Origin of the sequence: Arthrobacter sp. MMS18-M83 (genome assembly GCF_026683955.1) — a bacterium.
Taxonomy (GTDB): Bacteria; Actinomycetota; Actinomycetes; order Actinomycetales; family Micrococcaceae; genus Arthrobacter.
In genome coordinates, this window is the sequence record NZ_CP113343.1 from 1210307 (window position 1) to 1668440 (window position 458134).

The 458134-nt window shown below is 63.7% G+C and carries 403 protein-coding genes, 6 tRNA genes, 6 rRNA genes and 12 pseudogenes (2 of these 427 cut by a window edge); 162 read left to right on the forward strand and 265 right to left on the reverse strand.

Annotated features, from left to right (window positions below; translation table 11 throughout):
• The 12 genes from OW521_RS05730 to OW521_RS05785 all read right to left on the reverse strand — a co-directional run.
• Nucleotides 1–778, reverse strand: the 5' portion of a protein-coding gene (locus OW521_RS05730; protein WP_268023681.1) for a dTDP-glucose 4,6-dehydratase. Its footprint begins 227 nt before the window's first position; the window shows 778 of its 1005 coding nt (coding positions 1–778); it begins with the start codon at nt 776–778; the stop codon falls past the left edge of the window.
• Nucleotides 779–809: 31 nt separating this feature from the next.
• The gene (locus tag OW521_RS05735) at nt 810–2195 is read right to left on the reverse strand and encodes a nucleotide sugar dehydrogenase (protein ID WP_268023683.1); all 1386 of its coding nucleotides are present in this window, start codon (nt 2193–2195) and stop codon (nt 810–812) included.
• A gap of 481 nt (nt 2196–2676) precedes the next feature.
• Complete coding sequence (locus OW521_RS05740; protein ID WP_268023684.1) at nt 2677–4866, reverse strand: LuxR family transcriptional regulator; 2190 nt, start codon at nt 4864–4866, stop codon at nt 2677–2679.
• Complete coding sequence (locus tag OW521_RS05745; RefSeq protein WP_268023685.1) at nt 4824–5357, reverse strand: AAA family ATPase; 534 nt, start codon at nt 5355–5357, stop codon at nt 4824–4826. Before OW521_RS05745 ends, OW521_RS05740 begins: the two co-directional genes overlap by 43 nt.
• Nucleotides 5354–8140, reverse strand: a complete 2787-nt coding sequence (locus OW521_RS05750) for a helix-turn-helix transcriptional regulator (protein WP_268023687.1) — start codon at nt 8138–8140, stop codon at nt 5354–5356. Before OW521_RS05750 ends, OW521_RS05745 begins: the two co-directional genes overlap by 4 nt.
• A gap of 213 nt (nt 8141–8353) precedes the next feature.
• Nucleotides 8354–11113, reverse strand: a complete 2760-nt coding sequence (locus OW521_RS05755) for a LuxR C-terminal-related transcriptional regulator (RefSeq protein ID WP_268023689.1) — start codon at nt 11111–11113, stop codon at nt 8354–8356.
• Nucleotides 11091–13388, reverse strand: a complete 2298-nt coding sequence (locus tag OW521_RS05760; protein ID WP_268023691.1) for a LuxR family transcriptional regulator — start codon at nt 13386–13388, stop codon at nt 11091–11093. The genes OW521_RS05755 and OW521_RS05760 overlap by 23 nt, the downstream gene beginning before the upstream one ends.
• A 656-nt stretch (nt 13389–14044) precedes the next feature.
• Complete coding sequence (pth, locus tag OW521_RS05765; protein WP_268023693.1) at nt 14045–14629, reverse strand: aminoacyl-tRNA hydrolase; 585 nt, start codon at nt 14627–14629, stop codon at nt 14045–14047.
• A gap of 121 nt (nt 14630–14750) precedes the next feature.
• Nucleotides 14751–15323 (reverse strand): 50S ribosomal protein L25/general stress protein Ctc, encoded by a 573-nt coding sequence (locus tag OW521_RS05770; RefSeq protein WP_268023695.1) that lies wholly within the window; start codon nt 15321–15323, stop codon nt 14751–14753.
• Between the two features lie 268 nt (nt 15324–15591).
• A complete protein-coding gene (locus tag OW521_RS05775) occupies nt 15592–16572 on the reverse strand; it encodes a ribose-phosphate diphosphokinase (protein WP_268023697.1) in 981 nt (326 codons plus the stop codon).
• Complete coding sequence (gene glmU, locus OW521_RS05780; RefSeq protein ID WP_442781263.1) at nt 16569–18005, reverse strand: bifunctional UDP-N-acetylglucosamine diphosphorylase/glucosamine-1-phosphate N-acetyltransferase GlmU; 1437 nt, start codon at nt 18003–18005, stop codon at nt 16569–16571. Before glmU ends, OW521_RS05775 begins: the two co-directional genes overlap by 4 nt.
• A gap of 217 nt (nt 18006–18222) precedes the next feature.
• Nucleotides 18223–18294: transfer RNA gene (locus tag OW521_RS05785), tRNA-Gln, on the reverse strand.
• Between the two features lie 189 nt (nt 18295–18483).
• Here OW521_RS05785 and OW521_RS05790 point away from each other — a divergent pair.
• Complete coding sequence (locus tag OW521_RS05790) at nt 18484–19170, forward strand: TetR/AcrR family transcriptional regulator (RefSeq protein WP_442781218.1); 687 nt, start codon at nt 18484–18486, stop codon at nt 19168–19170.
• A 650-nt stretch (nt 19171–19820) separates the two neighbouring features.
• Here OW521_RS05790 and OW521_RS05795 read toward each other — a convergent pair.
• From OW521_RS05795 to OW521_RS05820, 6 genes are all read right to left on the reverse strand, one after another.
• Nucleotides 19821–21257, reverse strand: coding sequence for an IS1380 family transposase (locus tag OW521_RS05795; protein WP_268020240.1), 1437 nt, complete (start codon nt 21255–21257; stop codon nt 19821–19823).
• 189 nt (nt 21258–21446) lie between these two features.
• Nucleotides 21447–23285, reverse strand: coding sequence for an ABC-F family ATP-binding cassette domain-containing protein (locus OW521_RS05800; protein WP_268023701.1), 1839 nt, complete (start codon nt 23283–23285; stop codon nt 21447–21449).
• A gap of 70 nt (nt 23286–23355) precedes the next feature.
• A complete protein-coding gene (locus OW521_RS05805) occupies nt 23356–24333 on the reverse strand; it encodes a 4-(cytidine 5'-diphospho)-2-C-methyl-D-erythritol kinase (RefSeq protein WP_268023703.1) in 978 nt (325 codons plus the stop codon).
• A complete protein-coding gene (gene rsmA, locus OW521_RS05810; protein WP_268023705.1) occupies nt 24330–25211 on the reverse strand; it encodes a 16S rRNA (adenine(1518)-N(6)/adenine(1519)-N(6))-dimethyltransferase RsmA in 882 nt (293 codons plus the stop codon). The genes OW521_RS05805 and rsmA overlap by 4 nt, the downstream gene beginning before the upstream one ends.
• 106 nt (nt 25212–25317) lie before the next feature.
• A complete protein-coding gene (locus tag OW521_RS05815; RefSeq protein WP_268023707.1) occupies nt 25318–26469 on the reverse strand; it encodes a resuscitation-promoting factor in 1152 nt (383 codons plus the stop codon).
• Between the two features lie 267 nt (nt 26470–26736).
• A complete protein-coding gene (locus tag OW521_RS05820; protein WP_268023709.1) occupies nt 26737–27621 on the reverse strand; it encodes a TatD family hydrolase in 885 nt (294 codons plus the stop codon).
• Between the two features lie 186 nt (nt 27622–27807).
• On the opposite strand from OW521_RS05820, the gene OW521_RS05825 reads away from it, so the two are divergent.
• Genes OW521_RS05825 through OW521_RS05835 form a run of 3 tightly spaced genes read left to right on the forward strand, consistent with a single transcriptional unit; the run spans nt 27808 to nt 32893 of the window.
• On the forward strand, nt 27808–28884 hold the full coding sequence (locus OW521_RS05825; RefSeq protein WP_268023711.1) for an AAA family ATPase: 1077 nt from the start codon (nt 27808–27810) through the stop codon (nt 28882–28884).
• A gap of 23 nt (nt 28885–28907) precedes the next feature.
• The gene (locus OW521_RS05830) at nt 28908–30326 is read left to right on the forward strand and encodes a DUF58 domain-containing protein (protein WP_268023713.1); all 1419 of its coding nucleotides are present in this window, start codon (nt 28908–28910) and stop codon (nt 30324–30326) included.
• The gene (locus OW521_RS05835; protein ID WP_268023715.1) at nt 30323–32893 is read left to right on the forward strand and encodes a transglutaminase TgpA family protein; all 2571 of its coding nucleotides are present in this window, start codon (nt 30323–30325) and stop codon (nt 32891–32893) included. Before OW521_RS05830 ends, OW521_RS05835 begins: the two co-directional genes overlap by 4 nt.
• Nucleotides 32894–32975: 82 nt before the next feature.
• Here the strand turns inward: OW521_RS05835 and OW521_RS05840 are convergent, their stop codons facing one another.
• Nucleotides 32976–34457, reverse strand: coding sequence for an NAD-dependent succinate-semialdehyde dehydrogenase (locus OW521_RS05840; RefSeq protein WP_268023717.1), 1482 nt, complete (start codon nt 34455–34457; stop codon nt 32976–32978).
• 187 nt (nt 34458–34644) lie between these two features.
• Complete coding sequence (gene rsmI / locus OW521_RS05845; RefSeq protein WP_268025701.1) at nt 34645–35532, reverse strand: 16S rRNA (cytidine(1402)-2'-O)-methyltransferase; 888 nt, start codon at nt 35530–35532, stop codon at nt 34645–34647.
• Between the two features lie 194 nt (nt 35533–35726).
• Between rsmI and OW521_RS05850 the strand changes: the two genes are divergently transcribed.
• Nucleotides 35727–37373, forward strand: coding sequence for a dolichyl-phosphate-mannose--protein mannosyltransferase (locus tag OW521_RS05850; protein WP_268023719.1), 1647 nt, complete (start codon nt 35727–35729; stop codon nt 37371–37373).
• 3 nt (nt 37374–37376) lie between these two features.
• Here OW521_RS05850 and OW521_RS05855 read toward each other — a convergent pair.
• A pseudogene (locus tag OW521_RS05855) lies at nt 37377–38485 on the reverse strand (TIGR01906 family membrane protein).
• Between the two features lie 145 nt (nt 38486–38630).
• Nucleotides 38631–39623: a stage II sporulation protein M gene (locus OW521_RS05860; protein WP_268023722.1), complete on the reverse strand. Its 993-nt coding sequence runs from the start codon at nt 39621–39623 to the stop codon at nt 38631–38633.
• Between the two features lie 168 nt (nt 39624–39791).
• Here OW521_RS05860 and OW521_RS05865 point away from each other — a divergent pair, with 168 nt between their 5' ends.
• Nucleotides 39792–40589, forward strand: a complete 798-nt coding sequence (locus OW521_RS05865) for an RDD family protein (RefSeq protein WP_268023724.1) — start codon at nt 39792–39794, stop codon at nt 40587–40589.
• Nucleotides 40590–40661: 72 nt separating this feature from the next.
• Here the strand turns inward: OW521_RS05865 and OW521_RS05870 are convergent, their stop codons facing one another.
• From OW521_RS05870 to OW521_RS05885, 4 genes are all read right to left on the reverse strand, one after another.
• Complete coding sequence (locus OW521_RS05870) at nt 40662–41858, reverse strand: L,D-transpeptidase (protein ID WP_268025703.1); 1197 nt, start codon at nt 41856–41858, stop codon at nt 40662–40664.
• A gap of 270 nt (nt 41859–42128) precedes the next feature.
• Nucleotides 42129–43610: an adenosylhomocysteinase gene (gene ahcY, locus OW521_RS05875; RefSeq protein WP_268023726.1), complete on the reverse strand. Its 1482-nt coding sequence runs from the start codon at nt 43608–43610 to the stop codon at nt 42129–42131.
• Nucleotides 43611–43652: 42 nt separating this feature from the next.
• Nucleotides 43653–43877 (reverse strand): Trm112 family protein, encoded by a 225-nt coding sequence (locus tag OW521_RS05880; protein ID WP_268023728.1) that lies wholly within the window; start codon nt 43875–43877, stop codon nt 43653–43655.
• Nucleotides 43878–44032: 155 nt separating this feature from the next.
• Nucleotides 44033–44413 (reverse strand): DUF3499 domain-containing protein, encoded by a 381-nt coding sequence (locus OW521_RS05885; protein ID WP_268023731.1) that lies wholly within the window; start codon nt 44411–44413, stop codon nt 44033–44035.
• Nucleotides 44414–44510: 97 nt separating this feature from the next.
• On the opposite strand from OW521_RS05885, the gene OW521_RS05890 reads away from it, so the two are divergent.
• Nucleotides 44511–45029: a metallopeptidase family protein gene (locus OW521_RS05890; RefSeq protein WP_268023733.1), complete on the forward strand. Its 519-nt coding sequence runs from the start codon at nt 44511–44513 to the stop codon at nt 45027–45029.
• A 38-nt stretch (nt 45030–45067) separates the two neighbouring features.
• Here OW521_RS05890 and OW521_RS24360 read toward each other — a convergent pair.
• The 3 genes and pseudogenes from OW521_RS24360 to OW521_RS05910 all read right to left on the reverse strand — a co-directional run bounded on the left by OW521_RS24360 (nt 45068) and on the right by OW521_RS05910 (nt 50616).
• Nucleotides 45068–46572: pseudogene (locus tag OW521_RS24360) on the reverse strand (DUF5719 family protein).
• A 160-nt stretch (nt 46573–46732) separates the two neighbouring features.
• The gene (locus tag OW521_RS05905; RefSeq protein ID WP_268025705.1) at nt 46733–50071 is read right to left on the reverse strand and encodes a glycosyltransferase family 2 protein; all 3339 of its coding nucleotides are present in this window, start codon (nt 50069–50071) and stop codon (nt 46733–46735) included.
• Entirely contained in the window at nt 50071–50616 is a 546-nt protein-coding gene (locus OW521_RS05910) for a WhiB family transcriptional regulator (RefSeq protein WP_268025707.1), read from the reverse strand. Before OW521_RS05910 ends, OW521_RS05905 begins: the two co-directional genes overlap by 1 nt.
• Nucleotides 50617–50981: 365 nt before the next feature.
• On the opposite strand from OW521_RS05910, the gene OW521_RS05915 reads away from it, so the two are divergent.
• On the forward strand, nt 50982–51680 hold the full coding sequence (locus OW521_RS05915) for a TIGR03089 family protein (RefSeq protein ID WP_268023739.1): 699 nt from the start codon (nt 50982–50984) through the stop codon (nt 51678–51680).
• On the opposite strand, the gene OW521_RS05920 is transcribed toward OW521_RS05915, so the two are convergent.
• Nucleotides 51667–52257: a GtrA family protein gene (locus OW521_RS05920; protein ID WP_268023740.1), complete on the reverse strand. Its 591-nt coding sequence runs from the start codon at nt 52255–52257 to the stop codon at nt 51667–51669. The two genes, OW521_RS05915 and OW521_RS05920, sit on opposite strands and share 14 nt — an antisense overlap.
• A 231-nt stretch (nt 52258–52488) precedes the next feature.
• Here OW521_RS05920 and OW521_RS05925 point away from each other — a divergent pair, with 231 nt between their 5' ends.
• The 4 genes from OW521_RS05925 (at nt 52489) to OW521_RS05940 (ending at nt 56559) form a co-directional block, all read left to right on the forward strand.
• Nucleotides 52489–53628, forward strand: coding sequence for a 5-(carboxyamino)imidazole ribonucleotide synthase (locus OW521_RS05925; protein ID WP_268025709.1), 1140 nt, complete (start codon nt 52489–52491; stop codon nt 53626–53628).
• The gene (gene purE / locus OW521_RS05930; RefSeq protein ID WP_268023741.1) at nt 53625–54218 is read left to right on the forward strand and encodes a 5-(carboxyamino)imidazole ribonucleotide mutase; all 594 of its coding nucleotides are present in this window, start codon (nt 53625–53627) and stop codon (nt 54216–54218) included. The genes OW521_RS05925 and purE overlap by 4 nt, the downstream gene beginning before the upstream one ends.
• 151 nt (nt 54219–54369) lie before the next feature.
• The gene (gene manA / locus OW521_RS05935) at nt 54370–55620 is read left to right on the forward strand and encodes a mannose-6-phosphate isomerase, class I (protein ID WP_268023742.1); all 1251 of its coding nucleotides are present in this window, start codon (nt 54370–54372) and stop codon (nt 55618–55620) included.
• A 3-nt stretch (nt 55621–55623) separates the two neighbouring features.
• A complete protein-coding gene (locus OW521_RS05940) occupies nt 55624–56559 on the forward strand; it encodes a lipid II:glycine glycyltransferase FemX (protein ID WP_268023744.1) in 936 nt (311 codons plus the stop codon).
• A 34-nt stretch (nt 56560–56593) separates the two neighbouring features.
• Here OW521_RS05940 and OW521_RS05945 read toward each other — a convergent pair whose 3' ends face one another.
• A complete protein-coding gene (locus OW521_RS05945; RefSeq protein WP_268023746.1) occupies nt 56594–57532 on the reverse strand; it encodes an endonuclease domain-containing protein in 939 nt (312 codons plus the stop codon).
• Nucleotides 57533–57695: 163 nt separating this feature from the next.
• Nucleotides 57696–58715: a class II fructose-bisphosphatase gene (gene glpX / locus OW521_RS05950; RefSeq protein WP_265978716.1), complete on the reverse strand. Its 1020-nt coding sequence runs from the start codon at nt 58713–58715 to the stop codon at nt 57696–57698.
• Between the two features lie 204 nt (nt 58716–58919).
• On the opposite strand from glpX, the gene OW521_RS05955 reads away from it, so the two are divergent.
• From OW521_RS05955 to OW521_RS05975, 5 genes are all read left to right on the forward strand, one after another.
• On the forward strand, nt 58920–59639 hold the full coding sequence (locus OW521_RS05955; RefSeq protein ID WP_268023748.1) for a DUF4245 domain-containing protein: 720 nt from the start codon (nt 58920–58922) through the stop codon (nt 59637–59639).
• Between the two features lie 9 nt (nt 59640–59648).
• Nucleotides 59649–60263: a carbonic anhydrase gene (locus OW521_RS05960; RefSeq protein WP_268023750.1), complete on the forward strand. Its 615-nt coding sequence runs from the start codon at nt 59649–59651 to the stop codon at nt 60261–60263.
• Nucleotides 60264–60361: 98 nt separating this feature from the next.
• On the forward strand, nt 60362–61798 hold the full coding sequence (locus OW521_RS05965; protein ID WP_268023751.1) for a class II fumarate hydratase: 1437 nt from the start codon (nt 60362–60364) through the stop codon (nt 61796–61798).
• A 130-nt stretch (nt 61799–61928) separates the two neighbouring features.
• Nucleotides 61929–62597 (forward strand): TetR/AcrR family transcriptional regulator, encoded by a 669-nt coding sequence (locus OW521_RS05970; RefSeq protein ID WP_268023752.1) that lies wholly within the window; start codon nt 61929–61931, stop codon nt 62595–62597.
• On the forward strand, nt 62594–64282 hold the full coding sequence (locus OW521_RS05975) for an MDR family MFS transporter (RefSeq protein WP_268023753.1): 1689 nt from the start codon (nt 62594–62596) through the stop codon (nt 64280–64282). The genes OW521_RS05970 and OW521_RS05975 overlap by 4 nt, the downstream gene beginning before the upstream one ends.
• A 188-nt stretch (nt 64283–64470) precedes the next feature.
• Here OW521_RS05975 and OW521_RS05980 read toward each other — a convergent pair whose 3' ends face one another.
• Nucleotides 64471–64944: an NUDIX hydrolase gene (locus OW521_RS05980; RefSeq protein WP_268023754.1), complete on the reverse strand. Its 474-nt coding sequence runs from the start codon at nt 64942–64944 to the stop codon at nt 64471–64473.
• Between the two features lie 164 nt (nt 64945–65108).
• Entirely contained in the window at nt 65109–65687 is a 579-nt protein-coding gene (locus OW521_RS05985) for a prepilin peptidase (RefSeq protein ID WP_268023755.1), read from the reverse strand.
• Between the two features lie 59 nt (nt 65688–65746).
• Between OW521_RS05985 and OW521_RS05990 the strand changes: the two genes are divergently transcribed.
• Together OW521_RS05990 and OW521_RS05995 are read left to right on the forward strand one after the other, a co-directional pair.
• A complete protein-coding gene (locus tag OW521_RS05990) occupies nt 65747–66517 on the forward strand; it encodes a hypothetical protein (protein ID WP_268023756.1) in 771 nt (256 codons plus the stop codon).
• Nucleotides 66518–66660: 143 nt separating this feature from the next.
• A complete protein-coding gene (locus OW521_RS05995) occupies nt 66661–67305 on the forward strand; it encodes a GNAT family N-acetyltransferase (protein ID WP_268023757.1) in 645 nt (214 codons plus the stop codon).
• 298 nt (nt 67306–67603) lie between these two features.
• Here the strand turns inward: OW521_RS05995 and OW521_RS06000 are convergent, their stop codons facing one another.
• The 5 genes from OW521_RS06000 to OW521_RS06020 form a co-directional block, all read right to left on the reverse strand.
• Complete coding sequence (locus OW521_RS06000; protein WP_442781220.1) at nt 67604–68878, reverse strand: PhoH family protein; 1275 nt, start codon at nt 68876–68878, stop codon at nt 67604–67606.
• A gap of 371 nt (nt 68879–69249) precedes the next feature.
• Nucleotides 69250–70011, reverse strand: a complete 762-nt coding sequence (locus tag OW521_RS06005) for an isoprenyl transferase (protein ID WP_268025712.1) — start codon at nt 70009–70011, stop codon at nt 69250–69252.
• Nucleotides 70012–70019: 8 nt separating this feature from the next.
• Nucleotides 70020–70562 (reverse strand): hypothetical protein, encoded by a 543-nt coding sequence (locus tag OW521_RS06010; RefSeq protein WP_268023759.1) that lies wholly within the window; start codon nt 70560–70562, stop codon nt 70020–70022.
• Nucleotides 70559–71113, reverse strand: coding sequence for an RNA polymerase sigma factor (locus OW521_RS06015; protein ID WP_268023760.1), 555 nt, complete (start codon nt 71111–71113; stop codon nt 70559–70561). The genes OW521_RS06010 and OW521_RS06015 overlap by 4 nt, the downstream gene beginning before the upstream one ends.
• A 389-nt stretch (nt 71114–71502) precedes the next feature.
• Nucleotides 71503–72792, reverse strand: a complete 1290-nt coding sequence (locus OW521_RS06020) for an adenylosuccinate synthase (RefSeq protein WP_268023761.1) — start codon at nt 72790–72792, stop codon at nt 71503–71505.
• A gap of 445 nt (nt 72793–73237) precedes the next feature.
• Here OW521_RS06020 and OW521_RS06025 point away from each other — a divergent pair, with 445 nt between their 5' ends.
• The 3 genes from OW521_RS06025 (at nt 73238) to OW521_RS06035 (ending at nt 77223) form a co-directional block, all read left to right on the forward strand.
• The gene (locus tag OW521_RS06025; RefSeq protein ID WP_268023762.1) at nt 73238–74929 is read left to right on the forward strand and encodes a phospholipase C; all 1692 of its coding nucleotides are present in this window, start codon (nt 73238–73240) and stop codon (nt 74927–74929) included.
• A gap of 208 nt (nt 74930–75137) precedes the next feature.
• Nucleotides 75138–75770 carry a uracil-DNA glycosylase gene (locus tag OW521_RS06030; RefSeq protein ID WP_268023763.1) on the forward strand — a complete coding sequence of 211 codons (633 nt, stop codon included), beginning with the start codon at nt 75138–75140 and terminating at the stop codon, nt 75768–75770.
• Nucleotides 75771–76116: 346 nt separating this feature from the next.
• Nucleotides 76117–77223: an IS110 family transposase gene (locus tag OW521_RS06035; protein ID WP_268023764.1), complete on the forward strand. Its 1107-nt coding sequence runs from the start codon at nt 76117–76119 to the stop codon at nt 77221–77223.
• A 399-nt stretch (nt 77224–77622) separates the two neighbouring features.
• Here OW521_RS06035 and OW521_RS06040 read toward each other — a convergent pair whose 3' ends face one another.
• The 3 genes from OW521_RS06040 to OW521_RS06050 all read right to left on the reverse strand — a co-directional run bounded on the left by OW521_RS06040 (nt 77623) and on the right by OW521_RS06050 (nt 79890).
• Nucleotides 77623–78042, reverse strand: a complete 420-nt coding sequence (locus tag OW521_RS06040; RefSeq protein WP_268023766.1) for a DUF3151 domain-containing protein — start codon at nt 78040–78042, stop codon at nt 77623–77625.
• The gene (fbaA, locus tag OW521_RS06045) at nt 78042–79061 is read right to left on the reverse strand and encodes a class II fructose-bisphosphate aldolase (RefSeq protein WP_268023768.1); all 1020 of its coding nucleotides are present in this window, start codon (nt 79059–79061) and stop codon (nt 78042–78044) included. The genes OW521_RS06040 and fbaA overlap by 1 nt, the downstream gene beginning before the upstream one ends.
• A 151-nt stretch (nt 79062–79212) precedes the next feature.
• Nucleotides 79213–79890 (reverse strand): TrmH family RNA methyltransferase, encoded by a 678-nt coding sequence (locus OW521_RS06050; RefSeq protein ID WP_268023770.1) that lies wholly within the window; start codon nt 79888–79890, stop codon nt 79213–79215.
• Between the two features lie 106 nt (nt 79891–79996).
• On the opposite strand from OW521_RS06050, the gene OW521_RS06055 reads away from it, so the two are divergent.
• Together OW521_RS06055 and OW521_RS06060 are read left to right on the forward strand one after the other, a co-directional pair.
• Nucleotides 79997–80827, forward strand: a complete 831-nt coding sequence (locus OW521_RS06055; protein WP_268023772.1) for an HAD-IIA family hydrolase — start codon at nt 79997–79999, stop codon at nt 80825–80827.
• A 9-nt stretch (nt 80828–80836) separates the two neighbouring features.
• Nucleotides 80837–81514 carry a tyrosine-protein phosphatase gene (locus OW521_RS06060; protein ID WP_268023774.1) on the forward strand — a complete coding sequence of 226 codons (678 nt, stop codon included), beginning with the start codon at nt 80837–80839 and terminating at the stop codon, nt 81512–81514.
• A 10-nt stretch (nt 81515–81524) separates the two neighbouring features.
• Here OW521_RS06060 and OW521_RS06065 read toward each other — a convergent pair whose 3' ends face one another.
• The 9 genes from OW521_RS06065 to OW521_RS06105 all read right to left on the reverse strand — a co-directional run bounded on the left by OW521_RS06065 (nt 81525) and on the right by OW521_RS06105 (nt 90873).
• Entirely contained in the window at nt 81525–82574 is a 1050-nt protein-coding gene (locus OW521_RS06065; protein ID WP_268023776.1) for an alpha/beta fold hydrolase, read from the reverse strand.
• A gap of 59 nt (nt 82575–82633) precedes the next feature.
• The gene (pyrE, locus tag OW521_RS06070; protein WP_268023778.1) at nt 82634–83206 is read right to left on the reverse strand and encodes an orotate phosphoribosyltransferase; all 573 of its coding nucleotides are present in this window, start codon (nt 83204–83206) and stop codon (nt 82634–82636) included.
• Nucleotides 83207–83393: 187 nt separating this feature from the next.
• Nucleotides 83394–84521 carry a Gfo/Idh/MocA family protein gene (locus OW521_RS06075; protein WP_268023780.1) on the reverse strand — a complete coding sequence of 376 codons (1128 nt, stop codon included), beginning with the start codon at nt 84519–84521 and terminating at the stop codon, nt 83394–83396.
• The gene (locus OW521_RS06080) at nt 84518–85333 is read right to left on the reverse strand and encodes a ThuA domain-containing protein (RefSeq protein ID WP_268023781.1); all 816 of its coding nucleotides are present in this window, start codon (nt 85331–85333) and stop codon (nt 84518–84520) included. The genes OW521_RS06075 and OW521_RS06080 overlap by 4 nt, the downstream gene beginning before the upstream one ends.
• On the reverse strand, nt 85330–86433 hold the full coding sequence (locus tag OW521_RS06085) for a Gfo/Idh/MocA family protein (RefSeq protein ID WP_268023782.1): 1104 nt from the start codon (nt 86431–86433) through the stop codon (nt 85330–85332). The genes OW521_RS06080 and OW521_RS06085 overlap by 4 nt, the downstream gene beginning before the upstream one ends.
• Before the next feature lie 65 nt (nt 86434–86498).
• On the reverse strand, nt 86499–87395 hold the full coding sequence (locus OW521_RS06090; protein WP_268023783.1) for a carbohydrate ABC transporter permease: 897 nt from the start codon (nt 87393–87395) through the stop codon (nt 86499–86501).
• Nucleotides 87392–88330: a carbohydrate ABC transporter permease gene (locus OW521_RS06095; RefSeq protein ID WP_268023784.1), complete on the reverse strand. Its 939-nt coding sequence runs from the start codon at nt 88328–88330 to the stop codon at nt 87392–87394. Before OW521_RS06095 ends, OW521_RS06090 begins: the two co-directional genes overlap by 4 nt.
• A complete protein-coding gene (locus tag OW521_RS06100; RefSeq protein ID WP_268023786.1) occupies nt 88330–89670 on the reverse strand; it encodes an ABC transporter substrate-binding protein in 1341 nt (446 codons plus the stop codon). The genes OW521_RS06095 and OW521_RS06100 overlap by 1 nt, the downstream gene beginning before the upstream one ends.
• Nucleotides 89671–89859: 189 nt before the next feature.
• A complete protein-coding gene (locus OW521_RS06105) occupies nt 89860–90873 on the reverse strand; it encodes a LacI family DNA-binding transcriptional regulator (protein WP_268023788.1) in 1014 nt (337 codons plus the stop codon).
• A 111-nt stretch (nt 90874–90984) separates the two neighbouring features.
• Between OW521_RS06105 and OW521_RS06110 the strand changes: the two genes are divergently transcribed.
• Nucleotides 90985–91626 (forward strand): NADPH-dependent F420 reductase, encoded by a 642-nt coding sequence (locus tag OW521_RS06110; RefSeq protein WP_268023790.1) that lies wholly within the window; start codon nt 90985–90987, stop codon nt 91624–91626.
• Nucleotides 91627–91710: 84 nt separating this feature from the next.
• Here OW521_RS06110 and OW521_RS06115 read toward each other — a convergent pair whose 3' ends face one another.
• The 6 genes from OW521_RS06115 to OW521_RS06140 form a co-directional block, all read right to left on the reverse strand.
• On the reverse strand, nt 91711–92622 hold the full coding sequence (locus OW521_RS06115) for a sugar phosphate isomerase/epimerase family protein (RefSeq protein WP_268023792.1): 912 nt from the start codon (nt 92620–92622) through the stop codon (nt 91711–91713).
• Complete coding sequence (locus tag OW521_RS06120; RefSeq protein WP_268023794.1) at nt 92619–93854, reverse strand: Gfo/Idh/MocA family protein; 1236 nt, start codon at nt 93852–93854, stop codon at nt 92619–92621. The genes OW521_RS06115 and OW521_RS06120 overlap by 4 nt, the downstream gene beginning before the upstream one ends.
• Nucleotides 93851–94696, reverse strand: coding sequence for a sugar phosphate isomerase/epimerase family protein (locus OW521_RS06125; RefSeq protein WP_268023796.1), 846 nt, complete (start codon nt 94694–94696; stop codon nt 93851–93853). Before OW521_RS06125 ends, OW521_RS06120 begins: the two co-directional genes overlap by 4 nt.
• A gap of 2 nt (nt 94697–94698) precedes the next feature.
• On the reverse strand, nt 94699–95532 hold the full coding sequence (locus OW521_RS06130) for a carbohydrate ABC transporter permease (protein WP_442781264.1): 834 nt from the start codon (nt 95530–95532) through the stop codon (nt 94699–94701).
• Between the two features lie 83 nt (nt 95533–95615).
• Entirely contained in the window at nt 95616–96611 is a 996-nt protein-coding gene (locus tag OW521_RS06135) for a carbohydrate ABC transporter permease (RefSeq protein ID WP_268023800.1), read from the reverse strand.
• A gap of 12 nt (nt 96612–96623) precedes the next feature.
• Nucleotides 96624–97979, reverse strand: a complete 1356-nt coding sequence (locus tag OW521_RS06140; protein WP_268023802.1) for an ABC transporter substrate-binding protein — start codon at nt 97977–97979, stop codon at nt 96624–96626.
• Nucleotides 97980–98164: 185 nt separating this feature from the next.
• On the opposite strand from OW521_RS06140, the gene OW521_RS06145 reads away from it, so the two are divergent.
• From OW521_RS06145 to OW521_RS06165, 5 genes are all read left to right on the forward strand, one after another.
• Nucleotides 98165–99187 (forward strand): LacI family DNA-binding transcriptional regulator, encoded by a 1023-nt coding sequence (locus OW521_RS06145; RefSeq protein WP_268023804.1) that lies wholly within the window; start codon nt 98165–98167, stop codon nt 99185–99187.
• Nucleotides 99188–99347: 160 nt separating this feature from the next.
• Nucleotides 99348–100169 (forward strand): ammonia-dependent NAD(+) synthetase, encoded by an 822-nt coding sequence (nadE, locus tag OW521_RS06150; RefSeq protein ID WP_268023806.1) that lies wholly within the window; start codon nt 99348–99350, stop codon nt 100167–100169.
• Nucleotides 100170–100443: 274 nt separating this feature from the next.
• Nucleotides 100444–102174: an AMP-binding protein gene (locus OW521_RS06155; protein ID WP_268023807.1), complete on the forward strand. Its 1731-nt coding sequence runs from the start codon at nt 100444–100446 to the stop codon at nt 102172–102174.
• 29 nt (nt 102175–102203) lie between these two features.
• A complete protein-coding gene (locus OW521_RS06160; RefSeq protein WP_268023809.1) occupies nt 102204–102710 on the forward strand; it encodes a MarR family winged helix-turn-helix transcriptional regulator in 507 nt (168 codons plus the stop codon).
• 68 nt (nt 102711–102778) lie between these two features.
• On the forward strand, nt 102779–103606 hold the full coding sequence (locus OW521_RS06165) for a sulfurtransferase (protein WP_268023810.1): 828 nt from the start codon (nt 102779–102781) through the stop codon (nt 103604–103606).
• Between the two features lie 9 nt (nt 103607–103615).
• On the opposite strand, the gene OW521_RS06170 is transcribed toward OW521_RS06165, so the two are convergent.
• From OW521_RS06170 to OW521_RS06200, 7 genes are all read right to left on the reverse strand, one after another.
• Nucleotides 103616–104395, reverse strand: coding sequence for an enoyl-CoA hydratase (locus tag OW521_RS06170; protein WP_268025713.1), 780 nt, complete (start codon nt 104393–104395; stop codon nt 103616–103618).
• Between the two features lie 77 nt (nt 104396–104472).
• On the reverse strand, nt 104473–105393 hold the full coding sequence (gene mmsB, locus OW521_RS06175; protein WP_268023811.1) for a 3-hydroxyisobutyrate dehydrogenase: 921 nt from the start codon (nt 105391–105393) through the stop codon (nt 104473–104475).
• Nucleotides 105386–106432, reverse strand: a complete 1047-nt coding sequence (locus OW521_RS06180; RefSeq protein WP_268023812.1) for an enoyl-CoA hydratase/isomerase family protein — start codon at nt 106430–106432, stop codon at nt 105386–105388. Before OW521_RS06180 ends, mmsB begins: the two co-directional genes overlap by 8 nt.
• Complete coding sequence (locus OW521_RS06185; RefSeq protein ID WP_268023813.1) at nt 106432–107931, reverse strand: CoA-acylating methylmalonate-semialdehyde dehydrogenase; 1500 nt, start codon at nt 107929–107931, stop codon at nt 106432–106434. The genes OW521_RS06180 and OW521_RS06185 overlap by 1 nt, the downstream gene beginning before the upstream one ends.
• 227 nt (nt 107932–108158) lie before the next feature.
• Complete coding sequence (locus tag OW521_RS06190) at nt 108159–109562, reverse strand: cryptochrome/photolyase family protein (protein WP_268023814.1); 1404 nt, start codon at nt 109560–109562, stop codon at nt 108159–108161.
• A 72-nt stretch (nt 109563–109634) separates the two neighbouring features.
• Nucleotides 109635–110306: a fasciclin domain-containing protein gene (locus OW521_RS06195; RefSeq protein ID WP_268023816.1), complete on the reverse strand. Its 672-nt coding sequence runs from the start codon at nt 110304–110306 to the stop codon at nt 109635–109637.
• A gap of 211 nt (nt 110307–110517) precedes the next feature.
• Complete coding sequence (locus tag OW521_RS06200; protein WP_268023818.1) at nt 110518–111306, reverse strand: IclR family transcriptional regulator; 789 nt, start codon at nt 111304–111306, stop codon at nt 110518–110520.
• 228 nt (nt 111307–111534) lie between these two features.
• On the opposite strand from OW521_RS06200, the gene OW521_RS06205 reads away from it, so the two are divergent.
• From OW521_RS06205 to OW521_RS06230, 6 genes are all read left to right on the forward strand, one after another.
• Nucleotides 111535–112251: a CoA transferase subunit A gene (locus OW521_RS06205; RefSeq protein WP_268023819.1), complete on the forward strand. Its 717-nt coding sequence runs from the start codon at nt 111535–111537 to the stop codon at nt 112249–112251.
• Nucleotides 112252–112278: 27 nt separating this feature from the next.
• Nucleotides 112279–112968 (forward strand): CoA transferase subunit B, encoded by a 690-nt coding sequence (locus tag OW521_RS06210; protein ID WP_268023821.1) that lies wholly within the window; start codon nt 112279–112281, stop codon nt 112966–112968.
• Entirely contained in the window at nt 112965–114197 is a 1233-nt protein-coding gene (locus OW521_RS06215; RefSeq protein ID WP_268023823.1) for an acetyl-CoA acetyltransferase, read from the forward strand. The genes OW521_RS06210 and OW521_RS06215 overlap by 4 nt, the downstream gene beginning before the upstream one ends.
• Before the next feature lie 72 nt (nt 114198–114269).
• Nucleotides 114270–114812 (forward strand): HdeD family acid-resistance protein, encoded by a 543-nt coding sequence (locus OW521_RS06220; RefSeq protein WP_268023825.1) that lies wholly within the window; start codon nt 114270–114272, stop codon nt 114810–114812.
• 65 nt (nt 114813–114877) lie between these two features.
• Nucleotides 114878–115684 carry an exodeoxyribonuclease III gene (locus OW521_RS06225; RefSeq protein WP_268023827.1) on the forward strand — a complete coding sequence of 269 codons (807 nt, stop codon included), beginning with the start codon at nt 114878–114880 and terminating at the stop codon, nt 115682–115684.
• Nucleotides 115685–115717: 33 nt separating this feature from the next.
• A complete protein-coding gene (locus OW521_RS06230; protein WP_268023829.1) occupies nt 115718–116587 on the forward strand; it encodes a hypothetical protein in 870 nt (289 codons plus the stop codon).
• Between the two features lie 13 nt (nt 116588–116600).
• Here OW521_RS06230 and OW521_RS06235 read toward each other — a convergent pair whose 3' ends face one another.
• The 5 genes and pseudogenes from OW521_RS06235 to OW521_RS06255 all read right to left on the reverse strand — a co-directional run bounded on the left by OW521_RS06235 (nt 116601) and on the right by OW521_RS06255 (nt 121283).
• On the reverse strand, nt 116601–117659 hold the full coding sequence (locus tag OW521_RS06235) for a LacI family DNA-binding transcriptional regulator (RefSeq protein WP_268023831.1): 1059 nt from the start codon (nt 117657–117659) through the stop codon (nt 116601–116603).
• Between the two features lie 134 nt (nt 117660–117793).
• Complete coding sequence (locus tag OW521_RS06240; protein WP_268023833.1) at nt 117794–118042, reverse strand: hypothetical protein; 249 nt, start codon at nt 118040–118042, stop codon at nt 117794–117796.
• Nucleotides 118039–118860 (reverse strand): annotated as a pseudogene (locus tag OW521_RS06245) (carbohydrate ABC transporter permease); the annotation flags it as partial. The pseudogene OW521_RS06245 and the gene OW521_RS06240, both read right to left, overlap by 4 nt.
• Before the next feature lie 60 nt (nt 118861–118920).
• Entirely contained in the window at nt 118921–119928 is a 1008-nt protein-coding gene (locus tag OW521_RS06250) for a carbohydrate ABC transporter permease (RefSeq protein ID WP_442781225.1), read from the reverse strand.
• Nucleotides 119929–120002: 74 nt separating this feature from the next.
• Nucleotides 120003–121283, reverse strand: coding sequence for an ABC transporter substrate-binding protein (locus OW521_RS06255; RefSeq protein ID WP_268023837.1), 1281 nt, complete (start codon nt 121281–121283; stop codon nt 120003–120005).
• A 127-nt stretch (nt 121284–121410) separates the two neighbouring features.
• Here OW521_RS06255 and OW521_RS06260 point away from each other — a divergent pair, with 127 nt between their 5' ends.
• Nucleotides 121411–123276 (forward strand): glycoside hydrolase family 13 protein, encoded by a 1866-nt coding sequence (locus tag OW521_RS06260; protein WP_442781226.1) that lies wholly within the window; start codon nt 121411–121413, stop codon nt 123274–123276.
• A 122-nt stretch (nt 123277–123398) separates the two neighbouring features.
• Here OW521_RS06260 and OW521_RS06265 read toward each other — a convergent pair whose 3' ends face one another.
• The 10 genes from OW521_RS06265 to OW521_RS06310 form a co-directional block, all read right to left on the reverse strand.
• On the reverse strand, nt 123399–123671 hold the full coding sequence (locus tag OW521_RS06265; protein ID WP_268023839.1) for a hypothetical protein: 273 nt from the start codon (nt 123669–123671) through the stop codon (nt 123399–123401).
• Nucleotides 123672–123871: 200 nt separating this feature from the next.
• The gene (locus OW521_RS06270; RefSeq protein ID WP_268023840.1) at nt 123872–124483 is read right to left on the reverse strand and encodes a hypothetical protein; all 612 of its coding nucleotides are present in this window, start codon (nt 124481–124483) and stop codon (nt 123872–123874) included.
• On the reverse strand, nt 124480–125175 hold the full coding sequence (locus OW521_RS06275; protein WP_268023841.1) for a DUF6286 domain-containing protein: 696 nt from the start codon (nt 125173–125175) through the stop codon (nt 124480–124482). Before OW521_RS06275 ends, OW521_RS06270 begins: the two co-directional genes overlap by 4 nt.
• Nucleotides 125172–125555, reverse strand: a complete 384-nt coding sequence (locus tag OW521_RS06280; RefSeq protein WP_268023843.1) for a hypothetical protein — start codon at nt 125553–125555, stop codon at nt 125172–125174. The genes OW521_RS06275 and OW521_RS06280 overlap by 4 nt, the downstream gene beginning before the upstream one ends.
• Nucleotides 125552–125743: a DUF2273 domain-containing protein gene (locus tag OW521_RS06285; RefSeq protein ID WP_268023845.1), complete on the reverse strand. Its 192-nt coding sequence runs from the start codon at nt 125741–125743 to the stop codon at nt 125552–125554. The genes OW521_RS06280 and OW521_RS06285 overlap by 4 nt, the downstream gene beginning before the upstream one ends.
• Complete coding sequence (locus OW521_RS06290; RefSeq protein ID WP_268023847.1) at nt 125740–126213, reverse strand: Asp23/Gls24 family envelope stress response protein; 474 nt, start codon at nt 126211–126213, stop codon at nt 125740–125742. The genes OW521_RS06285 and OW521_RS06290 overlap by 4 nt, the downstream gene beginning before the upstream one ends.
• A gap of 97 nt (nt 126214–126310) precedes the next feature.
• Nucleotides 126311–126793, reverse strand: coding sequence for a hypothetical protein (locus OW521_RS06295; RefSeq protein ID WP_268023849.1), 483 nt, complete (start codon nt 126791–126793; stop codon nt 126311–126313).
• 645 nt (nt 126794–127438) lie between these two features.
• Nucleotides 127439–127511: transfer RNA gene (locus OW521_RS06300), tRNA-Phe, on the reverse strand.
• Nucleotides 127512–127561: 50 nt separating this feature from the next.
• A tRNA-Asp gene (locus tag OW521_RS06305) sits at nt 127562–127635 on the reverse strand.
• Nucleotides 127636–127719: 84 nt separating this feature from the next.
• Nucleotides 127720–127792 (reverse strand) — tRNA-Glu (locus OW521_RS06310).
• A 252-nt stretch (nt 127793–128044) separates the two neighbouring features.
• On the opposite strand from OW521_RS06310, the pseudogene OW521_RS06315 reads away from it, so the two are divergent.
• Nucleotides 128045–128952, forward strand: a pseudogene (locus tag OW521_RS06315) (DMT family transporter).
• A gap of 29 nt (nt 128953–128981) precedes the next feature.
• Here the strand turns inward: OW521_RS06315 and OW521_RS06320 are convergent.
• Nucleotides 128982–129902 (reverse strand): carbohydrate kinase family protein, encoded by a 921-nt coding sequence (locus tag OW521_RS06320; protein ID WP_268023850.1) that lies wholly within the window; start codon nt 129900–129902, stop codon nt 128982–128984.
• Between the two features lie 28 nt (nt 129903–129930).
• On the reverse strand, nt 129931–130983 hold the full coding sequence (locus OW521_RS06325) for a LacI family DNA-binding transcriptional regulator (RefSeq protein WP_268023852.1): 1053 nt from the start codon (nt 130981–130983) through the stop codon (nt 129931–129933).
• Nucleotides 130984–131144: 161 nt separating this feature from the next.
• On the opposite strand from OW521_RS06325, the gene OW521_RS06330 reads away from it, so the two are divergent.
• Entirely contained in the window at nt 131145–131639 is a 495-nt protein-coding gene (locus OW521_RS06330) for a metallopeptidase family protein (protein ID WP_268023854.1), read from the forward strand.
• Nucleotides 131640–131649: 10 nt separating this feature from the next.
• Nucleotides 131650–132570, forward strand: coding sequence for a cation diffusion facilitator family transporter (locus OW521_RS06335; protein ID WP_268023856.1), 921 nt, complete (start codon nt 131650–131652; stop codon nt 132568–132570).
• Nucleotides 132571–132576: 6 nt separating this feature from the next.
• On the opposite strand, the gene OW521_RS06340 is transcribed toward OW521_RS06335, so the two are convergent.
• Nucleotides 132577–135354 carry a PEP/pyruvate-binding domain-containing protein gene (locus OW521_RS06340; protein ID WP_268023858.1) on the reverse strand — a complete coding sequence of 926 codons (2778 nt, stop codon included), beginning with the start codon at nt 135352–135354 and terminating at the stop codon, nt 132577–132579.
• Nucleotides 135355–135409: 55 nt separating this feature from the next.
• Entirely contained in the window at nt 135410–136459 is a 1050-nt protein-coding gene (locus OW521_RS06345) for a universal stress protein (RefSeq protein ID WP_268023860.1), read from the reverse strand.
• A 398-nt stretch (nt 136460–136857) separates the two neighbouring features.
• On the opposite strand from OW521_RS06345, the gene OW521_RS06350 reads away from it, so the two are divergent.
• Nucleotides 136858–137562, forward strand: a complete 705-nt coding sequence (locus OW521_RS06350; RefSeq protein WP_268025717.1) for an FAD-dependent monooxygenase — start codon at nt 136858–136860, stop codon at nt 137560–137562.
• Between the two features lie 26 nt (nt 137563–137588).
• On the opposite strand, the gene OW521_RS06355 is transcribed toward OW521_RS06350, so the two are convergent.
• Nucleotides 137589–138233 (reverse strand): copper resistance CopC family protein, encoded by a 645-nt coding sequence (locus tag OW521_RS06355; protein WP_268023862.1) that lies wholly within the window; start codon nt 138231–138233, stop codon nt 137589–137591.
• Between the two features lie 115 nt (nt 138234–138348).
• On the opposite strand from OW521_RS06355, the gene OW521_RS06360 reads away from it, so the two are divergent.
• Both OW521_RS06360 and hutG read left to right on the forward strand, forming a co-directional pair.
• Complete coding sequence (locus OW521_RS06360; RefSeq protein ID WP_268023863.1) at nt 138349–139791, forward strand: NCS2 family permease; 1443 nt, start codon at nt 138349–138351, stop codon at nt 139789–139791.
• Between the two features lie 74 nt (nt 139792–139865).
• Nucleotides 139866–140831 carry a formimidoylglutamase gene (hutG, locus tag OW521_RS06365; protein ID WP_268023865.1) on the forward strand — a complete coding sequence of 322 codons (966 nt, stop codon included), beginning with the start codon at nt 139866–139868 and terminating at the stop codon, nt 140829–140831.
• A gap of 91 nt (nt 140832–140922) precedes the next feature.
• On the opposite strand, the gene OW521_RS06370 is transcribed toward hutG, so the two are convergent.
• The 4 genes and pseudogenes from OW521_RS06370 to OW521_RS06385 form a co-directional block, all read right to left on the reverse strand.
• Nucleotides 140923–142695, reverse strand: coding sequence for a DUF5605 domain-containing protein (locus OW521_RS06370; RefSeq protein ID WP_268023867.1), 1773 nt, complete (start codon nt 142693–142695; stop codon nt 140923–140925).
• A gap of 10 nt (nt 142696–142705) precedes the next feature.
• Nucleotides 142706–143413 carry an alpha-L-rhamnosidase C-terminal domain-containing protein gene (locus OW521_RS06375; RefSeq protein WP_326494035.1) on the reverse strand — a complete coding sequence of 236 codons (708 nt, stop codon included), beginning with the start codon at nt 143411–143413 and terminating at the stop codon, nt 142706–142708.
• A pseudogene (locus tag OW521_RS06380) lies at nt 143365–145635 on the reverse strand (family 78 glycoside hydrolase catalytic domain); the annotation flags it as partial. The gene OW521_RS06375 and the pseudogene OW521_RS06380, both read right to left, overlap by 49 nt.
• A gap of 48 nt (nt 145636–145683) precedes the next feature.
• The gene (locus OW521_RS06385; protein WP_268023869.1) at nt 145684–147888 is read right to left on the reverse strand and encodes a glycoside hydrolase family 3 protein; all 2205 of its coding nucleotides are present in this window, start codon (nt 147886–147888) and stop codon (nt 145684–145686) included.
• A 196-nt stretch (nt 147889–148084) separates the two neighbouring features.
• On the opposite strand from OW521_RS06385, the gene OW521_RS06390 reads away from it, so the two are divergent.
• From OW521_RS06390 to OW521_RS06420, 7 genes are all read left to right on the forward strand, one after another.
• Entirely contained in the window at nt 148085–149632 is a 1548-nt protein-coding gene (locus OW521_RS06390) for an ABC transporter substrate-binding protein (protein WP_268023871.1), read from the forward strand.
• An 85-nt stretch (nt 149633–149717) separates the two neighbouring features.
• Entirely contained in the window at nt 149718–150659 is a 942-nt protein-coding gene (locus OW521_RS06395) for an ABC transporter permease (RefSeq protein WP_268023873.1), read from the forward strand.
• Complete coding sequence (locus OW521_RS06400) at nt 150656–152503, forward strand: dipeptide/oligopeptide/nickel ABC transporter permease/ATP-binding protein (RefSeq protein ID WP_268023875.1); 1848 nt, start codon at nt 150656–150658, stop codon at nt 152501–152503. Before OW521_RS06395 ends, OW521_RS06400 begins: the two co-directional genes overlap by 4 nt.
• A 3-nt stretch (nt 152504–152506) precedes the next feature.
• Entirely contained in the window at nt 152507–153370 is an 864-nt protein-coding gene (locus OW521_RS06405) for an ATP-binding cassette domain-containing protein (protein WP_268023877.1), read from the forward strand.
• Nucleotides 153367–155244: a glycoside hydrolase family 3 protein gene (locus OW521_RS06410; RefSeq protein ID WP_268023879.1), complete on the forward strand. Its 1878-nt coding sequence runs from the start codon at nt 153367–153369 to the stop codon at nt 155242–155244. Before OW521_RS06405 ends, OW521_RS06410 begins: the two co-directional genes overlap by 4 nt.
• Complete coding sequence (locus OW521_RS06415) at nt 155241–155879, forward strand: TetR/AcrR family transcriptional regulator (protein WP_268023881.1); 639 nt, start codon at nt 155241–155243, stop codon at nt 155877–155879. Before OW521_RS06410 ends, OW521_RS06415 begins: the two co-directional genes overlap by 4 nt.
• A 135-nt stretch (nt 155880–156014) precedes the next feature.
• Nucleotides 156015–157292 carry a DDE-type integrase/transposase/recombinase gene (locus tag OW521_RS06420; RefSeq protein WP_268023883.1) on the forward strand — a complete coding sequence of 426 codons (1278 nt, stop codon included), beginning with the start codon at nt 156015–156017 and terminating at the stop codon, nt 157290–157292.
• Between the two features lie 112 nt (nt 157293–157404).
• Here OW521_RS06420 and OW521_RS06425 read toward each other — a convergent pair whose 3' ends face one another.
• The 3 genes from OW521_RS06425 to OW521_RS06435 form a co-directional block, all read right to left on the reverse strand.
• Nucleotides 157405–158160, reverse strand: coding sequence for an SDR family NAD(P)-dependent oxidoreductase (locus tag OW521_RS06425; protein WP_268023885.1), 756 nt, complete (start codon nt 158158–158160; stop codon nt 157405–157407).
• Between the two features lie 18 nt (nt 158161–158178).
• Nucleotides 158179–159921 carry a hypothetical protein gene (locus OW521_RS06430; RefSeq protein ID WP_268023887.1) on the reverse strand — a complete coding sequence of 581 codons (1743 nt, stop codon included), beginning with the start codon at nt 159919–159921 and terminating at the stop codon, nt 158179–158181.
• Between the two features lie 151 nt (nt 159922–160072).
• The gene (locus OW521_RS06435) at nt 160073–160816 is read right to left on the reverse strand and encodes a FadR/GntR family transcriptional regulator (protein ID WP_268023889.1); all 744 of its coding nucleotides are present in this window, start codon (nt 160814–160816) and stop codon (nt 160073–160075) included.
• A gap of 252 nt (nt 160817–161068) precedes the next feature.
• Between OW521_RS06435 and OW521_RS06440 the strand changes: the two genes are divergently transcribed.
• The 8 genes from OW521_RS06440 to OW521_RS06475 all read left to right on the forward strand — a co-directional run bounded on the left by OW521_RS06440 (nt 161069) and on the right by OW521_RS06475 (nt 172633).
• Entirely contained in the window at nt 161069–162436 is a 1368-nt protein-coding gene (locus OW521_RS06440) for an MFS transporter (protein WP_268023890.1), read from the forward strand.
• Between the two features lie 65 nt (nt 162437–162501).
• On the forward strand, nt 162502–164274 hold the full coding sequence (locus tag OW521_RS06445; RefSeq protein WP_268023892.1) for a dihydroxyacetone kinase family protein: 1773 nt from the start codon (nt 162502–162504) through the stop codon (nt 164272–164274).
• The gene (locus tag OW521_RS06450; protein WP_268023894.1) at nt 164271–164741 is read left to right on the forward strand and encodes a ribose-5-phosphate isomerase; all 471 of its coding nucleotides are present in this window, start codon (nt 164271–164273) and stop codon (nt 164739–164741) included. Before OW521_RS06445 ends, OW521_RS06450 begins: the two co-directional genes overlap by 4 nt.
• Nucleotides 164725–165555 (forward strand): triose-phosphate isomerase family protein, encoded by an 831-nt coding sequence (locus OW521_RS06455; RefSeq protein ID WP_268023896.1) that lies wholly within the window; start codon nt 164725–164727, stop codon nt 165553–165555. The genes OW521_RS06450 and OW521_RS06455 overlap by 17 nt, the downstream gene beginning before the upstream one ends.
• On the forward strand, nt 165552–166349 hold the full coding sequence (locus OW521_RS06460; RefSeq protein ID WP_268023898.1) for a sugar phosphate isomerase/epimerase family protein: 798 nt from the start codon (nt 165552–165554) through the stop codon (nt 166347–166349). The genes OW521_RS06455 and OW521_RS06460 overlap by 4 nt, the downstream gene beginning before the upstream one ends.
• A 1-nt stretch (nt 166350) precedes the next feature.
• Entirely contained in the window at nt 166351–167211 is an 861-nt protein-coding gene (locus tag OW521_RS06465; protein WP_268023900.1) for a phosphogluconate dehydrogenase C-terminal domain-containing protein, read from the forward strand.
• A 194-nt stretch (nt 167212–167405) separates the two neighbouring features.
• The gene (locus OW521_RS06470; RefSeq protein WP_268023901.1) at nt 167406–172313 is read left to right on the forward strand and encodes an NAD-glutamate dehydrogenase; all 4908 of its coding nucleotides are present in this window, start codon (nt 167406–167408) and stop codon (nt 172311–172313) included.
• A gap of 98 nt (nt 172314–172411) precedes the next feature.
• Nucleotides 172412–172633: a hypothetical protein gene (locus OW521_RS06475; RefSeq protein WP_268023902.1), complete on the forward strand. Its 222-nt coding sequence runs from the start codon at nt 172412–172414 to the stop codon at nt 172631–172633.
• Between the two features lie 128 nt (nt 172634–172761).
• Here the strand turns inward: OW521_RS06475 and OW521_RS06480 are convergent, their stop codons facing one another.
• The 7 genes from OW521_RS06480 to OW521_RS06510 form a co-directional block, all read right to left on the reverse strand.
• A complete protein-coding gene (locus OW521_RS06480) occupies nt 172762–173010 on the reverse strand; it encodes a hypothetical protein (protein WP_059388455.1) in 249 nt (82 codons plus the stop codon).
• Nucleotides 173011–173203: 193 nt separating this feature from the next.
• Nucleotides 173204–174796, reverse strand: coding sequence for a histidine ammonia-lyase (gene hutH / locus OW521_RS06485; protein ID WP_268025721.1), 1593 nt, complete (start codon nt 174794–174796; stop codon nt 173204–173206).
• Nucleotides 174797–174809: 13 nt separating this feature from the next.
• A complete protein-coding gene (locus OW521_RS06490; RefSeq protein ID WP_268023905.1) occupies nt 174810–176540 on the reverse strand; it encodes a urocanate hydratase in 1731 nt (576 codons plus the stop codon).
• A 229-nt stretch (nt 176541–176769) separates the two neighbouring features.
• Nucleotides 176770–177576, reverse strand: a complete 807-nt coding sequence (locus OW521_RS06495; protein ID WP_184740831.1) for an IclR family transcriptional regulator — start codon at nt 177574–177576, stop codon at nt 176770–176772.
• Between the two features lie 164 nt (nt 177577–177740).
• On the reverse strand, nt 177741–178727 hold the full coding sequence (locus OW521_RS06500) for an NAD(P)-dependent alcohol dehydrogenase (RefSeq protein WP_268023909.1): 987 nt from the start codon (nt 178725–178727) through the stop codon (nt 177741–177743).
• Nucleotides 178724–178957: a helix-turn-helix transcriptional regulator gene (locus tag OW521_RS06505; RefSeq protein ID WP_268023910.1), complete on the reverse strand. Its 234-nt coding sequence runs from the start codon at nt 178955–178957 to the stop codon at nt 178724–178726. Before OW521_RS06505 ends, OW521_RS06500 begins: the two co-directional genes overlap by 4 nt.
• A complete protein-coding gene (locus OW521_RS06510; protein ID WP_268023911.1) occupies nt 178951–179376 on the reverse strand; it encodes a hypothetical protein in 426 nt (141 codons plus the stop codon). The genes OW521_RS06505 and OW521_RS06510 overlap by 7 nt, the downstream gene beginning before the upstream one ends.
• 206 nt (nt 179377–179582) lie before the next feature.
• Here OW521_RS06510 and OW521_RS06515 point away from each other — a divergent pair, with 206 nt between their 5' ends.
• Together OW521_RS06515 and OW521_RS06520 are read left to right on the forward strand one after the other, a co-directional pair.
• Complete coding sequence (locus OW521_RS06515; protein ID WP_268023913.1) at nt 179583–181058, forward strand: amino acid permease; 1476 nt, start codon at nt 179583–179585, stop codon at nt 181056–181058.
• Between the two features lie 102 nt (nt 181059–181160).
• Complete coding sequence (locus OW521_RS06520; RefSeq protein WP_268023915.1) at nt 181161–181796, forward strand: LysE family translocator; 636 nt, start codon at nt 181161–181163, stop codon at nt 181794–181796.
• Between the two features lie 32 nt (nt 181797–181828).
• Here OW521_RS06520 and OW521_RS06525 read toward each other — a convergent pair whose 3' ends face one another.
• The gene (locus OW521_RS06525; RefSeq protein ID WP_268023916.1) at nt 181829–182473 is read right to left on the reverse strand and encodes a hypothetical protein; all 645 of its coding nucleotides are present in this window, start codon (nt 182471–182473) and stop codon (nt 181829–181831) included.
• Nucleotides 182474–182831: 358 nt separating this feature from the next.
• Here OW521_RS06525 and OW521_RS06530 point away from each other — a divergent pair, with 358 nt between their 5' ends.
• A complete protein-coding gene (locus tag OW521_RS06530; protein ID WP_268025722.1) occupies nt 182832–183053 on the forward strand; it encodes a helix-turn-helix domain-containing protein in 222 nt (73 codons plus the stop codon).
• Here OW521_RS06530 and OW521_RS06535 read toward each other — a convergent pair.
• The 8 genes from OW521_RS06535 to OW521_RS06570 form a co-directional block, all read right to left on the reverse strand.
• Nucleotides 183050–184075, reverse strand: coding sequence for a LacI family DNA-binding transcriptional regulator (locus OW521_RS06535; RefSeq protein WP_442781227.1), 1026 nt, complete (start codon nt 184073–184075; stop codon nt 183050–183052). The two genes, OW521_RS06530 and OW521_RS06535, sit on opposite strands and share 4 nt — an antisense overlap.
• Nucleotides 184076–184196: 121 nt before the next feature.
• Nucleotides 184197–185102 (reverse strand): carbohydrate ABC transporter permease, encoded by a 906-nt coding sequence (locus OW521_RS06540; protein WP_268023918.1) that lies wholly within the window; start codon nt 185100–185102, stop codon nt 184197–184199.
• Nucleotides 185099–185980 (reverse strand): carbohydrate ABC transporter permease, encoded by an 882-nt coding sequence (locus OW521_RS06545; protein ID WP_268023920.1) that lies wholly within the window; start codon nt 185978–185980, stop codon nt 185099–185101. The genes OW521_RS06540 and OW521_RS06545 overlap by 4 nt, the downstream gene beginning before the upstream one ends.
• 46 nt (nt 185981–186026) lie before the next feature.
• Nucleotides 186027–187361 carry an ABC transporter substrate-binding protein gene (locus OW521_RS06550; protein WP_268023921.1) on the reverse strand — a complete coding sequence of 445 codons (1335 nt, stop codon included), beginning with the start codon at nt 187359–187361 and terminating at the stop codon, nt 186027–186029.
• A gap of 47 nt (nt 187362–187408) precedes the next feature.
• Nucleotides 187409–188845, reverse strand: a complete 1437-nt coding sequence (locus OW521_RS06555) for a GH32 C-terminal domain-containing protein (RefSeq protein ID WP_268023923.1) — start codon at nt 188843–188845, stop codon at nt 187409–187411.
• Nucleotides 188846–189014: 169 nt separating this feature from the next.
• On the reverse strand, nt 189015–190157 hold the full coding sequence (locus OW521_RS06560) for a GGDEF domain-containing protein (protein WP_268023925.1): 1143 nt from the start codon (nt 190155–190157) through the stop codon (nt 189015–189017).
• A 113-nt stretch (nt 190158–190270) separates the two neighbouring features.
• Nucleotides 190271–191014 carry a 3-hydroxybutyrate dehydrogenase gene (locus OW521_RS06565; protein ID WP_268023927.1) on the reverse strand — a complete coding sequence of 248 codons (744 nt, stop codon included), beginning with the start codon at nt 191012–191014 and terminating at the stop codon, nt 190271–190273.
• Nucleotides 191011–192441: an MFS transporter gene (locus tag OW521_RS06570; protein ID WP_326494009.1), complete on the reverse strand. Its 1431-nt coding sequence runs from the start codon at nt 192439–192441 to the stop codon at nt 191011–191013. Before OW521_RS06570 ends, OW521_RS06565 begins: the two co-directional genes overlap by 4 nt.
• A gap of 129 nt (nt 192442–192570) precedes the next feature.
• On the opposite strand from OW521_RS06570, the gene OW521_RS06575 reads away from it, so the two are divergent.
• The gene (locus OW521_RS06575) at nt 192571–193467 is read left to right on the forward strand and encodes a LysR family transcriptional regulator (protein WP_268023929.1); all 897 of its coding nucleotides are present in this window, start codon (nt 192571–192573) and stop codon (nt 193465–193467) included.
• Nucleotides 193468–193643: 176 nt separating this feature from the next.
• On the opposite strand, the gene OW521_RS06580 is transcribed toward OW521_RS06575, so the two are convergent.
• The 4 genes from OW521_RS06580 to OW521_RS06595 all read right to left on the reverse strand — a co-directional run bounded on the left by OW521_RS06580 (nt 193644) and on the right by OW521_RS06595 (nt 196327).
• On the reverse strand, nt 193644–194534 hold the full coding sequence (locus OW521_RS06580; RefSeq protein ID WP_268023931.1) for a spermidine synthase: 891 nt from the start codon (nt 194532–194534) through the stop codon (nt 193644–193646).
• Between the two features lie 185 nt (nt 194535–194719).
• Complete coding sequence (locus OW521_RS06585) at nt 194720–195223, reverse strand: GNAT family N-acetyltransferase (protein ID WP_268023933.1); 504 nt, start codon at nt 195221–195223, stop codon at nt 194720–194722.
• Nucleotides 195224–195238: 15 nt separating this feature from the next.
• Nucleotides 195239–195922 carry an O-methyltransferase gene (locus tag OW521_RS06590; RefSeq protein ID WP_268023935.1) on the reverse strand — a complete coding sequence of 228 codons (684 nt, stop codon included), beginning with the start codon at nt 195920–195922 and terminating at the stop codon, nt 195239–195241.
• A gap of 81 nt (nt 195923–196003) precedes the next feature.
• Nucleotides 196004–196327: a thiamine-binding protein gene (locus OW521_RS06595; protein WP_268023937.1), complete on the reverse strand. Its 324-nt coding sequence runs from the start codon at nt 196325–196327 to the stop codon at nt 196004–196006.
• 70 nt (nt 196328–196397) lie between these two features.
• On the opposite strand from OW521_RS06595, the gene OW521_RS06600 reads away from it, so the two are divergent.
• Entirely contained in the window at nt 196398–197060 is a 663-nt protein-coding gene (locus tag OW521_RS06600) for a TetR/AcrR family transcriptional regulator (RefSeq protein WP_268023939.1), read from the forward strand.
• Between the two features lie 16 nt (nt 197061–197076).
• Here OW521_RS06600 and OW521_RS06605 read toward each other — a convergent pair whose 3' ends face one another.
• The 3 genes from OW521_RS06605 to OW521_RS06615 are packed head-to-tail and all read right to left on the reverse strand — an operon-like array spanning nt 197077 to nt 198622.
• Nucleotides 197077–197388, reverse strand: a complete 312-nt coding sequence (locus tag OW521_RS06605) for an AzlD domain-containing protein (protein WP_265980764.1) — start codon at nt 197386–197388, stop codon at nt 197077–197079.
• Nucleotides 197385–198146, reverse strand: a complete 762-nt coding sequence (locus OW521_RS06610) for an AzlC family ABC transporter permease (RefSeq protein ID WP_268023942.1) — start codon at nt 198144–198146, stop codon at nt 197385–197387. Before OW521_RS06610 ends, OW521_RS06605 begins: the two co-directional genes overlap by 4 nt.
• The gene (locus OW521_RS06615; RefSeq protein ID WP_268023943.1) at nt 198143–198622 is read right to left on the reverse strand and encodes a DoxX family protein; all 480 of its coding nucleotides are present in this window, start codon (nt 198620–198622) and stop codon (nt 198143–198145) included. Before OW521_RS06615 ends, OW521_RS06610 begins: the two co-directional genes overlap by 4 nt.
• Nucleotides 198623–198839: 217 nt before the next feature.
• Between OW521_RS06615 and OW521_RS06620 the strand changes: the two genes are divergently transcribed.
• Complete coding sequence (locus OW521_RS06620) at nt 198840–199577, forward strand: fumarylacetoacetate hydrolase family protein (protein ID WP_268023944.1); 738 nt, start codon at nt 198840–198842, stop codon at nt 199575–199577.
• A gap of 59 nt (nt 199578–199636) precedes the next feature.
• On the opposite strand, the gene OW521_RS06625 is transcribed toward OW521_RS06620, so the two are convergent.
• Complete coding sequence (locus OW521_RS06625; RefSeq protein ID WP_268023946.1) at nt 199637–200479, reverse strand: glycerophosphodiester phosphodiesterase; 843 nt, start codon at nt 200477–200479, stop codon at nt 199637–199639.
• A gap of 257 nt (nt 200480–200736) precedes the next feature.
• Between OW521_RS06625 and OW521_RS06630 the strand changes: the two genes are divergently transcribed.
• On the forward strand, nt 200737–201942 hold the full coding sequence (locus tag OW521_RS06630) for a DUF445 domain-containing protein (RefSeq protein ID WP_268025727.1): 1206 nt from the start codon (nt 200737–200739) through the stop codon (nt 201940–201942).
• 284 nt (nt 201943–202226) lie between these two features.
• Here OW521_RS06630 and OW521_RS06635 read toward each other — a convergent pair whose 3' ends face one another.
• The 4 genes from OW521_RS06635 to OW521_RS06650 are packed head-to-tail and all read right to left on the reverse strand — an operon-like array spanning nt 202227 to nt 205333.
• Nucleotides 202227–203108 carry a biotin-dependent carboxyltransferase family protein gene (locus tag OW521_RS06635; RefSeq protein WP_268023948.1) on the reverse strand — a complete coding sequence of 294 codons (882 nt, stop codon included), beginning with the start codon at nt 203106–203108 and terminating at the stop codon, nt 202227–202229.
• Nucleotides 203108–203812: a 5-oxoprolinase subunit PxpB gene (gene pxpB / locus OW521_RS06640; protein ID WP_268023950.1), complete on the reverse strand. Its 705-nt coding sequence runs from the start codon at nt 203810–203812 to the stop codon at nt 203108–203110. Before pxpB ends, OW521_RS06635 begins: the two co-directional genes overlap by 1 nt.
• On the reverse strand, nt 203796–204545 hold the full coding sequence (locus OW521_RS06645; RefSeq protein WP_268023953.1) for a LamB/YcsF family protein: 750 nt from the start codon (nt 204543–204545) through the stop codon (nt 203796–203798). Before OW521_RS06645 ends, pxpB begins: the two co-directional genes overlap by 17 nt.
• On the reverse strand, nt 204545–205333 hold the full coding sequence (locus tag OW521_RS06650; protein ID WP_268023955.1) for a hypothetical protein: 789 nt from the start codon (nt 205331–205333) through the stop codon (nt 204545–204547). The genes OW521_RS06645 and OW521_RS06650 overlap by 1 nt, the downstream gene beginning before the upstream one ends.
• Nucleotides 205334–205466: 133 nt before the next feature.
• Here OW521_RS06650 and OW521_RS06655 point away from each other — a divergent pair, with 133 nt between their 5' ends.
• From OW521_RS06655 to OW521_RS06670, 4 genes are all read left to right on the forward strand, one after another.
• The gene (locus OW521_RS06655) at nt 205467–205613 is read left to right on the forward strand and encodes a hypothetical protein (protein ID WP_268023956.1); all 147 of its coding nucleotides are present in this window, start codon (nt 205467–205469) and stop codon (nt 205611–205613) included.
• 32 nt (nt 205614–205645) lie between these two features.
• Nucleotides 205646–206359, forward strand: coding sequence for a DNA alkylation repair protein (locus OW521_RS06660; protein WP_268023958.1), 714 nt, complete (start codon nt 205646–205648; stop codon nt 206357–206359).
• A gap of 94 nt (nt 206360–206453) precedes the next feature.
• Nucleotides 206454–207722, forward strand: coding sequence for a macrolide family glycosyltransferase (locus OW521_RS06665; RefSeq protein WP_268023960.1), 1269 nt, complete (start codon nt 206454–206456; stop codon nt 207720–207722).
• 47 nt (nt 207723–207769) lie between these two features.
• Nucleotides 207770–208102, forward strand: a complete 333-nt coding sequence (locus tag OW521_RS06670) for a DUF6855 family protein (RefSeq protein ID WP_268023962.1) — start codon at nt 207770–207772, stop codon at nt 208100–208102.
• Nucleotides 208103–208314: 212 nt separating this feature from the next.
• On the opposite strand, the gene OW521_RS06675 is transcribed toward OW521_RS06670, so the two are convergent.
• The 10 genes from OW521_RS06675 to OW521_RS06720 all read right to left on the reverse strand — a co-directional run bounded on the left by OW521_RS06675 (nt 208315) and on the right by OW521_RS06720 (nt 221056).
• Nucleotides 208315–209634 (reverse strand): hypothetical protein, encoded by a 1320-nt coding sequence (locus tag OW521_RS06675; RefSeq protein ID WP_268023964.1) that lies wholly within the window; start codon nt 209632–209634, stop codon nt 208315–208317.
• Nucleotides 209635–209951: 317 nt separating this feature from the next.
• A complete protein-coding gene (locus OW521_RS06680; protein WP_268023966.1) occupies nt 209952–210725 on the reverse strand; it encodes a hypothetical protein in 774 nt (257 codons plus the stop codon).
• 160 nt (nt 210726–210885) lie between these two features.
• Nucleotides 210886–213285, reverse strand: a complete 2400-nt coding sequence (locus OW521_RS06685; RefSeq protein WP_268023967.1) for a glycoside hydrolase family 65 protein — start codon at nt 213283–213285, stop codon at nt 210886–210888.
• Between the two features lie 40 nt (nt 213286–213325).
• A complete protein-coding gene (locus OW521_RS06690) occupies nt 213326–214063 on the reverse strand; it encodes an HAD family hydrolase (RefSeq protein ID WP_268023968.1) in 738 nt (245 codons plus the stop codon).
• 17 nt (nt 214064–214080) lie between these two features.
• Nucleotides 214081–215091 carry a LacI family DNA-binding transcriptional regulator gene (locus OW521_RS06695; protein WP_268023969.1) on the reverse strand — a complete coding sequence of 337 codons (1011 nt, stop codon included), beginning with the start codon at nt 215089–215091 and terminating at the stop codon, nt 214081–214083.
• A 154-nt stretch (nt 215092–215245) separates the two neighbouring features.
• The gene (locus OW521_RS06700) at nt 215246–215863 is read right to left on the reverse strand and encodes an alpha/beta hydrolase (RefSeq protein ID WP_268023970.1); all 618 of its coding nucleotides are present in this window, start codon (nt 215861–215863) and stop codon (nt 215246–215248) included.
• Between the two features lie 190 nt (nt 215864–216053).
• The gene (locus OW521_RS06705) at nt 216054–217808 is read right to left on the reverse strand and encodes a DUF5605 domain-containing protein (protein ID WP_268023971.1); all 1755 of its coding nucleotides are present in this window, start codon (nt 217806–217808) and stop codon (nt 216054–216056) included.
• A 42-nt stretch (nt 217809–217850) separates the two neighbouring features.
• Entirely contained in the window at nt 217851–218735 is an 885-nt protein-coding gene (locus OW521_RS06710; RefSeq protein WP_268023973.1) for a carbohydrate ABC transporter permease, read from the reverse strand.
• On the reverse strand, nt 218735–219631 hold the full coding sequence (locus tag OW521_RS06715) for a carbohydrate ABC transporter permease (RefSeq protein WP_268023974.1): 897 nt from the start codon (nt 219629–219631) through the stop codon (nt 218735–218737). The genes OW521_RS06710 and OW521_RS06715 overlap by 1 nt, the downstream gene beginning before the upstream one ends.
• A gap of 153 nt (nt 219632–219784) precedes the next feature.
• Nucleotides 219785–221056, reverse strand: coding sequence for an ABC transporter substrate-binding protein (locus OW521_RS06720; RefSeq protein ID WP_268023975.1), 1272 nt, complete (start codon nt 221054–221056; stop codon nt 219785–219787).
• A 401-nt stretch (nt 221057–221457) separates the two neighbouring features.
• On the opposite strand from OW521_RS06720, the pseudogene OW521_RS24365 reads away from it, so the two are divergent.
• The 3 genes and pseudogenes from OW521_RS24365 to OW521_RS06730 form a co-directional block, all read left to right on the forward strand.
• Nucleotides 221458–221532: pseudogene (locus OW521_RS24365) on the forward strand (LacI family DNA-binding transcriptional regulator); the annotation flags it as partial.
• A 114-nt stretch (nt 221533–221646) separates the two neighbouring features.
• Nucleotides 221647–222468, forward strand: coding sequence for a substrate-binding domain-containing protein (locus tag OW521_RS06725; protein WP_268023976.1), 822 nt, complete (start codon nt 221647–221649; stop codon nt 222466–222468).
• A 128-nt stretch (nt 222469–222596) separates the two neighbouring features.
• Entirely contained in the window at nt 222597–222929 is a 333-nt protein-coding gene (locus OW521_RS06730) for an SRPBCC domain-containing protein (protein ID WP_268023978.1), read from the forward strand.
• A 55-nt stretch (nt 222930–222984) separates the two neighbouring features.
• Here OW521_RS06730 and OW521_RS06735 read toward each other — a convergent pair whose 3' ends face one another.
• Together OW521_RS06735 and OW521_RS06740 are read right to left on the reverse strand one after the other, a co-directional pair.
• Nucleotides 222985–223722: a GAF and ANTAR domain-containing protein gene (locus tag OW521_RS06735; protein ID WP_268023980.1), complete on the reverse strand. Its 738-nt coding sequence runs from the start codon at nt 223720–223722 to the stop codon at nt 222985–222987.
• Nucleotides 223723–224494: 772 nt separating this feature from the next.
• Nucleotides 224495–225931 carry an IS1380 family transposase gene (locus OW521_RS06740; RefSeq protein WP_268020240.1) on the reverse strand — a complete coding sequence of 479 codons (1437 nt, stop codon included), beginning with the start codon at nt 225929–225931 and terminating at the stop codon, nt 224495–224497.
• Between the two features lie 138 nt (nt 225932–226069).
• Between OW521_RS06740 and OW521_RS06745 the strand changes: the two genes are divergently transcribed.
• The 6 genes from OW521_RS06745 to OW521_RS06770 all read left to right on the forward strand — a co-directional run bounded on the left by OW521_RS06745 (nt 226070) and on the right by OW521_RS06770 (nt 232526).
• Nucleotides 226070–226261: a hypothetical protein gene (locus tag OW521_RS06745; RefSeq protein WP_268023982.1), complete on the forward strand. Its 192-nt coding sequence runs from the start codon at nt 226070–226072 to the stop codon at nt 226259–226261.
• Between the two features lie 337 nt (nt 226262–226598).
• Nucleotides 226599–227411, forward strand: coding sequence for a DeoR/GlpR family DNA-binding transcription regulator (locus OW521_RS06750; protein ID WP_268023984.1), 813 nt, complete (start codon nt 226599–226601; stop codon nt 227409–227411).
• Nucleotides 227408–228394 carry a 1-phosphofructokinase family hexose kinase gene (locus OW521_RS06755; RefSeq protein ID WP_268023985.1) on the forward strand — a complete coding sequence of 329 codons (987 nt, stop codon included), beginning with the start codon at nt 227408–227410 and terminating at the stop codon, nt 228392–228394. The genes OW521_RS06750 and OW521_RS06755 overlap by 4 nt, the downstream gene beginning before the upstream one ends.
• A gap of 11 nt (nt 228395–228405) precedes the next feature.
• Nucleotides 228406–230469 (forward strand): PTS fructose transporter subunit IIABC, encoded by a 2064-nt coding sequence (locus OW521_RS06760; RefSeq protein ID WP_268023987.1) that lies wholly within the window; start codon nt 228406–228408, stop codon nt 230467–230469.
• Between the two features lie 35 nt (nt 230470–230504).
• The gene (gene ptsP / locus OW521_RS06765; RefSeq protein WP_268023989.1) at nt 230505–232214 is read left to right on the forward strand and encodes a phosphoenolpyruvate--protein phosphotransferase; all 1710 of its coding nucleotides are present in this window, start codon (nt 230505–230507) and stop codon (nt 232212–232214) included.
• Nucleotides 232215–232247: 33 nt separating this feature from the next.
• Nucleotides 232248–232526: an HPr family phosphocarrier protein gene (locus OW521_RS06770; protein WP_265982023.1), complete on the forward strand. Its 279-nt coding sequence runs from the start codon at nt 232248–232250 to the stop codon at nt 232524–232526.
• 230 nt (nt 232527–232756) lie between these two features.
• Here OW521_RS06770 and OW521_RS06775 read toward each other — a convergent pair whose 3' ends face one another.
• A complete protein-coding gene (locus OW521_RS06775) occupies nt 232757–233236 on the reverse strand; it encodes a Dps family protein (RefSeq protein ID WP_268023991.1) in 480 nt (159 codons plus the stop codon).
• Nucleotides 233237–233570: 334 nt separating this feature from the next.
• Here OW521_RS06775 and OW521_RS06780 point away from each other — a divergent pair, with 334 nt between their 5' ends.
• From OW521_RS06780 to OW521_RS06795, 4 genes are all read left to right on the forward strand, one after another.
• Nucleotides 233571–233744 carry a hypothetical protein gene (locus tag OW521_RS06780; RefSeq protein ID WP_268026136.1) on the forward strand — a complete coding sequence of 58 codons (174 nt, stop codon included), beginning with the start codon at nt 233571–233573 and terminating at the stop codon, nt 233742–233744.
• 91 nt (nt 233745–233835) lie between these two features.
• Complete coding sequence (locus OW521_RS06785) at nt 233836–234012, forward strand: CsbD family protein (protein WP_268023993.1); 177 nt, start codon at nt 233836–233838, stop codon at nt 234010–234012.
• Nucleotides 234013–234077: 65 nt separating this feature from the next.
• Complete coding sequence (locus OW521_RS06790; protein WP_268023995.1) at nt 234078–234506, forward strand: hypothetical protein; 429 nt, start codon at nt 234078–234080, stop codon at nt 234504–234506.
• Nucleotides 234507–234533: 27 nt separating this feature from the next.
• Entirely contained in the window at nt 234534–234800 is a 267-nt protein-coding gene (locus OW521_RS06795) for a DUF7218 family protein (protein ID WP_268023997.1), read from the forward strand.
• Between the two features lie 180 nt (nt 234801–234980).
• Here the strand turns inward: OW521_RS06795 and ku are convergent, their stop codons facing one another.
• Complete coding sequence (ku, locus tag OW521_RS06800) at nt 234981–235853, reverse strand: non-homologous end joining protein Ku (protein WP_268023999.1); 873 nt, start codon at nt 235851–235853, stop codon at nt 234981–234983.
• 38 nt (nt 235854–235891) lie between these two features.
• Here ku and OW521_RS06805 point away from each other — a divergent pair.
• A pseudogene (locus OW521_RS06805) lies at nt 235892–238488 on the forward strand (ATP-dependent DNA ligase).
• Nucleotides 238489–238579: 91 nt separating this feature from the next.
• Here the strand turns inward: OW521_RS06805 and OW521_RS06810 are convergent.
• On the reverse strand, nt 238580–238840 hold the full coding sequence (locus tag OW521_RS06810) for a hypothetical protein (protein ID WP_268024001.1): 261 nt from the start codon (nt 238838–238840) through the stop codon (nt 238580–238582).
• Nucleotides 238841–238912: 72 nt separating this feature from the next.
• Nucleotides 238913–239140 (reverse strand): hypothetical protein, encoded by a 228-nt coding sequence (locus tag OW521_RS06815; protein ID WP_268024003.1) that lies wholly within the window; start codon nt 239138–239140, stop codon nt 238913–238915.
• Between the two features lie 483 nt (nt 239141–239623).
• Between OW521_RS06815 and OW521_RS06820 the strand changes: the two genes are divergently transcribed.
• Both OW521_RS06820 and OW521_RS06825 read left to right on the forward strand, forming a co-directional pair.
• Complete coding sequence (locus OW521_RS06820) at nt 239624–240427, forward strand: putative protein N(5)-glutamine methyltransferase (RefSeq protein ID WP_268024004.1); 804 nt, start codon at nt 239624–239626, stop codon at nt 240425–240427.
• A 254-nt stretch (nt 240428–240681) separates the two neighbouring features.
• On the forward strand, nt 240682–242268 hold the full coding sequence (locus OW521_RS06825) for an MFS transporter (protein WP_268024006.1): 1587 nt from the start codon (nt 240682–240684) through the stop codon (nt 242266–242268).
• Nucleotides 242269–242364: 96 nt separating this feature from the next.
• Here the strand turns inward: OW521_RS06825 and OW521_RS06830 are convergent, their stop codons facing one another.
• On the reverse strand, nt 242365–242880 hold the full coding sequence (locus tag OW521_RS06830; protein WP_268024008.1) for a hypothetical protein: 516 nt from the start codon (nt 242878–242880) through the stop codon (nt 242365–242367).
• Between the two features lie 166 nt (nt 242881–243046).
• Here OW521_RS06830 and OW521_RS06835 point away from each other — a divergent pair, with 166 nt between their 5' ends.
• From OW521_RS06835 to OW521_RS06850, 4 genes are all read left to right on the forward strand, one after another.
• Nucleotides 243047–243754: a response regulator transcription factor gene (locus OW521_RS06835; protein WP_268024010.1), complete on the forward strand. Its 708-nt coding sequence runs from the start codon at nt 243047–243049 to the stop codon at nt 243752–243754.
• Nucleotides 243751–245118 carry a sensor histidine kinase gene (locus OW521_RS06840; RefSeq protein ID WP_268024012.1) on the forward strand — a complete coding sequence of 456 codons (1368 nt, stop codon included), beginning with the start codon at nt 243751–243753 and terminating at the stop codon, nt 245116–245118. Before OW521_RS06835 ends, OW521_RS06840 begins: the two co-directional genes overlap by 4 nt.
• 9 nt (nt 245119–245127) lie before the next feature.
• Nucleotides 245128–245529 (forward strand): VOC family protein, encoded by a 402-nt coding sequence (locus tag OW521_RS06845; protein WP_268024014.1) that lies wholly within the window; start codon nt 245128–245130, stop codon nt 245527–245529.
• An 88-nt stretch (nt 245530–245617) separates the two neighbouring features.
• Nucleotides 245618–247150, forward strand: coding sequence for an HNH endonuclease (locus tag OW521_RS06850; RefSeq protein WP_268024016.1), 1533 nt, complete (start codon nt 245618–245620; stop codon nt 247148–247150).
• Between the two features lie 18 nt (nt 247151–247168).
• On the opposite strand, the gene OW521_RS06855 is transcribed toward OW521_RS06850, so the two are convergent.
• The 18 genes from OW521_RS06855 to OW521_RS06940 form a co-directional block, all read right to left on the reverse strand.
• Nucleotides 247169–247633 (reverse strand): Clp protease N-terminal domain-containing protein, encoded by a 465-nt coding sequence (locus OW521_RS06855; RefSeq protein ID WP_268024018.1) that lies wholly within the window; start codon nt 247631–247633, stop codon nt 247169–247171.
• A gap of 7 nt (nt 247634–247640) precedes the next feature.
• The gene (locus OW521_RS06860) at nt 247641–247865 is read right to left on the reverse strand and encodes a helix-turn-helix domain-containing protein (RefSeq protein WP_442781228.1); all 225 of its coding nucleotides are present in this window, start codon (nt 247863–247865) and stop codon (nt 247641–247643) included.
• A 10-nt stretch (nt 247866–247875) separates the two neighbouring features.
• Nucleotides 247876–248418 (reverse strand): GNAT family N-acetyltransferase, encoded by a 543-nt coding sequence (locus OW521_RS06865; RefSeq protein WP_268024020.1) that lies wholly within the window; start codon nt 248416–248418, stop codon nt 247876–247878.
• On the reverse strand, nt 248415–248870 hold the full coding sequence (locus OW521_RS06870) for an SRPBCC family protein (protein WP_268024021.1): 456 nt from the start codon (nt 248868–248870) through the stop codon (nt 248415–248417). Before OW521_RS06870 ends, OW521_RS06865 begins: the two co-directional genes overlap by 4 nt.
• A gap of 81 nt (nt 248871–248951) precedes the next feature.
• On the reverse strand, nt 248952–250445 hold the full coding sequence (locus tag OW521_RS06875; protein ID WP_268024022.1) for a CoA-acylating methylmalonate-semialdehyde dehydrogenase: 1494 nt from the start codon (nt 250443–250445) through the stop codon (nt 248952–248954).
• The gene (locus OW521_RS06880; RefSeq protein WP_268024024.1) at nt 250445–251470 is read right to left on the reverse strand and encodes a Gfo/Idh/MocA family protein; all 1026 of its coding nucleotides are present in this window, start codon (nt 251468–251470) and stop codon (nt 250445–250447) included. The genes OW521_RS06875 and OW521_RS06880 overlap by 1 nt, the downstream gene beginning before the upstream one ends.
• The gene (locus OW521_RS06885) at nt 251467–252354 is read right to left on the reverse strand and encodes a sugar phosphate isomerase/epimerase family protein (protein ID WP_268024026.1); all 888 of its coding nucleotides are present in this window, start codon (nt 252352–252354) and stop codon (nt 251467–251469) included. The genes OW521_RS06880 and OW521_RS06885 overlap by 4 nt, the downstream gene beginning before the upstream one ends.
• Nucleotides 252351–253130 carry an SDR family oxidoreductase gene (locus OW521_RS06890; RefSeq protein WP_268024027.1) on the reverse strand — a complete coding sequence of 260 codons (780 nt, stop codon included), beginning with the start codon at nt 253128–253130 and terminating at the stop codon, nt 252351–252353. Before OW521_RS06890 ends, OW521_RS06885 begins: the two co-directional genes overlap by 4 nt.
• A gap of 2 nt (nt 253131–253132) precedes the next feature.
• Entirely contained in the window at nt 253133–254146 is a 1014-nt protein-coding gene (iolG, locus tag OW521_RS06895) for an inositol 2-dehydrogenase (protein WP_268024028.1), read from the reverse strand.
• Between the two features lie 93 nt (nt 254147–254239).
• Entirely contained in the window at nt 254240–255172 is a 933-nt protein-coding gene (locus OW521_RS06900; protein WP_268024029.1) for a hydroxyacid dehydrogenase, read from the reverse strand.
• Between the two features lie 78 nt (nt 255173–255250).
• Nucleotides 255251–256267, reverse strand: coding sequence for a LacI family DNA-binding transcriptional regulator (locus tag OW521_RS06905; protein ID WP_268024031.1), 1017 nt, complete (start codon nt 256265–256267; stop codon nt 255251–255253).
• Nucleotides 256268–256269: 2 nt separating this feature from the next.
• On the reverse strand, nt 256270–257481 hold the full coding sequence (locus OW521_RS06910) for a Gfo/Idh/MocA family protein (protein ID WP_442781229.1): 1212 nt from the start codon (nt 257479–257481) through the stop codon (nt 256270–256272).
• Between the two features lie 29 nt (nt 257482–257510).
• Nucleotides 257511–258299 (reverse strand): HpcH/HpaI aldolase family protein, encoded by a 789-nt coding sequence (locus OW521_RS06915; protein WP_268024035.1) that lies wholly within the window; start codon nt 258297–258299, stop codon nt 257511–257513.
• The gene (gene iolD / locus OW521_RS06920) at nt 258296–260245 is read right to left on the reverse strand and encodes a 3D-(3,5/4)-trihydroxycyclohexane-1,2-dione acylhydrolase (decyclizing) (protein WP_268024037.1); all 1950 of its coding nucleotides are present in this window, start codon (nt 260243–260245) and stop codon (nt 258296–258298) included. The genes OW521_RS06915 and iolD overlap by 4 nt, the downstream gene beginning before the upstream one ends.
• A gap of 22 nt (nt 260246–260267) precedes the next feature.
• Nucleotides 260268–261698, reverse strand: coding sequence for an aldehyde dehydrogenase family protein (locus OW521_RS06925; protein ID WP_268024039.1), 1431 nt, complete (start codon nt 261696–261698; stop codon nt 260268–260270).
• 31 nt (nt 261699–261729) lie between these two features.
• Entirely contained in the window at nt 261730–262665 is a 936-nt protein-coding gene (locus OW521_RS06930; RefSeq protein WP_268024041.1) for an ATP-binding cassette domain-containing protein, read from the reverse strand.
• Nucleotides 262666–262677: 12 nt separating this feature from the next.
• Nucleotides 262678–263727, reverse strand: coding sequence for an ABC transporter permease (locus OW521_RS06935; protein WP_268024043.1), 1050 nt, complete (start codon nt 263725–263727; stop codon nt 262678–262680).
• Nucleotides 263728–263794: 67 nt separating this feature from the next.
• Nucleotides 263795–264790, reverse strand: coding sequence for a substrate-binding domain-containing protein (locus tag OW521_RS06940; protein ID WP_268024045.1), 996 nt, complete (start codon nt 264788–264790; stop codon nt 263795–263797).
• Between the two features lie 237 nt (nt 264791–265027).
• Between OW521_RS06940 and OW521_RS06945 the strand changes: the two genes are divergently transcribed.
• A complete protein-coding gene (locus tag OW521_RS06945; RefSeq protein ID WP_268024047.1) occupies nt 265028–265888 on the forward strand; it encodes a sugar phosphate isomerase/epimerase family protein in 861 nt (286 codons plus the stop codon).
• 146 nt (nt 265889–266034) lie between these two features.
• Complete coding sequence (locus OW521_RS06950; RefSeq protein WP_268024048.1) at nt 266035–267099, forward strand: FUSC family protein; 1065 nt, start codon at nt 266035–266037, stop codon at nt 267097–267099.
• Here OW521_RS06950 and OW521_RS06955 read toward each other — a convergent pair.
• The 3 genes from OW521_RS06955 to OW521_RS06965 all read right to left on the reverse strand — a co-directional run bounded on the left by OW521_RS06955 (nt 267065) and on the right by OW521_RS06965 (nt 269466).
• Nucleotides 267065–267841, reverse strand: coding sequence for an SDR family NAD(P)-dependent oxidoreductase (locus OW521_RS06955; protein WP_268024049.1), 777 nt, complete (start codon nt 267839–267841; stop codon nt 267065–267067). The genes OW521_RS06950 and OW521_RS06955 overlap by 35 nt on opposite strands.
• A gap of 446 nt (nt 267842–268287) precedes the next feature.
• A complete protein-coding gene (locus OW521_RS06960) occupies nt 268288–268863 on the reverse strand; it encodes a hypothetical protein (RefSeq protein WP_268024050.1) in 576 nt (191 codons plus the stop codon).
• A gap of 27 nt (nt 268864–268890) precedes the next feature.
• On the reverse strand, nt 268891–269466 hold the full coding sequence (locus OW521_RS06965; RefSeq protein ID WP_268024051.1) for a matrixin family metalloprotease: 576 nt from the start codon (nt 269464–269466) through the stop codon (nt 268891–268893).
• Between the two features lie 477 nt (nt 269467–269943).
• On the opposite strand from OW521_RS06965, the gene OW521_RS06970 reads away from it, so the two are divergent.
• The gene (locus OW521_RS06970; RefSeq protein WP_268024052.1) at nt 269944–270261 is read left to right on the forward strand and encodes a hypothetical protein; all 318 of its coding nucleotides are present in this window, start codon (nt 269944–269946) and stop codon (nt 270259–270261) included.
• A 246-nt stretch (nt 270262–270507) separates the two neighbouring features.
• Here OW521_RS06970 and OW521_RS06975 read toward each other — a convergent pair whose 3' ends face one another.
• Both OW521_RS06975 and OW521_RS06980 read right to left on the reverse strand, forming a co-directional pair.
• A complete protein-coding gene (locus tag OW521_RS06975) occupies nt 270508–270777 on the reverse strand; it encodes a hypothetical protein (protein ID WP_268024054.1) in 270 nt (89 codons plus the stop codon).
• Nucleotides 270778–270925: 148 nt separating this feature from the next.
• Entirely contained in the window at nt 270926–272578 is a 1653-nt protein-coding gene (locus OW521_RS06980) for a sigma-70 family RNA polymerase sigma factor (protein WP_268024056.1), read from the reverse strand.
• Nucleotides 272579–272937: 359 nt separating this feature from the next.
• Between OW521_RS06980 and OW521_RS06985 the strand changes: the two genes are divergently transcribed.
• Nucleotides 272938–273150, forward strand: a complete 213-nt coding sequence (locus OW521_RS06985) for a hypothetical protein (protein ID WP_268024058.1) — start codon at nt 272938–272940, stop codon at nt 273148–273150.
• A 52-nt stretch (nt 273151–273202) separates the two neighbouring features.
• On the opposite strand, the gene OW521_RS06990 is transcribed toward OW521_RS06985, so the two are convergent.
• Together OW521_RS06990 and OW521_RS06995 are read right to left on the reverse strand one after the other, a co-directional pair.
• Nucleotides 273203–273559: a GNAT family N-acetyltransferase gene (locus tag OW521_RS06990; RefSeq protein ID WP_234753952.1), complete on the reverse strand. Its 357-nt coding sequence runs from the start codon at nt 273557–273559 to the stop codon at nt 273203–273205.
• Nucleotides 273556–274902, reverse strand: a complete 1347-nt coding sequence (locus tag OW521_RS06995; RefSeq protein ID WP_268024061.1) for an acyltransferase family protein — start codon at nt 274900–274902, stop codon at nt 273556–273558. Before OW521_RS06995 ends, OW521_RS06990 begins: the two co-directional genes overlap by 4 nt.
• 325 nt (nt 274903–275227) lie before the next feature.
• Here OW521_RS06995 and OW521_RS07000 point away from each other — a divergent pair, with 325 nt between their 5' ends.
• Nucleotides 275228–278083, forward strand: coding sequence for an aminotransferase class I/II-fold pyridoxal phosphate-dependent enzyme (locus OW521_RS07000; protein ID WP_268024063.1), 2856 nt, complete (start codon nt 275228–275230; stop codon nt 278081–278083).
• Nucleotides 278084–278327: 244 nt separating this feature from the next.
• Here OW521_RS07000 and OW521_RS07005 read toward each other — a convergent pair whose 3' ends face one another.
• From OW521_RS07005 to OW521_RS07025, 5 genes are all read right to left on the reverse strand, one after another.
• The gene (locus OW521_RS07005; protein ID WP_268024065.1) at nt 278328–278720 is read right to left on the reverse strand and encodes a DUF1304 domain-containing protein; all 393 of its coding nucleotides are present in this window, start codon (nt 278718–278720) and stop codon (nt 278328–278330) included.
• 67 nt (nt 278721–278787) lie between these two features.
• On the reverse strand, nt 278788–279648 hold the full coding sequence (locus OW521_RS07010; protein WP_268024066.1) for a class II fructose-bisphosphate aldolase: 861 nt from the start codon (nt 279646–279648) through the stop codon (nt 278788–278790).
• Nucleotides 279648–281114: a GntP family transporter gene (locus OW521_RS07015; RefSeq protein ID WP_268024067.1), complete on the reverse strand. Its 1467-nt coding sequence runs from the start codon at nt 281112–281114 to the stop codon at nt 279648–279650. The genes OW521_RS07010 and OW521_RS07015 overlap by 1 nt, the downstream gene beginning before the upstream one ends.
• A 101-nt stretch (nt 281115–281215) precedes the next feature.
• Complete coding sequence (locus OW521_RS07020) at nt 281216–282115, reverse strand: NAD(P)-dependent oxidoreductase (protein WP_268024069.1); 900 nt, start codon at nt 282113–282115, stop codon at nt 281216–281218.
• A 17-nt stretch (nt 282116–282132) separates the two neighbouring features.
• Nucleotides 282133–283656 (reverse strand): four-carbon acid sugar kinase family protein, encoded by a 1524-nt coding sequence (locus OW521_RS07025; protein WP_268024070.1) that lies wholly within the window; start codon nt 283654–283656, stop codon nt 282133–282135.
• 130 nt (nt 283657–283786) lie between these two features.
• On the opposite strand from OW521_RS07025, the gene OW521_RS07030 reads away from it, so the two are divergent.
• The 3 genes from OW521_RS07030 (at nt 283787) to OW521_RS07040 (ending at nt 285894) form a co-directional block, all read left to right on the forward strand.
• Nucleotides 283787–284608: an alpha/beta fold hydrolase gene (locus tag OW521_RS07030; protein ID WP_268024071.1), complete on the forward strand. Its 822-nt coding sequence runs from the start codon at nt 283787–283789 to the stop codon at nt 284606–284608.
• A 28-nt stretch (nt 284609–284636) separates the two neighbouring features.
• Entirely contained in the window at nt 284637–285338 is a 702-nt protein-coding gene (locus tag OW521_RS07035; RefSeq protein ID WP_268024072.1) for a FadR/GntR family transcriptional regulator, read from the forward strand.
• A gap of 346 nt (nt 285339–285684) precedes the next feature.
• Nucleotides 285685–285894, forward strand: coding sequence for a dodecin (locus OW521_RS07040; protein ID WP_184740694.1), 210 nt, complete (start codon nt 285685–285687; stop codon nt 285892–285894).
• 95 nt (nt 285895–285989) lie between these two features.
• On the opposite strand, the gene OW521_RS07045 is transcribed toward OW521_RS07040, so the two are convergent.
• From OW521_RS07045 to OW521_RS07055, 3 genes are all read right to left on the reverse strand, one after another.
• The gene (locus tag OW521_RS07045; RefSeq protein WP_268024075.1) at nt 285990–286262 is read right to left on the reverse strand and encodes a hypothetical protein; all 273 of its coding nucleotides are present in this window, start codon (nt 286260–286262) and stop codon (nt 285990–285992) included.
• Nucleotides 286259–286465, reverse strand: coding sequence for a hypothetical protein (locus OW521_RS07050; RefSeq protein ID WP_268024076.1), 207 nt, complete (start codon nt 286463–286465; stop codon nt 286259–286261). Before OW521_RS07050 ends, OW521_RS07045 begins: the two co-directional genes overlap by 4 nt.
• Before the next feature lie 145 nt (nt 286466–286610).
• The gene (locus OW521_RS07055) at nt 286611–287513 is read right to left on the reverse strand and encodes a helix-turn-helix transcriptional regulator (protein WP_268024077.1); all 903 of its coding nucleotides are present in this window, start codon (nt 287511–287513) and stop codon (nt 286611–286613) included.
• Between the two features lie 164 nt (nt 287514–287677).
• On the opposite strand from OW521_RS07055, the gene OW521_RS07060 reads away from it, so the two are divergent.
• The 5 genes from OW521_RS07060 to OW521_RS07080 are packed head-to-tail and all read left to right on the forward strand — an operon-like array spanning nt 287678 to nt 292471.
• The gene (locus tag OW521_RS07060) at nt 287678–288523 is read left to right on the forward strand and encodes an aldo/keto reductase (protein ID WP_268024079.1); all 846 of its coding nucleotides are present in this window, start codon (nt 287678–287680) and stop codon (nt 288521–288523) included.
• Between the two features lie 47 nt (nt 288524–288570).
• Entirely contained in the window at nt 288571–289542 is a 972-nt protein-coding gene (locus OW521_RS07065; RefSeq protein ID WP_268024081.1) for an aldo/keto reductase, read from the forward strand.
• On the forward strand, nt 289536–290543 hold the full coding sequence (locus OW521_RS07070) for an NAD-dependent epimerase/dehydratase family protein (protein WP_268024083.1): 1008 nt from the start codon (nt 289536–289538) through the stop codon (nt 290541–290543). The genes OW521_RS07065 and OW521_RS07070 overlap by 7 nt, the downstream gene beginning before the upstream one ends.
• 19 nt (nt 290544–290562) lie before the next feature.
• Entirely contained in the window at nt 290563–291393 is an 831-nt protein-coding gene (locus tag OW521_RS07075; RefSeq protein WP_268024085.1) for an aldo/keto reductase, read from the forward strand.
• Nucleotides 291394–291400: 7 nt separating this feature from the next.
• Entirely contained in the window at nt 291401–292471 is a 1071-nt protein-coding gene (locus OW521_RS07080; RefSeq protein WP_268024087.1) for a lactonase family protein, read from the forward strand.
• Between the two features lie 78 nt (nt 292472–292549).
• On the opposite strand, the gene malQ is transcribed toward OW521_RS07080, so the two are convergent.
• Entirely contained in the window at nt 292550–294760 is a 2211-nt protein-coding gene (malQ, locus tag OW521_RS07085) for a 4-alpha-glucanotransferase (RefSeq protein ID WP_268024088.1), read from the reverse strand.
• Between the two features lie 290 nt (nt 294761–295050).
• On the opposite strand from malQ, the gene OW521_RS07090 reads away from it, so the two are divergent.
• A complete protein-coding gene (locus tag OW521_RS07090) occupies nt 295051–296076 on the forward strand; it encodes a PHP domain-containing protein (protein WP_268024089.1) in 1026 nt (341 codons plus the stop codon).
• A gap of 14 nt (nt 296077–296090) precedes the next feature.
• On the opposite strand, the gene OW521_RS07095 is transcribed toward OW521_RS07090, so the two are convergent.
• The 9 genes from OW521_RS07095 to OW521_RS07135 form a co-directional block, all read right to left on the reverse strand.
• Nucleotides 296091–297134, reverse strand: a complete 1044-nt coding sequence (locus OW521_RS07095; RefSeq protein ID WP_268024091.1) for a HoxN/HupN/NixA family nickel/cobalt transporter — start codon at nt 297132–297134, stop codon at nt 296091–296093.
• On the reverse strand, nt 297134–298030 hold the full coding sequence (locus OW521_RS07100) for an urease accessory protein UreD (RefSeq protein ID WP_268024093.1): 897 nt from the start codon (nt 298028–298030) through the stop codon (nt 297134–297136). The genes OW521_RS07095 and OW521_RS07100 overlap by 1 nt, the downstream gene beginning before the upstream one ends.
• Nucleotides 298027–298644 carry an urease accessory protein UreG gene (gene ureG, locus OW521_RS07105; RefSeq protein WP_078106937.1) on the reverse strand — a complete coding sequence of 206 codons (618 nt, stop codon included), beginning with the start codon at nt 298642–298644 and terminating at the stop codon, nt 298027–298029. The genes OW521_RS07100 and ureG overlap by 4 nt, the downstream gene beginning before the upstream one ends.
• A 16-nt stretch (nt 298645–298660) precedes the next feature.
• Complete coding sequence (locus OW521_RS07110; protein ID WP_268024097.1) at nt 298661–299377, reverse strand: urease accessory protein UreF; 717 nt, start codon at nt 299375–299377, stop codon at nt 298661–298663.
• Complete coding sequence (gene ureE / locus OW521_RS07115) at nt 299358–299837, reverse strand: urease accessory protein UreE (RefSeq protein WP_268024099.1); 480 nt, start codon at nt 299835–299837, stop codon at nt 299358–299360. Before ureE ends, OW521_RS07110 begins: the two co-directional genes overlap by 20 nt.
• Before the next feature lie 16 nt (nt 299838–299853).
• Nucleotides 299854–301638, reverse strand: a complete 1785-nt coding sequence (gene ureC, locus OW521_RS07120; RefSeq protein ID WP_268024101.1) for an urease subunit alpha — start codon at nt 301636–301638, stop codon at nt 299854–299856.
• Complete coding sequence (locus OW521_RS07125) at nt 301635–302021, reverse strand: urease subunit beta (protein WP_268024103.1); 387 nt, start codon at nt 302019–302021, stop codon at nt 301635–301637. The genes ureC and OW521_RS07125 overlap by 4 nt, the downstream gene beginning before the upstream one ends.
• A 9-nt stretch (nt 302022–302030) precedes the next feature.
• Complete coding sequence (locus tag OW521_RS07130) at nt 302031–302333, reverse strand: urease subunit gamma (RefSeq protein ID WP_078106942.1); 303 nt, start codon at nt 302331–302333, stop codon at nt 302031–302033.
• A 202-nt stretch (nt 302334–302535) separates the two neighbouring features.
• On the reverse strand, nt 302536–303120 hold the full coding sequence (locus OW521_RS07135) for a DedA family protein (protein ID WP_268024105.1): 585 nt from the start codon (nt 303118–303120) through the stop codon (nt 302536–302538).
• 120 nt (nt 303121–303240) lie between these two features.
• Here OW521_RS07135 and OW521_RS07140 point away from each other — a divergent pair, with 120 nt between their 5' ends.
• Nucleotides 303241–304632, forward strand: coding sequence for a CoA transferase (locus tag OW521_RS07140; protein ID WP_268024107.1), 1392 nt, complete (start codon nt 303241–303243; stop codon nt 304630–304632).
• 79 nt (nt 304633–304711) lie between these two features.
• Here OW521_RS07140 and OW521_RS07145 read toward each other — a convergent pair.
• Nucleotides 304712–304784, reverse strand: a tRNA-Lys gene (locus OW521_RS07145).
• Between the two features lie 243 nt (nt 304785–305027).
• On the opposite strand from OW521_RS07145, the gene OW521_RS07150 reads away from it, so the two are divergent.
• The 3 genes from OW521_RS07150 (at nt 305028) to OW521_RS07160 (ending at nt 307558) form a co-directional block, all read left to right on the forward strand.
• Nucleotides 305028–305687: a hypothetical protein gene (locus tag OW521_RS07150; protein WP_268024109.1), complete on the forward strand. Its 660-nt coding sequence runs from the start codon at nt 305028–305030 to the stop codon at nt 305685–305687.
• A 238-nt stretch (nt 305688–305925) separates the two neighbouring features.
• Entirely contained in the window at nt 305926–306543 is a 618-nt protein-coding gene (locus OW521_RS07155) for a DUF47 domain-containing protein (protein ID WP_265980650.1), read from the forward strand.
• A gap of 4 nt (nt 306544–306547) precedes the next feature.
• On the forward strand, nt 306548–307558 hold the full coding sequence (locus tag OW521_RS07160) for an anion permease (protein ID WP_442781265.1): 1011 nt from the start codon (nt 306548–306550) through the stop codon (nt 307556–307558).
• A gap of 90 nt (nt 307559–307648) precedes the next feature.
• Here OW521_RS07160 and pstB read toward each other — a convergent pair whose 3' ends face one another.
• The 4 genes from pstB to pstS form a co-directional block, all read right to left on the reverse strand.
• Nucleotides 307649–308428, reverse strand: coding sequence for a phosphate ABC transporter ATP-binding protein PstB (gene pstB / locus OW521_RS07165; RefSeq protein ID WP_268024111.1), 780 nt, complete (start codon nt 308426–308428; stop codon nt 307649–307651).
• Between the two features lie 48 nt (nt 308429–308476).
• Nucleotides 308477–309586, reverse strand: a complete 1110-nt coding sequence (gene pstA, locus OW521_RS07170; RefSeq protein WP_268024112.1) for a phosphate ABC transporter permease PstA — start codon at nt 309584–309586, stop codon at nt 308477–308479.
• On the reverse strand, nt 309586–310518 hold the full coding sequence (gene pstC / locus OW521_RS07175; protein WP_268024114.1) for a phosphate ABC transporter permease subunit PstC: 933 nt from the start codon (nt 310516–310518) through the stop codon (nt 309586–309588). The genes pstA and pstC overlap by 1 nt, the downstream gene beginning before the upstream one ends.
• Before the next feature lie 139 nt (nt 310519–310657).
• The gene (pstS, locus tag OW521_RS07180) at nt 310658–311776 is read right to left on the reverse strand and encodes a phosphate ABC transporter substrate-binding protein PstS (RefSeq protein WP_268024116.1); all 1119 of its coding nucleotides are present in this window, start codon (nt 311774–311776) and stop codon (nt 310658–310660) included.
• A 282-nt stretch (nt 311777–312058) separates the two neighbouring features.
• On the opposite strand from pstS, the gene OW521_RS07185 reads away from it, so the two are divergent.
• From OW521_RS07185 to OW521_RS07195, 3 genes are all read left to right on the forward strand, one after another.
• Complete coding sequence (locus tag OW521_RS07185; protein ID WP_265980656.1) at nt 312059–313189, forward strand: FUSC family protein; 1131 nt, start codon at nt 312059–312061, stop codon at nt 313187–313189.
• 40 nt (nt 313190–313229) lie between these two features.
• Nucleotides 313230–314603, forward strand: a complete 1374-nt coding sequence (radA, locus tag OW521_RS07190; RefSeq protein WP_265980657.1) for a DNA repair protein RadA — start codon at nt 313230–313232, stop codon at nt 314601–314603.
• A gap of 64 nt (nt 314604–314667) precedes the next feature.
• Nucleotides 314668–315291, forward strand: coding sequence for a Pr6Pr family membrane protein (locus OW521_RS07195; protein ID WP_268024118.1), 624 nt, complete (start codon nt 314668–314670; stop codon nt 315289–315291).
• A 162-nt stretch (nt 315292–315453) separates the two neighbouring features.
• Here the strand turns inward: OW521_RS07195 and OW521_RS07200 are convergent, their stop codons facing one another.
• Nucleotides 315454–317067 carry a peptide chain release factor 3 gene (locus OW521_RS07200; protein ID WP_268024120.1) on the reverse strand — a complete coding sequence of 538 codons (1614 nt, stop codon included), beginning with the start codon at nt 317065–317067 and terminating at the stop codon, nt 315454–315456.
• Nucleotides 317068–317920: 853 nt separating this feature from the next.
• Here OW521_RS07200 and disA point away from each other — a divergent pair.
• A complete protein-coding gene (gene disA, locus OW521_RS07205; RefSeq protein WP_184740662.1) occupies nt 317921–318997 on the forward strand; it encodes a DNA integrity scanning diadenylate cyclase DisA in 1077 nt (358 codons plus the stop codon).
• A 33-nt stretch (nt 318998–319030) separates the two neighbouring features.
• On the opposite strand, the gene OW521_RS07210 is transcribed toward disA, so the two are convergent.
• Nucleotides 319031–319543, reverse strand: coding sequence for a hypothetical protein (locus tag OW521_RS07210; RefSeq protein ID WP_326494010.1), 513 nt, complete (start codon nt 319541–319543; stop codon nt 319031–319033).
• A gap of 369 nt (nt 319544–319912) precedes the next feature.
• On the opposite strand from OW521_RS07210, the gene OW521_RS07215 reads away from it, so the two are divergent.
• Entirely contained in the window at nt 319913–320881 is a 969-nt protein-coding gene (locus tag OW521_RS07215) for an A/G-specific adenine glycosylase (RefSeq protein ID WP_326494011.1), read from the forward strand.
• Nucleotides 320882–320921: 40 nt separating this feature from the next.
• Here the strand turns inward: OW521_RS07215 and OW521_RS07220 are convergent, their stop codons facing one another.
• From OW521_RS07220 to OW521_RS07235, 4 genes are all read right to left on the reverse strand, one after another.
• On the reverse strand, nt 320922–321578 hold the full coding sequence (locus tag OW521_RS07220) for a class I SAM-dependent DNA methyltransferase (protein WP_268024124.1): 657 nt from the start codon (nt 321576–321578) through the stop codon (nt 320922–320924).
• A gap of 581 nt (nt 321579–322159) precedes the next feature.
• Entirely contained in the window at nt 322160–323098 is a 939-nt protein-coding gene (locus OW521_RS07225; protein WP_268024126.1) for a hypothetical protein, read from the reverse strand.
• 33 nt (nt 323099–323131) lie between these two features.
• The gene (locus OW521_RS07230; protein WP_268024128.1) at nt 323132–324379 is read right to left on the reverse strand and encodes an MFS transporter; all 1248 of its coding nucleotides are present in this window, start codon (nt 324377–324379) and stop codon (nt 323132–323134) included.
• A gap of 4 nt (nt 324380–324383) precedes the next feature.
• Nucleotides 324384–325520, reverse strand: a complete 1137-nt coding sequence (locus tag OW521_RS07235) for a radical SAM protein (RefSeq protein WP_268024129.1) — start codon at nt 325518–325520, stop codon at nt 324384–324386.
• A gap of 417 nt (nt 325521–325937) precedes the next feature.
• Between OW521_RS07235 and OW521_RS07240 the strand changes: the two genes are divergently transcribed.
• Together OW521_RS07240 and OW521_RS07245 are read left to right on the forward strand one after the other, a co-directional pair.
• Nucleotides 325938–326558, forward strand: a complete 621-nt coding sequence (locus tag OW521_RS07240; protein WP_268024130.1) for a winged helix-turn-helix domain-containing protein — start codon at nt 325938–325940, stop codon at nt 326556–326558.
• Between the two features lie 281 nt (nt 326559–326839).
• Nucleotides 326840–327223 carry a hypothetical protein gene (locus OW521_RS07245; RefSeq protein ID WP_326494012.1) on the forward strand — a complete coding sequence of 128 codons (384 nt, stop codon included), beginning with the start codon at nt 326840–326842 and terminating at the stop codon, nt 327221–327223.
• Between the two features lie 59 nt (nt 327224–327282).
• Here the strand turns inward: OW521_RS07245 and dhaM are convergent, their stop codons facing one another.
• From dhaM to lysS, 9 genes are all read right to left on the reverse strand, one after another.
• Complete coding sequence (gene dhaM / locus OW521_RS07250) at nt 327283–327978, reverse strand: dihydroxyacetone kinase phosphoryl donor subunit DhaM (RefSeq protein WP_268024132.1); 696 nt, start codon at nt 327976–327978, stop codon at nt 327283–327285.
• Nucleotides 327975–328625 (reverse strand): dihydroxyacetone kinase subunit DhaL, encoded by a 651-nt coding sequence (gene dhaL, locus OW521_RS07255; protein ID WP_268025732.1) that lies wholly within the window; start codon nt 328623–328625, stop codon nt 327975–327977. The genes dhaM and dhaL overlap by 4 nt, the downstream gene beginning before the upstream one ends.
• A 2-nt stretch (nt 328626–328627) precedes the next feature.
• A complete protein-coding gene (gene dhaK, locus OW521_RS07260) occupies nt 328628–329629 on the reverse strand; it encodes a dihydroxyacetone kinase subunit DhaK (protein ID WP_268024133.1) in 1002 nt (333 codons plus the stop codon).
• Between the two features lie 517 nt (nt 329630–330146).
• On the reverse strand, nt 330147–330656 hold the full coding sequence (locus tag OW521_RS07265) for an amino-acid N-acetyltransferase (protein WP_265980666.1): 510 nt from the start codon (nt 330654–330656) through the stop codon (nt 330147–330149).
• An 87-nt stretch (nt 330657–330743) separates the two neighbouring features.
• Nucleotides 330744–332846, reverse strand: a complete 2103-nt coding sequence (locus OW521_RS07270; protein WP_268024134.1) for a S9 family peptidase — start codon at nt 332844–332846, stop codon at nt 330744–330746.
• A 170-nt stretch (nt 332847–333016) separates the two neighbouring features.
• On the reverse strand, nt 333017–335509 hold the full coding sequence (locus OW521_RS07275) for an ATP-dependent Clp protease ATP-binding subunit (RefSeq protein ID WP_268024136.1): 2493 nt from the start codon (nt 335507–335509) through the stop codon (nt 333017–333019).
• A gap of 381 nt (nt 335510–335890) precedes the next feature.
• Nucleotides 335891–336217 (reverse strand): histone-like nucleoid-structuring protein Lsr2, encoded by a 327-nt coding sequence (locus OW521_RS07280; RefSeq protein ID WP_268024138.1) that lies wholly within the window; start codon nt 336215–336217, stop codon nt 335891–335893.
• A 127-nt stretch (nt 336218–336344) separates the two neighbouring features.
• Nucleotides 336345–336521, reverse strand: coding sequence for a hypothetical protein (locus OW521_RS07285; protein ID WP_268024139.1), 177 nt, complete (start codon nt 336519–336521; stop codon nt 336345–336347).
• A gap of 2 nt (nt 336522–336523) precedes the next feature.
• Nucleotides 336524–338053: a lysine--tRNA ligase gene (gene lysS, locus OW521_RS07290; protein WP_268024140.1), complete on the reverse strand. Its 1530-nt coding sequence runs from the start codon at nt 338051–338053 to the stop codon at nt 336524–336526.
• A 75-nt stretch (nt 338054–338128) separates the two neighbouring features.
• Between lysS and OW521_RS07295 the strand changes: the two genes are divergently transcribed.
• Genes OW521_RS07295 through OW521_RS07305 form a run of 3 tightly spaced genes read left to right on the forward strand, consistent with a single transcriptional unit; the run spans nt 338129 to nt 340748 of the window.
• The gene (locus tag OW521_RS07295; RefSeq protein ID WP_268024142.1) at nt 338129–339019 is read left to right on the forward strand and encodes an alpha/beta fold hydrolase; all 891 of its coding nucleotides are present in this window, start codon (nt 338129–338131) and stop codon (nt 339017–339019) included.
• Between the two features lie 9 nt (nt 339020–339028).
• The gene (locus tag OW521_RS07300; RefSeq protein WP_268024144.1) at nt 339029–339883 is read left to right on the forward strand and encodes an alpha/beta fold hydrolase; all 855 of its coding nucleotides are present in this window, start codon (nt 339029–339031) and stop codon (nt 339881–339883) included.
• A gap of 31 nt (nt 339884–339914) precedes the next feature.
• Nucleotides 339915–340748 carry an alpha/beta fold hydrolase gene (locus tag OW521_RS07305; RefSeq protein WP_268024146.1) on the forward strand — a complete coding sequence of 278 codons (834 nt, stop codon included), beginning with the start codon at nt 339915–339917 and terminating at the stop codon, nt 340746–340748.
• A gap of 212 nt (nt 340749–340960) precedes the next feature.
• Here the strand turns inward: OW521_RS07305 and rrf (OW521_RS07310) are convergent.
• The 23 genes and pseudogenes from rrf (OW521_RS07310) to dacB form a co-directional block, all read right to left on the reverse strand.
• Nucleotides 340961–341076, reverse strand: a 5S ribosomal RNA gene (rrf, locus tag OW521_RS07310).
• A 150-nt stretch (nt 341077–341226) separates the two neighbouring features.
• A 23S ribosomal RNA gene (locus OW521_RS07315) occupies nt 341227–344376 on the reverse strand.
• A 574-nt stretch (nt 344377–344950) separates the two neighbouring features.
• A 16S ribosomal RNA gene (locus OW521_RS07320) occupies nt 344951–346475 on the reverse strand.
• Together the 16S, 23S and 5S rRNA genes form the textbook arrangement of a ribosomal RNA operon.
• Nucleotides 346476–347066: 591 nt before the next feature.
• Entirely contained in the window at nt 347067–347795 is a 729-nt protein-coding gene (locus OW521_RS24370; RefSeq protein WP_442781230.1) for an ATP-binding protein, read from the reverse strand.
• A pseudogene (locus tag OW521_RS24145) lies at nt 347792–349333 on the reverse strand (IS21/IS408/IS1162 family transposase). Before OW521_RS24145 ends, OW521_RS24370 begins: the two are co-directional and overlap by 4 nt.
• 332 nt (nt 349334–349665) lie before the next feature.
• Nucleotides 349666–349782: ribosomal RNA gene (gene rrf / locus OW521_RS07335) — 5S ribosomal RNA — on the reverse strand.
• Nucleotides 349783–349929: 147 nt separating this feature from the next.
• Nucleotides 349930–353079: ribosomal RNA gene (locus OW521_RS07340) — 23S ribosomal RNA — on the reverse strand.
• 574 nt (nt 353080–353653) lie between these two features.
• Nucleotides 353654–355178 (reverse strand): 16S ribosomal RNA (locus OW521_RS07345).
• A 721-nt stretch (nt 355179–355899) separates the two neighbouring features.
• Nucleotides 355900–357345, reverse strand: a complete 1446-nt coding sequence (locus OW521_RS07350; protein WP_268024148.1) for a DHA2 family efflux MFS transporter permease subunit — start codon at nt 357343–357345, stop codon at nt 355900–355902.
• Between the two features lie 156 nt (nt 357346–357501).
• Complete coding sequence (panC, locus tag OW521_RS07355) at nt 357502–358404, reverse strand: pantoate--beta-alanine ligase (RefSeq protein WP_268024150.1); 903 nt, start codon at nt 358402–358404, stop codon at nt 357502–357504.
• Nucleotides 358405–358406: 2 nt separating this feature from the next.
• The gene (locus OW521_RS07360; protein WP_268024152.1) at nt 358407–359357 is read right to left on the reverse strand and encodes a Rossmann-like and DUF2520 domain-containing protein; all 951 of its coding nucleotides are present in this window, start codon (nt 359355–359357) and stop codon (nt 358407–358409) included.
• Nucleotides 359350–360852 (reverse strand): PH domain-containing protein, encoded by a 1503-nt coding sequence (locus tag OW521_RS07365; protein WP_268024154.1) that lies wholly within the window; start codon nt 360850–360852, stop codon nt 359350–359352. Before OW521_RS07365 ends, OW521_RS07360 begins: the two co-directional genes overlap by 8 nt.
• A complete protein-coding gene (locus OW521_RS07370) occupies nt 360849–361361 on the reverse strand; it encodes a PH domain-containing protein (RefSeq protein WP_268024155.1) in 513 nt (170 codons plus the stop codon). Before OW521_RS07370 ends, OW521_RS07365 begins: the two co-directional genes overlap by 4 nt.
• Nucleotides 361342–361863 carry a DUF3180 domain-containing protein gene (locus OW521_RS07375; protein WP_268024157.1) on the reverse strand — a complete coding sequence of 174 codons (522 nt, stop codon included), beginning with the start codon at nt 361861–361863 and terminating at the stop codon, nt 361342–361344. Before OW521_RS07375 ends, OW521_RS07370 begins: the two co-directional genes overlap by 20 nt.
• Before the next feature lie 3 nt (nt 361864–361866).
• A complete protein-coding gene (gene folK / locus OW521_RS07380; protein ID WP_268024158.1) occupies nt 361867–362406 on the reverse strand; it encodes a 2-amino-4-hydroxy-6-hydroxymethyldihydropteridine diphosphokinase in 540 nt (179 codons plus the stop codon).
• Nucleotides 362403–362762, reverse strand: coding sequence for a dihydroneopterin aldolase (folB, locus tag OW521_RS07385; protein WP_265978274.1), 360 nt, complete (start codon nt 362760–362762; stop codon nt 362403–362405). Before folB ends, folK begins: the two co-directional genes overlap by 4 nt.
• Nucleotides 362763–362791: 29 nt before the next feature.
• Nucleotides 362792–363697, reverse strand: coding sequence for a dihydropteroate synthase (folP, locus tag OW521_RS07390; protein ID WP_268024159.1), 906 nt, complete (start codon nt 363695–363697; stop codon nt 362792–362794).
• 8 nt (nt 363698–363705) lie between these two features.
• Complete coding sequence (gene folE, locus OW521_RS07395; protein ID WP_442781231.1) at nt 363706–364383, reverse strand: GTP cyclohydrolase I FolE; 678 nt, start codon at nt 364381–364383, stop codon at nt 363706–363708.
• 10 nt (nt 364384–364393) lie between these two features.
• Nucleotides 364394–366463, reverse strand: a complete 2070-nt coding sequence (gene ftsH, locus OW521_RS07400; RefSeq protein ID WP_268025736.1) for an ATP-dependent zinc metalloprotease FtsH — start codon at nt 366461–366463, stop codon at nt 364394–364396.
• A gap of 290 nt (nt 366464–366753) precedes the next feature.
• Complete coding sequence (gene hpt / locus OW521_RS07405; RefSeq protein ID WP_184741199.1) at nt 366754–367305, reverse strand: hypoxanthine phosphoribosyltransferase; 552 nt, start codon at nt 367303–367305, stop codon at nt 366754–366756.
• A gap of 31 nt (nt 367306–367336) precedes the next feature.
• Nucleotides 367337–368374, reverse strand: coding sequence for a tRNA lysidine(34) synthetase TilS (gene tilS / locus OW521_RS07410; protein WP_268024161.1), 1038 nt, complete (start codon nt 368372–368374; stop codon nt 367337–367339).
• A 104-nt stretch (nt 368375–368478) separates the two neighbouring features.
• The gene (locus OW521_RS07415; RefSeq protein ID WP_268024163.1) at nt 368479–369582 is read right to left on the reverse strand and encodes a zinc-dependent metalloprotease; all 1104 of its coding nucleotides are present in this window, start codon (nt 369580–369582) and stop codon (nt 368479–368481) included.
• Nucleotides 369583–369659: 77 nt separating this feature from the next.
• Nucleotides 369660–371039 (reverse strand): D-alanyl-D-alanine carboxypeptidase/D-alanyl-D-alanine endopeptidase, encoded by a 1380-nt coding sequence (gene dacB / locus OW521_RS07420; protein ID WP_268025738.1) that lies wholly within the window; start codon nt 371037–371039, stop codon nt 369660–369662.
• A 304-nt stretch (nt 371040–371343) separates the two neighbouring features.
• On the opposite strand from dacB, the gene OW521_RS07425 reads away from it, so the two are divergent.
• From OW521_RS07425 to OW521_RS07435, 3 genes are all read left to right on the forward strand, one after another.
• Entirely contained in the window at nt 371344–371832 is a 489-nt protein-coding gene (locus OW521_RS07425; protein ID WP_059388921.1) for an inorganic diphosphatase, read from the forward strand.
• Nucleotides 371833–372027: 195 nt separating this feature from the next.
• Nucleotides 372028–372627: a hypothetical protein gene (locus OW521_RS07430; protein ID WP_268024165.1), complete on the forward strand. Its 600-nt coding sequence runs from the start codon at nt 372028–372030 to the stop codon at nt 372625–372627.
• A gap of 44 nt (nt 372628–372671) precedes the next feature.
• On the forward strand, nt 372672–373754 hold the full coding sequence (locus tag OW521_RS07435; RefSeq protein ID WP_268024167.1) for an FUSC family protein: 1083 nt from the start codon (nt 372672–372674) through the stop codon (nt 373752–373754).
• Between the two features lie 48 nt (nt 373755–373802).
• On the opposite strand, the gene OW521_RS07440 is transcribed toward OW521_RS07435, so the two are convergent.
• From OW521_RS07440 to serS, 3 genes are all read right to left on the reverse strand, one after another.
• Complete coding sequence (locus tag OW521_RS07440; RefSeq protein ID WP_268024169.1) at nt 373803–374648, reverse strand: HAD family hydrolase; 846 nt, start codon at nt 374646–374648, stop codon at nt 373803–373805.
• A 177-nt stretch (nt 374649–374825) separates the two neighbouring features.
• The gene (locus OW521_RS07445) at nt 374826–375599 is read right to left on the reverse strand and encodes a hypothetical protein (protein WP_268024171.1); all 774 of its coding nucleotides are present in this window, start codon (nt 375597–375599) and stop codon (nt 374826–374828) included.
• Nucleotides 375600–376058: 459 nt separating this feature from the next.
• Complete coding sequence (serS, locus tag OW521_RS07450; RefSeq protein ID WP_268024173.1) at nt 376059–377339, reverse strand: serine--tRNA ligase; 1281 nt, start codon at nt 377337–377339, stop codon at nt 376059–376061.
• 111 nt (nt 377340–377450) lie between these two features.
• On the opposite strand from serS, the gene OW521_RS07455 reads away from it, so the two are divergent.
• Nucleotides 377451–378497 carry a diacylglycerol/lipid kinase family protein gene (locus tag OW521_RS07455; RefSeq protein ID WP_268024175.1) on the forward strand — a complete coding sequence of 349 codons (1047 nt, stop codon included), beginning with the start codon at nt 377451–377453 and terminating at the stop codon, nt 378495–378497.
• Nucleotides 378498–378524: 27 nt separating this feature from the next.
• Here the strand turns inward: OW521_RS07455 and OW521_RS07460 are convergent, their stop codons facing one another.
• The 3 genes from OW521_RS07460 to OW521_RS07470 form a co-directional block, all read right to left on the reverse strand.
• Nucleotides 378525–378743: a hypothetical protein gene (locus tag OW521_RS07460; RefSeq protein WP_078107002.1), complete on the reverse strand. Its 219-nt coding sequence runs from the start codon at nt 378741–378743 to the stop codon at nt 378525–378527.
• A gap of 95 nt (nt 378744–378838) precedes the next feature.
• Entirely contained in the window at nt 378839–379798 is a 960-nt protein-coding gene (gene pheA / locus OW521_RS07465; RefSeq protein ID WP_268024178.1) for a prephenate dehydratase, read from the reverse strand.
• Nucleotides 379799–379828: 30 nt separating this feature from the next.
• Entirely contained in the window at nt 379829–380155 is a 327-nt protein-coding gene (locus OW521_RS07470; protein WP_265978260.1) for a rhodanese-like domain-containing protein, read from the reverse strand.
• A gap of 84 nt (nt 380156–380239) precedes the next feature.
• On the opposite strand from OW521_RS07470, the gene OW521_RS07475 reads away from it, so the two are divergent.
• The 3 genes from OW521_RS07475 (at nt 380240) to OW521_RS07485 (ending at nt 383961) form a co-directional block, all read left to right on the forward strand.
• On the forward strand, nt 380240–380983 hold the full coding sequence (locus tag OW521_RS07475; protein ID WP_268024179.1) for a peptidase E: 744 nt from the start codon (nt 380240–380242) through the stop codon (nt 380981–380983).
• Nucleotides 380976–382430: an amidase gene (locus OW521_RS07480; RefSeq protein WP_268024180.1), complete on the forward strand. Its 1455-nt coding sequence runs from the start codon at nt 380976–380978 to the stop codon at nt 382428–382430. Before OW521_RS07475 ends, OW521_RS07480 begins: the two co-directional genes overlap by 8 nt.
• Nucleotides 382431–382491: 61 nt before the next feature.
• The gene (locus OW521_RS07485; RefSeq protein WP_326494013.1) at nt 382492–383961 is read left to right on the forward strand and encodes a peptide MFS transporter; all 1470 of its coding nucleotides are present in this window, start codon (nt 382492–382494) and stop codon (nt 383959–383961) included.
• 89 nt (nt 383962–384050) lie between these two features.
• Here OW521_RS07485 and OW521_RS07490 read toward each other — a convergent pair whose 3' ends face one another.
• Nucleotides 384051–384704 (reverse strand): DUF4190 domain-containing protein, encoded by a 654-nt coding sequence (locus tag OW521_RS07490; protein WP_268024181.1) that lies wholly within the window; start codon nt 384702–384704, stop codon nt 384051–384053.
• Between the two features lie 208 nt (nt 384705–384912).
• Here OW521_RS07490 and pgm point away from each other — a divergent pair, with 208 nt between their 5' ends.
• On the forward strand, nt 384913–386577 hold the full coding sequence (pgm, locus tag OW521_RS07495; RefSeq protein WP_268024183.1) for a phosphoglucomutase (alpha-D-glucose-1,6-bisphosphate-dependent): 1665 nt from the start codon (nt 384913–384915) through the stop codon (nt 386575–386577).
• Between the two features lie 2 nt (nt 386578–386579).
• Here pgm and OW521_RS07500 read toward each other — a convergent pair whose 3' ends face one another.
• Both OW521_RS07500 and OW521_RS07505 read right to left on the reverse strand, forming a co-directional pair.
• Nucleotides 386580–387080 (reverse strand): 2'-5' RNA ligase family protein, encoded by a 501-nt coding sequence (locus tag OW521_RS07500; RefSeq protein ID WP_268024184.1) that lies wholly within the window; start codon nt 387078–387080, stop codon nt 386580–386582.
• Nucleotides 387081–387269: 189 nt separating this feature from the next.
• Nucleotides 387270–387875 (reverse strand): malonic semialdehyde reductase, encoded by a 606-nt coding sequence (locus OW521_RS07505; protein WP_268024185.1) that lies wholly within the window; start codon nt 387873–387875, stop codon nt 387270–387272.
• Between the two features lie 188 nt (nt 387876–388063).
• On the opposite strand from OW521_RS07505, the gene OW521_RS07510 reads away from it, so the two are divergent.
• Nucleotides 388064–389416 (forward strand): uracil-xanthine permease family protein, encoded by a 1353-nt coding sequence (locus OW521_RS07510; RefSeq protein WP_268024186.1) that lies wholly within the window; start codon nt 388064–388066, stop codon nt 389414–389416.
• A 109-nt stretch (nt 389417–389525) separates the two neighbouring features.
• On the opposite strand, the gene OW521_RS07515 is transcribed toward OW521_RS07510, so the two are convergent.
• Nucleotides 389526–389990: a GatB/YqeY domain-containing protein gene (locus OW521_RS07515; RefSeq protein WP_268024188.1), complete on the reverse strand. Its 465-nt coding sequence runs from the start codon at nt 389988–389990 to the stop codon at nt 389526–389528.
• Nucleotides 389991–389993: 3 nt separating this feature from the next.
• Between OW521_RS07515 and OW521_RS07520 the strand changes: the two genes are divergently transcribed.
• On the forward strand, nt 389994–390146 hold the full coding sequence (locus tag OW521_RS07520) for a hypothetical protein (RefSeq protein WP_268024190.1): 153 nt from the start codon (nt 389994–389996) through the stop codon (nt 390144–390146).
• A gap of 104 nt (nt 390147–390250) precedes the next feature.
• Here OW521_RS07520 and OW521_RS07525 read toward each other — a convergent pair whose 3' ends face one another.
• Nucleotides 390251–391393 (reverse strand): glycerate kinase, encoded by a 1143-nt coding sequence (locus OW521_RS07525; RefSeq protein ID WP_268025741.1) that lies wholly within the window; start codon nt 391391–391393, stop codon nt 390251–390253.
• A 132-nt stretch (nt 391394–391525) separates the two neighbouring features.
• Here OW521_RS07525 and OW521_RS07530 point away from each other — a divergent pair, with 132 nt between their 5' ends.
• Entirely contained in the window at nt 391526–391876 is a 351-nt protein-coding gene (locus OW521_RS07530; protein WP_268024192.1) for a YciI family protein, read from the forward strand.
• Between the two features lie 7 nt (nt 391877–391883).
• Complete coding sequence (locus tag OW521_RS07535) at nt 391884–393149, forward strand: RNA polymerase sigma factor (protein WP_268024194.1); 1266 nt, start codon at nt 391884–391886, stop codon at nt 393147–393149.
• Here the strand turns inward: OW521_RS07535 and OW521_RS07540 are convergent.
• From OW521_RS07540 to hxlB, 4 genes are all read right to left on the reverse strand, one after another.
• Nucleotides 393091–393876, reverse strand: coding sequence for a glycerophosphodiester phosphodiesterase (locus OW521_RS07540; RefSeq protein WP_268024196.1), 786 nt, complete (start codon nt 393874–393876; stop codon nt 393091–393093). The two genes, OW521_RS07535 and OW521_RS07540, sit on opposite strands and share 59 nt — an antisense overlap.
• Before the next feature lie 41 nt (nt 393877–393917).
• Complete coding sequence (locus OW521_RS07545; protein WP_268024198.1) at nt 393918–394166, reverse strand: hypothetical protein; 249 nt, start codon at nt 394164–394166, stop codon at nt 393918–393920.
• A 182-nt stretch (nt 394167–394348) separates the two neighbouring features.
• Nucleotides 394349–394972 (reverse strand): 3-hexulose-6-phosphate synthase, encoded by a 624-nt coding sequence (gene hxlA / locus OW521_RS07550; RefSeq protein WP_268024200.1) that lies wholly within the window; start codon nt 394970–394972, stop codon nt 394349–394351.
• 55 nt (nt 394973–395027) lie between these two features.
• Complete coding sequence (gene hxlB / locus OW521_RS07555) at nt 395028–395585, reverse strand: 6-phospho-3-hexuloisomerase (RefSeq protein ID WP_268025742.1); 558 nt, start codon at nt 395583–395585, stop codon at nt 395028–395030.
• 235 nt (nt 395586–395820) lie between these two features.
• On the opposite strand from hxlB, the gene OW521_RS07560 reads away from it, so the two are divergent.
• Nucleotides 395821–397095 carry a helix-turn-helix transcriptional regulator gene (locus tag OW521_RS07560; protein ID WP_268024202.1) on the forward strand — a complete coding sequence of 425 codons (1275 nt, stop codon included), beginning with the start codon at nt 395821–395823 and terminating at the stop codon, nt 397093–397095.
• Between the two features lie 85 nt (nt 397096–397180).
• Here the strand turns inward: OW521_RS07560 and OW521_RS07565 are convergent, their stop codons facing one another.
• The 5 genes from OW521_RS07565 to OW521_RS07585 all read right to left on the reverse strand — a co-directional run bounded on the left by OW521_RS07565 (nt 397181) and on the right by OW521_RS07585 (nt 401824).
• Nucleotides 397181–398041, reverse strand: a complete 861-nt coding sequence (locus tag OW521_RS07565; protein ID WP_268024203.1) for an HAD family hydrolase — start codon at nt 398039–398041, stop codon at nt 397181–397183.
• A 19-nt stretch (nt 398042–398060) separates the two neighbouring features.
• Nucleotides 398061–399302, reverse strand: coding sequence for a Fic family protein (locus OW521_RS07570; protein ID WP_268024204.1), 1242 nt, complete (start codon nt 399300–399302; stop codon nt 398061–398063).
• A gap of 151 nt (nt 399303–399453) precedes the next feature.
• The gene (locus OW521_RS07575) at nt 399454–399978 is read right to left on the reverse strand and encodes a YbhB/YbcL family Raf kinase inhibitor-like protein (RefSeq protein WP_268024205.1); all 525 of its coding nucleotides are present in this window, start codon (nt 399976–399978) and stop codon (nt 399454–399456) included.
• Nucleotides 399975–400943, reverse strand: coding sequence for a carbohydrate kinase family protein (locus OW521_RS07580; RefSeq protein ID WP_268024206.1), 969 nt, complete (start codon nt 400941–400943; stop codon nt 399975–399977). The genes OW521_RS07575 and OW521_RS07580 overlap by 4 nt, the downstream gene beginning before the upstream one ends.
• 68 nt (nt 400944–401011) lie before the next feature.
• Complete coding sequence (locus tag OW521_RS07585; RefSeq protein WP_268024208.1) at nt 401012–401824, reverse strand: alpha/beta hydrolase; 813 nt, start codon at nt 401822–401824, stop codon at nt 401012–401014.
• 180 nt (nt 401825–402004) lie between these two features.
• Here OW521_RS07585 and OW521_RS07590 point away from each other — a divergent pair, with 180 nt between their 5' ends.
• The 3 genes and pseudogenes from OW521_RS07590 to OW521_RS07600 all read left to right on the forward strand — a co-directional run bounded on the left by OW521_RS07590 (nt 402005) and on the right by OW521_RS07600 (nt 404657).
• Entirely contained in the window at nt 402005–402280 is a 276-nt protein-coding gene (locus OW521_RS07590) for a hypothetical protein (protein ID WP_268024210.1), read from the forward strand.
• Nucleotides 402281–402350: 70 nt separating this feature from the next.
• Nucleotides 402351–403454 (forward strand): GTP pyrophosphokinase, encoded by a 1104-nt coding sequence (locus OW521_RS07595; RefSeq protein ID WP_268024212.1) that lies wholly within the window; start codon nt 402351–402353, stop codon nt 403452–403454.
• A gap of 220 nt (nt 403455–403674) precedes the next feature.
• Nucleotides 403675–404657, forward strand: a pseudogene (locus OW521_RS07600) (bile acid:sodium symporter family protein).
• A gap of 3 nt (nt 404658–404660) precedes the next feature.
• Here OW521_RS07600 and OW521_RS07605 read toward each other — a convergent pair.
• From OW521_RS07605 to OW521_RS07630, 6 genes are read right to left on the reverse strand one after another with little or no spacing between them, the layout of a single operon-like run.
• On the reverse strand, nt 404661–405281 hold the full coding sequence (locus OW521_RS07605) for a LacI family DNA-binding transcriptional regulator (protein ID WP_268024214.1): 621 nt from the start codon (nt 405279–405281) through the stop codon (nt 404661–404663).
• Nucleotides 405282–405284: 3 nt separating this feature from the next.
• On the reverse strand, nt 405285–406040 hold the full coding sequence (locus tag OW521_RS07610) for a LysR family transcriptional regulator substrate-binding protein (protein ID WP_442781233.1): 756 nt from the start codon (nt 406038–406040) through the stop codon (nt 405285–405287).
• A 48-nt stretch (nt 406041–406088) separates the two neighbouring features.
• Nucleotides 406089–407186 carry a sulfate/molybdate ABC transporter ATP-binding protein gene (locus OW521_RS07615; protein WP_268024216.1) on the reverse strand — a complete coding sequence of 366 codons (1098 nt, stop codon included), beginning with the start codon at nt 407184–407186 and terminating at the stop codon, nt 406089–406091.
• Entirely contained in the window at nt 407183–407986 is an 804-nt protein-coding gene (locus OW521_RS07620; RefSeq protein ID WP_268024218.1) for an ABC transporter permease, read from the reverse strand. Before OW521_RS07620 ends, OW521_RS07615 begins: the two co-directional genes overlap by 4 nt.
• A 6-nt stretch (nt 407987–407992) precedes the next feature.
• The gene (modA, locus tag OW521_RS07625; protein ID WP_268024220.1) at nt 407993–408826 is read right to left on the reverse strand and encodes a molybdate ABC transporter substrate-binding protein; all 834 of its coding nucleotides are present in this window, start codon (nt 408824–408826) and stop codon (nt 407993–407995) included.
• Nucleotides 408823–409233 (reverse strand): TOBE domain-containing protein, encoded by a 411-nt coding sequence (locus OW521_RS07630; RefSeq protein WP_268024222.1) that lies wholly within the window; start codon nt 409231–409233, stop codon nt 408823–408825. Before OW521_RS07630 ends, modA begins: the two co-directional genes overlap by 4 nt.
• Before the next feature lie 169 nt (nt 409234–409402).
• On the opposite strand from OW521_RS07630, the gene OW521_RS07635 reads away from it, so the two are divergent.
• Both OW521_RS07635 and OW521_RS07640 read left to right on the forward strand, forming a co-directional pair.
• Complete coding sequence (locus OW521_RS07635) at nt 409403–409852, forward strand: DUF5997 family protein (protein ID WP_268024224.1); 450 nt, start codon at nt 409403–409405, stop codon at nt 409850–409852.
• Between the two features lie 151 nt (nt 409853–410003).
• The gene (locus OW521_RS07640; protein WP_268024226.1) at nt 410004–410633 is read left to right on the forward strand and encodes a hypothetical protein; all 630 of its coding nucleotides are present in this window, start codon (nt 410004–410006) and stop codon (nt 410631–410633) included.
• 16 nt (nt 410634–410649) lie between these two features.
• Here OW521_RS07640 and OW521_RS07645 read toward each other — a convergent pair whose 3' ends face one another.
• The 5 genes from OW521_RS07645 to OW521_RS07665 all read right to left on the reverse strand — a co-directional run bounded on the left by OW521_RS07645 (nt 410650) and on the right by OW521_RS07665 (nt 417168).
• Nucleotides 410650–411330, reverse strand: coding sequence for a GntR family transcriptional regulator (locus OW521_RS07645; protein WP_442781234.1), 681 nt, complete (start codon nt 411328–411330; stop codon nt 410650–410652).
• Nucleotides 411331–411484: 154 nt separating this feature from the next.
• A complete protein-coding gene (locus OW521_RS07650) occupies nt 411485–413218 on the reverse strand; it encodes an acetyl/propionyl/methylcrotonyl-CoA carboxylase subunit alpha (RefSeq protein WP_268024228.1) in 1734 nt (577 codons plus the stop codon).
• Nucleotides 413215–414867, reverse strand: coding sequence for a 5-oxoprolinase/urea amidolyase family protein (locus tag OW521_RS07655; protein ID WP_268024230.1), 1653 nt, complete (start codon nt 414865–414867; stop codon nt 413215–413217). The genes OW521_RS07650 and OW521_RS07655 overlap by 4 nt, the downstream gene beginning before the upstream one ends.
• Nucleotides 414864–415622, reverse strand: coding sequence for a LamB/YcsF family protein (locus OW521_RS07660; RefSeq protein ID WP_268024232.1), 759 nt, complete (start codon nt 415620–415622; stop codon nt 414864–414866). Before OW521_RS07660 ends, OW521_RS07655 begins: the two co-directional genes overlap by 4 nt.
• 154 nt (nt 415623–415776) lie before the next feature.
• Nucleotides 415777–417168: a flavin monoamine oxidase family protein gene (locus OW521_RS07665; RefSeq protein WP_268024234.1), complete on the reverse strand. Its 1392-nt coding sequence runs from the start codon at nt 417166–417168 to the stop codon at nt 415777–415779.
• Between the two features lie 139 nt (nt 417169–417307).
• Between OW521_RS07665 and OW521_RS07670 the strand changes: the two genes are divergently transcribed.
• Entirely contained in the window at nt 417308–417991 is a 684-nt protein-coding gene (locus OW521_RS07670) for a TetR/AcrR family transcriptional regulator (protein ID WP_268024236.1), read from the forward strand.
• Nucleotides 417992–418097: 106 nt separating this feature from the next.
• On the opposite strand, the gene OW521_RS07675 is transcribed toward OW521_RS07670, so the two are convergent.
• Nucleotides 418098–418180: transfer RNA gene (locus OW521_RS07675), tRNA-Leu, on the reverse strand.
• A gap of 361 nt (nt 418181–418541) precedes the next feature.
• On the opposite strand from OW521_RS07675, the gene OW521_RS07680 reads away from it, so the two are divergent.
• Genes OW521_RS07680 through pknB form a run of 7 tightly spaced genes read left to right on the forward strand, consistent with a single transcriptional unit; the run spans nt 418542 to nt 428181 of the window.
• Complete coding sequence (locus OW521_RS07680; RefSeq protein ID WP_268024238.1) at nt 418542–419285, forward strand: FhaA domain-containing protein; 744 nt, start codon at nt 418542–418544, stop codon at nt 419283–419285.
• A gap of 5 nt (nt 419286–419290) precedes the next feature.
• Nucleotides 419291–419773: an FHA domain-containing protein FhaB/FipA gene (locus OW521_RS07685; RefSeq protein WP_265978293.1), complete on the forward strand. Its 483-nt coding sequence runs from the start codon at nt 419291–419293 to the stop codon at nt 419771–419773.
• Between the two features lie 59 nt (nt 419774–419832).
• Nucleotides 419833–421575, forward strand: coding sequence for a PP2C family protein-serine/threonine phosphatase (locus tag OW521_RS07690; protein WP_268024240.1), 1743 nt, complete (start codon nt 419833–419835; stop codon nt 421573–421575).
• Complete coding sequence (locus OW521_RS07695; RefSeq protein WP_268024242.1) at nt 421572–422939, forward strand: FtsW/RodA/SpoVE family cell cycle protein; 1368 nt, start codon at nt 421572–421574, stop codon at nt 422937–422939. The genes OW521_RS07690 and OW521_RS07695 overlap by 4 nt, the downstream gene beginning before the upstream one ends.
• The gene (locus OW521_RS07700; protein WP_268024244.1) at nt 422936–424393 is read left to right on the forward strand and encodes a penicillin-binding transpeptidase domain-containing protein; all 1458 of its coding nucleotides are present in this window, start codon (nt 422936–422938) and stop codon (nt 424391–424393) included. The genes OW521_RS07695 and OW521_RS07700 overlap by 4 nt, the downstream gene beginning before the upstream one ends.
• The gene (locus OW521_RS07705; RefSeq protein ID WP_268024245.1) at nt 424390–426189 is read left to right on the forward strand and encodes a protein kinase domain-containing protein; all 1800 of its coding nucleotides are present in this window, start codon (nt 424390–424392) and stop codon (nt 426187–426189) included. Before OW521_RS07700 ends, OW521_RS07705 begins: the two co-directional genes overlap by 4 nt.
• 6 nt (nt 426190–426195) lie before the next feature.
• Nucleotides 426196–428181, forward strand: coding sequence for a Stk1 family PASTA domain-containing Ser/Thr kinase (pknB, locus tag OW521_RS07710; protein WP_442781235.1), 1986 nt, complete (start codon nt 426196–426198; stop codon nt 428179–428181).
• On the opposite strand, the pseudogene OW521_RS07715 reads toward pknB, so the two are convergent.
• Nucleotides 428178–428818 (reverse strand): annotated as a pseudogene (locus tag OW521_RS07715) (anthranilate synthase component II). The gene pknB and the pseudogene OW521_RS07715 overlap by 4 nt on opposite strands.
• 170 nt (nt 428819–428988) lie before the next feature.
• Nucleotides 428989–429777 carry a class E sortase gene (locus OW521_RS07720; protein ID WP_268025747.1) on the reverse strand — a complete coding sequence of 263 codons (789 nt, stop codon included), beginning with the start codon at nt 429775–429777 and terminating at the stop codon, nt 428989–428991.
• A 237-nt stretch (nt 429778–430014) separates the two neighbouring features.
• Between OW521_RS07720 and OW521_RS07725 the strand changes: the two genes are divergently transcribed.
• From OW521_RS07725 to trhA, 13 genes and pseudogenes are all read left to right on the forward strand, one after another.
• Complete coding sequence (locus OW521_RS07725) at nt 430015–430266, forward strand: cell division protein CrgA (RefSeq protein ID WP_268024247.1); 252 nt, start codon at nt 430015–430017, stop codon at nt 430264–430266.
• Between the two features lie 42 nt (nt 430267–430308).
• The gene (locus OW521_RS07730) at nt 430309–430818 is read left to right on the forward strand and encodes a methylated-DNA--[protein]-cysteine S-methyltransferase (protein WP_268024248.1); all 510 of its coding nucleotides are present in this window, start codon (nt 430309–430311) and stop codon (nt 430816–430818) included.
• The gene (locus OW521_RS07735) at nt 430818–431324 is read left to right on the forward strand and encodes an RNA polymerase sigma factor (RefSeq protein WP_268024250.1); all 507 of its coding nucleotides are present in this window, start codon (nt 430818–430820) and stop codon (nt 431322–431324) included. Before OW521_RS07730 ends, OW521_RS07735 begins: the two co-directional genes overlap by 1 nt.
• Nucleotides 431321–431941 carry a methylated-DNA--[protein]-cysteine S-methyltransferase gene (locus OW521_RS07740; protein WP_268024252.1) on the forward strand — a complete coding sequence of 207 codons (621 nt, stop codon included), beginning with the start codon at nt 431321–431323 and terminating at the stop codon, nt 431939–431941. Before OW521_RS07735 ends, OW521_RS07740 begins: the two co-directional genes overlap by 4 nt.
• Nucleotides 431938–432633: an alpha-ketoglutarate-dependent dioxygenase AlkB family protein gene (locus OW521_RS07745; RefSeq protein ID WP_268024254.1), complete on the forward strand. Its 696-nt coding sequence runs from the start codon at nt 431938–431940 to the stop codon at nt 432631–432633. The genes OW521_RS07740 and OW521_RS07745 overlap by 4 nt, the downstream gene beginning before the upstream one ends.
• A gap of 56 nt (nt 432634–432689) precedes the next feature.
• On the forward strand, nt 432690–433292 hold the full coding sequence (locus tag OW521_RS07750) for a DNA-3-methyladenine glycosylase I (protein ID WP_268024256.1): 603 nt from the start codon (nt 432690–432692) through the stop codon (nt 433290–433292).
• 307 nt (nt 433293–433599) lie between these two features.
• Nucleotides 433600–433962, forward strand: a complete 363-nt coding sequence (locus tag OW521_RS07755) for an ArsR/SmtB family transcription factor (protein WP_268024258.1) — start codon at nt 433600–433602, stop codon at nt 433960–433962.
• Nucleotides 433959–435014 carry a cation diffusion facilitator family transporter gene (locus OW521_RS07760; protein WP_268024260.1) on the forward strand — a complete coding sequence of 352 codons (1056 nt, stop codon included), beginning with the start codon at nt 433959–433961 and terminating at the stop codon, nt 435012–435014. Before OW521_RS07755 ends, OW521_RS07760 begins: the two co-directional genes overlap by 4 nt.
• Nucleotides 435015–435132: 118 nt before the next feature.
• Nucleotides 435133–436488, forward strand: a complete 1356-nt coding sequence (locus OW521_RS07765) for an FtsW/RodA/SpoVE family cell cycle protein (protein WP_268024262.1) — start codon at nt 435133–435135, stop codon at nt 436486–436488.
• A 722-nt stretch (nt 436489–437210) separates the two neighbouring features.
• Nucleotides 437211–438413: pseudogene (locus OW521_RS07770) on the forward strand (IS110 family transposase).
• A gap of 99 nt (nt 438414–438512) precedes the next feature.
• Nucleotides 438513–439292, forward strand: a complete 780-nt coding sequence (locus tag OW521_RS07775) for a hypothetical protein (RefSeq protein WP_268024264.1) — start codon at nt 438513–438515, stop codon at nt 439290–439292.
• Nucleotides 439293–439837: 545 nt separating this feature from the next.
• Complete coding sequence (locus tag OW521_RS07780) at nt 439838–440266, forward strand: hypothetical protein (protein ID WP_268024266.1); 429 nt, start codon at nt 439838–439840, stop codon at nt 440264–440266.
• 1244 nt (nt 440267–441510) lie between these two features.
• Nucleotides 441511–442152: a PAQR family membrane homeostasis protein TrhA gene (gene trhA, locus OW521_RS07785; protein ID WP_268024268.1), complete on the forward strand. Its 642-nt coding sequence runs from the start codon at nt 441511–441513 to the stop codon at nt 442150–442152.
• A 34-nt stretch (nt 442153–442186) separates the two neighbouring features.
• Here the strand turns inward: trhA and OW521_RS07790 are convergent, their stop codons facing one another.
• From OW521_RS07790 to mca, 3 genes are all read right to left on the reverse strand, one after another.
• On the reverse strand, nt 442187–444430 hold the full coding sequence (locus tag OW521_RS07790) for a thioredoxin domain-containing protein (protein ID WP_268024270.1): 2244 nt from the start codon (nt 444428–444430) through the stop codon (nt 442187–442189).
• Nucleotides 444408–444716, reverse strand: coding sequence for a hypothetical protein (locus tag OW521_RS07795; RefSeq protein ID WP_268024272.1), 309 nt, complete (start codon nt 444714–444716; stop codon nt 444408–444410). Before OW521_RS07795 ends, OW521_RS07790 begins: the two co-directional genes overlap by 23 nt.
• Before the next feature lie 70 nt (nt 444717–444786).
• The gene (gene mca, locus OW521_RS07800) at nt 444787–445692 is read right to left on the reverse strand and encodes a mycothiol conjugate amidase Mca (protein ID WP_268024274.1); all 906 of its coding nucleotides are present in this window, start codon (nt 445690–445692) and stop codon (nt 444787–444789) included.
• 114 nt (nt 445693–445806) lie between these two features.
• Between mca and OW521_RS07805 the strand changes: the two genes are divergently transcribed.
• Nucleotides 445807–446265: a DUF4307 domain-containing protein gene (locus OW521_RS07805; protein WP_268024276.1), complete on the forward strand. Its 459-nt coding sequence runs from the start codon at nt 445807–445809 to the stop codon at nt 446263–446265.
• Nucleotides 446266–446418: 153 nt separating this feature from the next.
• Nucleotides 446419–446913, forward strand: a complete 495-nt coding sequence (gene greA / locus OW521_RS07810; RefSeq protein WP_268024278.1) for a transcription elongation factor GreA — start codon at nt 446419–446421, stop codon at nt 446911–446913.
• A gap of 162 nt (nt 446914–447075) precedes the next feature.
• Here greA and OW521_RS07815 read toward each other — a convergent pair whose 3' ends face one another.
• From OW521_RS07815 to OW521_RS07835, 5 genes and pseudogenes are all read right to left on the reverse strand, one after another.
• Nucleotides 447076–448353, reverse strand: coding sequence for a DDE-type integrase/transposase/recombinase (locus OW521_RS07815; protein WP_268024280.1), 1278 nt, complete (start codon nt 448351–448353; stop codon nt 447076–447078).
• A 135-nt stretch (nt 448354–448488) separates the two neighbouring features.
• A complete protein-coding gene (locus tag OW521_RS07820) occupies nt 448489–449112 on the reverse strand; it encodes a rhomboid family intramembrane serine protease (protein ID WP_268024282.1) in 624 nt (207 codons plus the stop codon).
• 12 nt (nt 449113–449124) lie between these two features.
• Nucleotides 449125–450363 (reverse strand): threonine ammonia-lyase, encoded by a 1239-nt coding sequence (ilvA, locus tag OW521_RS07825; RefSeq protein WP_268024284.1) that lies wholly within the window; start codon nt 450361–450363, stop codon nt 449125–449127.
• Between the two features lie 3 nt (nt 450364–450366).
• A pseudogene (locus OW521_RS07830) lies at nt 450367–451692 on the reverse strand (AI-2E family transporter).
• A 41-nt stretch (nt 451693–451733) separates the two neighbouring features.
• Nucleotides 451734–452684, reverse strand: coding sequence for an aldose 1-epimerase family protein (locus tag OW521_RS07835; RefSeq protein WP_268024286.1), 951 nt, complete (start codon nt 452682–452684; stop codon nt 451734–451736).
• A 103-nt stretch (nt 452685–452787) separates the two neighbouring features.
• Here OW521_RS07835 and galT point away from each other — a divergent pair, with 103 nt between their 5' ends.
• Genes galT through OW521_RS07850 form a run of 3 tightly spaced genes read left to right on the forward strand, consistent with a single transcriptional unit; the run spans nt 452788 to nt 456379 of the window.
• Nucleotides 452788–453921, forward strand: a complete 1134-nt coding sequence (galT, locus tag OW521_RS07840) for a galactose-1-phosphate uridylyltransferase (RefSeq protein WP_268024288.1) — start codon at nt 452788–452790, stop codon at nt 453919–453921.
• Nucleotides 453918–455087: a galactokinase gene (gene galK, locus OW521_RS07845; protein WP_268024290.1), complete on the forward strand. Its 1170-nt coding sequence runs from the start codon at nt 453918–453920 to the stop codon at nt 455085–455087. Before galT ends, galK begins: the two co-directional genes overlap by 4 nt.
• Before the next feature lie 53 nt (nt 455088–455140).
• Entirely contained in the window at nt 455141–456379 is a 1239-nt protein-coding gene (locus OW521_RS07850; protein WP_268024292.1) for an acetyl-CoA C-acetyltransferase, read from the forward strand.
• A 32-nt stretch (nt 456380–456411) separates the two neighbouring features.
• Here OW521_RS07850 and OW521_RS07855 read toward each other — a convergent pair whose 3' ends face one another.
• Nucleotides 456412–457284, reverse strand: coding sequence for a Bax inhibitor-1/YccA family protein (locus OW521_RS07855; RefSeq protein WP_268024294.1), 873 nt, complete (start codon nt 457282–457284; stop codon nt 456412–456414).
• A 424-nt stretch (nt 457285–457708) separates the two neighbouring features.
• Between OW521_RS07855 and OW521_RS07860 the strand changes: the two genes are divergently transcribed.
• A protein-coding gene (locus tag OW521_RS07860) for a branched-chain amino acid ABC transporter permease (RefSeq protein ID WP_268025749.1) crosses the window boundary here: on the forward strand, nt 457709–458134 show its 5' end (the start). It continues 849 nt past the right edge of the window; the window shows 426 of its 1275 coding nt (coding positions 1–426); its start codon is at nt 457709–457711; the stop codon falls past the right edge of the window.

Sequence of the window (458134 nt, forward strand, 5' to 3'; positions counted from 1 at the left end):
CAACGATCCGTTGGGCCAGTGTCAGAATGGAAATCTCGTAGCTCCCACCGAGGTTGAACGCATTCCCATAGGCCAGCGGTTCCTCGGAAATACGGGCGATGGCAGGAACGATATCACCGACGTAGGAGAAGCACCTCGTCTGCTGGCCGTCTCCGTACACCGTCAGAGGTTCACCGACGAGCGCCTGCCGCACAAGTCGCGGGACAACCATTCCATACCGGCCTGTCTGGCGAGGTCCTACCGTGTTGAAGAGCCGCACGATAGCAACTGGCAAGCCGAATTGGCGCCAGTATGCATGCGCAAACGCCTCGTCAATGCCTTTCGCCGCAGCATAAGTCCACCTCGACTTGAGCGCAGATCCAAGGATGCGGTCCGCCTCCTCCGAAAGGCTGTCCGAAGTGTTCTTGCCGTAGATCTCGCTGGTGGATGCCAGCAGCAGCGAGGCACCCGACTCCAGGACAGAGTCCAGGACCACTTCCGTGCCATGGATATTCGTGCGGAGGCTCTCTAGAGGGTGGTCCACAATCAGATTCACGCCGACGGCGGCCGCCAGGTGGAAGACCCTGTCGGCACCGGCAACAACTTTGTCCACGGCGTCCCGGTCGAGAATGGTGCCCTCCACGAAGTGGAAGTTCCTGTGGCCGATCACGCCCTTGAGATTCTCGAGGCGTCCCGTAGACAAGTTGTCCAAGACCGCTACTTCGTCGCCGGCCGCCAACAGATACTCAACGAGGTGGCTGCCGATGAATCCGGCACCGCCGGTTATTGCTGTTTTCATTTCTCCTGCTTCCGTCTAAAACCTGGTGGATCTAGAGCCGGGTTACGTTATCGGCTTTGGGCAAGCGGTACGTGGTGTCCAGGACTGCGGAGGCTCCGGCCAGCCAGTCAAGGTCCATCTGGCTGTGCCTTGTGTGCAGGATCACCAAATCCGCCCCCCAGTCAGCAGGCGATTGCTCGGATTGGAGGGTTCCGCCATGGCCGTCGGGCGCCGTCTGGCACCAGGGATCGGAGTACGCGACTTCCGCTCCGTCGGCGATCAAGGCTGCGATGATCTCCAACGCCGGGGATTCCCGAAGATCTTCGACATCGGGCTTGTAGGCAACCCCGAGGACCATCACGCGCGCGCCGGCAACACCGTGGTTTCGGTCGGACAGGATGCGCCGGGCCTTTTCCACAACCTTGTGCGGCCTACCCGCAATTCCTGCCATAGCTTGTTCGATCACTGGCGCCGTCAAGCGGGCTTTGCGCAATTGCCACAGCAAGTAGTGAGGGTCGCAGGGGATGCAATGTCCGCCGACGCCGGGACCAGGTGTGAACGGCATGAATCCGTATGGCTTGGTGGAGGCCGCATCGATGACGTCCATGACTTCCATGTTGAGTTCATGGCAGATATCGGCGAACTCGTTCGCCAAGGCGATATTGACGGCCCGGAAGGTGTTTTCCACCAGCTTTGTCATTTCGGCGACGTCCGCCGACGGGACTACATGGACCAACTTGGTGCTCGCGCTCAGAAGCCGCTCAGCAGCTTCACCGCAGGCCTGGGTCACACCGCCCACTACCCGGGGAACGTCTTCGTGTGAGAACGAGTCCACCCCGGGATTGATGCGTTCCGGCGAGAACGCGACAAACACGTCCCTGCCGGGGATGAGGCCCTTGGCAGCCAGCGGCAATGCCAGCAGGTCGCGCGTGGATCCCACATACGTTGTGGAGGTCAGCATCAACAGCTGGCCAGTGGTGGCAAAGTCGACCACGGAGGCGCAGGCAGCGCGGAGAATACCGAGATCCGGGACCAAATACTCGTCAACCGGGGTCGGAACGCAAACAACCACGGCCGCCGCGCGGGCAAGCAATGATAAATCGCTGCTCAACATGAACGTCGGGTCCAAGAGTGCGTTGCTGAGCCGCTCCTTGTCGGAATCCAGAAGATCTGCCCGCTGCTCGCGGATTACGGCCAGCCGTGCATCGGACACATCCAGGCCCAGGACTCTGCGGCCGGAGGCGTTGATGGCCAAAGCCGTGGGCAGGCCCACGTAGCCCATGCCCACGATCGCCACGTCGAAAGTGAATGCCTGGTCCTGCGTGGTTGTGGCCTGGGTTACGCCTCCCTCCGGCCATGCCGGTGCCGGCGCGTGCACGGACTGAGAGTTCCCGTTGAGCGCTGTCTTGAGGGTCTTAACCTTCGTGTTCGGTGCCATGGTCAGTCGACCTCCAGGTGCCTGATGTCTCCAGTGTGAATAAAAGCCGGCGACGAAACGGGATGTGCCCTGGTCTCAGAGGGCACGTGACCACCCGCCGCCGGCTCGCTTGTGGGGGTACCCGCCGAATGCGGGATACCGATCGCATCGGAGCTAATTTCTCGCCGGATTACCGGGTGGTCTTCCTGTAGCAAAGAATTCTTCCTGCGTTTCATCTCGAGACCCACTTGTCCCCAATTGCGTGGCGGTTGCCATCAAGAAAGAGCGTATTAACTAACCCCTAGGGCGGGCGCGAGTGGGCTCTACCCGTCTTTGGACGCGCTGTGACGCCCGAATCCGCAGACTACCCGTCCAGGCATTCTTAACCACTCGATTCGGTACTCGCTTTGGTCCCGGCACCCTTGTTATCCAGGCGCGGACGACGGCGGAGGGAGACTGCGCGGCAAACGTCCTCCGGGCCAATGGGCACCGGAGTTTACCGCTAGCCCAGGTTCTCCGTACCGTCGGCACCGTTCATCAGGTCTTCACGGTGGCTAATGCCCAGCTTGGCAAACATCCGGTAGAGGTGGCCTTCAACGGTGCGCAATGACAGGCCCAAGCTGACCGCAATGTCCTTATTGCTTGATCCCGACCGCACAAGCGTTGCGATTTCCTGCTCTCGCCGGGTGAGCTTCTGGAGGTCGGGGGAGCTCCCCTCGTTCGCCGGACCTGCCTTGTCGAGTGCAGCGGTGCGGCGCTTGAGAAGTCGCTGTCCCTCAAGCTGGCGCGCTTTGTCCCCCCTGCTTTCCAGTATCCGAAGGGCGTGAACCGCACAATCAGCTGCGGCGAGTTCCAGCCCCTCCCTGGACGCCGATTCGCTAAGCTCAATGAGTCGATCCGCGTCCTTGTGCGTGAGGGCCAGCCCGACGCTCAGGGCAAACTCCGCGGTGCGGCCTTCACTGCCCTCGGCTACCGCGGTCAGCCTGCGCGAGACGCTCGGGTCTCCCAATCTCAGGACCAACATCAGGATGTCAATCTCAGCGCCTATTGCGCCGTCCGCGGCGGCCGAATCCGCAAGGGACATGAGCCGCGCGATCGCCACTTGCGAGCCGGTCTGTTCGGCTCTCGCCACTGCCGCATGGCCCTGGGCCAGCAGCGAGGGATGCACACCGTCCCGGATCATTGCGTCGTACTCGCTAGAGTACGACGCAGCGGTGTCGCGGCGTTTCAGGACCGACGCCGCGTACGCGGCGGCAGCAACGGCGTCGGGCAGGTCACTACCCATGTCAGAGACCCGCAGCATGCTGACCGCTTGACGAAGCCTTGGCAGCGCAACCCCCAGGTCTCCCCTGCGCAAGTCCACTAGTCCGGCTGCCAGGTGGAGCATCCCGCCCGAATAGATCAGCGAGTTCGGACCTTGGGAAACATGATTCCTGAGGAATGCGTCGAGAACGTCAAATTCACCCGCCTGTTGTAGGGCCAAGATGTAGCAGCGCATGACAAAGCCCGCGTATTGGAGGCTCCAATCGCCGTTCGTGGCGACCATCTCCTGGATGCTCATCAGAATCTGGAGGGCAGAGACCGGCCGGCCCGTGACCGCCATGGCCTCCGCGAGGAGTGCGCCCGCCACCAGGCGGGACTCGTCGTCGTCGGTTTCGTTCCAAATCTGGCGGAGCTCACGTTCCGTCTCGACATAGTGGCCTTCCGCTTGGAGGCCTTGCAGCGAAAGAAGCCTGCTTCCCAGCTTTCCGCGTTCTAGTTCCGCGGGGTCAATGCCCTGCGGAGCCTCAGCGAGCCTGGCGAGGGCCGCCTCCCATTCGTAGGCTGCCTGCTTGATGGCGTTCGGCCCGACGCCTTGGCGTCCGGCAAGTTGGGCCGCTAACATCGATGCGTGCCGGAGCGTCCGCGGATCACTTGTCCGGTCCACTACCCCGGCAAGAGACGACACCGATCCCCGAATATCACCGCGGTACCATTTTGCCCGTGCCACCTCTACTTGGGCGGCGAGTCGCAGGGACGGATCCTTGATCGCGCTGGCCACCCGTTCCACGTAACTAGGGATGAACAGCCGATTTGCCAGTTGCGTCGCTTCCAGGATGTCTGCATCCGGGACCTTGGTGCCCGATTCCAACCCCCATGAAACGTAGCGCAGCAGGCCGTCCATGGTCTGCGGTTTGGCACCCATCAGGTCCACGATGCGCCGTCGGATGGTCATGCTGTGGGCAGTGGGGACCAGCTGGCGGATCACTTCGCCGACCAGCGGCTGGGCCAACCGGACATGCCGTGCGGGGTCGGACGCGATCTCTATGAAATGCAGTTCCTGCAGTTCATCCACGGCGTTGGAGTAGCTTGCCTGTTGCACCACGTTCAGCGGAACGGGCTCTGCCAACGCGACGGTCTCCAGGGTCTCACGCAGTTCGGGTCCCAGGAGGAGGATCTGGTTTCTCACCAGGTCCATCAAACGCACGCTTGTTCCCCGAAGCTCACCTGAAAGCATCCAGGCGTCGTTGCGGCAGACCAACTGGCCAAGTGACTTGGCGTGGTCAATGAGTTCCAGCAAGAACATCGGGTTTCCGCCGGAGTACTTGCAGAGGAGGGCGCTGGCGCCTTGGACGACGGGCCCGTCCAAGGCCTGGGCGCAAAGTTGGTTTACTTCCTGCTCGTTGAGGGGATGCAAGTCGAAGCGGTCCACGAGTCCTTCGGACCACATCGAGAAAACTTCTGCTGGGGGGCAGGATACGGACGGCACAAGAACACGACTTTGGCCGCTTCCGCCGCCGCCAGCTGTGCCAGGACAGCCACGCTGCTGTCGTCGATGTGGTGTGCGTCCTCAACGATCAGGACGGCCGGTGCCGGGTGCGGCTGCCCTGCCGGGTTCAATGCCGCGACGACAGCCCTGAGGACGGACAACGGCTCGTTGATCTGGCCCGGGGTCAGGGCGGTCAGCAATGGCGCCAAGGCCGCAAAGGGTACCGATGACAGAGTCGGGCCGGCAAATACCCTGAAGGGGCGGACTCGGTGGCCCAGTTCATGGACCACTTCGTTAATCAGTGCAGTCTTGCCGATGCCTGCATCGCCGAAAAGCAGCACACCCGGACCGTTGACATCCAAAAGGCAATCGACGACGGCGGCCATGACGCTGAATCGTCCAACCAACGGTTCGGTGGAAACCACCTCAGTCATTGCGCACCACCTTCAACGCTCCCAAGGGCAAAGCTCAGTTCCGAGCGTTCTACGATCTTCAGCTTGCCGAAGATCTGGTAGAGGTGCCCCTCTACCGTCCGCACTGAAACGTGGAGCTTCGCGGCGATACCCTTGTTGCTTTCCCGCTTCGCCGCCAGCTTTGCAATCTCCAACTCGCGCGCAGTCAGCTTCAGTCCCTCTTGGTGGCCACTCTGCGGGGTGCGCAGATGCTGCCTGCAGGTCTCCGCGAGCTGCCGTGCCTTCCGAAGTGCCGTCTTGTCCAATGGGACGTGTTCCAGATGCAACACGGTCTCGGCGATGTCGAAGGCGAACCTCTCGTTCTGCATGTCTTCGGCCAACCGTGCTGCATCGAGAAGAAGCTCGGCACTGCCCGACATCATCGCTTTCGCGTACACGGCACACAGGTCCGCGAATCGTCCTTGGCAACGGAGTGCCGAGTCCAGCAGCCTGGGAGCGGCCGCCACAGCACCCAGACGAACCGCTGAGCTGAGGCAAAATATCTCGTGACCGGGCGCACCCTCGTTCCGGTCGGCGTCGGCCAGTCGGAGAAGTTCCTCAATGGCGGTTTCGGGGCCTTCGAGGCGCTCCCGGGCCAACGCCTCGAGGTACTTTTGCATCCGTTCCTTCCGCCACGTCGGCCTGCGCTGCTGGGTGGACGCTTCCTTCAGGTAGCGCAAGGCTTGGTCGGGCTCACCCTGTAACGCCGACGCGTAGGCAGCCGCAGTGCAGGCGATATCCAGCATGCCTTCGTTGTCCTGGACACGCAGCTGGCTTATCACCGGAATGAGCGCTTCCATGCCGTCTTGGGCCCGGCCCTGGAGGCAAAGGAAGATCGCTTTGGGAAGGTCAATGGCCGTGGGGAGTGCCTCGGCCGACGAGACCAAGACGTCGTCGTCCGGCTGGACCATTTCCCCTGCTTTGTCCCACCTTCCGGCAAGCACGAAGGCGAACCTGAGGCGCGATGTCGCGCGCCGGGCCGCCGCGACGGAAACAGCAGGATCATGACAGTCGGCCATCAGCAGCTCGGCCATGTCCGCCGCCTCGGATTGCCGACCCGTCAAGGCCCAGGCCTCGCACAGCCAGCTTCCGGCGAGTAGACGGAACTCCGTGCCGTGGGACTCAAAGTCTTGAAGCACCTCTTCCAGGTTTACCGCCATCTCGGCGTAGGAACCCGAATAGCTGGCTGCCTGCGATTCGGCCAGGACAAGTTCCTCCCGAAGTTCGGCGATATCCTGCCCTCCGCCGGCGGTCGCAGCTTCGTCGTCCAGGCGCCGTCGGACGTGTTCCAAGGTTTCGCAGGCCTGGGCAGTGGTTTCGCTTCGGGCCAGAAGGACCGAGCTCTCGGCGAGTTTGAACCGCACCCATTCAGGCAAGGTGGCCTCATCCCCGGGTCCTTCCCGGTGTTGCTTCAAGACGTTCCGGGCACCGGTCACGTCGCCCAGTGTCATCAATGCGTGGGCTTCCTCGGCTACAGCCGCAGGCATCAGGGAGTGGTTTGGAATGGACCGGACCAAGCGCAAGGCCAGCCTCGCGTCAAGTTGCCGATTGGCCACGTTCGCAGCGTCAAGAGCTTCATTCGTACCGAGTTCGGCTCCGCAGTCCAATGCCCAAGAAGCCATGTGCAGCAACATCAGGCGCTGGCCAAGGGACGGATTCGTCGCTTGGGCCAACATGTCCCGCAGTTCGTTGCTGCGGCCGGGAGGAACGTTCGCCCGGACCACGTCGCCCACGAGTTGGCTTTGCAGCCTGGCCATCCTGGGCAGCGAATCGTCCACCAGAAGGACGCCCCTTTTCTCAAGGGAATCCACATCGTCCGGTGACGCGAGCGCCAGCAGGGATTCCAGGGGGACGGCCTTTGCCAATGACAGGATCTCCAGGACTTTGCGCTCGCCGCTGCCCATCCGGCCAAGCCGGGTGGTGATGAGATCCGTGATTGCCCGGCCGTGCAGTTCGCTCCGTGACGTCAGTACCCAGACGCCGTCGCGCTTCAGAAGCGCTCCCGATTCGGAGAGCTCTGCCGCGAGCATCTTGAGGTAGTGGGGGTTGCCTCCGCTGGCTGCCCAAATGGCGTGGGCACCCGACGGTGAGACCTTTGCTCCCAGCCCGGCCTCGAGCCAGACGTGTGATTCATGGAAAGTAAGTGGTTTGAGGTCTATCCGGTGCAGGAAGCCGTCGCCGCAGAGCCTCGTGATCTCGCCACAGAGCCGCTGCGGATCAGTGCAGGTCAGGACAAGCTGTGCAGCGCCGTTCCGCGCGAGTTGGGCCACCGTCATGGCCGCCAACTCATCCAGCTCGGCCGCATTTTCAATGACCAGGTACACCGGCTTTCCCTCGGCACGCTCACGGAGTAAGGCGGTGAGGGCTGACAACACCAGCACCGGATGGGCCAGGTACCCCGGGTCAAGATCGCTCAAGAGAATATTGAGGGCGCCGTACGGTGATCCCGCCAACGCGGCGCTGCCACGGATGACGACGACGAACGAATGCCCGCGAATTTCGTTGACCGCACGGGTGGTCAAGTAGCTCTTGCCGCTCCCGGACGGCCCCGTAACGAGTACGCCACCCTTGGATGCCGCGAGCGCAAGTGCGATGTCGTCAACAGTGGCCCTGGGTCCAATCGGCGGCCACGCCATCGAGACCACCGACTTGCCTTCGCCGCCCTCCTGTGGGGATGGAGACGAAGATGCGTCGAATGCCTGGTACCGCGACCCGTTTCCGGACCGAGCGGCGTGGACCGTGGATGCACTGCCTGCTGTCAACATGAGCGAGACCCCCAGTGATCGAGTGGTGACACCCCCCAATTAACCAGCTAGGCGTCAGCCCTACACCAGTAGTGAGTACTCGACTTTCATACGGCCCGATACTCGTATGCGGGTATGAGTACCCCTGCCGCGGGTCGTGGCTACTCGGCGCCGGCAGTAGCGTTCCCATCGAATCGAGAGTGCGCTACTAATGCTTTGGGTCCGTCTTCCGGTTCAGCCGGCGTCGGGCGTGCCTCGCACGACGGCGACAGCCCCGGCAAGTTCGTCCCTTCCGGTGATCCCCAATTTCGAGTAGCACCGGTACAGATGTCCTTCGACAGTGCGGACCGAGATAAGCAACGTGTCCGCAATCTGCCGGTCGCTGAGGCCCTGGACCGCCAGATTGACAATGTCCCATTCCCTCTTGGTCAGTCTTGGTGACACGGATTCGTGCTGTGTTTCCTCGCGTTCCTGACCCAATTCTTCGTTGCAGCGCGCCAGCCCCGCGCGTGCAACCGCCGTGAGCTCTTTGGTGCGTCCGTCATCCGGGGCATCCAGCGCCAAGCTGTAAGACCTCGCGGCCAGGTGGTAGACAGCGGCCGATTGAAGCTTCTCCCCCGCGGACAAGTACCGGGCAGCACCCCCGAATTTGAGTGCCAGCCCGTACTCAGCGAGGGATTGGGCCCATGCGCCCTCAGTTGCGGCCGCAGTTTCGCAAAACCGGTCCAGCCTGTTGGTGTCCCCCAGGCCAAGCGCCAGCTCCAGGGCATGCAGTTCAAGGAAGGTGGCGCCTTTTTTCGCTGCATCGTCGGCGTTGACATACAACCCTTCGACGCCGGAGCCGTCACCTTTGAGGAGTTCAATCGCGGCTTCGAAAAAGTTGCTTGCTTGGGCATTGAGAAGATACATGCCGTGTTGCCCCCAGGACTTGTAGTCCGCCCTGAACCGTTCAGCTTCAGGCAACCCGGCGCCGGCTGCCGCATAGAATGCCATTGCGGCACACAGACCGAAAAGATTCTGCGGATCGCTGTCTCTCAGGGCTTCGAGGCCGGCAGTGAGCAGCGGCAAGGCATCGCCGGATTTTCCCTGCCTAATGGCAACATAGCCGAGCACTACGTAAGCTGCCCCGCCAAAGGAAGCCATGGCGACACCTGAGGATTCGTAGTAGCTGTCGAGGAGCTTTTGAGCGTCCGCCCAGTCCCCGGCAGCCAAAGCGCAAATGACGTGGCGGGCAGCGATGAACTCGGGGACGAAGAATATGTCGTTCTCCGGGGGCTGTTCCACGGCGGCAGCTTCCAACGCCAGCAGCTTCCCCTGGCGCCCGAAGCCGAGGGCGCAGAGCCGCTCTGACTTCAGGGACAACGCCAAAGCCTTGAATAGAACCGCCAAGGAGCCTTCTACGGATCGTTCCTGAAGGAGGACGCGCTCCAGGTCCGGGCCCATCCGCCGGTATTCACCGTCCAACGAACCAGCAACCATGTCCATGAGGGAAACAGCAAGTGGCACAGCGGCTTTCACGTCCGGTGTCTGCTGCCCCTGGAGGCCTGGCCGCTGCTCGCCCCTTTCACGGAGAGCATTGGTATCGGCCAGGATCAAGGAAGCGGGTTGCCCCACCGCGGCACGCGTGACGGCACGAAGCAGGCTGTCGAATATTAGGTGGGAGGGTCCGGCGTCGCCGTCCAGGGTTTCTTGGGTCAGGACTGCTGCGGCCTCGTCGCGGCGGCCAAGATTGAAGTACGATCTGGCCATGATTGCCTGAGCAACCGTTTGCCACTGCATATCCTGGACGGCGGTCGCCATGCGCAATGCCGTCTCGCTTTGAAGGAGCCTCCCGGCAAGGACCGCCGCTCTGATCAAGAGACGGTCGGGCACGTCTGCCCCGCAGTCAAGAGACCACGTAACCATCCGGAGGAGGGAGTCCGGGTTGTCTTCGAAAACGTCCATCCGGGAAACTAATTGTCGGTGCAGTTGCAGGCTCTGGGCAGCTGGGACGACGCTGCGCAGTACCTCTCCGTAGACGGGAGAGACAAGCCGGAGGGTTGGCAACCCATTGCCGGATGGCTTGATCAAATGCTGGTCCACTAACTCCTGCACCGCCGTTTCACCGGCGACAACGTTGATCAGCTTCTCGTCCACCGGCTCGGCCAGTGCGATCAAGCTCAGGGCATCCCTGCCTGCGGGCGAAATGCGCATCAGCTGAAGCTTAACCACAGCTTCCAGCTTGACGGTGTGGATGGGTGTTGCGGCTGTCTTGAGCCAAACACCGTGCCGCTGAACAAGCGAACCCGAGCTTTCGGCTTCCCGAACAAGGGTCTTCAACAACAGGGTGTTGCCTCCGGCCTCTGTCCAGAATCCATGGCTCGTGCTGCTCAGCACGATTCCCCCCAACAAGGCCTCGCACAGTGCGTGGCCTTGCTCAGCCGTCAGGGGCTCTAAGTCAAACCACTCAGCACTTCCCTCGTGCCACAGTCGCAAGAGAAGTCCCGGAACCCCCGGCCGGGGGACGCACGCGGCCACGATTTTGGCCCATCCTGCCTGAACAAGCTCAGTAAGCATCTCGCACGTGGCATCGTCCAAATAGTGCGCATCATCGACCAGGAGCAAAGCTGGACTAGTATCTTTGCGGATGCTCTCAAGGTGAGCCCAAAGGGCGCGCAGCACGGCGACGCGGGAGGAAATGTCGGCAACGGAGAGTTGTGCAAGATACGGGGCCAACACCCCATAAGGGACGGCAGTAAGTGAGGGACTTCCATGAATCGGGACTACCGCAAAGTCCTTGCCAAAGATACTCCCGAGCTGGGCTAGAAGCGCGGACGCTCCAAGGCCTGAATCGCCCACGATGAAGACAGCCGAACAGTCGTCCGCACGGATTGCGGCAGTAATTCCAGGGAGCAAATGCCCATAGTCCAGCCAAGGTTCAAGCGGCCTCGTGCCGCTTTCTCCGGCAAGACCATGCACCGCCGCGGCGTTGTCATGCCTGCGCGGTTCCTTCAAGCTCGCTCCTTGATGAGATGCCCATTTTCGTGAAGATTTGATAGAGGTGGCCTTCAACTGTTCGGACGGAAACCTGCAGTTGGTTGGCCACCTCCTTGTTACTCAACCCTTGACTGGCCATCTTTGCAACCTGCCGCTCCCTTTCCGTCAGTTCGGGTCCGAAAGTATGTGGTGTCAGGGGCAGTACCGGAACGGTGCCGACCAGGCGGTCCAACCGTTGCTGGGCGAGCCGGGCGGATGACGAATCGCCGGCTTCCCGGGCGATGTCCAATGCCAGGACGGCGCAACGCGACTCCACCGCATCCAACTTCAGCTCCTGGGCAACGGAGGCGGCAAGCAGCAAGGTCTTCGGGTCCTTCTTTCGGCTTCCTTCCGCCACCATCCGGTTCACCGCCGCCATTTTGCCTTGGCGGCGCGATGAAACCTGCTCCAAAAGCAAAAGCTCGTCGTCAGTACCGTGGACGGTGGCCCCGAAAAGGCTGATGGACGCCGTTGTGGTCCGTCCTTTCGCCAGGTCCCGGTTGGCCGACTCGATCAGGCTCTGCTTCGCTCCAGGATCCTTCAACCAACGCCGCGCCATCTTGACACAGAATTCGGCCATCCATGCGGGAAACCACGCCGTCTCCCCTTGCCCTTTTTCCGCCAATTCGAGAAACGTCCGGGATTCTTTCACATCGCCAGCCTGCGCATAGGCAAAGGCCAACGCAGAGTAAGCCAGTGCGGGTCCATAGTAGTTGCGTCTGATCTCCAACTGCGCCTGGGCTCCCAGAAGGGTGTCAATCGCCACTGCGGCCCGTCCGGCGTAGGTGTAGGAGACCCCCAAGGCAAGCTCGGCGGCGCCGCCGAGGTAGTGGATGTTCTTCGGCTGGTGGTCGAGTGTCGCTGTCAGCATCCTGGCCAACTCCTCCCATTGTCCGCTGCACAGCAGGGCGGCAAACAGGCCTTCGGACAACCAGTTGTGCAACCGGGGTTGCGCCTTTGCCCGCTGTATTTTGTGCTTGAGCTCGCGCGCCAGTTCGATTGCCTCCATTTCCCTGCCAAGTACTGCCCAGGCCATCGTCAGCAGGCTCCCGCAACTCAACCGTTGTTGGAGATCGCTGCCATCCCGGTATTCCTGTTCCAAGGCTTCAGCAACTTCCGAATACTCGCCCTGATGGACCTGAAGCTCAAAACGGGCGAGCTTAAGCATTCCACGTGCTCGCTCAAGTTCGGCGGCATCGGTAACGCCCTCTTGTGACCTACGGGCAAGGTCCTCCTCGGCATCAGCGACCAGGCCGGGAATTTGCACGTGCCCACCCGGAATCCACAACAGCGCGCTGCAGAGCTCCTGGACATAGTCCGCATAGTCATACGCCGAAAGGCGCCGAAGTTGCTCGGGCGTCACATCCTTCAAAGCGGCGATCGCAGCCTCATGCTCGGCCAGGATCACGTGGGAAACACAGCGTTGCTGGGCCGCGGCCACCCACTCCTTGTCTTCCCGCCCAATCTGCCGGGCACATTCCAAGGCGAACCAAGGATCGAATTGCCTGTTCGCGGCCGTCGCAGCGGCCAGGGCCACCGCGGGTTCCAACGTTTCGCGTACGTTCAGCGTGGAGGAGGCAAACCCCAGAAGGGCCTCGGCGTCCAGGTCCTCCGTAATGCCACCGATAACCCCAGCGGCTAGCCGGCGCAGTTCATTCCGTCGTGGCAGGTCCATCCATCCTCGAATGACCTCGCCCATGTACTCGTCGCGCAGCGCCACAAGGCGGGCGCCTGACGGTTCGATGCGAAGATAACCGGACCACTCCATCTCCGCAACCACTTCAGGTTCCAGGACGTCCAACAGCACGGCGAGTGGGGCCGTCCGGATAAGGGCAAGCAACTCCAGCGCTTCCTGGACCGCCGGGCTCTCCCGAGCAAGTCGGGAACGGACCAGATCGGTCAGGACTTCGGCGGAAGAAAGATGGATTTCGCCTTTCATCGCCCAAACTTGTCCGGCCAGATGCAGGTTGCCCGAGCGGAGCTGCTCGGTGACGATGGCTTGGAGCACCAAGGGATTTCCACCGCTGGCTGCATGCAGGGCGCTTGCGGCAGTCGCGGTCACTCGTTTCCCAAGGACGCCCGTGAGCAATTTGGCCACTTCCGCCCGGGAAAAAACCTGGAGCGGAACTTCGTGGAGCAGTCCGTCCTTCAGCAACCTGATCAGGTCTTCCGGCATGTCAGTGACTTGGCGGACAGTAACGAGGACTTTCGCCGTGCCACTAATTAACAAGTGCACTAGGGCAGCCGTGCTCATGGTGTCCATTGCGGGAAGTTCCGATAGGACCAACAGCACCTCACGCCCCGCGGCGTCCGAACTTATCATTTGCGATATGCCGTGGATGATCGCTCCGGGGGAATCTCCAGCATCAGCGGGCAATCGGGCGAGCAGATGTGCCAGCGACCCAAACGGAGTTGTGGTGTCCGCTGAACCGTGGAGGTGCACTACGTGTGCCTTTGGAGAGAGCCTCGCCTCTACGGAGCGGGCGAACGTCGCTTTGCCAACGCCTGGTGCTCCAACTACCACCACTCCATAAAAAGATGGCTCGCCGAGCGCTTCTATAACCGTGTTCTGAAGATCCTGCCGGACCAGTGACGACCATTTCCGACGTTCTGCAGCGCCAAGGGCTTGCCGCTCCGTTGGGTGCCGCCCTATTTCGGATTCCGGTGTTGCTCGCAATTTAGATCACGCTACCTTCGTAGCTCTGGCGGACGTGACGTTCAGCGGGTCGTTTGCTTTCGTATTTCCCTTCAGCCCCAGCAGTGATTTGCAAAGTATCATAGCGATCCCCGCGAATCAATTAGTCAACCGGCGAGCCATCAGGCTACTTGTTAAGCAATTGAATTGGGTACTTGGAATCAACCGCCAGGGTTCCCTGGCCGAGCGAAGCGAGGCAAGGGAGGCGGTGGGGACTAGGCCTTCACGGCGTGAAATCTCTGCTGGGCGGCAAGCAGACCCTCAGTCATCAATACTTCAACGGCGTCTGCCGCTTCATCCAGGAGGAATGGCAGCTCTTTCTTTTCCGAGGATCCAAAATCCCTGAGGACATAATCCGCCGTGTCCATCCGGCCAGGCGGCCTGCCGACGCCCACACGGACCCGCAAGTAGTCCTTGGTTGCCAAAGCCTTGGAGATATCCCGCAGGCCGTTGTGGCCGCCTTCTCCACCGCCGATCTTCAACTTGACGGTGTTGAAGGGAATATCAATTTCGTCGTGCACCGCAATCACGTGGTCCGGAGCGATATCAAAGAACTTGGCGAGGCCGGAAACCGGCCCCCCGGAAACGTTCATATAGCTCATTGGTTTCGCCAGCACCACCCTCGGCCCCCCTATCCCGAGCCTGCCCTCCACGACTTGCGCCCGGGACTTGTGGGTCTTGAAACTTCCGCCCATGCGCGAAGCAAGTTCGTCCAGGACCATCTGGCCGACGTTGTGGCGGTTGTGGCTGTATTCACTGCCGGGATTGCCAAGGCCGACAATCAGCCAAGTGTCTGTCATGGAGTCATCCTAGGGAATCAAGAGGGTGGACTGAAAAAGAAGTGGCCGGGACCCCTCAGGGACCCGGCCACTCGCAAAGGCGTATGCCGCAACTAGTCGGAACGACTACTAAACAGAAAGACTACTCAGCAGCAGGAGCTGCCTCTTCCTCGGCTTCCGAAGTGGCCTCCGAGATGTGGATGATGAGCGTCTCGGGATCGGTCAGCAGTTCCGAACCGCTCGGCAGGACGATGTCCGAGGCGTGGACGTGCTCGCCGGCCTTGCGGCCTTCGATGCTGATTTCGACGAACGTCGGCAGGTGCGTAGCCTCGGCTTCGAGGGAAACCGTGGTGGCTTCCTGGTTGGCGACGGCGCCGATGGCAGCTTCACCGATAACGTGCACGGAAACGTCAACGGTAACCTTTTCGCCCTTGCGGACGGTCAGGAGGTCGATGTGCTCGATGATCTGCTTGATCGGATCGCGCTGGATGTCCTTCACCAGGGCAAGGTGCTCCTCGCCGTTGATGTCCAGGGACAGCAGGGCGTTGGAAACGCGGACGGCCAGCGTGGCGGCGCGGCCTGGCAGGTTGATGTGCATGGGCTCTGCGCCGTGACCGTAGACGACGGCCGGGATCTGGCCGGCCGAACGGGCGCGGCGGGCGAAACCCTTGCCGAATTCGGTGCGCAGTTCTGCTGCGAGCTTCTGCTCAGACATGTGTACTCCTTGATTACTGTGGCGCCGGCACAATGCCAGGCAAGTCGATCAGCAAGGGCGGAGGTCTGTGGTGACCTTCCACGCCCAGCGGAATCCCAGCCGCAGGAGCAGCCGGTCCGCCTTCGTTGAAGGAGATTCAGACCCAGTCGATAACGGAGACCCGCAATCCGGAATCACGTAGAAACGCGATCCGGATGTGCTCTCCCTCGCCAAGGTATCCCCAAGAGCTTAGCAGTCCCGCCCCGATTGCCGAAAACCGAGGAAGCCGTTAAGCGTTGCCGTCGAACAGGCTGGTGACAGAGCCGTCGTCGAACACTTCGCGGATGGCGCGTGCAATCAATGGTGCGATCGACAGCACGGTGAGTTGCGGGAAGCGCTTGTCTGCCGGAATGGGCAGCGTATTTGTGACAACAACCTCGCGGGCACCGGAATCCGCCAACCGCTGCGCCGCCGGTTCGGAGAACACTGCGTGCGTGCAGGCGATGATGACGTCCTTGGCACCGGCGTTCTTGAGGACCTGTACAGCGCCGGAGATCGTTCCACCGGTGTCGATCATGTCGTCAATCAGCACGCAGGTGCGGCCTTCGATCTGCCCGACGACGGTCTTCGAGACTGCCTGGTTCGGCACCGTGAGGTCGCGGCTCTTGTGGACGAACGCCAGGGGCGCGCCGCCCAGGCGCTCGGCCCACTGTTCTGCCACACGGACGCGTCCGGTGTCCGGCGAAACAACGGTGATATTGTCTGCTTCAACCTTGGTACGGATGTAGTCGGCCAGCAGCGGGATCGCCATGAGGTGATCCACCGGGCCGTCGAAGAACCCCTGGATCTGGGACGTGTGAAGGTCAACCGACATGATCCGGTCCGCACCGGCGGTCTTGTAGAGGTCCGCCACCAGTCGGGCGGAGATCGGCTCGCGACCACGGCCCTTCTTGTCCTGGCGGGCGTAGGGGTAGAACGGAGAAACCACGGTGATCCGCTTTGCCGAAGCGCGCTTCAGCGAATCGATCATGATCAGCTGCTCCATGAGCCAGTTGTTCAGTGGGGCCGGGTGTGCCTGGATGACGAAGGCATCGGTGCCGCGGACGCTCTCCGCCGATCGCACGTAGATTTCACCGTTGGCGAAGTCATAAGCGTCGATAGGCAGGAGTTCCGTGTCCAGCTCCTTGGCGATTTCCTGCGCCAGCTCGGGGTGCGCCCGTCCGGCAGCGAGAACTAGTTTCTTCTCGCCGTGTGCGGTAATTTCGCTCATGCCTGTATGCCCTCTTCTGTGATTTCCTGGGTACTTGATGAATCGGGGGTGGCAGCGGAGCCCAGCGCGGCTTGCGCCAACCGGGCCGAGTTACTGCCCTGGCGGTTGGCGATGACCCAGCCTTCGGCGTTGCGCTGAGGGGCAACGCTCAGAGTGAGGGCTCCGGCGGGAACGTCCTTGCGTATGATGGCGCCAGCGCCGCTGTAGGCGCCGTCGCCAATCGTCACAGGAGCCACGAAGACCGTGTTGGAACCGGTCCGCACACCGGAGCCGATCACCGTGCGGTGCTTCTTCTCGCCGTCGTAGTTTGCCGTGATGTTGCCGCAGCCGATGTTGGTGTCCTCGCCGATCTCAGCGTCGCCGGCATAGCCGAGGTGGGACAGCTTGGAGCCGCGGCCGATGGTCACGTTCTTGGTTTCGTAGAAAGCGCCGATCTTGCCGGTCTCACCCAGGACCGTGCCCGGTCGCAGGTACGTGAACGGACCCACACTGGCCCTGGCACCGATCGTGGATCCTGAGCCGTGGGTGCGGGTAACCTTCGCGCATTCACCCACCGAAACGTCGGTGAGGGTCGTGTCTGGGCCGACGACGGCGTCGCGCGCCACAGTGGTGGCGCCGTGAAGCTGAGTGTTCGGCAGGAGACGGACATCTTCGTCCAGGGTGACGGTGGAATCGATCCAGGTGGTGGCCGGGTCAACGACCGTGACGCCGGCACGCATCCAGGCTTCGATGATCCGGCGGTTGTGCTCGGCTCCGAGCGCGGCCAACTGGACGCGGTCGTTGGCACCTTCCACCTGCCAGCGGTCCTTGGTGATGACGGCGGAAACCCGGCCTCCGGCGTCGCGCGCCAGTTCGAGGACGTCGGTGAGGTACTTTTCGCGCTGGATGTTCTCGATGGTCACCTTGTGCAGCTGCGTGCGAAGAACCTGTGCGTCAAAAGCGTAGATCCCCGAGTTGACCTCGCGGATGGAGCGCTCGGCGTCGCTGGCGTCTTTGTGTTCGCGGATGCCCAGCACTGTGCCGTCCTCGCCACGAAGGATGCGGCCGTATCCATTGGCGTCGTCGAGGATGGCGGTCAAGACCGTCACGGCGTTGCCCTCGGATTCGTGCGTGGCCACAAGCTCGGAGAGGAGGGAACCGGTCAGCAAAGGAACATCGCCGTACGTGACCACTACCGTTCCGGTGAGTTCGGCCTTCGCATCGAGGGCGTCAAAGGCTACCTCGACGGCACGGCCGGTTCCGGGAACATCGTCCTGGTCCACAATGACGGCGTCGGGATCGATCAGCTCAACATGCTCGGCGACGAGGTCCCGTTCGTGGCGGACAACCAAGGCCAGCCGTTGCGGATCGATGGAACGTGCGGCAAGGATGGCATGCGCCACCATGGAACGTCCACCGATTTCGTGGAGGATTTTGGGAGTCCGCGACTTCATGCGCGTACCGGCTCCGGCGGCTAGGACGATTACAGCGGCGGGGCCAGTAGTATCGGGGCTCACGAAGTCGCTCTCCTTGCTCGGTTACGTCCGGGCGAACCCGGCTGCGGCATCTGCTCTATCCTACTCTTGCCGATTCACGGCCTTCCGCGCAGCCAATGGACAGCTTCGGGAGAGACAGTGCCTTCAGAGGCGGTGCCGGCAGATCACCGACAAGTTCCGCCCATAGGATTCGAACCTATACTCCACGGCTCCAAAGGCCGGGGTGCTGCCATTACACCAGGGCGGACCGTGTGCGCGTGGCCCTTGCGGACGCACAGCCCGCGGGTTCCCCGCTTGACCGGGTCGCACACACAAGAATCTAGTTTGCCATGACCATCGCAGTGTTCGCGACTTGGCTCATCATCGAGTCCTTTCCGACCGTGCTGACGGTTCCTCCACGAGCCGCTTCACGCTTGACGTAAGGCATGATAGATGCGTGAGCAACAGCACAGGACTTCCGCGGCGCTCGACGGGTTCCAGGGTGATCAACCACCCGCCCTCAAGCCAGGTTGTACGTGCCCGGATGACTGGATCCCAACGCCGTTCCCAGCTCATCGAGATCGGCCGGGGACTGTTCGCGGCCCGCGGCCTTGATGCCACCACCATTGATGAAATCGCAGCGGCCGCAGGAGTGTCCAAGCCTGTCATTTACGAGCACTTCGGCTCGAAGGAAGGCCTCTACACGCAGGTGGTGGAGATCGAATTCCGCATCCTGCTGGAGGCCATTAACGAGTCCCTGGCCGCCGAAGCCAAACCACGCGTCCTCGTTGAACAGGCGGCACTTGCCTTGCTTGGCTACATCGAAGAGCGGAGCGACGGTTTCCGGATCCTCATGCGGGACGCCCCGCCTTCCCAGCCTGAAGGCGCCTTCTCCACCCTGCTCTCCCATGTGGCGGACCGCGTGGAAAACCTGCTCGCCGACGAATTCTCCCGGCGCGGTTTCAGCGCAGCCGACGGCGCCATGTACGCCCAGATGCTCGTGGGCATGGTGGCTATGACCGGCCAGTGGTGGCTCGACCACCGCGAGCCGGACAAACGCGCAGTAGCCGCGCACCTGGTTAACTTGGCCTGGAACGGACTGACAGGCCTGCAAAAAGAACCGGAGCTGCGGAGCGAGGGCTAGGTTCTGGTTCCCCCTGGGTCCTGCCTCGGTTGTCTCCGCTGCTGGTCACCTTACGGCGCATCCGTGGTCGCCTACGCGGAGCAACGCCCCTCGCCGCAGCACCGCTCTTGCCAATCTTCCGTTCGGGCCGCCGGCGCGCGCCTCGACTTTCGACTCCTGTGTACCTCGTCGACACGCAAAATCCCTGGCGACACTGGAATCCACGCGTCGGATTCCTCTTTCCGTGTCATGGGCAAATTTGGGTGTCGAAATCCGCCGAAACCATCCGCCGTCCCATTCCCTACCGCGCCACCCTTTCCCTACCGCCTCGAGTTCCACGGACCCAGTCCCCTTCCCGCCTTTGGCGAACGAGGCCGGCAGTCCACCGCCCCGTTTGACCGCCGGACGGCGGTTCTTCGGAAAGGAGCGCATCGCGACGCAACGGGCTAGGGAGCTCGCCCAGCGAGCGAGTAGTCCCTTTGCGTTGTGTCTAACCCAGATTTTTCATCTGCCGCTGGTGGGCCGGCCGGGGGCGGCGTTGATCGCTGATCGGCTGTGATCTGGATTTTGGCGGGGCTGGAGTGGCCCTGGTGCCGCCGGGATCGGCGCGGATTTCCACTTCTCCGTTGGGTGTTTGTTCTGTGTCGTGGCGGTTGGAACCTTGGACCTGGCTACGTAGGCTTTGCCGGGGCGCTTTTCAGTCGCGCTGGGAGGTCTTTGATCCGGTCCAGCAGGACGGTGATGAGCTGTTTCTCCGGTGCCCTGTCTGGCAGGAGCAAGGTCCTCCGGCGGGCGCGGGTGATGATTTTCCCGGCGGTCGCGAAGAGCCGGTAGCGCCAGCGTTTGATGTCCCAGGACCTGGCGTGGTGGCCTTCCGGGAGGGCGGTGAGCTGCAGCCAGGAGGTGAGGTTCAATGCCAGGGCGGCGATGTTGGCCCAGGCCTGGTTCGCGGCGAAATCGTAGAACGGCAGCTTGCCCAGGCCGGTGTTCTTCAGGGTCTTGATCCGGTTCTCGCACCGGCCCCGGGCCCGGTGCCGGGCATCCAGGAACGGTCCGTGCCAGCGCGGTGCGTTCGTCAGGAACGCGGTGATGCGGTGCCCGTCCAGATCCAGCAGGGTCGGGGCCGCGCCGGGGTGCAGCGGCTCGGCCCGCAGGTAGATGTTCGTGCCCGGCGGGTAGTCCTTCAGCGGGATCACTTCGGTGGCGTTGATGACCCACGCGTTCGTGCGGTCGGTCCCGTGCTGGTCCAGGGCCGGTTGCCAGTACTGTTTGTCGTTGATCCAGTCGATCATGTGGGCTTTGGCTGCCGGGACCGGATACGAGACGGAGAACTGCACGCCCAAGGAGTGCAGGTGCCAGAGGAACTTCCGCGAGGCGCCGGCACTGTCGGTGCGGACCAGGATCCTCTGCCCGTCCAGCTTCCCATCGGGGAAGAAGCTCTCGGGCAACTGGGCCGTGGCGGTCTCGAAGACACGGATATGGTCATCGGCGCTGTTCGCCCCCGCGCTGCCGGGCCGCAACACGCAGGCGAGGATTTCCCCGGTGCCGTTGCCCGTGCCGTAATCGATGCTGGCGATGAACGGGGAGAAACCGTACCCGCCTTTGTACGTGCCCGCGGCCAGTTCCTTGTCACTGTGCGAGGTCACCAACGTGGCATCCAAGTCAACGATCAAGGGATCGGCGGCGGTTGCCTGGCCGCCGGGTTCGAAGTTCCCTGCAGCGTCCCAGGCCCTGGACCGCAGTTCCCGGGTCAGGGTCTCGAAGCCGTAGCTGAACAGTTCGGGGTTGGCGACGGTGCGTTCGAAAAACCGGGACACGGTCGCGTTCGAGGGCACCGGCCCGAAGATCCCGGGCGAGGAACGCAGCATGTCCAGGTCGCTGACGTGCTCGCCGCCGCCAGCGAGCATCAGGGCCAGGGAAGCGATGAGCCGGCCGGGCCGGTGTCGGGCGCCGGAAGGAGCGAACTGGCCAAGCCGGTCCTCGCAGAGTCCGCGGAAACCCAGCGCGTCGATCAATTCCGTCAGAATCTTCGTTCCGGCGTGGGACACCAGTGACTGGCCGGTGAAGCCAACCGCTGCAGCAGGGAAAAGCCGGGTAAAATGATGCATCGAAAGGGTGCTCCTCACGATCAGGAAAATATGGCGTCGAATACCACTATTTTCCCAGCTCAGAGCACCCTTTCACTGCTTTAACGCGCCACTCGCGCCAGCTGGCCACGAAAACCCCGGGCTAAGCGACGCCGAAGGACCGTTGTCCGGCCCCGGCACCAGTCGCGCGGCTCAGTCGCCCCCGCCGACCTACTCCCCCAGCACCTCCGCCGCCTCGAGCCACTCGAGTTCCAGGACTTCCTTTTCTTCGAGGAGTTCCTGCAACTTGGTGTTCAGTTCGGCGAGCGCGTCGAAGTCCCCGGCTTGGGACTTGGCGGCCATCTGGACGTGGAGTTTCTCTTCTTGCTGGGCGATCTTGCCTAACTGGCGGTCGATCCTGTTCAGTTCCTTCCGGGCCTCACGCTTCTCTGCCTCGCTGGGACCCGCCGCGGCGGTCGAAGCTGAGCCGCTTGCCGCCGTCGGGCGGCTGCTCCCGCTCGAGGCGCCGCCGGACACTGCACCGCTCGCGAGCGCGGCTTCGCGCAATTCCAAGTACTGGTCCACCCCGCCCGGAAGCCCGCGCAGCTTGCCGTCGCCCAGGAGTGCCATTTGGGAATCGGTGACGCGTTCCAGGAGGTAGCGGTCGTGGCTGACGACGACGAGCGTACCCGGCCAGCCATCCAGGACGTCCTCGACGGCGGCCAGGGTATCGGTATCGAGGTCGTTGGTGGGTTCGTCGAGCATCAGGACGTTGGGCTCGCCCACCAGCAGGCGCAAGAGTTGCAGGCGGCGCCGCTCACCGCCGGAAAGGTCGGACACCGGAGTCCACTGCTTTTCCTTCGTGAACCCGAGTTGCTCTACGAGCTGCCCGGCCGTGAACTCCTTGCCACCCACGCTGAACGAGCGCTTTTCGCGCTCGATGACCTCGATCACGCGAAGGTCGGATACGTCGTCGATCTCCTTGACGTCTTGGCTGAGCACCGCGGTGACAACAGTCTTGCCCCGCTTGACTTTGCCTGAACTCGGCGCGATCTCCCCGTTGAGCAGCCTCAGCAGCGTGGATTTTCCGGCACCGTTGACGCCCACCAGTCCGAGCCGCTGCCCCGGCGCGAGGCGGAGGGTGACGTTGTCGAAGAGCTTCTTGCCGGCGTCGCCGCCCACAAAATCAAGCGAGACCCCCTCAAGGTCCAGCACGTCCTTGCCGAGCCGGGCGGTTGCCATCTTGCTCAAGGCCACGGAGTCGCGCGGATCGGGAACATCGGCGATCAGCTCGTTGGCGGCCTCAATACGGAACTTGGGCTTCGACGTGCGGGCCGGGGCGCCACGACGCAGCCACGCCAGCTCCTTCTTGACCAGCTGTTGACGCTTGCTTTCGACGACGGATGCGCTACGGTCGCGCTCGGCGCGGGCCAGCACGTAGGCCGCATAGCCGCCGTCGAACGGGTCCACCATGGCGTCATGCACTTCCCAGGTCCGGTTGCAGACTTCGTCCAGGAACCAACGGTCGTGGGTCACCACAAGGAACGCGCCTTGGTTGGCCCGCCACCGGGTCTTCAGATGCCGGGAGAGCCAAGCCACGCCTTCCACATCGAGGTGGTTGGTGGGTTCGTCGAGCATGATGACGTCGTGGTCCTCGATAAGGAGTTTGGCCAAGGCCACTCGGCGCTTCTGTCCGCCGGAAAGTGCGTGCACGTTGGCGTGCCAATCGACGTCGGCCACGAGGCCGCCCATGATTTCGCGGATTTTGGGGTTGGCGGCCCATTCGTGGTCCGCCTGGTCACCGACGATCGCGGCCCCCACGGTGAGGTCGCCGTCGAGCACGTCGGACTGGTCGAGGTAACCGACATTCACGTCGCCTCGTTTGGTCACGCGACCGGAGTCCGGCGTCGATCGCAATGCCAGCAAGCGCATGAGCGTGGATTTGCCGTCGCCGTTGCGCCCAACCATGCCGATCCTGTCGCCGTCCTCCAAACCAAGGGTTACGCCGTCGAGGATGGTGCGGGTTGCGAACGAAACGGTGAGGTTTTCACCGCCGAGCAGGTGGGCCACTGGGTACTACTTTCTGGTGTGAACAATCAGGAAAATCGCTGCTTGTCGAAAAAATTGCCAAGGCGGGTTGTCATAGGAGGGTATCGGAGATGATCCGTGCGCCGGGAACCGGTCCGTGAACAGCAAGGGCGTTGTGCCCCAGATGCCGCAGGTCGTCGGCGAGTCCCTGGGCCGCGGAAGGGTTGTGCGCGAGCAAGGCCACAGTGGGGCCCGAACCGGAAACGATCCCTGCGAGGGCGCCGTTCGACTCCCCTAGCCCGATGGTGTCCCGCAATTGCGGAGCCAGCTCGATCGAGGCGCGTTGGAGGTCGTTGATGAGGACCTTGCTCAGGGCGCCCGGATCTCCGTTGCGCAGCGCCTGCAGGATCTTGGCATCGACCTCGAGCGGTTCGGGGATGTCGAGTCCCTCGGCATTCCGGAGTCTGTCCAGCGCGTGGAAGACCTCGGGCGTGGAGAGTCCGTAGTCGGCGCAGACCAAGACCCAGTCCATTTGCGCTTTTGCAAGGGCCGGTGACAATTCGTCGCCGACGCCAAGCCCGACGGCGGTGCCTCCAAGCAGCGAGAACGGCACGTCCGCGCCCAACTCAGCCGCAAGATGGGCAAGTTCTTCGCGTGATAAGCCACTGTTCCAAAGGGCATCACAGGCCAGCAGGGTGGCCGCTGCATCAGCGGAGCCGCCCCCCATGCCTCCCGCGACCGGGACGCGCTTGGTGATTTCCAAGTGCACACCGGTGGCCTTCTCCGAAACGTCCCTCATGATGGCGGCGGCTTTGTAGGCCAGGTTCCGCTCGTCCAGGGGGATGTCCACCCCGTCGAGGTCCAGGGTGCTTGATGGACTGATGCTGACCGTGATTCCCTGCCCCTCAGTGCTCGTGGCGGCGACTTCCTCATACAGGGACACCGCGAGATACACGCTGGCGACAGAGTGGTAGCCGTCCGGCCGCAACGGGCCAACGTTGAGGGAGACGTTCACCTTGCCGGGCGCCCGGACGCGAACCGTCCGTGCGACGAAGCGGCCGCGGTTCACACCGCTGATTGCCGGATTCATGCGTCCAGGGGGTGGCGGGCCTCGGCGATGCGGACAAACCCGTTGATATCGAGGACCTCTCCGCGGGCAGTCGGATCAACGCCGGCGGCCACGATGAAACGTTCGGCTTCGGCCGCGCTTCCTGCCCAGCCTGCCAAGGCCGCTCGGAGCGTCTTTCGGCGCTGGGCAAACGCGGCATCGATGACGGCGAAAACCTGCTCGCGGGTGGCGTGTGTTGCCGGTGGCGCGCCGCGCGTAAAGGACACCAGTCCGGAATGGATCTTCGGGGCCGGCCAGAAGACATTCATGCCAATTACTCCGGCCTTGCGCATGTGTCCGTACCAAGCGGCTTTGACCGACGGGACACCGTAGATTTTGGAACCCGGGCCCGCAGCCAGCCGGTCCGCCACCTCGTCCTGGACCATGACGAGCCCGTGTTGCAAGCTCGGGAAATGCTGCAGGAGGTGCAGGACCACGGGCACCGCCACGTTGTAGGGCAGATTGGCCACGAGGGCGGTGGGCTGCACGGGAAGCTCGGTGACCTTCATGGCGTCGGAAAGGACAAGGTGGAAATCATCCACCGAGTCCGGGCGCCACTCGCGGACCGTCTCCGGCAACTTGCCGGCCAATACGGGATCGATTTCGACGGCGACAACTGTTTTGGCGGCGTCGAGCAGGCCGAGCGTCAACGAACCCAGCCCCGGTCCGACCTCCAAGACGGTTTCTTGGGGATCAATACGGGCGGCGGAGACGATCCTCCGGATGGTGTTGCCGTCAATGACAAAGTTCTGGCCGAGGGTTTTGGTTGGGCGGACACCGATTTCTTCGGCGAGCCGTCGGATGTCCGCAGCCCCCAGAAGGGGTGCGACGGCGGCGTGTTCGGAATTCGGTTCAGTCACCTAGGTATCGTATCGTCTGCCTGACTCGCGGCAGCGCCCCTCTGCCACCTTCGCGTGCGAAAAAGCCGGGCCCGGAGATTCCGGACCCGGCCAATTTCATCGATGCTTAGCGGGAAGCTGCCCAGCCGCAGCCCCACGGTCCGAGGCCGCGCTGCGCGTAGACGCGGTTGGCGATGTCAATCTGCTGGGCCTTGCTGGCGGCGGCTGCGTTGGGAGCGTAGGCACCACCGCCGGAGCCGATCCAGGTCTGGATGTCGAACTGCAGGCCGCCGTAGTAGCCGTTGCCCGTGTTGATGGCCCAGTTTCCACCGGACTCGCACTGGGCAACCTTGTCCCACATGGCCTCGTTCGGTGCGCCAGTAGGTCCGGAGGCAACTGCCGCGGCGGCAGCAGGCTTGGGGCGCTCCTTGGTTCCGACAGTCACCTTCGCGGAAACAGGGTTAACGGTGACGTCCGAGGAGACCAGGGTCCGGGACGCTTCACGACCATCCACCAGGACGAGCTTGAACTTCTTGCTGAGCAGCCCGAGGACGCCTTCCTGGGTCACGGTCTTCTGGTCTGTGAACTGAGCCGGGTCTTGCGTGGTGACGGTATCGAAGGGAACGTTTTCCGTCTCGGTGGCGGTCTTGCTGGTGTCCACACGGGAAACCTTGATCACCATGTTCTGGACAACGGGGGCCGAGTTGGGTTGCGAAACGCGGTCGTTCGGGCCGAGCACGACGCCGGCGTCGCTGAGGACGGTGCCGACGTCAGCCGCCGTCGTGGTCTTTGCCGAGCTTTGACCATCCACGATCAGGCTGATCGCCTTAGGGGTCATGATCGAGACGAACGATCCGGAAACTGCCAGCTGGGTGTCTTTTGGCTGGGAGACGGCCGATGCGCTCGCGACGCCGAGTTCAGAAACGAGCCCCTCGACGTTGGGAGCCGTAGTGTTGACCGTCCGCTGTGCGCCGTCAAGGCTGACGGTGACGGCCTTGGCCAGGTTGACGTTGATGATGGAACCGTTCTGCACCGAGGCGTCCAAAGCCGGGGAAACCCGGTCTTCAGCCTTCAGATCGACCTTGGCTGCCTTGACCACTTGGTCAACTGTGTTGCCGAAGGTCTGGACGGAACTCACTTTGCCGTCGACGTTGAGGGTGACTGACTTGTTGCTGCCTGTAAAAGCAACCACACCGAGCACCAGTGCCGAAAGCACCAGCAGCTGCGCACCGACTTTGACGAAACTGAACTTGCCGCCCGTGGTGAAGAACTTAACCATGTTTGCCCGTAACTTTTGGACCATCCGGGCACGGGGAAAAGCGCACAGGGGCCTCCTGCCGCGGCCCTTGGGTGCAGGCCGAAGCCGTGCAGGAGGACTGCGGCGGAGTTGTGCGCCGCCACACTCAATTCAACTGAAACACCAATTGCGAACGGAGTAAGTTGTCCGATGGCCTTCCCCGACCCCGGCTACTGGTTACCCACTGTAACCGAAGCGTTATAAAGTGACCAAGATTTTTACATACCGGGTATGCAGAGCAATTGCAGCTCAGTCCCACGATCCGTAGGTTGCCACCGTGTTTTGGGCCAGTTGGGAACACAGGGTGGAGAGCTCGGTTCCGGTCACTTCAGCCATGGAACGGACCGTGTAAGGCACCATGTAGCTCGCGTTGGGGCGGCCCCGGTGGGGATGCGGCGTCAGGAACGGGGAGTCGGTTTCTACGAGTACGAGTTCCGGATCTGCGATGGCGAGCGCGTCTCTCAGGTTTGCGGCGTTCTTGAAGGTCATGGTGCCGGCAAAGGACATGTACCAGCCGTTCGTGTTGCATATCCGCGCCAGTTCCGCATCACCCGAGAAGCAATGGAACACCACCCGCTCCGGGGCGCCCTCTTCCCGGAGCACCTGGACGACGTCGTCATGGGCGTCACGGTCGTGGATCTGGAGGGTGAGATCAAGCCTCTTCGCGATGTCGATGTGGCGGCGGAAAGAGTGGCGCTGGTGCACCAGGCCGTCGCCGTGGGTGCGGAAGAAATCAAGCCCGGTTTCGCCGATCGCGCGGACCCTCGGATGGGCCGCAAGTTCTTCGATCTCCGCGAGCGCTGATTCCAGCTCTCCGCGGCCGGCGTAGACCGGAGCGTCGTTGGGGTGGATGGCGACTGCCCCGAGGAGACGCCGGTCCGCGTCCAGCGCTTGGACCGTGAACCGCGATGACTCGAGGTCGCAGCCCACTTGCACGGCACCCTGGACCCCCACGGCTTCGGCGGCGTCCAAAGCATCCGCGACGGCTACGTCCAGCAGGCCGTGCCGGAAGTCGAGATGCGTGTGGTTGTCCATCACCGGGACCGGCAGCGGCTCGGGAGCCGGCGGGTATTCCTTACGGGAGTCGCCGGTTTCAGGCGCACGGTAGGGAGCCGGTGGGAGGGAGTTGCACATGCTCTCACCCTATCTTTCCTTCCTGAACCCCTCGCGGTCCTTGCCTGATCCCTCCCCTTTCCCACCCTCCGGAACCTCCCTCTGTCTGCGGTGGGCCTAGGCTGGGTAGTCTGGTACAAAAGGCGGTATATCCCGGCCAGGGCACCGCGGCCCGGCAGGGGTTCTGTCATGGCTGAGGGGTTGTCCATGGATTCAAAGCGACACGGTACCGTTGATGAGCCATTGCTGCGGGACGAGGCTGTTGTCGCCTTGCCGCCCGAACGCGAGACCCTCAACGGCCACAAGCTGCCGGTCATGGATCCTTCGCAATTCCACGCTGCGAGCGAGAAGATCCTGGCGGCAATCAACAAAGTCATCGACGGCAAAGCCGAAGCCGCCAAACTTGCCCTGACCGTGCTCCTCGCCCAGGGCCACCTGCTCGTGGAGGATGTGCCTGGCGTCGGCAAGACCCTGCTCGCCAAGACCCTGGCACGCACCATCGATTGCAAAGTCAGCCGGATCCAGTTCACCCCGGACCTTCTTCCTTCGGATGTCACGGGCGTCTCCATCTACAACCAGTCATCACGGCAGTTCGAGTTCCGGATGGGCGCGGTGTTCGCCAACATCGTGATCGGAGACGAAATCAATCGGGCCTCCGCCAAAACCCAGTCCGCCCTGCTCGAATGCATGGAAGAACACCAGGTGACAGTGGACGGCCATTCCTACCAGCTGGCCGAGCCGTTCATGGTGGTTGCGACGCAGAACCCCATCGAAATGGAAGGAACGTATCCACTGCCTGAGGCGCAGCGGGACCGTTTCATGGCCCGCATCTCGATGGGCTACCCGGACAAGCTCTCCGAGATCGAGATGCTCGAGACGCACCAGGCGGTCTCACCACTCGCGAAAGTCACCCCCGTGGTCACTTCCTCGGATGTCGCCGCCATGATCGCCACGGTGCAGCAGGTCTTCGTCTCCCAAGCCGTCAAGGAATACACGGTTGCCTTGGGGCGGGCCACGCGGGACAGCGCGCGCCTGCGTCTCGGAGCCAGCCCGCGCTCCCTGCTGCAACTACTGCGGGCCGCCAAGGCGACTGCCGCCCTTGACGGACGGAATTTCGTCCTTCCGGACGACGTCATTTCCGTGGCCGAATCGGTCTTGGCGCACCGCATCATCCTTGACCGCAAGGCCGCGAGTTCCGGTGACACTCCGCAAAGCATCATCCGGGCGATCCTGGCCTCGCTCCCGGTAAGCCAGGACGCTGGCGCGGAACGCCGCGGCAGCTAGGCGGATGTCCGGAGGGGGCACACATGGCACTGATGGATCTACTTCCCAAGCATCTGTTCACCAACCGTGGCTGGGGGCTGCTGGCCAGCGGCGTTGGCGCCCTGCTCCTGGCCCAAATCATGGGCAGGCGCGACCTGCTGGCCCTCGGTATACTGCTGATAGTGCTGCCGCTGGTGTCCCTTGCCGGGGTTCGCATCCTCAAGCCGCGCTTTCAGGTGTTCCGCGAATTCAATCCGTCTTCCGTTGAAACATCTTCCACGGCAACAGTGCGGCTGGCCGTGGCACGGACCGGCGCAGCCACTGGCCCGGTGATCATGGAAGAGCAGTTGTCGCCGCGCTTCGGCGAACCTCCTGCCTTCCGCTTTCCCGCCCGTTCCGCTTCCGGCGGCACGAGCCGGTACGAATACCATTTGCGCTCGGGCAAGCGCGGCCAGTTCAGGATCGGTCCGGTCACCGCCGAGTTCTGCGATCCCTTTGGCTTGTCGCTGCACCGGCACGCGATCGACGACGGCGACATCCTCACCGTGACGCCTTCCGCCGTCGAGCTCCCCGCCACGGGCCTCGCAGGGGCACGCGGAAACGACGGCGTGACCGCCACACGAATCCGTGCGAATCCCAGCGACGACGATGTCATGACCCGCGAATATCGGCATGGCGACCCCATGCGCCGTGTCCACTGGGCAGCGACCGCGCGGCACGGGGAACTCATGGTGCGGCAGGAAGAGTCCGTGACTACGCCTGAGGCGACCATCATTATGGACCAGCGCTATTCCGCCTTTGTTTCGGGTTCGGGGGCCACCTTCGGTCCGGCCCATGAAGACGCCTTCGAACTGGTCAGCAGCGACAACTTCGAGTGGGTCGTGACGGCGGCCATGTCGATCAGCGCCCACCTTGCCGATCGGAACTACTCGCTGAGGTTCCTCGACGCCGCCGGGAATCCGGCATTCCGCAACTCCCACTCGGCCCCGGATCCCGAAACCGAGGAATTCAGCGGCTTGTGCGGCCTGCAATCCATTGCCGAGAGCCTGGCCGCAATTCAGCTCACCGGCGCACGGCATGTCCATGGCGAGCGCCGCAGGGAGGCCGCCGACGTCGTTGACGGTGTTGAGGCGCCCTTCGACGACCACCTGATGGATAAACTGGCGGCACACCGCCTGCGCGGCCCCCTTCTCGCGTTGCTCGGAAATATGCCGCTCGCCGAGGCCCGTGCCTTGGCGCCCGCCGCCGGCTACGGAGCCAATGCCTTCGCACTGGTGGTCACGGACCATCCCCACCATGCCCAGCCGATCATCGAAGCCTTGAAGCTGGGCGGCTGGCGGGCCGTCGCCGTCAGCTCGAGAACGGATCTTCCTGCCGCATGGGCAGGTTTCGATCAAGGAGAGATTCTCGCGGCCGCTGCCGCAGCGATGGACGTCCGGCGCGGAGCGGCGGTGCCGCGATGACAACCACCTCCCGGCACGAGACTCCAGGACGGACTCCACGTTCGGCGTCGACGAGCACCGGCGAGGGAGGAGCTTCCTCCGGTGGCCCGGGGAAGGTACCCCGCGCCCGAAAGCCGGGGCCCCGAGCCTACCCGTGGGCTATGTCCGCGGCCATCGCTATCGCCGTCCTCGGGACAGCGCTCTCGCTCAATGGTGTCTTCAGGGGCTGGGCTTGGTTAGTTCCTGCGATCACCACGGTGTGTACCGTCGCAATGACGCTGGCTGTTCTCCGTGCATTAAGGGCGCACGCGCTTCTCATCACTTTGGGCGGGCTCGTCTCGTTGGCGTTCATCCTGACCTCCACCTTCTTCCGCCAACAGAGCATCGCGGGCTTCGTGCCCTCCGGTGAGACATATGCCCAGTTCGGCAAGTTCCTGAAACGCGCGGGCGAAACTGTCGTCTCGGAGACTGCTCCCGTGGCCCCGAACGCCGGAATCGTGTTTGTCGCGTGCGCGAGCCTGGGCTTGGTGGTTGTCCTCATCGATGCATTGGCGGTTCCACTCGGAATGCCTGCCACAAGCGGTTTGGGTCTTCTGGCCGTCCTCGTTTTCCCGGCCACCATCAAGCCGCAAGGCGCGGGGCTGCTCGGGTTCCTTGCCACTGCCGTCGGTTTCATCCTGATCCTGGGGTGCAGCCAGTGGTTCGCGCCGGATTGGCGGCTACAGACTGACAATCCGCGCGGCGCGGGGCAGCTCAAGCGATCGACGGTGATCGGTGCCGTGGCCCTGGTTCTCGGGCTGCTGCTGCCCTTGGCGGTTCCAGGCTTCGAGCGCGGAACGTTTCCGGTGGGCTCGCGCCTGAACCCCTGGGGCGTCTCCAACGGCTTGAACCCGATGATCACGCTCGGCAACAGCCTGCGGAATCCTACTGGCGACGGCCGCATCACCTACGCCACGAGTTCCACTGCCCCCGTTTACCTGCGTTCTGTCACTATTGACAAGTTCGACGGCGATACCTGGGCGCCGGACGACCGCGAAGCTTCCCGGCGCATCGGCCCCGGCCGGGTGGCACCGGACTATCCGCTCCCCTCCGATTTGGTGCGCCAGCTGACGGTGATAGATACCGGGCAGTTCACCAGTCCCTACCTGCCGGTTCCTTATGCTCCAACGGCCGTGAACGGGCTGAGCGGACGCTGGTCCTGGGATCCCGAAACCCTCGGCATCCGCGCCGAGGATACCAACACGCGGAACCAGCAGTACACGGTATTTTCGGCGTTGCCAGCCCTGACCTCAGCGACGTTGAGCCAGGACAATGCCCGGCCCACGTCCATCTCGCAGGATTTCATCCAAGTGCCAAACAACGTTCCGGACATTGTGAAGAACACGGCCAAGACCGTGACTGCTGGCGCCAACGACAACTACGCCAAGGCGATGGCGATCCAGAGCTATCTACGCTCGCCGAAGTTCAGCTACTCCCTACAGGCTCCGGTCCAGGGCGGTTATGACGGCAACGGCTTGTCCGTGCTGGCGGATTTCCTCGAACAGAAGAGCGGCTATTGCGTCCACTTCGCGTCGGCCATGGCCGTCATGGCGCGGCTGTCCGGAATCCCGAGCCGCATCGCCGTGGGCTACGCGCCGGGCCACTCCACCGGCGTTACCGTTGCCGTCGCAGGTCAGGAACCCCTGCCGGAGTTCGCGGTGGATGCCCGTGACGCCCACGCCTGGCCCGAACTCTATTTCGAAGGCGCTGGTTGGGTCGCCTTTGAACCGACCCCTTCGCGCGGTGTGGTCCCACCCTATGCGGCCGAACCGACGTCGGAGGGCGGCCAGAGCACCAATCTGCACGACGAAAACCTGACCCCGGGGTCCGTGACCCCCCAGCCGGGCGCCCCGACGGTACCGCCCCTTGCCGGACCCGGCGTTGGAGGGACCACGTCCGCGGGCTCCGCAACCTTGCTGGACGTCGTCGCCGGGGCGCTCCTTGTGGCGGTATTGGCAGCCCTCCCGCGGCTGGTCCGCTCCGGCATCAGGGCGCGGCGCCTGAAACCGCCACTGACCCGGCGGAACGGTTCCGGGGGCCGCGTCAGGCCGGCCCCACCCAGCGATGGTCCTGTATTGGCGTGGGCCGAGCTTCGGGACCTCGCCACCGACTACGGCGTACCACCGGTGCCCAGCGAAACGCCGCGGCACTTCGCGGCACGATTGCGCAACTCAACTGCACTTGGAGCGCCGGCCGCTTCGCCGTCGGGAGCCGCCGACGACGCCGGGCAGCAGGCGGTTGCGTTGCTCACCGTCGACTTCGAGCGGCAACGTTACGGTCCCCCGACGGATCCAGCGGCGGACGGCGCAACGGAGCAAGCAAACGCGACAGCAGCGGGCAGGATCGCCGCTGTCCGTGCCGCACTGCGGCGCAATGCCACGTGGTTCGCAACCTTCCGCGCGGACTGGTTCCCGCGGTCCTTGATGTCCCGGTGGTTCCAACTCGTATGGACGCCGTTCCGCTGGCTGGGTGGCATTTCAGTGGCGGCAGCACGCCGGGTGGCGGCATCCTGGCAAAGCCTCTTCGGCTCCATCCGCTGGCGGCGTTGAGACCCAACTGACTGGCAGTTGTTGTCGTATACAGGCCGCTAAACGACAACTACTGCGAGTTAGTTGGGCGAGGAACGCTTTGCTAGTCGGCGTAAGGATCAGCGATGCCGACGTACTGGGTAGTGAGGTATTCCTCGATGCCTTCGAAGCCGCCTTCACGGCCCAGGCCGGACTGCTTCACACCACCGAAGGGCGCCGCTGCGTTGGAGATGACGCCGGCGTTGAGGCCGAGCATGCCGGTCTCGATCCTTTCACTGACGCGCAGGCCCCGGTTCAGGTCCTTGGTGTAGACGTAGGCGACCAGGCCGTATTCGGTGTTGTTGGCCAGCTTGATGGCTTCGTCTTCGCTCTTGAAGGTGATGATCGGGGCCACCGGTCCGAAGATTTCTTCCTTCAGGATGCGGGCGTCCGCGGAGACATTCTTGAGCACGGTGGGCTGGTAGAAGTAGCCGGGGCCATCTACCGGGGCACCGCCGGTGACGGCAATTGCGCCGTTGGCAACGGCGTCGGACACCAAGGCGTGCACTCCGTTGCGGGCCTTGCCGTCGATCAGCGGGCCAACAGTGGAGTCCGGCTCAGTGCCACGGGCCGTGTTGAGTGCGGCGATCTTGGCAGCGAATTTGTCGGCGAAGGAATCGGCGATGGAGTCGTGCACAATGAAGCGGTTGGCGGCCGTGCAGGCCTCGCCCATGTTGCGCATCTTGGCGGCCACGGCGCCTTCGACGGCCTTGTCCAGGTCGGCGTCCTCGAAGACCACGAACGGGGCGTTGCCGCCGAGTTCCATGGAGCTGCGGAGGACCTTGTCGGCGGCTTCGCGCATGAGGGACTGCCCGACGGCGGTGGAACCCGTGAAGGAGATCTTGCGCAGGCGGTCGTCCTTGATGAGGGGCCCTGTGACTGCGCCTGCCGTGGAGGTCTGGATAACGTTGAGCACGCCTGCGGGGAGGCCGGCTTCCTGCATGACCTGCGCGAAGAGCAGGCTGGTCAGCGGGGTCAGGTTGGCGGGCTTGAGCACCATGGTGCAGCCGGCGGCAACCGCGGGGGCAATCTTGCGGGTAGCCATGGCCAGCGGGAAGTTCCACGGGGTGATCAGCAGGCAGGGACCAACAGGCTTCTTCTGGACCAGGATGCGGTTCTTGCCGTCCGGGGCCGCGGAGTAGCGGCCGCTGACACGGACGGCTTCCTCGGAGAACCAGCGCAGGAACTCCGCGCCATAGGCTACTTCGCCGCGGGCTTCGGCCAAGGGCTTGCCCATTTCCAAGGTCATGAGCAGGGCGAAGTCCTCGGCGCGTGCCGTGACCAGCTCGAAGGCGCGGCGCAGGATTTCGCCACGCTCGCGGGGAGCGGTACGGGCCCAGGAGGCCTGGGCTGCAGCAGCAGCGTCCAGCGCCGCGGCGCCGTCCTCCACTCCGGCGTCGGAGATGCTCATGAGCACCTTGCCCGTCGAGGGATCCTCGACGTCGAACGTCTTGCCGGACGCCGCAGGCAGCCACTGTCCGTTGATGAGAAGCCCGGTGGGAACGGACGCAAGAAGTTCGCTTTCGCGATCGGCGGTAACAGTCACAGTGACTCCTTCGTCAGTTGGTGCACGTTGTAGGGATGCACCAACACTTGATTTTGTGGAATTACTGCCACGGTACTGCCCGCCGCGAAGCAGTGTCTACGCCTTCGCGCACTGCCGCGACAGCAACAGTTTGTGCAGTTGCACAGCCATTTCCCGAAGCGCAAGCCACCGCGCGGAGAGCACCGCCCTAACGCGCCGCGAGCACGGCAGAGTACAACTCACGCTTGCTGACGCGGGCCTCTTCGGCCACGGCAGCCACCGCTTCCTTGAGCCTGACGCCCTTGGCCATGAGTTCGTTGACCGCGGCGACGTGGTCTTCGGGCTTGCCTGCCGCCTGTTCGGGTGCCCCTGCCACCACTACGGCAATCTCCCCGCGAACCTCGTTGTTTTCAGCCCATTCGAGCAGTTCCCGGACGGTTCCCCTGATGACTTCCTCATAGGTCTTGGTCAATTCGCGGCACACTGCGATGCGGCGGTCCGCGCCGAACCGCTCATGGAGGGCGCGGAGCATTGGCTCAAGCCGGTGCGGTGCTTCGAAGAACACCATCGTCCGGCGTTCGTTGCCAAGGTCCGCAAGCCGGGAACTGCGTTCGCCGGCTTTGCGCGGCAGGAATCCTTCAAAGCAGAACCGGTCCGTGGGCAGCCCCGAAAGCGCCAGCGCGGTCAAGACGGCGGACGGCCCTGGAAAGGCGGTGACGAAGAGCCCGGCCGCCACCGCTCCCTCCACGAGGCGGAAGCCCGGGTCGGACACCGCGGGCATCCCGGCATCGCTCACCATGATGATGGTCTTGCCCGCCCTGACATGGTCCAGGAGTTCCTCGGTCTTGGCGGCCTCGTTGTGCTCGTGGTAGCTGATGACGCGGCCGGACACAGTAATACCGAGCGACTGGACCAGCCGATGCAGGCGTCGGGTGTCCTCTGCGGCGACGATGTCGGCGGTCTGAAGCAATTCGATGAGCCGACTGGAGGCATCGCCGACGTTGCCGATGGGAGTGGCGGCCAGCACGATCCGGCCCACGCCGTCAGGAAGTGCGGGAAGGGCCTGCGGCTCAACGGTCTCTGCGGGGGTGTCCATGGACTCCGCGGGGGTGTCCGTGGACTCCGCGGGCTCCGCGGAGGCAGGATCGGGGGCTTCATCCGGGGAGCTCAGCTGTTCAGTCACCCGTCCAGCCTAGTGCCCCGGTGCCCCTTCGGCCTGTGCAGGGCTGCTCCGCCGGCCTCCCATGCCGCTTTCAGGGAGCTACCGGAGGCAAAAGGTAGCATGGCTGAGTGATCGATACCTCCGTGCGCCCCGCCCCGCAAACCTGGTTGACACGGCCCCGCGAGGCGTTCAGCGCAGAGGCCCTGCGTTCGCGGCTGATTGGCAGCATCCAGAGTTGGCGGGACTACCCGCCGTCCTTGAGACTGTGGTTCTGGTTGATCCCCACCATCACTGCCGTAATCGGCGGGATCCTGCGTTTTGTCCGCCTCGACGCCCCCCATAGCCTCGTGTTCGACGAGACCTACTATGTCAAGGACGCCTACTCCCTACTGGTCAGCGGATACGAGCGGAGCTGGCCGGACAAAGCCAACGATGCCTTCAACGCGGGCAACCCCAACATCCTGCTCAACTCCCCCGAATACGTGGTACATCCCCCGGTAGGAAAGTGGATGATCGCCTTCGGGATGTGGCTATTCGGTTCGGACAATTACTTCGGCTGGCGATTCTCCGCAGCCCTGACGGGTACTCTCTCCATTTTCCTGATCGCCTTGATCGCCCTGAAGCTGTTCCGTTCCCACATCCTGGGCGCGGTCGCGGGGCTACTGCTCGCCGTCGACGGCCACCACTTGGTCATGTCGCGCACTTCCCTGCTGGACATCTTCCTGATGTTTTGGCTGCTCGCGGCGTTTGGTGCCCTGCTGATGGACCGCGACGACGGTCGGCGCCGTCTAGCGGCACGGCTCGCCGCGCTTGCGGGCACGTCGAAGGACGGCCGGCCAACGCCATCGCAACTCGCCTCAGGGCCGTCGCTTGGATTTCGATGGTGGCGCTTGGCGGCCGGCGTTTGCCTAGGCCTGGCGGTCGGCACGAAATGGTCGGCACTGTTCTTCGTGGCCGGTTTCGGCTTGATGACGGTCTTCTGGGACATGAGCGCGCGGCGCATCGCAGGCATTCGGAGTTGGCCCAGCTCCGCGATCATCAAAGACGGCGTGCCGGCGTTCTTCACCATGATCCCGGTGGCCGGAGCCGTGTACTTGTCCACATGGACCGGCTGGTTCCTTTCCAAGGACGCCTACTACCGGCAATGGGCCGAAACGAATCCTTCCGCCACCTGGGGATGGATTCCCGGACCGTTGCGATCACTTGCTTATTACCACATGGAGGCCTACAACTTCCATCAAGGCCTCAGCTCACCCCACCCTTATCAATCGAGTCCGTGGAGCTGGCTGGTCATGGGGCGGCCCACGTCGTTCTACTACGAGTCGCCCAAGCAGGGAACGTCCGGTTGCGACCTATCGAGCTGTACCTCGGCAATCCTGTCCGTGGGCAATCCTGTGATCTGGTGGGGTGCGACGATTGCCCTCTTCGTGGTGCTTTTCTGGTGGGCCGGACGACGCGACTGGCGGGCGGGAGCCATCCTGGCGGGGGTCGCTGCAGGGTATCTGCCGTGGTTCATGTATCCAGACCGCACGATGTTCTACTTTTACGCCCTCTCCTTCGAACCCTTCCTGGTCTTGGCCCTGGTCTACGGATTGGGGCTTGCTCTGGGCAAGAGCAGCGCTCCCCCGTGGCGCCGACGCTCGGGGCTCTACGTGGTGGGGCTGGTGGTGGTTCTTGCCGTGCTGCTGTCGGCGTTCTTCTACCCGGTGTGGACGGCGGAAGTGATCAGCTACCAGGACTGGCGTATGCGTATGTGGATGCCGTCCTGGATCTAGCCACTACTTTTCGAGCGGGCCGTCCCAGGAGGAGGTCGCCTCCGCATCCGCGGGGGCTTCCGCAGCCGCGTCGTCCTTGGCCGGCAGTCCGCGACGGCGGCGGGTAGGCCAGGTGAAGATGAGCGTCAGCAGGGCGACGACGAAGACCAACGCGCCGATCACTATTCCGGCGTCCATCCAGAACTGCCCAGGGAACAAACGGATCAGGGTGTCGTCGAGGGAAAATGTCCAGGTGCCATTCGCGAAGAAGATCTGGTGGAACTCCGTGAAGAACTGTTGCCAGCCAAGGGCGGCAAGCGTGCCCAGCCCCAGGATGAGCACAAGAGTGACGATCGAACCGGCGAACAGGCCGCGGCGGATTCCGCCAGAGCCGCGCTTACGCAGGTACAGCATGGCGATGATGCCAATGATGATCATGAGGGCGCCCGCACCGAATGCGGAGAGTATCACGGTCTTGACGTCGGCCATGTGGGAGACTTCTCCCTCCTTGAACAGCTTCTCGCCGTTCCGGTTGACCAGCTCGCCCAAGTAGCGCGGACCGGACCAGTTGCTGAGGTAGTCCACGGCATAGGAACCGTAGGTAATCCGGTCATCGGCATTGAAGCCATAGCCGTCGCCCGGGAACCCCGGCCGGTAGTACTCCACCCACAGAAACAACGGGCTGGCCACGGCGCGGATTGCCAGCACCAGGAGGACCACCGGGTAGAAGACGGCCAGCAGGACCTGGAAAATGCGCGGAGCCACGGGCTTGGCGTTGGCAGCCTCCTCGCGCTCGTGGTTGCGGCGTTCCACCTCGGACTCGGGGGGCGGACCTGAAGGGCCGACGTCGGCAGGGGCTCGGCGAAGAGCGCCGGTTCCGGCCCGGCTTCGGCCGCCTCGGCGGCCTTGCGGTCGGCCCGGCTCCCGGGCTGTCCGGTCGCGGATTCAACCGCCGGCTTACCCTCGGGCACCGACTTCGTGGAAGAGTCCTGGCCTCCGTCAGCAGCCATTGCCGTGCGCGTGTCCGGGGCCGCGGACTTGGTGGCGGGCTTCATCCAATCGAAGGCCGGCTCATTGCCGTCGTCATGGATATTCGCGTCCGGGTCTTTGGGGATCGGGCTCTTCTCGGTCACTTCAATTTCACTTCCGTAGGATTCACATGCCGGCGCGGGAACGGTCCGCTGGCAATCTTCTCTGTCTTCGAGCCTACAGTCCGCCCTTGCGGAGGGACGAGGAGCCACCCCGGCGAAGCCGGATTGCGACCGGACCCACGTGCCGTCAAGCGGCTATCTCCCGGTAGCCGGCGTCGTTGCTATCCAGGTCACCTGTGGCGCCGGCATGGAACGCCCGTCCGCCCAGCACGAGGGTATAGACCCAGTATGCCGTGAGAACGAGCGAACCGATCAGTATCTTTGCCCATACCGGGAGCGGGCTGGGGGTCACGAAGGCCTCAACGAGCCCGGAAAGCAACAGGACGATCACCAGGCCCAGAGCCACGGTGATCAGTGAGCGGCCCTCGTCCGCCACGGCCTGCATCCTGCGGCGGGGGCCGGGCGAAACCATTGCCCAGAAAATGCGGAGACCGCCAGCGGACGCAATGAAAACGGCGGTCAGCTCCATGAGGCCGTGCGGGAGGATGTAGCTGAAAAACACGTCCATCTTGCCGGTGGCGGCGAAGACACCAGCAGCGATCCCTACGCCCTGTGCGTTCGAGAACAGCATGTATGGCACCCAGAAGCCGGTGATGCCCAAAGCTACGGACTGAGCCGCGATCCAGGCATTGTTGGTCCAGACAGCCCCTGCGAAGGACGCAGCGGGGTTCTCCGAGTAATAGCCAACAAAATCTTGGTCGACGTATTGCTTGACGGCGCTGCTGCTTCCCAGGGCTCTCAACGCGTCCGGCGACGTCCCGATCCACAGCGCGTACGCCGCGGCTACAAGGCAAAAGAAGGCCCCACAACACACCGTCAGCCAGCGCAAGCGGTAGAACGCAGCCGGTAAGGACACAACGAAAAAGCGCGCGAGGTCTTCCATGAAATTCGACCTCGCCCCGGTGAATCGGGTGCGGGCCTGGGCCAGGGCCGCCGACAAGGACGCGGACAGCGCGCTCTCCGGGGCCACGGATCGGATGAGGGACAGGTGTGATGACACCACTTGGTACAACCGCAACAGCTCATCGGCTTCGCCGCCGTCAAGGCGTCGTTTGTGCGCGAGCTCGTGCAAGCGGGACCATTTGGTCCCGTTCACGGCGGAGAAGGCGTCCATGTCCACGGCACTACCCTATGCCAACAGTCCCAGCACAGTGCCAACAATCCCAGCACAGTGCCAACGCTCAAGCAACCCCTGCTGCACATCCGCCTCCACGGCTAGACTCGACCCAGCGGGAGCCGACCGGTCCCGCCCACATCGTGGGAGTACGTGGCAGTTTCGGGGGACGGCTTGAGTTCGATCATTACTGGTGAGGCCGTGGTCCTCGAACTGCGGCCGGCATCGTTCGGGGCAAGGGCCCTCGGGCTCATGCTCGATGTCCTGGTCCATGTAATGCTGCTTCTAGGATTGCTGATTCTCGTGAGCGTAGCGGCGCCGGGCATGGACGAAGCCGCCGGCCGCGCAATGGCCCTGTCCAGCGTGGTGCTGTGCCTTGTGGTCGTCCCCGTGGCTGTGGAAACGCTGAGCCGTGGCCGCTCGCTGGGAAAGCTGGCTACCGGGCTGAGGATCGTGCGCGACGACGGCGGCTCCATCCGCTTCCGGCATGCGCTGATCCGCGGGTTGATCGGGTTCCTGGAAATCTACGCGACGTTCGGCGGACTGGCCATCGCCGTGGCCCTTTTCAACGACAAGTCGAAGAGGCTCGGCGATGTCGTGGCGGGAAGCTATTCCCTCAGGCAGCGCGTTCCTGCTGAACGGAAGATCCTCCCCTACACTCCGCCACACTTGCAGGCTTGGGTGGGAATCGCGGACATCGGCAGGGTTCCGGACGGCACCGCGCGGCGTGCCTCCCAATTCATCCAGCAAGCGTCCCGGATGGCCCCGGAATCACGCACCAGGCTGGCTGGAGCCCTCGCCACCGAACTGGCAGCCCATGTTGCCCCGCCGCCGCCCGGAACGACGCCGGAAGACTATTTGCACGCAGTGCTGTGCGAACGGCGGAACCGTGACCTCGAACGATTGCGCCGCGCGGAACAACGCAGCGCCATGGTCGGCGCGCGACTTAACAGGCTCCCGTTCACGCGCTAGGCGAGCAGCCGGCGTCGTACGCTTCCGACGGCGGTTAGCCCAATGTGCCGGAGCGGCACTTGCAGGGTCGACCTATCGTTTCGCGTACTGCGCCCAGGGGATGTTCCAGTCGCCAAAGCCGTCGTCGAAGTTGGCGTAATCGCCCTCGGTGTTGACCACTTGGACGACGTCGCCGGTTGTCATGTTGTCGAACACCCATTTCGCCCCGTCCGGTCCCAGGCCGATGCAACCATGCGAGAGGTTTGTGACACCGATGTAAGGCATCGCTGAGTCCGTGGCCTGGTGGATGAACTCCCCGCTGGGCGTCAGGCGCGTGGCGTAGTTGACATCAAGCTGTCCGTAATAGGCAGGATCCCCGGGCTTGAGACCGATGGTGGAGGCGTCCATGTGCTCCACCCGGTACTTCTCCATGAGCACCAGGTAGCCGCGCGCGGAAGGGAACCTGGTGTCGCCCATGGTGTCCGGCCACTGGCCAACCTGCTGATCGTTGACGCTGACCGTGAAGGTGTGGGCGACCGCGTCAGCAACGGCAACCTTCTTGTCTCCGATTTTGAAGGAGTTCGTCTTGTTGAAGTTGCCGATCTGGCCGTTACCAAAGTCCACCCCGAAAAGTTTGAGATCCACTGTCACGGTGCTGTTCGCTGCCCAGAAGTTCTCCGGGCGGTAGCGCACCATGGTGTCGCTAAACCAATGGAAGGCCCCGATTTGGCCTGATGTGGACGTGACTTTGATGGCCTTCTCGACAGCGGCCTTGTTGACCACGGGTTCACTGAAGGTGATCTGAAGCGGCTGCGCCACGCCTACTTTGGACCCCTCCAGGGGGTACATCGCGGCGTCGGCCTCGTTCTGGGTGGAAACCGTCGCGAAGGACTGGGTTTTCGAGGTGGCGCGGCCAGCCGAATCCGCCACGGTGTAGTTGAAAGTGTATGAAGTGTTGAATTCGAGGGGCGTGGTGGCCGTCCAGCTGAGGCCATCCGGGGTCAACCCGCCCTCAATGGTCTTTCCCTTGGTGCTCGTCAAAGAGACCCTGTCCAGAGTTCCGTCCTTGACGGCGATTGTGACGGGAGCGGCGGGGTTTACCTGTTTGGCCCCGCTCGCAGGTGATGCGACCACCGTGGCGGGCTTCACGACGGGCAGCACGGCACCCGCCTCGCTGCGTTCACCGGATGATCCTTCGGACTCGATCGCCGCGCTGGCCGCATGCGGCGCCACGGCAGCGAAAGTGCCGCTGAGGGCGGCAATGAGGCAGACAACCACGATCCAGGCCATCTTCCGGAACCTGCTTCGCTTTGTCTCCCCGTGAACGGTGCCATTGTCCACAGGCTCCGAGGCGTCCGGGTGATTGAAGGCCTCGGCATGCTCGAAGGCGTCCCAGTGCTCGGAAGTGTCCGATTGCCCGCCGTCAGGATTAAGACCCATGTTTGATTTCTCCACAAAACTCACGCCCCCAAAAAACTCACGCCCCACAGCCGCATCCTAAGGGGCGTGGCTTGATATTGGCTGGGAGCTCGCCGGTCAGCGCGCTCCCAGCCCGTGTTCTCAGTACCGGTAGTGTTCGGGCTTGTACGGCCCGGCAACGTCAAGATCCAGGTATTCAGCCTGTTCCTTGCTGAGTTCGGTCAATTCCACACCCAAAGCACCCAAGTGGAGGCGTGCGACCTTCTCGTCGAGGATCTTCGGCAGCACGTAAACCTCGTTCGAGTATTCACGCTCGCCTTTGGGCTGGTCCTTCTTGGTCCACAGCTCGATCTGGGCGATCGTCTGGTTGGCGAAGGAGTTGCTCATGACGAACGACGGGTGACCGGTCGCGTTGCCCAGGTTCAGGAGCCGGCCTTCTGAAAGCACAATGATCGATCGCTCATTTCGGCCATCCGCTGCGGGGAACACCCATTCGTGGACCTGGGGCTTGATTTCGACCTTCTGGACACCCGGAAGCTTTGCCAATCCGGCCATGTCGATCTCGTTGTCGAAGTGGCCGATGTTCCCGACGATCGCCTTGTTCTTCATGCGGAGCATGTCGGAGGCCATGATGACGTCTTTGTTGCCCGTGGTGGTGATGAAGATATCGCCCTGTTCCAGCACCGATTCAAGTTTGGCCACCTGGTAGCCATCCATGGCTGCCTGGAGTGCGCAGATAGGATCGATCTCGGTCACAATGACGCGTGAGCCCTGACCGCGGAGTGCCTCGGCGGCGCCTTTGCCGACGTCACCGTAGCCGCAAACGACGGCGACCTTGCCGCCCATGAGGACATCCGTGGCACGGTTGATGCCGTCCGGCAGCGAGTGGCGGATGCCGTACTTGTTGTCGAATTTGCTCTTCGTCACGGAGTCGTTGACATTGATGGCCGGGAACAGGAGTTTGCCCTGTTCGGCGAGCTGGTAGAGGCGGTGCACTCCCGTGGTGGTTTCCTCGCTCACGCCACGGATGCCGGCAGCGATGCGGGTCCACTTCTTCGGGTCGGCGGCGAGGCTCTTGCGCAGCACATCGAGGACGAGTGCGTACTCTTCGGGGTCGTTATCCGTAGCGGTCGGCACCGCACCTGCGGCTTCGAACTCGACGCCTTTGTGGACCAGCATCGTGGCGTCGCCGCCGTCGTCGAGGATCATGTTGGGGCCCAACTCCGGGTTCGAATCCGCGCCGGGCCAGCTGAGGATCTGCTCGGCGGTCCACCAGTATTCCTCGAGGGTCTCGCCTTTCCAGGCGAACACAGGAACGCCTTGGGGATCCCCGACTGTCCCCTTGCCGACCACGACGGCGGCAGCGGCCTCGTCCTGCGTGGAGAAGATGTTGCAGGAGGCCCAGCGGACCTCGGCGCCGAGGGCAGTCAGTGTCTCGATGAGAACCGCAGTCTGCACCGTCATGTGGAGGGAGCCGGCAATCCGGGCTCCCTTAAGCGGCTGGCTCGGACCGAACTCGGCGCGCAACGACATGAGGCCCGGCATTTCGTGCTCGGCCAAGCGGATCTGGTGGCGCCCGGCTTCGGCCAGGGAGATGTCGGCAACCTTGTAGTCGAAAGTCATGGAAGTCCTTAGAAGTACCGAATGGTTGAAGTCAGTTGGGGCTCAGGCGTGGCGGGGTCCGTCGTGCTGGTCCGAAGCAGCGGCGTTGGCGGCAGCCAGCAGCTCCGGAGGCAGCAGCAAGGGGATTCCGTCCAGGATGGCGTAGCGGATCTTTTCACCCGAGGCGGCCGCCGCCGTCGAGACAAGTTCCTCGCCGTCCTGCTCCAGCGGGGACCCGGTGACCGGGCAACGCAGGATGGACAACAATTGAGGACTGACCTTTGGCATGGTTGAAGCTCCCTGGATGGCACCATCGCAGGCGCCGCTTTGGACTGATATGCAGCTTCCAGAGTACAACCCGGCGGCACCGGGAACCTTGTCACAAAGGGAGCAGCGACACACGGAGTCAGACAGCGTGCGGTTCGTGCTGGACGCGAAGGACTTCAGGAAGGATCGCGCAGGATGCGCAGATGGCGCCTAGCTGTTCCCTCGGCAGGGACCGGTCCATCAAAGGGAGCGCGGGCAGTGCGCTGTTCCGGCGCCGGCGCCGGCGCCGAGGCCGCTTCGCGCACGGCATTGGCCAGGGCGAGGAGATCGTCCGGCCCGGGCTGCGGCGGCGAGGACGGCATGGCGAGTCGCATGACTTCCCAGCCCCTTGGTACCGTCAGCGATTCCGCATGCTGCGCGCACAGATCGTAGGAATGGGGCTCGGCATACGTAGCCAATGGACCCAGTACCGCCGTCGATTCGGCATAGACGTACGTCAAAGTGGCCACCGCGGATTGGCGGCAAGCTGATCTGGAACACTGACGAATTGCACCCACAACATCCCAGATTAGCCGCACTTCGCCGCGGCGCGGTGCATTGCCTCTGAGCAGGCATTATGTCGCGTTGGCGTAGCCACAGGTCTAAAGTCGATATATGCAGTCACAGCACCACGTTCCGGGCTTCACAGTCCATTTGTCTGATACCGAGGACAGCCAGGAAACGACGACGGCGGGCACGCCCGTACGCGGCTTCAGGCAGCGCCGCCGAAACCGTCACGGGCGCGGGTTGCGCGGGGAAATCATGCTTCCCAACGTTCCCGGCTACCGGACCCGCGCGGAACGGTTCGACGACTTCGTGCTGGATTCCGCCGAACGGCTGCAGGATATGTGGGGCAAACGGCTCGACGGCGTCTCGTTCGCCGTCGACGAGATCCCGCCAAACCTCGAGGAACTGGTAGCCCAAGGCACAGCGGCACCGTTGGGCTCATACACCCCGGCAGCTTACGGCGCAGGACCGGTCATCACCATCTATCGGCGCGTCGTAGAGCACACCACCGGGGGCCGCGAAGACCTCCAGGACCTGGTGCACGACGTCGTCGTCGAATACACCGCCGAAATGCTCGGCGTCCCGCCGGAAACCCTGGACCCTGTCTACCGTCGTCGTTATCAGTAAGCCGCGGCCCGGCAGGGCACTACCCCGTAAACGGCCGCTCAGTAACCGAGGGTGACCTGTACTTTTTCGTGGCCCGCCGCACCATCTTGAATGGTCAGGACCGAAACTCCGGATTGATCGCCCTGGCCGAGCACGAGCGCGCCGTAGGCCGCGTCTCCTGCCGCTGACACGATATAGCCGGAAATCGCGGCGCCGTCGGATTTCTCTGGAACCCCGATGACCGAGGTGGTTCCCCCGGCGATCTCCACGGTTTCCGTCTTGTGCACCTTGCCGTCCGACGTGACCGGAGTGTAGCTGACCGTGGCGCGGCCTGTCGGCACGCCGAAGCTGAGGAAGCGCGTGCCTCCCTGAGGCACCGCCATGACATGCTGGCTGCCCAAACGGACCGCGGCCGGAGACCAAGCGAAGTCCACGGGATCCTCAGCCTTGAGTCCTCGTGTTACGCGGGTGGACGCGGCGAAGGGAACGTCCGAGGTAGCGCTGACTGTGTACATGCCGGCAGGGACGCCCGTGAGCGGCACTTGGGTGACCGAACCCGCTTTGGCAGTCACCGCTCCCCGCCGGGCAGCGGGCGCTGCCCGTTCGGCCCGAACAACCGAACGTCGAGCACCGCATCCGCGGGACCGGGGACGGTAATCTGCAATGCCGGAACGACGTCGGCAAAACCTGCCTTGTCGGCAAGCGACTTCACGGCGGCCGGGTCTTGGATGTCCACCCCCGTCATGACCTGGGCGTCAGCGGCAGCAGCGCCCGGGGTTATCAGCTCGACACCCCCGGCCGTCAGGCCTCGGAGAACGCTTTGCTGGATGCTTGCCGCAACCGGCCCGCCGCTGCTGCGCAGGTGCACCGAGAGCTGACCCTCGTTCGGGGCCAGCCCGGCCAAGTTGATCGATCGCGTAGTTCCCGGCGAAACCAGCAAGCCACGGCTGTCCGAGGCCTGGATCTGGCCACGGGCACCGTACAGGTCAAGGTTGACGGTGGCCGGTGTGCCCGAAGCATTGCTGATGTTCAAAACCGCTGTTCGTCCCAGTGCGGTGCTGGCGCCTAGGAGCCAGGCATCGTTGCCCGGTTGCTGGCAGGGTGCCGCCGCAAGGCCTCGGAGATCGCCGTCGCTGGCCGTGTAGCTCATCAGGCCCGCCACGGCGGCCTTTTGGCCACTGATGGGATCCGCACCCACAACGGTCACTTCACCCGTCGGCCGTTGGGCAACGACGCCCGCGCTAAGGACGGGAGGCCCTGGCGCAGGGGTGTGCACGGCGGCAGGGGGCTTGGCGATTTCGGCTATCGCGGACCCGCCCAGTGAGGCGAGGATGCTTCCGGGAACAGAGCCGGCGGCGTCACTGAGCACTACCGCATCCAGGAAACTCTTGGCTGAACGCGAAATGGGGCTGAATTGAGTGTCGGTGCCCGCGGCGGTTCCCTCAGGGAGGCGCGGAGGCGCCGGACACACGGCGGTCGCTTTGCCTGCGGGGACATCGGCAAGGGACATGTCCAAGGTCTTGCTCCCTGACGGCGCAGGGACTATGGATGCCGCAGAAACCATGCCCGCCCCCGCCGCAAGAAGTATCGCCGCGGAGAGCACGCCCAACACAACGCCCGTGTTCTTGTTCCCGGCTTTGCGCTGGCCGCGCTCCCTTTTCCCCCCGATGCCCGGTTCCGCGCTACCCTGCGGGGTGGGCGTCACTGACCTACGGTCTTGGTCGTCAGACACTGCTGTATTCCTTACGGAGAGTTTTTTGTTCCTTCAGGAGGCCGGTCTTCGGCCTGCGGGCAGGCATGGGAATGGCCAGCAGGATAGTCAAACCAATCACTATGGCCTGCAGAATGCCGAGCCAAGGCTCCCAAACAGTGGTGTAACGGATCTCGATTTTGCCGCCTGCAGGCGGCAAGATGAACGCTTGGGCCCATCCCGAGGTGGTCGGGCTCAGACGACGGCCATCCAGCCAAGCGCTCCAGCCGGCATCTGCCCGCTCAGCGAGCACTACAAGGCGGCCATCCCCGCCGGCCGGGATGCCACCCTCAGTAGACGTTCCGAGGGATGGAAGGAGGGCAACCACAGCTCCCTTGGCGTCCACCACCCTGACCCGGTGCGCCGTTTCGGCATCGGCTGCGGCAGCCCGGTTCAGCGGCGTGACACGCCACAGCCACCCGGAATCGGTCTTTCCCACAGCCACCAGGCCAGGAACGGAATCTATCCGGTTGGCGGTCAGCTGGGCCGCGGTGTCGGCTGACTTCAGGACAACGAATCCGGCCCCGAGTTGCTCAAGGTTGGGCCGCGGGTCCACACCGCTTCCCGCGACAATAGTGGCGACTGCGTTCCGGATGGACGCAGTCGCGTCGTCGTCGGCCGCGAGGCGTTCCTGGCCAGGTGAACCCACGATTGAACCGGCGGCGGCCACGGTCGAGAGCGAGTCCAGCGTGGTACCGGCCCCACGCATCATGGATGACGTGTAACCGCCGTTCTCAGCGGCTGTGATGACCAACGTTCGGGTCTGTTCAGGCCCTTGGCCGTGGTCGACGGCGGTGGCCGGAAGCGTGTTCTTACCTGCCGGCTGGACCAGGCGCGGGGTTCCGAGGGCACCACTGGCCGCCGGCAGCGTATCCGCATTGGTCATAACGTTCTGTGTTGCCCATACACCCATGCTGGCCAGGGGTCCGGCAACCAGGAGAAGGGTTGTCACAGCAGAGAGGGCTCGCACTGCGGCACGCCTGACCGGCCGGCCATCCTCCGCCTTGGCCGTGAGTTGGAGGAGGTTTTCGGCTCCAATCAGCGCGGCTCCAAGCACGGCGAACCCGGCAGCGGAAACTGCCGGCCCCGTGAAGGGTGCTACGAGCAGGTTGCCGTTCGCGGCTGTGGCCACGTGCCCGACGAGCCAGCCCCAGGCCAGGAGCAGGAGGGCCCCCGCCCAAAGGAAACGCGTGACGCGAGAGCGCCGTCCGGGCACAAAGAGGGCCGCCACGGACAAGAGGAAGACCGGTGCGCAAACCAGTACAGCAAGCAACAGCGCCCACGGCACGACCGAAGGGCCAAAGAGAGCCAAGCCGGCCAATCCGCCGTTGACGTCGAATTTCAGGGGTTGGCCCAGCAATTGTTGCCACAACGGTGCGGCTTCGAACCCGAGCGGGAGGCCTGGATCGGCCAGCATGGCGCGGGGCCGCTCCAGGACCGAGAGGACATACGGTGCAAAAAGCGCCGCGCTAGGAAGCAATGACCACCAGACAGTCCGCCCGCGCCGCCCCAGGGCGATGCCGCAAAAGACAACGAGGACGGCAATGGGGGGCAGCAGGGACGGCGCAGAGGCCGTCACTACCGCCAGCGCCAGTCCGGCCGCGGCAGCAGCGGTCCAGGACGGCGTGCCGTTGTTGCCCGGTTTCCCCTGCAACGGTTTGGTTGAATTAGCACCGGACGGCTGGTGCTGAAGCTGGTTGGACGTAGCGCCCCGACCCAGTGCCGATCCCGTGGCCCGCAAGAGTGCCAGGACCAGCAAAGGCATCACCATATGGGCCAGGAGGGCCCCAAGCCTTCCTTGGTTCACAGAGACTTGGAGAACCGGCGCCCCGGCCCACACCAGTGCGGCAATGAAGCGGTAACGGCGCAGCGTGGTCAACGCGCCAGCGGCAAACCAGGCACCTAGTCCGGACAAGGGCATGGCCAGCAACAACAGCCACACGATGGCTGCGTTGGAGTCGCCTGCCCCGAGCATCGACGCGAGCCACAGTATGTAGGCGAAGGGATCCCCATGACCGGGCAGTCCTGCGCCCAAACTGATCCACCAACTGGAGGCGGACCGCCAGATGTCAGCTGCGGTAGCCACAGGCAGCAGTCCGCCGCCGGTCACGCCGCCCGCGCCCAGGAGTCCCAGCAGGCCAACGAAGGAGGCGGCCAGGGCGACGAATCCGGCCGCTACTGCACCTGTGCCGATCCACCCTCGCTCATTCGTAGCGAGGGCTGCGAAATCGTCGCCAGCATCGCCGCTGGGTTCCGGAGCCAGGGAATCCTGCGTCTCCTGGAAATCGTCTGCACCAATCGCTTCTACAAGGGAGCGGCGGTGGGCCCAAACCTCGCGCCGCGGAGTCTGCAGGCCCTTGATCACGGAGCGCCGCACCCGGCGCGTCCGGGCGGCATTCCTCCTGGCGCGCCAAATCGCCCTGGGACGGCCGAGTGCTGCAAAGGTGGCGCCGAGCTGGGATATTCCTTGGGCCGGCTCCTTGACCAGAATGCTCAAGACCAGCCGCAACAGGCCACCGAGCAGGGCGCCGACCACGTGCAACGGAACCTTCCATGGCGAGGCATGGGTGAGCCTCAAATGGACCTGGCTCTTGCGGGCTGCGGCAGGTGTCGACAAGCTGTGGGGCCGGTTCACGACGTGGAACATGCGTGCCGCCGGGACCACCACAACCCTGTTGCCCGCAAGCCAGTTGCGCCAGCAGAAATCGACGTCGTCTCCTACGCCCGGTAGCGCCGGGTCAAAGCCGCCCAACTGCTCCCACGCGTCGCGCCGGATCAGCATGCCCGCGGAATTCACGGCGAACGTGTCGGTACGTCCGTCGTACTGACCTTGGTCGAGTTCGTCGGCCTCTATGAGCGTGAGCCTTTCGGCCCAGCGGCTCGTGGACAGGCCGGCGTCGATGAGCTTGCGTTCCGCGTTCCAGGCCAGCTGCTTGCAACCAGCCACCGTCACCGAGGGAGCGCGCTCGACTGCCTGAAGCAGCTCGGCGAGTGCCTCCGGGGCGGGAGCGGCGTCGTCGTGCAGCAGCCAGATCCATTCCGTGGTTCCCGGTTCCTTCGAAGGAGCCGAACGGGCCAGGCCAGCCATGACGGCAGCGCCGAAGCCTATTTTGGATTCGCCTGTGCTGGTGACGTTGCCCTCGCCGAGCGCCCGCCGCAGCAACGCTGCGGACTTGTCGCGGGAGCCCGTATCAATGCCAATGGCGGCATCTGCCGGACGCGTCTGGTCCAGCAGAGCCGCCAGGGTTCTGGGGAGATAGTTACCGCCGTCATGCGAGACGACGACGGCGGTAACGTGTACTGCCTTGAGAATCAGACCGCTCGCTTCCTCAGCCTGCGGCGCTCGCGCTCGGAGAGCCCGCCCCAGATACCAAAACGTTCGTCATTGGCGAGTGCGTACTCAAGGCATTGCGAACGTACATTGCACGCACCGCAAACCTTCTTGGCATCCCGCGTGGAGCCCCCCTTTTCGGGGAAGAAGGCCTCGGGGTCCGTCTGGGCGCACAAGGCGTCCGTCTGCCAACCGAGTTCGCCTTCGTCGTCGAAGTCCCCCTTGCCAGGGAGCCCGATCCACACCGGCTGGGCCGGGTTGTCGAATGGCCGGCGCAGCTCCATGGGAGGATCGTCAAGATCGTCCTCCGGATCTGCGGGCATGTCCCCTACGAGGGCCTCGTGTGCGGCCAGAAGAGCTGTTGCCTGATCTTCCAACGACTCGCGAGTGGTCTCGATATAACGGTCCGCCGCCTGCGGATCTGCCGGGTCAACATACCAATCCCCCGGAACTTCCCGCGATCGGTACTTGACCGACGCATATTCCGCGACGACTGCATCTTCCTGGATACGCAACGCTTGCCCCATGGCGTCCCTTCCTGATGTTGCAGATACTGCCGTGCTCATTAGGTACTCGGTTATGTTACCGATACTCCCGCAGCGGCGTTCGATATCTAATTACACGCGTGTAACTACCAAGCCGTCAAGCCGCGCCGGGATAATAATCAACTTTCCGCACTAACTGCTGCCGCGCCACGCCCGGGATTTTTCCGCACCACCCGCGCGCCCAGGCGAAAAACGGAAGCCGTGAATCAGTTAATATGTATTTTCGTTGAATTTCAGGGAAATCATGCGGTCACGGGATCGTCGCTCGAACAACCCCGACCGGCCCCGTGTGGCGCAATTCACATACTCCCCGTGGCTGCGCGGGCCCCCCGTGGCAAGATGTAGCCATGAGCACCCCCGCGATGAACCTGATGGCAGCCCTGCGTTCCGGACACGCCACGTCACCCCGCCTGACCTGGTACGGACCGGATGCCGAACGGGTGGAGCTTTCAGGCCGGGTTCTGGACAATTGGGTCGCCAAGACCAGCAACTTGCTTCAGGACGAGTTCGACGCCGAGCCGGGCATGAGCCTGCGCCTGGACCTGCCGGCCCATTGGAAGTCCCTTGTGTGGGCGCTGGCCGGCTGGCAATTGGGCATGGAATTGGTGCTCGACGGCGGCAGCGCCGATCTCCTTGTGACGGACACCCCCGACGTCGGTGCTGGCTCGGACTTTGATGCGGTCGTCGCCGTGCCGCTGGCGGCACTCGCGATGCGCTGGCCCGGGGAACTGCCAGTCGGCGTCGTGGACTACGCCGCAGAGGTCCGCTCCCACGGCGACGTGTTCATGGCACACGCCGAACCGGACCCCGCGCTGCCGGCCCTGCGCCGCACTGAAACCGGATACGCGCACAATGAATTGCTGGACGGCTTTGCCAAGGAACACGAGACCGGTGTTCGGCTGCTGGTCCGCGCAGCCGACGGCTTGGAATCAGCGCTGGCGGAGGCGCTGGGCGCATGGAAGGAAGACGGCTCAGTGGTGCTGGTTCACCCCGACGTCGAAGTCACCCAGCACCTGCTGGACAACGAGCGTGTTAGCGGCGCTTGACCGCTTCTTCGCCTTCACCGGAGCCAGCGTCAGCGTCGGCGCTACCAGCGGCATTAGCGGCGTTGATGGCCTTGGCCTTGGCCTTGTGATGGGCTTCGATGAGCTCGTGGTCATGCGAGAAGGCCGGCTCTTCGTCCAGTTCCTTGTTGAACACCAGGAAGCGGTAGGCGAAGAAGCGCACAACTGTGGCCACCAGGATGCCGACCACGCCGGCACCGAAGAGGATGTTCTTATCCTGGATATTCATGCCGTATTTGGCGATGGCCGTGAGGCCGGTGGAAATACCGATGCCAATGCCGTTGATGATGATGAACATCACGAACTCGCGCACCACGTTGTCCTGGCGGCGGTGGCGGAACGTCCAGAAGCGGTTGGCAATCCAGGAGAACACCGTGGCCACAGTGGCTCCGACGAAACGGGCCTTGGCCTCGCTGTCCGACATCGGACCGTGCATGAGATAGTAGGTCAGGCCATTGTCTATGACGAACGCAACACCGCCGACAGCGCCGAACTTGGCTACTTCGCGCCAAAAGAGCGAGGCAAGTCCGCGGATGCGATCTGCAAGTGTGTTGATCATGACCCTCCATGGCCGTTGTTCTAGGGGGCCGATGGGCCGAAGTCTTCATTTTAGCGCCGATTCCTTGAGGCTTGCCCAATTGTTCCGCGCCAACGGCCCCGCACGGGAACCCTTTCGGCAGCCATGCCGGCAACGGTGGCAGCGGAATCCAGGAACGGCTGCTGGTTCGGTAGGCTGAACCTTGTGACTTTTCCTGTAATTGGCGTGGTGGGCGGCGGCCAGCTCGCACGAATGATGGCTCCGGCCGCGACCGCTCTTGGCTTTGAACTCCGTGTCCTTGCCGAAGGCGAGGACGTTTCTGCCGCCCAGGCCGTGGCGACGGCTCCAGTCGGCGACTACACGGACCTCGCGGCCTTGCTCGAGTTCTCCAAGGGATTGGACGTCATGACGTTCGACCACGAGCACGTCCCCACCGAGCACCTTCGCGCCCTGATCGAGGCCGGCGTCAATGTCCAACCAGGCCCGGATGCGCTCGTGCACGCGCAGGACAAACTGGTGATGCGTGCAGCGATCGACCGCCTCGGGCTGCCCAACCCGGAGTGGGCAGCCGTCCACGGCGTCGAAGACCTTGTGGCTTTCGGTGAGCAGATCGGCTGGCCGATCGTCCTGAAGACTCCGCGCGGCGGCTATGACGGCAAGGGCGTGCGAATCGTTCACTCCGCGGACGACGCCCGGACCACAACGGACTGGTTCGCGGCCATGAGCCCGCTGCTGGCCGAGGCGAAGGTTGACTTCAGCCGCGAGCTGTCCGCGCTCGTCGCAAGAACGCCCGACGGCGAATCGCGCGCTTGGCCGGTTGTCCACACTGTCCAGGTGGACGGCGTCTGCGACGAAGTCATTGCGCCTGCCCAGGACATTCCCGTGGAGGTCGCCGCTGCCGCCGAAGAGGCAGCGCTGCGGATCGCCAATGAACTCGGCGTTACTGGCGTCATGGCGGCAGAACTCTTTGAGACTCCCGGCGTCGGGGTCGGCTTCCTGGTCAACGAACTCGCGATGCGTCCGCACAACACGGGCCACTGGACGCAGGATGGCTCGGTCACGAGCCAGTTTGAGCAGCACTTGCGCGCGGTCCTCAACCTCCCCCTCGGCGCCACCGACGCCTTGGGCGCGGTGGTGGTCATGAAGAACTTCCTGGGTGGCGCCAACCAGGATCTCTTCAGCGCCTACCCCAAGGCCCTCGCCTATGAGCCCGCCGCGAAGATCCACTGCTACGGGAAATCCGTGCGTGCCGGCCGCAAGATCGGCCACGTGAACCTCGTCGGCACTTCCACAGCAGACGTCGATTCCATCCGGCACCGCGCCACCGTTGTTGCCGACATCATCCGTGACGGCCGCATGCCGGCAGAGACCACCACCGAGGAGACCGCATGAGTGCAGAAAACACGGGTGCTGAAAACGCGAGTGCGGAGAACGCCACCCCGATCGTAGGCCTGGTCATGGGCTCCGACTCCGACTGGCCGGTCATGGAAGCTGCGGCGGACGCCCTGGCTGAATTCGGCATCCCCTTCGAAGCCGACGTGGTCTCCGCCCACCGCATGCCCACGGAAATGATCCGCTACGGGCAGACTGCCCATGAGCGCGGCATCCGCGTCATCATCGCCGGAGCAGGTGGCGCCGCCCATTTGCCGGGCATGCTCGCATCCGTCACCCCGCTGCCCGTGATCGGCGTCCCGGTCCCGCTGAAGACCCTGGATGGCATGGATTCCCTGCTGTCCATCGTTCAGATGCCCGCAGGCGTACCCGTGGCGACCGTGTCGATCGGGGGCGCCCGCAACGCCGGGCTCCTCGCCGTGCGCATGCTTGCTTCCGGAACGGATGAACTGGCCGTCAGGCTTCGTGGCGATCTGCTCGAGTTTGCCCAGGAGCTCAACAACACTGCCACGGAAAAAGGGGCCAGGCTCCGCGACAAGGTGGCCGAGGTGTTCTCCACGGCCAACGTCTCCGCTCGGAGCAGCCGCTAAGAGGGCGTTGCGATGTCCAATGGCCGGCCCGCTCGGAACCAGCCGGAACGAACCTGACGGATCCCAGCAACGGGCAATGCAGACCGTTGTAGGCTGGCAAGCGCCCGAATTATCCGAACGTACCGCCTCGTAATGACAAGGATCCCCTGCCGTGTACCTGCTTGAGAACGTTCTGCGACCGTATGCTTGGGGATCGACGACGGCGATCTCCACCCTGCTGGGAAGGCCGGCCTCGGGCGGACCCGAGGCGGAGTTGTGGATCGGAGCGCACCCCGACTCGCCTTCCCTAGCCACCCGGCCCGATGGGTCCTCCGTTGCCTTGGACGCCCTGATCAACGCAGATCCCGCCCATTTCCTAGGCGAATCCAGCCTGGCCGAGTTCGGTCCCCGTTTGCCGTTCCTCACCAAGCTCCTTGCGGCGGACAAGCCCCTGTCCTTACAGGTCCACCCGAGGCTGCAGCAAGCCAGGGAAGGCTTCGCAAAGGAAAATGCCGCGGGCGTGGCAGCGGATGCCCCGGGGCGCAACTACCGGGACGACAACCACAAGCCGGAGATGATCTTCGCGCTGACCCCGTTTGAGGCGCTCTGCGGTTTCCGTCCAGCCGCCGAGTCGCTACGCGTTTTCGAGCACCTCGCGACTCTCCTGGACCTGGCCGCCGTCGACGTCCCGGAGGTCATCACGGGGGTCATCGCAGACCTATCCGGCCCTGACGAGTCTGCCGCTCTCAAGGCTGCGTTCACCCGCCTGATTACCGGCGGGGATGCCGTCTCGGCGGCAACGGAGCAAGTGGTCTCCGTCTTGAAGGCGGGCGCGCCAATGGGTATCCACACCGCGGAGCTCACCACGTTGGTTGGCATCAACAGTGAGTTCCCGGGGGATCCGGGTGTCCTGATCTCCCTGCTCTTGAATCTGGTCTTCCTGGCACCGGGCGAATCCGTCTACCTGCCGGGCGGAAACGTCCACGCTTATTTGAAGGGCCTCGGCGTGGAGGTCATGGCGGCCTCGGACAATGTGCTCCGCGGTGGCCTCACCCCCAAGCACATCGATGTTCCCGAACTCCTGAAGACCATCGAGTTCGCTTCCCTCGGGGTGCCGCGCATCGTGCCGCGGACCTCGGGGTTTGGCCAGGATCTCTATGTGCCGCCGTTCCGGGAATTCCAACTCCAGCGCATCGAGTTGGTTCCGGGAGCGGAACCGGTGCCGCTGGCGCAAGTCGGTCCCGCCGTCGTCGTGGTCGTGTCGGGTTCCGTCGTGCTCGACTCCCCCAAGAGCGAACTCGCCGTCGCGCGTGGCGGAAGTGCGTTCATCCCTGCGGCCGAAGAGCCCGTCATGGTGCACCCGGCTTCAGGCGCAGCGGGAACGAGCGTTGCGTTCGCCGTCACAACGGGGCTGGGGAACTAGGCCGTGGAGTATTTCCTGCAGACGCCCGCTTGGGCGTCCTTCCAGCGTTCCCTCGGCCGTACCGTGCACGAGGAATCCGGCCCCGGGTGGCGTTTCCTTGCTGTGGAGGAAAAGAACCCTGCCGGCAAGGTGATCTACACGCCGTACGGACCTGTGGCCGATTCGGTGGAGGCCTTCGACGCGGCTGTAGAGGCACTCGTGGACATCGCGCGTCGCAGCAGGGCAGTGTTTGTCCGGATGGAACCTGTCACCGCCGGGTTCGAAGCCGCCGACGCCGACGCGGTACTTCGGGCTCGCGGCCTGCAGCCGGCGCCGTCCAACCAGCAGCCGGAACTGAGCTGGATTGTGGACCTCGACGGCGATTTCAAGGACGTCCTTGCGGGCATGAAACCTACCAACCGGAACCTGTACCGCAACATCCACAAGAAGGGCGTAACGTTCCGGTCTTCGCAGGATCCTGAAGAGATCTCGATACTTCTCAACTTCCTGCACATGACTGCGGCACGCAACGGTTTCAAACCCCAAAGCGACGACTACTTGAGCTCGGTAGCCCGTTCCCTCATGCCTGCCGGCGCTGGCACCCTGTTCATCGCCGAACTGGAAGGCGAGCCCATTGCCGCCGCATTGGCGTACGACTCCGCCGACACGCGTACCTACGCCCACGCGGCCCTAGACGACACTCACCGCAAGCTCAGCGCGGGCATTCCGTTGCTCGTGACGCTGATGGCCGATGCCAAGGACAAGGGACTCAAGCACGTCGACCTGTGGGGTGTTGCCCCGGAAGGCGATCCCGACCATAAGTGGGCCGGATTCACTGCCTTCAAGAAGTCCTTCGGCGGCCGCGAAATTGCCTACCCGGGCACGTGGGACCTTCCCGTGAACAAGCTCCGATACGGTGCCTACCAACTCGCGCGCAAGCTCCGCGAAAAGCTCCGCTGACTCTTTTCTCCGCGCGAACTGGCAGCAAATGCCCTCAAAATTCAATTTTGCGGGCATTTGCTGCCAATTCGCGGCCACCCCACAGCGCACGGCGGACTTTCTCCACCACTTCGGGCCGGGGCCCGAGCAAATCGTCATGGTGGACCCGGACTTCGCGCCAACCCAGCCGTTCCGTTAAGGCCTGGCGCCTGATGTCCCTCTGGTACTGCTCAGCTTCCCCATGATGCCGCCCGTCGTATTGGAGGGAGACCCGCTCTTTGAGGTAAGCGGCATCAGGCCAGACAGCGGGCGCGCCCCACTCGTTGAAGATGACGTGGTTCAGCGTGGGTTCAGGCAAACCTGAATGCAGCAATATGAGGCGCATTTGCGTTTCCTGCGGTGAATCGGCGCCGACTCGAACCAAATCCAGGGCCAGCCGTGCCTTGCGTACGCCTCTCATGCCGGGGTGGCCTGCCACCATCGCCTTCAAATCCTCAATGGTTGCCAAGGCCTCGCGTGGTCTGGGATGGTTGTCGCCGTGCTCGACGACGATCGAGTCGCCCGCCGCGACAATGTCTTCGATGCTCATCAATTGGGCCAAGTCCAGCCACGTCCGCGCCGGCGAGGTGAGCCGGACGCCGTCGAGCACTATCACTTCACCCGGTTTGAACGTGAGTTGGTGCCCGGCAACATTCCGCCTCCGCGGTTTCCATGTCTCGCCCGGCCGAGCCAGGTGGATCCGCCAGTCCTCGTTGAGGGCCGCGGACAGACTGATGCGATGGATCCGCGCGGCCGACCCATGGCTCAGGCAACATTCGGGGTCGAGATCGGTGTAGCCACGGAGGTGCTCCGCGACCGTCCCCGTGCTGTGCAACGGCAGGCGCAATCCCCGCGACAACGTGACAATGCCGTCGCGGCGCAATTGTTTCGGACTCAATCCAAGGCTCTCGGCGGCCGACGCTGGAAAGGAGCCGTTCGGGAGTTGCTGTGGCATCGAAGTCCTGGACATCCTCAATTCTTGCCCGGCTTCGAGTCCTAATTTGAGTTATCCACAGGACGGATTCTGGCGTTAAGAACGAACTGGCAGCAAATGCCCTCAAAATTCGATTTAGAGGGCATTTGCTGCCAGTTCGCGCAAAGCGGCGGGGTGGATCAGCCTACTTGCGGGCGTAGCCTTCCCACTTGCTGGCCTGGTGCTCGCCGTCGACGAAGCGGATGGTGCCGGACTTGGAGCGCATCACGATGGACTGGGTCAGGACCTTGTCCTTGGAGTAGCGCACGCCCCTGAGGAGATCGCCGTCGGTGATGCCCGTAGCTGCGAAGTAGCAGTTGTCGCTCGTCACGAGGTCGTTGGTGGAGAGCACACGCTCGAGGTCGTGGCCGGCGTCGATGGCCTTTTGCTTCTCGTCGTCGCTGGTGGGCCAGAGTCGGCCCTGGATGACACCGCCGAGGGACTTGATGGCGCAAGCGGCAACGATGCCTTCCGGGGTGCCACCGATGCCCATCAGGGCGTCGACGCCGGTGCCGGAACGTGCGGCGGCAATGGCGCCTGCGACGTCGCCGTCCATGATGAACTTGGTGCGGGCGCCGGCTTCGCGGATTTCCTCCACCAGCGGGCGGTGGCGGTCGCGGTCCAGGATCATGACGTTGAGCTGGTTGACCTTGACGCCCTTGGCCTTGGCGATCAAGTGCAGGTTCTGTTTCACCGGCAGACGCAGGTCCACCATGTCAGCTGCTTCGGGACCCGTGACGAGCTTCTCCATGTAGAACACAGCGGAGGGATCGAACATGGTGCCGCGTTCGGCCACTGCCAGCACGGCGAGGGCGTTGTTGATGCCCAGGGCAGTCAGGCGGGTTCCATCGATGGGGTCGACGGCGACGTCGCACTCCGGCCCGGTACCGTCCCCGACGTGCTCGCCGTTGAACAGCATGGGGGCTTCGTCCTTCTCACCCTCGCCAATGACAACGACGCCGTTGAAATGGACGGTGTGGAGGAACGAGCGCATGGCGTCAACCGCGGCGCCGTCGGCCTTGTTCTTGTCGCCGAAACCAACCCAGTGACCGCCGGCGATGGCCGCGGCCTCGGTGACGCGGACAAGTTCGAGGGCCAGGTTGCGGTCCGGCTCATCGGTTCCGACGGCGAGCGCGGGCGAAATCGTGGAATACGTCTGGGACATTGGCGCTGGAGACACGTGAACCTCTTCTTCGATGATGCGATTCGTGGGACCAGGAACGGCCACGCTTGGCGGCCTGGATCATTCCTCTACAAGAGATCATAGTCGGGGCTGGGCAGACGGGTCATGGGATGACCGACTCTCGGAACACCCCTTGCGCGGATTGCCCGATGTGTATTAGCCGCTTGGATAAGGGACTATTGAAGCGTGAGTGATACGCAGGACAAAGCAATTGCCGCCGTCCCTTCGGACAACGGGGGCACCAACCCAGCCGGCACCGACGACGCCAGCCAACCGATTGTCAAGCCCGTCATCCCGGCGAAAGCAGCCAAACGCGCCAACGCTTCGGTGATCGGCATGCTCATCGCGTTGCTACTCTGCGTGGTGGCATTCCTGCCGATCGTGCTCATGAACCCGGCTCCGAAGAGCAACGGCTACCGGCCCAACGTCAATGTGGCAGCAACCGCCGCCAACGCCAAAGATGTGGCGGGTTTCACACCCGTCGCGCCCGATACCGGCGACACATTTAGTCCAAACTACGCCCGTTGGGTATCCGGGACGGGCAACGGCGTGCCCACTTGGGAGGTCGGGTACCTCACTCCCAAGCAAGCGTTCATCGGAATTGTCCAGACCCGCAAGGCCAATCCCACGTGGACATTCCAGCAGACCGGCAGCGCCCCGTTCACTGGCACGCGTAACGCAGGCGGCCACGACTGGGAGCTCCATGACACGGGCAAGGGTAACCGCAGCATGGTCCTGAACTACCGCGGCACCACGATCATCCTGAGTGGCAGCGCAGGACTGGACGAGTTCTCCGCCCTAGCCACGGCCGTGGTGAAGGCAGTGGACGCAGCTCCGGCAGCTTCCCCGGACGCAACCATGAAGCCTGGCGAAACAGTTTCACAACCTGCAACCTCCAAGCCGTAAAGTAGCGCCGTGGCCACCTACCTGACTCCTGCACTTGCCTGGCGCCGTTTGCGCGAAGGAAATGAACGTTTTGTCGCCGGCGAGTCCATGCACCCCAACCAGGACGCCTCGCGCCGGAACTCCCTTGTTGAAGACCAGCATCCCTTCGCCGTGATTTTCGGCTGCTCGGATTCCCGCCTCGCCGCTGAGATCATTTTCGACCTCGGACTTGGCGATGCCTTCGTGGTCCGCACCGCCGGTCAGGTGATCGACGACGCCGTCCTTGGTTCGCTTGAATACAGCATTTCCGAACTTCACGTCCCCCTCATCGTGATCCTTGGCCACGACAGCTGTGGAGCAGTGAAGGCAACCAAGAACGCCGTGGAGACGGGCGAGATGCCGGTCGGGTTCATCCGCTCGCTGGTGGAGCGCATCACGCCGTCCGTCCTGACCGCAATGCGCAACGAGCAGACAGACGTCAACGACATGGTGGTGGAGCACGTCAAGCAAACGGCCCGTCGGTTGGCGGACAGTTCCCGTGTGATTTCCGCCGCGATAGACGACGGCCGCGCCGCCGTCGTCGGGCTTTCCTACAAACTGGACGAAGGCCGCGCGGCGCTGGTTTCCGGCATCGGTAAGCTTTAGGCCAGGCCCTGCAACGCCGTCGATCGGGCGGCAAACAACGGCCGTAGCTTTGCACCACCGGTTTTCGGTCAAGCGGTTGCTCGCCATAAGCTAGCCCCATGACTTCCACTCAAGAATCCAACACGGCCGAGTTCCGTATTGAACATGACACGATGGGCGAAGTTCGCGTTCCGGTGAATGCCTTGTACCGCGCCCAGACGCAACGCGCCGTGGAGAACTTCCCGATCTCCGGCAAGACGCTTGAGCGCGCACACATCGAGGCCCTGGCCCGCGTCAAGAAGGCCGCGGCCCTTGCGAACGCTGAGCTGGGAGTGCTCGATGGGGAGCTCGCCGGGGCGATTGCCAACGCTGCCGATGAGGTTGCCGCCGGAAAGTACGACGGCGACTTCCCCATCGACGTCTTCCAGACCGGTTCGGGCACGTCGTCCAACATGAACACCAACGAGGTCATCGCGGAACTGGCAACGCGCGCCCTCGCCTCCGCCGGAAGTGACAAAGTTGTCCACCCGAACGACCACGTCAACGCCTCCCAGTCCTCCAACGACGTCTTCCCGACGTCCGTCCACGTCGCCGCGACATCGGCGCTGATCAACGATTTGATCCCGGCCCTCGAATACCTGGCTGCTTCCCTGGACCGCAAGGCCGTGGAGTTCAAGGACGTCGTCAAGTCCGGCCGTACGCACCTCATGGATGCCACCCCCGTCACCTTGGGCCAGGAGTTCGGTGGCTACGCCGCGCAGGTCCGTTACGGCATCGAGCGCATCAACGCCGCCCTCCCCCGCGTTGCCGAGGTCCCCTTGGGCGGGACCGCCGTCGGCACCGGCATCAACACACCGGAAGGCTTCCCGGAGCGCGTCATCGAGCTCCTCGCCGCCGACACCGGCCTGCCGCTCACCGAAGCCCGTGACCACTTCGAGGCACAAGCCAACCGCGACGGCCTCATCGAAGGCTCCAGCCAGCTGCGGAACATCGCGATCTCCTTCATGAAGATCAACAACGACCTCCGCTGGATGGGCTCCGGCCCCAACACGGGACTCGGTGAAATCTCCATCCCGGACCTCCAGCCGGGCTCGTCGATCATGCCCGGCAAGGTCAACCCGGTCATCTGCGAAGCCTCGATCATGGTCTGCGCGCAGGTCATCGGCAACGACACCGCTATCGCTTGGTCCGGCACCAACGGCGCGTTCGAGCTCAACGTCGGCATCCCAGTGATGGCCGCCAACCTGCTCGAATCCATCCGTTTGCTGGCCAACACCAGCCGAGTGATGGCCGACAAGATGATCGACGGCATCACCGCCAACGTTGAGCGCGCCCGCTTCCTGGCAGAGGCGTCTCCGTCCATCGTGACCCCGCTGAACAAGTTCATCGGTTACGAAGCAGCGGCAAAGATCGCCAAGAAGGCTGTTGCCGAAGGCCTCACCATCCGTGAAGCCGTGGTCTCCCTCGGCTACCTTGAGCGTGGCGAACTGACCGAGGAGCAGCTGGACAAGGCTCTCGACGTCACCACCATGACCCGGCCGGCCCACAAGGCCTAGCCTCCACCTAGTCCAACTAGCTTGCCCGACGGCGGCCGGCATCTTCCCCACGGAGGGTGCCGGCCGCCGTCGTTGGTTCCGCCCCAAAGTATTGTTGCACTTTTTATAGAAACGTGCAAAACTTTACTTTGTGGAAAATAGTGCAACTATCGACGGCGGCTTACGGGAGCGCAAGCGCGCTCAGACCCGCGCGGCGATCACCGCCGTCGCACGGTCCCTGACGGCCCAGCGCGGCCTCAACGGTTTCACCGTCGAGGAGGCGTGCGAACAGGCCGGGATATCGCGGAGGACGTTCTTCAACTACTTCCATACCAAGGAAGATGCGGTGATCGGCTCGTTCTCCGACGAACTTCCCGGAGTGGCGCTGGAGGCCTTCAGCCGCAACCCGGCCCCCTCGGCCGGTTCCATCTCCAACTCGTTGCTGTCCGCCCTGCGCCAGTTCACCCTGGCAGTCCTTGAGCGGTCCACAGTCAGCCCGTCCGAGATCCGGCAGCTCATCGCTGCCGTCACCGCCGAGCCCCAGCTCCTGGGCCGGTTGACGCGTGAAGGGGAAGTCCGCGAGCGCCAGTTCGCCGAACTCATCGCCGCACGCGAAGGCCTCACCGCAGACCACCCCGAGATCATCATGGCCGCCGCGGTCTTCGGCGCGGTCACCAAGAAGACAAGCCAACAGTTCTTTTCCGAAGAGAACTCCCGGCCCTACCGCGAATTGTTGGATCAGAACCTCAACGCGGCACGAGCGCTCTTCGCCCAGCCGCTGGACACCAACCCCGTCGAACCCCAAAAGGACCAATCGTGAGTACCACTCTCAAGACCAAAGCGGCTACACCGCTGCTCTTGACCCAGAGAAGGATCTGGATCATTTTCTCGTCGCTCATCGCGGGAATGCTGCTCTCCAGCCTGGACCAGACCATCGTGTCCACGGCCATGCCCACCATCGTCGGCAAACTCGGCGGCGTGGAGAACCAGGCCTGGATCACCACCGCCTATCTGCTGGCCACCACCATCGTCATGCCGATCTATGGCAAGTTCGGTGACATCCTGGGCCGGCGCAATCTCTTCCTGATCGCCATCGGTTTGTTCACGGCTGCTTCGATCGGTTGTGCCTTCGCCACCGATTTTTGGGGCTTCGTGATCTTCCGCGCCATCCAGGGCCTGGGCGGCGGCGGCCTCATGATCCTGTCCCAGGCCATCATCGCCGACATCGTGCCGGCCAAGGAACGCGGCAAGTACATGGGTCCCTTGGGCGCCATCTTCGGCCTCTCCGCCGTTGCAGGCCCGCTCCTGGGCGGTTTCTTCGTGGACCACTTGACGTGGGAGTGGGCCTTCTACATCAACATCCCGGTCGGTATCGCGGCGTTTGCCATCGCCTGGTTCACGCTCACCCTGCCGAACAAGAAGGCCGAAAAGCGCATCGATATCCTGGGCGTGCTGCTGCTTTCCGCAGCGACCGCCTGCCTGATCTTCTTCACTGACTTCGGCGGCAAGAAGGACCAGGGCTGGGATTCGCCGCTCACCTGGGCTTTCGGCGCCGGTATGGTGCTCGCCGCGTTCCTCTTCGTTCTCGTGGAGCGCAAGGCCGAGGACCCCATCATTCCGCTGAGCCTGTTCAAGAACCGGATCTTCATCAACGCAACGGCCATCGGCTTCACCCTGGGCCTGGGCATGTTCGCCGCCATCGCCTTCGTGCCGACGTTCCTGCAAATGTCCTCCGGCACTTCAGCCGCCGTCTCCGGCCTGCTTATGCTGCCGATGATGGTGGGACTCATGGGTACTTCGATTTATTCCGGCATCCGCATCTCCAAGACCGGCAAGTACAAGATGTTCCCGATCCTAGGAGCGAGCCTCACGATCGTTGCCATGCTGTGGCTCACCACGCTCACCGCGGCGACTCCGATCTGGGTCATCTGCATCCAGTTGTTCATCTTCGGGGCTGGCCTGGGCTTGATCATGCAGGTCATTGTCCTGGTGGTGCAGAACGCGGTTCCAGCGGAACAGATCGGCACGGCCACGAGCACCAACAACTACTTCCGCGAAGTCGGAGCTTCGTTGGGCGTCGCTGTCTTCGGCTCGATCTTCACCACCCGGCTGGCTGAATCCCTCACCAAAGCCTTCACAGGCGCAGGCGCTTCCGCTGCACAAGCTGCACAGTCCACCAGCAAGCTTGATCCGCAGACCTTGGCCCAACTGCCGGTCCAGGTCAAGGACGCTATCGTCAACGCCTATGCCGATTCGCTGGCACCGGTGTTCTGGTACCTGATCCCGTTCATCGCCGTCGCGCTCCTGCTCGCCATCACCCTCAAGCAGATCCCGCTCTCCGATACTGCCGGCATGGTGGCCCGGGGCGAGGCTGTTGGGGGCGAGGAGGCGGAACGCCTCGAAGCCGAACGGCTCGGAGCGTCCGCCGAGGGGACCGTTGACGGTAACGTTGAGCCGGAGTCCGGCCCGGTCGGCGACAACGACGGCGAGCTCGCCCGGCGCTGAGGCCAGGACATGCCCGGCCTTGGCTCGGACCAGTGGACATATGGGGAATATGCCCAGGGGACGGATGCAAAGCCGGGCATGTCCATCGGGCCGAACGTCCGACCAGCCGACCCGCCGACCAGCCGCCCCGCCAATCTGGCCCATAGGGGCGCCGCAATCTTCGGGGGTGCGGCGCCCCTCGCGGCCCGTCAGTCGCGCTGATACGCGACGGCGGTGCCCGGTTCCAGCGCGAGCCTGATGGTTTCGCGGTGGCCAGCACTGATGTCAGGCAACTCGTCCAAGGCAAACCAGCCGACGGCGATCGATTCGTCGTCGTTGACGCGGGCCTCGCCGGAGACGTAGCGGCATTTGAAGGCAATATCCAGGAAGTCGCAGACGTCCCCGTTGGGATACGTGACCGGGCCGATCACGCCCACCGCCAGGATGCGCTCGGTTTCGGCCACCACGGCAGTCTCTTCGAAGATCTCCCGGATCAATCCCGGCGCCGGGTGCTCACCTGGTTCCAGCATCCCCGTAATCAAGGTCCAACGGCCGTTGTCGGCCCGCTGGCACAGAAGGACCCGGTTCTCGTCGTCCAAAACCACGCCCCGCACGCCAGGCAGCCACAGGGGATCATTGCCGATCTTCTCGCGGATTTGGAGGATGAATTCCGGAACCGCCACTGCCTTAGCCCGCTTTCGTTGAAACAGTTATCACCAGCAAGAGCATCGCCTCCGCTTCCGGATCGGATCCGCCAGTAGGGCGAGTATCCCATTGGCGAAGCGCGAATGACAGCGGGCGGGGCTGTTCGGGCGGGCGCCTTTCGCGTCACCTGGGACGGCCGTCCTCAGGCCGGCAGGGCAAGCATCGCCGCCGCCGCACCGGCCAGCATGAAGGGCCCGAAGGGTATTGCTGACTTAAGCGTCCCGCGCCGGGCGATCAAGAGCCCAAGGCTCCACAGGCCGCCGAAGAGGAACGCAGCAAACGTTCCCGCAAAGACATGCGCCCAACCCAGGTAGCCAAGGTACAGGCCTAGGACTCCGGCCAGTTTGACGTCACCGAAGCCCATCCCCGGCGGATACACCAAACGCAGGATGAAGTAGAAAAGCCACAGCACAACTCCCCCGGCCACAATTCCCAGGGCGGGCACACCCAGGAAGGAGGCACCGCCGTCGGGCACGTTTCCGGCCTGGCCGCCGGAGAGGGTTCCAGCCGCTCCGCCTACGGCGACGGCGATCGCTGCGCCGAGCAACAACACTCCCGCGATGGCGTAGGAGGGGAACACGATTCGGTTGGGCAGCAAGTGGTGACGGACATCAATGACTGTGAGGCGGGCAGCCATGATCGCAAAGTACACACATGCTGCGAGAAGCAGCCAGAAGGCCGGGAAACTGGTCCCCCACAATTCGCCGAGTCGTCGGATCACCCTCGGATGCTATCGGGTTTCTGAAACGCGCGCCGGTCACGCACCCTTAGACTGTGGATATGGGGCGCTACAGTGCAGATATCCAAGGCAATCCGGACGCCGACATGTCCTCGATCTTCCGAAACCTCTGCCGTTCCTCCCCGTGGAAATGGACCAGCCTGAGGTTCGAATACCTGGACCGGCCGGGAAACACAGGGGACACAGTACGCGCCTGGTTGCGTCGGCCGGGAGCGCTTCGGCTCGAAACCATCGATGGCACGCTGCTGCATAGCACTACGGGCATTAACGACTCCCGCGACGGGCTTTACCTTGGTTCCAAGCGCAAGTCCTGGCTCTTGCCGGCCCATTTGGTGACCCCCGTTTATGACTCCGGCGGCTTGGTCCGCCGACGCCCGGAGGCGGCATACGGTGAGCCGTCCTTCGGCAATGGACGGCTGGCTGCCGCCCTGGATCCCGTTGAACTCGCGGGGAACGCACCGGTTCCCATGGAATTTCCCGAATCCAACCGAGTGTCGCTCGGCCCCATCCAGGAAGTCGATCACGAGGGACGACCGGCCCTCGAAACGATCGCGACCCCGGGACACAGTTATGTCGCGTCGGATGCCGCCAAGCCGCTCTGTTTTCCCGGACGCACCCTCTTGCGGGTGGACTCGGGAACGGGCGTGTGCGTTTCGAGCCAATCGCTCGACGACGATACCACCGGTCAAGGGCATTGGATGCGGATCCTGGGGGTGGACGAGTACATGCTGGACGATCTGTTCCTCGCCGAATCGATGAACCTCACAGATGTCCGGAAGCACATCAGCTGGGACATCGGCCCCCGCGCCTGAGAGCGGACGGGCGAACCCTGCCAGCTTAGGCGAGAACGCTCGCTCACCTATCAACCCCTCCCACCCAACGCTCGCTCACCTATCAACCCCTCCCACCCAACGCTCGCTCACCTATCTTGACCTGTCCGCACTAGGCTTCCCGGATGAACGAGCTAACCACCATCTGGCCCCTTTTCGGTCTCACCTTGACCACACCCCGCTTGGAACTGCGACCCATCCAGGACGCTGACATCCCTGCAGCGGTCACTGCGGCCCTCAGCGGAATTCACGAACCCGGGAAGGCGCCCTTCGGCAACCCTTGGACGGAACTGCCCGGGGACGAGTTAGGCGCCAACATGGCGCGCTGGTACTGGCGCTGCCGTGCAGGAATGACCCCGGAATCATGGACGCTCCTGCTCGGCATCTGGCGCAACAACGAGTTCATTGGCTGTCAGGACGTGGAGGCGAAGAACTTCCCATCGCTAAGGACTGTTTCCACCGGCTCCTGGCTCAAGAAAGGCGCGCAAGGCCAAGGCCTCGGCAAGGAGATGCGTGCAGCCGCCCTGAGTTACTCCTTCGACTACCTGAACGCAGAGATGGCAACATCCGAAGCTGCCACATGGAACAAGCAATCCCTAGGCGTCTCCGCCAGCCTCGGCTATGAACCCAACGGCGTCTATCGCGACGTCTGGGGTACCAACGTCCGAAACATCCAGAGAGTCCGGCTCACCCCGGAAGCGTTTATTCGACCGGATTGGGAGCTAAAGGTCGAGGGCCACGAAGCCGCAGCCAAGTTCCTAGGTTTGTGAGCGGGCGCCGGCAGGAAACACGACATAAGTGAGCGGGCGTCGGCAGGAAACACGACATAAGTGAGCGAGCGTCGGTGACAGACGCACACGCCTGGACGCGGTTTCGCAGAGGCGTGCATCGCGGTGCATCGGACACCGGAGGTCACTCAGCGACCGGAGCGGGTCCTTATGCGCCGAAACGTCGTCCCGAGGGCCCCGAAGCGAGCTTGCGAGCTTTGGGAAGGGATCTACGCGCTAAGCGACGGCGGAGGGCTGTGGCCCGGCGAACCCGGCCACAGCCCTCCGCGACGGTGGGACCTTAGATTTCAGCCCCTTCGAGCAGTTCCGTCACGAGCGCGGCTATCGGCGATCGCTCGGAGCGGGTCAGGGTGATGTGGCCGAACAGCGGGTGGCCCTTGAGTGTCTCGACGACGGCGGCAACGCCGTCGTGCCGGCCGACCCGGAGATTGTCCCGCTGTGCGACGTCGTGAGTCAGGACGATCTTGGAGTTCTGTCCGATGCGGCTCATCACGGTGAGGAGCACGTTCTTTTCGAGCGACTGGGCTTCGTCCACGATCACGAAGGCGTCGTGGAGGGAGCGTCCGCGGATGTGGGTCAGGGGCATGACTTCGAGCATGCCCCGGTCCATGACTTCTTCCACGACTTCCTGGCTGACGAGTGCACCGAGGGTGTCGAAGACCGCCTGCGCCCAGGGGTTCATCTTCTCTGCCTCGGAACCCGGCAGGTAGCCGAGTTCCTGTCCACCCACCGCGTACAGCGGCCGGAAAACGATCACTTTGCGGTGTTCGCGGCGTTCCAGGACTGCTTCGAGCCCGGCACACAGGGCCAGGGCCGACTTTCCAGTGCCCGCCCGGCCGCCGATCGAGACGATTCCGACGCTGGCATCCATGAGCAGATCAATGGCAAGCCGCTGCTCCGCCGAGCGGCCGTGGAGTCCGAAAACATCACGGTCACCCTTGACCAGGCGTACCTGCTTGTCTGCGCCAACGCGTCCCAAGGCCGAGCCCCGGTTCGAGAGCAGCACCAGGCCGGTGTTGACCGGCAGTTCGGCTGCGGCCGGGATGAAGACCGGTTCGTGGCCGTAGAGGGTGGTGATTTCGTCCTCGCTGGCCTCGATCTCTGCGATGCCGGTCCACCCGGAGTCCTTGACGAGTTCGTTGCGGTACTCGTCCGCCAAAAGCCCCATGGCGGAGGCTTTGACGCGCATGGGTAGGTCTTTGGAAACAACCGTGACGTTGCGGCCCTCGTTGGCGAGATTCTTGGCGACGGCCAGAATGCGGCTGTCGTTGTCGGCCCCACGGAATCCTGCAGGCAGGACTTCGGTGGAGACGTGGTTCATCTCGACACGCAGAGTACCGCCGTCAGATCCTATTGGGATGGGTTGATTCAACCCGCCATGCTCAATGCGCAGGTCATCCAGGAGCCTGAGCGCCTTGCGGGCGAAGTAGCCCAACTCGGGATCGTGGCGTTTCCCTTCCAATTCAGTGATGACCACGATCGGGACAATGACTTCGTGCTCTGCGAAGCGCAACAGGGCGTGCGGATCGGAAAGCAACACGGAAGTGTCAATCACATAGCTTCGGCCAGTAGGGGTTTTGGACGTCTCAGTCCCACCGCTTTTGGCCCGCTTGGTGCGAGAGGTAGCTGAACTTTCCCCGTCGGAAACGATTACGGGCAGTTGCTCAGAAATAGCCACATCGACTCCAGCCCCGGGCGTACCCGGCTTATTCGTGAGGCGGCTCGGCCGGAAGGCCGGGCGCGGCCCCCACGTAACTGGTGCGATGATTCGCTCCATCTACTGGCCTCCCCGATCAGCAGGCGGTTTGCCTACTGATGGGATTAACGTATTCCCGAGCCATTACATTTCCGGTTAGCTCAGACGGCGATTCTTGTAGACAAGATGTGAACTTCCCGTAAACGGAAGCGCACTGAGAAGAAACCGTGTCAGGAACCGAAGCGGCGCTGGCGGCCCGCGTAGTCCCGCAGGGCCCGGAGGAAATCGATCTTGCGGAACGCGGGCCAAAGTGCCTCGCAAAAATAGAACTCGCTGTAGGCGCTTTGCCACATGAGGAACCCGGACAAGCGCTGCTCACCTGATGTGCGGATCACGAGATCGGGGTCAGGCTGGCCGCGGGTATAGAGGAAGCGTGAGATGTCGTCCACTGAGAGTTCGTCGGCGAGCTCGCTGATGTCGCGGCCGTGCGCGACGGCGTCGTGCAGCAGCTCCCGGACGGCGTCGACGATCTCGCGCCGCCCGCCGTACCCGACCGCCACGTTAACGTGCAGCCGCTCGCGGATCGGAGTGCGGGCCGTGAGTTTGTTGAGCCGCTCGGCGAGATAGCCCGGGAGGAGCTCGGGCGCACCCATGGCGTGGACTGAGATATCAGCGTCCTCATCCAGGCGATCCAGGGTGTTGGCGATGATGCCCATCAAGAGTTCAAGTTCTTCGCCGGAGCGGTTCATGTTGTCCGTTGACAGCATGTACAGCGTGACAACCTTGACTCCCAGCTCCTGGCACCACCCCAGGAACTCGTGGATTTTGTCCGCTCCTGCTTGGTGGCCTTCGCTGGTGGGAGCGTTGAATTGCCGCGCCCACCGGCGATTGCCGTCCACCATCACACCGATGTGCCGGGGAATCTTGTCCTGCTTGAGCGATCGGAGCAGCTTGCGCTCGTAGAAGCCGTAGAGGAAGCCGGGCCACTCCATCCGGACACTCACCTTACTTCCTTTGAACGGTAACTGAGAAGCAAAACAAACAACGACGGCGGCTGGCCGGGCGGGCAGCGCACCGCAGGAGCAGGCAGATCAACGGGTGCCGGGTGCGTCGTGACCTTCGGGGAATCGCCGGCGGGGGCTGCGGGCACCAACGATGGCGGAGCTGTGGTCCAGCCCGGCGCCCAGCCCGAGATGAGCGACTGCATGAAATCAGGAGTTCCTTTGCTAAATCCGGAACTCGAGGCCGCCACGCCCCCGATGCCCAGGCCCATTGCGGTCAGGACGGCGGCACCAATGACCGCAGGTCGGTGTTTGCGCAGCCGACGACGCTTGCCGAGTTCGTCGACGGGGCCAACTGCCGCAGCGGTACCAGCCAGCATCGCGGCAAGCGCGGGGCCGGGGACCGGCGCGGGCACGGACGCGAACGATTCCAGTGCTTTCAAAGAATCCGCGAATTCGGAGGCATCCGTCATTCCAGCTTCAAGCATGAGCTCGCGGATGATCGCGTCACGGTCAATGTCCTTGCAATCCCAACGCATCATGGGGCCACGTATTCCTTTACTACCGAGTGCTCGCGGAGTGAATTCAATGCCCGGCGTTGCAGTTGCTTGACTGCGCCTTGGCTTTTCCCCATGATTTCGGCGGCCTGGTCCACCGTCAGGCCGGCAACGATACGAAGCGTCAAGACTTCCCGCTGATCTTCACTAAGGACATCCAACAGCGCCATGACTTCGCTCGGCGCCACACGCTCCATCGCTTCGGCTTCCGCCGAACTCGACTGGCGCGTGTCACGCTCAGGTTCAAACTCGTGGTGCTCCGGCGCCCTGCTTTGCCGACGGTGATCATCCACCATCCGGGCATGGGCTACCGAAAACACAAATGTCCGCAGGCCACTGACGCCACCGGTGATGGTCTCAACCCGTGGCAGGACGGCAAGAAAGACGTCCTGTGTCACAGCTTCCGGATCCGAGACGCCTTTTGCTGTCATATAGCCGAGCACCTGGCCCGCGAAGGCTTGGTAGACGGCGCTGAACAGTTCAGTCTCCCGGCCCCGCAGGGCGCGCAAGGCCGCGTCAGTCAAAGCGTCGGTCACAGAAGCGTGGCTTTCGTTGGGGAACAAATGTCCGGATTAAGCGAGATCCTCGTTGCCGCCGAAACGCCGCACGGCCGGACAACCTCACCTAGCTTAACCGTTGCTCCCACGATGCCCAAGGACCATCTTTCAGTTCCGGAGGCTCGCCTCTCCCGGTCTGTGCACGTCCACGAGACCCTTCAGACATGAAAAGGGCCGAGCTGAAACCTGATGGGGGACAAATTTCAGCTCGGCCTTTCAAAGGGGTAATCGTCGGGGCACCCCAAAGGGTTACGCGGATTCCGAAAGTTTTTTCTGGAGGGTATTTTCCGGGCTTCCAGGCGCCAAAACGACGACGGCGACCCGCCCGGAAAGGGCGGCCCGCCGTCGTCGTCATTCAGCTTTGGTGACTAGTCCTCGATGAGGTCGTGCACCACGATCGTCTGGTCGCGGTCCGGGCCGACGCCGATCGCGGAGAATCGCGTGCCGGAGAGCTTCTCAAGGGCCAGCACGTAGTTGCGGGCGTTCTCGGGGAGGTCTTCCAGGGTCTTGGCGCCCGTGATGTCCTCGGTCCAGCCATCGAAGTACTCGAAGATCGGCACTGCGTGGTGGAACTCGGTCTGGGTCATCGGCATTTCGTCGTGGCGGACGCCGTCGACGTCGTAGGCCACGCAGACGGGGATCTGCTCGATGCCGGTCAGCACGTCCAGCTTGGTGACGAAGTAGTCCGTGAAGCCATTGACGCGGGACGCGTGGCGGGCCAGGACGGCGTCGTACCAACCGCAGCGGCGCGGACGGCCTGTGTTGACGCCGAACTCGCCACCGGTCTTCTGCAGGTACATCCCCATCTCATCAAAGAGCTCAGTGGGGAACGGACCGGCGCCAACACGGGTGGTGTAGGCCTTGATGATGCCGATGGAGCGCGATATCCGGGTGGGTCCGATGCCCGAGCCGACGGACGCGCCGCCGGCAGTCGGGTTGGAGGAGGTCACGAACGGGTAGGTGCCGTGGTCGACGTCCAGGAACGTGGCCTGGCCGCCTTCCATGAGGACCACTTTGCCCTCGTCCAGCGCATTGTTGAGGACCAGGGTGCTGTCAATGACCAGGGGCCGCAGGCGTTCGGCATAGGACAGGAAGTACTCCACGATCTCGTCCACCACCACGTTACGGCGGTTGTAGACCTTGACCAGGAGCTCGTTCTTCTGGCGCAGCGAGCCCTCCACCTTCTGGCGGAGGATCGATTCGTCGAAGACGTCCTGGACGCGTATACCCAGGCGGGCAACCTTGTCCATGTAGGCCGGGCCAATCCCTCTACCGGTGGTGCCGATGGCGCGGCTGCCAAGGAAGCGCTCGGTGACCTTGTCCAACACCTGGTGGTACGGCGCCACGAGGTGGGCATTGGCAGAGATGCGCAAACGGGAAGTGTCCGCGCCACGGGCTTCCAGTCCGTCGATCTCCTGGAACAGCGCCTCGAGGTTCACCACACAGCCGTTGCCGATGATCGGAATTGCGTTGGGGCTCAGAATACCGGCAGGAAGGAGCTTGAGCTCATACTTCTCACCGCCGACCACCACGGTGTGCCCGGCGTTGTTGCCGCCGTTGGGCTTGACCACGTAGTCAACGCGGCCACCGAGCAGGTCGGTTGCTTTGCCTTTGCCTTCGTCGCCCCACTGGGCTCCGACGATCACGATAGCGGGCATGGGATCCTCCCCATTCTTTCGGGCCGGTCCTGGCGGGATCACCAAGGCTCAGCGCCGTACATGAGAACGCCCCGAATCTTTTCGGTCCTGCCCGCAGACTTTCGCAAAAGTTCACCGGCGGGATCAGCAAGAGTTCCGGGGCTCTTACCAGCCAAGTTTAGCCGATACGCCCCGCGGTCTCGGTGTCACACGTCCGGAGAGCGAGATGCAAACAGTGACGGGCTCCTTCGAAGTTCCCTGTGAGCAGAATGTGAACTCTTTCCAAACAGTCCCCATTGAACGTCCAAATCGGCCGTCGGGCCTCAGTCGAGCGGCTACATTCTTTGTGAATCCTTACCCCCAACACACCCAACTAACTCGCATTTGTTGTCGTTATGAGCCGTCTAAACGACAACAAATGCGAGTTAGTTGGGCGGGTACCGCCCGTGAATCTGAAGGGAAATCAATGAATTTTCGCAACAGGCGTCTCCTGTCAACGGCAGGAGTGAGCGCACTCGCAGCATCCACGATCGCTGCCGGCATGATCGGGTTCGGCATGACGCCGGCCTCGGCCAGCGACGACCACAATGGAACCGCGACCCCCATCAAGCACGTTGTGGTGATTTTCGGCGAGAACGTCTCCTTTGACCATTACTTCGCGACGTACCCGCAAGCAGCAAACACGGCTGGCGAAACCCAGCAAGGCAGCGGCGCAGCCGCTCCGACGTTCACTGGAGCCAAGAGCACCCCGAAGAACATCGCCACCCTCGCCCACGACAAGCTGCTGGCGCCTAACAACCCCAACTCGGCCCAGCCCGAGCGTCTGACGCCTGCCCAGGCAGTCACGTGCGACCAGGACCACGAGTACACGGCGGAGCAGAAGGCCTACAACGGTGGCCTGATGAACAAATTCGTCGAGAACACCAGCATGGATACCTGCTCGGGCGGCCAGTTCGGCCGGCCTGGACTCACCATGGACTACTACGACGGCAACACGGTCACCGGGATCTGGAACTACGCGCAGAACTTCGCCATGAGCGACTCCCACTTCAGCACCGTCTTCGGCCCGTCCACACCCGGCGCACTCAACCTGGTGTCCGGCCAGACCCACGGCGTCACGGAGTTCACTGCCACCGGCCAGCCAGTCAAGCCCGCAAGCAGCGACTACACGGTCAAGTTCCCTGACGCCAACGGCGTGGGCACCATGACGGAAGACCCGGATCCGGTCTACGACGACTGCTCCAACAAGAGCCATGCGACCACGCACAACCTCGCCGCCATGCAGGGCAAGAACATCGGCGACCTACTCAATGACAAGGGAGTCAGCTGGGGCTGGTTCCAGGGCGGTTTTGCTCCCACGACGGCGGCAACGGACGCTACTCCGGCAGCTTGCATGACCACCCACACCAACATTGCAGGCGCCAAGGTGACGGACTACAACCCGCACCACCAGCCGTTCCAGTACTACAAGTCAACGTCCATCCCGCACCACCTTGCCCCCGCCAGCGTGGATGAGATCGGGCGCAACGGACAGGCGAACCACCAGTACGACACCACGGACTTCGCCAAGGTAGTCAATTCCGACAACATGCCCGCCGTGTCCTTCCTGAAGGCGGGAAACTACCAGGACGGCCACGCAGGCTACTCCGATCCCCTGGACGAGCAGAAGTTCATCACGCAGCAGGTCAACGCCATCCAGAACTCGAAGAACTGGGAAAACACCGCCGTCATCCTTGCTTACGATGACTCGGACGGTTGGTATGACCACGTTGCCGCTGCTGTGAAGAACTCCTCGAACACCACGGACGACGCCGCGTGGTGCCTGAACGCGTACAACAAGGGTGTGCCTATGGCCCGAGGCTATGCCGACCGCTGCGGCCCCGGCCCCCGCCAGCCGCTCGTGGTGGTCTCACCCTTCGCAAAGAAGAACTTCGTGGACCACACCCAGACGGACCAGGCTTCCATCCTTCGCTTCATCGAGGACAACTGGCACACGGGCCAGATCGGCGACTCGTCGGCAGACGCCAAAGCCGGATCCATCAACGCGATGTTCAACTTTGAGAATGGGCGGGACATCAAGCTCATCCTGAACGAATCGAACGGTACGGTGGTTTCCCGCACCAAGGAAAACGACGACCAGAACGACAACAAGCAGTAGCCGGCGTATCGGAAAAGGCGCCGTCTCGAGCCATCGAGACGGCGCCTTTTCAGTTAACGCACCTACGAAGTCCCGATTCACCCCACAGGTCGCCGCCGTTCCGGTACAGTTAACCAGCCCCCAACACAGCACCCAACCCGACCGGTCGCGTCCAACCGTTCCCGGCCGGACAAGTGCGCCTCGCTACCTGTAGGAGACCAAAGCCCATATGCAAGACCTGGCGACTGATTCACTCGAAGAGCAACTCTGGAACCGACGTTTCGAACCCCACATCGCCGAGGTCACGGGGCTTTGCGATTCCCTCAAAGAACAGAAGCCGGGCAGCGAAGTCCTCTACGTAGACCCCGTCCACAGCGTTGACGAGTGCCGCATCATCAGCCTTTTCTCCAACACCCGCACCACGGAGGGCTCGGGCTTCATTGTCCCGGGTGACGAGGACGCCGCCACCCGTCTGCTGGGCATGCAATGGCAGCTGGGCTTGCGTCCGGAACTCATGATGCCGTGGAACGTGTACCCCTGGATCGAACCGGACGGAGAGCCGGGCAAGCTGACTCCCGCCAACATCACCGAAGGCCTCAAGCCGCTCCTGCGCTTGTTGGCGATTGTGCCGCGCACCTCTGTGCTGGTAGCCCACGGCAATGAAGCCCACCGCTTGGCAGACCAGCTCGTGAAGGCGGCTCCGCAGAGCATCCACCGCCGCGGCTTCAAGACGTTCAAGGTCCGCTCGCTTGGCGGACGTTCCTTTGCCGGCTCCCCCGTCCGCCAGCAGGAGTACCTGGACGTCATCCACGGCGCCTACGCCGAGGCCATGGCCCGGACAGGCCTCACGCCCGTCGGCTAGGACCCTCCCGCAATCCCAACTGGCTCGCAGTTAACGTCGTTTAGACGCCTCATAACGACATTAAGTGCGAGTTAGAGATATGAGGGGAGGAGCGGTCTAGCGGGGTTGCCTCTGGGTCCTTCTGGAGTCCATTTTCGCCGGGCGGATCCGGGCCGCCGGCTTGATGTGGTTTGTTCCGGCTTGTGGGGCGGACGGTCCGGATCCTGCATCCCGGCGGTGATGGCCGCTATCAGAAGGACCCTGGAGTGTGGGCCGGGGCTGGAACCTTCTCTTCAAGTTGACGTGGGTTGTCCCCAGACTTGATCCATTGGGGCAGAGCCACATTTGAAGTTTGGAGGTTCCAGCTATGCACGAGCGTACTCACGTGGGCTTGGATGTCCACGCCCTCACGGTCGTCGCCTGCGCGATCGATGGCGAAACGGGCGAGATGTTCCGGACCCGGCTCACGCCGGACCACGGCGAAATCCTGGCCTGGGTCCAGGCGCTCCCGGGCCCGTCCCGGGTGGTTTACGAGGCCGGGCCCACCGGCTTTGTGCTGGCCAGGGCGTTGCGGGCGGCCGGTGTTGATTGCGTGGTCGCGGCCCCGTCCAAGCTCCAGCGCCCCTCCGGGGACCGGGTGAAAACGGACCGAAACGATGCCCTGCACCTGGCCCGGCTGCTGAAACTGGACCAGATCACCGAGGTCATCGTCCCGGATCCGGGGCAGGAAGCGGCAAGGGATCTGGTCCGGGCCCGGGAAGACACCCGCGGGGACCTGATGCGCGCCCGGCACCGCGTCTCCAAGCTGCTGTTGCGCCAAGGCATCCATTACACCGGCGGGTCGACCTGGAGCCAGGCCCACATGGCCTGGCTCTACCGCCAGCGCTTCGATTCCCCGGCCCTGCAACTGAGCTACGACCTTGCAGTCGAGGCAGTCGCCGAGACCCTGGACCGGCGCGAGCGTCTCGACAAAGAGATCACAAAGATCGCCTACGAGAGCCCGTACACCTCCGTGGTGAGGGCACTCGAATGTCTGCGCGGCGTCTCCACCCTGACCGCGTTCGGCCTGGCGGTGGAGATCGGGGACTGGAACCGCTTCACCGGCCGCACCATCGGCGCCTACCTCGGGCTGGTGCCCACCGAGAACTCCTCCGGCCAGCACCGCTCCCAGGGCGGGATCACGAAGACCGGAAACTCCCATGCACGCCGGCTCCTGGTCGAGGCGGCCTGGCACCACCGCAGACCCTACGACCACCCCTCGGCATCGTTGCGTTCCCGTTGGGAGGCAGCCACCCCCGCGGCCCGGGCCCGGGCACAGGCTGGCAACCGTCGCCTGCACGAGCGCTGGCTCCTCTATCCGGAACGCCGGAAGCGGCCCGTCATCGCCAATGTCGCGATCGCACGGGAACTGGCCGGCTGGTGCTGGTCGCTGGCCAGCGAAGCACAGGCCACCGCCGACCATCACAGGCCCTGACACGTCCGGGATGTCTGCACCGGTGCTTCCCGCAGCGCGTGGAGCGAACTCGCGTCCCAACTATGAGTAACCGCAAAACGGCCACGCTCGACCTTAGAGAAGCGAAATGCTCCAGCCGAACACCTCGTCCTGCGGTAACCAATCCGCGCATATTAGTCTGACCACGCCGTCGCCAACGACACGCTGAGCCCCCGCCAGACACCCCGGCCACAAAGATGCGGACCCACGGCAAAAACAGCCCACCGCCCACATCAAGGAAGCGGTCCCAGGCTCACAACCCGGGACCGCTTCCTCCTGCACATTGACAGAACGAACTACATATTAGTTGGGCGGGGAAAGCGCGACGGCGGCCGCCCACCTTCCGGTGAGCGGCCGCCGTCGTCGTCTTCTCAGCTGTTGTTAGCCTTCGATCGCTGCCTTCGCGGCGGGATCGGAGTCATTCAGGAACTTCTCGATCCGCTCCGGTTCCTCGGCTTCGCCAATGGCTGCGGATGCCCGGCCGAGCGAGTAGAGAGCGCGCAGGAATCCCCTGTTGGGCTCGTGCTCCCACGGGATGGGCCCGACGCCGCGCCAACCGTTGCGGCGCAGCGAATCCAGTCCACGGTGGTACCCCACACGGGAATACGCGTAGGAATCGATAGTCCGGCCGTCGTCCCAGGCTTCCTCGGCCAGGATCGCCCACAGCAACGAAGACGTGGGGTACTTGGCTACGAGGTCCAGGGCCTCCTGCCCCAAGGCAAGGTGCTGGTACACCTCGGTCTCGGCCGGCAGGAGCGTCGGCTCCGGGCCCATCAGGTTCTTGCGGAATTCGTCGGACATTAGAAGGTCTTACCTACCGAACCGAGCTGCTTTGCGGCTTCCACGATGCGGGCAGCCATGCCGGCCTCGGCGGAGGCTCCCCAGACGCGGGGGTCGTACGTCTTTTTGTTGCCCATTTCGCCGTCGACCTTCAGGACGCCGTCGTAGTTGGAGAACATGTGTCCGGCAACCGGTCGGGTGAACGCGTACTGGGTGTCGGTGTCGATGTTCATCTTGATGACGCCGTAGGAAACGGCGTCGGCGATTTCCTGCTCGGTGGAGCCGGAGCCGCCGTGGAAGACGAGGTCGAACGGGTTTTCCTTGCCGATCTTGGCACCGACTTCGGCCTGGATCTGCTTGAGCAGTTCCGGGCGCAGCTTGACGTTGCCCGGCTTGTACACGCCGTGGACGTTGCCGAAGGTGAGGGCGGTCAGGTAGCGGCCGTTCTCACCCGCACCGAGTGCCTCGATGGTGGCGAGGGCGTCTTCGGTAGTGGTGTAGAGCTTCTCGTTGATCTCGTTCTCGACGCCGTCTTCCTCGCCGCCGACCGTGCCGATTTCAACCTCGAGGATGATCTTGGCTGCAGCCGCGCGTTCCAGGAGTTCGCGGCCGATGCGCAGGTTCTCGGAAAGAGTCTCGTGCGAGCCGTCCCACATGTGCGAGTTGAAGATGGGGTCCTTGCCGGCCTTGACGGCTTCCTCGGAAGCGGCCAGCAGCGGAAGAACGAAATCAGCCAGCTTGTCCTGCGGGCAGTGGTCGGTGTGAAGGGCGATGTTCACGTTGTAGTTCTTCGCGACCTCGCGGGCGAAAGCCGCGAAGCCCAGGGAGCCGGCAACCATGTCCTTGACTGATGCGCCGGACCAGTAAGCCGCGCCACCGGTGGAGACCTGGATGATGCCGTCCGACTCGGCCTCGGCAAAGCCGCGGATGGCGGCGTTCAGGGTCTGCGACGAGGTGACGTTCACTGCCGGGAACGCGTATCCACCGGCCTTCGCGCGGTCGATCATCTCGGAGTAAATCTCTGGGGTTGCGATGGGCATGCTGACTCCTATGCTGATTTTCGTCTGTGGGTTTTGTTGACCCTGGAGTAGACCTATACGGCTAGGCACCATCCTAGCGACTTCGAATCAGGCACAGTGTTTCCGGTCACGGAGACGGGTAACACTTGCGCCCTTTGCCGCCGGGCCCCTCTTAGGACACGAGCTGCCCGAAGTTGTGGCGCCGTATCCAGGCGTGCATCGCGATTGCCGCAGCCGACGCCGCGTTCATGGACCGCGTGGAACCGTACTGCTCGATCGACAGGGTCGCGACGGCGGCTTCGTGCACCTCGGGCGTCAGGCCGGGGCCCTCCTGCCCGAACACGAGCACGCAGTTGCGCGGAAGGTCGTAGGTTTCCAGCGGCACGGAATCCGGGAAGATGTCGATCCCGATGATGGCCAGCCCCTCCCCCTGCGCCCACGCCACGAAGTCCTCAACGGTGGGGTGGTGGCGGACGTGCTGGTAGCGGTCGGTGACCATGGCTCCGCGGCGGTTCCACCGGCGTCGTCCGATGATGTGGACCTCTTTGGCGAGGAACGCGTTGGCTGTGCGCACCACCGTCCCGATGTTCAGGTCGTGCTGCCAGTTCTCGATGGCGATGTGGAAATCGTGCCGGTGGGCGTCCAGGTCCGCCACGATCGCCTCGTGCTTCCAGTACCGGTATTTGTCCACCACGTTGCGGCGGTCGCCGTCTGCCAGGAGGTCCGGATCCCAGTGTTCGCCTTCCGGCCAATCGCCTTCCCAGGGCCCGACGCCGACCTCCGGCTTCGCTTCGGGCTCACCCTCGAGGGCGGTATCAGTATGGGCTGGGTTCTGGGGCCGGTCAGTCACTCCTCAACCCTAGCCCGGGGCACCGTAACGCAGGGCGCTCGGGTGTCTCGGAGACCGAAAGATGAAAGACTTGGGACGAGAACCAGCCAACACGCGGAGGAAAAGCATGGAGAACGCAACCGAGGCCCCGAAAAGCTCAGCCATTTACCGCAACGGCCATGAGATCGAATGCTGGCTCACGGACATGGACGGTGTCCTGGTCCACGAGAACCAGGCGGTCCCAGGAGCCGCCGAACTGATCCAGCGCTGGGTGGATACCTCCAAGCGATTCCTCGTCCTCACCAACAACTCCATCTTCACGCCGCGGGACCTGGCTGCCCGGTTGAGTTCCTCCGGACTGGAAATCCCGGAGGAGAACATCTGGACATCGGCGCTGGCCACGGCACAGTTCCTGAAGGACCAGGTGCGCGGCTCGGATTCCGGCAACCGCGCCTACACCATCGGTGAGGCAGGGCTCACGACGGCGCTCCACGAGGCGGGCTTCATCCTCACCGACCAGAACCCGGACTTCGTTGTGCTCGGCGAAACCCGCACCTACTCCTTTGAGGCCATCACCATGGCCATACGCCTGATCCTGGCCGGAGCCCGCTTCATTGCGACCAACCCGGATGCCACCGGCCCGTCGAAGGATGGCCCGATGCCCGCCACCGGAGCCATCGCGGCGCTGATCTCCAAGGCGACCGGCCGCGAGCCCTACATTGTGGGCAAGCCGAACCCCATGATGTTCCGTTCGGCCATGAACCAGATAGACGCGCATTCGGAAACCACCGCCATGATCGGTGACCGCATGGACACCGACATCATCGCGGGCATGGAAGCCGGGCTGCACACCGTCTTGGTGCTCAGCGGCATCACCCAGCGCGAGGACATCGCCGCTTTCCCGTTCCGGCCGAACCAGGTCCTGAACTCGGTAGCGGATCTCAAAAGCCAGATTTAGGCTGATGCCATGGCTGTGCTGAACCTGCGTTCCCTGGCCGGCGGCCGGATCCTCCGAGGCAGCCAGCCGTTCGGCATGGACACCGCGGCGACAGCCGCTTTCTTTGAATTGCACGGCATCCGGACGGTCATGGATCTGCGCAGCGGGTACGAACGCGCCATCGTGCCGTGGCAACTAGCCAACGGCGCGGTGGAACTCGTGGAGAACCCCCTCGATCCGCGTGTCGCCTCGGCCGGGCTCCAAACGATCCACACAGCCGAAGACCTTGGCGAGCTCTACCTGGGCTGGGTACGCACCCGCCCGGATTGGGTCGCGGAATCCCTGCGTCCGGCCGCCCAAGGCAAGCGGACGCTCATCCACTGCTCCCTCGGCAAGGACCGCACCGGCGTCGTATCAGCCCTGGCGCTCCTCGCGACGGGCGCCGACCGCGCCTCCGTTGTGGCGGACTACGCTGCCAGCACTGAAGCTCTGCCCCTGATGCTGGAGACCATGGCGGCAGCGTGGCGGTTGGCCGTCCCCGAGGTACCGGAGGGGGCGTTCAGTCCCTCGCTCATGCTGCTGCAATCCCCCGAGGCTGCCATGGAGTACTTCCTGGACCGGTTCGCCCGCGAGTTCGGCAATGCGGCGGACTACCTGCACGACGCCGGCCTCAGCGGTGCAGAGTTGGACGGACTGCGGCGGGGGTAGCCAAGGCTGGTCAGCTGATGACCACCCGCGAGCCGGCCCTGGGCAAGGGGAAAAGCTCGTTCTGCAGATCCTCGATGATCGGATTGTAGACAAAAGGGTTCCACTGCGGACTCGCGTGGGCGGGGCGGGCGCCGTCGGTCCTGCGTCCCGCGGAAGCCATGTTGAGCGGGAACGTCTTGGCCCACCCTGCCCGGGCAGTCTCGTAGTTCACGGTGTCATCGCGGGGATTTCCGATGAAAGCCATGCGCGTATCCCCCAGCCTGTCCGTAAACCGGGTGCCATCGAAGTGGTAGATGTAGTCCGATTCGCCCTGGATCAGGACACTCGACGGAGCGATCGGCGATAGCTGCTCGAGGGTCTGGTCCCAGATCTGCCCCCACGTGCGTTCATGTTTGTTCACCACTCGCTCGCCCAGTTCGTAACCGCCGCGAATGACCGACGGAACCTGGAAGCCACTCTCGTACAAGAACACCACGCCGTCGAACCAGCTTTGGTCGAGGATGTCGTATTTGCTGAACGGCGAAGAATCCAACAGGATCAGCTTGACGCCGACGTCGTTCCGTTCACGCAGGAGCGCGGCCACTTCAGTGGCCAGCATCCCGCCGAAGCTGTGGCCATAGAAGTAGACCGTGTTCAGTTTCCGCTCATTGATGTAGCTGACGACGGCGTCCGCCACCTCAGCGACGTCCAACCCCAGGTTGGAGTACCCGACGGCGGCCAGCTGGCCTCGCTGCCGCAACGAACCACGGAGGGAATTGAGGATCCATTGCGCTTCTTCCCAGCTGGTCTTGTAGCCGGGAAAAAGAATCCAACTCGAGTTGGGGTAAGAGGACTCCGCGAAGCCATCCCCAACAGGGAGGATCTTGGTGGTCCGGCGCTCGGCCTGGACCTGGCGGGTAAACAGCATGTCCGCCGCGAGGGCCGAGGAAGCGCCAGCGCCGATCAAGAAGGTCCTACGGGAAAAACTCTTCAGTTCAGCGGCATGGCGAAGAACCTGGGCTGGGGAGCCCGGGTCCTGCCAGCGCTGCTTACGAGGGAATTTCCCCGCCTGAAAGTCCACCCAGCCAGCTTAAGCGCTTGGGCTGACGGTCACACGGTCCCCTTCAGTCCCGCCCGAGGTTAGTCGAGGCCGAGTTCGTCTTTGCCGAAGGCGAAGAGGTATGGGACGCCGGTTTCGGCTTCGATCTTTTCCTTGGCACCAGTGTTGCGGTCCACGATCACGGCCACGGCCACCACGTTGCCACCGGCTTTGCGGACGCCCTCGACGGCGGTCAGGGCCGAGCCTCCGGTGGTGGACGTGTCCTCGAGGACCACGACGTTGCGGCCTTCGACCGAAGGGCCTTCCACCTGCCGGCCCATGCCGTAGGACTTCTGCGCCTTGCGTACCACGAAGGCGTCAACGGCACGGCCAGCATCAGCAGCAGCGTGCATGACCGCGGTGCCGACCGGGTCTGCCCCCATCGTCAGGCCACCGGCGCACTCAACGGCAATTCCGGCGTCGTCGATCATGGACAACATGACCTGGCCAACCAGCTTCGAGGCCTCGTGGTGCAGGGTGATGCGCCGCAGGTCGATGTAGTAGTCCGCCTCGGCGCCGCTGGAAAGGATCACCTTGCCGCGGACCACCGCTAGTTCTTTGATCAATTCAAGGAGGCGGGCACGGGCAGCGGCGGTGTCAACGGCGGGAGTCATGGTCCCTATTCTACGTAAAGCCGTTCGGCGCCGGGGAATGGGCACATCGTCCCCCGCGATGCGCGTCGTGCCCTGCGACACCGGATTTCGGGTGTCCTGAGCCTCCTAGTGTGACGCGAAGTAAATTCCGCGTCGCCAGCCCCAGCCGTGGCACCGTCCGCGCACGCGGCTGGGGCATCAGGCGCACTTATACCTGGAAGACGGCCGACTTGGCCGCGGCGGATTCCTCGATCGCGGCCAGGACGCGCTGGACCTGCAACCCCTCCTCGAACGACGGCGACGGTGGGGTCCCGCCGCGGATCGCTGTGAGGAAGTCGCGGATCTGGTGGGTAAAGGTGTGCTCCCAGCCGATCACGTGGCCCTGCGGCCACCATGCCTCCACGTAGGGGTGCCCGGGCTCGGTGACAACGATCCGGCGGAAGCCCTGCTCCACTGCGGGCCCGGTAGCGTCGAGGAACTCGAGCTCGTTGAGCCGCTCGAGGTCGAACGCCAATGCGCCCTCTGTGCCATAGACCTCGATCCGCAGCGAGTTCTTCCGCCCGGTCGCAACGCGGGAGGCCTCCACCGAGGCGATGGCCCCGCCCGCAAGCGCCAGGGTAGCCCACGCGGCGTCGTCGACCGTTACCTCCTCAGTCCCGTCCGGGCCCGGGCGGTGGCCCACGAAGGTGTGCAGGCGACCGGAAGCCTCGATGACCCTGTCGCCCAAGAGGTACTGGACCTGGTCGATCGCGTGCGAAGCAATGTCTCCCAGTGCCCCGGACCCGGCGGTCTCCTTCCGCAGGCGCCAGGTCATCGGCGACTCGGAGTCCGCGAGCCAGTCCTGCAGGTAGGAGGCGCGGACTTCGCGGACCGTGCCGAGCCGGCCCTCGGCGATGAGTCCGCGGGCGTACGCGAGTGCGGGTAGGCGCCGGTAGTTGAACCCGACCATGGACAACACCCCGCGCTCCCTGGCCGTCTGAGCGGCAGCGACCATAGCCTCGGACTCCGCGAGCGTGTTGGACAGCGGCTTCTCCACGAGCACGTGCTTGCCGACCGCGAGGGCCGCGATCGCGATCTCGGCGTGCAGCCAGCCCGGGGCGCAGATGTCAACGATGTCCACATCGTCCCGAGCGATGACCTCGCGCCAGTCCGTCGCGGACTCTGCCCACCCGTACCGGGCAGCCGCCCCCGCGACTTGCGCGGCGTCCCGGCCCACCAGCACGCGCTGCTCCACGGCCGGAACATCGAAGTACGCGGCCACGTTCCGCCATGCGTGCGAATGCGCCTTGCCCATGAATGCGTACCCAATGGCGGCCACGCCCAGCGGACGACTCATCGCAGAACCTCCTCAGGCAGGATTGACGATTCCGGACCATGCTGGGGTTCGGGCGAAGTGTGGGTTTCGAACCAGCCCCGCGGCTGGTTGCTGACTTCCGGAGCAACCCGGTCCGTTTCAGGCTGCGCGGCCCAACTGACACCGTTCGCGATGACCCGTCGGACCTGCGGATGGTGGTAGACCGGGTACTCCTGGTCTCCGGGGCTGAAGTAGAAGATCCTGCCCTTGCCCCGAGTGAACGTGACGCCCGATCGGAAGACTTCGCCGCCCGCGAACGAGCTGATAAAGATGAGGTCGTCCGGATCCGGAATATCGAACAGCTCTCCGTACATCTCCTGCTGGGGAATGACAATCGGGTTCTCGACGCCGTCAGCGATGGGGTGCGAGGGTTTGACCGTCCACACGAGCTCGCGCTCGCCATCATTGCGCCATGCCAGTGAGCAGCTTGTGCCGAGGAGCCGGGTAAATACTTTAGCGAAGTGCCCCGAGTGCAGGACGATCAGCCCCATGCCGCCGAGAACGTGCCGCTGGACGCGCTCGACCACTCTGTCATTGACTTCAGCGTGGGCTTTGTGGCCCCACCACAGCAGCACGTCGGTCGCCGCCAACGTCTCCTCCGACAATCCGTGGTCCTCGTCCGAAGCGAGCGTGGCCGTCGAGATGTCGGCGCCGGGAATGGCCTCGCGAATGCCGTCCGCGATCGCGCCGTGGATGCCCTCGGGATAGATCCGCCCGATGTGTTCGGGTTCATTGAGGGACTCGTGAACTCCCTCGTTCCAGACAAGGACGCTCAGTTTTCCGGCGCTGTTCACAGCTGGACCTCCTTAGCTTCGCGAGCGGACAGGTAGCACGCATCGATGATCTCCGCCCGGCCCAGGGCCAGGGAACCGTCGTGATCCCCCCACACGCTTTCGCCGCCGCGCACGATCTGCACGAAATCTTCCACGACGGCCTGATGACCCCGCCCCGGCTGGGCTTCAGGCATGTAGTCTGCGTTCTCGCCGTTCCTGTCGGTGAAGATCGTGAGTTCGCCAACAGGGGCGGACGGTGATCCTTTGGCCTTCAATTCGGCGCCCCCGTCCGTACCGTAGACCATGAAGCCGATCAGGTCATCCGTCTCTCGGTAGCTGGCCCAGCCTGCCTCGATGAGGAGGGTTGCGCCGCCCTCCAGCCTGAGGAACGCAGAGGCGAAGTCTTCGACTTCGAAGGCGTGCTCAGCGCTCATGGGCGAGAAGCGTGCACTACCACCGCGCCCCTTGGGCCCCAGCTCGGCATGGACGGTCGCCGAGACACTCAGGACTTTCGGCTCGCCGAGCAGGTGGAGGGCATAGTCAAGCACATGGACGCCGATATCTGCCATCGGGCCGCCTCCGGAAAGCTCCGGGTTCGTGAACCAGCTCCCGAGCCGGGGAATGCCGGTGCGGCGGAGCCACGACGCCTTCGCGTAGTAGGGGCGGCCGAGCTCGCCCGCGTCGATGATGGACTTGAGCTTCTGAATGTCTCCCCGGCGCCGGTGATTGAAGGCGACGTCGAGGACCCGGCCCGCCTTGCGGGCTGCGGCGACCATGGTTCGGCCTTCCTCCGCAGTGCGGGCGAGCGGCTTCTCACTCAGGACGTGGAGTCCGCGCTCGAGGGCGGCGACGGCGATGGGCGCGTGCAGAAAGGTCGGAACGGCGACGCTGATAGCGTTGAGTTCTTGGTGCCCGATCATGTCCTCCCAACGGAGGAAGGCATGCGGAATGGCGTATTCGGCCTGGAGCGCGAGGAGCAGTTCCTCCTCCATCCCGGCGACGGCGACAATCTCGATGCCGGGAATTGTGCTGTAGGCCTTCAGGTGCTGCTGGCCGGCCCAGCCGATACCGACCACGCCGACCTTGAGTGGTGCGGGAGCTTCGGATTTCTCGGGGTTCACGGAAATGGTTCCTTATCTACGATGTAATTTCGATCTACGGTGAATTGGGGGGTAGGTGGCTTGGTTCAGCCCTTGACTGCTCCGGCGGTCATCCCGGCGACAATCCGCTTCTGGCAAATGAGCACCAGGACTACCAGCGGGATCGTGACGATGACTGAAGCGGCGCTGATTCGGCCAAGTGGAACGTCGAATTCGCTCATGCCGTTGAAGAAGGCGATCGCCACCGGTACCGGCCTGGCAGCCGGAGAGCTCGTCAGGGTCACGGCGAGGAGGAACTCGTTCCAGACCGAGATGAACACCAGGATGGCGGTGGTCGCGAGGCCCGGGACGGCGAGCGGGAGAATGACCCTCCTAAACGCTTGGAACGGCGTGGCCCCATCCACGTAGGCGGATTCCTCGAGTTCCCGCGGGATGTCCCGGAAGAAGGAGGTCAGGGTGTAGATGGCCAGCGGCAGCGCAAACGTGAGCTTGGGAATGATGAGGCCCAGAAGCGTGTCGTAAAGGCCGATCTCCCGCCAAATGGCGAACATCGGGGCGGCAATCGCAATGGCGGGAAACGTCGTGACCGAAAGGACCAAAGTCAGGATGAGGGCCTTGCGGCGCATCTTCAGGCGCGCAAGAGCGTAGGCGGCGAACGAGGCGAACACGAGCGCGACGACGGTGGTGACGACGGCGATAATCACGGAATTGCGCAGCGCCAGGAGGAAGTCGGCGTTACCGAACACCGAGAGGTAGTTGTCGATGGTCGGTTGACTCGGGAAAAGCTCGCCTTGACCCAGGCTCGCGCCCTTCTTCAGCGAGGTGCTGACAAGCCAGTAGAAAGGCACAAGGGAGAACCCCATGACGACGACGGCGAAAATCCACACGAGCGGGTGAAGTCGGGTCCTGCTGCGCCTAGGCCTTGTGGCACGGGTGGTCTCGAGCTGCTCGGCGGAGGGCCGTGAGGCGGTCAGAGTACTCATGGGCGGTCCTCCCGCGCGATGTCGCGGATGTTTCCGCCTCCGAAGCGGATGTACACGGCAGAGACGATCATGACGGTCAGGAAGGTGAGGATGGAGAGCGCGGAGCCCTGTCCGACGAGCCGGTTCTCGTTCAGTTGGCTGTAGGCCAGCATTGACATGGACTGCGTGCCGTTGGCTCCATGGGTGAGGACGAACGGCAGGTCGAAGATCCTCAGCGCGTCCAGCGTCCGGAAGATCGCGGCGAGGACGATTGCGGGCCGGAGGAGCGGGAGCGTGATGTTGACGAACGTCTTCCATTTGCCGGCCCCGTCGAGTTCGGCGGCCTCGTAGGTCTCTTGGGAGATGGTCTGCAGTCCGGCGAGGATGATGAGGGCAGCGAACGGCGTCGTCTTCCACACGTCCGCCATCACGATCACGGCCATGGCGTAGCCCTGCTCCCCGAGCCAAACAACTCCGGCACCCGGAAGGTGGAGTGAAGCGAGGATCTGCGGCACGAATCCAGTGGTCGGATCGAACATGGTTTGCCACGTGATCGCGCTGACCACAGTGATGATCGCGTAGGGCAGGAGGACAACCGTGCGGAGCAGCGCTCGGCCTCGGAAGGCGAGGTTGAGCAGCAGCGCCATCCCCGTCCCGAGAACCATCTCGAGTGAGACAGAGCAGGCCGCGAAGAGGAAGGTCTGGCCGAATGCCTTCCACCACTCCGGACCCGCGAGGGCGTCAACGTAGTTGCCGAGCCCCACGAACCGCGAAAGCCCGGCCTGGCGGACGCTGTATTGGTTGAAAGAGAGCCAGATGGCGAATCCGATCGGCACGGCCGCTACGAGCGCCATGAGGATAAGGGATGGCGCGGTCATGCCGGCGGCGAGGCGCCGCTCTGCACCGTCCCGTTTGCTGGGATGTCGGCGGGCTGCAAGGGGTCGGATCGCCGTCATCAGAAGCTCGCCTGGGCGCTCTTGATCTGATCGGCCATCTTCTTCACGGCCTCGTCTGTGCCCGAGGTTCCCGAAAGCACGGAGTAGACGTTCTTGTAGATGGCTTCAGAGATCTGCGAATAGACAGGAGAGACAGGTCGAGGCTTGGCGCCCTTGACGGAGAGCAGGAGCTCCTTGGCGAAGGGCATCTTCGCCAGGACGTCCGCGTCCGAGTAGGCCGCCTCGTCCACGGGTGCCTGGGAGTAGTCCATCGCAACGTGCTTCTGCCATTCAGGAGTGGACTCGAAGTTCACGAAAGCCACGGCGGCACCCGGGTTCGACGAGAACGCCGAGATTGCCAGGTTCCACCCGCCGAGTACGCCGCTGCCCTTGGAAGTGCCGTCGAAGGCCGGCAAGGGAGCGACGCCGAACGTACCCTTCAGCCGTGTCGCGTTCAGTTGCCCGTAGACGTTCGGCCAGTTGCGTTCATAGCCGAACTTGCTGGACTCGTACGCCAGGCGCGACGCGTTCTCATCGTAGGTCAGCACAGCCCGGTCGGCAGAACCGTTCTTGATGCCCTTCGCCATGAAGTCGAGCACCTTGCGGGTTTCAGGCGAATCGACCTTGACGTTCCCGTGATCGTCGATGACCTCACCTCCCGCGCTGTAGAGGAGCTCGAGGAAATTCACGGTGAGGCCTTCATACTGCTTGCCCTGGTACACCAAGCCGTTACCCGGAGACTTTGCTGCTTCGGCGTACACCTGCTGCCAGGTCTCGGGCTTCGCCACCTTGTCCTTGGCATAGTAGATAAGACCGGCATTCGTGTAGAACGGAGTGGCCCAGGACTTGTCCTTGTATTGCGTGGTGGCGACCGTTGACGGGATGAGGGTCCCCTTGACGGCGTCGGTCACCTTGCTCATGTCCTGGAGCCAGCCCTGCGAAGCGAATTCGGGAGTCCACGTCACGTCCGTGAGATACAGATCGCACTCGCTCGACTTCGCCTGGAGCCGCTGCACCGCCTGGGTTCGGCTCTCGTCCGTGGTGGCGCCCAGGACGGTGTACTTCGCGGTGATCCCGGGGTTTGCCTTCATGAATGCGTCGACGGTGCCTTTGTAGAGGCCCACGGAGTCCCTTCCGCCGCAGATCGAAAGGCTCCCTGAGGCGCCCTTTGCCGAAGCCGGATCCACGACGTGGACCGCAGGGCCGGCCGACGGCGATGCGTTGCTTCCGCAGCCGCTTAGGGCGATGCTGATCGCGCCGGTGACCGAAAGGACGGCGGCCATCCTCCGGCGGCGGGACGAACGACGGCGGCCGCCGAGAGATCCGGCAAATGATGGGGTAGAAAAGGGGTTGATGTCCACAGATTGCTCCTTGGGGATCGAGTGCCTCAGGGTAGGTCCAGCTCTGGTGGATCGATTCGGCAACAGTGCCGAATCGATCCACCACAATTTCAAAAAACTAGCGCATCCAACCGGCTCCAACTTTGCCGGATCGATTCAGCACTCCGCCGATCGTGTCAGGTGACACGCATCACTGTCAAGCATTTTCTGTCAAGGAGCGCTGTGGCACCCGCACGATTCCCTGACCACGAGTTCCGGGGCGAAGATGCGCTCGGAGATACCGGTGGAGGGCTCGGCGATTTCGTCGAGGAGCAACTCGGCGGCCGCGCGCCCGAGCCTCTCGGGTCGGGTCGCGACTGACGTCAGGGGAGGCTCCCAGAGCGCCGCTGCCCGAACATCGTCATAGCCGATCACCCGAACATCTGCAGCTCTCCCTGCGACGCGCAGGGCCCGGTAGACGCCAAAGGCAACCGCGTCGCTCTGGCATATGATCGCGTCCGGGAGTTGGCCTCGCGCTAGAAGCCGTTCCCCCGCCTGCAGGCCGCCGGCACCGTTCGACGGACTCTCGATGTCGATGAAACGGTCCGGTTCCACCCCGGCTTCCGCCAGCGCCGATCGCACGCCCTCAATCCGGTCCCGGCGCGAGAGATGACCAGCCAGCCCGCCGACGAACGCGAACGTCCGGCACCCATGGCCCAGAAGGTGTTCCGCCGCCAGGCGGCCCCCTAGGCGATCATCGGGTCCAACATACGGAGCAGAAACGCCTTCCAAATACTTGGTCACGAAGACGTGCGGTATGCGGGAAGCCTCGAGTCCTTCGAGGAAGCTCCGCCCTGAGCCGGTGGCCGGCATGATGGCAAGCCCGGCGACCTGGTACTCACGAAGCTCCGCTACGAGTTCGTCCTGCCGCACGGGGTCGTCCGAGGACGCGACCACGAGCGAGCGGAACCCTGCCTCAGCCAGCGCTGATTCGAGTCCCACGAGGAGCTCGCCAAAAAAGGGGTTGGCGATGTCGGTGACAACGACTCCGACGGTTGTGGTCCGCCGGGTGCGAAGCGATGCGGCTCCACGGTTGTAGACGTACCCGAGCTCGCGTATTGCTTGGTGCACCCGGTCCCGGGTCTCGGAGGACACGCGCCCGGTGCCGGTCAGCACGTTCGAGGCGGTGGTCCTGGACACGCCGGCGTGGGCGGCGACGTTCTTCAGCGTGACAGCATGGCCCATCCGCAAAACATAGCAGGAACTCGCCGAATTAACGGCGGCGCTTCCACTCGCCTCGGCGTCACCGGCCGCGACCTGCGAAATATCCTGGCCGGGGGCGGTGTTGGCGCAAATATGACAACAATCGGAATCATCGGTGCAGGACACATTGGCAGCCAAGTCGCCCGCAAAGCGGTTGAGCTTGGGTATGACGTAGTGATCAGCAACTCGCGGGGGCCGGAGACGCTCGCGGAACTGGTGGCAGAGCTGGGCACACATGCACGGGCCGCAACACCGGCCGAGGCAGCAGCGGCGGGCGATTTCGCCGTCGTCACCGTGCCTCTCAGGAGCTACCGGGACATTCCCGTGGAGCCCCTCGAGGGCAAGATTGTGATCGACACGAACAACTACTACTGGGAGCGGGACGGCCGCATCCCGGAGCTGGACAAGGGAGAGACCACCACGTCCGGGCTGCTGCAAAAGCACCTGCCCACGTCCAAGGTGGCCAAGGGCTTCAACCACATCATGGCGAAGGAGATCACCTCCGACGGTAACCCGGCGGGCACCGAAAACCGGCGCGCGCTGGCCACCGCGAGCGACTACCCCGAGGCGGCCGAACTCGTGGCGAAGCTCTACGACGAGTTCGGCTTCGACACCGTGAATATCGGACCGCTGGATGAGAGCTGGCGCGCGGAGCGTGACCGCCCGGCCTACGTGATTCGGCAGAATGCGGCCGAGCTCAAGGACAACCTGGCCAAGGCGGCACGCATCATCTGACGCACCTCCAAACAACACAGCAGCCGCTTGCCTCCGAAGGCAAGCGGCTGCTGTTGTGTTTCAGCTTCGAAGAGAGCGGATCCGTCAGGGTGCCGGAGCGGGATCGACGACGGCGAACCCAGCCAAAGCGGCAGCCTTGCGGACATACGCCAAGTTCGACGCCGTCCGTTCCTCCAAAGGAAGCTCTGTGGAAAAGTCCTCCAGAGTGACCCAGGAGTCGTAGCCAACCTCTGCGAGTGCCCGGAAGTAGCCGAGGACGCTTCCCTGCCCCTCCGCCAAGGGGGCCCATTCGTTGACCCACACAGCCGCGCCGGATTCGTCCTTCGAGTCGGTGCGGACCCAGCGTGCGTTCTTCACGTGGACATGCGCCAAGTACGGGCCAAGGAGCTGGAGTGCAGGCAGCGGCGATTCCCAGCCCTCGATCAGCAAGTTGCCAAGGTCATGGATAACCCCAACATGCTGGGGATCCAGCCCTTCCAGCAATCGCCTTGCCGACGAGGCCGAGGCCGTCACCGTTCCATGGTGCAGTTCCACGAGCGCCTTGACACCGTGGTGTGCAGCGCGGCCGGCAATCCACTCGTAGTGTTCCCGGGTAGCTTGGAAGAGCTCCGGGTAGGACAGGCCGGTGGGTTCCTGGCCACCCATGTTGGAGTTGCCAAGCGGCAACACGTTCACGCGGACCTGCTTGGCACCCAAGGCCGCAGTGGCAGCGAGGACACGATCGACGTCGTCGTGGTTATCGCAGCGGGCGTAGCCGCCGAGACCCGAGAATTCGAGCCCCGACGCCGCGGTGAGCCGGGCAATCTCAGGGATCGAGTCCTCCAAACCCGTCATGGGCCAAGTGGCGCGGTTCCCGGCCCAGAAGCCCGGTTCCGCCGCCTCCGCCTGATCGGTGACCCGCCATTCGATGCCGTCCCATCCCTGGGCAGCAAGCTTTGTGGCGGCTTCTTCGGGCGACCATTCGGGCGTGGAGGCGGTGAAAACGGAAAACTTCATGCCGAAACCCCCTGCCGCCGGTCGGCGCCGGCGTTGCCGGTGCTGACTTCCACGGTGTTGTACTTTCCAGCAAGGACATCGGCGATCAGCACGGGCTGGCCCAGGGTGGCCGAGACATACAGGGCACGCACAGTGGCAAGGGCGGTCACGGCGTCCTGCACGGTAACCCCGGCGGGGCGGCCTGCGCGGATCGCTGCAACGATGTCGCGGTACTGGCGGACATGTCCAGCCGGGTAGACGGTTGGGTCCAGCGCTTCCACTTTGTCGTCCGGGTATTTGGCGAGCTCGACGGCGGCCTGGTTCCCGCCGCCGAGGATGCCCATGGCATTGCTCTCCGCTGGATCAGCCGCGTCGGAAGCGTGGAAGTACGCGAGATCGTCGTTGTCGATCACCGCGGAACCCTTGCTTCCCATGACCTGCAGGCGAACCGTCAAGCCCGGGTACGCCGCCGTTGTGGCGTGGAGTACGGCAAGGGCGCCTGACTCAAACGTCAGGGTGGCCACAGCGGTGTCCTCCACCTCAACGCCTTCGTGCGCCAGCAGCGCAGTTTTGGCGCTGATCTCGACGGGCTGGCCGAGGAACCATAAAAGCAGATCCACGGTGTGGACGCCTTGGTTCATGATGGCGCCACCGCCGTCCATGGCCCAGGTTCCGCGCCAGGCGCCGGAATCGTAATAGCCCTGGCTCCGCCACCAGCTGACCGAAGCGACGGCGGAAGTCAGGGTACCGAAGCGTCCAGCACGGCGGGCCTCGTCCACCACCCGGCTGGCCGGATCGAAGCGGTGCTGGCTGATCACGGTGGCCACCAAGCCCTTGGCCTCGGCGGCCTTGGCCGCGACAAGGATCTCGTCCGCCCGGCTCAAGTCGACGTCGAGCGGTTTTTCGATCACGACGTGCTTGCCGGCGTCGAGCGCTTCCAGCGCTTGCTGGATGTGGAGCCCACTGGGCGTCGCGACGATGACCAAGTCCACCGGGGCAGCGGCGATCGCCTCGGCCAGGGTCAGGAAAACCGCCGGCTTCGGGGCACCATGGTCTTCGATCTTGGCGGCGAGCGCCTCGGAAGCCTCTGCAATCTCATCCACCAGCGCCGTGATGACGACCTCCGGAAACTCCTGGACCGCAGCCGCGTGCGTGCGGCCGATGACTCCGCACCCCACGATTGCGGCGTGAATTGGTGCGCCGGATGCGCCGGGCACGCCGCTGCCGCCTTGGCTCAAGTTTTCCTCTGTCACTTGGTTTCCACTCCTGCTTCATTGAGAACTTTCGCGAATGCCCTCGCAGCGATGCCAAACGCTGTCGGGCCGGAGAAACCGCCCAATCCGTGGGCACCGGCGAGGTGCGGTTCGAGGCTGGCGAAGCCGGTGTAGCCGTCGGCTTTCAGGGCCTCGACGGTGCGGAGGACATCGCCGTCGCCCTCGCCGGCCGGGACCACCGTGGCGTTCGAAAACAGGGCGTCCTTGACCTGCAGGTATTCAACGTGCGGGCGCAGCTTGGCGTAGCCCTCGTCGAAGGGCTTGACGCCCACCTGGACGAAGTTGGCCGCATCCCAGGCGAGTTTCAGTGCCGGAGAATCCACGGATTCGATGATGTCAAGAATCCGCTCCGGGATGTCACCGAAGATGTCCTTCTCGTTTTCGTGCAACAGGACGACGCCGGACTCTTCAGCCACGTCCGCGAGGGCGCGCATGCGTTCGATAACGTCGTCCCGGATGCTCTCCACCGCCACGTCCTCGCCGTAGAAGAAGGAGAAGATCCGGATGTAGCGGGATCCCAGGACATGCGCGGCGTTGACGGCCCTGCGGAGCCGTTCCACCTCGTGTTCCACGGGAAGGGAAACATCCACTTTCCCGATCGGCGAGGCAATCGCGGAAACCTTCATGTCCGCGGCATCCAGCAAGGACTTCAGTTCACCAAGCTGCGCGTCATTCAGATCCACGATGTTGGTGCCCCATGCACTGCGGACTTCAATGTGGTTGGCTCCCAGTGCCTGCATCACGGCAATCTGGATCTTGGGGTCGTCGTCGATCTCGTCACCGAAGCCCGAGAGCTCCCATTCAACAGCTGGCGTGCTCATAACTACTTAACTCCTCCGGCGGTCAGGCCGCCCACTAGGTAACGCTGGAAAATCAGGTACAGGATGACCACCGGGGCAGCACACACGAGGGAAGCCGCCATCATCTGGCCGTAGAAGGGAATCGCGCCGCCTTCTTGCGAGGCACCGAAGACCTGGAGCGCGACGGCGGCCGTCTGGCTTTCGGGCCGCGTCATGACCGAGGCGAACAGGACGTCGTTCCAGCCGAGCAGGAACGCGAAAATACCGGAAACAACGACGCCGGGCCAGCTCAGCGGGAGGATGATCCGGACCAGCACGCCTAGGTTACTGGCGCCGTCGATCCTTGCAGCTTCTTCGAGTTCGCGCGGCAGGCCGCGCAGATAGGTGACCATCACCCAGGTGGAGAACGGCATTGCGAACGTCAGATAGGTCACGAACAGGCCCCACTGGGTACCGATCACCTGGATGCCAAGGTAGCTCGCGGCCGACGAGAACAGCACGAATACCGGAAGCACCATGAGCGTGCCAGGCACCGATTGAAGTGCCAGGAGCCCACGAAGGATCGTCAGGCGGCCTCGGAACTGGTAACGGACCAGGACGTACGCGGTGGCGATCGACATCAGCGCGGAGACCACGGCGGTGGAACCGGCAACGAGCACGCTGTTGGCCAGGCCAGTGGCCAATCCAACGCTCGTCCAGATCTTGGTGTAGTTCTCGAAGGAGAACGTGGACGGGAGGAACTCGCCACGGGCCACGCCGATGTCCGAGTTGACGGATGCCAAGAAGATGTAGGCCACCGGAATGAGCACCAGGGCACACAGCGCCGTCAGGATGATGGCAAGCATGGGTCCTGGCATGAGCCGGGTGACTTCGTGCTGGCGTTTGGAGCCCGGGCGGAAGTCTTCGCTCGAACGGCGTCCGACGGCGGTAGTTGCGGTGCTCACTTTTTGCCTCCGGGGGTTTCGGCGTCGTCGAGTTTGACGGCCCGCAGATAGACGAACAACGGGATCGCGATCAGGATCAGCGAAATGAACGCCATGGCCGCGCTGAGCCCGAACCTGAAGCTCTGGAAGCTGGTGACGTAGGTGAGGATCGGGAGGAGCTCGACGTCTGACGGTGCCGGTACCCCGAAGAGGACGAACGGCAAGGTGAAGTTGTTGATGTGGTGCAGCATGCCGATCAGGAACGCCAAGGCGAGCGGACCCTTCAGGTAGGGGAAGACCACATAGCGGAGCTTGTTCCACCACAGTGCACCGTCCAGGGCCGAAGCCTCGTGGACCTCGTGGTCCACGGACTGCAGTCCGGACAATGCCAGCAGGTAGACGAACGGCCACGATGCCCAGATCTGGACCAGGATCAAGGTCCAGAATGACTGTGGTCCGTTGAGCCAGAGTCCGGCGTTGATACCAACGGAGTGCAGCGCCGAGTCGATGACACTGCCCGGCTGGAACATGGTCCGCCACACCGTGGCCACCACGAAGGACGGCAGGACATAAGGGATCAGGAAGATAGAACGGATTACCGCGCGGCCTTTGAATGCGTTCTGGGTCGCGACGGCGCCGGCGATGCCCAGCGGGATAGTGACAACCATGGCGAGCAGCGAGTAGCTGACACTGAGCCAGATGGCGTGCAACAAAGGCGATGCGGTCAGCGCTTCAACGAAGTTCTGCACTCCGATGAACGGAGCGCTGACCCACTTGCGCAGCGAATACTGGTCCAGGTCCAGCCCCGACATGAAGATGCCGAGCAGGAGCGGCAGCACGATGATGATCACCATCAGCAGGCCGCCTGGAATCAGCATCCACAAGGGGCGGTTGCGCTCGCTCAGCCCCTTGCGGCGCCGCGGCACGTTTTCGGGCGACTGCGGGCCCGGCTTGGCAGCATGGGACGATTTGCGGCGCGATGCCTTGCCCGCAGTCAATGAATCGGTGGACATGTCAGTTCCTACTTACTTTGAAGCCCGGTCAAGTGAGGCCTGGCCCTTGGTTTGTGCGTCCTTGAGGCGGGCCTGCAGGCTCGAATCGTCCACGGAACCCTTGGAGAGGTCGGGGATCGACTGGACCACTACGTTGAGCAGAGCCAGCTGGATGTCGCCCCAGGCACCGGTGAACGGCGTGGCCTTGGACTTTGCAGCGGTGTCGGCAACCGGTTTCAGCGCCGGGTTGTCCAGCGCCTTCAGGGCCTCGGCGTTGGCCGGCAGATCTCCGAAGATCTTCTGGAAGTTCAACTGCTCGTCCTTGGACGTGATGAGGTTGACGTATGCGAAGGCCAGGTCCTTTTGCTTCGAGTAGTCGGCAACAACCACGTTGTCACCGGACAGGATGCTGGCCGCGTTCGCGGCGTCTCCCTGCGGAGACGTCTGGCCGGGTGCCGTCGTCGGCATGGTTGCGTAGGCATACTTACCCGCAACAGCGGACTTCTCGAGGGTCGGGAGGGAGCTCGACGTCGTCATCATCAAGTAGCCAGCCTTGCCTGAGGCAAAAGCGGCCACGGCGTTGCTGTTGCTCCATCCAATGGAAGCCGGGTCAACTACCTTGTCCTTGGTGAGCCAACCGAAGTAGGTGTCGTAGGCCTTCTTCACAGTCGGATCGTCTAGCTTCAGCGTCTTACCGTCCACCAGCGGGTTGCCTGCCTGCACGGACATCGCCCAGATGAACTTCCAGGGGTCGTAGTTGTCCTTGTAGCCGGTGGCCAGTCCAAACGTGCCGGTGGTCGGGTTGGTCATCTTCTTGGCCTGGGCTGCGAGCTCATCCCAGCTGCTAGCGGGCTTGTCGATCCCGGCCGCGGCCAGGAGGTCCTTGTTGTAGGCCATCACGAACGGCCGGCTGACAAAGGGAATGCCTGCCTGGTGCTGGGCGTCGGGGCCAGAAATGCCCAGGGCTGCCGGGTTGAACTTGTCCTTGCCACCCACCTTCTTCCAGTCGTCGTCGGAGAGGGTCACGAAGGCCTTGGTCGCGTACGCGGTGGGGGTGAAAGTGGTACCGAGGCTGTACACGTCGGGACCCTGTCCCGAGACGACGGACGTCTGGATGCGGGTCAGTTCATCGTTGGCGGAAGCGAACGTCTCGAACTCGACGTCGGCACCGGTCTGCGCCTTGAACTTGGCGGCAATGTCGGTGAACCACTGCTTTTGTTGAGCAGAATACTGCGCGTTGACACCTGTCAAGACGCTCAGCTTCTTGCCCTTGCCGTCAACGGGGCCAGCACTGCCTCCGGAGCTAGTACTCCCGCCTCCGCAGGCGGTCAAAGCTAGGGCTGCTGTTAGGGCAACAGCGGCAAATTTGGCGGACGATGCAAACTTCATTGTTTTCCTCCCTGGAAACCCGATGACCTCAATGGCGTGGTGCGCGTCACATCGGGTGATTGCTCCGAGTCTAGGCATGCGCAACAGCGATGACAAGCGATTGCCAAAAATTGTCATCGGTGCTGCAATTGTGGGACAAGTCACTCATTGTTGAGAGGCTGCGGCAGATGAGGAATACCCAGACCATGCCAGAACTAGAGCTCCAGTCACCGGGCAGGCAGCCCACCATCCGAGACGTCGCCGAGCTTGCAGGAGTGGCGACGTCCACTGTCTCGCGTGCCCTGACCAATCCCGGGAGAGTGAACCATGTGACGCGCGTGCGGATCGAAGAAGCAGCCGCGCAATTGAACTACATACCAAGTTCCCAGGCCCGCGGGCTGAGCTCGGGACGCACGCAAACCGTCGCCGTCCTGGTCCCGGACATCACCAACCCGTTCTACTTCGACATCATCCGCGGTACGCAGCACCAACTGAAGGCTGCCGGCTACACGCAATTGCTTGTGGACACCGAGGAATCAGCGGAGATGGAGGCAGATGCCCTGCAGAAAATGCGCCGCTCGGCCGACGGCTTCATCCTTGCCGCGTCCCGACTGACGGACGAACAGCTAACTGAAGCAGCAGCACAGCAGCCCCTGGTCACCATCAACCGGGCCCCCGCAATTGCGCCCACCGTGGTGATCGATACGCCGTCGGCCATCATCCAGGCCCTGGAACACCTGGTCTCGCTGGGCCACACGAGGATTTGCTTCGTCGGAGGCCCGGCCACCTCTTGGTCCAATGCCAAGCGGTGGCAGGCATTCCAGGTTGAGACCAAGGAACGGGAATTGACCACTTCCAGCGTTGGGCCGTTCGCACCCAAGACGACGTCCGGCGCGGCTGCCGCGGACGCCGCCGTGCACACAGGAGCCACGGCATGCATCGTCTTCAATGACCTGCTGGCCATCGGCATGCTGCAGCGGCTGCGCGAACGCGGCATCCGCGTGCCCGAGGACATGAGCATTGTGGGTTGCGACGACATCTTCGGAGCCGATTTCTGCAACCCTCCACTGACCACCATGGCTTCCCCTATTGAACAAGCCGGGCGCGTAGCCGTCTCAATGCTCCTTTCCCGGCTGAATCCACAGTACGGCGGCACCAGCCGGCGCCTGGCCGTCATGCCCACGCACCTCACGGTCCGGGCGTCGACGGGGGCCGCCCCGGCGCACTGAATGGCCCCGGCCTTCCCAACTAGCACGCAATAGATGTCGTTTTGGAGCCTCATAACGACATCTACTGCCAGTCAGTTGGGTGGGTTTCCGGCACTCCGCGGTACAACACTTGAAGTGACACAGTTGAGTGTTTCGAGCACTCATTACTAGTGTTGGGGACATGCGCACACTCAAGGCCACGATCATTGCGGAAATGGGCGTCCAGCCCCGGATCGACCCTGCCGGGGAGGTCCGCAAACGGGTCACGTTCCTGAAGGAATACCTCAAGGCCACGCACACCAAAGGCTTCGTGCTGGGCATCTCCGGCGGGCTGGATTCCTCCCTTGCCGGGCGACTCGCACAGCTGGCCGTCGAGGAACTCGAAGCCGAGGGCGTCGAGGCAAACTTCGTGGCGGTCCGGCTCCCCTACGGCACCCAGCATGATGAAGACGACGCCCAAGCCGCGCTGGACTTCATCCAGGCCAAGACCGAATGGACGTTCAACATCTCCCGGGCAGTCGACGGCTTCGAGGACGAGTTCGAAAAGACCACGGGCGCGCGCATCTCTGACTTCCACAAGGGAAACACCAAGGCCAGGGCCCGGATGACCGCCCAGTATGCCCTCGCCGGCGAGCACAATTACCTGGTGATCGGCACGGACCACGGAGCCGAATCCGTCACCGGGTTCTTCACCAAGTTCGGCGACGGCGGCGCGGACATCCTGCCGCTCTTCGGGCTCAACAAGCGGCAGAACCGTGCACTCCTCGCGGAGCTGGGCGCCCCGTCCCGCATTTGGGACAAGGTCCCCACCGCCGATCTCCTGGACGGCAAACCGGGCCGCACCGACGAGGACGAGCTCGGCATCAAGTACGACCAGATCGACGACTACCTTGAAGGCCGGGAGGTCCCTGACGAGGTGGCCGAGTCCATCGAGCAGAAGTACCTGCGCACGCGGCACAAGCGCACTGTTCCGGTCACGATTTTCGATACCTGGTGGAAGTAGCAGTCACCTTAAGCGAGGCCCCGCCGTCACGCTGAGCGACTTTTTGCAGCGCGCGACGGCGGTCTGCCGCGCCGTGACGGGGGCGCCGCCGTCATTATCCCGCAAAAGTGTGCCTGGCGTGACGGGCCGCAACCGCCCCTGCATCCAAGTCCCCGCGTCCCACTGCCCCTTCCAAACCCTTGGATGTCCTAGTATATTGCTGGTGAGGCGGATCACACGGCCAGCTTGTCCCCGGTCCGCGCTGATCCCATCCACGCAGGGCGAAAGGCAGACAATGACAGTCACCGACGACTTCCGTGCAGCCCGCGACCGGCTCCTTGAGCTGCGCACCGACTACTCCCAGGCACACGGCGAATTCCAGTGGCCCCGCTTCAGCGAGTTCAACTTCGCCCTCGACTGGTTCGACCAGATCGCAGCCAACCCAGGCACGGCCAACAACCCGGCGTTGGTCATCGTCGAACAGGACGGCAGCTCCACCCGCCGCAGCTTCTCGGAACTCTCAGCACGGTCCTCGCAGCTTGCCAACTGGCTCCGCGGCAAGGGTGTCCGCCGCGGCGACCGCATGATCATCATGCTTGGGAACCAGGTAGAGCTGTGGGAACTCATGCTCGCCGGGATCAAACTGGGCATCGTCCTCATCCCGACCACAACCCTCATGGGCCCACGCGACATCACGGACCGCGTCGAGCGCGGCGGCGCCCGCTGGGCCGCCGTCGGGAGCGCCAACATCGCCAAATTCGCCGAAGTGCCCGGCGATTACACCCTGATCGAAGTGGGCGACGGCGGCCCGGCCGGCGGCCTGCACCCAGCCGCCTTCCAGTACGCCGAAGCCGATTCCGCCGAGACCGAGTTCACGCCGGACGCCCCCACCGCCGCCGACGAAACGATGCTCCTCTACTTCACTTCCGGCACCACGTCGCGGGCCAAGCTGGTGGAGCACACCCACACGTCCTACCCCGTGGGGCACTTGTCCACCATGTATTGGATCGGCCTGGAACCCGGGGATGTCCACCTCAATGTGGCCTCTCCCGGTTGGGCCAAGCACGCGTGGTCCAACGTTTTCACGCCATGGATCGCCGAGGCCTGCGTCTTCGTCTACAACTACGATCGCTTCGACGCGAAAGCCCTCATGGAACAGATGGGGCGCGAAGGCGTCACGAGTTTCTGCGCCCCGCCCACGGTGTGGCGCATGCTCATCCAAGCGGACCTGACCCTGTTGAAAAACCCGCCCACCAAGGTGGTTTCGGCGGGTGAGCCGCTCAACGCCGAGGTGATCGGGCAAGTGGAGAGGGCCTGGGGCCAGACCATCCGTGACGGCTTCGGCCAGACGGAATCGACTGTTCAGGTCGCCAATACCCCCGGGCAGCCGGTCAAGACCGGTTCCATGGGACGGCCGCTGCCCGGTTACGACGTTGTGCTTGTTGACCCGGCCACCGGTGAAGAGGCCGACGACGGCGAGCTTTGCTTGCGCTTGGACCCTCGCCCCGTGGGCCTCATGAAGTCCTACTTCGGCGACCCTGAAAAGACAGCCGAAGCCTTCCGCGACGGCTACTACCACACAGGCGACATGGCCAGCCGGGACGAGAACGGCGTCATCACCTACGTAGGCCGCGGGGACGACGTCTTCAAATCCTCGGACTACCGCCTGTCCCCCTTCGAACTCGAAAGCGTCCTGATCGAACACCCCGCCGTAGCGGAGGCCGCCGTCGTGCCTTCTCCTGATCCGGTCAAGCTCTCGGTGCCCAAAGCGTTTGTGGTACTCGCTGCCGGGTACGCGCCCGGGCCGGCTGTGGCTGAGGACATCCTCAGGTACTGCCGGCAGCATCTGGCTCCGTTCAAGCGCATCCGGCGTCTCGAATTCGGCGAGCTGCCCAAGACGATTTCTGGCAAGATCCGGCGTGTCGAACTTCGAGGTACGGAAGTGGCCCGCCACGGCGACGGTCCGCTGCCTGCCGGCCTAGGCGTCGAGTACACCGAGGACGAGTTCCCGGGTCTGAAAGAATAGGCAGCCACCAACCAATGTCAGGAGGCACCGTGGGCAGCCCGCTCCCCCGCGACCCCATCGCGGACGCCCAGCGAAACTGGGAACGCCACGGCTGGGGCGAAGTCGCCGCGCCCATGGCGGCCATCACCGCGATCATGCGCACGCAGCAGATCCTGCTTGCCCGGATCGAGGGCGTGCTGAAGCCGTTCGGCCTGACCTTCGCACGCTATGAGCTCTTGGCGCTGCTCAGCTTCGCCCGCAGCGGCGCGCTGCCCATGAACAAAGCCAGTGCGCTGCTCCAGGTTCATCCGACATCGGTGACCAACGCCGTCGACCGCCTCGAAAAGGCAGCCCTCGTGGCCCGCTCCCCGCACCCCACAGACGGGCGAACCACGCTGATCGAGCTCACCGCGGAGGGGCGTACCCTCGCGAAGCGCGCGACGGCGGCGCTCAACAGTGAGGTGTTCGGCCAGTCCGGCTTCGGCGACGACGACGTCGAACACCTGATCCGTGTGCTGGGCGACTTCCGCAAGGCCGCTGGAGACTTTACGGACTGACGCAATGTACTGACCACATTATGAGATATTCATATCAAATAATGAGACGCTCGTTTAGTGTTGTGGCCATGAAGAGTACAGCTGTGGAACCCTTTGTCGACCTCGAATGGTGCTGTCAGAACGGTCACCGCGTAGTGCTCGCCGATGTGCGTTGGTATCTCGACGGGCGCTCCGGCCGGGAGGCGTACGACGGCGGGCACGTCCCCGGGGCGGTCTTTGTCGACCTGGATCGATGGCTTTCGACTGAGGGCTCGCCCTCTGAAGGAAGAAACCCGCTGCCCACGCCGGGTGATTTTTCCCTTGGGATGCGGGAATTGGGAATCAGCGACGACGACATCGTGGTGGCGTACGACGACGCGGGCGGAGTCATCGCCGCCCGTTTGGTCTGGATGCTGCGCGCCACAGGCCACAGCTCAGCCATTCTGGATGGCGGGCTGGCCAGCTATGAAGGACCCCTGGAAACAGAACACCCGGCGAGACCAATGGGACATTTCACCGCCCAACCGTGGCCCAGCCACCGTCTGGCCGAGATCCACGAGCTCTCAACTGAAACCAACCTCGTGGTGGACGCGCGCAACCGTGACCGCTTCGAGGGCAGGCAGGATCCCATCGACCCCAGGCCCGGTCACGTGCCCGGCGCGCGGAACGTCCCGTGCAGGGAGAACCTGGCCGCCTCCGGGAAACTGCGCAGCAAGGCCGAGTTGCTGCGCAGTTTCGCCGCGGCAGGCATCACATCGGCCGAGAAGGTCATCAGCTATTGCGGATCCGGAGTGACGGCTTGCCACAATCTCTTGGCAATGGAATATGCCGGCCTTGGTCACGGCCGGCTCTTCACGGGCGGGTGGTCCCAATACGGCCACGCCCTCGAGCTCCCGGTCGAGCTCGGTCCCGCGTAACAGCGAAGCTTAGCGGTGCTTGAACTCCGGCTGGCGCTTCTCGGTGAACGCGGCCATGCCTTCCTTCTGGTCCTCGGTGGCAAACAATGAGTGGAAGATCCGACGCTCAAACAAGACCCCCTGGGAGAGGCCGGTTTCGAAAGCTGCGTTGACGGCTTCCTTGGCCACCATGGCGGCCGGCTTGGACTTGGAAGCGATCACCTCGGCGGCCTTCAGGGCCTCCTCCACCACGGAATCCACCGGCACTACGCGGGAAACGAGTCCCGCGCGCTCAGCTTCCTCGGCATCCATGAACCGCCCAGTGAGGATCATGTCCATCGCTTTCGCCTTCCCCACGGCGCGGGTAAGCCGTTGCGAGCCGCCCATGCCGGGTATGACACCGAGGTTGATTTCCGGTTGCCCGAACTTGGCGTTGTCCGCGGCAATGATGAAATCGCACATCATGGCAAGTTCGCAGCCCCCGCCCAGGGCAAAGCCCGACACTGCGGCAATCACCGGAATGCGCAGGCGCGTGAGGTTTTCCCAGCCGCGGAACCAGTCTGAGGCATACATTTCCATGTACCCCTTGGAGACCATCTCCTTGATGTCGGCGCCGGCCGCGAAGGCCTTCTCGGAGCCGGTGATCACCACGGCGCCAACCTCGGGGTCCGAGTCCATGGCGGAAACGGCGGCCACCAGCTCATCCATGGTGGCCTGGTTCAACGCGTTGAGTGCCTTGGGCCGGTTCAGGGTCACCAAGCCCACCCGACCACGGAGTTCCACCAGGATGTTTTCATACTGCTGCGCCAAGCCGTGCCCCTTTTGTCGGTTGCTCACTTTTGCGTGTTGCCCACGTTTTGTCGGTTACCCAGAACCTACCGCCAAGGCTACTTGGCGGACTTGTCCCGGATGTCCGTGATGATGCCGGAGAAGTCGCGTCCTGCTCCGCCTTCGGCCGCGAAGGCATCGTAAATCTGGGATGCCAAGTGTCCCATCTGCCCATCCACCCCGGTGCTCTCAAGCGCGTTGACCGCGAGCCGCAGATCCTTGGCCATGAGCGCACCGGCGAATCCGGGCTGGTAGTCGCGGTTGGCCGGGCTGGTGGGAACCGGGCCCGGAACAGGGCAGTTGGTGGTCAGGGCCCAGCATTGCCCCGAGGCGTTAGAGGCGACATCGAACAGCGCTTGGTGCGTCAGGCCCAGTTTCTCGCCCAGGACGAATGCCTCGCTGACGGCGATCATGGAAACGCCCAGGATCATGTTGTTGCAGACCTTGGCGGCTTGCCCGGCTCCGTGGTCACCGCAATGCACGATTCTCCGGCCCATGAGTTCCAGGATCGGCTTCACTGTTTCGAAGTCCTCGGGCAGCGCACCCACCATGAAGGTCAGGGTTCCGGCTTCCGCACCCACTACGCCCCCGGAAACCGGGGCATCCACGGAACGGTGTCCGGCTTCCAAAGCAATGGCTGCCGCTTCCCGGGCCTCGTCCACGTTGATGGTGGAGCAGTCCAGGAACAGCGTGTTCGGCGGAGCAACAGCCAGGAGTCCAGGGCCGTCCACTCCTCGGTAGGCGTCCAGGACGTGCTTGCCACTGGGCAGCATCGTCAGGACCACCGAGGCTCCGGCAACGGCCTCCTCTGCGGAATCAACCGTGGCAATGCCGTGTTCACGGGCGGCCTCAAGCGCGGCCGGCACGGGATCGTACGCGACCACTTGATGCCCGGCCTTGACAAGATTCACGGCCATGGGCCCGCCCATGTGGCCGAGGCCGAGGAAAGCGATGGTGCCGGAAGCTGCGTTTTCAGACATGGTCGGACTCCTTTGAATGAAGTTTGAGTTCACGGTCGCCGAGTGGCGCGAAGAAGCCGTCGACGGCGGCCTGCGACACCTCGGCGAGGGAAGCTGGCTTCCATTGTGGGTTGCGGTCCTTGTCCACCACCTGGGAGCGAATCCCCTCGCGGAAATCCGGCCCGGCCAGGCACCGTATGCCAACGCGGTATTCCTGCTCCAAGGCCTCCTCCAGCGAGAGCCCCCGCACGCGCCGCAACGATTCCAGGGTGACTTTCACGGCGGTGGGCGACTTCGCCTCGATGGTGCCTGCGGCCGCAGCGGCTTCCCCACCGGCCGCGCGCAGCCTGCCAACGATTTCCTCGGCGTCGTCAGAGGCATAAGCGGCGTCGATCCAGTCTCGCTGGCCAGACAGCGTCGAGGCCGGCGGCTCCTGCACAAAGCGCTCGACGGCGGCCTCCGCCGTCGAGCTTTCAAGCGCTTCCGCAAGCGCGGGCAGGCTTTCGGACGGCACGAAATGGTCCGCGAGCCCCAGGAACAGGGCGTCGGCCCCGCTCAAGTGGGCACCCGTGAGCGCTGCGTGGGTGCCCGACTCTCCCGGCGAGCGGGACAGCAGAAGGGTCCCGCCGACGTCGGGCACAAAACCGATAGTGGTTTCCGGCATACCGGTACGGGTCCGCTCGGTGACCACACGGACGGAACCGTGGGCGGAGATCCCGACGCCGCCTCCAAGGACCAGCCCGTCCATGAAGGCCACATAAGGCTTAGGGTACCGGGCAATGAGCGAGTTCAAGCGGTACTCCGCAGCCCAGAAGTCCGCCGTCTGGTCCCCATGGCGCAGCATGTCGTCGTAGATCGCCACGATGTCCCCGCCCGCACAGAGTCCCCGGTCCCCGGCGCCGTGCACCAAAACCGTCTTGACGGCGTCGTCGTCCGCCCAGGAGGTGAGTTGCTCCAACATGGCGTGAACCATCCCGGCCGTGAGGGCGTTGACGGCTTGGGGACGGTTCAGTGTGATGACGCCGAGGTGGCCCCGCTTCTCGAACAGAACCTCCGCCATTAGCTGCCGGCCGGCATCACGAAGCTGGCGCCCTGGCGGATGCCGGAGGGCCAACGGGTGGTGACCGTCTTGGTCTTGGTGTAGAAGCGGAAGGCGTCCGCGCCGTGCTGGTTGAGGTCGCCGAAGCCAGATGCCTTCCAGCCGCCGAATGTGTAATAGGCAATCGGAACGGGAATGGGGACGTTGATGCCAACCATGCCCACTTCGACGCGGCTGGCGAAGTCACGGGCGGCGTCTCCGTCGCGGGTGAAGATCGCGACGCCGTTGCCGAACTCGTGCTCGGAGCAAAGCCGCAGCGCTTCTTCGTAGTCGGACGCCCGGAGAACGCTCAGGACCGGGCCGAAGATCTCCTCCTTGTAGATGGACATGTCCTTCGTGACGTTGTCGAAGAGGGTCGGGCCAACCCAGAAACCCTGCGGGTATCCTTCGACTGTGAGGCCGCGACCGTCCGTGACAAGCGTGGCGCCTTGGTCGACGCCGGCCTGGATGTAGCCCTCGATCCGCTCTTTCGCCGAGGCGGCCACCACGGGGCCGAAGTCCGAATCCTTGGCCAGGCTCGGGCCAACCTTTAGTCCCTTGATCCGGTCCTGCAACTTGGAGACGAGCTGATCCGCGGTTTCCTGTCCAACCGGCACTGCGACGGAAATGGCCATGCAACGCTCACCGGCGGAGCCGAAGCCTGCGCCGATGAGGGCGTCCGCGGCCATGTCCAGATCGGCGTCGGGCATGATCACCATGTGGTTCTTTGCTCCGCCGAAGCACTGGGCGCGCTTGCCGTGTGCCGCCGCCGTCGCATAAATGTACTGGGCAATCGGCGTGGATCCGACAAAGCCGATGGCCTTCACGCGCGGGTCCTCAAGGAGGGCGTCCACCGCTTCCTTGTCGCCGTTGATGACGTTGAAGACGCCGTTCGGCAATCCGGCCTCGGTGAAGAGTTCGGCCAGGCGCAGTGGTACCGAAGGGTCGCGCTCCGAAGGCTTGAGGATGAAGGCGTTGCCGGCCGCCAGGGCTGGGCCCGACTTCCAGAGCGGAATCATGGCCGGGAAGTTGAAGGGTGTGATGCCCGCGACGACGCCGAGCGGCTGGCGGAGGGAATGGACGTCAAGGCCGGTTCCGGCGTTGTCCGAGAATTCACCCTTGAGGAGGTGCGGCGCACCGGCGGCGAACTCCACCACCTCGATGCCACGCTGGATATCGCCCTTGGCATCGGGGAAGGTCTTGCCGTGCTCGGAGGAAAGGAGCGTAGCGAGCTCGTCCATGTGTTCGTTGACCAAGTCCACGAACTTCAGTAGGATCCGGCCGCGGCGTTGCGGGTTCATGGCAGCCCATTCGAGCTGGCCTTTCTCCGCGTTGGCGATCGCGTTCCTGACCTCGTCAGCGCTGGCCAAGGGAAGCTTTGCCTGGACCTCGCCAGTGCAAGGATCGTAGACATCGCTGAACCGTCCGGAGGTCCCGTCGATCCTCTGGCCGTCAATGTAGTGGGAAAGTTCGCGCACCATGGAATGCTCCTTTGCATATGGGGAATGCCCGCCATCGGCCTCGAAGGCACATGTCCAACTGTGCTCCGGGACGTCTTTGATCCCGAATATACTCGGACTTCCTACTAATTTCTAGAGGACTCCGGCTACCATCCTCAACTCCCGACCACCTTTGGGAACGCCCGACGCCGGAACTCGGGTTTTGCGCGGATGTTCCGGCGCAAAGGTGGTAACTAGTGGTGGCGGACTTAGCGGGCGAGGCTGCCGTAGGCATCCAATGCTTCTTGGCGCGAGGCTTTGAGGTCCACTAAGGGCTCAGGATAGGCCGGGGTGCCCAACTCCGGGATCCACTGGCGAACGTAGCTACCTTGGGGATCGAATTTCGCGGCCTGGGTGTCCGGATTGAAGATTCTGAAGAACGGCGAGGCATCCGCGCCCGAACCGGCAACCCACTGCCAGTTCGCGGGATTCGAGGCAGGATCGGCATCCACCAACGTGTCCCAAAACCATTGCTCGCCCAGTTGCCAGTGGATGCCGAGGTTCTTCACCAGAAGGCTCGCGGAAACCATCCGAACGCGGTTGTGCATCCACCCCGTCTGCCACAATTGCCGCTGGCCCGCGTCCACCAAGGGGAAGCCGGTGCGGCCTTCCTGCCATGCACGAAGGAGGGCGGCAGCGTCCTGGCGGGCACCGCCGTCGGGGTCCTGCGCCTCGGTACTTGAAGCTCCGGGCCATGCCCACGGGTAGTGGTCGAACCCCGTCCGCAAGTTGGCCGTTGCCAGGTCCGGGTGATGGAAATATTGGTGCCAGCAGAATTCACGCCACCCAAGTTCCGAGGCGAAGACAGCCGCACCCTCGCCAAGTTCCCGACGCCGGCGCTGCTGGGCATGCCACACCTCGAACGGGCTGAGTTGGCCCCAGCGCAGGAACGGCGACAACCTGCTGCTGCCCGGCAGGTCCGGACGGTCGCGATTCACCGAATAGTCCGCCAGCCCGTCTTCCACGAAGTCATCGAGGAACTCGTGCGCTTGGGCCGAACCCGGCCGCCAGGCTTCAGACAATCCGGCAGACCAATCGGGGTTTCGCGGCAACAATCCCCAAGCGTCCAGTTCCTCCTGCTCCGGGAGCGCACCCGAGAATCCACGGCCCGGCTCCGGAGCGTCCAGCGGTTCGCGGAAATCCAACCCTGACACTGTCCGCCAGAAAGGCGTGAATACCTTGAAGGGTCCGCCTTGCTTAGTGGTGACGGCCCACGGCTCGTGCAGCAAGGAGGCCTGGAAACTCTCCGCGTGCATCCCGGACTCGTGTGCCCAAGCCTTGATTCCGGCGTCGAGGGTGCGCTCTGATTCGCCGTAGCGGCGGTTCCAGTACAGCGCTCCGGAACCCATCGCCGTCGCGGTTTCCTTGATGATTTCCGCCGCCGGTCCGCGGCGCAGCAAAAGCGGGACACCCAGGGCGGCGAGGTCCTCGCGGAGGGCGAGCAGCGAATGGTGCAGCCACCAGCGGGAAGCGCCTCCCAGCGGCCTGATCCCCGGAGATTCTTCGTCGAGGACATAGAGGGCGGCTGCCGGCCCGCCGTCGGTTGCCGCCCGCAGCGCCGGGTTGTCCGCGACGCGCAGATCGTCCCGGAACCACACAAGTGCCGGCTTCACTGATCCCCCTCGAATTTGGTGCAAAGATCATGCCCCCTAGGACGAATCCTAAGGGGCACGATCCGGGCAGGTTTACTTCGGCATCAGCACGCTGTCAACCAGGTACACCGTGGCGTTGGCGGTGTGGACGCCACCGCAAATCACGGCGGATCCTCCGTCAACCTTGAGTGCATCCTTGGTGCCGGTGACGGTCACCGAGTCACCCTCAACCGTCTTGTGGGTGCCCACGATCTGGTCCGGGGTCAGCTGGCCGGGGACTACGTGGTAGGTCAGGATCTTGCTCAGGAGGGCGTCGTCCGTCTTGAGGGTCTCGATCGTGGCGGCGGGGATCTTAGCGAAGGCGCTGTCCACGGGAGCAAAGACAGTGAACTTGCTGCCGTTAAGCGTGTCCACCAGGTTTACCTTCGGGTTGAGCTTGCCGGATACCGCTGCGGTCAGGGTCTTGAGCAACGGGTTGTTCGACGCGGCCACAGCTACGGGGTCGAGAGCCATGCCGGCAACGGAGCCTGCACCACTGGGAACCTGGGAGGCGTAACCTGCGCAGCCCGGGCCAACCAGGTCTTTGGTCGGGTCCATTGCCGCGCTTGCGGAAGCGGAAGGCGTCGATTTCATGGTGGACGAGGAGCTCGGAGCGGCCGACGACGGACTCGCGGTAGAAGCCGAACCGCCACAAGCAGTGAGGCCCAAAAGGGCGGTGGCGGCGAGGCCGACGATCGCAAAAGACGTGCGCTTTGTAGAAAGCATGACATTTCTCCTTCAAACGGACTGACATTCGGTGCCGGTTGATCCGGCGTGAAAGCACTTCACCTTTGCGGGCTAAGTCCTTATGCCAGCTATTCGGAGGTGCGGGCTGCAGGGATGGGTAAGTTTCAAAAATAAATTTGGGTGCCCTCAAGAACCGACCACTTATGGAAGCCCCCGACGCCGGATATCGGCTCGGGTGCCCCGGTACGGCTCAAAGGTGGTCGGTTCTTGCGGCGCTCATCCTGTGGGCTTCTTCCATGAGCAGTTTGCCGAGGAATTCCTGCCTCTCGGGACGAAATCGCGGCTCGATGCCAGTGAGGGACAACGCCCCGATGGGCCTGCCAAGCTGGTCGAAAACGGCGGCCGCCATCCCCCAACTGCCCTCGAGAACCAACCCGGGATTCACCGAATACCCGGCCAACCGGGTCTGTTCCAGGTTCCGGCGCACCACACCCTCGGTGTGGCCGTTGGCGAAGTCCCCTGCATGGCGTTCCCAGTTGGAGAGAACGAGTTCCTGTTCCTCTTCCGGCAGGAAGGCCATGATGGCGGTCCCGGCCGACGCCACGCCGAGGGGGAACCTAACGCCCTCGTGCAACACGAACGACCGCACAGGAAAGCTGCCTTCCTCACGGAGCACGCACACGGTTTCGTGACCACGCCGGATGGAATAGAAGGAACTCTCCCCGCTCTCCTCGGCCAGGCGGCGCAGGCTGGGCCGGGCGAGGTCTTCAAACGGGAACCGGGCCGCCGCCACGGACCCCAGCAGGAAAATCTCCGGGCCCAGGATCCAATTTCCAGTGCGCTGATCGTGGTCCAGCATGCCTTCGGCGGCGAGGGAAGCGAGTAAGCGGTGCACCGTAGGGCGCGTCAGTCCGGACTCGCGGACCAGGCCAGCGATGGACATGCCCTCCGGTTTGCGCCCCACGAGCCGTAGGAGCGCGGCAACGCGGCCCACCACCTGGGCACCTTGCACCGGCTTGTTTTGCGGCTGATCGCTCAAACGACGCACCCCTCTAGAAGAATTCCTCCACAATGTGGACACTTCCAAGACTAGCGTCCACACTATGCAAACCCAGCCCTTTTCGGGAGTGAAGCACCGTTGACCCTCCGGCCAAGACCAACCTAAGCTCGTTTCTCAGACGATTTGCTCGGACAGTTGTCCACAAAGTGGATCGCCACGACGCGGACCTGCTACTCAAAACGACCTACTCAACGACGAGGACAAGCCATGGCCAAAATCCAACACAGCGCTGCCGAGGCCCTGCAGGACGTCCTGCGCGACGGCCAGACCCTCGCCGTCGGCGGCTTCGGGCTCAGCGGCATCCCCGCGGACCTGATAGACGCCGTCCGCGATTCAGGGGTCAAAGACCTGACAGTGGTTTCCAACAACATGGGCATTGACGGGAAGGGCCTCGGCGTCCTCATCGAAGCCGGACAGGTCCGCAAGGTCATCGCCTCGTATGTCGGTGAGAACAGACTCTTCGCCGAGCAGTACCTCTCCGGCCAACTCGAGGTCGAGTTCGCTCCCCAGGGCACCCTCGCTGAGCGGCTCCGCGCCGGCGGTGCCGGCATCCCCGCCTTTTACACGCGGACCGGCGTCGGAACTTTGGTTGCCGAAGGCAAGCCGCTCGAAGAGTTCGACGGCGTGACGTACGTCCGCGAGCGCGGGATCGTCGCCGACGTCGCACTGGTCCACGCGCATACCGCGGACACCGACGGCAACCTGATCTACCGCTACACCGCCAGGAACTTCAACCCTGTGGTGGCGACGGCGGGAATCGTGACCATCGCCGAGGCGGAGGTGATCCTGCAGCCGGGCGAGTTGGACCCGAACCACATCGTGACACCCGGCGTCTACGTCCAGCGGCTGGTCCAGGCGAGCAGCCGCACCAAGGACATTGAGCAGCGCACAGTCCGGCCCCGCCCGGAATCCGTCCCGGCCTGACCCCACCACCAGCGAAGGAGTATCACCATGGCATGGACCCGCGACGAAATGGCCGCCATTGCGGCCCAGGAACTCAACGACGGCGACTACGTCAATCTTGGTATCGGCATCCCCACCCTTGTTGCCAACAACTTGCCCGACGGCGTGCGGGTTGTGTTGCAAAGCGAAAACGGGCTGCTCGGCATGGGGCCCTTCCCCTATGAAGGCGAGGAAGACGCCGACCTCATCAACGCCGGCAAGCAGACCGTCACGGTCCTGCCCGGCGGCAGCATCTTCGACTCTGCAACGTCCTTCGGCATGATCCGCGGTGGACACGTCAAGGTTGCCATCCTCGGCGCCATGCAGGTTTCGGGCGACGGCGACCTCGCCAACTGGACCATTCCGGGAAAGATGGTCAAGGGCATGGGCGGCGCCATGGACCTAGTGGCCGGAACCCCGCGCGTGGTGATCCTCACCGAACACAATGCCAAGGACGGGAGCGCCAAGATCGTCCGGGAATGCACCCTCCCGCTGACTGGATTGGGAGTTGTGGACCGCATTGTCAGCGACCTTGCGGTGTTCGATCTCGTAAGGAACGAACAGGAATCAGGCGGCGGGCGGCAGCTCACGCTGACCCGCCTCGCGCCTGGGGTCACCGTCGAAGAGATCCGAAGCAAGACGGAGGCCGCGTTCACGGTCTCCTTGGAAGAAGCCGCTCTCGAAGGAGCCACAGCATGAGCCTGAAAGACCAGTTCGGCAAAGACGTCCTCCTCACCGGCTGGGGGCACAGCAAGTTCGGCAAACTCACGGACCAGACGCTGGAATCCCTGATCGTCCAGGTGTCCGCGGAGGCCATCCAGAACTCGGGCCTTGAGCCACGGGATATCGACGAAATCTACCTCGGCCAGTTCAACTCGGGCATGCAGCCCCTGGGATTCACGTCCTCACTCGCCCTGCAGCTGTCCGAGGACCTGGCCAACGTGCCGGCCACACGAACGGAGAACGCCTGCGCCTCCGGTTCCGCCGCATTCCAACAGGGCGTGAAATCCGTGCTTGCCGGGACGGCCCGCAACGTCCTGGTGATCGGTGCCGAGAAGATGACCGACGCCGGGGCCGACGTGGTGGGAGCCGCACTCCTTGGCGCGTCTTACGAGATGGCAGGCAAGGCCTCCACCACTGGCTTCACGGGACTGTTCGCCGAGGTAGCCAAGCACTACGAGAAGCGCTACGGAGCTGGCATTCAAGGGTCTGGCATCGAAGGCTCTGGGTTTGCCCGAGGCCTAGGCGACGTCCTTGGTTCTATCGCCGCCAAGAATCACCACAATGGCATGGACAACCCTTACGCGCAGATGCACAGGGACTTTGGCGAGGAGTTCTGCCGGACGGTTTCCGAGAAGAACCCCATGGTGGCCGAACCGCTCCGCCGCACCGACTGCTCCCCCGTGTCCGACGGCGCCGCCGCCGTCGTGCTTTCCGTTGGCCCGGCGTCGGGCGCTGCTACCGAACCCGTGCGGCTGGCGGGCTTCGGGCACGCGAACGGCTTCTTCCCGGCAGAGCGCCGCGACCCCACCGAGTTCGCAGCCACCCGGGTCTCCTGGGAGCGCGCACTGGGGATGGCCGGCGTCGGGATTGAAGGGCTGGACTTCGCCGAAGTGCACGATTGCTTCACCATCGCCGAACTGATCATGTATGAGGCCATGGGGCTGACGCCGCGGGGCGAAGGCTCCCGCGCGGTGCAGGAAGGCTGGGTCTACAAAGACGGCAAGCTTCCCATCAACGTGTCCGGCGGGCTCAAGGCCAAGGGTCACCCTGTGGGTGCCACCGGCGTGTCCCAGCACGTCATCGCGGCCATGCAGCTCACGGGCACCGCTGGCGCCATGCAACTGCCCACCGCCCGCCGCGGTGCCGTGCAGAACATGGGCGGAGTGGGCATCGCGAATTACGTCTCGATTTTGGAGTCGATCTAAGGCACACGCCCACTTCACCAGCTACCGGCGCGGGTCTAAACTGGCGCTATGTCCGACACCGCAGGACGCAAGTTGTTTCAGCATTCCGGAACAGCGCTCATCTTCCGGGGAGCCTTGGCCCTTCTCTTGGCCTTCCTGGTTGCTTCCTTGCCGGTCGCCACTGTATTTGCCCTCGTCTACGTGTTCGGCGTCTACGCCATCACTGACGGACTCACTGACATGGCCCATTACTTCTACGATCCCGCGCGCCACTCCCGCTGGAGCATGATTGGCGGCTTCATCTCCGTCGCCACCGGCCTCGTGGCGGTTTCGTGGCCGGGCATCACCGCGGCGGCGCTTGGCTTCCTCATAGGAGCTTGGGCCCTGATCCTGGGGATTTCGCAAATCATCCTTGCCATGGACACCAGGACGACAGTCAGGGCTTGGTGGCTCTGGATGTTGACGGGGTTGGTCACCACCTTTTTTGGGCTTTTTGTGCTCGTGAATCCCGGAGCCGGATTCCTGGGCGTGGTGGCGCTGCTGGCGACATACGCCGCCGTCGTTGGTTTGCTGCTGATCGCTTCTGGGATCAAGCTCCGCAGGCGCGCCAGTTCTTCGGTGATGCTCGCGCATTAGGCCTTCGAAGGAGCAATCCGCCGTGAGGGGATGCGCTAGGTCCCAAGTTCGGTAAGTTAGTGGCTGTGAAGATAGCTACCTGGAATGTGAATTCGCTCCGCGCACGTGCCGACCGTGTGGAGGCCTGGCTGCAGCGCAGTGACTGCGACGTCCTCGCCATGCAGGAAACCAAATGCAAGGACGACAACTTCCCCTGGGAGCTCTTCGAACGCATGGGTTACGAGGTGGCCCACTTCGGTGTGAGCCAATGGAACGGCGTCGCGATCGCCTCCCGTGTAGGGCTCGACGACGTCGAACGCACCTTTGTTGACCAGCCTGCCTTCGGAAAGGCCGGCAAGGACCCCGTACAGGAAGCCCGTGCCATCGCTGCGACCTGCGGCGGGGTAAGGGTATGGAGCCTGTACGTTCCCAACGGCCGTTCCTTGGACGACGAACACATGCCGTACAAGCTGAAGTGGCTGGACACCTTGAAGGGCCACGCCGCCAACTGGGTCACTGAGAACCCCGAGACGCAACTGGCGCTCATGGGCGACTGGAACATCGCCCCGTTGGATGACGATGTCTGGGACATCGACTTCTTCCGGGAAAACGCACTCACTCACGTCAGCGAACCCGAGCGCGAAGCCTTCCGTGCGTTCGAAGCGGCTGGTTTCACCGACGTCGTCCGCCCCTACACCCCAGGGCCTGGCGTCTATACCTACTGGGACTACACCCAGCTCCGGTTCCCCAAGAAGGAGGGCATGCGGATCGACTTCGTCATGGCCTCCCCCGCGCTGGCCGCCCGCGTCACGGGAGCCTCGATCGACCGCGAGGAGCGCAAGGGCAAAGGCGCCTCGGACCACGCTCCCGTGATCGTGGAGCTAACGGACTGAGCGGTAACAATTGATGGAGGAGGCGGGCCCGCGATGAGCGGAAAGCTATACGGGAATCAGGCTGGGCTGCCCTTCTCTTCAGCGCTGCGCGTCTACGAACCCCTCGAAGCCTTCCCGGAGGACCAGCGGCAGCAGCTCGTGGCGAGCGGTACCCGCAGCGGTTCGCGGGCCGCCGTCGAGAATGCCGAGTTGCTCGCTTCCCTTGGACGGGTCACCCGAAAAGGCGGGGATCCTTTCCCAACAGGCAGCACTGACCTGGTCCGCATCACCCGGCTTCCGTCCGGAGATCCGAACGACCCCGACGCCGGGCGGCTGCTCTATTGCCCCAGCCAACTGGTGATCCGGGCAGGCTTGGCGGCCAACGCCCTCATGGAAGGGATCCACGGACCACTCGCGGAGCTGCTCATCCCCGTGGACCAGCGCGACCGGCACCAGGCCCGAATCGACCGCATCAATGCCAGTCACGACGCGAAGCGCGTCCACACCAGGGCCTCCACCTGGGGAATCCCCTTCAGCTGGTTCTCGCTGTTCCAGGAGTCGGACCGCAAGGACGTCGTGGAATCCGGTGGACGCATCCTCACGGTCAGGGTCTGGGCCTCACTGACTGATGCCCTGGACCGCGCACGCTTCGCCGTAGCCAATCTTGCCCTCGCCGCGCCTGACCTGGACATGCTCGATGACCTCACTCAGCTCACCGAATGGCTCGAATTGTTCCACGTGCAGTCCATGGTCGAGCTGGACTACGGCGCAGTGGCAGACAAGGTGTACCCGGATGAATCGCCGATGGATGTCCGGCTAGGCATCGAATGCTTGGCCGAGGGCGACATGACAGGAGCCGCCGCGGCCTACCGCCGACTGGCTTCCCGCTGGATCCCCATCAGGCAGCTGGCGCGGGCTTCCTAGCTCACGGGCCGGGTCAGTCCTTGGGTCGGGGCGGACCGGTGGTTTCCCGGACGATCAGCCGGTGGGGTGCCTTCATTGAGCGTACGGAGCCTGCTTCACCGGCCAATTCGTCCAGCAGCATGCGCGTGCCCAGTTGGCCTTGTTCAACGGGGTCCTGGGCTACGGTCGTCAGGCCCATGGCCTCGGCGAATTCATGGTTGTCAATGCCGATGATGGACAAGTCCTCCGGTACACGGACGCCACGGCGCCGCGCCTGCAACATGGCTCCCATGGCCATTTCATCGGAGGCGCAGAAGATCGCAGTCGGCTTGCGTCCTGGCTTGTCCCAGAGCTCGTCGAAGGCTTGCTGGCCACTGCCCACCGTGAAGTTTCCGAAAATGTCCCATTCCGGTGGCATGGAATAACCCGCGCTCGTCATGGCATCGGTGAAACCGTCGACGCGAAGCCGCGGCACCGTGAAGTTCAGGTCGGAGTCGTCTTGGCCATGGAGCAATGCGATCTCGCGGTGTCCCAGGTTCAGCAGATGCATGGTGGCTTCCACAGACGCGGCGTAATCGTCAATGCCGATGCTCGGGCAGTCTTCCACCGGACCACCGACAATCACCAAAGGAATGTCGATCCTTTGGAGATCTGCGATTTCTTCCGACGTCAGGGACATGCAGAGGACCAGGAGTGCATCGATTTGTTTGTAGACCATGGTCTTGCTGAACAGGCGTTCCCGCGCTCCACGCTGCCCACCCAGGTTGAACAGGGAGAGGTTGTAGCCGCGGGCGTGAAGCTCGCGGTCTACGCCCTCGATGGCTTTGAAGAAGAACCAACGGTCCACATACGGGGCCAGGACGCCGACGGTCTTGGTGCGGCCCGTGGCCAGGCCGGAGGCGGACGACGACGCCACATACCCGAGTTCTCCGGCTACCCGCAGGATCTTTTCCCGCGTAGCCGGAGATACTCGGGGAAGGCCCCGCACCGCGCGCGAAACCGTGGCGGTGGAAACGCCTGCGGCCAGTGCGACATCCTCAATGCTGGCTCCTGCGTGGCCGCCACGCTGGGACCGTTCGTTCGTTTTTGCCACTCGAGCCCCCTCAAAGAATCCGTGCGGATGCCGAGGGTTCCTTCCCAGACGGCAGATAGCCAGCGTATTCCGCCTGGTCGCCCTCCGCCCATTCCGCGCTACTTATTTCGGACCGCATGAATTAGGACCGCCGCTCAGGTGAGGCGCCTGCCAGTCCTGGGCGGAAGCTTGCGGCGCATTCGAATCAGGCCCCACATAGCCAGCACTACCGCCAGCAGGCCCAGGGCCCAGCCCAATGCGGGCTGGGCCGTGAGCTCGGCGCTCACCGTCACGACTAGCAGAACCAGGCCCCAGAAGCCGAGGAGGCCAAGGACGATATCCAGGTCCTCAGCCGAGCGGACCCTTCGCAGATCGGAAGGGTGCGCCTTGCTGTCCTCAGTCATTTGACGGCGCCCGCAGTCAGGCCCGCCACGATCTTGCGCTGGAACACCAGCACGAGGATCACGAGCGGGATGGTGACAATGGTGCCCGCGGCCATGACGGCGGTGTACGGCTCCTGGTGCGGCTGCGCTCCGGCAAAGTAGGCGATCGCAACGGTGACGGGGCGAGTTGCGTCCGAGGACAGCTGGCTCGCAATGAGGAACTCGTTCCACGCCCCGATGAAGGCCAGAATCGCCGTGGTGAACGTCGCAGGCGCGGCGAGGGGCAGGATGATCTTCCGGAAGGCCTGACCCTGCGTGCACCCGTCAATGCGAGCGGATTCTTCGAGCTCCCACGGCATCTCGCGGAAGAACGACGTCAGCGTGTAGACCGTGAGCGGGAGGGTGAAGGAGATATCCGGGATGATCATCGCCTGGTACGAGCCCATCCAGCCGATGTTGGTGAACAGCTGGAACAACGGAGTCACCAGCGCGACGCCCGGGAACATCGACGCACCGAGGATGAAACCCATGACGGCAAACTTGAACCGGAAGTTCAGGCGTGCGAGTGCGTAGGCGGCGAACACGCCCACCACGAGGGCGACGATCGTGGTGGCACCCGCCACGATGAGGCTGTTGAGCAGGTTCCGACCGAAGTGGTTGCCAAGGCTCTCATCGAAGACCGTCGCGAAGTTGTCCCCCGTGACGTGTGTCGGCCAAAAGGTCGCATCGAAGGTGAACGCAGTGTCGCGGAAGGCTGTCACGATCATCCAGTACGCCGGCACGAGGCACCAGACGAGGATGATGGCAGCGGAGATGTAGGTGCGCAGCTGCCCCATTCGAAGCCCTTACGGCGATCTGGCGTGGTTGCAGCGCGTGGAAGCGTGGCGGTGGCGGCCATGTTACTTCCTTCCCGATGAGGTGGCCGCGCCCACGGCGTTGGCGCCAAGGAAGCGGACGAAGATGAAGGCGACGAGGAAGATCACGATGAAGGTGACGGTCGAAAGCGCTGCCGCGCTATTGAACCCTTCGCGGATCTGGTCGACGACGAGAATCGAGAGCGTCGTCGTGTTGTTGGCGCCCTGCGTCATGATGTACGGCAGGTCGAACATGCGAAGCGCGTCAAGCGTGCGGAACAGGATCGCGACCATGAGTGCCGGCTTGACGAGCGGCAACGTGATCAGCCTGAAGCGCTGCCATGCGGTTGCGCCGTCGACCTTCGCTGCCTCATAGACTTCATCCGGAATGAGCTGCAGGCCAGCGAGGATGAGAAGCGCCATGAACGGCGTCGTCTTCCACGTGTCCGAGATGACCACCGCCCACTTGGCAGGCCATTCCGACCCCGTCCAGAGGATCTGGGTGCCGAACAGCTTGTTCGCGATGCCGTCGAACGCGAAGATGAAGAACCAGAGCTTGGCCGTAACGGCCGTGGGGATAGCCCAAGGGACGAGAACGGCGGCGCGGACCGCGCTCCGCCCTCGGAAGGATCGCGCCATGATGATCGCCATCCAGAATCCCAGTACGGTCTCGAGGGCCACCGTCACCACCGTGAAGAAGAAGGTGGTTCCCATCGCGTTCCAGAACTGGGACCCGAGGGTTCCTGGCGGGCAGGATTGGCCGTTGCACTGCTGGAACAGCCAGTGGGTGTAGTTCTCGAATCCGGCGGGGCCGCCCTGCTCGAAGAACCCGGTCGCAGGATTGAGGCCCGCGTCCTTCTGGAAGGACATGATGATGGCGTTGACCACCGGGTAGATGATGACGACAGCCAGAAGGATTAGCGTCGGCACCAGCAAGACGGAGGCCCACCGGCCTTGGGTCACCTGCTTCCGGTCCGCGCTCTCGCGGCCGGGCATGTGGTGGGTCTCAGCTGGCGCCCCGGCCTGGGTGCGCTCCGGGAGTTTCGTAGACATGGAGTCTCTCCTGTTCAGGGGGCCGATGGCCCGGGGGTCCGTTCCGACGCCCGGACCATCGGCTCACAACTTGGCTACTTGGCGGCTTCGATGGCCGACTGCATGTCGGCCACCGCCTGGTCGACCGTCTTCTCCCCCTTGAGGGCGGCGTAAGCGTTGTCCTCCACCGCCTTGGTCACGGCCGGGTAGAACGGCGTCACCGGGCGCGGGACGGCGTTCTCGATCGACGTCTTAAGGACCGGCAGGTAGGCGAGCTTGGACGTCAGGCTCGGGTCCGTGTACAGGGCGCCCAGGACAGGAGCCAGCGAGCCCTGTGTCGCGTAGAACTTCTCGGTTTCCTCACTCGTCATGAACTTCATGAAGTCCAGCGACGTGGCCTTGTTCTTGGAGTAAACGCTCATCGCCAAGTTGTGACCGCCGAGGGACGAGGCGCCAGGGCCGGACTTGCCGGGAAGCGGGGCGATGCCGAACTTGTCGGCCACCTTGGAGGAACCGTCGGTCTTGCTCGCGATGTTGAAGACATACGGCCAGTTGCGGAGGAACAGGAGCTTCCCGTCCTGGAAGGCGGTCCGGCTGTCCTCCTCCTTGTAGGTAATGGCCTCCTGCGGGATGTTGCCGTTCTTGAATGCCTCGACGAGCTTGCCGAGACCGGCCTTCGCCTCCGCCGAGTTAACCGCCGCCTTGCCTGAGTCGTCAACGATCTTGCCGCCGAACGAGTTGATGGCCTCGGCTGCGTTGACCGTCAGGCCTTCGTACTTCTGGAACTGGCCCGCGTAGCAACCGATGTTGTTCTGCTTCGCGATGGAGCACATGCTCATCATCTCGTCAAAGGTCTTGGGCGGCGTCGGCACAAGATCCTTGCGGTAGTAGAGGATGCCGCCGTCGGAGGTCTGCGGTGCGGCGTAGAGTGTGCCGCCGTATGTGGCTGTCTTGACGGTCGCGGGGAGCATGGCCGAGGTGTCGAAGGTCGTCTTGTCCTTGAGCGGCTGCAGCCAGCCCTTCGCCGCGAATTCAGCTGTCCAGATCACGTCGACGTCGACGACGTCGTAGTTCGCGTCCTTCCCTTGGAAGTGCTGCACGAGGTCGTCGTGCTGCTGGTCGGCAGCATCGGACTGCTCCTTGAAGGTGACCTTCTGGTCCGGGTGCGCCGCGTTCCATTTATCGACGAGCGGGCGCACCACGTTGCTGTTGTCCTTGCCCTGTACGTAAGTAATGGGTCCGCGGCCGTCAAGGTTGGCTGCGGCGTCGCCGCCGCCTGAGGCTGTGCCGCCGCCACCGCCGCCACCACAGGCGGACAGGGACATGGCGAGCACGCCAGCCATAGCGGCCGGCAGAAGGTACTTGCGAGTTTTCATGCTGGGGACTCCTCAATGAGTGGACCAGGTTTTTTCCGCGGTGCGGTTGATGTGGTGAGCCTCACATTAGTAAGCTTCCGGGTAGTAATGCAAGCGTTTACACAAAAATGTTATCGAGAGGAATCCAGTGCCGCACTCCCCGATCCCAACCCCCGGTTCCAGCATTTCCGCGTGGTGGGCAAGCGCCGTCGTATACCAGATTTATCCCCGTTCTTTCGCCGATGCCAACGGCGACGGAATGGGCGATCTAGCCGGAATCTCGGCGAAGCTGCCGTATCTGCAAGAGCTGGGTGTGGATGCCGTGTGGCTCTCCCCGTTCTACAAATCTCCGCAAGCTGACGCTGGATACGACGTCGCGGACTACCGTACCGTGGACCCCCTCTTCGGTACCTTGGACGACTTTGACGCCATGCTGGAGAAGGCCCACGGCCTGGGGATCAAGGTAATCGTCGATCTCGTGCCCAACCACACGTCGGACGAGCACGTATGGTTCCGCGAAGCCCTCGCCGCCGCCCCCGGCTCCCCCGAGCGCGAGCGCTACATGTTCCATCCGGGCAAGGACTCCAAGCCGGGCTCCGGGGACGGGGCCTTGGCCCCGAACAATTGGAAGTCCATCTTCGGCGGCCCCGCCTGGACGCGCCTGACGAACGACGACGGCACTCCCGGCCAGTGGTACCTACACCTTTTCGACACGAAGCAGCCAGACCTCAACTGGGAGAGCCCGGAAGTCCACGAAGAGATGCGCTCGGTGCTGCGTTTCTGGCTGGACCGCGGAGTTGACGGCTTCCGGGTGGACGTTGCCCATGGCCTGGTCAAGGAAGCCGGACTGCCGGACTGGGAGGGCTCTGCTGCCATGGTCGAAGGCGGCCTATCCGCACCGGGCGCGCACAGCGAGGCCGTCGAACCCCATACGGCCCACCCTCACGTCGATGGAAAAGCGCCCGCCGGGCAAGCCGCCGGAGGGGCCGAGACCGCCGTCGAACACAAGGTCAAGCCGCCGCTGGACCCGCCGTCGCCCTTCTTCGACCAGGACGGCGTCCACGAAATCTACCGGGGATGGCGCCAAGTCCTGTCAGAGTACGACGGCGACCGCATGCTGGTTGCCGAGGCTTGGGTCGAGCCGCCCGAACGGCTGGCCCGGTACATCCGCAAGGATGAAATGCAGCAGGCCTTCAACTTCGATTTCCTGCTGGCTGGCTGGGACGCGGAGCGTATGGCGGAGGCAATCCAGTCTTCGCTGGACGCCGCGGGATCGGTGGAGGCGCCCTCCACCTGGGTCCTGAGCAACCACGACACCGTCCGGCACCCCAGCCGCTTCGGGCTGGCAGACCCCACGACGTTTCCCAAGGGCATCGCGGCGGAAGACGAACAGCCCGACGCCGCCCTTGGACTGGCGCGGGCACGCGCCGCTTCCATGGTGTCCTTCGCCTTGCCCGGCTCCGCCTATCTTTACCAGGGTGAAGAACTCGGCCTGCCGGAGCACACGTCCTTGCCGGCCAAAGCGCGCCAAGACCCCTCGTTCTTCCGCACCAAAGGCGTGGAACGCGGCCGCGACGGGTGCCGAGTGCCTTTGCCGTGGAAAGCCGCCGAGTCCGGCTTCGGATTCTCGGAAGCGTCCACCGCAGGCGACGCGCTTGCGGCCGTGATCGGCAAGGCGCCTACTGCGCCGTGGCTGCCCCAGCCTGAATCGTTCGGCGAGCTTGCCGCGGACCTCCAGGCCGGCATCGACGGTTCTACCCTGGAGCTATACCGCTCGGTCCTGTCGTTCCGCAAGGACCATCACCTGGGTTCGGGCACGTTCACGTGGGCGGAGGAGCACGATCCAGCCAACGGAATCCTGGCCTTCCACAATCGGGACGTGTTGGTGGTGGTCAACATGGGAGCCGCAGCCCTTGCTGTGCCAGCGGGCTTCAGGGTTGGCCTTTCCAGCGACGGCGGCTCAGGCGGGGCTTCGATCGTCCCGAATAGCGGGGCGTACCTCCTGGCGCTGTAAGGGTTGCCCTTCCAGACCTTCTTTGGCGCGAAAACGGGGCCGACACGCAGAGTTTGCTGCGTGTCGGCCCCGTTCTGTGGGCAAAAAGGGTCAGGAAGGCGCCGCCATCACGGGCTCGGAGCCTACTTACCACCCTTGAAGAAGCCAGCGATCTTGGAGCCGAGGCCCTTGACGTTCTCGGCCACGTCACCGGCGATCTCCTTGGCGTTCCCGGCAACATCCCCCGCGAGTTCCTTGGCGTTATCAGCCACGTCACCGGAAAAGAATTCCTTCACGTTCTCCGCTGCGTCGCCGGCAAATTCCTTCGCGTTCTCGACGGCTTCGCCAGCAACATGCTTGGCCTGTTCCGCCGCAGCTTCAGCGGTCTTCTTGATGTCGTTGACTTCTTCGCTCATGGTTTTCTCCTTGTTTCTGGTCCACATGTTCTGGTCCATCGGCTTGACTCGGACACAGGGTCCGTTGCCGGCCGGGCAAGCCCAACCAAAGGGAAGAGTTCCCCCTCTACCGTTCAAACTATGGCCCTGTGCAAACCTCCGCAACACAAAGGCCGGGCAGGAACATTGCGGCGCGGTTAACAATGGCCGCACCTCCGGGTCTAACGAACGCGCTCGGCCTTGCTGAACCTGGCCCTCGCGCCAGCCCCAATATGAATCAACACCGGGGTCCTGCGGCCCACCACCACATCCAGGGCCTCCACAAGCCGCGAAACGTCCGCGGCGAGGGTATGCGGGGATACGCCTTGACGGGGCTGGACCCGGATCCTAAGGCCCGGACGACCCCTCACCTCATAGGTAGCCACCGTAACGCCCGCAAGATCCGGACGATCGGCGAGTGCCGCCTTCAGCGCCTGCTCCGCCAAATTCCCGCCAATGCGAACATCGCCGGCGGTCCGGCGGTCGTCATAGTCCGACACGATGAGGTTGGCGCGGCCTTTGCCTTGCTGCGATACCCAAGCCACCATCAGCACGATCAGCACGATCAGCACCACCAGCGCCGCTACCCAGAGCCAGCTTTCCTCACGGCCCGGAATCCGGGTCTGTTCCGAGAGGTATTTGGCGTGTTCCCAGACTCCCGTGGACCAGCTGCGCCACCAACTGCCCACCGCGGGAACGGTGGCGAGCAGCACTAAGAGGATGCCGACGGCGAACAGCTTCAGGCCAAGGATGCCAATCAAGATGCGGTTAAGGACATGCGGGGTTCCGTTCATGCGCCGATCACCCCGGATGTAGCCACATTGACGCGGACGGCCGGCATGGGCGAAGGCGCCATTTTCTGAAGTTCATTTTCGACGGCGGCAAGGATCCGTTCCTCGTGCACGGGCACGCCGGAGGTGGGCCGGACGTTGACTACTGCTTTCCGCTGCGAAACAACCACCATGACTTGCTCCTGGGTGACATTCGCTGCTGTTCGGGCGGCCCTGGCGAGTGCGGAAGCAATGACCTCGTCGTCCACGACCACTCCGGCCCGGGGATCCTCAAGCAAATGCCGGAACTTCCGGCCGGGCAGGACAGCGTTCAACAAGAAGATCAATCCCACCATGGCTACGACGCCGCCAAGGGAGCCGAGCAGCAGGGGCGAAATACCTTCGGGCAGGGCTATGAGGCGTTCGGCCGCAGTTTGCGGGTCAATGAGCCACGGCGGTTGGCCAATGGCGCGCAGGGCGGATTCGAGGAGTGCATAGACGCAGGCTGCGATGACCAAAACCGCGGCGAGCCCGGCCATTCCCGCACGGGAGGACCGTGTCTCGCGCTTCAGGATGCGCCGGAGTCCTGCATCGATCGGATCGCCGCCCTCCGGGGTCTCTGGCGCCTGGTTTCCGGGGTGCTGGCCTTCGCTCGCCTGGGGGTCTCCCGCGTGCGGGTGGCTACTGTGCGGGTGCGGGGTCTGCAGGTCGCTCATTGGACACGAGCTCCTTCACTGATGCGTGCGCCGCTGATCCGGATATCCACCCGGCTCAGGGTGGAGCCGCTGAGTTCGGTGACGCGTTCAAGGATGGCCGTCTTGGCAGCCACGGCGCGGTCCCAAACCGATCCACCGAATCCGTCTACCCGCCGTGGATCCCTGAGGACCTCCGTCAGCGAGGGCACACGGATCGGAGCGGCCACCGAGAGCGCCAGAAGGCCGTCGTCGTCTGAACATTCGGCTCGAACATCCTGTGGCGAGACACCCAGCGCCTCTGCAGCGGCCGCCTGTGCCAAAGTGGTGAGGGCCTGGGTGCTGATCCGGTTGTGGCCGGCCATCGTGATGGCGGGCTGCACCGCCTCAGCCATGGAGCTCATGACGATGAGCGACGGCCGGTGAGGGCGTCCAGCACGCTGCGCAGGTCAAGTTTTCCGTCCGCGGCGCGGCCCAGAAGTGCGCCGATGCCCATGAAGAGAAGGGCAATGACAAAACCCCACAGCCCGAATTGGAAAGCCATGAACGCCACGAAGGCGCCGATCCCGATCCCGACAACAGTCATGCTCACTGGAGTGGCTCCCTTTCCGATAATGCGCTTTTTGTTCCAGCTTTAACAGGCGGGGCAACGTAGACATCGTTGATTTCGACGTTGACCTCTATGACTTCCAGTCCCACCAACGATTCGACCGCGGCATAAACGGCCGCGCGAACCTGGTTGGCGACATCATGCAATGGGTACCCGTAAATGGCCACAAGGTTGATATCCACGGCCACCTGGGTTTCGCCGACCTCGGCGCGGACGCCCGCAGCATGGTCCTGGCTACCGACGGCGTCGCGGATGGCTCCAAGCGCGCGTGAAGGGGCCGAGCCCAAGGAGTAGACACCCGGAACCGCCCTCGCGGCAATGCCAGCAACCTTGGCGACAGCGGAATCCGAGATCACTGTGCGGCCGCTTGCTGCCACCGTTTGTCGATCCTCGGAAACCGGAGCCCCAACGGCTTCCGGTTCAGGCGCGGTGAAGCTTTCCTGCGGTTCCATGTAGCCCTCCCCTTCTGTTGAGTACCACCCTAGCGCTTGCCTGTGACAAGGCGGAGACAAAGGTGAATACAAAGAGGAAGACGGCAGCTCAGGCCCATTACTTGCAGTTCTTGTTGACCCAGTCCTCGATCGGCTTGGAGAGCGCCTCGAACTCCCCGGTGCCGTATTTGCTGTAGTCACTGCCCGCCGAATCGATGAAGGCCTTGAGCTTTTCAAAGTGCGGCTTCAGTTCATCCGGAACTTTGCCCTGCATCTTGGCCAGCTCATCCTGGGCCTTCTTGATATCGTCGGGGTTCCCACCTGCCAAGCTCGCCAACGGCAAAAGGGAAATGCTCAGCCACGTGGCACTTACGGAAACGCAGGCCTCGTTCATCGAACCGAAGGCGCCGTACAAGCCACCGGAGCCGGTAGGTGCAGTGCTCGGCTCGCTGCTTTGAGGGGGCGCCGGAACGGTCGGCGACTGTTGCTTACTCTGGGCCGATTGGGTGCCTTGGGCTGTTGGCATTTGAAATGCACAACCACTCAAGGCCAAGGTTGAGGCCACCAAAGTGGCAAGCAGCAGCCGCGGCGTGTTTTTCATTTTTCTCCCCATTTTTCGCGCGTATCGACGTGCCAACGGGGAAAGAATATGCCCGGGAGAGTTGGATGAATAGAGCCGGGGCGTCCCAGGGCCGCGCTTCGGGATGGCGCGCCGACGTCAGCGTCAGCGCTGCCGCCGTCGGATTCTGCTGGATCAATCCCGTCACACAGCGTGCCGGCCCCGAGATTCCAAGGATCTGGAGTTTATCCACTCGAATGATTGAGCAGAATCCGACACCTCCGCTCGGGCCGACGTGTCCCCCCTCCGAGGGAAGGCGTTGAGTTCTTCATCCTCGGACAGCGCTGCTCAGTCAAAGTCATCGGCATTGATATCGACGAGTTCGAAAGGATGCGAGCCAATAACGGACCCCGGGTTGCGGATCACCACGACCGAACCATTTCATTTCCCGGCGGAGGTCGGTTCCGAGCGACCAGACGACACCGACGTCATTGCTGGCGCCAACAGAGCTCCGCCTTACCGGACGTGACAGAGAACTTGACCTGCGGATTCAAACTCTGTGAAGCCGCGCCGCCAGACACTCCGGTTTTATACACCTTTTGCCCTATAACCCCGCACTGCGCACCATTGCATTCAATTGGTTAAGAGAAAAGCGCCGGTTCCGAAGAACTAGCGCTTCCCAGTGGGTGGCTCCGACCGGCGTCGATCCGGTGACCTTTCGATTTTCAGTCGAACGCTCTACCAACTGAGCTACAGAGCCTTAGGTGACAATGTCACCATGATTGCCGGAATTTCTTCCGGCAATCAGAGCGACCCTGACGGGACTTGAACCCGCGACCTCCGCCGTGACAGGGCGGCGCGCTAACCAACTGCGCTACAGGGCCTTGCTTGTTTGCAGTATCTCTACCGCCTTTTTCAAGGCTTCCAGCCTACCAGACTTCTCAGCCTAGTTTGACCAGTTCCTCGCGTACCCCCAACGGGATTCGAACCCGTGCCGCCGCCGTGAAAGGGCGGTGTCCTAGGCCGCTAGACGATGGGGGCCTGGAACAATCCGAATTCGCGACGGTCACCAACACCATGTGTTTTACCGCTTCTCGCTCGTCCGAACTGGACTCTAAAACTTTAGAGCATAGTCAGGGTTATTCCCAAATCGCGCCCCGCGGAACGCAAACCGGTATCAAACCAGGACTCAACCCAGCGTTCAAATCCGCTCCGTCAGAGTTGGCGGTTTCTTGTTGCAAGGCGTCCGAATTCCGCCAGTCCGTCCCGCCCTTCGCGGACTAGATTGGCATCATGGCCACAAGCACCCCAACCTCTCCGGCGACCACAAACTCCCGGACCATCAGCAAGCTCGGCATCGCTGCCGTCGTCGTCACCGTTGTCCTTTGGGCGTCCGCGTTCGTAGGCATCCGCGCCGTGGGGCCAAGCTTCTCCCCGGCTCCTTGACGCTCGGGCGGCTGGCGGTTGCCGCCGTCGCGCTCGGCATTGTCGCCCTGCCGAGGCTCAAGCGCTGGCCGAAGGGCCGCGAATGGTGGCCCATCCTGTCCTACGGCGTCATGTGGTTCGCGGGTTACAACCTGGCCCTGAACGCCGCTGAGCACATGCTGGACGCCGGAACCAGCGCCATGCTCATCAACGTCTCACCCATCCTGATCGCGGTCCTCGCCGGCGTCATCCTGAAAGAAGGCTTTCCGCGCTGGCTGATCATCGGCAGCCTGGTGGCGTTCGGCGGGGTTGCGCTGATCGCGCTCGGTTCGGGACAGCGCTCGACGGCGGACGTCGCCGGGGTGCTGTTGTGCCTACTCGCCGCTGTGCTCGCCGCGGTGAGCGTCATCGTCCAGAAGCCCGTGCTGCGCGCGTTCTCCGCGGCGCAGGCCACGTGGTTCGGCATCATCGTAGGCGCCGTCTGCTGCCTGCCGTGGGCAGGCCAACTGGTGTCCGAGGTGCAGGCCGCTCCCCTTCCGGCCACGCTTGGACTGGTGTACCTGGGGATCTTCCCCACGGCCATCGCTTTCACCACCTGGGCATATGCCCTCTCCCTCATCGAGGCCGGAAAGCTCGCCGCAACGACGTACCTGGTTCCAGGCACCACCATTCTGATTTCCTGGGCGGTGCTCAGCGAGATCCCCACCATCTGGGGCCTGGTGGGCGGCGTGATCTGCCTGGTCGGCGTCGGGTTGACGCGGCGCCGGTCCCGCTAGAGCCACCGCCATCGTCGAAGAACCCGGCCCTACCTGGCCATTCCCGCAAGAAGCTCGCGGTGCGTGGGCGGGTTTGCCCCAGGGCGCCCCACGGTAATAGACGCGGCCATGGAAGCGGTCTGGCCGATGCGTTCGAGAACTGTGGGCGCAAGCCCCTGGCTACCGCGCAGCAGCAGTCCGAGGATCAGTGCCGACATGTACGAATCGCCGGCGCCGATGGTGTCCGCCACCACCGAAGTCACCGCGGGGACCGTCAGCTGGGTGTGGAGCGTCGCCATCAGCGAGCCTTCGGCACCTCGCGTGACCACGGCGAGGCCCGCACCGAGGCCCAGGATGTGCTTGGCGGTCTCCTCCAGGGACTTGCCCGGATAGAGCCAGAATGCGTCGTCGTCACTGAGCTTCACGACGCTGGTCAGCGGTACCAGCTCCTCGAAAATGCGGAGCGCCTCGCTGTGGCTGCCCAGGAGGTCCGTGCGGATGTTGGGGTCGTACGTGACAATGCATCCGCCTTGCGCCTGCTCCAGGAGGTTCCTGACCACGCCAGCGCCAGGCTCGAGGAACGTGGCAATCGAGCCCGTATGGAGGATCTTCGGGGCGTAAGGGAGTGCGGCGGGAGCCAGTTTCCACTCGATGTCGAAGGTGTATTCGGCCGAACCGTCCGCGGCGATCTCGGCGGTCGCCGTCGCGGTCTTCGCGAGCGATTGCGAGCCCGGCAGCACAACTACACCGGCGCTTGCCAGGTGCGTCGCGATGGCCTCGCCGCGGGAGTCGCGCCCGACGGCGGTGAGCAGCCCGGCCTTCACGTCGAGCCGCCCGAGGCCGTAGGCGACGTTTGCCGGCGAGCCGCCGGGGTATTCGGTCTGCCCTTCGGGCGAGTTGACGATGTCGATGAGCGCTTCGCCGACCACGACGACGTCGAGCGGCTCGGACGCAAGGGGCGAGTGGTTCATGCGTTTCCTGTTCCTTGGTTGGGGAGTTTCAGTAGCTACTAGTGAATTTCGGTGGCGCGGCCACGGAATGGCGTTCGACGAGTGGACATTCAAAGTATTCGGTTCGGCCGTTGCGGTCAGCGCCGGCCAGCAGCAGTTCAACGGCGCGCCGGCCCATCTCCAGGAAGGGCAGCTCGAGGGTCGTCAGTCCGGGCCGCAAGTGCGGGGCGAGCGTTTCCTGATTGTCGAAACCGACCAGGGAGACATCGCCCGGGATGGACAATCCGAGCTGGGCCAAAGCCTGGTAGGCACCCCAGGCGGTGCGGTCATTGGCGCAGAAGATCGCCGTGGGCGGCTCCGGACCGGCCATGAGCCCAAGGGCGTTGTCGAAACCACCCGATTCGTGCCCGTCGCCTGCGCGGTGCAGCCCGGAATCGGGGTTGAGACCCGCCTCCTCGAGCGCCCGGACATAGCCCGCATGGCGCCCGACGGCGGCCGGAAGCTCACCGTCCGGGTCACCGATGTTGATCATCGCGATCCGGCGATGTCCGGCGTCGAGCAGCCGTTTGGTGGCGGTGTAGCCGCCCAGCTCTTCTTGCGGAGCGATGCTGGGAAAGCGTCCGGATCGGTCACGAGAATTGAGCACGACGGCGGGCACCTCCGCCAGGACGTCGGGCACGTCAAGGACCCGGTGGTACATGGCGGCGTAGACCACTCCGGCGACTTTGTAGGACAGCATGGTCTCCAGTGAAGCGGCCTCCAGGGCCTTGTCACCGCCCGTGTTGACGGTCAGGAGCAGCAGCCCGGCCTCCCACGCCCTCGCTTGCGCGCCCTCGATGATCTTGCCGGCGAAAGGCGCGGTGGCCACGAAGTCGCCGACGAAGCCGATCATCCCGGCAACGCCGTCGCGGAGCACTTTGGCGTGGGCGTTGGTCCGGTAGCCCAAGTCATAGGCGGCGGCATGGACCTTGCGGCGGGTCTCCTCCGAGAACCTGGTTCCCGCGGCGTCGTTGAGCACCAGCGAAACCGTGGCCTGGGAAACACCGGCAGCAGCAGCGACGTCGTTCATCGTCGTGCCGGATCTGCTACCGGGGCGGGTCATGGGAGTGGCCTGTCTGTCGCGAACTTTGAGGGGGCTTGTCACAGGATCCGCACGGCTGGGTGGGCTTAACCTGGGGCTGGTTATACGAATTACCAGCCCGGAAAACTGTAGCTGCCATGACATCCGGCGTCAACGGCCCGGCCACGGACTAGAGTCAGAGCATGCCCGCGAATTTGCCTCCCGGCCTGCCGATCGTTCCCGACGGCGATGGCCCCGGCGGCCAGCGCACTTCCTCCCCGCTTCCAGGTACCGGGACTGGCTCTCGGGCGGCACAGTTCAATACCGCGCCGTTCAATATGTCGCCGGAAGACTTCGAAGCGGCGGTGGGCGACGCCCTGCTCCTGATTCCGGACAAGGCGGCCCGTGCCATGGACAATGTGGCGATCTTCATCGAGGACGACTACACGCCGCAGCCCGGAGACGCCCCAGGCACGGTGTTGCTGGGCCTGTACGAAGGCGTGCCGCTGACGGAACGGGACTCCTGGTGGGACGCCGGTTCACTCCCGGACCGGATCACCATCTTCCGGCAACCAATCCTGGATATCTGTTCATCGCGCCAGGAAGTGATCGACGAGGTCGCCATTACCGTGATCCACGAGATCGCCCACCACTTCGGAATCGGCGACGACCGCTTGCACGAACTCGGCTGGGGATAGCCTTGTAGGCATGGGGCACGATCACAACCACTCACACGGCGTCACCGCAACCGGCAAGCATCGGAAGCGGCTCATCGCTGTCTTGGCCATCACCCTCGCGGTGGTCCTCGTCCAGGTGGCGGGCGCCGTCGTCTCCGGTTCGTTGGCCCTGCTGGCCGACGCAGGCCACATGCTCTCCGATGCAGCAGGCGTCTTCATTGCCTTGCTTGCCGCATGGATAGCCACCCGCCCGCCGAGCGATCAACGCACCTACGGGTACCAGCGCGCCGAGGTCCTGGCCGCCCTGGCCAACGCCCTCATCTTGATCGTGATCTCGGTAGTGATCTTCATCGAGGCAATCCGCCGCTTCGGGGAGACGCCGGAGATCCGGACGGACGTCATGCTCTTTGCCGCCATCCTGGGGGCCGTGGCCAACCTGGTCTCGCTTCTCATCCTGCGCGGGGCCCAGAAGGAAAGCCTCAACGTCCGGGGCGCCTACCTTGAAGTCCTGGGCGACCTGCTGGGTTCGTTCGCCGTCATCGTCGCCGCGATTATCATCATGACCACCGGTTTACGGGCCGCCGACCCGATCGCATCCATCCTGATCTCGCTGATGATCCTGCCCCGTGCTTGGCACCTGCTGCGCGACGTGGTTGATGTGCTGCTGGAGGCCACGCCCAAGGGCGTTGAGGTCCAGATGATCCGCGAGCACATCCTCTCTGTCGAGGGCGTGGTGGCCGTTCATGACATCCACATTTGGACCATCACGTCCGGGGTTCCGGTCTTCTCGGCCCACGTGGTGGTGGAGGACCGGATCTTGGACGCCACGGGTGCGGACCGGCTCCTGGACCAACTCGGTTCCTGCCTCGGCTCGCATTTCGACACCGAGCACTGCACTTTCCAACTGGAACCGGCGGGCCACTCGGCACACGAAACCCACCAGCACGCCTAGGGCGCCTCAGCTCTCCGGGACTACCGTCCCGGTGGCGCCGTCCACCGTGATCGTTTGGCCGGAGCTGATCCGGGACGTGGCATCCGGGACGCCCACGACTGCCGGAATCCCGTACTCACGCGCTACGACGGCGCCATGGGAGTTGGGCCCACCCATCTCCATCACCAGTCCCCCGGCAGTCAGGAAGAGCGGCGTCCAGCCGGGATCGGTGGAGGGAGCCACCAGGATTTCCCCGGGTTCGAGATGAGCACCCACCGGGTCCATGATCACCCTGGCTACCGCAGTCACCGTTCCCGCCGAAGCCGGAGTTCCCAGCAACGCGCCATCCGGCATCGGTGCGCCCGCCGGAGCGCCAGTGCGGCCGAGCAGCCCGGAGGGCAGGGCTTCCGGCTCCGTGCCGTCCGAGAGCAGCACGCGTGGTACATGCCGGCGCTTCAGCTCAAGCTCGTAATCTTCCCGTCGCCGCATTACTACGTCATGGAGGTCCGCGCCGTCCAGGCCGAGGCGGGCGTCATTGAAATCCAGGAAGAAAACATCTCCGGCGTGATCGATGCTTCCCGCGTCCGCGAGGGTCTCTCCCACCTTCGAAATCTGTGCGCGGACCGCGGCGAAGGCAAGCACAAGGTTGTATTTGGGTAGCTCGCGCAGTCCTGCGAACATGCGCGTCCGCGCGAGTGCCATTTTCACGATTTTGGCATGGAGCGGACTCTTGGACCGCGCACGGGCCACCAGCACCGCAACCTGTTCCTCGGCGTCGTGGGCGGCTTTCTCGAACTGTCTGTCCGGCGCCAGGCGAGGATCGTCCAGGCGAAGGTAATTGGCCAGGACGCCAATGATGTGGGTGGGGTCGTCGGACCAGCGGGGCATGCCCAGATCGATTTCCGCGATGGCCCGGTGCCCGTAGTCGCGCAGGAACGAGGCCAATCCCGATTGCGCGACGCCCGGCAGCCCGCCGTCGTGGTAGCTCTCCGCAAGAGCCTCGGGGTCGCTGTTGGTAAGGATCTCCGCAGAAGCCGGGTCGTCGCGGATGCTGGTTGCGAGCCGCCACAGCGCAAGGTCCATTTCAGTGGTGACGTTGTTGGGCAGGCCGCGGATGACGGTCTGGAGTTCACCCCAGGAGGCTTGTTCGCCCAGTAGTTTCCGGACCAACCCCATCATCGCGAAGCCGAGCGCTACCGGAGGCAAGGTGTTGGGCAGTATGGGGAACAATTTTTCGCCCAGTATCCGCTCAGCGTGGTCAAGCCTTTGACGGGGGGTGGAATCGGCGGATAGTTCGAGCGCAGCTTTCAGGTTGTGGCCTAGTCCTTGAACCTTGTCCAGGGCAACGTTCGGCCGAAAAAGGGCGCGCAACAGGATCTCCGGAAGGCGGAAGCGGAACACGATTGGGGCCACATGCCTGATCGGCTTGAAGGGCGTCTTGCTGGTGACGGCGAAACGGGGGTCCTCGAACAGGGCGCGCATGACGGCCGCCGAGCGTGCTTCCATGACATCGAAGACCCTGGGCACGATGGCCCTGCCCGTAGTGCTCCGGAGCACCGAGGTCAGATCAAAATAGATGCGCTGCCCGGCCTCGTAGTATGGCGAAGGCCCCTTCCGCGGTTCAGGAACCCGGAATCCCGCCGCGCCAGCTACCGAAGACGCCATGAGCCTGATGCCCGCGAGGCCCATGGGAGTCAGCGGACGCGTGAGGCCTTGGGCGAGGCTGAAGCAAAGGTACGCGTGGGGGCCGGTGACTGCCGGTTGGCGGGTCATTTGCGGGTAGAGCGTGGTGATGGGGCGGGCTTGGGTGAGCCACAGCTTGCCATCGCCATCGATGGCCCATTCGTTATCCTGGGGTTCTCCATAGTGCTCCTCGACGCGCTGGCCGAGGGCAGCGAGTGCCCTGATTTGGGAGTCGCTGAGGCAAGCTCCTCCGGCCGGCCCGCCGGCGTCCAGCGAAGCCGTCGCGCCGTGGGTCCCGGGCGAATCGATCCTTTCGGTACCGCCTCCGGGAAGGGAGCGAATTACGAGCTTCCGATCCCCGATCCTTCGCTCCGTGATCCTGCCGGTGAGCGAGTCCACCACAAAGTGGTCTGGATTCACCGCGCCTGAGACCACGGCCTCACCGAGTCCGGGGTTGGCGTCGATGACTGCCTCGCGGCGCCGTCCGGTTACCGGATTGGCCGTGAACAGCACCCCGGCAGTATCAGCGTCCACCATGCGTTGAACGACGACGGCGAGTGTCACCGCAGCCTGGTCAATCCCGTTGCTTGCCCGGTAGCTGACCGCCCGATCAGTCCACAGCGAGGCCCAACACCTACGGACGGCCTGCAGCACGGCGTCGGCCCCTACGACATTCAGGTAGGTGTCCTGCTGCCCGGCGAAACTCGCAAAGGGCAGGTCCTCCGCCGTCGCGGAGGACCTGACGGCCACCGCCGATTCCGGGCCCAGCGCGACGTAGGCCTGGCGGACGGCGTCCTCGACGTCGGCAGGGATCCCGGCGTCGAGCACCGCATCCCTGGCGCGCGCCGCAAGGGATGCGAGCCCCTCAAGGTCGCCAGGATCCACGTCCCCAAGCCTGTGGAGAACATCCGAGAGGGCTGACTCGGGGCTTGCCTCCCGCTGCAATGCGCGCCGATAGGCCTCCGTGGTCAGGCAAAACCCGGGCGGGACCGGAAGTCCCGCCCAGATCAACTCGCCGAGGTTGGCAGCTTTGCCGCCGACCTCGGGAAGCATGGATGCCCGGATCCGGCGCAGTTCGAGGATGAAGCGCGGCGCCTCCTCCGGCCCTGGATCTTCCTCCATCGCGCCTGCCTCCGCCAGTGTTTGGGTGCTTGCCTCTTGTTTGGCCGCTTTACCGTTATGCGGCAAGCATGGGACCGAACTTGACGCGGTCCGCCAGCCTCGGATCCTCGCGGTCAGGAACAACCAGCACGGGACCCTTGGCATGATGCAAGACGCCGTCCGACGTTGAACCGAGGAGCATCCCCGCGAAACCTCCCCGCCCGCGCGTGCCGAGCACCACGAGTTCCACGCCGCGGCTCACTTCCACGAGAACCTCGACGGGCGAACCGTCCAGCAACTGGGTTTCGACAGGTAGCGTTGGGAAGTGGCTCTTAAGCCATGCCAATCCTGCATCCAGCTGGACCCTGATGTCCTTGAAGAGGGCCTCCCGGTCCAAGGGCGCCGGAACCCAGGCCAACGAGCCGCTGTACTCGGGTACGGCACAAATGACGCGCAGCTTCGCGCCCATGCGTTGGGCCTGCTCGGCGGCTTCCAACACGGCAACGCGGGCCTGCTCCGAGCCGTCCACGCCCACTGCCACGACGTTCTCGATCACGTGGGGTCCAGCCTTGGCACGCTCAGCTTTGATGTGCCTGTCCTCCGTGGTTTCGCCCAAGCGGTCCGCGCAGAAAAGCGGGACGGTCACGGTGGGGCACTTGGAGTGCGCGGGAAGGGCGCTGCTCACCGATCCCAAGAGCCTGCCCACGAACCCACCACGTCCCCGGGTGCCGAAGACCAGGAGTTCCGCTGTTTCGGACAGGTCCAGCAGCACGCCAGACGCATCTCCGTTTTCCACCGAGCCATCGACGTCGATGGCGTAGCCTGAAACTTTCTCAAGGGCCTGCTTGACGATCGCCTCGGCGCCGTCCCGGATAACGGAGTCATCCACTGTTGCATATCCCCCGTCCAAGCCGGAAGCCGCGAAGATGGGGACCGAGTATGCCGTGACTACGTGCAGGGGAAGCTGCCTGCGCTCGGCCTCGCGGGCAGCCCAAATGAGGGCGCATTGGCCGTGTTCGCTGCCGTCAACGCCCACCACGATCCCGCCAGGGGCAATCGATGGTTCCTCTCTGTTGCCTTCGGTCTCTGGGTGATGGCTTTCAGAGTGTTTGCCGTGCTGGTCCATGGGGCCCGCCTCCTCGCACTACTGGCTGATGTTGCGGCTATTCTGCCAGAGGCCGCACCCACAACGTGTTTCTCGCTTGACTGCCGTGAGTTGCGGTCTCCAATGCTCACTATTCTCGTTTGCAAGGGCCGAATCAAGCGGGAAGATGCGTATGTGGAAACCCGCCGGAGCGCCTTGGATTCGGCCACAACGGATAGTGAAAAATGCATTGGCGGACATGCCGATGCTTGGGCTATCCAGCACGCGATTTCTTCTGTAATGTTCGAGGCACTGGTGACCGGGGATCGTGTTTTTCAACACATCAACGGCCATCATTTGCGACCGCTTGGGGACTCGGACGCCATCAGGTGTTGCCTACGGCAACGCACCTTTCACGGAGGAGCCAAGCTGTGTCAACCATGCCTGCCGCGAGTACGGAACGCACCACCGCTGTGGTCATCGGTGCCGGCATGTCCGGCCTGGCCGTGGCCAGCGAGCTTAGCCGGTACGGCGTGGATGCAATCGTGGTGGACGGATTGCAAGCCCCCGGAGCCCCACAGCAGCTCAACACCGGCATCCTGCAGCGATGCGACGCAGCCGACGCCGCAGGTCTTCAGGAACGCAACGAAATCCTGAGGCACCTGCGCAATTACGCGGCCAGCCATGGCCTCGATGTCCGAAACACCACCCGGGCCGTCCGCCTTGACCGCGTGGACGATGCTGCCCTGGGCTCCCTGAATTCGGACGCCACCGTTTCAAGCGCAGTGATTTCCAGTTCAGTCGGACTGGACTTGGCCTCGCCCGGCGTGCCGTCGCACCAATGGGCTGTTCACACGGCCAGCGGAGTTCTTCTGGCCGACCATATTGTTGTCACCCGCTGCGGACAGAGCCAGTTGCGGCGGATGCTTGCCGAACTTGGCATCGCCATCGGCCAGAACCTGGTCGCGGCCATGCGTGCGATTGGAATGTACTTGGTGGGCGTCGGCGAACTGGCAACGCCCACGCCTAAGGAAGTCCTGCGCCAAGCCAAGGTGGTGGGTCAGGCGATCTCGGCCAAGGTGCACCCGGAAAGCGTCCACGCGGCCCTGACCGGCACGTTTGCGGCGGTTCCCGCCCTGGCCTAGTTAGCCCGCTCTGAAGAGACGGCTCCCTACGTTTCCTCGGGTTCGTCGTCCCCCGCAGGATCAGAGTCCTCAGAATCCCCGTTTGCTAGTCGGCGTCGTGCGGTCACGCCCAGGAACACCAGCAGCCCCGCGGCCACCGCTGCGAAGACCACAATGCTCCAAGGGAACGGCTGGGAAGCATCAGGCGCCCTGTCCGGCGTCGTGGTCGAACCCGGCGGGACTGTGCCCGCCGTGGGGACTGGAGCGGTGGGCTGGGTGCTCGAGGAGGCGCCGCCCGCCGTCGTACTTCCTGCCTTCGCGGTGAAGGCGAAGGTGCCCTCGATGGGGTGCGAATCCGAGCTGACAACGCGCCAGATGACGGTAAATGCCCCGGCAGGGGCGCCGGGGCGCAGCTTCTGCGACACCACCGCGTCCACGATTTCAACGGAACCATCTGCCCAGCTCTGGCCGGAAGCGTCGTTGACCCGGATCTGCGAACCGAGCAGGAGCGGCCGGTTGTTGAAGGTGACCGACACGGAGTCCGGGACGCTGCCAACTGTTGAGCCGTTAGCCGGCGATGTTGACTCGGCGACGTCGTGCGCGAAGGCCGGTGCCGCTGAGAACAGGGCGGCCGAGAAAAGAACCGCGGTAAAAGCGACGACGACGGCGAGCAGCTGGCGGATGGGACGCATGGGCGAGTGACTCCCTTGGTGTTGGATTCCTTACAAGACTAGGCGAATTCGCGGGAGGGCCGAAGCCGCGGGCATAGGATTTGAGAGCACACTTCCCCGATTCCCGGAGACCTTCATGCTCAAACAGGGTTCAGCCATCGATCGCTACTTCAAGATTTCGGAGCGCGGGTCCAACTACTCGCGGGAAATCCGGGGCGGCTTCGCCACCTTCTTTGCCATGAGCTACATCGTGGTCCTCAATCCCTTGATCCTCTCCGGGGCGGACTCCAGCGGCGCGTCCCTCGGCTTCCCCGCGGTCGCCGCTACCACCGCCTTCGTAGCTGGCATCCTGACCATCCTCATGGGGGCGTGGGCCAAACACCCCTTCGCCGTGGCCACCGGGCTGGGCGTCAACGCCTTCGTGGCCGTCACGATTGCCTCGCATCCCGGCCTGACGTGGCCGGACATGATGGGCCTCGTGATGCTGTCGGGCCTGACCATGCTGATCCTGGTTCTGACGGGTTTCCGGACCGCGGTCTTCAAAGCCGTTCCTGAAGCACTGAAGACGGCGATCGTGGTGGGTATCGGGCTTTTCATCGCCTTGATCGGCCTCGTCAATGCCGGCTTCGTGCGCCGTATTCCGGACGCCGCCGGCACCACGGTCCCGCTGGGCCTGGGCGTCGACGGGAAGCTGCTTGGCTGGCCCACTTTAGTGTTCGTCGTGGGCCTGGTGCTGACCATCGCACTGGTGGTCCGCAAAGTGCGTGGCGCCATCCTGATCGGCATCGTCGCCTCCACGGCCCTCGCCGCAATCCTCGAATTCACCCTGCACATCGGTCCGAGTTTCGACGGGAAGACCTACAACCCCCGCGGCTGGTCCCTCGTTGCGCCCAAGTTCACCGAATGGGCTGCCCCGGACCTGTCCCTCATCGGTAAGGCGAACCCCCTTGGTGCGTTCCAGCACCTTGGCTTCATCGCCGCCACGTTGCTGGCGTTCGTGATCCTCCTCAGCATCTTCTTCGACGCCATGGGCACCATGGTGGGCCTGGCCAGGGAAGCAGGAAACATCGACAAGCACGGAAACATCCCCAATGTTGACCGTGTCCTGCAGGTGGACGCCCTTGGCGCGATCATCGGTGGCGGTTCGTCCGTGTCCTCCAACCAGATCTTCGTGGAATCAGGTGCCGGCATCGGCGAGGGTGCCCGGACCGGCTTGGCCTCAATCGTGACTGGCCTGCTGTTCCTGGTGGCCATGTTCTTCACCCCGCTCATCAACCTGGTCCCGTTCGAAGCCGTCGCCCCGGCCTTGGTGGTGGTGGGCTTCATGATGGTGTCCCAGGTGGGCAAGATCCATTGGCAGGACTGGGGTGTGGGTATTCCCGCGTTCCTGACCATGGCCCTCATGCCGTTCACCTACTCGATCGCCAACGGCCTGGGCGCCGGGTTCATTTCCTTCGCCCTGATCCGGACCTTCCAGGGCCGCGCGCGTGAAGTGCACCCGCTCATGTGGGCCGTGGCCGCTGCATTCCTGCTGTTCTTCGGGATAGGTTCGGTCGAAGAGATCCTGGGCGTCAAGTAGCCCTTTCCGGTATACCGGACACCCGCGGCGTGCAAACCGTGTTTCTCGACGCCGCCATGCGCTGTGCTTGAATAATGGAGATTTCCCCCGCTATTGCCGATGTCCGCCCCGCGCCGTGGACCGGCCGCTTCGACGGCGACGGCGATGAGCACCGCCGCTGGTGGCAAGCCGTGGTGCCCCACACTCCCGGCGGTGTCGCCTCCGGCGCGACAGGAGCGGACCCCCGGCCCGCCGTCGTCGTGGGCTTCCGCAGTGACGAAGGCGTGCGCCGCAACAAGGGCCGGATTGGCGCGGCGGCCGCCCCGAAGGCGATCCGGAGTGCCTTGGGTCCGCTGGCTTTCCATCTGGGCCGGGAGGTGTTCGACGCCGGCGACGTCGTGGTGGAGGACGGTTCCCTTGAGTCGGGCCAGGAGCGCGCTGGTCGCGTGATTGCGGAATTTCTCGACGCCGGCAACCTCACTGTGCTGCTCGGCGGCGGGCACGAAACCGCCTTCGCCAGCTACCTGGGCGTGGCTGGCTCGGGGGCCGTAAAAAGCGGCAAGCGCCTCGGAGTCCTGAACCTGGATGCGCATTTCGACCTGCGGGACGAGCCGGTGCCGAGCTCGGGCACGCCGTTCCTGCAGATGGCACGCGCGGAAGCCGCCGCTGGCCGCGAACTGAACTACGCCGTCGTCGGAATTTCCGAACCCAACAACACGCGCACCCTCTTCGACACGGCAGACCGGCTAGGTGCGAGGTACCTCCTGGACGAGGACTGCTCCGCGGAGGCCGTGCAGGACTTCGTGGCGCGGTTCCTGCACACCGTGGATGCGCTGTACTTGACGATTGACCTCGACGTGCTGCCGGCGTCGGTGGCCCCTGGTGTGAGCGCTCCCGCGGCGTATGGCGTTCCGCTCCCCATCATCAGCGCGGTGTGCAAGCAGGTGGCCGCCAGCGGCAAGCTGCTGCACCTTGATGTTGCCGAGCTAAACCCCGAGTTCGATATCGATTCGCGGACCGCCAAGGTGGCCGCGCGCCTGGTGAACACCCTGCTGACGTAGCGCCCTCCCGCGGCGCTAGGCCCACCCAACTAACTCGCAGTTGTTGTCGTTCTGGGGGCTCAAAACGACACCTAGTGCGAGTTACTTGGGCCTAGCCAACGGCGCGGAGCCTCACGGCCATGAACTGGCGGCCGGGCAGCTCGAGGCGGAAGCGTCCTTCAACCGTGTCCGGCAAGGTGTCGATGGTCATGTTCCAGGTGTCGATGATGTCCACCTCGTAGACGCGACCGGCGGGCATCACGAAGTTCCGGTACGTGGGCTGGTTGAAGCCGAAGTAGCTGAGCTCGTACTCGTGCCGGATGCCCGCGGCCGGGACGTCCCAGGCGCCGGGAAGCGGCTCGAGGAATCCGCCCGGGGTTTCCTCGAGGATGCGGCGCAGGAAGGCGATCCGGTCCGGGCTGCTGCCGTGCAGTTCCCCGCCCTTGGCCCACCAAAGGATGTCCTGGGAATGCATGTACGTTTCGCCATGTCCGACGTAGCCGCCACGGATTGCCCCCTCCCAGAACCGCCGCGTCATTTCCTCGCCGGTGATGTTGCCCCAGCCCTGGTCGATGTTGCCCTCGTAGGCGCACTCGTCGATGACCACGGGTTTCTGCCACCGGTCCCGCCACTCGCGGGTGAACTCGGCCGTCTTGTGGACGTCCTGGCGTTGGATGCTGCTGTGCGTGATCCACGGCCGGGAGTAGTCGTAGAACGCATGGCAGTTGTGGATGGACAGCAGGTGCCCGTTGGGATCGTTGGCCTGGACGATGCCGGCGAAACGCTCCCAGTCGGCGGTGGTCTTGCGGAACAGGAGATCGTACTCGTTCGCCAAGGACCACCAGATGTTCCGGTGCGAGGCCAGCCGCGCCACGACGTACTTCAGGTAGCGGTCATCCTGGCCCGGGCTCATGGTGGAGAAGCCCCAACGGTCGTAGGCGTGGAACAGGATCAGGTCCGCTTCGATGCCAAGCCCGTCCAGTTGGGCGATCCTGTGTTCCAGGTGCCGGTAGAACTCCGGATTGGGCCGATCGTAATCGAACCCGGCTAACAAGGAGCCCTCGAACGGGTACAGCTCCGGTTCGTTCTCGTTGAACAGGTAGGACTTCGGGAAAACGCACATGCGCATCTTGTTGAACGGCCCGGCGGCGTGGGTGTCCAGGGTCTGCTTCTCCAACGCGTCGCCCTGATGGGTCCAGGCGTAGGACGTGGTGCCGATGGGCAGGTACGGGGTGCCGTCCTCGTAGGCGAAGTGGAAGGTCTTCGCCACGCGGACCACACCTTTGGAGCCGGCAGCGGCCTCGCCAGCCGTGAACGCGCCGGTGACGCCGTCCAGCGACCGCGCGTTGCTGGTGGTGCTGAACGACCACTCCCCTGCCTCCGGCACCAACAGCCGCACGCGATACACGCCGTTGGCGTCATAGAACCCAGGGACACTAAGCGTGCCGCCCGACGGAGACGTGAACACTGCCCGCAACTCCACTTCGGTGAACGGGTTGCCGTCCGAGGGACCCGCCAGGGTGAGCTCGAAACGCTCCTGGGCGGCCGCCGTCGTCGGATACTCCGCTACCGCGCTGCCGCGCTCCACTGACTCCGGCTCATAGTCTCCGGACGGAGGGGGAACGTCGACGGCCGCTGCCGCGGCGCGTCGGGCGACGAGGTCCTCCGGCTCAAGCGACTCGATCAACCGCAGGATCTCCGCCACTTCCTCGGGCTTTCCACGGAGCCCCGGCTCTGTGCCCAAGATCAAACCCACCTCATGGAAGTACAAGGTATGCAGCAGCGGGCTGTTGACGAGCGAGGGGACCCGCTCCTTTACGATGCGGTTCCCTTCGGAATGGCGCATTACGGCGATGAGTGGGGATTTCGCGGTGTAAGTGGTCATCGTTGCCTTCTCAGGGTTCTCGTGAGACATAGGACGGTTCTTGTGTAGTGCGGGCTGCGGCGGCGCGTGTGCGGCTCAGTGCCAATAGTGCGGAGCCGATGTCTTCCTTGATGGGCGCCGGAGTGAAGATCAGCCCCTGGTCCAGTGTCGTCTGGCGGTACCAGACGGTGTCCTTGCGGAATTGGGCAGCCGCGGCGGGATCGTGGGCGTCAATGGCCTGCCAGACTGCTGCGTAGGCCTCGGGATCGTCGATGATGGCGGACAGTGGGGAGTCCAGAGACACAGTGCCCGGCGCAACTGCCGGCCCGGCGTCGGGCACGTCCCAGGTGTACTGGCCAGAGCCGACCTCGAAATCTTCAGACCCGTCCGGCAGGGAAACAACCGCGCTGGTCCCCGCAGGCACGGTCGCTCCCACAACGATCCCGTTGCCACCGCGCTTCCAAGCCACGCGGGCCAGCCCGTAGGGCGTCTCGAGCGCAGTGTTGGCATGCAGCAGGCTGCGGAGCGGACGCGGGGCGATGCGCAGTTTCCGGTAACCGGGCTCTGCCGGTGCCAGGCCCGCCACGGTGCGGTGCATCCAGTCGGCAATGGCACCGAGCGCGTAGTGGTTAAAGAGGTCATCTCGCCGGGGTTGACGGTGCCGTCCTCCAGGATGGAGTCCCAGCGTTCCCAAATGGTGGTGGCGCCCTTCGTGACGGGGTACAGCCAGGACGGGCATTCGGTCTGGGTGAGCAAGCGCTCAGCCGCGTCCAGGTGCCCGGTGACGGTCAGTGCGTCCGCAATGAGGGGCGTGCCCACGAAGCCGGTGGCGATCCGGTAGCCGCCCAAGCGGGCGAGTTCCGCAAGGCGGTCACCAAGGGCCTGGCGCTGGACCGGTTCCGTGCTGATGCCGAACATCAGGGCCAGCGAGTAGGCCGTCTGCGCATCGGAGACCATCCGCCCTGAAGGCGTGACGTACTCGGACAGGAACGCCTTCCGCACGTCTTCGGCCAGCGCTGCGTATTTGCCGTGGTCGTCGGCTCCCAGCACGGCTGCGGCCTTGGCCGTGAGGTCCAAGGAACGGAAAAGGTAGGCGCTGGCCACGATGTCGCCGTGAGTGCGGGCCGCGCCGGGCTTGTCCGGGGGCGCGGCCGGGTCAAGCCAGTCGCCCAGCTGCATCTGGCCTTGCCACAACCCGGAACTGTCCCGGACACGGAGCAACGCATCGGCCCAGGCGCACATGCTTGGATATTGCTTGCCCAGCAGCCCGCGGTCACCGAATCGTTCATACAGCACCCACGGAACCACGGTTGCCGCGTCGCCCCAGGCGGCCACCGGCGACTTCAGCATGCCGAGCACCGCAGGAACAATGATGGGCACCACGCCGTTGCGGTGGTTTTGCTCGATGGCGAGATCCCGCAGCCAGGAACTAAGGAAACCGAGGGAGTCGTAGAGGTAGCAGGCCGTGGGACTGAAGACTTGGATGTCTCCGGTCCAGCCAAGCCTCTCGTCGCGCTGGGGGCAGTCCGTGGGCAGCGCCAGGAAGTTTCCGCGCATCCCCCACAGGGCGTTCTCGTGCAAGCGGTTCAGCATTCCGTCCGAGCACTCGAACCAGCCGGTGCGGCGCATATCGTTGTGGATGACGACGGCGGTAATCGCCGCCGGGTCCAGCTCGCCGGGCCAGTTGTCTACCTGGGCGTAGCGGAACCCGTGGAACGTGAAGCGAGGCTCCCATTCTTCTGCCGCAGAATCTTCGCCGCAGCCATTTTCGCCGGTTCCGGCGAGCGTGTAGCTGTCTGTAGCGGAGGCCAAGCGCAACGGTCGAATAGACAGTTCACCATCCTCCAGGACTTCCGCGTGGCGGAGCGTGATTCGATGTCCGGCGTCGCCGCTCACGCGGATCCGCAGGCGTCCCACCAAGTTCTGGCCAAAGTCCAGGACGGTGGCGCCGGAAGGTGTGGTCAGGACTTCCCTGACAGGCAGTTCCTCGATCCTGCGGACTGGGGGTGCCACGGCGGGCGTTGCTTCCGCCCAAGATCCGGAGTCCACGGCAGCAGGAAGCCAGTGCGAGTCATCGAAGCCCGGCGATGACCAGCAGGCCTCCATGCGCTGCGCATCGAAGGCTTCCCCCGCGTAGATGCCGCTGGAAACGAGTGGGCCTGCCGTGGTGCCCCGCCACTCCGGGCCGCTGGCGATTGTCCGCTGCGTGCCGTCTGCGTATTCGAGATGCAGTTCCACTTTGACGGCTGGCTGCTCACCGTAGAACGGTTTGGCGAGGCCGTGGAAGCCGTACTTTTCTGTGTACCAGCCGCCCGCGAGCCACACACCAATTGCGTTGGACCCCGGTCTGAGGAGCGCAGTGACGTCGGTGGTTTCGTGGTTGAGGCGGTCAGCATAGGCCGTCCAGCCCGGTTTGAGGACCTGGTCATCCACTTCTGAGCCATTGATTTCGGCCTGGTAGACACCGTGTGCGGTGGCGAACAAGGTGGCTTTTGCCAAGCCCGGCCCCACCATGAATTCGTGCCGCAACTGGCCAGGCTGTCCAAGCGGGATTTCCACTCCAGCAGGGACGGGCAGGCCGATGGACTGGGCCTGCCATGGCCCTCCAAGGTAACCGCCCACCAAGGTCAGGGGCGCGCTCCAGGCGGTTGTGCCGCCGTCGTTCCCTGTGACGCGCACCTCGACTGCCACCTGCTCGCCAGCGGCGATAGCCCCGAAGGGCCACTCCACCAGCACCGATTCAGGGCCTTCGTGAACAGTTGACTCCGCGGTTCCGCCCCGGGTAAGCCGCAGTTCGGCCCGCACCTGCAGCCAATCCCTGCTGCCTGTGGCGATCACCCAACTGAGCCGCGGCCGTGATTCGGCCACGAAAGCCGAGTCAGTCCGGTACTCGGCGCTGAACCGGCTGACAGAAGTCTGCAGGAGGGCGCCTGGCTGCGGCGCCACGGAGGTTGATGTCACGGAAGGGCCTTTCGGAAGCGGTGGGTGGTGATTTCGCAGTGTAGGTACTCACGGTTGCGGACGGCTGGCTGCGACTGCCAAGTGAAGGGCTTGTGGATCTTCGGCGTGGGCGCCGACTCTGAACAGGACGGACGTGGCCGCAGGTGCTTCGATTGACTTCGTCGCCGGGTTCCATGAGCCCAGGGCCGTGAGCGAAACCGGAACGGCGACGTCGATTGTCCTGCCCGACGGGACGAACACGCTCAGGAACCCCGCAAGCAACCATTCGCCGGCATGGATTCCATCGGTGCGCTGTCCATAGACCTGCACCACGTGGTGTCCGTCGCGTTCCCCGGTGTTGGCGACCGTGGCATTTACCGTGATTCCGTCGGGGCCCGATGTCACGCTTCCCTCCCGGATGCCGAAGGTGGTGTAGGACAGCCCAAATCCATGGGGGAAGGCTGCTTCCACGCCAAGTTTGTTGAGCAGCCGCTGGCCGTGCCACCGGTCATAGGTCATGGCATGTGCGTCGCGGTCAAAGGCGGGAAGGTGCTCCTCCGAGGTGGGGATGGAGTACGGAAGACGGCCTGATGGGTTGTGGGCACCGGTGAGGACATCGGCCAAGGCATGGCCGCCTTCCATTCCCGGGTACCACATCATGACGATCGCAGGCACGTTGTGGCGCCAGTTTTCGGAGATGACAGCGCCAGCGGCCACGACATTCACTACAGTGCGCGGATTCGCGGCACCCACGGCACGGATGATTTCCTCGTCGATGGGACGCAGGCGCAGGGAAGTCCTGTCCCCGCCATAGCCTTCGCCCGCGGTCATCCCCGCGCCCTTCTTGGGCTTCGGCATTTCGACGCCGGCGGGCCGGGGCGGGAAGAGCCCCAGGAGTTCAGGGTCGGTCAGTGTGCCGGCTCCGATGAATTCGCCCTCATCCCGCTCGTCAAAGCCGACGACGACGATCGCGACGTCGGCCTCGCGGGCCGCCTTCGCGGCGGCCTCCGGATCGTCCTGGTCCACGACGATGATTCTTGCTCCGGGGAATGCGGCGCGGATGCCTTCGAGCGGCGTCGTCGCGCTCGGCGGGTGGACGTTGGATGACCCGAGGTCCCCCATGTTCGGCCGGACAGCCAAGCGTCCGATCACGGCGATGCTCTGGACCGTGTCCGGATCAAGGGGCAGGACTGCCGCTCCGCCGCCCGTGGCATTTTTCAGGAGCACCATGGCACGGGCCGCTACCTCTCGAGCCAAGGCGCGGTGCTCCGCGTTGGCCATGACGGCAACGGGCGGATCCTGTTCCACGCAAGCTGCGTAGGATCTGAGCTGGACCGTCAGCAGGCGCAATCCGGCACGCTCCACGTACTCCCAGGAGGTCTGCCCATCCTCCAACGCCTTGCGCAGGTGCATCCCGCGGACTTGGGAGAAGGGTTCTTCGACATCCAGCCCCGCATTGAGGGAGGCAGCCGCGTCACGCAGGCCGAAGATGAAATCACTCCCCGTGATTCCATCCCAAGCCCACTGATCGCGCAAGACCTCAGTGAGGAGGTAGGTGTTCTGGCCACACCAATCACCATTCACTGAGTTGTACGCAGCCATGATCGCAGCCGCACCCTCGTTGATCGAGCGCTTGAAATGCGGCAAGTACATCTCGTGGAGCGTTGCCTCGTCGATGGTTACATCCACATGGAACCGCGCGTTCTCCATGGAGTTCACGGCAAAGTGCTTCACGCATGCCATGGCATATTTCTGGACTCCCCGCGTCAGGGCCGCCCCGAACTCGCCCAAGTGGTGGGGATCGTCGCCGTACGTCTCTTGCGCCCGCCCCCACGCGGGATGCCGCGGCAAGTTGATGCACACTCCGCCAAAGAGATTCCCGCCCTGTGCGCGGACTTCCCGGCCGATGGCCTCCCCCACCTTCTCCTCCAACGACGGATCCCAAGTGGCTCCCCGCGCCATGGAAACGGGGAACGCAGTGCCTTGTCCAGGTACGCAACCGCGGGGACCGTCAACGAAGCGAATGCCAGGAACACCCAAGCGGGCTACTTCTCCGTGGACATAAGGCCGCTGGTTGTATCCACGCGCAATCTCGGCCATGCCCTCCCAAAAGGGCGTGTCGCCGTCGAGCAGTCCAAGCCTTTCATCGACGCCCAAATCTTCGTACAGCGCCTTGGCTTCAGCGTGTGGATGGGATCCTGCTTTGATTCGCGCCACGGCGGCTTCAAAGGCGGTGACTTCCTGGTTCATGATCCTCACTTCGTCGTCGATCATTGCTGGCTACCACTGGGTTTACGCAGCTTTTGGGTGGAAACAAAATTCGATTTTGGATTTGACTGCCATAATGACCTGAATCTCAGCCTCATGGCGTCACACCTTGCGTTGAATGCTTAATTCAATTTAGCATGTGACGAGCGGCACATGCTTGTTCGGTGCCGACCCTAACCACAACGGAGTCTTAGGAAGAGGAATGATGGGCATCAAGAGCCGGCTTCTACCGACGGTGGTGACCGCCGTCGTCTCGGCCCTGGCGTTCACCGCCTGCGGCGGAACGTCAACGCAAACACAGCAGACGCAGGCAGGACCCGCCACCGCGCCCCTGCTTCGAATCGGCTCCCTGCAGGAGCCGACCAGCTACGATCCGGCACAGGCCAACGAAGGCCACTTGGCCCCTGTCTACCAAGCCGCCTACGATCCCCTGATCAAGCTCAACGCGGACGGCACCTTGAGTCCGATGCTTGCCACCTCGTGGGAGGCGAGCTCCGACAAACTCAGCTACACCCTGAAGCTGCGCACGGGCGTCAAGTTCAGCGACGGCGAGGTCTTTGATTCCGCTGCAGTGAAAGCCAACGTGGAGCATTTCAAAAAGGCCAACGGCCCACTGGCCAGTTCTTTGAAGTCCGTTGCTTCCGTGACAACACCCGACGCGACCACCGCGGTGCTGAAGCTGTCAGCGGCGGATCCCGGACTGCCGTACTCCCTGACAAATGCCGCTGGCTACATGGGCGCCCCCAACGCGCTGGAGACACCGGGGATCAAGACCAACCCGGTAGGCACGGGCCCCTACATCCTGGATACGGCCAACACTGTGGCGGGATCCAAGATCTCGTACAAGCGGAACGATTCCTACTGGGGCGACAAGCTGCCGTATGACAAAGTCGAGTTCCAGATCCTGACAGACGAGACTGCACGCTTGAACGCCCTGAAGTCAGGCCAGATTGACGCCGCGATACTCGCCCGGGCGGCGTCTGCAACCGACGCGGAAACGGCCGGGCTTTTGCACCAGCCGTATTCGACGAACTGGGAGGGCATCTTCTTCTTCGACCGTAACGGGACCATGACACCCGAGCTCAAGGATCCCCGCGTCCGCGAAGCCCTCACCCTGGCTATCGACCGTGACGCCCTCCTGCAGGCTGTCGCACTGGGCAAGGGCCAGCTGACCAGCCAGACCTTCCGCCCTAACGTCGCGGCTTACGATCCAAGCCTCGACAGCGCCTACAAGTACGATCCCGCACGCGCAAAGCAGCTCCTCAAGGATGCCGGCGCCGAGAACATGACCGTGACGCTGCCGATCAGCCCGGTCTTCGACCCCGCCATCTACGACTCCATCGAGCAGAACTGGAAGGCGATCGGCGTCAAGGTGGTCCGGCACCAATGGGGTCCCGGCCAAGCAATCCCGTCAATGCTGCGGGGCGACTTCGCAGTTTCCTACATGAGCCTCGCGCAGCGTGACGACTGGCGGAACATCCAGCTGCTCATTGCGCCCAATGCTCCTTACAACCCGCTCAAGTCCCAGACCCCTGAGCTGGACGCCCTGATCCAAAAGGTTCAGACCGGCGACGAAAAGACCGCAGGCGATGCAGCTAAGCAAGTCAACCAGTACCTCGTTGACCAGCACTGGTTCAGCCCCCTGTACCGCCTTGAGCAGTTCTTCTACCACAACGACAAGGTCGCCGTAGAGAACCAGGCAGAGCAAGCGGTTCCGTCCATCTACAACTACAAGCCCACGGGCAAGTAGCAAACAGGTGCCGGGGCTGAAGCCCCGGCACCCCTTCCCCCGCACCAGACCTGCACCCGACCTGCACCTGACCAAGGAGTCCAAGGTGACCATTTTCTTACTACGGCGGCTGTTGTCCGCGGTGATCCTTCTCTTGGCTGTGTCCTTCCTGGCCTATGTCCTGCTCTTCCCGGCGGCCGGCGACATTGCCCGCAACATCCTCGGGGAGAACGCTTCAGAGGCCCAGGTGGCCCTCAAGAACCACGAACTCGGACTGGATCAGCCCCTGCTCGTCCAGTACTTCACCTGGCTGATGAAGGCCCTCGGTGGCGACCTCGGAGCCTCCTACTTCGGCAGCGCCTCGGTGTGGAGCACCCTCATGGTCAGGCTGCCTGTGACGCTCAGCCTGGTGATCGTCGTGACCTTGTTGACCGGCGTGTTGGCCTTCGCTTCGGGCATCTACGCCGCAGTCCGGAAGGGATGGGTTGACCGCACGCTGCAGATCCTCGCCACGCTCGGGGACGCACTGCCATCCTTCATCGTGGCGCTGTTCCTGGTCACCTACTTCGCCATCCAACTGAAATGGTTCCCGGCCACGGGTTTCATCCCACTGACGGAATCGCCTAGCGGCTGGGTCCGGGCTGTCACTTTGCCGGTGATCGCCCTCACCATTGGGGGCGTCGCCGGAGTCGCCACGCAAGTCCGAAGCGCCACGCTGGAGGTTCTTCGCCACGACTACATCCGCACGGTCCGCAGCCGCGGGCTCTCCGAACGGCGGATCATCCTCACCAGCGTCCTACGCAACGCGTCCACCAACGGCCTCACCACCCTCGCGGTACAGGTAGTCGGCATCTTGGGCGGCGCCGTTGTCATCGAGTCTGTCTTCGCTCTCCCGGGCCTGGGCTCCTTGGCCGTCGAAGCGACCAGCCGCACGGACCTGCCCCTCATCATCGGAGTGGTCCTCGCCGTGGTGCTCATCATCGTCATAGTCAATCTCCTCGTCGACGTCCTCGTCGCTTGGCTCAACCCGAAAGTGCGCCTGTCATGACCCTCGCGACAGAAGTCCCCACCGGCGTCGAACCCGTGGTTGCCCGCCCGGGGCTGGTCCGACGCTTCCTGGGGAACCCCCTCGGCCTGGCGTCCTGCATCGTCTTGGCGGTGATCATCGTCGTCGCGATCGTTGTGCCCCTGCTCGGCGTCCCCGATCCGAACGCTGTCAACCTCAGGGAAGCCATGCAACCACCAAGTGGACGGCACCTCCTGGGCACAGACGGCTCTGGGCGGGACACCCTGAGCCGCCTCCTCTGGGGCAGCCGCGTGAACCTGATCGGTGCCGCCATCGCCCTCGTCGTGGCACTGGTCATCGGCGTTTCCGCCGGACTCGTGGCCGGCTACTACGGGGGCTGGTTCGACACCGCCTCGTCGTGGTTCAACAACCTCAACATGGCACTCCCCGGTATCGTCATCCTGCTGGCCGTGCGCGCCGTCGTCGGTCCCTCTGTCTGGATCGCAATGACCATCTTCGGCGTGCACCTGGCCCCCAGCTTCTACAGGGTTGTGCGCGGAGCCGTACAGGCAGTGAAGAACGAACTCTACGTCGACGCCGCACGCGTCTCGGGACTGAGCGACGCACGGATTATCGCCCGGCACATCCTCACCGTTGTCCGCGCGCCCGTCATCATCCAAGCCGCGCGAGTGGCCAGCATCGCCGTCGCCATCCAGGCCGGACTCGAGTTCCTTGGGGTCAGCGACAACTCCGTCCCGTCCTGGGGCAACATGCTCAACGAGGGCTTCCGCAAGATCGTACTCAACCCATCGCTGATCCTCTGGCCGAGCCTGGCCATCGGCCTCATGTGCATGGCGCTGGTCCTCTTCGGCAACGCCCTCCGCGATGCCCTCGAGGAACGCGGCCATTCCGGCACGAGTGCGCGTGCGGCGAAGGCTCCGAAAACCGCCGCACCGGCGGCCGCACCCTCGGCAGGCACCTCGACGACGGCGGCACCGGCTTCCGTCGCCGCGCGCCCTGAAGAGGCACTCCTGTCCGTCCGGGACCTCAAAGTGGCATACGGCACCGGTGCCACCCGGACGGAAGTGGTCCATGGCGTCAGCTTCCACGTGGGTCCCGGCGAAGTGCTGGGCCTGGTGGGTGAATCCGGCTCCGGCAAGACCCAGACGGCCTTCGCGGTCCTTGGCCTGCTGCCCGACGGCGGACGCGTGTCCGGCGGCTCGATCACGTTCGACGGCAAGGAACTCACCGCGCTTGGGAAGGCGGAACGCGGGGCGCTCCGAGGCACCGATATCGCCTACGTCCCGCAAGAGCCCATGAGCAACCTGGATCCGTCCTTCCGGATCGGGTACCAGCTCACGGTCCCCATGCGGACACGGCTCGGCCTGTCCAAGCAGGACGCCGAGAAGCGCGCCCTTGCCTTGCTGGCACGCGTGGGCATCGCCGACCCGGAGAAGACGTTCAAGTCCTACCCGCATGAGATCTCCGGCGGCATGGCGCAGCGCGTCCTCATTGCCGGTGCCGTGTCCTGCAACCCGCGCCTGCTCATCGCCGACGAGCCGACCACGGCACTGGACGTCACTGTCCAGGCAGAGGTCCTTGACTTGCTCCGCGACCTGCAGCGGGAAACCGGCATGGCGGTAGTCCTTGTGACCCACAACTTCGGCGTCGTTGCCGATATCTGCAACAAGGTGGCAGTCATGCAGGCCGGCCGCATAGTGGAGATGGACGACGTCGAGAAGATCCTCACCGACCCGGACCATGAGTACACCCGCAAGCTGCTCAACTCGATGCTGGAGGATGGCGCGGCCCGCCCGTATCCGTTCGATGACGACATACTCTTCCCAAACGACGCAATGACGTCCCCGACCCAAGGCAGGGAGTAAGCGATGCCGAACAACTCACGGCTTCTCGAGGTCGATGGCCTGGCTGTGGAGTACCCAGGCCAGGGCCGGAAGCCGGCCTTCCGGGCCCTCGAAGACATCTCCTTTTCCCTCCGCCCCGGCGAGACCCTGGGCCTCGTGGGCGAATCCGGCTCGGGCAAGACGACAATCGGGCGGTCCATCCTCGGCCTGGTCAAGCCCACCGCTGGCCGGATTATCTTCGATGGCAAGGACATCACACAAGCCGGCCGTAACGAACGGCGGGCACTCAGCAGGGACATCCAAGTTGTCTTCCAGGATCCGTACACTTCGCTGAACCCTTCCATGACGGTGGAAGACATCCTTGCCGAGCCACTCACCATCCTGGGCAGGAGCGGGAAAGGCGCGGCCCGGAAAGACGCCATCCAAAAGATCAGGGGCCTCCTGGACAGCGTCCATTTGCCTTCGGATGCAGGGAGCCGCCTGCCGCGGGAATTCTCCGGCGGCCAACGCCAGCGCATCGCAATCGCCCGCGCCATCGCCGTCGAGCCCCGGCTCATTGTCTGCGACGAGCCCGTGTCCGCGCTGGACCTCACCACGCAGGCACGGGTCCTGGACCTCCTCGTCGAAATCCAGGAGAGCACGGGCGTGTCCTACCTGTTTGTATCCCACGACCTCAGCGTCATTCGCCACATCAGCCACAATGTGATCGTCCTCTACAAGGGGAAGATCGTTGAACACGGCCGGGCGGAGCAGGTAACGTCCGAGCCCGTGCACCCCTACACCCGAAAGCTCTTCATGTCCGCACCAGTACCCCATCCCACCCAGCAGCGCGAGCGGCGGGAAGCCCGGCGCCAGTTGGTGGCGGCCGTTGCGGAGCCGGCAGCATGAGTGTGGCAGCGCGGGAAGAGTTCAAGCAGAGCCCGGACGGGGTAGTGTTCCGCGACCTCAACGGCAACGGCGTCATGGATCCATACGAGGATCCGCGGCGGCCTGTGCAGGAGCGGGTTGAGGACCTCTTAGGCCGGCTGTCGCTCGAGGAGAAGGCCGGACTCATGTTCCACACGATGGCCAGCGCCACTGAGAGCGGCTCGCTTGACGATGACGCACCACGCGCGGGCCGCTCAAGCCTCGCCGAGCTCGTCGGCGACAAACTCATCAACCACATCAACGTCCACTTCCTACCCGAACCCAGGCTCGCAGCCAAGTGGGTGAACGAGGTGCAGAGGCGTGCAGCGGGCACTCCGCACGGTATCCCCGTGACCCTCTCCACTGATCCCCGGCATTCCTTCGCCGAAAACTGGGGAGCGTCGTTCACGGCGATCCACTTCTCCGCGTGGCCCGAACCGCTCGGCATGGCGGCGATCGGAGACGAAGAGCTGGTCCGCGAATTCACGGGCATCGCGCGCAAGGAGTACACCGCCGTCGGAATTCGCGCAGCGCTGCACCCGACCATCGACCTAGCCACGGAACCCCGCTGGGCCCGCCAATACGGCACCTTTGGACAGGACGCCGGCCTGGTGTCCCGGCTGGCTTTGGCGTACCTGGATGGTTTTGAGGGTGGAGCGCTCGACGCCGGCAGCGTCGCCTGCATGGCCAAGCACTTCCCGGGCGGCGGTCCTCAACTTGACGGCGAGGACTCCCACTTCCCGTATGGCCGAGAGCAGGTCTACCCGGGCGGCATGTTCGATTACCATCTGGAGCCGTTCCGCCGGGTCATCTCCCGCGGGGTGTCCGCGATCATGCCGTACTACGGAATGCCCATGGGCCTGGAGCTCGACGGCGAGCCGGTTGAGGAAGTCGGCTTCGGCTACAACCGGCAGATCATCCAAGGCCTCCTCCGCGACAAACTCGGGTACACCGGCGTCGTGTGCACCGACTGGGGGCTGGTGACCGAATCCCGCCTTCACGGACGGCAGTTGCCGCCGCGCGCATGGGGCGTCGAGCACCTTTCCGTTGAGGACCGAGTGCTGAAGATCATCGACGCCGGCTGCGACCAGTTGGGCGGCGAAGAGTGCGCTGACGTGGTGGTGGACCTCGTCCGGCAGGGACGGGTGAGCGAAAAGCGGATCGACGAGTCCGTGCGGAGGCTGCTCAGCGTGAAGTTCCAGCTCGGCCTGTTCGATGACCCCTACGTGGATGAATCCATGGCAGCGCAACGGACGGGACTTCCAGAATTTGTCGATGCGGGCACCCGTGCTCAGGCCCGCTCGGTCACGCTGCTGAAGAATTCCGCGGCCTACGACGGCGGTGCTGTTTCCGCCCCGCGGCCGATCCTGCCGCTTCGTCCCGGCACGCGGGTGTTCTCCCAGGAAGTCTCCGCGGAGGCGCTGGCGCTGGCCGGCCTGGAACACGCAGTCAACGCTGAGGGCGCCGACGTCGCGATCGTACGGGTCAACGCTCCCTTCGATTTCCGCGACCAGTACATGCTTGAGTCCAGCTTCCATGCCGGGAGCCTGGAATTCGACGCCGGGACTATCGAGACGGTGGGCCGGCTCGCCGAGGCGGTTCCCGTCGTCGTGGTTGCCCATTTGGACAGGCCAGCGGTGCTCACACCGCTGGAGCCACACTGCGCCGCCATCGCGGCGGTGTACGGCGCCTCCGACGCTGCTGTCCTGCAAGCGCTGACGGGTGCGGTGCCTCCGGAGGGACGCTTGCCGTTCCAGCTTCCTCGCTCGGAAGCGTCGGTGATAGCATCACGATCTGACGTCCCTGGAGACCTGGAGGATGCCCTGTACGAGTGTGGATTTGGGATGGAGCTATGACGGTGAAGAGTCCCGAAGTCCGGCCGCGTAGGGGTTCCTACGCGCGTGGACGGGCCACCAAGGAAAATATCCTCCGCAGTGCCCTGGACGTCATTGGCCGGAACGGCTACACCGCCACGATCTTGCGGGACATTGCTGACGAGGTCGGCATGACGCAGGCTGGCCTCCTCCACCACTTCGACACCAAGGAAAAGCTGCTCGCGGAAGTCCTCCGGAAGCGTGACGAGGTCAACCGTGAGATCCTTACCCCCTCGGCGGACCTTATCGAACCCCCGCTCATCATCAAGCTGGCACACCACAACGTGGAAGTGCCGGGTCTGGTGCAGCTCTATGTCAGGCTCCAGGCAGAGGCTGTTGATCCGGAACACCCGTGCCATGAGTATTTCCTGGACCGCGATGTGGTGACCCACAGCCGGGTGACCCGGGACATTGAACGCCGCCAGAAGGCGGGGCTGTTCGATCCGGACGCGGACGCCGCAGTGGTGGCCCGCATGCTTCTGGCCCTCTCCGACGGCCTCCAGTCCCAGTGGGCGATCGATCCAGCCATCGACCTACCCGGGACGGTGGACGCCCTGTGGAACAAGTACGCGCGTCCCAGCGGGGAGCCCGCCGTTGCGAGCGCGCAGCCCAACTGACTCGCAGTTGTTGTCGTTATGAGCCTCCAAAACGGCTGTGGAGTCTCATGACTTAATGGACACTTATGTCTCATGACTTCGTGGACAGTGTGTCTCAGGACCTCGTAGACAGACGGGGCGGGTTTGCTCTGGTTCATGAGCAAACCCGCCCCGAAGATCAGTGTCCGTCATGCCGTTGCTACGTGGCCGGCCGATGCGCCACGCGGTGCCGTGAGCGCGTTCTGCACCGAACACGGTGTCTCGCGTGCCTGGTTCTACAAGGTCCGCACGGCGGCCGGACGCGTCGGGCCGGTGAAGGCCCTGGAGATCAAGCGCCCGGTGCCGTTGACCAGCCCGAAAGCCACGGCACCGGCGATGGTCGAACTCCTGCTGGCCACCCGGGCGGATCTTGAGGCCAAGGGGCTGGATCACGGCCCGTTGTCGGTAATCGCAAAGCTGTCCCGGCAAGGCTTCGCCCCGCCGTCCCGGGCGACGGTGGCCAGGATCTTCGACCGGGCCGGTGTCGTGGTGCCCGAGCCGCGGAAGAAGCCCCGCAGCGCCTACCAGCGGTTCGTCTACCCGCAACCGAACGCGTGCTGGCAGATCGACGCGACCGAGTGGCGGCTGGCCGACGGGAAGACCGTGGCGGTCTTCCAGCTCCTCGATGACCACTCCCGCCTGGCCCTGGCCTCCCTGGCGGCCACCGGGGAAACGAGCGAGGCCGCGATCGCCGTCGTCGCCCTGGCCATCGAACGCCACGGCGTGCCGGAGAAATTCCTCTCCGACAACGGCGCGGCCCTGAACCCGACCCGCCGCGGACGCACCGGCGCACTCGTGGAGTTCCTCAAATCCCACGGTGTGGAACCGATCACCGGCAGACCGGGCAAACCCACCACCCAGGGCAAGAACGAACGCTTCCACCGCACCCTGCACCAGTACCTGCACCGCCAGCCGCCGGCCCCGTCGATTCCCGTCCTGCAAGCCCAGATCGATACCTTCGACCACTACTACAACACCGAACGCGAACACCAGGCCCTGCCCGGGGCCCTGACCCCGCAGGAAGCCTGGGACGCGACCCCGAAAACACCCGCACCGGCCCTCCCGGAACCCGCCATGACCGTCCCGGCACCGGCACGGAGCACGCAACGGCTCGTCAGGAACGACGGCCGCGTTACCGTGCTGGGAACCGCGTTCAACATCGGCCAGGACCAGGCCGGGAGCACCGTGCACATCGTTTACGACCACGCCGAGATCATGTTCTTCGACACCCGCGGCACCGAGATCACCACCCACCCCCTGCCTGTCAAAGGCACCCGCTACGTCGGCAACGGCAAACCCTCAGGCATCGCAGCAGACCCCGCCGGAGCACGCCGGAAACGGACACGCTACCCGCGCCTCAAACCACCCACGGACGAAGTGTCCACGAAATCATGAGACATCAACCGTCCACAAGGTCATGAGACATGAACTGTCCACGAGGTCCCGAGACATGACAAGGGCTTATAACGACAACAAATGCGAGCTAGTTGGGCAAGCCGGGGCGAGATCACAGCGCCGTCAGTCCGCCGTCCACAGTGAACAGCCCACCCGTGGCGTAAGCGGAATCATCGCTGGCGAGGAACACCATGATGCCCTCGACGTCGGCCGCCATTCCGGGGCGGCCGAGCATGGTGGAGTTGACCAGCCCGGCGCGGCTCACTGGATCGTCCGCGATGGTCTGCACAAGCGGGGTCTCGGTGTAGCCGGGAACAACCGTATTGACCCGGATTCCGTCGGCCGCATAGTCGGCGGCGACTACCCGCGCGAGGCCATGCACTCCTGCTTTTGAGCTTGTGTAGGCGGTGAACGTCTGCCCGCAGGCCACTACGGCGGTAGGGCTGCCGGTGCAGATAATGGACCCGCCGCGACCTTCCATGGCACGGACTGCGTGCTTGAGCGTCAGGAATGCGCCGCGCTGGTTGACGGACACGGTCTTCTCCCAGACGGCCAGGTCCAGGTCTCCCACGCGGGCGTCCTGGCCGAACAGCTGCACGCCAGCGTTGGCCACAACCACGTCCACCGAGTCACTCTCGGCAACGGTGGCATAGGCTTCCTGCACGCTGGCTTCGTCGGAGATATCCATGTGTATAGCTCGCGCCAGGGCCGAGCCCGTCCCGGCTGCGGCCTTCTCGGCAGCTTCCAGGTTGATGTCGGCGAAGTACACGCGAGCGCCTTCGGCGACGAAGCGCTGGGCAACGGCAAGTCCAATACCCGAGCCGGCGCCTGTGACCAGCGCGGTCTTGCCATTTAGCCGATTACTCATAGTTATTCCTCTTTCGGTTCAGTCGAAGCGGCGGACGACGGCGGTCCACGGCTCAAGTTCAAGATCGGTACCGTCACCGGCTGGCAGCCGGACAACGGCGCTCAGCGGTTTGGCTGTGAGGTTGGCGGCGAACAAAACCGTCCGGCCGCCGTCGCGCACGGGATACAGCACGACGCCGGGCACTTCGCCAGCCACGTCAAGAACCTCGCAGCCGCGCACGCCTGCGAGGGCGGCCAGCAGCTCGCCCGCGGGCGTAAGGCCGCCGGGTCCGCGAATCCCGCGCGGTCCTGTTGCTTCGAAGTAGCTGACGGATTCGACGCCGGGAACGCTAAGGGCCGCGATGCTGCCCAGCATCCAGGCGGCCGTAAACGGCTCGGGCTGCAGCGGATCTGTGGCCATGGCTTCGGCGGCCGCATCCTCGCCGACCGTGGCGACCGCGTTGAACCGCGCCTTCAGGGTGACAGGCCCGAGGTGCAGCGGCCTTCCCGAGGCGATCCGAAGGGCGTTAAGGGCCGCGAGCCGCTGCATCGGCAGGGTTTCAACGAGGTGCGGCACCTCGGTGGCGTGCATCTGAGGCGTGATGCTGAATGTCAATGCCGGAGCGCCCGGCGGCAGGATTCCCGCATTGCGGTTCAGCTCCGTGAAGTGGGACCGTGCTCCGGAAAGCAGGGTGCCGGTGAATCCGCGTCGGCCAGCGTCGAGACTGAGCCCATCCCACAGATCGGGCTCCGTAACATGGCTGGAAGCACTGAACGCCGCGAGCCGCACCACGTTGTCGAGCGGCAGGAGCTCGAGGAGTTCTCCGATGCGATCCGGCGAATCCACTGACAGGCGTACATCCAGCGGAACATCCAGCGCTGCGGCTTCTTCCTTGGCGCGCCGGATTGAGCGCTCCGCTTCCGTGCCGGGCGTCAGTTCCAGAAGCAGCGCGTCCAAGCCGGGAATGGGTTCGGAATGCGTCCGGGACGCCGTCGCAGAAGTCGAGGAAGCCGAAACCGAAAGCGCGGGCACGCGGGCCGTAACGCCGTCGAGCACTGTGAGGACAGCTTCCCGGACCGGCAGCGTGCCCGGCTCCGTCACGGGCCCCGGCAGTGCCGTCAGGAGCACCGACTGGTGGACGCGGTCGCCGGCGGAAACTTCAACCGGGAAGGGCTTGGAAAGAGGCGTGCCGTAGGTCTTGAACGAGGCGTCTGTCCAGTTCCGCTGGTCCTCGGTCTCAAAGACGTCGCCGTGGAAGTCGAGCCTGAAGCCCGTGCCGTCGCGCTCCCATTCCATCGACGCGATGTCCAGGAAAGGCTGGTGCGGGCTGATATCCGTGGGGAAGAACGACGGCGTGCTAGCGCCGCCTGGACTGCCGATGGTCACCGCACGGCCGGCGTCGTCCGGGCGATGCAGGACCACCAGCCCGATCCGGTTACTGCGGAAGGCAGTGGGAGTGAGGCCGTCGAACGTCACCTTGACGCTGTCCTTCATGAGGTGAATGGCGAGCTCGCCTGTGTAGCCGGAACCGGAACCGGCGAAGTCGATGTCGAGCAAGAGCGTGACACCGCCGTCGCGAGCGTGTTGGGCCACCCGGCTGACGGTGGGCACGAGGGTGCGCCAGTCGTGATCGCGGACCACTGCTCGGATGGCGCGAAGGACCGGAATGCCGTTGAACGTGATGTCCGAGAGTTCATCGTTGCGCAGCTCGGCACGCCATCCTGCCGTCTCCACCGCTTCCGATGGGGCAAACAGCCTGGTGTGGCTTTCGTCATTGATCACAGCAGGCCTTTGCAGCGGGGACGGAAGTAGGCGTAACCAGAGTCAATTGTGATGGGCACCACGCCACAAGTCAACCGGTTGACCAATATCTGATCCACACGGCTCGGACAGCGTCGCCAACCGCCAGGCCCGAACGGCCGCAGGGGCGAAGCTATTGGGCTGCGTCGTAGCCCGCCAGTAGGCGACGGGACGCCGTGCCCATGTGCGAGACCATGGCCTCGGTGACCGACGCATTGTCGCGGGATTCGAGAGCCTTGAAGATCGCGCGATGCTCGGCGAGCGCCGCAGCGGCGTGACCCTCGTCGGTCAGCGCCCTGTCCACCCAGATCCGCAGGAGGGATCGAATGCTCTGCAGAAGTTCCTGCAGGACCTGGTTCCCGGAAGCAGACGCGATTTCCTTGTGGAATGCGGCGTCGGCTTCGACGAAGACCACGAGATTATCCAGGCTGGCTTCCATCGAGTCGAGATTGGCACGCATGCGATCCAGCGCCTCATCGGTAATGCGGGCTGCGGCCAACTGAACCGCTTGGACCTCCAAGCCACTGCGGAGCTCAACAAGTTCGCGCGTGCGCGGCTCGCCCAGCATGAGCCCCCAACTCAAGGTCCGGGGCAGGAGCTCGGAGGCTCCGTCGCGCAGGTACGTTCCGGATCCGGGCCGCACGACCACAATGCCGAGGATTTCCAAAGCAGCTAACGCTTCGCGCACTGCTGAACGCCCGACGCCGAGTGATGCCGCCAGTTGCCGCTCCGCAGGGAGGCGCGTCCCCGCCGCAATGTCGCCGCTGGTGAAGTACGCGAGCAGCCTCTCCGCGACCTCGGAGACGACGGAGCCGTGCTCCATGGGGGCAAGAGCTGCCGTCATATGGGCCGCTGCTGCGGCGGGATTCGCTGACATCTTCACAGCGTAGCAACCGGATGACCAATTTCTGACGCTCCCTAACGCCCCTCGATCGCTTGCCAGCGGAGAGCGATCAATAAATTAAGATCAGTCAACCGGTTGACCAATTTGCCTTCGGAGGCTTATGGTTTTTATCACACCCTTAGCTCGGTCCAGAGGCATGGAAGTCCACGGATCGGCACTAAGAAAACCCGAGAGCCGTCCAGTCCACCGAAGGACAACGCGCTCCGGCAACCTCTAGGAGTCAATGTGGACACCACACAATCGGTGGTCGAACGATCAGCCATCAAGAAGGTCGCTATCCGGCTGGTGCCGTTCGTTGCCTTGATGTTCTTCATCAATTACCTGGACCGGACGGCCATCTCCTTCGCCGGCCCGAACGGAATGAACAAGGACCTGGCGCTCTCCGCCGCGCAGTTCGGCTTCGCGTCGGGCGTCTTCTTCATCGGCTACATCCTGCTGGAGATCCCCAGCAACCTGGCCCTGCACAAGTTCGGTGCGCGCCGCTGGTTGGCCCGCATCATGGTCAGCTGGGGCATTGTGTCCCTCGTGTTCACCTGGGTGGGCAACGTGGACCAGCTCTACATCCTGCGCTTCATCCTGGGTGTGGCCGAGGCCGGATTCTTCCCCGGCGCCATTCTTTTCCTGAGCCTCTGGGTTCCCGCAAAGCATCGCAGCAAGATCCTTGCCCTCTTCTACTTGGCACAGCCGCTGACCACGGTGATCGGTGCCCCGCTGGCCGGCGCGTTGATCCAGCAGCACGGCGTGTTCTTCGGCCTCGAAGGCTGGCGCTTCATGTTCTTCGGCGTCGCCATCCCGGCGATCGTTATCGGTGTCATCTCCTGGTTCTATCTGGCCGACTCCCCCGCCAAGGCCAAGTGGCTGACGTCCGAGGAAAAGACCTGGCTGACCGGTGCTCTCGCAAAGGAAAAGGAAACGACCGCTGCCAGCAACAAGCACGTCAGCGTCCGCACAGTGTTCGGCAACGGCCGCGTTTGGATGCTCTCCCTGATCTACTTCGGCTTCATCTACGGCCTGTACGCACTCGGCTTCTTCCTGCCGACCATCATCAAGGGTTTCGAGACCCAGTTCGGCACGAAGTTCGACGTCTTCCAGCAAGGGCTCATCACCGCGATCCCGTACTTGCCGGCCGCCATTGCCTTGTATTTCTGGTCCAGGGACGCCACCAAGCGCGGCGTCAAGACGTGGCACATCGCCTTCCCGGCACTGACCGGCGCCGTCAGTATTCCGTTGGCGCTGTTCGCTGGCTCGCCGGCCGCCACGATCGCCGTCATCACCATCACCGCCATGTCCATCTTCGCGGCCCTTCCGAACTTCTGGACCGTGCCCACGCAGTTCCTTACCGGCGCGGCAGCGGCAGCGGGCATCGCCCTGATCAACACGGTCGGCAACCTGGCTGGCTTCAGCGCCGGCTACGTCACGGGCTGGCTCAAGGACTGGACAGGCAGCTACACGGTGCCCATGTTCGTGGTGGGTGGCTTCATGCTCCTGTCCTCAATCCTCATGGTTGTCCTCAGCCGCCGGGGCAAGGCCAGCGACGGCATCCCCGCCGAGGCCCTTGACCCCGCAGGCGCCGGCCACCACGCCGAGCCCTAACTGCGGCTCACTCTCCCAACTAGTCCCCACCCCGTGATTTCCACCCATAGGCCCAGGAGTTCCGCATGACCCGCTTGTTCAATGAGCCTTCAGCCTTCGCTGACGAAATGATCGAAGGTTTCGTCGCATCGCACGGCCGCTGGGTACGGCGCGTCTCCGGCGGCGTCGCCCGCAGCACTCGCAGCACTCCCGGATCGGTCGCGCTGGTGATCGGCGGCGGTTCGGGGCACTACCCGGCCTTCGGGGGGCTCGTCGGCCAAGGGCTGGCCCACGGCGCCGCAATGGGCAACCTCTTTGCCTCACCTTCCGCGCAGCAGGTCTACAACGTGGCCAAGGCTGCGGACAACGGCGGCGGTGTCCTGTTGGGTTACGGCAACTACGCCGGGGACGTCCTGCATTTCACCCAGGCGCAGGAGAAGCTCCGGGCCGAGGGCATCGACTGCCGCAGCATCGCGGTCACGGACGATATCTCCAGCGCCCCGCCGTCCGAGCGTGCCAAGCGCCGCGGCATCGCCGGGGACCTGACCGTCTTCAAGGTCGCCGCTGCGGCGTCCGAAGCCGGCTTCACGATGGACCAGACTGTGCAGATCGCCGAACGCGCCAACCACCGCACCCGTTCTTTCGGCGTCGCTTTCAGCGGGTGCACGCTTCCCGGGGCGGAGCAGCCGCTCTTCACCGTCCCCGAAGGCCGCATGGCGGTGGGAATGGGAATCCACGGCGAACCCGGCATCGGCGAAACGGACATCCCGACGGCGGATGAGCTCGCTGAGCTGATGGTCGCCAAGCTCTTTGCCGAGATCCCCGAAGGCATCGATGCCAATCGTGCGCGCGTCGTCCCGATCCTCAACGGCTTGGGCAGCGTGAAGTACGAGGAACTTTTCGTGGTCTATCGCCGCGTGGCGCAGTTGCTCGCCGAGGCGGGGCTCGACGTCGTCGATCCCCAAGTGGGCGAGCTCGTCACGAGCTTCGACATGGCAGGCACCTCCCTGACCCTCTTCTGGCTGGACGAGGAACTCGAACAACTCTGGCTCGCTCCGGCCGACGCACCGGCCTTCCGCCGCGGAGCCGTCACCGCGCAAGCGCTGGAAGCCAACGCCGCAGGCACAGACAACAGCGAGCTGGCCGACGTCGAACTTTCCATCCCGGACGCAACGGCGGAGTCCCACGCCGGTGCCGTCCGCGTGCTCGCCGCACTTAATGCCGCGAAGGCAGTCGTGGACGCCAACGCCGAGGAACTCGGCCGCATCGATGCGATTGCCGGAGACGGCGACCACGGCATCGGCATGGAACGCGGCGTCCGCGCCGCAGTGGAAGCCGCGACAGTCGCCGTCGTGCACGGTGCCGGTGCGGCCACCACCTTGCACGTCGCCGGGGATGCCTGGGCCGACAAGGCCGGCGGAACCTCGGGCGCCCTGTGGGGCATGGCGCTGCGGGCCGTCGGTGACGCTTTGGGCGACGTCAACGCGCCCGACGGCGGTGCGGTCGCCGCCGGTGTGAGCGACGCCGCCGCGGCGATCATGAAATTCGGAAAGGCCAAGGTGGGCGACAAGACCCTGGTAGATGTGCTGGTCCCCTTCCGCGACGCCCTCGAAGCCGGCGTGCAAGACGGCCAGTCCCTGACCGAAGCGTGGGGAACCGCCGTCGCCGTAGCCGAGTCCGCGGCTGAAGCGACCGCCCAGCTGCTGCCCCTCATGGGCCGCGCCCGCCCGCATGCCGAAAAGAGCCTGGGCACCCCCGACGCCGGAGCCGTCTCGATGGCACTCATCGTCAGGGCAATCCACGATTCCCTCCTCGAGCAGAACACCGCCGTGGAAAACACCATTAAGGAGACAGCATGAGCACCAAACTGCGCCTGGTCATAGGATCGGACGACGCCGGATTCGAGTACAAGGAAGCCCTGAAGGCCGACCTTGAGGCCAGCGAACTGGTCGAATCCGTCCACGACGTCGGGGTGGACGCCATCAGCCACACCCCCTACCCATCCGTCGCCATCGCTGCGGCCGAACTGATCGCCGCAGGCAAGGCCGACCGAGCCCTGCTGGTATGCGGCACGGGACTGGGAGTGGCCATCGCAGCCAACAAGGTCCCCGGCATCCGCGCCGTCACCGCTCACGACTCCTTCTCCGTGGAACGGGCCATCCTGAGCAACAATGCCCAGGTCCTCACCTTCGGCCAGCGCGTCGTCGGACTGGAATTGGCCCGCCGCCTCGCCAAGGAGTGGCTCACGTACACCTTCGACGAGTCCTCTGCCTCCGCCGAGAAGGTCACACTCATTAAGGACTACGAGGGTGTCACGTCCTGCTAACCCGGCTGCGAGCCCCAGCGCGGTCATCGGCGTCAGCCTGAAGATGTACTTCGGCTACGAACGCACGCTCGAATACTGCCGGGAAGTGGCCACCATCGCGGCGGCGCATCCGGCGGTCCTGAGCGGCGAGATCGAGTTGTTCGTCCTACCTACGTTGCCGGTGTTGCCGGAAGCAGCGCGGATCCTCGGCACCTCCGGCGTCGGCACGGGAGCCCAGGACATCTTCTGGGAAGACGAAGGCGCGTACACCGGTGAAGTCGGCGGAAAAATGGTGGCAGAACTTGGCGGACGCTATGTCGAAGTCGGGCACGCAGAACGCCGCCGCATCTTCGGCGAGGATGAAACAATCATCGGGCTCAAGACCGCGGCAGCCTACCGCAACGGCCTCACCCCCGTTCTCTGCGTCGGCGAACTCAACTCCGGATCCCCCGAAGAAGCCATCGCCCACTGCACCGCCGAAATCGACGCCGCCCTCAAACGGGCGCAATCGCTCGGTCCCCTGAGCCGGACCATCGTGGCCTACGAACCACAGTGGGCCATCGGCGCACCGGAACCTGCGACGCCCGAGTACATCAGCGCCGTGGTCCGCGGCCTGGACGAGCACCTCCGGAACCTGCCGGGACAGTCCGAGAGCAGGGTCATCTACGGCGGCAGCGCAGGACCGGGACTGATCAGCCAGTTGGACATGTCCGTCGCAGGCTTGTTCCTGGGCCGCTTCGCACACGATCCGAAAGCGCTCAAAACCATCCTTGATGAGGCTGCAACTCGCCTCGCGGCAACCGCTGGAGTATCGCCGAAGGGGGTGCGGGCATGAGCACGATCGGACTCAGCAGCTACGCGTTCTTCTGGCAGCTCTCGGACAAGGTCGCCGAGCCCCTCAGCATCCACGACGCGCTCCAGCGCACCGCGGAACTGGGCGTGAAGCTGTTCCAGATCTGCGACTACGCTCCCCTGGAGCACATGTCCGACGACGAACTCGCAGCCGTCCGCTCAACCGCGGATTCACTCGGCATCACGCTGGAACTTGGCACGAAGGGCATCCGCCCGGACCACTTGCGGAAGTTCCTGCACATCGCCGGGGTCCTCGGTTCTGAGCTGTTGCGCACTATGTTCAACGCCCCGGGCCACACCCCGGACGCCGACGAAGCCACCGCAATCCTCACCGGGATCCTGCCCGAGTTTGAGGCAGCAGGCGTGCGGATCGCCGTCGAGACCTATGAACAGGTCCCCACCGCACGGATCCTGGACGTGATCCGCCGAATGGATAGCCCGTACCTGGGGATCTGCAGCGACCCCGCCAACACCGTCGCGGCGCTGGAGATGCCCCGCGAGGTGATTGACGCCGTCGCGCCCTATGTCCTGAACATGCACATCAAAGACTTTGCGTTCAGCCGCAAGGAGGGGTGGGTCGGGTTCACGTACTCCGGCGCACCGCTCGGCGAGGGTCTTCTGGACTATGACTACATGGCCGGAAAGTTCCAGCCCGCGCAAAGAAACATCAACCAGATCGTCGAACACTGGCTGCCATGGCAGGACTCAGAGGCGGAAACCATCCGCCTCGAAAACCAGTGGACCCAACAAAGCCTCGAATTCCTAAGGAGCAAGTGAAATGTCAGCAGAACAATTGACCGTCGCCGTTGTCGGAGCCGGTGGCAAGATGGGGATGCGCGTTTCCGCCAACCTCCAGAAGAGCAACCACACCGTCACCTACAGCGAGAACTCCCCCGCCGGCCAGGAGCGCGTCCGCGCCGAGGGCCGCGAGATCACTGCAACCGACGACGCCGTCAAGGGCGCCGACGTCGTGATCCTCGCCGTGCCGGACACCGTCCTCGGCATCGTGTCCGAAGGCGTCGTCCCGCAGATGAAGCCCGGCTCGATCCTCCTCACCCTGGACCCGGCCGCGGCCTACGCCGGACTGCTGGCCAAGCGCGACGACGTCGTCCAGGCCGTTGCACACCCGTGCCACCCGTCCGTGTTCCTTGAGCGCACCACCAAGGAAGAATGGGCCGATACCTTCGGCGGCCAGGGCGCTCCGCAGAACGTCGTCGCAGCCATCGACGAAGACGCTCCCGCAGCCACCCGCGATGCGGCCGAAGCGACCATCCGTACTATCTACGCGCCGGTTATCGACGTTCACTGGGTCACCGTGAAGCAGCTCGCCATCCTGGAACCCACCCTCGTGGAGACCGTGGCCTGCATGATCGGCACGCTCCTCAACGAAGCGCTCCACGAAACCGTGCACACCGCCGGCGTCCCGGAGGAAGCGGCCAAGGCCATGCTGTTCGGCCACGTGCAGATCGCCCTGACCAACGCCCTGCGCGGCTCCAACCCGTTCTCCGAGGCCTGCGAAATCGCCATCCAGTACGGCAAGGACACCATCATCAAGGACGACTGGAAGAAGATCTTCGACGACTCCGAGCTGGACGGCGTCATCGCCAAGATGCTCAAGCTTGACGCCGTCAAGCGCTAGGCGGCCCTCACCACCTCGCGAGATGGCACTTCACGGCAATGCTCCACCACCGCATCACTGCAGCTAAGTGCCATCTCGCGCTGCATTCCCGGGGCTTTACCAGCTGCCCCGCGCCAGCCATCATGAAATGAGGCGCAGGGACTTCGCCGACCGCCACAGCACGGCCGCTCCTTGCCCGGCGGAGGCACAGCGACATGTCACCCAGGATCGAGCCCGCGGACCATGCCCCGGCAGTCAGTCCCCCCGCGGCCCCGGACCGATTCCTTGCTGACTACTACGAACACGTGGCCGATGACGATGTTGGGAACTACACCGCGGACACACTCCTGGAGCGTGCACGGTACCACCGCTCGTTGGCCGAAAGGCGGGCTCCCGGCCAAGCTGTGATCGGCGTCCTGAACGAAACCGATGCCAGCCTCGTGGCGATTGTCACCGACGACATGCCCTACCTCGTCCCCTCTATCACCGCGGAAATCGCCAGGGACAGCGCCCCCATCGGGCTCCTGGTCCACGCCACTTTTACAGTCACCCGGGATGCCGCCACCCATCGCCTGACCGACGTCCGTCGCGGACCCCTGGGGACGGGCCTCCGGTCCGGCGTCGAACCTTCCGCGTCGGTCACCGCCATTAACCACGACGACGGCGGGCCCCTCACGGAGGCGTGGATCGCCGTCGAGATTTCCCGGCTTCCCGACGACGCGAGTGCCGAGCGCCTCGTTAAGCGGCTGCAAAACGTCCTTGGCGATGTCCGGGCAGCCGCACAAGATGCCGCCGCGATCCACCAAGAGCTTGCCGACGAAGTCCGCCGTTTGGACGGATTGTCCCAGACCGTTCCCGCAGCGCCGGAGATCCAAGGGTTGCTGCGCTGGCTGGAGGACGGGAATTTCGTGTTCCTCGGCTACCGGGGCCGCCGGGGCCTGGGGCTGCTCAGGAATGCGGCGGTCACTGCGTCCGAAGGTGGGCCCTCCGCAGGTGCGCCGTCCGCGGTACCTGGTCCAGCTCCCGTCCTCAGCCTCACCAAGTCCACCCTCCGTTCGACCGTCCTCCGGCGCGCCTACCTCGACGAAATCAGCCTGACTGCGGATGACACAAGCGGCGAACGCACCTTTGTTGGCCTTTTCGCGCCCAGCTCGGCCTCCCGCTCGGCACTCCAGATTCCCGTCATCCGCGACACCGTGGACGAGGTGTTGCGGACGTTCGGCTACTTGCCCACATCACATCGCGGCAAGGAGCTCCTGGCAGTGGTGGAGGCCTATCCCCGCGACGAGCTCTTCCACATCGACGCCCGGCAGCTGGCCGAGCACGCGCGCGAAATCCTCCGCCTCCAAGAACGGCACAGCACACGGTTGTTCCTCCGCCCGGACTCGCGCAACCGGTTCATGACGGCACTCGTCTTCCTGCCGCGCCACCGCTTCAGCACAGCCGTCCGGCTCAACATTGAACGCGAGCTTCGCGAGGCCTTCGGCTCCGAAGAAATCGAGTTCGAGCTCCGACTGGGCGAATCAGCCATGGCCCGCGTGTTCTTCCGGGTCCTGTTGCCACACAAGGGGGCGCCCGCCGTCGTCGATCCTGCGGTACTGGAGCAGCGGATCATCGCAGCCACGCGGTCCTGGGCCGAAGGCCTGGACGAGGCCCTGCACGCAAGGTTCCCCGCCGACGAGGCCGCCCGGCTGTCCCGGCAATGGGCCACCGCCTTTCCTGCCAGCTACAGGGCCGACTACGAAGTGGAAGACGCAATTCAGGACATCGTCCGCTTCGAGAGTTTCGCGCCCCGGGACGGGGACGTGCCGTATGCCGACGCCGCAGACCCTCTGCTGACCGTGTACAAGCGCCCGGGGACTGCCGTCCTTGCGGAGGATGCGCGGATTCGGCTCTATTTGACCCGCCCGCAGAGCCTGACGCAGATTCTGCCCATCTTCCACAACCTGGGTTTACGCGTCCTGGACCAGCGGCCGTTCGATGTGCAGCGTGCCGACGGACGGTCCTTCTTCCTATATGACCTCGGGCTTGTCTACCCGCGCGGAGTTGATCCGGTGGGAACGGGCGAACTGCTGGCCGGCTCGTTCTGCGCCGCGATGCGGGGAGATGCGGAGACCGATGCCTTCGATGCCCTGGTCATCCGGGAGGGGATTGACTGGCGGCGGACAGCCATGCTGCGTGCGTATGCGAAATACCTTCGGCAGCTGGGGAGCACCAATTCCTACGGGTTCATCGCGGACACCCTCCGCGAGAATCCCCGCGCGACCCACGCTTTGCTTTCTCTTTTCGAGGCGAAGTTCGATCCGGACCGGTTCGAACCCGACCTGTTCGATCCTGAACTGCTCCGGCCGAAGCCGGCTGAGCCGGTGCCGGCTGGAAGTGACGTGTTCGAGGTGGATGGCAGCAGGTACACCTCCAGGACACGGGCCACCAACGCCGCCCGCAAGGAACTGGCGGAAGCCATCGACGCCGTTCCGGTCCTCGACGCCGACCGCCTGCTGCGTTCACTCGCGAGCGTGGTGGAGGCGACACTGCGCACCAACTTCTACCTGGACAAGCCGTACATGAGTTTCAAACTCAACCCCTCCAACATCCCGGCTGCACCGGCGCCCCGGCCACTTTACGAAATTTGGGTCTACTCGCCGCGGGTGGAAGGCGTCCACTTGCGCTTCGGCGCCATTGCCCGGGGTGGCTTGCGCTGGTCCGACCGCCGTGAGGACTTCCGCACGGAAGTCCTGGGACTCGTGAAGGCCCAGACGGTCAAGAACGCCGTGATCGTTCCCACCGGGGCCAAGGGCGGTTTCTACCCCAAACAACTTCCCGATCCCGCCGAGAACCGGGCGGCCTGGCTGGCCGAGGGGCAAGAAAGCTACCGGATCTTCATTCGCGGACTGCTGGACATCACGGACAACTTGGTTGCCGGACCCGACGGCGGGACGAACAGTCGCGCGGTCCCGCCGGCCCGGGTCGTCCGGCACGACGGCGACGACTACTACCTCGTAGTGGCTGCGGACAAAGGCACGGCCACGTTCTCCGACGTCGCCAACGCGCTGGCCGCAGAGTACGGATTCTGGCTTGGCGATGCGTTCGCGTCCGGCGGTTCGGTGGGCTACGACCACAAGCAGATGGGCATCACCGCGCGCGGCGCCTGGGAGTCCGTGCGGCAACATTTCAGCGAGCTGCTGATCGACTCCAGCACTGAGGATTTCACAGTGGTGGGCATCGGCGATATGAGCGGCGATGTGTTCGGAAACGGGATGCTGCTTTCAAAACACATCAAGCTGGTGGCGGCCTTCGATCACCGGCACATTTTCCTCGATCCCACGCCTGACCCGGCCATTTCCTTCGCCGAGCGGAAGCGGCTCTTCAAACTCCCCCGCTCGTCCTGGGCCGACTACAACCCTGCCAAGCTCAGTCCCGGCGGCGGAGTGTTCTCCCGGCTCGAGAAATCAATCAGTCTCACCGAACCGGTCCGCCTCGCCTTGGGATTGGATGAAAGTGCGACGGCGATGACCCCGCCTGAGCTGCTCAAGGCGGTCCTCATGGCGCCCGTCGACCTGCTGTACAACGGCGGAATCGGCACCTACGTCAAGGCCTCCACGGAGACGCATGCCGACGTCGGAGACAAATCGAACGATGCCATCCGGGTCAACGCCGCCCAACTGCGGACCCATATCATTGCCGAGGGTGGAAATCTGGGCATCACCCAACGGGGCAGGATCGAGGCCTCGCTGGCAGGGGTCCTCGTGAACACCGATGCCATCGACAATTCCGGAGGCGTTGACTGCTCGGACCACGAGGTGAACATCAAGATCTTCCTTGACCAGATGATCGCAGCAGGCAAGATGTCGCCGAACGAAAGGACGAGCTTCCTGCACTCCCTTCAGGACGAAATGGGGCGGCTTGTCCTGAAAACAAACGCTGACCAGAACGTCCTTCTCCTCAATGACAAGCAGTTAGTCCTCCAATGGAGCCCGAGCTTCGAGCGGACCATGGACTGGCTCGACTCGGTTACGGACCTGGACCGGAAGCTCGAATGCCTGCCGACTACCGAGGAGCTTCGCGAACGCGTAGAGACCGGAGTGGGACTGACTGCGCCCGAACTCGCGGTCCTGGCTGCCTATGCCAAGATCGAGCTGGCCAGGGAACTGACCGAAGGTGGGCTCGCGGACGATCCATGGTTCTCGCAAACGCTGCGGGAATATTTCCCCCGCCAACTCTCGGAACGGTTCGGCGATGGCCTCTCTGTGCATCCCTTGCGCCGCCAAATCGTCGCCACGGTGGTCGCCAACGACATGATCAACCTCGGCGGCATAGCCTTCGCGTTCCGTGCCATGGAGGAAACGACCGTTTCTGCGGCAGCGGTGGCACGCGGATTCGTGGTGATGCGCCATATCTGGGACTTCGACTCCGTCACTGAAGCCCTGGCGCAAGTGCCGGCAAGCATTCCCAAGGAACACGTATGCGCCGTGGCCCTGGACATGCGGCGCCTCCTTGACCGGTCCACCCGCTGGTACGTCACCCACGATTTCCGGGACAAACCCATTGCGGACGCCATTACGCGGCTCGAACGGCCCATGTCCCTCATGCGGGCCAATTTCACGAGCTTCCTGCACGGCATCAACCTGGCCCATTCGTTGAACCGTCTTGCCCACACCGATTCGGTGGGCCTGCCCCACGACTTGGGCATCCGGGCCTCCGAACTCCTGGTCAGCTACGGCCTCTTGGACATTTCCGCGATCGCTGAAGAACTGCAAGAGCCGGTCGCGGGTGTGGCGGAGGTCTACTTTGCCGTGTTCGAAAGGATCTCGGCCATCCCCCTACTGGAACACATCACGCTGTTGCCGCGGGACACGCACTGGGAAGCGTTGGCGCGTGCAGCACTCCGGGACGACATGTACCTGGTTCTTGCCGACATGACCAAGGCGGTAGTCCGGCACACTCCACGCTCCTCGGAGGCAACTTCCGACCCCGTAGAGCGGATCATGGATTGGGAACGCGGAAACACCGAACAACTCGCGCGCGTCCAGGACACCATCAAGGCGGCCATCAAGCCCGGTCCGGTGGACATCGCGGCACTCTCGGTAGCCGTGAAGCTCCTTCGAGCCATGGTCCGCCGGTGACCCAAATCCCAAAATGACAGACATCCCATGACACTTTGCTATCTTTTATGCAGGAATTGCCGCTCCCCCCGCGGCATCCCGCAGAAGGAGGCCCCCCAATGAGCACAACCGCTATAGAACACAACGAGATCCATTTGTCCTTTTCATCCGTCGATGAAGTCCACGCAGGACTTGACCGTGCTGTCGGCACGCTCATCGAAGCCGCAGCCGAAAACGGCCGTTGCGGGATCCTTGTTACCCGCCGCGAGCCCGGAAGCTACACGGTTGCCCTTGACGAGTCGGTCCCGTTCGGCCAGACGCGCGAGGTCCTCGCCGCTTAGGAACAGGTACAGACAACAAAACCGGGGCTTGTTTTCCAGACCACGCCAAAAAGGCGCGGAGTAGAAAAAAAGCCCCGGTTTCTCTGGTCTAAAGTGCTTCTCTATGGTTTAGTCAGCGACTCTGCCGGCTACACTCGACGCAACTCCACGCCGTCGGACTTCATGAAAAGCTGCTTGGCGGCTTCGTCGGCGCCGGGTCCTGCAGGTTCAAGCCACACAACGTTGCCGCTGCCCGAGACTTCCTGAACCTCCCCCGCCGCGACCACATGTGCGTGCCTTACGACTTCGATCCGCTCCCCCACCTTCAACGTTCCCCAGTTGGAAACGACGGCGGACTGGGCGATTCGCCTGGACAGGACTGTCCCGCGTGCCTTCATTGAACTTCTACCCCTTTGTGGATGTTCGTTACTTCAGTTGTGAACGGATATTCCCCGGCAGGCCCACGACATCGTCGGCGTGGACATGCCGTACCCCATAAGTTTTACTACACAGAAAGCGCCCCGGGGCACGTATTGCCAAACATTTCCGGGGCGCTTCCTAATGTTCACTCGAACGGTATTTTGTTCGGCGTCAGGCGAGAATTCCGATGGCGGATTCGGCGGCCGCGCGGACCTCTCCAGCGCCTACAAGACGGTCCGCCGCTTCCAGCTCAGGCGAGAGGAAGCGGTCAGTTCCAGGACCGTCGACGACGCCGCGCAGCACCTCGATCACGGCGGCCCCAGCAGGCCCCGGAGTGAGTTCCCCACCGGACAGTTGGGTCCGGATGTCGAGGGCACGGGTGCTCGTCACGAGTTCCACGGCCAGGACGCGGCGCAGGTTCTCTATGGCCTTGCGAAGCTTGCGTGCCGCGTGCCAACCCATGGAAACGTGGTCCTCTTGCATGGCGGAGCTCGGGATGGAGTCCACCGACGCCGGAACGGCCAGGCGCTTGTTGTCCGAGACAAGGCCGGCCTGGGTGTACTGGGCGATCATGAGGCCAGAGTCCACGCCGGGATCGTCGGCAAGGAACGCCGGGAGTCCGTGCGAGCGGGCCGGGTCCAACATGCGGTCCGTGCGGCGCTCGGCGATGGAGGACAAGTCCGCGACGGCGATGGCCAGGAAGTCCAGCACATAGGCCACCGGGGCGCCATGGAAGTTTCCGTTGGAAGACACTCGGCCGTCCGGGAGCACCACGGGGTTGTCGATGGCAGCTGCCAACTCGCGGGAAGCGACCAGCTCAGCGTGCGTCACGGTGTCGCGGACTGCTCCGGCAACCTGGGGTGCGCAGCGGAGCGAGTACGCGTCCTGGACCTTGGTGTCATTGACGCGGTGCGAAGCAACAATCGGCGAGTTGGAAAGCACCCGCAGCATGTTGTCTGCGCTGGCAGCCTGGCCCGGGTGGGGACGCAGGGCCGCGTGTAGCTCCGGCAGGAACACCTGGTCCGTGCCGAGCAGCGCCTCGACGCTGAGCGCGGCGGTGATGTCCGCCGTCGTGATTAGCAAGTGCAGGTCAGCGATGGCCATCAGGAGCATGCCGAGCATGCCCTCGGTGCCGTTGACCAGTGCGAGGCCTTCCTTTTCCGCCAGGACTACCGGCTCGATACCGTGCGCGGCGAGGAGCTCGGCAACCGGCTTCTTTCCGGCGGCGCCGTAGAGCTCGCCGTCGGGGCCCGTGGCTTCGCCTTCGCCCATCAGGACCAGGGCGCAGTGGGACAGCGGAGCGAGGTCGCCGGAGCAGCCGAGGGATCCAAACTCACGGACTACGGGGGTGATGCCTGCATTGAGGACGTCTACCATGGTCTGCAGAACCACGGGACGGACGCCCGTGCGGCCCGAGGCGAGGGTCTTGGCGCGCAGGAACATGATGCCGCGGACTACTTCGCGCTCCACGGCCGGGCCCATGCCGGCCGCGTGGCTGCGGATCAGCGACTTCTGCAGCTGGGTACGGAGCTCGTTGGGGATGTGGCGGTTGGCCAGGGCGCCGAAGCCCGTCGAGACGCCGTACGCCGGAACCTCGCTGTGGGCGAGGCCGTCGATGTGTGCGCGGACTTTGGCAACCGTGTCCAGGGCCTCCTGGGAGATGGTCACCTTGGCGTCGTGGCGTGCGACGGCGACGACGTCTTCCGGCGTTACTCCGCTGGAGCCGAGGATGACCGTCTGGCGGCCAAGGGATGTTGTAGTAATGGTCACGGTGCTCCTACTTGCTTTCTGTCATGGGGATGCGGACGCCGCGTTCCTTGGCGACCTCGACGGCGCGTTCGTAGCCGGCGTCGACGTGGCGGATGACGCCCATGCCGGGATCGTTGGTGAGGAGGCGTTCGAGCTTCTCGGCGGCGAGGTCGGTGCCGTCGGCGACGGAAACCTGGCCGGCGTGCAGGGACCGGCCGATCCCGACGCCACCGCCGTGGTGGATGGAGACCCAGGTGGCGCCCGATGAGGTGTTGATCAGGGCGTTCAGCAAGGGCCAGTCGGCAATCGCGTCGGAGCCGTCGGCCATGGACTCGGTTTCCCGATAGGGGGAGGCCACGGAGCCGGAGTCAAGGTGGTCGCGGCCGATCACGATGGGGGCCTTGACCTTGCCTTCCTTCACGAGCTGGTTGAACAGCAGGCCGGCCTTGGCGCGTTCGCCGTAGCCGAGCCAGCAGATGCGGGCCGGGAGGCCTTCGAATTCAACGCGCTCCTGGGCGGCGTCGATCCACTTGTGCAGGTGCTTGTTCTCCGGGAAGAGCTCCTTGATGGCTTCGTCGGTGACGCGGATGTCCTCCGGGTCACCGGAGAGGGCGACCCAGCGGAACGGGCCCAGGCCCTCGCAGAAAAGCGGGCGGATGTAGGCCGGGACGAAGCCGGGGAATTCGAAGGCGCGGTTGTAGCCGCCCTTGCGGGCCTCGTCGCGGATGGAGTTGCCGTAGTCGAAGACTTCGGCGCCGGCGTCCTGGAACTCGACCATGGCCTGTACGTGGCGGGCCATGGAGGCCTGGGCTTTCTTGGTGAACCCTTCCGGATCGGCCTCGGCCTCGGTATGCCATTCCTCCACGGTGATGCCCTCGGGGAGGTAGGAGAGCGGGTCGTGGGCGCTGGTCTGGTCGGTGACGACGTCGATGGTCAGCTCGCCGGCCTTGTGGCGGCGGAGCAGCTCGGGGAAGACTTCGGCAGCGTTGCCGACGTAGCCCACGGACCAGCCGCGGCGCTCTTCCTTGGCCTTCTGCACCTTGGCGATGGCGGTGTCCAGGTCGGTTTCGACCTCGTCCAGGTAGCGCTTGCCGGCGCGGCGGCGCAGCCGGGTCTCGTCGACGTCCACGATCAGGCAGGCGCCGTCGTTCAGGGTCACTGCCAGCGGCTGGGCGCCGCCCATGCCACCGCAGCCGCCGGTGAGGGTCAGGGTCCCGGCCAGCGGGCCTTCGGTAGAGCCCTCGGCGGCCGGCGCCGGGTGGCGTCCCTCGGCGGCAAGCTTGTTACCGACGGCGGCGAAGGTTTCGTAGGTGCCCTGCAGGATGCCCTGGGTGCCGATGTAGATCCAGGACCCGGCAGTCATCTGCCCGTACATCATCAGGCCCTCGGCCTCCAGGCGACGGAACTCGGGCCACGTCGCCCAGTCCCCCACCAGGTTCGAGTTGGCCAGCAAAACCCGCGGCGCCCATTCATGGGTGCGGAACACGCCCACGGGCTTGCCGGACTGGACCAGCAGGGTCTCGTCCTTCTCCATGGTCTCCAGGGTCCGGGTGATCGCGTCGAACGCGGCCCACGACCGCACCGCACGGCCCGTGCCGCCGTACACGACTAGGTCATCCGGGCGCTCGGCGACCTCCGGGTCCAGGTTGTTCATCAACATGCGCAACGGCGCCTCGGTCTGCCAGCTCTTCGCGGTCAGCTCGGTACCGCGGGCGGCCCGGACTGGACGGGCTCCGGTAGTGAAATCGGCGGGTGCCATGGTGACTCCTTCGTCTCTGGAGGTTGCTAGGTGTAAGTCCTTCTGTATCCAGTAGAGCCCTTCGGCAACCGTCTTGGAACGGCTTTAGGAAGGGTGCTGTCCGGGATTACAGACTCAACTAACTCGCAGTACATGTCGTTTTGAGCGCCCATAGCGACATCTACTGCGAGTCAGTTGGGTGGGACGGCGGGGGTGGGGTGGGAAAAGTGGGCGCGGGTGGGGCGGGAGGCTATTGCCCCGGGCGGCCGTGGATACGCACGGACAGCTCGTCGGCCGTTTTCTGGATGCGGGCGGCGAGCGCCGGCCATTCCTCAACCGGTACCCGGTCCTCGAGGAACGTCACGGCGACTGCCGCCGTCGGCCATCCCAAATGGTCGGTGACGGCGGCGGCCACCGAGCCGAAGCCTGGCGTGACTTCGCCGTGTTCAGTGGCGTAGCCGCGCTGCCGGACCTGGTCCAAATGCGAGGACAAGGCTGAGTACTTCATGATGGGCGATTCCATCTCATGCCGGGCCGTGAAGGCGGCGGCATTCGGATACAGGGCCCTGACCTGCGATTTCGGCAGGGCGGCCAGGATGGCACGCCCGCTGGCGGTGAGGTGGCTGGGAAGCCGGACCCCGACGTCGGTCACCAGGGACGGACGGTTCTTGGCCCGCTCCTCCACGATATAAAGCACATCGCGGCCATGCAGCACGGCCAAATGCGCGCTCTCGCCGATCGCATCCACGAGGGCGGCCAGCATCGGGCGCCCGAGGCGCGACAAAGGCTCTTGCCGCGAGTAGGCCGAACTGAGTTCAAAGGCGCTAATGCCCAGTCCGTAGCGCTGTTCCTCGTGAAGGTGCAGGACGAAACCGTTGGCCTCCATGACACCGAGCAAGTGATAGACGCTGGACCGGGGCAGGCCCAGCGCGGTAGCGATGTTGGACGCTGCCATCGGGCCTCGCCGGGAAGCAAGCAACTTCAGGATGCGCAGGGTGTTCTCGGCGGCAGGGACCTTGGAAGCGGCCCGGCCTTGGGTGGACGGCTGTATGGTCATGGCTCCTCTTCGAGTGCACTGTCATCCCCGGCACGCCCTTCTGCCGCAATGGCGAAAGTCGGAGTGTCCGGGATCCCGTACTTAAGCGTGCGCCCCGTAGCCCGGTTCGGAAACCAATCAGAACATTAAGCTGTCTGGAATACCAGACATTCGCAACTGTGTTGTCAGCTATCGGCCAGGGCCACCGCGACTACTACTTTGCCCCGTACGCCGCGGCCGTGCGCATACCGGATTGCGTCGGGAGCGTCGGCGAGGGGAAAGGTCTTGTCGATGAAAGGCACGACTTTGCCTGCCTCAATCAACCCCGTCAGGAAGCGCAGGTCTTCCTGGCGTTCCACGGCCATCAGGCCGCTCAGCTTTTGGCCCAGGAACAGCGACAGCATGGGCGCGCGAAGGGAGCGGTCAAAGCCACCCAGCCAACGGCCGCCGCCTTCCCCGCCGACGATGACGAGCCGCCCCCGCGGGGCGAGTGCCCGCCGAAGCTGCTTGAGCGGGCGGTTGCCCGCGGTGTCCAGGATGAGATCGTAGTGCGTGGTTCCATCGGTGACGTCTTCGCTGGCGTAGTCGATGACGCGGTCGGCGCCTGCCGATCGGACCACGTCCATTTTCGGCGCGCTGCACACGCCAGTTACCACCGCGCCGAACGCCTTCGCCAACTGGACGGCGAACAATCCCACTCCACCCGCCGCACCGATGATCAGGACCTTCTCCCCCGCTTGCAGCTTCCCACTGTCCCGGAGGCCCTGCAGGGCGGTAGTGGCCGAAATAGGGACGGCCGCGGCCTGCTCGAAGTTGAGCGCGGAGGGCTTCGGGGCAATCTTCTCCTCCTTGGCGCACGCGTACTCGGCAAAGGAACCTTCGCACGTTCCGAAGACCTCGTCACCCGGCCGGAACTGTGTCACTTTCGCGCCGACGGATTCCACCGTGCCCGCCATGTCCCTGCCACGGATGCGATTCTTGGGCTTCCTTACCCCGAACCCGAACGCCCTGGTGAGGTAAGGGAGGCCCGTCATCAGATGCCAGACGCCGGGATCGACGCCGGCAGCGCGGACCCGTACGAGGACTTCGCTTTCGCCGGGGACCGGTATGTCGACGTCGGCAAACTCGAGCACATCTTCGGAGCCGTAACTGTCTTGAACGATCGCTTTCATGATGTTTCTCCTTCGCTGTCCGGGTACTGGAACACGTCGTCGAGCGGCACGTTCAATACCCGGGCGATTTGGAATGCCATTTCAAGGGAAGGCGAATAGCGGCCCTGTTCGATGGCAATGATGGTCTGCCGGGTTACCCCGATGCTGTCCGCCAGTTGCGCTTGGGTCATTTCATCGCGGGCAAAGCGGAGGGCCCGGATGGAATTGGTGACTTTGGTCGGTTTCACCACGGCTGGAAACCCCGGCGGTAGGCGATGATCTTCGCAACGGATCCGAGCATTGCGGAGAGAACGAATGCCAAGTAGATGACGTTGGCGATCCAAAAGTAGTCCAACGTGGCCATGGCCATGATGAGTGCCGCCACTGCGCCAATGATCACGAACGACTGGCCGATGTACTCGCCAAAGCGATAAATCTCCTTGTCCCGCTGGTCCTTCCCCGCATTCTTGGGAGAAGCCATCCGGATCAGGATGTGAAGCACTATGGATACCCCGATGGACGCTCCGATCGTCCAGAGCATGGGCGCCACGTAGGGAACCTGGGTCAGCGGAGTGCTTGCCGCGCCGCCCAAAACGATGATGAGATACGCCGCGTAGGAGCCCACCGCGAGCGCGCCCATGATCCAGGCACTCTTTTCTTCGAATGACATTTCGACTCCCATGTAAAACAAAGCTGACATTGCAAATGTAAAGCTTGATTGACATTGAGTCAAGAGTTTTTGACCTGCAGACCAAAGCCTCCATGTCACCAGGGTCTGAGAACCGAGACAGCGATGCGCCGTGAGTCCCATCACAGGCCGTCCAGAAATGGTCTGCTGGTTAACAGTCCCCCTCCCAATGACGAGAAGGTATTCGCATGCAGCAAGCACCAATAGCGGGCAGGACAACAGCCGCCAACGCCGTCGACGGCGCGGCAACCACCGTTCTCAGCCGCGGCCTCAACGTCCGCCACATCCGCTTCATGGCCCTCGGTTCGGCCATCGGAACAGGCCTCTTCTACGGCTCCGCGTCTGCCATCCAAAAGGCGGGCCCGGCGGTTCTCTTCGCATACATCATCGGTGGCGCCGCCGTCTTCATGGTGATGCGCGCGCTCGGCGAAATGGCTGTCCGCCACCCCGTTTCCGGCTCATTCGGCCAGTACGCCAGCCGTTACCTCGGACCGCTCGCAGGGTTCATCACCGGATGGACCTACGTTTTCGAAATGGCCATCGTAGCGATCGCGGACGTGACGGCATTCAGTATCTACATGGGCTTCTGGTTCCCGCAGGTGGACCGCTGGATCTGGGTCCTGGCGATCATCCTGCTCCTCGGGGCCATGAACCTCCTGAGCGTCAAGGTTTTCGGAGAACTCGAGTTTTGGTTCTCGCTCATCAAGGTAGTGGCGATCATCGCCATGATTGCGGGCGGCGCGGCGATCATCGTGTTCGGCTTCCACACGGGCGACGGCGGAGCGGCACCGGGGCTGGGGAACCTCGTTGACCACGGCGGCCTGTTCCCGAACGGTTTCGAGGGGCTCCTGGCCTCGTTCGCCGTCGTTATGTTTGCCTTTGGCGGGATCGAAACGATCGGCATCACCGCAGGCGAGGCCGCAGACCCCAAGAAGGTCATCCCGCAGGCCGTGAACACGGTGCCCGTGCGCGTGCTGCTGTTCTACGTCCTGACTCTCGGAGTGCTCATGAGCCTGTTTCCCTGGAATGAAATCGGCAACAACGGCAGCCCGTTTGTGCAGATCTTCAGCGGCCTCGGCATTCCCGCAGCCCCCCACATCCTCAATGCCGTGGTGATCACCGCGGCGCTGTCCGCGATCAACAGCGATATCTTCGGCGCAGGACGTATTCTCTTCGGCCTCTCGCAGCAAGGTCACGCACCCAGGAGTTTCGGCAAGATCTCCCGCCACGGGGTTCCCTGGATGACCGTTGTCCTGATGGGCGGGATCCTGCTGGTGGGCGTGGTGCTCAACGCGGTGATCCCTGAGAGCGTGTTCGTCATCATCGCCTCCATTGCCACTTTCGCGACCGTCTGGGTGTGGGCTTTGATCCTCGCCTCGCACGTGGCCATGAAGCGGGAGATCAAGCGCAAGGGACTGCCGGCGTCGGAATTCGCGTCGCCGTGGTGGCCCACTGCTTCCGTGCTGACCATTGCGTTCATGGCCATGGTGATCGTCATCCTTGGCGTCTTCGAGGACACCCGCGTGGCGTTGTACGTGGGTGCGGTATGGCTCGGGCTGCTGGTGTTGGCCTACAAGCTGTGGGTCCGCGGCGGCGGTCGCGTTCGGGCCGACCTCGTTGACGAGACAGGCTCGATGCCGGTGGTCACCCAGCGTTCCTCGTAGCCTTACCGCTTCGCCGAATGTGCAGATCACGGCAGTGTTTTCGAAAACACTGCCGTGATCTGCCGTCTCGCGGCAATCACGAATGAAGGCCTATCATCAGGCATGGTTCCGTTCACCAATCTCCTGGCGTTTGCCCTGGCCTCGCTGGTCCTCATCGCAGTCCCTGGTCCCAGCGTGCTTTTCGTGATTGGGCGCTCCCTTGCCCTCGGCCGCAAAGTCGGGCTCCTGAGCGTCCTCGGAAACGCGTTGGGCATGGTTCCGCAGATCACCGCGGTGGCGTTGGGGCTTGGCGCGGTGCTGGCGCAGTCGATCCTGCTGTTCAGTGTCGTCAAGTTCGCGGGCGCGGCCTATCTGATCTACCTCGGCGTGCAGGCGATCCGTCACCGCGGCGGGCGTTCGACGGCGGCTGGCCCGGCGCCGTCGCGGTCGATGTGGCGGCTGATCCGCGAGGGTTTCATCGTGGGCGCGAGCAACCCGAAATCGATCGTGTTCTTCGTGGCGGTGCTGCCCCAGTTCGTGGAATACGCCAGCGGCGGCATTTCGCTCCAACTCGCCGAGCTGGGGGCTGTCTTCCTGCTGATCGCCCTGGTCTCCGACAGCATGTGGGCCCTTGCCGCGGGTACCGCTCGCCACTGGTTTGCGCGCTCCCCTCGCCGGATTTCGACACTGGGTGCGACGGGCGGGGTCATGATGATCGGGCTCGGCGGAACCCTGGCGCTCACGGGCACCAAGTCCTAGCGTCCACGCTCACGGAACCCCAAATCGCGGAATCAGCCGACCGGGAGCCAATCCACTACGTGCGCGTCTGCGTCATAGACCCGGCATACGCGCTGTCCGTCCTGGGCAGGACCATCAGCCAGCTTGATGGTGGTCTTCATCAGAACGTCGTAGGCCGGCAGGCCGGACGCCCCCGTTGACCGTACCGGTGTCCCGGAGAAGGCGATAGAGACGACGATGAATGGCCGGGGCACCACGGTTCCGGTTACTGTTCCGGAATGGGCGGCGTCGCTTTGCAGCCGGGCAGTGCAAGTGTCCTCGATACGTTGTATCCCCGCTCCGTCGAGGCCCTGCGCCCCGGGAGCCGGTGCCGCGGGGGCCGGCTCGGCGGGAGCCGGCACCGGTGCGGCTGGTGCTTCCGGCTTGGAGCTGGCCGTCGGGGCGGGGGCTGGCGCTTGACTTGAAGGCGCAGCGCTAGGGGACGCATTCGCGGCGGGCGTTGGGGTTGCGGCACCCGGTGTCGCGGATGGCGCGTTGGCGGCAGCCGAAGCAGAGGGGGTCGCACTGGCGGTGACCGGCGTCGTGCCGCCCTGAATTGAGCGTGATCCTGTCTGCGTGGCATTGAGGGTAATCGCTCCCGCCAATCCGACAGCGACCACGCCCGCAACTACGATTCCTGCTTTTGCCGCTCGTTTCATTGTTCCCCGCTCACGCTCCGAGCGTAGGGGCCGACCGCCCGCCCTGGCTTGCGTAGCGCCTACCCGTCTTTTGCCCGGCCTACTCGGGTGACCACTTGCTTGAATTGGGCTTCCTGTCCGAGTAGTTGACTAAGTGGCGTGAGTGGCCCGTGTGGCATAACGGGTGAAAGTCACTCATGTGCCTTGTGTGTTCGGCGCCTACCCTAGGCACATCGCAACTGCAAGGGAGTGGTCCTGATGTTCGATCCCACATCGAGGTACATCGTTCAGATGCGGGTGCGGCGTTGCTTCGCGCTGGCCTCACGGCTGCGCCGGGTATTTACTACGACTACCGCCCGTTGAGGAGGCCGTGGTGAACATGTCCGCCGGCATTCCAGCAAACCGATTCATGACAATCGCCGAGGTTGCCGAGGCCCTGCGGGTGTCCAGAATGACCGTCTACCGCCTAGTGAACTCGCACGCCATCCACGCGGTGCGATTCGGGCGGTCATACCGCGTTCCGGAATCGGCGGTGGAGTCCTACATTGAACACTCTGCAGTGGACGAGGCCGAGCAGCACCAGGAAGGTGCCGGAGGTTAGGTAGTTGAACTCCAACGTGACCGCGGGCCTGTCAGAATGTTCGTTCCGACGGAGTCGCGTTCCACCGGCGGGCACTCAATCTTTACCACGGTGCTGCCGGCTGGTTCATCGACGCCAAGGAGCAGGCGCACCCCAGCAGCGCCTAGTTCGTAGTGCGGCAGCGCGACAGTGGAGAGCGGTGGCCGCATGTGGGCGGCGATGACTTCCTGGTTGTCGAACCCGACGACGGCCATGTCCTCCGGAATCGACAGCCCCCGTTGCTTCAGCCCGTCGTAGAGACCCATGGCCATACGGTCGTTGTAGCAGAAGACCGCCGTGACGTCCCGTTTGAGGAGCTCCTCGACGGCTTCGTATCCGCCCTCCTGATCAGGAAACGCGTCGAACACGAGGTGGGGGTCAAACGAGATCCCCGCAGATTCGAGTGCTTCCCGGTAGCCCTGGAGACGTCCATCCTTGGCCGGGGCTGGGATCGTGGCGTTGATGAAGGCGATTCGTCGGTGCCCCTTGCGCAAGAGAATGTCGGTTGCTTCCCGCCCGCCATGGACTTCGTCCGGGACCACGGCGAGGGCGTCGGAGTCCGGAGAGAAGCAGTTGACAAGCACGAAGTCCGTCTCGTGCAACGCGGTGGGGATCGCGGCCGGGCGGTGGAACCAGGTGGAATACAGGATGCCGCGAACCTTGTGCTCGAGCATCATCGAGATAGCGTCCTTTTCCGCGGGCTCGTTGCCCTCGGTGTTCGCGACCAAGAGGACGAATCCGTGTTTCCAAGCTTCGTCCTGGGCACCGTGGATGATCTGCCCTGCGAAGGGGGTCGTCGCAATCGCGTCAGCGACGAGGCCAATGAACCGTGAACTGCCACTCACCAGGTTCTTGGCGAGGGCATTCGGGCGGTAGCCCAGTTCGCGGATGGTGTCCAGCACGCGCTTGCGTGTCCCGGCCCCGATCCTAGCGTCTTTCTTGTTGTTGACCACGAGGGAAACCGTGGCAACGGAAACTCCAGCCCCTTCCGCTACCTCCCGCATCGTGACCGGATGACTCGTCCTCGGAGTCATCGGTGGATGAAGGTGGTTAACCTCGGGTTCTGTCAAGCTTTCTTCAGACGTCATTGGCCCTCCCCTCACAGTCTATCCAGTGGCCACGTCCTCATCCCTTCGTGGCCCCACTCTCGAGGCCCTGGATCATCGCCTTGTTGAGGACGAGGAACACCAGCAGCAAAGGCGTGATGGTGATGCAGACAGCGGCGAACGTTGCAGTCCAATCGACCTTGCCCATTGCCCCGATGTAGTTCTGCAACCCCAGCGGGATGGTCTTGAGTCCTTCGGAGAGCACGAATGTGTTCGCGAAGATGAAGTCGTTCCAGATGAAGATGCTGTTCACCAGCACCACGGTCACTACGGTGTTGGTCGACAGCGGCAGGGTGATCAGTCCGAAGATGCGGTACGGGCCCGCGCCGTCCAGCGAGGCTGCCTCATAGGTTTCCCTGGGAATGTATTCAAAGAATGACGAGAAAAGGTAGATCGACATGGGAAGGGCGAACCCGGCCAAGGGGATGATCATCGACTGGTAGGTGTCCAGCAGGTTCACGGACGAGTAGTCGATGAACAGCGGCACAAGCGCGATCTGCACCGGCACGATGATGCCGATCAGGAAGAGGCCCCGGACGAATTTGCTGAACCGGAATCCAAGGACCTGCAGCGCATACGCGGCCATCATCCCCAGCAGGACGATCAGGAGGTTGGCACCCATCGTGACGATGAAACTGTTCAGGATGTTCTGACCGAGGTTGCCGGTCTGGAAAGCGCGGGCGTAGTTGTCGAAGCTGATGGAGCTCGGCAGCGCAAAGGGATCACCGGTGGCGAAGTCGTGCTCGTTCCGCAGGCTCGTGAGGAACAGCCAGGCGAGGGGGTAGACCTGCACCACGACGATGAGGACGATCAGCGTCCTCGACAGGCTTCGGAAGACGTTTGGCTTGCGCCGTCGACGTCGGGGAGCCGGGCTGCTTGGCGGGGCAGGGACCGGCCGGGTAACCGGGGCTGTTTGCGCGGTCATGCGTCAGCCTTTCGTTTGAGCATGAGCAAGATGAATCCGACGGCAACGAGGCACTCGACCACGATGAACACCGAGATGGTGCTGGCGTAACCGAAGTCGGTGCTGGTGAACGCGGTTTTGTACATGTACGTGGTCAGGAGTTCCGAGGACTGGCCGGGGCCGCCGTTCGTCATGAGGTAGGGGATATCGAATCCGCGAAGGCCGTAGGTTGTGGCCATGATGGTGGTGGTGATCCACACGGGCCGGATGTAAGGGAACCGGATCTTGGTGAACATTTGCCACTGGTTGGCGCCGTCCAGGCGCGCCGCTTCTTCAAGTTCCTGTGGGACGGCTAGCAGCGCGGCGTAGATGATGAGCATGTAGAGTCCCGTGAACCGCCAGCCTTCAGGTGCTGAAACGGCCGCGAGGACCGTATTGACGTCCGAAAGCCAGGGCCGTTCCAGGCCGCCGAGACCGATCCAGCCGAGGACCTGGTTGAGCAGGCCCACCGGATCAATCGAGTAGATGCGCACGAAGAGGAACGCGATGGCCACCGTCGAGATCACGGCCGGCAGCAGGTAGAGGGTTTTGATGATTCCGGCACCTCGGCGCAGCGAGGTCAGGAGGCTGGCGACGAACAACGCACCGCCCAATTGCAGGACGAGGCAGATGGCGAGGTAACCGAGGGCGTTGAAGAAGGAACGCCAGAAGACACCGTCACCAGTGAGCATGTGCACGTAGTTTGCGAGGCCCACGAACTCCATGTCACTGATGCCGTTCCAGGAGAAGAAGCTGAGGAACAGCGATTGCAATATCGGGAACAGCACCGCGACGCCGTAGAGAAGCAGCGGCGGGAGCAGGAAGACCAGGACTGAAAGTCGTGATCGATTGGGAAGCATGGGGGTGCCTTTCGGGTGGGGGGCCTGAGCCCCCCACCGCTTGGGGTTACTTGAAGAACTTAGGTGCATTCTGCGCGATGGTGCTATCCATCGTGCTGGTGAACTCGGCAGGCTTGACATTGCCCTGCGCCAAGAGCACGAGCTCTTGTTGCAGCCTGCTGTTGGTGGTCGGGTCAAGCTGCGTGTCCCACGGCATCGCGAGCTTCGATCCGAGATCCTTCGCCTGGTCGATTGCCTTCTTGTACAGTGGCGTGGCGTTGGCTGGAATCGTCGTCTGAACGTTCGTCGTCGGCGAGAGGGCACCCGTGGCCGCGTACTCCGAGGGGTATTTGGCGAGGGCGAACTTCAGGAAGTCGCTCACGAGCGGGTCAAAGGTCTTTGAGTTGACCGCCATGCCGATCCCTGAAGTTGCCACGTACTCGTTGGCGGCCGTGGCGGAACTTGGCGTGGCCGGAAGCGTGAAGTAGTCGACGTCGTTACGCACCGCCGGATTCAGCTTGTCGGTCGCGAGGCTGGACAGTTCCCAGGTGCCGATGTTGTACATGGCGGCCTTGCCGGAGGTGAACAGGTTCTGGGCGTCAGAGTAACCCTGCGACGAGAACCCGTCCTGGAAGCAACTGGCCCCTCCGAGCTGGCTTATCCAGTTGACTGTCTTCTGGCCGGTGGCGTCGCTGAACTTCGCGTCACCCTTCTTGAGCTTCTGCACGAAGTCGGGTCCGGCGTCGCGGAAGGGCTGGTAGGAGACGTAGCGCTCGAGCGGCCACTGGTCCTGGCCGTCAAGAGCGAGTGGTGTGATGCCGGCCTTGCGCAGGGCCGTGCACATTGCGGGAATGTCGTCGAGTGACTTCGGCACTGATACTCCAGCCTGCTGGAAAAGGGCCTTGTTGTACCAAAAGTACTCGAGCTCGAACTGGAACGGGATCATGTAGAGGGATCCGTCGTCGAAGCGTTGGTAATTCAGTGCGTTCGTCCGGTAGGAGTCGTAGACGCCAAGGTCTTTCAGCAGCTTCTCGGCATCGACCATCGTGCCTTTCTTGGCGAGCTGCTGGGCGAAGGGGGTCGCGTCAGTGTCGAACAGCTCGGGAAGCTTGTTTGCAGCGGCGAGGGTTTCATACTTCTGGATGTAGGACGGCCGGTCAGGGGTGGTGATCAGGTTCAGGGAAAAGCCAGGATGGGTCTGGGCGTATTCGTCGGCGACCTTTTTCATGATGTTGATGACTGCACCATCAGCAGGCCGGGACAGAAGCCACGAGATTTGCCGCGGCTTGATTTCGCCGGTGGGGCTGACGTTGGCTGCGGGATTGCCGCCGCCGCTGCCACATGCGGCGAGGGTGAGGGTGACAGCCGCTGCTACGGCGGCCGTTCGCAAGAGTTTCTTCATGGGGGACAATCTCCTTTGATTTTGAACGGAAGTTTGGCGCTGGCTATTTAGTTGTCTGTGCGCTTACGTATCTCAAGTTCAGTGACGGTGACAGTGCCTTCACCGGCGAAAACGCCGATCCGGCCGTCGGGTAGCTCGTAGATCCGGGCGCTCAAGGCGACCTGCCCGTCGACGACGGCGACGCAGAGGTCCCCGTCCACGACAAGTTCGAGGGTGTGTTCTCCCGGTGCGAGTTCGCAGGGGCGTTCCAACTCGATCTCGAAGGGGACATCCCCCGAGACGTGCCATTGCGCGTCACCGTTGATTTCCCGGGGCCATCGGTCAAACACCATCCGGCTGCGTTTCGGTTCCAGGCGGATGATGTAGGACTCGTCCCCGTCCGCGCTTGAGCGGAGGAGCAGTCCGCACTCGGTTGTATCGGGTTCTATCCGCAGCACTGCCCGGGCATAGAACTGGCGTGGGAGGACTTCATCGGACATGGTGACTGCGTACCCGTCCGGAGCATGCAGAGCCACCGGAAGGGCGTTGCCGAAGGTTACCGGGATTTCGTCCCAGAAGCTCTCGACAAGTTCGTCGGCGAAGGAAAACGCGAGGGTACCGTCGCCGTTTTGGCGCGCCTCGAGGACGGACATCGTGCCCGCCCACTGCCAGGCGCCGTCGTCGCGGTTGTCCTCTTTGCTGGCGATCCAGCCGAAGAAGAACCTGCGACCATCCCGCTCGGCGGTCTTCGAGGCGTAAAAGGCGCGTCCGTCAACGCTGTCCCGCGCAGGCACGATCCATGGCCCATCGGGACTTTTCGCCATGCGGTAGCGGGTAGTGAAGGACTCCGAGAATTCCGAGTAGACGAGGTACCACCAGTCGCCCCAGGCGAAAACCTCCGGGCATTCGTGCGTGATGTACCGGCGCGGATCCCAGAACGGCTCAGTGTGCTCCCAGTCCATCAGGTCCGGGGAGACGCATTGGGCGATCACTCCGCGGCGGCGCTCCGGACCCTCTGCGTGCCGTGCGGCCAGCAGCATTCGCCACAAACCGCTGGCCTCGTCCTTGAAGACGAAAGGATCGCGCCAATCGCCGGATTCGTAGCCGGCCGGGGCCCCGAAGGTCAGCTCCGGATGCTTCACCCACGTCAGCATTCCATCCGTGCTGGTGGCGTGCATGACGAGTTGCAAAGGAGCTCCGTCGGAGCCGCGGTGCCGGGGATTCTGTCCCGTATAGAACAGGTGGTGAATTCCGGACTCGTCGCACACAACACTGCCCGTGTACGCATTGAAGTCCGCATCACCCTCCCCGCCATGGTGGAGCGATACCCCATGGTCCTCGAACTGCGTGAGGTCCTTGGTGGTCACAAGATTCCAAGACGTCCCCGGTTTCGGTTCGGTCCGTACCTCGTGCAGATAGAAGAGCCAGAACTCCCCGTCCTTCTGGAAAGGGATCAAGTCTCCAACCCATCCATCGGCGGGCTGGAAGAAGACTGAGCGAGTCATCGGCGTTGATGTCCATTTCTGCTAAAGCGTTTGATCAAGACAAGCGTAACCGAGGTCACAATTCTGATCAAGCGTTTTAGCAGATAGTTTTAGCGCCTGCTTAGGCGCTGCTGGATCGACCGAGCGTTGCGGCTGTTTACGCGCACGACGGCGGTCAGATGGAAGGCGGTTAGCCCGGCGCGCAGACCGCGCGGTTCCGCCCGAGGGACTTGGCTTGGTAGAGGGCTTTGTCGGCGGCCTCAATCATGTGGGCCACCTCGGCGTCGACGAAGGTGCTGGGGGCGATGCCGTAGCTCACAGTGGGGAAAGTGATTCCGTCCGGCGTTTTTGCCGAGGCCAACCGGCGGCTGATTTCACCCGCAATGATTTCGGCACTCTCCACGTCGGCCCCGGGAAGCAGGATGGTGAATTCCTCTCCTCCATACCTACCGACGAGGTCAGTGTGGCGGACAGAGGCCTGACATGCGGCGGCGAATGCCTGGATGGCGGCGTCGCCCGCGGCGTGGCCGTGGCTGTCATTGAGGGCCTTGAAATGGTCCAGGTCGGCGAGGATCAAGGTGGAGACCGATCCAGCGGTGTGCAGCCTTTTGATTTCCTGGGTGGCCAACTCCATGAAGGCTATCCGGTTGAGAAGCCCCGTCAGGCCGTCGCGGGTGGCACGTTCGTTGAGGCCGTTAATAAGTTGCTCGTTGCTCAACGCTGTCATGCTGAAGGACACGGTGACCAGCAGCACTATTGTGACCACGCTGGTTGTTGCCGAGCTGAAATAAGTATCGAAGTCCGGCCCGCCCGGCCCTTCCACAACGTAGGCGATCCCCCGGCCGAAAAAGAATGTGCCCAGGACTCCCGCGGCCAGCGCCAGGGACCGGCGGGCGTGTGAAGCGGTGGGCTTCAACCGCCAAAGTTCAACTGTTGCCAAGGCCATGCCCATGGACATCATGGCCAAATACACCAAGCCGCCTGACCATTCGTTAGTGGCCGGATTCTCCAGCGCCGCGGCCACAGCGGTGGCGACGGGTCCTGCGAGGAGTTGCCACCGCGGCGTCGGAAGCAGCCTCAAAGAACGCGAGCCCGCCCACACACAGAATGCCCCGGCCACCAGCAAGGCATTGCCAAGGGGACCCGCCCAAATTTGCTGGGAGGTCCCGGTGAGCAGGTACACCGTGTTTCCGGTGAGCAAGAAGACGAGGGCAAGGCACCACCAGCCGCTGTATGCGGAGCGGCTCCGGCGGAACGATCCGAAAAACAGCAGGCACAAAGTGAGCGCAGCAACGCCCAGAGCTACCTTGAGACTGACCGGATCGAGACCCATATTTCGTTCCCCTCGTACGCCACACCAGCCTACGACATCCAGGGGTGGTTCGGCCCGGCAACCGCCCGTAACAAGGTTGCCGGGCCGAACGGGCGGGCGGGCGGGCGGGCGCGCTAGCGGGCGGACCAGCCGCCGTCCATCGTGTAACTGGCCCCGGTGACCATGCCGGCGTCGTCGGACGCTATCCAGGCGGCCAGCGACGCGACTTCCTCCGGCTCCACCAGTCGCTTCACCGCGGACTCCGTCAGCATGACCTTGGCCAGGACCTCCGATTCGGGGATCCCGTGCAATAAGGCCTGGTCCGCGATCTGGCTTTCGACGAGTGGCGTGCGCACATACCCCGGATTGATGCAGTTGGACGTGACCCCGTACTGGCCGCCTTCTAGGGCCGTCACCTTGCTAAGCCCCTCGAGCCCGTGCTTGGCCGAGACATACGCACTTTTGAACGCGGACGCCCGCAGCCCGTGAACCGAAGAAATGTTGATGATCCTGCCGAACCCGTTGGCGTACATGTGCGGCAATGCGGCCCGGATGAGCAGGAACGGGGCCTCGAGCATGAGGGTCAGGATCCGGCGGAAGTCTGCCGGCTCGAACTCCTCGATGGGAGCGATTTTCTGGATGCCGGCGTTGTTGACCAGGATGTCGCAATCCAGGCTGAGTCCGGCCAGCGCCTCCGTGTCGAGCAAGTCGACAGCCCAGGCGGTGCCGCCGAGCCTATCGGCGAGCGCTGCAGCTCCGGCGGCGTCGACGTCGGCCACCACAACTTTCGCGCCCCGCGCGGCGAGGGCCGTGGCGCATGCCGCCCCGATTCCGCCCGCCCCGCCGGTGACCAAGGCCTTGCGGCCTTCCAAAGTCATGCGCGGGCACCGATCGGCAGGCCGTGGCGAACGGCGTCGGCGTTGTCAACGTCCTCAAGTGCCACCCCGCGGGTCTCCTTGAGCGTCAAGACGACGACGGCGGTGATGGCGCAAGCGATCACCAGGTAGATGGCGGTGGGGAGCCAGGACCCGGTGTCCTTGAGCCACTGGGTCGCCAGCAGCGGGGCCAGCGAACCGGCGAAGATCGAGGTGACCTGCGAGCCAAGCGAGACGCCCGAGTAGCGCATGCGGGTGGGGAAGAGCTCGGTCATGATGGCCGGCTGCCCGGCGTACATGAAGGCGTGCAGGCACAGGCCGATGGTCACGGCGGCAACGATCACCACGGGGTTCTTGGTGTCGAACATGGGGAAGGCGAAGAACGGCCACGTGGCACCGCTTATGGCGCCGATCAGGTAGACGGGCTTGCGTCCCCAACTGTCCGCCAGCCTGCCGATTTGCGGTATGACGATGAAGTGGATGATGTGGGCAATCAGCAAGGCGAGAAGCAGGGACGAGGTGTCGTATTTGTGCACGCTCTTGAGGTAGACGATCGAGAAGCTCACCACGAGGTAGTACATGATGTTTTCGGCGAACCGCAGTCCCATGGCCTGCAGGATGCCCTTGGGGTACTTGCGGATGACTTCGCCGACGCCGTAGCTGACGGCCTGCTCCTTCTCCACCAGGGCCTTCGCCTCAAGGAAGATCGGTGCCTCGGTCACGTGGGTGCGGATGTAGTAGCCCACGAAGACGATCACGGCGGAGAGCCAGAAGGCAACACGCCAGCCCCAGCCAAGGAAGGCCGCGCTGCTGAGCGTGGTGGACATGATGAACAGGACCAGCGTGGCGAGGAGGTTGCCGACTGGAACGGCGGCCTGCGGCCAGCTTGACCAGAAGCCACGCGACTTGCTGGGGCTGTGTTCTGCCACCAGCAGCACCGCGCCGCCCCATTCGCCACCCAGCGCGAAGCCTTGGATGAAGCGGAGCGCCACGAGCATGGCCGGCGCCCAGTAACCGAGGTCGGCGAAGCCGGGGAGGCAACCCATGAGGAAGGTGGAGACACCAACGATCACGATGGTGAGCTGCAGCGTGGGTTTACGGCCGAGCCTGTCGCCGATCTGGCCGAAGACGATGCCGCCCAGGGGCCGGGCCACGAAGCCCACTGCGTATGTCAGGAATGCCTGGATGATGCCGTCAAGCTCGTTGCCGGTGGGCGGGAAGAAGTACTTGCCGAAAACCAGGGTGGCGGCAGTGGCGTACAGGAAGAATTCGTACCATTCCACAACGGTGCCCACCATCGAGGCGGCGACAATCTTCTTTAGTCCTGAGCCTTTGCCTGCTGGGCCGTTGCCAGTTGCGCCTGTTGCCTTGCCCGCGGGGTTCCCGGCGGGCCGGTCGGCGCCTGCTGCGGAGCGTTGTCCTACGCTCATGTCCATCTCCTTAGTGTCCACGCTGACATGTGCTGTGATCCACAACACGAAATGCTCCAATGAGTATTGCCGCACATCATCGGTGCTTCAATGGCCAAAATGGCACTAAGTGTGTGCAGAATTGCAGATATGAATCCAAATCCCGACGACCTGCTGGTCCTCCTCGCAGTATCGCGCTCAGGTAAGTTCACGACGGCGGCCCAAGCCCTTGGATTGAACCACACCACCGTTTCCCGAAGGATCGCCGCGCTGGAGAAGGCGCTCGGCGGCCGGGTCCTCGCCCGGGCCGCAGGGGGCTGGGAAGTCACGGAACTCGGCGCCGAAGCCGTGGGCGTGGCGGAGCGGATCGAAGCTGCGGTGGGCACGCTGGGACCGGAGGACCGCGCACCGGACCCCATTGCCGGCGTCGTACGCATGACCGCAACTGACGGTTTCAGCGCATACATCGCGGCACCGGCCGTGGCGCGCTTGCGGCGATCGCATCCCGGGCTCACCGTCGAGATCATCACCGTGACCCGGCGGGCACTCCAGCAGCGCTCCGGCCTCGACGTGGAGGTGGTGGTGGGCGAACCGCAGGTGCACCGGGCGGAGGCGCTCCTGCTGGGCGAGTACATGCTCGGGATGTATGCCTCGAGGGAGTACCTGGCTTTCCACGGCGTACCCTCCACCGTGGAGGAGCTGACGCAGCACCAGCTGGTCTACTTCGTGGATTCCATGCTTCAAGTGGACGATCTCGACGCCCCTCGCCGGCTTGTCCCGTCCATGCGCGACGGCTTGAGTTCCACCAACGTCTTCGTCCATGTGGAGGCGACGCGCGCCGGGGCCGGCATCGGCTTCCTGCCGTGTTTCATGGCGGACCGGCACCCGGACCTGGTCCGGCTTCTGCCCTCGGACTTCGCGGAGCTACTCCCCTACTGGATGGTCCTGCGGCCGGACTCGATGCGCCGCCCGGCGGTCGCCGCCGTCGTGCATGCCCTCCAGGAGGAGACGGCGGCGCACCGGGAACTGCTACTCGCGCGGCGCTAACGTGCATCGGCGCGCCACGGACCCTCGCTCACATATGAGCCTCCACCGACGGACCCTCACTCACATATGAGCCCAAATGAAGGAACCTTTCTTCAGATCATCTGCAGGAGGATTCGTCGTTTGGCCCGAAGATCTGCAGGAGGATCGGCCGAAAGGGCCTCAAAGGTGAGCGAGCGTCAGGCGGCAGGCAAGGGGTCGTGGCGGATCTGGCCGCCGACGGCGAAGGCCCGGACCCGGGCATCGTCCCAGATGTGCGCGGGAACTGCGCCGCCCAACAGTTTGCGGGCCAGCTGGGGATCGTCACCGAAACGCTCGTGGCTGCCGGCCATGATCATGTTGCCGTACCGGCGTCCCTTGAGCATCGCCGGGTCGGCGATGATCATGGTGTGCTCGAAGGTGTCCGCGATAGTGGCGGCGTCCTCTCGGGCGTTCTTGAGATCCGGAGCGTCTCCGGAATTCACGATATACAGCCCACCCGGAGCAAGCACTCTCTGTGCGTGATCGTTGAATTCCCGGGTTGTGAGCGCCCGCGGAGTGAAGGCTCCGGCAAAGACGTCCCGGATGATGAGGTCACGCGTATCCGGGGTGAGGCTCTCGGTGACCTCCCTCGCTTCACCCACGCGGATTCGAAGCAACGGGGCCTTGGGGAGATCGAACCAGCCGCGCACGTATTCAGCCAGTTTGCCGTCGAGCTCCACCACCACTTGGCGCGCGTCGGGGTAGGCGGCGTGGAAGTACCGCGCCAAGGAACAGGCCCCGCCGCCAAGGTGCAAGGCACGCAGCTTCGGTTTCGACTCGGGGGGCCACTTGGATTCAACCAAAGCCGCGATCCAGCGCATGTACTCAAAGTCCAGGAACAACGGCTCTGCAACATCAATGTGCGAGCTCATCACCCCGTTGATCTTGAGGAGCCAGCCGTTGGAGTTGTCAGGGTCGGCAACGAGTTCGCAGTCGCCAGTATCGATGTAGTAGACGCCTTCCACGGGACCGTCCGGCTTTGTGCCGGCAGGCACCTCGATGACTCCGGCAACCTGCCCGGCGCCCCTGCTTTTGCCCCGCTTTGCCACTACAGCCGCCCTCTTCCGGTCATGCTTCAACCCTAGTTGACGCGGCTGACTTTGCGGTCAGCCCCCGACGGCGGGACGCCCCATCCGGCTCAGCCCCCGACGGCGGGACGCACCATCCGGCTCAGCCCCCGACGGCGGGACGCACCATCCGGCTCAGCCCCCGACGGCGGGACGCACCATCCGGCTCAGCCCCCGACGGCGGGACGCACCATCCGGATCTCCGGCAGTTCGTGCCAATCCGGCGGCAAGAGCTGGCGCGTGCCGTCAGCTTGGAACCCATTCTTGCGGTAGAAGGCCTGGGCGCGGGGGTTGTCTTCAAGCACCCAAAGGTAGGCGGCAGCGTTGCCAATCACGGCGTCCAACAGCGCCTGCCCCACACCCAAACCGTGCACGCGATGCAAGGTGTAGATCACTTGCAGTTGCAGCTCGCAGGGTCGATCCTCATCCTGGGCCTCACCGGCTGACGCGATACCCACCAAGGCGCCGTCGGCGTCGTAGGCGAGCATCGGCTTGTGAGAGCCCGCCAGAGCCTCCCGCTGCCTCTCGATCCGGGTGTTGATAGTGGCTTCCCGGAAGGCGAAGAACTCCTCGGGCAGGAGACGGCCGTAGCTTTCGCGCCAAGCAGCCAAATGCATGCGTGTCAGGGACTCAGCATCGTCCACGGTTGCGGGACGAAGGGTAAATTCCATGGGCACAGCCTAGCGTCACACCACCCGGGCTATGGCGAACCCGTCCCAGCCCTTGGATCCGACTGTTTGGATGGCCGTCGCGTCGAGGCGTGGATCCCTGCCCATCATCTCCAAGGCGTCAACGATTCCCGGAGCATTCACCTCGTCCATTGACGGATCCAGGATGGCGCCTTCCCAGATGACGTTGTCCATCACGATCACCGTGCCCGGCCGCCCGAGCCGGATGGCCCAGTCCAGGTAGTTGGAATCGTTCTCCTTGTCCGCATCAATGAAGACAAAGTCGAACGGCTCATGGCGTGCAGGATCTTCGGCGAGCGCGGCAAGCGTCTCCAACGCGGGACCGATCCTGATATCCACTTTGTGGCCTATCCCGGCCATATCCACGTTGGCACGGGCCACCCTGGCGTGTTCCGGCAGGTATTCGCACGTGACCAGGCGGCCGTCGTCGGGCAGTCCCTGGGCCATCCAAATCGCGCTGAACCCGGCCAGAGTACCGATTTCCAGCACGCGCCGGGCCCCGGACATCTGCACGAGCATCTTGAGCAGCTTGCCCGCGTTGGGCGCCACCTCGATGGGCGGCATCCCGGCGTCGACGGCGGATTGGACCGCGTGCGTGAGCGCCGCGTTTGGGCGGACGACGGCGGCGGACAAGTATTCCTCGACGGCTACCCAAGCGGGCTGGGCCTTGTGTTCAAACATGGCCCCAGTCTGGCACCGGGCACGGGGCGGTGGGAAGGACTGCGGCGCACCCGCCTGAACCCTCGGGCCGGAAGGGGAGCCCTATTCCCCTTCTGCGATCGCCTTTTCCAGCCGCTCGACTTTGCCTGTGAGTTCCCCCGTGTAGCCGGGGCGGATGTCCGCCTTGATCACCAGGGAGACCCGGTTTCCGTATTTGCCCACGGCCTCGGTGGCGCGCTTGACGACGTCGAACACCTCGTCCCACTCGCCTTCGATGGTGGTGAACATCGAGTCCGTTTGGTTGGGGAGTCCAGATTCGCGGACGATCTTCACGGCCTCGGCAACGGCGTCGTGCACCGAGCCATCAACCGATACGGTGCCAGCAGCAGGCTGGCCGGACGGGGCAACTGAGAAGGCAAGCAACATGAATCCAGTCTTTCACGGGCAAGAATGTCACAAAACTATTGGGAGCCCCTCCGTTGCTACTGTGAGCAGCATGGACCGGCCCTTAGAACGCAAGCCACTCAGAGCTGATGCTGCACGCAATGTGGACAAGATCATCACGGCCGCGCGCCAGTGCTTCCGCGAACTGGGCCCCGAGGTTCCGCTGCAGACTATCGCCACCACCGCAGGTGTTGGCCCGGCTACCCTGTTCCGAAACTTCGCTGACAAAGAACAACTCGTCCTCGCCGCACTTTCGCGGCAGCTCAGGCTGACTGTGGATCCCGTCGTGGAAGACGCCCTCGCGGGCATGGATGCCGCCGTCGGGCTCCTTCGGGTGATCGACGCAGTGGTGCAGGTTGCCAGCGAAGACGCGAACCTGCTTGGCGCGGTCGCCGGCCGTCGAGGGCTCCTGGTTGGCATCACTGGCGGCTTGATCGATTCGATGGCTGAGTTGCTTGCCCGTGGCCAGGGCCAGGGTTCGCTGCGCCGGGATATCTCGATCGAGGACATGGTCCGCCTTGTTGCCATGCTGATCGGCGCTGTGGACACCATGGAGCCGGGATCCCGCGCCTGGGAACGGCCGGTTGCCCTCCTTGAGGACGCCATCCGCACCGAACGCCCGTCGCGCCCGCTGCCCGCTCAAACTCCCATTCCGGGAATGACCTTCCAGGAACCAGCGCACGACGACGGCGCGCACCACAGCAGCGGCCGTTAGGAACGCCGGGGGCGGGTCAGCGCCAGCCGAGCAGCCGCAGGCAGGCTGCCGCCGCTGATCCGACGATGACCACCACGAGGAACGGCGCACGGAGCCATAGTGCAATAGCCCCGGCAACCAGGGCGCCGAGCCGCGCGTCGAATGCGAGGGACTGCCCCGACGCCACCGCGTTGACCACGGTGAGGGACGCCAGCAGGCCGATAGTCATGGTGCCCGCCACGCGCATCATCCGGGGACTCCGCAGCAGCTTCGCCGGCACGAAATAGCCCGAGAGCTTGGTGAGGTACGCCAGTCCGCAGGCGATCAGAATCCAGGGCCAGAGATTCATTCGGCGTTCCTTTCCTTGCTGGCCGGGTTCGCCTGGTCCGCGCGTGAACGCTCGTGCGGGTAGGGATCGACGTCGGGCTCCATGCCCTCATCGCTGCGTCCGTGGCTGAACCAGCCGATGGCTCCGGCCACCACGGCAGCCACCAAAATAGGTACGCCGGCCGGAACGAACGGCACCGCAATGATGGTTGCCAGAGCAGCAGCTGCGGCAATCGCCCACGGCTCACGGCCTTTGAGCCGGGGCCACAACAACCCCAGGAACGCAGCGACCGCGGCGCCATCGAGTCCCCACTGCTTGGGATCGCCCAAGGCATCACCTGCCAAAGCTCCGACCGCCGTGAAAATGTTCCAGAGCACGAAGATGCCGACTCCGGCGGTCCAGAAGCCTCGGCGTTGTTCATCCGGATCGCTTTGGCCTGAAGCTGTGGCCGTGGATTCATCGATGGTGATGTGGGCTTGCGGGTATTTGAGCCAACCGCTGGGGCGCAACAGCGCGTTCATCTGCATGCCGTAGATCCCGTTGCGCAGGCCCAGTAGCGCGGCCGCAGTCATAGCCGCAATCCCGGAGCCGCCACCGGCCACGACGCCTATGAAGGCGAATTGCGAGCCGCCGCTGAACATGAGCAGGCTGAATGCCATGGTCTGCCAGAAACTGAATCCTGAGGCCGAGGCCAACGCGCCGAACGAGATGCCATAGAGGCCCGTTGCGATGCTGATGGAGAGGCCGACCTTTACGGCCGGGGAGTCAAGGAGTTTCATACGCCCCGCTTCACTCCAGCCAAGCTCCGTGCCCACAGAATCAGCGGAAGCTGCAGGGGCAGGCGAAGCGTGTGAATCCGCCGTTCGGCCGCGGTCCCTCCGGGTGAGTACGCGCGGCGGAGCGCGTCCACATGGCCGGCCAGGAACGCCGTGAACATCAGGGTTGTGCACCGGGCTGCGGCCTTGCGTGTGGCGGGAATAAGGAGCCCGACGGCGGCGGCCGCCTCGAGCAGTCCGCTCACCGCGATCCATTCCTCCCGGGACATGACCGCCAAAGCGCCGTTCCGTGGTGTGGCTTCCTTGGCATTGGGTTCGCCGTGCCCGGCTGCAGAATCCTCACGGCATAGGTAGTCCGGGACCACCGGAGAGAAGAACTTCGGCTCCTGGAAGTGCTTCTTGGCACTCGCGAACAATAGTGCGCTCAGGGCCGCCGCGGAGATTGTCTGGGTTGTCCGGGCGGACCATGAAAAAGGCATGTATTCATGCAACCACAGCCCCTCCCGGCACAATAAACGGAACGGCGCGCACTGAACCAGCAACTCCACCAGCGTTCAGAGTGTTGAACTGAGTTCAGTATAGTGTTAGCTTCTCTTGGTGGCCTTTATCTGGCAATGTCCACCGCCACAAGCCCGGCCGCCAGCCAGGACAATCGGCCCGGCAAGTGGGTCCGGCTGAAATTCAACGAGGAGTTCCATGCGCATCGCCCGACTACAGACCCCTTCCGGCCCCCAGCACGCAGTGCTGCGCAACGGAAACTGGGATCACATCGAAGATCCTTTTGCCGAGCCCCTCTCTTACACGGGGGAATCCAGTTCTGCCGACGAGGCCGTGCTCTTGGCTCCGGTCCGGCCTTCCGTAGTGCTTGGAATCGGGCACAACCTGGGGAACAACAACCACGTGCTGCCCATCCAAGCCTGGCACAAGTCCGTCCACAGCATCGCCGGCCCTGGTGATGACATTGTGGCCGTACGCGGGGCAGGCACGGTGAACGTGGAAGGCGAGCTGGCTGCCGTCATCGGAAAGCGAGCGGAGAAGCTCACAGCCGAGAACGCCTTGAGCCACATCCTCGGATACACCGTGGTCAACGATGTCACCAACGTGGACCAGAACCAGATCGACGAAAAACTGTTCCAAGGCAAGTCCGGGCCCAATTACACACCGCTGGGGCCGTGGATCGAGACCGACATCGAGGATCCGGACAACGTCAGCACCGAGGTAGTAGTCAACGGCGAAGTCAAGGCCCGCTCCGGTTCCTTCAACCTGCCGTCCTCCATCACGGATTGCCTTGTCTACGTCACTGAATGGCTGACCCTGGAGCCGGGCGACATCATCATGACGGGGGCACCGAACACTTTCGTGGCCGTGCAACCCGGCGACAGGGTGGACATCACGCTGGGCGGCATCGGAACCCTCAGCAACACGGTCATCTGACTCGCAGTTGTTGTCGTTATGGGGCTTCATAACGACAACAACTGCGAGTCAGTTGGGACTTAAAGCTGAGCGAGAACCTGCGCCGGCTTGTTGGTGGTGATCTCGTGGATTCCCAGGCCTTGGCAGAGGGCAACATCGTTTTCCGAATCAACGGTCCACACCCGGAAGCGTCGGCCTGATTCCAGCCAACGCTGTACGGTGCGGGCGTGTTTGCGGACGTAGTCGATACCGGGGCCGGCCAGTCCGACTTCGCAGTCGTCCAGGATCCGTTCGCCTTCCTGCTGGGCAGCCTTCATGACGTTGGCCACTGCTCCCCCGGTGATGACGCCCAAGCCAAGTTCGTCGCGGACTTCTTCCACCGTGACGTCATCCACCAGCTGGCAAATGTGCTCCGCGGGAACGAACTGGAGCAAGTGCTTGACGGAATCCGGGCTGAAACTCATGAAGGAAACGTGGATGTTGTCCAGCATGGACGTCTCCGCGTTCCACCCTTCGCTGCTCAGGAGCTCCAGCACGCGGTCTTCAAGCTTGAGCTGGTATGGGCTGGGGTGTTTGAGCTCAATGGCCAGGCCGATGTCCCTGCCGGCCCCGCGCAGGATTTCCAGCAGTTCAGCGAGCGTCAGCAGCTGCTCCGACTTTGCGCCAAACTGCTCCGGAATCCTGGCCCCCTTCCAGGAGGAGAAGTCGAGTTGGCGCAGCTCTTCCAGCGTCTTTTCAGCCACCGGGCCTGTTCCGTCAGAGGTACGGTCCAGGTTTGCATCGTGGAGCAGGACAACGTGCTGGTCCCGGGTCAGGTGGACATCGCACTCGACCCCGTCGGCGCCGTCGGCGATTGCCTTCAGGTACGCGGCGCGCGTGTGCTCCGCGAAGGCGGCACTGGCTCCCCGGTGGGCGTAGACCATGGGCCGCTGGCTTTGCTCCGTGCTTTGGTCTGGGCGACCAGGCTTGTCATTCGTCATGGGGACACGGTAGCCCACGCCGATGACAGCCACGGGGCTACGCTGGGCACATGCAGGTGAACTCTGAACAAATCCCGGTAACAGGCAGCGCCCTCCCGGGAGAGGCCCCCCGGCACGCAGGCGTCAAGACCGCCTCAACGGTTGCGGCCGGCGTCGGGCAACGGAACGGTGACGCCGAAAAGGCGGCCGCCCTGCGTCGGATGAAGTCGGTGGCGCTGGCGCTCCTGATCGTCATGGCGGTAGTTTTCACAGCCGCTTTCGCCTTGCAAAAGCAGTATCCGTGGATGGAATATGTGCGGGCGGCTGCCGAGGGCGGCATGGTGGGAGCGCTGGCCGACTGGTTCGCCGTCACTGCGCTGTTCAAGTACCCCATGGGCCTCAAAATCCCGCACACGGCCATCATTCCTCGTCGTAAGGACCAGATCGGCGCCTCACTCGGGGAGTTCGTGGAGACAAATTTCCTGTCCGAGCAGGTGGTCCAGGAGAAGCTCGCGAGCGTGGACATCGCCCGGAAAGCCGGCACGTGGCTCGCTTCGCCGGGCGGCGCCGAGCGCGTCGCCAAGGAGGGTTCAGCGCTGATCCGTGGCGCGTTCACCGTGCTGAACGACGACGACGTCCAGGCAGTGATCGAGGGCATGGTCCGCAAGCACCTGCTCACTCCGCCATGGGGACCGCCCGTGGGCCGGATGGCCGAGCGGATCTTTGCCGACGGCCACCACCACAAGCTCGTCGATCTGCTGGTTGACCGCGCGGCGGATTGGGTGGAAGCGAACCACTCGACAGTGAACCGGCTCGTGTCCGACCGTTCTCCCCTCTGGGTTCCGTCCTTCGTGGACGACATCGTGGGCGACCGGGTCTACAACGAAATCGCCAAGTTCGTCCGGGCGGTACAGCAGGATCCCGATCATCAAGTACGCCAATCGATCGATACATACCTCGGCGATCTTGCCCAGGATCTTCAGCACGATCCCGCAATGATTGCCCGGGCCGAGGCAATCAAGACCCAAGTCCTCGGTGATCCCGAGGTCCGCGAGCTTGCCTCCCGCACGTGGGGCACTATCAAGAACGCGCTGCTCACCGCCGTCGACGATCCCGACAGCGAACTGACACAGCGTTTCAAGAGCGCCGTGCGGGACTTCGGTGCGCGGCTTGTCAGCGACGACGAGCTGGCGGGAAAGGTCAATGCCTGGATCGGTGATGCCGCGGGGTACCTCGTGAAAACGTACCGCTCGGACATCGCCGGGGTCATCACGGACACCGTGGCGCGCTGGGATGCCGAAGAAACGTCGCAAAAGATCGAGCTCCAAGTGGGCAAGGACCTGCAGTACATCCGAATCAACGGCACTGTGGTCGGATCATTGGCCGGTCTGGCGATCTTCACCGTGGCGCACCTGGCATTCGGCTGACGGGCGTTCAGCTCACACCAGGGGACATGTCCACCCCTAGCGGCAAGCGATGGACATAATGCCAACATGTCCACTCCACTCAGCCACGAAGGGACATGTCCTACGCGGCGTAGCCAGCTGCAGGAAGGGGACATGTCCACCCCTAGCAGCAAGCGATGGACATAATGCCAACATGTCCACTCCACGCAGCCACGAAGGGACATGTCCCACGCGGCGTGTGCAGTAGGAAGGGACATGTCCACTTTTTAGTGGCCCCGAGGCGCATGTCCACGGGAGAGCGACCCTCAGCCCAGGAAACGGATCCGCTGGCCCGGGCGGGCTTGGCCCAACAAGTCAAGATCCGTGCGGCGCACCACGGCGATCACGGGATAGCCACCCGTCACGGGATGATCAGCCAGGAAAACGGTGGGAAGGCCCGACGGCGGCACCTGCAGTGCGCCGAGCACCATGCCTTCGCTGGGCAGTTCCTCGTGCCGGGTCTGGGTGAGGGGACGGCCCACCAGTCGAGCGCCGATCCTGTTGGAATCAGGCGACAGGGTCCAGTCCTGGCTGACGAGGCGGCGCCATGAGTCGTGGTCGAACCAGTCTGCACGGGGGCCGGGGTCCACGCGGGCAGTGATGGCGCGCCCGGGATCTGGGGCTCGCCGGATAGCGGGGACGGCGGCTACGTTGTTGACCGGCCAAGTCCCCGAACCGTTGCCCACCGAAACACGGCCGATCCCCAACTGCTCCCCCGATGTCAACGGCGCCGGGCCTTCGCCGGAGAGCATGTCCGTGCTGCTTGAGCCGAGGAGTTTGCTCGCATCGATCCCGCCCTGCACAGCCATGTAGTACCGCAGCCCGAACAGCGGGACCCCGAAATCCAGCACCGCGCCCGGAGCCACGCGGACGGCTTGGTTGAGCGGAATCTCGGCACCATTGAGTGTGACGAGCCCCTCCGCGCCCGTCACCGCAACAGTCGACGCCGTGACGAACCGCAAGCGCAGCCCGCCCAGCAATATTTCCAACCCGGCCGCCTCCACAGGATTTCCCACCAGCAGATTGGCGAGGCGAAGAGATTGCCTGTCCAAGGCACCGGAAGGGCTCAGCCCCAACGAAGCCCAGCCCTGCCTGCCGAGATCTTCCACCAAGGTAAGCGGGCCGGGATTCACCACCACAATCGCCATCAGGCCTCCACGAACCGCACCACGTCGCCCGGCCGGATCAGCGCGGGGTCCGCTTTGGACGCATCCCACAATGCCGCCGTCGTGGTTCCGATCAGTTGCCAGCCGCCCGGCGAAGATCGTGGGTAGACGCCGCTGAACTCGCCGGCAAGACCAACAGCGCCGGCCGGCACAGCGGTGCGCGGGGTGTTCCGACGCGGGACGCGGAGCCGCTCATGCGTCGTGACCAGGTACACGAAGCCGGGCGCAAAGCCGGAAAAAGCGGCCGTCCATTCCGAGGACGTGTGAAGCTTGACCACGTCGGCCTCGCTCATCCTGAGGAATTGCGCCGTTTCGGCAAGGTCGGGTCCTCCATAGGACACCTCGATGGTCACTTCCCGGCCCGAGCTGACGCCGTCCTGTGCCGGCTCGGCGGATTCCAGCCAGTCGCAGACCTCCGCGGGACGGATCGCCCCGGGATCGAAGGTGACCAGGACAGTCCGGGCGGCGGGCACGACGTCGATGATCCCCCGCGGTACGGAAAGGCTCGCGGCTGCGCCGGCCCCGGTCAGCCCGCGGTAGTACGCGACGACGGCATTGAGGTCCGGCAGTTCCACCAGGAATGCGCTGTCCCCGCAGGGCAAAAGGGCCCGGACGCCGGCGCCGCCCGAACCTGCGTCGGGCGTACCGGCGCCGCGCGAACCAAGAACCTCAGGCGAAGGATTCAATCTCCACACCAGCTTCCTCAAGGCCGGCGCGCACCGCCGCAGCGAGCTCAACAGCACCAGGGGTATCGCCATGGATGCACAGCGAGTCGGGCTTTACCCGCACCACGGTTCCGTCCACGGCCAGCACCTCGCCCCGCACGGCAAAGCGCACGGCCCGCTCGACTACCGTGGCGGCGTCGTGCACCATTGCGCCTTCCTGCGAGCGCGGCACCAGGGTGCCGTCCGGCATGTAGCCGCGGTCTACGAAAGCCTCCCGGAACACCGGGTGACCGGATTCTTCGGCGAGGCGCAGGAACGCAGAACCCGGCAGGCCAAGGACGGGAAGCCCGGGATCGTAGGCGTGAACGGCGGCAACCACGGCTTCTGCCTGCTCCACGTCGTGGACGATCCTGTTGTAGAGGGCGCCGTGCGGTTTCACGTAGTCCACGGAGGCGCCCACCGCGTGGGCCATGCCGTCCAGGGCGCCGAGCTGGTAGAGGACGTCGCCGAAGAGCTCATCGAAGGACATGTCCATGGCACGACGGCCGAAGCCATGCAGGTCGCGGTAGCCCACATGGGCGCCGACACGGACGTCTAGCTCGAAGGCCGCACGGCAGCTGTCCAGCATGGTCACCGGGTCGCCGGCGTGGAAGCCGCAAGCGACGTTGGCGCTACTGACAATCCGGAACATGGGAGCATCGTTCCCCATGGTCCAGGAGCCGAACGACTCCCCCGAATCAGCATTGAGATCCACTATTTTCCGCCTTCCAGCGCGTTCTGGTGGGCGGCTGGGACCAGCTCGCCCGGGATGGTGTCCGGCATGGGACCGAATGCTTCCCGCGCCGCTGCTGCCACAGCACGCCCCATGACGCGGTTCCCGACTCCGCCCACCACGGCTCCCACGCCGAAAGGCAGCGCGCGGCCGAGGAAAGCGGCGCCTTGGCGCCTGACGAGCCGCTTGAGGAAGGCGCGCTGGATGGCGTCGCGAACCACTCCGAATCCTCCGCCGGGCAGCTTCTTGGTGAGTGTCTTGCCCCAGGCCTGGGTCACGCCTTTGCCTTTACCAAGCGATTGTCCGCTGAGCGCACCCAGCAGGGCGGTGCCCTCCTCGCCGAGCATGATGGCCATGACCATGGTGCGGGCACGGTCCGGATCGGTCAGGCGGATGCCGTGGAGTTCCGCCAGGGAGGCGGCGTAAAGCGCGGTGCCTTCCAGGAAGCCGATAGTTGCCACCGCGGACAGGCCCAGTGAGGCTGCCGTACCGATGCCGGGCACGACGGCGGTTGCCCCCACGGCGGCACCCCCGCCAGTGACCGCGGCGAGGTAGTCGCGCTCCAGTTTGGCGGCCAGCTGCGCCGCGGTGGCCTGCGGGTGCTTGCGCTGCAGACGGCGCAGGTTCGCCAAGACAAGGGGACGCTGCACCTCGACGGCGCGAAGCAGCACATTGTGGACACCGGGCTTGGCTTTGCCGTTGGCGTCGAACACGGCGTTATGGGCGGTTTCCTGCGCAATCTTCACTGCTGGATTGGGTCGCTTGGCCATTCTTCACCTCTGCATTCAGCCGTTGGATTCTTGCGGTAGTTCCTTGGCCTAGCCTAGGCCACGCATCCCCTCCCCGGCGTAGACTTTAAGGCGTTCGCGGGAACAGTCCACCGAAGGACAGGAAGTATCCGGAATGAAGAAGTCAGCAGATCCGAACGACGTCCGCCACCACAGCGACGCCCCTGCCGAAGGGGAAACGGAGGGCTGGGTGTCCCACGATACCGGCCTTCATAGCCAGGAACCTGCCGAAGGGCCGGATACTGACGACGCCCCGGCGTAACCGCGTTCAGCCCGCGAAATCCGGGGCGCAAAATGGTTTCGCACGGAGTGCTCGTCTCTCCGGGGGATACCCAACCGGGACAATTGTTGGCGCGTGTCCTTGAGGAACTGCGCGCTTTGGAGAAGCACGACGCCGCGAGCTTCCGTGCCGTCCGCCGCAAAGTCTCCGCAGAAATCTCCACTTTGGACGCCGCCGTCGTCTTCGGTCTCGCCGAAGGCCTAGTGGAAGCCGGCTTTGAGTGGGAGGGATGGGAGTTCATCAATGCCCATCGGGCGGCTTTCGCCGAACTCACGGCGGCCCGGCTTGAACACCTAGGAGAAGGCATCGCCACTTGGGGCCAGGCCGATGCCTTCGCCACCGTCTTGGTGGGACCCGCGTGGCGCGAAGGGCTCATCTCGGACGCCGATGTCGACCGCTGGGCACGTAGCCCGGACCATTGGTGGCGGCGCCTAGCGCTTGTTTCCACCACTGTGCTCAACACCAGGTCGCGGTGGGGAACCGGTGATACGCAACGCACGCTCGCCGTCGTCGGCATCTTGATCAATGATCGCGACGACCCAGTGGTCAAGGCGGTCAGCTGGGCGTTGCGGTCCTTGGTGCCGTGGGATCCGCGCGCCGTCCGAACCTTCCTGGAATCGCATGAGACCGAGCTCGCCGCCCGAGTGAAGCGCGAGGTGCGGACCAAGCTCGAGACTGGACTGAAATCGCGCCGGCGCAGCGTCCATGGCACTGATCTTTCCAAATGAAGCGTCCACTGTTCCGTGACCGGTTGGTGGGCCCACTCCGGCGAGGGCCCCGGCCTGAGCTTGCGAAGGGTGGGAGCCGGAGGGGATGGCGGCCATGCATATAGCCTTCATCTGTTTGCCGGCGTCGGGCCATGTGAACCCGACCTTGCCAGTGGTTGCAGAGCTGGTCCAGCGTGGCCACCGGGTCACCTATGCCACGTCGCCGAAGTACGCGAAGGCGGTTGAATCTGCCGGCGCCGCATTCTTTCCCAGCGGAGAAGATCTTGCGACGTTCCTCCCCCGACGCGTAGGTTCCGCTGATGACGGTCCGGCACCGTCACCCATGGCGGGGATGTTTGCCGGAATGGGGTCCGGGATGATGTCGGGACTGCTGGAGCGGATTCTTGAGGGCGCGAAGAAGGAATTCCCCACGCTGCTGGCCCGCCTCGAGGAGGACCCGCCCGACGGGGTCTGCTACGACTCCATGACCTTGTCGGGCAAGATGGCGGCCGCGAAGCTGGCCTTGCCAGATATTGCGTTGCTTCCGAGCTATGCCACCAATGAGCATTTCTCGATGAGGGACCTTATGCCGGCTCCGCCGTCGGCTGACATGCTCGAAGCCTGGAAACAGGTGGGCCAGCGGATCCATGATTTCGCCGCCGAACAGGGGGTGGGCCATCTGCAATTCATGGGAGGTCCCCCTGCATCGTTGAACATCTCCTTCATCCCGAGGGAATTCCAGCCCTCGGGAGAGACTTTCGATGCCAGGTTCCACTTCGTGGGCCCCTGCCTCGGTCCGCGGGGAAACGAGGAGGCCTGGCGGCCCCGGGCCGAGGACTCGCCGCTGCTGTTTGTCTCATTGGGCACCACCCCGTTGAATGACCGGCCGGATTTTTTCAGGATGTGCATCGAAGGATTTGCGGGCACCCCATGGCAGGTAGCCATGGCGATCGGAGACCGGGTCGAGAAGTCCGAGCTTGGGGATATCCCGGAAAACTTTGAGGTACGGCCCGTCTTTCCGCAGTTGCAAGTCCTGAGCCATGCCAACGCATTCCTCTCCCACACCGGGATGAATTCGACCATGGAGGCGCTGTACTTTGCGGTGCCGTTGGTGGCCTTCCCGCTGCAGCCGGAACAGCAGGCCAACGCGCGCCGGGTGGAGGACTTGGGACTCGGCCGCCGCCTCCCTCTTGAAGGGCTTACTCCCGAACTGATTCGGGAAACGGTCATTGAAGTCAGCGAGGATCCGGCGATTCGGGGCAACCTCGACGCAATGGGGGCGCGCGTCCGCGGTTCCGGAGGAGCACCCGCAGCTGCCGACGCAATCGAGGACTTCCTGCGCGGCCCCGCGGTCCGCCTTCCGGCGTCGCCCAGCCCTGTGTAGCGTGTAGCCAACACCCGCGCAACGCACGCCAGGAAGGACACCCTCACATGGCCGCTGGATCCAAGGAAGACCCCTGGACGCTCACCACACCGCCCGGTTCCTCCGACTACACGATGTATCGGGATGAGGCGGGAGACCCGCCGGCACTCGTCTGCCAAGTGGGCTCCACCACCCTCAAATACCATTTGAGCGCCATCGAAGACCTGCATGCGTGGCTACTCCAGCAAGGAGATTGGGTGCCACTCGGGGCCGCCGACGAGAACAAGCCTGCCGCGGAAGGCCGTTTTGGCATGTACATGCCACCGCTCCTGGAGGCTCTTGGCCTCGCCGAACTGACCCATGAGAAACGGAACAACAGCATGCGGGGCATAGCACGTTAGTAGGGAGCAACTCAGGCGGGGTTCGACGACGGCGCAGGGCCGCCGTCGTCGTGCACGCTCCCAGGCTATGTCGCCGAGTGAGCTCCCGGCGAATCATCCGTTGCGATAGCCCCGCGCGATCAGCTTTCCGCCGAGCCTGCTTCGCAGAGGACCCGCCCGACGGGTACCCCAGCATGTGGCCTTCCGAACGCGCGGCTTGGCCGCAGTTTGGCTCACCTGAGCACCCCTTGGGAGGTGGGCGTGAAAACGTTTTGTACGTTGCTGAACTGATCGTTTGTAAGGATTCCCTGGGTCATGACGGGGTTGAGGATCTGACCTGTGAAGCCCTCTCCGAGACGCACAGCCCCGGAAGTGGAGGGAAGGCGGCTTTGGGTCGAGGTTGCGGCCGTGGTCCAGGTTGTAGTGGTACCTCCCGAGGTCACGGTAATGCGCAACTGTTGGTTGACCTTGTCATAAACAGCGCAAATGAACATCCAGGCATTGTCCGACTGTGGCCAGGTCTGGACCTGTTCCAGCGTGTTGGCCGTGGTCCAGGTATCCAGTTCGGGCGAGCCCTTTGGATCCAGCCGCAGTGCCCCGCCCAGGGCCCCGCTATCGGCAACCTGCGCTATCAGCGACTGGGTTGTTCCACCTGCTATTTTTGCGGGGCAGAACCATCCTGAGACGCTGAAGCTCTCCACCGTATTCACTGCGGGCGACGCCGTCTCCCCGAACTGGCCTGGTGCCCCATTCAGTTGAAGGGCATTCATCTTGGTACTCCCGGGGTACCCCGAGCTCACATCTCCCTGACAAGAACCGGTGGCAATGGGCGTGCCGCGGGTTTGGGTAGCAACAGGCACCCAACTCCCTCCGCTCGGTGCGGTGATCGGCAGCACGGTAGTGGGAGTGGGCATGGCGTTTGCCACGCTGAACCGGTAGGAGGTCGGATAACTAACATTGCCGGCGTAGTCGAACGCCCAAACGCTGATAAAAGTGAAGTAATCAACAGATCCCACCGTCGCTGTCGCTTTCCGTCCATCGGCCGGACAGACCACCACAAATTGCGCGACCCGTGGGGTATCGCAGCTGACGTTGACTGGGTATGAGGAGACCGGAGCGCTGGAAACCGAGTAAATAAAGCCCTTCGCCGGATACGTGCCCGGCTCATTGATAGTGAACTCGTATTGACCGACACCAACAGTCCCTCCGCCATTGACCGTACCCCAGTCACTCCCAGCGAAGGTCGTGATGGTCGTGGGCGGCGTGATGACCGGCGTCGCCGGCGGCATGAGTTGGCCCATGAAGCAGCCCGAAACATCCGCAATCAGGTCGGTGGAACCGCCGGACCGGTTGAACAACGTCACCTTCCCGTCAGCGCCCACCGGCACCGTCACAGAATTCGCCACCGTCTGACCAACACCAAAATTCACATTCGACGCATTCGGACGCTCAGTCCCGGAAGCAAACGCACTGGTGAACCCGAACGACCGCGGCCCCGTCACCGTCAACCTGGAACGACACAGGCGCATCAGCACCCACAGCCGAACCGCCACGGGTATCCAGGGCGCGGAACGGTGAAAGCGACACAAATGTGCCAGGGTCCACCGGTTCCGTTGGACCGCGCATTGCAACAGATGCCGGGGAATTCTCTGGAACGTGAGCGGAAGCTGGGAGAGCTGAAATCCCGATGGAGGCGAGCAGTCCAAGCAGGACAGCGAAAACAGCCAAGAACTTTAATCCGCGCACGCGCAAGAGACCCCCAATTTGCCCCGACGGCATGGATCACCGTCATTTTTGCGACAATTTACCAGAATCGAGTTCGATCCATCCCTGCACTCTCTGGACTGTGCGCTGCTGCGCCATTTGGAATTCAGCCGTTGGGATAGGCCTGCGCGATCAGCTTCCCGCGGAGCACAGCCATCTGGGCGTACATGTCGTGGACCAGGTAGAGATCACGACGCCGGGTCCACGACTGGCCGGACTCGGGATCGTAGGTGCCCGGCATGTCGATGTCCTCGGGAGCGAAAGCGTCCATGCCGCGATCCCGGGTCGTCTGGACACAGCGCTTGATATGGTCCCGGAATCCGACGACCCCGGCGATCCCGGCGGGAAGGCCTGCACGCCGGCTCTTGACCTGGGCGGCGACCCCGTCCGTGCTCAGGTAGACGATGGTTCCATCAGCCGAAATGACCGGCTCAATCGAGGTGACATCGCTCATGTGGTACTTGGAGTCGAGGAACCGGGCGATTTCCCACTGGGCGTAGACCGGAACGTTGCGTTGAGCCCGCAGTTTGGCCACGGTGTCCGCAAGGGCTTCGTTGACGGGACCCGGCTCGTAAAGCACCCGGCTGGGATCTCCGCCACCTGCCGGCCGACGGTTGCCGAAGCCATAGGCAATGATGAAGTCGATGCCGTCCACGGGCTTGGTGGGCGGATGCCAGTTGAACCCGATGTCCTCAATGTGAGGCTCCATGATCGCCGCGGTGGCCCGGTCGTCTAGCTCACGTTCCAGCGCGGCCAACATGGTCCGCGTGAGCTTGGCATCCTTTTCTTGCTCGGAAGAGTCCGCGAGGGCGGGGGCAGCGCTGATCAGGGGTGCTGCGGCGGTCAGCAAGGCAGCGGAGGCAAATGTCCGTCGATCCATGGGAGGGGTCCTTTCCAGAGAGGTCCCCGGAACCGTATCGACGTCCCGTGAATCAGGAATGAACCACTCACGAATAGCGATCCACATCAATGCCATCAGAACTGCTCCAAGTAACCGCCGTTTCCAGCCTGAAAACGGCGGTTACGGAGCAATTGATGGGCTAAACCCGCGCGCCTCCGATCACAGGGAGTCCCGCCGTCGGGAAGAGGCTCGGGAAGACCGACGGCGCAGGGACCGGCACCGCGTCGAGCGGCACGGTGACGCTTTCGACGCCGACGACGACCCGCTGCCCGCGCACGCTGAGCTCCAAAGGTGCGGGGACCTCCAAAGGCGCGGCACCGGCGTCGGGCGCTGAACCTGAATCCGCAACCAGCGCAAGGCTGATGGACCCCGGGCGCAGCTCGACGGACAACAGCCGTCCACGGATCTTGAGCCGGAAGGACAGGCTGTCCCACTCGGCTGGCAGCCGCGGATCGAAGTGCAGGACCTGGCCCTGGTCCCGCATGCCCGCGAAACCGCACACCAAGGAACTCCAGATGCCACCGGTGGACGCAATGTGCACGCCGTCGACCGTGTTGTGGTGTGTGTTGTCCAGGTCGATGAACAAGGCCTCGGTGAAGTGCTTGAGCGCGACGTCGGAATAGCCCACCTCGGCCGCCATGATGCCCTGCACGCAGGCGGACAAAGTGGAGTCGCCGGTGGTGATCGGATCGTAGAAGTCGAAGGCGCGCTGCTTTTCCTCGGCCGTGAAGTCCTGCCATTGAAGAAACATCGCCAGCACGGTGTCCGCCTGCTTGAGGACTTGGTGCCGGTAGATCACCAGCGGGTGGAAGTTGAGCAGCAGCGGGTACTTGGACCGCGGCGTGGACCAGTCCCACGGCTCCAGGGTCATGAAGTCGTTGTCCTGGCTGTAGATCTCCATGTGCGGATCGTAGGGAAGGGACATGCGAGCGGCGGCCTGTTGCCACACCATCCGCTCGGTTTCCGGGACGTCAGGATGTTCCAGGGCCGCGGCAGCACGCAGGTTAAAGCGGGCCATGACGTTGGTGTAGAGGTTGTCGTTGACCACAGCCGTGTACTCATCCGGGCCGGTGACGCCGTGGATGTGGAACATCCCGTCCTTGCCGAAGAAGCCCAGCGAAGCCCACATGCGTGCCGTCTCGATCAACAGGTCGGCGCCCACCTCGGTGCGGAAGCCGGCGTCGCCACTGGCCCATTGGTAGCGGTTGGCGGCGAAGGAGATGGCGGCGGCGATGTGGAACTGCGCGGTGCCGGCGGCGTAGTAGGCGCTGGCCTCGAGCCCGTTGATGGTGCGCCACGGGAAGAGAGCTCCGTCCACGCTCAGTTCCTTGGCCCGGATCCGGGCGTCGGGCAGCATGGCATGGCGCGACTCCAGGACCTGCCGGGCAGCTGACGGGTTGGTGTACGTCAGATACGGCAGCAGGTACACCTCCTGGTCCCAGAAGTAATGACCTTCGTAGCCGGAGCCGCTGACTCCCTTGGCGGGGATGCCCGCGACGCCGGCACGCGCGGTGGCCTGGGCAAGCTGGAACAAGCTCCAGCGCACGGCCTGCTGCAGTTCGGGCTGGCCACCAATAGTGATGTCCGCGGTAGACCAGTAGTCGCGGTAGTGCGCAGCGCCTTCGGCCAGGATCGTGTTGAACGGCACGAGCCCCAGTTCAGCATCCGATGCCAGCATCTCGCCTGGCTCTGCCACGCTTGCGTCTGCGCCGTTCACGACGTAGCTGACGATCTTCTCCAGGCGGAAGGTCTCGCCCTCGCTCACTGCCATGACGTAACGGACCGTGGACTCGTCCTCCCCCACCACGGTTTCGAACGGTTGGCCTTCTGCGGAGATCCAGTGGTCCACGGCCATGCCGATGCGCTGCCGGGATTCCGCGGTTTCCCACGCCAGGCGCAGGGAACCGTCCGAACCCTGGAGGTGGAGCGGGCGCAATACCCGGCCGGCGTGGCGGCCTGCGCGGCGGGGGTCGTGGGCCGAGTGGTCGTCCACAGGCTGGTCCTGCCGGTTGATCACCAAGGACGTGATGTCCGCAGACACCAGGCGGTCCGCGGAGAGGCTCAGCTCGATGCCAAGGGAACCCCTGGATTCGATCCCGACGGCGCGACGCTCCACCGTGGTGACGGTGGCCCCGGAACGGCATTCCCAAGTGATGCCGCATTCGTACACGCCCGTGGCGAAGTCGATGCTGCGCCGGTAGTTCTGCACCGTGGACTCGGCGAGGCTCAGTTGCTCACCGTCGACCACAACGTTGAAGTTGTTGGCATCGGGAACGTAGACAATCCTTTGTCCGGTGCGCGCGAAGCCGTAGGCGTTCTCGGCGTGCTTGATATCCCAGGTTTCGTGGAAACCGTTGATGAACGTGCCGGGGAGTCCGGCGTCCGCCCCCGCCCAGTGGGCGCCGCGGATGCCCAGGTGGCCGTTGCCGAGGCTGAAAAGGGTTTCGAGCGTGCCGGCGTCACCGGGAACGTGGATGCTCTCCACGAGCTTCCACGGTTCACAAGGGAAGCGCAGCCGATCAGAGCTGATGAGTGCCATGGACTGTTGGGTTCCTTCTGTTTCTGGGGAAACGGCTTGGTTAGAGGAGATCGTCGAGGTCGTCGACCACGAACGTTGCACCGGCGTCGAGCAGGGTCTGGTGGCCGGCCCCGCGGTCCACCCCGATCACCGCGCGGAAGTTACCGGCGCTGCCGGCCTGCACGCCGGACACTGCGTCCTCGACGACCACGCAGCCCGCGGCGGGAACGTCCAGCAGCGCGGCGGCGTAACGGAAAGTGGCGGGGTCCGGCTTGCCGGGAAGCCCGACGGCGGCCGCCACCTGGCCGTCGACCACCACTGGGAAGTAGCCATCCAGTCCGGCCGCCTTCAGGACGGCGGGCGCGTTCCGGGATGAGGATACGACGGCGAGCTTGAGTCCCAGCTCCAATGCGGCGTGGATGAAGCGGACGGAGCCCGCGTAGGGCTCGACGCCGCGCGAATCCACGATCTCGTTGAAGATTCGGTTCTTGCGGTTGCCCAGGCCCTGCACGCTGGTGTTGGCGGGATCGTCGTCGGTGGGTCCTTCCGGCAAGCTGATTCCACGGGAGGTGAGGAAATCCCGAACACCGTCGAAGCGCGGCTTGCCATCGATGTGGTCGAAGTAGTCACTCTCCTGGTAGGCGTCCGGGTGGCCGGCTTCCGTCAGGTAGCCGTCGAAGAGCTCCTGCCAGGCCTGTTCATGCACGACGGCGGTGGGCGTCAGCACGCCGTCGAGGTCGAAAAGGAGCGCGGCAGCGCCGGTCCAGGCAGTTTTCTGGGTTGCTCGGGTATCAGTCATGGTGTGCAGTGGTCCGTTCAGCGCTGGCGGCGCGTGGTTTTGCGTTCAATGAGCTTGGTGTCGAGGAAATGGTTGGAGGGTTCGTTGGGGGCGTCGGCGTTCTGGAGGCGGTCAACGAGTAGGTTGGCAGCGAAAGCACCTTGGTCCGCCACCGGCTGCGCCACTGTGCTCAGTCCAAGGAACCAACTCATGGGGTGGTTGTCGATTCCAATCACGGAGACATTCTTCGGCGCGGACAGTCCGTGCTCCCGCATGGCCATCAGGGCTCCGAAGGCCGCCTCATCACAATCCGCGAAGACCGCCGTGGGAAGGCTTCTGTGGGCAATGAGTTCGTTCATGGCTTTGCGGCCGCCGTCGATGGTGGAATCCGAGTTGATGACCAAGTCCGGATGAACGGTCAGGTGATGGTCTTTCAATGCCCGGCCGAATCCCTTGAGCCTGTCGCTGGACGTCAGCACGGAATTCTCCCGGGTTTCGCGACCGGAAAGGACCGCCAAATCCCAATGCCCCAGCCCCAAAAGGTGCGAGGTGGCCTGCCAAGCCGCAAGTTCGTCGTCGATCCCTACGTTGTCCCACGGTACGGAAGTCATCCCTACGCTTGCAACTGCAAGGCCGGATGCGGCAAGGAGGGCAACCTCGTATTCGCTCAAGTCAACGTTGAGGAGCAACACGCCGTCCACGCGTTGGGAGAGGCCAAGGAGGTCGCCGAAGATCTTACGTTTGACGCTCGACTTGCCCCGCAGGCTGATCAAAACAGTGTCGAAACCGCTGTCTCCGAACACTTCCTCGGCTGCCTCGACGGCCTGGGCGAAGAACCAAGCCGTGGCTGTGGGGGCGATGATCGCGATGGAACCAGTACTTCCGCCGGCCAAGCGGGCTGCGGCGGAGGATGCCTTGTAGCCGAGTTTGGCGCCGGCGTCGGCCACTTTTGCTTGTGCTTTTTCGGACACGTTCGGCAGGTTCCGCAGAGCGCGTGAAACGGTGCAGATGGACAAGCCTGAGAGGACGGCGACGTCCTGAATTGTCACGCGTTGAGCCTTAACCATTCAACACGGCCTCAACCCTTTCATCTTCTGGATTAGGCGGGACATCCGTGCACCGCCGAAGAAGAGTGTAAGCGCTTACAATTTTGGCAATCAAGAGTTGTTTTGCAGCGTCACTGAATGTGACGCGGACCTCACCTCAGTGGAGAACGTAGTACTTCAGAAACGCGCTGACATCAGCCATTTCCGGGGCCTCGATCCGATGCCCCATACCGGGGTAGGTTCGCGCGGTGAGGGCGGTGTTTTTGTCGAGCCATTCCGCCGTGTGCTCAATTGCATCACTGAAGATCACCGGATCAGCCTTGTCCCTGCCCCAGAAGAACGGCGGCGGCGAGTCGAAGGATTCACTGAGGGCCAGAAGCTCGTTTTCCAGGACGAATCCGGAGAGGCCCACGGTCGCCTTGAAGCCTTCCGGACGAAGCCGCAGGAGGGTACTGGCCATGGCCATGCCCTGGGAATAGCCCAGGAGGCTGACGCTGCTGTGGTTGCGTTTGACCGAGTCAATCCAGGCGAACACCTTGTTGGTGGCGGTGATGACGTCGGCGAAGTCGTTGGCCAGGAAGTAATCCAGCAGGAACCAGCCATAGTGGTCGCCGATCGGCATGGGCCCACGGAGCGCGGCGCAGGTGAATTCTTTAGGGAGCTGTGGGAAGAGATTCACCATTCGTTGCTCGTCCGTACCGTATCCGTGCATCATCACAAGCAGCGGAGTCCCGGCGCGCTCACTTTCCGGTTTGGACCAGGCGACTGTTTCCATGGAAAGAGCCTATGTTGATGGGCCCGCCGGCGCCGTCGAAATCGCCGGAACGCGCCCGGGTCGCCGAAAGGCTCGGGCGAGCCGGCACGGTTCCGGCGAGCTCGCGCAGTCGGCGGCCCCATCTTCGCCTGGCCTCGCTGGGTTGCCCCACCGCAACGGAGGCAGGAAGTCCTGCCTCCGTTGTCCGCGTTTAGGCCGCTGCTCGCAGGCGCACGGCGATGTATTGCCGGCCGGGCAGTTCAATGCGGAAGCGGCCTTCGAAGGTGTCCGGAAGCGTCTCCACCGTCATGTTCCATGTGTCGATGATGTCGATCTGGAACCGGATACCCGGGGGCATGACGAACCGCCGGTACGTGGGCTGGTTGAAGCCGAAGTAGATCAGCTCGTATTCGTCCTTGATGCCCGCACTCGGGGCGTCCCAGTGGCCGGGCAGGGGTTCGAGGTGGCCTTCGGGGCTTTTCTTCAGGATGCGTCGCAGGAATCCGATACGGTCCGGGCTGGTGCCGCGCAGCTTCCCGCCCTTGGCCCACCAGAGGATGTCCCCGGGATGGACATAGGTCTCGCCGTGTCCGACGTACCCGCCGCGGACGGCGCCTTCCCAGAACCGGCGGGTCATTTCCTCGCCGGTGATGTTGCCCCACCCTTGGTCGATGTTCCCTTCGTACGCGCACTCGTCGATGACGATGGGCTTCCGCCATTCCTGCCGCCACTCGGTTATCATTTCAGCGGTCTTGTAGATGTCCAGCCGCTGGATGCTGCAGTGCGTGATCCACGGACGGGAGTGGTCATACACCTCGCGGCAGTTGTGGATGGAAAGCAGGTGCTTGTTCGGATCGTTCTCCTGAACGATCGCGGCGAAGCGTTCCCAGTCCTCGATAGTCTTCTCGAACATGAGGTCGAACTCGTTGGCCAGCGACCACCAAATGTTCCGATGGGATGCCAGACGCGCGGTGACGTACTTGACGTATAGGTCATCGGCCGCCGCGTTCATGGTCGAAAAACCCCAGCGGTCGTAGGCATGGAAGAGGATCAGGTCGGCCTCGATCCCGAGATCGTCCAACTGTCCGATCCGCTTCTCGAGATGCCGGTAGTAGACGGGGTTCGGCCGGTTGTAGTCGAAACCGCCCTCAGGGCTCCCCTCGAAGGGGTAGATCTCGGGCTCGTTTTCGTTGAACAAGTAGGACTTCGGGAAGACGCACATGCGCATCTTGTTGAAGGGCCCGCCCTCCAGGGTATGCAGTGTCTGTTCCTCAAGTGCTTCGCCTTGGTGCGTCCAGGCGTAGGAAGTCGTACCAACGGGAAGATACGGTGTCCCGTCCTCGTAAGCGAAGTGGAAAGTGTCGGCTACCCGGACCACCCCGCGGACATCCGGACCCGCGGGCTCCGCGGTGAAGCGTCCCGTGATGGCATCCAGGGACGCAGCGTTGCTGCTGGTCGTGAAGGACCACTCCCCCTCGGCCGGAACCAGCAGTCGGATCCGGTACGTGCCTTCGCCGTCGTAGAAACCGGGAACCGTCAGAGTCCCGCCGCTGGAGGTGAAGTCGGCTGCGAGGTCGACGTCCGTGAACGGATTGCCGTGAGAGGGGCCTTGCAAGGCGATCTCATACCTTTGCCATTTCCGCGTCTCGGTTGCGAAGTCAGCCCGGGCGCTGCCGTGCTCCACCGACGCAGGCTCGTAATCGGCTACCGGCTCACGGTGGCGGACGGATCGGTCCGGCACGGGGGAAGGGTGCAAGGCCTCTATTTTTGCAAGGATCTCGGCCTTTTTCGCCGGGTCGTTGCGCACGGACTCCTCGGTTCCAAGGATCAGACCAAGCTGGTAATGGTAGAGGGTGTGCAGCAGCGGGTTGGCTGGAAGTTCGGGCACGTGGCGGGCAAGGATCTCGTGTCCGGCCGGGTCTCGCATGACCTCAAAGAGCGGGGTTGAAGCGGTGAAGGTCGCCATGATGGCCTTTCTTCGGTGAAATTTCTGGGACGGACGGCAGGGTCAGCCCTTGACGGCTCCGGTGAACGTGCCTTGGACGAAGTAGCGCTGGAACAGCAGATAGATGATGACCACCGGGAGGATCGACATGATGGTGAAGGCGTTCAGTGGCCCGTAGGAGCTGGTGAACTGGGACTGGAATCCCTGGATTGCCAGGGGTACCGTCTGCGATGCCTTGTTCTGCAGGATGACCAGCGCGATGGCGTATTCATTCCAGGTCGAGACGAAATCCAAGATGAACAAGGCGGCAAGGGCCGGTTTGGACAAGGGCAGGATGATCTGTAAGAACAGCCGCCAGTTTCCGCCTCCGTCGACCCGCACACTCTCGTCGATTTCCTTTGGGACGGCGCTGAAGAACCCGTACAAAATGAAGATCTGATAGGGCAGGCCGAAGCCGATGTAAGGAAGGATCACGCCGATCGGATTGTTGAGCAAGCCCAAGTCCAGAATGACGCGGAACAACGGGCCGAGGGCCACCTGGATTGGCACCATGGAACCCATGGCGAAGGCGGCGAGGAGCGCTCGGCTGTACTTGAACTTGATGCGTGAGAGAGCGAAAGCTGCGGCCGCGGATATCAACAGGCCGATCGGAACCTTGATGAGGGCGATCAGCAGGCTGTTCCCGCCGGCGGTGAGCAGGTTGCCTGTCTGCAGGGCCTTGGCGTAGTTCGCCCATTCGGCACTGGAGGGGAAGGAAAACGAGGAAGTCGAGAAGATCTGGTCCTCGGATTTCAGGGATGTGAAGATCACGAAGACAAGCGGCATGGCCCAGGCAAGCATCGCCACGAACAGGGCGATCCACAGTCCGGCGCGGATGTAATCGGCGTTGCGACGGGGACTGTGGCTCCTTTCGGAGCGCTTGGCGCGGCTGAGTGTCAGGGTGCTCATTAGTCTTCGTTTCCTTTGGTCGACCAGATCATGTAGGGGACGACGAGGGCCAGCGTTATGAGGAGGAGGATCGTCGCGGTGGCGTTGCCGAGTCCGAAGTCGTGGTTGAGGAAGGACTGCGTGTAGGACCAGAGAGCCAAGACCTGGGACTTCTGGGCCGGGCCGCCGCCGGTCATGCCTACCACCAGGTCGAAGACCTTGATGGAGTTCACAATCGTCAGGACCAAGACGACTACCACAGTCGGACGCAGTGCCGGGAAGGTGACGTGCCGGAAGACGCCCCAGGCGTTTGCCCCGTCAAGGCGGGCCGATTCAACGAGTTCCTTGGACACACTTTGCAACCCGGCAAGGAACAACACCATATTCAGGCCGGCGATCTGCCAGACGAAGGCCGCGAAAATGGCGTAGATCGCGACTTTGGGGTCACTAAGGAATGTCGTCCCCGAGCCGTCTCCAATATGCAGCGCCTTGGAAATGTCCGAGAACACGCCGTAGTTGGGGTTGTACATCCAGCGCCACATGTTCGCGATGGCAATAGGGGCCAGGACGCCCGGAATGTAAAACACTGAGCGGAACACATTCCGCCCGAAGACGGGACGGTTCAGCGCGAGGGCCATCACGAGACCAAGCGTGGTGGGGATGACCAGTGAGAGGAGTACCCAGACGATGCTGTTTTGTACGGCTGTCCAGAACACCGGATCTTTGGTGAAGAGCCGGACGTAGTTCTGGAATCCGACGAAGACCTGCTGGTCGGTAGTGAAGCCGGACCATTTGTACAGGCTAAGGCGAATGGCGCTGAACATGGGGCCGATAACGAAGACCACATAAGCCGCCAAGGCTGGGGCGAGGAAGGGAAGTGCGGCCACGAATCCGCCGCTGGCAATGCGCTTCCACATTGGTCTTTTGGGAGATCGCCGCGGTTTCTGCTCCGGTATGTCGGAGAGGCGCGTAGCTGTGAGCTTGGTCAAGAGAGGTCGCCTTTGGTCTTTGGTGCGGTCAGGGGTGCCGGCTGCGGACACGGACACCGCGTCCGCAGCCGACAGCAACGGCTAGTTGCTCGAATCCAGGAACTTCTGGAACTCCGAGCCCGCCTTGGCAGGATCCAACCCGCCCGTGGCGACGAGGTTCTGGATCCTCCAATACTCGGTCGTTGCCGACTGGGAGAGGTTTTGATCGTTGTTCATGTACAGGCCCTTGGCGTCCTTGAAGATGCCGTCCCAGGACTTACCCAAGGCGTTCGCCGTCGTCGACGGAGTGACGTCTTTGTTGACGGACTGGGTGCCAAATGTTCCGAGAACCTGCTGCTGGACCTTGGTGGAAGTGAGGTAGTCCAGGAACTTCGCGGCGGCATCCTTGTGCGGGCTGTCCTTGCCGATGTACTCGGCTTCTTCAAACCCGTACAGCCGCCCGGTTCCGGACGGGAGCGGGAAGACGCCGAAGTCATCCATGTTGACCTTCTGGTCGGAAATGTTCTTGTTGAACCAGTCGCCTTCCAGCGCCATGGCTGCCCTGCCGGTGTAGAACAGTGCCGAGGATTCGTCGTTGTTTATGCCGATGAAACCCGGGTTCAGGTAGTCCTTGGACCATTTTGCGAGGTTGGTGAAGGACTTCGTCACGCAGTCTTCCTGCCCCCAATTGGCCTTGTTGCTGACAAGCTGGTCGAACTTGGCCGAACCGCAGTAGCCCTCCAGGAAAGTGTCAAGCAGGCGCATCACGTGCCAGTTGACCGTACCGCCGAACTCGATCGGGGTGATCCCTGCGGACTTGAGCTTTGCTGCCGCGCCGTTGAGTTCATCGATGGTGGTTGGCAGCTCGGTGATTCCGGCCTTGGCGAAGAGGGTCTTGTTGTAGTAGATGCCCTCACCGTTGAGCTTCCACGGGACTCCCTGGAATCCGCCATACTGCTTGACCGGGTTCAACGCGGCGGAAGTGAATCGGCTTTCCCAGTTGTACTGCTTGTAGTAATCCGCGAGATCTGCGCTGGCGTTGGCCTTCACGAGCTCCCCGCCAAGGCCCGGACCGGCCCAGTAGTTGTAGATATCTGGAGCCGCAGACGTTCCAATGGCTGTACGGAGGGCGTCCTTGTGGGCGTCGACCGCCCGCGACGTCCGCTCGATCTTGATCGTCGGGTTAGCGGCTTCAAAGTCCGAAATAAGCTTGTTGATCTGGTCGTCAGCGCTCGGCGCCGACTGGTTCAGGGTCCACCAGGTAACAACCGTCTTGCCCGAGCTGTCGGCGGCGCTGGAGCTCACTCCGGCCCCGCAACCGGCCAACAGGGCAAGGGCGGCCAGTGCGGCTACGCCTTTGGCTAGCAAACGCATCGTCGCGTCCTTTCGTAGGTTAGTTGAGGGCTCTTTCGTCACGGGATACCTCGACCGAAGCCTTCCTCAGAGCACTCGGGTGTGACGTGGCCCATAACGAGTATGTGGGTTATCGATAACTCACGTCAACCGGTTGACCAATTTATTTAGTGATATACGAGCTAGACCCCCGAGATGCCGGGAACTGCTTACCCTTCGTCTTGCTCCAAGCCTTAATGGGTGTTGTCCCGGGCGCCTACGCAGGTGATCGTAAACTTGCAGTGGATGGGAGCACTTATCCAATCGGTTCCTGTCGCCCCAAACCTCGTGGACGATAACCGGCGGCCCCACGGCGTCAGGTGACAGACTGCGCGAAAGTTTGTGGACACTTGGCGAAAGCAAGGACGGCGACACGGCCCAGCATGGCGGACGTCGGTAGACTGGCCAACGTCTCAACCCAGACTGTGTCCCGCTATTTCACAGGGGTCGGTCATGTGCGGGCCGAAACGCGGGAGCGCATCGCAGCTGCCATCGAAGAATTGGGATACGTACCAAATCAATCCGCCCGCACTCTTCGCACGAGCAGGACGAACTCTGTAGGCGTCTTGACTATGGGCGCATTCAACTACGGGAGCGCAAGTGTGCTCACAGGGCTGGGGTTCGCTGCTCGCGAAGCCGATGTCACGCTCACTATCGCTCAGCTCGATCTCGACTTCGAAGCGAAGAACTGGGAAGTCGAGGCGCGGCGGGCTCTCTCCCACTTCAAGTCGGTACAAGTTGACGGGATAGTGCTGTCTACGCCGCTGCCGGGCCTCGAGAAGCTGCTCACCGGTTGGGACCAATCAACGCCCTTGATCACGGTTTCCGAACTGCCATTTGCGGACGAAGGCTCCGCAGGCACCCATTCGCACGCTGCCGGCTGGGATGCGACCCACCACCTGATCGAGTTGGGACACCGGGAAATCTTGCATGTCGCCGGCCCTTCGACTCGCAATGAAGCATTCGAGCGTGAGCGCGGCTATCGCGACGCAATGCAGAGCGTCGGCCTCACACCCCGAGTGCTCGATGTCGCAAAGGACTGGTCCTCGGTTTCCGGATATCGCGCCGGAGAACTCGCAGATCCGACCACGTTCACGGCTGTCTTCGCAAGCAACGACGAAATTGCGCTCGGCTTCATGAGCGCCCTGGAAAGACGGGGCAATCGAGCACCTCGGGACTTTTCAATCGTGGGGGTTGACGACATGCCTGCTGCCGCTTACTTCTCACCTCCGTTGACCACTATGCGACTTGACTTCCGGGCGCTGGGCATCGCAACTTTCAAGATGCTCCACCATCAGATCCTCACGGGAGAACGGGCTCCGCACTACGTTGTGGAGCCCGTTCTCGTGATTCGTGATTCGACGTCACGCATCACACAGCGGAGAGAGGCATAGCAAGGTCAAAACGCAAAGAAGGAGAAGGGCATGACGGGCAATTTCATTGCGAGCTCATCCATCGTGATCCACGCGAGCGCCGATCGCGTGTGGTCCGTACTCACCGACCCCCGGCCATCAAGGAGTTCATGTTCGGAACCGATGTTTTCACCGACTGGACAGTGGGCGGCCCCATTGCTTGGCGCGGCATCTGGAAGGGCAAGGCGTATGAAGACAAGGGCGTCATCCTCGAATTCGAGCCGGGGAGGCGGCTGGTAAACACCCATTTCAGCCCGCTGTCCGGCCAAGACGACGAGCCTGGAAACTATCACACCCTGACGTGGACGCTGGAGCCTGAAGGAGAGGCTACCAAGCTGACCCTGACCCAGGACAACAACGCCAGCCCCGATGAAGCCGCACATTCGAAGGGCATGTGGGACAACCTCGTTGCGAGCGTCAAGAATATCGCTGAGCGAAGCTAAGCACAGCCCCGAACCAGGCCGGCCGGGGGCTCAGGCCGCCTAAGGGTCTGGGCGCTTACGGCTGGAAATGCGAAACTGGCGTTTCGCTCGTCAAAGATTTGACAAGAGATTCCGCAACATCCCTCAACTTCTGGTTCCTGCCGTTTGAGGCCTTGGTCAGAATCCTGAAGGCCTCTTCCTGGCTGCACCTGTTCTGGCCCATGATGACGCCAGTTGCCAGATCGATGGCGGTCCGGGAACGCATGGCCTGCTCGAGGTCCTCTGCACGTTGTTGCCTGGCACCGATCCGAACCGCCAGCCTCAAAGCCTTTTCCGCTTGGCTTGCGAATAGTTCGCAGCTGCGGATGGAGGCTTTATCGAAGGCATCGCGCTGCCGGGCGAACAGGTTGATCGCCGCCGTCGCACCCTCTTCCAGTCCCAATGGGACGCAGAGCACAGCAAAATGCCCGCGCTCCGCGATGGTGGTGCAGTATTCAGGCCACTGCGAGTCTGCGGACGTGTCCGAAACGAGGACGGTCTTCCCGGTCCTCATCGCCTCCAAACACGGTCCGTCTCCGTAAGCTTGCTGCACCTCGTCAATGAGGCGGGCTTCGTGGCTGCTTCCGGCGACCGTCATCGAACGGCGTCGTCGGCTCAGGGTGACCCCGCACAGGACGTCCCGGCCCCGCGCAGCAGACACTGACGACGCCGTGAACACCGCAAGGTCTTCGAGGAAGCCACTGACGTCCTCACTGTCGATGACCAAATCCTGGAGCTGCCCCACCACCGAGGCGTCCAGGCTCATTTCGTCCATGGCTCAGTCTAGGAGCAGCGGGGCAGCAATGGAGGAAAAGTGCTTCCCAATTCAGTGTCCACCGCTTGGACAAACTTTCCGTCGGGGTTGCGCACCAGGGATGTGGAGTGCACAATTCTTCTACAGTCCGCGCAGACCGCCGGACAGGGTCGAGTCTTCGGCCTATTTCGCTCAAGCAGCCGGGCGCCATTTTCATTCAACATGAAGGTGCTGCCCCATGAGCAAATGCCTGATACCGAGGCGGAGCTAGTCGATGTCGACTATCTCAGAATCCCCGGTACCTCGCGAGCCTCGTCAGTCCGGCGTCCTTCCCTTGTGGTGTAGCGGTTGTGGCACAGACACGCACCTGCACATCGAATCCATCCAGGCCCAGACTCCGCGGTCTTCCCAACGGCTCGCCGTGTTCTACACGTGTATGTCTTGCGGGTTTTCCTACAGCCACCCAGCCACTGTCCAGCAGGCGGGGGCCATCCTGAATCGTCGGGGGATTCAGGATGGCCCCCTGGAGTTCGGAAACCCTTCTCCACACCAAGATCTTGAGATGCAGATGCGGCTTCGAGTTGGAAATACCTGCCTAGCCGCATTGCAGCATTAGCCCAGATTTTTCATCTGCCGCTGGTGGGCCGGCCGGGGGCGGCGTTGATCGCTGATCGGCTGTGATCTGGATTTTGGCGGGGCTGGAGTGGCCCTGGTGCCGCCGGGATCGGCGCGGATTTCCACTTCTCCGTTGGGTGTTTGTTCTGTGTCGTGGCGGTTGGAACCTTGGACCTGGCTACGTAGGCTTTGCCGGGGCGCTTTTCAGTCGCGCTGGGAGGTCTTTGATCCGGTCCAGCAGGACGGTGATGAGCTGTTTCTCCGGTGCCCTGTCTGGCAGGAGCAAGGTCCTCCGGCGGGCGCGGGTGATGATTTTCCCGGCGGTCGCGAAGAGCCGGTAGCGCCAGCGTTTGATGTCCCAGGACCTGGCGTGGTGGCCTTCCGGGAGGGCGGTGAGCTGCAGCCAGGAGGTGAGGTTCAATGCCAGGGCGGCGATGTTGGCCCAGGCCTGGTTCGCGGCGAAATCGTAGAACGGCAGCTTGCCCAGGCCGGTGTTCTTCAGGGTCTTGATCCGGTTCTCGCACCGGCCCCGGGCCCGGTGCCGGGCATCCAGGAACGGTCCGTGCCAGCGCGGTGCGTTCGTCAGGAACGCGGTGATGCGGTGCCCGTCCAGATCCAGCAGGGTCGGGGCCGCGCCGGGGTGCAGCGGCTCGGCCCGCAGGTAGATGTTCGTGCCCGGCGGGTAGTCCTTCAGCGGGATCACTTCGGTGGCGTTGATGACCCACGCGTTCGTGCGGTCGGTCCCGTGCTGGTCCAGGGCCGGTTGCCAGTACTGTTTGTCGTTGATCCAGTCGATCATGTGGGCTTTGGCTGCCGGGACCGGATACGAGACGGAGAACTGCACGCCCAAGGAGTGCAGGTGCCAGAGGAACTTCCGCGAGGCGCCGGCACTGTCGGTGCGGACCAGGATCCTCTGCCCGTCCAGCTTCCCATCGGGGAAGAAGCTCTCGGGCAACTGGGCCGTGGCGGTCTCGAAGACACGGATATGGTCATCGGCGCTGTTCGCCCCCGCGCTGCCGGGCCGCAACACGCAGGCGAGGATTTCCCCGGTGCCGTTGCCCGTGCCGTAATCGATGCTGGCGATGAACGGGGAGAAACCGTACCCGCCTTTGTACGTGCCCGCGGCCAGTTCCTTGTCACTGTGCGAGGTCACCAACGTGGCATCCAAGTCAACGATCAAGGGATCGGCGGCGGTTGCCTGGCCGCCGGGTTCGAAGTTCCCTGCAGCGTCCCAGGCCCTGGACCGCAGTTCCCGGGTCAGGGTCTCGAAGCCGTAGCTGAACAGTTCGGGGTTGGCGACGGTGCGTTCGAAAAACCGGGACACGGTCGCGTTCGAGGGCACCGGCCCGAAGATCCCGGGCGAGGAACGCAGCATGTCCAGGTCGCTGACGTGCTCGCCGCCGCCAGCGAGCATCAGGGCCAGGGAAGCGATGAGCCGGCCGGGCCGGTGTCGGGCGCCGGAAGGAGCGAACTGGCCAAGCCGGTCCTCGCAGAGTCCGCGGAAACCCAGCGCGTCGATCAATTCCGTCAGAATCTTCGTTCCGGCGTGGGACACCAGTGACTGGCCGGTGAAGCCAACCGCTGCAGCAGGGAAAAGCCGGGTAAAATGATGCATCGAAAGGGTGCTCCTCACGATCAGGAAAATATGGCGTCGAATACCACTATTTTCCCAGCTCAGAGCACCCTTTCACTGCTTTAACGCGCCACTCGCGCCAGCTGGCCACGAAAACCCCGGGTTAGCGAGGGAAGCATCATGAAGCTCGAAAGTACACAGAACCGACGCCCCGAAGGCGACCCCCAGCAAAAGTCGGACCAACTGGACAGACAAAGAAGCAGGCAGCGCAAGGAAGGGGACTCCTCTCCGCAGCTCCGCTTGCCGGACCCGCCCGACCCTGACAACCTCCCCGTCGACTACCCCGGCCGCAGCGAGACCGAGTGGCCGTAGGGCACGTTCCGGTCCGGCGTGTTTTTGGGGCCTGTCGTGCCCGCCCGCCTGTCGGATTCTGCTGGATCACTCCAGTATCCAAACTCGTTGCCCCCGCCATTCCGGGGCCCGCGAGCAGGGATCTTCGAATGATCCAGCAAAATCCGTCGCTTGCCCGCCTGCGCCCCGCCCCACAGCCCTCAACACACTTCAGCCATTCCCACCCACTCCCAAAATCTTTGTTTATGTTGTTTTTCTGTTGACAGACCAACATGAACAAAGATAGAGTCAAGCAATTCCACATCATGTGATGGCTGTCACTGATGTACTTTGATCGCTTGTACGCAATGGAGGGTATGTGTTCGCTGAAGAGCGCCAACAGCTGATCTCCGAGCTCGTCGCCGAGCGCGGACGGGTCAGCGTCACGGACCTCGCGGACCGATTCAGCATCACCACGGAGACTGTCCGCCGTGACCTCGCTGCGCTTGAATCCGCCGGCAACCTCCGCCGCGTGCATGGCGGGGCTGTCCCCTCAGACCGCCTCAGCACCCGCGAGGAAAGCGTTGTTGAGCGCGCCATCCAGCGCCAACCGGAAAAGCTTCGTATCGCCGAGGCCGCCCTTGCGCTCATCCCCGAGAACGCGGCCGGCAGCATCCTGATCGACGCCGGTTCCACCACAGAGGCCCTGGCCCGCCTGCTGGGACAACGCACGGCCCAGCACCTGGCCTCCGGCAACGGAAACGCCGCGCGTGAAGAACTGGTGGTTATCACCCACGCCATCCCCATCGCCGGGCGGCTGTCCGGCAACCCGAACATCTCCCTCCAGATCCTGGGCGGTCGCGTCCGCGGCCTCACGCAGGCCGCAGTCGGGCAGTCCACCGTCGAAGCGGCTTCCCGGCTCCGCCCGGACATCGCCTTCGTCGGCGCCAACGGTATCCATGCCACGTTCGGGCTCAGCACACCTGACCCCGAAGAAGCCGCCGTCAAGGCCGCCTTCGTCACGTCCGCACGGCGCGTCGTCGTCCTCGCGGACTCCTCCAAGCTGGACGCGGAAACGCTTGTCCAGTTCGCTGCCCTGAAAGATGTGGACACTGTGATTACTGACCAGGACCCCTCCGAGGAGCTCTCTGCCGCTTTGGCCGAGGCTGGCGTCGACGTGGTGATCGCATGATCGTCACCCTGACCGCCAACCCCAGCCTGGACCGCACCGTGGAGCTCCCGGCCCCGCTGGCCCGTGGCGAGGTGCAGCGCGCTGTCGCCGTCCACCAGCACTCCGGTGGCAAGGGCGTCAATGTCTCCCGGGCGCTGGTCGCCTCGGGCCTGGACACCGTCGCCGTCCTGCCGGGCGGGGATTCCGATCCCGTCCTAGCGGGGCTGCTCGACGACGGCGTCCCCTACGCAGCGCTCCCCATCAGTGAGCCGTTGCGCAGCAACGTGACGCTCACCGAACCGGACGGCGTCACCACCAAGATCAACGAACCCGGCCCGAAGTTGAGCCTGGCCGAGCAGGAAGCCCTGATCGGGCTGCTGCTGGACCGCTCCCGTGGCGCGAGCTGGGTGGTACTGGCTGGATCGCTCCCACCAGGAGTTCCGGCAGATTTTTACGCCACGGTCGCCCGCCGGCTCCGTTCCACGCACGACGGCGACGCCCCCTTGATCGCGATCGACTCCTCCGGAGCCCCGCTGGCGGCCGCCATCAGTGGCGACTCCACAGGCACCATCAGCGGCAAGCCCGACCTCCTGAAGCCCAACGCTGAAGAGCTGGCCGAGCTGGCCGCCGCGGCCGGCTTCACAGACGTCCACACGGCTGACGAACTGGAAGCGGACCCGGGCCTCGCCGCCAGGGCCGCAGCCGCCGTCGTCGGCAGCGGTGTGGGTGCAGTACTCGCAACACTCGGTTCCAAGGGCGCAGTCCTGGTAACCGCCGACGGCGCGTGGCTCGCCACGCATCCGCCGATCCAAGCCGTCAGCACAGTTGGTGCCGGCGATTCATCCCTTGCTGGCTACCTGCTGGCCGCCACTCGCGGCGGTTCCGCGCAGGACTGCCTCCGTCAGGCTGTGGCACACGGTGCCGCCGCTGCTTCGCTGCCGGGCTCCACTGTCCCGGCGGTCCACCAAACAACTCCCGACGCCGTTACCATCACGGCCCTCTAGAAGGACTAACAGTGACCCAGCTCATCACCCCCCAACTGGTCTCCCTTGACCAGAACCTCGGCGATTCTCCCGCCGATGTCATCCGTTTCCTGGCTGGCAAGGTTGCCGCAGCAGGGCGCGCCTCCGAGGTTGAAGGGCTCTTCGCGGACGCCTTCGCCCGCGAGCAGAAGACTGCCACGGGCGTGCCCGGCGGCATCGCTATCCCGCACTGCCGCTCCGTGGCCGTGACCGAGCCCGCCTTGGCGATGGCCCGGCTCTCCGAGAAAGTGGACTTCGGCGCCAAGGACGGCCCTGCGGACATCATCTTCTTCATCGCAGCCCCTGAAGGAGCAGATCAGGAGCACCTGAAACTGCTCTCCAAGCTAGCCCGGTCCCTCATCAAGAAGGACTTCACGGCAGCCCTCCGTGCGGCTGCCACCGAGCAGGACATCGTGGACTTGGTTGACGGCGCACTGGCCGACAAGCCAGCTGCACACGCAGCAGGGCCCGTCGCAGAGCCTGCCGCAGCTGCTCCGGAAGCCGCCCCGGCTTCGGCCCGCGCCGCTTCCGCGATGGCGCCCAAGCGCATCGTCGCCGTCACGGCGTGCCCCACCGGCATTGCCCACACCTACATGGCGGCCGACTCCCTCGTGGCTGCTGCCAAGGAAATGGGGGTCGATCTTCAGGTAGAGACCCAAGGCTCGGGCGGATTCACTGCGCTGGACCCATCAGTCATTGCCGCCGCTGACGCCGTAATCTTCGCAGTAGACGTTGACGTCCGCGGCAAGGAGCGCTTCGCCGGCAAGCCCGTCATCAACGCCCCCGTGAAACGCGGGATTGATGAGCCGGCCAAGATGGTGCAGGAAGCCCTCGCCGCAGCGAGCGATCCGCATGCACACCGCGTTCCGCACTTCGGCGCCGAAGAAAACGCCGAACACGCATCAGAGGCCGCCAGCGAGCACTTCGGCACCAAGGTCAAGAAGGTCCTGCTGACCGGTGTCAGCTACATGATCCCGTTCGTCGCAGGTGGCGGCCTACTCATTGCGTTGGGCTTCCTCCTGGGCGGCTACGAGATCGCCGGTGCAGCCGACAAGATCCTCGGCGCGAACACCCTTGGCAGCCTGCCCACCGATTTCCCCGCGCACGCTTGGGGCCCACTGGGCGCATACCTAGGCGCCGTGCTGTTCAAGATCGGCGCATTGTCCCTTGGCTTCCTCGTCCCCGCCTTGGCGGGCTACATCGCTTACGGCATCGCGGACCGGCCCGGCATCGCTCCTGGTTTCGTCTCCGGCGCTGTTGCCGGCTACATGGGCGCAGGCTTCCTGGGCGGCCTGGTGGGCGGCCTGCTGGCTGGTGTCACGGCACACTGGATCGGCACCTTCAAGGTTCCGCGCTGGTTGCGTGGCCTCATGCCCGTGGTCATCATCCCGCTCGCGGCCTCGATCGTTGCATCCGGGCTCATGTTCCTGGTTCTCGGCGGCCCCATCGCTGCAATCACCAAGGGCCTCAACACATGGCTCTCCGGCATGACCGGCGTCTCCGCCATCGTTCTCGGCATCATCCTCGGCCTCATGATGTGCTTCGACCTTGGTGGTCCGGTCAACAAGGTGGCCTACTCCTTCGCCGTGGCCGGCCTCGGCGCCGGAAGCGTGGCCAACCAGGCTCCTTGGCAGATCATGGCCGCCGTCATGGCGGCCGGCATGGTTCCCCCGCTCGCCATGGCACTGGCAACCGTCCTCAACAAGAAGGGCTTCAGCCTGGCCGAGCGTGAAAACGGCAAGGCAGCCTGGCTGCTGGGTGCTTCGTTCATCTCCGAAGGGGCGATTCCGTTCGCCGCTGCCGACCCGCTGCGCGTCATCCCGGCCAGCATGGTGGGCGGCGCCGTGACCGGTGCACTGAGCATGGCCTTCGGGGTCACCTCGCAGGCTCCGCACGGCGGAATCTTCGTCTTCTTCGCCATGAACAACTTCCTGTTGTTCTTCGGCTCGATCGCTGTCGGCGTCGTCGTCACGGCCGTGGTCCTGCTGGCACTCAAGCGCTGGGCAGTCCGGACGCCTGTTGAGGCAGAGCCCGTTCCGGCCGTTGCCGCAGCCTGACGCCAACCGTTAGCAAGCAAGTAGAGGACTAATCCATGCAGACCTTTTCAGGCGTAGGCGTTGCTCCCGGGCGCGTTCTGGGGCCGGTGCGGCAGATGCCGAAGCCGGTGCAGGAACCGCACATGAACGTCAACATTCCTGCGGACGTTACCGTCGAATCGCAAGGCCAGCGCATCAAGGATGCCGCCAAGGCCGTGCAGGCGGAACTCCGTGCCCGAGCCGCCACCGCGTCCGGCGAAGGCAAAGAGGTCTTGGAAGCAACCGCCTTGATGGCCGCCGATCCGATGCTGGTGAAATCGGCCATCAAGCTCCTCTCCCCCGAGGTCCCGGGCGGCGCACGCACCGCTGAGCGGGCCATCTGGGAGGCAGGTGCCACGGTTGCGGATTCGTTGAAGGCCCTCGGCGGCTACATGGCAGAGCGCGTGGCGGACGTCCTGGACGTCCGCGCCCGTCTCGTCTCGGAACTGCGCGGGCTGCCTGCGCCGGGCATCCCGGCGTCGGATGTTCCGTTCATCCTGGCCGCCGAGGACCTTGCCCCGGCAGACACCGCGACCTTGGACCCCGCCAAGGTGATCGCCCTGATCACCTCAAGCGGCGGCCCGCAATCCCACACAGCCATCCTGGCCCGCGCCTTGGGCCTGCCCGCGATCGTCGCGGCACCGGGGGTCGACGAGATCGGGGACGGCACCGAGATCTACATCGATGGCGCTGCCGGCACCATCACGCTGGATCCGGGTGAAGAACTCCGCCTTGCGGCCAAGGCCTGGGCCACCCAGGCGTCCACGGTTGCGGCCTTCAGCGGCAGCAGCGTGATGGCCGACGGGTTCCGGGTTCCGCTGCTCGCCAACGTCGGTACCGGTGCCGATGCGGTCAAAGCCGCCGACGCCGGTGCCGAGGGTGTCGGTTTGCTGCGAACCGAATTCTGTTTCCTGGATCGCGACGACGAGCCCACCGTGGAGGAGCAGATCGCCGCCTACGGTGCCGTGTTTGCTGCGTTCCCGGGCAAGAAAGTTGTGGTCCGAACGCTCGACGCCGGCGCTGACAAGCCGCTGCCGTTCCTCACCAACGCGGATGAGCCCAACCCCGCCCTGGGCGTCCGCGGGTACCGCACCGACCTGACCTCCCCCGGCGTCCTCGAGCGCCAACTCAAGGCGATCGCCGCCGCGGAGGCCGCCAACCAGGCCGAAGTGTGGGTCATGGCACCCATGATCTCCACGGCCGAGGAAGCCGCGCACTTCGCATCCCTGTGCTCCGCCGCCGGCCTGAAAATCCCCGGCGTCATGGTGGAGGTCCCGTCGGCTGCCCTGACCGCCGCCAACCTGCTGCGCGAAGTCAGCTTCGCATCGCTCGGAACCAACGACCTCACCCAATACACCATGGCCGCGGACCGCCAACTCGGCCCGCTCGCCGCGCTCAATGATCCGTGGCAGCCTGCCGTGCTCCAGCTCGTGAAGTTGACTGCCGACGGCGCTGCTGCCGCCAGCGCGGGTGGTACTGCTCGGCCCGTGGGAGTCTGCGGCGAGGCAGCAGCGGACCCGGCCCTCGCCGTCGTACTCGTTGGACTGGGCGTCGCGACGCTCTCCATGAGTGCGCGCGCACTGGCGGCCGTCTCCGCCGTGCTGGCCACCGTTACCGTTGCGCATGCCCAAAAGCTCGCGGCGGCGGCGCTGTCCGCCCCGAGTGCATCCGCCGCGCGCCAAACCGTTCGCGCCCAGCTGCCTATCCTGGACGAACTGGGTCTCTAGACTTTCCCCAAGCCCACAATCGAAGGAGCAACAATGTCCGAACGTACCGCCACCATTGCTAGCCGCGTCGGCCTGCACGCCCGCCCGGCAGCCATCTTCGCCGAAGCCGCCGGCGAACTGGACCTCGAGGTCACCATCGCCCGCGAAGGCGAGCCCGCCGACGACGCCATGGACGCCGCCAGCATCCTGTCCCTTATGAGCCTCGGAGCTTCATACGGCGACGTCGTTGTGCTGCGTGCCGAGGGCGCCGGCGCCGACGAAGCCCTGGACCGCCTCGTGAAGATCCTCGAAACGGACCACGACGCCGAGTAACCCACTGAGCATGCCCCCACTTGGCACCGAGGAATGGACATATTCGCACTGTGTCCATTCCTCGCATCCAACGGGGAGCATGCTCTTTTATTTTTCACTGCAAAGACATCAGATAGTCCGATGACGCGCGGCCAAACGCCGCGCTTTGGGCAGGGCGACCCCGAGCCGCGCAGCCCCGATGACTACGTTGGAGCGCGGCATGCGCTGGCCCTACTCCTGCTTCCTGGTGCCTAAGCTTCCTGTGGGTCTGCCACGGACGCACCGGCGGACATGATCTCGGCACTGATCATCCAGGCGAGCTGCTCCAAACGTGCGATGAACGCATGCAGGAGGTCCGCCGTCGTAGGATCTTCTTCGTCCACTTGGTCGTGGACATCGCGCATGGTCTGGACAGTCCGTTCCAGGCGATCGGTGATTAGCTTCACGGCGTCCTTGGTCTTCGTCAATCCCGCGGGGAACTGCTCCAGGCGGGTCGAGGCAGCGATGGTGCTGCTCCTGCCATCGGGGAGCGCATGAAGCGCCCGCATCCTTTCGGCTGTTTCGTCAGCGAACTCCCGCGCCGCGGCCACGAGTTCGTCGAGTTGCAGATGCAGGTCCCGGAAATTGGCGCCAACGATATTCCAGTGGGCCTGTTTGCCCTGTAGCTGGAGTTCAATAAGGTCCGTCAGGACAAGCTGAAGATTGTCTGCCAGAGCTTGCGATGCTTTCATGGTTTCCCCTCCAAGACGACTGCTGACAATGAGTCAGGATCAGCGCCAGACAGCGGCGCCAGTCCTTCGGCCCACCCTATGACGATACCCAGAATTTTTGATAAGTGTACTTAGCACTTGATTTGATAAGGGTGCTTAGTAGTACCATGGAGGAGGTCGGTACCGGTTCGGACTGGATAAAAAATCCGGAAAACGAGCGGCATCCGCTGTTACAAGAGTTCGCGCGGAGTCCGGGGGGCTTGGTGCTGAACCACGGTTCGGAAGCGAACTGATAACCGAATACACCGCGAGGGGCCGGGCATTTTGCCGGCGGCCCCGCTCAAGTAAGGAATGTGTGACTATGAACACCCTTCTGATCATTGCAGGCGTCGTGGCAATCATCCTTCTGCTCGTCGGCGGATTCTCGCAGGCCGTCAGCTGGCTCCTCTGGGTCGGCGTGATCCTCCTGATCGTCGCGGCCATCGGCTGGCTCCTCAGCTTTATGTCCGGCCGCAGGTCTCGCGCCTAGCCAACGACAGCTGGCCCCACAGTGGCCTGCCTTCCGCCACTGGGCGAGAAGGCGAGAAGAAGTAAACCATTACCACCAAAGGAGTACGTCCATGGGTGCAGATGACAAGATCCAGAACGCCGGGGAGAAGCTTGCGGGCAAATCCAAGGAAACCGCCGGAAAACTGACGGGTAACGAGAGGCTCGAAGCCGAAGGCAAGACGGATCAAGCCAAGAGCGACCTGAAGGCAGCCGGCGAAAAGGTAAAGGACGCTTTCAAGAAGGACTAGTCCACTCGAAGTGCGGCTCCTGCCATGGGCGGGAGCCGCATTTCCCGGTCCAAGGGGTTAGGTCAATGCCGACTATCTCTGACCCGATTGTCCCCGCCGGCGCACCGCGTCCCCGGGCTGAACGAATCTGGTGCGGCACTTGCGGCACCAATGAGCACGTGATTCTTGATTCCATAGAGCCCCTCAAACCGCCGATGGCAGAGCTCGTGGATATCGCCTACATTTGCGCAGAATGCGACACTGCTTATGCCCATTCGGCTACATTCCAGGACGTCGCGGCGATCCTGAACCAGCGTGGAACGGTATCGGATGTGCTCCAATTCGGCGGCGAATACATCCATTGCGGCGAACCCATGAAAATTTCGGGAACCGGATTCCACAGCGTGTATGCGCCGATGTCCACTGAGGACCCCGCGATAGATCTTCTCGACGTGTACCTGGCGACAAAGGTGTTGCAATGCCGCTGCGGGTTCCGGATGGAACTCGCCTCATAGCCGGGACCTCGACCGAAGGAGAAACCCATGCCGAGCAAAAAGAATCCCAGCCTCAAAGATCCGGAACTCTTCGAAACCCTCCGCAAGGATGGCGCCTCCAAGGAAAAGGCCGCCAGGATCTCGAATGCCGCTGCCAAGGTGGGCCGCAAGGAAATCGGCCGGCGCGGCGGCACCTCGGGCGACTATGAGGACTGGACAGTGCCCCAACTCAAGTCCCGAGCCAAGGAACTGGGCCTCACAGGCTACTCAAGCAAGAAGAAAGCCGAACTCATCTCGGCCCTGCGAAACCACTAAGCCATCCACCGGACATGCTCTCCGCCCTGGCCCAGGAATGGACATATTCGCATTATGTCCACTCCTCGGTTTGCACGAGGGACATGTCGAGTGTCCCGGGAGGGCCACGAGGGACATGTCCAGTGTTCCAGGGAGGGCCCGGCCGGACATGCTCTCGCTGAAGCGCACGACGGCGGCGCGTCAGGCTTTCTTGACCCGCGCCCTGGGCTTGCTGGCCGCTTTGGCCGTCCCGGCGTCGTCGGACTCCTCGCTTGCGGTGGACGCTTTGCCGCGCTTCTTCTCGAGGCTCCGTTTGAGGGCCTCCATGAGGTCGATGACCTCGCCGCCCTCGCCTTCGCTTGCTGTCACGCCGAACGTCTCCTCGGTGTCGATGGAGTCGCCCTTTTCGAACTTGGCCGCGATGAGCTGGCGCAATTGCACTTGGTAATTGTCGGTGTATTGCTCGGGCTCGAAGTCGCGCGCCATGGAGTCCACCAAGGCCGAGGACATCTCCAGCTCCTTGTCCGAGATCTTGACGTCGGTCTCCAGCGACGGGAAGTTGGCTTCACGTATCTCGTCGTCCCAGAGCAGGGATTGCAGCATCAAGACGTCCCCACGTACGCGCAGGGCCCCCAGCCTGGTCTTCTGCCGGAGGGCGTACTGCACAATGGCCACGCGCTCGGTGTCCTGGAGGGTGCGCAAAAGCAGCATGTAGGCCTTGGGCGATTTGGAATCCGGCTCCAGATAGTAGGGCCGCTCGTACATGATGGGATCCAGCTGCTCGGCCGGGACGAACTCCACTACCTCGATTTCGCGGCTGTTCTCCGCGGGCAGGGACTTCAAATCCGCGGAGGACAGCACCACCGTGCGGCCTTCCTCTTCGTAGGCCTTGTCGATATCCTCGTAATCCACAACAGAGGCGCAGATTTCGCACTTCCGTTGGTAACGGATGCGGCCTCCGTCTTTGTTGTGGACCTGGTGAAGACTGACATCGTGGTCCTCGGTGGCGCTGTAGAGCTTGACGGGCACGTTGACCAGCCCGAACGCGATAGAACCCTTCCATATGGCCCTCATGCACTAAGTGAACATCACAACTCGGCGGAGGTGAAGAGGTGGCAACCAGCCAAAAGGAGCGCGTCAACGTTGAAGGCCATGAACTGACGCTCACCAACCTGGGCAAAATCATCTACCCGGAGACTGGCACCACCAAGGCCGAAGTGCTCGAGTACTACGCAGCCGTGGCACCGTTCCTGATCCCCGCCGCAGCCAACCGGCCCGCCACGCGCAAGCGTTGGGTTCACGGCGTAGGGACCACGGAGGACCCCGGGCAGATGTTCTTCCAGAAGAACCTGGACGATTCCACCCCGTCCTGGGTTCCGCGCGTCACCATCCAGCACCGAGACCACAGCAACGTTTACCCCTTGGTCAACAACCTCGCCACACTGACCTGGCTGGCCCAGATAGCCGCCTTGGAGATCCACGTGCCGCAATGGCAGGTGGACGCCGACGGAACCATGTTGCCGCCGGACCGCCTGGTCCTTGACCTCGACCCCGGCCCGGGCACAGGCCTCGCCGAATGCGTTGAAGTCGCCAAGCTGGCGCGCAGCATCCTGCAGGACATCGGGCTTGATCCGGTCCCTGTGACGAGCGGCAGCAAAGGGATCCACCTCTACGCCGGGCTGGATGGCACGCGCAAATGGGAGCAGGTTTCAGCGTTCGCACACGAATTGGCGCGATCGCTCGAGGCGGACCATCCTGACCTGGTGGTCAGCGATATGAAGAAGACCCTGCGCAACGGCAAGGTCCTGGTGGACTGGAGCCAGAACAGCGGAAACAAGACCACAATCGTCCCGTACTCCCTTCGCGGACGCGCACACCCCATGGTGGCCGCACCGAGGACATGGCGGGAACTCACCTCACCAAAGCTTGAACATCTGGACTTCACAGCTGTCATGAAGCGCGTCAAAGAGGGGAAGGATCCCTTCGCCGCGGTGGCGGCCTGGCGCTCAGGGCACTCGCCCGTGCATGCGAACGGTGGACCCAGGAACAAGAACGACGACGACGGCTCCCCCGGCGCGGCCCGCGCCAGTACCGCGGTCGCGGGTACCGCCGGCGCCAGAACCGCGACCGGAGGCACCGCCGTCGGAGGCACCGCTGTGAACCCGCGGTTGGCCAGCTACGTGGACAAGCGTGATCCGCAGCGGACACCGGAACCGTTTCCCGCCGTCGAACACCAACCGGGGCGGCGCCCACTCCAGGCCGACGCGGAACCCAACCCGCCCGGCGGAATCTTCGTCATCCAGGAACACCACGCCCGCCGCTTCCACTTGGATTTCCGGCTGGAACACAACGGCGTCCTGGCGTCGTGGGCCTTGCCACGTGGCGTGCCGGACACTCCGGCCAAGAACCACCTCGCGGTGCGCACGGAAGACCACCCGATGGAGTATGCGCAATTCGCGGGCATCATTCCAAAGGGCGAATACGGTGCCGGGACGGTCAGCATCTGGGACAGCGGCGAGTTCGAATGCGAAAAATGGCGCGACGGCAAAGAAGTGATCGCTACCCTCACCGGCAAGCCCGGCGGCGGATTGCACGGCACCCGCCGTTTTGCGCTCATCCACACTGGGGAGTCGGCGTCGCAATGGCTGATCCACCTGATGAAGGACAAACCGGGCCATCGGACCGTGCTGTTGCCTGATGCCCCGTCGCGTTCGAGCGGCACCCCCAGCTACGCGCCCATGCTCGCAACCTCCGGGACCACGGCCGATGTTTCCTCCGGCGACTGGTTGTTTGAGCTCAAATGGGATGGCTTCCGCACCATCGTTTCAGGTTCGGGCGGGAAGATCAGGCTGACCAGCCGCTCCGGCATCGACATGACGCCCACGTATCCCGAACTATCGGATCCGCGGTACTGGCCGGACCACGACTTCGTGGCAGACGGCGAAATCGTGGCACTCAGCAAGAACGGCCGGCCCAGTTTCGAGTTGCTCCAGAAGCGGATGAACCTCTTCAAACCTGGCGACGTCGAACGCGCCCGGGCCGCGGTCCCCGTGCAGCTCATGCTTTTCGATCTCCTGTACGACACCGGATCCCGCGGCGGCGCCGAAAAAGCGGCGCCGACCTCACCTCCCTGCCGCTCGGCGAGCGCCGGGACCGGCTGGCGGCCTTCCATGCCGGACTGCCGGCCCAGGGCTCCCCCATCCATGTATCCGAAGTGTTGGAGCACGATCTTGCCGACATTCTGGCCAGCGCCAAAGAGCTTGGCTTGGAGGGCGTCATGGCCAAGCGCGCGGATAGCCGGTACCAGCCGGGGCGGCGCAGCAGGTCCTGGATCAAGCTCAAGTTGGAACGCACGCAGGAGGTGGTGGTGGGTGGCTGGCGGCCCGGCGCCGGGGCGAGGCTCGGGACCATTGGTGCATTGCTGGTGGGGATCCCCGACGGCGACAAGCTGCGCTACGCCGGCCGCGTCGGCACCGGCTTCAAGGACTGGCAACTCCGCGACATCCTGCAGCGCTTGGAGCGGCTCGACCGCCCGGACTCCCCCTTCCATGACATCCCGGCCGAGGACGCCGCCACCGCCCATTGGGTTGCCCCCGAGCTCGTGGGAGAGGTGACATTCGGGGATTGGACCGGCACCGAAAGGATGCGGCATCCCGTCTGGCGCGGGTGGCGCCCGGACAAGTCCCCGGGTGACGTGCAGCGGAGCTAGGCGCGGCTAGGCCAGCCATGACACGGAAAATGCCCTGCGCCACCGGAATTCCGGTGTCGCAGGGCATTTTCCGTGTCGCGGACGAATATTTCTAAGAGGAGTGCGGCATCTGGGGACGGCTGGTGCGGTGAACCGCAGTGACCGCCGCTTGTTGGCCGACGCGACCGTGGCTGGCGCCCCGGTCCTTGGGGTGCTTGGTCTTGCCGCTACCGTCCGGCCAGGCCGGTCCTTGGGTCGATCCCAGCGTCATGGCCACAGTTGCCGGGGCCGGCATGGGCGCCATATCCATGGCCTCGACCAGGTGGCTGGCTACCTCGGAGTTGATTTGTTGCGCAACGTGCTTCGCAGCCATTGTTCTTCCTTTCCGCATTGAAACGAAGGGATTTTCCATACTAGGTGGGAGTGGTCCGCTTGTCTGCAGGATCTACCAACGGACTTTCTTCTCGGACTTGGCCAGCTTGCCACTTGCCTGTGTGGGCTTGTGCCCTTTCCCGGTGCTCTGCCAGCTGTTCCCCGCCCCGCCACGGGACTTGCTGGCCAGCATTTCCTTCTGGGCGTCAGTCAGTTTCGATCTGACACCGGCATCCGGGGTGTCAGTTTCCTGCTCGACGGGTTCCTGCTCGGGGTTGGTTTCGGGTGTGTTGGGTGTCATGCAGTGGACTCCTTAAAGCTCTTGATTTGCCGGAGGAGGTCTCGGGACGCGACGTCCGCTGCGGGGTCCAAATAGCAACAGTGACAGGAACGGCGCGGAGGCGAAGCCTCAACAGGCGTGGATTTTTGTCGGTTCAAACTCAACGGCGTCGGATCAACGTCAGCAGTGGCTAGCCAGCATCTGCGACGAACCAGGACCCGCTGGTCTATTCAAAAATCAGTGTTCCCATGCACCCACCCTAAACACTCTGGGCCGGGTTTGTGAACCCTGACTTTCCCGGCGCGCGTTTCACGCATGGCGTCCATGTCGGCTCTCGGCTAGCATGGCATTTCCAGCGACTCGCGACGAGTCCTTAGACGAGTCCTTACGCCAGGAGGTGAGACCCATCAAAGCAGCAATCCACGGGTGCTCCCTCCCGATCCCATGGCGAGCCTGAACTAGGTGGCCCGGAGAGCATCCCTCGGTATCCCGAAAGGCTCTCCCATGTCAGTACCCACGTTCCACCCGTCCCACTCCGCCGTGACATCTCGGCTCCGTTCCGCCGGTTGCGTCTTCGCTGAGGACGAGGCCCAGCTCCTGATCGCCGCCGCGCACGCTCCCGAGGAACTCGACCGGATGGTCGACCAACGGGTTTCCGGCCTGCCCCTCGAACACCTCCTCGGCTGGGCTGAATTCTGCGGCCGACACCTTGCCGTGGAACCGGGAGTCTTCGTCCCTCGCCGCCGCACGGAGTACCTCGTCCAGGAGGCGGCCCGCATCGCCCGGCCGGACGCCGTCGTCGTCGACCTTTGCTGTGGTTCGGGTGCCGTGGGTACTGCCGTGGCCGCCGCGGTGGGCGGCGTCGAACTGCACGCAGCCGACGTCGACCCCGCTGCAGTCCGCTGCGCCGCTCGCAACGTCGGGCCGGAAGGCGGAGAAGTGCATGAAGGCGATCTCTATTCGGCCCTGCCGGTCTCTCTTCGCGGTCGCGTGGACGTCCTGGTGGCCAACGCCCCCTATGTGCCCACGGACGCGATCGGGATGATGCCACCGGAGGCCCGGTTGCACGAACCGCTCGTAGCGCTCGACGGCGGACCAGACGGTCTGGACGTGCAGCGCCGGATCGCTGGGGAGGCGCCGTTGTGGCTGGCTCCTGGGGGTCACCTGCTGATCGAAACGAGCGTCCGGCAAGCCCCGTCGACGGCGGCCTTGTTTGAGCTCGCCGGATTGTCCGCCGAAGTAGTCCATTCCGACGAATTCGACGCCACGGTGGTGCTCGGAAAACTACAGCAATCTCACCGGAAATGATCAGCAAACTGTGCTTTTCATGGTCCTGGCCCAAACAATTTGGTAACGAGGTCCCGGAACACGCCAAATCCGCGTGATTCCGGGGCTGTAGAGGGCAAATGGATGTCAGGCATTTGTGCCGAAAATCGACCAGAATGGCCTCGAAATTCGGAGTCCGGCTCTCCGCTTCGGCCAATCTCGCGTAAAATTGAAACCCTGCCCAGAGCGGAGCAGCTGTATGTCGCAAGCAAATGATCTCCCTAGGAGAAACCCAAATGCCCACAGACCGAAGCATTACCGACTCTTCAGCAGGCGCTAGGAACGCCGCTGCAACGAGCAAGACCTCACCACGCGGTGTCTCAAAATTGAAACTTCCAACACGCCGTCGACTCAAGGTATCCGACGTCAACGTCGTAAACCAGCCCATGCTGAAAAAAGCACTCGGCGGCACGATCGTCGGTAACACCATGGAGTGGTACGACGTCGGCGTGTTCGGCTACCTCATCACCACCATGGGGCCCGTCTTCCTGCCCGAGGCCGACAAGTCCGTGCAGACCCTGTTCCTGCTGGGAACATTCGCCGCAACTTTCGTGGCCCGTCCCCTCGGCGGCGTAATCTTCGGCTGGCTGGGTGACAAGGTGGGCCGCCAAAAGGTGCTCGCCACAACACTCCTGTTGATGGCGGCGAGTACCTTCGCCGTCGGACTCCTGCCTGGATACGCACAAATCGGCATCTGGGCAGCCGTACTGCTCGTCATCCTGAAGCTCGTCCAGGGTTTCTCCACGGGCGGCGAATACGCCGGCGCCACCACGTTCGTGAGCGAATACGCTCCGGACAAGCGCCGCGGCTTCTTCGCGAGCTTCCTGGACATGGGCTCATACATCGGCTTCGCCCTTGGCGCGGCCCTCGTGTCCATCCTGCAGCTCACCATCGGCCAATCGGCCATGGAGGACTGGGGCTGGCGCTTGCCGTTCCTCCTCGCGGGACCCCTCGGCGTCATTGCCGTGTACTTCCGTAGCAAGATCGAAGAATCCCCCCAGTTCCAAGCCACTTTGGATGCCCAGGAAGCCCTCGCCGCGGACGCAGCAGCGGGCGATGCCGCAGTAGCCAAGGGCCCCATCGGCATCGTCAAGGCTTACTGGCCCCAGATTATCCTCGCCATGATCCTCGCCGCAGCCGCCAACACCGTGGGCTACATGTTGACTTCCTACATGCCCACCTACCTGACCGAGTCGAAGGGCTACGACCCCGTTCACGGCACTCTGCTGACCATCCCTGTGTTGGTCATCATGGCCGTCTGCATCCCGCTGACCGGCAAGCTCTCTGACCGCATTGGCCGCCGGCCTGTGCTGTGGATCGGCGCCATCAGCACGGTCGTCTTCGCGGTTCCGGCGTTCCTGCTGATCGGGCTCGGTGGCATTTGGTCCACCCTTGCCGGTTTGGCCCTGGTCGCGTTCCCCGTCACGTTCTACGTGGCCAACCTCGCCTCGGCACTGCCGGCACTGTTCCCGACGTCGAGCCGTTACGGCGGCATGGGTATCGCCTACAACTTCTCCGTGGCGATCTTCGGTGGTACGACGCCGTTCATTGTCGCTGCCTTGATCAAGGCATCCGGCTACGACATGATGCCGGCGTACTACCTCATGGGCACGTCCGTGGTTGGCGCAATCGCCATCTACTTCCTGCGTGAATCCGCGCAGCGCCCACTCCCCGGTTCCATGCCCAGCGTGGACACCCCGGCGGAGGCTCGCGAACTGGTGGCGACTCAGGACACCAACCCGTTGATCGATCTGGACGAAATGCCGTTCGACGACGGCACCCTCGTAGCGGCGGAGCCGGACCGGGACCCCGTGCCGGCCTAGCACAGGGCGGACGCGGGCTGCGGGCGGCCCGCGCAGGCAGAACAAGGCTGGTTATTTGTAGCGATCCCGCTACAAATAACCAGCCTTGTTTGTCGTTCAGGCCTTGCGGTCAGCTTTCTGCTCTTGCATCCGCTTTGCCTCTGCCTGGATCTTCGGGCCGTAGCCGCCGTTCAGTGCAGTGTCCTTGATGTGGGTGGCTTTCGCGACCCGGTCGCCGTCCGCGGCGTCCTTCAACGCCTTCAGGTCCGTCTGCAATGCAGCCGGAAGCTTTGCTGCGAGTTTCGGACGCTTGTCCAGGATGACCGTGGCAACCTTCGCGGCGCGTTGGCCGTAGTTCGGCTTGGTGCTGTCACCGTTCACGAAGAAACGCAGGGCGGCCGCCAAAGGGTGCCGCGCCACGGCCGTCTTGGCTGCCGACGCAGCCGTCGCGTTGGGCTGGGAGGTGGCTGCCGCCGTCGTGCTTGGCGTGTTTGTGGAGGTGGCCGCGTTTGCGGCAAGCACCCCGCCGCCCAGCAACAGGCCAGCGGCAAGAACGCCGACGATGGCGGTCCGGGCCTTGCTGCCCTTGCGCCGCTGAGTTGGGGTGCTGGAGAATGCGGTGTTGTTATCCATGGTCAGGTCCTTTGTTCCGGCCGGCGGCCCATCCACCAGCTCTCTTCAGAACACTCTTGTCCGACGGCATGAACTGATTGTTCGGCCAATGTTCGAGGAATGTAAAACCGTCGCCGTCAGCGGCCAAGGACACTCCGGGAGTCCGCGCGTGCTGTTGAATGGACGCATGGAGGACAGCCGAGGATTGGTGCTGATTGCCGAAGATGAACAGGCAATCGCCGATATCCAGCGCCTGTACTTGAGCCGCGCGGGTTTCGGCGTGCACGTGGAGCGCGATGGGACGTCTGCGCTGGCACAGATCAGGCGGCTCAAGCCGGTCGCGGTGATCCTCGACGTCGGACTGCCGGGAATGGACGGGATCGAGCTCTGCAGGCAGCTGCGGCAGGCCGAGGACTGGACGCCGGTCCTGTTCGTGACCGCACGCGACGAAGAAGTGGACCGCGTCCTTGGCCTGGAATTGGGCGCCGACGACTATCTCACCAAGCCGTTCTCACCCTCCGAACTCGTCGCCCGGGTCAAGGCAGTGCTCCGTCGGACGGAAGGCACCCTACGGCCCAAACCGCTGGTGCTGGGCAGCATCGAATTGGATCCGTTGAACCGGACCGCTCGCGCGGGCACCACGGAACTCACCCTGACCGCCACGGAGTTCGACCTCCTCGCCTACCTCATGGCCCAGCCCGGCCGCGTCTTTTCCCGTGAGCAACTGCTTTCTGCCGTGTGGGGCCAGGCCAGTTATGCCGCTGGCCGGACCGTGGACGTGCACATCGAGCAGCTCCGCGCCAAGCTCGGCGAGCACTCCCCCATCGCGACCAGCCGGGGCGTCGGGTACTCAGCGGTCGCCGGGGATCGCCCAATCGCCGGGGGCGCCCGGTGAGGCGCTGGTTCGGCACACTGGCCGGGCGCACGACGGCGGTGATCGCCGCCGTCGCGACCGTCGCCGTCGTGCTCGCTGGCCTTCTGGCCGCGCAACTGGTGAACGCGACAGCCGTGGACGAAGCAAAGAAGTATCTCGCGGTTGAGGCCGATTCCCTCAGCAAACAAACGAGCCTAGGAAGCCTCAAGGACCTCCGTGCCGATCTACTCACTCACGGCGCGAGGCTCGCCCAGATTGGCTCTGACGGCCGTGTGACAGGCGGTGGGGCCAGGCTGGTGGATGCGAAGACCGTGGCGGATGTGCTGGCCGGAAAATCGGTGTCCACCTCCGTGGACGGTCCGCAGAACACTGTGGTCCTCGAGGCCCGGCCCTTGGCGGCCGGCGGCGGTGTAGTGCTGGCGCAGCCCGTGTCCGAAATCCGGGCTGCCGCCGCTCCCCTGCTGAGCCGCATGCTGATTGCCCTCGTGGCCTGCCTCGTGTTCTCCATTGTGGCGGGCGGCCTGTTGGCGCAATGGTTGAGCCGGCCCTTGGTGCGCACGGCGCGATCGGCCCACCGGCTCGCAGCCGGTGAACGTTCCGTGCCTGTAGCGCCCGGCGGACCGGCCGAAGTGGCGGAGGTCTCGCAGGCCTTGGCCGCCCTCGACGCCGCGCTCCGGACCAGCGAGGGGCGCCAACGCGAATTCCTGCTCTCCATTTCGCACGAAATCCGGACGCCCCTCACGGCGCTTCGAGGCTACGCCGAAGCCCTGGCCGACGGTGTGGTCAGCGGAGACGACGTGAACGGCGTCGGGCGGACCTTAGTTGCCGAGACCAATCGACTGGACCGATTCGTCCGCGATCTCCTGGAATTGGCACGGCTTGAATCCGACGATTTCCGTGTGGAACTGCAGCCCGTGGACGCATCCTTGATCCTGCACGAGAGCTGGCAGGCCTGGCAGGCGGTCTGTGTGCAAAACGGGATCGCGGGACGGCTCGAACTGCCCTCCGGGCCTTTGCCGGTCCGTAGCGATGGCCAGCGGTTGCGCCAAGTGGTGGACGGGCTGCTGGAAAACGCCCTGCGAGTGACTCCCGAGGGATCCCCCGTTGTGCTCGCGGCATACCCCGCCAGCGGCGCGCTCACCGTGGAAGTGCGCGACGGCGGACCGGGGCTTTCGGAGGCGGATGCCGCCGTCGCATTTGAACGCGGTGCGCTCTTTGCCAGATACAGCGGCGAACGGCCTGTGGGCAGCGGCCTGGGCTTGTCGATTGCCGCAAGGATCGTGCAGCGGCTTGGTGGGCGCATCAGCGTGCGGACAGCGCCCGAGGGCGGCGCGGCATTCGTGGTGGAGTTGCCCGGCATTCCGGCGGGCTCCAAGCAAACGTAGACTCACGGCATGGCTGAAGTTCCAGTAGGTTCGCTGCACCACGTTGAGATTTGGGTACCGCACATCGGCCGCGCCCAGGAAGAGTGGGGCTGGCTGCTGGCCGAACTGGGCTATGCACAATTCCAGGAGTGGCCCGACGGCTGCAGTTGGAAACTCGGAGCCACGTACATCGTGATTGAGCAGTCCACGGCGCTCACCGGAAGCACGCACCGCAGGACGGAGCCCGGGCTCAACCATCTCGCCTTCCATGCGGGCACAAGGGAGAACGTGGACAGGCTCCGGGAGCTCGGCGCCGATTCCGGCTGGTACGAGATGTTCGAGAGCAAATATCCCCACGCGGGCGGGGCAGACCTCTATGCCGCATATCTGGTCAACACCGACGGCTACGAGGTCGAACTGGTTGCTGGGTAGGGAGCCCGGCGCTCTGCTGATCTCCGGGTTTTCCTCGGCAGGTATTCTTCGGCCTATTAATGTCGGTGCCCTCTGGAATGCTTTGGTCATGGCCGGCATTCGGGAAAAACAGCTGATCGGAGTAGGCCCGCCTTCGGGCAGCCAAGTCCCGGATGCTGCCGTCCAGAGCGCCTCGGTGCCGTGCCTTCGTGTGGAGGACCTGATCGGTGCCGTGAACTCGCTTCGCCCGGACGCCAGCGGCACCGAACGTACTGACGGCGCCGACCTTACCGACAGCGCCGAGTTGATCGAGCAGTTGCGCGGTCTTGAGGATCTCAAGTCGGCGATCGCCGGGGCACAGGCCCGGATCGCCGTCGCGTTCGACGCCGCCCAGCGCAGCGCCGAGAAAGCTCTGGGCGTACCGGCCGACGACCAGGGACGCGGCGTCGGAGCCCAAATTGCTCTGGCCCGGCGGGAATCCCCCGCCCGCGGATCCCGCCTCCTCGGACTCGCCAAGGCCCTCGTGACCGAAATGCCCCGCACCCTCGCCGCCCTGGACACCGGACAGCTGAACGAATGGCGCGCCACCCTGCTCGTGAAGGAAACAGCCTGCCTGGCCACCGAAGACCGCTGCGCCGTGGACGAAGAACTCGCCGCCGACACCGGAACCTTCGACGGCGCCGGAGACCGGACCATCACCGCCGCGGCCCGGACCGCTGCCTACCGGCGGGACCCCCGCTCCGTCACGCAGCGCGCCAGCCACGCCGCCACCGAACGGCACGTCAGCCTGCGCCCGGCACCGGACACCATGACCTACCTGACCGCCCTGCTCCCCGTCGCCCAAGGCGTGGCCGTGCACGCGGCCCTGTCCCGCCACGCCGACACCCTCCGCAACGCCGGGGACGCCCGGACCCGGGACCAGATCATGGCCGACACCCTGGCCGAACGCACCACCGGCACCCCCGGCGGCATCACCGGGGTAGAGATCCAGCTCGTCATGACCGACCGCACCCTCATCCAAAGCGACAGCGAACCGGCCCGCCTCCCCGGCTACGGCATCATCCCCGCCGCCTGGGCCCGGACACTGCTCACCGGGAACCAAAATCAGGGCGAAGACAACCGGTCGCCACACGGTCAGACCGGTCAGGACCGGAAGCTGAAGGTCTGGCTCCGGCGCCTCTACACCACCCCCGGAACCGGGGAACTCGTCGCCGCCGATTCCCGGGCGCGGTTCTTCCCGGCCGGGCTGCGGCGCTTCATCCAGGCCCGCGACGACACCTGCCGCACCCCATACTGCGACGCACCCATCCGGCACTTCGACCACATCATCCCCTGGCACCACGGCGGCACAACGAACCTGACGAACGGGGCCGGCCTATGCGAAGCCTGCAACCACACCAAAGAACTCCCCGGCTGGACAGCACGACCCGCAGCAACAGCAGGCCCCGGGAGCAGGCACGTCATCGACATCCGCACCCCCACCGGACACCACTACCGATCAACAGCCCCGCCCCCGCCCGGCACAGGACCGCCGGGAACCGGCCACGCGGCCAGCAATCCACCCGGCGCGGACCCGCCCGCTACGACGGCACACCGTTTCGGGGACCTGCACTACTGGCGCAGGCAACGGCAGCCAGCCTAGGCGCCCAAACACGCCCGCCTAAGACCCTTGTTCCCGCAGCCTTGACTTCAGTGCCGCCGTGTCCACGCCCAGCTTATTGAGCAGGACGGCGGCCGGATCGGGTTGCTGCCGCTCCAGCAGTGCGAGCAGCAGGTGCCGCGTGGTGATTCTGCGGGCTTTCTCCCGGGTGGTCAGCATCAAGGAGTCCTGAATGACGGAGCGGGCGGCCGAGGTGAAGGTGGTCCGGCTGCTTCCCTTCGGCGCATTTAGCGGCCCGAAGTCCTCCAGCGTGATGCCGACGGCTTCCAGGGCTTCCTGGTCGAGGGCATCGAGCTGGGCACGGGCCGACTCCAGGTCGGTCTCGAGAGTCCGGCAGCTCCCGGGGTCGTGGAGCAATCCCAGCAGCAAATGGTCCGTGCCGATTCTCCGGTCCCCTCGGCATTTGGCTTCCTCGGCGCCGGCGTGGACAGCGGTTCTCGCTTCGCCGGCAAATCGTTCAAACATGGCAGGCTCACTTTCCGTATTTGGCGTGGACCGACTGCCGGGAGACGCCCAAGGCATCGCCAATCTGCTCCCACGACCAGCCCTGCTCCCGTGCGAGGGCCACGTTGGTGGCCTCCACCTTTTCGGCCAGACGATGCAGGGCACCGACGGCGCGGAGACCAATTGCTGGGTCCGCCGCCGGGATGTGGGAAGTCAGCTCATCACCATTCATGGTGTCAGTTTGAACTGACACCAAGATTCTGTCAATACAGACTGACGGAATCTTCGTAGGTGAGAATTGACCTGACCCGCCGACGCATGGCGATCCTCGGCCACCGGCTCAAGCCCACCAAGCCCTCGCACTCCACGATGCCGCGCAGCCCGTCGTCGAGCATGTCCGGAGCCAGCTCTTCGAAACCCAGCCGGCGATAGTAGGGCGCATTCCACGGAACATCGCGGAAGGTAGTCAGGGTCAGCCACGCCAACCCCTCGGCGTGTGCCCACTTTTCGGCGGCGTCAAGCAACTCACTCCCGAGGCCTCGCCGCGCATGCGAAGGATGGACACTCAATTGCTCCACATGCGCGTTGCCATCCAGGTGCTCAAGCAGGAGATAGGCCACGGGAACGTCCGATGCGTCGGTAAACACCAAGGCACCGCTGCGCGCTTGGAAGAGTGCCAGCTCAGTGACGGTCAACGGCTCGTCATCAGCGATGGCGTCCATTCCGCATGAGCGGAAGATCTCGCCCGCCGCGAATTCGATGCCGCGCAGGCGTTCCAGCTCGTCCGGGCGGGCTGCCCTGATCATGCGGCGGCCCCGTTGCCGGCAAGATATCGATTGCGCTGCTCAATGAGGTTCCGCAGATATCTGCCCAGAACCGCTTTCTCCGCAAGCCGGCCCACGACGCCGAAAGGCGCCGCGAACTCGACGCGATCGATCATGAGCGTCCCGGCGTCGTCGGGAATGAACTCATGGACGTGCCGGAAGAAACGGAAGGGACCACGCACCTGCTCATCAGTGAAGGATTCGGGGAAGTGAAACTGGGTGATGCGGCTGCTCATCCGCAAGGGTACGGCGAAATGCCAAGCCTGCCAGGTGACCTCGTCCCCTTCGGACAGCAGTCCGGACACGACGCCGGCCACGGCACGTTCCCGGGATTTGGCCATGGAGCCGACATGCGCTTCGACGTTCCGCGCGAGGTCAAATAGCTCGCCCGGCTCAAGTTCGACGTGGGTGTGGCAGGTGAACGACACGGTCATGCTTCGATCCTGCCACTGTTTCGCCCTACCCAAGTTACGGCTGCGCTGGAGTCAGCGCAGCCGTAACTTGGGCAGATCATGCTAGTTGGACGGGAAGTTGTACGAAGCTCCGGAGGCGTGGGCCGACTCAGGCCAGCGGGACGTAATGACCTTGCCGCGGGTGTAGAACGACACGCCTTCGGGTCCGTAGATGTGCTTGTCACCGAACAGGGACGCCTTCCACCCGCCGAAGGAGTAGTACGCCACGGGAACCGGCAGGGGAACGTTGATGCCGATCATGCCGACGTCCACGGAGCGCTGGAACTTGCGGGCGTTGGCTCCCGAGGACGTGAAGATCGCCGTGCCGTTGCCGTACGGATTGGCGTTGATCAGTTTGATGCCCTCATCCAGCTCCTCCACGCGCACCACCACCAGGACCGGACCGAAGATCTCCTCCCGGTAAGCGCTCATTTCAGTGTTGACGTGATCGATCACGGTGGGGCCGACCCAGAAGCCTTCTTCATGGCCGGGAACCACCAGGTCACGGCCATCCACCACCATCGCAGCACCAGCCTGTTCTGCTTCGGTGACAGTCTTGACGATGAACGCACGCGATTCGGGGCTGATCACGGGACCCATGTCCGCGTCAGGCTCGGTGCCGTTCTTGACCTTCACATCGAGCGCACGCTCTTCGACTTTCTTGACCAGCAGATCGGCTGCATCGCCGACGGCGACCGCAACGGAGATGGCCATGCACCGCTGCCCGGCGGAACCGAACGCGGCTGCAGCCAGGTGGTCGGCGGCGTTGTCCAGGTCGGCGTCGGGCATGATGATCGCATGGTTCTTCGCGCCGCCCAGGGCCTGGACCCGCTTGCCGTGCGCGGTGGCCACTTCGAGGATGTGCTTTGCAACGGGGGTGGAGCCGACGAATGAGATGGCATCCACGTCCGGGTGGGTCAGCAGCCCGGAGACCACTTCGCGGTCACCGTGCAGGACCTGGAACACGCCGTCCGGCAGGCCGGCCTGCTTCCACAGCTTGGCCAGCAGCATCGCAGCCGAGGGCACGCGGTGGGAAGGCTTGAGGATGAAGGCGTTGCCCGTCGCAATCGCCATCGGAGCCATCCACAGCGGGACCATGACCGGGAAGTTGAACGGGGTGATCCCGGCAACGACGCCGACCGGCTCCCGGAAGGAGAACACATCGATCCCGGTGGAGACCTGGTCCGAATACTCGCCCTTGAGCAGTTGTGGGATGCCGCACGCGAACTCGATGACTTCCAGGCCGCGGCCGATCTCGCCCTTGGCATCGGAAATGACCTTGCCGTGCTCGGCAGTGATGAGCTGGGCGAGCTCGTCAACGTGGGCGGCGACGAGTTCACGGAACTTGAACAGCACTGCTGTGCGCTTGGCCAGCGAAATGTCGCCCCAGGACGCCGCGGCCTCCTTGGCGATGGCAACCGTGGCGTCCAAATCCGAACGGTTCGCCAACCGCAACTCGGCCGTTACGGCACCCGTGGCCGGGTTGTAGACGGGCTTGGTGCCCGTTCCGCTGCCGGCAGTCTCGGCTCCGCTGATGAAGTGGTTGATGATGGTCATTACTGCTCCTGTAGTAGGTGGTGCTCCACGGCATGTACGTCGCGGACATCGCGTGGCAAGCCGGTGGCGAGTGATTCCTGGAGGGCCAGACGGACGGCCAGGTTCTGTTCGGTCAATTCCCTGTGGACGAGTTCGGGTCCGGAGTTGCGCACCCACGCGCTGAACCGTTCGATTTCCGTCTTGAACGGGTCTTCTCCGATGTCGACAGACTCGGCCCCGCCGTCGCGGAATGACACGGTAACGCGGGCAATTTCGCCCGGATCCGGGTCGAAGGCCTTGTCCAGGGTGATATGGCCTTTCGTACCGATGATTTGGAAAGTGTTGGTGCGCGGGCCTTCGAAGCCGCAGTCCAGCGTCCCCAAGACGTCCCCATAGTCCAGGATCGCGGCCACAGTCGTTTCCACCTGGTCCGTGCGGCTTGTGCCTTTGCCGAAGACGGTTTGCGGCGCACGGCCCATGACCATGTTCATAATGTCGACGGCGTAGCATCCGACGTCGTTGAGTGCACCTCCGTCCATTCCCGGCTGGAGGCGGACCTCGCCTTCGCTTCGATCCATGACGAAGTGGAAGCGGGCGTGCATGGACACCAACCCGCCGATCTTGCCCGAGTCAATGAACTCACGCACCTTCTGGTGCTGAGGGTGGAAGCGGTACATGAATGCTTCCATCAGGTTCACCCCGTTGCGTTCGCAGGCTTCCAGGACCCGGCGGTAGTCGTGGGTGTTGGCGACGAGTGGCTTCTCGCAAAGGATGTCTTTCCCTGCCTCGGCGGCGGCCACGATCCAATCGGCGTGCAGCGAGTTAGGGAACGGCAGGTAGACGGCTTCGATGCTTGGATCGGCCAGCAATTCCTCGTGTGACGAATAGGCTGCCGGAATGCCGAAGCGCTCTGCAACTTCGGCTGCCTTTCCGTTCGGACTGCTGATGGCCGACGCCACGGCGTTCCGAGCCCGGCTCATGGCGGGCAGGAACCTACCTTGGGCGATCCGTGCCGTGGTCAGCACTCCCCAGCGGACAGCGCTCATCGGTTGATTTCCGTTTCCAGTTGACGCAGGAAGGCCACGGACTGACGGACGTCCCGGACCGGGCCTTCATCGGTGGGTTCGGATTCGAGGATAGTGTCCTGCTCCATGGTGAACCACCCCGGGTAGCCGGCGTCCAGCAGGTCCCTGACGATACCGGCAATGCCGACGTCGCCTTGCCCCAGCGGCACGTACATGCCTGCCTTGACGGCGTCCGTGTAGGAGATCTCGCCGGCCTGGACGCGCTGCGCGATAGCCTTGCGCACGTCCTTCAGGTGGGTGTGGCCAATGCGCGCCGCGTAGTCGCGAACCAGTAGCGCCGGGTCGGTGCCGCCGATGAGCAGGTGGCCGGTGTCCAGGCACAGGTTCGCGGCGGTGTCATTCAGGACCCGGTTGACGTCCGAGGTGCTTTCAATCATGGTTCCCACGTGCGGGTGGACCACGGCCTGGATGCCTTTGTCTGCGGCGGCCTTGACCACGGCGTCGAGGTTCTTGCCGAACAGCTCCCAGCCCTGGGCGTCGAGCTCGTGCCGCTGGTCGTAACCCGCAACGCCGGTCTCCGCTGCGAGGACCATGATGCTGGCCCCGGCAGCTTCATATGCATCCAGCTCAGCGGACACAACGTCCAAGGGGTTCTTGGACGGGTCGTGAAGGATGACCGGGAAGAAACCGCCGATGGCCTGGAGGTTGTGCTGCTTCAGCACGGCCGCGCGTTGGGCGGCCTGTTCGGGCAGGAACCCGGCCGGGCCGAATTCGGTGGCGCTGATGCCCAGCGCCGTCATTTCGGACAAGACCCTGTCGGCCTCAAGCTGGTGGCCCCACCCGGGGACTTCACAGACACCCCAGGAAATGGGTGCTGCGGCTAGGCGCTTGGTGATAGTGCTCAATCTGATCCTCCGTATACGTTTTGGTCCCAGTCGATGACCGAGCCGGTGACGACTCCGCTCCTGCCGGAGAGGAGAAAGACAATGAATTCGGCGATCTCGTCCACTTGTCCGAGCTTTCCCATGGGGACGGACGCGTTGGCCTTCTCCAGCCAGTCCTCCCCCGCGCCGTGGAATTTCTTTTGGGTTTCGGCTTCGCCGTCCGTGGCGGTCCAGCCGATGTCTAGGCCGTTGATGCGGATCTTGTCCCAGCGGTGGGCGTGCGCGGCATTGCGGGTCGCCCCGGCCAGGCCCGCCTTGGCCGCCACATACGCCGCCAAGTACGGCTGGCCGCCGAGTTCGGCGATGGAGATGACATTCACGATGCTTCCTGGCACACCCCTGCTACGAAGATGCTTGATGGTTTCGGCCATGATGAAGAACGGCGATTTCAGGTTCACCGCGATATGCGCATCGAAGAGCTCGGGCGTGGTGTCCAGCATGGTGCCGCGGGTGGTCAGGCCGGCGGCGTTGACGGTGCAGTCGAGGCGCCCGAAGGCCGAGATAGTTTCGAGCACCGAGTTCCGGGCTTGTTCGACGTCGGCGAGGTCGGTTTTGATGAACCGTGTCTCGACGCCGGTGGCTGAAATTTCCGCGGCGAGCTTTTCACCCGTTTCGGCGTTGCGGCCTGTGACGGCGATCCCGGCTGCACCCTCGGCCGCCGCACGTCTCGCGACTCCGGCCCCCAAACCCTGGGTGCCTCCGCTGATGAGAATCACCTTGTCCTGGAGAAGTGGCATGGCTACGGCTGCCCGATCTTGACGACGCGGCCGGAACGGGCGGACTCTTCGGCCGCGTTGGCCAGCACGAGTGCCTGCAGACCGTCGTCGAATCCCGGGCTGCAAGCCGCACCCGCGCGGATCGCCTTCGCGAAACTGTCCAGCTCGTTCCGGTAAGCCTCGGCGTAACGCTCCAGGAAGAACGGCAGGTAAGCATCCGCCTCTTCGGTGCCGGCCGCCCCGAACTTGCGGACCGTCGTCGGGCTGACATTGCTGGCATTGAGCATTCCCTCGCTACCGAACGCCTCCAATCGCTGATCGTAACCGTAGGCGCTGTGGCGGGAGTTGGTGATGCTGATCAGCTCGCCGTCACGTCCCCTGAGGATGATGGTTACCGAGTCGAAGTCCCCGGCTTCCTCGATGTAGTCGCAGAACACGTTGGCGCCGGTGGCTGACACTTCGATGATGTCAGGCACGAAGAACCTAGCCATGTCCAGGTCGTGGATACTCATGTCCCGGAAGATCCCGCCAGAGGTGGCAATGTAGGCCGCCGGCGCAGGTGCGGGATCGCGGCTGATAATGGTCAGCTGTTCGAGGCGCCCGATTTCACCCGCTACGACACGGGACTGAATGGCCGCAAAGTGGGGATCGAAGCGTCGGTTGAACCCCAGCATGAGGGGCGTGTTGTTGCCCTTGATCGCATCGCGGCAAGCGAGCGCACGTTCGATGTCGAGGTCGATTGGCTTCTCGCAGAGGGCCGCCACGCCTTGCGCCATGGCGCGCGAAATCAGGTCCACATGCGTGCTGGTGGGCGAGCCGATCACGACGGCGTCAAGGTCACGGTTCGCGAAAACTTCGTCGGCCGACTCGACAGCGACAGCGCCCGTCTCAGCCGCCAACTTCCGTGCTCCGTCAATGAAGGGGTCGGCGATCCATGCCAGTTCCAGGTCTGGGTGGGCAGCGATGTTCCGGGCGTGGACTTGGCCGATGCGGCCCGATCCGAACAGCGCAACTTTGAGGGGGCGATCAGTAGACATGTGGAGGTCCTTTCTAGGGGGCTGCCCGGAGAAGACCGGGGGCTTGGGTTGGTTCTGGCCGGTTGGCGGGGACATGCTCAACTGCACGGGATGTCATGGAGCCGCCACTGCTGCGGGGGTGCGCCCGGCGAGGACGTCAACCGCACCTTGGGCGGCGTCCCTGACGGTGTGCGCCATGCCTTGACGGGTGAAGCCCATCAAGTGCGGGGTCAGGACCACGCTTTCATGGTCGAACAGCGGGTGGTGCGCAGGCGGCTCGGGATCGTACACATCCAGGCCGAGCCCGGAAAGGCGCCCGGACTGCAGTGCCTCGTAGGCAGCGTCCAGGTCGATGAGGCCGCCACGGCTGCAGTTGATGAGGATCGCTCCGGCCCGCATGGTCTTGAGGCGGGCCGCGCTGATGAGGTTGTGGTTTTCGGGCGTCAGCGGCACGTGCAGGGTGGTGAAGTCGCTGCCCGCGAGGAGCTCCTCAACGGTGTCACAACGGATCTCCGCCGGGATCTCGGCGAACGGATCGTATGCCAGGACCTTCAGCTCGAAGGCTTCGGCGATGCGCGCCACCCGGCGGCCAATCCGGCCATAGCCGATGATGCCCAGCGTGAATCCCTCCAGGTCTCCGACATCAACGGCGGCGCGGTGCTCCCAGCGTCCCTCGCGGACCAGCGCGGTCAGCGGAGAGAGCTTCTTGACGAGCGCGAGCAGGTGGGCGAACACGCCTTCAGCCACTGATGCCGTGTTGCTTCCGGGTGTGATGACCACCGGGATTCCGCGGCGGTTGGCCTCGGCGACGTCGACCAGGTCCGTTCCGACGCCGGTCCTGGCGATGACTTTGAGGGCCGGCATGCGGTCCAGCAGTTCCCGGTCCACGCGGTAGGCGGCCCTGACGATCGCGGCATCGGCGTTGGCCAGGTCCTCGTCGGTGGGGTCCTGGATGAGTCGCTGGTGTTCGGAGAGGAGCGGTTCCACCAAGTCGGGTTCGACGCTGCCGAGGGCGACAAATATTTGGGGTGTGGTTAAAGAAGCCATCGTCATCCTTGAAGATGTGGGGTTATGGGGGCTGCGCCAGGTGTGGCGCTGCGACGTGGTGTTCTAGAGGCCTGTGTTCTAAAGACCCAGGAGGCTGGATTTCCGCACGACCAACTGGGGCGTGACGGTATGGTGGACGAAGCCGCCGCCTTCACCATGGATGCGTTCCAGGAGGGTTTTGGCCCCTGTGACGCCAATGGTGGAGCTGTTCGGGTCAACAGTGGTCAGTCCCAGGCGCGGCATGGCACCCAGGGCGATGTTGTCGTAACCGGTGATGGCTATTTCGACGCCGCGTTCATCGGCAGCTGTCATGGCACCAAAAGCGGCGAGGTCGTTGATGCAGGCCAGCGCTGTGGGGCGCTGGTGCTTGGAGCGGGAGCTCAGGGCCCTTTGGGCGGCAACATAGCCGGACTCCTGGAAGAAGTCGGCATCGACCACGCGGATGTGGCGGCCCAGTCCGTGTTCTTCCATGGCTGCCGAATACCCGTCCACGCGTTCCCGGCCAACCGAGCCACCAAGGCCGCCTAGGTGCACGATGTTCTCGTGTCCTTGGGCGATCAAGTGCTCAACAACCATGGCCATGCCGTGGGCGTCGTCGCTTCGCACAATATCGGCGGTATCGAGGTAGTCCGGCCCGCCGCCGGCAAAGACCACAGCCCCGCCGGAGACGGCACGGCTGAACGGGTGCTGGTCAGGCACCGTTCCGACGACGAGCAGGCCCGCGACACGCAAGTCCCGGAAGGCCTGGAGGATGGATTGGTCCACCCCCCTGTCCGCCGCCGTGACCGCACTGAAGAGCACGGTGTGCCCGGCCTCTTCAAGTACGGTCCGTGCGGCGTCGGCTACGTCAAAGGCCCACGGGTTGTGCATGTCGCTGACCAGCACACCGATGGTTCCGCTGTCCCGCGTTGCCAGGGACCGGGCAGCGAGGTTCATCTCGTATCCCATCTCCTCGACAACTTTGAGCACCCGCTGGCGGCGTTCGTCACTGACGCGCGGCGAGTCGCGCAGCACGAGTGAGACCAAGGATTTGGAAACGCCGGCACGTTCTGCCACGTCCATGATCGTTGGCCGCCGGGCGGATGGAGTTGCCATGGTTAGGCTCGCGCTGCCGTGGTGCCGTGGATTTCCTCGATCTTCTGCCATTGACCGGACAGCGAGGATGCTTCTGCAGCGCTGACAATGGCGGCGGCTGAAGCGGCATCGTGGATGTTGGAGTTTTCCTGCGCTCCTCCAGTGACGGCGACCAGGAACTTTTTGGCTTCGATGACCTTGAGGTCGTCAAAGCCCATGCTGTTGCCGGGGCCGGGCTGGAAGTGCGAGTAGTCCCCGTGGCGGGGGCTGGCGTTGACCGTGGTGTAGCCCTGCTCGTCGTTGTTTCGGCCCAGGCAGACTTTGAGTTCGTTCATGCGCTCGAAGTCCCATTTGAGCGAGCCTTCGGTTCCGTAGATCTCGATCTGGTAACCGCATTCGGGCCCAACGGCAACGCGGGAGGATTCGATGGTGCCGACGGCCCCTGCTCCGATGGCGGACGGGCCGAAGCGGACCAGCGCTGCTGCGTAGTCCTCATTCTCGACCTCTCCCATTTCACCGTTTTCGATCACTGCGAAGTGCGTTCCGGACCCCATTGCCAGCTTGGGGCGCTGCGTGTAGACCGTGCTTGTGAGCGCGGTTACTTCGGCGATGGGCCCAACTACATATTGGCACAGGTCCGTTGCGTGGCTGAACAGATCGGCCAGCACGCCGGTCCCGGCGAGCTTCCGGTCAAAGCGCCAGGACAACGCGCCGTTGGGTTCGGACGCGTACCCGGAGAAGAACACGGCGCGGACGTTGGTGATGCGGCCCAATCGGCCATCGGCAATGAGCTTCCTGGCGTGCTCTACCGCCGGTGCGTGGCGGTAGTTGTATCCGATGGACGTCACGACGCCGGCCTCCACGGCGGCTTGCTGCACGGCTGCGGTTTCCTCATAGCCGCGTCCAACAGGCTTTTCGATCCAGAAGTGCTTACCCGCCTTGGCTGCTGCGATGCCGATTTCAGCGTGCAGGAAGTTGGGGGCGCAGATGGAGACCACGTCCACGTCCGGGTGGTTCAGGACATCGTGGTAGTCAGTGGTGCCTTCCGCGAAGCCAAGGACGTCGCGGGCGTAGTCCACCCGGTCCGGCGCAGTGTCTGCTGCAATCACGAGCTTGGTGGTCAAGCCAAGCTCCGGGTAGGCGTACGGGACCGTCTGGTAGGCGCGCGAGTGGAGCTTTCCCATCCACCCTACGCTGATAAGGCCTACACCGACTGTGCGGGATTCTGGGCTCACGTTCATGCCTTTCTCGTTGAAAATTCTTGTCAGTTGCGGGCGGTGGCAAAGGCGTCACGGAACGCCGCCGCCATGATGGTGGAGTCCGAGCCGATGGCCACGAACCGGAAGCCCTGACGGACGTACTTGGCCGCCGCCATGCCGTCCACCGCGAGGATGCCGGCCGCTTTGTTGTGCAGTTGCGCGGCCCCGACCACCCGCTGCAACGCCTCTTGGAAGGCACTGCTATCCAGTTGCATCGGCACACCCAAAGCGAAGGACAAGTCCATTGGGCCGACGAAGAGGACATCCACGCCGTCCTGCGCCGCGATCTCCTCCACGCGCTCCAGTGCGTCCAGAGTTTCGATCTGGATGATTCCCACGGTTGACTGCTGGTCCGCGCTCAACGGAGCCCGGTCCATGCCCCAGCGGCACGAGCGGTTGTACGTTGCCACGCCGCGGTCCCCGTAGGGCGGATACAGCATGTGCTTCACGGTCTGGCCGGCTTCCTCAACGGATTTCAGTCGGGGAACCATGATGCCTGCCGCGCCTTGGTCCAGGACCCGACCGATGCGGATCCGTTCCCCGCTCTCCACGCGAACGATGGTGGGGACGCCGTAGCTTCCGGCAGCAAGGACACCGTCGCGGACGGCATCCTCACCGCCAGAACCGTGCTCAAGATCGATCAGAACCCAGTCCGCTCCGGCAACGGCGCACACTTCCACTGCGGTTGCCGAAGCCATGCCAACGAAGGTTCCCAGGGTCACCTCTCCGGCGGCCAAGCGGCGCCGCAGCTGACCGCCGTCGAGCGGACCGCTTTTCAGCGCTTCGGCGCTCATCCGAACCACCGCTGGCGGTTGCGTGCCTGATCGTAATCGGCGCGGAGGGTGCGGACCCACTCTTGACCGGAAACCTCGGCCGGAGCCACATCCCACCAAACGTCGCCCCCGGGCAGGTCCACGTGCGGAACGGTTGGCACCACGATGACCACCGGTCCTTCCGTGTCGCGAGTGGAGGCCAGCGCTTCCCGGACCTCTGCCGCGGTGGTGGCGCGGATGGCGAGGGCGCCCAGGCCTTCGGCGATCTGCCTCAGGTCCACCTTGAGGTAGTCGCCGTCCAGTCGCGCCTTGGGGGCGTCCTCTGCGGCGACGCTGCCTCCTGTGGTGCGGTACCGGAACTCGTTTCCGAATTCCTTGCCGCTGCGGTTCATCTGCAGGCGGTGGATGACCTGGTAGCCGTGGTTCTCGGAGACGACCACCGTGACGTTGAGGCCTTCCTGGGCCGCGGTGAGGATTTCGGTGGGTGCCATGAGGAACGTGCCGTCGCCTATGAAGGTGACCACGCGGTTGTCGTTATTGCCCTCGGCCAAGCGGACGCCCATGCCGGCTGCGATTTCGTAGCCCATGCAGGAGAATCCGAATTCCAAATGGCAATTCCGGTTGCCCGTAGCATCCCAGACCTTTTGCAGGTCACCGGGAGGTCCTCCGGCCGCGGCGATGATGGTGTCGCCGGAGCGGGCGTGTTCCTGCATCAGTCCGATCAGCTGCGGCTGGGTCAGGACGGCTCCTGTGACCGGCGCGTCCGGGTGGTCCTCCGCGCGGTAGGGAGTGTCGGCGTCGAGCCATTGGGACCGGATGGGGGCCCACTTTGCCTTCTCGGAGTGGACGGTTTCCTGCCACGCCTCGCTGGTGTTGTGGCCCTCCAATGCCCGGGCAAGTGCTTCCAGCCCCAGGCGGGCGTCCGCCAGGATCCCGGTGGCGCCTTGCTTACGGGTATCGGCGTCCACGATGTTCAAGGACGCGAAACGGACGTCCGGGTTTTCGAAGATCGACTGGGAACCGGTAGCGAAGTCGGTGAGGCGCGTGCCGACGCTGAGGACCAGGTCGGCTTGCTTGACCAGGGTGTTGGACGCGAAGTTGCCCTCGAGCCCGACGCCGCCCACTTGCCACCATTCGTCCTTGGTCACGGCGCCCTTGCCGCCGAACGTCTCGACCACGGGAATTCCGGCCTGTCCTGCCAGCGCCTCGAGGGCCGCGTGGGCGTCGGAGTAGTGGATGCCGCCGCCGGCGATAATTACCGGACGCTCGGCCGAGCGGATGAGCCGGGCGACGTCGTCGACCTCTTCCAGGTCCGGCAGCGGCCGCCGGATCTTCCAGTCCCGTGGCTCGAAGAATTCGGCCGGGAAGTCGTAGGCGTGGGATTGCACGTCCTGGGGCAGCGAGATGACCACTGCGCCGGTATCAGTGGGGCTGGTGAGTACGCGCATTGCCTGCGGAAGGGCGGTCAGGAGCTGCTCCGGGCGGTTGATCCTGTCGAAGAAGCGCGATACGGGCCGGAACGCGTCGTTGACCGTGGCATCAGCCTCGGTGGGGTGCTCCAGTTGCTGCAGCACCGGGCCCTGATGCCGGGTGGCGTAGGTGTCACCGGGCAGGAGCAGCAGGGGAACCCTGTTTACCGTTGCCAGGCCGGCGGCGGTGACGAGGTTGAGGGCGCCCGGGCCAATGGAGGCCGTCACGGCGAGGACTGCCCGGCGGCGGCTCGCCTTGGCATACGCGGTGGAGATGTGGGCCAGATACTGCTCGTGCCGGCCTTGGATGAACGGCATATCGTCGGCCAGCTCGTCCAATGCCTGTCCCAGGCCGGCCACGTTGCCGTGGCCGAAGATCCCGAGTGCTGCCGGGACCAGGCGGCGGCGGACGCCGTCGGCCAGCGAATACTGTGCTGAAAGATACTTGATGACCGCTTGGGCTGTGGTGAGCCTGATGGTCTGCGATGGTGTGGTCATTGCCTTATTCCAGTTGTCGTCGTTACCAGGGGCGTCCGTGCAGGACGACCGTCTTCTCTTCGGTCATTTCCTGAACAGCAGAGCGGACGCCTTCCTTGCCGATCCCGCTGCCTTTCAACCCGCCGTAGGGCATGAGGTCGGCCCGCCACAGGGGCGACCAGTTGATGTGGATGTTGCCGGCGTCGATCTGCCGCATGGCTTGCACCGCTCCGGCGACATCGTTCGTGAAGATGCCTGCGCCCAGGCCGTACTCGTTGTCGTTGGCCATGGCGATGGCGGATTCCATGTCCTGCGCGGAGGAGACGGCGACGGCTGGTCCGAACAGTTCGTTCCGGCTCAGCGGCGACTGTGGGTCGACGCCGGCGACGACGGCGGGAGTCACCACGGCGCCGTCACGGTCACCACCGGTGAGGACCCTCGCTCCGGAATGGCGGGCCTCGGTGATCGATGCGTGGACGCGTGATGCTTCCTCCACGGAAATCAGCGAACCAAGACGTGTGGCCTCTTCCTTGGGGTTGCCCACGACGATCGCTTCGACCTTCGGGACCAGCGCATCCAGGAAGTCCCTCTCGACACGGCGGTCAACAATGACCCGCTGTACCGAAATGCACACCTGACCGGCGTTGACGTAGCCGCCGGCCGCCACCGCGGTGGAGGCGAGTTCGAGGTCGGCGTCCGGCAGGATGATCACCGGGCACGAAGCGCCCAACTCGAGGGAGAGCTTCTTCACACCGGCGATGGAGCTGATGTGCGTTCCGATGCTGGTGGAACCGGTGAAGGACACCTTGCGGACCCGCGGGTCCGTCACCAGCACGTCGCCCAGGGAGCTGCCGGGTCCGGTGATCACGGACAGCGCCTCAGGCGGCAGCCCGGCGTCGACGAAGCACAGCGCCAGCTTCAGCGCCGTCAGCGGCGTTGCGCGGGCGGGTTTGAGCACGACGGCGTTACCGGCTGCCAGCGCGGGTGCAATTTTGTGCAGCACGAGCAGGGCGGGGTAGTTGAACGGTGTGATGGCCACGACGATGCCGCACGGTTGCCGGAGCGTGAACCCGATCTTGTCCAGCCCCGTCCCGGCGTTTGCATCCAACGGAAGGGTGGAGCCGTACAGCTGGCTCCCTTCGTAGGCGGCCAAGCGGATGATGTTGCCGGAGCGGCTGGCCTCGCCCCGTGCTTCGGTGATGGGCTTCCCGGTTTCGGCGCTGATGGTCTGGGCGATGTCCTCGGCGCGTTCATCGGCCAGCGCGGCGGCACGCAGGAGGATGTCGACGCGCACGTGGGCCGGTGTGGTCCTTTGCAGGTGGGCGCCGATCTCGGCGCGGTCAAGAGCGGCTTGGGCGTCCTGGACCGTCGCTACGGGGACTGTGTCGATCGTGCGTCCGTCGAAGGGCGAGCGGACTTCCTCGGTCCTTCCGTCGGCGGCGCCGCGCCAGTTTCCGGCTATTAGCATTTCCATGGTTGCTCCATCAGGTTGTGTACGTTCGCGCTTAGTGGCGCTTGGCGTTGCTTTCGAGCACGGCTTCGGCGGCCTCGGATACTTCGGCCACTTCGGCTTGGACTTCCTTGAGGGCCTCTGAGTGTCCGCCGAGTTGTTCGAGTTCGTGGGCGAGTTCGGCCAGTTCGGCGCCGCCGGCCATCTGGGCGGTCAGTTCGTCCAGGGTGATGTCCTTCTTGTTGTAGTAGCCGATGGACTTGCCGCGCTTGAGCAGCAGGAAGCGGTCACCCACGGGGAAGGCGTGGTGCGGGTTGTGGGTGATGAAGATGACACCCAGGCCCCGGTCGCGGGCCTGCAGGATGTAGCGGAGCACGACGCCGGACTGCTTGACGCCCAGCGCGGCCGTCGGTTCGTCCAGGATCAGCACCTTCGCGCCGAAGTACACGGCCCGGGCGATCGCCACACACTGGCGCTCACCGCCGGAGAGCTGGCCGATGGGCTGTTCCACATCGCGCAGGTCGATGCCCATCTCGGCCAGTTCCTTCAGGGTGATGTCCTTCATTTTCTGGACATCCATGCTCTTGAACGGCCCGAACCCGGTGGTCAGTTCCGAGCCGAGGAAGAAGTTCCGCCAGATGGGCATCAGCGGGACCACGGCGAGGTCCTGGTAGACGGTGGCGATGCCGGCGTCCAGGGCGTCCCTGGGCGAATTGAACTTCCGCACATCGCCCATGATGTGCAGCACGCCGTCGTCGTGCTGGTGGAGGCCGGCGATGATCTTGATCAGGGTGGACTTGCCCGCGCCGTTGTCGCCAAGGACGCAGGTGACGCGGCCGTTGTCCACGGCCATGGTCACATCGCGCAAGGCGATGATGTTGCCGTAGTGCTTGCCGACCCCGTCCAGGGAGAGCAGGTGCACGGGGGTGTGGGTCAGCGGATCCTTTTCATCCTTGAGCAGGGTCTGCTGGTCGATCTGTTTGGCATTCATTGGTCCGCCCCTTTACTTGAGCTCTGCGCGGCGTTTGACGATGAGGTTCACGATGGTGGCCAGCAGCAGCATCAGGCCCAGGAAGAACTTGAACCAGTCCGGATTCCACTGCGCGTACACGATGCCCTTGTTGGCCATGCCGAAGATGAAGGCGCCAATGGCCCCGCCGACTGCAGAACCGTAACCACCCGTGAGCAGGCAGCCGCCGATCACGGCCGCGATGATGTAGAGGAACTCGTTGCCCACGCCTTCACCGGACTGCACGGTATCGAAGGCGAAGAGGTTGTGCATGCCCAGGATCCAGCCGCAGAAGCCGACCGCCATGAACAACCCGATCTTGGTCTTGGTCACCGGGACGCCCACGGCGCGGGCAGCGTTCGCGTCACCGCCCACGGCGAAGATCCAGTTGCCCACCTTGGTGCGCAACAGCACCCAGGAAGCAATGGCGACCAGGATGATCCAGAAGAACACCGTGATCTTCACCTCGACCCCGCCGATGCTGATCGAGGACGCGAACACCGCGTGGGCCGAATCAAACCCGTCCAGCTTGGAAATGGACGGGGAAGATACGCTGCCGCCGATGAGCCGGGTCAGGGCCAGGTTCAGGCCCGTGAGCATCAGGAACGTCGCCAGCGTGACGATGAAGCTGGGCAGCTTCGTCTTGACCAGGATCCAGCCGTTGATGAAACCGATCGCCAGGGAAACCAGCAGGGCGATTACCACACCCACCCACGCGTTCATCGAGAAATACCAGCTGAACAGGGAAGCGGTCAGTGCCGAGGAAATCACGGCCACACCGGTGGAAAGGTCAAACTCGCCACCGATCATCAGCAACGACACCCCCACCGCCATGATCCCGATCGTCGAGGAACCATACAGGACGGTCGCAAGCGCATTCGGCTGCGTGAAGGTGGGTGCGACCACCGAGAAAAACACGAACAGCACGATCGCGCCCACCAGGGCACCGACCTCGGGACGAGCCAAGAGCTTCTGGACGGGACTGCGCCGTCCGACCCGCTCATCAGAAATCGGCGTCGGCGCCGGAGCAGTTGTAGTAGTCATGAGGAATAACTCCTTGATGATCGGGGCCGCGCGCCGCCTGCGCGTCGCGCGGCCCGAACTCTTCTGTCTAGCGGATACCCTGCTGGACGTACTTCAGCACGTCAGAGATGTTGGACTTGTCCACAATGGCCGGGCCGGTCAGGACCGGCTGGCCGCCACCGACCTTGAAGCCACCGCGCTTGTTCTGCCACAACCCATCCACCGCCAGGTAACCCTGCAGGTACGGTTGCTGATCCACCGTGAAGAGGACTTTGCCGTCGTTGATGGCTTGGGCGAGGGCAGGGTTGAGGTCGAAGCTCGCTACTTTGATCGAGCTGTTCGCATCAGCCACCGCCTTCAGGATGGTGACCGTGTACGGGGCGCCGAGGCCAATAATCACGTCGGCGTCCTTGGAAGCCTGCAGCTTCGCCGTCGCCGTGGACTGCACTGCGGTCATGTCTTTGCCGTCAACGTAAAGAATCTCCGTGGCCGGGACCTTCGCCTTAACGCCGGCGCACCGCTGTTCGAGTTGCACCTGCCCCTGTGCCATGATCACGCAGATGGGGTGCTTGTAGCCTTGGGACGCGAGCTTGGAGCCTACCGCTTCACCGGCCAATGTCTCGTTGGAGCCGAAGTGGGTGAAGGCGCCCATCTGCGCGGAGACATCGCCGCCTGCGTTGAAGCTCACCAGCGGGATACCGGCGTCAGTGGCCTTCTTCAACACGTCCTTCATCGCGCCTGGGTTGGCGATGGTGACCGCGATGCCGTCGACCTTCTGGTCGATCGCCTGCTGTACAAGCTGGGCCTGACGGCCGGCGTCGGAATCGTTCGTATAGAGGACCTCGACGTTGTCTTTCGCCGCGGCCTCCTCGGCGCCCTTGCGGACGATGTCCCAGAACGTGTCGCCAGCCTCGGCGTGGGTGATGAGGGCCACCTTCATCCGGGGAGTGCTTACTGCTTGGCCGGCAGCGGCGGCGTTGGCGGTGTCGGCCGGCTTACCGCCTCCGCTTGAGCATGCCGCCAGGGCCAGAAGCGGTACTACGGCCAGCGCTACTGCGCCCCGCCGCCAATTGAACTTTGCCACGTGAGATCTCCTTTGATGTCGCGTACTTCGACCGTCGACCCCGTTGCTGTGCCTTCGAAGACATGGTGGGAGGACGGAACCATCTAGCTGTGAACGGATGTGATCCACATCGCTTTGTGGAACGCTCCAACGCTAAATCAAGACTTGACCAGATGTCAATAGACCGTTCCAATTAGATGATCGATGGGTGTTCCCACCCACCGCCTTAACTAGCCGCGCACCGTCGCGAGGAGAACGATGACGTACTCAAGCACCCCCGAACTGATCGCGACCTGCTGGACCAGCGCAGGAAATGTCGCGCCTTTGAGCAACCCCGAGACGAGCCCCGTCCCAATCGTCGAGCGTTTGGAAGCAATCGCCTCTACCGGATGGGCAGGGTTCGGATTGGCGTACGATGACCTCGTCGCCGCGAGGGACGCGATCGGTTTCTCCGGACTCCGGAAACTCGTCGACCAAGCAGGCTTCCGCCATGTTGAAGTCGAGTTGCTCAGTAACTGGTGGGACGAGTCCCGCTCCCACGAGTGGAAGCCGCAGCTTGAACTGCTCCTCGACGCTGCTGAAACACTGGGGGCGCGCTTCATCAAGATCGGAACGGCGTTCAGCGAGCCCTTGAATGATCTCGCTTTCCTCGTGGAGCCGCTGCGACGCCTGACAACGGAGGCCTCAACGAGAGGGACGCGCATTGCCCTCGAGCCCATGCCTTTTTCTATGGTCGGCTCGATGCCGGCTGCCGCCGAGCTCATGCGATCCGTTGATATGCCGGATTGCGGCTTGGTGGTTGACTACTGGCATGTCTTCCGTGCTGGAACGAGCTTGGATGAGCTGTCACGCAGCCTCACCGCCGAGCAGATTTTCGGCGTCGAACTTAATGACGCCAACGCGGAAATCAAGGGGACCCTCTTTGAGGACACCCGGGACAATCGCCGTCTTTGCGGAGAGGGGGACCAGGACGTCACCGGGTTCATCAAAACGCTCCAGGCCATCGGTTTCAACGGGCCGTGGGGCGTGGAAATCCTCTCCAAACAACACCGCACACTACCTGTTCGCGAAGCGCTGGAATCCGCCTACTCGACAGCACTGGCATGCTTTCCGGCCTGACGCGCCTTTCAGCCGACCCAACTGACTCACAGTTGGAAGGGAAACACTCAGCAACGTTGTGACCCAGCTAATGGCGCGGATCTTGAGGCGCTGGTAACTTCCGATGGTCGGCTGAAATGATTGGTGGTGTCCCGTTGCGATCAATCATGTCCCATGCCCGCGCGCTTCACACCGTTCCGCCGGTAAGCAACGATCACCTTGCTGCCGTCCGGGTCGCACTGAGCGTTGCCGTGCCTGCACTCGTGCTCCTGGCTCTCGGCCGGCCGGACCTCATCATCTACGCCGTGTTCGGCGCCCTTACTGGCATGTACGGCCGTGCCGAGTCACACCAACTGCGGCTCAAGCACCAGGCCCAGGCAGGCGCAGTGCTCGTGGCCGGCGTCTCGGTGGGCACGTTTTTGTCTGTCTCCCATATCCATTCATGGGGATTGGTAGCGGTGGAGGCGCTCCTGGCGGGCGTAGGTTCGCTGTTCTCGGACAAGGTAGGGCTCAAGCCCAACGGCCCTTTCTTCGGAATCCTGGCGTTGGGGGCATGTGCGTCGGTCCCAGCGGCCATACCCTTCTTTGCTGCGGTCCTGATCTGCGCAGCCTCGGCAGCGTTCTCGATGGTAGTTGGTTTTGCCGGATGGCTCCGGCACCGGGCCTGGGAACGCGGCGCCATCCGGGACATTCCGGCATTTAGCGCGCAGCTGCGCCAAGCAGCCGGCGTCCACGCGGCCCGGTATGTGCTCGCGGTCGGCGCGGCAGGCGCCTGCGGAGTGCTCACAGGCAGCGGCCACCCGCACTGGGCCATGGCTGCCGCCGCAGTACCACTTGCCGGGGCCGACATGCCCAGCCGGCTACACCGCGGCATCCACCGCATCGTGGGGACGTTCCTCGGATTGGCGATTGTCGCCGTCGTACTCTTTCCCGGACCACTGTCCCCACTGCAGTATTTCCCGGGACAAACCGCACTTATCCTGGCCCTGCTGGTGATCGGCTTCCAGTTCCCCACCGAGTTGTTCATGGCTCGGCACTACGGCTGGGCCATGGTGTTCTTCACCCCGGTCATCCTGCTCATGACCCAACTGGCGGCCCCTGCAGATCCTGAGGTGCTCGTCTTGGAACGTGGGGTGGAGACTTTCGTGGGCGCGGTGATCGGGATTGCTGTGGCGGTGCTGGTCCAGCCGCGGAGGACTACTTCGCGGGGCGGCGCGGCGGACCTGCCGTAAGCTTCGCTGGCAGGACGCGCGCGACGGCGGTGATCACCTTGTAGCGCTTAGTCGGGATAGATATCCCCTTACCCCGCTCATTGTCTTCCAGACCTTCCCGGACAACGCGTTCTGCCTTCAGCCACAGAAAGCGCGGAGCGACCGATTTGTCCATGCCCATGCGATCGTGGAATTCCGTGTGGGTGAAGCCCGGGCACACCGCCGTGACTTTCACCCCGTTGCCTGCATAGGCAAGGTTGGCCCAGCGGCTGAAGCTGACCTGCCAGGCCTTGGCCGCCGAGTAACTGCCGCGGTTCGCGAAGGCTGCAACGCTCGCGACGTTGATGATCCGGCCAGTCTTGCGGGCCAGCATCACTTGGAGGGCCGCGTGGCACAGCTCCAGAGGCGTCTGGACATGCAGGCGCAAATGCCGCTTTTCGTCTTCCAGATCGTTCTTCTCGAAAGACTTCAGGAGACCTATACCGGCATTGTTGACCAGAACGTCCACCGGCCGCGAAGCGTCCCGCAACCGGTCCGCCACAGCCGCAACCCCGACGTCGGAGGTCAGGTCGGCGGGCAGAACCTCCACCGAGATACTGAAGTCCCGTTCAAGCATCTCCGCGGCGGCCCGCAGTCGGCCTTCGTCGCGGGCTACGAGGACGAGGTGGTGGCCGGATTCGGCCAGTTGGCGGGCGAATTCCGCCCCAAGACCGGCGGTAGCACCGGTGACCAAGGCTGTGAGTTCGTTGGCACGAGTTGTCATGCGCCCAGACTAGTCCCGTCGGGCCCCCGAGTGGGTCGCGCCCTGGGCTGACTTCGCCGTGGGGTTCATGATGCTCCAAGAACGCCTGCCCCGGCGCCTCTCGCACAAGAGGGATTCAGTTTTCCGGTGAGTGTTGAGAAACGGCCACCCACTTAATTAAATGGGTGTTGTTCGCAATTCATGACGCGAAAAGTGAAACTAATTTTCGAGGGGCCCGATTGGCACCAAATGTTCCTAGTGGAAAGTGTTGGCAAACGTCCTTGACGAGCTTGACGGGCCGGACGCGCGCAAACCCAACCCCGTCACCGTCAGAACGTGGCGCGGAGCAAGATGTTGTCCACCCATTCGGCAGTTCGTAATCGATGACGATCCATCCGAAAGATAAAGGGCCCTGCCGTTGGCAGGGCCCTTTAGCATATTTGGTTGCTGGTCTCCCATTTGAGAGGTCAGGAGTTTTTCACGGCTGTCGCGAAGTCTGCCGGGGAACCGCTGAACTTGGCACCGTCGGGAGCGAAAGGACTGACCTTGCCGTTGGCAACCTCAAAACGGCCGGAAGGGCCGCCGACCACATAGAACAGGCCGGGTTCGGGTTGTTTCAGGAACAACACAGCATTCTCGGAGATCTTGAACAGCGGGTCATCGGCGATCTGGTGGAGAACGCCGTCCACGGTGCCGCCCGTCTGGCGCACGGTCAGCCTGGCTCCGGCCGTCACAAGGTGGCCCGGGTCGTGGAGGACCTTGTCGACGGTGAATTCAAAATCGGTGACCGGAATGGTTTTGATGCTGGATTGCGCTATTACCCGAGTGAATGTTCCCTGAACCGCCAACTTACTGTGGGCCTTCAAGTCCGCAAGATTGTTGTAGCCTTCGGCCCAACTGGCATCCATGCCTACCGTGGTGGCCGGGGTGTCCGCCGGACTCGCGGAGCTGGAGCAACCGGAAAGGCCGGCAACCGCGGCACCAGCGATCATCGCCGAAACCGCACCGTGCACCAGCTGCCTCCTCATGGAATGAGTCTTCATTTTCATCATCCTCTCTGATCAACGCCGCTAGTACAGGGCGACGGCGCCGTTGGCGTCATCTTGTGTAGGAACATAGATTCCGCAGCTGTTCCGCGTGCCGGTGTTCGGGGTCATCAGGACGCAGCCATTGCTGTGGGACAGCCCGATGGCGTGGCCCAACTCGTGCGCGGCAACCCCTTGGATGGTGGCCGCTGAGTATCCGGACGTGTAGTAGTAATTCAGGTACGCGTTGGCATAGCTGAAGCAGTTTCCGGTCGAGCAGCCGTGCCACGCGTAATAGGTGATGCCGTCCCAGTCGACCGTGGAAGCGTACGCGTCATCGACGGTGAGCGCCCCGCCGCCGCTGGGTAGATAGATGTTGTCCGGGGCGGCATTCCACACCGAACGCCCGTTATTCCATCCGGTGATGTTGATGCCGTACATGTTCGCCTGGTATTGGACGGTGATGCTTGCGCAGCACCCGCTGGTTGGGGTGTTTTCCCACCGGACCCCTTCGAGGGTGTAAGCCTCTGCAGGGCTCGTACCAAGTGCTGATATCAGCAGTATCACCAACCCCGCGGTCAGCGAACTTTGCCCAAGTCGACGCCTGTTTCTGATTGTCATGAGCGCTACTTCCCTTCCGTAATAGGAATGGGTCGTTGCGGGTTCTACGTATGGCGGGCGGATGGCACTGCACCCCGCAAAGGACAAAACCTCTCACGGAATTTGCCAAACAATCCCCCATAAGGCCCCGGCGCGCGCTTTGCAATATCCAGAATCGCGCCCGGTAGAAGGCCTTCCCATGCGGAGGGAATATGTCTCTAAACTTATGCTCTCGGTGAGACAACCGTGATCATCAAGCCAGTGATTGCCGCCAAACGCACGCGCTTGGCCGGCTTCAATGCCCGAATCATTTCCCCCTCAATTCCCCCTTATATCTCCTTCAGATGTGAGATATGGAATGAGGATATTCCAGAGGACGCGGTCTTACAATAGCTGCAAAATCATTTCTCGGCATTGTGGCTCAGGGCAGGAGCCATCCGCAAACAGTTTCGACTAGATTCAGCCCGCAGTCTCATAGCAGTCACAGGGGGTGGGGCAGTGAAGCTTAAGGTCCTAATTGCACTTGGCTGCACGCTGGCGCTGACTGCAGTGGCAATCTATTCGTACTTTGAAGCCGATGGCTACAGAAATCTCATCAGTTTCGCTGTGGTCGCGTTCTGGCTCGCTATCGCCGCCGGGATCACGGTCAAGCTGATCCGCGCCAGGCGTGGACACAAGATCCGTGAAGCCTTCTCGCCCGTGGCTGGAGCGGCGGATACGTACCAGTCGCTCCTCCTGGGCAAGCCGACGATGGCGGAGAGTGCAGAGGAAGCGGCGCAGCACACCACCACAGGCAAGTTCCCCACCGGCCCATGACTTTCCCGCCCTTCGGCGTGTCTAGTGGAAAGTGTTGGTGAATGTCTTCCGCCCCCACGGCGGAGCGAAGCGTTCGGGAACAAACCCGACGCGAAATCCGTGAGGAGTATGCGCTCCCCAGCAGCGTATACCCTCCACGGTCAACTGGCGGACTCAGGTTCCACAGGGGACGTCGTGGAGTTCGTCGTATGCCGCTGCGGTGTAACGGGTATTGCCAAGGAACAGCTCACCGTACGTTTCACTCCTTTATGAGGTGTTGTTTCCGTTGGCGCACCAGTAACCGTAGGTGTTTGTGAACGAGCTCGCCGGACCCGAATACGCCGTCTTGGCCGCCACCTGGTTGTTGTAACTGAACCACGCGTAAAACCCCAACCACGAATCCATGTCAGCGGTTGAGAAGTTGTACGGACACGAGGTCTGGCTGCTTGAGATGATCGCACCGCCATCCTGGTACACCCATACCGACAGTCCGCAGCCCGACGGGTACAGCATGGGAGCAACCAGTGGTCCTGACACTTGCTTCCCTTGGCGCCCACCGGAGCGTAAGGGGTGGTTGAAGCGGAAAGCACCTAGACTCCAGCGGCGCGGATCTTCGCGTCTTGCTCGGCGACTTTCGGATCGTTCAGGTCCAGCGGCCCGCCTTTGACCGCAGCGCCCGGCGTGTCTAGTGGAAAGTGTTGGTGAATGTCGTCGGGGCGATGCGCTGTCCGCTGAATTGATAGCTCAGCGTGGCGTGATCGGCACCGCTGGAGATCATGGCGTCCAGCCTGAAGTCGAGGCTGTGGGGGTCGATGGATGACGTAGTGCAGCGGATATAGCCAGACGACTGGTCCGGGCAAGTCCAGCCGGCTGGCGCAAGGAGTTTCCCGGGGACGAATGCTGCCTCGGGTGAAAGGCTGAAGAGCGTTTCGCCCGTGGTCGGCGTGCCATCGCCGTGGAGCGAGAAGGCCACGTCGATCTGACGTTCGGGCTGCCCTGTGCCTGGCTGACTGCCGAAGGAAGCCGAGACGGTTTGCGGGGGTGGCGCCGTCGTGGGGGAAGGTTGCGGAACCGGGGTAGTGGCGACCGTTGCGGAGGGTCGTAGAACAGGGGGTGTGACAACCGCTGCGGAGTTGATCGCCTTGGCCGTCTTCTGTGGCACAGGAACCGCCGCGGGTGCCGTCCTGTAAGCGATCGGCGCAGCAACGGGCGCAGGAGGCTCGGCCGCGGGCGGCTCGGGGGCCGCTATGGCGGGCGGGTCCGACGTCGGAACCGGGCTTGGTGAGGGTACCGACCGTATCGGCGCGGCTTCCGGCACGGTCCGAGGGGCCGCCGTCGCGCTGCTCGTAGCATCGGCCGTGACGATAGGCGCGGCCTGTCCGAGCCGGATGAGAACCCCTCCAGTCGCGAGGCCCGACAGGACCAGCGCGGCGATTGCCATCTTCCAGATGACATTCCCCGACCGCTGTCCGGCTGCGGTCGGACCGCCGACTCCGGGAGCGAGAGCCTCCGGGGGAAGGTAACCAGCGGCCGCCGCCGGTGTGAAGGCCACCCCGGCAACCAGCGGGAAGACAACTGCCCGCATGCCTGCCTGGACGTCGTTCAGTTCCACCAGCACGGCCGTGCACTTCGAACAGGTCTCCAAATGGGCCTCGACCTTTTCGCGCGACGTACGTTTCAAGCCGTCGCGCGCATACTTTCCGAGCTGGCTTGAATACTCGAAGCATGAGTCGTCATTGGCCATGCTGATGTGGTTCTGCAAATAGGCCTGCCGAAGTCCCTCACGCGCCCTGATCGCCAGCGACGAGACGCCGTTGGGGCTCAAGCCAATGAAAAGCGCGGCCGCGGCAGGCTTCAGTCCTTCGATGTCCACGTGCCAGAGCACCGCCTGCCAGCGCTCCGGAAGGGATGTAAAGGCCTTCACCATGGTGCTGGACTCAAAGGCCTCAAGGACCCTGTCCGCGTCAACGGCAACCGTGTCCAAACTGGATTCGTCGCCCACAGCCAGCGTTCGCTTGGCCTTCCGGTTCCGGTCGTGGGCAATTCGCCGCACGGCAGTCAGGAGATAGGAACGGAAGAACTGGGCCGGGCCCTTGCCCTCCGTGAGGGCCTGGAAAATCGAAGCGAATGCCTCGGACACGACGTCGTCGGCGTCACTGACATTGTCCGTTTGGGCGCGGGCAACATACTGGGCGGCTGCCCCATGTCGCCGGTAGAGGACGTCGAACGCCGACGCGTCACCCCCGCGCACCATCGCCATAATCTTGAGGTCACTGCCGGATTCACCGACCAAGGCCACCCGCACACTATTCGACCCAAAGTCAGAATCCCTCTCCATAACAATCCAGTGTGACAGCAGAACGACAAATGTTAATCCCCCACGAGGGTCCTGGACATGTAATCAGATATGTAACGCGGGTGAAGTTTTCTATCGCCTGGCATTACTACTCCATCCCCTTCCCGGGTACGCAACAGGGCTCCATTGGTGATGCTGTCTCGAATTACAGAATGAATATGGATATTAAGGGACCCGTCGGGATGAAGTCGCCCGAATCACTAAATTATCTCTAGATCAAGCGACCCTTTCGGGAAGCACCTTTATGTCTGGAATTTCAGACTTAGTAGCAATTTCCCCATATCGTGGCGTCCGTACAAATGATGTGCCGCGTAACACCGTCCCCAGTGCTACTTTGGAGCATGCCTAGTTCGCTTGTTGAAGTTCGCCGGTATTACACCCCGGAAGAAGAGGTCGCCATCATGGACGCCGTCCACGCGAGCCTGGTCTCCGCGTTCAAGATCCCGGAAGAAGACCGGTATGTCCGGCTCGTCTCTTACGAGCCCCACCGCATGGTCAACGGCCCGGATGCAGGCCGGCAAGTCAGAATCCTGCTCCATGGCAATCTAGTGTGACACCAGATCGCATGTGACTCGAAACTTGCGTTGGTCCCGGGCTATGCCCTGACTATTCGTTGTCCGGTTCCCCCACAGGCGGCTCCGGCGGCCAATCGACGTCGAGTTCGTAGCCCTCATGCTTGCGCAGATAGGCGGCGATGAACGGGCAATGCGGAATGATCCGCTTGCCGGAGGCCACGACGTCGTCCAAGGCAAAGTGCGCCAGAACCTTGGCCAGCCCGCGTCCTTTGAACTGCGAGCGCGTCTCGGTGTGCAGGAAGTCGATGTGGCCCGGCTTGTCCATGAACTGGGAGATCACGGCCACTTCACCATCAACCAGAAGCTCGTAGCGGTGGAATTTGTCGTTCCTGACCGTTGTGACGTCCGGGCTGAACGACTCTGCGGTTGAATCCGTGAACTCAGTCATGAGTCGAGATTCGCACGTAAACCGTGCTCTGGCAATGGCACCGTGGAGGCATCGGGAACAGCCGGGGAAGGGACTCCGGCCGGCACCCGTCCCAGCAGCAGCACCGCGAGCGCGAAGCACGCCGCTCCCCCACCGAGCAGGGTCAGGGTCAGTCCGTTAACAACGGCGTCCACCACGGGGATGAAGACCACGACGCCGGAAGTCACCACCGCGGCGTGCGCCCTGCCGCGCGCGTGGACGGCCGCCGTCGGGCGCTCTTCGAGCCTGCCGCACAGCAGTAGGACCGGCAACAAAAGTACGACGACGGCGAGCAGCACCAGAGGGCGGGCCCACCACCATTCGGCCGTGCCGGCCACCGGCTTGGGGAAATCCGTGAGCAGAAGCAGCCCGGACAAAGCTGCAAGCAGTGGCAAATGCCACAGATAAACCGTCATGGACCGCCGGCCCGCCACGGCCACCACCCAGCGAATCCAACGCACCTGCGCCACCCATTTCAGGCCCGGGCGCAGCAACTGCAGTGTAGCCGCCTGCGACAGGCCAAGGAGCAGCATGCAGAAGTTGGGCGGATTCAGATCCACGATCATGTTCCCGGAGTAGACCCCAATTCCGGTCACGAATCCCAGCAGCAGGTTGCTGCCGACAATCAACCCCACGAACCAGCCCCGGCTCCGTCCAGCGAAGATGCCGTCGGCAATGAAGAAGCCGAATTGCTGGACAGCGCACCAGACAAAGAGCATGTTGACGAAGGCGAGCATCGGAAAAGCGCCGCGCAATGAGTCGAGGGTGATCACCGCGGCCACCAATGCGCTGAGGGTCAGCCAGGGGGAATGCCCGTGCAGGCGGGCCAGCAAGGGAACACTGAGTTGAGTAGCAAGGTAGGCGGCTAGGAACCACAGGGGCATGCCGGCGCCGGTGCCGATGAGCTGGACCACCTGGGGGTCGACGCCCAGGAGGAGTGCTGCCCACAGCCCCACGAACATCGAGGCCAGCAGCGCAGTTGCCGGCCGGATGAGGCGCAAGAGCCGCAGTTGCGCATAATCGACGCCGGAGCCGCCGCGCGCACGCAGCCGACGCCATGACTCCAGTCCCGTGATGCCGCCGAGGACGAAGAACAGCGGCATCACTTGGAACACCCATAGGACGGGTTCGAACCAGTGCTGTTCCATGAGCGTATTTTCGGTGGTGACGGTGCCATCGGGGTGCAGGACCGGGCTGACCATCATGCAGTGCGAGAGGACCACCAGGATGAGGCAGAAGAACCGGGCCAGATCGATCACGGGATCCCGTGAGCGGCCGAGTGCTGCCCGGCCTGCGGATACCTTCTGTTGCCTCAAGAATCCCATTGCACTCCTCTGCGAACTGCTGAGTCCATTGTCCGCCCGCTCGACCGCGGGAACCAGAGGGGCGGACGGGGAGTCGGCACCACACACGCTCGCTCACCTATGACGCGAAATCCCCTGACGCTCACTCACCTGTAACCGGAAAGGCCGCAACCCTCCTGCAGATGATGATCTGCAGGAGGGTTTCGTCTTTTTGCCCCAAAAGTGAGCGAGGGTCTGGTTCGCCTGCATCTGGAAACCCAGACGGCAACCCCAACAATTGCCCTGCGGTGCGGCGAATCCCGGCGTTTAGTAGAGAGTGCTATCAATCCATGACAAAGGAGTCATCGTGGCACGCGCCGATTTAGCGACAGTGCAATCAGCCCCATTTCCCCTCGCTTCAGCCTCCTCCATTGCCCATGGCACGGCGATTGGCCTCGGCCCTGAGCCGAGGGCAAAACCACATGCCTCCGACGATTCAGAGACCGGCGGCGAGGTCCCGAGCAGTGCCTGGCGGGTACGGGCAGATGCTTGGGAGTTCCTTGGCTACGCCGTCAAGCAGTTGGCTGCCGCAAGCGCGAGGCCAGCGGCGGGCGCCCGCCTTGCGCAGGGGCCCCGGGATCTGCCACGGGAAGTTCGAAGGTTGCTGCCGTTGCTGGAATCGCTCGAAATGTATTGGGCGGCTCCGGGGCCGCAATATGTCACGGAACTGCGGCGAAGCTTGGAAGCCGGGGAATACTCTGAAGCATTGGGCCTCATAGAGCCGGTCGCGCGGCGCGTTGCGGGCCATAACCAGCACGCCCCGGAACCGTCCACGGACACCGAACGCGAGGCGGACAGGATTGAAGAACCCGCCGAATCGCGCAAGCGGTTCGAGGTCCTGGTGATCGACGACGTCTCCAACGTGGACCGTGAAGCCCTTCAAGCAGAACTTCTCAACCAGCGGCGCCCCGCCGACGTCTTCAACTACGAGCTCGTGTTCGTCCCGAGTTTCGAGGACGCCATCGTGGCCGTCCTCCTCAACCCTGATATCCAAGCGTGTGTCCTGCGGCCTGGATTTGTCCTGAACAGCCGGCAACGCCTGGGCCGGGACATGCGCGGTTTCCTGGACGGGTTCTTAGGCCGTTCGCTCCCCGAGCGCCCCTTGGACCGCATCCTGAGCCTGGCGGAGAAACTGGGCCAACTCCGCCCCGAACTTGACCTCTACTTGGTAGCGGGAGTGGGGATCGAAGGACTCGCAGGTTCCTTGAGCCGCCGATTCCGCCGGATATTCCGCCGCCAGGATGGGCTGGAACTCCATTTGTCCTTGCTGGCGGGCGTCGCTGAACGATATGAGGCGCCGTTCTTCCACGCGGTCCAGCAATACAGCCGCAAACCCGCCGGTGTCTTCCATGCGCTGCCGGTGTCCCGGGGAGGATCAGTTATCCATTCCAAGTGGATCAACGACCTGGGCGAGTTCTATGGCCTCAACCTGCTGCTGGCCGAAACCTCCGCCACGTCCGGCGGGCTCGATTCGTTGTTGGATCCCCACGGGTCCCTCAAGCAGGCACAGAAGCTGGCTGCCCGGGCATTCGGTGCCCAAAAATCGCTGTTTGTCACCAACGGAACCTCAACGGCTAACAAGATCGTGCACCAATCGATTCTTGCGCCTGGGGATGTTGTCCTGGTGGACCGGAACTGCCACAAATCGCATCACTATGCCCTCATGCTGGCTGGCGCGCAGGTCTCCTATTTGGATGCATACCCGTTGAACGATTTCTCGTTCTACGGCGCAGTTCCCTTGGAGAGCATCAAACGGATGCTCTTGGACTACCGCCGGGCCGGCAGGCTTCACGAGGTCAAGATGCTCGCCCTCACCAACTGCACCTTCGACGGCATCGTCTACGACGTTGAACGGGTCATGGAAGAGTGCCTGGCCATTAAGCCGGACTTGGTATTCCTGTGGGACGAGGCGTGGTTCGCGTTCGCGGGCTTCCACCACATCTACCGCCGTCGCACTGCCATGGCCTCGGCGCGTTCACTCGAAAAGTCGTTCGCGGATCCGGCCTACGCGCGGCGCTACGCCCAGCAACTGCGTGAGCTTGGGGCGGCCGGCGGGCAGGATGGCGAGGCTGACGGCCTGGATTCAGTATGTGATGAGTTGCTCTTGAAGACGCGGCTCCTGCCCGATCCGTCTAAGGCCCGCCTGAGGGTCTACTCGACCCAGTCGACCCACAAGACCCTGACGTCGCTCCGCCAAGGGTCCATGATCCACATCCATGACCAGGATTTCGGCCAGTTGAATGAGGAGAGCTTCCGGGAGGCGTACATGACGCACACCTCCACCTCGCCCAACTACCAGATCCTGGCCTCGCTGGACATGGGACGGCGGCAGGTCGAGTTCGAAGGCTACGAACTGGTGCAACGGCAGGCCGACCTCGCCGTCAGCATCGCCCAGGCCGTGGCCAGGCATCCCCTGCTGAAGAAGTACTTCCGCGTGCTCGGCACCAGAGACCTCATTCCGGCGCAATACCGCGAGACCAGCCGGCAAATGCCCCTGCGGGACGGACTGGCCGCGATGTCGGAGGCCTGGGAGCGGGACGAGTTCGTTGTTGATCCGAGCCGTTTGACCCTGCACATCGGCCTCACCGGCGTGGACGGGGACACTTTCAAGCACGACTACCTGATGGACAAGTACGGGATCCAGGTCAACAAGACGTCGAGGAACAGCGTGCTCTTTATGACCAACATTGGTACCTCGCGGAGTGCCGTTGCCTACCTCGTCGAGGTTCTGGTCAAGCTGGCCGAAACCTTTGAAGACGAGCAATCCGGATTGAGCGGATTGGGGCAACGGGCCCGCAATGCCCGCGTTGCCGCGCTGACCAGCACGCCGCCACCGCTGCCGGACTTCAGTCGCTTCGCCGAGCGATTCCGCAAAGACGCAGAAACTCCCGATGGCAACATGCGTGCAGCCTACTTCGAGAGCTACAAAGCCGGATCATGCGAATACTTCAATGCGGCCGAACTCGCACGCAAGGTCGCTGCGGACGAAGAAATGGTCTCGGCGTCCTTCGTCACCCCCTACCCGCCCGGATTCCCTGTTTTGGTTCCCGGACAGGTCATCACGGAGGAAATCCTGGCCTTCATGTCAGCTCTGGATACGAGGGAGATCCACGGATTCAATGCCGAGCTGGGATTCAGGGTCCTGACGGGCAAACCCTCGTAACCAGATGGCACTTAGCGGGCAACGTCGACGACGGCCGGCACGGGTCAAGCGTTAGCCCGCCAACCGCCGTCGTACTTCATGAAACGCTCCTGCAGACTTCAACCCAATCCACCGACCCTCCATCACTTTTAGGGCAAATACTGTCGACGCTCGCGCACATGAGGTGAGCTAGGGTCGCTCCAAAAGCCCACCTAAGTGAGCGAGCGACGGGCCTGGAGGGCACATACGTGAGCGGGGGTTCCGTTTAGCCGAGCGCGACGGCCAGAATGCCGAGCACGACGGCGAGTAGCGGCGTCGTGCCCTGAAGAACCGCGGGGCGGAGGTACTTTTTGCCGCTCAAGGCAAGCACGATTGCCGCCAGCAGCATGGAGCCGCACGAACTGAAGACGAGGGTCCAACCCACCTGTGGGTGACCGAGCGCGACAAAGACGATCCCGGCGAGCGCGCCAATGGCGAGGAAAAAGTTGTAGAAACCCTGGTTGTAGGCGAGGGGCTTGGTGGTTTCGGCGTCGGCTTGGGAAGTGACGCTGAAACGCTTCCACGTGGCCGGACGGGTCCAGGTGATGGACTCCATGCTGAAGATGTAGACGTGCAGTAAACCGGCAATGAGGGCAAAAAGCAGGGAGGCCAGGATCATGTGCTGATCCTAGCCTCCCTGCGACGCCGCGGCCGCCGGCCGCCCCCGCGAGCCGCGCCACCCCCACCTAGCGGCTGAGCATGTCCAGTGTTGCTCCGGCGAAGGCCGAGGCCGAGGAGTCCCAGCGGCCCAGCAGGCCCTGCAGGTTCTCGCCGTCGGCCCGGAGCGCAGTTGTCTCGGCCTCGAGCGTGGCGAGGATGCCGGTGCGGAGCTCCGTATTGAAGTTCACCTTGCCCACGCGCATGGACGTGGCCTTGACCAGGTCCGCAGCGGGGATGCCCGACGCGCCGTGGAGGACCAGCGGAAGCTCCATGCGCGAGGCAATATCCTGCAGCACCTCCCAGTGCAGCTTGGGTTCGCCGGTATAGCGGCCATGTGCATTCCCCACGGCGACGGCCAGGAGCTGGGCACCCGTGCGGTATACGAATTCCAGCACCTGGTCCGGATCGGTCAAGCCTGCGGGATGGGCACTGGTGTCAACGCCGAAAGCCTTGTCTTCGTCACCGGCCAGTCCGCCAAGTTCGGCTTCAATTACGACGTCGGACGCGCCGGCGGCTGCCAGGACCGCCCGGACCTCGCGAACCAGGGCGATGTTCTCGTCGAACGGGAGGGATGAACCGTCGGCCAGGACGGCGTCGGCACCAGCAGCCACGGAGTCACGGATGACGCCAAGGTCCGAGGCATGATCCAGTTGCACCGAGACCGGCACGCTGGCGTCGTCGGCCAGAGCCCGCAGCGCCGCGATCAGCCGCGGACCGGACGGAGCGGCGGCAGTCTTGGGCGCTACCAACAGAATGACGCCCCGGCCTGACTTTTCGGCTGCGGCCACCACCGCAAGGGCGGTGGTGAAGTCGTAGCACGTGAAGGCCGGGACCGCCGCCCCTCGCTCCAGTGCGGAACCTACAAGATCGTCAAGGCGTACGCGCATCAGTGGGCCAAGCCTCCCACCAGGATCCAGGCGACAAAGCTGAGCAGGAAGCCGGCGACCCCAAGGATGGTAGTGAGCACGGTCCAGGTCTTGAGTCCATCGGACACGGTCAGGCCGTAGTAGCGCACCACAACCCAGAAGCCGGCGTCGGTCACGTGGGACAGGCCCAGGCCGCCGAAGCCGATCGCGATCACGATGACGGCGATCTGCGCCGGGGTGTAGCCTCCGTGCGCCACGGCAGCCGAGAGCAGGCCGGTGGTGGTGACGATGGCAACCGTGGCCGAACCCTGCGCGGCACGCAATGCCAAGGAAATGATGAATCCGAGCAGGATGATCGGCACGCCGAGGGAGTCCAGCGTCTGGGACAGCGCCGCGCCGATCCCGGAGACCTGCAGGACACCGCCGAACACGCCGCCGGCTGCCACAACCATGAGGATCGAGGCGATGGGAGGCAGGGCACCTTCGAAGATCTCGCCGGTTTCATTGAGCGACCACTGGCGGCGGACAGCCAGCAGGAAGAAGGCGAGCGCAACGGCCGCCAGAAGGGCGAAGAACGGGTTGCCCACGAAAGAAGCGACGCCGTACCAGTAGTCCTTCTTGTTGATCAGGAGCGTACCCGCGGTCCCAAGCAGGATCTGGACGATCGGGGCGGCAATGAGGAAAATGATCAGGCCTGGGCGGGGCGGCGCGACGGCGCTGGCGCCAGGACCGTCGTGGCCCACCCGCACGAGGGAGTCGGAACCGAATTCCTCGATCTGGTCACGGACGCCCGGAAGCAGTTCGTAGTCCTTGCGGTTCATGATGCTGGCAACCCAGTAGGACAGGAAGCCCAGGGGCACGCAGATGATCAGGGAAATCATCGCGATGAGGCCGATGTCCGCGCCCATGACGCCCGCCCCGGCAACAATGCCCGGGTGCGGGGGAACGGCGACGTGGATGGAGAGCATGATGCCGGCCATGGGAAGGCCGAACTTGACGGGGTGCATCTTGGCGATCTTCGCGAAGGCGTAAACGATCGGCACCAGAACGATGATGCCCACTTCGAAGAACACGGGAATCGCGACGAGGAAGCCCACGGCGGTCAGGGCCACGGCGACGCGCTTGGCTCCGAGCTTCGCGGTGAAGTGGTTGGCCAGCGATTGCACGCCGCCTGACACTTCGATCATGCGGCCCAACACGGCTCCGAGGGCAATCAGCAGCGCAACCTTGCCCATGGTTCCGCCCACGCCGTTGGCAACAACCGTGAAAACGTCCGCCAGGGGGATCTGCGCGGCGACGGCAACCAGGATGCTCACGGCGAGCAATGCCACGAAGGCCTGGATCTTGAAGCGGATGATCATCAGCAACAGCAGCGCGACGCCCGCAACGGCGATGGTCAGCAGCAGCGGAGTCCCAAGCTCCACGGCCGGCTTGATGGCAGGGGCATCAGCTGCCCGGACTGCCAAGGAATTGATGAGGGGATTCATCGGGGGTGTCTCCTTTGACAACGCCAACCTGGACTTGAGGCAGGCGAGAAGGGCGACGACGGGCGGAGGGGGACCGCCGTCGTCGCGGGTTGTGCGAGGGGTTAGTTTGTGCGCCTGGTGGGCGCGACGACCTTGATGACGGCTGAATCGTCGGCGGCGGCGAGGCCTTGGGCCTGGCCGAGGAGGTAGAGCTGTTCGGCAGCGGCGGCAACGGGTGCGGCCAGGCCGGCGGCGCGGGTGGCCTTGCCGACGATGCCCATGTCCTTGACGAAGATGTCCAGGCGGCTGAGGACCTCGGCGCCTTCCTCGTTGTACGCCTCGAGGATTCGGGGGCCGCGGTTGGACAGCATAAACGAGCCGGCGGCACCTGCTTCCAGGGCGGCGAGGGTCTTGGCTTGGTCCAGGCCCAGGGCATCGGCGAGTGCCATTGCCTCGGCGGCAGCAGCGATGTGGACACCGCAGAGGAGCTGGTTGACGGTCTTCAGTGCCTGGCCGTCGCCGGGCTTGTCACCCACGATGCTCAGGGTGGAGGCCAGCAGTTCCAGCGCGGGGCGAGCCTTTTCCTGCGCCGCCGGAGTAGCGCCCACCACGATCAGGAGGTCGCCTTCGCCGGCACGCTTGGGGCCGCCGGAAAGGGGTGCGTCAACGAGTTCGACGCCGTACTCCGCCAGGCGGGCGACAGTGGCCGGAATCGCTTCGGTACCGACAGTGCTGCCGAGGATCACGACGGCGCCCGGCTTGAGCACGGGCGCGACGCCGTTGGCGCCGAAGAGGACGTCGTCGAGCTGTTCACCGTTGCGCACAGCAAGGAGCAAGGCATCGGCGCTTTCCGAAGCTTCACGGGCCGAAGCGAAGGTGCGGATTCCGGCGTCGGCGGCGAGCTTCAACCGCGGTTCGGCGATGTCGAAGCCGTGGACGGTCAGCTGGGTTGCCAGGCGGCTGGCCATCGGCAGGCCCATGGCGCCAAGGCCGAGGACGGCGACGGTGTAATTGCTGGTCATGGTGTTCTCCATTGAATTCAGTGTTGGAAAGTGTTGCTGAGCTTGCGTGTGACTTGCGCCAGGGATTCGTCGTCGCCCACGTTGCCGGCGAAGACGATGTACGGGATGCCCTTGGCGGGTCCGTCCACCGGCTCCCACAGGGAGACGATGCCGGGCAGCATGGGGCCGCGGACAATCGCGTGGCGGATTTCGAGGCCGTGCGCCGCCACGTCCGAGGACGTGATCCCGCCCTTCGCGATCACGAAGCGCGGCGGGAAGGTTTTGAGCGTCCGGTTCACGACTGCGACGACGGCGGCAGAGACGGAGCGGGCAATCTTCAGGCTCGCTGCGGCGTCGTCGGTCTTGATGAGCAGGCGGCTCGTGTGGACAATGACGTCGCCTTTGTGGAGCGCATCGACGACGGCGGCGACCGTTTCGTCGAGGTAGGCTTCAGCGCCGCTAGCGAGAAGTCTTTCAACGTCGATCTCGATGATGCGGGCGGCGCTGTGTTGGGCCGTCAAGACGTTGAGTTGGCGCGTGGTGAGGCCAACATGCGAGCCAACAACGATCAATCCACCGGCTGTGGAGGGAGTGTTGCCTTCGTAGGCTTCCTCGCCGCTGAGCGCTTCGCGGATTTCCTGGCCGATGCGGCCGCGAACGAACGGCGGACCAACGCGGTAGAGCAACTTCTTGCCACGGCGTTCGGCTTCTTCGAGTCCAAGGGCGAGTGCGCGGAGGTCGTTCTCGGTGACGATATCCGCGATGATCGGCGTGGAGTTCGTCGCCGGTTCGATAGCGTCGGCGATGGCCTTCGCGGAGAGCTCGGGATCTCCGGCGGATCCGTTCGCAACGGCTGCACCGGCACGGATGATGTTCAGGTCGAGGACGATCACGGAGTCCGCGGCGAAGCGGCCCTGCGACTTCTCCTCCACATACTTGGCCATCTCGGAGTTGGCGAACCCGAAGCTCGCATCCTTGGCGAACTCGGTCTCGGCGACCGGGGTGAGCTTCCCGGCGTCGTCCCCGGCACCGCGCATGTAGTGCACGCCGCCGATCGTGACGCGCCCGGCGTCGGGGAAGGCGGGGACCATCACGACGCCGTCGGTGGCTTCTCCGGTCACGTCAGCGACAGTGGCGGCAATGACGTCCGGTTCCAGCGGGTAGTGGCCGCGGAGGGTGGAGTCGGAGCGGCTGACGAAACCGAGGCGCAGCCTGGAACCTGAAGCGTCGTCGCCGGCTGCGGCGAGGGCGTTGCGGACGATTTCCTCGTTGCGGGCAGCGGCCTCAACCGGGTCCAGGCTGCGGGTGTTGGTCAGCACGTACACCGCGGGCTGGGACTGGCTTTCCGCGATGTGGGCGAAGGCCCACGTGAAATCGGAGACCTCCCAGCGGGTGAGGACCGGCAGGTTGGCAACTGACTGGGTGCCCGTGGGGTCGTCGTCGAGGACTACCAGGACGCGGGGCGAGGTTGCGGAAGACGCTGCTACGGCGTCGGCAACCAGCTGAGCGGGGATCTGGACTTCAGCCGGGAAGGCGGCCAGAACATCGGCTTCAAGGGTCACTGTGCACTCCATCGTGGGAAATCTCTGCTTCTGAACGTAAATGTAAGATGTCAGACATCTAATATTTGAATGCTAGTGTGACACACCCGCTTTCGGGTGTGCAAGTGTCAGTCGTCACTATGCTTGGCGCATGCTTCAAGAGCCTCCCGCCGTCGCGGCACTGCACGTGGACATGCGCCTTCCAATGGCCGCCAGCACGACGCCGGGCCTTCAGTCCCAGCCTCCCGTCCTGTTGCTGCACGGCTGGGCTTCGGCTTCCGCTTATTGGGAGCCGCTCGCCGCCGAATTGCTCGACGCCGGGCGTTCAGTGTGGATCGTCGATTTGCCTGGGTATCACCGCGGGGATGCATTGCCTCCGGGCTTCCAATGGACGCTTGATTCGGCAGCCGCTTCCGTTGCAGCGATTGCCGCCCGGGATACCTCGCCGGTTCACATAGTTGGCCACTCAATGGGTGGCAGCGTCGCCCTGACGCTAGCGGCCGCGTATCCGGAGCTGGTGGCGAGTGTGGCGCTGATCGGCATGGTGCCGGCCCCGCCGAACGATGCCTTCAAGTCAATGCTCGAATCCCAGCTCGGCCAAGGCTTCATTGACGACGCGACGCGCGCCAAGTGCATGAAAGCCTGGTTCGGGGCGTTGCCTACGGAGGACGAACGGCTGCTGAGCCGCGGATTCGAGCTCCCCTTTGAGGTCCTGGGGCCTAGCGGCCTCGCGGCAATGGCGGGCGTGGCTGCGGATGTCCCCGAAAAGGTGACCGCACCGACGCTGGTGATCGCCGGCGTCGGGGACCGCCTACGCTCGCTGGACCAGGCGGAAGCCTTCGTGGCGGCCAGCCCCATGCGAAGGCTGGTGGCAATCCCGAACGCGGGGCACAGCGTCCATTGGGAGCAGCCACATGCTTGTGCGGTGGCGCTCGGCGCGTTTTGGGACAAAAGCCGGCAACCCTCGGCGTAAGATGTCAGACATCTAAGAACGGAGCACCATGGCACGCAAGTCGCTGGTCGGCGTCGTAGCTGACGAGCTGCTGGACCGCATCGTCGCGGGCGAATTTCCACCGGGCACTGTGGTTCCCGGCGAACTCGAGTTGAGTGCAAAGCATGAGGTCAGCCGCATGACCGTGCGCGAGGCGATGAAAACCCTCGAGGCCCAGCGAATCCTGAGCGTCGAGCGTGGCCGGGGAACGTTCGTCAATCCCTTGAACCGCTGGGCCTCCCTCGAAGCGGTATTGCGTGCGGCTTCGGAGGGAAAGAACGACGCCGCAGCGGCCATCCAGCTCATCGAGCTACGTCGCATGCTCGAGACCGGCGCCTGCGAACTCGCCGCCTCACGGGTCTCCCCAGAGGAAATCGACCAGCTGCAGGTTCATGTGTCCGCCATGCAGAAAGCCCACGATTCCAATGACGTGAGCGCATTCGTCGAGGCGGACCTCGGGTTCCACGATGTCATCCTGCATGCTTCCGGCAACGTGTTCGTGGCCGTGCTCTTCGAACCCCTGCATCGCGTCTTGGAAACCCGGCGCACCCAGACCTCGCAAATCCCCGACATCCAGCGGCACGCGATCGGACATCATCGGGCCATCCTGAAAGCCCTCGAAGCCGGAGACTCCCCCCGCGCCCGCGAGGCCATGGACGCGCACATGCAACAGACCCTGGACGATCTCAAGACGTACGTCCTGGAGGCGTAAGCCCGCGCCCCCGGACCCTCGCTCACGTATACGGGCCAATCCCCGGACCCTCACGCACGTATACGGGCCAATTCCCGGACGCCCGCTCACATATATGGGCCATCTTTCCAACCCTCCTGCAGATCATCTGCAGGAGCGTCCGGCCATTTGGCCTCAAAGGTGAGCGAGCGTCGGCCGGGAACGCCCCATAGGTGAGCGAGCGAGCGTCGGGGACAAGCCGTAAGTGAGCGAGCGTCGGCCGGACACACGCCCAACCCCTGTTCCCCCGGCGCCGTCTCGGCTAGTCTGCTTTCACGGCCTGCCAGGCCCGCAGTTCAGGCATCAAGGACGATCATGAGGAGCAAGAATGGCTGACCACACATATAGCGTTTCCGAAATTGTTGGAACCTCGTCCGAGGGCGTCGACGCCGCCATCAAGAACGGGATTGCGGCTGCCAGCCAGACCCTCCGCAATCTCGACTGGTTCGAGGTCAAGGAAATCCGCGGCCACCTCAGCGAGGGCGCCGTTGCCGACTGGCAGGTAACCATCAAGCTTGGCTTCCGCCTGGAGCGTTAGGAACCTGGAGCGTTAGGCCCTACAAAGACCGAAAACGACGATGGCCGCCAGCTTTTCTGTGGAAAGGCTGGCGGCCATCAGTTGCGAGGCTGGACTCACCCGCGGGTCCAGACTTGGACGGGGTCACCGCCACAGAGGAGTCGCCGGCCACGACCGGCAAATTCGATCCACAAGAATTCGTGGTCAGAGGAAACTTCGTCAACGAGCCCAGCGTCGAAGCCCCACTTGTCTTCGTGGATCCAGACGGTCTCGCCGCGGCTGAGTTCGGACCACTTCGACGGCGGCAGGTTCAGTGACGCTCCAGCGGGCCGCTGGGCCGACGTCGTGAAGTGGCTTGGGCCCCAAGCCCCTAGGGTTTCGGGACTCATCGGGATTCAGCGACCAGGTACTGGCGATGCCACACTGTTGCCACGCCATTGTAGGAAGGGAAGACATGGCCCTCGAAAAAGGTGTGCACGGCGTGGGGTTCGCCTTCAGGGCTCCACTGACCGGATGCCGGGCAATGCGAGCCTGTGGATCCCGCGGACCCGGCGGTGGCTGCCCGTTCCCGCAGCAGCGCGATGCGTTTCATCGTTGAATTCCATCCTTGATATGCGAAAAGGTCTGGATCCAGCCTAGAACGCCATCCAAGGGCCGCCCAATGGGCACATAGACAGAATCATGCCAATTCACTATGCAGCAGCACAGTGACATGAAGCACATTCGGCTGAAACCCCTCAGCCCTCGCTTGCCGCCTGCCGCTCGGAGAGCTCCGAGCTCGTCGGCGTTCCCGCACCAAGCGCCGTTCCCGCACCAAAGCTGCCCAGCAGTTTGAGCGCATCGTCCGACGGCGAACCCGCCTTTGCGGAATAGACGCGCAGGACTTGGTCCGGGTCCTGCGGCAGGGCCAGATTCTCGAAGTTGAGCTCAACGTCCCCCACCGCGGGGTGATGCAAGCGGACGGTGCCTGCCGAACGGGCCGCCACGCGATGCCCTGCCCACCATTGGCGGAAATGTTCGCTATTGACAGCGAGCTCGCCCACCAACTGGTTGGCTTGGGGATCGTCAGGGTGGCGTCCAGTGTCTGCCCGCAGGGATCCAGCAGCTTCCGCGGCCACGGTTTTCCAATCCCGGAACAGTTCCCGCGCCTGGGGATCCAGGATCAGCCAACGCGTGAGGTTTCGCTCGGCGGGAGGCATGGCGGGGAAATCGGCAAACAGCAAAACCGCCATGCGGTTGGCGCCAAGGACGTCGCTCCGCCGGCCGAGCAGGAGCGCGGGAACGTCGCCCACTGCGTCCAGGAGTTGGCGCAGCGCAGGCCGCACCCGCGTGGTGGGAGCCGGCGCCTTGGCGCTCTCCGCGCAATGCTCCAGGAGGTCCATCATGTGCGCGTGTTCGCTCGAGTCCAAGCGAAGTGCCCGCGACACTGATTCAAGGACCGCCCGGGACGGATGGATGTGGCGGCCCTGTTCGAGGCGTGTGTAGTAGTCGCTGCTGACATCGGCCAAGCGGGCGATCTCTTCCCGGCGCAGCCCGGGGACGCGGCGCGCGCTGGACGCTTCGGGCAACCCTGCATCCTCCGGCGACATCCGGGCACGCATGGCTTTGAGGAATCTTCCAAACTCGGCGCTTTGACCCATGCCCCCATTCTTCCCTTCTGGAGGACCCGTTTCTACGGCCAAGGGTAGGACTGCGAGTCCTAGGAAAAACAGGGGGCGCCAAAACTACTGATTGTTGTGCCGAAAGTGCATAGGCTCGAGAAAGCCGGCAAGGCAATCCACCCACCAAGACGAAAGGGCCGGACATGTCCAACGCTCAGAATTCAACCGTTCCCGGGCTCGTCCTGAACAACTCGGTCACCATCCCCCAGCTCGGCTTCGGCGTCTTCCAGGTCCCACCCGCCGAAACCCAGAAGGCCGTGGAGGACGCCCTTGAGGCCGGGTACAGGCACATCGACACCGCCGCGGCGTACCGGAACGAATCCGGCGTCGGTGCCGCGATCAAGGCTTCCGGCATCGCCCGGGAGGAACTCTTCATCACCACCAAACTGCGCAACGGCGAACAAGGCCGCGCCGCGGCGGCATTCAACCACAGCCGTCGCGAACTCGGCCTCGACGTCATCGACCTCTACTTGATCCACTGGCCAGTGCCGTCACAAGGCCTGTTCGTCGACGCATGGAAGGCCCTGGAAAAGATCCATGCCGACGGCGGCGCACGGGCAATCGGTGTCTCCAACTTCCTGCCGCCCCACCTCGATACGCTCCTGGCGTCCGCCGACGTCGTACCCGCCGTCAACCAGATCGAACTGCACCCGACGTTCCAGCAGCGAGACCTGGTGGCGAAGAGCCGCTCGCACGGGATTGCAGTCGAGGCCTATAGCCCGCTGGGCCAGGGAGCGGACCTGGGGTCTGCCACGGTCACCGACCTGGCCGAAAAGCATGGTGCCACCCCGGCGCAGATCGTGCTGGCGTGGCACCTCGGAACCGGCAACATCGTCATCCCCAAGTCCGTCCACCCGGAGCGGATCCGCCAGAACCTCGCAGCGGCGTCGCTGCAGCTCACCCCGGAGGAACTGGCAGCAATCAGCGCGCTCGACGCCGGTGCCCGCCTCGGTGCCGACCCCGCCGTCGCGTCCTTCAGCCAGATGTAAAACGTCCACCAGGAACAAAACCCACCACAGCGTAAGGAACCCAAACCATGCAGTACACCCACTTGGGCCGCTCCGGCCTTAGCGTCTCCCGCCTGTGCCTCGGAACCATGAACTTCGGCCCGCAGACGGAGGAATCTGCCGCCCACGCAATTATGGATTCCGCCCTGGACTCCGGCATCAACTTCTTCGACACCGCCAACGTCTACGGCGGCCACGACAACCGCGGCTGGACCGAGGAAATCATCGGCCGCTGGTTTGCCAAGGGCGGCGAGCGCCGCGAACGCGTCGTCCTGGCCACCAAGCTCTACGGCACCATGACGGACCGTCCCAACGAGTCCAAGCTGTCCGCGCTGAACATCCGTCGAGCCTTGGACGCCAGCCTGAAGCGACTGCAAACCGACTACATCGACGTCTACCAGTTCCACCACGTGGACCGGAACACGCCGTGGGATGAGATCTGGCAGGCTATCGAGGTTGCTGTCCAGCAGGGCAAAATACTGTATTCCGGCAGCAGCAACTTCGCCGGCTGGCACATCGCCCAGGCCCAGGAGGCGGCAGCGCGGCGCAACTACAACGGACTCGTGAGTGAGCAGTCCATCTACAACCTGCTCACCCGCAACGTCGAGCTCGAAGTCATCCCGGCTGCCCAGCAGTACGGCCTCGGGCTGATCCCGTGGTCGCCGCTGCACGGCGGTCTGTTGGGCGGGGTTCTGAAGAAAGAGCGCGACGGCGTCCGGCGCCTTGAGGGCCGCGCGGCCGAGACCCTGAAAAAGCACGAAGAGCAGATCCGCCAGTATGAAGACCTCGCCGACGACCTTGGCCACGAGCCGGGCGATGTGGCGCTGGCCTGGTTGCTGCACCAGCCGGCCGTGACCGCACCGATCGTGGGACCGCGCACGCAGGAGCAGTTGGACGCCGCCATCAGGGCTTTGGATGTCACCCTCGACGCCGACGCACTCAAGCGGCTCGACGACATCTTCCCGGGCCACCGGACCGCACCGGAAGACTACGCATGGTGACTTCAGCCCCTTTGCGCCTGCTGTTCATCGGCGGGACCGGGACCATCAGCGCGGCGGCCGCGAAGCTCGCCGTCGCGCTGGGTCACCGGCTCACTGTCCTCAACCGCGGACTGACCTCGGACAGGGCCCTCCCGGCAGGAACCGAACTGCTCCGGGCCGATATCCGCAACGCCGCCGAGGTGTCGGAGGTACTGAACGGACGCGAGTTCGACGTCGTCGCGGACTTTATCTCTTTCACTCCGGAGCATGTCTCGGCCGCGATCGAGCTGTTCCGCGGCCGGACCGGTCAGTACGTGTTCATCAGCTCGGCGTCGGCCTACCAGAAGCCGCCCGCACACTTGCCGATACTCGAGTCGACGCCGTTAAGAAACCCGTTCTGGAAGTACTCCCAGGAGAAGATCGCCTGTGAAGACCTCCTCACCCAGGCCTACCGTGACGACGGATTCCCGGTCACCATCGTCCGGCCCTCGCATACCTACGACCGCGCTCGGATCGCGTTACTGGGCGGTTGGACGGACATCCATCGCATGCGGGAGGGGCTGCCGGTGATCGTCCACGGTGACGGTACCTCGCTGTGGACCCTCACCCACACGGATGACTTTGCGGTGGCCTTCGTGGGGCTCCTCGGCCGGCCTCAGGCTGTGGGTGAAAGCTACACCATCACCTCGGACGAAGCGCTTCCCTGGGACCAGGTTTACCGGCTCTTCGCAACGGCGGCAGGGGCCCCGGAACCCGAACTGGTGCACATCGCCTCGGAGACCATTGCCGCGCACTCCCCGGAGCTTGGACCCGGGCTTCTGGGGGACAGGTCCCACTCCGTGGTCTTCGATAACACCAAGGTCAAAACCCTGGTGCCCTGGTACCGGGCAGAAATTCCGTTTGCCGCAGGAGCGCGGGAGATCGTCCGGTGGCATGATGAACATCCAGGCATCAAGCTCGTGGACCAGGACTTCATGAAACTCAGCGACCAACTGGTCCAATGGGCGCGGAGGCCGATCTAACAACTGAGAGGACAGGACCATGGCACTTGCTCCGACCGTCAGGCTCAATGACGGCAATGCCATTCCGCAGATCGGCCTCGGAACCTGGCCGCTCGACGACGCCGAGGTAGCCGCGGCGGTGGTGTCCGCCGTCGAACTTGGCTACCGGCACGTCGACACGGCCTACCGCTACGGAAACGAGGCCGGCGTCGGGCAAGGTGTGCGGGACTGCGGCATCCCGCGCGAGGAACTGTTCATCACCACCAAGCTGGACGGCACCTACCAAGGGCGCGATCGCGCCGTCGACGGGCTTGATGGCTCCCTCAAACGCCTCGGGCTGGACTACGTGGACCTCCTGCTGATCCATTGGCCGCTCCCCCAACGGAACCAGTTCGTCTCCACCTGGGAGACTTTCGAGCGGCTCCAGGCCGAAGGGAAGGCGCGATCGATCGGCGTGTCCAACTTCAAGCCCTCGCACCTCGAGCGGCTTCTGGAGGAAACGGCGGTGGTGCCGGCCGTCAACCAAATCCAAATCTCACCGTCCATCACACGGATCGACGAGCGTGCCTTCAACGGCAACCACGGAATCGCAACGGAGTCATACAGCCCGTTGGGAGCCGGGCGGGATCTCCTGAACGCTCCTGTCCTGGCCGCGATCGGGCGGAAACACGGAAAGACGCCCGGGCAGATTGTGCTGCGCTGGCACGTCCAGGAAGGGCTTGTGGCCATCCCGAAGTCGGCCAATCCGCTGCGCATGAAGGAAAACCTGGACGTGTTCGGCTTCGCCCTGGACCATGAAGACATGTCGGCGATCGCCACGTTGGACGCTGGTGCGGATGCCGGCGTCGACTCGGACGTGCAAGGACACTGAGGCAGGCATGGCAGAGAACATCGATGGAACCCTCGTCTGGGCGGGTTCGTACACAGCGGACAGCAACGGGCACGGAACGGGCATTGGTGCCATTGCCGCCGGTGACGACGGGAGCCTTAGTTGGCTGGGCACCGCCGTCGAAGCGCCGTCGCCGTCGTTCCTTGCCGTTCACCCCACCCTTCCGGTGGTCTTCGCGGTAGCCGAGGCTGCCCAGACGGTCCGTGCCTACCGGCGGACGGGGCCCTTCGGCCTCGAAGCCCTCGGTGAGGCCTGGCCCGCGGGCGCCGCAGCCTGCCACGTCGCCGTAGACCCGGACGGCCGCTTCATCGTGGTGGCCTGCTGGGGTGACGGCAACGTTCTGCTCTACGGGCTCGACGACGACGGCGGCATCACCTCTCGCTTTGCCGCGCCACCGGCGAAGGATCCACACGCCGGCGTCGACGGCGGCATCGACATCGCCACGGGCGGCACCCGGGTGAGCCGCGCCCACGCGAGCCTCATGCTCGACGACGGCCGGATCATGACCACCGACCTCGGCTTCGACCTCGTGCGGGTGTGGAACTATTTCCCCGACACCGGCCTGCTCCCCGACCACCAAATCGCTCTCCCCATGGGCAGCGGCCCGCGACACTTGGTCCAGCACCCCTCCGCGGATGCCGTATTCATCGTGACCGAGTACTCCATCGAAGTGGCGCTGCTGCTCCCCGGTGCGGACGGCCGCTTTGTGCTCCACAGTCGCGGTCCCGCGACGGCCAGCGGCGCTTCCGACGGCGATGCAGCCGCCGAAATCGCGCTGTCCCCGAACAATCGCTTCGTCTACACGGGCATCCGCGGCTCCAACCGGATCTCGGTACTGGCCGTCGAAGGCAGCGGAACCCGGCTCCGACCTGTGGCCGACGTGCCCAGCGGAGGAGACTGGCCCCGCCACCATCTGGTCCGCGACGGCTGGCTCCACGTGGCGCACGAGCGGTCAAACCAAGTCACTACCTTCGCCTTGGACCCGGCCACCGGCATCCCGGGCGAGGTCCTGGACCAGTTGGACACGGGTTCGCCGACAGCGCTGGTCGTAGCACTCTGACCCGGCTAATCCACACGTGAGGTCTCGCCCCTTTCGCGCCCCCCAAAAGGGCGAGATCTCACGACTCGATGGTGGTGGCTAGGCCCGCACAGCCTCGTCAACCGCGGCCAACAAGGAATTGAACCGCGGGTTCGCATCGAGGTCATCAATCAGCACCGCACGGCCGCGTTCGTCGGCCAGTGGCACTTGCCAGTTGGGGTAGACCTCGGAGGTCGTGCCCGGCTGATTCTGCACCCTCCGCTCCCCCACGGCATCCACCAACGCAACGCCCAACAGCACAGACGGTGCCTGTGCCAGCAGCCGATGCAACGCCTCGATGACCTGTTCCTCGCCAAGCATCGAAGCGCCGTCGGCTCCGCCGCCGTCGGCCGGCAGCAGGCCGCGTTCGCGCAGCAACCCCATCATCTTGTCCAAGGTGGCCTCGTGCTCGGCCCGTTCCTCGGCCACGCTTCGTTCAAGCAAGCCCAGTTGGCCCCGGAGTTCCACGTGGTCGCCGGCGAGATACCCGGCGGTCGGCGGCAGGTCGTGGGTGTTGACGCTCGCGAGGGCCTGCGTTCGGTACCGTTCGGGCGGCAGGGGCGAGTCGCCGTCGTTCTCGAACCACAGGATAGACGTGCCCAGGATGCCGCGGGCCGCAAGGTAGTCCCGCACCCACGGCTCGAAGACGCCCAAGTCCTCGCCGATGACCACCGCGCCCGCGCGGTGCGCTTCCAAGGCGAGGATGCCGATGAGGGCCTCGTGGTCGTAGCGGACATAGGCGCCGTCGCGAGCGGAGTTGCCAGCGGGCACCCACCACAAGCGGAACAGCCCAAGGATGTGGTCCACACGGATGCCGCCGGCATGGCGAAGGACGGTGGAGAGCATCGCGCGCAACGGCGCGTAGCCCGCCTCAGCCAAACGGACTGGGTGCCACGGCGGCTGGTTCCAGTTCTGGCCGAGCTGGTTGTACATGTCCGGTGGTGCGCCCACGCTGACACCGGGCGCGAAGCTGCTGCGCAACGTCCAGGCGTCGGCGCTGCTGAGGTCCGCCCCGACGGCGAGATCGTGCACCACTCCCAGCCGCATGCCGGAACCCTTCGCCGCAGCCTGGGCCGACTCAAGCTGCTCATCACAGATCCACTGAAGCCAACGGTGGAAACCAATCCGATCGGCCAAAGCCTGGCGCATCGACTCAACTTTGGGCGAGCCGAGCGTGGCCGTGGGGTCCCGCCAGAAGGGGTCGTCCGGGGATCGGTCCTCACGGATGGCGCACCAAAGGGCGAAATCGTCCAAGCCTGGGCCGGCCTCGCGGCAGAATTCCTTGAAGGCACGCTGCCGGGCCGGAGAAAGCTTGACCGTGTGAAGGAGTTCCAAGGCAGCGAGCTTGGCTGCGAAGATTTGGTCCCGGTCCAGCCGTTCCGCGTCCTTGTTGAGCGCGTGGACGTGATCCAACAGCCGGTCCAACGTTGCCCGTTTCCGGGGCTTCACATATGCCAGTTCGGGAATGGCTTCCACGCGGATGTACAGAGGGTTGAAGAATCGCCTGGTTGACGGAGAATACGGCGACGCTTGAACCGGCGGCACCGGATCTGCGGCATGCAGGGGATTCACCAGTACGTAGTCGGCCCCGCGTGCGCCGGCCAATGACGCCAAATCGGCCAGGTCCGCGAAGTCTCCGATGCCCCACGAGCGCTTGGAGCGCACGGAGTACAGTTGCGTGGCGAGTCCCCAGCCGCGCCGTTCCTCGAGCTGTGCCGCGGTCCGCAGCTTGGCCGGAACCACGGCCAGCGCGGCGGTGGCCGTCACGCCGTCGGACTCGGCCATGAGCGAATGCCAACCAAGCGGCAACCCGGCCGGCACCTCAAACGTGGCACGGCCGGTGGGCACTCCACCCACGTCACGCGGCGGCGCCCAGTCCTCCTGTTGGGCGGCCGCAAGTTCCGTTCCATCCTCCAGCGAGATCGTCAGGCGCGCCGGCGAACCGTCGCGGACGTGCACGTGCACGGCCGCCGTCGTTCCCTCTTGGACGACGACGGCGGGCGGCAGCATCCGCCGCCACGGCGCCAGCTCTGCCTCCACAAGGGCCGCCTCGATCTGGGCGTTGGAAGCCGCAGCTACCCCCAGGGCGCCCAGTACTTGAACCAGCGTGGTTGGCGAAACGTTGTGCTGCAGCCCATCCCAGCCGTGGAATGATGTCCCGACGCCATGAGCGTCGGCGAGCCGGTGAAGCAGCTCTTCGTCGGTGGCGGCGTCCAGATTCCCCGTTGTCGGCTGGGTCACGGTGTCCTGCTGGATGGGAGTGTTGGTCATGTCCGCCTCGTCTGCAATGTGATTCGTCCGAAGGTGCATACCGCCCCACGTGCAACACGAGTGAGGCAACTGGTTCCGATTATTGCAGGGCGGCCGGGGCCGTCACAGTTATTCCGACAGCATGACGCTCCTCCCCCAACGGCCGCTCATATGATGTGAGGGAGGGTTGCGCCAAACCGCCACATAGGTGAGAGAGCGTCAGGGAACCCCAACCCTCGCTCACATATGGGCCCCCAGACCCCAACCCTCGCTCACATACGCCTGAGCACCGCGTGGTACATCATTGAGCTATGGACGCCGTAGACGCGCTCAACGAAACCGCTTTCTGGCTGGAACGGGAACTCGCGGACAGCTTCAAGGTCCAGGCGTTTCGCCGAGCCGCGGACATCATCGCCGGCCTGAGCCAAGAGGAACTGGCTGCCCGGGTCAAGGATGGCCGCCTCAAGCGAACCAAGGGAATCGGCAGCCGGACCTTCGAGGTGATCAGCCAAGCCCTGGGTGGCAGTGTTCCGGACTACCTTGAGAACCTCCGCCGCAGCGGCGCCGAGCCGTTGGTCAACGGTGGACACGAGCTGCACGCCGAGCTTCGCGGCGACCTGCACAGCCATAGCAACTGGTCGGATGGCGGCTCGCCGATCAAGGTTATGGCCGACGCGGCTCGTATACTCGGCCGGGAATATATCGCTTTGACCGATCATTCCCCCAACCTCACCATCGCCAACGGTCTCAGCCCTGAGCGCTTGATGGAGCAGCTAACGATTGTGGACGGGATCAACGACGGGTACGGCCAGGGTTCCGGCTTTCGGTTATTGGCCGGCATCGAAGTGGACATCCTGGAAGACGGCGACTTGGACCAGTCCGTGGAACTGCTGAGTCAACTGGGCGTTGTGGTTGCCAGCGTCCACTCGAAGCTCCGATCCGACAAACGGTCCATGACACGTCGGATGCTCGCAGCCATCGAAAACCCGTACACAAACGTCCTCGGTCATTGCACCGGCAGATTGGTCCAAGGATCGCGCGGAACGAGGCCCCCTTCGGAGTTCGACGCCGAAAAGGTGTTCGCGTCGTGTGCGGAGCACTCAGTCGCTGTCGAAATCAATTCGAGGCCGGAACGCCAGGACCCGCCGGATGAATTGATTCGAATTGCCCTCGATGCTGGCTGCCTTTTCAGCATAGACAGCGACGCGCATACCCCCGGCCAGCTCGATTTCCTGCAATACGGAGCGGAGCGGGCAGAAGCCAACGGTGTACCCGCCGATCGGATCATCACGACGTGGCCGTTGGATCGGCTTCTTGAGTGGTTCCAGCTCGGCTGACGGCGCCGGCACCATTAGCCGCGTCGCGCCGCGCGCATCCGTACAGCCGCAACCACCCACACGACGGCGAACAGCCCGATCAGCAGCAGTCCGGCGTCGCCGAGGTCTATTTCGCCCAGCCACGTGGTGACCGGATCAGTCAGGCCGAAGGCCGTGTTGAGGAAACCGCCCAGCGTGATGATCGAGATGAAAAGGGCCGAGAAGGCCGAGATGCCGGTGACGATGGCATTGAATCCAAGCTTGCGCTGCGGATCATGGATGGCGGATTTGTACATGCGCATCATGGCCACGCCGTTGATGGAATCGCACAGCGTCATCGCCGCGGTGAAGGCCAGCGGCAATGCCAGGAGGGCAAGCACGGACACGCCGGCGAGCGACGCCGCCGTCGTGAGCACCAGCAGTCCAATGGTGGTCGCGGTGTCGAAGCCGAGCCCGAACAAGAACCCGATCACGTAGATATTCCGCGGACGCTGGACCTTGGACAACGGCTTGGACAGGAGCCGAGCAACGAATCCTTTCGTTTCCAGGTCTTCGAGCGCGATCTCGCCGCCAGCCTGGGCCGCGCGGTACAGCTGTGCGGTGCGGAGGAAAGCCGAGCCGTTGAAGATGCCCATGGCCAGGAGGAAGAGCCCCGAAACTCCGCTGCCGATCAACCCAAGCACTATGTGTCCGGTGCTGCCGTCCTCCATGAGTTGGCCCGCCAAGCTGGCGCCGCCAATCACCATCACGCCGGCCAGGATCACCACCGAGCTGTGGCCCAGGCTAAAGGCAAATCCGACGCTCACGGGGTCTTTGCGCTGTGCCACGAACTTCCGAGTGGAATTGTCGATCGCGGCGATGTGGTCCCAGTCGTAGCTGTGCTTGATGCCAGCCACATAGGCGGTCAGTACGAGCCCCAGCGCGAGCGGTTGCCCGCCCCCGGCGCCACCCACCAGCAGGAGCACGACGGCGGCAAGGTGCAGGAGGACGACGGAGCCGAACATGAACGCGAGCCGTGACTTCATCGGGAGATGCTCGCGCCGGCGGTACATCGAGGCGAACTCGGCAAGTGAAGTCATCAGTACTTCCTTAGGTTCAGCGGCGCCCTGCCGTACCAGCGTTCGCGCAAAAGACCAGTACAGGCACCAAGCAATCGGTTCAGTTCCCCTGTGCTGTTCGATAGGGACCTTAGGACCAAGCCGGTGATGCCCGCAAGGGTCCGGGTCAGCGACAAGCCCGAGTAAGCGTCATAGCCGACTGTCAGCCGGTGGAGTTCATCGGCGAGCGCTTGGTCAACCCGGGGATCCACCAGAATGAGCGAACCCAGGTGGCTGTAGCCCTCCATGAAGCCCATTCCACTCACATCCCCGAGAGGCGGCCGGATCAGGAGGTTGTCCAGCGCAAGCAGCCCCGTGCCGTCGTCGCTCTCCACCCGGATTTCGTTACGGAGCCGGAGTTCCCGGTACTTGAAGGAAGCGCCGTCCGGCGACCAGCCGGGAGTGATGACTTCCGCCATCATGAGGCTCGACGTCGGATGCACAGTGATGTGCGTGTTCTGCCGATAGCTGGCCTCCCGGTAGGCGATGAGCTGGTCCGGAGCCAACTCCAGTTCCGCCCCCTCCCCCAGACGGATAGTCATCCGCTGCTCCGCAAAGGACCCAGGAGTGCGATAAATCTTCGTGGCCGATTGAGTCGTCAAAAGCAAGGACGCCCCCGCCTCCACCTCCACGTCCACAACATAGAGATCCGCCCCCAAATACGCCCCACCAGGATTGACCATGACATAACAAACCTGCCCGGACCCATCCAAGTAGTGCGGCCTCAATACCCGCAAGGCACCCTGATGAAACTGCTGCACGGCCACGGAGCGCGGACCACGCAAGGCGACCCGCAGGCTGAGCTCTCCCCGCGGCTGGACAACAGCAGCAGCGGAGTCCGCCGGAGAGAGCTCAGCCGCCGTCGCCGTCGTGCTCATTGCGCCAGGTCGAGCATCAGGACGTCGTGCCGCATCCATGCGATGACCTTGTCGAGCCCTTCGTCGGTCTTGAGGTTGGTGAAGCAGAAGGGTTTGTCGCCGCGGAATTCCTTGGAGTCCCGCTCCATGACGGACAAGTCGGCCCCAACAAACGGGGCGAGGTCGGTCTTGTTGATGATGAAGAGGTCCGATTTGATCATGCCTTGGCCGGCTTTGCGGGGGATTTTCTCTCCCTGGGCAACGTCGATGATGTAGATCGAGAAGTCCACGAGCTCGGGGCTGAACGTGGCGGAGAGGTTGTCGCCGCCGGATTCCACGAAGATGACCTGCAGGTCGGGGTGGCGTTTCTTGAGTTCCTCGATTGCTGCCGTGTTCATGGACGTGTCTTCGCGGATGGCGGTGTGCGGGCAGCCGCCGGTTTCGACGCCGATGATGCGGTCCTCGGGCAGGATGCCGTTGGCAGCGAGGATCTTGGCGTCTTCGATCGTGTAGATGTCATTGGTGATGGCGGCCATGGAGATTTCCCGGCTCATGTGGCGGGTCAGGCGCTCTACGAGCTGCGTTTTGCCGGCTCCAACCGGGCCGCCGATGCCGATCTTGATGGGTTCAGACATGTGTCCTCCTATGGTTCTAGCTCATGAACATGCGCGCACGTTGCCATTCGTGCCGCATCTGCGAAATTTCCAGCCCGGGGCTCACGGCCCCGAAGTCGTCCAGCGTCAGGTGCGCGGCCCGCTCGGCGGCGGCAGCGACGTCGTCGTGCGCCTTTCGCAGCACCCGCTGCCCGGCGTTCTGGCCGAGCGGGATGGCGCGAACGGCGTTCTGCGTCAGGGTAGTGACCGCCGCGAAGAGGTACGCGGCGAGCGCTTCCTCGAACGGCACGCCGAGCGAGCGCGCGACGACGGCGAACGCCAGCGGCTGATGGCCGGCAGCCCGGCCGGTAGTCACCAGGGCCCGGTACGCCTCGAGCTCCGCCGAGGGAAAGACTTCGCTCCCGATCTCGATCAGCCGCCCGCCCATCTTGGTACTGGCCTCCCGCAACTGCCGCGGCAGTAGCTGAGCGCTCAAATGAGCGTCCAGCTCCCCAACGTCCGCCCCCTCATAAAGGAACCGGATGGCCAACCCGTCTGAATAGGTCAACTGCTGCCCCACAAACGCAGACAGCCAGGTGCTGAATGAGGCTTCATCAGATACGAGCCCACGGTCGATGTACGTCTCAAACCCCAGCGAGTGCGCAAACGCCCCTGTAGGCAACGCGGAGTCAGTCAGCTGCTGAAGCGCGAGCTGATGAGAGGCGCTCCCAGCCTCGGCAGCAACCGAAGCCGAACTAGTGCGTGTGTTCAGCATGGCGGAAAGGCACCGGCATTACGCGTTCCTGGCGGCGGTACGGCACGCCGACGTGTTTGAGGTAGTCCTCGACCGTGTGGTCGTACTGACACACCATGACTTCGGCCCCGTACTCGGAGTCGGCGTCGAAGAATTGGGCCTGCAGGTGCCGGTTGCCCAAAGAGTGCGCCACCACGCCCATTTCGTAGATGCTCCGCGCGGCGATGACCAGGACATCGGTCGGCAGCACGGAGACCACGATGAGGTTCGCATCATCGACGGCGAGGATGTCGCCGTCGCGCAGGTCCCCGGATCCGGCGGGGAGGCGGATCCCAAGCTCCTTGCCGTGGTCCGTGGTGACGCGTTGGATGCGTTTGACCAGTTGGGCGCTGGGCAGCACAACCTTCTCCTTGTGGAGACCGGCGTACTGTTCGGGATTGGGCAGTTCGTGCAGATTGCCCAGGATCTTTTCGATAATCATCTGTTTCTCCGGCGATCTAGAAAAGGAAGTAGCGCTGGGCCATGGGCAGCACGTCGGACGGCTCGCAGGTGACGTCTTCGCCGTCGACCGTCACTTTGTAGGTCTCGGGGTCGACGGCGATATCCGGCGTCTCGCCGTTGAACTTCAAGTCCGCTTTGCTCAGGTTCCGGATGCCGGACACCGGCCGGATGACCCGTTCCAGGCCGAGTTCTCCCGGGACCCCGGCCTCGATGGCCGCCTTCGACAAGAAGGTGATGGAGGACTGCTGCAGCGCCTTTCCGTGGGTGGCGAACATCGGGCGCATGGTGCGCGGCTGCGGGGTTGGGATGGAGCCGTTGGAATCGCCCATGAGTGCGTAGGCGATCTGCCCGCCTTTGAGTACCAGGTCCGGCTTCACGCCGAAGAAGGCCGGATTCCAGAGGACGACATCGGCGAACTTGCCCACTTCCACGGAGCCGATGGAGTCCGCCATGCCCTGCGCGATGGCCGGGTTGATGGTGTATTTGGAGATGTAGCGCTTGATTCTGAAGTTGTCGCTTTCCTGGCCCAGGCCGTTTTCAGCGCCGTGGCTTGCGCCGGACGGGTCTTTGAGGACGCCTCGCTGCCGCTTCATGGCATCGGCCACCTGCCAGGTGCGGATCACGACTTCGCCCACACGTCCCATGGCCTGGGAATCCGAGGACGTCATGGAGAAGATGCCCAGGTCCTGGAGCACGTCTTCGGCCGCGATGGTCTCGGCCCGGATGCGGGAATCGGCGAATGCCACGTCTTCCGGAATGTCCGGGTTGAGGTGGTGGCACACCATGAGCATGTCGAGGTGCTCTTCGATGGTGTTTCGCGTGTACGGGAGCGTGGGGTTGGTGGATGCCGGGAGCACGTTGGGCAGTCCGGCGATCTTGATGATGTCCGGGGCGTGCCCACCGCCTGCTCCTTCGGTGTGGAAGGTGTGGATCACGCGGCCGTCGATCGCCTTGATGGTGTCTTCCACGAATCCGCACTCGTTGAGCGTGTCCGTGTGGATGGCTACCTGCACGTCATATTCATCGGCTACGCGAAGCGACATGTCGATGGACGACGTCGTGGCGCCCCAGTCCTCATGGACTTTGAGGCCCACGGCGCCTGCGCGGATCTGTTCGGCCAGCGGCTCGATGGCAGAGGCGTGCCCCTTGCCCAGGAGGCCGATATTGATCGGGAGCCCCTCCGCCGCTTGCAGCATCCGCGAAATGTGCCATTTGCCGGGCGTGACGGTGGTGGCCTTGGTACCTTCGGCCGGTCCCGTGCCACCGCCCACCATGGTGGTGACGCCGCTGCACAGGGCAGTGGGGACCTGGTCCGGGGAAATGTAGTGGATATGGGTGTCAACGCCGCCTGCGGTGAGGATCTTGCCCTCCCCCGCGATCATCTCGGTACTGGCGCCGATCACGATGTCCACGCCGTCGGCGATCTGCGGGTTCCCGGCTTTGCCGATCTTGAAGATGTGCCCGTCCTTGAGCGCCACATCGGCCTTGTAGATTCCGGTGTAGTCGAGGACCACCACGTTCGAAATGACAGTGTCCGGGACGTCAAGGACCTGGTCCGAAGCTGCGTTGGATCCGGGCAAGCGGCCCTCGCGGGTCACTTGGCCGTTCTGCCCCATGCCGTCGCGCACCACTTTGCCGCCGCCGAACATGACCTCTTCGCCGTAGACCGTGTAGTCCTTCTCGATCTCAAGGAAAAGTTCGGTGTCCGCCAAGCGGATGGAGTCGCCCGTCGTTGGGCCATAAAGGTCTGCGTACTGCTTGCGCGAAATTTCAAAGCTCACTGGGCTGTCCCTTCTTTGCTGGCTCCGGGCCCTTCCGTGGCAGCGGCAGCGCCGCCGTCGTTCTCTCCGGTGCCGGAATCAAGCGATCCGTTGACGGCGTTCCGCAGGCCGTAGACCTCGCGGCTGCCAGCAAGGGCCACCAGTTTGACCGTCTTGGAGTCGCCGGGTTCGAAGCGTGCGGCCGTGCCAGCGGGGATGTCCAGCCGGCGGCCGTGGGCGGCCTTGCGGTCAAAATCGAGGGCCGGGTTCGCTTCGGCAAAGTGGTAGTGCGATCCCACCTGGACGGGGCGGTCACCACGATTGACCACCTCGACGGCGATTGCCTCGCGTCCGCTGTTGCACTCAATGGGCTCTGCTTGGAGCCGGTACTCACCGGGAATCATGGCGGCCTCCTAGCGGATGGGGTCGTGGACGGTGACGAGCTTGGTGCCGTCAGGGAAAGTGGCCTCAATTTGGACATCGTGGATCATCTCGGGCACGCCCTCCATGACATCCTCACGGCGAAGCAGCGTTGTCCCGTAGCTCATGAGTTCGGCGACGGTTTTTCCGTCCCGGGCACCCTCAATCAGTTCGTAGCTGATGATCGCGACGGCTTCGGGAAAGTTGAGTTTAAGCCCGCGGGATTGCCGACGCCGGGCGAGATCGGCCGCGACCACGATCATGAGCTTTTCCTGCTCACGGGGCAAAAGATGCATCGGTTCTCCTTAAAAGTTGTGTGCAGCAGAGGCGGACATCAGTTCACTCAAGACTCAGAAAAGCCGAGGACATCGGGGCAGCTACTACGGTTATAACGCCAAACGTCAGACGTATCCAGTTCGCGCATTCACCTCCCCTCCCGAACGAATTGTGACCAGCCTAAGCCGACCAGGTTTCAGCCAGATTTCCGCTACTGCTTCCTCAAACTTTCCTGGTCTTATGCTTCCTGACCTGCCACACGACAAGGATCGCCACCGCAACAACTGCCACCACGGCCGCGGCACCCCGGCCCACCGTGCGGGCCACTTCCTCGTATGAGTTTCCAGCCACAAAACCGAGAGTCACGAACAGGGACCCCCAAACGATGCCGCCGCTGAAGTTCCAGAATGCGAAGCGCCGGTACGGCATGCGGCTGAGTCCGGCCAGAGCCGGCATGACGGCACGGAAGAAGGCGGTAAACCGGCCCAGGAACACGGCGAGGCCGCCCTTGTCTTTGAGGAAGTCCTCGGCCCTTTGCAGTTGGGCACGTCTCTTGTCCAGGATCTTCAGGGCCATCACCCGGGGACCAAAGTGTTTGCCTATTTCGTAGCCCACGGTGTCGCCCGTGATCGCGGCAGTCACCACAATGGCGATCATGAGCCACAAGGGGAAGATTCCACGGCTTGCAATCACCCCGCCCACCACAGCCGCCGTTTCACCGGGGATCACAAAGCCCACAAAAATTGCGTCCTCGGCAAAGACGAGGGCGAAAACTATGCACCCGATCAGGAGCGGGCTGGTATTCAAGAGTCCATCCAAAAGGGCCTGCATGAAGAACAGTCTGGCAGTTGAAGGCGCACTTGGGCAGGAAGCGTCAGATCCCATTACCGTTGCTCGTTCGGTGCGGGCCCGTTGAGAATGGTGAGTGTGAACGACAGCTTCGCTGATGCGACCTCCCGCTTGTGGCACGCAATCGGCGCCGAAGATACGGAATTGGCGGCCGCTCAACTAACGACGACCGGGCCCCGGGCGGTCCTCCCGGCCGCTTTCGACGTGACAGGACTTGCGACGGGAGCGGTTGCCGCCGCGACGGTGGCCGCAGCGCAGTTCTTCGCAGCTCGCCGCCAGTCAAAGCAGCCAGCGGTGACCGTAGACAGCCTGGAGTCGTGCGCCGCGTTCGCGTCCGAGAGGCTGTTCACCCCGGTCGGCTGGACCCGGCCACCGCTCTGGGACCCCATCGCCGGCAACTATCGCGCGGCCGACGCCTGGATCAGGCTGCACACCAACTACGCCAGCCACCGCGCCGCCGTCGAGCGGGTGCTGGGCGCCAATGACCGCGAAACAGTTCAGGCCGCAGTGGCCGCGTTGTCCGCCGAGGAATTGGAGACGGCCATCGTGGACGCGGGCGGATGCGCCGCGGTCATGCACAACCGCGTCCAGTGGCTCGCCTCGGCTCCAGGGGCGGCGACCGCCGACGCGCCGCCGCTGACCGCCGTCGAGCGCCGCTCATCCGGTGCCCGCACGCCGGACGCCGTCGGGCAACTGCCCTTCGACGGCGTGCGCGTGCTCGATCTGACGCGGGTGATCGCAGGACCGGTCTGCACCAAATTCCTCGCGGGCTACGGTGCGGAGGTGCTGCGGATCGACCCGCCGGGCTTTGACGAGGTGCCGTCGCTACTGCCTGAGACCACGCTCGGCAAACGTACCGCCGCTTTGGATCTCACTGCCTCGACCGACCGCGCGACGTTCGAGGAACTGCTCGCGGGTGCCGATGTGCTCGTGTCGGGACTGCGGGCCGACGTCCTGAAACGCTTGGGCTACGACGACGAGGCCCTGACCGCCGTGAACCCCGGCCTGATCGTCGCCAGCCTGGACGCCTATGGCTGGGGTGGCCCGTGGCGCAATCGCCGCGGGTTCGACAGCCTGGTCCAGATGAGCTGCGGAATCGCCGACGACGGAGCCACCGCCACGGGCCAAGCGGAGCCGATCCCGCTTCCCGTTCAAGCTCTCGACCACGCTACCGGCTGGCTATTGGCCGCGGCCGTCGCCCGCGCTCTGACCCGACGACTCACGCACTCGACGTCCGCCCGCATCCATGGCTCACTCATCGGCACGGCCAACCTGCTGTACTCGCTGACTCCGCCGAACGGCCACCTACCCGTGTCCACACCAGAAGACTTCACCTTCATGGCAACCACCACCGCCTGGGGGCCGGCGCGCCGTGTGCCTCTTCCAGGGCGAATCGACGGCGTCCCCGTGCATTGGTCGCAGCCAGCCGGACCGCTCGGCCGTCACCCGGCCATGTGGGTCATGCCGTAGCAGGCCGTTAATGGGCCACCAAGCCATTTTCGCTTGGCACAAGTAACCCCCGGAACCGCACGGTTCCGGGGGTTTTGGGTGGGCCCTGTGGGGATCGAACCCACGACCCACGGATTAAAAGTCCGATGCTCTACCAACTGAGCTAAAGGCCCCTGCCGACTGTAGAAACAGCCATAAATACTGTACCTCAAGCTCAGGGGGCGTTTTGACACGGCCGACCCCCGCGCCGTCATGACCTCTTTTGAACCGGCCGCCGACGACGACGCGCGGCGACTACGGCGTGTCGGGGAGCCTGCGGATTCAAACAGGGTCAGGACGGAACGCACCCCCAACACCCACCGCAACAGCCACCGTTCAAGAGTGCACGAGCGAAGGCACAGGAGTAGCGTTGGGGCATGAGCGAACAATCGGGACCTCCTGTGTACGGTGGGGCAAATAGGCATCACAAGCCGAAACCCTTCGCGCCGATTGACTTCGAGCCGTTCGCCGGCGGAGCGGACCCCGCGCGCGTGTCCGAAGCCGCACACCTTGCGGCACAGGCACTCGTGCGGCGCGGCCGCGATAGCGACGATCCCAAGATCACCAGGCGCCTCGTGAAGCTCGCCGATGAGCAGGGCCTCGAAGCCATCGCCGAGATGTGGGCCGAGAGCCCGGCACGGTCCTTGCCCGGCGCCTTGTGGCGGCTCTATGCACTGCGCGCCGCCACCATGCAGGACTCCGAGCGCATCTCCGTGTACTTCAAGGCCGGACGGGACACCGCCCAGGTTTCACACGTTGTGGCGGGAGCCGCGGAGCCTCCGGGGGCCGACGAAATGAAGCAGATGGCGGACGCCATCCTTTCAGGAGCGTTCGACGGCGATTTCGACGTCGCGCTGGAACGCTCTGCCGCGTTTTGCCGCGTCGTCGCGCTCGGCCAAGCCACTTTGGCCGACAGCGCAGAACACTCCAATGAGGGTCACGCTAGCAAGTTGACCCGGAACTCGCACCAACTCGTCAAGACCGCTGAGGACCTTGAGCACGCGGCCAACGCATGGCGCCTCGGTGAGTTGGATTAGCGTGAAACATGAGGGTGAAGGGCCGCCGAAATCACTCCGAGCGCCAGCTGTCAAGGTTGACTTAGCTCGGCCGACGTAGAAAACTGAAACTGGTGTCGAACCGCGAAACCCCCGGGCTTCAACTTATAGCCGCTTCGAGCGGCCTACCGCCGAGAGGCGTATCCGGTTCGGCACCATTTTTATGCCTTTCGGCGAAGACGCCGCTCAGTCCCCGTCCACCTCGCCCCCCGGAAGCCAAATGAAGCTGCGTCTCTTCCCTCAAGAACCCGCCGGTTTGCAGTTGCTTTCGCAGATGGCTCGTCAGATTCTTGAGGCCACGGGGACGCTTTCCGAGATTTTCGGAGCCCCTGTCGCAGAGCACGAACGGCTTGTGGAAGAGATGCACGAACACGAGGCGAAATCTACAGATCTGCATTTCGCCTTGCTGACCCACATGCGCACGAGCTTCGTGAACCCGCTCCCGCGCGAGGACATGTACGCCCTTTCCCGCTTCCTCAACGAGGCAATGGAGAAGCTGGACGCCGCTGGTGAGCTCGTAGCCCTCTATAAGCTGGACCGGCTGCCTAAGCGCGCAGCGGATCAGTTGGAGATCATCAGCCGCCAGGCAGAACTCACGGTTGATGCCATGCGCCAGCTGGACGACCTGGACGAGCTTGAGGATTACTGGATCGAGGTCCTTCGGCTGGCCAAGCGTGCCGAGCGCAGCCACCGGACCTGGGTGGCAGAGATGCTCCGAGACATGAAGTCCGCACAGTTTTCGAGGAACCGGGACGTAGCCAACCAGCTGGTGGACGTCACCAAGGACATGCGCCGCGTCGCCACCCAGGTAGGCAGCATCATCGTCAAGGAAGCATGAGGTGATGGTCGCGTTCTTCGCCCTCGTGGTGACGCTGGCGGCTGGGTTCGCTTTCCTCAACGGCTTCCGCGACGTCTCCACCGCCGTCGCGCTCTCTGTGCGCACCCGCGCCCTCACTCCGTCTGTTGCCGTGCTTTTAGCGGCGGTTTTCAATTTTGCCGGCGTCCTGCTCAGCGGCGGTTTCGCGCTGATTTTCAGCCAATCGTGGGTGGTTCTTCCCCCGGGTATGAATGGGCTGACTGTACTCGCTGCGGGGTTGTGCAGCGCCATCCTTTGGGGAACCTACGCTTGGTGGCGCGGTGTGCCCCTCTCGTCAACCCACGCCCTGGTGGGAGGCCTGGCCGGTGCCGGAACTGCGAGCGGAGTCATGGGCGGCGGCTACATCAACGGCGTGGACAATATCATGCTGATCCAGGTGGTTCTGCCTCTGCTGCTGTCCCCCGTGATTGCCTTCATTGGCGCCTACCTCCTCGTCTGGCCCGTCACCTGGGCCGCGCGCTACACTCAGCCCGATGTTGTGCACGGCCGTTTCCGCCATGCCCAGTCTGTCTCGGCCGCTGCGGTGGCATTCGGCCATGGACTGCAGGACGGGCAGCGAACTGTGGCCGTGATACTGCTGGGCTCTGTGGCGGCAGGAGTGTCCGGCCACGATGACCTCCCGTTCTGGGTCATCCTCCTGACGGCTGTCATGCTCACGGCAGGGACGCTTTGTGGCGGGTGGCGCATCTCTTACACCTTGGGTTACAAGCTGACCAGGGTGGACCCGTTGCGGGGATTCGTGGCCCAGAGCCTGACCTCGCTCATGCTGTTTGTCGGTGCCATCGGGCTCCATTTACCGCTTTCCACCACCCACACTGTGACGTCAGCAGTGCTCGGAGCAGGAACCAACCAGAACTTTTCCGTCACTAACCGTCGGATGGTGCTGCGGATCCTGGGGTTCTGGGTCGCGACGCCGATCGTCACCGCCGCGGTGGCCTTCGTCCTTGGATTAGCCCTCTCGCCGCTGTCGCGCTGACGGGCGAGCCGCGCCAGGCACGCAAAAGCCCGACGGCGGCAGTCACCTTCCAAGGTGACTGCCGCCGTCGGGCTTTTCAGCGTCCAGCGGTTATCCGAAGCGGCCGGAGACGTAGTCTTCCGTGGCCTTCTGGGACGGGTTGTTGAAGATGGTGGTGGTGTCCGCGAACTCAATGAGTTTGCCCGGCTTGCCGGTGCCGGCAATGTTGAAGAACGCCGTCTTGTCGGAAACGCGCGCTGCCTGCTGCATGTTGTGGGTCACGATCACCACGGTGTACTCGTCCTTGAGCTCATTGATGAGGTCTTCGACGGCCAAGGTGGAGATGGGGTCCAGCGCGGAGCAGGGCTCGTCCATGAGGATGACCTGCGGTTCCACAGCGATGGCGCGGGCAATGCAGAGCCGCTGCTGCTGGCCGCCTGAGAGTCCGGAACCCGGCTTCTCCAGGCGGTCCTTGACCTCGTTCCACAGGTTGGCGCCACGGAGGGACTTCTCCACGAGCGCGTCGGCCGCACCCTTGGTGATCTTCTTGTTGTTCAGCTTGACGCCGGCCAGCACGTTGTCGCGGATGGACATCGTGGGGAACGGGTTGGGGCGCTGGAAAACCATGCCAACCTGGCTGCGGACAGTCACCGGGTCCACACCGGCACCGTAGAGGTTGTCGCCGTCGAGCAAGACTTCACCCTCGACGCGCGCGCCGGGCAGCACCTCGTGCATGCGGTTCAGGGTGCGCAGGAAGGTGGACTTGCCACAACCGGACGGCCCGATGAACGCCGTGACCGATTTGGCTTCGATGTTGATGTTGACGCCTTCAACGGCCAGGAAGCTGCCGTAGTAGACGTTCAGATCCTTGACGTCGATCCGCTTAGACATGGTGTTCCTTCGGTGCTGTGGTTGGAAGTTTGCAGGTGGCCTGATGGCTCAACGGCCGGCCTTGGGGGCGAAGATCCGGGCGATCAGCCTCGCGCCGAGGTTCAGGAGCATCACTAGGATGATCAGGACCAGCGCGGCACCCCATGCCCGCTGGCTCGACGCGTCCGGGTTGGACGGCGAGGTCGGGTTCAGGATCTGCGTGTAGATGAATGTAGGCAGCGAGGCCATCCAGCCGCCGAACACGTTGTTGTTGATGGTGGTCGCGAAACCTGCGGTGACCAAGATCGGTGCCGTCTCGCCAATCACGCGGGCAATCGCCAAGGTGACGCCGGAAGCGATGCCGGAAATCGCCGTCGGGATGACCACTTTGAGGATGGTGCGCCACTTGCGGACACCCAGCGCGTAAGCCGCCTCACGGAGCTCGTTCGGGACGATCTTGAGCATTTCCTCGCTGGAGCGGACCACAACCGGGATCATCAAGACTGAAAGCGCGACGGCGGCGACAGCACCGGTCTTGGTGCCCGGGCCGACCACGGCGAAGAAGAAGGCCGCGGCAAAGAGGCCTGCCACGATCGAGGGGATGCCGGTCATGACGTCGACGAAGAACGTGATGGCACGGGCGAGGGCACGATCGTTGCCGTACTCCACGAGGTAGATTGCGGTCAGCAGACCCACCGGCACCGAGATGACAGTGGCCAGCAGGGTGATCTGCACGGTGCCCAGCAGCGCGTGATAGATGCCGCCGAGGACCTTGGTCCCTTCATCGACACTCTTGTTGTCGAGGGCGCCTGTGACGCCGTTCATGGAGGTCGTCAGGAAGCCGGGCGTAATGATGCCCGGGATGCCATTCACGAGGACGGTCCAGATCACCGAGATCAGGGGCAGTAGGGCCACAAGGAATGAGCCGACAATGAGGCAAGTCGCGAGTTTGTCGCTCGCCTTGCGGCCGCCTTCTACGGCCGCGCTCCATCCGACCAGCCCGATCGTGAAGAGGATGGCGGAGACCAGGCCCCAGCCGAAGGCGTTGAAGCCGATCAGTGCAAGGATCGCTGCGCCGAGTACCAAGGCAACGGCCAGGACGACGTATGGTGCGAAGGCGGGCAGCTGGCCCTTGGTCAGGGCAGAGCGTTTGCGCACCACGGGGGCTGTGACAGTCATTAGTTGGCTCCCGAGAATTCTTTGTGCCTGGTGATGATCCAGCGTGCAATCATGTTGACACCGAGGGTGATGACGAACAATACCAAACCGGCTGCGATCAACGTACTGACCTTGAGTCCGCTGGCTTCAGGGAAGTTCAAGGCAATTTCCGCGGCGATGGTCTGGTTGCCGGACTGGATCAGGCTTGCGGTCAGAACGCCGGAGGAAAGGACCAGCGCTACGGCCATGGTCTCGCCAAGTGCACGGCCGAGGCCCAGCATGACGGCGCTTACGATGCCCGGACGGCCGAACGGCAGAACAGCCATCTTGATCATTTCCCAACGCGTCGCGCCGAGGGCCAGGGCGGCTTCCTCATGGAGCTTCGGGGTCTGCAGGAAGATCTCACGCGAAAGGGAAGTGATGATCGGCAGGACCATGACGGAGAGGACGATGCTCGCGGTCAGGATGGTCTTGCCGGTAGCCGAAGCCGGGCCTTGGAAAATCGGCAACCAGCCCATGGTGCTGGCCAGCCAGTTGTAGGCGGGCGAGATCTGGGGGGCAAGGAATGCCGCACCCCATGCGCCGTAGACCACGGAAGGAATGGCAGCGAGGAGGTCCACCACATAGCCAAGGCCTGAGGCAAGCCTGCGGGGCGCGTAGTGCGAGATGAACAAGGCGACGCCGATGGCAACCGGGGTGGCGATGACAAGGGCGATGACCGCGGCAATCAGGGTTCCCACCACGATCGGCCCAATGTAGGCGAAGAAGCCGTGGCCACCCTGGATGTCCGCAGGCGGAGCCACAAGCGCCGGAATGGCCTGGATTACAAGAAAAAGTGCGACGCCGAAGAGGACCAGGAGGATCAGGCATCCCGCGGCCAGGGTGGCTCCGGAGAAGACCTTGTCCCCGGCGCGTCCGGCACCTTGGGAAGTGGTCAAGGAGTTGGTGGTCACTTCACGATCCTTCAGATTCACTCAAAAATGGCCAAATTCCCCGCCCCGCCCGGTGATGTTTCACCGGTGCGGGACAGGGAACCTCGGTATTCAGGGTAGTGGCGCCGCGGTCCGCAGCACCACTACTCCATTGTGGTCCTTAGGCCTTGGCCTTGATGGAGTCAACAGCGGTCTTTGCCTTGTCCTGCAGCGCCTTGGAGAGCGGAGCGGACTTGGCAGAGCCGGCTGCGGCCTGCTGGCCGGCGTCGGAGACTACGTAGCTCTCGAAAGCCTTGACCAGGTCAGCGGTTTCCTTCTTGTCGTAGCTGGTGCAGACGACGTGGTAGGAAACCAGGACAACCGGGTAGACGCCGGCAGCGGTGGTGGTGCGGTCAAGCTTGATGGAGAGGTCGTTGGCAGCGCGGCCGGCGACGGGCTTGCCGAGTTCAACAGCCTTGGCGGCAGCGTCGGCGGAGATCTTGACGAAGTCCGAACCAACCTTGATCTGCGCGGTGCCGAGCTTGCCGGAGACTGCGGAGTCGTCGGCGTAGGTTACGGCACCCGGGGTGTCCGTGACGGTCTTGACGACGCCGGAGGTACCCTTGGCGTTCTCGCCCTTCAGGGATGCGGGCCACAGGCCAGCAGCCTTGTCGGTCCAGACGTCCGGAGCCGCGGCAGCCAGGTAGTCGGTGAAGTTCTGGGTGGTTCCGGAATCGTCAGAGCGGTTGACCGGGGTGACCTTGAGGTCCGGAAGGGTGACGCCGGCGTTCGTGGCGGCAATGGCGGGATCGTTCCAGTTGGTGATCTGGCCGCGGAAGATCTTGGCAACCGTGGTTGCGTCGAGCTTCAAGTCCTTGACGTTGGGGATGTTGAAAGCAACGGCGATCGGGGAGATGTACACCGGGACGTTGATGGCACCATCGGTGCCGCACTTGGTCTTGGAGGTGGCGAGCTCGGCGTCAGTCAAGTACGCGTCGGAACCTGCGAACTGAGCGGAGCCGTCGAGGATGGCCTTGCGGCCAGCGCCCGAGCCGTCCGGGGAGTACTGGACCGTGGCACCCGGGTTGGCCGAAGCGAAGTTGGTCTTCCAGGCGTCCATTGCGGCGCCCTGCGCCGAGGAGCCGATACCGGTCAGCGTGCCGGTCACCTTGACGCCCGCTGCAGACTGGGTTGCTGCCGGCGCGTTGGTTGCGTTGTCCGAACCGCAAGCGGTTAGCGCAAGGGCGCCGACTGCGAGGACCGCGATTGCCGCGTTGCGGCCGAAGCGAGTTACCTTCACTGGATGTACCCCTTCCAGGGATTATCTGATGCGTGCCGAGGGAGAAAGTCGGCCTACTAAAGATTTGCGTACGATTTTGTACCTTGATCGACGGTATGAGCCGCAGGTAACGGGACCGGCCGTCAAAAGTGAACGGCAGGTTAACGGCTGTTGACTATTGGCTTACATATGCAGCGTTGCCCTTGCGCTTAGTACGATATGAGGGATTAAGTGACACCCCTCACTTTTCCGCGGCGCCCGGCCTGCGACTTCCCGATGCCGTCGCCTGAATAGACTTGAGGCATGGCCGCCCCCCAAGGACTTTCAGCAAGCAAGAAATTCCTGCGGGCGCGCCTCCGCACCGGGTTTGTCCGCAGCCGGAACTCGCTGGTTCCAGCAATCCAGATGACCGTGTGTGCCGTGGGTGCCTACGCGTTCGCTGAATACATCCTGGGGCACAAGGGACCGCTTTTCGCCGCCACCTCGTCCCTGATCGCCCTCGGCTTCTCGCGGGATCCGCGGCTTCGCCGGGTCATGGAAGTCGGGCTTGGCTGCACCCTCGGGATAGTGATCGGCGATCTGCTGCTGCATTGGCTGGGCCCCGGGATCCCACAGGCCGCCGTCGTACTTCTTTTCTCCATCCTCTTGGCCCGATTCCTGGACAGCGGCACCATCTTCACCACGCAGTTGGGCCTGCAGTCACTTCTGGTGGTCCTGCTGCCGGCGCCGGAAGGCGGGCCGTTCACACGCAGCATCGACGCCGTGGTGGGCGGGGTCTTCGCGCTCCTGGTCACCATGCTGGTCCCCAAGGACCCGCGCCGGGAACCCCGTCAGGACGTCCGCAAGCTCCTGCACGAACTCTCCGAAGTTCTCCGCGAGTGTGCCGACGCATTGATTAACAGCGACTCGACCCAGGCCTGGCACGCGCTTATCCGTGGCAGGAATTGCCAGCCCCTGGTCGACCGGATGCGGCAATCCCTCAAGGCGTCCGGAGAGGTGGCGACCCTCGCGCCTGCGTACCGGAGGCACCGCGACGAGCTGACCATGCTGGAGGAGTCGTTGGATTCCATCGATCTCGCCCTCCGCAACAGCCGGGTTTTCGCCCGGCGGCTGACCAGCGCCATCAATCATGCCGCCCTGACGGACGAGGCGACGGACAGCATCTCCGAAGTCCTCCAGGAGACCTCTGCCGCCGTCGAGGAATTATCTCTCGGTCTCGCGGAAGTGCACGACGGCGCCCGCCGCGCCCACATGCGCGGTGCCCGGCAGGACCTGGCCGACATTGCCACCCGCCTCCATCCGAAAATGCTCCACGTCCAGAAACTCGAGGGCGAAACGGTGGTGATGCTCTTCCGCCCGCTCATGGTGGACCTGCTCGAAGCCGCGGGCATGGACCCCCTCGAGGCAAGGGACGTGCTGCCTCCGCTGCAGTGACGGGACTTGACTGTCCTACCCCTCCACTAGCCTTGTACGCATGGCTTCCAAGACCTCACGCACTTCCAAGACACCCGCGTACAAATGTGCCGAATGTGGGTGGACAACGGTCAAGTGGGTGGGCCGCTGCGGTGAGTGCCAGGCGTGGGGAACCGTGGAGGAAACGGGCGCCACGGTTGCGCGTACGACGGCGGCAACAACAGTTTTGGAGCCGGCGCGCCGCATTGCCGAGGTAGACGGCACCACGGCCGCCTTCCTGCCCACCGGCGTCGACGAATTGGACCGCGTCCTGGGCGGAGGCTTGGTCCCCGGCGCGGTGATCCTACTTGCGGGCGAACCGGGCGTCGGGAAATCCACGCTTCTCCTGGACGTGGCGGCGAAGTTCGCCCGCACAGGCCAGGACGTCCTGTACGTTACGGGCGAGGAATCGGCGGCGCAGGTCAAACTCCGCGCGGAGCGGATCGACGCTGTCGCGCACAGCCTCTATCTCTCCGCCGAAACGGACCTGGGGCAGGCACTCGGTCAAGTGGAGAAGCTCGAGCCGAGGCTGTTGATCGTGGACTCGGTCCAGACCCTGAGCAGCGCCGATGTCGAAGGCAGCGCGGGCGGCGTTTCACAGGTTCGCGAAGTGGCCGCGTCCATCATCGCCGCCGCCAAGCGCCGCAACATGACCACCCTCCTGGTGGGCCATGTGACGAAGGACGGCTCCATTGCAGGTCCGCGCCTTTTGGAGCACCTGGTGGACGTTGTGTGCCAGTTCGAAGGCGAGCGCCATTCCCGGCTCCGCTTGTTGCGCGCGGTGAAGAACCGCTATGGGGCCACGGACGACGTCGGCTGCTTCGACCTGAACGAAGGCGGCATCGAGGGCCTCGCGGATCCCAGTGGCCTCTTTGTCTCCCGGACACGCGAGCCGGTCTCCGGCACCTGCATCACCGTAACCATGGAAGGGCGCCGGCCACTGCTGGCCGAGGTGCAATCCCTTCTGGCCGAAAGTGCCAGCTCACAGCCACGCCGGGCCACCAGCGGCCTGGACAGCTCGCGCGTGTCCATGCTTCTGGCCGTGCTTCAACAGCGGGCCGGCTGCATCCTGCACAAGGACGACTCCTACGTAGCCACCGTTGGAGGAGTGAAATTGAGCGAACCAGCCACAGACCTCGCAGTGGCGCTTGCTGTGGCTTCGGCGAAGGCCCGCAAGCCGCTGCCGCAGCGGCTGATTGCCTTCGGCGAGGTTGGCCTGGCCGGCGAGGTCCGTCCTGTTCCCGGGATCAACCAGCGCATCCATGAGGCGCAGCGGCTTGGTTTCACGCACGCCGTGGTGCCCGCGAGTCCCAATGGACCGGGACCGGTTCCGGAGGGGTTCTCGGTCCGCGAGGTGGGGCATCTGGCGGAAGCCCTGGAGCTGCTGATTACGTAGCGGCGGGCTTGGCTTCGGAGTGTCGGGCGCGTCGGGTCGCCACGACCACGGGAGGATTGTCCCTATGACCAAAAGAAATGTGCTCATTGGGGGACGCCTCTTCTTTGCTCTCCTGACGCTTGTGGCCGTGGGAACGCAACTCACGGTCCACATCGGCTTGGGCTTCGACGCGTGGAACTTCTTCAGCTACTTCACCAATCTGTCCAACATCTTCGCTTCGGTGGTGCTCTTGGTCAGCGGCTATCGCGTGCTTGTTGGCAAGCGTCCCAGTGAGCTCGACGACGCCACGAGAGGCACCGCGACGATCGCCATGGCCGTGGTGGGGCTTGTGTTCGGTGCGCTCCTGGCGGGACAAGACCTCGGTTCCCTGCTCCCCTGGGTCAACTTCGTGGTCCACTACCTGATGCCGGTTGTCATGGTGGCCGACTGGTTGTTCCAGCCTCCGCGCTCCGCCCTGACTTTCAAGCACCTTTGGTATTGGCTGCTCTACCCGGTTGCGTACCTCACCTACAGCCTGATCCGCGGCTCGTTCGTGAACTGGTACGCCTACTGGTTCATCGACCCCGCACGCGCAGGCGGCTGGGGTGGAGTGGTGGTCTTCGCAATGGCGATCGCCATAGGATTCCTCGCGGTGAGCTTGGCCATGATGAGGTTGGGAAACAAGCTCGAGCGCCAGGTGAACTACTAAGGGCTCTCCACTAATAGGCCCGCTACAAAGCCCGCCCGCTACCTACCCCGCTTCTACCGGACATGCCCCCTGCACGAACCAGGCATTGGACATAACACCACCATGTCCAGTCCTCGGCTGGAACGAGGGGCATGTCCAGAGGCTTACTTCGTTTCCGGAGGGCTATTTCGCGGGGTTGTGCGTGCCGATCGGCACCAGTGTGAGCTTCGGATGGTTCTTCTCGATCCGGCGCAGCGCCCAGACGTCATTGAACAAGGCCAGGTATTCGCCGTCGGACCGCAACAGCACCTCGGCGCCGGGGACGTTCGCGAGCGCCGGCATGGCGTCCGCCGTCGAGATCCTCGCCATCGAGTACGGGAGGCGCTCCAAACGCATCGGAGCATTAAAGTCGTGGGCCATGCGGTCTTCCACCACTTCGAACTGCATGGGACCGACGGCGGCGAGGACAGGGGCCTGATCGCCGCGGACGTCCGAGCGGAGCACCTGGATGACGCCTTCATGCTCAAGCTGCTCGATGCCGCGGCGGAACTGCTTGAAGCGGCTGGGATCCTGCGACCTGGCCACCTGGAAATGCTCGGGAGCAAAAAGCGGGATGGCGGGGAATTCCACTTGCTGGTCCAGGAACAGGCTGTCGCCCACGCGCAGTGAGGATGCGTTGACCAAGCCAACGACGTCGCCGGGATAGGCCTCGTCGATGACTTCCCGTTCACGCCCGAACACCTGCTGGGCGTACTTGGTGGCGAAGGACTTCCCTGTGCGGGTCTGCGTAACCACCATCCCGCGCTCAAACACGCCGGAGCAGACGCGGATGAAGGCGACGTGGTCGCGGTGGGCTTTGTTCATGCCAGCCTGGACTTTGAAAACAAAGCCAGCAAAGGGCGCGTCAACGGAACGGGGCTCCCCGTCGACGTCCGGGCGTGGCGCGGCGGGAGGCGCGAAGTCCACCAGGGCGTCCAGGATTTCCTTGACGCCGAAGTTCAAGGCAGCCGAACTGAAGAGAATGGGCGTTGCCGTTCCGGCGTGGAAGCTCTCCACGTCGAACTCAAGGTTGGACTCAATCACGAGTCCGGCCTCATCGACGGCGTCGCTCCAGTTGTTGCCCTGGGTTTCCGCTGCCTCTTCCGGGGTGAAGTACTCGGTGATGGCGATGTTCGCGCCGGCGTTGTTGCGTGCGAACCGGGCGAATCGGTCGTTGCGCAAGTCCCACACTCCGCGGAAGTCGCCGGAAATGCCCACAGCCCAAGTCAACGGCATGGGCTGAAGCCCGGTGCGCTCCGTGATCTCATCCATCAACGCGAGGGCGTCCAAGCCCGGGCGGTCCCATTTGTTGATGACGGTGATGATGGGCAGATTCCGCTGCTTGCAGACTTCAAAGAGCTTCATGGTCTGCGTTTCCAGCCCCTTTGCGGCATCCACCAGCATCACTGCGCAGTCGACAGCGGCCAATACGCGGTAGGTGTCCTCAGAGAAGTCAGCGTGGCCCGGGGTATCCAGCAGGTTGATCACGGTGTCCCGGTAGGAGAACTGCAAGGCCGCGGAGCTGATGGAAATGCCGCGGTCCTTCTCCATCTGCATCCAGTCGGACACGGTTTCCTTGCGGTTGGCCTTGCCGCTCGACGCGCCCGCGGTACCGATGACTTTGGCATGCAGGGCAAGAGCTTCCGTAAGCGTGGACTTACCCGCGTCAGGATGCGAAATGACCGCAAAAGTCCGACGCCGGGAGGCCTCATGGTGAATCGCCTGGACTCGGGCGGGGCTCAGGACTTCTTGGGACACGGTGCTACTTTCGCTGCGATCTGGGCGTCGCCCGCGCTGAGGAATGACGGGCCAAACGTGGAATGGAGGCTGGATACGGGCCCTGCGCCGGCCGGGGGCCAACTCAGGGAGCGGCACGATGATGCGCCAGCCAAGATACCAAGTTTATCCCAGCCCGCGGATCTAGCCGAAGGCGGCTCCGGAAGGCGGCGTTTAACAGGATCGAAACGAGGTGCACAAACCCCCGAAATCACCAGCCGATAGCTTGAATTGACGGCGGTCCGGCTCATGAGAGCTGCGAAGACCTACCCGCCAGGAAAACACTCGATCAGGCCGGCGATGGCACGAAAGGACAAGGCACCAATGAAACCGGGGAATGACTTGTTCTACGATCCCTTCGGACCCCCCTCCGGTCCGGGCCCAGCCGCGAGCTCAGGCGCGAGCACCACTACGGGCACCGCTACGAGAACCGCTCCGGCCAGGAGCCGGCAGGGACACCGCCCGGACAATCCCCCGAGCGGAACCCAGCTTCCTGCTAGGCAGGTACGCCCGGATGCCGGAAGGGGTCCGGCGCGGGAAGCGGCGCTACTGAGTGTGCGACGCGACCTTGAGCGCCTCGCACGGCTCCGGACGGCTCCCTGAGGTCCCGGGAACCGAGCACAAAGTGGCAGTCTGGCCGCCGCCGTCGGACGCGTTTCGAAGCACCCGCCACATGACCTTCTTTGGGGCACTTTAAGGCTTGCCTGTGCGGTTCTTGCCGGTCTATACCTCTATCATTGAGCTTGCGGGAAACCTTGTACTTTGATCCTGCTGGCTCACTGCTGAAAACCGGCATAATCGCGGGCGTCTGCTTGCACCTTTGAAGGGAACACCTATGGCTCGGAGCCCCGAAGAATCGCTCAAGGCGACTCTGGGCAGGGTGGCCCCCGGAACGCCGCTTCGCGACGGCCTGGAACGCATCCTCCGTGGGCGCACTGGTGCCCTGATTGTCTTGGGTACGGATCGGACCATCGAGTCAATCTGCTCCGGCGGCTTTGAAATCGGCATCGACTTCTCCCCGACGCGACTCCGTGAGCTCGCGAAGATGGACGGTGCCATCATTTGCGACAAGGACGCAGGGAACATCCTTCGCGCGGCAGTCCAGCTTGTGCCGGACTCCAGCATCGAGACGCAGGAATCAGGGACGCGTCACAGGACAGCCGAGCGCGTGGCCATCCAGACCGGGGTGCCGGTGATTTCGGTCAGCCAGTCCATGCAGATCATCGCCCTGTACGTCAACGGTCTCCGGCACGTGCTGGAGGGCTCCGAGAAAGTCCTCGCGCGCGCCAACCAGGCCCTCGCAACCCTTGAACGCTACAGCGCCCGATTGGACCAGGTCACCAGCGCCCTCTCGGCACTTGAGATCGAGGCCATGGTTACCGTCCGGGATGTGGCAGTCACCCTGCAGCGCCAGGAAATGGTCCGGCGCATCGCCGAGGAAATCGCACAGTATGTCCTGGAGCTGGGCGAGGACGGCAGGCTGCTCTCCCTGCAGTTGGAGGAGCTCACCATGGGCCGTGGCCCGGGCAGCGACGTCATCATCCGCGACTACGCCGGCGCCGATGCCTCACCGGAGGAGATCGATGCCGCCGTCCAGGCCCTCCTTGACCTTGGCCCCACTGAGCTGATTGACCTCGGCAAGATCGCGGGCATCATCGGTTTCGCCGGGGGCATGGATGTGCTCGACGCCGGTGTGCAGCCCCGCGGGTACCGCCTCCTGTCCGGGCTGAAGTCGGTTCCGAAGGCCGTCGCCGACCGTCTGGTGGAACACTTCGGGGGACTCCAGAACCTCATGGCGGCCACCATCGACGACCTCATGACCGTGGACGGTATCGGCGACCAGCGCGCCAGGACCGTCCGCGAAGGGCTCAGCCGCATGGCCGAGGCCAGCCTGCTGGACCGGTTCCTCTAACCTTTCAACCCTGCATCAGCCCAGCAACGCAGCTCAGCCCAGCTGGAAGACGGCCTTGGTGCTCGCTTTATTTCCCAGGACGGCCTTGAACGTGTACGTGCCATTGGCCGGTTTGGCCGAGACCGCCCCGCAGCCTTCCAGCGTCCTGTTGCGCTGCCAGGGGAAATTGGCCGTCTCGCTCTTGCCCGGATCAATCTGCTTCACGAGGTCTTCGCCCTTCGCTTGGCAGTCCTTCGAAGAGAAAATCCGGTCTTCGCCGCTCATCACCAGGAACTCCATCTGGGACGTCCCAACGTTGACCTGGCACGGAGCGGTTCCGCCGTTGGTGATCTTCATGCTCAGCACCGGGTTCTGCGCTGCCGCATAGGCGGGTTGGTCCGTGGATGCGGTAACCGTCACGAGGTTTAGGTCGCAGACCGGGGTCGGAGAGGGGGTCGTCGTGGCCACAATGGGATCCGCCGAAGGAATCTGGACCACGGGGGCCGCGCCGCTCGGATCGTTCTTGGACGCACCGGAATCAGCCTTGCCTGCAAGCGAAGAACTCATGGCTACGGCCCCAGCCACGAGCATCGCCAAGACCACCAGCAGGGCACCAAAAACTACAAGCCTCCGACGGCGGTAAACGGCGGGACTCGACCGGCGCCTTTGCGGCCGCGCTGCACTCCTGGAACGGTTAGCGCTTGCGGTCCGGGCAGTGCCTTTCGCCGGCGGCGACGTGCGCGCCCGTGGCGGTTGCTTGCCCTTGTTGACCATTCTTCTAGGCTAGGCAACACTGGGCCGGGATGGCGTCGCACCACGCCGCCGAGGCCTGATCGAAGCCAGTATGACGTCGGTCATCCTTGGCTGGCTCCACTACAGTGGATGGCAGGAATCGGCCGCCATCAGGGCTTGCCACGAACGCCGACGGGGATCCACATGCTATTGCCAAGCGCCGCTGAACTTGCCGGCACCCACCACCTTTCGGACTTACACCTGTCCATGGACCGTTGGTTCTCCGAGGTGGCCCGGGTGCTGCCGTGGCGGTCGCCGGACTGCAGCCCGTGGGGAATTCTGGTCAGCGAGGTGATGCTGCAGCAGACTCCGGTAGTTCGGGTCTTGCCGGTGTGGGAAGACTGGATGGAACGCTGGCCTGAGCCTGCGGATCTCGCGAGGGAGCCCTCGGGTGAGGCCGTGCGACATTGGGGCAGGCTCGGCTATCCCCGCCGCGCGCTCAGGCTGCACGCGGCCGCCGTCGCGATTGTGGAGGATCACGGCGGCAAGGTTCCGGACACGCATGGTGCGCTGCTGAGCCTTCCCGGCGTCGGCGATTACACAGCAGCGGCTGTGGCCGCTTTTGCGTTCGGGCGGCGCGAAACCGTGGTGGATACGAACATCCGGCGCGTGCATGCCCGGCTCGTTTCGGGATTGGCACTGCCGGCGCCGTCGCTCACGGCGTCCGAGATGCGCCTCGCCCAATCCCTCATGCCCGACGACGCCCGGCTCTCCGTCCGGTGGAACGCCTCCGTCATGGAACTCGGAGCGCTGGTATGCACGGCCCGCTCCCCCAAGTGCTCCGACTGCCCTGTCCGCGGGTCCTGCGCGTGGCTTGCGGCGGGCGAGCCCGCGCCGACGTACACACCCAAAGGCCAGGCCTGGCACGGCACAGATCGGCAGCTCCGGGGTGCTGTCATGGCCGTCTTGCGCGTGGCCGCTTCGCCCGTCGCGCGGGAACTGTTCGAGCGCCCCGCAGCCGACCTCGGCTTCGCGGCAGACGGCATAGCGGTTCCCTTGGCTGCCCTGCATCGCTTGAATTCGGCCCCGGAGCAGCTGGAACGGGCGCTTGAGGGACTCCTGCGCGACGGTCTGGCCGAAATGCACGACGCCGGGCTGCGGCTCCCGGCCTAAGGTTCCCTTGACGCTGCTTCCTTTACATCTGGGCTTTCGCTCACACGCGGGCCGGCTTGCGGGCTAGAAGGTAGGCCTGCGGGGTTTTTTCATGCTTGCCGTCTGGTTCGCGAAGCAGTTGTGCTTCCACAACAAGGCCTGCCTGACGTAGGAGTTCCGCGATGCGGCCCGGCGGCAAGCGGTAGGCATCGAGGTCGATCTCGTGGCCATAGGCGAAATCCAGGTGCCGGGGTTCATCTCCCGCCTGAAACGCCAGCAGGAGCAGGCCGCCGTCCCGGAGGGCCCGATGGAATTGGGCGAACACCGCGGGCAACCGAGCCGGCGGAGTATGGATAATCGAATACCAGGCGACAATGCCACCCAGCGCGCCGTCCGCCAGAGGCAGGGCCTCCATGGAGCCTTCATCAAACTGCAGGCCGGGGTGATCCCGGCGGGCTACCGCCACCATCTCCGGCGACAGGTCGATGCCGAAAGCCGTGAGGCCAAGCGAGTCCAAATGCGCCGTAATCCGTCCGGGGCCGCAACCAAGGTCCGCAACTACCCCTCCTCCATCCGCCTCTACGAGTTCCGCAAAGGTGCCGAGCATGGCCCGGTCAAACGGCTTCGAGGCTAGTTCGTTGCGCAGGAGTTCGGCGTAGTCGGAGGCTACCGTGTTGTACGCGGCGCGGGTGGCATGCACGTCCGCGGGTTCAGTCATGCCCAGTTCCGTCATGCCCAGTTCCGTCATGCCCAGAACCCTACTGCTTCTTCGCGCGCTGACCGAGAAAGACCTACCGACCCTATTCACGGCTATCGGAAGACCCGAGATTTTCGCTGGCGGCCGGGGTGGGGATATGGGGTGTATCGAGAGGACTTCGAGCAGTGGTCGGAATTCCTGAGGCAATGTTGCGTTGGCAGCAAAGCAACGTGTACGCCGTGTGCCTTTGATCAGAGGGCGACAGGGTTATTGGCACCACCACCCCCGGCGATTTCGACTTGGGAAATGAGTCTGCGCGAGGTCCCAGCGGAAGGTTGGATTTACGGCGCCTACAATCCGAGGGCATCGGGCCCTCGCGACGTGTCCTTTCGGGGATTACTCGCGTGCCATGTTGGAGGCGCAGCGGTACTTCAAGTGGTTGCGCTGGAACCTGGCCTGCCCGCTGCGCGGCGACGCGCTCCCACCGGCAGTCATTGTGCCTAACGTGTGTCGCTCGGCCGGCGAGCCCGATGGCCGACGCCCGAAGGAATGCCCGAACACGCCTAAGCCCTGATCTTGTCAGTTGCTCGCGGTATATGGGGCTATGCATTTCTCAGGGCGGCATCCATGAGAAGAAAGAACAATCCTGAGGCAAAGGCAACCGTGATGGCGACGACGAGCAGATTCCCGAACCAGTCCTTCAACCCACGACTTTCGAAGCGTTTCGCGCGCCGTTCCAGACGCTGACTGCCTGGGCCGTGGATGAACCCGACATACGCGCACCAGTCAAAGAGGGAGGACCAGCTCCGGAGGAGAAGGACCCCTGACATGACGACAGCGCCGAGCAGCACAACGACGAAGAAGAAACTGTAAGGGGGGTCGGCTTTGAAGAGTTCCATTGCCCGGCCGATGAGGTCAGGCAGTTCTCTCAAGATTCCCGGAGGTGCGGGGTGTGCCGCCGATGCCGCTTCGACTTTCTGACTGATGGATTCAATGCTGTTGCCACGCCAGCTCTGCGTGGATACACCGATCCAGGAGTAAATCGCGGCTGCCACGGCAATCACAACCTCAACGACGGTTCCCACGGCTTGCCAGCTCCAGAGACCAGAGGCCGACGTTCTGCGCACGGCGATGAACAAAGTGACCAAAAGCCCGCAGGCCATGCCGGCGGTGAACCACATCAGCGGCACGCGGAGCGTGAGGAACAATGCGCCGGCAATGAGCGCCCCTGCCACTACGGCCACTATCTCTGCATGCTGGTCTTCGTCGGATTTCGCTCGTTGAGGGGAGGAAATGCTCATGTTCTGATGAACGGTAGTCCGGGCGTCAACGATTTGGACGTGGCCATCGAAGCTATCCCCGGCCACAACGACTTGGTTGCCGTCCCGGTTCCGGGCATACACTTTCTCGGCTGTTTGATGTCCCTTCTCCGGGCGCTTCCACCGTGTTTTTCGTGTGAGGAGACCGATCAGCGCTGAGAACACCCATCCGATGGCCGCAGCCGTGACGCTGGAGAGCGTACCGCTCCAAAAACTATCCATTGAACGTCCTCATATCTGCTAGGTATCGATCTTCTATTTCAACTGGCGGATGGTTTTGATGTTGAGCGCGATTGTCGCGGTGAGGATCATGATGATTCCTCCAGCGAGGAAGGTTCCTCGGAGGAACCCGGCATCGGCGAGGGCTCCGAGCAGCACGGTTCCGACGGGCTGGAGCACCAGCCCCCCGGTCATGAGGAGGGACATGACCCGTGATTGCATGTCTTTGGGTGCTGCCCGTTGAACGACGGAGATGTAGTACGTCATCGCTGCGGCGTTCAGGATTCCGCCGATGGCCAGGGAGGCGACCGCGCCTGCAAAAGGGACGAACGGCAGGATGGTCAGGAAAGGGGCCTGGATGATGTTTAGCCACAGAACTGCCCTGACACTGCGCAGGGATTCGCTTTTCATGTAGGCGCTTGCTACCGATCCGATGACGGCGCCGGCTCCGTACCCGGAGAGCAGGATCCCCATGGACAGGCTTCCGCCGGACTGCTGCGCCAGAAGGGGCAGGCCCACGTAAAGCTGCCCGGCAGTGACAAGGTCGGTGACCGAATCAACGCAGAGCAGCGCAAGCAACCATGGGGTGGCGAGTGCATATCTCAGTCCGGCCATGGTGGATGCGAGCAGACCGGCGCGCTTCTGAAGGTCGGGTAGTTGGCCTTTTGTGGTTTTGCGGGCTGCAGCGAGGACGGATGCAGAGGTGAGCGCACCGAGAAGGAAGCTGGCGCTGTTGACGGCGATCGCCGCTGCAGCGCCGAGCAGGGCGACGGCGATACCGCCCAACAGAGCCCCGAAGAGTTGCGATGAACTTGTCACCGCGCCAAATACGCTGTTTCCCTTTTCGAAGTCCCTTTCCGCCAGGAGTTCCGGGGTGAGCGACCGCAGCGCGGGGCTGAAGACCCCGGAAATGATGCTGCTGCAGAAACTGATGCAGACAATCGCCGGATAGCTGTACCCGGCTTGCAGAAGGACAAGAAGGGCTATGGCACCTGAGAGGAAAAATCTTGCGAGGTCACATCCGAAGATGGTTTTCAACGCTCCGTACCGGTCTGCGATTGCCCCGCCGAAGACGGTGCCCGCGAGGGTTCCTAACAGTCCGGAGGAGGTGATGACAGAAACGCCGATGGCACCGTGCCCGCTGTTCAGCGCCCACATGGCAAGTGCGATCATCTGGAACGGGCCGGCGAACTTCGAGACTGCCTGCCCGCCCCAGGTGAAGTAGAACTGTTTCCACAGGGAGACCTCGACTCCCGCGTGTTCGGCAACCTCGGCGGTCGACATGAGTTTATGCCGCTGCTTGCTGGCGGCGCTTGTCCAACACGGTCTCTATGTGCTCGAACAGGCTATAAAGCGTTTCGCAGTGCACGGTCTTGCGTGAGAACCCGTCCTTTTCCGAGTAGCGGGTACTGATGCGCCCTCCGCCGCAGATGTCCAGAAACTTACAGCCGGAACATTCTTCCGGAACGAGCAGTTGCTGGTCCCGGCAGAGTTGGAAGAACTCATGATTGTAAAGATCATCGAAGGAATCGCGGTAGATGCTGAGCCCGAGCTCAGTCATTCCGTCGGCGCACGCCCGGAAGTTGTCTGTCGGCTGCATGGAACCATCCGTTTCGAGGACCGCAACGTTGACCGGCGCGAAGCCGAACTGGTCGCTGTAGCTCGGAAGTCCGGCGACGGCCCGGATGGCGTCCTGGAAGAACCGGATACTTACTTCGGCGTTGTCCTCCTGGATCCACGCATCGAAGATATCGATCACCAGGTCCTTGTGCGCGTAGCCGTCCAACGGAGCATCCAGCGGCTGGACGTAGTTGGCCTCCGGAAGGACAAGATTGATGGTCTTCACCCCCAGGCCACGAAGGTGCTCGTAGATCAGCTTGCCATTTTCGAAGGGGTTCAAGACGCTGATGGTCCCGACCTTGAGGCCTTTGTCGCCGAATTTTTGTGCAGACTTCAGTCCCCGGATTACCCTGTCGTAGGAGCCTCTTCCGGCAAGGTCGACTCTGGCTGAATCGTGGGCTTCACGGGTGCCGTCCAGGCTGATGCCGACGTTGACCGAGTATCTGGCCAGCAGCTCGGCCCACTCATCGTTAAGCGTGACGGCGTTGGTGGTGATCTTTCGGTGCGTGGTGATGCCGGCGGCGTCGATCTTGTCGAACTGCTCCATCATCCACAAATAGTCCTTCTTGGGCTGAAGAAGTGGCTCGCCGCCGTGGAGGGTCAGATGGATGTCGGAGATTCCGTTGGCGAGGCAGTGTTCGATGATCTTGGGAACTGCGTGTTCGATGGTCTTGCGCGGCATAAAGCGGGGCCGGTTCTCAAACGACGTATCCTGCCCGTGGTAGAAGTAGCAATACGAGCAGTTCAAATTGCACCACTCCACTGTCTTGATGATGAACGTGTCGATTCCGCTGCCTGCACCCATGGATTTCACCTTGCTAGTTGGATGTCCGGCCCGGGCGGAAGACTCTTCGACTCCCCCGCCGAGGCCGGACTAGGACTACTGCCGTGGAGGATTACTCGCTTGAGAACGCCCAGGCGGTGATCTTGTCGTTGGACTCGCCGAGTGCCTTGGTGATGATTTCCATGTGATGCTCCGTTTCTTCATTGATTTTGATGACTCGCCGAGGCCAGCCGCTTTGGTACCGGCATCTGACCCCGACCCAGGACAGCGCCCCGGGTCCGGGTCAACCTTCATCGCGTTCCGGCCACGAGTGGCCGCCCCCAAATCCAGCTCTGAAGACGCCTGCAAACAAATATTTGCATAGATTTATTTGCAGACCAAGCTTTGCAAAGGAATTTCCTTTGGAATGGTAAGTTGTGTCTCATGGACGTCTCTGGCATGGATCAAGAAAGCTTTGTCGCTGGCCAGCGACAGAGCCGGATCATGGGTTCGGCTTCCCTGAAAGCCCTCGCGCACCCGCTAAGGATCGAGATTCTGGAGGTGCTCACGGTCCAGGGATCCCAAAATTCCTCCAGCCTGGCCACACTCCTGGGCGAGTCCAGCGGAGTGACGAGCTATCACCTCCGTCAACTTGCCAAGCATGGATTCGTGCACGAAATCGAGGGCAAAGGCTCCTCCCGGGAACGCTGGTGGGAGCGTTCCCGGGGGTCGGTGGGGTTGGATACAGGCGAGAGCTCCGAGACGCCGGCCGACGACGAGACCGTTCGGATGGTCGCCAAAGAGTTCGCCCAACGGCGCACGGAAGCGCTGATGGACTTCCTCGACAATGCCTGGCAGGTCACCGACGGCGAATGGAAGGACGCCGGGGTCATCACGACCTTCAACCTGCGGATGACACCGGGGCAACTGGAAAAGCTCGCAACACGTGTCCGGGACCAGATCGCAGGTCTAGCCGCGGAACTGGACGAGGAAGGCGAGCAGGAAGGCTCCCGCCCGGTCCAAATACACTTCAACGCCTTCCCGCTGCTCCCCAACCAACAGCACCGAAATCAAGCCTGAGTCAGTACCCGACGATGCCAGCCACGGGCGCTCCGGTTTTTTGGGCGTCTGCAACGCCTTGTAGCGGCCTTGCGCCGTGAGGTCGCGGAGCTGCAACGGTCCGTAGATGTCTGTAACGATGTGCCTGCCAGTTGCCGAAATGGCGGTCCGGGAAGCCGCCGCAGGAATACGCTCAAATTATGCGAAGGTTGTGGGCCATAATCGCATTGATCACGACGGCGCTCGGTTCGGGATGCCAGCCTCAAGTGACCGTGTGCCCGGCAATTGCAATGGCCCCGGTGGTGTCCCTGACCATTGCCGCAGAGTACGCGCCCACCGTCAAAACCGTGCACTTGAAGGCGTGCCAGGACGGGAAATGCCGTGAGGCCGATTTGGAGATGCGCCCAGGCAGCGTGTCAGTTCCTCAATCCTGTAGTCCCGAACCCGAGGGGGCGTGCTCAGCCGTTTCGTCGCCGGATGGCACACGCTACGGTTTCCTGAACATGGGGACACTGACGGCGTCGCTCATCAATGCCGAGGTAACGGGTTCCGACGGCAACGGTGGGTCCCTGCCGGTCAGGACACTGGATTTCACGCCCAAGAGCGCCAAACCCTGGGGCGAACAGTGTCCCACTGTCATCACGGCAAGCCTGTTGCTGGACGCCAACGGTCTACGCCAGGCATGAGCCCCAGGACGCTCAAAACCGGCAGGAGCCACCTCTGCGCTCCTTTTCCTGGAGCCACCTCAGATCTCCCCGAAGCCCTGTTCCACGAGTCGCCGGACGTAATTCACGGCTTTCGACGCATCTTTGCCCCAAGCCTCGACCCTGAGCTTGCCGCCCTGACCCACGGCAAGGCTCATAAGTTCCATGATTGATGTGCCATCGACGCCGTTAACCGTTGCCTCGACGTCAAGGCCGGCCAATCCACCCGCAATTTTCGCCGCAGGCCTGGCGTGCATTCCCATGGGGTTGATGAGCTCGAATTCGTCGCTTTCCGCCGGCTCACCCCGGCCTTGGGATTGAGCCGACCCCGCGGCGTCAAAAGTGGGCTCCGGACCGAATCGAATCGATTCTGCAGCGGCCTTCACGCTGGCGGCCTCGGCCCCACCTTGGGTGGCCACGGCAGCGGCAACCAGGCCTTCCACCAAGGGGGCGTCGGCAAGGAGAACCCTGTCCGGCTCACTGCAGAACTCCACCGCTGACTCCGCCGTCATGACTGCGGAGCCAAGGTCCGTCAGCACCACCACCCCGTCCCCGGAAGCCTCCGCAAGTCCGGCCTCGAATGCGGCGATTGTTCTCTCCAGGTCAGTGCCAATCCGGCCATCATCCGTTCCACCCACCGCGTAGAACCTCACATTGGGGGCCATCTGTGCGGCCAATTCCACCGCGCCTTCCGCGATCTTCCGGCTGTGCGAGACCACCACCAAGGCCACCGTCATTCGGCGGCCCCCTCGGGGAACCCCGCGGCGGTGGCCGCTGCTCGCAGCAGCAGCGCCGAAGACGCAGCCCCGGGATCACGGTGGCCTGCGCTGCGTTCACCGAGGTAGCTTGCCCTGCCCTTGCGCGCCACCAGGGGATCTGTTGTCACGGCGCCAACCTCGGCAGCCTCGGCTGCAGCTGCCAGCACGGCCACGGCATCTCCGCCGGCCACTAGGACCTCATCCGCTGCTTCGACGGCCGGGGACCACGCATCCACCATTGTTTTATCGCCCAGTTCCGCCTTGCCTCGGGCGACAATTCCGTCACGGGCCGCGGTCAATGCTCCGGCGAGCGCCGCAGCGTCGATCTCCGAGCTCTCTCCGAGTGCCGTGGCTGCCCGAAGGTACGCGGTTCCGTACAACGGGCCGGCTGCCCCGCCCACCTTGGACATCAGGGCCATCGCCGCCAGCTTCAGTGCTGCCCCAGGTGTTTCCGGCGGAGTTTGGGCAAGCTTCTCCATGACGGCCTGGAATCCGCGGTCCATGTTTTCGCCGTGGTCCGAGTCGCCAATCGCACGGTCCAACGCAATTAGCTCCTCGCGATGCTCGGACATGAGCCGCGCGGAGAGCGTCAGCCATTGAACCGCCCAGTCGACCCCCAGACGCACAGTCACATCCCCCAACGCAGGGCCGGAGTGTGAACGGGCGCATCCCATAGTGCTGTCAGTTCGTCATCGAGCCGCAGCACCGATATGGAGCAGCCCTGCATCTCAAGAGACGTGACGTAGTTGCCCACCAGCGAGCGTTCCACTTTGGCTCCTCTTTCGGCGAGGATCTGGGCCGCCCGCCGGTAAACAATGTACAGCTCGCTGAGGGGGGTACCACCCATGCCGTTGACGAAGAGCAGCACTTCTTCCCCGGCTCTGATCGCCAGGTCGTCCAGGACGGGATCCAACAAACGGCCAGTGATGGCGTCGGCGCTCTCCATGGCGATCCGGTGCCTGCCAGGCTCACCGTGAATCCCTATTCCGATTTCAATTTCGTCGTCAGCAAGCTCAAAGCTAGGCACCCCGGCATGTGGGACGGTGCAGCCGGACAGGGCCACACCCATAGTGCGCACGTTGCGGACAACCCCTTCTGCCACTCCCGCGACGGCGTCCAGCGAATCCCCCCGTTCGGCGGCCGCTCCGGCAATCTTTTCCACCAGCACGGTGCCTCCCACGCCGCGCCGGCCCGCCGTGTACAGCGAATCCTCCACCGCGACGTCGTCATTGACGAGAACCGTGCGGACGCTGATTCCTTCGGCCTGGGCCATCTCCGCCGCTGTCTCGAAATTCAGGACGTCACCGGTGTAGTTCTTCACGATGTGCAAGACGCCGGCCCCCGAATCGACTGCCGCAGTGGCCGGAATGATCTGGTCAGGCGTGGGCGAGGTGAAGACGGCACCCGGCACGGCGGCGTCGAGCATTCCGTGCCCAACAAAACCGGCATGAAGTGGCTCATGGCCGCTCCCTCCTCCCGACACAAGCGCCACTTTGCCGGCCACGGGCGCACCTTTTCGGACGACGAAGATGGGATCCGTATGGACGTCCACGAGCTCGGCATGGGCCATGCCAAATCCCTCGACGGACTCGTCCACCACGGAACGGGGATCGTTGATGAGTTTTTTCATGACGTGCTCCTGGGGGTGGCTGGTAGGTGATTTGACCCTACTACCAGCGCCCCGGGCACGGTAGGGGAATGGTTCCGTATGTGGAAAGCTGCGAACCCGGAAACGCAGAAGGGACAGCCCCCAATGGCTGTCCCTTCTGAAACGTTCCGGTTTGCACCTTGTTGGTGGGCCGGCGTTAGTGCGCCCGCGTTAGTGCGGCGGCCCGCCAACCATCAATCGGCCGGTACTGGGGTCCTGGGCAGTTGCGCCCTTGGCCAACGAGTCCGGCCAGAGGTTCGTGCACGCTTCCCGCATGCAACCCCCGGTCCCCCGCTTGCGCGACTCCGATGCGGAGCCAGGGCGCGGCATGTCTATCTGGAAACCTGAAAAGTCCGGAAACATAACGTGGTACTTCATTTCTCGCCTCCACAGTATGGTTGGCTCGCCGCAACCGAGCCTCGACCAGTTTATCCATCAAGTTGATATACGTAAAGACTTGATGCCTAGGACATTACGGAACCCGCGAGAAATACCGGGGCTAGAGGAACTTGATCATGCGGGTGTTGCCCAGGGTGTTCGGCTTCACGCGCGCCAGATCGAGGAACTCGGCAACGCCTTCGTCATGGGAGCGGAGCAATTCCGAATAGACCTGGGGGTCCACTGCCGTTTGGTCCGCCATGACTTCGAATCCGTGGCGCTTGAAGAAGTCCACTTCGAACGTCAGGCAGAAAACCCGGGCAACGCCCAAGGCGCGCGCGTCCTCCAGCAGCTGCTGGACAAGGACGTGGCCCACGCCCTTGCCGCGCCAATTGTCGTCCGCCGCCAAGGTGCGCACCTCGGCCAGGTCCTCCCACATCACGTGCAGAGCGCCGCAACCGATTACCTCACCGTCGGACGACTCGGCAATCCGGAACTCCTGAAGGCTTTCGTAGTAGGCCACGGTTTCCTTGGCCATCAGGATTCGTTGCTCTGCCAGCGGCGCCACAAGCCTTTTGATCGCGGCAACATCACCGGTACGGGCAGGGCGGATACTGAACGTCGAAGTCACAGCCCAATCTTACGAGGCGAGGGGGGCCGGGACGGTTACCCCCGCGTTCGGGGCGACTTTCCGCACCAGCCTCCGAGCCGGAGGCGCCTATATCCCCAGTTCCTCAGGAACGGGGACGTCTTGCCCCAATACCTGCTTAGCCAAGAAGTGCTCCACCACGCCGTACCAGACCTTGGCGTGCTGTGGCTGCAGGATCCAATGGTTCTCGTCCGGGAAATACAAGAAACGGTGTTGGGTCTCGCCGTTGTCGTCGGCAGGCAGCCCGGAACTGGAGAGCAGTTCGTACCAAAGCCTCAGGCCTTCGCCGATAGGCACCCGATAATCCTTGTCGCCGTGGATCACCAGCATAGGCGTATTGATCTTTCCAACATGGAGATGGGGCGAATTCTCCATAGCCATCTCTGCGGTCATTTCCTTGAGCCAATACTGCGAAGCGTCCGTGGTGGGGCCGAACTGGTCCAGGGCCCACAAACTGGCGTGCGTCACGATCGCTTTGAAACGGTCCGTCTGTCCGGCCACCCAGTTGGCCATGTATCCGCCGAACGACCCACCCATCGCGGCAGTCCGCGTCTGGTCAATCTCGGGCCGCTGGATCACCGCGTCAGTGATAGCCATGAGGTCCGTAAACGGAGCCTTGCCCCACTCACCCCAGCCGCGCTGGATGTATTTTTGCCCATACCCGGTGGACAATGCGGGGTCGGGCAACAGTACGGCGTACCCCTTCGACACGAGCAACCAGGGGTTCCACCGCCAGGTCCAGGCATTCCATGAGCCCAGGGGTCCCCCGTGGATCCACAGCAGCAGGGGCGCCGGATTCGCCTCCGAGGCCCCTTCCGGCAGCGCCAGGTAGGCCGGAACCCGCGATCCGTCCGCCGCGGCCGTCTCCACCCGCTCCAACGAACCCTTGATCTTGGGGCGCTGGGCCGGCGCTGGGAGGCGCTCCACTTCCCCCGTCACGAGGTCGATCCGCACGGCTTCCGCCGGGAACTCGTAAGAGCTGCGCAGCGCGAAGGCGCTCAGCCCGTCCGGGGAAACCACGACGTCGGTGTACGCCGACGCGTCCTGCGTCACCTGGGTGACGGTACCGTCAGCGACGCTGGCCCGGAAGACAGGGGCGGCGCCGTCGTCGTCGGCTGTGACGAGGAGCGAGCGCGCATCGGGAAGCCATGCAGCGGGACTTCCCCAGCGGTCCCAACCGGGCGCGAGCGGCTCAAGGTCAAGGGTTTCTCCGCTTGCGACGTTCAAAACGTGGAGCTTGACCTGGGGCGCCTCCCCGGGGGTGCTGTCACTTTCACTGACGACCGCGATCCTGCTGTTGTCAGGGCTGACCGGGCCCGGGAAATAGCTCATCCCCTCATGGTCCAAAAGCACCTTGAGGGAGCCAGAGGCGACGTCGACGGCGGCGAGGACAAAGCGCGTATCGGCCTTCGCGAGCGGCTTGGCCAGGCTCGTGTAGATCGTGTTGCCGTCGGGGCTGACCACCGCGCGGGTGTTGCGGAGGTTGCCGCCGACGTCGGGAGTCAGATTGCGCAGCTTCAGGGGCGCAGTAGCGTCCACGGTCGCGGGCTTTCCGGACTCAGCCACGTCCCCGTTTTCCACGGCAAACAGCCTGGGCTGAGCTGGGCCCAGATCGGCGTCCCAGTAGCGAACCGGGTAGCCGGTGTGCAGAATGGCCGCCACCTTGTTGTCCTTGCGGCTCTTGCGCCGTTCCTCATCATTTTCCTCATCGGTGGAACCGGCCAGGACCGAGGCGGTCACGAAAGTGGCATCAGCGGCTGACGCGGCCATAACGCCCCCAACGCCACCCGCGCGGGAGTGCACCACCCGGGCCTCCCCGCCGTCTGCCGGGAGGAGCCACAAAGCGCTCACAGGATCGGCCTCAGGGCTGTCCGGGTCGGGGCGGGCCGAAGTGAAGTAGAGGTCACCGTTGGCGGCAAACACCGCGCCGGTCTCGCCTTTGGCGCTGCGCGTGATGCGGCGCGCATGCCTCTTCCCCGCAGGATCGAGTTCCCAAAGAGCCGTCACGTATTCCGTTCCCTTGGCGTTGAGGGTGGAAACCGTGGTGACCAGGCGGCTTCCGTCCGGGCTAAGGGCCAAGCCGCCAACCCGGGGGATGGCCAGGTAATGGTCGAGATCGTGGAAAGGAGTTTCGGGTTGTGTGCTCGGGGTCTCTGAGGCATTCGAATCCATGCTCCGATTCAACACGCAATGTGGGCCAGATCACAGAAGGTTCACTGAGAGTGAAACAGTGCTTTCAGATATTACGGGGGTTTACTCAAAGCCCGTTCGAACCTCGGAGTTCGGGAACGCAAAAGCCCCGTCCATTCCTTTCGGAACGGACGGGGCTTTTGAGTCGGAACTTAGGCGCTCGGAGCGATTTCCGGGATGCGCGGTTTGGCATTGCCTGCGAACGTGAACTTGGCGTCGTCTCCTTCGCCGTCCACGTCGACCACCACTATGTCGCCCGTGTGCAGTTCGCCGAAGAGGATCTTCTCGGAGAGCTGGTCCTCGATCTCGCGCTGGATGGTGCGGCGCAGAGGCCGGGCACCCATGGCGGGATCGTAGCCACGTGTGGCCAGGAGCACCTTGGCGGCCGTGGTGAGTTCGATACCCATGTCCTTGTCCTTGAGGCGTGCCTCGAGGCGCGTGACGAACAGGTCGACGATCTCGATGATCTCGTCCTGCGTGAGCTGCGGGAACACCACGACGTCGTCAACGCGGTTGAGGAACTCGGGGCGGAAGTGCTGCTTGAGCTCTTCCGTGACCCGTGCCCGCATCCGGTTGTAGCCGGTGGTCGTGTCCGTGCCGGACTGGAAGCCGGTCGCCACGCTCTTGGAGATATCGCGCGTTCCCAGGTTCGTGGTCATGATGATCACGGTGTTCTTGAAGTCCACCACGCGGCCCTGGGAGTCGGTCAGGCGACCATCTTCCAGGATCTGCAGCAGCGAGTTGAAGAGATCGGCGTGGGCCTTCTCCACTTCATCGAACAGCACCACGGAGAACGGACGACGGCGGACCTTCTCGGTCAGCTGCCCGCCCTCTTCGTAGCCGACGTAGCCCGGAGGGGCCCCGAAGAGACGCGAGACCGTGTGCTTCTCGGAGTATTCGGACATGTCCAGCGTGATGAGGGCATCCTCTTCACCAAACAGGAATTCGGCGAGGGCCTTGGCGAGTTCGGTCTTGCCGACGCCGGTCGGGCCGGCGAAGATGAACGAACCGCCCGGACGCTTGGGGTCCTTGAGGCCTGCACGGGTGCGGCGGATGGCCTGGGAGAGGGCACGGATGGCCTCGTCCTGGCCAACGACGCGCTTGTGCAGCTCGTCTTCCATCTTCAGCAGGCGCGAGGACTCTTCTTCGGTGAGCTTGAAGACCGGGATGCCGGTTGAGTTCGCGAGAACTTCGGCAATCAGGTCTTCGTCTACCTCGGAGATATCGTCCATGCCGCCGGACTTCCAGTTGCGTTCCTTTTCGGCACGCTCGGCAATGAGCTTCTGCTCCTTGTCGCGCAGCGAGGCGGCGCCTTCGAAGTCCTGGGCGTCGATGGCCGATTCCTTCTCCATCTTCACTGCGGCGATTCGCTCATCCATTGCCTTGAGCTCCGGCGGAGCCGTCATGCGGCGAATACGGAGGCGCGCACCGGCTTCGTCGATCAGGTCGATCGCCTTGTCCGGCAGGAAGCGGTCCGAAATGTAGCGCTCGGCCAGCGTTGCCGCCGAAGCAAGGGCGCCGTCGGTGATCGTCACGCGGTGGTGCGCTTCGTAGCGGTCACGCAGGCCCTTGAGGATCTCGATCGCATGCGCGACGGAAGGCTCCTTGACCTGGATCGGCTGGAAGCGGCGCTCCAGGGCGGCATCCTTCTCGATGTGCTTACGGTACTCATCCAGGGTGGTGGCACCGATGGTCTGGAGTTCACCACGGGCAAGCATCGGCTTGAGGATCGACGCGGCATCGATGGCACCCTCTGCCGCACCGGCGCCCACGAGGGTGTGGATCTCGTCGATGAAGAGGATGATGTCGCCGCGGGTGCGGATTTCCTTGAGGACCTTTTTCAGCCGCTCTTCGAAGTCACCGCGGTAGCGGGAACCAGCCACCAGGGAACCGAGGTCGAGCGTGTAAAGCTGCTTGTCCTTGATGGTTTCCGGGACGTCCCCGCGGACGATCGCCTGGGCGAGGCCTTCGACGACAGCGGTCTTGCCGACGCCGGGCTCGCCGATCAGGACGGGGTTGTTCTTGGTGCGGCGGGAGAGGACCTGCATGACGCGTTCCATCTCCAGCTCGCGGCCGATCACCGGATCAAGCTTGTTTTCGCGCGCGGCCTGCGTGAGGTTGCGGCCGAACTGGTCCAGCACCACCGAACCGGCAGGAGTGCCTTCCTGCTGGCCAGGTCCCGAGCCAGGGCCTGCGGCTTCCTTACCCTGGTAGCCGGAGAGCAGCTGGATGACCTGCTGGCGGACCCGGTTGAGGTCCGCGCCAAGCTTGACGAGCACCTGCGCGGCAACGCCTTCGCCCTCACGGATGAGGCCCAGCAGGATGTGCTCGGTGCCGATGTAGTTGTGGCCGAGCTGCAGGGCTTCGCGGAGCGAAAGCTCAAGTACCTTCTTGGCGCGCGGGGTGAAGGGGATGTGACCGGACGGGGCTTGCTGGCCCTGGCCGATGATCTCCTGTACCTGCTCGCGGACGCCATCGAGCGAAATGCTCAGGGACTCAAGCGCCTTGGCGGCAACGCCTTCACCCTCGTGGATCAGACCCAAGAGGATGTGCTCGGTACCGATGTAGTTGTGGTTGAGCATGCGTGCCTCTTCTTGGGCAAGCACAACAACGCGACGGGCACGGTCCGTAAATCTCTCAAACATTTCGCCACACTCCTAGCTACGACGTACTTTGATGCTACGTGGCAACGCAGGAATTTTGGGGCGTGTTCGCCACAGGGGAAACATGGGCGCACCGGGAATAAGTTCACTCACGCCATGGAGCGTCGTTGGCGCGGCTTTGGTGGACTAAACACCATGCTCTACGGCGAAGCGGGGCTTCCCCCTCCCGCCGTCGCGGGCCGCCTACCCGCCGTCGTTGTACTCAGCGAACACCGTGGCTTCATACCCGACATTCACAGCCTGCCCCATGCCTTCCGGTGAATAGAGCAAGCTGGTCAGTCAAACTGATACCGGCAGCCGGACGAAACGGGTGGGGAAAATGACAATACCCCGGCCGCAAGGCCGGGGTATTGATACTTCGTGTCAGGAATTGGCCTTCTGGTACGCTTCCTGAATTTCGGCCTGAATGCGGCCACGGCTGTTTACGGTATAACCGTTCTCACGTGCCCATTGACGGATCTGTGCGGAGTCCTGGTTTCTTCCTGCGGCAACGCGGCTGCGCGTTGCACGACCGGTCGAAGTTTTACGCGCTTTGGCTACAAACGGCCCGAGAGCTTCCCGCAGCTTGCCAGCGTTGGCGCTGGACAGGTCCATTTCGTAACTGACTCCGTCAAGGCCGAAACGGACAGTTTCATCCGCGGCGCCCTCATCCAGGTCGTCAACGAGGATAATTTTGACTTTCTGTGCCATGAAAAGACTCTCTTTTGGAGGGGGCCGGATATGCAGAATAGCTGAACTGCTAATTAAACATTATCGTCCAGGGCATGGCACATCGTCAAAGCCTCTATTAAATCTTGGGGAGCGGACCCGGAAAGAGCTATTTGGCAGGCGTTGAACCGTCGCCCGCCGGGTTCGCAATTCCGAAACCGGCTTCTTCCTGGGCTCGTGCTTCTGCTTGGCGCTCTGATTTGTCCGCGTTGAAGATAGCCTTCATCGCAAACCAAAAGAGAAGGCCGACAACAACGGACGGCGCAAGAACGGCAATGTATTCCATAGTCAGTGCCCTTCGGGCTTGAGGAGTGGGAACAAGATGGTTTCCCGGATGCCTGCTCCGGTGAATAGCATGACCAAGCGGTCGATGCCCAGGCCTATGCCGCCCATGGGCGGAGCACCGTACTCAAGGGCTCTGAGGAAGTCCTCGTCCAACTGCATGGCCTCGACGTCGCCGGCGGCCGAGCGGCGTGACTGCTCAGTGAGCCGTTCGCGCTGGATGACGGGGTCGATCAGCTCTGAGAAGGCGGTGCCGCGTTCCATGCCACCGATGATGAGGTCCCAAGCCTCGATCAGGCGGCCGTCTTCCCGGTGCGGGCGGGCAAGGGGCTGCGCGGAGGGCGGGTAGTTGTAGACGAAGGTGGGATTGAGCAGCGTGGGCTCGACGATCTCGCCGAACAGTTCGACCACCAGCTTTTCGGCATCCCACTTGGGATCCACCTTGACTTCGTGCTTGGCGGCAATCGCCAGCAGTTCCGCCACCGTGGTCTCAGGCGTGATCTCTTCGCCAATCGCCTCGGAGAGCCCTGGGTAGACGGCAACCCAGGCCCATTCGCCGTCGAGGTCGATCTCTCCGGCGTCCGTCTGGATGGTTCGGGTACCCACGACGTCGGCGACGTTGAGGATGATTTCCTTCATCCGCTCGGCCATGACGAACTGGTCTGCCCAAGCCTCGTAGCATTCCAAAGTGGTGAATTCCGGGCTGTGGGTGGAGTCGACACCTTCGTTACGGAAGACGCGCCCCATGTCGTAAACGCGGTCAATTCCGCCCACTACGGCACGCTTGAGGAAGAGCTCGGTGGCGATGCGCAACGTCATCTTCTGGTCGAAGGCATTCATGTGGGTTTCGAACGGACGGGCCGTAGCACCACCGTGGATGAGCTGCAGGATGGGCGTCTCCACCTCGACATAGCCGCGGCGGTCCAAGGTGTCGCGCACCGAACGGGTAATCGCTGCACGGGTGTAGACCATCTCCCGGGCTTCATCGCGGACCATCAGGTCCACGTAGCGCTGCCTGACGCGGGTCTCCTCATTGAGTTCAGCATGCAGCACCGGCAGCGGGCGCAATGCCTTGGAAGCCATGGACCAAGAGTCGGCCATGACGGACAGCTCGCCGCGGCGGGATGAAATGACCTCGCCCTTGATGAAAACGTGGTCTCCGAGGTCCACCAGCGCCTTCCAGTCCGCGAGGGTCTCCTCGCCGACGTTCGCCAGGCTGAGCATGGCCTGCAGACGTACGGCCTTCCCGTCTACCCCGCCTTCCTGGAGGGTGGCGAAGCAGAGCTTGCCGGTATTGCGCACGAACACTACCCGGCCAGTGATGCCCACGGTGTCGCCGGTGGTCTCGTCAGCCTGGAGATGCGCGTACTTCTCGCGGATCTCGGCGAGGGAATGCGTCCGCTCGACACCCACCGGGTAGGCCTCGGCACCGCGTTCGATCAGCTTGCTGCGCTTTTCCATGCGGATACGCATCTGTTCGCTGGCGTCGGCGGGCTCGGCGGCGTTGTGCGGGGCTGGGGTGTTTGCGGAAGTCACAATCCCCAAGTTTACCGGGGATTCCTTGGAGTTCCCTACCCTCGCCCACGGCGACCGGCGACATAGACTCGGGCCTTGGAGACATGGACAGTTGAGACGGACGACGACGGCGGTCACCTTGAGGTGCACTCCTTCCGTCCCGGGGCCGCGGCCTCCATTCCCGGCGCGCCGAGCGCGGCTGAGGGAGCCGGCGTCGTACTTGTCCACGGCACCTTGGTGACCGATTCCCTCTACTGGCCATTCGCCAGGAACCTCAGTGTCCTCCTTGGCCGGCCGGTGCATTCCTACAACCGGCGCGGCCGCGGCCGCTCGGCGCCGCAGCCGCCCGACTACTCTGCCGCGACCGAGACCAACGACCTTCTTGCCGTGATGGAGGCCAGTGGCTCCACGGATGTTGTTGGGCACAGCTATGGCGGATTCGTGGCACTCCAGGCAGCCCTGCGAGCACCCATGTCACGGCTCGTCACTTACGACGCGGCAGTTTCCCTGTCCGGCAGCCTGAATGGGCGCTGGCGTCCGCAACTGGAAGAAGCCGTCACAGCTGGCCAGCTTGACCATGCATGGGCGCATTTGGTCCAGGGGCTTGCTACCGCCGGTCCGATTTCCTATTTACCGCTGGGAGCGCTGCGGGCACTCAGCATCCTCTCCGCCAAGACCAGGTTGGGATCCGAGATGAGGGAACTGTTGCCGACGGCGGTGTCCGAGATGCGCGCGATCATCCAGGCCGACTCGCACATCCAAGACTATGCGGCGATGAAAACGCCGACCCTGATGCTTAGTGGCGGCTGGAGCCCGTCCTACTTTGCCGAAACCGGCCGGCTGCTCGCCGCCGCCATCCCGGTGGTGGACTTCGCGATAGTCCCCCTGCAGTTCCATGAGGGTCCCCTCCGGCCGGGGAGGCAGCTCGCGGTGAGGATCGCCCGCTACCTCGCCAAGGCCCCGGGGACGCCGACTGCGGCACCCTAGGATGAAACGATGAGAGAACGTGAGGTCCCTACGCCCGACGGCGGCAAGCTGGCCTTATACAGTTACGGCACCGTGGACGCGCCTGGAGAGCGCCGCGTCGTGCTCGTTGGCGGCGCATTCCTGACCGCACTCATTTACCGCCCCTTTTCCATGGCGCTGGCCAGTGGACTCGGCGAGGGCTGGGCGGTTGACGTCTACGACCGCCGAGGCCGGGGCAGCTCAACGGAGCTGCCCCCAAACTACTCAATGGCCACGGAGATCGCGGACGTGCGCAGCATCATGGACGCAACGGGCGCCAGAAACATCCTTGGCCACAGCCTCGGCGGATCCGTGGCACTGAACGCCGTCCAGGAGTTTGCAGGAACAAGCTACGAGCCGAACAAACTTGCCGTCTACGATGCCGCAGTCAACATCGACGGCAGTATGGACACGGGTTGGCTGGACGGCTTTGCCCAGTCCGTGGATAGCGGAAATGTGGGACATGCCATGGCTCGGTTGAAGAGGGGCATGCAGCCCGGCAGCGCCTTGGCCAGGGTCCCGGAGCCCATCTTGGCAGGTCTCATGGCCATCGTCTCCCGGACGAAAGTCAACAAGGTCCTCAAGGAACTCATGCCAACGGGCGTGGCCGAGCTCAAAGCCGCCTACGACGAGGCCGCACACCCCCGGGACTTCTCCGTCCTGCCTCGAAACACGCGGTTCATGGTGGGTAGCAAGAGCCCCAAGTACTACAAGGTGACCGCCGAACGGCTGTACGCGGCAGTTCCTGGAAGCTCGCTGGTGGTATCGCCAAAAGGCTTCCACGGATCCATCCCGGCAGCGGTGAAGGAACTTGTGGCGGACATCTCCAGCTATTTCAAGGACTGACGGAACCCTGCGGCTCCGTTAGGCTCGAAGCATGACGCGCGAGAACATCACAACGGCCGACGGCGGAACCCTCGAGCTATTCACGACGGGCGGTGACCTGGCGACTGCCGGCTCCGGCGTCGTCGTCGTGCCTGCCTCCATGGTGACCGCCGCAGACTACTCCAAGTTTGCGCAGAAGCTCAGCGCCGCCCTTGGCCGCCCAGTACACACTTTCAACCGCCGGGGCCGCGGCGAATCGTCACCGCAGCCGGACGACTACACCCTCGACGTGGACATCCGGGATCTTGCCGAGATCATGAAGCACACGTCTTGCACCGATGTCTTCGGGCACAGCTTCGGAGGCGCAGTGGCGCTGCACGCGGCACGCACGCTGCCCGTGGAGCGCCTGGCGGTCTACGACCCCGCAGTTTCCGTCAACCACAGCGTGAAGGCCGGGTGGACGAGCGAATATGAGCGCGCGACGGCGGCTGGAGACTTTGACCGAGGGCTCGCAGTGCTGGTGAAGGGCGTCGAAACCGAGGGCGCCTTTGCGCGCATGCCCCTCTCCATGCTGACTCTCGTCAACAAGCTGACGTCGGGCACCCCCATGGGTAAACAAATGCGCGAACTCATGCAGGCCGGAGTACGCGAGATCAAGGCGGTCATCGCCGCCGACATGCCCGCAGAACCATTCCTGGAGCTCCCGTTGGAGACGCTCATTGTGGTGGGCGAAAAGAGCCCGGCATACTTCGGGGTAGCGTGCGGTCAGATCCACGACGTCCTCTCCGGATCGAGCTACACCATCCTCCCCGGCCACGGCCACGACGGAGTGATCCGGGCACCCGACAAACTCATCGCCGAGCTTTCCGACTTCTTCTCGGGCTAGCCTGCGGTTCCTGCTCAAGGTCCTGGACCGACGCTCGCTCACCTGTGGGGCATTCCGGCGGGATGCTCGCTCACCTGTGGGGCCTTCCGTGGGGATGCTCGTGCGGTTTTGGGGGCTTCCGGCGGGATGCTTCCGGTGTGGCGGGGTGTGTGTTTAAATGCGGGAGACCCCCCAACCACCGTGGTGGCTGGGGGGTCTCGACCTGAATGGTTGTCCGGCGGTGTCCTACTCTCCCACACCCTCCCGGGTGCAGTACCATCGGCGCTGTGGGTCTTAGCTTCCGGGTTCGGAATGGGACCGGCGTTTCCCCCACGCTATGACCGCCGTAACCCTGTTACCCCGTCACCGCCGCCCCCGCGGGGGGTGGTGGTGTGGGAAGACTGGTTACAACATTGTGGTGTTGTTATTCAGTTGTGTTTTGTTCCGGAACGGTTTGTTGTTCGGGAACCACATAGTGGACGCAAGCAGTGTTTGTTTGTGTGGTGTAAGTTGTCGGCCTATTAGTACCGGTCAGCTTCAACAGTCTTTGGTCCTGTCTTCCACATCCGGCCTATCAACCCAGTGGTCTGGCTGGGGGCCTCTCACACACAAGGTGCATGGAAATCTCATCTTGAAGCGAGCTTCCCGCTTAGATGCTTTCAGCGGTTATCCCATCCGAACGTAGCTAATCAGCGGTGCACTTGGCAGTACAACTGACACACCAGAGGTTCGTCCGTCCCGGTCCTCTCGTACTAAGGACAGCCCTTCTCAAATTTCCTGCGCGCGCAGCGGATAGGGACCGAACTGTCTCACGACGTTCTAAACCCAGCTCGCGTACCGCTTTAATGGGCGAACAGCCCAACCCTTGGGACCTACTCCAGCCCCAGGATGCGACGAGCCGACATCGAGGTGCCAAACCATGCCGTCGATATGGACTCTTGGGCAAGATCAGCCTGTTATCCCCGAGGTACCTTTTATCCGTTGAGCGACGGCCATTCCACAATGTACCGCCGGATCACTAGTCCCGACTTTCGTCCCTGCTTGAGATGTCTCTCTCACAGTCAAGCTCCCTTGTGCACTTACACTCGACACCTGATTGCCAACCAGGCTGAGGGAACCTTTGGGCGCCTCCGTTACTTTTTAGGAGGCAACCGCCCCAGTTAAACTACCCATCAGGCACTGTCCCTGACCCGGATCACGGGCCGAAGTTAGATGTCCAAAGTGACCAGAGTGGTATTTCAACGATGACTCCACCCGAACTGGCGTCCGGGCTTCAACGTCTCCCACCTATCCTACACAAGCCACTCCGAACACCAATACCAAACTATAGTAAAGGTCTCGGGGTCTTTCCGTCCTGCTGCGCGTAACGAGCATCTTTACTCGTACTGCAATTTCGCCGAGTTTATGGTTGAGACAGCGGGGAAGTCGTTACTCCATTCGTGCAGGTCGGAACTTACCCGACAAGGAATTTCGCTACCTTAGGATGGTTATAGTTACCACCGCCGTTTACTGGGGCTTGAATTCTCAGCTTCGCCTTGCGGCTAACCGGTCCTCTTAACCTTCCAGCACCGGGCAGGAGTCAGTCCGTATACATCGTCTTGCGACTTCGCACGGACCTGTGTTTTTAGTAAACAGTCGCTTCCCCCTGGTCTCTGCGGCCCCGATCCCCTCCCACCAGCAAGTGGTGTTCAAGGTTGGGGCCCCCCTTCTCCCGAAGTTACGGGGGCATTTTGCCGAGTTCCTTAACCATAATTCTCTCGATCGCCTTGGTATTCTCTACCTGATCACCTGTGTCGGTTTGGGGTACGGGCGGCTGGGACCTCGCGTCGATGCTTTTCTAGGCAGCATAGGATCACCGGATCCCCCCTCGCGGGGGTCCCGTCAGATCTCAGGATCGTCATCAAAGACACAGCGACGGATTTGCCTATCGCTGACCCTACATCCTTAGACCGGGGCAACCATCGCCCGGCCCGGCTACCTTCCTGCGTCACACCTGTTAATACGCTTACCTCCCGGGATCAGGTCCCGCGCTCGGCCAAAACCCGCACACCACAAGGGTGCTTGGGCAGGCTCCGGGCGGTTAGTATCCCCCGCTTGGCATGGGCGGTCCTTCGCCGGTACGGGAATATCAACCCGTTGTCCATCGACTACGCCTGTCGGCCTCGCCTTAGGTCCCGACTTACCCAGGGCAGATTAGCTTGACCCTGGAACCCTTGATCATTCGGCGGACGGGTTTCTCACCCGTCTTTCGCTACTCATGCCTGCATTCTCACTCGTGTAGGCTCCACCGCTGGTTTACACCGCGACTTCACCGCCCACACGACGCTCCCCTACCACTCCAGACGACTGAACCACGAAGGCTTGTCTACTATCTGAAATCCACAACTTCGGCGGTGTACTTGAGCCCCGCTACATTGTCGGCGCGGAATCACTTGACCAGTGAGCTATTACGCACTCTTTCAAGGATGGCTGCTTCTAAGCCAACCTCCTGGTTGTCTTCGCAACTCCACATCCTTTCCCACTTAGCACACGCTTAGGGGCCTTAGTTGGTGGTCTGGGCTGTTTCCCTCTCGACTATGAAGCTTATCCCCCACAGTCTCACTGCTGCGCTCTCACTTACCGGCATTCGGAGTTTGGCTGACGTCAGTAACCTTGTAGGGCCCATCGGCCATCCAGTAGCTCTACCTCCGGCAAGAAACACGCAACGCTGCACCTAAATGCATTTCGGGGAGAACCAGCTATCACGGAGTTTGATTGGCCTTTCACCCCTACCCACAGCTCATCCCCTCCATTTTCAACTGAAGTGGGTTCGGTCCTCCACGACGTCTTACCGTCGCTTCAACCTGGCCATGGGTAGATCACTCCGCTTCGGGTCTAGATCACGCCACTACGATCGCCCTGTTCAGACTCGCTTTCGCTACGGCTACCCCACACGGGTTAACCTCGCGACGTAACACTAACTCGCAGGCTCATTCTTCAAAAGGCACGCCGTCACAGTTACTTGTGATTACTCACGACTGCTCCGACGGATTGTAAGCACACGGTTTCAGGTACTGTTTCACTCCCCTCCCGGGGTACTTTTCACCTTTCCCTCACGGTACTGGTCCGCTATCGGTCATTAGGAAGTATTTAGGCTTATCAGGTGGTCCTGACAGATTCGCACGGGATTTCTCGGGCCCCGTGCTACTTGGGATCCTCTCCAGGCGGCACACAACATTACGGTTACGGGGCTCCCACCCTCTACGGCCGGCCTTTCAAGACCGTTCACCTATGTCCATGCTCTCACCCCACCGGTCCGGCAGAACCAGCACGGAAAGTCCCACAACCCCGCCCATGCAACGCCCGCCGGCTATCACACATGGAACGGTTTAGCCTCATCCGCGTTCGCTCGCCACTACTAACGGAATCACTCTTGTTTTCTCTTCCTGCGGGTACTGAGATGTTTCACTTCCCCGCGTTCCCCCCACGCACCCTATGTGTTCAGATGCGGGTCACCAGATCACGCAAGCGCGCCTGGCGGGGTTTCCCCATTCGGACATCCTGGGATCAACGTTCGGTTATCAACTCCCCCAGGCTTATCGCAGATTCCTACGTCCTTCTTCGGCTCCTAATGCCAAGGCATCCACCGTGTGCCCTTAAAACTTGACCACACAAAGATCAAAAACATTTCGAGAGAACCACGGAAACCAACCACCCCGCACACCCCCGAAGGATGCACAACACGGCCGGATCCAGGTTCATCAAAAAGAAATTGCTGTAGACACAAACAAGCCCGAAAGCCTGCCCGTGTCAGATGCTCGCGTCCACTATGTAGTTCTCAAACAACAACCCCGTACCACACCCCCCGCACCAACCACCCCCACAAAAGAGGACAGCCGCCACGCACGGCAAATGCAGCCAGGAAACCAGAAACACCAAACCCGCACCCCCGCACCCCCCGCAAGGGGGCCCGCGGGCCGCGGCCCTGTTGCCTCAGGACCCAACAGTGTGCCAAACACGAAAACCGGCCCTCCCCCACCCGCACCGTTCCAGGACACCCCGCCCCGCAAAAGGACAAGACAACCGTACTAGGGGCGGAAAAGGAAACCACCGGCCGCTATCTGCTGATATTCCACCCATGAGCACCCACCGCAGAACAGACGCCTGCGCAATGGGCTTTGCTTCCACCCACCCCCGCACCATCCATGCGGACAGCGACAAGAGGCGGAGATGGTGCTCCTTAGAAAGGAGGTGATCCAGCCGCACCTTCCGGTACGGCTACCTTGTTACGACTTAGTCCCAATCGCCGGTCCCACCTTCGACGGCTCCCCCCACAAGGGTTAGGCCACCGGCTTCGGGTGTTACCAACTTTCGTGACTTGACGGGCGGTGTGTACAAGGCCCGGGAACGTATTCACCGCAGCGTTGCTGATCTGCGATTACTAGCGACTCCGACTTCATGGGGTCGAGTTGCAGACCCCAATCCGAACTGAGACCGGCTTTTTGGGATTAGCTCCACCTCACAGTATCGCAACCCTTTGTACCGGCCATTGTAGCATGCGTGAAGCCCAAGACATAAGGGGCATGATGATTTGACGTCGTCCCCACCTTCCTCCGAGTTGACCCCGGCAGTCTCCCATGAGTCCCCACCACTACGTGCTGGCAACATGGAACGAGGGTTGCGCTCGTTGCGGGACTTAACCCAACATCTCACGACACGAGCTGACGACAACCATGCACCACCTGTAAACCGACCGCAAGCGGGGCACCTGTTTCCAGGCGTTACCGGTTCATGTCAAGCCTTGGTAAGGTTCTTCGCGTTGCATCGAATTAATCCGCATGCTCCGCCGCTTGTGCGGGCCCCCGTCAATTCCTTTGAGTTTTAGCCTTGCGGCCGTACTCCCCAGGCGGGGCACTTAATGCGTTAGCTACGGCGCGGAAAACGTGGAATGTCCCCCACACCTAGTGCCCAACGTTTACGGCATGGACTACCAGGGTATCTAATCCTGTTCGCTCCCCATGCTTTCGCTCCTCAGCGTCAGTTAATGCCCAGAGACCTGCCTTCGCCATCGGTGTTCCTCCTGATATCTGCGCATTTCACCGCTACACCAGGAATTCCAGTCTCCCCTACATCACTCTAGTCTGCCCGTACCCACTGCAGAACCGGAGTTGAGCCCCGGTCTTTCACAGCAGACGCGACAAACCGCCTACGAGCTCTTTACGCCCAATAATTCCGGATAACGCTTGCGCCCTACGTATTACCGCGGCTGCTGGCACGTAGTTAGCCGGCGCTTCTTCTGCAGGTACCGTCACCCGAAAGCTTCTTCCCTACTGAAAGAGGTTTACAACCCGAAGGCCGTCATCCCTCACGCGGCGTCGCTGCATCAGGCTTCCGCCCATTGTGCAATATTCCCCACTGCTGCCTCCCGTAGGAGTCTGGGCCGTGTCTCAGTCCCAGTGTGGCCGGTCACCCTCTCAGGCCGGCTACCCGTCGTCGCCTTGGTAGGCCATTACCCCACCAACAAGCTGATAGGCCGCGAGTCCATCCAAAACCGCAAAAGCTTTCCACCAACACACCATGCGGTGGCCGGTCATATCCGGTATTAGACCCAGTTTCCCAGGCTTATCCCAGAGTCAAGGGCAGGTTACTCACGTGTTACTCACCCGTTCGCCACTAATCCCCCCGGCAAGCCAGGGATCATCGTTCGACTTGCATGTGTTAAGCACGCCGCCAGCGTTCATCCTGAGCCAGGATCAAACTCTCCGTTGAAGTAAAACAAAAACAGACACAACCACAACCACCGGAAATAACGGCGGAAGAGCTGCACAAAATTTGAAACCAGCTGTAAAAAACCAGCCCCGCACCACGGAGGTGACACAGAACCAGCCAAAACAACCAATTCATAAAAACAAATCGGTATCAACAAACTTGGCACACTATTGAGTTCTCAAACAACAGACACACCCGACACCACCCACACCCACAAACAGGGTCCAGGATCGCTCCGGAGCAACTTCCCAAAGTTACCCGAATCATCACCGTCTTGCAAATCAGTATCTCAACCAATTTCAGGGTAAATAATTCGAATTCCTTCGAATTGCGGCGCACAAAGCACTAGCCGTTTCAGGCTCAATTCGAAAGGGTTGGCCACCCGCGGTTCCCAGCTCTAGGCTGTCTCCCTCGCGGCGACTTAGAAGACATTACACGGCTTCCGCACCCCGCGCAAATCCAGCAATGATGCCCCGATATTTACCACGGGTTCAGCTGCCTTTCCGTGCGGCACAACCTCGCTACGATCACCAGCGACACTAGCAGCCGGCACGGACCCTTCCGGCCGGACGCCTGCGTCTTTGCGCATCCTTAACTGACCGAGATCACAATCGATGCCGGAAGGAGCCGGTCAACGGTGGCGGTCGCTAGGTTTTGGGCATGAGCTCGTCGAAGCCGGCGGGGTGGAGGTTGGAGCTGATCGCGACGGAGCGTTTTTCGTAGGCTGCGTCCACGACCCGGTAGAGGCCTTCGGCGGCGTCCGTGGCCACCGGCAAGAGGGCTATATCGTCGATGACCACGAGCTCGGCGCGCGGATCCTGGCACGGCCCGGGTGACGCTGTCGTCGGTGCGGTGGGCCCGGATCAGGGCTCCGAGGTCTTCGAGCCGGAACCAGGCGACGCGCATCCCGGCTTCGACGGCCTGCTGGCCGAGGGCTTCGAGGAAGAAAGTTTTCCCCGTCCCGGAGGGTCCGCAGACGACCAGGTTCTCCCGCCGGTTGATCCATTCCAGGGTCCGTAAGGCCTGCTGGGTCGGGCCCGGGATGGAGGACGCTGCGGGGTCCCAGGCGTCGAAGGTCTTTCCGGTCGGGAACCCTGCTGCCTTGCGGCGGGAGGCGAGCATGGACCGGGCCCGGCCGGCGGCTTCCTCGGTGAAGAGGGCTTTGATGACCTCGGCCGGTTCCCAGCGCTGGGCGCGGGCGGTCGCGATCAGGTCCGGGGCCAACGCCCGGGCGTGGGGCATTTTCAGGGACCGCATCAGGGCCTCCAGGTCCGCCGGCAGCGGCGGAGCCGCAGTGTTGGTCGTGTTCACGGGGCTCATCGGGCCTCCTCCGGGGTGGTGTTGGCGGTGGGGTTCAGGGCGGGGGTGCCGATCGCGGCCCACGCAGCAGTTCCCTGGGTGAGGGAGGTCGCTTCGTTGGCCGCGTGGGTGGTGGTGCGGCGGATGTTGGCGTTCAGGATCGAGGCGAGGTCCGGGTGCGCGAACCGGCCGTGCAGGGCGGCGTCGCCCAGGGCCCGGTCGACGTTGTCGGTGCCGGCGATTTTGGCCAGCGTGACGGCTTTCAACCATTTTCACGTTCATCCTTGCGGTTCCGGCCGCTGCGGCTTCGATCAGCCAGGTCCTGGCTCCTTCGCCGATGGCCAGGAACGCAGCCTCGTCCGCGCTGCGGGCCCTGACCTCATAGTCGCCGGGGACCTTTGCCCGGGTTCCGGGGAAGTGGTCATCGTTGATGGTGGGGCTGCCGGTCCGGGCCCGGTCATGGCAGGCGACTTCGACGGGCCCGGCGGTGCCGTGGTGGACGATGATGACCTGCTCGTCCGGTCCGGTGCCGTGGGTCCAGACGAACACGCGGGCTCCGAGCAGGTGGGCCGGGACGGAGTATTGGGCGTTTTCGAAGGTGATCATCGGGGTGTTCTCCGGGACGGTGCGGGCCAGGCCGAACGCGACCGTGTGGGCGGTGTCGGGGATCCGGTGCAACCTGGGGGCTTCCTCGGCGGGCACTGCCGCGGGTTTGCGCCGGGTCACCAGGTGCTCACGGCGGTTGGTCTCGTCCATGAACGCCCGGCACGCTGTTTCGAGTTCAGCGAAGGTGCGGTAGTCGGCGCGGAGGTTGGTGTCGGTGGGGACGGGGTCAGCTTTGGCGAGTTTCACGGACGCTTCAACGCCGCCTTTGGTGGCCGGGTCCGTTAGCTGGCAGGTCAGCACGGTGGTTCCGTAGTGCCGGGCGAAGTCCAGGGTCCGCTGGTTCCGGACCGGGACCCCGGCAACATGGCCGGTCGTGACCGTCTTCTCGTTTTCAGTCAGCACGTAGGTCGGTGCCCCGCCCAGGATCCTGAAGCACCGGTCCAGGGCCGCGAACACGCTCGGCGCGGTCCTGTCTCGCAGCGGGATCACGATCCGGAAGCGGGAGAACGCCAGCCAGGCCACGAACAGGATGCTCTTCACTCCGCCGATCCGGGGGCCGTCGCCGAAGTCGTACTGCAGCCACATCCCGGGCTCGGTGATCCACGGCCGGTGGACGCGGGTGTGGCCCAGCCGCCACGCAGCTTTGACCTGGGCGATCGCCCAGCGGGTGGAGCGTTCCGATCCGGTGTAGCCCAGGGCGAGGAGTTTCTCGTGGGCCTTATCGGCACGGATCCGGCCCTTGGAGGTCTCGATCCATTCCTCGATCTTGGGCAGGAACGCGTCGGTGACCCGGCCGCGGGTCGCGGGTTCCCCGATCGGCCGGCCGGCATCGCGGGCGTGGACGTGTTTGGCAGCGGTGTGGTGGGAGCAGCCCGTGAGCTCCGCAGTGGCGCGCACGACCCGGTCAGATCGTAGGCAGCGAGAATTTCCATGATTTCTCCGTCAGACTTCATACAAGGCCTCTTCCTGGTTCGCTTTGGTGCGCTTAGACACCGTCATCAAACCCCAGGGAGAGGCCCCCACCGCTTAAGACGCGGTCGGTTCAGTAAGGAAGTGGGCAGATCTCATGGCCACCGGCGGCAGTCCTCTGGCCGCCAGCGGGCATTTACGTGGCCGCCAACAGCCTTCTGGCCGGTCCATCCTGCAGTTCCGGGGGCCGGGGGTGCCGGTCAGGGTAGGGCGCGTCCGTGTGTGAAGGAGCGTCCGCGGGTGTGGCGGGGTGTGTGTTTAATGCGGGAGACCCCCCAACCACCGTGGTGGCTGGGGGGTCTCGACCTGAATGGTTGTCCGGCGGTGTCCTACTCTCCCACACCCTCCCGGGTGCAGTACCATCGGCGCTGTGGGTCTTAGCTTCCGGGTTCGGAATGGGACCGGGCGTTTCCCCCACGCTATGACCGCCGTAACCCTGTTACCCCGTCACCGCCGCCCCGGGGGGTGGTGGTGTGGGAAGACTGGTTACAACATTGTGGTGTTGTTATTCAGTTGTGTTTTGTTCCGGAACGGTTTGTTGTTCGGGAACCACATAGTGGACGCAAGCAGTGTTTGTTTGTGTGGTGTAAGTTGTCGGCCTATTAGTACCGGTCAGCTTCAACAGTCTTTGGTCCTGTCTTCCACATCCGGCCTATCAACCCAGTGGTCTGGCTGGGGGCCTCTCACACACAAGGTGCATGGAAATCTCATCTTGAAGCGAGCTTCCCGCTTAGATGCTTTCAGCGGTTATCCCATCCGAACGTAGCTAATCAGCGGTGCACTTGGCAGTACAACTGACACACCAGAGGTTCGTCCGTCCCGGTCCTCTCGTACTAAGGACAGCCCTTCTCAAATTTCCTGCGCGCGCAGCGGATAGGGACCGAACTGTCTCACGACGTTCTAAACCCAGCTCGCGTACCGCTTTAATGGGCGAACAGCCCAACCCTTGGGACCTACTCCAGCCCCAGGATGCGACGAGCCGACATCGAGGTGCCAAACCATGCCGTCGATATGGACTCTTGGGCAAGATCAGCCTGTTATCCCCGAGGTACCTTTTATCCGTTGAGCGACGGCCATTCCACAATGTACCGCCGGATCACTAGTCCCGACTTTCGTCCCTGCTTGAGATGTCTCTCTCACAGTCAAGCTCCCTTGTGCACTTACACTCGACACCTGATTGCCAACCAGGCTGAGGGAACCTTTGGGCGCCTCCGTTACTTTTTAGGAGGCAACCGCCCCAGTTAAACTACCCATCAGGCACTGTCCCTGACCCGGATCACGGGCCGAAGTTAGATGTCCAAAGTGACCAGAGTGGTATTTCAACGATGACTCCACCCGAACTGGCGTCCGGGCTTCAACGTCTCCCACCTATCCTACACAAGCCACTCCGAACACCAATACCAAACTATAGTAAAGGTCTCGGGGTCTTTCCGTCCTGCTGCGCGTAACGAGCATCTTTACTCGTACTGCAATTTCGCCGAGTTTATGGTTGAGACAGCGGGGAAGTCGTTACTCCATTCGTGCAGGTCGGAACTTACCCGACAAGGAATTTCGCTACCTTAGGATGGTTATAGTTACCACCGCCGTTTACTGGGGCTTGAATTCTCAGCTTCGCCTTGCGGCTAACCGGTCCTCTTAACCTTCCAGCACCGGGCAGGAGTCAGTCCGTATACATCGTCTTGCGACTTCGCACGGACCTGTGTTTTTAGTAAACAGTCGCTTCCCCCTGGTCTCTGCGGCCCCGATCCCCTCCCACCAGCAAGTGGTGTTCAAGGTTGGGGCCCCCCTTCTCCCGAAGTTACGGGGGCATTTTGCCGAGTTCCTTAACCATAATTCTCTCGATCGCCTTGGTATTCTCTACCTGATCACCTGTGTCGGTTTGGGGTACGGGCGGCTGGGACCTCGCGTCGATGCTTTTCTAGGCAGCATAGGATCACCGGATCCCCCCTCGCGGGGGTCCCGTCAGATCTCAGGATCGTCATCAAAGACACAGCGACGGATTTGCCTATCGCTGACCCTACATCCTTAGACCGGGGCAACCATCGCCCGGCCCGGCTACCTTCCTGCGTCACACCTGTTAATACGCTTACCTCCCGGGATCAGGTCCCGCGCTCGGCCAAAACCCGCACACCACAAGGGTGCTTGGGCAGGCTCCGGGCGGTTAGTATCCCCCGCTTGGCATGGGCGGTCCTTCGCCGGTACGGGAATATCAACCCGTTGTCCATCGACTACGCCTGTCGGCCTCGCCTTAGGTCCCGACTTACCCAGGGCAGATTAGCTTGACCCTGGAACCCTTGATCATTCGGCGGACGGGTTTCTCACCCGTCTTTCGCTACTCATGCCTGCATTCTCACTCGTGTAGGCTCCACCGCTGGTTTACACCGCGACTTCACCGCCCACACGACGCTCCCCTACCACTCCAGACGACTGAACCACGAAGGCTTGTCTACTATCTGAAATCCACAACTTCGGCGGTGTACTTGAGCCCCGCTACATTGTCGGCGCGGAATCACTTGACCAGTGAGCTATTACGCACTCTTTCAAGGATGGCTGCTTCTAAGCCAACCTCCTGGTTGTCTTCGCAACTCCACATCCTTTCCCACTTAGCACACGCTTAGGGGCCTTAGTTGGTGGTCTGGGCTGTTTCCCTCTCGACTATGAAGCTTATCCCCCACAGTCTCACTGCTGCGCTCTCACTTACCGGCATTCGGAGTTTGGCTGACGTCAGTAACCTTGTAGGGCCCATCGGCCATCCAGTAGCTCTACCTCCGGCAAGAAACACGCAACGCTGCACCTAAATGCATTTCGGGGAGAACCAGCTATCACGGAGTTTGATTGGCCTTTCACCCCTACCCACAGCTCATCCCCTCCATTTTCAACTGAAGTGGGTTCGGTCCTCCACGACGTCTTACCGTCGCTTCAACCTGGCCATGGGTAGATCACTCCGCTTCGGGTCTAGATCACGCCACTACGATCGCCCTGTTCAGACTCGCTTTCGCTACGGCTACCCCACACGGGTTAACCTCGCGACGTAACACTAACTCGCAGGCTCATTCTTCAAAAGGCACGCCGTCACAGTTACTTGTGATTACTCACGACTGCTCCGACGGATTGTAAGCACACGGTTTCAGGTACTGTTTCACTCCCCTCCCGGGGTACTTTTCACCTTTCCCTCACGGTACTGGTCCGCTATCGGTCATTAGGAAGTATTTAGGCTTATCAGGTGGTCCTGACAGATTCGCACGGGATTTCTCGGGCCCCGTGCTACTTGGGATCCTCTCCAGGCGGCACACAACATTACGGTTACGGGGCTCCCACCCTCTACGGCCGGCCTTTCAAGACCGTTCACCTATGTCCATGCTCTCACCCCACCGGTCCGGCAGAACCAGCACGGAAAGTCCCACAACCCCGCCCATGCAACGCCCGCCGGCTATCACACATGGAACGGTTTAGCCTCATCCGCGTTCGCTCGCCACTACTAACGGAATCACTCTTGTTTTCTCTTCCTGCGGGTACTGAGATGTTTCACTTCCCCGCGTTCCCCCCACGCACCCTATGTGTTCAGATGCGGGTCACCAGATCACGCAAGCGCGCCTGGCGGGGTTTCCCCATTCGGACATCCTGGGATCAACGTTCGGTTATCAACTCCCCCAGGCTTATCGCAGATTCCTACGTCCTTCTTCGGCTCCTAATGCCAAGGCATCCACCGTGTGCCCTTAAAACTTGACCACACAAAGATCAAAAACATTTCGAGAGAACCACGGAAACCAACCACCCCGCACACCCCCGAAGGATGCACAACACGGCCGGATCCAGGTTCATCAAAAAGAAATTGCTGTAGACACAAACAAGCCCGAAAGCCTGCCCGTGTCAGATGCTCGCGTCCACTATGTAGTTCTCAAACAACAACCCCGTACCACACCCCCCGCACCAACCACCCCCACAAAAGAGGACAGCCGCCACGCACGGCAAATGCAGCCAGGAAACCAGAAACACCAAACCCGCACCCCCGCACCCCCCGCAAGGGGGCCCGCGGGCCGCGGCCCTGTTGCCTCAGGACCCAACAGTGTGCCAAACACGAAAACCGGCCCTCCCCCACCCGCACCGTTCCAGGACACCCCGCCCCGCAAAAGGACAAGACAACCGTACTAGGGGCGGAAAAGGAAACCACCGGCCGCTATCTGCTGATATTCCACCCATGAGCACCCACCGCAGAACAGACGCCTGCGCAATGGGCTTTGCTTCCACCCACCCCCGCACCATCCATGCGGACAGCGACAAGAGGCGGAGATGGTGCTCCTTAGAAAGGAGGTGATCCAGCCGCACCTTCCGGTACGGCTACCTTGTTACGACTTAGTCCCAATCGCCGGTCCCACCTTCGACGGCTCCCCCCACAAGGGTTAGGCCACCGGCTTCGGGTGTTACCAACTTTCGTGACTTGACGGGCGGTGTGTACAAGGCCCGGGAACGTATTCACCGCAGCGTTGCTGATCTGCGATTACTAGCGACTCCGACTTCATGGGGTCGAGTTGCAGACCCCAATCCGAACTGAGACCGGCTTTTTGGGATTAGCTCCACCTCACAGTATCGCAACCCTTTGTACCGGCCATTGTAGCATGCGTGAAGCCCAAGACATAAGGGGCATGATGATTTGACGTCGTCCCCACCTTCCTCCGAGTTGACCCCGGCAGTCTCCCATGAGTCCCCACCACTACGTGCTGGCAACATGGAACGAGGGTTGCGCTCGTTGCGGGACTTAACCCAACATCTCACGACACGAGCTGACGACAACCATGCACCACCTGTAAACCGACCGCAAGCGGGGCACCTGTTTCCAGGCGTTACCGGTTCATGTCAAGCCTTGGTAAGGTTCTTCGCGTTGCATCGAATTAATCCGCATGCTCCGCCGCTTGTGCGGGCCCCCGTCAATTCCTTTGAGTTTTAGCCTTGCGGCCGTACTCCCCAGGCGGGGCACTTAATGCGTTAGCTACGGCGCGGAAAACGTGGAATGTCCCCCACACCTAGTGCCCAACGTTTACGGCATGGACTACCAGGGTATCTAATCCTGTTCGCTCCCCATGCTTTCGCTCCTCAGCGTCAGTTAATGCCCAGAGACCTGCCTTCGCCATCGGTGTTCCTCCTGATATCTGCGCATTTCACCGCTACACCAGGAATTCCAGTCTCCCCTACATCACTCTAGTCTGCCCGTACCCACTGCAGAACCGGAGTTGAGCCCCGGTCTTTCACAGCAGACGCGACAAACCGCCTACGAGCTCTTTACGCCCAATAATTCCGGATAACGCTTGCGCCCTACGTATTACCGCGGCTGCTGGCACGTAGTTAGCCGGCGCTTCTTCTGCAGGTACCGTCACCCGAAAGCTTCTTCCCTACTGAAAGAGGTTTACAACCCGAAGGCCGTCATCCCTCACGCGGCGTCGCTGCATCAGGCTTCCGCCCATTGTGCAATATTCCCCACTGCTGCCTCCCGTAGGAGTCTGGGCCGTGTCTCAGTCCCAGTGTGGCCGGTCACCCTCTCAGGCCGGCTACCCGTCGTCGCCTTGGTAGGCCATTACCCCACCAACAAGCTGATAGGCCGCGAGTCCATCCAAAACCGCAAAAGCTTTCCACCAACACACCATGCGGTGGCCGGTCGTATCCGGTATTAGACCCAGTTTCCCAGGCTTATCCCAGAGTCAAGGGCAGGTTACTCACGTGTTACTCACCCGTTCGCCACTAATCCCCCCGGCAAGCCAGGGATCATCGTTCGACTTGCATGTGTTAAGCACGCCGCCAGCGTTCATCCTGAGCCAGGATCAAACTCTCCGTTGAAGTAAAACAAAAACAGACACAACCACAACCACCGGAAATAACGGCGGAAGAGCTGCACAAAATTTGAAACCAGCTGTAAAAAACCAGCCCCGCACCACGGAGGTGACACGGAACCAGCCAAAACAACCAATTCATAAAAACAAATCGGTATCAACAAACTTGGCACACTATTGAGTTCTCAAACAACAGACACACCCGACACCACCCACACCCACAAACAGGGTCCAGGATCGCTCCGGAGCAACTTCCCAAACTTACCAGACCAGCCCGCCCCGCACAACTCCCGAACCCGGGAACCGCACCGGACAAAACCACCATCCGCGACCCCCGCAAACCACACCGGAACGCACAAAAGCGAACCAACAATTTGGTTTCCATTTGGAAGGGAGTCTGTCGCAACTTTTCCGCATCAGCGGCGGCGACTCGAACTACTCTACACACCCCCAAGACCACAGGCAAATCGCTCCGATATCACGGCCCTGGGCCCCTAGGGCCCCTACAACACGGCGATTTCGTCCCCGGCACCACCAGCCAGAAGGCCTTTCGAGTCGCAACCCACGAACATGCCGTGCGTCACATCAACCCGTGCCCACATTGCAGCCGCGCCAGGCAGCAAAACGGCGCCGCATCACGAAAAGTGAGCGGCGCCGTCGGGCCCCAGGGAAGGGACCAGGGAAAGGCCCCAGCGAAAGGCACCAGCAAAAGCGAACGGGCAAGCGATCTAGTGCCCCGCTGCCCCCTCGGTCTTGCGCATCATGGCGGACAGCACCACGGCAACCACTGCAATCAAGGTTGCAGTCAGGAAGGCGGCCTGCATTCCGGCCACAAAACCGGACGCGGCCGACACCACGGCGAAGATCGAGACCAGGAGTGCAGTGCCTGCGGCGCCGGCCACCTGCTGCAGCGTACTCATGATGGCCGAGCCATGCGAGTAGAGGTGGGGCGGGAGCGGGTTGAGGCCCGTGGTGAACGCGGGCGTGAACAGCAAAGCCAGTCCCAAGCTGAGCACCGCGTAGAGGACGACGACCCACCACAAGGGGCTGCTCGCGGTGAGCATCGAGAACTGCCACAGCGTAAGGACCAGCAGCACGGAACCGGTCACCGTGAGCGGGAGCGGACCGACTTTATCGAACAGCCTGCCGACCACTGGGCCGAGCAGACCCATCGCCAGGCCTCCCGGAAGGAGTGCTAGGCCGGTCTCCATCGGCTGCAGGTGGAGGACGTTCTGCAGGTAGAGCGGCAGCAGGATCACTCCGCCGAAGAGGGCCATCATGGCAACCACCATGAGGAGCACCGACACCGTGAACATGCGGAAGTTGAAAGCCCTCAGGTCAAGCAGAGGCGAATCGGACTTCTGCAACTTGAGCTGGCGGAAAACGAAAACCACCATGCACAAGACGCCGATCACCAGGGCAGCAACCGGCAGGGCAGTTGCGCCGCCATGGCCGCCGATCTGGCTCAGGCCATAGACCAGGCCACCGAAAGCCGGGACGGTCAGGAACACAGAGACGAAGTCCAACTTGACGTTGCCGCGTTCACCCACGTTGGTCAGGAAGCGGGCACCGATGGCCATGGCCAGCAAGGCGACCGGCAGCACGAAGACGAACATGAACCGCCACGAGAAGTGGTCAAGAATGATCCCGGAAACCGTGGGACCCAAGGCAGGCGCAACCGAGATCGCGATGGTCACGTTGCCCATCACCGCGCCTCGGCGGGACAGCGGAACGAGCGTCAAGATGGTGGTCATCAACAGCGGCAACATAATCGCCGTGCCACCCGCCTGGATGATTCGCGCCAGCAGGAGCACCTCGAAACCCGGGGCCAGCGCCGCGAGCAGGGTACCGCCGCTGAAGAGCCCGATCGCAAGGAGGAAAGCAGCTCGAGTGGTGAGCCGCTGGAGGATGAAGCCCGTGGTGGGTATGACCACGGCCATGGTCAACATGAATCCAGTGGAGAGCCATTGGACCGTGGGTGCGTCAACGTTGAGGTCCGTCATGAGCCGCTGCAAGGCGACGTTCATGATGGTCTCGTTGAGGATCACCACGAAGGTGGCGATGAGGAGCGTGACGATAATGGTGACAGACTCGCGCGACATCTTGTCGCTGGCTAGTGTCCCCGTTTCCGGCACGGGGTTGCCGTGCGCGCCTGACGTGACGTCGGTAGACATGAGGATCCCTCAGCTTTGGGTGCGGTTGTTTCCGGCGCTCGGCACCGGTGAAGACTGCAACAGTCTAAGCTTCAAAGGCATTCCCGTCAGCAGTTACTCCAAACGTTTTCGGCCCCGCACCCAGAAGTTCAGCGACCACACTCCGGAGCTCAACAGTCAGGAACTCAGCGGCACGTTGTCGATCAACCGCACAGGACCAACCTTCGCCGCGATGATCGCGAGCCCTTCGCCCCGGAACGGAGTGTCCTTGCAGTTTTCGGCGAGCGGTTCCAGCGTCCGGGGATCCACGACGTCGAAATAGTCCAATCGCACCAGGGGTTGCGATTCAACGAGTGCGACGGCGGAGTCCAGCCCCAGCGGTTCGTTCGCCAGGGCGCGGGACTCGAGAAGGCGAAGGGCGCGGGACAGCACCAAAGCGGCCTCCTGCTCTTCTTCGGAAAGGAAACGGTTCCGGCTGGAGAGCGCGAGCCCTTCCGCATTGCGCACGGTGGGCACCGCCACGATCTCCACCGGAAAACTGAGATCGGCAACCATCCGCTTCACGAGGGCCAACTGCTGGGCATCTTTCTGGCCGAAGTACGCGCGGTAGGCGGCAGCACCGCCGTCGACGGCTGGACCGCCGGGCAAGCCGTAGTGCAGCAGTTTCGCGACCACCGTCAGGGCGCCGTCGAAGTGCCCGGGGCGCGAGGCGCCCTCCCATTTCTCGCCGAGCGGCCCCGAGGTCACGCGGACCAGCGGCTCACCGCCTGGGTAGACCTCGTCAACTGAAGGGGCGAAGACGAGATCCACGCCCTCGGCGTCGAGCAGTGCCATGTCCGCATCAAGGGTGCGCGGGTAGCGTTCAAGATCCGCGGCCTCGCCGAACTGCAGGGGGTTCACGAAGATGGAAGCCACCACAACGTCATTCTGCTCGACGGCGGTGCGGGCCAGGGCTGCATGACCGGTGTGCAGGGCTCCCATCGTGGGGACGAGGCCCTGCGAACTGCCGCGCTTTTCCGCGAGTAACCGGGCACTTTCGGCCCGCAGTTCCGCCGCGGTGGTGACGAGCTTGATGGCCATTCTCAGTTTCCTTCCTGCGCACCGGCAGCGTCGTTGCCTGGAGGGGCTTCACCCTTGTCCGGCGTATTTGAGGCGTCCAAGGCGTTGTTGATGTCGTCGAACTGGCCCTCTTTGAGCAGGCCACGGTTGACCGCTCGGCGGGCAGTTGCCCGGGCCATGGCCAGGTAGGCGGCGAGAACATCGCCGCCGGAACCGGCGTCGTACTCGTTGAGGGCCTCAGCATGGGCAGCGACGGTCCCCACATCTCCGCGGGCCACGGGACCGGTCAACGCGGACTCACCTGAGGCCAGCGCGTTCTCCAACGTGGCGCGCAACAGGGGGCCGAGCATGCGTTCCGGCGTGTCGACGCCGATCTCCCGCAGCAGCTGGGAGGCCTGCGCCACGAGCGTGACCAGATGGTTTGAACTGTGCGCGAGCGCTGCGTGGTACAGCGTCCGGTCGGCCTCGGCGATTGCTACCGGTTCAGCGCCCATCTCCACTACCAAAGCCTGTGCGATGGGCAACATGGCGGCGTCGGCAGTAACCCCGAACGTGCAGTCCATGAGCCGGGTCAGGTCAAGGCTCATACCCGTGAACGTCATGGCAGGGTGGAGGGCGAGCGGGATGGACCCGGCGGCCCGGATTGGCTTCAATATCCCGACGCCGAAACGGCCGGAAGTGTGCGCCACGAGCTGGCCCGGCTGCCATGCTCCGAGCCTGGCCAGCCCTTCCACGAGTTCGCCAAGGGCATCGTCCGGGACGGCAAGGAGCACCAACTCTGCCCGCTCCACGATGTCCTGGATCTCAAGGATGGGGACACCGGGAAGAAGCGTTTCGGCCCGCTCCCGGCTCGCCTCCGACACCGCGGAAACCCCGACGACGGCGTGCTCGGCACCGCGCAGCGCCGCCCCCAGAACGGCACCCACCTTGCCGGCGCCAATGATTCCAACGCCGAGTCGTCCTGGCCTAGCCATGGTCCTGCTCCTCCTGGGTTGATGTGTGCTGTACTGCTCCCGTGGTTGGCGGAGCCGGGAGCACCGGCCTCGCCGCCCGTGGAAGCTGGGCTAGCCATTGCTCGCTCGATTGTAGTTTGCGGGCTTCCCTGGCTCGGGCCGCCTGCTTGTCGAACAAACCGACTGCTTCTTCGGTGCCCGCCTGGATGAGCCTGGGCTCCACAGGACCCGGGGTCGTGTGCAGCACAAGATCAGCCACACCGAACAGCCGGGCCAACGGACCTTGGTGAAGAGCCATGGATTGGGTCCGCTGATGTGGGACCAGTACCAAATGCCGCCACCAGCGCCCCGAGCGCAGCAGCAATGCCGTGTCCGTTGCGAGGAAGCCGTTTCGACGCCAACCCAACGGGGAAAGAAGCCATGCACGCCTCGGCGTGGTAACAAAACCGCCGTCGGAATCCAGGCCTTTCAAGCCGGCCGTGAACACGCGATCCGGGTCGGCCGTGCCTGGATCGGGCAGGACGAGCGAGAGCATCATCATCACCTCAGGCTTCCGGCCGACCGGAAGGAGCATGGTCCGGTGCTCGCCCTCGTTGCGGTGGTGCTCTCCGTAGCCGGCGACATTCACTCGAATCCGATACCAGCCGAAAATGCGCCATAACGGGGGCTGGCTGACTTTGACTGCCTGGATTCGGCCCGGTGGCACGGTCTGGGCCCGGGTATCGAGTAGGCCGTAGCGCAGGCGGATGCCGTCCGGGGAAATCGCCGCCGTGAAGTTGTAGCCCTTGTTGAAGGAGCGCCAGTACGCGGTACCCAAGCCAAGGATTGCCGGAATCAAGTAGAGGATGAAGGCGCGGGACTCGGTCAACACAGAGATCAGCACGGATGCAATGGCACTGAGCACGATGAAGAAGCTTTGCTCGCTCAGGATCAGCGAACCGACAAGCCTTCCGGGCGGGAGGTACAGCACCACTTGCTCTGGCGCCTCGGGAACCTCGACCGTTTCGCTCCCATCCGCGATGCCGGCGGCCCGGCCCAAGATGGTGGCGCGGAGCTGCTTCGCCTGTGCGAGCTTGAGGTAAGAGAGCCGCATGGCGGAGTGGCCGGCGTCGGCGACTTCGAACTTCAGCTCGGCGAGCCCGAAAATACGGGCAAGCAAGGGCTGGACGATGTCGACGGCCTGGACCCGGTCAAGCCGGGCCTGGCGCTGCTGTTTGAACAAAAAGCCCGTATTGACCCGGACGAAACCTTCGGCAAGCTGATAACGCGTGAAGTACCAATTGAGGACGAAGGACCCCAAGGCCAGCAAAAGCACGACGCCGCCCCCGACCAGCAGCCAGACGGTGCGCTCGTTGATGTTGTCGCCGATGGATGCGCGGCCCTGGAGGGTTCGCTCGAAGGTGTCGCGGCCAAAGAAATAGACGATCGCAACCAGTGCCACCCACCCCCGCACGAACGGCGACGCCGGGTGCACGCGGTGCCAGTCGCCGTCGACGGCGGTCTGTTCCTGGGTCACAGCCCGGCCAGCCTCGCTTCACCGCGGGCCGAAAGCTGCTCGCGCAGCCGTGCTCCTTCAGCGGCTGGGAGACCCGGCAAATGGGCATTGGTTCCGGCCGAAGCGGTGTGGAGTTTGAGGGTGCAAAGCCCTAACATCCGCTCGACAGGCCCCACGGAGACGTCGACATACTGCATCCGGCCGTAAGGAACCACCATGGTCCGCTGGAAGAAGATGCCGCGGCGGATCAGGAGGTCGTCATCGCGTTCCGCATAGCCGATGGCCCGCACCTGCCTCGGGATCAGCACGAGCCTCCACAGGGCAATCACCAGAAGGGCCGAGGGGACGGCCACAGCGAGCCATAGCGGTGGCCATTTCCACCATCCCAGTTGGACGAAGAGCAAGGGCAGGCTGAACAGACCGATCATGATCACGTTGCCGATGGCCCACTCGACCAGGCGCACAGTCACGTATTTGCGCGAAACGCGCAGCCATTGGATACCAGGGGGGTCAATCGCCGCGGTACGCATACTCGCCTTCGCCCTTGGCTTCGCCGTGGCGGCGATCCTGGATACCGGGGCCGCCTTCGAGATCTTCCGGAGGAATCCGGCAAAACCGCTCCACTACAAGCCCCACGATAGTCATGATGAGCCCGCCGCCACCCATGATGAGCGCGAGCCACAAGATTGTTTGGTCGCTTCGCAGGTTCCAGATCCGGAGCTGTTCAATCACGATTCCAGCGTGCCAGCCCAGCAGCACCGTGCCCGCGTAGGCGCAGGCTTGGGCCAAGATCAGGGTTCGCGCGGCCAGGATGGGGTTGAGCATGGTCTTCTTTTTGCCGTTCCGCCAGCGCAGGACACGGATGCCCATGATCAACGTGAGCACGGCGATGAAACCCATAGTCACCAACGCGGAAGGAGGAAGCACCGGCGTCGCCATGCTGTAACGCGTGGTGAGCACAGTGGTCAGCCAACCGACTGCGGCAAGAACGACGGCGATGATCGCCAACAAGAGAGGACGCATGGCCTTCATAGGCTATTCCACCGCTCCGGTGGCAGCGACGCTGCCGGACCCGTCGAAACCATCGAAAGGCCGGAGCCCGGGAAAGTCCTCGGCTTTGGCGGCCAGCTCGGCGACGCTCTCACCGTTGAGCCGAGCGGCAGGGTCCAGGAGGGCCCACGGATACAGCACGAAGGCGCGCTCCGCGGCCCGAGGATGCGGCAAGGTCAGGTTTTCGTCATCGCTGATGAGCTCCCCGTAAAGGATGATGTCCACGTCCAACGTGCGCGGACCCCAGCGAACTTCGCGGACCCGGTGGTGCTTTTGCTCGACGTCGTGGCAGTGCTGCAGCAGGTCCAGTGGCGCAAGGGTGGTCTCAACTGCGATCACCATGTTGAGAAAGTCCGGTTGCCCTGCGGGCCCGCCCACGGCTTTGGTCTGGACCACGGGAGACACCCCCAGGAGGCGGATTTCCGGGCGGTCCACCAGGTCTGCGACGGCGGTGGACAGGGTATCGTTCCGCTCGCCCAGATTGCTACCCAAGGCCAGGATGGCCTTCGTGAAACGCGAGGTCATGCGCGCTCCCTGTGAACACTTACGGTGACGTCACCGAACGGCACTTCGATGGGAGCCTTGGGTTTGTGGACGGTCACATCGACGGCGGCGACGTTGAAGCCGGCCAGAATCCCCTCTGCGATCCGCACCGCGAGGGCCTCGATCAAGTTGAGTGGCTCGCCTGTGATGAGGGACGTGATGTACCCGGCCACTTCACCGTAATGCGCGGTGTACTGCAGGTCATCGGTTTCCGCGGCCTTGCTGAAATCGGTGTGCAGCACCGCGTCAACGACGAACGGTTGTCCGTCCCGGCGCTCGAAGTCGAAGACCCCGTGATGCCCGACGGCGGTCACGCCGGTCAGTGTGATCTTGTCCAAACCGGTTCCTCCCCCTTTGCTCACGAAGCTTAGTGTCTGACGCGCGCGGCAACCTTGACAGCGTCAAGGCTGGGGCCGACGTCGTGGACTCGCACGGCCCAGGCCCCGTTCGCGGCGCTGATTGCCGTGATGGCAGCTGTGGCGTGGTCCCGCTCCTCCGGGGCCGCCGCCTTGCCGGCGACGGTCAGGAGCGTTCCGAGGAAGCGCTTGCGGGAAGCTCCGATCAGGACCTTGTGGCCAAGTTCATCCAGCTTGCCGATGTACTTCAGGAGTTGCCAGTTCTGGTCTTCGTCCTTGGAGAAGCCCAGGCCTGGATCCACAATGATCTGTTCCGGTGACACCCCAGCCGCGTAGAGCTTGTCGCGGACGCCCTTGAGCTCCTCGATGACCTCCTCCACGACATTTCCGTAGTCGGCAAGGCTGTTCATGGTCTCGGCGTCGCCCCGACGATGCGTCAGGACGTACGGCACCTGGGAGCGTGCGACGAGTTCGGCCATCTCAGGTTCGATGCTCAACCCGGAAACATCGTTGATGATCGCGGCGCCGGCCTCCAGGGCCGCGGCGGCCGTCGAAGCGTGCGTCGTATCGATGCTGACGAGCGCGCCGGCCTTCACGAGGGCCTGGATCACGGGCAGGACCCGGCGCTGCTCTTCTTCCGGGGAGACAGGCTCGGCGCCCGGGCGGGTTGATTCGCCGCCGACGTCGATGATGTCCGCGCCCGTGTACAACATGCGCAGCCCATGAGCGATCGCGGTATCCGCCGTGGGGTGTTTGCCGCCGTCGCTGAATGAATCCGGCGTGACGTTGAGAATTCCCATGACAAGCGTGCGGTTGGCCGGCAGGTCCGCGAAACGGGCAGCTGGACGGGGTTTACGGAGAATGGGCAGGGGGCTTGTCGCCGGGCCCGTTCCTGGTGCTGCTGCGAGGGAATCCATGGTCTTTGTTACCTTCCGAGTATGAGGCTCATGGCTTCGGCGCGGGTGGCCGGGTCATGAAGTTGCCCGCGCACTGCGCTGGTGACGGTCTTGGCGCCGGGCTTGCGGATGCCACGCATGGACATGCACATGTGTTCGCATTCGACGACGACGATCGCTCCCCGGGGCTTGAGGTGGGTCACGAGCGCTTCGACGATCTGGGTGGTCAGGCGTTCCTGCACTTGGGGACGACGGGCAAAAATATCGACGAGACGGGCCAGCTTGCTCAGGCCCGTCACCTTGCCATCATGGGAAGGGATGTACCCCACGTGCGCGACGCCGTGGAACGGTACCAAATGGTGCTCGCACGTGGAGTAGAACGGGATGTCCTTGACCAGCACGAGTTCTTCATGGTCGAGGTCGAACTTTGTGGACAGGACGTCCTCGGGATCCTGGTGCAGGCCCGCGAAGACCTCAGCGTACGCCTTGGCAACACGCTTCGGCGTATCCACCAGGCCACCGCGATCCGGGTCCTCGCCCACGGCAATGAGGATCTCGCGGACAGCCGCCTCGATGCGAGGGCGGTCGACCTTGTGCGAGTGGTGTCCATGGCCGTGGCCGTGGCCGCCCGAGGGTTTCCCCTCGGACGAACCGCCGAAGTCATCACTGGTGGCACCGCTGAGGTCGTCGTCGTCGATGTGAGTCACAGCAGAAAGCTTAGCCTTGATGCGAAACGTCGGTGCCCGCGTCAGGTCCGTGACCCCTGAACGACTCCTGGCTGCTGACTCCTTGCGGATGCGGGGACCGAGCGTCCAGCGGTTCGTCCAGGCGTGCTGCCTTGGCTTCTTCCTGCGCCTCGCGTTCGGCCTTCTCTGCACGGGATTCCACCGGCGGGATGGTCTGGACGGGACGGGATTCCTTGGAAAGCCATACTTCACGGAAGTCCCGCTTGCGGATGTCACGGAAGATGTAGGCGATCTCGGACTGATTCAGCGTTTCGCGCTCGAGCAACTCAAGGGCCAACTGGTCCAGGACGTCGCGGTTCTCGGTCAGGATGGCGTAGGCCTCGTCATGGGCCTGATCGATCAGGCGGCGCACTTCCTCATCAACTATGTACGCCACAGAGTCCGAGTAGTTCCGTTCCTGTGCCATGTCTCGGCCCAGGAACGGCTCGCCGCCACCCACGCCAAGCTTCACGGCGCCGATGCGCTCGCTCATGCCGAACTGGGTGACCATCTTGCGGGCCGTGCCGGTGGCCTTTTCGATATCGTTCGAGGCGCCAGTGGAAGGGTCGTGGAAGACGATTTCCTCCGCGACGCGGCCACCCATGGCATAGGCCATCTGGTCCAGGAGTTCGTTGCGCGTGATCGAGTATTTGTCGTCCTCGGGGACAACCATGGTGTAGCCGAGGGCGCGGCCTCGGGGCAGGATGGTGATCTTCGTGACCGGAGCGGAATTGCGCAGTGCTGCCGCTACCAAGGCGTGGCCGCCTTCGTGGTAGGCCGTGATCTTCCGCTCCATCTCCTTCATGACGCGGCTGCGCTTCTGCGGGCCGGCCATGACGCGGTCGATTGCCTCGTCCAGAGCACGGTCGTCAATCAAGTTGGCGTTGGACCGGGCCGTCAGGAGGGCGGCCTCATTGAGCACATTGGCGAGGTCAGCACCCGTGTAGCCAGGGGTCTTCTTGGCGACGCCCCTGAGGTCGACGCCGTGCGCCATCGGCTTGCCCTTGGCATGGACATTCAAGATCTGTTCGCGACCAATAAGGTCCGGTGCTTCAACAGTGATCTGGCGGTCGAAGCGGCCAGGACGGAGCAGGGCAGGATCCAAGACGTCGGGACGGTTGGTTGCCGCGATCAGGATGACGTTGGTCTTGACGTCGAAGCCGTCCATTTCAACGAGAAGCTGGTTCAGCGTCTGCTCGCGCTCGTCGTTGCCGCCGCCAATACCGGCACCACGGTGACGGCCGACGGCGTCGATCTCGTCTACGAAAATGATTGCGGGCGCGCTGGCCTTGGCTTGCTCGAAGAGGTCGCGGACGCGGGACGCACCGACACCGACGAACATTTCAACGAAGTCCGAGCCCGAGATGGAGAAGAATGGGACGCCGGCCTCGCCTGCGACGGCGCGGGCCAGAAGGGTCTTGCCCGTGCCCGGAGGGCCGTACAGCAGCACGCCCTTCGGGATCTTTGCGCCGACCGCCTGGAACTTTGCCGGTTCAGCGAGGAATTCCTTGATCTCCTGAAGCTCCTCGACGGCTTCATCCGCACCGGCGACATCCGAGAAGGTCACCTGTGGCATGTCCTTGTTGACGAGCTTGGCCTTGGACTTGCCGAACTGCATGACCTTGGAGCCGCCGCCCTGCATGCGCGAGAGCAGGAACCAGAAGAGGACACCCAGAAGAAGAACAGGGACAAGGAGCGAGAACAGTCCGGAGAACCAGTTGTTCTCGACGGGCTGGTCAGTGAAGCCCTTGGCTGGCTGGGCGTTGGTGACAGCCTTGACGACGTCTCCGCCGCGAGGGGTGACATAGAAGAACTGGACGTTTTTGCCCTTGTCCTGACCGTCGATGACCAGGTTGTCCTTCAGGGTCAGATCAACGCGGTTCTCGGCGTCGTAAATCTTGGCTTGCTCCACTTTGCCGCTTTGGGCGAGAAGCGCAAGGCCCTTATCGGTATCGATACGGGTTGCTCCGCCGGGGGCAAGAGTTGCAAATGCCACCAGGAGCAAGCCGACTACGACAACAATCCAGATGCCCGGGCCCTTTAAGAAACTCTTAGCTTTCATCTGTTCGGGGGCTCCGCCCCGTCCCTCCTGGTAGTGCTGCACGGCGCAGCCTCTGCGCGCGTGTGGTGCTGCGTCAGTTTCTAGCTTTACACCGTTCGGAGTGAATCACGCATAGCGAGGGGCAAAAGTTCCCTCTAGGCGTACACAGACAGGGAATTCCGGAAACTTGCGGGGGAAATCCGTGGTTCTTTCAGGATCCCCGACGTCGCTGAACAACGAAAAGCGGCCTCCCGAACAGGAGGCCGCTTTCACTCCGCGAACCATACGGCGGTGGTTCGCTGCGAGAAGCGTTACTCGTAAACGTGCGGGGCGAGGGTTCCCACAAAGTCCAAATTGCGGTACTTCTCGGCGTAATCCAGTCCGTAACCGACGACGAATTCGTTGGGAATGTCATAGCCGACGTACTTGACGTCAATCTCCACCTTGGCGGCTGTGGGTTTGCGGAAAGCCGTGCAGATCTCCACCGAAGCGGTGCCGCGGGATTCGAGGTTGGTCTTGAGCCACGAAAGCGTCAGCCCGGAATCGATAATGTCTTCGACAATCAGGACATCCTTGCCCATGAGGTCGGTGTCAAGGTCCTTGAGGATGCGAACGACGCCGGAGGACTGCGTACCGGAGCCGTACGATGACACGGCCATCCAGTCCATGCTGACATGGCTGTGAAGCGCGCGCGCGAGGTCGGCCATGACCATGACGGCGCCCTTGAGCACGCCCACGATCAGAAGTTCACGGCCCTCGTAGTCCTTGTCGATCTGTGCAGCCAGTTCACCGATTCGTCGCTGGATCTGCTCCTTGGTGTAGAGAACGTGCTTGAGGTCTGCCTGGACGTCGTTTGAATCCACCAATGGCTCCTGTGTTGATGCGTGGGTGCGGCTAGTGTTGGGGCGATTTGTGTTGCCGGAATACTAGCTTCCCACAGCCGCCGCCTTCGCGGGGAACGGCATCTCCCTGTGCGGAGGCCTCCCGCTCCAATTCACTCAACGACACCCGATAGACGCTGACGCTTCCGGGAAGCTGCACGGGACCGGCCGATCCCTGCCGGCGCAGCAATGCTTCAGCCGCCTGGAGCCGCCCGTAGCCGGGCTGTTGGCCCCCGACGTCGGCGGCTGCTTTGGCGATCACCCGGAACCTCAGTGCGGGGGCCAGCTCCCTCAACGAATCTTCGGGGAGCCAGAGGCCGTCGTCGGTCCGGTTCACGAGGCTTGCGTAGCTCTCCTCGGCAAGCTGCTCCAGGAAATCAGCGTCCTGTTGAAGGATCGCGGCGGTGCGGGCGAGTGATTCGGCAACGCCTGGTCCGAGCTTGTCCTCAAGCAAGGGCATCACCTCCACACGGGTCCGCGAGCGGGCGAAAGCGGGGTCCGCGTTGCTGGGGTCGTGCCAGGTTTCGAGCTCCTCGACTTCGCAGATTTCGAGTGTTTCCGCGCGGCGGAGGCCGAGGAAGGGACGGAGGAGCTTGCCGCGGGCGGGTCGCATTCCGGCGAGGGAGCGGGTTCCCGAGCCCCGGGCCAGGCCCAGCAGCACCTGTTCCGCCTGGTCATCCAGGGTGTGCCCGAGCAGGATTGCCTGGCAATCAAGCTCGGTGGCGGCCGCCTCAAGGGCTGCGTGCCGGGCGTCGCGCGCCGCGGCCTCGGGTCCAAAACCGGTGGCAGCCACGTCCACGGTCCGCAGCTGGACAGGCGAAAGCCCCAGCTCGTGCAGGACCGCGACAGTTCGGGCCGCAACCTCACCCGAGCCTTCCTGCAGCTGGTGGTCAACCACGACGGCGGCCACACTCACCGGGTGGCCGTGCACGTGGCCGCGACGAGAGAAGTAGGCAGCCACGGAAGCGAGGGCCAGGGAGTCCGGGCCGCCGCTGCAAGCCACCAGGATTCGCTCGGGATAGCCTGCGGAGGCCAGTGCGTCCTGCAACATATTCCGTGCCTTGCCGACGACCGGCACCAAACGCCCGGGACGTCGTCGTCCGCTGCTTTGTGGGCTGCTGCCTGGCCCCACGGGGCCGGATTCGGTACCCGCGGTCACAGACCCATCCGCTCAAGCCACAGCTTGGCGTCGTGGATTTCGGCTTCCGTGGGCAGTTGTTCGGCCGATTCCCATACCCGGTTCAGGCCCGCCATGCCAGCCACGGCAACCACCTCACGGACAAACTTGGCTCCGTCGCTGTATTGGCGCATTTTGGCATCCAGGCCGAGGATGTTGCGGATGAATTTTTCAATCACGCCGCGGTCCTTGCCCCGTGCGTTGAAGCGCTGCCTGATGGTCTGCACTGAAGGGACCAGGGTGGAATCGACGGCGTCCATCACCACGTTTGCGTGGCCTTCCAGCAGGCTCATGACAGCTGTGAGATGCGAGAGCGAGGCCTTTTCCTCGGGGTTCTGCAGCAGATCCAAGATGGCTCCGCGGCCGGGCGTGGCACCAGTGGAGCGATCGCGCAGGGACCGCGCGGCGGCCGTGGCACGGTCCATGATGGAGTCCACATTGCCGAGCAGGTTGGTGCTGAGCCGCTCGATCTCCTCAAGCATGTGGGTCCGGAGCCAAGGCGCGGCGGCAAACTGCACGCGGTGGGTCTGCTCGTGAAGGCAGACCCAGAGCCGAAAATCGTCCGGGTCCACGTTGAGCTCGCGCTCCACGGAGACGATGTTCGGGGCGACCAGCAGAAGCCGGCCAGCTGGAGGCGCTTTCGAGTCCGGGGCGAGTGCCGCGAATGGGTCATATTGGCCCAGGACCTTGCTCGACAAGAAGGCAAGCACAGCTCCAAGCTGGCTGCCCGTGATGGCGCCGCTGGCGGCCGCGGCAGCCGGTGTCATCGCAGGACCGCGGCGGGAATCCAACATTTGCTGAAGGGCCGGCTGCAGCATCACCGCAAAGCTCTGGGTGTTCGCCTTCGCCCACGACGCCCGGTCTACCACGAGGACATGTGAATCGCGGAGATCGCGTGCGGCTTCCAAACCGGTGATGTCGTGGACATGCGGGACCGAAATGTCCGCGCTGAAACGCAGGCTATCCACGGCTTTGCCGATCTCGCCCGGACTCATGACCGGACCGGGGGGAGCGAGCCGGGCAGCCGTGGAGGCGGCCAGCTCCCAGTTGATGAGGGACTGGGCTTGCTGCTGAGACTCCATACGAACCATCAGAACACAACAGGCTGGATCTGCGCCCTTAAGTTCGCTGAGCGGCGAACGTCAGGCAGCGACGAACGTCAACCACCAGAGCAACCGCACGCGGCGAGCGCGGTCGCCGATCTGTCCAGCGCCACTTTGTTCCCGGCAGCTCCCGGCGTCAGCCCGTTGCCGATGAAGGAGAAAACCAGGAGACGGCCGTCTGCGTCCACCACATAGCCGCTCAAGGCGATGACCGAATTCAGGGTTCCGGTCTTGGCCCGCACCAACCCCGCCCCTTGGGAAGTGATGGCGTCGCCGTAGCGGTCACCGAGTGTCCCGGTCAGTCCGGCCACCGGGAACCCGGCGAGTGCGGCACGAAGGCGGGTGTCCGGTCCGGAGGTAATGGCCCGGACCACGTCCGCGAACTGCCTTGCCGATACCTGGTTGCCCAATGCAAGGCCGGAGACGTCTGCCAAGTGCATGGAGTCCGTGGCGATGCCCAGCTCCGCCAACTGGGCGCTCACGGCCGCGGTGGCGCCGTCGTTCGATCCTGGTTTTCCCGCGGACAGCGCAGCCATCCGGCCGAATGTTTCGGCGAGGTAGTTGTCCGAGGTTTCCAGCATCAGGTCAATCTGCTCGCGGGCGGTGGCAGATTCCGCGCTGGCCAGGACGTCCTGCTTTCCCGCAGGAGCCTTCGCGCGTTCCACGCCCGGCGACACCGTTAAGCCTGCAGCGGCGCCCGCGGCTTGGAGCTTCCCGGCAAAAGCCTCCGCGGCCGTGAGCGCGGCGTCCTGCGGGCGCGGACCAGTGGTGGCACCCGGGCTGTTCCGCGCCGAGTTCAACGCGAGCGGGAAGACCGGCGCCGTTTCGCCGGCTGCGACGTCGTCGAGGCTCCACGCCGGGTTCAATGCTGGTCCAGTGAAGATCGTGTCGTCCAACTGCACGGTGACGGGACCCGTGACGCCGCGGTCCTTGAGCACTTTGGCGGCATCCGCCGCGAGTGTTTCGAGGCCGGCATGGCCCATCACCTTGCCGGGCTGCGATTGGCCCGCGCCGAGAAGAACGTCCCCTCCCGCGCTCAGCACAATGGTCGACGCCGAGGGACCCGCCAGAACCCGTGTGCTGAAGCGTGTCTCCGGGCCGATCGCCCGCAGCGCCGCGACGGCGGTGAGGAGCTTCATGTTGGACGCCGGGACCCGGTTCTTGGTGCCGTCACGATCGTAAAGCGGAAGTCCGGTCAACGCGTCCTGAACGACGCCGGTGAAGTCTCCCCCGCCGTCGGGCGCCAGCGTGGCGTTGAGCTGGCGGGTGACATCGGCCGGCAGCGGGACCGGGGCTGAAGGGTCCAAGGGCGTAACTACCTGGGCGCGGCTCAGCTCGTTGGGAATCTGTTGCCATGCCGGCACCTTGGGCGTAGGCGTGCTGGCGGCCCCCAGGAACGTTGGGCCGAAGAATCCCGGCGCGACGCCCAGCCCCATCGGCACGGCCAAGGCAGCGATGACCAGAGTCAGGAAGATCACTGGCAGAAAGCGAACAAAGCCCTTCGGCGGCGGTTTCCTGGGTCTGTTCTTCCTCGGTCTGAGAACGGGGGTCTCCAGCTGTTCCGGAGCCTGCTTTTCAGCCCCCGCGTTGTCAACGCCCTTCATGCAGCTTTAGTCCTCAAAGTCTTGAATGTCCCCACCGTTTCAAGAAACTTGGGCCTCTCGCTATATCCTCAATAGTAGTCGGCGGCGTCGGCTGCTCTGTTGCCGCGCCCATGCCAATACCGTCAAGGAGCATTCCATGAAGCACGACGTCACGATCGAGATCCCCAAGGGGTCGCGCGTCAAGTACGAAGTTGACCACGAGACCGGCCGCGTCCGCCTGGACCGCGTCCTTTTCACCTCGATGCAGTACCCGACCCACTACGGGTTCTTCGAGAACACTCTGGGCGAGGACGGCGACCCGTTGGACGCACTGGTGCTCCTGCAGGACTTCGACCTGTACCCCGGAGTCATCGTTGAGTCCCGCCCCATTGGCGTGTTCAACATGACCGACGACGGCGGTGGAGACGCCAAGGTCCTGTGCGTTCCGGCCGACCCGCGCTTCGACCACATCCAGGAAATCTCGGATGTCAGCGAATTCCTGATCAAGGAAATCGAGCACTTCTTCACCCGTTACAAGGACCTTGAACCGGGCAAGTGGGTCAAGGCTGAAGGCTGGGCCGACCGCGCAGCTGCCGAAGCCGAGCTGGAAGCTTCCATCAAGCGCTACGTTCCGGTCTCCCATTAAGCGGTAATCTGACCGGCACGACGGCGGCGGCTGCGGTTCCATGTGAACCGCACCCGCCGCCGTCGTCGTTAATCGGTAGGTCCCCGTTGCGGAACAGCTCGCCTCACAATCGCTGCCGCCCGCGGTCGTCACGAGCAGTCGGCTCTAAATTAACCGCTTGAAAGTCAACTACCTGCCGGTAATGTTTGATCCACCATGTTCACCCTGACCATCAACCAACGCGACAGCCGCGGCAACGGAGACCTCGTTCCACAGCTGCTGAAAGACCTGCGCCACATCCCTGCGCGCCTGGACTTTGACCGCTCGGTGGAGGATGAAGTCCAAGGCATCGTGGACTCCCCGCACCAGGCTGTGGATACGGCGCTCATCGCCTTGCGGAGCGGGCAGTGGTACGTGGGGATCGGCGTCGGGCCGGTCAATGAACCCCTTCCCAACCAGATCAAAGACGCATCCGGGCACGGGCTGGTCTACGCCCGCCGCGCCGTGGACCGCTTGCGGAACGGCAAGGAGCGCATCCCCGTGGCCGTTGAAGGTCCGATTGCTGCCCTGGCCGCCGAGTCGGAGGCCGTGCTGCGGCTTCTAGGGCACATCGTGCAGCACCGAAGCATTGCCGAGTGGCGCGTGCTGGATCTGCTGACGCCGGGCGTTCGCGGACAACAGAAGGCCGTGGCCCAGGAACTGGGGATCAGTACCCAGGCCGTGAGCAAGGCACTCGCCCGCGCCCAGTGGGTGGAGGAGCATGCTGCCAGGCCCGCAGCAGCCCGCTTGCTGCAGTTGATCCTCGAGGTTTACTGAACTCGTCCTCGACACGTCTAGTCCTCCCGGCCTACGTTGGGTCCATGACCCCCAAGCCAAACGTGCCGCGGATTCTTCGAGCGCTCAGACAGGCCGCCACAGGCCACCGTCTCCTGTTTGCTGCCAAGACGGCCTTCGCGGCCGGGCTGGCTTGGTACCTCGCGCCACTGATGCCTGGGACTGCCGCCTCCTACCCGTATTACGCGCCCTTGGGTGTCTTGGTCAGCATGCACCCCACTGTTGCCGCTTCAGCCAAACACGGGCTGCAGAGCCTCCTGGGACTCTGTTTGGGCATTGCCATGGCCTTCGCCGTGACCACATTTACGGCCCCGAACGCACTGGCGGTGGCCGTCGTCGTCGGCCTGGGCGTGGTCATCGGTGGCCTGCCACGGCTTGGAAGCGCCTCCGAATGGGTTCCCATGGCGGCGTTGTTTGTCCTGGTCCTGGGTTATTCGAATGCGCAGGGTTTCTCCTTCGCGTATGTCTTGCAAATGGCCATGGGAGTTGCAGTCGGATTCGCCGTGAACTGGTTGGTCTTCCCTCCCTTGCATCTTGAAGGCATCGATCCGGCCATCGACGGGCACCAACGGGCACTGTCCAAGCAACTGGCGGACATGGCCACTGCCATGACGGAATCCTGGCCACCGAACCATGAGGCTTGGGCGAGTCGCAGCGGCGACCTCGCGCGGACCGCAGCCGCTGTGCGGACAGTGGTTGACGAGGCGAAGTTGAGTGCCAAAGCGAACCCGCGGTCCCGCCGTCGGGCAAAGCGGCTGGCTGGCGATCTGGATGCTTTGCGCACCGTGGAACGGCTGACCTTCCAAATCCAGGACATCACGGACGTCCTGGCAAGCGTGATCTGGGAAGAAGACGCTGGAACTGTCATTCCGGAGGGGGTCCCAAGGAATTTGTCCGAGGCCTTGGAGAACGTTGCGGTGGTGATCGGCCAATGGAGGAATGGGGATCCAGAAGACGTCAAGAGCAGCTTGGCTGAAGCGAGGGACAGCGTGGAAGCCCTTGGTGATGTCGTCACGGAGGCCGCTGCCGACCAGGCGTCCGTGACCGCCACGGCCTCGGTGGCCATGAGCCTCCGGCGCATCATCACCTCGGTCTCCGACTCCCCCTGAACTGGAGTTTCAGGGCAGCGGTTACCGGAGTCCGGCCGCGTACGGCGGTTACAGCAGGCCGCGCAAGATGAGGGCGGCGCCGTCGTCGTAGACCGACGCCGTGACTTCGTCCGCGACGGCGATGACTTCTTCGGGTGCCTGGCCCATGGCAACTCCGCGGCCGGCCCAGCTGAGCATCTCAATGTCATTGCGGCCGTCTCCCACCGCCACCGTGTGGCGTGGGTGGGTGCCGAGCCGCTGGCGCAGCTGCTCAAGGGCGCTGGCCTTGGTAACTCCGGCGGCGGCGATATCCAGCCAGGCTGTCCAACCCACCGAGTAGGTGACCCCGGACAAGCCGATCTTGCGGATGGCGGTGGAAAATTCCTCGGCCGTGTTCTCGCTGCTGAAAACCACGACGCGCACCGCGGTGGCATCCAGCATGGTTTGGAAATCGACGCCGATCGCCTCGACGCCGAAGCTCGCGTCCTGGAATCGCTCGGTGGAGAGGAAGTTCCCGTCCTCATCCTCGAGCGCGTACTTTGCGGACGGAAGCTGCTCGCGGAGAGCCATCAGCGCCGGGGCGGGATCGAAAGTGGCCTTGTGGATGATCTCGTAGCCGGCATCCAACTGGGGATCGAGCCTCAAAGTGACGCCACCGTTGCAGCACACCGCGTAGCCCCGTTCAAGGCCGATCTGCTCAATGATGGGCAAGGTGGCGTTCAACGAACGGCCGGTGGCGATCAGGACGTCGTGGCCGCCGGAGACGACGGCCCTCGCAGCGTCGCGGACTCCCTGCGACATGTGGCCATCGTGGTCCACGAGGGTCCCGTCAACATCCAGTGCGACCATGAGTTTGTGATTGAAATTCCGCTGGTCATCGATGCCAGCGACTGAGGTACCAGTCAAAATAGTCATGCCTACAGTGAAGCAGACCCCCACCGACGCCAGCTAGGACGCAGGCCACAGCAAGGGATTAACAGGGGGTGAATACTCCCACGTTGTCCACAGTGTGAGTGTTTACTTGGGCCGGGGATTGCCCTCGAAACACACCCTTGTTCGATGTTCCCACCGGACAACGGCGTGATTCGCGAACTAGAACGGGTTTCTTCGGGATGCACCTAGGGATGGGGTCAATCCCGCACCGAGCAGCTTCTGACGCAGCCTCTCGGGATTGTCGACGTGGGCCCAACCCCAGCGCACAAAACCGTATCCAAGATCGCGTATCCGGTCTTCCCTCAGCTTTTCCCTGTACAAGACTTCCTCCGCGGTCAGGCCGTTCCGCAGATCTGCGTCCGCGTACTTTGCTTTGCCGTCAAACTCCCCCACGACGCCCATGGCCCGGCCTTGGCCCGGCCACCAAAAGTCACTTCGGCCAACGAATCCCTCTAAATCCTTGATTTCGTGCTGCAGAACAGGTTGCTCAAATCCCAAATATTGAAAGGCAGCGCGGCTGTACGATTCACCCGCCGATTCCACCATTGGATGGGCCAGGCGAAGTGCGATCCGAGCACGTTTTCGGGCGGTCTCACGCGGATGGCCCTCCAATGCCGCACCAATCGCGTCGACATCGAGCAAGCTACCCTCCTGGTTCATTTCACCGCGTTTCCACAGCGCCCGCGCAACACCATCCGCAACAACCAAGGACTGGCTGAGACGCGTGGAAAATGAAATATCCAAAGCGGTCTGCAATAGCCCGGTGCAACGAAATTCGCCGTGCGTTTCGCACTCCGAGTCCGGGAGGGCGTAGTACCGGAGCGGATAGTCGCCGTTGCTCCTGATCTGTTTGGCTGATGGGCCGTCTCCCACGACCTGGAAGGTTTGTTTCCGCCTGCCGGACTGCGACTGATGCGGAGTCAGGAGTTCCACGTGCGTCGGAGTTCGCAGGACCGGAATTCCGCTGACCAGCGCTGCCGATTCCCTGCACAAGATAGCCCCCGGGATGGAACGCGTCGCCGCGGCCACAGACCACGCGAATCGTTCCCAGGGCCGCGCATCGAGCCAATGTGAAACCTCAACATAGAACCCCCGCCGGATCCTTACCAACCTTCCGGACTTGAACTGGCTGTGGATGGAATCCGTACGCGCTCCTGTGCGCCGGATCGCCGAGGTATCGATGAGGCCGCTGGGAATATCCATCCCTCCACCATGCTTCATGGCCCGCGCGCGGTCATCAGGCGGGAACCTCTATGTGGACGACACTGCCTGTCGAGGACTAGATGAAACGAAGAATCCCGCCCTTGATCGAAATTCCCACCGTACAACGCGGAGGAGAGCGAACAAGGGCGGGATCAGTGCCTGGGCTAGAGCTGTGCCCGTCCAGGAGGGCTACAGAACCGGGAGGACCTCGAGCCCTCCGATGTACTTCTGGAGTGCCTTGGGGACATTGACCGAGCCATCCGGGTTCTGGTGGTGCTCCAGGATGGCCACGATCCAGCGGGTGGTGGCCAACGTGCCGTTCAGGGTGGCGACGGCGCGCGTCCCCTTCGCGACGCCGTCCTCGTTGACCGCACGCTCACGGATGTTGAGGCGACGGGCCTGGAAGGTGGTGCAGTTGGACGTGGACGTGAGCTCGCGGTACGCGTTCTGGGTGGGAACCCAGGCTTCGCAGTCGAACTTGCGGGCCGCGGACATGCCGAGGTCGCCGGCCGCCGTGTCGATCACGCGGTATGGGATCTCGACCTTGGCCAGCATTTCCTCTTCCCAGGCCAGGAGGCGCTGGTGCTCGGCAGCGGCTTCTTCAACTGTGGTGTAGATGAACATCTCTACCTTGTTGAACTGGTGAACGCGGATGATGCCACGTGTGTCTTTGCCGTGCGAACCGGCTTCGCGGCGGTAGCAGGAGCTCTGCCCGGCGTAGCGGATGGGGCCAGCGGAAAGGTCCAGGATCTCGTCCGCGTGGTAGCCGGCGAGGGCTACTTCCGAGGTTCCCACGAGGTAAAGGTCGTCTTCAGCGAGACGGTAGATCTCGGCGTCGTGCTTCACATCGAATCCGGTGCCCTGCATGGTCTCGGGACGCACCAAAGTGGGTGTGATCATGGGTACGAAGCCAGCTTCGATGGCTTGGTCCATGGCCATCTGCAGCAGTGCCATCTCCAAGCGCGCACCCACTCCGCGGAGGAAATAGAAGCGGGAACCGGATACCTTGGCGCCGCGTTCCATGTCGATCGCGCCAATGAGTTCGCCGATCTCCAAGTGGTCCTTCGGCTCGAAGTCCGGGAATTCGCGCGGCGTGCCGACGGTCTTGACCACCACGAAATCGTCCTCGCCGCCCTCTGGCACGCCGTCCACGATCAAGTTGGGGATGACACGGAGCAGCTCTTCCTGCTTGGCCTGGGCTGCGTCCGCCTCAGCAGAAGCAGCCTTGACCGCATTGGCGAGTTCCTTGACCTCGGCCAGCAGCGCCTGCTTTTCCTCGCCCTTGGCTTGTGCCACTTTCTTGCCAAAGACATTCTGCTCCGCACGGAGGTTTTCGTAGCGGATCAGGGCTGCGCGGCGGTCTGCATCGGCGGAAATGATCGCGTCCACCACGGACTCGTCGGCGCCGCGGGCGCGCTGGCTGGCACGGAACTTGTCCGGGTTTTCGCTGAGGTCTTTTACGTCGATCACCAGACAAGAGTATCGAATGAGGGCGCCGCCCCGTGGCCAGCGCCCGACGGGCGCGGGCGCCCCCTTCTGTATGCGCGGCTGCACCCCTCCGAGGGATAGGGTTGAAGCACCATGAGCGATTGGATCCTGTACGTGATTCTCGCTGGGGGCGCGGTCTTCGCCGTCTCCAGTTGGTGGGGTGTGCGTCGGCTGAGAGCCAGGCACGCCCGCAGCGCCGTGCGCGAAGACGCACACAAGCCTGATCCCGGTTTGCAGCGGGTCGCCGTGATCCTCAACCCTGTGAAGGCCAAGGCCGAAGACGCCCGGAGGATCATCCGGGAAGCCTGCCATCTTGCCGGCTGGGACGAACCCCAATTCTTCGACACGACCGCGGACGATCCCGGCCATTCGCAAGCCAAGGCGGCCCTGGCCTATGGGCCCGACGTCGTCCTGGTGGGCGGCGGCGACGGCACCGTCCGCGTGGTGGCTGAGACCCTCGCGCACACCAATGTGGCGATGGGCCTGATTCCATTGGGAACCGGAAACCTGTTGGCACGCAACGTGAACTTGGACGTCAACGACCTGCGGGGGAACGTCCACACCGCCCTCTTCGGCCACCAGCGCTACATCGACACGGCCCGCATGGCCATCCACAATGAGCGGACGGGTGCCTCGTCGGAACATGCTTTCCTGGTGATTGCGGGCATGGGCCTGGATGCCGAGGTTGTGGGTGACACCAACGATGACCTCAAAAAGGCAGTCGGCTGGCTGGCCTACACGGAGGCGGGCGTCCGCCACCTACCCGGCCGACGCAAGAGAGTCACTATCGCCATGGACGACGAGCCCGAGCAGTCCCGGAAAATCCGAAGCGTCCTGTTCGCCAATTGCGGTTTGATTCCAGGCGGCATCGATTTCATTCCCGAGGCGATGATCGACGACGGCGTCCTCGACGTTGTGGTGATGAGCCCCCGCAGCGCCATCGGCTGGCTCGCCGTGTACGCCAAGATCCTTTTCAAGCACAACCGAAACCTTCCGGTCATGAACTTTTACCGTTCGGGCAAGGTGGTCATCCAGAGCAACGAACCTATGGCCACGCAACTTGACGGTGATCCCTCGGGCGAGGCAACAAAAGTCACTGTCAAGGTGGAGCCGCGTTCCCTTCTGGTTCGCGTGCAATAACTGGCGCGCGTGCAATAGCGGGAGACGCTACTTGGCGTTCTTCGCCGCTTCCGTTGCTTTGTGTTCCGCCAGGGCCTTGGCGGCCGCGCGCGCTTCCGATTGCTCGCGGATCATGGCCTGCTCTTCCTCAAAGCGCAAGCGATCGGCCCGGTCGGCGTCGTCGCCGTCCCAGTCCTGATTGTCCGCCTTGGGCTTCGGGTTGACGATCATTCCCTGGCCGCTGGTGTCATTGCTATTTCCCGACATGGCCCGCTCCCTCCGTTAGGGGCATGCGTCCATCAATTGTGGATCAAGCAAGCATACGCACAGTTTTATCCACGCGATAGGGGTTGAAGAGTCAATTATCCAACGCTTTGCGCAGCCGTTTCCCCGCCCAGAATGCCGCGAACCCACGCATGCGCGGACGCGAAAGCGGCGTCGGAAGTATGCGGAGCAACCGAAGTTTGCTGCGCGTCCGCCCGGGCATAAGAACCCAGGAACCGGGTGGCCGGGCTGATCCGGTGCAGGCCCGCCAAAGCATCGGCTACGCGGGCGTCGGAGGCGTGGCCGTCGGCGTCGATGCTGAAAAAGTAGTGTCCCAGGTACTGTCCGGTGGGCCGGGACTCGATCCGGCTGAGGTTGACTCCGCGGGTGGCGAACTGGTCCAGGATCTCCATCAGGGCGCCAGGGCGGTCTTCCGGGAGCGGAACGACCACGGTGGTCTTGTCCGCGCCGGTCCGTTCGGGCAGGGCACCGGGACGGCTGACCAGGACGAACCGGGTGACCGCGCCGGGGTTGTCGCCGATGTTCTCGGCGAGGACATTCAAGCCGGGCCGTTCGGCGGCGACCAGGGGCGCGCAGATGGCCGCGTCATAGTGCACGTCACCATCGAGAAGCCCGACGGCGGCGGCCGCCGTCGAGGATCCCGGCACGTATTCCGCATTAGGGATATTTTCGTCGACCCACAGTCTGCACTGGGCCCACGCGTGACCGTGGGTGGAGACCCGACGGATATCCGAAATCTTCACTCCGGGGCGGGCAACCAGGACGAACGTGATAGGCACCAAGGCTTCGCTGATGATCCGAAGTTCAGTTCCGGTGGCTATTGCATCCAGGGTGGCTGTTACGCCGCCTTCCACCGAGTTCTCGATGGGAACCATGGCCGCGTCCGCCTCGCCTCGACGAACCCGCTCCAAGGCCGTGTTCACATTGGTACACGGCACCCTGTTGGCTTCGGCCGCACCGGGGACCTGCAGGAGTGCCGCCTCGGTGAACGTGCCTTCGGGGCCGAGAAAGGTGTAGGTGAGCGCGGATGCCGACATCAAATATTCCTTAGGTGGTATGCGTCGCGGCTAGAGGACGACCGGCTTGAGGCCGTTCTCCGAAACCATGGGGCGGCCGGATTCAAACCACATGTCCATGCCACCGGCGATGTTCGTGGCCGTGTAACCCTGCCCCACGAGCCACTGAACAGCCCGGTAGGACCGCCCGCCCGTGCGGCAGATGACAAAGAGATCATCGTCGGGATCAAGTTCGTCAAGCCGTGCCGGGATCTGGTCAAGCGGAATGTGAAGGGCACCTTCAGCGTGGCCGGCCACCCATTCGTAGTCCTCCCGGACATCCAAGATTTTCGCGTCGGCCGGAACATCGCCAACAGGCACGGTGTCGAAATCGCTCACGTGAGTTCCCTCCAGTTGATTCAGATCTACAATCAAGCCTACCGTTGCAAGCACCGCGACCACACAAGACGACGAGGAGGCCACTTGCCCACTGGCGAGCCCACCATCCTTGCCACGTCCGGCGGGTACAGGTCCGGTCATCGCACGAGGATGGAGTTCGATCTCCTGGTTCACCACGCGGTCGAACTCTCCGGGGTGAGCGGACGAGCCCCAAGAGTGGCGCATATCGGTACAGCATCGGGAGACCAGCGTTGGTTCGCCGCGGAATTGGACCAGGCCGCCCGCGTTTCCGGTTTCGACTTCAGCCACTTGAACCTGTTCACGATGCCCAATTACAGCGACCCCGAGGCCTACCTTTTGGAACAGGACGTGGTGTGGGTCAACGGCGGTTCGGTAGCCAATCTGCTGGCCGTATGGCGTGCACATGGACTGGACCGTATTCTGAGGCGCGTCTGGGAACAGGGAGTAGTCCTTGCCGGGGTGTCAGCAGGCTCGATTTGCTGGTTCCAGGGTGGCACCACGGATTCCTATGGCCCTGAACTGCGCGCCGTGACCAATGGGCTCGGCTTCCTCCCTTTCGCCAACGGCGTCCACTATGACTCCGAGCCCGGCCGGCGGCCGCTGGTCCATCGCCTTGTTGCCGAAGGGGTGCTGGGCGAAACGCACTGCACCGACGACGGCGTCGGGCTCGTCTACCGGGGCACGGAACTTGTTGACGTGGTTGCGGAAGTCAAGGGTAAGTCCGCCTATCGGGTCACCGCGGCCGCCGGGGATTCCGCCAACCCCGTGGCCGTCGAAGAGCGCTTGGAATCCCGTTTCCTTGGGTGAGATCCACGAACTCGGCGCTGTAGCCCTGCGCGAAGCCCTGGCCACGGGCCAGCTGTCCGCTGTTGAGGCAACGGAACACTTCCTTGCGAGGATCGCAAAGCACAACCACGCGCTGGGCGCCTTCGTCACGGTGACGACGGACCAAGCGATACTCGACGCCCGTGCGGCCGACGCGGCGTATGTTCGCCGGCACCGCGAAGGAGCAGAACTTCCGCTCCTGCACGGGGTGCCGCTGGCGTTCAAGGACCTCACCGATGTTGCCGGGGTCGCGACCACCCACGGCAGTGCGGCGCTGGACCGCAAACCCGCTCCTGAGGACGGAGCCCTCGCTGCCACGCTCAAAGGCGCCGGCGCGATCTCACTAGGCAAGACTCAGGTTCCGGAATTCGGACTCACGGCTTACAGCGAAAACCGCATCGCACCGCCGTCGCGCAACCCACACGCATTGAGCCGCAGCTCTGGCGGATCATCGGGAGGGAGCGCTGCCGCGGTTGCCGCTGGATTGGTTCCCTTCGCCCCCGGGAGCGACGGCGGCGGTTCCATACGTATTCCGGCTGCGGCATGTGGGCTCCTGGGGCTTAAGCCGGGCCGCGGCTTGGTGCCCGCTGGCGAAAGCGTCGGTGACGCCGCGCGCTTGGTGGTTGCCGGGCCGTTGGCGCGTTCCGCAGCGGATGCCGCGCTCATGATGGACGCCCTGGTTCCACGCGAAAGCCAACCAGAACAGGGTTATCTTGGGGCCCTTGGAGAAGCACCGGCCGCTTTGCGCATCGGCGTGAGCCTGGACAGCCCATGGTCCACCACGTTTCCCTTCACTCCGGACCAGGAGGCAGTGGATGCCCTCAACACGGGCATCAAATTGCTGACGCATGCCGGCCATTCAGTGTTCGACGCCGAGATCCGCTACGACAACCGCTATCCGGAAGCATTCACCGCTGCCTGGACCGCCGGCGTCGGAAGCACCCGCATCCTGCCACAGCGCGAAGCCCTCCTGACCCCGCTGACCCGGACCTTCCGGCGTCGAGCGCAACAACGGAGCGCTGCGAAGGTCAACGAGGCCAACAGCTTCCTACGGCAGTTCACTCACGACACCGTTATCCAGTACGCGCAATGGGACCTCGTGCTGACGCCGTCGCTGGCACAGACGCCAAGGCCCGTGGGCTGGTTCACCGGGAAAGACCCCGGTGGAGAGCAGTGGCCGGCCCCGGACTGGCCCGGCGACGCGGACGATGACTACCGCAAGCAATGCGAGTTTGCGCCTTGGTCCTCCATGGTGAATGTGTGCGGGCTGCCGGCAATCACGCTGCCCGTGCACTGGACCGGAGCGACGCCCGGCGAGGGGCTTCCGATGGGCATGCAACTCATTGGAAAACCGGGATCCGAGCTCTTGCTCCTGCAGCTCGCAGCACAGCTTGAAGCTCGGGAAAAAACGGCCGTTCACACCCTTTGAACGTTTGTCCAGAGCGTCCCAAAATATGACTTTATGCGTCGTCAATGCCAGCATGGGATGAATGAGCACATCTCTAGACACGGCGGCGCCCGCCAAAATCACGGGCGATACGTCCTTCTTCGGCCACCCAAAGATGCTGGCCAGCCTGTTCTCCGTGGAGATGTGGGAGCGCTTCTCCTTCTACGGCATGCAGGGCATCCTGCTGTATTACATGTACTTCACCGCGGACCACGGCGGACTCGCGATCGATAAGTCGCTCGCGGCCGGACTGGTTGGCGCCTACGGCGGAGGCGTGTACCTCTCCACAATCCTTGGTGCTTGGTTGGCGGACCGGATTTTCGGCTCGGAACGGGTACTGTTCGGCTCCGCCATCATGATCATGGCCGGCCACGTAGCGCTGGCGCTCCTGCCCGGCATCCCAGGCCTCGTGGCAGGCTTGGTGCTGGTGGGCGTAGGGTCCGGTGGCCTCAAAGCAAACGCCACGGCTCTGGTCGGCAGCCTCTACGGGGAGAAGGACGAGCGCCGTGACGCCGGCTTCTCCATCTTCTACATGGGCATCAACATCGGCGGGCTGATCGGCCCGCTGGTGACCGGCTGGCTGCAGGAAAGCAGCGGATTCCACTGGGGCTTCGGCGCAGCCGCAATCGGCATGGCCATCGGCCTCGGCATCTACGCACTGGGCCGCAACAAGCTCCCCGAAGAAGCGCACCGCGTCCCGAACCCCCTTCCTTCAGCGCAGCGGAGCCGCTACGGGCTGATCTTCCTGGGCATCGCCGTCGTGATCGCCGTGCTGCTGTTGACCGGCGTGGTGAACCCGGGCAACCTAGCCCGCAGCATGGCTTACTCCGCTATCGTCGCCTCGGTGATCTATTTCGCGCTGATCTTCAGAAGCAAGAAGGTCACGCCGTTTGAGCGCAAACGGGTTGTCGCGTTCATTCCTCTGTACATCGCGTCAGCGGCGTTCTGGGCGCTCTTCCAGCAGCAGTTCACGTTCATTGCCGTGTACTCGGAGGAGAAGCTGGACCGCAACCTCTTCGGCTGGGAGATGCCGGCCGCCTGGGTTCAGTCCATCAACCCCGTATTCATCATTATCTTTGCAGGCGTCATGGCCGCCCTGTGGACAAAACTTGGTCCGAAGCAGCCGGGATCCCCCATCAAGTTCGCTGCCGGACTCTTCGTCATGGGCCTTGCGTTCCTGGCCTTCATCCCGCTGACTGGCGCCGGAAAGACACCCCTGCTGGTGCTCGTGGGAATCCTGTTCCTCTTCACTTTGGCGGAGTTGTTCCTGTCCCCCATCGGCCTGTCCGTGAGCACCAAGCTGGCCCCCAATGCGTTCCACACGCAAATGGTGGCCCTGTTCTTCCTCTCGGTGTCCCTCGGCACCGCGCTGGCCGGCATCCTGGCCGGACTGTACAACCCGGCAGACGAGCTGCCTTACTTCCTTGGCGTCGGTGGCACGGCCGTTGTGATCGCGGCAGCCTTGGCTGCCGGCTCGCCCGCCATCAAGAAGTTGATGGGCGGCGTCCCCTAGTCCCCTAACAAGGGAAGCTTAACAACGACGGCGGCCGGAGCGTCAGTCGGGATTCCCGCAAGGCGCGCCGGCCGCCGTCGCCGTCGATCCTAGTAGTTGTAGTTGTAATGCGAAGCCGTGGCGGCGATTATCGCGATAAAGATCCAGAAGATGATCACCAGAACAATGCCCAGGTAACCCATCACGAGGCCCGCGATGGCCATGCCTTTACCCGCCGGCTCCTTCTTGAGGGCCATGTGACCGAGGATCACGGCGGCAACCTGCGGAAGTACAAAGAAGCCAAAGCCCACAAAGACGGCGATGCCGCAGCACATGCTGGCGATGCTCAGGCCCTTTGGCTCGGCGGGCATGCCGTAGTAGGCGGGCTGGCCATAGGGGCTGGCCGGCTGCCCGTATGCAGGCTGGCCTTGCGGAGGCTGCCCGTATGCAGGCTGGCCTTGCGGAGGTTGCCCGTAGGGCGAAGCGGGCTGGCCATAGGCCGGCTGCTGTCCGTAAGCAGGCTGTCCGAACTGGGCCGGACTGCCTTGGGGCTGACCATATGGTTCCTGCGGCCGCTGCGGCTGGGGCTGCTGCGACTGGGGCTGGCCGTAGGGGCCAGAAGCCGCCGGAGAGGCGAACGGCTGCTCGCCATACGGATTTCCACCGGTTTGGGGTGCGGGCGGAATGTGCGACGGCGGTTCGTAGCCCGTGGACGGTTCATCACCCTGGGGGGCGTTCTCGGGTTTAGCTGGCTGGTCGGTCATGGAAAATCCCCCTCATGAGTCTTTCTGCCCAGCCTACCGCTGAGCCAAGCCGCACATAAGCTCCCGGCGCCCCAACTCCCGAACCCTGTGCCGCACTCCGGTAAACGGGTGGTGAATCTTCGTTAGTGAAGCGAAAATACGATGTCATAGGCGCCGCAATAGTGGGTTTTCTCTTCAAGCGCACCGGACCGTCTGGCATGCTGGGTCAATGGCTAGCCGTGCGGGCACTGTTGCCCTTCCCCAGGACCTTGTAGACATCACCGCTCTTCTTGACGCGTACTACGATGTGACGCCGGATCTCAGTGATCCTGCCCAGCGTGTCGCATTTGGTACATCCGGACACCGGGGTTCGAGCCTGAAGGCCTCGTTCAACGAAGGGCACATCCTCGCCATCACCCAGGCGATCGTGGAATACCGTGCCGGCCAGGGCATCACCGGCCCCCTCTTCTTGGCCAAGGACACCCACGGGCTGAGCGAACCGGCGCAGAATTCCGCCCTTGAAGTCCTCGCCGCCAACGGGGTCAACGTCCTGATCGACGCACGGCACGGCTACACGCCCACCCCGGCGCTCAGCCACGCGATCCTGAAGTACAACAATGAGGCCGGCCCGGGGCAGCCCCAGGCGGACGGCATCGTGGTCACCCCCAGCCACAACCCCCCTGCCGACGGTGGATTCAAATACAACCCCCCGCACGGCGGCCCAGCTGACACGGATGCCACAGGCTGGATCGCCAACCGCGCCAACGAACTCCTGGAAAACGGACTGCGCGGCGTCAAGCGGATTCCGCTGAACGACGCCCTCAAGGCGGAGGGCACCGGCAAGTTCGATTTCCTCAGCAGCTACGTGGACGATCTCCCGGCCGTCCTGGACCTCGAGGCGATCCGCAAGGCCGGCGTCCGCATCGGGGCGGACCCCATGGGCGGCGCATCCGTGGACTACTGGGGTGAAATCGGCGAGCGTCACCAGCTGGACCTCACCGTGGTCAACCCCACCGTTGACCCGCAGTGGGCATTCATGACCCTCGACTGGGACGAGAAGATCCGTATGGATTGCTCTTCACCGTCGGCTATGGCCTCACTCATCAAGCGCATGTCGGACAGCGCGTCGGCCGGCACGGGCGCCTTCGACGTCGCCACCGGAAACGACGCCGACGCCGACCGCCACGGCATCGTGACCTCCGACGGCGGGTTGATGAACCCGAACCACTACCTCGCCGTCGCGATCGACTACCTGTACCGCAACCGCACCGGCTGGAACCCCCAGTCCGTGGTCGGCAAAACCCTCGTGTCTTCCTCCATCATTGACCGCGTGGCCGCAGGGCTGGGCCGCAAGCTCGTGGAAGTCCCGGTGGGCTTCAAGTGGTTCGTACCGGGCCTGCTCTCCGGCGAGGGCGCATTCGGCGGCGAAGAGTCCGCGGGTGCCTCGTTCAACAAGCGCGACGGCAGCGTCTGGACCACCGACAAGGACGGCATCCTGCTGGCCCTCCTGGCCTCGGAGATCACGGCCGTCACAGGCAAGTCGCCGTCCCAGCTGTACAAGGGCCTCACGGACCAGTTCGGCTCGCCCGTCTATGCCAGGATCGACGCTGCCGCCACGCGCGAGCAGAAGGCAGCACTCGGCAAGCTCTCGTCGTCGGACGTCACGGCCACCACGCTGGCGGGCGAGCAAATCACTGCCAAACTGACCGAGGCCCCCGGCAACGGCGCGTCAATCGGTGGCCTCAAGGTGGTCACGGAGAACGCCTGGTTCGCGGCCCGCCCGTCCGGAACCGAGGATGTATACAAGATCTACGCGGAGTCCTTCAAGGGCGCCGAACACCTCAAGCAGGTCCAGGAAGAGGCCAAAGCCCTTGTGGACGGCGTGATTTCCTAGCGCTAGCTGGACTCCGCCGGGAGGCGCCACAGCTTCAGGATCCTGCGGATCGTGTGGTTGCCTTCCGGTGCCATGTCCACCAGCGCGATCTGGTCGAGCACGACGGCGTCACCCGGCTTGGGGCGCTTGCCGTCGTGATGCGATATGTGCGGACGGTAGTGGTCCAGGACGTAGCGCGGGGTTGACGCGCGCCCTCCAACGATCTCCATGGCGTCGAACAGTTCCTCGTGCAAGCCCTGCAAAATGGGATGGGGGTCCACCAGGCTGACCGGGATGGAACCTTGGTGGCCGAATCCGGCGTCGGGCCCAACGGTGAGTTCCGCCCCTAGGGCGCCCATTGCTGGCACCGTAACAAGCTCGCTGAGGCGGGTGGCGACGTCGTCACCGTCGGAAGGTTCGACGTCGAACCTTAACAGGGTGATGTGCAGCGGCCAGTCACTGCGCGGGAAGACCAGCCCGTCAGTCACCGCTTCGACGAACGCCACCAGAATCAGGTTCCGCATAAGGAAATTTTGCCACCGCAGGTGGGAGAGAGCCGGTCGAGGCAAACGCTCGCTCACTTATCGGCCCGTAATCCCCGACCCTCCATCACATATCCGGCCTTAAGCACCGACGCTCGCTCACCAGAAGTGAGCGAGCGTTTGCGGAAAGGCCGCCAAAAGTGATCGAGCGTCACATGGGGGGCGAAGGCGTTAGACAGTGCGGACGACGTCCTCGTAGGCGAACTTCGGCTTGGCTTCGCCGAAGGCGTCCGGACCCGGCTGGCCGATGTTGACCACGAGGAAGCTCTTCTGGTCCCCGGCCGGGAAGAATTCGGCGTCGATCGCGGCGAAGTCGGCACCGGTCATGGGGCCGGCAGCGAAGCCGAGGGAGCGGACGGCGAGGATGAAGTAGCCGGCCTGCAGGTGGGCATTGTTGTTGCCCGTGGTTGCGGTGAACTCGGGGTTGGCGTCGTACATGGCCTTCGGGGCGGAGTAGACCGGGAGGAACTTGTCCCACTGCTCGTGCCAGGCGGTGTCATAGGAGAGTACGGCGACCAGCGGAGCAGTAGCGGTCTTGGCCTTGTTGCCCGGAGAGAGGGTCTCGACGAGCTTGGCGCGGGCTTCGTCCGAGCGGACGTAGGTGACGCGCAACGGCTGGGAGTTGAACGCCGTCGGGCCGAACTTGGTCAGTTCGTAAATGGCCTGCGCCTGCTCCTCGGAGACCTCGCCGGCAAAGGAGTTGGCAGTGCGGGCTTCGGCAAAGATGGCGTCGACTGCTGCGCCGTCAATCACTGCTTCTTCGTGGGCGATCGTCATTCGCGTACCTTTCGCTGTGCCCGCAGCCATCGACGGCCGGGCGCTTATGCTTTCCATGGTTCCAACTTCAACTCCGCCGCGCCTCTTCCCATGAAGCCACGTGACTTTCCACACAGCGGAATCGGCCGGCCGTCCGGGCGGTAAGGTTGCACCCGGACAATCACAACTTTCAGGGAAGGCTCCCGTAGATGAGCATGCTCGGAACCAAATGGAAGCTGCACGGCAACGGCAAGACGATCCGGCCCGGACACGTAGTGGCGCCCGAGGAGCGGCTCGCGTGGCCGCTGACCATCGGCGTCGGTATGCAGCACGTCGTCGCGATGTTCGGAGCCACCTTCCTGGTGCCCATCATCACGGGCATGCCACCAGCCACCACGCTGCTCTTTTCCGGCATCGGCACCCTGTTGTTCCTCGTCATCACCAAGGGCCGCGTACCCAGCTACCTTGGCTCCAGCTTTGCCTTCATCGCTCCCATCATGGCGTCCCAGCAGCAGTTCGGTGTTCCCGGTGCGCTGGGCGGAGTGGTGCTTGCCGGCGTCGTACTCGCTCTTATCGGTGCAGTGGTCCAGAAGTTCGGCGCTGAATGGATCAACCGGACCATGCCGCCCATCGTGACAGGCGCGATCGTTGCCCTGATCGGGCTGAACCTGGCGCCGGCCGCGAAGGCGAACTTCGACAAAGCCCCGATCACCGCCCTGGTCACGCTCGTGACGATCATCCTGGTGAGCGTCCTTTTCCGGGGCATTCTGGGCCGCCTGAGCATCTTGGTGGGAGTGGTGGTCGGTTACTTCACCGCCATGGCGCGCGGTGAGGTGGACTACTCAAAGATGGATTCGGCCGCGTGGATCGGCCTGCCGCACTTCCAGACGCCCGAGTTCCACCTCGGCGTCGTGGGCTTGTTCGTGCCGGTTGTCTTGGTGCTTGTGGCGGAGAATGTAGGGCACGTGAAGTCCGTGGCAGCGATGACGGGACGAAACCTCGACGACGTCTCCGGCCGCGCGTTGCTGGCCGACGGCGTCGCGACGGTCCTCGCTGGATTCGGCGGCGGCTCCGGCACCACCACCTACGCGGAGAACATCGGCGTCATGGCAGCCACGAAGGTCTACTCGACGGCGGCCTACTGGGTTGCCGGGACCTTCGCCATCCTCCTGAGTTTCTCGCCCAAGTTCGGCGAACTCATCGCCACCGTCCCCGCTGGCGTTCTGGGCGGCGCCGCGACCATGCTGTACGGGATGATCGGCGTCCTGGGCGTGAAGATCTGGGTGCAGAACAAGGTCAACTTCTCCAACCCCATCAACCTGACTACGGCCGCCGTCGCTTTGATTATTGGGATTGCCGATTACACCTGGACCCTCGGGGAACTGAAGTTCACGGGCATCGCGCTGGGTTCGGCCGCTGCCTTGGTGGTCTACCACGGCATGAAGGGCCTGGCGCGTTGGCGCGGGACCGTCGCCGAGCCGGAGATGGAGACGGCAGGGTTGCCGCCAGCGGCGAAGGCAGCGATGAATGCGGCCGCCAAGAGGAGCGGGAAGAAGGGCTAAAGGCCTGTCCTCGCGGCAATTCATGTGTTCGGCGGGGAGGGTTGCCCTCCCCGCCGCACAAATTCCGGGCCGCACGGTGGGCGGCCCAAGGGGCGGCCCAACCGCTTAGCTATGACAGGCGCCTGCGGACAATCTCGCTGACTGCCTTGCCGTCGAAGCGTCCAGCGACCCTTTCGGAGACCGGCTTCATGACATAGCCCATGTGCATCAGGGACAGTTCCACGCCGTCGGCCCTGAGCGAGGCGATGGTCTCGTCAACGATGGACTCGACTTCTTCGGCGGTCAACGGTTCCGGAAGATAGGCCTCGATTACCTCGGCATCCGCGATCTCCGTGGCGGCACGCTCGGACTCTCCGGCCTCCTCGTAAAGCCGGGCGACCTCGTGATACTGCGCGGCCTCCTTCTGCAACATAGCCGTGATCTGGGCGTCTTCCAGGTGGATCGGCGTCTGGCCGGCTTTCTCACGGGTGTCAATCTCGCTAAGGACGTTGCGGGTGGCGTTCAGGGCGATGCGGTTGCCATCCTTCATGTGGCTGACGACGTCTGCGTGCAGCCGCTCTTTCAAGGTGGACATGGTGTGCTCCTCGATTCGATGATGCCGTGCTGGCCGGCTGCCAGCCCGGCAGGCGGTGACGGCGTCCCGGGCTGGGGTCGTCGCATCGTCGGTGCATGGCAGAAGTCAGAGCCATACTTGTACATTCATTATCTGCCCGGCGACGACGTCGAGTAACCCCGCAGCATGCCCCCTCCTGGCACTGAGGAATGGACATATTCGCACTATGTCCGTTGCTCGTGGCCAACGGAGAGCATGTCCCTTGGCCGGGATTCAGCGAGCTAGACCCCTTCAAGCACCTGGCTCGTGGCCCATGCGAGGTACTTGGCGGCATTCGCTACGGCGTCGTCGGCGTCGGGCAGTCCGTTCTTGCGCTGCGCGACGTCGAGCAACTGTGCCGCGGCCACCACCCCGTGGCTAGCAAGTTCCTCGGGCGTTACCAGGATTCTGCCGGCCACCACAATCACGGGAATGCCATGCCCGTGGGCCGAATCGGCCAGGGCGATCGGGGCCTTGCCCGTCAGCGACTGCGAATCCATGGAGCCTTCGCCCGTGATCACGAGGTCCGCGCCGCCGAGCTGTTCAGGAAGACCCGTGAGTCCCGCCACGAGCGCAAAACCGCCTTCCAGCGTCGCCTGTGTGAAGGCCAAGAACGACGCCGGGAACCCACCCGCCGCGCCAGCCCCGGGAACGTTGACGTCCTGTCCGCCCGCTTCACGCAGCAGGGACGCCCAGTTGCGCAGGCCGGCGTCGAGCAGTTCCACGGCGTCCTCATCCGCGCCCTTCTGCGGACCGAAAACATGTGCCGCGCCGTCGTTGCCAAAGAGCGGGTTCTGGACGTCGACGGCGATCCGGAACCTCACCGCAGTCAGCCGCGGATCCAGCCCGGAGACGTCGAGGGATACGACGTCAGCGAGCGAGCCTCCGCCGAGCGGAACCACGTTCCCGGCCGCGTCCAGGGGTTTGAGCCCGAGTGCGCGCAAGGCGCCGCTGCCGCCGTCGGACATCGCGGAGCCGCCCAAGCCGAGCACAATTTCCGTTGCACCGGCGTCGAGGGCCGCGGCGATGAGTTGGCCGCAACCGTAACTGTGGGCGCGCAAGGCGTTCTCCGGCGTCGGCTCCATGTGCGCCAATCCGGACGCTTGCGCCGTTTCGATCACCGCGGTGGCTCCGCCGAAGGCGGTTTGTCGGATGGCCCATGCCGCGCCCACCGGCTTGAGAATGGGGCCCACGACGGCGTTGATCCGCTCTTCGTAGCCCGCCGCCACGGCCGCTTCGAGTGTTCCTTCGCCACCGTCGGCGATTGGGAACTGCGTCACCACGGCATCCGGATACACCCGCAATACCCCCTCGGCCATGGCCGATGCCGCTTCGGCAGCGGTGAGGGAACCTTTGAACTTGTCCGGGGCAATCAGGATGCGCATCATCCCATCCTGCCAGCGGGGCTAAGCTTTTCGCAGATTCGTGCGTGGAGATGTCGAAATCAGCCCACGCCGTTCGTATAGAGGGTGAGACGCGGGCAAGGTGCCGGCGCCACATCCCAAGGAGGAACAGTCATGTCACGCTATCTGCTCAGCATCTACCAACCCGATGGCCCCATCCCGGAACCCGGGGTCCTCAACAAAATCATGGCCGATCTGGAGGTCCTGAACCAGGAAATGCACGACGCCGGTGCGTGGGTTTTCACAGGCGGGCTGCACCCCTCCAGCACCTCCACGGTGGTGCGTGTGAACGACGGCGAAGTACTCACCACGGACGGTCCGTTCGTCGAGGCCAAGGAACACGTGGGCGGGCTGTGGGTGATCGAAGCCTCGGACCTGGACGTGGCACTCGAGTGGGGACGCAAAGCCGCCCAAGCCACCACTTTGCCCATCGAAGTCCGGCCTTTCGCGGGCTACCGAGATTAATTTCCCCATGGTCCATATTTCGGAGATCGGTCAAATATTCCGCGAAGAGCATGGACGCTCCGTGGCCGTCCTGGTCCGCGTTTTGGGCAGTATCGACGCCGCCGAAGACGCGGTCCAGGATGCCTTCACCGAGGCCGTGGCCCGCTGGCCGGACACCGGACTGCCGCCAAGCCCGGCCGGCTGGATCATCACGACCGCCCGGAATCGCGCCATCGACAGGCTGCGCCGCGAGGCGTCCGGCAGGGAGAAACTCGCCCAAGTGACGCTCATGCAGGGCGATGAGACCGAAGCAATCGAGGTGGACACGGTGGAGGACAACCAGCTAAGGCTGATTTTTACGTGCTGCCACCCAGCCCTCAACCGGGGCGCCCAAGTGGCGCTAACGCTCAAGCTTTTGGGCGGGCTCACCACCGCCGAAATTGCCCACGCGTTCCTGGTACCCGAACCAACCATGGCCCAACGCCTGGTGCGTGCGAAGGGCAAGATCCGCGACGCCCACATCCCCTACCGTGTACCGACTGGCGCCGAACTCCCGGAGCGGCTGAAGTCGGTGCTGGCCGTGGTCTACTTGGTCTTCAACGAGGGTTACGCGGCGAGCTCGGGCACCGGGTTGGTGCGCGAAGACCTCTGCCGCGAGGCCGTGCGTCTAGGCAGGCTCATCGTCGAACTCATGCCCGATGAGCCCGAGGCCAAGGGGCTCTTGGCCCTCATGCTTCTGCTCGATTCCCGGCGTGCCGCCCGGACAACGCCCGACGGCGGCCTTGTGCGGCTCGCTGACCAGGACCACAGCCTCTGGGACACCAGGCTGATTGCCGAGGGACAACTGTTGGTACGGCAATGCTTGAAGAGGAACCAGCCCGGACCGTACCAATTGCAGGCTGCCATCAACGCGGTGCACAGCGACGCCGCGCGGCCTGAGGACACCGATTGGCGTCAAGTCCTTGCGCTGTACGGGCAACTCCTAGCCTTGGAGCCGACGCCGGTGGTCGCCTTGAACCGAGCCGTGGCCCTCGCTGAGGTGGAAGGACCCGCCGCGGGTCTTGCCGCCGTCGACGTCCTTGAGCTGGGCAACTACTACTTGTTCCACGCCGTGAGGGCGGATTTGCTCCGGCGCCTCGGCCGCGACGACGAAGCTGTCGCCGCTTACCGCGCCGCGCAGCAGCGCACAGACAACGACGCCGAGCGCGACTTCCTCGACGCGCGGGCCCGGGCGCTCACCACCACTGCCCCCGGCCCTGCAGCACCGCCTTCAGACGATCCGCACGGTCGGTGACAATCCCGTCCACGCCCATGTCCAGCAGCCTGGCCATCTCCGCGGAGTCGTTGACCGTCCAAACGTGCACCTGCAGCCCGCTCCGGTGAGCCCTCCGCACGAAACCGGGCGTCACCACCGTCAATGGTCCGTAACGGACGGGCACTTGGAGCGCATCGACGTCGTGCAGAATCTTCGCCAGCCACCGCTCTGGAAGAAGCGGTCCCAGAAGGGTGAAGACGGCGTTGCAGACGATGCCCGCCGAGGATGCCGTACGACGGCCTAGCATGCGCAGGACAGCGCGACGCCGGCGATCGGAGAAGCTTGCAATCAAGACGCGATCATGGGCGTCAAGCTGCTCGATGACCCGGGCGAGGGCTTTGACGGTGTGCCAATCCTTGACGTCGATATTCAGCCGCGCCTCGGGGAATTCGGCAAGGATGTCTGCCAAGAGGGGAACCGCTTCGCGGCCGCCAATGCGTGCTGTGGCAATCTCAGCGGCGCTGAGGCTGGAGATCCGGCCGTGGCGGTTCGTGACACGGTCCAGCGTGTCGTCATGGAAAAGGAGCACCACCCCATCGGCCGTAGTGCGCGCGTCGGTTTCCAAGTGCGTGAAGCCAAGCTCAAGCGCGGCCCCAAAAGCCGAGGCCGAGTTCTCGAGTCCGTCCGGCGAAAACCCGCGGTGCGCGAAGGCAAGCGGCGCGGTTTGTCCGTCAGGACGGCTGAAGAAGGGCAAGTTGAGGCTCACACGGGTAGCGTAACCCGCGGCGGGGTGGCCGGATGATCCAGTCAGGACTCCTGCCGGACGATCTCCACGCCGTCGCCGCAGTGCACCAGCGTACGGCCGCGGCCGCCGTCGAGATTTACCCAAACAACGCTGTGGTCGCCGGAGACGGCGTCCACTTGACCGGGGTTCTCGAACCCCGGCGCCAGCTTGACGCGCACGCGGTCCCCGCGGCGCAACTGCTTCCAATGTTCTGCCGGCTCCGCGCGGCGAACCGGGGCGTCGGGCCACCCGGTCGTTTTTCTCTTTGCCATCTTGTCCCCATATTTGTTCGGTGTCGAATGGCAAAAGAGTATGGGGGCAAGTTGAACAGCAGTTGGACTGAAGCTGTGTAATCCGTGAGCGGGCCAAACCGACTCGCATTTGTTGTCGTTTAGCGGCCTCATTACGACAACAAATGCGAGTCAGTCGGGCCCGGTCCGGACGAAAAGTGTTGCTAGATGATGGCGGCGCGGAGTTGCTTCGCGGCCAGTGCGGGGTCGTCTGCGCCGTAGATGGAACCGCCGACGACGGCGACATCCGCTCCGGCGCGCTGGACGGCTCCGATGGTGGACAGGTTCACACCGCCAGCGACGGAGAACGGCACACGGGCTTCCTCCCCGGCGCTCAGCAGGACGTCCAGGTTGTAGCCCGGCTTGGCCTGCTCGTCGAGGCCGGCGTGGAACTCGATGAACTTGGCACCGAGGGCCCGGGATTCCTTGGCACGGGTGACTTTGTCCGCGACGCCGATCAAGTCCACCACGATGCCCTTGTTGTGGGCCTTGGCGGCCTTGACTGCACCCGCGATGGTGGAGTCGTCCGCACCGCCAAGCACGGAGACGAGGTCCGCGCCGGCTTTGAACGCGATGTCGGCCTCGAGCTCACCGGCGTCCATGGTCTTGAGGTCGGCGAACACGATCTTGTCCGGATGGGCTTTCTTGATGGCGGTCACGGCGGACAGGCCTTCGCTTTTCACGAGGGGAGTGCCGAGTTCGATGATGTCCACGTATTCGGCCACCTTGCCCGCGATCTCGAGGGCAGCTTCGGTGGTGAGGACGTCGATGGCGACTTGCAGCTTCATGGAAGGGATCTCTTTCCGTAGTTTGTTGTGGAGTTGGTGCAGTGGAAATCAGGGGCTATTCGAGGTTGGCGTGGCGGAGCCAGAGTTCCTCGGCCGGGGTTGCGTCGTTGTCCCACAAGGTCTGGAAGACTGCTTCGGCAACAAGGAAGAGCACCTGCTCGAAAAGGCTGCCGGAGTACTGACAGGACATTGTGGATCCGTGGTCTGTCTTCTGCGCAGCGGGAATGATGACGACGACGTCGGCCAGTTCCGCGAGCGGGGACGTTGCGTTCGTCGTGTACACGGCGATCCTGGCGCCGGCTTTGGAGGCCGTCTCGGCAGCGCGGACGGCGCCGGACGTCGTCCCGGAGCCCGAGGCAAGCAGCAGGAGGTCGCCCGAGCGGATAGCCGGCGTCGTGGTGTCCCCCGCGATGTGCACATCGAAGCCGAGGTGCATCAGCCGCATCGCAGCCATCCGCAGCACAAGGCCGCTGCGGCCGGCCCCCGCAATAAAGATCCGTCCGGTGGCCGAGTTTCCCGCGGCCTGGACTTCCGTGGCCAGGCGGGACAGCTGCAGCAGGTCCACTTCAGCGGCCGTTTCCGCGATCTCGCTACCCACGAGGGCCAAGCTCATGTCGATGTCTTGGCTTAGGTCGACGTCCTGGGCGCCGCGAGCCTGGACGCGATCTAGGTCCGATGCGGCGTGGACAGTCCCTGCGGTGGTGGTCATGCGTTACCTCCTGCTCAGTTGATTGCTCCGTTTGAATCAATCGTTCCGGATTGAACGGATAGGCGTAACGCTGAGCATGGGCAGTCCCAGCTACCCGTTTGGGTAGTGAAGTTCGTGACGATAAAGCTAAAGTGGCGGGATGACCCCAAGCACGTGGACCCTCCTGGAAGCGGTTGCCGCGCTAGCGAACGCCCCGTTGATGAGCATCGCCGAGCGCCTTCGTGAAGCGGCGCTGCCCTACGTGGGCAGCAGCGCGCTGGTCATTTTCACCGAGGACTGCACTGGCCGGCCCCAGAAGAAGGCAGGGGCGGAGGGCATCATCAGCCGCGTCTCCATTCCCGAACTGGACCAGTTGCGCTCCCGCGTCTCCGAAGGCGAGGCCTGGCAGGGAGAAGCAGCTATCGCCGGAGACCAGCGGCACGTTCTTGCCCTGACGTCCGAGACCAATGCACTGCTGACCCTCACTGAGCCGGTCCTGCCCGAAGAACCGTTGGAGCGTGAGTCTGCGCTGAGGATGCTCGACTACCTGTGGCAACTGACGGCGCGGCGCATCCAGGAGAAGGTAGCGGACGCGCCGCCGTCGTACCTCTTGGAATCCCGGGCGGCTTCCGCCGAGCGGCTCCGCGTCACGGCCGAACTCGTGGACAGGCATTCCACCACGCTGGAGACGATGTTGGCGGCGCTACGATCAGGCTCCCTCGACGACGCTGCTGCCCGCAAGGCCGTCACGGACCTCGCCGCTACCTCGCTCGTCAATCTGCGGACGTTGAGCGACCGCACATCGGATCTTGTGGAAGAGCCCGTAGCCACAGCGTTTGAAAGGCTGCGGGAGGACCTCCGCCCACTCATGCACTTCAGCGGGCTCGACATCCAGTTCATCGAGCCACCGGTCAACGGCCGCGCGTTGCCCGGCGAGGTAGCCCACGCTGCCCGGGCGATCGTGCGTGGTCTGGTACTGGCCATCGTGGAGCAGCCCGCGGTGAGGCGTGTGCGGGTGCAATGGGACTGCGACGGCGTGAACCTCCTCATCAATGTGCGCGACGACGGCCTGGGTGAACTGACTGCCGATTCGCCCAACATTGCCCGGCTCAACAGCCGGGTGGCGGCACTGGACGGCCGCATGAACATCGAGGTCATGGCCGGCTGGGGAGCGGACGTTCAGGTGGTCCTGCCGCTGGATTCACCCACCGCTCCCGCAGGCGACATCGGCGGATGGGGCCTGGCGGAGCGCGAAATGGAAGTCCTTCAACTATTGGCTGCCGGACAGCGCAATCGGGCCATTTCCGCGAAGCTGCACATCAGCGAAAACACGGTCAAATTCCATGTCAGGAATATCTTCAGGAAGCTCGGCGTGGGTTCGCGAACAGAGGCCATTGCCTTGGCGCACAGCCACGGACTGCGGACTCAGGGCTAGTCCCGGCCGTATGCAGGGCTGACTAGTCCCCACCGCCACCCTCGCCTCGCAAGTCCCCACCGGCTCCCAGCCTTCGCAAGCTCAGTCAGGGACCCTCGCCGGTGGGGCCCCACGGCCAGGGAACCCTAGCGGCGTGGGCCCCCCGCAGGGAAGCGAGCTTTGCCTCGAGAATCTGGGCCACGCCGTCGTCGTCGAAATGCGGTGCTTGCTGGCCCGCGGCGCTGATGGCCTCGGGGTGGCCGCTGGCCATCGCGTAACCGTCACCGGCCCAGCGCAGCATCTCGACGTCGTTGGGCATGTCACCAAAAGCCACCACCTCAGTGGCCTCGATGCCCCTGGATGCCGCATATACGGCTAGTGTGACAGCCTTGTTGATACCGGGAGCGGACATCTCCAGGAGTGCGGTCCGCGGCGCTGAGTGCGTGGTCTCCACGAGATGCGCGACGGCGGGCTGCACCTCTGCCAGGAATTCGTCCGGGGTGCCGGTGCGTGTCACGGCAAGGAACTTTACGACGGCGTCATCCGCGGTGAGCGTTTCCTCCAACCGCGCGGGAGTGAACTCGGCCAGGAGCTCACTGGTTGGGTTCTCGACAAAGCCCGGCTCAAGGTGGAATCCAGTGAGGGTTTCGGCAGCGAACAAAGCGTCGGGCCGGAGCTGCTTGATGATGCGGCGCGCCTCCAACACGGACTCGATGCTCAAGGCATCGGCGGAAATCAGCTTGTCAGCCTCAAGATCCCACACCACGGCTCCATTGGAACAGATGACGGTGCCAGTGTGGCCGATCTGTTCGCGGAGCGGGTAGAGCCAGCGCGGCGGCCGCCCCGTCACAAACACCACCTCGATGCCCGCGTCACGGCAAGCATGGAAAGCGCGGATGGTGCGACTGCTGATCTGGCCGTCATGGCCAAGGATGGTGCCGTCGATGTCACTAGCTACGAGCCGCATTATGTCAGTCTACGTGGGGTCAGCCTCGGCCATGCCGGCCGGATCTGGCCGCAAAGGCATCCAGGGCGGTAAGGATGTCATCGGACCACCAGTGCCGGCCACGTTTGAATTTATCGAATCCCTGTACCACACCGGCATCTTCCAAGACCTGCATTTGCCGCCAGATGGTCGCCGGCGCCAGGCCGAGCCGTTCCTCCAGGAGCTTGGAGTTTACGACCGGTTGGCGGACCAACAGATCCACGATCTTCCAAGCCGCAGCGTCTCGGCGGGCCTTGATGCCGTTTTCCCACTTGCTTCGTGCGTCTTCGATGTCTCGAGCCAAATGCCGCCCATTGTCAATCGCACGGAACGTCGCTTCGGCCGTCAAAAGGATGATCCTGTCAGGATCACCTTCGCGGTAGGCGGTCAGCGCTTCGTGATAGCCCGTAACGTCATTCAAGAGTCCGGCAGACACGGGAACCGTTACCGTCCTAGTCAGGCCCTTGTTGCGGAGCATGGCGTGGAGCAGTGCCCTTCCAGTGCGCCCATTGCCATCAGTAAACGGGTGGATGGTCTCGAACTGTGCGTGGGCAATGGCAGATTGAGCCAGTATCTGGATGTCATTCCTGGCGGCGTAGGCCATCAGGTCATCCATGAGCTCTGGGACCCGCTTTGCATCCGGTGCGACGAAGTCCGCGCCGACTGGGCTGGCGCTTGAAGTTCCGATCCAGACCGGTTCCTCACGCCATCTTCCAGCGCCACCGGGGTCGGCATGTCGCATCAGGGCCCTATGCATTTCCAGCACGTTGGCTGTCTCCAAGGAGTCAGCGGCAGACAGCGCGGCGTTCATGGCCGCCACGTTGTCCACGACAAGGGTGGCGTTGCGTTTGGAGTCGTCTCCGAGCTCGGCCATACCGATACTACGGGCGTTGGCCGTGACATTTTCGATCTGCGACGACGAGATAGATTCCGTGCGGAGCAAGATGGCAGAAAAGGGGGCGATGTCATTGCCGAATTCATGGTCGAAGTCGCGGATCGCAAGGGCCGCGTCTTCGACTGCCGCGGTCACCTCTCCGGCGCGTGTACAGCGCACGTTGGTGATCATCGGTGGGATGGCGGCCTTGTACGGCAGATACGGGGCTTCGGTCATGTACCGGGGACCCGAACCCAATTTGGCCTGCCACCGGAGGCTTTCCCATTCGAGGACTGGCCAAGCATTGTCATTTGAGCCGCGAACCCGGTCCGGCTCCTTCGGCACGTTGGAGCCACGTCGCTGTTCCACGGGCGCTCCTTGATCTGAAAAGCGGTGACCCGACTGCAAGCACCTGCTCGTAAAGTGAAATCCTATGGGTGGCGGGTTCAAACTATTTCAATTATTGGATGAACTGAAAAGATCTGCGCCGAATGTCTCCAAGTAGACAGCCGCGCCAAGACTAGCGGCGCTCGAAATGGCCCGTGATCACGGCCCGGCCCAGGGAATGTGACGTGAGCTTGCGGACAAGGGCACCGGTGGAGGCGCCCGCGTCGAGGCCCAACTCTTCGACATCGACGGCGTGCACGGCCAGGATGTACCGGTGTGGGCCGTGTCCCGGCGGTGGCGCGGCACCCAGATACCCCGGGAACCCGGCGTCGTTCTTCAACTGGAAAGCACCGGACGGCAGGTGAGAACCGCCCTGAGCGCCGGCGCCGGCAGGCAGTGAGCTCGTACTGGCGGGGACGTTGACCACGGCCCAGTGCCAGTAGCCACCGGCTTTAGGGGCATCGGGATCGAAGACGGTAACGACGTAACCCTTGGTGCCTTCCGGTGCTCCGCTCCAGCTCAGCTGCGGAGATTCGTCCTTGCCCCCGGCCACGCCGAAGCGTTTGCTGGTCTGTGCCGGCTTGAGTGCGTCGCCATCCCTGAGCGAATCGCTGGTGAGGTCGAAGGAAGGGACTCGGGGAAGATCGGCGTAGCTCATGGCTGCCTTTCAATGCTGGCCCCAGCCTCAAGGGCACTCAGGGCGTTGAGTTCCGCGCGGGTCGGCGGGTTCGCGCCTGGCCGGGAGACTGTGATAGCCGCTGCCCGCGCTGCATGGTTGAGGATCCCTTCGAGCACTTCGGCGGGCATCGCATGCAGCTCGTCCCGGTTTTGTGCCCCGGCCAGTCCGTGATCGACGATCCCTGAGAGGAGCGCGGCCATGAAGGAATCGCCGGCTCCCACCGTATCCGCCACGGCTACCTTGGGGGCGTCCACCTGGGTCTCGCCCGAGGCAGTGACTCCCCAGGGTCCGTCCGCTCCCCGCGTGACCACGACGACGGCGGGTCCCGCACTACCGCCCAGGCGGAGCCAGCGCCGGGCCGATTCCGCGACGTCGACGCCGGGATAGAGCCACTCAAGGTCCTCGTCCGAAGCCTTGACTATGTCCGAGAGCGCCACGAAGCGCTCCACTTGGGCGCGAGCATAGTCCCGGTCTGTGATGATGCTGGGCCGGCAGTTGGGATCGAAGCTGATGGTCGCGTTCGGGTGGGCATGCTCGACGGCGGCAAGGACCTCCGCTGCACCCGGCTCCAACATGGTGGCAATGGAGCCGGTGTGCAGGAGGGATGTCCCTTGAAGCATGAACGGTAGTCGCGCTGCGAAGCCGGGGAGCTCCCAGGTGAGGTCGAACGTGTAGCTGGCCGCGCCGTCGTCGTCGATCAGGGCGGTAGCCACGCTGGTGGGATTCTCGTCCGGCGGCAGCGGAACCATGACGGAACTGGATCGCAGGTGGGCTGCGATCGAGTCGCCGTAGGCATCCTTGCCGAAGCGGCCGATGAACTGGACGGCGTGATCCAGCCGGGCCAACCCCACCGCAACATTGAGCGGACTGCCGCCCACGTGGGCGTCGACTCCCGAGGAGCGCTGGACTACATCAACCAGTGCTTCACCTATGACTGTCAGCATGGGACAACTCTGCCACGCAGATGTGGTGCGCGTCTCGCAATGACAGTTGGTGACTTGTCAGCAGCCCGTCACGCCAGCAGCCGCTGCACCAACTCGCGGCATTTCTTGTACGCAACCGCCCTGGGGTCGATCAGGTCGAAATGGTCCCCGGGCACCTTGAGGAGCTGCGCTGCGCCTCCGGATGCAGTGGAAGCGGCAACATAGGCCTCGGACTGGCTGCACGGAACATCTTCGTCAGCGGCAGCGTGGACGGCGAAGACCGGAACACTGATGGGGAGTGACCTCATGGGATCCGCATAAATATGCCGTTTGGGGTACCTTACGGAGTCACCGCCCATCAGGTTGTCGACGGCGCCGTTGCTCAGGTTGAGCCGCTCGGCATCGGCCAGGTTCAGCAGCCCTGATTGGCTCACGACGCCGGTCAGCCTCACTGCTGTGCCGTTGTCGTGCCGATGGAGCTGCCGATCGGCGTCGGGGGCCCCAATCTTGGAGAGCTTTTCACGGCCGGCTGCCCAGACCGCAAGGTGGCCGCCCGCGGAATGTCCCAGCGCCACCACTTTGTCCAGGTTGAGTCCGTGCGTGCCGGCAATCTCGCCCAGATGGTCGATTCCATCGAGGACGTCTTCGAACGTGTGCGGCCACCCGCCACCGTTTCCCGCCCTGCGGTACTCAAGGTTCCAGGCGGCGATTCCATGCGCGGCGAGGTCCCTGGCAATCGGTTCACCGAGCTCTGCGCCGTATTGCGAGCGCCAATAGCCGCCGTGGATCACCACCACCACTCCGTCGTGCCGACTGCGGTGCGCCTCCAGCGAGTTGTCTGGTACGAACAGCTCGCCCCATTGGCTGGAGTGGTCGCCGTAGTAATACTTGTGCCGCTTCATCGTGTCCTCCTTTGTGCCGAGCCTATCGTGGAGGACACCGCGGAGGGGGAGCCGAGGTCAGAGCGTCAACGCAAAGCCTTTCTGGATCAACAGCGCGAGCGTAACCTCAGGGGTGAAGCGCTATCCCCGCTTCACCCTCGCGGCGTCGCGGGAAATGCTCCAAATCCGGAGGTGATTTCAATGATCCGTCGTATCTCCGCGTCGGTTCTTGTGGCATTGACTTTGAGTGTGCTGGCCGTTGCTTCGCCCGCATCGGCGGCAAACCCGCCTGGAACCGGCCGGCCCAGTCAGTCCTGCCAAGCGCTGGAACCGAACACCCCGGGCAACGCCGCCAATAGCCCAGGATCGCCGTTCAACGAGCCAGGCATCAACAGCACAAACGGCGGCGTAGGAGGGCAGCACTACTCCCCCACTTCCCAATACGATGTCGCCTGCTTCCAGGTGTCGCATCGGTAACGCCTGAACGACTTCGATCTAGCGCAGCCAGCTCCCGAAAACTGTCAGCCCGTCCCCGTAAGCTGGAGGTATGGCTAGCAATTGGGACAGCTTGGATCCTGAGCTGCGCGAATCGGTACAGGCGAACGTGGAGCTCTATGCCCGCGTCCGGCCTGCCTTGAAGCTTGTCACCCGGGACGTCCTGCTGACTCTGCGGGACATGCTCAAGGACAGCGAGTCCGTGCCCCTTTTCGTCACGGGACGCACCAAAACGGTCGAATCCTTCAGGGAAAAGATCTCGCGCACCGAAGCGCCGCTGGAGGGCGGCCCGCGGGTGCTGAAGTTCCCGGACCCGTTCCGGACCTTGAACGACATGGTGGGGCTGCGCGTCATCACCAAGCTTCCGGCCGAGAACGCCGCGGTGGCCAACCTCATCAAGCGCCAGCGCCAGCTTTTCGATTGCCGTGGCGATCTTGAGAAGGACATCGGCTCCATCGAGTCCGGCACTTACGGATATTCGAGCCGCCACCTCATCCTGCGCACCATCCAGAACGAAACCGTGAAGGCCTACCAGCAGGTCTTCAATCCGGACATTCCGCCGAATGGCAGCTACTTTTTCGAATGCCAGATCCGCACGGTTTTTGCGCACGCCTGGAGCGAGATCGAACACGACATCCGGTTCAAGGCCGAGGATCCACGCGCCTGGACGCCACACTTCGACCGCCAATTCACCGCAACCGCGGCCATGTTGGAAACAGTGGAGAGCGCCTTCGCCGATCTCCACGAACGCTACGAGGAAGTCCGCGGCTACTGGGATCTGGAGGGCGAAGGTTCCATGCCCCTCACCCCCAACCGTGTGCGGGACGTCTGGCGGACGCTGCTTCCGCACGTTGACCGTAAAGTTGACGACGACTGGGGCTGGGCTGCGGAGCTTCTCGCTGCACACGGGCTCAGCAAGACCGTTGAACTCGCCGGACTCCTCAGCGCCAACCGGATCACCGAGGTCCGCAAAGCCTTGGACCATCGCTACTCCCCCGGACCGGACCGCCTTCTGGATGATCTCCTGCTGTGGCAGTACGGCAGGGAACACATCGACCTCACCGCCGAGGCTCCCGACGTCGTCCCCCACCCCCGGCGGGACAGCCTCCAGCGGCGCCTCAAGCAGATTGAGCGGTACCGCCTGACCAACGGCTAAGCTGCCGGACGGCCCAACTAGTCCCCACCGCCACCCTCGCCTCGCAAGCTCGGCCAGGGAACCCTGGCGGCGTGGGCCCACGCAGTAGTTGTCATTATGAGGGCCTAAAACGACAACAAATGCGAGTCAGTTGGGCTGGGAAACGACGGTCATCTGACATATTCTCTCGAATCGGGTCACAGATTCGGTCTACGTTCAACCGCGGTGCCACGATAGACAGATGCTTGAGGCAACAACCAACCCCACCGAAACCCCCGTCCTGAATCCGGCGCTGGCCGCGGAAGCCAAGATCGCGCGGATTGCGGTCACGGTCTTCCCCCTGCTCGTCGTTCTCGCCGGAGTGGCCGGCTTCCTGCTTCCGGACGCCTTCAAACCACTAGGTCCCAGCGTGCCGTACCTCCTGGGCATCATCATGTTCTGCATGGGCCTGACGCTTACCCCACCGGACCATCGGTGGCTAAACGACCCTGGGCGGTGGTGCTGGGAATCGTGGCGCACTACGTCATCATGCCGGGCGCGGGCTGGCTGATTGCCGTGGCGCTCAACCTTGAGCCGCAGCTGGCCGTTGGCCTCATCTTGGTGGGATGTGCACCGTCGGGCACGGCTTCCAACGTCATGGCTTTCCTCGCGAAGGGCGACGTTGCCCTGTCCGTGGCTGTCGCGTCGGTCTCCACCCTCATCGCCCCGATTGTGACCCCGGTGCTGGTGTTCTTCCTGGCTGGGTCATTCCTGAACATCGACGCTGGTTCCATGGTCCTGGACATCGTCAAGACGGTCCTCCTCCCGGTGATCGGAGGCCTGGCGGCGCGTCTTTTCCTCAAGAAGCTCGTCGCCAAGGTGCTGCCGGCGCTTCCCTGGGCGTCCGCCGTCGTGATCTCACTGATCGTCGCGGTGGTGGTGGCCGGTAGCGCCAGCAAGATCGTTGCCGCGGGCGGCATCGTGTTCCTCGCCGTGGTGCTCCACAACGGTTTCGGCCTCGGCCTGGGCTACCTGGCCGGCAAGCTGGGCCGCCTCGACGACAAAGCACGCCGAGCACTGGCCTTCGAGGTCGGCATGCAGAATTCCGGCCTTGCCGCCACCTTGGCCACGGCACACTTCACCCCGTTTGCTGCGTTGCCGTCCGCAGTTTTCTCGCTCTGGCACAACGTGTCCGGCGCTATTGTCGCGGCCTGGTTGGCGCGGAAGCCGCTCAAGGAGGGCTGACGGCTACGGCGTCCGGAACTCCCAAGGCGCGGCCATGGTAGTTCCAACGCCGATGGTGCGGCCTGAGAGCCGGTCTAGGAGGAGCGTGATGGCGCCTTCGAGGGCTTCCGGTTCCGGGGTCCCACCGGCGGATCCGGGGGCCAGGACATCAAAACCGGCAGGCTGCATGGTGTCCGAGATGACAACCTGGGCCACTCCCCGCCGGGCGAGCTCGCCCACCGTGAGGTCAAGAAGGGTGCCGGGCGGAAGGGCACCAATGATGGCGCCGTCCGCACCGCCGGAGAGCATGAACCGCCGCCACCCTTCGCCGATGAGGATCACCGGCTGGTAGCCATGCTCCGGCAAGATGCGTGCAGCAGCCGTAGCCAAGGCACGGTCCCAGGCCCATTCGAGATCGCCGATGGCAATAGCGACCAGATCGGTCTTGCCGCGGCGCATTCCGCGAGCCGCCTGGTTGGGCACGTAACCCAGCTCCTTGGCAGCCGCCTGCACGCGCGCTTGCGTTGACTCGCTGATGCGGGTGGTGCCGCCGTGGCGTCCGGACAAGACGTAAGACACGGTGGTGAGGGAAACGCCGGCGCTCTTGGCGACGTCCCGGATGGTCGGCTTCGATCCAAGTCCCATGGCCTAGCGCTTTCCTTTCTTGCGGGAGCCCTTGCCGCGGCCCTTGTCCGGGTTCGGGGCATAGCGCTGGGCAACGGCCGGCTTCTTGGCCCCGGTGCCGCGCCGGTCCGGCTTCGGTGCCTTCTTGGGCTTCTCCTGCTGCGCCGAAGGCTGCCGAGAGCTCTGGGCCGTTCGGCCGCGGACGATCCCGATGAATTCCTCAATGACCTCGTTCGTGGCGTCGCTCGGCCACGCCAAGCCGATCTGCGTCCCTTCCGCCCCGGTCAGGCGACGCGCCACCGTGTCCTTGACGTTGAAATGCCGGGCCACGGACATCGGCAGGATCACGAGGCCGGCCCCGGAGGCCACCACCTGCATGGCCATCTCTGGCCCGCCCATCTCGCCGACATCCAGGAAGTTCTCTTCCGCGAGATCCGCCAGTGCCACCTCTTCAAACACGGAGATTTCGTGGCCCTTCGGGGCCACCACCACGGGTTGCTCTTCGTAGAGCGGGATGACGTTGAGCCCCTCGCGGTCCACTGGCAAGCGAACGAAGCTGAGGTCCGCGGAACCGTCGCGTAACACGGCAAGCTGCGCGCCGTCGTCGGACATGAACGAGTGCAGCGGGACACCAGGCATGCGCTCTTCCCAGCGCCGGATCCACTTCCCGGGCGTCACGCCGGCGACGTAAGCGAAGCACAGCTCGCGGGGGCCGCTGGATTCGGCATCGGAGGCGTCGGGGGCTCCGGAGTCGGGCAGGGATTCTTGATCGGCAGGCACCAGTTCACAGTACCGCGCACCATCCGGCAACGCAGCGCCCACCAAAAGCTACGCCGCGTACACTTGGACTGCCGTGGCCTTGACCACAAAATAGACGCGCAACCCCGGTTCGAGTCCCAGCTCGGCGGACGCAGCGGGTGTGATGTCCGCTGCCAGATCTCCGGCCCGGACCCGGATGTGGTCACCGTGCGGTTCAAGGTCCGTGATCGCGACCGGGAATGAGTTGCGCGGGCTGCCGTGCGCGGCGTCGAGGAACACTGAAACGGCCGACGGCGGGAAGGCGGCGACGCCGGGCTGGCCCGGTTCCGCTTCATCATCCAGATGTCCCGCGACGTGCAGGCTGGCGCTGTCCGCAAGACTGGGGCCGCCTGCAACGCTGGCGCCCGCCGCGGCGGACGTCCTCAGTCCATCCTCCGTGACCGTGCCCGCGAGGAGGTTCACCCCGGCCAGTCCCGCGGCGAATTGGCTTCGAGGCCGTCGGAATACCTCACGGGTGGGGCCTTCCTCCACAATCCTGCCCTTTTCCATAACGATCACCCGGTCCGCGAGAATGAGGGCATCCAAGACATCGTGAGTGATGATGACGGCGCGACGCCCGGACAGCACGCGCTTGAGGAGCCGGCGCAGGTGTGGAGCGGCATGGATGTCCAAGGCAGACATCGGCTCGTCAAGGAGCAGCAACTCGGGACTCGCTGCCAACGCCCGGGCCACGGCAACGCGCTGGGCCTGCCCACCGGACAACTCGCCGGGCTTCCGTTCAGCCAACTGTGCGGCGTCGACTTCGGCAAGCCAGTGCCGTGCCGTTTCGCGTGACTGCGCCCGCGAAGCACCTGCGCTGCGCGGCCCGAAAGCCACATTGTCAAGGACACTCAGGTGCGGGAAAAGCAATGGTTCCTGGGCAAGCAGGGCCGTCCCCCGAAGGTGCGGCGGGGTCCACACGCGGCTACCGCCGTCGAGGTTGAACAGGACCCGCTCCCCCAGGCGGGCGGAGCCGGCGTCGGGCCGCAGGAGTCCCGCAGCGACGGACAGCAGCGTCGATTTTCCGGCCCCGTTCGGTCCGAGGATCGCCACGGTTTCCGCCTGTCCAAGACTCAATGACACGTCCAGGTTGCGGGAGCGGACGGTGGCGTCGATGTGGAAATTCACGCCGCGGCCTCCGCCGGGATGTCGGCGCGGTGCGGACGCCGGTAGGACAGCCCGACGACGATCACCGCCACCGCAACAAGCACGAGCGAAAGGGCGACGGCGGCATCCGCGTCGGTCTCGCGCTGAAGGTAGATTTCCAGCGGCAGCGTTCGTGTGACTCCCTGCAAGCTCCCTGCGAAAGTCAGCGTGGCCCCGAATTCCCCGAGGCTGCGTGCAAAGGACAGCACCGCTCCGGAAGCGAGCCCGGGAAGGACCATAGGCACGGTCACGCGGCGCAGGATGGTGGTGGGGCGGGCGCCAAGCGTCGCCGCAACGGCCTCGTAGCGGTTGCCGGCCGTCCGCAGGGCGCCCTCGAGGCTGACTACAAGGAACGGCAGGGCGACGAACGTCTGCGCCAGGACCACCGCCGTCGTCGAAAAGGCGATCTGGATTCCCACGAGCTCAAGGTTCTTGCCCAGAAGCCCCTGGCGCCCAAAGGTGTAAAGCAGGGCAATGCCACCCACCACCGGCGGCAATACCAAGGGCAGGAGGACGAAGGCGCGGAGGAGCCGCTGCCCGCGGAATGGCCGGCGTGCAAGGACCAGCGCCAAGGGGATGCCGAAGAGGACGCAGAGGGCAGTGCTCCCGGCGGAAGTACGGAGGCTAAGCCCCAGCGCGGTCAGGGAGGACTCGGAGGTTACCAGCGGGATGAACCGGGACCAATCGACCTTTGCCACCATGGCAGCCAACGGCATCAGGACGAACAAGCCACCCACTGCCGCCAAGCCGTAGACCCACCGTGGAACCCCGCTGTAGTTCATCAACGCCTACGGTACGCCAAAGCCCGCGTCTCCCAGGACTTTCTTGCCCTCGCTGCCAGTGACCAGGCTGATGAATGCGGTGGCCAGGTCCTTGTGCTTGCTGGTGCCCACTGTGGCGATCGGGTAGGTGTTGACGGCGTTGCTGGCCTCGGGGAACGGAACCCCCTTGACCTTGTCACCGGCGGCCTTGACGTCGGTGACGTAAACCAAGCCGGCGTCGGCCTCGCCCGAGCTCACTTTGCCCAGGACATCGGTTACGGAGGACTCTTCGCTCACCGGCTTGATGGTGGTGCCGGTGGCCTTTTCCACGCTCTGGGCGGCAGCCCCGCACGGCACCTGGCTGGCACAGACAACTACCTTCACACCCGGCTTCGCTAGGTCCGCGAAGGAAGCGATCGACGCCGGATTGGCCGGCGGGACGGCGATGGTCAGGACGTTCGTGGCAAAGTTCGTTGCCTTGCCGTCCACAAGGGAGGCGTCGGAGAGCTTGCCCATGTTCTTGGTGTCCGCGGAAGCGAACACATCGGCGGGGGCTCCCTGGGTGATCTGCGTGACCAAGTCCGAGGAGCCTGCAAAGCTCAGGACCACTTTGGTGCCGGGGTTCTTGGCTTCGAACTCGGAGGCCAGCTTGGTGAATGTTGCTTTGAGGGAAGCGGCGGCATAAACCGTGACGGTACCGGAGAGCTGGGGCGAGCTACCGCTTGGGGAACCGGTGCTTCCAGCGCTGCTGCTTGTGGCACTGGGCGAACCGGCTCCGGGGGTGCCGGCGCAGCCAGCGATTCCGGCAATCAGGCTCCCTGCTGCCAACAAAGCCCCAACGTTCCTGCGGGCGATTTTCACGTGATGCTCTTTCCCTGCGCTGTTTCAACAATGACGGTGGTGGCCTTGACGACGGCCGTTGCAACGGATCCCAACTCGAGGCCAAGTTCCCGGACGGCTTCGCTGCTCATGAGGGAAACCACGCGGAAGGGTCCGCATTGCATCTCGACTTGGGCCATTACCTTGTCCGTGGTGATGCCTGTGACGAGGCCTACGAAGCGGTTGCGCGCAGAACGGCCCACTTTGCTGGGGTCCTCGGGCAGCGCCGCCTGCTCACGGGCCAGGTGGGCAAGCTCGAGCCCGTCTACCACCAGGCGGCCGGACGCGTCCTTTGTTCCCGTGAGGGCTCCGTGATCAATCCAACGGCGGACGGTATCGTCACTCACTCCGAGGAAGCGGGCGGCCTCGGAGACTCGTATATGCGGCATGAATTCATCCTAGAACCTCATATGCGCTTTCAATAAGAACTATTGACCGCAAAACCGTATGTGACTGACTGTCCGCCCGATCCCTCCGCCGCGGAGCGCGCGGAGCAGCGTCCGGGCGATCCCGCCGGCCGCTGTGCCACTTCACTGCGGCGGCAGATACCCTTGAACCATGACCTCTGCAAACTCCCAGTCCATGAAGCCGGCCACCGTTGCCAAGAAACTTGGCATCTACCTGCCCGCAACACCCCAGGAGTTCCAGGATTCGGAAATCACCCGCGCCGATTTCGCCGAGCTCCAGGCCAACGCACCGGAGTGGCTCGCCGAGCTCCGCCGGACCGGTCCGCACCCGCGTCCCGTGGTTGCCCAGAAGCTGAACATCTCCATCAGCGGTCTCGCCCGTGGTGGCATCACCGAGCCCCTCACGACGGCGGAAATCACCGAACTGCTGGAAGCCCCGCCCCAGTGGCTCGTCGTCGAGCGCGCCACCCACGCAGCCGTACGTTCCGAGGCGAAGCGCATCAAGGAAGAAGCTGCCAAAAAGGAAGCTACCCAGGAAGCCAAGGCAAACGCCTCAGCCAAGCGGGACGCGCCCAGGACATCCAAGCGGGACCACGCTTAAGCTCCACCCGAGTTATTCAAGAGGAAGGCAGATCACCCCAGCCGGGGTGAACTGCGTTCCTGCGTTTGTGCCCCAATCAGGCCCTCGCCTCCAACGTTTCCTCGGCGCATACTGAATTTAAAGCGGTGCGCATTCGCTTGGAGGTGGTCCGATGCCCGCCACAACTGGGGTCCAGCTGACGGTCTGGCAGATCGGACTGTGGGCAATTTTGCTCATGTGCGCTGTTGCCTTGACGGTTCACGCCGTCCGTAAGGGCGTCGCACAAGGAGCTCCCGACGGCGGACACGTCACCTTGGCCGGGCCGCCCGCCCACCGCGACCGTGACCTTGTCAAAGAGCCCGACGCCGTCTTCTGGAACGTTTTTGCCGGGCTGGTGGTGGTTGTCCCAGCCGTCGTCATCCCCGCGTTGGCCTCGCCCGCCGTCGGGCTCTTGATGCTCATCCTGGGCATTGGTGCCGCGCTTGCGGCATTCTCCGTCGGGCGGAAACTGGAGCGGAAGCGCCAGAGCAGGCCGGAAAACCGGCCAGGGTATGCCGAAGCCGCTGCCCGTCACGACGCCCTCTTGGCTCGATGGCAAAGGTATGAACTGGATCCCGCCAAGGGCATCGACTTTCCAGGCATGAGCGACGTCAACGTTCCCCAAACCGCCGCGTTGATCCGCGCCCTCCAAGAAGCCCAGCGCTGCCGCATCGCCGCCGGGACGGACTATCCCCGCGCCGTCGAGCAGTTGGACGTTGCCATGGCGGAGGCAGAAGCAGCCGCAGGCGTTTCTGCTCCCTAAAGGCCTCGTTGAAGGCTTAGGGAATAGCCCCGATGTGCACCAAGAGCTCGCGCTCCGCCCCGTCCAGGTAGCGGCGCAACTCGGCTGCGGCGTCTTCGCGCTGACCGTTGCGGATCTGGGCAACCAAGGCAGCATTGCGTTCCACATAGTGGCCGTGGAAGTCGGGGGTGGTGGCCATGGCGTGGAAGACCAAGCGCATCTCGGCCAGCACCTTCTCCATCAGGGCGTCCAAGGAGGCACTTCCGGACAACGACACCAGGGCTTTGTGCAGTTCCTGGTTGGCGTCTGCCATGCCGGCAACCGATCCTTCCACGAGGGCTGCCCGGGCCTTATCGATAATGACGTCCATGGCATCGAGGGCTTCGGCGGGGACGTCTCCCCATAGAACGGCCGCTGGTTCGATAAGGCGGCGCACCCGGTAGATCTCCCGGACGTCGTCGGCTCCCGGGGCGGCCACGAACACCCCACGGTTAGGGATGCGCTGGACCACGGATTCACCGGCAAGCACGGTGAAAGCCTCCCGCAGGGTGTTCCGGGAAACGCCGAGTGCCTCGGACAGGGCCTTCTCGGAAAGCTTCGTGCCGGGCGGCAACAGGCCGTCGGAGATGCGCTGCCGAAGCTGGGCGGCAACCCACGCTCCAGTGTGGGCGTGGGTGGCGTGGCCGGCATCGGCGATTCCTTGCAGCGCAGCGTTCATGGGCATGCTTCCAAATCTACCGAATGGCGATGCCCGACGGATTTTGCAGGATCATTCCGTCCATGCCTCGGACGCGACCCTGAAATCCGCGGCAAAAAAGGGTGCCCCCTCGAATGATCCAGCAGAATGTGCCGGCGCACCCGACGCAAACGCCTCAGCCGATGCTCGCGAGCACCTCTCCGCGCCCGACGGCGGTGCCCGGCTCTTGGGGACCCCGCGCCACGGTGCCGGAACGGTGGGCCGGGACGGTGGTTTCCATCTTCATGGCCTCCAATACGGCCACGGGTTGACCAGCTTCCACGGCCGCACCGTCCTCAACCAGCCACTTCACCAGCGAGCCGGACATCGGCGAGGCCAGTCCGGCGTCGTCGGCCACATCCGGAGCCGTAGCCGTAGAGGCTGAACCGCCGCCGCCGTTCATCAGCGCTTCAAATAGGCGGGCGGGGAGGCCAAGCTGGACCGCCTTGCCGTCGAGTTCCACTGTGAACGTGCTGCGTTCGGAACCAGGTGCCACCCGCGCGATCTCGGGAGACGCAGCCAGCTCTTCGGCGAACTCCGTCTCGATCCACGTGGTGTGGACGCCGAGCTTGTCTTCCGAGGTGAAGGCTTCGTGGCGGACCACTGCCCGGTGGAAGGGCAGCACGGTGGGCAAACCCTTGATCTGCATCTCGTCCAGGGCAGCCCGGGCGCGGCGCAGGGCCTGCTGCCGGTCTTCGCCGCGGACAATCAGCTTGGCCAGGAGGGAATCGTATTCTCCAGGAACTACCGAGCCGGATCGAACGCCCGAGTCCACGCGGATGCCTGGTCCCGTGGGTGCTTCGAACACGTCCACGGTGCCGGGGCTAGGCAGGAAGCCTCGCGCAGGATCCTCGGCGTTGAGGCGGAATTCGAAGGCGTGGCCGGTCGGCTCGGGGTCCTCGGTCAGGGAGAGCACACCGCCTGCGGCGATCCGGAACTGCTCGCGGACCAGGTCCACGCCGGACGTTTCCTCGGTGACGGGATGTTCAACCTGAAGGCGTGTATTAACTTCCAGGAAGGAGATGGTGCCGTCCACGGCCACGAGGTATTCGACGGTTCCGGCGCCGTAGTATCCGGCCTCACGGCAAATGGCCTTGGCCGATTCGTGGATGAGAGTGCGCTGTTCCGGGCTCAGGAACGGCGCGGGGGCTTCTTCCACGAGCTTCTGGTTGCGGCGCTGCAGGGAGCAGTCGCGGGTACCGAGCACCACAACGTTGCCGTGCATGTCGGCCAGGACCTGGGCTTCGACGTGCCTTGGCTGGTCCAGGAATCGTTCAACGAAGCATTCGTCGCGGCCGAAGGCTACCTTGGATTCGCGGACGGCCGATTCGAAGGCGTCCTCGATGTCTTCCAGGCGTCGGGCAATCTTGAGCCCGCGTCCGCCGCCACCGAAAGCCGCCTTAATGGCCACGGGCATGCCGTATTCCAGGGCAAAAGCAAGGACCTCAGAGGCGTTGGCCACTGGCCCGTCGCTGCCCGGGACAAGCGGAGCTCCGGCGCGGACGGCGATCTCGCGGGCCGTCACCTTATTGCCCAGCTCCCTGATCGACTGCGGCGCGGGGCCGATCCACGTGAGCCCGGCGTTGATCACGGCCTGTGCAAAATCGGCGTTCTCGGACAGGAAACCGTATCCGGGATGGACCGCGTCGGCACCGGCGCGGCGGGCGACATCGATCAGCTTGGTGATGTCCAAGTAGGTCTCGGCGCCGGTGGATCCGCCCAGCGCGTAGGCCTCGTCGGCAAACCGTACGTGGAGGGCATCGGCGTCGGGGTCGGAGTACACGGCAACGGATTGCAGGCCCTCGTCGGAGCAGGCGCGGGCAATCCTTACGGCGATCTCGCCGCGGTTGGCGATTAGGACCTTTTTCATGGCTGGGTTCCTTCGGGGACGACGCCGGTAGCGGCAAGTTCAAGGGGTTCTAGGGTTGCGGGGTCCACGATCGTGAACCGCACGCTATGACCGGGCGGCAATTGCGCCGCCGTCGGGATGTCTTCGGGTACGACGACGGCAATCACCGGATAGCCCCCCGTCACCGGGTGGTCGGCCAGGAAGAGGACGGGATGTCCGCTGGGCGGGACCTGGAGGGAACCGGCAACGGCGCCCTCGCTGGGAAGCTCGCCGGCGCCGCGTTCAGGGACACAGTTGCGTTCAGGGACACCGTTGCGTTCGAGGGCACGGCCGCCTCCGGGCGCGAGCCGCACACCGATTCTGTTGGACTGCTCGGTGGTGATCCAGTCCTGCCCGGCGAGCGACTTGAGCGAGCCGGAATCAAACCAGTCGTCCCGGGGGCCCAAGGTGACGCGGAGTTCCGCAGCTGCAGTTCCCAGCCGCAGCGTGGACTCCTCGGGAGCGCCGACCATCTGGAACAGCGGCGCTTTCCCCACGGGCAGGCGCATTCCGGCAGACAGCGGCGCGGGTCCGATTCCTGACATCGAGTCGCTCGAGCGGCTGCCAAGAACTGGCTGCACATCGAGCCCGCCACGGACGGCAAGGTAGCTGCGGGCCCCGAGCGATGGTGCGCCCAGGCCAAGGGTTTCGCCGTCCAACAGAGCGAAGGGTGAGCACATGGCGGCCCGGCGTACCGTAGCGCCCGATGCGTCCAGGATTTCCAGGGGCGCAACGGCTCCGGCGATGGCGAGCACTTGGTCGCCGTCGGCCTTGACGGAGAGTCCGCCCAGCACCGTTTCCACAACGGCCGCACCGGGTTGGTTGCCCACCAAACGGTTGGCCTGGCGGGCCGATTGCTGGTCCACGGCACCCGCGGCGGACACTCCCAGGTCCCCCAGGCCGGGGCGGCCGAGGTCCTGGATCAGGGACTGCAGACCAGGTGATCCAACCACCAGGGCGGGGCCGGCGACTTCCTCGGCAGCGGGGCGCTGCGGTGGCGTCAACTCAACCGCCTCGCGGACCGCCACATACCGGACCGTGTCTCCTGGACGAACCAGCGCTGGCGACTCCCGCTCGAGATCCCAGAGGACCGCCGTCGTACGCCCGATCAGCTGCCACCCGCCCGGGGACTGCCGCGGGTAGACGGCGGAGAACGTCCCACCGAGCGCAACGGAACCGGCTGGAACCGCGGTGCGGGGCGAGCTGCGGCGGGGAACGTCGAGGCTGTGGTTCTCGCCGAGCAAATACGCGAATCCCGGGGCGAATCCGCCGAACGCGGCGGTCCAGAGTTGCCCGGTGTGGGCGGCCACGACGCCGTCCGCCCCCAGCCCGGTGAGCATGCCCACCTCGGCGAGGTCCTCGCCGTCGTACACCACCTCAATGGTGACTTGGCGGGGACTGTGTTGCGGCATCTCGTGCAGGTCAACATGCCCGACGGCGGTGCGCGCCGCGAGTGCCTCGGCGTGTGTGCCGAACTTGAGTAGTACGGTCGCCGCTGCGGCGATCGCGTCAAGCTGGCCGGGCAGCGGCTCAGCAAGCAGCCGGGAATGAAACGCCAGCACGGCGGCGAGGTCGGAGAGTTTCACCAGCAGGGCGCGCGGACCTGCCCAACGTATTCCTGTGATGCTCAAGCGAAGCTCCGAACGGTGACGCCGGCAGCTTCGAGCCCGCTGCGGACGGCGGCTGCCATGGCTACGGCGCCGGGAGTGTCTCCGTGGACGCAGATGCTTTCGGCGTGGACGTCCAGCAGGGAACCGTCACGGGCCACGATTTTGCCCTCCAGTGCAAGGCGGACCATGTTCTTGGTGATGGCAGCGTGGTCGTGCAGCACGGCATCCTGTTCGCGGCGGGATACGAGGGTGCCGTCAGGGTTGTAGGCGCGGTCGGCGAACGCCTCGGCTACTGCACGGAGGCCTTTGGCTTCGGCTTTGGCGAGTGCGACGGAGCCCGGCAGGAGAAGGAGTGGGAGTCCGGGGCTGAAGGCATGGACGGCGTCGACCACTGCCTGTGCGTGAACCTCGTGGTGGACGATCGCGTTGTAGAGGGCGCCGTGCGGCTTGACGTATTTGATCTCGGAACCAGCCGCGCGGGCCAGAGCCTGCAGCGCGCCAAGTTGGTAGAGAACGTCGTCGGCCAGTTCCGTGGCGGAGCAGTCCAGGAAGCGTCGGCCGAAGCCTGCGAGGTCCCGGTAGCCTACGTGTGCGCCGATGGTTACTCCGGCGGCAACGGCCTCGCGGCAGGTACTGGCGATGGTGCCGGGATCTCCGGCGTGGAATCCGCAGGCCACATTGGCGCTCGACACGTAACGGAAGACGGCTGCGTCGTCGCCCATGGTCCAGTTGCCGAAGGATTCTCCGACGTCGCTGTTGAGGTCGATATAAGGCATTGTGATCCCCGTCTCAGGTTGAATACTCCACCATCATGCCTGAAACGCCAAGATTGTTCAACAATCTTGGCGCTGGGGATCGGGACGGAATTTCAGACGTGAGGTCTCGACCCTTTCACCGAGCGAAAGAGTCGAGACCTCACGTGTGAATTGGCTAGGCCACTGGTACCGCGGCGACGCGGTTGTTCGCGGTGACAATCCGGGCGGCCGTTGCTTGGCCCATCCGGACTGCGCCGTCCACGTGCTGGTAGCCCTCAGCAGCCAAATCGGAGGAGGACCAGTAGATGGGTCCAACGTTGGCGTGCTGGTCTTTGCCATAACGGTGCAAGCCACCCAGGTCGTAGCTGGCCGCGTAGGCTCCGCGGGTCCATTCCTCGGAACCCCAATCGGATTCGTAGTAGACCTCGGTGTCCAGGGCCTTCTCGCCCAGGAAGCCGGCGATGGACTCAAGGACGGCCTTCTTGCGGTCCTCGGCGCTGAGTTCGAAGACGGCATCTGCCTTTTCGTCCGAGATGAAGCCAACCAGCGTGCCGCGGGTGTCTCCGTGGTTGGTGTTGTCGTAGACCTCCTGGACGAGGGCGCCAGCACCAAAACCCGTGCCGGACAGGCCGTCTTCGCGCCAGAACGGCGTGCTGTAGACGGCGTGGACCTTGATGACCAAGCCGAGGGACTGGTGCTGGTGCATCTGGTGCTGGCGGCGTGGCAGTGGCGGGTTGAACGACACGCGCGAATAGAGGTTCGGCGGGACCGCCATGATCACGAATCGCGCATTGACGGTTGCGAGCTCGGACTCAACAGTGACACGGTGGCCTTCGTCAGCCGGCTCCCAATTGATGGTGCGGACCGGGCTGTCAAGTACGACGTCGTCACCCAGTTCGGCGGCAATCAGCAGGGACACCTGCTGCATGCCGCCGATAACGCGCTTGTCCAGGATGAAGTCTTCGTCGGTGAGGTTGGAGAAAGAACCTGCCGAAGCTGCCATCAGCACGGCCTGCAGCGCGGAGAAAGCATGGGCCGGCTTGGTGAGCATTCCGCCGGCGATGAAGAGGCCGATGTTGTTGCAGGCTTCCTCGTCCGCCGAGTTCTGGCGCAGCCAGTGGTGGAAGGAGATGGTGTCCAGGTCGCGGGCCTTGGGGTGCGCCCAGGGCTCCTCGGCGCCAATCTCTGCGGCGAGGCCGTCCAGGATGGCGGTGAGCTTGTCCATTTCGGCCGCAGTGGTCTCGCTGACCGGGAAGGACGCCCCGGCGTAGCGGGTGCGGCTGCCATCCGATGCCAAGTACACGGATTCGCCGTCACGGTAGCGGGAGTACGTCTTCAGGCCGAGCTCGTCCAGGAGACCCATGAGGGCGGTCTGGTCCGGGGACACCCATTGTCCACCGATTTCCAGCATGGCGCCGTCAATGGTGTCGGTCCACGTGCGTCCGCCGACGCGGTCACGGGCTTCAAGCACCGCAACGCTGAGTCCGGCCTTCTTCAATTCGCGTGCGGCCGTCAACCCCGACGGACCGGCGCCGACAATTACGACGTCGCGATCAAGATTCAACATGATGTCCTTTCCGTGGCCGTCCCCGTTGGCTGACCAGTAAATGAATGACGTTCATTTATCTCAACTGTAGCTGGATTGACCACGGCTGTGAAGACCCCAGTGGAATAATGCTGGTGACAAGCCCTCAGAAAGGTCAGCGATGCCCGCACCCACCCCCGCTCCCGGCGAGACCAAACCGCGCCGCAGGGCGGGCCGGCCGATGGCGTCGGTCCTGAACCAGGACGGAATTACCGCTGCGGCGCTTGAACTGGTCAGCAAGAAGGGCTACGACGGCCTCACCATGGCCGCACTCGCTCGTTCCCTCGGTGTGGCGCCGTCGGCCCTCTACAACCACGTGTCCTCCAAAGACGAGGTCCTCAAGCTGGTGGAAGAGGATCTCATGTCCAAGGTGGACTTCGGCGGTTTCACCACGCTGTCCTGGGAAGATGCCGTACGGCAATGGGCCTATTCCTACCGCGGTATTTTCGCAAGGCACACCCCGCTTATCTCGGTGATCGCGGTTCTTCCGGTGACAGACGCCCCACAGACCCTCGCCATGTACGAAGCCGTGACGGAGGGATTCCTTCAGGCGGGCTTCCCGGAAAAGCAGATCATCCCGTGCATCGTGGCACTTGAGGCCTACATTTTTGGAGCTGCCTTCGACGCAAACGCTCCGGCGGACATTTTCGATTCCGGCCGGCTGGCGGACTCTACTCCGCACTTCACGTCAGCGGTCCGCAGCTTGGGCCCCGAGCGGAACAACTATCCTTCGGACCTCGCGTTCAGCATGGGCTTGGATGCGCTGATCGCCGGGCTCGGGGCGCTGCGCACCCAGCCCAAGTAGCTCGCAGTTGTTGTCGTTATGAGCCCTCAAAACGACAACAACTGCGAGTCAGTTGGGTGTTAACAAGGGAACCCCGGTCCAAAGACCGGGGTTCCCTAAAATTGCGTGCGCGAGGGGGGATTTGAACCCCCACACCCTTTCGGATACTGGCACCTGAAGCCAGCGCGTCTGCCGTTCCGCCACTCGCGCGCAACTTCTTCCGCCGGGCCGTACCAGGTTTCCCCGGCCTCACCCCTGCGAAAGCAGCGAGATCAAGCATAACGGACAATCACTTGAAAACACCAATCGACCAACGATGGGGCCGTAAGAACCCCGTAAAGCCGCCGATTGTCAGGTCCTCACGGGACGCGGAAATCACACGGAAAGCGAACCGGGACAAGGTGCGCAAGCGAACTTTTCCGGCCTTCCGGGCGTTGTGGAATAAGGCCATTCACAGTCTTGCCCAGTAGTATCGGGATTGAGGACAGGGTCTTTGCGTGCGCTCCGGCAGCTGCAGCGATTCGTCCTGACTACTTATACTGCAGGGCAACGAAACGGAAGGAGAAGGGCCATGGGTTTGCTTGACAGGGTTGAACGCGGCATCGAAAAGGCCGTCCGCGGCGTCTTCTCCACCGGATCGCGTGCGCGTGTGGAGCCGGTGGAGATCGCCAGCAAGCTGCGCCGTGAACTGGACAACAAGTCCATCACCATTGCCGCTGGCCGCACGTTGGCACCCAACGTCTTCGAGGTCCTCTTGAGCAATGAAGACTTCGGTCGCGCCCAGGAGTGGGGAACTCCCCTGGCCGAAGAATTGTGCGATGTCGTGATACAGCACGTGCGCAGCCAGGGTTACATCCTCCAGGGGCCGGTACGGATTTCCTTCGTTCACGACGAAGCCCAGCGCGAGGGCCACCTCGAAATCACCTCCAGGACTGAGAAATCCAACGGGTCCGCCGCGCCCGCTGCTCCGCGGCCCAATGTCCCCGCAGCGCCGAGCCGCCAACCCACAAGGCCCCAGCCCGTCCTGGACATTGGCGGACAACGCTATTCCCTCAACGCACCGTCCGTCGTGCTGGGCAGGTCCTCCGAGGCCGACATCCTGGTCGACGATACCGGTGTCTCGCGCAGGCATTTGGAAATCCAGACAGCTGCCGGAGTCATTCGCGCTGTCGACCTGGGTTCCACCAACGGAAGCTATGTCAACGGCCATAAGGTGGATGGCAGCGTAGAACTTACTGACGGATCGACCATCACCATGGGACGGACCAAGATCATCTTCAGACTTCTTTCCCTGCCTGCTGGTGGGCGCCCGTGAGCGACATCAGCGAACTGACCATCACCGCACTCCGTTTCGGCTTCCTGCTGCTGCTGTGGGTGCTGATCTTCAGCATCGTCTCGACCATGCGCCGAGATCTCGTGATCGGCCGCAAAGCAGCCATGGGAACGCCGACGGCGCGTGAGGTGCGAAAGCATCCTGAGCTCGCCCCTGCGCCGCCCCAGCCCGTGAAGCAGCATGCTCGTCAGCTCGTCGTGGTCGAGGGTCCACTCAAAGGGACCACCGTTCCTTTGGCCGCGAGCCCCATCCTGCTGGGCCGGGCACAAGAGGCCACGCTGGTCCTTGAGGATGACTACGCCTCGGGTCGGCATGCGCGCCTTTTCCCCCAAGGCAGCCGATGGTTCATCGAAGATCTCGGCTCCACCAACGGCACCTACCTCGCCGACCAACAATTGACCCGCGCCCTGCCGGTGGAGCTTGGCGTCCCCGTGAGGATCGGCAAGACGGTCATCGAATTGAGGGCGTAGCCCATGGCTTCCCCCAGACTTCCGAGGGCAAGGCCCTGCCTCCGGAACGCTCGCTGATCATGCGCTACGCGGCGCGGTCCGACGTCGGGCGCATCCGCTCGAAGAACGACGACTCCGCCTATGTCGGCCGCCATCTTGCCGTCGTTGCGGACGGCATGGGCGGCCATGCGGGCGGCGACGTTGCCTCGGCATCCACGGTGCTGGACATGATCCACCTTGACCACGATTCCTATCCGGATGGCGCCGAGACGGTGTTGGCGGACGAAATCCAGACCGCCAATTCCCTTCTCTCCGAGCTTGTCCATGTAGACCCGAAACTCGCAGGCATGGGCACCACTGTCACAGCCCTTCTCCTCGAAGGCAGGCGGCTGCACTTCGCGCACATCGGCGATTCCCGCGCCTACCGTTTGCGCAATGGCAAATTCGAACAGATCAGCGTGGACCACACTTTCGTCCAAAGACTGATCGACGAAGGCCGGCTGCGCCCGGAGGAAGCTGAAACCCACCCGCACAAGAACGTCCTCATGCGCGTTCTGGGCGACGTGGACGCGAGCCCCGAACTTGACCTGGACGTGCTCGACGTCGAACCCGGCGAACGCTGGCTCCTCTGCTCCGACGGCCTGAACTATGTCCAAGGGGCAGTGGTGGAGCAGGTGGTTCGGGAAACCAAGGACCTCGCCGATTGCGCCGAGCTCCTCATTGAGCTCACACTGGCGAATGGGGCTCCGGACAACGTCACCGTGGTGCTCCTGGAAATCGTGGAAGGGGCGGGCGACGAGCTCAGCACGGCCGCCGTCGAGGTCGTCACCCCCGCAACTGTCACCCCAGGAGCAGTCGCCGCACCCAACCCGGCCGCGCCAATCGCAGACGCGCCGAAGGCTGCCGATACGGGCAGAACTGCCGGAATGACCGGTCCGAGCAAGGAAACCACGCTCGATGGCGGCGCGAAGGCGCCTGCCAAAGGCCCCTCAGCCACTAAACCTGCGTTCAGCCAAGCCTCGCCGACGGTCGTACCGGCGGCCAAGCCGAGGGAAGCAACCCTCGACGCCGGAGTTTCCGCCGCCGCCGGTCCCGCCAAACCCGCGGGAGCAACCGAACCTCCGACCGCGACAGACCCCCACTTGGGCGAACACCTATCGGCGGAGATCCTCCGTGAAGAACTCTCAAGCCGGCCGCACGAATTGGTGGGCGCTGCCGCTACGGCGGCCGAAACGGGTTCGATCCCTACCGTGGCTGGACGCAGCGTTGCACGACGCGCTGCCACGGTACTGACGCACAAGGCCGAACAGGACCGCCCGGAGGTACAACCGCTTGTCGCCCGGAGGCGGCGTTGGTTGACGCCCGCAATAGCCGCTCTCTTGGCGATTTTTGTGGTCGCGGGGCTGTGGCTCGGATATGCGTGGACCCAGACGCGGTATTACGTCGGTGAATTCGACCACCGCGTGGCGATCTTCAATGGGATTTCGCAAAGCCTTGGCCCGTTCCAGCTCTCGAAAGTGGAGGCTGTCACGGAGATCCGCGTGGACTCATTGCCGGAATACTCGCGACAGAGCATCCGCCAGACCGTTCCGGCACGCGATCTCGGTGATGCCCAGCAGATTGTAAAAAACCTGCAAGATACTGGCACTACCGGTCTGCCGGCCAATTGCCCCACAGGCACGCCCAGGCCGACGGCAAGCCCCACCGCCACAGCAAGTCCCGCGACAGCAAGCCCCACCGCCACAGCGAGCCCAAGTCCTTCAAACGCGCCGACATCGTCACCCACGTCCACGCCGGTCCCTTCGTGCGCGGTGTCCCCATGATTCAGGCTCTGACTACACCCACGCCGCGCCGCAATGTGGAGCTCGTCCTCCTTATCGTTTCCCTAGCCGTGGGAATCGGTGCAAGCGCCATGGTCGGGCTCAATAGCGCGGCCGCTTTCGACAGCGATTTCTGGTTCCAGTCGAGTCTTCTGGTAGTGGCCGCATTCGCTTTCCACACGGTCTTGAGGTTCCGCGCAAAATATGCCGATCCGATCATGCTTCCGATCGTGGTTGCGCTCAACGGCTTGGGGCTGGCCCTCATCCATCGCATGGACCAGCCCGGAGAAGACACTGGCAACAACCAGCTTCGCTGGACCCTCCTGGCCATGGCCGTGTCAATCGCCGTGATCTGGCTCCTCAAGGACCACCGGCTCCTTCGTCGTTTCACCTTTATCGCGCTGGCGGCCAGTGCGATTTTCCTGGTGTTGCCCCTCGTTCCCGGCATCTCCGCCGGCGAAGTGCTAGGCGCCAGCGTCTGGATCCGCCTGGGTCCCATGACTTTCCAGCCGGGCGAGATCGCCAAGATTACCCTGGCCATATTCTTCGCGGGCTATCTTTCCTCCAATCGGGATCTCATCCTGCTGGCTGGCCGCAAGATCGGCCCCATGCAGTTGCCCCGGTTCAAGGACCTTGGCCCGATGATCACGGCGTGGCTCGTGAGCATCGGCATCCTGGTCTTCCAGCGGGACCTCGGCACCTCGGTCCTCTTCTTCGGCTTGTTCATCGTCATGATCTACGTGGCAACAAGCCGCATCAGCTGGGTGGTCATCGGCCTCATACTGATCCTGGGTGGCGGATTCCTGGCATCGAAGTTCTTTGCACACGTCGCATTCCGCTTGGACAGCTGGTGGAACGCGTTCACTCCGGAAGTCTTCGACCGGTCCCCCGGCGGTAGCGGACAGATCGTCCAAGGCCTCTTCGGCATGGCCGACGGCGGCCTTGCAGGCACGGGGCTCGGACAAGGCAGGCCGGATCTGGTGCCCTTCGCCAACAGCGACATGATCATCGCGCTCATCGGTGAGGAACTGGGACTGATCGGTCTCTTCGCCGTCGTGATGCTCTACATGCTCCTCTTCACCCGTGGTTTCCGCGCAGCACTCGGTGCGCGGGACGCGTTCGGCAAGCTCCTCGCTTGCGGCCTGTCCTTTGCCATCGCGACTCAATGCTTCGTGGTGATCGGCGGCGTCACGCGGCTGATCCCGCTGACGGGGCTCACCACTCCCTTCCTCGCTGCAGGCGGTTCCTCCTTGCTTGCCAACTGGATCATCGTGGGCTTGCTGCTCATGATTTCCCACACCGCGCGAGGCCCGGTAGACACAACGCCCATTACCCATGCCCCCACAGAGGCGGTGAAGACCCCATGAACCATTCCATACGCAACTCGTGGCTGGCAGCCGTTGCCATGTTCGCCCTCCTCTTCGGCGCCATCAGCTATGTCCAGGTCATCGGCGCCGGCGACCTCAATGACAATCCGTGGAACCAGCGCGCCGTCCTGGCGAACTACTGCAACGACCGCGGTGCCATCATCGTGGGCGGCAAGCCGATCGCCGAATCCGTTGCCGGGGACGAAACCTGCAAGTATCAGCGCAGTTACGCCCAGCCGGAACTTTACGCCGGCATCACGGGATACTTCTCCAGGACCTATGGATCCACCGGACTTGAGCAGCAGCTCCGCGATGAGCTGGCCGGCAGCTCCGATCAACTTTTCCTGGACCGCGTCAGCCAGATCTTCCTCGGCAGCCAGCCGAAGGGTGCCTCGGTGGAATTGACTATCGATCCCGCGATCCAGAAACTCGCCTACGACCTCATTCCTGACGGCCAGCGTGGCTCGATCGTGGTCACCAATCCGAAGACGGGCGCCATCATTGCCATGGCTTCCAAGCCGTCCTACGATCCCAACCTGATCGCCACGCATGATTCTGCGAAGGAAAAGGCAAGTTACGAGCAACTCAACCAGGTTCCCGGGATCAACCTGAACCAATCCGTGAGTGGACCCACGGGTGCGCTGCTGGCGCCCGGCTCGGTGTTCAAGCTCGTCGATACTGCGGCTGCCTTGAACTCCGGAAAGTACAACAAGGACAGCGTGCTGCCGAACCCTGACAGCTTGCCCTTGCCCGGTTCCAATGCATCATTGCCCAACTATGCAGGCGGCAACTGCTCAACCCGGAGCACGGCCGATTTCGCCTTCGCCTTGGAGCAGTCCTGCAACACGCCTTTCGCCAGCATCGCCCTCGACTTGGGGCAGAAGGCCATCGCGGACCAGGCAAGCAAGTTTGGCTTCGGGCAGGATTTCGGGGACCTCCTCAAGCTCCAGTCCGCTGTCAGCGTCTTCCCCAAGGACCTGGACCAGGCGCAGCTCGCCCAGTCCGCCGTCGGGCAGCGTGACGTCAGGGCCACTCCGCTGCAGATCGCGCTGATGACCGCGGCAATTGCCAATCATGGAGTCCAGATGAAGCCGAGCCTCATTAAGACGGTGCGCGCCCCCGATCTCCGCGTCATCAGTGAACCCAAAGCCGAGACCTTGCGTACCTCCACCACACCCGAGATCGCCAGCCAGATCACATCGTGGATGACCGACGTCGTATCGAAGGGCATCGCGAGTGGCGCTGCGGTTCCCGGAGTCCAGGTGGCCGGCAAGACCGGCACCGCGCAGTTGGGCGACACGGGCCTGAACAACTCATGGTTTACCGGGTTCGCCCCGGCCAATGACCCGCAAGTGGCCGTCACCATAGTCATGCAAGGTGTTGACGTGTCTACCGGTGCAAAGCTAACCAGTCCGAACGCGAAGAAGATTTTTGAGGCGGTGTTGAATAAGTGAGACCTACGTCAGGAATCACCCTCGGCGGCAGGTTCCAGCTGACCAGTCGCATTGCGATTGGCGGCATGGGAGAGGTCTGGAGGGCCAAGGACCAGATCCTTGGCCGGATCGTCGCAATCAAGGTACTCAAAGAGGAATATACGGGTGACCCCGGGTTCCTCCAGCGTTTCCGCGCCGAGGCCCGCCACACCGCATTGCTAAACCACGTGGGGATCGCCAACGTCTTCGACTATGGCGAAGAAGATGGATCCGCCTACCTGGTGATGGAGCTCGTACCGGGACAGCCGTTGAGCAGCATCCTGGAACGTGAGCAGGTCCTCTCGCCGGACCGCACCCTGTCCATCATTTCCCAGACCGCCCGTGCGCTGGCCCCTGCGCACGCACAGGGCCTGGTACACCGCGATATCAAGCCGGGCAACCTCCTGATCACGCCGGACTTCCGCGTCAAGGTTACCGACTTCGGCATTGCGCGCCTCGCCGACCAAGTCCCCCTCACGCAGACCGGCCAAGTCATGGGAACTGCCCAGTACCTGGCCCCGGAGCAAGCCACGGGACAGACCGCAACGGGGTCCTCGGACATATATTCCCTCGGGGTTATCGGCTACGAAGCCCTCACGGGGCATCGTCCGTTCTCCGGTGAATCCCAGATCGCAATTGCGCTGGCCCAGGTCAACGACGCCCCGCCGCCCCTGCCTGAGAGCCTCCCAACTCCGGTACGCGCCCTGCTGATGTCGATGCTCGCCAAGGATCCGAAGAACCGTCCCGCAGACGCGATCAAGCTGGCCGAGGCCGCAGAAGCTATCCGCGCGGGCGACATTTCCGCGGCACACGCCGCCGTGCCTGGAATGTTGCTGTTCGAATCCGCCACAGGCCCCATCACCGCGCCGACTGACCTCGCCACCGCCCCCACGGGCATTGTCGCCTCGCCGTACGGCAAGGAAACGCGTTCGACGTCGACGTCGGCCCTTCCGGTGATCGGCGCCGCAGCAGCGGGCGCCGCAGCAGGGGCTGCGGCCGAGGGTGGAAATGCTCTCTCCCGCGCAAATGCCCTGGCCGCCGAACGCAGCTTGGAGCAAGCTGACGAGCACGACCACTACCTCGCGGAAGAAGAAACATACGAGGAGGGGCCCCAGCGCAAGAAGCGCAGCCCGTGGACCTGGCCCCTCGTCGCGCTGATCGTGCTCCTGCTCTTCGCCTTGGTTGGTGTGATCCTGTCCCAGTCGGGGCTTTTCTCGCCAAGGAATCCGGCCCCGGCCACTTCAAACTCTCCGGTCCAAATCTCAAGCGCGCCGCCAAGCTCGGCGAGTCCGAGCGCCACGGAGACGTCGGCCGCCCCGACGCCCACCACGCCCACTGTGGAGACTGTTAACCTGATCCCGGAAGCATACAAGGGCCAACCGTATGACAAGGTCCGTGCAGACCTCAGCGCGCTCGGCATGGGCGTTAACGGAGTCCAGGTCTTCGATCCCTCGACGCCGGGCACGGTCATCGACATCAACCCGTCCGGCCCGCAGCCCAAGGGGACCACCATCACCGTCAATTACTCCAAGGGTCCGCAGATGGTTTCGGTTCCGACCATTGGCAAGGGCGCCTCCGAGTCAGTCGTGCAGGCTGCCATCGAAGGTGCCGGCCTGCGCTGGGTCGCGGGTACCCCTGTTGATGGAGCAACCGGCCAGGCGCCTGGGACATTTGTCAGCTCCGATCCCGCCGGCGGACAGAAAGTGCCTTCCGGATCCATAGTTACCTACCACCTGTCCAAGTCGACCGCGTCTCCTTCTCCTAAGACCACCCCGTAGGACACCATGACGACCGGACGCTCCACACCTGCCCACAGAGAGGACAGCACTCCAATGACAAACCAGCGCGTCCTCAACGGGCGGTACGAACTCGGTGAATTGCTCGGCCGTGGCGGTATGGCGGATGTCTACAAGGGCACCGACACCCTGCTCGGCCGAACCGTGGCGGTGAAACTGCTCCGCGCCGATCTTGCCCGCGATCCGCAGTTCCATGCTCGCTTCAAACGCGAGGCCCAGGCAGTAGCGGCCCTGAACCACTCCTCAATCGTGGCCATCTATGACACGGGCGAGTACACGGTGTCCGGTGGTCCGGGCGAGGACGTCCGGGTCCCCTACATCGTCATGGAATACGTGTCCGGGCGGACTATCCGCGACCTGATCCGTGCCAAGGAACTGGACATCGATCAAGCCATCGAGTTCCTCCTTGGCGTCCTGTCCGCCCTTGAATACAGCCACAAAGCCGGAATCGTCCACCGCGACATCAAGCCGGCCAACGTCATGGTCTCCGGGGATTCCAACGACGTCAAGGTCATGGACTTCGGCATCGCCCGGGCCATGGCTGACTCCGCGGCTACCATGACCCAGACCCAGGCCGTGGTTGGAACAGCCCAGTACCTCTCGCCCGAGCAAGCCCGCGGCGAGACCGTGGACGCGCGTAGTGATCTGTACTCTGCGGCGTGCCTGCTGTTTGAGATGCTCACGTCCCGGCCCCCGTTCACCGGCGACAGTCCTGTCTCCGTGGCCTACCAGCATGTCCGAGAAATCCCCGAGCCCGCCAGCAGTTTCAATCCGGCAGTGTCGGAGGCATTGGACAGTGTCCTGGCCAAGGGCTTGCAGAAGGACCGCGCCGACCGTTTCCAGGATGCGGCCGCCTTCCGACGTGCCTTGCGTGCCGCCAGAAACGGCGTGGCAGTCCCTGCGTTTTCTCCTGGGCCCACGGACTCCCAAGAAGTAGTACCCTCGACGCAGCACCTTCCCGAAGGTGGCTTGGCGCGCGGCCTGACGGGCGCCGAATTCCTGGACAGCACCCTGAACGGGAGGCTGGGCAATGCCCAGGACGCCGGCGACCAGGACACCCTGTTGGCCCACTATGCCGGGGAACCGGGATCGGAGCCAGATCACGACGGCGCCATGCCGCTTGGATTCACCCCCGAACTCGAGCGTTCCCCCCGCCAGAAGTCCCGCCGTCGTGCGTGGGCCGCAGTCGTGGTCATCTTTACGCTGCTTGTCCTGGCCGGCGGTGGATTCTGGTTGTACAGCACCGTGAACCAGAAGCCAGCGCCGCCGGCGCTGGTCGCGGTACCTCAAGTGGCCGGCATGAGCGAGGCCAAGGCATTGCAAGCGCTCTATGGCGCCAATCTCAGCCCGGAGTCGCGCAAGGTCCCGCACGACACCATCGCCAAGGGCACAGTGATCAACACGGACCCAAGCGTTGGGTCTCAAGTGGCGCCGAACTCACACGTCATACTGAACGTTTCAGACGGTCCGGTCTCCGTAACCGTGCCGGCGGGCCTGAGCGGCCTGACCGAGGCCGCGGCGCGTGACCTCCTGCGCCAAGCCGGCCTCGTGGGCGGGTCCAGCACCTTGTCCAATAATCCTACAGTTCCCGCAGGCTCCGTCATCAGCACTAAACCCGCTTCAGGGGCGGTCGTGGGCGCGGGAAGCACTGTTGATTTGGTGGTGTCCACCGGCAAGGTGTCCGTGCCGCAACTCGTTGGTTTGAATGTGGCGGATGCCGAGGCCTTGCTCAAGGAGAACGGCCTGACGATGGCCGTCACCGAGCAGGAGAACTCGCAAGTAACGCCTGGAAAGGTCACGAGCCAGGGGGATGCCTTCAAGTCCCTTGTGGACCAAGGCAAAACCATCAGTGTGATCGTTGCAAAGGCTCCCGCTCCGCCCCCTAGCCCCAGTCCGACACCCTCCCCCAGTGACACCCGGAGTCGCGGAACCGGGTTGGGTAGCTTGGGCGACGTAGGCGGCTTGGGAGGTTAGCGCTGGATCAGGGGACTAAGGGTGGCGGCACGAGCGGCCGCACCGGACATCCCGAGCGATTCGAGCCAGTTGCCGAGCATGAGGTAGCCACCTTCGGTGAGCACCGATTCCGGGTGGAACTGCACACCACACAGCGGTGCCGTGCGGTGCTGCAGACCCATGACCACCCCGCTGGCGGTTTCAGCGGTGATTTCCAGAATGTCCGGGATGCTCTCCCGCACAGCTGCCAGGGAGTGGTAGCGCGTGGCCGTCACCGGCGAGGGCAGCCCGGCGAAAACGCTCTTGCCCCCGTGATGCACCGGTGAGGTCTTGCCGTGCATTAGCTCCGGTGCATGTGTGACGATTCCACCGTACGCCTCCGCCAGCGCTTGGTGGCCGAGGCAGACGCCGAACATCGGCTTGTTGTTGTCGCCGCACCACTTGATCAACTCGATGCAGACGCCAGCCTCGGCAGGGGTGCCGGGACCGGGGAGATCAGCACGCCGTCTCGAGCGTCGGCAAGCTCGATCGCCTCGGCGAGGGTGACATCATCATTGCGGACCACTGTGGTTTCCGCGCCGAGTTCCTGCAAGTAGCCGACGAGGGTGTAGACGAAGCTGTCGTAGTTGTCTACGACGAGGATTTTTGTTGTGCTCATGGCTGCTGTGCTGAACCAATCGTTGAGTCGGTGAAGGTAGTGAACTGTGACATCCAAGGGAAGAGGATCTGGACCATCAGGACAAGCGCGCATGCCGCGAGGGCCACTGATGTCAGGATACGAACCCAAAGGGGTCCCGGAAGGTGGCGGAAAATCCATCCATACATGGCTTAGCCCTTTCCGCGCGTCTGCGCGACTTGCTTGGCAATGTCCTGAGGTGGGCCGGCGGATGCGGGTTGCCAGCTTTCCAGAACGGAGAACGCGATGATGCGTTCTTCCGCACCGAAGCGCGGATTGCAGCTGGTCATGGTCAAGTAGCTTTCGGTAGGCGTCGCACCAGGCTGTGTAGGGACCGGGAGAAGGACGTCCGTCCGCGAGGGCAGCACGATCTGGTTGTTGCGGAAAACGTATGTGTAGTAGCCGTCTTTGGTCTGCACATAGATTTTGTCGCCTGGTACCAGGAGATGGATGTTGTCCAGCACAGCGCCGTGGGTCTGGCGGTGACCGGCGACGGCGAAGTTGCCGGTCGCCCCGGGCATGCTGGTGGTCCCGTAGTGGCCCAGGCCCAGGGTGTCCAGGATGTCGGAGCCGGTTCCTTCGATGATGGGGCGCGAATAATCAGGGCCGAATCGGGGAATGTACATGATGCCGATCATTCCGCCGTGCTCGGGTTCCTGCGCAACGACGGGTTTCCCGTAGCTCGGCGCTTTGGCAGGGTCAGCGGGGGCAACCGGTTCAACCGGTCCCGCAAAGTCCTTGGCGAATCCCTGGATGGCCTGGCTTTGCTTCACGTCGGCTTCGACGTTGGTCCACCACAGCTCCCACGCCACGAAGAGCAACAGGATGACTCCTCCGGTGAGGAGGAGTTCGCCGATGATCTGGACCACCTTGCGCACAACGTCACCGGTGCTCGGCCGTCCCTTGCGTTTCCCCGAGCGGGGCCGCCGGGAACCTTCGATGCCGCTCCCTGTGCCGTCGTCGGCCACGGCAGCGGCCTGCTGCGTCTGCTGCTGCGCCACTGGATCTCCTCTTCACAGGCACGGACGCCCGACGACGAGCGGCCTCCGAAATCCGGCTAGACTTGACTGCTAGTACGAACCCGGAATTGCCGCGTGCACGTTGACCGCTGGAATTTTCCTTCCTGCAGGATATCAAGCTGACGCGTGGCCATTCATTCACCCGGCCCAGGAGGATCCGTGCCCGAGTCCAAGCCCCGCAAGAGGGCCGCCCGCCCCGCCGAGGCGGCTACTGCGCAGCAGTACAAGCCGAACCCAGTCTGGTACAAGCCAGTCATGTTCGGCCTCATGATCATTGGCTTGCTGTGGATCATCACTTTCTACATCACCAGTGGTCAACTTCCCGTGCCAGCGTGGGAGTCCTGGAACATCGTGGCAGGCTTCGGCATCGCGATTGTCGGCTTCCTCATGACCACGCGCTGGCGCTCTTAAGCGGCTACCTCACATTTCAACCGCCTGCACCGTCTACTAGACATGACCACCAGGCACACCACCATTGATTCCGCGCTGGGCCAGCTCACGCTGACTGCCCGTGGCGGGCTGTTGACGGGCATCTTCTTCGAGGGTCACTGGCATATGCCGCCCACGGAATTCTTCGGCCAAGCCGTCCCGGCCGATGACCCCCTGTTCCAGCAAACAGCCGCTGAGCTCGGCGAATACTTGGCCGGCGAACGGACGGTGTTCGACGTCCTTTTCAAGGCTTCCGGGAATCCCTTCCAGGAGAGGGTCTGGGCCCGGCTCCAACAAATTCCGTATGGGGAAACCGTTAGCTACGGGCAACTGGCCACCGAACTTGGTGATCGCAACCTTTCCCAGGCCGTCGGTTCGGCGGTTGGCCGCAATCCGCTAAGTATCGTCATTCCGTGCCACCGGGTAGTAGGGCACGACGGGAGGCTCACCGGATACGCCGGCGGACTGGACAACAAGCGGTTCCTGCTGGAACTCGAGGAACCAGCGGCGGCTAAGGAAAGCAAGCTCTTCTGATGGAGCCCAAGAAGCCGTTCGAGCTGATCGTCCGGGAGCACGGACCCACGGTGCTCCGTGTATGCCGTGCGGTTCTTGGCCCCCACGACGCGGAAGACGGCTGGTCCGAGACGTTCCTCTCCGCCTTGAGGGCCTACCCTGAGCTTCCTGCAGGCGCCAACATCCAGGCGTGGCTCGTCACCATCGCCCACCGCAAGTCCATCGACATCGTCCGTGCGCGGAATCGCCAGCCAGTTCCCGTAGATGTGCTGCCTGTGAGCCATTCCGGGCTCGGCATCCCCGGCGACGGCCATGCGGAAGTGCTCGACGCCGTCGGGCAGCTTCCACCGAAACAGCGCCGGGCGGTGGCGTACCACTACCTCGCCGGGCTTCCGTACAAGGACGTCGCCGTGCTTCTCGGCGGAACCCCCGACGCCGCGCGTCGTGCAGGTGCCGACGGGGTCAAGGCGCTTCGCACCATTCTCGTCGATAGCTCCGTGAGCTACGTGAAAGAAGAGACCCCATGACCATCGACCACAACGAACCCGACGTCTCCGAGCTCCTCGCACCCTTCGATTCCGTTGAACCAGACGTCCTCCAGCGGCTCCACGACCGTCTCGCAGCGGCGGCCGCGGAACAACACACCCTCGATATCGCCTACCGCACCGTGGATTCCCCGATCGGCAAACTGCTGCTCGCGGCAACGGAGCGCGGCATGGTGCGCGTTGCCTTTGAAGTGGAAGACCACGACGCCGTGTTGCAACTACTCGCTGAAAAACTCAGTCCGCGGATCCTCTTCTCAGCTGGCCGCCTGGATCCCGCTGCCCGCGAACTGGATGAATACTTCGGCGGGACGCGCCACAATTTTGACCTCCCCTTGGATTTCAGCCTTTCGCGTGGATTCCGGCTCAGCGTCCTGGAGCATCTGCCGCACATCGCGTACGGGCACACGGAAAGCTACGCTCAAGTGGCCCTGGCGGCGGGAAGACCGCGAGCCGTGCGCGCCGTCGGCACTGCCTGCGCCACCAACCCGCTGCCGGTGATTGTTCCTTGCCATCGGGTGGTGAAATCCGATGGATCGTTTGGCAACTACCTTGGCGGCACGGAGGCCAAGCGCACCTTGTTGGCCCTTGAGGCAGCATGAGCTCCGGATGGACGGAACCACTGTTTCCGCTTGAGTTGCCGGACGCGCCCGACGCCGGTCCGCGAGAAATCGCGCCCGGCGCCGTGCACGTTCCGGGCTGGTTGAGCCTTGAACAGCAGAGGTGGATCATGGCCCGTTTCGATGAATGGACACATGGTCCAGTCCCCTTGCGTGCGCCAGTTCTTCCCGGTGGGCACCCAATGTCCGTCCGGACGGTTTGCTTGGGCTGGCACTGGCGGCCGTACAAGTACACACGCGAGGCCTTCGACGTCAACGGATGGCGGGTCCTGGACTTTCCCGACTGGATGGTTCGGCTTGGCCGCAAAGCATTATTCGAGGCATACGGTGATGCGGCCGAAGCCGCCAGCTATACGCCGGACACCGCGCTGGTGAATTTCTACGACGACGACGCCAAGATGGGAATGCACCAGGACAAGGACGAGAAGTCCCGGGCCCCTGTGGTGTCACTCAGTATCGGTGACAGTTGCGTCTTCCGATTCGGGAACACTGAGACCCGCACCAAGCCGTACAACGACGTCGAACTGTCCTCCGGCGATCTGTTCGTGTTCGGCGGTGCATCGCGTTTTGCGTACCACGGCATCACCAAGGTGCTCCCCGGAACGGCCCCCGAGGGCTGCGGACTGCCCAGTGGGCGGATCAATATCACCATGCGTGTCACTGGGATGTCGTAGGGCTGGGGCACAATGTCAACAACAACTTCTGCCCAGCTTCCTGTGGAGGAACACCCATGACCCCGCCCGAGAACGGCACCATCATTGGCGATGACGGCCTCGCCCGGCCACCGTGGGCATCCGCTGACCCGCTCATGCGCGACTACTACGACCACGAGTGGGGCATGCCCGTGCGGGACGAGCAGGGCATGTACGAGCGCATCAGCCTTGAGGGTTTCCAAGCGGGTCTCTCTTGGGCCACTATCTTGCGCAAGCGCGAAGCGTTCAGGTCGGCTTTCTTGAATTTCCACCCGGAAAGTGTGGCGGCCTTCACCGAGGCGGATGTCGAACGGCTGATGCAGGATCCAGGGATCGTGCGCAACCGCCTCAAGATACGCGCGGCCATCACCAACGCCAAAGCCACCATCGCCCTACGCGGCGAAGGCGGACTGGTGGACTTCGTTTGGTCCTTCCAACCCGTGTCAACGCCTGAACCGCGTACCTTTGCCGATGTCGCCACCCAGTCGCCGGAATCGATCGCTTTGTCCAAGGCCCTGCGTAAGAAGGGCTTCGCGTTCGTCGGGCCAACCACCATGTATGCGTTGATGGAGGCGATCGGCATCATCGATACCCATCTGGTGGACAGCCATCGTCGTGGCAGCTCTGGAGTTTGGCTCTGATACCCGATGTTCTTTCCACAGAAGTGCGTAACTTTATCCACAGCTGTGGACAATTTATGTGGACATCCACTTACATTGTGCGAAAAATCGCGAGATACGGGTGAATCCAGGGCCTGCACGCTTTCCACAGAGGTTTTACCCAATGTGAACAACGCTGTGGATAGTGTTCCCGGGTTCATCGAGAGTTCACCGCGGATGCATTGAGAACTTCATTCAGCCCGCTGGACCCTGACCGCCTGATGGCCCTCCCTGGACCCTTCCGGGTCTTCGATGTGGCTTTAGTCGCGATGTGTGAAAGAATCTGCGTATGAATGCAGATAAGAGTGCCTGCTCGCTGGGTGTCGACAGCCAGTACGTTGAGTTGGCCGTGGAAGTGTTCGCGATGCTGGCTGATGCCACGCGGGTACGGATCATCCTGGCGCTCCGCGACGGCGAAATGGCCGTCGGCGCGCTGGCGGACCTGGTGGGGAAGTCCCCGGCGGCAGTATCGCAGCACCTTGCCAAAATGCGCCTGGCGAGGATGGTTTCCACGCGGCAGGACGGAACCAGGGTTATGTACCGGCTGGAGAACGAGCACGCCAGACAACTTGTGGCAGATGCCATCTTCCAAGCAGAACATGCCCTCGGCGGCACCCCTGCACACCACCGCGCAGAACAGGCAACGGCATGAGCAGTCACCAGCAAGTTGATCATCACGACGACCACGTGCACGACCATGACCATGACCATGACCATGAGCACGCTGGACACGAGCACGAGCATGACCACCAGCACGAGCACCATGGGGGCCTGAAGGGCTGGCTCTACGAGCTTTTCGTCCCGCACACCCACGACTCGGCCGATTCCATCGACGATGCCCTTGAGTCCAGCACCCAGGGCGTCCGGGCTCTTAAGATCAGCCTTTTCATACTCCTTGCCACCACGGTCCTGCAGTTTCTCGTGGTCCTTATCAGCGGCTCCGTCGCTTTGCTGGCTGACACCATCCACAACTTCTCGGATGCGCTCACCGCTGTGCCCCTGTGGATCGCGTTCATCCTGGGACGTCGGGCGGCAACTCGCCGCTACAACTATGGATACGGGCGGGCGGAGGATCTTGCGGGACTGTTCATCGTCGTCGTGGTTGCGCTTTCTGCGGTGGTCGCCGCTTGGCAGTCCATTGACCGCTTGTTCCACCCGCAACCCCTGCACAACCTGTGGTGGGTTCTCGCGGCCGGACTCATAGGCTTTGCAGGCAATGAAATTGTGGCTGTCTACCGCATCAGGGTCGGCCGGCAGATCGGGTCCGCTGCACTGGTCGCCGACGGCGTGCACGCCCGCATCGACGGATTCACCTCCCTCGCCGTGGTACTTGGCGCCGGCGGCGTGCTGCTCGGATTCCCTTTGGCCGACCCCATCGTCGGCCTGCTGATTTCGGCGACCATCATCGTCCTGCTCTGGGGCACCGTACGCAGCGTCGGACGGCGCCTGATGGATGGAATAGAACCCGAACTCCTCGACAACGCCCAAGCAGCGTTGGAGAGGACCCCCGGTGTTCTTTCCGTGCCGAAGCTGCAGCTTCGCTGGGTTGGCCATCGCCTTCAGGGGGCGGCCACCATCGTCGTCGCCAACGCAGCACTCTCAGCCGTGGAAGAAACAGTTGATGACGCCCGGCACCAGCTTGAGCGTGCGCTTCCGAAGCTCGACGACGTGGTGATTCAGCCTGTGACAGGGCCTGCCAGCTGACGCGCCAGGTTCCATTCCCAACAGATGCCTAGCTGATCGGGCTATGATGACGCACTGAACACGGACCCGCTGAGAGGAACCCACCCGGGCCGCCCGAAATCCACGAAAGAAGATGCCAATGAGCCAGCAAGCGATTCTGGCGAAGCCTCGCCGGAACGTAGAAATGGTGCTGCTGGTACTCGCCCTTGGTGTCGGCATCGGAGCCATCGCAATGACCAGCGTGGACAAGAAGGAAGCCCTCGACTTTGGATTCTGGCTCCAAGCCGGAACGTTGACGGCGCTGGCCGGGGTGTTCCACGTTGTCCTGCGGTTCAGGGCACGGTATGCGGATCCGGTGATCCTCCCGATCGTCGTGGCCTTGAACGGCTTGGGCATCGCCATGATCCGACGCTTGGACGCGTCAACCGGTAGCACTGCCGGGACCAATCAGCTCAACTGGACGATCGTCTCGGTCCTGGTCGCGGCCGCTGCGCTGTGGCTGCTGAAGGATCACCGGATACTGCGCCGGTACACCTTCATTGCACTTGCTGTCAGCGCCGCCCTTCTCATCCTTCCCCTCGTCCCGGGCATTTCCGCCGGCGATATCAACGGCGCGAATGTCTGGATACGCGTCGGGTCCCTGCAGTTCCAGCCCGGGGAGATCGTGAAGATCACGCTCGCCATCTTCTTCGCGGGATATTTGTCCTCCAACCGGGACTTGATCTTGTTGGCGGGCAGGAAATTCGGGCGCCTGCAGTTTCCCAGAATCAAGGACACGGGGCCTATGGTCACCGCTTGGGCCGCGAGCGTAGGCGTACTGGTCTTCCAGCACGATCTAGGCATGTCCATATTGCTCTTCGGGCTGTTCATGGTGATGATCTACGTTGCCACGAGCCGAGCCAGCTGGTTGGTTCTCGGCTTGGTGCTCATGGCGGTGGGCGGATACGCCGCGGCGAAGATCTTCTCCCACGTCGGCTTGCGGATCGACGCTTGGGTCAATGCCTTCGACGCCCAGGTGTACACCCGCTTTCCCGGGGGTAGTGCCCAGATTGTCCAAGGCCTCTTCGGAATGGCCGACGGCGGCCTGATCGGAAAAGGCCTCGGGCTCGGAAGCCCTGACCTTGTGCCCTTCGCCAACAGCGACATGATCATCGCCTCCCTCGGGGAAGAACTAGGCCTGATAGGGCTGTTCGCCATCGTGCTGCTCTATTTGCTGCTTTTCACCAGGGGATTCCGGGCCGCGTTGGGCATCCGGGATGCGTTCGGGAAACTCCTCGCCTGCGGGCTGTCCTTCACCATGGCGATTCAGTGCTTCATCATCATCGGCGGCGTCACCCGCCTTATCCCCCTAACCGGACTGACGACGCCGTTCCTCTCCGCGGGCGGGTCCTCCCTCCTTGCCAACTGGATCATCGTCGCCCTGCTGCTGCGGATCAGCGACGCAGCCCGCAGGCCTCAAGCGATCGCTTCCCAGGACGAACACGTCTCGGCCTGACGCGCGTCTGCGTCACTCGATTGCCGTGTGCCAAGCACCGGGGAAAGCAGCTTCCGGAAGTCCCTCGCCGGGTTGGCGACACGTTTCCGGCACTCGTGACACAGACAGTGTCCGGCATGCGAATGAGCGTGAATCTCCCCCGCAGACCTGTTGGGGGTCCGCGGGGAGGCGTCCTACATGGATCGCATGTCAGGCCCAGCGATGATGGGCGGTCAAGAGCGCCGCCAAGAAAATCTCTGGCAGGTCTTGGCCGCAGCAGTCCCTTCGTCATTTCTTTCCCAGCTGGGGTTTTACGCAATCTTGCCCCTCCTCCCGGCCCTGCTGGCCGGTCGATGGCACGTTACTGCCGGATGGGAGACCGGCGTTGCGCTTTGCTCTGTCTGCCAGCATGCGCGCCGCTGCGGTGCTGTTGAGCAGGATGATGCGGACATGGCCCTTGCGACTATCCGTCTGCGGAGGGCTCAGCATTGCAGCGCTGTCCTTATGTTGTTACCGGGCTCAGCTCCACGGCCGTTGTAGGGTCGTGGCTTCCCGGGGGAGGCGGGTATGGCTTTGTTGCTGTGGCCGGACGACTGATGTCGTGACGGCTCCGAAGGATTGGCCGCCCGCCGCCCCGCGATGACCCGACCGCTCATTGAGAGACGCGACTTGAATCGCCGGATAAGGACACGACGGCGCGGTTATCTGCCGGGCTCCACCCATCCGACAGACTGGAGGCTGTTTTGGCGAAATTGTGGGCCGGTATCGACGCCGGCAAAGCCCATCATCACTGTGTCGTGATCGACGCCGACGGAAACCGGCTGCTCTCGCAGAAAATCCGCAACGACGAACCGGCCCTGCTCGACCTCATCGGCGCCGTCCTGAAAATCGCCGACGGCGAGGTCATCTGGGCAACGGACCTGAACCACGGCGGCCCGGCGCTGCTGATAGCCATCCTCGTCGCCCATGGCCAGAACATCCTCTACATCCCCGGCCGGGTCGTCCACCAGGCCTCCAAGCTTTACCGAGGCGAAGGCAAAACGGATGCGAAGGACGCCGCCGTCATCGCCGACCAGGCCAGGATGCGCAACGACCTGCAGGCCCTGCGGGCCGGGGACGAGACCAGTACCGGGCTCCGGATCCTCACCGCCCGCCGGGCCGACAAATCAGCGGACCGGGTCCGGGCGATCAACCGCTTGCAGGCCCAGCTGCTGGAATACTTCCCCGCGCTGGAGCGGGCCTTCGACTACAGCCGCTCCAAAGCCGCCCTGTTGCTGCTCACCAGACACCGGACTCCGGACGGGATCCGCCGCGCCGGGCAGGCCAGGATCCATGCCTGGCTGAAGAAGCACGGTGCCCGCTCCTCGGCGGCCGTGGCCGGAGCAGCAGTTGAGGCCGCGAAGTGCCAGCACACCATCGTTCCCGCCCAACACCCCGGAGAGCAGATCGTCGCCGCCCTCGCCCAGGAGATCATCGCCCTGGACAAGGAACTGGCCGACCTCGATGCGCTGATCAGCCAGAAAGTCACCGAACACCGGCACACCCCGACCCTGCTGAGCATGCCCGGCTTCGGCCCCGTCCTCGCCGCGGAATTCCTCGGCGCCACCGGCGGAGACCTCACCGTCTTTGAAACCGCCGACCGGTTCGCCGGCGTCGCCGGACTCGCCCCCGCACCCAGAGACTCCGGCAGGATCAGCGGCAACCACCACCGCCCCCGGCGCTACGACCGCCGGCTCCTGCGGGTTTTCTAACTCTCCGGCCTCTCGGCCCTGAAATCCTGCCCCGCCTCACGGGCCTACTACGACCGCAAACGCACCGAGGGCAAGACCCACATCCAGGCCATGCTCTGCCTGGCCCGCCGCCGGCTCAATGTCCTCTGGGCCATGCTCCGCGATGGCACCACCTACACCCCAGTGCCCGGGCCGCCCGCCCGACTGGCTGCCTGACCTCCCAGGAACCGGGGTACACAATCATTGACACGGGAGCAGCGCCGGCGTTCGATGATCGCACAGGGTCACACTCTGTCGAGGAGGAGGGGACCGTCCATGCTGGTGGTAAAGAACCCTAAATCGGTGTCCGTGATGATCGGCGGTGGCTTGGTGATTGCCGGATGCCTGGGCATGTGGCACGCTGCCGTGCTGTCGATTGGACCACAGGACGGCAGGAGCATCGGGTTTTCTTTCTTCTTCGCAGTCTTTGCCCTGGTCCGAGGCGTCGTCATACTGTCCTGGGACCGCCGGTCACAGCCTACGACCTTGCTGCGAATGCAGGCTGCGGACACCCTTCCCGGACTCCTGCCCCTGGCCGTGTTCGCATCCACCCTTCTGTCCGTGCCCGAGCTCGCAGATCCTGCCCGTCCGTACCTGTGGATGGCCGGTCTGGTTCTGGCGTCGGCCGGCATTTCAATAGCGCCGTCAGAACAGGCGGCTCGCTCGGAGATCCCGCCCCTGCGTCCCGGACGTTACCTGGACTGGCTTAGATGGCAGAACTTCGGGGCCAGTACCTTGCTGCTCTCGATTTTCTTTACAGCCATGTTCTTTACCTATCCACGGCGATCTGACGCCCTCACACCGCTGATCATCTTCTTGGCCGTTGCCCAGGCGACCGTGAGCGTCTGGCGCATCATAGAACACCGCCAGCTTGCAAAGGCGGGGGTGCACCTGTCCGGTCTGCAGATCAGCTGGTTGAGGGTCATCCATATCAAGCGCGGACATGAGGCGGCCGTGAGGGAGTTGCGCACCATGTATCCCAAGATCAGCCCCCTGGACGCCGACATCGTCATCGAAAACCTCTATCGCACGGAGGAAGCACCAGACCTCCAGTGAGTATCTGCAAGGAAATTCCGGTCACTTACCCTATGCATCGTCGTGACGTGCTGGCTCTGCAGCGTCCATGGACCGATAAAGAGGTCTAGTCCGGATCGAGGCCGAAATTCCGGCTTCTGGTCTGTGGGCCTAGGCGGATCGAAGTCGGGAAGAGCCTGACGAGCTCGGGCATGTTCAGCCCTCCCACGAACTCCGGGCCCATGCGCTGTGCCTTCTTTCGGTTACCCCGAGGGGACGGGTGATGGACCTCGCTTCGCTCGGACAGCACAAGCTTTTCCCTTTTTCTTTTTTGCTGCTGTCCGTTGGATTGTACGTGCCCGCTCCACCGGCTCAACCGTCCTGCGGACGGCCGCGCAGCGCATGCCTCGTGTCGGCGCTGCGCTTATTTCCTCCCACAATCCATCCACTGCTTGCCCTTCGGGTTGCCCCGGCTCCGTCGGGCACAGCTACGCGATGCTCCGCCAGCAGGCAAAAACATGGTGGGGGAGAGGGAGAGCCGGTACTCCAGGCACCCGCCCAGCCCGAGCGAAACGGCACATCACCTCATGAGCACAGGAAAGTTGACCCGCACGGTCACCGCCGACACCGCGGAAGCGGTCACGGCACCGGTCCTGCCCGCCGACGACCGGGCCGGGGACGGGTACGACTGGATGGACACCCTCGAAGGCACGGCCTGGTCGGTCCTGCCGAACTGGGGTAGCGAGGGCTGGGACGCCGGATCATGGCCCCACATCATCCTCGCCGTCGCCCGCACCCGGGACGTGAACGGGGAGCTCTTCGGTTACGGCACCTGCTTCGAGGGCGACACGGCCTCACACTGGTTCCGCTCCCAGAACGCCTGCTTCGAAGCGATCACCGGCGAGGTGTTCTTCCACTGGGCCTCCGGCCAGTCCGACGGCCCGGAAAACCTCCCCGCCGCGGCCGCCGAGCTGCCGGAGCAGGACCGAAGGCCGTATCCGGGCTGGACCAGCTAAAGGGTCTCGTGAGGGTGTCCCGGCCACGACCAGCCGGGACACCCCCACGGCACGCCAACATCCGTTGACAACATCATTGAGATTCCTTCGGATCCCTGGGTCTTGCGAACCAGGTGGCCAACGTCGTTGTTCTCCTTGGTGTCGCGGGCGTAGGGATCAGTGTCAGCGGAATGGCACTTCGAGTCTTCGCCACAGAATCACTCCAGTCCTCTGATCGGAGAACGACCGTCTTCTCCGCAATCCAAGTAGGCGCAAATCTCGCTGCAGCAGCTGGCCCGCTTCTGGGTGTGCTGCTCCTAAGCAGCTCAGCGGCTGCTCTTCTTTGGTGGGTTGCGTCAGCATACGTTGCTGCTGCCATGGTTTCTGCGATTTTCGTTCCTCCAACACGACCGCGCACCTCTACGGAACGGCCACCGCTCACAAAGGAAACGTTCACCGCGCTTGTCCTGGATCGGAAAGTCCGGGCGGCCGCGATCACCTCCGCGACTGGTTGTTTCCTCTACGCGCAGCTCTTCTCTTCGATCTCGATCCACCTCCTCTCCGTTGCCGAGGCCGGCCCACTAAGATCGTCGGTTTTTGTCGTAAACGCCTTGTTGGTGGCGGCCATCCAGGCTCCATCAGCTTGCTCATGAACAGAAGAATGCGCGGTGGAACGGCTCCTTTTGCATTCATGCGGGGAGGAGTTGCTATCTTCGCCGGCGCGTACCTTGTCATAGCCCTGTTAGGGGGCTCACTTCCTGGAGTCCTGCTTGCGGTGGTTGTTTTCTCAATAGCGGAAGCCTTCTTTACACCCATGTTGAGCACTGTTTTCGCAGGCATCGGCGGTCGCCGCTCGCACCCCGAGCTCCTTAACATGCGACAAATCTCCACGGGCATCGGCGAATCCGCTGGCAGCCTCGTTGGCGGCGCGGTGTTCACCGTGTCCCAAGCTGCTGGTTGGAACACGGCCTATTGGGCTGCACTCGCCGTGCTTGCATTTCAGTGGTCAGCACCGTCCGCAAGTGATAGATGACAAGCAACTCGAGAACTTGCAACCGTCGGAGTTACACACTTAACAACAGGCAGCTACCCACAAGTTAGCTGCCCTCACACAAACAACCATCGCCACCTCCGGCGCGCGGCCGAAGGTGCACCACCAAGGCTACCTTCCCAAGCTGGGCCGCTGGCACACCGAAGTCTTGAAACTCGATTGAAACGATCGTTACTCGACAGTAACTTATCCGGACGCGGGTTACGCTTAAACGATGTCGGAGCTGCTCGCAATCAAGCCAAGGTGGCGCGGCTGGATACACGCTGTAGCCACGCCGTTCGCCGTCGCAGCAGGAATCGCCCTGGTGACGCTGGCTCCTACGGCCGACCGGAAGATCGCATCGGCCATCTACGCTTTCACGGGTGTACTGCTCTTCGGCGTGTCCGCGGTCTACCATCGCGGCAATTGGGAGCCGAAAACCAGAATGATCCTCAAACGGCTAGACCACACAAACATCATGTTGGTGATCGCCGGCAGCTACACCCCCTTGGCGTGGTCGCTATTGGAGCGGCCCAAGGCAGTGCTCCTGCTGTGGGTCATCTGGTCAGGGGCGCTGTTGGGAGTGTTGTTCCGGGTCCTCTGGACCGGTGCTCCGCGTTGGCTCTACGTGCCAATCTACGTTGCACTCGGCTGCGGCGCGTTGTTCTATTTGCCGGAGTTCTTCGCGGCAAATGCCCTCGTCGCGATCCTGATTTGCGTGGGCGGAGCCCTATACATCGCGGGCGCCGTTTTCTATGGAATCAAGAAGCCAAACTTCAGCCCCCGGAACTTCGGCTTCCATGAACTCTTCCACGCCCTCACGGTGTTGGCCTTCGCAGCGCATTTTGCCGCAATCATGATTGCGGTCCTGGGCTAGCTGGTGCCCTGGGCTGGCCCCGGCCGGGCAAGCCTCAGCTCTCCGTCATCGCCGCAAGGCGCTGCCCCAGTTCCTCGACCGAGCGCAGCGGCAGGTCACAGACCATCCCCCGGCACAAGTAAACCTGCGGTGAGCCGTCCGCGGCAGCCACCCGGGCCTCAAGCAGTGGCACCTCAAGTTGCATGACGCGGGTCTCCGGGCGCGCGCCGTCGTCGGCCGCCTCTTCGCCAGCTTCCCCGCTCTGCACGGCCACCACCATTCCCGGGCTCGGAGAGGCCAGCAGGGCACGGTGGAGTTCCCGCTGGATCGGACCAGCGGGGCCGGATACTGCTGCCTCTATGGGGCCAGCCGCGGCCGCTTGGGCGGTCGCGAGGAGCCAGCCCACCACGCGCGGTGCCCGGCCGGCTATCGGCGGCAGAAGGGACAGGATGTTGCTTGCCATGAATCTGTGCTCGTGCGAACCCGAGTACGCAGCGTAGCTCAGCAGCACACCGGCAAATGCCGCTGCTCCGCTGGGCGCCGCAGTGTCGAAGGGGTCCAACCCCGGGTGCTGCCCTTGGGCGTTGAACACCTGGGCGGACTCCCCCACGGAGTCGGACAACGTGCCGTCCACCACGAACCGCGCGCAAGCTCCGCGGATCAATTCTTCCGCGAACCGGTACCAGCGCCGGTGGCCAGTCACGGCGTAGAGGGCCAAGAAGCCTTCGGCACAGAACGCGTAGTCTTCCAACAGACCACCGATCCCTCGCGCAACGCCATCGTGCGAGACCCTGATCAGCACCCTCGCATCTGGTTCAGAGGCACCGGAACCAGGCCCACCGGAACCAGACGCCGGACGCCAATGTACGCGTACCAAGTACGCGGCCACGCTTTCCGCGGCGGCGATCAGTTCAGGCCTGTCCAGGACCGCACCAGCTTCGGCAAGCGCTGCGATGGCCAGTCCGTTCCATCCCGCCACTACCTTGTCGTCCCGCGCAGGCTGGGGGCGCGCAGACCGGGCAGCACGCAAGGCGGGCCGGACACGGTTCCACAACCGCGATTCCGCCCCGGTCAGTTGGCGCCCAGGATGGAGCGGGGATCCAAGCGCCGAGACTGTGCCCGATGCCCCCACGTTCATCAGCCTTGCCACGGCCGCCCCATCCCCTGGGCCTAGCACGGCTTCGAGGCTTTCAGGGGTCCACAGGTAGGATGCCCCTTCGTGATGCACGCCATCCACCACGGTATCGGCGTCTAGCGAGGACGCAAGCCCTCCCGGGGCGGCCGGGTCCCCCACGCCGAGCGAATCCAGCATCCAATCCGCCACCCGCGAAGCCACCAGCGCTGCCTCGCCCGCCGGCATGGCCCAGTCACCGCGCAGCCTGACCCAATGGACGTAGGCGCGAAGAAGCTGGGCATTGTCGTAGAGCATTTTCTCGAAATGCGGCAAGGACCAATCGGCAGTGACCGAATACCGGGCAAAGCCTCCGTCGAGTTGGTCGCACAGTGCGGAACGGGCCATAGCAGCGAGCGTGCGGCCGGCCATGTCGCGGGCGGCGTCGGACGTGTCCGACCCCACGGCAGCGTGCCGGATCAAGAACTCAAGAACCGCCGACGGCGGGAATTTGGGTGCGCCGCCGAAGCCCCCGCCGTCGGGGTCCTCCGAACGGGCGAGAACGCGCACTGCTTCCGACAGCAGGCTTCTGTCCAGGATTTCAGGTGGCCTGTCCAAGGAGACGGCCGTGGCGAGTTGGGCATCGGCCATGCCGGCCGCGAGCCCCCGTGCATTCTGCTCGACGGCGTCGCGGCGTTCCAGCCATGCCTCGCGGACCGCCTCAAGCACTTGCCGGAAGGACGGCCGCCCGGGCTGGGGCGCTGGCGGGAAATACGTGCCCGCATGGAAGGCCAGGCCCTCGGGCGTCAGGAAAACGGACATCGGCCAACCGCCCTCGCCACTGATGGCCTGGGTGGCTGCCATGTAGATCGAATCCACGTCGGGGCGTTCTTCGCGATCCACTTTGATGGCCACGAAGTGGGCGTTCAAGTAGTCTGCCGTGTCTTGGTCTTCGAAGGACTCGTGGGCCATGACGTGGCACCAATGGCACGCGGCATAGCCAATGGAAAGAAAGACGGGCACATCGCGGGCCGCCGCGAATGCGAAGGCCTCGTCCCCGAACGGCCGCCAGTGCACCGGGTTGTGCGCGTGTTGGCGCAGATAAGCGGACGGTTCGGAGCCGAGGGCATTGGATGCCCCCGGCCATTCCCGGGTGGTGCCCGGGTCAGCGGGCTCCGGGGCCGGCATCGCCGTCGGGGTCTTCCGCGTTCGGCTTGCCCGAGGCAACGCCGCCGTCATCGGCGCCGCCGGTTTCTGCGACCAGCTGGGCTTCTTCAACCTGGGCACGGTAGCGGACCCGGCGGATACGACGGACCATGTCCACGATCAGGAAGGTCGTGAGCACCACGATGAAGGCAGTCAGGACGAAGCCCCAGGTCCCCGGGGTCACTTGGTCTTCCGACAAGCCGGGGCGCAGCGACGGGGTCGGGGTAGGCGACGGAGTCGTGGCCAGGGCGATGAGAAAGTGGTGCACGGTTCAAACCTTCTTTGGGAGTTTCCAGCCGGTTGGCGACTTCTACATGTGATAGAAATCGCCGGCGATCCTATCTTAGCCCTGCGAACAGGTCCTTTTCCGGCAGTTCGGCCGGGATCCGGGAGTGGACCAGAGTGAAGTCTTCCCACGGCCACGCCCTGCGCTGCATCGCCGGGGAGACAGCGAAAAAGAAGCCGAGCGGATCAACCTGCGTTCGGTGCGCCCGGAGGGCATCGTCACGAGCCTCGAAATAGTCCCCGCAATCCACCTGCGTGGTGGTCTGGTGCATCGGCCTCGGAGGAGTATGTCCTTCAGCGTCGGCTTCGAGCCAGGAAGCCAACCGTTCCGCGTAGGGCGATTGCAGGCCGGCTTCTTCGAGCGCGAAATGCAAGGCACGGAAGCGGTCAGGGCTGAAGGCGCGATCGTAATACAGTTTGCTGGGCTCCCAGCTTTCGCCTGTCCCGGGGTAGCGCGTTGGGTCTCCGGCAGCATGGAACGCTTCGACGGCAACCTTGTGGGCCATGATGTGGTCCGGATGCGGGTAGCCACCGTTTTCGTCGTAGCTCACTACGACGTGCGGCTTGAAATCACGGATCAAGCGGACCAGGGGCGCCGCCGCGCGCTCAAGGGGCTGAAGCGCGAAGCAACCCTCAGGCAGGGGCGGCAACGGATCGCCGTCGGGCAGCCCGGAATCCACGAAACCCAACCAACGCTGTTTGACTCCCAGCACGGCGGCCGCTTCCTTCATTTCAAGGCGACGCGCGCCCGCCATGTCCCGCTTCGGGTGCGGGGCCGATTCCATGGCCGGGTTCTGGATGTCGCCCCGCGAACCGTCAGTGCACGTGGCCACCATGACCTCGACGCCGGATGCCGCGTACATCGCCATGGTTGCCGCGCCCTTGCTTGATTCGTCGTCCGGATGCGCGTGGACGGCGAGCAGCCGGAGCTGTGTGTCGGGGCTGCTGGATGTGCTCATCCGGTACGGTTCCTCTTTCCGGGTAATACTCTTCTGGGGTTGCTGATGGCTGGTTGCCGCTCAGGCGTCTCCGCTGTGTGCAACGAGGTGCCGGAAGCCCACTAAACTAGGTGGGTGACTTCGGAGGACCCATCGGGCACGGCGCTGCCGGCAACTAACAGCCTAGCCAATCGCTACGGCAGCCAAAAGCGCGCCTTCGGCGGGAAGACCAAACGCAACATCGTGATCGCCGCCCTCGTCCTTGGAATCGGGTTCCTGGCTTGGGTCACCACGTCTTCCTCGCAATCGTCTGTGTCATATAAGGATCTCGGCTACAGCTCCACGGACGCCACCCAGTCCGAGGTCGATTTCCAGGTCACCAAGAACCCTGCTGCCACGGCAAAGTGCGCCGTCAAGGCCATGGACTCGAAGTTCGCGGTGGTCGGCTGGAAAGTCGTCCAGATTGGCCCGAATGCCCCCAAGGACGGCGCCGACGGCGGCCAGACAACTGTCCAAAGGACCATCCTGCACACAGAGTCCGGGGCAGTGTCCGCCGTCGTGGACAACTGCTGGATTGTCGACAACGGCAAATAACAAACGTGTGACCCGCGACTCAGCGAGCTTGGGTTTGTCCACAGGATTGACTACACTGGATCAATACCTTAACCCCGCTGAGTTGGTTGCTGAGTTCCACGAGTGGCCTGCACCGGCGGGGTCTTTGCTTGTCAGATCCATAAGGAGAAGTCCGTGTCGACCACCAACAGCGCGCCTGCAGCTTGGCTTACCCAGGACGCATTTGACCGCTTGAAGGCAGAGCTGGACCACCTTTCCGGCCCTGGCCGTGCGGAGATCGTACAGAAGATCGAAGCCGCCCGTCAGGAAGGCGACCTCAAGGAAAACGGCGGTTATCACGCCGCGAAGGAAGAGCAGGGCAAGATCGAGGCCCGTATCCGCCAGCTGACCGCGCTCCTGCGCGATGCCCAGGTTGGCGAGGCTCCGGCCGACGACGGAATCGTCGAGCAGGGCATGCTCGTCGTAGCTCGCATCGCCGGTGACGAAGAGACCTTCCTGCTCGGATCCCGCGAAATCGCTGGCGATTCCGATCTCAACGTCTTCAGCGAGAAGTCTCCGCTGGGCGTGGCGATCATGGGCCATAAGGAAGGCGACAAGATCAGCTACGTCGCCCCCAACGGCAAGGAAATCCCCGTGGAGATCGTTTCCGCCAAGCCGTACGCCGGCTGATAGTCCGCAAACAACAACGCCGGCCCTCCCCTTCGCGCGGAGGGCCGGCGTTTTGCTTTAGCTTTCCCAACTGACTCGCAGTTGTTGTCGTTTTGATGGCTTGTCATGTCTCGGGACCTCGTGGACAGTTCATGTCTCATGACCTTGTGGACGGTTGATGTCTCATGATTTCGTGGACACTTCGTCCGTGGGTGGTTTGAGGCGCGGGTAGCGTGTCCGTTTCCGGCGTGCTCCGGCGGGGTCTGCTGCGATGCCTGAGGGTTTGCCGTTGCCGACGTAGCGGGTGCCTTTGACAGGCAGGGGGTGGGTGGTGATCTCGGTGCCGCGGGTGTCGAAGAACATGATCTCGGCGTGGTCGTAAACGATGTGCACGGTGCTCCCGGCCAGGTCCTGGCCGATGTTGAACGCGGTTCCCAGCACGGTAACGCGGCCGTCGTTCCTGACGAGCCGTTGCGTGCTCCGGGCCGTTGCCGGGACGGTCATGGCGGGTTCCGGGAGGGCCGGTGCGGGTGTTTTCGGGGTCGCGTCCCAGGCTTCCTGCGGGGTCAGGGCCCCGGGCAGGGCCTGGTGTTCGCGTTCGGTGTTGTAGTAGTGGTCGAAGGTATCGATCTGGGCTTGCAGGACGGGAATCGACGGGGCCGGCGGCTGGCGGTGCAGGTACTGGTGCAGGGTGCGGTGGAAGCGTTCGTTCTTGCCCTGGGTGGTGGGTTTGCCCGGTCTGCCGGTGATCGGTTCCACACCGTGGGATTTGAGGAACTCCACGAGTGCGCCGGTGCGTCCGCGGCGGGTCGGGTTCAGGGCCGCGCCGTTGTCGGAGAGGAATTTCTCCGGCACGCCGTGGCGTTCGATGGCCAGGGCGACGACGGCGATCGCGGCCTCGCTCGTTTCCCCGGTGGCCGCCAGGGAGGCCAGGGCCAGGCGGGAGTGGTCATCGAGGAGCTGGAAGACCGCCACGGTCTTCCCGTCGGCCAGCCGCCACTCGGTCGCGTCGATCTGCCAGCACGCGTTCGGTTGCGGGTAGACGAACCGCTGGTAGGCGCTGCGGGGCTTCTTCCGCGGCTCGGGCACCACGACACCGGCCCGGTCGAAGATCCTGGCCACCGTCGCCCGGGACGGCGGGGCGAAGCCTTGCCGGGACAGCTTTGCGATTACCGACAACGGGCCGTGATCCAGCCCCTTGGCCTCAAGATCCGCCCGGGTGGCCAGCAGGAGTTCGACCATCGCCGGTGCCGTGGCTTTCGGGCTGGTCAACGGCACCGGGCGCTTGATCTCCAGGGCCTTCACCGGCCCGACGCGTCCGGCCGCCGTGCGGACCTTGTAGAACCAGGCACGCGAGACACCGTGTTCGGTGCAGAACGCGCTCACGGCACCGCGTGGCGCATCGGCCGGCCACGTAGCAACGGCATGACGGACACTGATCTTCGGGGCGGGTTTGCTCATGAACCAGAGCAAACCCGCCCCGTCTGTCTACGAGGTCCTGAGACACACTGTCCACGAAGTCATGAGACATAAGTGTCCATTAAGTCATGAGACTCCACAGTCGTTTTGATGGCTCAGAACGACAACAACTGCGAGCTAGTTGGGCTGCGCCTGGGCACGGGGGCGCGGGCGCAGCAGCACCGCGGCCGCCACTCCCCCGATGGCCCCGCCGAGGTGCGCTTGCCACGAGACGAAACCCATCACGGTGGGCAGCACGCCGAACAAGATGCTGCCGTAGGCCAGGAACAGCACGACCGAGAGCAGGATCTGCCACCAGCTGCGGTTGAAGAAGCCCCGCACCAACAGGAAGGCAAAGAGTCCGAAGACCAGGCCCGAGGCGCCCACGGTCACGCCTCCCCCGCCGATCAACCAAACCGTAACGCCTGAACCCAGCCAACTGAACGCCAACGCCGTCAGGAACACCCGGAGACCGGAGAGAAACACCAGGAAACCGAAGATGACCAGCGGCAGCACATTGGACAGGAGATGTCCGAAATTGGCGTGGAGCAGCGGGAAGGTCAGGATGTCGAATACACCGTCCAGGCTCCGGGAGCGCAGCCCGAACACGCTGTTGAGGCTATGCAACATCAAGGTGTTGACCAACTCGATCACAGCCAGCAGCACTACGAAGCCACCCATGAACAGCAACCCGCTCCGGGCTCGGGTGGCCAGGGACTCCTTTGCCGGTGCCCGCCCGTCTCCGTTCGTGTAGAGCGCCATTTCAGCTGCCTGTCAGTGCACCACGATCGGGTGGAAGCCTTCGGCTCGAAGGGCCGCCAGGACCTGCTCGCTGTGCTCGTGGCCTTTGGTTTCCAGGTTGACGGTGATGGAGACATCGCCCATGCTGATCGAGCCGCCCACCCGGGTGTGGTCCAAGCCGGTCACATTGGCATCGTTTTCGGCGATGATACGGGCGATCGTGGCCAAGGAACCCGGCCGGTCATCAAGCATCATTCGGACAGTCATGTACCGTCCGGCCGCTGAGAGGCCGCGCTGGATCACTTTTAGCATCAACATGGGGTCGATGTTGCCGCCGGAGAGGATGACGACAGTGGTTCCCGGGTTTTCGATCTTGCCATCCATGAGCGCAGCGACGCCGACCGCACCGGCGGGCTCAACCACCATCTTGGCCCGCTCCAGCAGGAAGATGAGTGCGCGCGCCAAGGAGTCCTCGCTGACGGTGACGACGTCGTCTACGAGTTCGCGGATGATGCTGAAGGGCAGCTGGCCAGGACGTCCGACGGCGATGCCGTCCGCCATGGTGGAAACCTTCTTGAGCGGCACCAAGGCATCGGCGGCGAGCGACGGCGGGTAGGCGGCGGCATTCTCGGCCTGCACCCCGATGATCCGGATCTCGCGCCCCAGTTCCTTGGCCCTCGCTTTGATCGCGACGGCCACACCGGCCAGCAGGCCGCCACCGCCCACGCCCATAAGGACGGTGTCGACATTGGGAACCTGGTCCAGGATTTCGAGCCCAACGGTGCCTTGGCCAGCCACGACGTCGACGTTGTCGAAGGGGTGGACGAAGACGGCGCCCGTCTCATTCGCGTAGCGCTGCGCTTCGGCAAGGGCCTCGTCCACATTGTGTCCATGGAGGATCACTTCGGCCCCGTGGCTGCGGGTCGCAGCGAGCTTCGGAAGCGCGACGCCGAGGGGCATGTAGATGCGCGCCTTGATTCCGAGGCTCTTCGCAGCCACCGCAACGCCTTGGGCGTGGTTGCCTGCCGAAGCCGCGACGACGCCGCGCTTCTTTTCCTCGGGAGACAGCCGTGCCATCCGGACGTAGGCTCCGCGGACCTTGAAGGAACCGGCCCGTTGGAGGTTCTCGCATTTGAAAAAGACCTCGCCGCCTACCATCGCTCCCAGAGCCCGTGAGGACTCGATGGGTGTCTTGGTAATGATGCCCTCGAGCAGCTCCTGCGCCTTAAGGACATCGTCCAGCGTGACGGGCAGGGTATCGAGGGTATTCACGGGTTATTCTCCTTTGTTGGTGTGGTCTGCGGCATCCTTGGGGGAAGTCCGTTCCGCAGCCGCGTTCTGGCTGGCGGCACCCTTGCCGCTGTTGGACCGCGCGCCGGTCATGGCGCCGGGAAAGTGGATTTCCTTGATGGTGGGATCCCCATCGGAGTCCCGTGTTACGGTCCCCGCGCCAGCGTACGCCGGCGTCAGTCCTTCATCATGTTCCCACGTCCGGGCGGCAATATAGCGAATCGCCGTATTTGCTACGGCGAGGAGCGGAACGGCAAAGAGCGCTCCCGGGATTCCAGCAAGGTAGGAACCGGCGGCAACGGACAGGATCACGGCAACGGGATGCAGCGATACAGCCTTGCCCATGACAAGCGGCTGCAGGATGTGGCTCTCAAGCTGCTGTACCAAAAGCACGATGCCCAGCATGATGAGCGCGTTGACGGGGCCGTTGGCTACCAAGGCCAGGAGCACTGCTATGGCTCCGGTCACGAGGGCACCCACCACGGGGATGAATGAACCGATGAACACCAGGACACCCAAGGGCAAGGCGAGGGGAACCTGGATGATTGCGGCGCCGACTCCGATGCCCACCGCGTCCACGAACGCCACGAACATCTGGATGCGGACGTAGCTGACCATGGACGACCAACCGCGCCGGCCCGCGCCGTCGGCGGCTGCGCGCGCGGCCCGGGGCAGGAGGCGCACCAAGAACCGCCAGATCCTGGATCCTTCCAGAAGGAAGAAGATGAGGATGAAGAGGGCAAGGACCATGCCGGCAGCAAAATGCCCGGCAGTACTGCCAAACGAGAGGGCCCCGCTGAGGATGCTGCTGCTGTTGTTCTGCAAGGCCGACGTGGCGTCCTGGACGTACTTGTCGATCTGGTCCGCGGTCAGATGCAGCGGCCCTTCGGCGAGCCATGCCTGGATTTGCTGGATGCCGGCGAGCGCTTCCTGCCACAGTTCGCCGAATCCCACAGCCAGTTGCCTGCCCACCAGGGCCAAGGCTCCCGCAATGACTCCGAGGAACCCCACCACGGTGATGGCGACAGCCACTCCTTACGGCATCTTGAGCTTCCTGAGCCACCCCGTGACTGGGTAGAGCAAGCCCGCAAGAAGGGAGGCGACCATGAGCGGGATGATCAGGAAGCTGACCTTCCCTAACAACCAGATGAGGGCTCCCGCAACCAGCATGATCAGTCCCACCCGCCATGCCCAGGCAGCGGCAATCCGGACTCCGTAAGGGATGTCCTGTGCAATGCGGTGCTCCGAGAGCGGCCCGTGCCCCGTTGAATCGGTGCCACTTCCTGGCGTGGCGTCCTGTGCTGGCGTCATGCCCCCATAATTCCCCAGGGCGTGCCGGATAAGGAAACCAGCTACAGCGCGCCCACAATTCCCCACTTCATGGTGAAGGCCTCCCCCGGTTCAAGCCATCGGAGGCCCTCACCGGAGTTGAAGGCGTTCGCAGGACCGGTCATGGGCTCGATCGCAACGGCTTTCGAACGGCCAGGAAAGGTGTCGGTGACGAAAACATGGACATAGGCGCAGTTTTCGTCCTGCTCCAAGCTGACGCTCCGCCCATCGGGCGCTGACAGCGTGTGCCGGGCAACGCCGCCGTCGAAGTCCAAATCCTTGAACGCCACATCGATATCGAGGCTGCCTACGGTGCGGCCGCCGCCAAGATCAAAATCGCCGTCGACCGGCACCGAGCTACGTGGGATCAGCCGTTGGTCGGCCACGAGCCTGGTACCCGCGTGAACCGTCAGCACCATCTCTTCAGGCGGAACGTCTCCAACGCGCAGATAGGGGTGGGCTCCCAGCACGAACGGTGCGGGGGCCACCGAATCATTGATGAGCGTCTGGGATACGCGCAGTGCGAGCTCGGCATCAATCCCGTACCGGACCTGATGGCGGGCCAGGAACGGGTAGCCGTGCTGTGGGAAGATCACCGCTTCGAGGGTGACCGAGAATTCGTCTTCCTCCACGAGGGCGTAAGACGAGTTGCGCAGGAGCCCGTGGCTCGCGTTGTTGCGGGACACCTCGGTGATGTCCAGCTGCTGCTTCTTCCCATCGAGGTACCAGACCCCGTCCTCCACCCGATTGGCCCACGGCGCCAAGGTGATTCCAGTGGCGCCAGGCGGGAGTTGATCGTCACCGTAACTTTCCGTGAGCTGGACACCGGCGCGGCTGAACAGGCGCAAGCCGGCAGCGAGCTCGGTGATAACGGCGAGCGCGTCGCCCCGGCGGATTTCGAATTGGCGGCCGCTGGCAAATCGCCGGGATACGGTCTCTTCGCCCGGTGCGGAATAGGGTGTTGTGGGAGGCATGGCACCACCGTACTGCATCCCGCGTGACACTCGGCCTCGTCGCTTAATGTTCAATTTTGTTAGATATTTTGCCTTTTTGAGTGCCTTATGCCACCATGAATCCATGACTCGCCTTACCAGTACACGCCTCGCCGACGGTCGGGAGCTGATCTATTTCGACGACGCCGGCTCACCGGAGCGTGAACCCGGGTCGCTGACAGATCACCGGGACCTCCCTCCACGGGCCGATCCAGGCGAGTTGCGTTATGACGCGCTGAGCGGCGAATGGGTTGCTGTCGCGGCGCACCGCCAAAGCCGCACGCACCTGCCGCCTGCGGACCAATGCCCGATCTGCCCCACCACCCCCGCGAACCCTTCGGAAATCCCCGCACCGGACTACGACGTCGTGGTTTTCGAGAACCGCTTCCCCTCGCTGGGCCCTGCAGTCGGCACAATCCCCGGCGCACCCTCTTGGGGAACATCAGGCGCCGCCTATGGCCGCTGCGAAGTTGTCTCGTTCACCCCCAGCCACACTGGATCCTTCGCTGAACTTGGCGAAACGAGGGCACGTACCGTGATCGAGGCCTGGGCACACCGGACCGAGGCCCTCAGCGCCCTCCCGGGAATCCAGCAGGTGTTTCCGTTCGAGAACCGCGGCGCCGACATCGGGGTAACGCTCCACCACCCGCACGGGCAGATCTACGCCTACCCCTACGTCACCCCGCGGGCGGCAAGCCTTGGCGCCGCCGCCGTCCGGCACTTCGACGACGTCAAAGGAAGGGAATCGCTGACGTCCTCGATCCTCAAAGCCGAACGGCAGGACGGAAGCCGCATGGTGCTCGAGGCCGAGCACTTCAGTGCCTACGTACCGTTCGCCGCCCGCTGGCCGCTGGAAGTGCACCTGGTCCCGCACCGGCAAGTCCCCGACCTCGCCGCCTTGAGTGGCGAAGAACGCGACGAACTGGCCCACGTCTACCTTGAGTTGCTCAGGCGCATGGACGCCCTCTATCCAACGCCAACGCCGTACATTTCGGCGTGGCACCAGGCACCCTTGGATGCCGCCTTGCGCCCGTCCGGCCACCTGCACCTGCAGCTCACCTCCCCGCGCCGTGCCGCCGACAAACTCAAGTACCTTGCCGGCTCCGAGGCCGCCATGGGAGCCTTCATCAACGACACCACGCCCGAATCCGTCGCCGAACGGCTGCGCGCCGTCGCCAGCGATTCCCCACAAGCTGTTCCGGAAGGGGCCACAGCATGACCTCCACTCCCGACGCTCCCGCGCTGGGCGCCCTGTTCGGACGCTTCGAGTCGATTTTCGGTTCAGAGCCCGACGGCGTGTGGCAGGCACCGGGACGCGTGAACCTCATCGGGGAGCACACCGATTACAACGAAGGCTTCGTGCTGCCCTTCGCGATCGACAAGACCGCGAAGGTTGCGGTCCGGATCCGCGATGATTCACGCATCCGCCTGCTGTCCACTTTCGGCGAGCAGGGCCTGGTGGAAGCGGACATCACAACGCTTGCCCCTGGAGCCGCCAAGGGCTGGACGAAGTATCCGCTCGGTGTGGCCTGGGCCCTGCAACAGCGCGGGATCCAGGTCCCCGGTTTCGATCTGCTCATGGATTCCGATGTCCCCCTAGGCGCGGGGCTGTCATCCTCACACGCCATCGAATGCGCCGTCATCTCGGCACTCAACGACCTCACCGCCGCGGGACTCGGCGCCGAAGACATGGTGCTCGCAACGCAGAAGGCTGAAAACGACTTCGTCGGCGCCCCGACCGGAATCATGGACCAGTCGGCCTCGCTCCGCGGATCCTCAGGCCACGCAGTCTTCCTGGACTGCCGCGACCAAAGCGTGCAGCTGGTTCCCTTCGACGCCCAGGAAGCCGGCCTCGTCCTGCTGGTTATCGACACCAAGGTCTCCCATTCGCATGCGGATGGCGGCTATGCCTCCCGCCGGGCCTCCTGCGAACTGGGCGCCCAGGTGCTGGGAGTCACAGCCCTTCGCGACGTCGGAATCGGGGATTTGGAAGAAGCCAGCGGGCTCCTGGACAGCACGACTTTCCGTCGGGTGAGGCACATTGTCACCGAGAATGACCGCGTGCTTCAGACCGTGGAGCGCCTCACCACGGACGGTCCAGCCCACATCGGCCTGCTGTTGGACGCTAGCCACGTATCCATGCGCGACGACTTCGAGATCTCCTGCCCGGAACTGGATCTTGCGGTGGAAACGTCCCGCGCCCACGGCGCAATCGGTGCCCGCATGACGGGAGGCGGATTCGGCGGCTCAGCCATCGCCCTCACCCCGGTGGGCCATGAGCAGGAGGTGCGCGACGCCGTCGTACGCGCCTTCGCCGCGGCCGGTTTTACGACGCCGGACATCTTCACCGTGACCCCGGCTGCCGGAGCCACACGCCTGGCCTGAATCCCGGGCATCCGCCCGCATTCGGCTCGCTGGCCCCGGCGTAAGCTGGGGACATGACTGAGGCTGTCATCGTTGCCACTGCCAGAAGCCCCATAGGACGGGCCTTCAAAGGGTCCCTGAAAGACGAACGTCCGGATGACCTCGCGGCGGCGATGGTGACCGCCGCGCTGGCAAAAATTCCCGCTTTCGATCCGGGAGCGCTGGATGGCCGAGGCCTCGACGACCTTTACCTTGGCTGCGCCGAACCAAGCGGCGAGGCGGGTTCGAACATTGCGCGCGTGGTGACCGTCTTGGCCGGCCTGGACACCGTGCCCGCGGCCACGATCAACCGTTTTTGCGCCTCGAGCCTGCAGACCCTCCGGATGGCCTTCCACGCCATCAGCTCCGGTGAGGGCCACACCTTTGTCTCGGCGGGGGTCGAATCCGTGTCCCGCTACCAGAACTGGGTCGGGGCCGGGGAAACTGACACCAGCCTGCATAACCCTCGGTTTGAAGGGGCGCGTGCCCGCACCGCCGCCCGGGCCGCCTCCAACACCCCATGGACGGATCCGCGCATGGGTGGACGGATGCCCGACGTGTACATCGCAATGGGACAGACCGCGGAAAACGTCGCGACAAGCCACGGAATCAGCCGGGAGGAACAGGATCGGTGGGCGGTGCTGAGCCAGAACCGTACCGAGGCGGCCATAGCCTCCGGCTTCTATGCCCGGGAGATCACGCCGTACACCCGCAAAGACGGCACCGTGGTGGACCGGGACGATTCACCCCGTGCCGGCGTCACCCTTGAAGCGGTCAGCGCATTGGAGCCGGTCTTCCGCAAAGAGGGAACAGTAACGGCCGGAAACGCGTGCCCCCTTAACGATGGCGCTGCCGCCGTCGTAATCATGAGCGATTTCAGGGCCCGGGAGCTTGGCCTCGAACCGCTGGCACGTATTGTCTCGACCGGAGTCAGTGCCCTTTCCCCGGAACTCATGGGCATGGGACCGGTGGAGTCCTCGCGCCGGGCCCTGGCCTTGGCGGGGCTGAGCATGGCAGACATTGACCTCGTGGAACTCAACGAGGCCTTCGCCGTCCAGGTGGTGGCGAGCTCCCGCGAACTCGGCATCGATCCGGAGAAACTCAACGTGCATGGTGGCGCGATCGCCCTCGGGCACCCTTTCGGCATGACTGGTGCCCGAATGACCACCACCCTGCTCAACGGCCTCCGCGAACGGGATGGCTCCTTGGGACTGGCAACCCTATGCGTCGGTGGCGGACAGGGCATGGCGGTGGTCTTCGAACGGCTGTCCTAGGCCCCGGCTGTCCTGGGCCCCGGAGTGGGTGGTTAGTCGTCCCCGCGCAGGATCGCGAGCAGGCGGATGATCTCCACGTAAAGCCAGACTAGGGTGACGGTCAAGCCAAAGGCGGCAGTCCAGGAGTACGCCTGGGGAGCACCCTGCTGGACCCCCTGCGCGATGCTCGTGAAGTCCATGACCAGCGAGAAAGCAGCCAGGCCAATCGCCAGGACTCCGATGAAGACGCCCAGCGGGATGCCGAAGATGTGCACGCTGGTGCTCAAGCCGAATGGCGAGTGGACGACGCCGGTCCACACCATGACCATGTTGATCACGGCGAAGACGAGGTAGCCGAGGGTGGCAATCATGAAGAAGCGCACCGCTTTGGGGGTTGCCCGCACCTTGCCGCTCTTGAAGAGAGCCAGCGTCACCCCGAACACGGCGAGCGTGCCGATGACGGCTTGCAGTCCGACTCCCGGGTACAAACCATCCAGGAGGCGCGTCAGGCCGCCGAGGAACAAGCCCTCAAGTCCGGCGTATGTGAGGATCAGTGCCGGAGACGGCTGCTTCTTGAAGGTGTTGACCATAGCCAGCACGAAGCCGCCCAACGCACCGACCACCATGAGGAGATTGGCCGTGCCAGGGGCCACGAACAAGGTGATGGCCGCGCCAAGCAACAGCACGGCGAGGCAGGCGGCAGTCTTGACGATGACGTCGTCGAAAGTCATGCGGCCGGTTTCGGCCGGACCGGCTGAAGGCTGGTTGTACATCTGCTGCAGCTGATCGCTGCTCATCTGCGGTTGTGCCGCCCACGCGGGCTGGCCGTACTGGTTCTGGCCGTGCGAATAGCTGGGAACAGGCGGTGCCTGCGTAGCTCCACGGAAATTCTTTCCGTTGAAGACCGGGTTGCCTCCGAGTGCCATGGTGGATGTCCTTCTTGGTAAGGGGGCGAAGTGATAGTTCACGCTACCAATTCCCACGCCTGGTCGGCAGCGAAAGTTCCACATGTTCACAGACTCTTTAGATACACCCGGGATCAACAAAGGTTCACATTAGCTGGACTAACCAAATAGTTGCCTGCAGCTTCACAGTTGTTATCTGATCGCGACGTCCCGCGCCCCCTGGGGGGCATTTTTAAGGCTGAGTGAGCGGTAGCATAAGCGGATATGGGTGACGAATGTCACAAAGGCAGTGTCACTGCAGTGAGATGTTGCCGCGGAGCCCATGACCGTTCGCACCGGCCGCAATGGCGCAGCCGGGACCACCCCCCAATGTGGAAGGTTTTCCATCTTGAGAAGCACATCCAGAGACCGGTCCAAGAGACCGTCCATGGGACTGCAGAAAGTCATGGGGGCGCTATTCGCCGTCCTCTTGGCGGCACTGCTCGCAGCCCCGGCGGCACAGGCAGACACCCCATCGCCATCGCCCGCCCCGGAACAGTTCCAGAACAGCATCAGCGGCTTCCTGCGCGACGATGCCCGCGCCCCCATCCCCGGTGTCAAGATCACTGCAACCGGCAACGGCTTCGAGGGATCCGCGACATCGGGTGCCAATGGAGCATGGAGCATCGGGGTCCCCGTGCAAGGGACCTACGAGGTCAAACTGGACACCTCCACCTTGCCCAACGGCATCAAACTTGCCGAAGGCCAGGAGAATCCCCGCAAAGTCACCTTTAGCCAGACCTCCAACCTCTCGGTGATCTTCGCCTTTGGCAAGGGCATCGTGGTCACACAGCAGGACTTCGGCCAGAACCTGCTCAACCGCCTGGTTGCG

Excerpts from the sequence above, each read along its gene's own strand:
- OW521_RS05735 (WP_268023683.1), bottom strand. The coding sequence starts at position 2,195 with ATGGCACCGAACACGAAGGTTAAGACCCTCAAGACAGCGCTCAACGGG.
- OW521_RS05745 (WP_268023685.1), bottom strand. The coding sequence starts at position 5,357 with ATGACTGAGGTGGTTTCCACCGAACCGTTGGTTGGACGATTCAGCGTC.
- OW521_RS05750 (WP_268023687.1), bottom strand. The coding sequence starts at position 8,140 with ATGTTGACAGCAGGCAGTGCATCCACGGTCCACGCCGCTCGGTCCGGA.
- OW521_RS05760 (WP_268023691.1), bottom strand. The coding sequence starts at position 13,388 with ATGAGCACGGCTGCCCTAGTGCACTTGTTAATTAGTGGCACGGCGAAA.
- pth (WP_268023693.1), bottom strand. The coding sequence starts at position 14,629 with ATGACAGACACTTGGCTGATTGTCGGCCTTGGCAATCCCGGCAGTGAA.
- OW521_RS05770 (WP_268023695.1), bottom strand. The coding sequence starts at position 15,323 with ATGTCTGAGCAGAAGCTCGCAGCAGAACTGCGCACCGAATTCGGCAAG.
- OW521_RS05775 (WP_268023697.1), bottom strand. The coding sequence starts at position 16,572 with ATGAGCGAAATTACCGCACACGGCGAGAAGAAACTAGTTCTCGCTGCC.
- glmU (WP_442781263.1), bottom strand. The coding sequence starts at position 18,005 with ATGAAGTCGCGGACTCCCAAAATCCTCCACGAAATCGGTGGACGTTCC.
- OW521_RS05795 (WP_268020240.1), bottom strand. The coding sequence starts at position 21,257 with ATGCATCATTTTACCCGGCTTTTCCCTGCTGCAGCGGTTGGCTTCACC.
- OW521_RS05805 (WP_268023703.1), bottom strand. The coding sequence starts at position 24,333 with ATGAATCCGGCAATCAGCGGTGTGAACCGCGGCCGCTTCGTCGCACGG.
- OW521_RS05815 (WP_268023707.1), bottom strand. The coding sequence starts at position 26,469 with ATGGTTAAGTTCTTCACCACGGGCGGCAAGTTCAGTTTCGTCAAAGTC.
- OW521_RS05820 (WP_268023709.1), bottom strand. The coding sequence starts at position 27,621 with ATGTGCAACTCCCTCCCACCGGCTCCCTACCGTGCGCCTGAAACCGGC.
- OW521_RS05825 (WP_268023711.1), top strand. The coding sequence starts at position 27,808 with ATGGATTCAAAGCGACACGGTACCGTTGATGAGCCATTGCTGCGGGAC.
- OW521_RS05830 (WP_268023713.1), top strand. The coding sequence starts at position 28,908 with ATGGCACTGATGGATCTACTTCCCAAGCATCTGTTCACCAACCGTGGC.
- OW521_RS05835 (WP_268023715.1), top strand. The coding sequence starts at position 30,323 with ATGACAACCACCTCCCGGCACGAGACTCCAGGACGGACTCCACGTTCG.
- rsmI (WP_268025701.1), bottom strand. The coding sequence starts at position 35,532 with ATGGACACCCCCGCAGAGACCGTTGAGCCGCAGGCCCTTCCCGCACTT.
- OW521_RS05870 (WP_268025703.1), bottom strand. The coding sequence starts at position 41,858 with ATGGCCTGGATCGTGGTTGTCTGCCTCATTGCCGCCCTCAGCGGCACT.
- ahcY (WP_268023726.1), bottom strand. The coding sequence starts at position 43,610 with ATGACTTTCGACTACAAGGTTGCCGACATCTCCCTGGCCGAAGCCGGG.
- OW521_RS05880 (WP_268023728.1), bottom strand. The coding sequence starts at position 43,877 with ATGCCAAAGGTCAGTCCTCAATTGTTGTCCATCCTGCGTTGCCCGGTC.
- OW521_RS05890 (WP_268023733.1), top strand. The coding sequence starts at position 44,511 with ATGCAGTCACAGCACCACGTTCCGGGCTTCACAGTCCATTTGTCTGAT.
- OW521_RS05910 (WP_268025707.1), bottom strand. The coding sequence starts at position 50,616 with ATGGGGCAAGCGTTGCGTATCCAGGAAGATGCAGTCGTCGCGGAATAT.
- OW521_RS05915 (WP_268023739.1), top strand. The coding sequence starts at position 50,982 with ATGAGCACCCCCGCGATGAACCTGATGGCAGCCCTGCGTTCCGGACAC.
- OW521_RS05920 (WP_268023740.1), bottom strand. The coding sequence starts at position 52,257 with ATGATCAACACACTTGCAGATCGCATCCGCGGACTTGCCTCGCTCTTT.
- OW521_RS05925 (WP_268025709.1), top strand. The coding sequence starts at position 52,489 with ATGATGGCTCCGGCCGCGACCGCTCTTGGCTTTGAACTCCGTGTCCTT.
- purE (WP_268023741.1), top strand. The coding sequence starts at position 53,625 with ATGAGTGCAGAAAACACGGGTGCTGAAAACGCGAGTGCGGAGAACGCC.
- OW521_RS05945 (WP_268023746.1), bottom strand. The coding sequence starts at position 57,532 with ATGCCACAGCAACTCCCGAACGGCTCCTTTCCAGCGTCGGCCGCCGAG.
- glpX (WP_265978716.1), bottom strand. The coding sequence starts at position 58,715 with ATGTCCCAGACGTATTCCACGATTTCGCCCGCGCTCGCCGTCGGAACC.
- OW521_RS05965 (WP_268023751.1), top strand. The coding sequence starts at position 60,362 with ATGACTTCCACTCAAGAATCCAACACGGCCGAGTTCCGTATTGAACAT.
- OW521_RS05990 (WP_268023756.1), top strand. The coding sequence starts at position 65,747 with ATGGGGCGCTACAGTGCAGATATCCAAGGCAATCCGGACGCCGACATG.
- OW521_RS05995 (WP_268023757.1), top strand. The coding sequence starts at position 66,661 with ATGAACGAGCTAACCACCATCTGGCCCCTTTTCGGTCTCACCTTGACC.
- OW521_RS06005 (WP_268025712.1), bottom strand. The coding sequence starts at position 70,011 with ATGGAGTGGCCCGGCTTCCTCTACGGCTTCTACGAGCGCAAGCTGCTC.
- OW521_RS06010 (WP_268023759.1), bottom strand. The coding sequence starts at position 70,562 with ATGATGCGTTGGGATTGCAAGGACATTGACCGTGACGCGATCATCCGC.
- OW521_RS06020 (WP_268023761.1), bottom strand. The coding sequence starts at position 72,792 with ATGCCCGCTATCGTGATCGTCGGAGCCCAGTGGGGCGACGAAGGCAAA.
- OW521_RS06025 (WP_268023762.1), top strand. The coding sequence starts at position 73,238 with ATGAATTTTCGCAACAGGCGTCTCCTGTCAACGGCAGGAGTGAGCGCA.
- OW521_RS06030 (WP_268023763.1), top strand. The coding sequence starts at position 75,138 with ATGCAAGACCTGGCGACTGATTCACTCGAAGAGCAACTCTGGAACCGA.
- OW521_RS06035 (WP_268023764.1), top strand. The coding sequence starts at position 76,117 with ATGCACGAGCGTACTCACGTGGGCTTGGATGTCCACGCCCTCACGGTC.
- OW521_RS06040 (WP_268023766.1), bottom strand. The coding sequence starts at position 78,042 with ATGTCCGACGAATTCCGCAAGAACCTGATGGGCCCGGAGCCGACGCTC.
- fbaA (WP_268023768.1), bottom strand. The coding sequence starts at position 79,061 with ATGCCCATCGCAACCCCAGAGATTTACTCCGAGATGATCGACCGCGCG.
- OW521_RS06055 (WP_268023772.1), top strand. The coding sequence starts at position 79,997 with ATGGAGAACGCAACCGAGGCCCCGAAAAGCTCAGCCATTTACCGCAAC.
- OW521_RS06060 (WP_268023774.1), top strand. The coding sequence starts at position 80,837 with ATGGCTGTGCTGAACCTGCGTTCCCTGGCCGGCGGCCGGATCCTCCGA.
- pyrE (WP_268023778.1), bottom strand. The coding sequence starts at position 83,206 with ATGACTCCCGCCGTTGACACCGCCGCTGCCCGTGCCCGCCTCCTTGAA.
- OW521_RS06075 (WP_268023780.1), bottom strand. The coding sequence starts at position 84,521 with ATGAGTCGTCCGCTGGGCGTGGCCGCCATTGGGTACGCATTCATGGGC.
- OW521_RS06090 (WP_268023783.1), bottom strand. The coding sequence starts at position 87,395 with ATGAGTACTCTGACCGCCTCACGGCCCTCCGCCGAGCAGCTCGAGACC.
- OW521_RS06095 (WP_268023784.1), bottom strand. The coding sequence starts at position 88,330 with ATGACGGCGATCCGACCCCTTGCAGCCCGCCGACATCCCAGCAAACGG.
- OW521_RS06105 (WP_268023788.1), bottom strand. The coding sequence starts at position 90,873 with ATGGGCCATGCTGTCACGCTGAAGAACGTCGCCGCCCACGCCGGCGTG.
- OW521_RS06110 (WP_268023790.1), top strand. The coding sequence starts at position 90,985 with ATGACAACAATCGGAATCATCGGTGCAGGACACATTGGCAGCCAAGTC.
- OW521_RS06115 (WP_268023792.1), bottom strand. The coding sequence starts at position 92,622 with ATGAAGTTTTCCGTTTTCACCGCCTCCACGCCCGAATGGTCGCCCGAA.
- OW521_RS06125 (WP_268023796.1), bottom strand. The coding sequence starts at position 94,696 with ATGAGCACGCCAGCTGTTGAATGGGAGCTCTCGGGCTTCGGTGACGAG.
- OW521_RS06130 (WP_442781264.1), bottom strand. The coding sequence starts at position 95,532 with ATGCCAGGACCCATGCTTGCCATCATCCTGACGGCGCTGTGTGCCCTG.
- OW521_RS06135 (WP_268023800.1), bottom strand. The coding sequence starts at position 96,611 with ATGTCCACCGATTCATTGACTGCGGGCAAGGCATCGCGCCGCAAATCG.
- OW521_RS06140 (WP_268023802.1), bottom strand. The coding sequence starts at position 97,979 with ATGAAGTTTGCATCGTCCGCCAAATTTGCCGCTGTTGCCCTAACAGCA.
- OW521_RS06145 (WP_268023804.1), top strand. The coding sequence starts at position 98,165 with ATGCCAGAACTAGAGCTCCAGTCACCGGGCAGGCAGCCCACCATCCGA.
- nadE (WP_268023806.1), top strand. The coding sequence starts at position 99,348 with ATGCGCACACTCAAGGCCACGATCATTGCGGAAATGGGCGTCCAGCCC.
- OW521_RS06155 (WP_268023807.1), top strand. The coding sequence starts at position 100,444 with ATGACAGTCACCGACGACTTCCGTGCAGCCCGCGACCGGCTCCTTGAG.
- OW521_RS06165 (WP_268023810.1), top strand. The coding sequence starts at position 102,779 with ATGAAGAGTACAGCTGTGGAACCCTTTGTCGACCTCGAATGGTGCTGT.
- mmsB (WP_268023811.1), bottom strand. The coding sequence starts at position 105,393 with ATGTCTGAAAACGCAGCTTCCGGCACCATCGCTTTCCTCGGCCTCGGC.
- OW521_RS06180 (WP_268023812.1), bottom strand. The coding sequence starts at position 106,432 with ATGGCGGAGGTTCTGTTCGAGAAGCGGGGCCACCTCGGCGTCATCACA.
- OW521_RS06185 (WP_268023813.1), bottom strand. The coding sequence starts at position 107,931 with ATGGTGCGCGAACTTTCCCACTACATTGACGGCCAGAGGATCGACGGG.
- OW521_RS06195 (WP_268023816.1), bottom strand. The coding sequence starts at position 110,306 with ATGCTTTCTACAAAGCGCACGTCTTTTGCGATCGTCGGCCTCGCCGCC.
- OW521_RS06205 (WP_268023819.1), top strand. The coding sequence starts at position 111,535 with ATGGCCAAAATCCAACACAGCGCTGCCGAGGCCCTGCAGGACGTCCTG.
- OW521_RS06210 (WP_268023821.1), top strand. The coding sequence starts at position 112,279 with ATGGCATGGACCCGCGACGAAATGGCCGCCATTGCGGCCCAGGAACTC.
- OW521_RS06215 (WP_268023823.1), top strand. The coding sequence starts at position 112,965 with ATGAGCCTGAAAGACCAGTTCGGCAAAGACGTCCTCCTCACCGGCTGG.
- OW521_RS06230 (WP_268023829.1), top strand. The coding sequence starts at position 115,718 with ATGAGCGGAAAGCTATACGGGAATCAGGCTGGGCTGCCCTTCTCTTCA.
- OW521_RS06240 (WP_268023833.1), bottom strand. The coding sequence starts at position 118,042 with ATGACTGAGGACAGCAAGGCGCACCCTTCCGATCTGCGAAGGGTCCGC.
- OW521_RS06250 (WP_442781225.1), bottom strand. The coding sequence starts at position 119,928 with ATGTCTACGAAACTCCCGGAGCGCACCCAGGCCGGGGCGCCAGCTGAG.
- OW521_RS06255 (WP_268023837.1), bottom strand. The coding sequence starts at position 121,283 with ATGAAAACTCGCAAGTACCTTCTGCCGGCCGCTATGGCTGGCGTGCTC.
- OW521_RS06265 (WP_268023839.1), bottom strand. The coding sequence starts at position 123,671 with ATGAGCGAAGAAGTCAACGACATCAAGAAGACCGCTGAAGCTGCGGCG.
- OW521_RS06270 (WP_268023840.1), bottom strand. The coding sequence starts at position 124,483 with ATGAACGGAACCCCGCATGTCCTTAACCGCATCTTGATTGGCATCCTT.
- OW521_RS06275 (WP_268023841.1), bottom strand. The coding sequence starts at position 125,175 with ATGAGCGACCTGCAGACCCCGCACCCGCACAGTAGCCACCCGCACGCG.
- OW521_RS06280 (WP_268023843.1), bottom strand. The coding sequence starts at position 125,555 with ATGAGCTCCATGGCTGAGGCGGTGCAGCCCGCCATCACGATGGCCGGC.
- OW521_RS06290 (WP_268023847.1), bottom strand. The coding sequence starts at position 126,213 with ATGGAACCGCAGGAAAGCTTCACCGCGCCTGAACCGGAAGCCGTTGGG.
- OW521_RS06295 (WP_268023849.1), bottom strand. The coding sequence starts at position 126,793 with ATGAAAAACACGCCGCGGCTGCTGCTTGCCACTTTGGTGGCCTCAACC.
- OW521_RS06320 (WP_268023850.1), bottom strand. The coding sequence starts at position 129,902 with ATGAACCACTCGCCCCTTGCGTCCGAGCCGCTCGACGTCGTCGTGGTC.
- OW521_RS06325 (WP_268023852.1), bottom strand. The coding sequence starts at position 130,983 with ATGACCCGCCCCGGTAGCAGATCCGGCACGACGATGAACGACGTCGCT.
- OW521_RS06330 (WP_268023854.1), top strand. The coding sequence starts at position 131,145 with ATGCCCGCGAATTTGCCTCCCGGCCTGCCGATCGTTCCCGACGGCGAT.
- OW521_RS06335 (WP_268023856.1), top strand. The coding sequence starts at position 131,650 with ATGGGGCACGATCACAACCACTCACACGGCGTCACCGCAACCGGCAAG.
- OW521_RS06340 (WP_268023858.1), bottom strand. The coding sequence starts at position 135,354 with ATGGAGGAAGATCCAGGGCCGGAGGAGGCGCCGCGCTTCATCCTCGAA.
- OW521_RS06345 (WP_268023860.1), bottom strand. The coding sequence starts at position 136,459 with ATGGACCAGCACGGCAAACACTCTGAAAGCCATCACCCAGAGACCGAA.
- OW521_RS06350 (WP_268025717.1), top strand. The coding sequence starts at position 136,858 with ATGCCTGCCGCGAGTACGGAACGCACCACCGCTGTGGTCATCGGTGCC.
- OW521_RS06355 (WP_268023862.1), bottom strand. The coding sequence starts at position 138,233 with ATGCGTCCCATCCGCCAGCTGCTCGCCGTCGTCGTCGCTTTTACCGCG.
- OW521_RS06360 (WP_268023863.1), top strand. The coding sequence starts at position 138,349 with ATGCTCAAACAGGGTTCAGCCATCGATCGCTACTTCAAGATTTCGGAG.
- hutG (WP_268023865.1), top strand. The coding sequence starts at position 139,866 with ATGGAGATTTCCCCCGCTATTGCCGATGTCCGCCCCGCGCCGTGGACC.
- OW521_RS06370 (WP_268023867.1), bottom strand. The coding sequence starts at position 142,695 with ATGACCACTTACACCGCGAAATCCCCACTCATCGCCGTAATGCGCCAT.
- OW521_RS06375 (WP_326494035.1), bottom strand. The coding sequence starts at position 143,413 with ATGCCCGTCCTGGCTGTACCCCGTCACGAAGGGCGCCACCACCATTTG.
- OW521_RS06385 (WP_268023869.1), bottom strand. The coding sequence starts at position 147,888 with ATGATCGACGACGAAGTGAGGATCATGAACCAGGAAGTCACCGCCTTT.
- OW521_RS06390 (WP_268023871.1), top strand. The coding sequence starts at position 148,085 with ATGATGGGCATCAAGAGCCGGCTTCTACCGACGGTGGTGACCGCCGTC.
- OW521_RS06400 (WP_268023875.1), top strand. The coding sequence starts at position 150,656 with ATGACCCTCGCGACAGAAGTCCCCACCGGCGTCGAACCCGTGGTTGCC.
- OW521_RS06405 (WP_268023877.1), top strand. The coding sequence starts at position 152,507 with ATGCCGAACAACTCACGGCTTCTCGAGGTCGATGGCCTGGCTGTGGAG.
- OW521_RS06410 (WP_268023879.1), top strand. The coding sequence starts at position 153,367 with ATGAGTGTGGCAGCGCGGGAAGAGTTCAAGCAGAGCCCGGACGGGGTA.
- OW521_RS06415 (WP_268023881.1), top strand. The coding sequence starts at position 155,241 with ATGACGGTGAAGAGTCCCGAAGTCCGGCCGCGTAGGGGTTCCTACGCG.
- OW521_RS06420 (WP_268023883.1), top strand. The coding sequence starts at position 156,015 with ATGAGCAAACCCGCCCCGAAGATCAGTGTCCGTCATGCCGTTGCTACG.
- OW521_RS06425 (WP_268023885.1), bottom strand. The coding sequence starts at position 158,160 with ATGAGTAATCGGCTAAATGGCAAGACCGCGCTGGTCACAGGCGCCGGC.
- OW521_RS06435 (WP_268023889.1), bottom strand. The coding sequence starts at position 160,816 with ATGTCAGCGAATCCCGCCGCAGCAGCGGCCCATATGACGGCAGCTCTT.
- OW521_RS06445 (WP_268023892.1), top strand. The coding sequence starts at position 162,502 with ATGACCCGCTTGTTCAATGAGCCTTCAGCCTTCGCTGACGAAATGATC.
- OW521_RS06450 (WP_268023894.1), top strand. The coding sequence starts at position 164,271 with ATGAGCACCAAACTGCGCCTGGTCATAGGATCGGACGACGCCGGATTC.
- OW521_RS06460 (WP_268023898.1), top strand. The coding sequence starts at position 165,552 with ATGAGCACGATCGGACTCAGCAGCTACGCGTTCTTCTGGCAGCTCTCG.
- OW521_RS06465 (WP_268023900.1), top strand. The coding sequence starts at position 166,351 with ATGTCAGCAGAACAATTGACCGTCGCCGTTGTCGGAGCCGGTGGCAAG.
- OW521_RS06470 (WP_268023901.1), top strand. The coding sequence starts at position 167,406 with ATGTCACCCAGGATCGAGCCCGCGGACCATGCCCCGGCAGTCAGTCCC.
- OW521_RS06475 (WP_268023902.1), top strand. The coding sequence starts at position 172,412 with ATGAGCACAACCGCTATAGAACACAACGAGATCCATTTGTCCTTTTCA.
- OW521_RS06480 (WP_059388455.1), bottom strand. The coding sequence starts at position 173,010 with ATGAAGGCACGCGGGACAGTCCTGTCCAGGCGAATCGCCCAGTCCGCC.
- OW521_RS06490 (WP_268023905.1), bottom strand. The coding sequence starts at position 176,540 with ATGGCACCCGCCGATTTCACTACCGGAGCCCGTCCAGTCCGGGCCGCC.
- OW521_RS06495 (WP_184740831.1), bottom strand. The coding sequence starts at position 177,576 with ATGACCATACAGCCGTCCACCCAAGGCCGGGCCGCTTCCAAGGTCCCT.
- OW521_RS06500 (WP_268023909.1), bottom strand. The coding sequence starts at position 178,727 with ATGAAAGCGATCGTTCAAGACAGTTACGGCTCCGAAGATGTGCTCGAG.
- OW521_RS06510 (WP_268023911.1), bottom strand. The coding sequence starts at position 179,376 with ATGTCATTCGAAGAAAAGAGTGCCTGGATCATGGGCGCGCTCGCGGTG.
- OW521_RS06515 (WP_268023913.1), top strand. The coding sequence starts at position 179,583 with ATGCAGCAAGCACCAATAGCGGGCAGGACAACAGCCGCCAACGCCGTC.
- OW521_RS06520 (WP_268023915.1), top strand. The coding sequence starts at position 181,161 with ATGGTTCCGTTCACCAATCTCCTGGCGTTTGCCCTGGCCTCGCTGGTC.
- OW521_RS06525 (WP_268023916.1), bottom strand. The coding sequence starts at position 182,473 with ATGAAACGAGCGGCAAAAGCAGGAATCGTAGTTGCGGGCGTGGTCGCT.
- OW521_RS06530 (WP_268025722.1), top strand. The coding sequence starts at position 182,832 with ATGTCCGCCGGCATTCCAGCAAACCGATTCATGACAATCGCCGAGGTT.
- OW521_RS06535 (WP_442781227.1), bottom strand. The coding sequence starts at position 184,075 with ATGCGGGAGGTAGCGGAAGGGGCTGGAGTTTCCGTTGCCACGGTTTCC.
- OW521_RS06540 (WP_268023918.1), bottom strand. The coding sequence starts at position 185,102 with ATGACCGCGCAAACAGCCCCGGTTACCCGGCCGGTCCCTGCCCCGCCA.
- OW521_RS06545 (WP_268023920.1), bottom strand. The coding sequence starts at position 185,980 with ATGCTTCCCAATCGATCACGACTTTCAGTCCTGGTCTTCCTGCTCCCG.
- OW521_RS06550 (WP_268023921.1), bottom strand. The coding sequence starts at position 187,361 with ATGAAGAAACTCTTGCGAACGGCCGCCGTAGCAGCGGCTGTCACCCTC.
- OW521_RS06555 (WP_268023923.1), bottom strand. The coding sequence starts at position 188,845 with ATGACTCGCTCAGTCTTCTTCCAGCCCGCCGATGGATGGGTTGGAGAC.
- OW521_RS06560 (WP_268023925.1), bottom strand. The coding sequence starts at position 190,157 with ATGGGTCTCGATCCGGTCAGTCTCAAGGTAGCTCTGGGCGTTGCTGCG.
- OW521_RS06565 (WP_268023927.1), bottom strand. The coding sequence starts at position 191,014 with ATGACTTTGGAAGGCCGCAAGGCCTTGGTCACCGGCGGGGCGGGCGGA.
- OW521_RS06570 (WP_326494009.1), bottom strand. The coding sequence starts at position 192,441 with ATGAGCGTAGGACAACGCTCCGCAGCAGGCGCCGACCGGCCCGCCGGG.
- OW521_RS06575 (WP_268023929.1), top strand. The coding sequence starts at position 192,571 with ATGAATCCAAATCCCGACGACCTGCTGGTCCTCCTCGCAGTATCGCGC.
- OW521_RS06585 (WP_268023933.1), bottom strand. The coding sequence starts at position 195,223 with ATGGAATTTACCCTTCGTCCCGCAACCGTGGACGATGCTGAGTCCCTG.
- OW521_RS06590 (WP_268023935.1), bottom strand. The coding sequence starts at position 195,922 with ATGTTTGAACACAAGGCCCAGCCCGCTTGGGTAGCCGTCGAGGAATAC.
- OW521_RS06595 (WP_268023937.1), bottom strand. The coding sequence starts at position 196,327 with ATGTTGCTTGCCTTCTCAGTTGCCCCGTCCGGCCAGCCTGCTGCTGGC.
- OW521_RS06600 (WP_268023939.1), top strand. The coding sequence starts at position 196,398 with ATGGACCGGCCCTTAGAACGCAAGCCACTCAGAGCTGATGCTGCACGC.
- OW521_RS06605 (WP_265980764.1), bottom strand. The coding sequence starts at position 197,388 with ATGAATCTCTGGCCCTGGATTCTGATCGCCTGCGGACTGGCGTACCTC.
- OW521_RS06610 (WP_268023942.1), bottom strand. The coding sequence starts at position 198,146 with ATGAAACTCCTTGACTCCCCGGCCGTAAAGGTCGGCCTCTCCATCAGC.
- OW521_RS06615 (WP_268023943.1), bottom strand. The coding sequence starts at position 198,622 with ATGCCTTTTTCATGGTCCGCCCGGACAACCCAGACAATCTCCGCGGCG.
- OW521_RS06620 (WP_268023944.1), top strand. The coding sequence starts at position 198,840 with ATGCGCATCGCCCGACTACAGACCCCTTCCGGCCCCCAGCACGCAGTG.
- OW521_RS06625 (WP_268023946.1), bottom strand. The coding sequence starts at position 200,479 with ATGGTCTACGCCCACCGGGGAGCCAGTGCCGCCTTCGCGGAGCACACG.
- OW521_RS06630 (WP_268025727.1), top strand. The coding sequence starts at position 200,737 with ATGAAGTCGGTGGCGCTGGCGCTCCTGATCGTCATGGCGGTAGTTTTC.
- OW521_RS06635 (WP_268023948.1), bottom strand. The coding sequence starts at position 203,108 with ATGGCGATTGTGGTGGTGAATCCCGGCCCGCTTACCTTGGTGGAAGAT.
- OW521_RS06650 (WP_268023955.1), bottom strand. The coding sequence starts at position 205,333 with ATGGCCAAGCGACCCAATCCAGCAGTGAAGATTGCGCAGGAAACCGCC.
- OW521_RS06655 (WP_268023956.1), top strand. The coding sequence starts at position 205,467 with ATGAAGAAGTCAGCAGATCCGAACGACGTCCGCCACCACAGCGACGCC.
- OW521_RS06660 (WP_268023958.1), top strand. The coding sequence starts at position 205,646 with ATGGTTTCGCACGGAGTGCTCGTCTCTCCGGGGGATACCCAACCGGGA.
- OW521_RS06665 (WP_268023960.1), top strand. The coding sequence starts at position 206,454 with ATGCATATAGCCTTCATCTGTTTGCCGGCGTCGGGCCATGTGAACCCG.
- OW521_RS06670 (WP_268023962.1), top strand. The coding sequence starts at position 207,770 with ATGGCCGCTGGATCCAAGGAAGACCCCTGGACGCTCACCACACCGCCC.
- OW521_RS06680 (WP_268023966.1), bottom strand. The coding sequence starts at position 210,725 with ATGGATCGACGGACATTTGCCTCCGCTGCCTTGCTGACCGCCGCAGCA.
- OW521_RS06685 (WP_268023967.1), bottom strand. The coding sequence starts at position 213,285 with ATGGCACTCATCAGCTCTGATCGGCTGCGCTTCCCTTGTGAACCGTGG.
- OW521_RS06690 (WP_268023968.1), bottom strand. The coding sequence starts at position 214,063 with ATGACTGATACCCGAGCAACCCAGAAAACTGCCTGGACCGGCGCTGCC.
- OW521_RS06700 (WP_268023970.1), bottom strand. The coding sequence starts at position 215,863 with ATGGAAACAGTCGCCTGGTCCAAACCGGAAAGTGAGCGCGCCGGGACT.
- OW521_RS06705 (WP_268023971.1), bottom strand. The coding sequence starts at position 217,808 with ATGGCGACCTTCACCGCTTCAACCCCGCTCTTTGAGGTCATGCGAGAC.
- OW521_RS06710 (WP_268023973.1), bottom strand. The coding sequence starts at position 218,735 with ATGAGCACCCTGACACTCAGCCGCGCCAAGCGCTCCGAAAGGAGCCAC.
- OW521_RS06715 (WP_268023974.1), bottom strand. The coding sequence starts at position 219,631 with ATGTGGAAGCGCATTGCCAGCGGCGGATTCGTGGCCGCACTTCCCTTC.
- OW521_RS06720 (WP_268023975.1), bottom strand. The coding sequence starts at position 221,056 with ATGCGTTTGCTAGCCAAAGGCGTAGCCGCACTGGCCGCCCTTGCCCTG.
- OW521_RS06725 (WP_268023976.1), top strand. The coding sequence starts at position 221,647 with ATGGGCGCATTCAACTACGGGAGCGCAAGTGTGCTCACAGGGCTGGGG.
- OW521_RS06730 (WP_268023978.1), top strand. The coding sequence starts at position 222,597 with ATGTTCGGAACCGATGTTTTCACCGACTGGACAGTGGGCGGCCCCATT.
- OW521_RS06735 (WP_268023980.1), bottom strand. The coding sequence starts at position 223,722 with ATGGACGAAATGAGCCTGGACGCCTCGGTGGTGGGGCAGCTCCAGGAT.
- OW521_RS06740 (WP_268020240.1), bottom strand. The coding sequence starts at position 225,931 with ATGCATCATTTTACCCGGCTTTTCCCTGCTGCAGCGGTTGGCTTCACC.
- OW521_RS06745 (WP_268023982.1), top strand. The coding sequence starts at position 226,070 with ATGAAGCTCGAAAGTACACAGAACCGACGCCCCGAAGGCGACCCCCAG.
- OW521_RS06755 (WP_268023985.1), top strand. The coding sequence starts at position 227,408 with ATGATCGTCACCCTGACCGCCAACCCCAGCCTGGACCGCACCGTGGAG.
- ptsP (WP_268023989.1), top strand. The coding sequence starts at position 230,505 with ATGCAGACCTTTTCAGGCGTAGGCGTTGCTCCCGGGCGCGTTCTGGGG.
- OW521_RS06770 (WP_265982023.1), top strand. The coding sequence starts at position 232,248 with ATGTCCGAACGTACCGCCACCATTGCTAGCCGCGTCGGCCTGCACGCC.
- OW521_RS06775 (WP_268023991.1), bottom strand. The coding sequence starts at position 233,236 with ATGAAAGCATCGCAAGCTCTGGCAGACAATCTTCAGCTTGTCCTGACG.
- OW521_RS06785 (WP_268023993.1), top strand. The coding sequence starts at position 233,836 with ATGGGTGCAGATGACAAGATCCAGAACGCCGGGGAGAAGCTTGCGGGC.
- OW521_RS06790 (WP_268023995.1), top strand. The coding sequence starts at position 234,078 with ATGCCGACTATCTCTGACCCGATTGTCCCCGCCGGCGCACCGCGTCCC.
- OW521_RS06795 (WP_268023997.1), top strand. The coding sequence starts at position 234,534 with ATGCCGAGCAAAAAGAATCCCAGCCTCAAAGATCCGGAACTCTTCGAA.
- ku (WP_268023999.1), bottom strand. The coding sequence starts at position 235,853 with ATGAGGGCCATATGGAAGGGTTCTATCGCGTTCGGGCTGGTCAACGTG.
- OW521_RS06810 (WP_268024001.1), bottom strand. The coding sequence starts at position 238,840 with ATGGCTGCGAAGCACGTTGCGCAACAAATCAACTCCGAGGTAGCCAGC.
- OW521_RS06815 (WP_268024003.1), bottom strand. The coding sequence starts at position 239,140 with ATGACACCCAACACACCCGAAACCAACCCCGAGCAGGAACCCGTCGAG.
- OW521_RS06820 (WP_268024004.1), top strand. The coding sequence starts at position 239,624 with ATGTCAGTACCCACGTTCCACCCGTCCCACTCCGCCGTGACATCTCGG.
- OW521_RS06825 (WP_268024006.1), top strand. The coding sequence starts at position 240,682 with ATGCCCACAGACCGAAGCATTACCGACTCTTCAGCAGGCGCTAGGAAC.
- OW521_RS06830 (WP_268024008.1), bottom strand. The coding sequence starts at position 242,880 with ATGGATAACAACACCGCATTCTCCAGCACCCCAACTCAGCGGCGCAAG.
- OW521_RS06835 (WP_268024010.1), top strand. The coding sequence starts at position 243,047 with ATGGAGGACAGCCGAGGATTGGTGCTGATTGCCGAAGATGAACAGGCA.
- OW521_RS06845 (WP_268024014.1), top strand. The coding sequence starts at position 245,128 with ATGGCTGAAGTTCCAGTAGGTTCGCTGCACCACGTTGAGATTTGGGTA.
- OW521_RS06850 (WP_268024016.1), top strand. The coding sequence starts at position 245,618 with ATGGCCGGCATTCGGGAAAAACAGCTGATCGGAGTAGGCCCGCCTTCG.
- OW521_RS06855 (WP_268024018.1), bottom strand. The coding sequence starts at position 247,633 with ATGTTTGAACGATTTGCCGGCGAAGCGAGAACCGCTGTCCACGCCGGC.
- OW521_RS06865 (WP_268024020.1), bottom strand. The coding sequence starts at position 248,418 with ATGATCAGGGCAGCCCGCCCGGACGAGCTGGAACGCCTGCGCGGCATC.
- OW521_RS06870 (WP_268024021.1), bottom strand. The coding sequence starts at position 248,870 with ATGACCGTGTCGTTCACCTGCCACACCCACGTCGAACTTGAGCCGGGC.
- OW521_RS06875 (WP_268024022.1), bottom strand. The coding sequence starts at position 250,445 with ATGACCATCATCAACCACTTCATCAGCGGAGCCGAGACTGCCGGCAGC.
- OW521_RS06880 (WP_268024024.1), bottom strand. The coding sequence starts at position 251,470 with ATGAGCGCTGTCCGCTGGGGAGTGCTGACCACGGCACGGATCGCCCAA.
- OW521_RS06890 (WP_268024027.1), bottom strand. The coding sequence starts at position 253,130 with ATGCCACTTCTCCAGGACAAGGTGATTCTCATCAGCGGAGGCACCCAG.
- iolG (WP_268024028.1), bottom strand. The coding sequence starts at position 254,146 with ATGTCTACTGATCGCCCCCTCAAAGTTGCGCTGTTCGGATCGGGCCGC.
- OW521_RS06900 (WP_268024029.1), bottom strand. The coding sequence starts at position 255,172 with ATGGCTTCTTTAACCACACCCCAAATATTTGTCGCCCTCGGCAGCGTC.
- OW521_RS06905 (WP_268024031.1), bottom strand. The coding sequence starts at position 256,267 with ATGGCAACTCCATCCGCCCGGCGGCCAACGATCATGGACGTGGCAGAA.
- OW521_RS06915 (WP_268024035.1), bottom strand. The coding sequence starts at position 258,299 with ATGAGCGCCGAAGCGCTGAAAAGCGGTCCGCTCGACGGCGGTCAGCTG.
- iolD (WP_268024037.1), bottom strand. The coding sequence starts at position 260,245 with ATGACCACACCATCGCAGACCATCAGGCTCACCACAGCCCAAGCGGTC.
- OW521_RS06925 (WP_268024039.1), bottom strand. The coding sequence starts at position 261,698 with ATGGAAATGCTAATAGCCGGAAACTGGCGCGGCGCCGCCGACGGAAGG.
- OW521_RS06930 (WP_268024041.1), bottom strand. The coding sequence starts at position 262,665 with ATGAATGCCAAACAGATCGACCAGCAGACCCTGCTCAAGGATGAAAAG.
- OW521_RS06935 (WP_268024043.1), bottom strand. The coding sequence starts at position 263,727 with ATGACTACTACAACTGCTCCGGCGCCGACGCCGATTTCTGATGAGCGG.
- OW521_RS06945 (WP_268024047.1), top strand. The coding sequence starts at position 265,028 with ATGACGTACTCAAGCACCCCCGAACTGATCGCGACCTGCTGGACCAGC.
- OW521_RS06950 (WP_268024048.1), top strand. The coding sequence starts at position 266,035 with ATGTCCCATGCCCGCGCGCTTCACACCGTTCCGCCGGTAAGCAACGAT.
- OW521_RS06955 (WP_268024049.1), bottom strand. The coding sequence starts at position 267,841 with ATGACAACTCGTGCCAACGAACTCACAGCCTTGGTCACCGGTGCTACC.
- OW521_RS06960 (WP_268024050.1), bottom strand. The coding sequence starts at position 268,863 with ATGAAGACTCATTCCATGAGGAGGCAGCTGGTGCACGGTGCGGTTTCG.
- OW521_RS06965 (WP_268024051.1), bottom strand. The coding sequence starts at position 269,466 with ATGACAATCAGAAACAGGCGTCGACTTGGGCAAAGTTCGCTGACCGCG.
- OW521_RS06980 (WP_268024056.1), bottom strand. The coding sequence starts at position 272,578 with ATGGAGAGGGATTCTGACTTTGGGTCGAATAGTGTGCGGGTGGCCTTG.
- OW521_RS06985 (WP_268024058.1), top strand. The coding sequence starts at position 272,938 with ATGCCTAGTTCGCTTGTTGAAGTTCGCCGGTATTACACCCCGGAAGAA.
- OW521_RS06990 (WP_234753952.1), bottom strand. The coding sequence starts at position 273,559 with ATGACTGAGTTCACGGATTCAACCGCAGAGTCGTTCAGCCCGGACGTC.
- OW521_RS06995 (WP_268024061.1), bottom strand. The coding sequence starts at position 274,902 with ATGGGATTCTTGAGGCAACAGAAGGTATCCGCAGGCCGGGCAGCACTC.
- OW521_RS07005 (WP_268024065.1), bottom strand. The coding sequence starts at position 278,720 with ATGATCCTGGCCTCCCTGCTTTTTGCCCTCATTGCCGGTTTACTGCAC.
- OW521_RS07010 (WP_268024066.1), bottom strand. The coding sequence starts at position 279,648 with ATGCGCGTACGCCTTGACGATCTTGTAGGTTCCGCACTGGAGCGAGGG.
- OW521_RS07015 (WP_268024067.1), bottom strand. The coding sequence starts at position 281,114 with ATGAATCCCCTCATCAATTCCTTGGCAGTCCGGGCAGCTGATGCCCCT.
- OW521_RS07020 (WP_268024069.1), bottom strand. The coding sequence starts at position 282,115 with ATGACCAGCAATTACACCGTCGCCGTCCTCGGCCTTGGCGCCATGGGC.
- OW521_RS07030 (WP_268024071.1), top strand. The coding sequence starts at position 283,787 with ATGCTTCAAGAGCCTCCCGCCGTCGCGGCACTGCACGTGGACATGCGC.
- OW521_RS07035 (WP_268024072.1), top strand. The coding sequence starts at position 284,637 with ATGGCACGCAAGTCGCTGGTCGGCGTCGTAGCTGACGAGCTGCTGGAC.
- OW521_RS07040 (WP_184740694.1), top strand. The coding sequence starts at position 285,685 with ATGGCTGACCACACATATAGCGTTTCCGAAATTGTTGGAACCTCGTCC.
- OW521_RS07045 (WP_268024075.1), bottom strand. The coding sequence starts at position 286,262 with ATGAGTCCCGAAACCCTAGGGGCTTGGGGCCCAAGCCACTTCACGACG.
- OW521_RS07050 (WP_268024076.1), bottom strand. The coding sequence starts at position 286,465 with ATGAAACGCATCGCGCTGCTGCGGGAACGGGCAGCCACCGCCGGGTCC.
- OW521_RS07055 (WP_268024077.1), bottom strand. The coding sequence starts at position 287,513 with ATGGGTCAAAGCGCCGAGTTTGGAAGATTCCTCAAAGCCATGCGTGCC.
- OW521_RS07060 (WP_268024079.1), top strand. The coding sequence starts at position 287,678 with ATGTCCAACGCTCAGAATTCAACCGTTCCCGGGCTCGTCCTGAACAAC.
- OW521_RS07065 (WP_268024081.1), top strand. The coding sequence starts at position 288,571 with ATGCAGTACACCCACTTGGGCCGCTCCGGCCTTAGCGTCTCCCGCCTG.
- OW521_RS07070 (WP_268024083.1), top strand. The coding sequence starts at position 289,536 with ATGGTGACTTCAGCCCCTTTGCGCCTGCTGTTCATCGGCGGGACCGGG.
- OW521_RS07075 (WP_268024085.1), top strand. The coding sequence starts at position 290,563 with ATGGCACTTGCTCCGACCGTCAGGCTCAATGACGGCAATGCCATTCCG.
- OW521_RS07080 (WP_268024087.1), top strand. The coding sequence starts at position 291,401 with ATGGCAGAGAACATCGATGGAACCCTCGTCTGGGCGGGTTCGTACACA.
- malQ (WP_268024088.1), bottom strand. The coding sequence starts at position 294,760 with ATGACCAACACTCCCATCCAGCAGGACACCGTGACCCAGCCGACAACG.
- OW521_RS07090 (WP_268024089.1), top strand. The coding sequence starts at position 295,051 with ATGGACGCCGTAGACGCGCTCAACGAAACCGCTTTCTGGCTGGAACGG.
- OW521_RS07095 (WP_268024091.1), bottom strand. The coding sequence starts at position 297,134 with ATGACTTCACTTGCCGAGTTCGCCTCGATGTACCGCCGGCGCGAGCAT.
- OW521_RS07100 (WP_268024093.1), bottom strand. The coding sequence starts at position 298,030 with ATGAGCACGACGGCGACGGCGGCTGAGCTCTCTCCGGCGGACTCCGCT.
- ureG (WP_078106937.1), bottom strand. The coding sequence starts at position 298,644 with ATGTCTGAACCCATCAAGATCGGCATCGGCGGCCCGGTTGGAGCCGGC.
- OW521_RS07110 (WP_268024097.1), bottom strand. The coding sequence starts at position 299,377 with ATGCTGAACACACGCACTAGTTCGGCTTCGGTTGCTGCCGAGGCTGGG.
- ureE (WP_268024099.1), bottom strand. The coding sequence starts at position 299,837 with ATGATTATCGAAAAGATCCTGGGCAATCTGCACGAACTGCCCAATCCC.
- OW521_RS07125 (WP_268024103.1), bottom strand. The coding sequence starts at position 302,021 with ATGATTCCCGGTGAGTACCGGCTCCAAGCAGAGCCCATTGAGTGCAAC.
- OW521_RS07130 (WP_078106942.1), bottom strand. The coding sequence starts at position 302,333 with ATGCATCTTTTGCCCCGTGAGCAGGAAAAGCTCATGATCGTGGTCGCG.
- OW521_RS07150 (WP_268024109.1), top strand. The coding sequence starts at position 305,028 with ATGAGCGAACAATCGGGACCTCCTGTGTACGGTGGGGCAAATAGGCAT.
- OW521_RS07155 (WP_265980650.1), top strand. The coding sequence starts at position 305,926 with ATGAAGCTGCGTCTCTTCCCTCAAGAACCCGCCGGTTTGCAGTTGCTT.
- OW521_RS07160 (WP_442781265.1), top strand. The coding sequence starts at position 306,548 with ATGGTCGCGTTCTTCGCCCTCGTGGTGACGCTGGCGGCTGGGTTCGCT.
- pstB (WP_268024111.1), bottom strand. The coding sequence starts at position 308,428 with ATGTCTAAGCGGATCGACGTCAAGGATCTGAACGTCTACTACGGCAGC.
- pstA (WP_268024112.1), bottom strand. The coding sequence starts at position 309,586 with ATGACTGTCACAGCCCCCGTGGTGCGCAAACGCTCTGCCCTGACCAAG.
- OW521_RS07185 (WP_265980656.1), top strand. The coding sequence starts at position 312,059 with ATGGCCGCCCCCCAAGGACTTTCAGCAAGCAAGAAATTCCTGCGGGCG.
- radA (WP_265980657.1), top strand. The coding sequence starts at position 313,230 with ATGGCTTCCAAGACCTCACGCACTTCCAAGACACCCGCGTACAAATGT.
- OW521_RS07195 (WP_268024118.1), top strand. The coding sequence starts at position 314,668 with ATGACCAAAAGAAATGTGCTCATTGGGGGACGCCTCTTCTTTGCTCTC.
- disA (WP_184740662.1), top strand. The coding sequence starts at position 317,921 with ATGGCTCGGAGCCCCGAAGAATCGCTCAAGGCGACTCTGGGCAGGGTG.
- OW521_RS07210 (WP_326494010.1), bottom strand. The coding sequence starts at position 319,543 with ATGAGTTCTTCGCTTGCAGGCAAGGCTGATTCCGGTGCGTCCAAGAAC.
- OW521_RS07215 (WP_326494011.1), top strand. The coding sequence starts at position 319,913 with ATGCTATTGCCAAGCGCCGCTGAACTTGCCGGCACCCACCACCTTTCG.
- OW521_RS07220 (WP_268024124.1), bottom strand. The coding sequence starts at position 321,578 with ATGACTGAACCCGCGGACGTGCATGCCACCCGCGCCGCGTACAACACG.
- OW521_RS07225 (WP_268024126.1), bottom strand. The coding sequence starts at position 323,098 with ATGGATAGTTTTTGGAGCGGTACGCTCTCCAGCGTCACGGCTGCGGCC.
- OW521_RS07230 (WP_268024128.1), bottom strand. The coding sequence starts at position 324,379 with ATGTCGACCGCCGAGGTTGCCGAACACGCGGGAGTCGAGGTCTCCCTG.
- OW521_RS07235 (WP_268024129.1), bottom strand. The coding sequence starts at position 325,520 with ATGGGTGCAGGCAGCGGAATCGACACGTTCATCATCAAGACAGTGGAG.
- OW521_RS07240 (WP_268024130.1), top strand. The coding sequence starts at position 325,938 with ATGGATCAAGAAAGCTTTGTCGCTGGCCAGCGACAGAGCCGGATCATG.
- dhaM (WP_268024132.1), bottom strand. The coding sequence starts at position 327,978 with ATGACGGTGGCCTTGGTGGTGGTCTCGCACAGCCGGAAGATCGCGGAA.
- dhaK (WP_268024133.1), bottom strand. The coding sequence starts at position 329,629 with ATGAAAAAACTCATCAACGATCCCCGTTCCGTGGTGGACGAGTCCGTC.
- OW521_RS07270 (WP_268024134.1), bottom strand. The coding sequence starts at position 332,846 with ATGGATTCGAATGCCTCAGAGACCCCGAGCACACAACCCGAAACTCCT.
- OW521_RS07275 (WP_268024136.1), bottom strand. The coding sequence starts at position 335,509 with ATGTTTGAGAGATTTACGGACCGTGCCCGTCGCGTTGTTGTGCTTGCC.
- OW521_RS07280 (WP_268024138.1), bottom strand. The coding sequence starts at position 336,217 with ATGGCACAGAAAGTCAAAATTATCCTCGTTGACGACCTGGATGAGGGC.
- OW521_RS07285 (WP_268024139.1), bottom strand. The coding sequence starts at position 336,521 with ATGGAATACATTGCCGTTCTTGCGCCGTCCGTTGTTGTCGGCCTTCTC.
- OW521_RS07300 (WP_268024144.1), top strand. The coding sequence starts at position 339,029 with ATGAGAGAACGTGAGGTCCCTACGCCCGACGGCGGCAAGCTGGCCTTA.
- OW521_RS07305 (WP_268024146.1), top strand. The coding sequence starts at position 339,915 with ATGACGCGCGAGAACATCACAACGGCCGACGGCGGAACCCTCGAGCTA.
- OW521_RS24370 (WP_442781230.1), bottom strand. The coding sequence starts at position 347,795 with ATGAGCCCCGTGAACACGACCAACACTGCGGCTCCGCCGCTGCCGGCG.
- OW521_RS07350 (WP_268024148.1), bottom strand. The coding sequence starts at position 357,345 with ATGTCTACCGACGTCACGTCAGGCGCGCACGGCAACCCCGTGCCGGAA.
- panC (WP_268024150.1), bottom strand. The coding sequence starts at position 358,404 with ATGGCCATCAAGCTCGTCACCACCGCGGCGGAACTGCGGGCCGAAAGT.
- OW521_RS07360 (WP_268024152.1), bottom strand. The coding sequence starts at position 359,357 with ATGGCTAGGCCAGGACGACTCGGCGTTGGAATCATTGGCGCCGGCAAG.
- OW521_RS07370 (WP_268024155.1), bottom strand. The coding sequence starts at position 361,361 with ATGCGTACCGCGGCGATTGACCCCCCTGGTATCCAATGGCTGCGCGTT.
- OW521_RS07375 (WP_268024157.1), bottom strand. The coding sequence starts at position 361,863 with ATGAAGGCCATGCGTCCTCTCTTGTTGGCGATCATCGCCGTCGTTCTT.
- folK (WP_268024158.1), bottom strand. The coding sequence starts at position 362,406 with ATGACCTCGCGTTTCACGAAGGCCATCCTGGCCTTGGGTAGCAATCTG.
- folP (WP_268024159.1), bottom strand. The coding sequence starts at position 363,697 with ATGGATTCCCTCGCAGCAGCACCAGGAACGGGCCCGGCGACAAGCCCC.
- ftsH (WP_268025736.1), bottom strand. The coding sequence starts at position 366,463 with ATGAAAGCTAAGAGTTTCTTAAAGGGCCCGGGCATCTGGATTGTTGTC.
- tilS (WP_268024161.1), bottom strand. The coding sequence starts at position 368,374 with ATGTTGCAGGACGCACTGGCCTCCGCAGGCTATCCCGAGCGAATCCTG.
- OW521_RS07415 (WP_268024163.1), bottom strand. The coding sequence starts at position 369,582 with ATGGAGTCTCAGCAGCAAGCCCAGTCCCTCATCAACTGGGAGCTGGCC.
- dacB (WP_268025738.1), bottom strand. The coding sequence starts at position 371,039 with ATGGGGCTGGGCGTCGCGCCGGGATTCTTCGGCCCAACGTTCCTGGGG.
- OW521_RS07425 (WP_059388921.1), top strand. The coding sequence starts at position 371,344 with ATGAAGCACGACGTCACGATCGAGATCCCCAAGGGGTCGCGCGTCAAG.
- OW521_RS07430 (WP_268024165.1), top strand. The coding sequence starts at position 372,028 with ATGTTCACCCTGACCATCAACCAACGCGACAGCCGCGGCAACGGAGAC.
- OW521_RS07435 (WP_268024167.1), top strand. The coding sequence starts at position 372,672 with ATGACCCCCAAGCCAAACGTGCCGCGGATTCTTCGAGCGCTCAGACAG.
- OW521_RS07440 (WP_268024169.1), bottom strand. The coding sequence starts at position 374,648 with ATGACTATTTTGACTGGTACCTCAGTCGCTGGCATCGATGACCAGCGG.
- OW521_RS07455 (WP_268024175.1), top strand. The coding sequence starts at position 377,451 with ATGAGCGATTGGATCCTGTACGTGATTCTCGCTGGGGGCGCGGTCTTC.
- OW521_RS07460 (WP_078107002.1), bottom strand. The coding sequence starts at position 378,743 with ATGTCGGGAAATAGCAATGACACCAGCGGCCAGGGAATGATCGTCAAC.
- pheA (WP_268024178.1), bottom strand. The coding sequence starts at position 379,798 with ATGTCGGCATCCGCGCTCACCTACACCTTTCTCGGCCCCGAAGGCACG.
- OW521_RS07485 (WP_326494013.1), top strand. The coding sequence starts at position 382,492 with ATGAGCACATCTCTAGACACGGCGGCGCCCGCCAAAATCACGGGCGAT.
- OW521_RS07490 (WP_268024181.1), bottom strand. The coding sequence starts at position 384,704 with ATGACCGACCAGCCAGCTAAACCCGAGAACGCCCCCCAGGGTGATGAA.
- pgm (WP_268024183.1), top strand. The coding sequence starts at position 384,913 with ATGGCTAGCCGTGCGGGCACTGTTGCCCTTCCCCAGGACCTTGTAGAC.
- OW521_RS07500 (WP_268024184.1), bottom strand. The coding sequence starts at position 387,080 with ATGCGGAACCTGATTCTGGTGGCGTTCGTCGAAGCGGTGACTGACGGG.
- OW521_RS07505 (WP_268024185.1), bottom strand. The coding sequence starts at position 387,875 with ATGACGATCGCCCACGAAGAAGCAGTGATTGACGGCGCAGCAGTCGAC.
- OW521_RS07510 (WP_268024186.1), top strand. The coding sequence starts at position 388,064 with ATGAGCATGCTCGGAACCAAATGGAAGCTGCACGGCAACGGCAAGACG.
- OW521_RS07515 (WP_268024188.1), bottom strand. The coding sequence starts at position 389,990 with ATGTCCACCTTGAAAGAGCGGCTGCACGCAGACGTCGTCAGCCACATG.
- OW521_RS07525 (WP_268025741.1), bottom strand. The coding sequence starts at position 391,393 with ATGCGCATCCTGATTGCCCCGGACAAGTTCAAAGGTTCCCTCACCGCT.
- OW521_RS07530 (WP_268024192.1), top strand. The coding sequence starts at position 391,526 with ATGTCACGCTATCTGCTCAGCATCTACCAACCCGATGGCCCCATCCCG.
- OW521_RS07535 (WP_268024194.1), top strand. The coding sequence starts at position 391,884 with ATGGTCCATATTTCGGAGATCGGTCAAATATTCCGCGAAGAGCATGGA.
- OW521_RS07545 (WP_268024198.1), bottom strand. The coding sequence starts at position 394,166 with ATGGCAAAGAGAAAAACGACCGGGTGGCCCGACGCCCCGGTTCGCCGC.
- hxlA (WP_268024200.1), bottom strand. The coding sequence starts at position 394,972 with ATGAAGCTGCAAGTCGCCATCGACGTCCTCACCACCGAAGCTGCCCTC.
- hxlB (WP_268025742.1), bottom strand. The coding sequence starts at position 395,585 with ATGAGCTTGGCCCTCGTGGGTAGCGAGATCGCGGAAACGGCCGCTGAA.
- OW521_RS07560 (WP_268024202.1), top strand. The coding sequence starts at position 395,821 with ATGACCCCAAGCACGTGGACCCTCCTGGAAGCGGTTGCCGCGCTAGCG.
- OW521_RS07565 (WP_268024203.1), bottom strand. The coding sequence starts at position 398,041 with ATGCGGCTCGTAGCTAGTGACATCGACGGCACCATCCTTGGCCATGAC.
- OW521_RS07575 (WP_268024205.1), bottom strand. The coding sequence starts at position 399,978 with ATGAGCTACGCCGATCTTCCCCGAGTCCCTTCCTTCGACCTCACCAGC.
- OW521_RS07580 (WP_268024206.1), bottom strand. The coding sequence starts at position 400,943 with ATGCTGACAGTCATAGGTGAAGCACTGGTTGATGTAGTCCAGCGCTCC.
- OW521_RS07585 (WP_268024208.1), bottom strand. The coding sequence starts at position 401,824 with ATGAAGCGGCACAAGTATTACTACGGCGACCACTCCAGCCAATGGGGC.
- OW521_RS07590 (WP_268024210.1), top strand. The coding sequence starts at position 402,005 with ATGATCCGTCGTATCTCCGCGTCGGTTCTTGTGGCATTGACTTTGAGT.
- OW521_RS07595 (WP_268024212.1), top strand. The coding sequence starts at position 402,351 with ATGGCTAGCAATTGGGACAGCTTGGATCCTGAGCTGCGCGAATCGGTA.
- OW521_RS07605 (WP_268024214.1), bottom strand. The coding sequence starts at position 405,281 with ATGGGACTTGGATCGAAGCCGACCATCCGGGACGTCGCCAAGAGCGCC.
- OW521_RS07620 (WP_268024218.1), bottom strand. The coding sequence starts at position 407,986 with ATGAACTACAGCGGGGTTCCACGGTGGGTCTACGGCTTGGCGGCAGTG.
- OW521_RS07630 (WP_268024222.1), bottom strand. The coding sequence starts at position 409,233 with ATGCCGCATATACGAGTCTCCGAGGCCGCCCGCTTCCTCGGAGTGAGT.
- OW521_RS07635 (WP_268024224.1), top strand. The coding sequence starts at position 409,403 with ATGACCTCTGCAAACTCCCAGTCCATGAAGCCGGCCACCGTTGCCAAG.
- OW521_RS07640 (WP_268024226.1), top strand. The coding sequence starts at position 410,004 with ATGCCCGCCACAACTGGGGTCCAGCTGACGGTCTGGCAGATCGGACTG.
- OW521_RS07645 (WP_442781234.1), bottom strand. The coding sequence starts at position 411,330 with ATGAACGCTGCGCTGCAAGGAATCGCCGATGCCGGCCACGCCACCCAC.
- OW521_RS07650 (WP_268024228.1), bottom strand. The coding sequence starts at position 413,218 with ATGAAAAAGGTCCTAATCGCCAACCGCGGCGAGATCGCCGTAAGGATT.
- OW521_RS07660 (WP_268024232.1), bottom strand. The coding sequence starts at position 415,622 with ATGCCTTATATCGACCTCAACAGCGACGTCGGAGAATCCTTCGGCAAC.
- OW521_RS07665 (WP_268024234.1), bottom strand. The coding sequence starts at position 417,168 with ATGTTGAATCTTGATCGCGACGTCGTAATTGTCGGCGCCGGTCCGTCG.
- OW521_RS07670 (WP_268024236.1), top strand. The coding sequence starts at position 417,308 with ATGCCCGCACCCACCCCCGCTCCCGGCGAGACCAAACCGCGCCGCAGG.
- OW521_RS07680 (WP_268024238.1), top strand. The coding sequence starts at position 418,542 with ATGGGTTTGCTTGACAGGGTTGAACGCGGCATCGAAAAGGCCGTCCGC.
- OW521_RS07690 (WP_268024240.1), top strand. The coding sequence starts at position 419,833 with ATGCGCTACGCGGCGCGGTCCGACGTCGGGCGCATCCGCTCGAAGAAC.
- OW521_RS07695 (WP_268024242.1), top strand. The coding sequence starts at position 421,572 with ATGATTCAGGCTCTGACTACACCCACGCCGCGCCGCAATGTGGAGCTC.
- OW521_RS07700 (WP_268024244.1), top strand. The coding sequence starts at position 422,936 with ATGAACCATTCCATACGCAACTCGTGGCTGGCAGCCGTTGCCATGTTC.
- pknB (WP_442781235.1), top strand. The coding sequence starts at position 426,196 with ATGACGACCGGACGCTCCACACCTGCCCACAGAGAGGACAGCACTCCA.
- OW521_RS07730 (WP_268024248.1), top strand. The coding sequence starts at position 430,309 with ATGACCACCAGGCACACCACCATTGATTCCGCGCTGGGCCAGCTCACG.
- OW521_RS07735 (WP_268024250.1), top strand. The coding sequence starts at position 430,818 with ATGGAGCCCAAGAAGCCGTTCGAGCTGATCGTCCGGGAGCACGGACCC.
- OW521_RS07740 (WP_268024252.1), top strand. The coding sequence starts at position 431,321 with ATGACCATCGACCACAACGAACCCGACGTCTCCGAGCTCCTCGCACCC.
- OW521_RS07745 (WP_268024254.1), top strand. The coding sequence starts at position 431,938 with ATGAGCTCCGGATGGACGGAACCACTGTTTCCGCTTGAGTTGCCGGAC.
- OW521_RS07750 (WP_268024256.1), top strand. The coding sequence starts at position 432,690 with ATGACCCCGCCCGAGAACGGCACCATCATTGGCGATGACGGCCTCGCC.
- OW521_RS07755 (WP_268024258.1), top strand. The coding sequence starts at position 433,600 with ATGAATGCAGATAAGAGTGCCTGCTCGCTGGGTGTCGACAGCCAGTAC.
- OW521_RS07760 (WP_268024260.1), top strand. The coding sequence starts at position 433,959 with ATGAGCAGTCACCAGCAAGTTGATCATCACGACGACCACGTGCACGAC.
- OW521_RS07765 (WP_268024262.1), top strand. The coding sequence starts at position 435,133 with ATGAGCCAGCAAGCGATTCTGGCGAAGCCTCGCCGGAACGTAGAAATG.
- OW521_RS07775 (WP_268024264.1), top strand. The coding sequence starts at position 438,513 with ATGCTGGTGGTAAAGAACCCTAAATCGGTGTCCGTGATGATCGGCGGT.
- OW521_RS07780 (WP_268024266.1), top strand. The coding sequence starts at position 439,838 with ATGAGCACAGGAAAGTTGACCCGCACGGTCACCGCCGACACCGCGGAA.
- trhA (WP_268024268.1), top strand. The coding sequence starts at position 441,511 with ATGTCGGAGCTGCTCGCAATCAAGCCAAGGTGGCGCGGCTGGATACAC.
- OW521_RS07790 (WP_268024270.1), bottom strand. The coding sequence starts at position 444,430 with ATGCCGGCCCCGGAGCCCGCTGACCCGGGCACCACCCGGGAATGGCCG.
- mca (WP_268024274.1), bottom strand. The coding sequence starts at position 445,692 with ATGAGCACATCCAGCAGCCCCGACACACAGCTCCGGCTGCTCGCCGTC.
- OW521_RS07815 (WP_268024280.1), bottom strand. The coding sequence starts at position 448,353 with ATGAGCAAACCCGCCCCGAAGATCAGTGTCCGTCATGCCGTTGCTACG.
- OW521_RS07820 (WP_268024282.1), bottom strand. The coding sequence starts at position 449,112 with ATGGCGCTCTACACGAACGGAGACGGGCGGGCACCGGCAAAGGAGTCC.
- OW521_RS07835 (WP_268024286.1), bottom strand. The coding sequence starts at position 452,684 with ATGCCTCCCACAACACCCTATTCCGCACCGGGCGAAGAGACCGTATCC.
- galT (WP_268024288.1), top strand. The coding sequence starts at position 452,788 with ATGACTCGCCTTACCAGTACACGCCTCGCCGACGGTCGGGAGCTGATC.
- galK (WP_268024290.1), top strand. The coding sequence starts at position 453,918 with ATGACCTCCACTCCCGACGCTCCCGCGCTGGGCGCCCTGTTCGGACGC.
- OW521_RS07850 (WP_268024292.1), top strand. The coding sequence starts at position 455,141 with ATGACTGAGGCTGTCATCGTTGCCACTGCCAGAAGCCCCATAGGACGG.
- OW521_RS07855 (WP_268024294.1), bottom strand. The coding sequence starts at position 457,284 with ATGGCACTCGGAGGCAACCCGGTCTTCAACGGAAAGAATTTCCGTGGA.